Annotated in this window: 415 protein-coding genes, 2 tRNA genes, 1 other RNA gene, 49 pseudogenes and 2 riboswitches (2 of these 469 cut by a window edge); of the genes and pseudogenes, 223 read left to right on the top strand and 244 right to left on the bottom strand. The window is 66.2% G+C overall.

Features of this window, described 5'->3' with window-relative positions; translation table 11 throughout:
* On the top strand, window positions 1-1,815 hold the 3' portion of the coding sequence (locus MYXE_RS16785) for a carbon starvation CstA family protein (RefSeq protein WP_161552110.1). 525 nt of this gene lie to the left of the window's left edge; only the last 1,815 of its 2,340 coding nucleotides appear in the window; its start codon lies off the left edge, out of view; its stop codon occupies window positions 1,813-1,815.
* 593 nt (window positions 1,816-2,408) lie between these two features.
* Window positions 2,409-3,008 (top strand): annotated as a pseudogene (locus MYXE_RS25350) (phosphatase PAP2 family protein); the annotation flags it as partial.
* A gap of 93 nt (window positions 3,009-3,101) precedes the next feature.
* Here the strand turns inward: MYXE_RS25350 and MYXE_RS16795 are convergent.
* The gene (locus MYXE_RS16795) at window positions 3,102-4,046 is read right to left on the bottom strand and encodes a D-2-hydroxyacid dehydrogenase family protein (RefSeq protein WP_003922208.1); all 945 of its coding nucleotides are present in this window, start codon (window positions 4,044-4,046) and stop codon (window positions 3,102-3,104) included.
* A 57-nt stretch (window positions 4,047-4,103) separates the two neighbouring features.
* On the opposite strand from MYXE_RS16795, the gene MYXE_RS16800 reads away from it, so the two are divergent.
* Complete coding sequence (locus MYXE_RS16800) at window positions 4,104-4,553, top strand: NUDIX domain-containing protein (protein ID WP_085196374.1); 450 nt, start codon at window positions 4,104-4,106, stop codon at window positions 4,551-4,553.
* Window positions 4,554-4,675: 122 nt separating this feature from the next.
* Here the strand turns inward: MYXE_RS16800 and MYXE_RS16805 are convergent, their stop codons facing one another.
* From MYXE_RS16805 to pgm, 4 genes and pseudogenes are all read right to left on the bottom strand, one after another.
* Window positions 4,676-5,557 (bottom strand): histidine phosphatase family protein, encoded by an 882-nt coding sequence (locus MYXE_RS16805; RefSeq protein WP_085196371.1) that lies wholly within the window; start codon window positions 5,555-5,557, stop codon window positions 4,676-4,678.
* 464 nt (window positions 5,558-6,021) lie between these two features.
* Window positions 6,022-6,399: a hypothetical protein gene (locus MYXE_RS16810; RefSeq protein WP_085196369.1), complete on the bottom strand. Its 378-nt coding sequence runs from the start codon at window positions 6,397-6,399 to the stop codon at window positions 6,022-6,024.
* Window positions 6,400-6,591: 192 nt separating this feature from the next.
* A tRNA-Ala gene (locus tag MYXE_RS16815) sits at window positions 6,592-6,664 on the bottom strand.
* Between the two features lie 66 nt (window positions 6,665-6,730).
* Window positions 6,731-8,364, bottom strand: a pseudogene (gene pgm, locus MYXE_RS16820) (phosphoglucomutase (alpha-D-glucose-1,6-bisphosphate-dependent)).
* Window positions 8,365-8,442: 78 nt separating this feature from the next.
* Here pgm and crcB (MYXE_RS16825) point away from each other — a divergent pair.
* Window positions 8,443-8,841, top strand: coding sequence for a fluoride efflux transporter CrcB (gene crcB / locus MYXE_RS16825; RefSeq protein WP_085196365.1), 399 nt, complete (start codon window positions 8,443-8,445; stop codon window positions 8,839-8,841).
* On the top strand, window positions 8,838-9,203 hold the full coding sequence (gene crcB / locus MYXE_RS16830; RefSeq protein WP_003922215.1) for a fluoride efflux transporter CrcB: 366 nt from the start codon (window positions 8,838-8,840) through the stop codon (window positions 9,201-9,203). The genes crcB (MYXE_RS16825) and crcB (MYXE_RS16830) overlap by 4 nt, the downstream gene beginning before the upstream one ends.
* A gap of 23 nt (window positions 9,204-9,226) precedes the next feature.
* Here the strand turns inward: crcB (MYXE_RS16830) and MYXE_RS16835 are convergent, their stop codons facing one another.
* Window positions 9,227-9,853, bottom strand: a complete 627-nt coding sequence (locus tag MYXE_RS16835; protein WP_003922216.1) for a GNAT family N-acetyltransferase — start codon at window positions 9,851-9,853, stop codon at window positions 9,227-9,229.
* A gap of 33 nt (window positions 9,854-9,886) precedes the next feature.
* Complete coding sequence (locus MYXE_RS16840; protein ID WP_085196363.1) at window positions 9,887-10,240, bottom strand: DUF488 domain-containing protein; 354 nt, start codon at window positions 10,238-10,240, stop codon at window positions 9,887-9,889.
* 212 nt (window positions 10,241-10,452) lie between these two features.
* On the opposite strand from MYXE_RS16840, the gene MYXE_RS16845 reads away from it, so the two are divergent.
* The gene (locus MYXE_RS16845) at window positions 10,453-11,019 is read left to right on the top strand and encodes a hypothetical protein (protein WP_003922218.1); all 567 of its coding nucleotides are present in this window, start codon (window positions 10,453-10,455) and stop codon (window positions 11,017-11,019) included.
* Between the two features lie 49 nt (window positions 11,020-11,068).
* Here the strand turns inward: MYXE_RS16845 and MYXE_RS16850 are convergent, their stop codons facing one another.
* Entirely contained in the window at window positions 11,069-12,829 is a 1,761-nt protein-coding gene (locus MYXE_RS16850; protein ID WP_085196361.1) for an N-acyl-D-amino-acid deacylase family protein, read from the bottom strand.
* 78 nt (window positions 12,830-12,907) lie between these two features.
* Here MYXE_RS16850 and MYXE_RS16855 point away from each other — a divergent pair, with 78 nt between their 5' ends.
* Together MYXE_RS16855 and MYXE_RS16860 are read left to right on the top strand one after the other, a co-directional pair.
* A complete protein-coding gene (locus MYXE_RS16855) occupies window positions 12,908-14,227 on the top strand; it encodes an aromatic ring-hydroxylating oxygenase subunit alpha (protein WP_085196359.1) in 1,320 nt (439 codons plus the stop codon).
* 86 nt (window positions 14,228-14,313) lie between these two features.
* Window positions 14,314-14,772 (top strand): annotated as a pseudogene (locus MYXE_RS16860) (TetR/AcrR family transcriptional regulator); the annotation flags it as partial.
* A gap of 70 nt (window positions 14,773-14,842) precedes the next feature.
* Here the strand turns inward: MYXE_RS16860 and MYXE_RS16865 are convergent.
* The gene (locus MYXE_RS16865) at window positions 14,843-15,670 is read right to left on the bottom strand and encodes an LLM class F420-dependent oxidoreductase (RefSeq protein ID WP_003922222.1); all 828 of its coding nucleotides are present in this window, start codon (window positions 15,668-15,670) and stop codon (window positions 14,843-14,845) included.
* Window positions 15,671-15,835: 165 nt separating this feature from the next.
* On the opposite strand from MYXE_RS16865, the gene MYXE_RS16870 reads away from it, so the two are divergent.
* Window positions 15,836-16,690: a phytanoyl-CoA dioxygenase family protein gene (locus MYXE_RS16870; protein ID WP_039890966.1), complete on the top strand. Its 855-nt coding sequence runs from the start codon at window positions 15,836-15,838 to the stop codon at window positions 16,688-16,690.
* 393 nt (window positions 16,691-17,083) lie between these two features.
* Entirely contained in the window at window positions 17,084-17,332 is a 249-nt protein-coding gene (locus tag MYXE_RS24030; protein ID WP_003922225.1) for an enoyl-CoA hydratase-related protein, read from the top strand.
* Between the two features lie 6 nt (window positions 17,333-17,338).
* Here MYXE_RS24030 and MYXE_RS16880 read toward each other — a convergent pair whose 3' ends face one another.
* Window positions 17,339-18,256, bottom strand: a complete 918-nt coding sequence (locus MYXE_RS16880) for an HpcH/HpaI aldolase/citrate lyase family protein (RefSeq protein WP_003922226.1) — start codon at window positions 18,254-18,256, stop codon at window positions 17,339-17,341.
* A gap of 168 nt (window positions 18,257-18,424) precedes the next feature.
* On the opposite strand from MYXE_RS16880, the pseudogene MYXE_RS24650 reads away from it, so the two are divergent.
* Both MYXE_RS24650 and MYXE_RS23620 read left to right on the top strand, forming a co-directional pair.
* Window positions 18,425-18,596 (top strand): annotated as a pseudogene (locus tag MYXE_RS24650) (serine/threonine protein kinase); the annotation flags it as partial.
* Window position 18,597: 1 nt separating this feature from the next.
* Window positions 18,598-19,122 (top strand): hypothetical protein, encoded by a 525-nt coding sequence (locus MYXE_RS23620; protein WP_003922227.1) that lies wholly within the window; start codon window positions 18,598-18,600, stop codon window positions 19,120-19,122.
* On the opposite strand, the pseudogene MYXE_RS24655 reads toward MYXE_RS23620, so the two are convergent.
* A pseudogene (locus MYXE_RS24655) lies at window positions 19,055-19,216 on the bottom strand (IS110 family RNA-guided transposase); the annotation flags it as partial. The gene MYXE_RS23620 and the pseudogene MYXE_RS24655 sit on opposite strands and share 68 nt — an antisense overlap.
* A gap of 262 nt (window positions 19,217-19,478) precedes the next feature.
* Here MYXE_RS24655 and MYXE_RS16900 point away from each other — a divergent pair.
* Window positions 19,479-20,720 (top strand): HNH endonuclease signature motif containing protein, encoded by a 1,242-nt coding sequence (locus MYXE_RS16900; RefSeq protein ID WP_112650165.1) that lies wholly within the window; start codon window positions 19,479-19,481, stop codon window positions 20,718-20,720.
* On the opposite strand, the gene MYXE_RS16905 is transcribed toward MYXE_RS16900, so the two are convergent.
* The 3 genes from MYXE_RS16905 to MYXE_RS16910 are packed head-to-tail and all read right to left on the bottom strand — an operon-like array spanning window position 20,717 to window position 21,802.
* Window positions 20,717-21,322 carry a HipA domain-containing protein gene (locus MYXE_RS16905; protein ID WP_232061635.1) on the bottom strand — a complete coding sequence of 202 codons (606 nt, stop codon included), beginning with the start codon at window positions 21,320-21,322 and terminating at the stop codon, window positions 20,717-20,719. The two genes, MYXE_RS16900 and MYXE_RS16905, sit on opposite strands and share 4 nt — an antisense overlap.
* A complete protein-coding gene (locus MYXE_RS24660; protein ID WP_232061636.1) occupies window positions 21,264-21,596 on the bottom strand; it encodes a HipA N-terminal domain-containing protein in 333 nt (110 codons plus the stop codon). The genes MYXE_RS16905 and MYXE_RS24660 overlap by 59 nt, the downstream gene beginning before the upstream one ends.
* Window positions 21,593-21,802 carry a helix-turn-helix domain-containing protein gene (locus MYXE_RS16910; protein WP_085194024.1) on the bottom strand — a complete coding sequence of 70 codons (210 nt, stop codon included), beginning with the start codon at window positions 21,800-21,802 and terminating at the stop codon, window positions 21,593-21,595. Before MYXE_RS16910 ends, MYXE_RS24660 begins: the two co-directional genes overlap by 4 nt.
* A 212-nt stretch (window positions 21,803-22,014) precedes the next feature.
* Here MYXE_RS16910 and MYXE_RS16915 point away from each other — a divergent pair, with 212 nt between their 5' ends.
* From MYXE_RS16915 to MYXE_RS16925, 3 genes and pseudogenes are all read left to right on the top strand, one after another.
* Window positions 22,015-23,139, top strand: a complete 1,125-nt coding sequence (locus MYXE_RS16915) for a glycoside hydrolase 5 family protein (protein WP_085194030.1) — start codon at window positions 22,015-22,017, stop codon at window positions 23,137-23,139.
* Window positions 23,139-23,831 carry a Type 1 glutamine amidotransferase-like domain-containing protein gene (locus MYXE_RS16920; RefSeq protein ID WP_085194026.1) on the top strand — a complete coding sequence of 231 codons (693 nt, stop codon included), beginning with the start codon at window positions 23,139-23,141 and terminating at the stop codon, window positions 23,829-23,831. The genes MYXE_RS16915 and MYXE_RS16920 overlap by 1 nt, the downstream gene beginning before the upstream one ends.
* A gap of 219 nt (window positions 23,832-24,050) precedes the next feature.
* Window positions 24,051-24,152 (top strand): annotated as a pseudogene (locus MYXE_RS16925) (transposase); the annotation flags it as partial.
* Between the two features lie 228 nt (window positions 24,153-24,380).
* On the opposite strand, the gene MYXE_RS16930 reads toward MYXE_RS16925, so the two are convergent.
* On the bottom strand, window positions 24,381-24,644 hold the full coding sequence (locus MYXE_RS16930) for a hypothetical protein (protein WP_085194028.1): 264 nt from the start codon (window positions 24,642-24,644) through the stop codon (window positions 24,381-24,383).
* On the bottom strand, window positions 24,641-24,874 hold the full coding sequence (locus MYXE_RS16935; RefSeq protein WP_085194032.1) for a hypothetical protein: 234 nt from the start codon (window positions 24,872-24,874) through the stop codon (window positions 24,641-24,643). Before MYXE_RS16935 ends, MYXE_RS16930 begins: the two co-directional genes overlap by 4 nt.
* Before the next feature lie 87 nt (window positions 24,875-24,961).
* On the opposite strand from MYXE_RS16935, the pseudogene MYXE_RS24665 reads away from it, so the two are divergent.
* Window positions 24,962-25,126 (top strand): annotated as a pseudogene (locus MYXE_RS24665) (DNA-binding response regulator); the annotation flags it as partial.
* Between the two features lie 194 nt (window positions 25,127-25,320).
* On the opposite strand, the gene MYXE_RS16945 reads toward MYXE_RS24665, so the two are convergent.
* The 11 genes from MYXE_RS16945 to prfB all read right to left on the bottom strand — a co-directional run bounded on the left by MYXE_RS16945 (window position 25,321) and on the right by prfB (window position 34,843).
* On the bottom strand, window positions 25,321-26,568 hold the full coding sequence (locus MYXE_RS16945; RefSeq protein ID WP_112649957.1) for an IS256 family transposase: 1,248 nt from the start codon (window positions 26,566-26,568) through the stop codon (window positions 25,321-25,323).
* 533 nt (window positions 26,569-27,101) lie between these two features.
* Window positions 27,102-27,470, bottom strand: a transfer-messenger RNA (tmRNA) gene (ssrA, locus tag MYXE_RS16950).
* Window positions 27,471-27,577: 107 nt separating this feature from the next.
* Entirely contained in the window at window positions 27,578-28,420 is an 843-nt protein-coding gene (locus MYXE_RS16955) for a maleylpyruvate isomerase family mycothiol-dependent enzyme (protein WP_039889464.1), read from the bottom strand.
* 11 nt (window positions 28,421-28,431) lie between these two features.
* A complete protein-coding gene (locus MYXE_RS16960) occupies window positions 28,432-29,289 on the bottom strand; it encodes a DMT family transporter (protein WP_003919043.1) in 858 nt (285 codons plus the stop codon).
* Between the two features lie 7 nt (window positions 29,290-29,296).
* The gene (locus MYXE_RS16965) at window positions 29,297-30,142 is read right to left on the bottom strand and encodes a DMT family transporter (protein WP_003919044.1); all 846 of its coding nucleotides are present in this window, start codon (window positions 30,140-30,142) and stop codon (window positions 29,297-29,299) included.
* On the bottom strand, window positions 30,142-30,633 hold the full coding sequence (gene smpB, locus MYXE_RS16970) for an SsrA-binding protein SmpB (protein WP_039889465.1): 492 nt from the start codon (window positions 30,631-30,633) through the stop codon (window positions 30,142-30,144). The genes MYXE_RS16965 and smpB overlap by 1 nt, the downstream gene beginning before the upstream one ends.
* 2 nt (window positions 30,634-30,635) lie before the next feature.
* Window positions 30,636-31,529 (bottom strand): permease-like cell division protein FtsX, encoded by an 894-nt coding sequence (gene ftsX, locus MYXE_RS16975; protein WP_003919046.1) that lies wholly within the window; start codon window positions 31,527-31,529, stop codon window positions 30,636-30,638.
* Complete coding sequence (gene ftsE, locus MYXE_RS16980) at window positions 31,530-32,219, bottom strand: cell division ATP-binding protein FtsE (RefSeq protein ID WP_003919047.1); 690 nt, start codon at window positions 32,217-32,219, stop codon at window positions 31,530-31,532.
* Window positions 32,220-32,275: 56 nt separating this feature from the next.
* Window positions 32,276-32,758, bottom strand: a complete 483-nt coding sequence (locus MYXE_RS16985) for a hypothetical protein (protein ID WP_415624491.1) — start codon at window positions 32,756-32,758, stop codon at window positions 32,276-32,278.
* A gap of 8 nt (window positions 32,759-32,766) precedes the next feature.
* Window positions 32,767-33,744: a mechanosensitive ion channel family protein gene (locus MYXE_RS16990; protein WP_003920701.1), complete on the bottom strand. Its 978-nt coding sequence runs from the start codon at window positions 33,742-33,744 to the stop codon at window positions 32,767-32,769.
* On the bottom strand, window positions 33,737-34,843 hold the full coding sequence (gene prfB / locus MYXE_RS16995; RefSeq protein ID WP_003920702.1) for a peptide chain release factor 2: 1,107 nt from the start codon (window positions 34,841-34,843) through the stop codon (window positions 33,737-33,739). The genes MYXE_RS16990 and prfB overlap by 8 nt, the downstream gene beginning before the upstream one ends.
* Before the next feature lie 81 nt (window positions 34,844-34,924).
* Here prfB and MYXE_RS17000 point away from each other — a divergent pair, with 81 nt between their 5' ends.
* The 6 genes and pseudogenes from MYXE_RS17000 to MYXE_RS17025 all read left to right on the top strand — a co-directional run bounded on the left by MYXE_RS17000 (window position 34,925) and on the right by MYXE_RS17025 (window position 44,691).
* Window positions 34,925-36,292: an FAD-dependent oxidoreductase gene (locus MYXE_RS17000; RefSeq protein ID WP_085193286.1), complete on the top strand. Its 1,368-nt coding sequence runs from the start codon at window positions 34,925-34,927 to the stop codon at window positions 36,290-36,292.
* A 631-nt stretch (window positions 36,293-36,923) separates the two neighbouring features.
* Window positions 36,924-40,588: pseudogene (locus tag MYXE_RS17005) on the top strand (nitrate reductase subunit alpha).
* Window positions 40,589-40,593: 5 nt separating this feature from the next.
* Window positions 40,594-42,159 (top strand): nitrate reductase subunit beta, encoded by a 1,566-nt coding sequence (gene narH, locus MYXE_RS17010; RefSeq protein ID WP_085193339.1) that lies wholly within the window; start codon window positions 40,594-40,596, stop codon window positions 42,157-42,159.
* Window positions 42,156-42,779 (top strand): nitrate reductase molybdenum cofactor assembly chaperone, encoded by a 624-nt coding sequence (gene narJ / locus MYXE_RS17015; RefSeq protein ID WP_085193291.1) that lies wholly within the window; start codon window positions 42,156-42,158, stop codon window positions 42,777-42,779. Before narH ends, narJ begins: the two co-directional genes overlap by 4 nt.
* Window positions 42,776-43,525, top strand: coding sequence for a respiratory nitrate reductase subunit gamma (gene narI / locus MYXE_RS17020; RefSeq protein ID WP_085193293.1), 750 nt, complete (start codon window positions 42,776-42,778; stop codon window positions 43,523-43,525). Before narJ ends, narI begins: the two co-directional genes overlap by 4 nt.
* A 14-nt stretch (window positions 43,526-43,539) precedes the next feature.
* Window positions 43,540-44,691: a tellurite resistance/C4-dicarboxylate transporter family protein gene (locus MYXE_RS17025; protein ID WP_085193295.1), complete on the top strand. Its 1,152-nt coding sequence runs from the start codon at window positions 43,540-43,542 to the stop codon at window positions 44,689-44,691.
* On the opposite strand, the gene MYXE_RS17030 is transcribed toward MYXE_RS17025, so the two are convergent.
* Window positions 44,585-44,917 (bottom strand): hypothetical protein, encoded by a 333-nt coding sequence (locus MYXE_RS17030; RefSeq protein WP_232061637.1) that lies wholly within the window; start codon window positions 44,915-44,917, stop codon window positions 44,585-44,587. The two genes, MYXE_RS17025 and MYXE_RS17030, sit on opposite strands and share 107 nt — an antisense overlap.
* A gap of 23 nt (window positions 44,918-44,940) precedes the next feature.
* Between MYXE_RS17030 and hisN the strand changes: the two genes are divergently transcribed.
* The 5 genes from hisN to MYXE_RS17055 all read left to right on the top strand — a co-directional run bounded on the left by hisN (window position 44,941) and on the right by MYXE_RS17055 (window position 50,106).
* Window positions 44,941-45,720, top strand: a complete 780-nt coding sequence (gene hisN / locus MYXE_RS17035) for a histidinol-phosphatase (RefSeq protein ID WP_085193297.1) — start codon at window positions 44,941-44,943, stop codon at window positions 45,718-45,720.
* Window positions 45,721-45,742: 22 nt separating this feature from the next.
* Window positions 45,743-46,831, top strand: coding sequence for an AmmeMemoRadiSam system radical SAM enzyme (gene amrS / locus MYXE_RS17040; protein ID WP_085193299.1), 1,089 nt, complete (start codon window positions 45,743-45,745; stop codon window positions 46,829-46,831).
* 79 nt (window positions 46,832-46,910) lie between these two features.
* A complete protein-coding gene (locus tag MYXE_RS17045) occupies window positions 46,911-48,296 on the top strand; it encodes an acyl-CoA dehydrogenase family protein (RefSeq protein ID WP_085193301.1) in 1,386 nt (461 codons plus the stop codon).
* Between the two features lie 36 nt (window positions 48,297-48,332).
* Window positions 48,333-49,541 carry an acyl-CoA dehydrogenase family protein gene (locus MYXE_RS17050; RefSeq protein ID WP_085193303.1) on the top strand — a complete coding sequence of 403 codons (1,209 nt, stop codon included), beginning with the start codon at window positions 48,333-48,335 and terminating at the stop codon, window positions 49,539-49,541.
* 148 nt (window positions 49,542-49,689) lie between these two features.
* The gene (locus tag MYXE_RS17055) at window positions 49,690-50,106 is read left to right on the top strand and encodes an EVE domain-containing protein (RefSeq protein WP_003920715.1); all 417 of its coding nucleotides are present in this window, start codon (window positions 49,690-49,692) and stop codon (window positions 50,104-50,106) included.
* 31 nt (window positions 50,107-50,137) lie between these two features.
* On the opposite strand, the gene MYXE_RS17060 is transcribed toward MYXE_RS17055, so the two are convergent.
* Genes MYXE_RS17060 through MYXE_RS17070 form a run of 3 tightly spaced genes read right to left on the bottom strand, consistent with a single transcriptional unit; the run spans window position 50,138 to window position 51,380 of the window.
* On the bottom strand, window positions 50,138-50,521 hold the full coding sequence (locus tag MYXE_RS17060) for a type II toxin-antitoxin system VapC family toxin (RefSeq protein WP_003920716.1): 384 nt from the start codon (window positions 50,519-50,521) through the stop codon (window positions 50,138-50,140).
* Complete coding sequence (locus MYXE_RS17065) at window positions 50,518-50,748, bottom strand: type II toxin-antitoxin system Phd/YefM family antitoxin (protein WP_003920717.1); 231 nt, start codon at window positions 50,746-50,748, stop codon at window positions 50,518-50,520. The genes MYXE_RS17060 and MYXE_RS17065 overlap by 4 nt, the downstream gene beginning before the upstream one ends.
* 32 nt (window positions 50,749-50,780) lie before the next feature.
* The gene (locus MYXE_RS17070; protein ID WP_003920718.1) at window positions 50,781-51,380 is read right to left on the bottom strand and encodes a TetR family transcriptional regulator; all 600 of its coding nucleotides are present in this window, start codon (window positions 51,378-51,380) and stop codon (window positions 50,781-50,783) included.
* 80 nt (window positions 51,381-51,460) lie between these two features.
* Here MYXE_RS17070 and MYXE_RS17075 point away from each other — a divergent pair, with 80 nt between their 5' ends.
* The 4 genes from MYXE_RS17075 to MYXE_RS17090 are packed head-to-tail and all read left to right on the top strand — an operon-like array spanning window position 51,461 to window position 55,400.
* The gene (locus MYXE_RS17075; protein ID WP_003920719.1) at window positions 51,461-52,291 is read left to right on the top strand and encodes a mycofactocin-coupled SDR family oxidoreductase; all 831 of its coding nucleotides are present in this window, start codon (window positions 51,461-51,463) and stop codon (window positions 52,289-52,291) included.
* Window positions 52,288-53,109, top strand: coding sequence for a mycofactocin-coupled SDR family oxidoreductase (locus MYXE_RS17080; protein WP_085193305.1), 822 nt, complete (start codon window positions 52,288-52,290; stop codon window positions 53,107-53,109). The genes MYXE_RS17075 and MYXE_RS17080 overlap by 4 nt, the downstream gene beginning before the upstream one ends.
* 9 nt (window positions 53,110-53,118) lie before the next feature.
* Complete coding sequence (locus MYXE_RS17085) at window positions 53,119-53,931, top strand: carboxymuconolactone decarboxylase family protein (RefSeq protein ID WP_085193307.1); 813 nt, start codon at window positions 53,119-53,121, stop codon at window positions 53,929-53,931.
* Between the two features lie 8 nt (window positions 53,932-53,939).
* Window positions 53,940-55,400 (top strand): aldehyde dehydrogenase family protein, encoded by a 1,461-nt coding sequence (locus tag MYXE_RS17090; RefSeq protein ID WP_085193309.1) that lies wholly within the window; start codon window positions 53,940-53,942, stop codon window positions 55,398-55,400.
* Window positions 55,401-55,420: 20 nt separating this feature from the next.
* Here MYXE_RS17090 and MYXE_RS17095 read toward each other — a convergent pair whose 3' ends face one another.
* A complete protein-coding gene (locus MYXE_RS17095) occupies window positions 55,421-55,948 on the bottom strand; it encodes a TetR/AcrR family transcriptional regulator (protein WP_232061638.1) in 528 nt (175 codons plus the stop codon).
* Between the two features lie 136 nt (window positions 55,949-56,084).
* Here MYXE_RS17095 and MYXE_RS17100 point away from each other — a divergent pair, with 136 nt between their 5' ends.
* Both MYXE_RS17100 and MYXE_RS17105 read left to right on the top strand, forming a co-directional pair.
* The gene (locus MYXE_RS17100; protein WP_085193315.1) at window positions 56,085-56,921 is read left to right on the top strand and encodes a mycofactocin-coupled SDR family oxidoreductase; all 837 of its coding nucleotides are present in this window, start codon (window positions 56,085-56,087) and stop codon (window positions 56,919-56,921) included.
* Between the two features lie 23 nt (window positions 56,922-56,944).
* Window positions 56,945-58,147 carry a cytochrome P450 gene (locus tag MYXE_RS17105; RefSeq protein ID WP_003920725.1) on the top strand — a complete coding sequence of 401 codons (1,203 nt, stop codon included), beginning with the start codon at window positions 56,945-56,947 and terminating at the stop codon, window positions 58,145-58,147.
* A gap of 6 nt (window positions 58,148-58,153) precedes the next feature.
* Here MYXE_RS17105 and MYXE_RS17110 read toward each other — a convergent pair whose 3' ends face one another.
* Entirely contained in the window at window positions 58,154-58,732 is a 579-nt protein-coding gene (locus tag MYXE_RS17110; RefSeq protein WP_003920726.1) for an amidohydrolase family protein, read from the bottom strand.
* 143 nt (window positions 58,733-58,875) lie between these two features.
* Between MYXE_RS17110 and MYXE_RS17115 the strand changes: the two genes are divergently transcribed.
* The 5 genes from MYXE_RS17115 to MYXE_RS17135 all read left to right on the top strand — a co-directional run bounded on the left by MYXE_RS17115 (window position 58,876) and on the right by MYXE_RS17135 (window position 64,813).
* Entirely contained in the window at window positions 58,876-59,874 is a 999-nt protein-coding gene (locus MYXE_RS17115) for an acrylyl-CoA reductase family protein (protein WP_085193317.1), read from the top strand.
* Between the two features lie 113 nt (window positions 59,875-59,987).
* On the top strand, window positions 59,988-61,145 hold the full coding sequence (locus tag MYXE_RS17120; RefSeq protein ID WP_232061846.1) for a CaiB/BaiF CoA transferase family protein: 1,158 nt from the start codon (window positions 59,988-59,990) through the stop codon (window positions 61,143-61,145).
* Window positions 61,142-62,038, top strand: a complete 897-nt coding sequence (locus MYXE_RS17125; RefSeq protein ID WP_085193321.1) for a hydroxymethylglutaryl-CoA lyase — start codon at window positions 61,142-61,144, stop codon at window positions 62,036-62,038. The genes MYXE_RS17120 and MYXE_RS17125 overlap by 4 nt, the downstream gene beginning before the upstream one ends.
* Window positions 62,039-62,189: 151 nt before the next feature.
* Entirely contained in the window at window positions 62,190-63,434 is a 1,245-nt protein-coding gene (locus tag MYXE_RS17130) for an acyl-CoA dehydrogenase family protein (RefSeq protein ID WP_085193323.1), read from the top strand.
* Complete coding sequence (locus MYXE_RS17135; RefSeq protein ID WP_085193325.1) at window positions 63,431-64,813, top strand: phosphotransferase family protein; 1,383 nt, start codon at window positions 63,431-63,433, stop codon at window positions 64,811-64,813. Before MYXE_RS17130 ends, MYXE_RS17135 begins: the two co-directional genes overlap by 4 nt.
* Before the next feature lie 22 nt (window positions 64,814-64,835).
* Here MYXE_RS17135 and MYXE_RS17140 read toward each other — a convergent pair whose 3' ends face one another.
* Both MYXE_RS17140 and thiI read right to left on the bottom strand, forming a co-directional pair.
* Entirely contained in the window at window positions 64,836-65,528 is a 693-nt protein-coding gene (locus MYXE_RS17140; protein WP_112650168.1) for a hypothetical protein, read from the bottom strand.
* Window positions 65,525-66,778, bottom strand: a complete 1,254-nt coding sequence (gene thiI, locus MYXE_RS17145) for a tRNA uracil 4-sulfurtransferase ThiI (protein ID WP_085193345.1) — start codon at window positions 66,776-66,778, stop codon at window positions 65,525-65,527. The genes MYXE_RS17140 and thiI overlap by 4 nt, the downstream gene beginning before the upstream one ends.
* A gap of 557 nt (window positions 66,779-67,335) precedes the next feature.
* On the opposite strand from thiI, the gene MYXE_RS17150 reads away from it, so the two are divergent.
* The 3 genes from MYXE_RS17150 to MYXE_RS17160 all read left to right on the top strand — a co-directional run bounded on the left by MYXE_RS17150 (window position 67,336) and on the right by MYXE_RS17160 (window position 70,865).
* Complete coding sequence (locus MYXE_RS17150; protein WP_085193347.1) at window positions 67,336-67,638, top strand: DUF4193 domain-containing protein; 303 nt, start codon at window positions 67,336-67,338, stop codon at window positions 67,636-67,638.
* Window positions 67,639-68,646: 1,008 nt separating this feature from the next.
* Complete coding sequence (locus MYXE_RS17155; RefSeq protein ID WP_085193327.1) at window positions 68,647-70,359, top strand: PucR family transcriptional regulator; 1,713 nt, start codon at window positions 68,647-68,649, stop codon at window positions 70,357-70,359.
* 212 nt (window positions 70,360-70,571) lie between these two features.
* On the top strand, window positions 70,572-70,865 hold the full coding sequence (locus MYXE_RS17160) for an STAS domain-containing protein (protein ID WP_003920736.1): 294 nt from the start codon (window positions 70,572-70,574) through the stop codon (window positions 70,863-70,865).
* Between the two features lie 37 nt (window positions 70,866-70,902).
* On the opposite strand, the gene MYXE_RS17165 is transcribed toward MYXE_RS17160, so the two are convergent.
* Complete coding sequence (locus MYXE_RS17165; RefSeq protein WP_085193349.1) at window positions 70,903-71,394, bottom strand: DUF5130 family protein; 492 nt, start codon at window positions 71,392-71,394, stop codon at window positions 70,903-70,905.
* A 211-nt stretch (window positions 71,395-71,605) separates the two neighbouring features.
* On the opposite strand from MYXE_RS17165, the gene MYXE_RS25005 reads away from it, so the two are divergent.
* Together MYXE_RS25005 and MYXE_RS17175 are read left to right on the top strand one after the other, a co-directional pair.
* On the top strand, window positions 71,606-71,929 hold the full coding sequence (locus MYXE_RS25005; RefSeq protein ID WP_085193329.1) for a cold-shock protein: 324 nt from the start codon (window positions 71,606-71,608) through the stop codon (window positions 71,927-71,929).
* A 10-nt stretch (window positions 71,930-71,939) separates the two neighbouring features.
* Complete coding sequence (locus MYXE_RS17175; RefSeq protein ID WP_085193331.1) at window positions 71,940-73,058, top strand: glycosyltransferase family 4 protein; 1,119 nt, start codon at window positions 71,940-71,942, stop codon at window positions 73,056-73,058.
* Between the two features lie 817 nt (window positions 73,059-73,875).
* Here the strand turns inward: MYXE_RS17175 and MYXE_RS17180 are convergent.
* Window positions 73,876-74,307 (bottom strand): Hsp20/alpha crystallin family protein, encoded by a 432-nt coding sequence (locus tag MYXE_RS17180; RefSeq protein WP_085193335.1) that lies wholly within the window; start codon window positions 74,305-74,307, stop codon window positions 73,876-73,878.
* A gap of 206 nt (window positions 74,308-74,513) precedes the next feature.
* Here MYXE_RS17180 and MYXE_RS17185 point away from each other — a divergent pair.
* A pseudogene (locus tag MYXE_RS17185) lies at window positions 74,514-74,720 on the top strand (nuclear transport factor 2 family protein); the annotation flags it as partial.
* A gap of 171 nt (window positions 74,721-74,891) precedes the next feature.
* Here the strand turns inward: MYXE_RS17185 and MYXE_RS17190 are convergent.
* Window positions 74,892-76,294, bottom strand: a pseudogene (locus MYXE_RS17190) (IS1380 family transposase).
* A gap of 121 nt (window positions 76,295-76,415) precedes the next feature.
* On the bottom strand, window positions 76,416-76,613 hold the full coding sequence (locus tag MYXE_RS23625; protein WP_162561469.1) for a hypothetical protein: 198 nt from the start codon (window positions 76,611-76,613) through the stop codon (window positions 76,416-76,418).
* Between the two features lie 50 nt (window positions 76,614-76,663).
* Between MYXE_RS23625 and MYXE_RS17195 the strand changes: the two are divergent.
* From MYXE_RS17195 to MYXE_RS17285, 19 genes and pseudogenes are all read left to right on the top strand, one after another.
* A pseudogene (locus MYXE_RS17195) lies at window positions 76,664-77,910 on the top strand (IS256 family transposase).
* Window positions 77,911-78,224: 314 nt separating this feature from the next.
* Window positions 78,225-78,758: a YceI family protein gene (locus MYXE_RS17200; protein ID WP_039890082.1), complete on the top strand. Its 534-nt coding sequence runs from the start codon at window positions 78,225-78,227 to the stop codon at window positions 78,756-78,758.
* 119 nt (window positions 78,759-78,877) lie between these two features.
* Window positions 78,878-79,279, top strand: coding sequence for an Rv3143 family two-component system response regulator (locus MYXE_RS17205; protein WP_003920744.1), 402 nt, complete (start codon window positions 78,878-78,880; stop codon window positions 79,277-79,279).
* 219 nt (window positions 79,280-79,498) lie between these two features.
* Complete coding sequence (locus tag MYXE_RS17210) at window positions 79,499-79,870, top strand: NADH-quinone oxidoreductase subunit A (protein WP_003920745.1); 372 nt, start codon at window positions 79,499-79,501, stop codon at window positions 79,868-79,870.
* An 8-nt stretch (window positions 79,871-79,878) separates the two neighbouring features.
* Window positions 79,879-80,432, top strand: a pseudogene (locus tag MYXE_RS17215) (NuoB/complex I 20 kDa subunit family protein).
* Entirely contained in the window at window positions 80,429-81,136 is a 708-nt protein-coding gene (locus tag MYXE_RS17220) for an NADH-quinone oxidoreductase subunit C (protein WP_003920747.1), read from the top strand. The pseudogene MYXE_RS17215 and the gene MYXE_RS17220 overlap by 4 nt, the downstream one beginning before the upstream one ends.
* Window positions 81,136-82,437, top strand: coding sequence for an NADH dehydrogenase (quinone) subunit D (nuoD, locus tag MYXE_RS17225; RefSeq protein ID WP_112650260.1), 1,302 nt, complete (start codon window positions 81,136-81,138; stop codon window positions 82,435-82,437). Before MYXE_RS17220 ends, nuoD begins: the two co-directional genes overlap by 1 nt.
* Window positions 82,434-83,195, top strand: a complete 762-nt coding sequence (nuoE, locus tag MYXE_RS17230) for an NADH-quinone oxidoreductase subunit NuoE (protein ID WP_112650261.1) — start codon at window positions 82,434-82,436, stop codon at window positions 83,193-83,195. Before nuoD ends, nuoE begins: the two co-directional genes overlap by 4 nt.
* Window positions 83,195-84,532 (top strand): NADH-quinone oxidoreductase subunit NuoF, encoded by a 1,338-nt coding sequence (gene nuoF, locus MYXE_RS17235; protein WP_039890085.1) that lies wholly within the window; start codon window positions 83,195-83,197, stop codon window positions 84,530-84,532. Before nuoE ends, nuoF begins: the two co-directional genes overlap by 1 nt.
* Before the next feature lie 41 nt (window positions 84,533-84,573).
* A complete protein-coding gene (locus MYXE_RS17240; protein WP_232061847.1) occupies window positions 84,574-86,967 on the top strand; it encodes an NADH-quinone oxidoreductase subunit G in 2,394 nt (797 codons plus the stop codon).
* 13 nt (window positions 86,968-86,980) lie between these two features.
* On the top strand, window positions 86,981-88,234 hold the full coding sequence (gene nuoH, locus MYXE_RS17245; protein WP_003920757.1) for an NADH-quinone oxidoreductase subunit NuoH: 1,254 nt from the start codon (window positions 86,981-86,983) through the stop codon (window positions 88,232-88,234).
* The gene (nuoI, locus tag MYXE_RS17250; protein ID WP_415624430.1) at window positions 88,116-88,784 is read left to right on the top strand and encodes an NADH-quinone oxidoreductase subunit NuoI; all 669 of its coding nucleotides are present in this window, start codon (window positions 88,116-88,118) and stop codon (window positions 88,782-88,784) included. Before nuoH ends, nuoI begins: the two co-directional genes overlap by 119 nt.
* A 5-nt stretch (window positions 88,785-88,789) precedes the next feature.
* Entirely contained in the window at window positions 88,790-89,551 is a 762-nt protein-coding gene (locus MYXE_RS17255; protein WP_085196754.1) for an NADH-quinone oxidoreductase subunit J, read from the top strand.
* Window positions 89,548-89,847 carry an NADH-quinone oxidoreductase subunit NuoK gene (nuoK, locus tag MYXE_RS17260; protein ID WP_003920764.1) on the top strand — a complete coding sequence of 100 codons (300 nt, stop codon included), beginning with the start codon at window positions 89,548-89,550 and terminating at the stop codon, window positions 89,845-89,847. The genes MYXE_RS17255 and nuoK overlap by 4 nt, the downstream gene beginning before the upstream one ends.
* A gap of 9 nt (window positions 89,848-89,856) precedes the next feature.
* On the top strand, window positions 89,857-91,740 hold the full coding sequence (gene nuoL, locus MYXE_RS17265; RefSeq protein WP_085196601.1) for an NADH-quinone oxidoreductase subunit L: 1,884 nt from the start codon (window positions 89,857-89,859) through the stop codon (window positions 91,738-91,740).
* Window positions 91,734-93,320 (top strand): NADH-quinone oxidoreductase subunit M, encoded by a 1,587-nt coding sequence (locus MYXE_RS17270; protein ID WP_003920766.1) that lies wholly within the window; start codon window positions 91,734-91,736, stop codon window positions 93,318-93,320. The genes nuoL and MYXE_RS17270 overlap by 7 nt, the downstream gene beginning before the upstream one ends.
* Window positions 93,317-94,906 carry an NADH-quinone oxidoreductase subunit NuoN gene (gene nuoN, locus MYXE_RS17275; protein WP_003920767.1) on the top strand — a complete coding sequence of 530 codons (1,590 nt, stop codon included), beginning with the start codon at window positions 93,317-93,319 and terminating at the stop codon, window positions 94,904-94,906. The genes MYXE_RS17270 and nuoN overlap by 4 nt, the downstream gene beginning before the upstream one ends.
* A complete protein-coding gene (locus tag MYXE_RS17280; RefSeq protein ID WP_003920768.1) occupies window positions 94,903-95,685 on the top strand; it encodes an enoyl-CoA hydratase in 783 nt (260 codons plus the stop codon). Before nuoN ends, MYXE_RS17280 begins: the two co-directional genes overlap by 4 nt.
* Window positions 95,686-95,790: 105 nt before the next feature.
* A complete protein-coding gene (locus MYXE_RS17285) occupies window positions 95,791-96,531 on the top strand; it encodes an alpha/beta fold hydrolase (RefSeq protein WP_085196603.1) in 741 nt (246 codons plus the stop codon).
* Window positions 96,532-96,672: 141 nt separating this feature from the next.
* Here MYXE_RS17285 and MYXE_RS17290 read toward each other — a convergent pair whose 3' ends face one another.
* From MYXE_RS17290 to MYXE_RS17320, 7 genes and pseudogenes are all read right to left on the bottom strand, one after another.
* Window positions 96,673-97,884, bottom strand: a complete 1,212-nt coding sequence (locus MYXE_RS17290) for a cytochrome P450 (RefSeq protein WP_085196605.1) — start codon at window positions 97,882-97,884, stop codon at window positions 96,673-96,675.
* Window positions 97,885-97,899: 15 nt separating this feature from the next.
* Window positions 97,900-99,384, bottom strand: a complete 1,485-nt coding sequence (locus tag MYXE_RS17295) for an aldehyde dehydrogenase family protein (RefSeq protein WP_039890090.1) — start codon at window positions 99,382-99,384, stop codon at window positions 97,900-97,902.
* Window positions 99,377-100,282, bottom strand: a complete 906-nt coding sequence (locus tag MYXE_RS17300) for an SDR family oxidoreductase (RefSeq protein WP_003920772.1) — start codon at window positions 100,280-100,282, stop codon at window positions 99,377-99,379. Before MYXE_RS17300 ends, MYXE_RS17295 begins: the two co-directional genes overlap by 8 nt.
* Window positions 100,266-101,402, bottom strand: coding sequence for a spirocyclase AveC family protein (locus MYXE_RS17305; protein WP_003920773.1), 1,137 nt, complete (start codon window positions 101,400-101,402; stop codon window positions 100,266-100,268). Before MYXE_RS17305 ends, MYXE_RS17300 begins: the two co-directional genes overlap by 17 nt.
* A 3-nt stretch (window positions 101,403-101,405) precedes the next feature.
* Complete coding sequence (locus MYXE_RS17310) at window positions 101,406-102,518, bottom strand: ABC transporter substrate-binding protein (protein ID WP_003920774.1); 1,113 nt, start codon at window positions 102,516-102,518, stop codon at window positions 101,406-101,408.
* A 95-nt stretch (window positions 102,519-102,613) separates the two neighbouring features.
* Window positions 102,614-103,414 carry a CbbQ/NirQ/NorQ/GpvN family protein gene (locus MYXE_RS17315; RefSeq protein ID WP_003920775.1) on the bottom strand — a complete coding sequence of 267 codons (801 nt, stop codon included), beginning with the start codon at window positions 103,412-103,414 and terminating at the stop codon, window positions 102,614-102,616.
* Window positions 103,415-103,418: 4 nt separating this feature from the next.
* Window positions 103,419-105,076 (bottom strand): annotated as a pseudogene (locus tag MYXE_RS17320) (nitric oxide reductase activation protein NorD).
* 99 nt (window positions 105,077-105,175) lie between these two features.
* On the opposite strand from MYXE_RS17320, the gene MYXE_RS17325 reads away from it, so the two are divergent.
* From MYXE_RS17325 to MYXE_RS17340, 4 genes and pseudogenes are all read left to right on the top strand, one after another.
* Window positions 105,176-106,333, top strand: coding sequence for an acyl-CoA dehydrogenase family protein (locus MYXE_RS17325; RefSeq protein WP_085196609.1), 1,158 nt, complete (start codon window positions 105,176-105,178; stop codon window positions 106,331-106,333).
* On the top strand, window positions 106,330-107,427 hold the full coding sequence (locus MYXE_RS17330) for an acyl-CoA dehydrogenase family protein (RefSeq protein ID WP_003920778.1): 1,098 nt from the start codon (window positions 106,330-106,332) through the stop codon (window positions 107,425-107,427). The genes MYXE_RS17325 and MYXE_RS17330 overlap by 4 nt, the downstream gene beginning before the upstream one ends.
* Window positions 107,424-108,355 (top strand): annotated as a pseudogene (locus tag MYXE_RS17335) (SDR family NAD(P)-dependent oxidoreductase). The gene MYXE_RS17330 and the pseudogene MYXE_RS17335 overlap by 4 nt, the downstream one beginning before the upstream one ends.
* Before the next feature lie 231 nt (window positions 108,356-108,586).
* Entirely contained in the window at window positions 108,587-109,813 is a 1,227-nt protein-coding gene (locus MYXE_RS17340; RefSeq protein ID WP_415624431.1) for a lipase family protein, read from the top strand.
* A gap of 23 nt (window positions 109,814-109,836) precedes the next feature.
* Here the strand turns inward: MYXE_RS17340 and MYXE_RS17345 are convergent, their stop codons facing one another.
* On the bottom strand, window positions 109,837-110,622 hold the full coding sequence (locus tag MYXE_RS17345; protein ID WP_003920781.1) for a spirocyclase AveC family protein: 786 nt from the start codon (window positions 110,620-110,622) through the stop codon (window positions 109,837-109,839).
* A gap of 193 nt (window positions 110,623-110,815) precedes the next feature.
* On the opposite strand from MYXE_RS17345, the pseudogene MYXE_RS17350 reads away from it, so the two are divergent.
* The 3 genes and pseudogenes from MYXE_RS17350 to MYXE_RS17360 form a co-directional block, all read left to right on the top strand.
* Window positions 110,816-111,064 (top strand): annotated as a pseudogene (locus MYXE_RS17350) (amidohydrolase family protein); the annotation flags it as partial.
* Between the two features lie 403 nt (window positions 111,065-111,467).
* Complete coding sequence (locus MYXE_RS17355) at window positions 111,468-112,742, top strand: TetR/AcrR family transcriptional regulator (protein ID WP_112650273.1); 1,275 nt, start codon at window positions 111,468-111,470, stop codon at window positions 112,740-112,742.
* 85 nt (window positions 112,743-112,827) lie between these two features.
* Window positions 112,828-113,670 carry an SDR family oxidoreductase gene (locus MYXE_RS17360; protein ID WP_085196615.1) on the top strand — a complete coding sequence of 281 codons (843 nt, stop codon included), beginning with the start codon at window positions 112,828-112,830 and terminating at the stop codon, window positions 113,668-113,670.
* A gap of 26 nt (window positions 113,671-113,696) precedes the next feature.
* Here MYXE_RS17360 and MYXE_RS17365 read toward each other — a convergent pair.
* The 7 genes and pseudogenes from MYXE_RS17365 to MYXE_RS17395 form a co-directional block, all read right to left on the bottom strand.
* A pseudogene (locus MYXE_RS17365) lies at window positions 113,697-113,813 on the bottom strand (dihydrodipicolinate reductase); the annotation flags it as partial.
* Window positions 113,810-114,238, bottom strand: coding sequence for a hypothetical protein (locus tag MYXE_RS17370; protein WP_112650274.1), 429 nt, complete (start codon window positions 114,236-114,238; stop codon window positions 113,810-113,812). The pseudogene MYXE_RS17365 and the gene MYXE_RS17370, both read right to left, overlap by 4 nt.
* Window positions 114,239-114,252: 14 nt before the next feature.
* The gene (locus tag MYXE_RS17375; protein ID WP_003920786.1) at window positions 114,253-115,509 is read right to left on the bottom strand and encodes a DUF58 domain-containing protein; all 1,257 of its coding nucleotides are present in this window, start codon (window positions 115,507-115,509) and stop codon (window positions 114,253-114,255) included.
* The gene (locus tag MYXE_RS17380; RefSeq protein ID WP_003920787.1) at window positions 115,506-116,474 is read right to left on the bottom strand and encodes an AAA family ATPase; all 969 of its coding nucleotides are present in this window, start codon (window positions 116,472-116,474) and stop codon (window positions 115,506-115,508) included. The genes MYXE_RS17375 and MYXE_RS17380 overlap by 4 nt, the downstream gene beginning before the upstream one ends.
* Window positions 116,475-116,482: 8 nt before the next feature.
* A complete protein-coding gene (locus tag MYXE_RS17385) occupies window positions 116,483-116,968 on the bottom strand; it encodes a hypothetical protein (RefSeq protein WP_085196617.1) in 486 nt (161 codons plus the stop codon).
* On the bottom strand, window positions 116,965-117,903 hold the full coding sequence (locus MYXE_RS17390) for a DUF4129 domain-containing protein (RefSeq protein WP_085196619.1): 939 nt from the start codon (window positions 117,901-117,903) through the stop codon (window positions 116,965-116,967). Before MYXE_RS17390 ends, MYXE_RS17385 begins: the two co-directional genes overlap by 4 nt.
* Before the next feature lie 114 nt (window positions 117,904-118,017).
* Window positions 118,018-118,488, bottom strand: coding sequence for an SRPBCC family protein (locus MYXE_RS17395; RefSeq protein ID WP_003920790.1), 471 nt, complete (start codon window positions 118,486-118,488; stop codon window positions 118,018-118,020).
* 156 nt (window positions 118,489-118,644) lie between these two features.
* Between MYXE_RS17395 and MYXE_RS17400 the strand changes: the two are divergent.
* Together MYXE_RS17400 and MYXE_RS17405 are read left to right on the top strand one after the other, a co-directional pair.
* Window positions 118,645-120,026: pseudogene (locus tag MYXE_RS17400) on the top strand (HNH endonuclease signature motif containing protein).
* Window positions 120,027-120,301: 275 nt separating this feature from the next.
* Window positions 120,302-120,517, top strand: a complete 216-nt coding sequence (locus tag MYXE_RS17405; protein ID WP_139821177.1) for a hypothetical protein — start codon at window positions 120,302-120,304, stop codon at window positions 120,515-120,517.
* Here MYXE_RS17405 and MYXE_RS17410 read toward each other — a convergent pair.
* Both MYXE_RS17410 and MYXE_RS17415 read right to left on the bottom strand, forming a co-directional pair.
* A complete protein-coding gene (locus MYXE_RS17410) occupies window positions 120,507-120,842 on the bottom strand; it encodes a VOC family protein (RefSeq protein ID WP_085196625.1) in 336 nt (111 codons plus the stop codon). The two genes, MYXE_RS17405 and MYXE_RS17410, sit on opposite strands and share 11 nt — an antisense overlap.
* Window positions 120,843-120,973: 131 nt before the next feature.
* Entirely contained in the window at window positions 120,974-121,588 is a 615-nt protein-coding gene (locus MYXE_RS17415) for a TetR/AcrR family transcriptional regulator (RefSeq protein ID WP_085196627.1), read from the bottom strand.
* Between the two features lie 44 nt (window positions 121,589-121,632).
* Between MYXE_RS17415 and MYXE_RS17420 the strand changes: the two genes are divergently transcribed.
* Window positions 121,633-122,763, top strand: coding sequence for a phosphotransferase family protein (locus MYXE_RS17420; protein ID WP_085196629.1), 1,131 nt, complete (start codon window positions 121,633-121,635; stop codon window positions 122,761-122,763).
* Window positions 122,763-123,887, top strand: a complete 1,125-nt coding sequence (locus MYXE_RS17425) for a hypothetical protein (RefSeq protein WP_085196631.1) — start codon at window positions 122,763-122,765, stop codon at window positions 123,885-123,887. Before MYXE_RS17420 ends, MYXE_RS17425 begins: the two co-directional genes overlap by 1 nt.
* Before the next feature lie 8 nt (window positions 123,888-123,895).
* Here MYXE_RS17425 and MYXE_RS17430 read toward each other — a convergent pair whose 3' ends face one another.
* The gene (locus MYXE_RS17430; RefSeq protein WP_085196633.1) at window positions 123,896-125,383 is read right to left on the bottom strand and encodes a flavin-containing monooxygenase; all 1,488 of its coding nucleotides are present in this window, start codon (window positions 125,381-125,383) and stop codon (window positions 123,896-123,898) included.
* Window positions 125,384-125,449: 66 nt separating this feature from the next.
* Here MYXE_RS17430 and MYXE_RS17435 point away from each other — a divergent pair, with 66 nt between their 5' ends.
* On the top strand, window positions 125,450-126,424 hold the full coding sequence (locus MYXE_RS17435; protein ID WP_085196635.1) for an NADPH:quinone oxidoreductase family protein: 975 nt from the start codon (window positions 125,450-125,452) through the stop codon (window positions 126,422-126,424).
* 29 nt (window positions 126,425-126,453) lie between these two features.
* Window positions 126,454-127,793 (top strand): annotated as a pseudogene (locus MYXE_RS17440) (flavin monoamine oxidase family protein).
* On the opposite strand, the gene MYXE_RS17445 reads toward MYXE_RS17440, so the two are convergent.
* The 4 genes from MYXE_RS17445 to MYXE_RS17460 all read right to left on the bottom strand — a co-directional run bounded on the left by MYXE_RS17445 (window position 127,788) and on the right by MYXE_RS17460 (window position 133,850).
* Entirely contained in the window at window positions 127,788-128,747 is a 960-nt protein-coding gene (locus tag MYXE_RS17445; RefSeq protein ID WP_085196639.1) for an alpha/beta fold hydrolase, read from the bottom strand. The pseudogene MYXE_RS17440 and the gene MYXE_RS17445 overlap by 6 nt on opposite strands.
* Window positions 128,748-129,558: 811 nt before the next feature.
* Window positions 129,559-129,632 (bottom strand) — tRNA-Met (locus MYXE_RS17450).
* Between the two features lie 132 nt (window positions 129,633-129,764).
* Entirely contained in the window at window positions 129,765-132,755 is a 2,991-nt protein-coding gene (locus tag MYXE_RS17455) for a UPF0182 family protein (protein ID WP_085196643.1), read from the bottom strand.
* Between the two features lie 72 nt (window positions 132,756-132,827).
* A complete protein-coding gene (locus MYXE_RS17460; RefSeq protein WP_003920807.1) occupies window positions 132,828-133,850 on the bottom strand; it encodes a YlbL family protein in 1,023 nt (340 codons plus the stop codon).
* Window positions 133,851-133,936: 86 nt separating this feature from the next.
* Here MYXE_RS17460 and MYXE_RS17465 point away from each other — a divergent pair, with 86 nt between their 5' ends.
* From MYXE_RS17465 to MYXE_RS17475, 3 genes are read left to right on the top strand one after another with little or no spacing between them, the layout of a single operon-like run.
* The gene (locus MYXE_RS17465; RefSeq protein WP_003920808.1) at window positions 133,937-135,322 is read left to right on the top strand and encodes a zinc-dependent metalloprotease; all 1,386 of its coding nucleotides are present in this window, start codon (window positions 133,937-133,939) and stop codon (window positions 135,320-135,322) included.
* A 37-nt stretch (window positions 135,323-135,359) separates the two neighbouring features.
* Window positions 135,360-136,226, top strand: a complete 867-nt coding sequence (locus tag MYXE_RS17470; RefSeq protein WP_039890098.1) for a cyclodehydratase — start codon at window positions 135,360-135,362, stop codon at window positions 136,224-136,226.
* 43 nt (window positions 136,227-136,269) lie between these two features.
* Window positions 136,270-137,613, top strand: a complete 1,344-nt coding sequence (locus tag MYXE_RS17475) for a macrolide-binding ATPase MABP-1 (protein WP_003920810.1) — start codon at window positions 136,270-136,272, stop codon at window positions 137,611-137,613.
* A 21-nt stretch (window positions 137,614-137,634) separates the two neighbouring features.
* Here the strand turns inward: MYXE_RS17475 and MYXE_RS17480 are convergent, their stop codons facing one another.
* From MYXE_RS17480 to MYXE_RS17490, 3 genes are all read right to left on the bottom strand, one after another.
* The gene (locus MYXE_RS17480) at window positions 137,635-137,901 is read right to left on the bottom strand and encodes a WhiB family transcriptional regulator (RefSeq protein WP_039890099.1); all 267 of its coding nucleotides are present in this window, start codon (window positions 137,899-137,901) and stop codon (window positions 137,635-137,637) included.
* A 130-nt stretch (window positions 137,902-138,031) separates the two neighbouring features.
* The gene (locus MYXE_RS17485) at window positions 138,032-138,208 is read right to left on the bottom strand and encodes a hypothetical protein (RefSeq protein ID WP_161552112.1); all 177 of its coding nucleotides are present in this window, start codon (window positions 138,206-138,208) and stop codon (window positions 138,032-138,034) included.
* Between the two features lie 98 nt (window positions 138,209-138,306).
* On the bottom strand, window positions 138,307-140,409 hold the full coding sequence (locus MYXE_RS17490) for an ATP-dependent DNA helicase UvrD2 (protein ID WP_161552180.1): 2,103 nt from the start codon (window positions 140,407-140,409) through the stop codon (window positions 138,307-138,309).
* 101 nt (window positions 140,410-140,510) lie between these two features.
* On the opposite strand from MYXE_RS17490, the gene mrx1 reads away from it, so the two are divergent.
* On the top strand, window positions 140,511-140,774 hold the full coding sequence (gene mrx1, locus MYXE_RS17495; RefSeq protein WP_003920814.1) for a mycoredoxin Mrx1: 264 nt from the start codon (window positions 140,511-140,513) through the stop codon (window positions 140,772-140,774).
* An 18-nt stretch (window positions 140,775-140,792) separates the two neighbouring features.
* Here the strand turns inward: mrx1 and nudC are convergent, their stop codons facing one another.
* The 5 genes and pseudogenes from nudC to MYXE_RS17520 all read right to left on the bottom strand — a co-directional run bounded on the left by nudC (window position 140,793) and on the right by MYXE_RS17520 (window position 150,400).
* Window positions 140,793-141,719, bottom strand: coding sequence for an NAD(+) diphosphatase (nudC, locus tag MYXE_RS17500; RefSeq protein WP_085196647.1), 927 nt, complete (start codon window positions 141,717-141,719; stop codon window positions 140,793-140,795).
* Window positions 141,719-142,786 carry a potassium channel family protein gene (locus tag MYXE_RS17505; protein WP_003920816.1) on the bottom strand — a complete coding sequence of 356 codons (1,068 nt, stop codon included), beginning with the start codon at window positions 142,784-142,786 and terminating at the stop codon, window positions 141,719-141,721. The genes nudC and MYXE_RS17505 overlap by 1 nt, the downstream gene beginning before the upstream one ends.
* A gap of 57 nt (window positions 142,787-142,843) precedes the next feature.
* Window positions 142,844-149,221: pseudogene (locus MYXE_RS24675) on the bottom strand (UvrD-helicase domain-containing protein).
* A gap of 65 nt (window positions 149,222-149,286) precedes the next feature.
* On the bottom strand, window positions 149,287-149,649 hold the full coding sequence (locus MYXE_RS17515; RefSeq protein WP_039890138.1) for a J domain-containing protein: 363 nt from the start codon (window positions 149,647-149,649) through the stop codon (window positions 149,287-149,289).
* Window positions 149,650-149,977: 328 nt separating this feature from the next.
* Window positions 149,978-150,400 (bottom strand): Hsp20/alpha crystallin family protein, encoded by a 423-nt coding sequence (locus tag MYXE_RS17520; RefSeq protein ID WP_039890103.1) that lies wholly within the window; start codon window positions 150,398-150,400, stop codon window positions 149,978-149,980.
* A 115-nt stretch (window positions 150,401-150,515) separates the two neighbouring features.
* On the opposite strand from MYXE_RS17520, the gene MYXE_RS17525 reads away from it, so the two are divergent.
* Both MYXE_RS17525 and MYXE_RS17530 read left to right on the top strand, forming a co-directional pair.
* Window positions 150,516-150,926, top strand: a complete 411-nt coding sequence (locus MYXE_RS17525; protein WP_172468613.1) for a MerR family transcriptional regulator — start codon at window positions 150,516-150,518, stop codon at window positions 150,924-150,926.
* Window positions 150,883-151,092: a hypothetical protein gene (locus MYXE_RS17530; RefSeq protein ID WP_003920822.1), complete on the top strand. Its 210-nt coding sequence runs from the start codon at window positions 150,883-150,885 to the stop codon at window positions 151,090-151,092. The genes MYXE_RS17525 and MYXE_RS17530 overlap by 44 nt, the downstream gene beginning before the upstream one ends.
* A 16-nt stretch (window positions 151,093-151,108) precedes the next feature.
* Here MYXE_RS17530 and MYXE_RS17535 read toward each other — a convergent pair whose 3' ends face one another.
* Complete coding sequence (locus MYXE_RS17535; protein WP_232061639.1) at window positions 151,109-151,471, bottom strand: hypothetical protein; 363 nt, start codon at window positions 151,469-151,471, stop codon at window positions 151,109-151,111.
* A gap of 121 nt (window positions 151,472-151,592) precedes the next feature.
* On the opposite strand from MYXE_RS17535, the gene MYXE_RS17540 reads away from it, so the two are divergent.
* Both MYXE_RS17540 and MYXE_RS17545 read left to right on the top strand, forming a co-directional pair.
* On the top strand, window positions 151,593-152,381 hold the full coding sequence (locus MYXE_RS17540; protein WP_003920824.1) for an alpha/beta hydrolase: 789 nt from the start codon (window positions 151,593-151,595) through the stop codon (window positions 152,379-152,381).
* Window positions 152,378-152,674: an MGMT family protein gene (locus MYXE_RS17545; RefSeq protein ID WP_003920825.1), complete on the top strand. Its 297-nt coding sequence runs from the start codon at window positions 152,378-152,380 to the stop codon at window positions 152,672-152,674. The genes MYXE_RS17540 and MYXE_RS17545 overlap by 4 nt, the downstream gene beginning before the upstream one ends.
* Here the strand turns inward: MYXE_RS17545 and MYXE_RS17550 are convergent.
* From MYXE_RS17550 to MYXE_RS17560, 3 genes and pseudogenes are all read right to left on the bottom strand, one after another.
* Window positions 152,671-153,524, bottom strand: a pseudogene (locus tag MYXE_RS17550) (TIGR02569 family protein). The gene MYXE_RS17545 and the pseudogene MYXE_RS17550 sit on opposite strands and share 4 nt — an antisense overlap.
* 36 nt (window positions 153,525-153,560) lie before the next feature.
* The gene (gene moeZ / locus MYXE_RS17555) at window positions 153,561-154,739 is read right to left on the bottom strand and encodes an adenylyltransferase/sulfurtransferase MoeZ (RefSeq protein WP_003920827.1); all 1,179 of its coding nucleotides are present in this window, start codon (window positions 154,737-154,739) and stop codon (window positions 153,561-153,563) included.
* A 123-nt stretch (window positions 154,740-154,862) separates the two neighbouring features.
* On the bottom strand, window positions 154,863-155,888 hold the full coding sequence (locus MYXE_RS17560) for a DUF3152 domain-containing protein (protein WP_197904871.1): 1,026 nt from the start codon (window positions 155,886-155,888) through the stop codon (window positions 154,863-154,865).
* A gap of 202 nt (window positions 155,889-156,090) precedes the next feature.
* Here MYXE_RS17560 and MYXE_RS17565 point away from each other — a divergent pair, with 202 nt between their 5' ends.
* Complete coding sequence (locus tag MYXE_RS17565; protein WP_085196762.1) at window positions 156,091-156,771, top strand: TetR/AcrR family transcriptional regulator; 681 nt, start codon at window positions 156,091-156,093, stop codon at window positions 156,769-156,771.
* Here MYXE_RS17565 and MYXE_RS17570 read toward each other — a convergent pair.
* Window positions 156,758-157,006 carry a DUF3107 domain-containing protein gene (locus MYXE_RS17570; protein WP_003920830.1) on the bottom strand — a complete coding sequence of 83 codons (249 nt, stop codon included), beginning with the start codon at window positions 157,004-157,006 and terminating at the stop codon, window positions 156,758-156,760. The genes MYXE_RS17565 and MYXE_RS17570 overlap by 14 nt on opposite strands.
* A 179-nt stretch (window positions 157,007-157,185) precedes the next feature.
* On the opposite strand from MYXE_RS17570, the gene MYXE_RS17575 reads away from it, so the two are divergent.
* Window positions 157,186-157,833 (top strand): MmpS family transport accessory protein, encoded by a 648-nt coding sequence (locus MYXE_RS17575; protein ID WP_415624492.1) that lies wholly within the window; start codon window positions 157,186-157,188, stop codon window positions 157,831-157,833.
* Window positions 157,834-157,933: 100 nt separating this feature from the next.
* On the opposite strand, the gene MYXE_RS17580 is transcribed toward MYXE_RS17575, so the two are convergent.
* Complete coding sequence (locus MYXE_RS17580) at window positions 157,934-158,629, bottom strand: ferritin-like fold-containing protein (RefSeq protein ID WP_003920832.1); 696 nt, start codon at window positions 158,627-158,629, stop codon at window positions 157,934-157,936.
* Between the two features lie 247 nt (window positions 158,630-158,876).
* Here MYXE_RS17580 and MYXE_RS17585 point away from each other — a divergent pair, with 247 nt between their 5' ends.
* The gene (locus tag MYXE_RS17585; RefSeq protein WP_170288588.1) at window positions 158,877-160,517 is read left to right on the top strand and encodes a DEAD/DEAH box helicase; all 1,641 of its coding nucleotides are present in this window, start codon (window positions 158,877-158,879) and stop codon (window positions 160,515-160,517) included.
* Window positions 160,408-161,556, top strand: a complete 1,149-nt coding sequence (locus MYXE_RS17590; protein WP_232061640.1) for an Rv3212 family protein — start codon at window positions 160,408-160,410, stop codon at window positions 161,554-161,556. The genes MYXE_RS17585 and MYXE_RS17590 overlap by 110 nt, the downstream gene beginning before the upstream one ends.
* 57 nt (window positions 161,557-161,613) lie before the next feature.
* Here the strand turns inward: MYXE_RS17590 and MYXE_RS17595 are convergent, their stop codons facing one another.
* Together MYXE_RS17595 and MYXE_RS24680 are read right to left on the bottom strand one after the other, a co-directional pair.
* Complete coding sequence (locus MYXE_RS17595) at window positions 161,614-162,414, bottom strand: ParA family protein (protein WP_085196659.1); 801 nt, start codon at window positions 162,412-162,414, stop codon at window positions 161,614-161,616.
* Complete coding sequence (locus MYXE_RS24680) at window positions 162,407-162,520, bottom strand: uridylate kinase (protein ID WP_232061641.1); 114 nt, start codon at window positions 162,518-162,520, stop codon at window positions 162,407-162,409. Before MYXE_RS24680 ends, MYXE_RS17595 begins: the two co-directional genes overlap by 8 nt.
* 254 nt (window positions 162,521-162,774) lie before the next feature.
* On the opposite strand from MYXE_RS24680, the gene MYXE_RS17600 reads away from it, so the two are divergent.
* Both MYXE_RS17600 and MYXE_RS17605 read left to right on the top strand, forming a co-directional pair.
* The gene (locus tag MYXE_RS17600; protein WP_085196663.1) at window positions 162,775-163,353 is read left to right on the top strand and encodes an acid phosphatase; all 579 of its coding nucleotides are present in this window, start codon (window positions 162,775-162,777) and stop codon (window positions 163,351-163,353) included.
* A gap of 12 nt (window positions 163,354-163,365) precedes the next feature.
* Window positions 163,366-164,463: an isochorismate synthase gene (locus MYXE_RS17605; RefSeq protein WP_085196665.1), complete on the top strand. Its 1,098-nt coding sequence runs from the start codon at window positions 163,366-163,368 to the stop codon at window positions 164,461-164,463.
* Between the two features lie 62 nt (window positions 164,464-164,525).
* Here MYXE_RS17605 and MYXE_RS17610 read toward each other — a convergent pair whose 3' ends face one another.
* Window positions 164,526-164,954 (bottom strand): hypothetical protein, encoded by a 429-nt coding sequence (locus MYXE_RS17610; RefSeq protein ID WP_003920839.1) that lies wholly within the window; start codon window positions 164,952-164,954, stop codon window positions 164,526-164,528.
* A gap of 35 nt (window positions 164,955-164,989) precedes the next feature.
* Here MYXE_RS17610 and MYXE_RS17615 point away from each other — a divergent pair, with 35 nt between their 5' ends.
* Both MYXE_RS17615 and whiB1 read left to right on the top strand, forming a co-directional pair.
* Window positions 164,990-165,967, top strand: a complete 978-nt coding sequence (locus MYXE_RS17615; RefSeq protein ID WP_085196667.1) for a diacylglycerol/lipid kinase family protein — start codon at window positions 164,990-164,992, stop codon at window positions 165,965-165,967.
* Window positions 165,968-166,209: 242 nt separating this feature from the next.
* The gene (gene whiB1 / locus MYXE_RS17620) at window positions 166,210-166,464 is read left to right on the top strand and encodes a transcriptional regulator WhiB1 (RefSeq protein WP_003920841.1); all 255 of its coding nucleotides are present in this window, start codon (window positions 166,210-166,212) and stop codon (window positions 166,462-166,464) included.
* A gap of 58 nt (window positions 166,465-166,522) precedes the next feature.
* On the opposite strand, the gene MYXE_RS17625 is transcribed toward whiB1, so the two are convergent.
* Together MYXE_RS17625 and MYXE_RS17630 are read right to left on the bottom strand one after the other, a co-directional pair.
* A complete protein-coding gene (locus MYXE_RS17625) occupies window positions 166,523-168,022 on the bottom strand; it encodes a sensor histidine kinase (RefSeq protein ID WP_003920843.1) in 1,500 nt (499 codons plus the stop codon).
* Window positions 168,023-168,059: 37 nt separating this feature from the next.
* Complete coding sequence (locus MYXE_RS17630; protein WP_003920844.1) at window positions 168,060-168,275, bottom strand: biotin/lipoyl-binding carrier protein; 216 nt, start codon at window positions 168,273-168,275, stop codon at window positions 168,060-168,062.
* A 262-nt stretch (window positions 168,276-168,537) separates the two neighbouring features.
* On the opposite strand from MYXE_RS17630, the gene MYXE_RS17635 reads away from it, so the two are divergent.
* Window positions 168,538-169,017 carry a hypothetical protein gene (locus MYXE_RS17635; protein WP_139821178.1) on the top strand — a complete coding sequence of 160 codons (480 nt, stop codon included), beginning with the start codon at window positions 168,538-168,540 and terminating at the stop codon, window positions 169,015-169,017.
* Between the two features lie 68 nt (window positions 169,018-169,085).
* Window positions 169,086-169,166, top strand: a complete 81-nt coding sequence (locus MYXE_RS25355) for a 50S ribosomal protein bL37 (RefSeq protein WP_003920846.1) — start codon at window positions 169,086-169,088, stop codon at window positions 169,164-169,166.
* Here the strand turns inward: MYXE_RS25355 and rsrA are convergent.
* Together rsrA and MYXE_RS17645 are read right to left on the bottom strand one after the other, a co-directional pair.
* On the bottom strand, window positions 169,163-169,408 hold the full coding sequence (gene rsrA / locus MYXE_RS17640) for a mycothiol system anti-sigma-R factor (protein WP_003920847.1): 246 nt from the start codon (window positions 169,406-169,408) through the stop codon (window positions 169,163-169,165). The genes MYXE_RS25355 and rsrA overlap by 4 nt on opposite strands.
* A gap of 38 nt (window positions 169,409-169,446) precedes the next feature.
* Complete coding sequence (locus MYXE_RS17645; protein WP_003920848.1) at window positions 169,447-170,115, bottom strand: sigma-70 family RNA polymerase sigma factor; 669 nt, start codon at window positions 170,113-170,115, stop codon at window positions 169,447-169,449.
* 317 nt (window positions 170,116-170,432) lie between these two features.
* On the opposite strand from MYXE_RS17645, the gene MYXE_RS17650 reads away from it, so the two are divergent.
* Complete coding sequence (locus MYXE_RS17650; RefSeq protein ID WP_085196671.1) at window positions 170,433-171,281, top strand: SDR family oxidoreductase; 849 nt, start codon at window positions 170,433-170,435, stop codon at window positions 171,279-171,281.
* Between the two features lie 5 nt (window positions 171,282-171,286).
* Here the strand turns inward: MYXE_RS17650 and MYXE_RS17655 are convergent, their stop codons facing one another.
* Window positions 171,287-172,045, bottom strand: coding sequence for an SOS response-associated peptidase (locus MYXE_RS17655; protein ID WP_085196767.1), 759 nt, complete (start codon window positions 172,043-172,045; stop codon window positions 171,287-171,289).
* A gap of 58 nt (window positions 172,046-172,103) precedes the next feature.
* Between MYXE_RS17655 and aroA the strand changes: the two genes are divergently transcribed.
* Window positions 172,104-173,402 (top strand): 3-phosphoshikimate 1-carboxyvinyltransferase, encoded by a 1,299-nt coding sequence (gene aroA, locus MYXE_RS17660; RefSeq protein WP_003920851.1) that lies wholly within the window; start codon window positions 172,104-172,106, stop codon window positions 173,400-173,402.
* Window positions 173,399-174,373, top strand: a complete 975-nt coding sequence (gene rsgA, locus MYXE_RS17665; RefSeq protein WP_003920852.1) for a ribosome small subunit-dependent GTPase A — start codon at window positions 173,399-173,401, stop codon at window positions 174,371-174,373. Before aroA ends, rsgA begins: the two co-directional genes overlap by 4 nt.
* Before the next feature lie 40 nt (window positions 174,374-174,413).
* Here the strand turns inward: rsgA and MYXE_RS17670 are convergent, their stop codons facing one another.
* From MYXE_RS17670 to MYXE_RS17690, 5 genes are all read right to left on the bottom strand, one after another.
* On the bottom strand, window positions 174,414-175,694 hold the full coding sequence (locus tag MYXE_RS17670; RefSeq protein ID WP_003920853.1) for a fatty acid desaturase family protein: 1,281 nt from the start codon (window positions 175,692-175,694) through the stop codon (window positions 174,414-174,416).
* 94 nt (window positions 175,695-175,788) lie between these two features.
* Complete coding sequence (locus MYXE_RS17675) at window positions 175,789-176,934, bottom strand: ferredoxin reductase (protein ID WP_085196673.1); 1,146 nt, start codon at window positions 176,932-176,934, stop codon at window positions 175,789-175,791.
* A gap of 92 nt (window positions 176,935-177,026) precedes the next feature.
* Entirely contained in the window at window positions 177,027-177,539 is a 513-nt protein-coding gene (locus tag MYXE_RS17680; protein ID WP_085196675.1) for a DUF6912 family protein, read from the bottom strand.
* Between the two features lie 18 nt (window positions 177,540-177,557).
* Complete coding sequence (gene ppk2 / locus MYXE_RS17685) at window positions 177,558-178,439, bottom strand: polyphosphate kinase 2 (RefSeq protein ID WP_085196677.1); 882 nt, start codon at window positions 178,437-178,439, stop codon at window positions 177,558-177,560.
* A 28-nt stretch (window positions 178,440-178,467) separates the two neighbouring features.
* Window positions 178,468-179,814, bottom strand: a complete 1,347-nt coding sequence (locus tag MYXE_RS17690; RefSeq protein ID WP_232061848.1) for a WS/DGAT/MGAT family O-acyltransferase — start codon at window positions 179,812-179,814, stop codon at window positions 178,468-178,470.
* 273 nt (window positions 179,815-180,087) lie between these two features.
* On the opposite strand from MYXE_RS17690, the gene MYXE_RS17695 reads away from it, so the two are divergent.
* The gene (locus MYXE_RS17695) at window positions 180,088-180,564 is read left to right on the top strand and encodes an Rv3235 family protein (protein WP_085196681.1); all 477 of its coding nucleotides are present in this window, start codon (window positions 180,088-180,090) and stop codon (window positions 180,562-180,564) included.
* Between the two features lie 8 nt (window positions 180,565-180,572).
* Here MYXE_RS17695 and MYXE_RS17700 read toward each other — a convergent pair whose 3' ends face one another.
* The 15 genes from MYXE_RS17700 to MYXE_RS17765 all read right to left on the bottom strand — a co-directional run bounded on the left by MYXE_RS17700 (window position 180,573) and on the right by MYXE_RS17765 (window position 197,545).
* Entirely contained in the window at window positions 180,573-181,730 is a 1,158-nt protein-coding gene (locus tag MYXE_RS17700; RefSeq protein ID WP_085196683.1) for a cation:proton antiporter, read from the bottom strand.
* A 4-nt stretch (window positions 181,731-181,734) separates the two neighbouring features.
* Window positions 181,735-182,217 carry a cation:proton antiporter regulatory subunit gene (locus tag MYXE_RS17705; protein ID WP_003920860.1) on the bottom strand — a complete coding sequence of 161 codons (483 nt, stop codon included), beginning with the start codon at window positions 182,215-182,217 and terminating at the stop codon, window positions 181,735-181,737.
* Between the two features lie 4 nt (window positions 182,218-182,221).
* Window positions 182,222-182,974, bottom strand: a complete 753-nt coding sequence (locus MYXE_RS17710) for a hypothetical protein (RefSeq protein WP_197904872.1) — start codon at window positions 182,972-182,974, stop codon at window positions 182,222-182,224.
* Window positions 182,975-183,046: 72 nt separating this feature from the next.
* Window positions 183,047-185,878 carry a preprotein translocase subunit SecA gene (gene secA / locus MYXE_RS17715; protein WP_003920862.1) on the bottom strand — a complete coding sequence of 944 codons (2,832 nt, stop codon included), beginning with the start codon at window positions 185,876-185,878 and terminating at the stop codon, window positions 183,047-183,049.
* A gap of 76 nt (window positions 185,879-185,954) precedes the next feature.
* Window positions 185,955-186,629 (bottom strand): ribosome hibernation-promoting factor, HPF/YfiA family, encoded by a 675-nt coding sequence (gene hpf / locus MYXE_RS17720; protein WP_085196687.1) that lies wholly within the window; start codon window positions 186,627-186,629, stop codon window positions 185,955-185,957.
* 272 nt (window positions 186,630-186,901) lie between these two features.
* On the bottom strand, window positions 186,902-187,540 hold the full coding sequence (locus MYXE_RS17725) for a ComF family protein (protein ID WP_085196689.1): 639 nt from the start codon (window positions 187,538-187,540) through the stop codon (window positions 186,902-186,904).
* An 87-nt stretch (window positions 187,541-187,627) separates the two neighbouring features.
* Window positions 187,628-187,921, bottom strand: a complete 294-nt coding sequence (locus MYXE_RS17730) for a hypothetical protein (protein ID WP_085196691.1) — start codon at window positions 187,919-187,921, stop codon at window positions 187,628-187,630.
* Window positions 187,922-187,935: 14 nt separating this feature from the next.
* Window positions 187,936-190,026 (bottom strand): hypothetical protein, encoded by a 2,091-nt coding sequence (locus tag MYXE_RS17735; RefSeq protein ID WP_142688754.1) that lies wholly within the window; start codon window positions 190,024-190,026, stop codon window positions 187,936-187,938.
* Window positions 190,027-190,480: 454 nt separating this feature from the next.
* Window positions 190,481-190,771 (bottom strand): WXG100 family type VII secretion target, encoded by a 291-nt coding sequence (locus MYXE_RS17740; RefSeq protein WP_039889825.1) that lies wholly within the window; start codon window positions 190,769-190,771, stop codon window positions 190,481-190,483.
* 342 nt (window positions 190,772-191,113) lie between these two features.
* Window positions 191,114-192,871 carry an MtrAB system accessory lipoprotein LpqB gene (gene lpqB, locus MYXE_RS17745; RefSeq protein WP_112650266.1) on the bottom strand — a complete coding sequence of 586 codons (1,758 nt, stop codon included), beginning with the start codon at window positions 192,869-192,871 and terminating at the stop codon, window positions 191,114-191,116.
* Window positions 192,871-194,520 (bottom strand): MtrAB system histidine kinase MtrB, encoded by a 1,650-nt coding sequence (gene mtrB / locus MYXE_RS17750; protein WP_039889813.1) that lies wholly within the window; start codon window positions 194,518-194,520, stop codon window positions 192,871-192,873. The genes lpqB and mtrB overlap by 1 nt, the downstream gene beginning before the upstream one ends.
* A 43-nt stretch (window positions 194,521-194,563) precedes the next feature.
* Window positions 194,564-195,250 carry a two-component system response regulator MtrA gene (gene mtrA, locus MYXE_RS17755; protein WP_039889815.1) on the bottom strand — a complete coding sequence of 229 codons (687 nt, stop codon included), beginning with the start codon at window positions 195,248-195,250 and terminating at the stop codon, window positions 194,564-194,566.
* A gap of 56 nt (window positions 195,251-195,306) precedes the next feature.
* A complete protein-coding gene (locus tag MYXE_RS17760; protein ID WP_085196699.1) occupies window positions 195,307-195,939 on the bottom strand; it encodes a dTMP kinase in 633 nt (210 codons plus the stop codon).
* A gap of 29 nt (window positions 195,940-195,968) precedes the next feature.
* Window positions 195,969-196,298 carry a PPW family C-terminal domain-containing PPE protein gene (locus MYXE_RS24690; RefSeq protein WP_232061642.1) on the bottom strand — a complete coding sequence of 110 codons (330 nt, stop codon included), beginning with the start codon at window positions 196,296-196,298 and terminating at the stop codon, window positions 195,969-195,971.
* Window positions 196,295-197,545: a PPE family protein gene (locus tag MYXE_RS17765; RefSeq protein WP_232061643.1), complete on the bottom strand. Its 1,251-nt coding sequence runs from the start codon at window positions 197,543-197,545 to the stop codon at window positions 196,295-196,297. Before MYXE_RS17765 ends, MYXE_RS24690 begins: the two co-directional genes overlap by 4 nt.
* Before the next feature lie 152 nt (window positions 197,546-197,697).
* On the opposite strand from MYXE_RS17765, the gene MYXE_RS17770 reads away from it, so the two are divergent.
* The gene (locus MYXE_RS17770; RefSeq protein WP_161552113.1) at window positions 197,698-198,438 is read left to right on the top strand and encodes a DUF2275 domain-containing protein; all 741 of its coding nucleotides are present in this window, start codon (window positions 197,698-197,700) and stop codon (window positions 198,436-198,438) included.
* Between the two features lie 58 nt (window positions 198,439-198,496).
* Window positions 198,497-199,051, top strand: coding sequence for an RNA polymerase sigma factor SigC (gene sigC, locus MYXE_RS17775; RefSeq protein WP_003920070.1), 555 nt, complete (start codon window positions 198,497-198,499; stop codon window positions 199,049-199,051).
* A gap of 85 nt (window positions 199,052-199,136) precedes the next feature.
* On the opposite strand, the gene ahcY is transcribed toward sigC, so the two are convergent.
* The 6 genes from ahcY to MYXE_RS17805 form a co-directional block, all read right to left on the bottom strand.
* Window positions 199,137-200,609, bottom strand: a complete 1,473-nt coding sequence (gene ahcY / locus MYXE_RS17780) for an adenosylhomocysteinase (protein WP_003920071.1) — start codon at window positions 200,607-200,609, stop codon at window positions 199,137-199,139.
* Between the two features lie 81 nt (window positions 200,610-200,690).
* Entirely contained in the window at window positions 200,691-201,317 is a 627-nt protein-coding gene (gene alkX / locus MYXE_RS17785; protein ID WP_161552114.1) for a TetR family transcriptional regulator AlkX, read from the bottom strand.
* Complete coding sequence (rubB, locus tag MYXE_RS17790; RefSeq protein WP_003920074.1) at window positions 201,314-201,496, bottom strand: rubredoxin RubB; 183 nt, start codon at window positions 201,494-201,496, stop codon at window positions 201,314-201,316. The genes alkX and rubB overlap by 4 nt, the downstream gene beginning before the upstream one ends.
* Window positions 201,489-201,665: a rubredoxin gene (locus MYXE_RS17795; RefSeq protein ID WP_003920075.1), complete on the bottom strand. Its 177-nt coding sequence runs from the start codon at window positions 201,663-201,665 to the stop codon at window positions 201,489-201,491. Before MYXE_RS17795 ends, rubB begins: the two co-directional genes overlap by 8 nt.
* Window positions 201,665-202,888 carry an alkane 1-monooxygenase gene (locus MYXE_RS17800; RefSeq protein WP_085196707.1) on the bottom strand — a complete coding sequence of 408 codons (1,224 nt, stop codon included), beginning with the start codon at window positions 202,886-202,888 and terminating at the stop codon, window positions 201,665-201,667. The genes MYXE_RS17795 and MYXE_RS17800 overlap by 1 nt, the downstream gene beginning before the upstream one ends.
* 94 nt (window positions 202,889-202,982) lie before the next feature.
* Window positions 202,983-204,491, bottom strand: a complete 1,509-nt coding sequence (locus MYXE_RS17805; protein WP_085196709.1) for an APC family permease — start codon at window positions 204,489-204,491, stop codon at window positions 202,983-202,985.
* Between the two features lie 31 nt (window positions 204,492-204,522).
* Here MYXE_RS17805 and MYXE_RS17810 point away from each other — a divergent pair, with 31 nt between their 5' ends.
* Entirely contained in the window at window positions 204,523-205,926 is a 1,404-nt protein-coding gene (locus tag MYXE_RS17810) for an FAD-dependent oxidoreductase (RefSeq protein WP_085196711.1), read from the top strand.
* Here the strand turns inward: MYXE_RS17810 and MYXE_RS17815 are convergent.
* The 5 genes and pseudogenes from MYXE_RS17815 to MYXE_RS17835 form a co-directional block, all read right to left on the bottom strand.
* Window positions 205,887-206,807 carry a cation diffusion facilitator family transporter gene (locus MYXE_RS17815; RefSeq protein ID WP_085196713.1) on the bottom strand — a complete coding sequence of 307 codons (921 nt, stop codon included), beginning with the start codon at window positions 206,805-206,807 and terminating at the stop codon, window positions 205,887-205,889. The two genes, MYXE_RS17810 and MYXE_RS17815, sit on opposite strands and share 40 nt — an antisense overlap.
* A complete protein-coding gene (gene manA / locus MYXE_RS17820; protein WP_003920082.1) occupies window positions 206,804-208,030 on the bottom strand; it encodes a mannose-6-phosphate isomerase, class I in 1,227 nt (408 codons plus the stop codon). The genes MYXE_RS17815 and manA overlap by 4 nt, the downstream gene beginning before the upstream one ends.
* A gap of 7 nt (window positions 208,031-208,037) precedes the next feature.
* Window positions 208,038-209,107, bottom strand: a pseudogene (locus tag MYXE_RS17825) (TobH protein).
* Window positions 209,104-210,500 (bottom strand): annotated as a pseudogene (locus tag MYXE_RS17830) (phosphomannomutase/phosphoglucomutase). Before MYXE_RS17830 ends, MYXE_RS17825 begins: the two co-directional pseudogenes overlap by 4 nt.
* 89 nt (window positions 210,501-210,589) lie before the next feature.
* Window positions 210,590-211,036: a DUF3499 domain-containing protein gene (locus MYXE_RS17835; protein WP_197904873.1), complete on the bottom strand. Its 447-nt coding sequence runs from the start codon at window positions 211,034-211,036 to the stop codon at window positions 210,590-210,592.
* A 161-nt stretch (window positions 211,037-211,197) separates the two neighbouring features.
* Between MYXE_RS17835 and MYXE_RS17840 the strand changes: the two genes are divergently transcribed.
* Window positions 211,198-211,620 carry a metallopeptidase family protein gene (locus MYXE_RS17840; RefSeq protein WP_003920087.1) on the top strand — a complete coding sequence of 141 codons (423 nt, stop codon included), beginning with the start codon at window positions 211,198-211,200 and terminating at the stop codon, window positions 211,618-211,620.
* 23 nt (window positions 211,621-211,643) lie between these two features.
* On the opposite strand, the gene MYXE_RS17845 is transcribed toward MYXE_RS17840, so the two are convergent.
* Complete coding sequence (locus MYXE_RS17845; RefSeq protein ID WP_085196717.1) at window positions 211,644-212,003, bottom strand: WhiB family transcriptional regulator; 360 nt, start codon at window positions 212,001-212,003, stop codon at window positions 211,644-211,646.
* A gap of 368 nt (window positions 212,004-212,371) precedes the next feature.
* On the opposite strand from MYXE_RS17845, the gene cofD reads away from it, so the two are divergent.
* The 3 genes from cofD to MYXE_RS17860 are packed head-to-tail and all read left to right on the top strand — an operon-like array spanning window position 212,372 to window position 215,288.
* A complete protein-coding gene (gene cofD, locus MYXE_RS17850) occupies window positions 212,372-213,361 on the top strand; it encodes a 2-phospho-L-lactate transferase (protein ID WP_003920090.1) in 990 nt (329 codons plus the stop codon).
* Window positions 213,358-214,710, top strand: coding sequence for a coenzyme F420-0:L-glutamate ligase (locus MYXE_RS17855; RefSeq protein ID WP_085196718.1), 1,353 nt, complete (start codon window positions 213,358-213,360; stop codon window positions 214,708-214,710). Before cofD ends, MYXE_RS17855 begins: the two co-directional genes overlap by 4 nt.
* Window positions 214,707-215,288 carry an NUDIX domain-containing protein gene (locus MYXE_RS17860; RefSeq protein WP_085196720.1) on the top strand — a complete coding sequence of 194 codons (582 nt, stop codon included), beginning with the start codon at window positions 214,707-214,709 and terminating at the stop codon, window positions 215,286-215,288. Before MYXE_RS17855 ends, MYXE_RS17860 begins: the two co-directional genes overlap by 4 nt.
* Here the strand turns inward: MYXE_RS17860 and manB are convergent.
* From manB to rfbD, 3 genes are read right to left on the bottom strand one after another with little or no spacing between them, the layout of a single operon-like run.
* Window positions 215,248-216,321: a mannose-1-phosphate guanylyltransferase gene (manB, locus tag MYXE_RS17865; RefSeq protein ID WP_003920094.1), complete on the bottom strand. Its 1,074-nt coding sequence runs from the start codon at window positions 216,319-216,321 to the stop codon at window positions 215,248-215,250. The genes MYXE_RS17860 and manB overlap by 41 nt on opposite strands.
* Window positions 216,318-217,211, bottom strand: coding sequence for a glycosyltransferase family 2 protein (locus tag MYXE_RS17870; RefSeq protein WP_003920095.1), 894 nt, complete (start codon window positions 217,209-217,211; stop codon window positions 216,318-216,320). Before MYXE_RS17870 ends, manB begins: the two co-directional genes overlap by 4 nt.
* Window positions 217,204-218,085 carry a dTDP-4-dehydrorhamnose reductase gene (gene rfbD / locus MYXE_RS17875; RefSeq protein WP_112650267.1) on the bottom strand — a complete coding sequence of 294 codons (882 nt, stop codon included), beginning with the start codon at window positions 218,083-218,085 and terminating at the stop codon, window positions 217,204-217,206. Before rfbD ends, MYXE_RS17870 begins: the two co-directional genes overlap by 8 nt.
* Before the next feature lie 65 nt (window positions 218,086-218,150).
* Here rfbD and MYXE_RS17880 point away from each other — a divergent pair, with 65 nt between their 5' ends.
* From MYXE_RS17880 to MYXE_RS17920, 9 genes are all read left to right on the top strand, one after another.
* Window positions 218,151-219,632, top strand: coding sequence for an LCP family protein (locus MYXE_RS17880; RefSeq protein WP_086009165.1), 1,482 nt, complete (start codon window positions 218,151-218,153; stop codon window positions 219,630-219,632).
* A gap of 34 nt (window positions 219,633-219,666) precedes the next feature.
* Window positions 219,667-220,341 carry a TIGR03089 family protein gene (locus MYXE_RS17885; protein ID WP_085196771.1) on the top strand — a complete coding sequence of 225 codons (675 nt, stop codon included), beginning with the start codon at window positions 219,667-219,669 and terminating at the stop codon, window positions 220,339-220,341.
* A 116-nt stretch (window positions 220,342-220,457) separates the two neighbouring features.
* Window positions 220,458-220,739 (top strand): DUF1490 family protein, encoded by a 282-nt coding sequence (locus MYXE_RS17890; protein WP_003920100.1) that lies wholly within the window; start codon window positions 220,458-220,460, stop codon window positions 220,737-220,739.
* Window positions 220,717-222,867, top strand: a complete 2,151-nt coding sequence (gene ctpC, locus MYXE_RS17895) for a manganese-exporting P-type ATPase CtpC (RefSeq protein ID WP_085196724.1) — start codon at window positions 220,717-220,719, stop codon at window positions 222,865-222,867. Before MYXE_RS17890 ends, ctpC begins: the two co-directional genes overlap by 23 nt.
* A gap of 28 nt (window positions 222,868-222,895) precedes the next feature.
* Window positions 222,896-223,072: riboswitch (cobalamin riboswitch) on the top strand.
* Window positions 223,073-223,110: 38 nt separating this feature from the next.
* Window positions 223,111-224,301 carry an ABC transporter substrate-binding protein gene (locus tag MYXE_RS17900; protein WP_085196726.1) on the top strand — a complete coding sequence of 397 codons (1,191 nt, stop codon included), beginning with the start codon at window positions 223,111-223,113 and terminating at the stop codon, window positions 224,299-224,301.
* Window positions 224,298-225,326 carry a FecCD family ABC transporter permease gene (locus MYXE_RS17905; RefSeq protein ID WP_003920104.1) on the top strand — a complete coding sequence of 343 codons (1,029 nt, stop codon included), beginning with the start codon at window positions 224,298-224,300 and terminating at the stop codon, window positions 225,324-225,326. The genes MYXE_RS17900 and MYXE_RS17905 overlap by 4 nt, the downstream gene beginning before the upstream one ends.
* Window positions 225,323-226,819 (top strand): ATP-binding cassette domain-containing protein, encoded by a 1,497-nt coding sequence (locus MYXE_RS17910; RefSeq protein ID WP_085196728.1) that lies wholly within the window; start codon window positions 225,323-225,325, stop codon window positions 226,817-226,819. The genes MYXE_RS17905 and MYXE_RS17910 overlap by 4 nt, the downstream gene beginning before the upstream one ends.
* Window positions 226,816-227,373 (top strand): DUF7676 family protein, encoded by a 558-nt coding sequence (locus MYXE_RS17915; protein ID WP_003920108.1) that lies wholly within the window; start codon window positions 226,816-226,818, stop codon window positions 227,371-227,373. The genes MYXE_RS17910 and MYXE_RS17915 overlap by 4 nt, the downstream gene beginning before the upstream one ends.
* Window positions 227,374-227,386: 13 nt before the next feature.
* Window positions 227,387-228,994: a PPE family protein gene (locus tag MYXE_RS17920; protein WP_085196730.1), complete on the top strand. Its 1,608-nt coding sequence runs from the start codon at window positions 227,387-227,389 to the stop codon at window positions 228,992-228,994.
* 7 nt (window positions 228,995-229,001) lie between these two features.
* Here the strand turns inward: MYXE_RS17920 and MYXE_RS17925 are convergent, their stop codons facing one another.
* The gene (locus MYXE_RS17925; RefSeq protein ID WP_003920110.1) at window positions 229,002-229,748 is read right to left on the bottom strand and encodes a cation diffusion facilitator family transporter; all 747 of its coding nucleotides are present in this window, start codon (window positions 229,746-229,748) and stop codon (window positions 229,002-229,004) included.
* 352 nt (window positions 229,749-230,100) lie between these two features.
* Here MYXE_RS17925 and MYXE_RS17930 point away from each other — a divergent pair, with 352 nt between their 5' ends.
* The 3 genes from MYXE_RS17930 (at window position 230,101) to MYXE_RS17940 (ending at window position 232,712) form a co-directional block, all read left to right on the top strand.
* Window positions 230,101-230,421, top strand: coding sequence for a DUF732 domain-containing protein (locus MYXE_RS17930; RefSeq protein ID WP_085196732.1), 321 nt, complete (start codon window positions 230,101-230,103; stop codon window positions 230,419-230,421).
* A gap of 205 nt (window positions 230,422-230,626) precedes the next feature.
* Complete coding sequence (locus MYXE_RS17935; protein WP_003919123.1) at window positions 230,627-231,541, top strand: class I SAM-dependent methyltransferase; 915 nt, start codon at window positions 230,627-230,629, stop codon at window positions 231,539-231,541.
* Window positions 231,528-232,712 carry a CoA transferase gene (locus MYXE_RS17940; RefSeq protein ID WP_003919124.1) on the top strand — a complete coding sequence of 395 codons (1,185 nt, stop codon included), beginning with the start codon at window positions 231,528-231,530 and terminating at the stop codon, window positions 232,710-232,712. The genes MYXE_RS17935 and MYXE_RS17940 overlap by 14 nt, the downstream gene beginning before the upstream one ends.
* On the opposite strand, the gene MYXE_RS17945 is transcribed toward MYXE_RS17940, so the two are convergent.
* Genes MYXE_RS17945 through MYXE_RS17955 form a run of 3 tightly spaced genes read right to left on the bottom strand, consistent with a single transcriptional unit; the run spans window position 232,701 to window position 235,621 of the window.
* The gene (locus MYXE_RS17945) at window positions 232,701-233,870 is read right to left on the bottom strand and encodes an acyl-CoA dehydrogenase (RefSeq protein ID WP_003919125.1); all 1,170 of its coding nucleotides are present in this window, start codon (window positions 233,868-233,870) and stop codon (window positions 232,701-232,703) included. The genes MYXE_RS17940 and MYXE_RS17945 overlap by 12 nt on opposite strands.
* A 13-nt stretch (window positions 233,871-233,883) precedes the next feature.
* Window positions 233,884-234,399 (bottom strand): 5-(carboxyamino)imidazole ribonucleotide mutase, encoded by a 516-nt coding sequence (purE, locus tag MYXE_RS17950; protein WP_085196734.1) that lies wholly within the window; start codon window positions 234,397-234,399, stop codon window positions 233,884-233,886.
* Window positions 234,392-235,621 (bottom strand): 5-(carboxyamino)imidazole ribonucleotide synthase, encoded by a 1,230-nt coding sequence (locus MYXE_RS17955; protein WP_003919127.1) that lies wholly within the window; start codon window positions 235,619-235,621, stop codon window positions 234,392-234,394. The genes purE and MYXE_RS17955 overlap by 8 nt, the downstream gene beginning before the upstream one ends.
* An 87-nt stretch (window positions 235,622-235,708) precedes the next feature.
* Between MYXE_RS17955 and MYXE_RS17960 the strand changes: the two genes are divergently transcribed.
* Window positions 235,709-236,368, top strand: a complete 660-nt coding sequence (locus tag MYXE_RS17960; protein ID WP_003919128.1) for a GtrA family protein — start codon at window positions 235,709-235,711, stop codon at window positions 236,366-236,368.
* Here the strand turns inward: MYXE_RS17960 and MYXE_RS17965 are convergent.
* Window positions 236,326-236,841, bottom strand: a complete 516-nt coding sequence (locus MYXE_RS17965) for a PH domain-containing protein (protein ID WP_085196737.1) — start codon at window positions 236,839-236,841, stop codon at window positions 236,326-236,328. The genes MYXE_RS17960 and MYXE_RS17965 overlap by 43 nt on opposite strands.
* Window positions 236,841-237,656: a biotin--[acetyl-CoA-carboxylase] ligase gene (locus tag MYXE_RS17970; protein WP_085196740.1), complete on the bottom strand. Its 816-nt coding sequence runs from the start codon at window positions 237,654-237,656 to the stop codon at window positions 236,841-236,843. The genes MYXE_RS17965 and MYXE_RS17970 overlap by 1 nt, the downstream gene beginning before the upstream one ends.
* A 38-nt stretch (window positions 237,657-237,694) precedes the next feature.
* Between MYXE_RS17970 and MYXE_RS17975 the strand changes: the two genes are divergently transcribed.
* From MYXE_RS17975 to MYXE_RS18005, 7 genes and pseudogenes are all read left to right on the top strand, one after another.
* A complete protein-coding gene (locus tag MYXE_RS17975; protein ID WP_003919131.1) occupies window positions 237,695-239,335 on the top strand; it encodes an acyl-CoA carboxylase subunit beta in 1,641 nt (546 codons plus the stop codon).
* Window positions 239,336-239,352: 17 nt separating this feature from the next.
* Window positions 239,353-239,565, top strand: a pseudogene (locus MYXE_RS17980) (acyl-CoA carboxylase subunit epsilon); the annotation flags it as partial.
* On the top strand, window positions 239,562-240,200 hold the full coding sequence (locus MYXE_RS17985) for a Maf family protein (RefSeq protein ID WP_003919133.1): 639 nt from the start codon (window positions 239,562-239,564) through the stop codon (window positions 240,198-240,200). The pseudogene MYXE_RS17980 and the gene MYXE_RS17985, both read left to right, overlap by 4 nt.
* Before the next feature lie 9 nt (window positions 240,201-240,209).
* Window positions 240,210-241,103 (top strand): sulfurtransferase, encoded by an 894-nt coding sequence (locus MYXE_RS17990; RefSeq protein WP_085196744.1) that lies wholly within the window; start codon window positions 240,210-240,212, stop codon window positions 241,101-241,103.
* Complete coding sequence (locus MYXE_RS17995) at window positions 241,100-241,552, top strand: SufE family protein (RefSeq protein WP_085196746.1); 453 nt, start codon at window positions 241,100-241,102, stop codon at window positions 241,550-241,552. The genes MYXE_RS17990 and MYXE_RS17995 overlap by 4 nt, the downstream gene beginning before the upstream one ends.
* A gap of 65 nt (window positions 241,553-241,617) precedes the next feature.
* Entirely contained in the window at window positions 241,618-243,414 is a 1,797-nt protein-coding gene (locus tag MYXE_RS18000) for an acetyl/propionyl/methylcrotonyl-CoA carboxylase subunit alpha (RefSeq protein WP_003919136.1), read from the top strand.
* 191 nt (window positions 243,415-243,605) lie between these two features.
* Complete coding sequence (locus MYXE_RS18005; protein ID WP_232061645.1) at window positions 243,606-244,061, top strand: STAS domain-containing protein; 456 nt, start codon at window positions 243,606-243,608, stop codon at window positions 244,059-244,061.
* On the opposite strand, the gene MYXE_RS18010 is transcribed toward MYXE_RS18005, so the two are convergent.
* Together MYXE_RS18010 and MYXE_RS18015 are read right to left on the bottom strand one after the other, a co-directional pair.
* Window positions 244,032-244,820 (bottom strand): RNA polymerase sigma factor SigF, encoded by a 789-nt coding sequence (locus MYXE_RS18010; protein WP_085196750.1) that lies wholly within the window; start codon window positions 244,818-244,820, stop codon window positions 244,032-244,034. The genes MYXE_RS18005 and MYXE_RS18010 overlap by 30 nt on opposite strands.
* Window positions 244,817-245,251: an ATP-binding protein gene (locus tag MYXE_RS18015; protein ID WP_003919139.1), complete on the bottom strand. Its 435-nt coding sequence runs from the start codon at window positions 245,249-245,251 to the stop codon at window positions 244,817-244,819. Before MYXE_RS18015 ends, MYXE_RS18010 begins: the two co-directional genes overlap by 4 nt.
* A gap of 82 nt (window positions 245,252-245,333) precedes the next feature.
* Here MYXE_RS18015 and MYXE_RS23815 point away from each other — a divergent pair, with 82 nt between their 5' ends.
* The 4 genes from MYXE_RS23815 (at window position 245,334) to MYXE_RS18030 (ending at window position 246,757) form a co-directional block, all read left to right on the top strand.
* Window positions 245,334-245,483, top strand: coding sequence for a hypothetical protein (locus MYXE_RS23815; protein WP_169714209.1), 150 nt, complete (start codon window positions 245,334-245,336; stop codon window positions 245,481-245,483).
* A 134-nt stretch (window positions 245,484-245,617) separates the two neighbouring features.
* Window positions 245,618-245,809: a hypothetical protein gene (locus MYXE_RS18020; RefSeq protein WP_085196752.1), complete on the top strand. Its 192-nt coding sequence runs from the start codon at window positions 245,618-245,620 to the stop codon at window positions 245,807-245,809.
* A gap of 134 nt (window positions 245,810-245,943) precedes the next feature.
* Window positions 245,944-246,189 (top strand): microaggregate-binding protein 1, encoded by a 246-nt coding sequence (gene mbp1, locus MYXE_RS18025; protein WP_003919142.1) that lies wholly within the window; start codon window positions 245,944-245,946, stop codon window positions 246,187-246,189.
* 127 nt (window positions 246,190-246,316) lie between these two features.
* Window positions 246,317-246,757, top strand: a complete 441-nt coding sequence (locus MYXE_RS18030) for a phage holin family protein (protein WP_085196773.1) — start codon at window positions 246,317-246,319, stop codon at window positions 246,755-246,757.
* On the opposite strand, the gene istB is transcribed toward MYXE_RS18030, so the two are convergent.
* From istB to istA, 3 genes are read right to left on the bottom strand one after another with little or no spacing between them, the layout of a single operon-like run.
* Window positions 246,725-247,543 (bottom strand): IS21-like element helper ATPase IstB, encoded by an 819-nt coding sequence (gene istB / locus MYXE_RS18035; RefSeq protein WP_039890060.1) that lies wholly within the window; start codon window positions 247,541-247,543, stop codon window positions 246,725-246,727. The genes MYXE_RS18030 and istB overlap by 33 nt on opposite strands.
* 5 nt (window positions 247,544-247,548) lie before the next feature.
* Complete coding sequence (locus MYXE_RS25125) at window positions 247,549-247,851, bottom strand: hypothetical protein (protein WP_332101922.1); 303 nt, start codon at window positions 247,849-247,851, stop codon at window positions 247,549-247,551.
* Entirely contained in the window at window positions 247,794-249,104 is a 1,311-nt protein-coding gene (gene istA, locus MYXE_RS18040; RefSeq protein WP_332102248.1) for an IS21 family transposase, read from the bottom strand. Before istA ends, MYXE_RS25125 begins: the two co-directional genes overlap by 58 nt.
* Window positions 249,105-249,417: 313 nt before the next feature.
* Here istA and usfY point away from each other — a divergent pair, with 313 nt between their 5' ends.
* Entirely contained in the window at window positions 249,418-249,729 is a 312-nt protein-coding gene (gene usfY / locus MYXE_RS18045) for a protein UsfY (RefSeq protein WP_003919144.1), read from the top strand.
* On the opposite strand, the gene MYXE_RS18050 is transcribed toward usfY, so the two are convergent.
* The 3 genes from MYXE_RS18050 to MYXE_RS18060 form a co-directional block, all read right to left on the bottom strand.
* Entirely contained in the window at window positions 249,730-250,116 is a 387-nt protein-coding gene (locus MYXE_RS18050; RefSeq protein WP_003919145.1) for a hypothetical protein, read from the bottom strand.
* Window positions 250,117-250,264: 148 nt separating this feature from the next.
* Window positions 250,265-251,593: an L-lysine 6-transaminase gene (lat, locus tag MYXE_RS18055; protein WP_003919146.1), complete on the bottom strand. Its 1,329-nt coding sequence runs from the start codon at window positions 251,591-251,593 to the stop codon at window positions 250,265-250,267.
* A 33-nt stretch (window positions 251,594-251,626) separates the two neighbouring features.
* Entirely contained in the window at window positions 251,627-252,079 is a 453-nt protein-coding gene (locus MYXE_RS18060) for an Lrp/AsnC family transcriptional regulator (RefSeq protein WP_003919147.1), read from the bottom strand.
* Window positions 252,080-252,109: 30 nt separating this feature from the next.
* Here MYXE_RS18060 and hglS point away from each other — a divergent pair, with 30 nt between their 5' ends.
* Window positions 252,110-253,360: a 2-oxoadipate dioxygenase/decarboxylase gene (hglS, locus tag MYXE_RS18065; RefSeq protein ID WP_161552115.1), complete on the top strand. Its 1,251-nt coding sequence runs from the start codon at window positions 252,110-252,112 to the stop codon at window positions 253,358-253,360.
* Complete coding sequence (gene amaB, locus MYXE_RS18070) at window positions 253,357-254,877, top strand: L-piperidine-6-carboxylate dehydrogenase (protein ID WP_085193125.1); 1,521 nt, start codon at window positions 253,357-253,359, stop codon at window positions 254,875-254,877. Before hglS ends, amaB begins: the two co-directional genes overlap by 4 nt.
* 19 nt (window positions 254,878-254,896) lie before the next feature.
* On the opposite strand, the gene MYXE_RS18075 is transcribed toward amaB, so the two are convergent.
* Window positions 254,897-255,577, bottom strand: coding sequence for a phosphodiesterase (locus MYXE_RS18075; protein ID WP_332102146.1), 681 nt, complete (start codon window positions 255,575-255,577; stop codon window positions 254,897-254,899).
* Complete coding sequence (locus MYXE_RS18080; RefSeq protein WP_085193127.1) at window positions 255,574-257,682, bottom strand: catalase; 2,109 nt, start codon at window positions 257,680-257,682, stop codon at window positions 255,574-255,576. The genes MYXE_RS18075 and MYXE_RS18080 overlap by 4 nt, the downstream gene beginning before the upstream one ends.
* 251 nt (window positions 257,683-257,933) lie before the next feature.
* On the opposite strand from MYXE_RS18080, the gene MYXE_RS23650 reads away from it, so the two are divergent.
* The gene (locus MYXE_RS23650) at window positions 257,934-258,209 is read left to right on the top strand and encodes a hypothetical protein (protein WP_085193128.1); all 276 of its coding nucleotides are present in this window, start codon (window positions 257,934-257,936) and stop codon (window positions 258,207-258,209) included.
* Window positions 258,210-258,464: 255 nt separating this feature from the next.
* Here the strand turns inward: MYXE_RS23650 and MYXE_RS18085 are convergent.
* Window positions 258,465-258,728 (bottom strand): annotated as a pseudogene (locus MYXE_RS18085) (recombinase family protein); the annotation flags it as partial.
* Between the two features lie 233 nt (window positions 258,729-258,961).
* On the opposite strand from MYXE_RS18085, the gene MYXE_RS18090 reads away from it, so the two are divergent.
* A complete protein-coding gene (locus tag MYXE_RS18090) occupies window positions 258,962-260,365 on the top strand; it encodes an IS110 family RNA-guided transposase (RefSeq protein ID WP_112650268.1) in 1,404 nt (467 codons plus the stop codon).
* A gap of 12 nt (window positions 260,366-260,377) precedes the next feature.
* On the opposite strand, the pseudogene MYXE_RS18095 reads toward MYXE_RS18090, so the two are convergent.
* Window positions 260,378-260,556: pseudogene (locus MYXE_RS18095) on the bottom strand (recombinase family protein); the annotation flags it as partial.
* Between the two features lie 40 nt (window positions 260,557-260,596).
* Here MYXE_RS18095 and MYXE_RS18100 point away from each other — a divergent pair.
* Both MYXE_RS18100 and MYXE_RS18105 read left to right on the top strand, forming a co-directional pair.
* Entirely contained in the window at window positions 260,597-260,887 is a 291-nt protein-coding gene (locus MYXE_RS18100) for a transposase (protein WP_085196334.1), read from the top strand.
* Entirely contained in the window at window positions 260,884-261,777 is an 894-nt protein-coding gene (locus MYXE_RS18105) for an IS3 family transposase (RefSeq protein WP_085196336.1), read from the top strand. Before MYXE_RS18100 ends, MYXE_RS18105 begins: the two co-directional genes overlap by 4 nt.
* Before the next feature lie 30 nt (window positions 261,778-261,807).
* Here MYXE_RS18105 and MYXE_RS18110 read toward each other — a convergent pair.
* Window positions 261,808-261,960: pseudogene (locus MYXE_RS18110) on the bottom strand (IS607 family transposase); the annotation flags it as partial.
* Between the two features lie 788 nt (window positions 261,961-262,748).
* On the opposite strand from MYXE_RS18110, the gene MYXE_RS18115 reads away from it, so the two are divergent.
* Complete coding sequence (locus MYXE_RS18115; RefSeq protein ID WP_003919154.1) at window positions 262,749-263,405, top strand: TetR/AcrR family transcriptional regulator; 657 nt, start codon at window positions 262,749-262,751, stop codon at window positions 263,403-263,405.
* Window positions 263,406-263,504: 99 nt separating this feature from the next.
* Window positions 263,505-264,196 (top strand): annotated as a pseudogene (locus MYXE_RS18120) (TetR/AcrR family transcriptional regulator).
* Here MYXE_RS18120 and MYXE_RS18125 read toward each other — a convergent pair.
* Window positions 264,174-264,491, bottom strand: coding sequence for a hypothetical protein (locus MYXE_RS18125; protein WP_139821171.1), 318 nt, complete (start codon window positions 264,489-264,491; stop codon window positions 264,174-264,176). The pseudogene MYXE_RS18120 and the gene MYXE_RS18125 sit on opposite strands and share 23 nt — an antisense overlap.
* 9 nt (window positions 264,492-264,500) lie before the next feature.
* Here MYXE_RS18125 and MYXE_RS18130 point away from each other — a divergent pair.
* From MYXE_RS18130 to MYXE_RS18140, 3 genes and pseudogenes are all read left to right on the top strand, one after another.
* Window positions 264,501-268,999, top strand: a pseudogene (locus MYXE_RS18130) (ATP-dependent helicase).
* On the top strand, window positions 268,999-269,754 hold the full coding sequence (gene nei2, locus MYXE_RS18135; RefSeq protein ID WP_085196344.1) for an endonuclease VIII Nei2: 756 nt from the start codon (window positions 268,999-269,001) through the stop codon (window positions 269,752-269,754). Before MYXE_RS18130 ends, nei2 begins: the two are co-directional and overlap by 1 nt.
* 158 nt (window positions 269,755-269,912) lie before the next feature.
* The gene (locus tag MYXE_RS18140; protein WP_003919159.1) at window positions 269,913-270,248 is read left to right on the top strand and encodes a DUF732 domain-containing protein; all 336 of its coding nucleotides are present in this window, start codon (window positions 269,913-269,915) and stop codon (window positions 270,246-270,248) included.
* A gap of 36 nt (window positions 270,249-270,284) precedes the next feature.
* Here MYXE_RS18140 and MYXE_RS18145 read toward each other — a convergent pair whose 3' ends face one another.
* The 5 genes from MYXE_RS18145 to MYXE_RS18165 all read right to left on the bottom strand — a co-directional run bounded on the left by MYXE_RS18145 (window position 270,285) and on the right by MYXE_RS18165 (window position 276,830).
* The gene (locus MYXE_RS18145; protein ID WP_085196347.1) at window positions 270,285-271,394 is read right to left on the bottom strand and encodes a PPE family protein; all 1,110 of its coding nucleotides are present in this window, start codon (window positions 271,392-271,394) and stop codon (window positions 270,285-270,287) included.
* Window positions 271,395-271,496: 102 nt separating this feature from the next.
* A complete protein-coding gene (pstS, locus tag MYXE_RS18150; RefSeq protein ID WP_085196349.1) occupies window positions 271,497-272,609 on the bottom strand; it encodes a phosphate ABC transporter substrate-binding protein PstS in 1,113 nt (370 codons plus the stop codon).
* A gap of 168 nt (window positions 272,610-272,777) precedes the next feature.
* A complete protein-coding gene (locus MYXE_RS18155) occupies window positions 272,778-273,623 on the bottom strand; it encodes a pseudouridine synthase (RefSeq protein ID WP_112650269.1) in 846 nt (281 codons plus the stop codon).
* Complete coding sequence (locus MYXE_RS18160; RefSeq protein WP_112650270.1) at window positions 273,620-275,365, bottom strand: glycerol-3-phosphate dehydrogenase/oxidase; 1,746 nt, start codon at window positions 275,363-275,365, stop codon at window positions 273,620-273,622. The genes MYXE_RS18155 and MYXE_RS18160 overlap by 4 nt, the downstream gene beginning before the upstream one ends.
* Window positions 275,366-275,423: 58 nt before the next feature.
* Window positions 275,424-276,830: an NAD(P)H-quinone dehydrogenase gene (locus MYXE_RS18165; protein WP_085196355.1), complete on the bottom strand. Its 1,407-nt coding sequence runs from the start codon at window positions 276,828-276,830 to the stop codon at window positions 275,424-275,426.
* A gap of 65 nt (window positions 276,831-276,895) precedes the next feature.
* Here MYXE_RS18165 and MYXE_RS18170 point away from each other — a divergent pair, with 65 nt between their 5' ends.
* Window positions 276,896-277,369, top strand: a complete 474-nt coding sequence (locus MYXE_RS18170) for a gamma-glutamylcyclotransferase (RefSeq protein WP_003919165.1) — start codon at window positions 276,896-276,898, stop codon at window positions 277,367-277,369.
* Between the two features lie 52 nt (window positions 277,370-277,421).
* Here the strand turns inward: MYXE_RS18170 and MYXE_RS18175 are convergent, their stop codons facing one another.
* Together MYXE_RS18175 and MYXE_RS18180 are read right to left on the bottom strand one after the other, a co-directional pair.
* Window positions 277,422-278,591 carry a M20 family metallopeptidase gene (locus MYXE_RS18175; RefSeq protein WP_003919166.1) on the bottom strand — a complete coding sequence of 390 codons (1,170 nt, stop codon included), beginning with the start codon at window positions 278,589-278,591 and terminating at the stop codon, window positions 277,422-277,424.
* Complete coding sequence (locus MYXE_RS18180) at window positions 278,588-279,772, bottom strand: M20 family metallopeptidase (protein ID WP_085196357.1); 1,185 nt, start codon at window positions 279,770-279,772, stop codon at window positions 278,588-278,590. Before MYXE_RS18180 ends, MYXE_RS18175 begins: the two co-directional genes overlap by 4 nt.
* Before the next feature lie 24 nt (window positions 279,773-279,796).
* Between MYXE_RS18180 and MYXE_RS18185 the strand changes: the two genes are divergently transcribed.
* A complete protein-coding gene (locus MYXE_RS18185) occupies window positions 279,797-280,603 on the top strand; it encodes a purine-nucleoside phosphorylase (RefSeq protein ID WP_003919168.1) in 807 nt (268 codons plus the stop codon).
* A gap of 11 nt (window positions 280,604-280,614) precedes the next feature.
* The gene (locus MYXE_RS18190) at window positions 280,615-282,207 is read left to right on the top strand and encodes a phospho-sugar mutase (protein WP_085197201.1); all 1,593 of its coding nucleotides are present in this window, start codon (window positions 280,615-280,617) and stop codon (window positions 282,205-282,207) included.
* 1 nt (window position 282,208) lies between these two features.
* Here the strand turns inward: MYXE_RS18190 and upp are convergent, their stop codons facing one another.
* Window positions 282,209-282,832, bottom strand: a complete 624-nt coding sequence (upp, locus tag MYXE_RS18195; RefSeq protein WP_085197203.1) for a uracil phosphoribosyltransferase — start codon at window positions 282,830-282,832, stop codon at window positions 282,209-282,211.
* Between the two features lie 74 nt (window positions 282,833-282,906).
* Between upp and MYXE_RS18200 the strand changes: the two genes are divergently transcribed.
* A complete protein-coding gene (locus tag MYXE_RS18200) occupies window positions 282,907-283,812 on the top strand; it encodes an alkaline phosphatase family protein (RefSeq protein ID WP_085197205.1) in 906 nt (301 codons plus the stop codon).
* Between the two features lie 57 nt (window positions 283,813-283,869).
* Window positions 283,870-285,120 (top strand): protein export chaperone SatS, encoded by a 1,251-nt coding sequence (gene satS, locus MYXE_RS18205; RefSeq protein WP_003919174.1) that lies wholly within the window; start codon window positions 283,870-283,872, stop codon window positions 285,118-285,120.
* Window positions 285,121-285,187: 67 nt separating this feature from the next.
* On the opposite strand, the gene MYXE_RS18210 is transcribed toward satS, so the two are convergent.
* The 5 genes from MYXE_RS18210 to MYXE_RS18230 are packed head-to-tail and all read right to left on the bottom strand — an operon-like array spanning window position 285,188 to window position 289,411.
* Window positions 285,188-285,952, bottom strand: coding sequence for an ABC transporter permease (locus MYXE_RS18210; RefSeq protein WP_085197207.1), 765 nt, complete (start codon window positions 285,950-285,952; stop codon window positions 285,188-285,190).
* The gene (locus MYXE_RS18215; protein WP_003919176.1) at window positions 285,949-286,638 is read right to left on the bottom strand and encodes an ABC transporter ATP-binding protein; all 690 of its coding nucleotides are present in this window, start codon (window positions 286,636-286,638) and stop codon (window positions 285,949-285,951) included. Before MYXE_RS18215 ends, MYXE_RS18210 begins: the two co-directional genes overlap by 4 nt.
* 3 nt (window positions 286,639-286,641) lie before the next feature.
* Window positions 286,642-287,730: an adenosine deaminase gene (locus tag MYXE_RS18220; RefSeq protein WP_003919177.1), complete on the bottom strand. Its 1,089-nt coding sequence runs from the start codon at window positions 287,728-287,730 to the stop codon at window positions 286,642-286,644.
* Window positions 287,727-289,004 (bottom strand): thymidine phosphorylase, encoded by a 1,278-nt coding sequence (locus tag MYXE_RS18225; RefSeq protein ID WP_085197209.1) that lies wholly within the window; start codon window positions 289,002-289,004, stop codon window positions 287,727-287,729. Before MYXE_RS18225 ends, MYXE_RS18220 begins: the two co-directional genes overlap by 4 nt.
* Complete coding sequence (locus MYXE_RS18230; RefSeq protein ID WP_003919179.1) at window positions 289,001-289,411, bottom strand: cytidine deaminase; 411 nt, start codon at window positions 289,409-289,411, stop codon at window positions 289,001-289,003. The genes MYXE_RS18225 and MYXE_RS18230 overlap by 4 nt, the downstream gene beginning before the upstream one ends.
* Before the next feature lie 217 nt (window positions 289,412-289,628).
* On the opposite strand from MYXE_RS18230, the gene sdhC reads away from it, so the two are divergent.
* From sdhC to MYXE_RS18250, 4 genes are read left to right on the top strand one after another with little or no spacing between them, the layout of a single operon-like run.
* Window positions 289,629-289,967, top strand: coding sequence for a succinate dehydrogenase, cytochrome b556 subunit (gene sdhC / locus MYXE_RS18235; RefSeq protein ID WP_003919180.1), 339 nt, complete (start codon window positions 289,629-289,631; stop codon window positions 289,965-289,967).
* Complete coding sequence (locus MYXE_RS18240) at window positions 289,964-290,410, top strand: succinate dehydrogenase hydrophobic membrane anchor subunit (RefSeq protein ID WP_085197211.1); 447 nt, start codon at window positions 289,964-289,966, stop codon at window positions 290,408-290,410. The genes sdhC and MYXE_RS18240 overlap by 4 nt, the downstream gene beginning before the upstream one ends.
* A gap of 10 nt (window positions 290,411-290,420) precedes the next feature.
* A complete protein-coding gene (gene sdhA, locus MYXE_RS18245) occupies window positions 290,421-292,175 on the top strand; it encodes a succinate dehydrogenase flavoprotein subunit (RefSeq protein ID WP_003919182.1) in 1,755 nt (584 codons plus the stop codon).
* Complete coding sequence (locus MYXE_RS18250; protein WP_003919183.1) at window positions 292,175-292,957, top strand: succinate dehydrogenase iron-sulfur subunit; 783 nt, start codon at window positions 292,175-292,177, stop codon at window positions 292,955-292,957. Before sdhA ends, MYXE_RS18250 begins: the two co-directional genes overlap by 1 nt.
* A gap of 71 nt (window positions 292,958-293,028) precedes the next feature.
* On the opposite strand, the gene MYXE_RS18255 is transcribed toward MYXE_RS18250, so the two are convergent.
* A complete protein-coding gene (locus MYXE_RS18255) occupies window positions 293,029-293,241 on the bottom strand; it encodes an antitoxin (RefSeq protein WP_197904908.1) in 213 nt (70 codons plus the stop codon).
* 26 nt (window positions 293,242-293,267) lie between these two features.
* Between MYXE_RS18255 and MYXE_RS18260 the strand changes: the two genes are divergently transcribed.
* The 3 genes and pseudogenes from MYXE_RS18260 to MYXE_RS18270 form a co-directional block, all read left to right on the top strand.
* A complete protein-coding gene (locus MYXE_RS18260) occupies window positions 293,268-293,885 on the top strand; it encodes a TetR/AcrR family transcriptional regulator (RefSeq protein ID WP_085197215.1) in 618 nt (205 codons plus the stop codon).
* Window positions 293,882-294,532 (top strand): enoyl-CoA hydratase-related protein, encoded by a 651-nt coding sequence (locus MYXE_RS18265; RefSeq protein ID WP_003919186.1) that lies wholly within the window; start codon window positions 293,882-293,884, stop codon window positions 294,530-294,532. Before MYXE_RS18260 ends, MYXE_RS18265 begins: the two co-directional genes overlap by 4 nt.
* Before the next feature lie 9 nt (window positions 294,533-294,541).
* Window positions 294,542-295,168: pseudogene (locus tag MYXE_RS18270) on the top strand (carboxymuconolactone decarboxylase family protein); the annotation flags it as partial.
* A 54-nt stretch (window positions 295,169-295,222) separates the two neighbouring features.
* Here MYXE_RS18270 and MYXE_RS18275 read toward each other — a convergent pair.
* Window positions 295,223-296,127: pseudogene (locus MYXE_RS18275) on the bottom strand (sigma-70 family RNA polymerase sigma factor).
* Between the two features lie 27 nt (window positions 296,128-296,154).
* On the opposite strand from MYXE_RS18275, the gene MYXE_RS18280 reads away from it, so the two are divergent.
* The 3 genes and pseudogenes from MYXE_RS18280 (at window position 296,155) to nagA (ending at window position 300,183) form a co-directional block, all read left to right on the top strand.
* Window positions 296,155-297,495 (top strand): aspartate aminotransferase family protein, encoded by a 1,341-nt coding sequence (locus MYXE_RS18280; RefSeq protein WP_085197220.1) that lies wholly within the window; start codon window positions 296,155-296,157, stop codon window positions 297,493-297,495.
* A gap of 76 nt (window positions 297,496-297,571) precedes the next feature.
* Window positions 297,572-298,812 (top strand): annotated as a pseudogene (dacB1, locus tag MYXE_RS18285) (D-alanyl-D-alanine carboxypeptidase DacB1).
* 229 nt (window positions 298,813-299,041) lie between these two features.
* Window positions 299,042-300,183, top strand: a pseudogene (nagA, locus tag MYXE_RS18290) (N-acetylglucosamine-6-phosphate deacetylase).
* Here nagA and MYXE_RS18295 read toward each other — a convergent pair.
* The 4 genes from MYXE_RS18295 to trpS all read right to left on the bottom strand — a co-directional run bounded on the left by MYXE_RS18295 (window position 300,180) and on the right by trpS (window position 303,555).
* Window positions 300,180-300,395: a hypothetical protein gene (locus tag MYXE_RS18295; RefSeq protein WP_003919192.1), complete on the bottom strand. Its 216-nt coding sequence runs from the start codon at window positions 300,393-300,395 to the stop codon at window positions 300,180-300,182. The pseudogene nagA and the gene MYXE_RS18295 overlap by 4 nt on opposite strands.
* A 152-nt stretch (window positions 300,396-300,547) precedes the next feature.
* Window positions 300,548-301,408 carry an SCO6745 family protein gene (locus MYXE_RS18300; RefSeq protein WP_003919193.1) on the bottom strand — a complete coding sequence of 287 codons (861 nt, stop codon included), beginning with the start codon at window positions 301,406-301,408 and terminating at the stop codon, window positions 300,548-300,550.
* Window positions 301,409-301,501: 93 nt separating this feature from the next.
* Window positions 301,502-302,530 carry an inner membrane protein YhjD gene (yhjD, locus tag MYXE_RS18305; protein ID WP_003919194.1) on the bottom strand — a complete coding sequence of 343 codons (1,029 nt, stop codon included), beginning with the start codon at window positions 302,528-302,530 and terminating at the stop codon, window positions 301,502-301,504.
* A gap of 5 nt (window positions 302,531-302,535) precedes the next feature.
* Window positions 302,536-303,555 (bottom strand): tryptophan--tRNA ligase, encoded by a 1,020-nt coding sequence (trpS, locus tag MYXE_RS18310; protein WP_003919195.1) that lies wholly within the window; start codon window positions 303,553-303,555, stop codon window positions 302,536-302,538.
* An 81-nt stretch (window positions 303,556-303,636) separates the two neighbouring features.
* On the opposite strand from trpS, the gene MYXE_RS18315 reads away from it, so the two are divergent.
* Window positions 303,637-304,470 (top strand): alpha/beta fold hydrolase, encoded by an 834-nt coding sequence (locus MYXE_RS18315; protein WP_003919196.1) that lies wholly within the window; start codon window positions 303,637-303,639, stop codon window positions 304,468-304,470.
* Here MYXE_RS18315 and MYXE_RS18320 read toward each other — a convergent pair.
* Window positions 304,460-305,689: an NADP-dependent isocitrate dehydrogenase gene (locus tag MYXE_RS18320; protein WP_003919197.1), complete on the bottom strand. Its 1,230-nt coding sequence runs from the start codon at window positions 305,687-305,689 to the stop codon at window positions 304,460-304,462. The genes MYXE_RS18315 and MYXE_RS18320 overlap by 11 nt on opposite strands.
* Before the next feature lie 209 nt (window positions 305,690-305,898).
* A riboswitch (SAM riboswitch) is annotated at window positions 305,899-306,018 on the top strand.
* A 304-nt stretch (window positions 306,019-306,322) separates the two neighbouring features.
* Here MYXE_RS18320 and metX point away from each other — a divergent pair.
* Window positions 306,323-307,456, top strand: coding sequence for a homoserine O-acetyltransferase MetX (gene metX, locus MYXE_RS18325; protein ID WP_003919198.1), 1,134 nt, complete (start codon window positions 306,323-306,325; stop codon window positions 307,454-307,456).
* Window positions 307,453-308,186, top strand: a pseudogene (locus MYXE_RS18330) (methyltransferase domain-containing protein). Before metX ends, MYXE_RS18330 begins: the two are co-directional and overlap by 4 nt.
* A gap of 127 nt (window positions 308,187-308,313) precedes the next feature.
* Here the strand turns inward: MYXE_RS18330 and MYXE_RS18335 are convergent.
* A complete protein-coding gene (locus MYXE_RS18335) occupies window positions 308,314-309,750 on the bottom strand; it encodes an FAD-binding oxidoreductase (protein WP_085197232.1) in 1,437 nt (478 codons plus the stop codon).
* 207 nt (window positions 309,751-309,957) lie between these two features.
* Here MYXE_RS18335 and MYXE_RS18340 point away from each other — a divergent pair, with 207 nt between their 5' ends.
* From MYXE_RS18340 to MYXE_RS18355, 4 genes are all read left to right on the top strand, one after another.
* On the top strand, window positions 309,958-310,383 hold the full coding sequence (locus MYXE_RS18340) for a hypothetical protein (RefSeq protein WP_085197234.1): 426 nt from the start codon (window positions 309,958-309,960) through the stop codon (window positions 310,381-310,383).
* Between the two features lie 192 nt (window positions 310,384-310,575).
* Window positions 310,576-311,019: an MmpS family transport accessory protein gene (locus tag MYXE_RS18345; protein ID WP_003919202.1), complete on the top strand. Its 444-nt coding sequence runs from the start codon at window positions 310,576-310,578 to the stop codon at window positions 311,017-311,019.
* A gap of 35 nt (window positions 311,020-311,054) precedes the next feature.
* Complete coding sequence (locus MYXE_RS18350; protein WP_003919203.1) at window positions 311,055-313,829, top strand: MMPL/RND family transporter; 2,775 nt, start codon at window positions 311,055-311,057, stop codon at window positions 313,827-313,829.
* Window positions 313,830-313,989: 160 nt separating this feature from the next.
* Window positions 313,990-314,358: a DUF732 domain-containing protein gene (locus MYXE_RS18355; protein ID WP_003919204.1), complete on the top strand. Its 369-nt coding sequence runs from the start codon at window positions 313,990-313,992 to the stop codon at window positions 314,356-314,358.
* Here the strand turns inward: MYXE_RS18355 and MYXE_RS18360 are convergent.
* Together MYXE_RS18360 and MYXE_RS18365 are read right to left on the bottom strand one after the other, a co-directional pair.
* Window positions 314,355-314,648, bottom strand: coding sequence for a DUF3017 domain-containing protein (locus MYXE_RS18360; RefSeq protein WP_003919205.1), 294 nt, complete (start codon window positions 314,646-314,648; stop codon window positions 314,355-314,357). The two genes, MYXE_RS18355 and MYXE_RS18360, sit on opposite strands and share 4 nt — an antisense overlap.
* Window positions 314,635-315,492, bottom strand: a complete 858-nt coding sequence (locus MYXE_RS18365) for a bifunctional methylenetetrahydrofolate dehydrogenase/methenyltetrahydrofolate cyclohydrolase (protein ID WP_085197237.1) — start codon at window positions 315,490-315,492, stop codon at window positions 314,635-314,637. The genes MYXE_RS18360 and MYXE_RS18365 overlap by 14 nt, the downstream gene beginning before the upstream one ends.
* Window positions 315,493-315,528: 36 nt before the next feature.
* Between MYXE_RS18365 and MYXE_RS18370 the strand changes: the two genes are divergently transcribed.
* Window positions 315,529-316,725, top strand: a complete 1,197-nt coding sequence (locus tag MYXE_RS18370; RefSeq protein ID WP_085197239.1) for an NADH:flavin oxidoreductase — start codon at window positions 315,529-315,531, stop codon at window positions 316,723-316,725.
* Window positions 316,726-316,802: 77 nt separating this feature from the next.
* A complete protein-coding gene (locus tag MYXE_RS18375) occupies window positions 316,803-319,433 on the top strand; it encodes an ATP-binding cassette domain-containing protein (protein WP_085197241.1) in 2,631 nt (876 codons plus the stop codon).
* On the opposite strand, the gene MYXE_RS18380 is transcribed toward MYXE_RS18375, so the two are convergent.
* The 5 genes from MYXE_RS18380 to MYXE_RS18395 form a co-directional block, all read right to left on the bottom strand.
* On the bottom strand, window positions 319,430-320,002 hold the full coding sequence (locus MYXE_RS18380; protein WP_085197243.1) for a GTP-binding protein: 573 nt from the start codon (window positions 320,000-320,002) through the stop codon (window positions 319,430-319,432). The genes MYXE_RS18375 and MYXE_RS18380 overlap by 4 nt on opposite strands.
* Window positions 319,983-320,357, bottom strand: a complete 375-nt coding sequence (locus MYXE_RS18385; protein ID WP_003919210.1) for a DUF742 domain-containing protein — start codon at window positions 320,355-320,357, stop codon at window positions 319,983-319,985. Before MYXE_RS18385 ends, MYXE_RS18380 begins: the two co-directional genes overlap by 20 nt.
* Before the next feature lie 6 nt (window positions 320,358-320,363).
* The gene (locus MYXE_RS18390) at window positions 320,364-320,780 is read right to left on the bottom strand and encodes a roadblock/LC7 domain-containing protein (protein WP_003919211.1); all 417 of its coding nucleotides are present in this window, start codon (window positions 320,778-320,780) and stop codon (window positions 320,364-320,366) included.
* A complete protein-coding gene (locus MYXE_RS23820; RefSeq protein WP_170288590.1) occupies window positions 320,777-321,223 on the bottom strand; it encodes a hypothetical protein in 447 nt (148 codons plus the stop codon). Before MYXE_RS23820 ends, MYXE_RS18390 begins: the two co-directional genes overlap by 4 nt.
* 206 nt (window positions 321,224-321,429) lie before the next feature.
* Complete coding sequence (locus MYXE_RS18395; RefSeq protein WP_170288593.1) at window positions 321,430-323,610, bottom strand: sensor histidine kinase; 2,181 nt, start codon at window positions 323,608-323,610, stop codon at window positions 321,430-321,432.
* Window positions 323,611-323,869: 259 nt separating this feature from the next.
* Here MYXE_RS18395 and MYXE_RS18400 point away from each other — a divergent pair, with 259 nt between their 5' ends.
* Window positions 323,870-324,334 (top strand): tRNA (cytidine(34)-2'-O)-methyltransferase, encoded by a 465-nt coding sequence (locus MYXE_RS18400; RefSeq protein WP_085197248.1) that lies wholly within the window; start codon window positions 323,870-323,872, stop codon window positions 324,332-324,334.
* Between the two features lie 158 nt (window positions 324,335-324,492).
* On the opposite strand, the gene MYXE_RS18405 is transcribed toward MYXE_RS18400, so the two are convergent.
* Window positions 324,493-325,140: a nitroreductase family protein gene (locus MYXE_RS18405; protein WP_003919214.1), complete on the bottom strand. Its 648-nt coding sequence runs from the start codon at window positions 325,138-325,140 to the stop codon at window positions 324,493-324,495.
* 23 nt (window positions 325,141-325,163) lie between these two features.
* Between MYXE_RS18405 and MYXE_RS18410 the strand changes: the two genes are divergently transcribed.
* The gene (locus tag MYXE_RS18410) at window positions 325,164-325,574 is read left to right on the top strand and encodes a TIGR03667 family PPOX class F420-dependent oxidoreductase (protein ID WP_003919215.1); all 411 of its coding nucleotides are present in this window, start codon (window positions 325,164-325,166) and stop codon (window positions 325,572-325,574) included.
* A gap of 72 nt (window positions 325,575-325,646) precedes the next feature.
* Here MYXE_RS18410 and MYXE_RS18415 read toward each other — a convergent pair whose 3' ends face one another.
* Entirely contained in the window at window positions 325,647-328,979 is a 3,333-nt protein-coding gene (locus MYXE_RS18415; protein ID WP_085197250.1) for an error-prone DNA polymerase, read from the bottom strand.
* A 56-nt stretch (window positions 328,980-329,035) separates the two neighbouring features.
* Between MYXE_RS18415 and MYXE_RS18420 the strand changes: the two genes are divergently transcribed.
* Window positions 329,036-329,449, top strand: coding sequence for a hypothetical protein (locus MYXE_RS18420; RefSeq protein WP_139821186.1), 414 nt, complete (start codon window positions 329,036-329,038; stop codon window positions 329,447-329,449).
* Between the two features lie 283 nt (window positions 329,450-329,732).
* On the opposite strand, the pseudogene MYXE_RS18425 reads toward MYXE_RS18420, so the two are convergent.
* Window positions 329,733-331,135, bottom strand: a pseudogene (locus MYXE_RS18425) (IS1380 family transposase).
* 262 nt (window positions 331,136-331,397) lie between these two features.
* Here MYXE_RS18425 and otsB point away from each other — a divergent pair.
* A pseudogene (otsB, locus tag MYXE_RS18430) lies at window positions 331,398-332,572 on the top strand (trehalose-phosphatase).
* Window positions 332,569-333,771 carry a serine hydrolase domain-containing protein gene (locus tag MYXE_RS18435; RefSeq protein ID WP_003919220.1) on the top strand — a complete coding sequence of 401 codons (1,203 nt, stop codon included), beginning with the start codon at window positions 332,569-332,571 and terminating at the stop codon, window positions 333,769-333,771. Before otsB ends, MYXE_RS18435 begins: the two are co-directional and overlap by 4 nt.
* Window positions 333,772-333,826: 55 nt before the next feature.
* Here MYXE_RS18435 and MYXE_RS18440 read toward each other — a convergent pair whose 3' ends face one another.
* The gene (locus MYXE_RS18440; protein ID WP_085196295.1) at window positions 333,827-334,705 is read right to left on the bottom strand and encodes a MaoC/PaaZ C-terminal domain-containing protein; all 879 of its coding nucleotides are present in this window, start codon (window positions 334,703-334,705) and stop codon (window positions 333,827-333,829) included.
* A 365-nt stretch (window positions 334,706-335,070) separates the two neighbouring features.
* Between MYXE_RS18440 and MYXE_RS18445 the strand changes: the two genes are divergently transcribed.
* From MYXE_RS18445 to MYXE_RS18465, 5 genes and pseudogenes are all read left to right on the top strand, one after another.
* Window positions 335,071-336,297, top strand: a complete 1,227-nt coding sequence (locus tag MYXE_RS18445; RefSeq protein ID WP_172468616.1) for an IS110 family RNA-guided transposase — start codon at window positions 335,071-335,073, stop codon at window positions 336,295-336,297.
* Window positions 336,298-336,396: 99 nt separating this feature from the next.
* The gene (locus MYXE_RS18450) at window positions 336,397-337,107 is read left to right on the top strand and encodes a histidine phosphatase family protein (RefSeq protein WP_085193050.1); all 711 of its coding nucleotides are present in this window, start codon (window positions 336,397-336,399) and stop codon (window positions 337,105-337,107) included.
* A gap of 67 nt (window positions 337,108-337,174) precedes the next feature.
* A pseudogene (locus tag MYXE_RS18455) lies at window positions 337,175-339,186 on the top strand (SDR family oxidoreductase).
* A gap of 46 nt (window positions 339,187-339,232) precedes the next feature.
* Window positions 339,233-339,925: a 2OG-Fe dioxygenase family protein gene (locus MYXE_RS18460; RefSeq protein WP_085193049.1), complete on the top strand. Its 693-nt coding sequence runs from the start codon at window positions 339,233-339,235 to the stop codon at window positions 339,923-339,925.
* Window positions 339,926-339,949: 24 nt separating this feature from the next.
* Window positions 339,950-340,978 (top strand): nucleoside hydrolase, encoded by a 1,029-nt coding sequence (locus MYXE_RS18465; protein WP_039889495.1) that lies wholly within the window; start codon window positions 339,950-339,952, stop codon window positions 340,976-340,978.
* A gap of 33 nt (window positions 340,979-341,011) precedes the next feature.
* Here MYXE_RS18465 and MYXE_RS18470 read toward each other — a convergent pair whose 3' ends face one another.
* The 3 genes from MYXE_RS18470 to guaA form a co-directional block, all read right to left on the bottom strand.
* Window positions 341,012-342,550, bottom strand: coding sequence for a DNA polymerase Y family protein (locus MYXE_RS18470; protein WP_003919226.1), 1,539 nt, complete (start codon window positions 342,548-342,550; stop codon window positions 341,012-341,014).
* A gap of 39 nt (window positions 342,551-342,589) precedes the next feature.
* Complete coding sequence (locus tag MYXE_RS18475; RefSeq protein ID WP_003919227.1) at window positions 342,590-343,222, bottom strand: hypothetical protein; 633 nt, start codon at window positions 343,220-343,222, stop codon at window positions 342,590-342,592.
* A gap of 195 nt (window positions 343,223-343,417) precedes the next feature.
* A complete protein-coding gene (gene guaA / locus MYXE_RS18480; RefSeq protein ID WP_003919228.1) occupies window positions 343,418-344,974 on the bottom strand; it encodes a glutamine-hydrolyzing GMP synthase in 1,557 nt (518 codons plus the stop codon).
* A 90-nt stretch (window positions 344,975-345,064) separates the two neighbouring features.
* Here guaA and MYXE_RS18485 point away from each other — a divergent pair.
* Both MYXE_RS18485 and MYXE_RS18490 read left to right on the top strand, forming a co-directional pair.
* Window positions 345,065-345,851: pseudogene (locus tag MYXE_RS18485) on the top strand (beta-phosphoglucomutase family hydrolase).
* A 9-nt stretch (window positions 345,852-345,860) separates the two neighbouring features.
* Window positions 345,861-348,269, top strand: coding sequence for a glycoside hydrolase family 65 protein (locus tag MYXE_RS18490; protein WP_085193048.1), 2,409 nt, complete (start codon window positions 345,861-345,863; stop codon window positions 348,267-348,269).
* On the opposite strand, the gene MYXE_RS18495 is transcribed toward MYXE_RS18490, so the two are convergent.
* On the bottom strand, window positions 348,262-348,840 hold the full coding sequence (locus MYXE_RS18495) for a TetR/AcrR family transcriptional regulator (protein WP_085193047.1): 579 nt from the start codon (window positions 348,838-348,840) through the stop codon (window positions 348,262-348,264). The genes MYXE_RS18490 and MYXE_RS18495 overlap by 8 nt on opposite strands.
* A gap of 56 nt (window positions 348,841-348,896) precedes the next feature.
* On the opposite strand from MYXE_RS18495, the gene MYXE_RS18500 reads away from it, so the two are divergent.
* Entirely contained in the window at window positions 348,897-349,793 is an 897-nt protein-coding gene (locus tag MYXE_RS18500; RefSeq protein ID WP_085193046.1) for a TauD/TfdA dioxygenase family protein, read from the top strand.
* On the opposite strand, the gene MYXE_RS18505 is transcribed toward MYXE_RS18500, so the two are convergent.
* The 3 genes from MYXE_RS18505 to guaB form a co-directional block, all read right to left on the bottom strand.
* Window positions 349,790-351,526 carry a GMC oxidoreductase gene (locus MYXE_RS18505; protein WP_003919233.1) on the bottom strand — a complete coding sequence of 579 codons (1,737 nt, stop codon included), beginning with the start codon at window positions 351,524-351,526 and terminating at the stop codon, window positions 349,790-349,792. The genes MYXE_RS18500 and MYXE_RS18505 overlap by 4 nt on opposite strands.
* An 81-nt stretch (window positions 351,527-351,607) precedes the next feature.
* Window positions 351,608-352,747 (bottom strand): GuaB3 family IMP dehydrogenase-related protein, encoded by a 1,140-nt coding sequence (locus MYXE_RS18510; protein WP_172468617.1) that lies wholly within the window; start codon window positions 352,745-352,747, stop codon window positions 351,608-351,610.
* 20 nt (window positions 352,748-352,767) lie between these two features.
* Entirely contained in the window at window positions 352,768-354,351 is a 1,584-nt protein-coding gene (guaB, locus tag MYXE_RS18515; RefSeq protein ID WP_039889498.1) for an IMP dehydrogenase, read from the bottom strand.
* Window positions 354,352-354,500: 149 nt separating this feature from the next.
* On the opposite strand from guaB, the gene MYXE_RS18520 reads away from it, so the two are divergent.
* On the top strand, window positions 354,501-354,914 hold the full coding sequence (locus MYXE_RS18520) for a DUF5319 domain-containing protein (protein WP_003919236.1): 414 nt from the start codon (window positions 354,501-354,503) through the stop codon (window positions 354,912-354,914).
* Window positions 354,915-354,961: 47 nt separating this feature from the next.
* Here the strand turns inward: MYXE_RS18520 and MYXE_RS25010 are convergent, their stop codons facing one another.
* The 3 genes from MYXE_RS25010 to MYXE_RS18535 form a co-directional block, all read right to left on the bottom strand.
* Window positions 354,962-355,972, bottom strand: a complete 1,011-nt coding sequence (locus MYXE_RS25010; RefSeq protein WP_085193045.1) for an anti-sigma-D factor RsdA — start codon at window positions 355,970-355,972, stop codon at window positions 354,962-354,964.
* On the bottom strand, window positions 355,965-356,543 hold the full coding sequence (locus MYXE_RS18530; RefSeq protein ID WP_003919238.1) for a sigma-70 family RNA polymerase sigma factor: 579 nt from the start codon (window positions 356,541-356,543) through the stop codon (window positions 355,965-355,967). Before MYXE_RS18530 ends, MYXE_RS25010 begins: the two co-directional genes overlap by 8 nt.
* Before the next feature lie 88 nt (window positions 356,544-356,631).
* Window positions 356,632-357,453 carry a hypothetical protein gene (locus MYXE_RS18535; RefSeq protein WP_085193044.1) on the bottom strand — a complete coding sequence of 274 codons (822 nt, stop codon included), beginning with the start codon at window positions 357,451-357,453 and terminating at the stop codon, window positions 356,632-356,634.
* A 339-nt stretch (window positions 357,454-357,792) separates the two neighbouring features.
* Here MYXE_RS18535 and MYXE_RS18540 point away from each other — a divergent pair, with 339 nt between their 5' ends.
* Window positions 357,793-358,092, top strand: coding sequence for a WhiB family transcriptional regulator (locus tag MYXE_RS18540; RefSeq protein WP_085193043.1), 300 nt, complete (start codon window positions 357,793-357,795; stop codon window positions 358,090-358,092).
* Here the strand turns inward: MYXE_RS18540 and MYXE_RS18545 are convergent.
* Window positions 358,089-358,402 (bottom strand): annotated as a pseudogene (locus MYXE_RS18545) (adenylate/guanylate cyclase domain-containing protein); the annotation flags it as partial. The gene MYXE_RS18540 and the pseudogene MYXE_RS18545 overlap by 4 nt on opposite strands.
* 119 nt (window positions 358,403-358,521) lie before the next feature.
* On the opposite strand from MYXE_RS18545, the gene MYXE_RS18550 reads away from it, so the two are divergent.
* Together MYXE_RS18550 and MYXE_RS18555 are read left to right on the top strand one after the other, a co-directional pair.
* Window positions 358,522-358,812 (top strand): hypothetical protein, encoded by a 291-nt coding sequence (locus MYXE_RS18550; RefSeq protein ID WP_139821104.1) that lies wholly within the window; start codon window positions 358,522-358,524, stop codon window positions 358,810-358,812.
* Window positions 358,813-359,737: 925 nt separating this feature from the next.
* Window positions 359,738-360,004, top strand: coding sequence for a hypothetical protein (locus MYXE_RS18555; protein WP_085193041.1), 267 nt, complete (start codon window positions 359,738-359,740; stop codon window positions 360,002-360,004).
* A 181-nt stretch (window positions 360,005-360,185) separates the two neighbouring features.
* Here the strand turns inward: MYXE_RS18555 and MYXE_RS18560 are convergent, their stop codons facing one another.
* On the bottom strand, window positions 360,186-360,812 hold the full coding sequence (locus MYXE_RS18560; RefSeq protein ID WP_085193040.1) for a hypothetical protein: 627 nt from the start codon (window positions 360,810-360,812) through the stop codon (window positions 360,186-360,188).
* A 161-nt stretch (window positions 360,813-360,973) separates the two neighbouring features.
* Here MYXE_RS18560 and MYXE_RS18565 point away from each other — a divergent pair, with 161 nt between their 5' ends.
* Entirely contained in the window at window positions 360,974-362,377 is a 1,404-nt protein-coding gene (locus tag MYXE_RS18565; protein ID WP_085193969.1) for an IS1380 family transposase, read from the top strand.
* A 382-nt stretch (window positions 362,378-362,759) separates the two neighbouring features.
* Here MYXE_RS18565 and MYXE_RS18570 read toward each other — a convergent pair whose 3' ends face one another.
* From MYXE_RS18570 to groES, 3 genes are all read right to left on the bottom strand, one after another.
* Window positions 362,760-363,065, bottom strand: a complete 306-nt coding sequence (locus MYXE_RS18570; RefSeq protein WP_232061647.1) for a hypothetical protein — start codon at window positions 363,063-363,065, stop codon at window positions 362,760-362,762.
* 258 nt (window positions 363,066-363,323) lie between these two features.
* Entirely contained in the window at window positions 363,324-364,931 is a 1,608-nt protein-coding gene (groL, locus tag MYXE_RS18575) for a chaperonin GroEL (RefSeq protein ID WP_003919246.1), read from the bottom strand.
* An 86-nt stretch (window positions 364,932-365,017) separates the two neighbouring features.
* Window positions 365,018-365,320 carry a co-chaperone GroES gene (gene groES, locus MYXE_RS18580; protein WP_003919247.1) on the bottom strand — a complete coding sequence of 101 codons (303 nt, stop codon included), beginning with the start codon at window positions 365,318-365,320 and terminating at the stop codon, window positions 365,018-365,020.
* A gap of 392 nt (window positions 365,321-365,712) precedes the next feature.
* Here groES and MYXE_RS18585 point away from each other — a divergent pair, with 392 nt between their 5' ends.
* Window positions 365,713-366,378 carry a C39 family peptidase gene (locus tag MYXE_RS18585; RefSeq protein WP_085197125.1) on the top strand — a complete coding sequence of 222 codons (666 nt, stop codon included), beginning with the start codon at window positions 365,713-365,715 and terminating at the stop codon, window positions 366,376-366,378.
* 17 nt (window positions 366,379-366,395) lie between these two features.
* Here the strand turns inward: MYXE_RS18585 and tsaD are convergent, their stop codons facing one another.
* The 9 genes and pseudogenes from tsaD to MYXE_RS18630 form a co-directional block, all read right to left on the bottom strand.
* Complete coding sequence (gene tsaD, locus MYXE_RS18590; protein ID WP_085197123.1) at window positions 366,396-367,418, bottom strand: tRNA (adenosine(37)-N6)-threonylcarbamoyltransferase complex transferase subunit TsaD; 1,023 nt, start codon at window positions 367,416-367,418, stop codon at window positions 366,396-366,398.
* Window positions 367,415-367,942 carry a ribosomal protein S18-alanine N-acetyltransferase gene (rimI, locus tag MYXE_RS18595; RefSeq protein WP_085197121.1) on the bottom strand — a complete coding sequence of 176 codons (528 nt, stop codon included), beginning with the start codon at window positions 367,940-367,942 and terminating at the stop codon, window positions 367,415-367,417. The genes tsaD and rimI overlap by 4 nt, the downstream gene beginning before the upstream one ends.
* Complete coding sequence (gene tsaB, locus MYXE_RS18600; protein ID WP_003919251.1) at window positions 367,939-368,595, bottom strand: tRNA (adenosine(37)-N6)-threonylcarbamoyltransferase complex dimerization subunit type 1 TsaB; 657 nt, start codon at window positions 368,593-368,595, stop codon at window positions 367,939-367,941. The genes rimI and tsaB overlap by 4 nt, the downstream gene beginning before the upstream one ends.
* Window positions 368,592-369,056, bottom strand: a complete 465-nt coding sequence (gene tsaE / locus MYXE_RS18605) for a tRNA (adenosine(37)-N6)-threonylcarbamoyltransferase complex ATPase subunit type 1 TsaE (protein ID WP_085197131.1) — start codon at window positions 369,054-369,056, stop codon at window positions 368,592-368,594. The genes tsaB and tsaE overlap by 4 nt, the downstream gene beginning before the upstream one ends.
* Complete coding sequence (locus MYXE_RS18610; RefSeq protein ID WP_085197129.1) at window positions 369,049-370,110, bottom strand: alpha/beta fold hydrolase; 1,062 nt, start codon at window positions 370,108-370,110, stop codon at window positions 369,049-369,051. The genes tsaE and MYXE_RS18610 overlap by 8 nt, the downstream gene beginning before the upstream one ends.
* Before the next feature lie 40 nt (window positions 370,111-370,150).
* Window positions 370,151-371,320 carry an alanine racemase gene (gene alr, locus MYXE_RS18615; protein ID WP_085197119.1) on the bottom strand — a complete coding sequence of 390 codons (1,170 nt, stop codon included), beginning with the start codon at window positions 371,318-371,320 and terminating at the stop codon, window positions 370,151-370,153.
* A gap of 85 nt (window positions 371,321-371,405) precedes the next feature.
* Window positions 371,406-372,800 (bottom strand): glutamate decarboxylase, encoded by a 1,395-nt coding sequence (locus MYXE_RS18620; RefSeq protein ID WP_085197117.1) that lies wholly within the window; start codon window positions 372,798-372,800, stop codon window positions 371,406-371,408.
* A gap of 22 nt (window positions 372,801-372,822) precedes the next feature.
* Window positions 372,823-374,243 (bottom strand): annotated as a pseudogene (locus tag MYXE_RS18625) (NAD(P)H-hydrate dehydratase).
* A gap of 145 nt (window positions 374,244-374,388) precedes the next feature.
* Window positions 374,389-375,015 (bottom strand): rhomboid-like protein, encoded by a 627-nt coding sequence (locus MYXE_RS18630; RefSeq protein ID WP_039889501.1) that lies wholly within the window; start codon window positions 375,013-375,015, stop codon window positions 374,389-374,391.
* A gap of 174 nt (window positions 375,016-375,189) precedes the next feature.
* On the opposite strand from MYXE_RS18630, the gene MYXE_RS18635 reads away from it, so the two are divergent.
* Together MYXE_RS18635 and MYXE_RS18640 are read left to right on the top strand one after the other, a co-directional pair.
* Complete coding sequence (locus MYXE_RS18635; protein WP_085197113.1) at window positions 375,190-377,124, top strand: flavin-containing monooxygenase; 1,935 nt, start codon at window positions 375,190-375,192, stop codon at window positions 377,122-377,124.
* Window positions 377,121-377,858 carry an SDR family NAD(P)-dependent oxidoreductase gene (locus MYXE_RS18640; RefSeq protein WP_085197111.1) on the top strand — a complete coding sequence of 246 codons (738 nt, stop codon included), beginning with the start codon at window positions 377,121-377,123 and terminating at the stop codon, window positions 377,856-377,858. The genes MYXE_RS18635 and MYXE_RS18640 overlap by 4 nt, the downstream gene beginning before the upstream one ends.
* Here MYXE_RS18640 and MYXE_RS18645 read toward each other — a convergent pair.
* From MYXE_RS18645 to MYXE_RS18655, 3 genes are all read right to left on the bottom strand, one after another.
* Window positions 377,839-378,474 carry a rhomboid-like protein gene (locus tag MYXE_RS18645; RefSeq protein WP_085197127.1) on the bottom strand — a complete coding sequence of 212 codons (636 nt, stop codon included), beginning with the start codon at window positions 378,472-378,474 and terminating at the stop codon, window positions 377,839-377,841. The two genes, MYXE_RS18640 and MYXE_RS18645, sit on opposite strands and share 20 nt — an antisense overlap.
* Before the next feature lie 90 nt (window positions 378,475-378,564).
* Complete coding sequence (gene glmS, locus MYXE_RS18650; RefSeq protein WP_085197109.1) at window positions 378,565-380,433, bottom strand: glutamine--fructose-6-phosphate transaminase (isomerizing); 1,869 nt, start codon at window positions 380,431-380,433, stop codon at window positions 378,565-378,567.
* Window positions 380,434-380,528: 95 nt separating this feature from the next.
* Window positions 380,529-380,783 carry a hypothetical protein gene (locus tag MYXE_RS18655; RefSeq protein ID WP_232061648.1) on the bottom strand — a complete coding sequence of 85 codons (255 nt, stop codon included), beginning with the start codon at window positions 380,781-380,783 and terminating at the stop codon, window positions 380,529-380,531.
* A 171-nt stretch (window positions 380,784-380,954) separates the two neighbouring features.
* On the opposite strand from MYXE_RS18655, the gene MYXE_RS18660 reads away from it, so the two are divergent.
* The gene (locus MYXE_RS18660; RefSeq protein ID WP_085197105.1) at window positions 380,955-381,482 is read left to right on the top strand and encodes a nitroreductase family deazaflavin-dependent oxidoreductase; all 528 of its coding nucleotides are present in this window, start codon (window positions 380,955-380,957) and stop codon (window positions 381,480-381,482) included.
* Window positions 381,483-381,523: 41 nt separating this feature from the next.
* Here MYXE_RS18660 and MYXE_RS18665 read toward each other — a convergent pair whose 3' ends face one another.
* A complete protein-coding gene (locus MYXE_RS18665; RefSeq protein WP_415624432.1) occupies window positions 381,524-381,895 on the bottom strand; it encodes a hypothetical protein in 372 nt (123 codons plus the stop codon).
* Window positions 381,896-381,978: 83 nt separating this feature from the next.
* Here MYXE_RS18665 and MYXE_RS24695 point away from each other — a divergent pair.
* From MYXE_RS24695 to MYXE_RS18700, 8 genes and pseudogenes are all read left to right on the top strand, one after another.
* A pseudogene (locus tag MYXE_RS24695) lies at window positions 381,979-382,446 on the top strand (cupin domain-containing protein).
* Between the two features lie 36 nt (window positions 382,447-382,482).
* Window positions 382,483-383,325 carry a dienelactone hydrolase family protein gene (locus tag MYXE_RS18675; protein WP_003919264.1) on the top strand — a complete coding sequence of 281 codons (843 nt, stop codon included), beginning with the start codon at window positions 382,483-382,485 and terminating at the stop codon, window positions 383,323-383,325.
* Between the two features lie 37 nt (window positions 383,326-383,362).
* Window positions 383,363-384,403 carry an LLM class F420-dependent oxidoreductase gene (locus MYXE_RS18680; RefSeq protein WP_085197103.1) on the top strand — a complete coding sequence of 347 codons (1,041 nt, stop codon included), beginning with the start codon at window positions 383,363-383,365 and terminating at the stop codon, window positions 384,401-384,403.
* Window positions 384,400-385,227: pseudogene (locus tag MYXE_RS25360) on the top strand (flavin monoamine oxidase family protein); the annotation flags it as partial. The gene MYXE_RS18680 and the pseudogene MYXE_RS25360, both read left to right, overlap by 4 nt.
* Before the next feature lie 91 nt (window positions 385,228-385,318).
* A complete protein-coding gene (locus tag MYXE_RS24700) occupies window positions 385,319-385,600 on the top strand; it encodes an FAD-dependent oxidoreductase (protein WP_232061649.1) in 282 nt (93 codons plus the stop codon).
* Window positions 385,601-385,648: 48 nt separating this feature from the next.
* A protein-coding gene (locus MYXE_RS18690) for an IS3 family transposase (protein ID WP_415624423.1) occupies window positions 385,649-386,919 on the top strand; the annotation gives its coding sequence in 2 pieces (ribosomal slippage) (window positions 385,649-385,922 and window positions 385,922-386,919; 1,272 coding nt in all).
* Window positions 386,920-386,971: 52 nt separating this feature from the next.
* Window positions 386,972-387,966, top strand: a pseudogene (locus MYXE_RS18695) (ERCC4 domain-containing protein).
* Between the two features lie 65 nt (window positions 387,967-388,031).
* Window positions 388,032-388,280 (top strand): FAD-dependent oxidoreductase, encoded by a 249-nt coding sequence (locus MYXE_RS18700; RefSeq protein ID WP_161552120.1) that lies wholly within the window; start codon window positions 388,032-388,034, stop codon window positions 388,278-388,280.
* Window positions 388,281-388,300: 20 nt separating this feature from the next.
* Here the strand turns inward: MYXE_RS18700 and MYXE_RS18705 are convergent, their stop codons facing one another.
* The 10 genes and pseudogenes from MYXE_RS18705 to eccCa form a co-directional block, all read right to left on the bottom strand.
* Window positions 388,301-389,806: a hypothetical protein gene (locus MYXE_RS18705; RefSeq protein WP_085195571.1), complete on the bottom strand. Its 1,506-nt coding sequence runs from the start codon at window positions 389,804-389,806 to the stop codon at window positions 388,301-388,303.
* A gap of 4 nt (window positions 389,807-389,810) precedes the next feature.
* Window positions 389,811-390,065: a type VII secretion target gene (locus MYXE_RS18710; RefSeq protein ID WP_415624433.1), complete on the bottom strand. Its 255-nt coding sequence runs from the start codon at window positions 390,063-390,065 to the stop codon at window positions 389,811-389,813.
* A gap of 82 nt (window positions 390,066-390,147) precedes the next feature.
* Window positions 390,148-391,478 (bottom strand): annotated as a pseudogene (gene glmM, locus MYXE_RS18715) (phosphoglucosamine mutase).
* A gap of 91 nt (window positions 391,479-391,569) precedes the next feature.
* Entirely contained in the window at window positions 391,570-392,058 is a 489-nt protein-coding gene (gene rpsI / locus MYXE_RS18720; protein ID WP_003919270.1) for a 30S ribosomal protein S9, read from the bottom strand.
* Window positions 392,059-392,179: 121 nt separating this feature from the next.
* Window positions 392,180-392,326, bottom strand: a pseudogene (locus tag MYXE_RS25365) (hypothetical protein); the annotation flags it as partial.
* The gene (gene rplM / locus MYXE_RS18730) at window positions 392,323-392,766 is read right to left on the bottom strand and encodes a 50S ribosomal protein L13 (RefSeq protein ID WP_003919273.1); all 444 of its coding nucleotides are present in this window, start codon (window positions 392,764-392,766) and stop codon (window positions 392,323-392,325) included. The pseudogene MYXE_RS25365 and the gene rplM, both read right to left, overlap by 4 nt.
* A gap of 258 nt (window positions 392,767-393,024) precedes the next feature.
* Window positions 393,025-393,321, bottom strand: a complete 297-nt coding sequence (locus MYXE_RS18735) for a WXG100 family type VII secretion target (RefSeq protein WP_003919274.1) — start codon at window positions 393,319-393,321, stop codon at window positions 393,025-393,027.
* 15 nt (window positions 393,322-393,336) lie between these two features.
* Window positions 393,337-393,654 carry a WXG100 family type VII secretion target gene (locus MYXE_RS18740; RefSeq protein ID WP_038430931.1) on the bottom strand — a complete coding sequence of 106 codons (318 nt, stop codon included), beginning with the start codon at window positions 393,652-393,654 and terminating at the stop codon, window positions 393,337-393,339.
* 53 nt (window positions 393,655-393,707) lie between these two features.
* Entirely contained in the window at window positions 393,708-394,937 is a 1,230-nt protein-coding gene (locus MYXE_RS18745) for a type VII secretion-associated protein (RefSeq protein WP_415624434.1), read from the bottom strand.
* Window positions 394,919-398,773, bottom strand: coding sequence for a type VII secretion protein EccCa (gene eccCa, locus MYXE_RS18750; RefSeq protein ID WP_232061651.1), 3,855 nt, complete (start codon window positions 398,771-398,773; stop codon window positions 394,919-394,921). Before eccCa ends, MYXE_RS18745 begins: the two co-directional genes overlap by 19 nt.
* Before the next feature lie 145 nt (window positions 398,774-398,918).
* Between eccCa and eccD the strand changes: the two genes are divergently transcribed.
* Window positions 398,919-400,301: a type VII secretion integral membrane protein EccD gene (gene eccD, locus MYXE_RS18755; protein ID WP_232061652.1), complete on the top strand. Its 1,383-nt coding sequence runs from the start codon at window positions 398,919-398,921 to the stop codon at window positions 400,299-400,301.
* Window positions 400,298-401,638: pseudogene (mycP, locus tag MYXE_RS18760) on the top strand (type VII secretion-associated serine protease mycosin); the annotation flags it as partial. The gene eccD and the pseudogene mycP, both read left to right, overlap by 4 nt.
* On the opposite strand, the gene MYXE_RS25370 reads toward mycP, so the two are convergent.
* A complete protein-coding gene (locus MYXE_RS25370) occupies window positions 401,629-402,258 on the bottom strand; it encodes a type VII secretion protein EccB (protein WP_112650082.1) in 630 nt (209 codons plus the stop codon). The pseudogene mycP and the gene MYXE_RS25370 sit on opposite strands and share 10 nt — an antisense overlap.
* On the opposite strand from MYXE_RS25370, the gene MYXE_RS18770 reads away from it, so the two are divergent.
* Both MYXE_RS18770 and MYXE_RS18775 read left to right on the top strand, forming a co-directional pair.
* A complete protein-coding gene (locus tag MYXE_RS18770) occupies window positions 402,233-402,946 on the top strand; it encodes a cutinase family protein (protein ID WP_050947632.1) in 714 nt (237 codons plus the stop codon). The two genes, MYXE_RS25370 and MYXE_RS18770, sit on opposite strands and share 26 nt — an antisense overlap.
* A gap of 31 nt (window positions 402,947-402,977) precedes the next feature.
* Entirely contained in the window at window positions 402,978-403,637 is a 660-nt protein-coding gene (locus MYXE_RS18775; RefSeq protein ID WP_003919286.1) for a cutinase family protein, read from the top strand.
* 51 nt (window positions 403,638-403,688) lie between these two features.
* On the opposite strand, the gene truA is transcribed toward MYXE_RS18775, so the two are convergent.
* The 8 genes from truA to infA all read right to left on the bottom strand — a co-directional run bounded on the left by truA (window position 403,689) and on the right by infA (window position 408,282).
* On the bottom strand, window positions 403,689-404,567 hold the full coding sequence (gene truA / locus MYXE_RS18780) for a tRNA pseudouridine(38-40) synthase TruA (RefSeq protein ID WP_003919287.1): 879 nt from the start codon (window positions 404,565-404,567) through the stop codon (window positions 403,689-403,691).
* A 7-nt stretch (window positions 404,568-404,574) separates the two neighbouring features.
* Window positions 404,575-405,132 (bottom strand): 50S ribosomal protein L17, encoded by a 558-nt coding sequence (gene rplQ, locus MYXE_RS18785; RefSeq protein ID WP_003919288.1) that lies wholly within the window; start codon window positions 405,130-405,132, stop codon window positions 404,575-404,577.
* An 82-nt stretch (window positions 405,133-405,214) separates the two neighbouring features.
* The gene (locus tag MYXE_RS18790; RefSeq protein WP_003919289.1) at window positions 405,215-406,258 is read right to left on the bottom strand and encodes a DNA-directed RNA polymerase subunit alpha; all 1,044 of its coding nucleotides are present in this window, start codon (window positions 406,256-406,258) and stop codon (window positions 405,215-405,217) included.
* A 72-nt stretch (window positions 406,259-406,330) separates the two neighbouring features.
* Window positions 406,331-406,936 carry a 30S ribosomal protein S4 gene (gene rpsD / locus MYXE_RS18795; RefSeq protein WP_003919290.1) on the bottom strand — a complete coding sequence of 202 codons (606 nt, stop codon included), beginning with the start codon at window positions 406,934-406,936 and terminating at the stop codon, window positions 406,331-406,333.
* A 17-nt stretch (window positions 406,937-406,953) separates the two neighbouring features.
* The gene (rpsK, locus tag MYXE_RS18800; RefSeq protein ID WP_003919291.1) at window positions 406,954-407,367 is read right to left on the bottom strand and encodes a 30S ribosomal protein S11; all 414 of its coding nucleotides are present in this window, start codon (window positions 407,365-407,367) and stop codon (window positions 406,954-406,956) included.
* Between the two features lie 3 nt (window positions 407,368-407,370).
* Window positions 407,371-407,745 (bottom strand): 30S ribosomal protein S13, encoded by a 375-nt coding sequence (gene rpsM / locus MYXE_RS18805; protein WP_003919292.1) that lies wholly within the window; start codon window positions 407,743-407,745, stop codon window positions 407,371-407,373.
* A 141-nt stretch (window positions 407,746-407,886) separates the two neighbouring features.
* Window positions 407,887-408,000 carry a 50S ribosomal protein L36 gene (gene rpmJ / locus MYXE_RS18810; protein ID WP_003919293.1) on the bottom strand — a complete coding sequence of 38 codons (114 nt, stop codon included), beginning with the start codon at window positions 407,998-408,000 and terminating at the stop codon, window positions 407,887-407,889.
* Between the two features lie 60 nt (window positions 408,001-408,060).
* Window positions 408,061-408,282, bottom strand: a complete 222-nt coding sequence (infA, locus tag MYXE_RS18815; RefSeq protein WP_003418601.1) for a translation initiation factor IF-1 — start codon at window positions 408,280-408,282, stop codon at window positions 408,061-408,063.
* A gap of 262 nt (window positions 408,283-408,544) precedes the next feature.
* Here infA and MYXE_RS18820 point away from each other — a divergent pair, with 262 nt between their 5' ends.
* The 5 genes from MYXE_RS18820 (at window position 408,545) to MYXE_RS18840 (ending at window position 412,229) form a co-directional block, all read left to right on the top strand.
* Window positions 408,545-409,399, top strand: coding sequence for an LLM class F420-dependent oxidoreductase (locus MYXE_RS18820; RefSeq protein ID WP_085195581.1), 855 nt, complete (start codon window positions 408,545-408,547; stop codon window positions 409,397-409,399).
* An 11-nt stretch (window positions 409,400-409,410) separates the two neighbouring features.
* Window positions 409,411-410,277, top strand: coding sequence for an LLM class F420-dependent oxidoreductase (locus tag MYXE_RS18825; RefSeq protein ID WP_085195583.1), 867 nt, complete (start codon window positions 409,411-409,413; stop codon window positions 410,275-410,277).
* A 21-nt stretch (window positions 410,278-410,298) separates the two neighbouring features.
* A complete protein-coding gene (gene rfbB / locus MYXE_RS18830; RefSeq protein ID WP_003919296.1) occupies window positions 410,299-411,294 on the top strand; it encodes a dTDP-glucose 4,6-dehydratase in 996 nt (331 codons plus the stop codon).
* Complete coding sequence (gene rfbC, locus MYXE_RS18835) at window positions 411,291-411,896, top strand: dTDP-4-dehydrorhamnose 3,5-epimerase (protein ID WP_003919297.1); 606 nt, start codon at window positions 411,291-411,293, stop codon at window positions 411,894-411,896. Before rfbB ends, rfbC begins: the two co-directional genes overlap by 4 nt.
* Before the next feature lie 96 nt (window positions 411,897-411,992).
* Window positions 411,993-412,229, top strand: coding sequence for a hypothetical protein (locus tag MYXE_RS18840; RefSeq protein WP_003919298.1), 237 nt, complete (start codon window positions 411,993-411,995; stop codon window positions 412,227-412,229).
* Window positions 412,230-412,241: 12 nt separating this feature from the next.
* On the opposite strand, the gene MYXE_RS18845 is transcribed toward MYXE_RS18840, so the two are convergent.
* A complete protein-coding gene (locus tag MYXE_RS18845) occupies window positions 412,242-413,348 on the bottom strand; it encodes a methyltransferase (protein ID WP_085195585.1) in 1,107 nt (368 codons plus the stop codon).
* A gap of 7 nt (window positions 413,349-413,355) precedes the next feature.
* The gene (locus MYXE_RS18850) at window positions 413,356-414,021 is read right to left on the bottom strand and encodes an SRPBCC family protein (protein ID WP_085195586.1); all 666 of its coding nucleotides are present in this window, start codon (window positions 414,019-414,021) and stop codon (window positions 413,356-413,358) included.
* Window positions 414,022-414,314: 293 nt separating this feature from the next.
* On the opposite strand from MYXE_RS18850, the gene MYXE_RS18855 reads away from it, so the two are divergent.
* Entirely contained in the window at window positions 414,315-415,079 is a 765-nt protein-coding gene (locus tag MYXE_RS18855; RefSeq protein WP_232061856.1) for an ABC transporter ATP-binding protein, read from the top strand.
* The gene (locus MYXE_RS18860; RefSeq protein ID WP_003919302.1) at window positions 415,076-417,607 is read left to right on the top strand and encodes an FtsX-like permease family protein; all 2,532 of its coding nucleotides are present in this window, start codon (window positions 415,076-415,078) and stop codon (window positions 417,605-417,607) included. Before MYXE_RS18855 ends, MYXE_RS18860 begins: the two co-directional genes overlap by 4 nt.
* Window positions 417,608-417,619: 12 nt before the next feature.
* Here the strand turns inward: MYXE_RS18860 and MYXE_RS18865 are convergent, their stop codons facing one another.
* The 4 genes and pseudogenes from MYXE_RS18865 to MYXE_RS18875 all read right to left on the bottom strand — a co-directional run bounded on the left by MYXE_RS18865 (window position 417,620) and on the right by MYXE_RS18875 (window position 420,011).
* Complete coding sequence (locus MYXE_RS18865; RefSeq protein ID WP_050947629.1) at window positions 417,620-418,225, bottom strand: DUF4389 domain-containing protein; 606 nt, start codon at window positions 418,223-418,225, stop codon at window positions 417,620-417,622.
* Window positions 418,200-419,471, bottom strand: coding sequence for an FAD-dependent oxidoreductase (locus MYXE_RS18870; RefSeq protein ID WP_085195588.1), 1,272 nt, complete (start codon window positions 419,469-419,471; stop codon window positions 418,200-418,202). Before MYXE_RS18870 ends, MYXE_RS18865 begins: the two co-directional genes overlap by 26 nt.
* A 42-nt stretch (window positions 419,472-419,513) precedes the next feature.
* Complete coding sequence (locus tag MYXE_RS23655) at window positions 419,514-419,732, bottom strand: hypothetical protein (protein ID WP_003919306.1); 219 nt, start codon at window positions 419,730-419,732, stop codon at window positions 419,514-419,516.
* Window positions 419,732-420,011: pseudogene (locus tag MYXE_RS18875) on the bottom strand (hypothetical protein). Before MYXE_RS18875 ends, MYXE_RS23655 begins: the two are co-directional and overlap by 1 nt.
* A gap of 196 nt (window positions 420,012-420,207) precedes the next feature.
* Between MYXE_RS18875 and MYXE_RS18880 the strand changes: the two are divergent.
* Genes MYXE_RS18880 through mmsB form a run of 3 tightly spaced genes read left to right on the top strand, consistent with a single transcriptional unit; the run spans window position 420,208 to window position 423,804 of the window.
* Window positions 420,208-421,728, top strand: coding sequence for a CoA-acylating methylmalonate-semialdehyde dehydrogenase (locus MYXE_RS18880; RefSeq protein WP_085195592.1), 1,521 nt, complete (start codon window positions 420,208-420,210; stop codon window positions 421,726-421,728).
* Window positions 421,729-421,735: 7 nt separating this feature from the next.
* Complete coding sequence (locus tag MYXE_RS18885; RefSeq protein ID WP_085195594.1) at window positions 421,736-422,902, top strand: acyl-CoA dehydrogenase family protein; 1,167 nt, start codon at window positions 421,736-421,738, stop codon at window positions 422,900-422,902.
* A 26-nt stretch (window positions 422,903-422,928) separates the two neighbouring features.
* Window positions 422,929-423,804, top strand: coding sequence for a 3-hydroxyisobutyrate dehydrogenase (mmsB, locus tag MYXE_RS18890; RefSeq protein WP_085195596.1), 876 nt, complete (start codon window positions 422,929-422,931; stop codon window positions 423,802-423,804).
* Window positions 423,805-423,807: 3 nt separating this feature from the next.
* Here mmsB and MYXE_RS18895 read toward each other — a convergent pair whose 3' ends face one another.
* On the bottom strand, window positions 423,808-424,395 hold the full coding sequence (locus MYXE_RS18895) for an HAD hydrolase-like protein (RefSeq protein ID WP_085195607.1): 588 nt from the start codon (window positions 424,393-424,395) through the stop codon (window positions 423,808-423,810).
* Between the two features lie 109 nt (window positions 424,396-424,504).
* Here MYXE_RS18895 and MYXE_RS18900 point away from each other — a divergent pair, with 109 nt between their 5' ends.
* Together MYXE_RS18900 and MYXE_RS18905 are read left to right on the top strand one after the other, a co-directional pair.
* Window positions 424,505-425,197: a response regulator gene (locus MYXE_RS18900; RefSeq protein WP_003919312.1), complete on the top strand. Its 693-nt coding sequence runs from the start codon at window positions 424,505-424,507 to the stop codon at window positions 425,195-425,197.
* Window positions 425,194-426,417 carry a GAF domain-containing sensor histidine kinase gene (locus tag MYXE_RS18905; RefSeq protein ID WP_003919313.1) on the top strand — a complete coding sequence of 408 codons (1,224 nt, stop codon included), beginning with the start codon at window positions 425,194-425,196 and terminating at the stop codon, window positions 426,415-426,417. Before MYXE_RS18900 ends, MYXE_RS18905 begins: the two co-directional genes overlap by 4 nt.
* Window positions 426,418-426,426: 9 nt before the next feature.
* On the opposite strand, the gene MYXE_RS18910 is transcribed toward MYXE_RS18905, so the two are convergent.
* The 6 genes and pseudogenes from MYXE_RS18910 to MYXE_RS18935 form a co-directional block, all read right to left on the bottom strand.
* A complete protein-coding gene (locus MYXE_RS18910) occupies window positions 426,427-426,945 on the bottom strand; it encodes a MarR family transcriptional regulator (protein ID WP_003919314.1) in 519 nt (172 codons plus the stop codon).
* A 217-nt stretch (window positions 426,946-427,162) separates the two neighbouring features.
* A pseudogene (locus tag MYXE_RS18915) lies at window positions 427,163-428,253 on the bottom strand (IS630 family transposase).
* Window positions 428,254-428,260: 7 nt separating this feature from the next.
* Window positions 428,261-429,277, bottom strand: coding sequence for a pyridoxal phosphate-dependent aminotransferase (locus tag MYXE_RS18920; RefSeq protein ID WP_112650083.1), 1,017 nt, complete (start codon window positions 429,275-429,277; stop codon window positions 428,261-428,263).
* Complete coding sequence (locus tag MYXE_RS18925; RefSeq protein WP_003919316.1) at window positions 429,277-430,290, bottom strand: 3-oxoacyl-ACP synthase III family protein; 1,014 nt, start codon at window positions 430,288-430,290, stop codon at window positions 429,277-429,279. Before MYXE_RS18925 ends, MYXE_RS18920 begins: the two co-directional genes overlap by 1 nt.
* Before the next feature lie 19 nt (window positions 430,291-430,309).
* Entirely contained in the window at window positions 430,310-430,975 is a 666-nt protein-coding gene (locus MYXE_RS18930; RefSeq protein WP_003919317.1) for a hypothetical protein, read from the bottom strand.
* Window positions 430,956-432,701 carry a thiamine pyrophosphate-binding protein gene (locus MYXE_RS18935; RefSeq protein WP_039889506.1) on the bottom strand — a complete coding sequence of 582 codons (1,746 nt, stop codon included), beginning with the start codon at window positions 432,699-432,701 and terminating at the stop codon, window positions 430,956-430,958. Before MYXE_RS18935 ends, MYXE_RS18930 begins: the two co-directional genes overlap by 20 nt.
* Before the next feature lie 118 nt (window positions 432,702-432,819).
* On the opposite strand from MYXE_RS18935, the gene MYXE_RS18940 reads away from it, so the two are divergent.
* Entirely contained in the window at window positions 432,820-434,022 is a 1,203-nt protein-coding gene (locus MYXE_RS18940; RefSeq protein ID WP_232061653.1) for a flavin-containing monooxygenase, read from the top strand.
* A complete protein-coding gene (locus MYXE_RS18945) occupies window positions 434,019-435,359 on the top strand; it encodes an FAD-binding oxidoreductase (RefSeq protein WP_085193111.1) in 1,341 nt (446 codons plus the stop codon). The genes MYXE_RS18940 and MYXE_RS18945 overlap by 4 nt, the downstream gene beginning before the upstream one ends.
* A 7-nt stretch (window positions 435,360-435,366) precedes the next feature.
* Here the strand turns inward: MYXE_RS18945 and MYXE_RS18950 are convergent, their stop codons facing one another.
* The 5 genes from MYXE_RS18950 to secY all read right to left on the bottom strand — a co-directional run bounded on the left by MYXE_RS18950 (window position 435,367) and on the right by secY (window position 439,460).
* A complete protein-coding gene (locus tag MYXE_RS18950; protein ID WP_003919321.1) occupies window positions 435,367-436,119 on the bottom strand; it encodes an anti-sigma factor family protein in 753 nt (250 codons plus the stop codon).
* 70 nt (window positions 436,120-436,189) lie between these two features.
* The gene (locus MYXE_RS18955; RefSeq protein WP_232061858.1) at window positions 436,190-436,675 is read right to left on the bottom strand and encodes a sigma-70 family RNA polymerase sigma factor; all 486 of its coding nucleotides are present in this window, start codon (window positions 436,673-436,675) and stop codon (window positions 436,190-436,192) included.
* 108 nt (window positions 436,676-436,783) lie between these two features.
* Complete coding sequence (gene map / locus MYXE_RS18960) at window positions 436,784-437,584, bottom strand: type I methionyl aminopeptidase (RefSeq protein ID WP_003919323.1); 801 nt, start codon at window positions 437,582-437,584, stop codon at window positions 436,784-436,786.
* 2 nt (window positions 437,585-437,586) lie between these two features.
* Window positions 437,587-438,138 carry an adenylate kinase gene (locus MYXE_RS18965; protein WP_003919324.1) on the bottom strand — a complete coding sequence of 184 codons (552 nt, stop codon included), beginning with the start codon at window positions 438,136-438,138 and terminating at the stop codon, window positions 437,587-437,589.
* Window positions 438,135-439,460: a preprotein translocase subunit SecY gene (gene secY / locus MYXE_RS18970; RefSeq protein WP_003919325.1), complete on the bottom strand. Its 1,326-nt coding sequence runs from the start codon at window positions 439,458-439,460 to the stop codon at window positions 438,135-438,137. The genes MYXE_RS18965 and secY overlap by 4 nt, the downstream gene beginning before the upstream one ends.
* Window positions 439,461-439,714: 254 nt before the next feature.
* Here secY and MYXE_RS18975 point away from each other — a divergent pair, with 254 nt between their 5' ends.
* Genes MYXE_RS18975 through MYXE_RS18985 form a run of 3 tightly spaced genes read left to right on the top strand, consistent with a single transcriptional unit; the run spans window position 439,715 to window position 442,525 of the window.
* The gene (locus MYXE_RS18975; RefSeq protein WP_085193113.1) at window positions 439,715-440,650 is read left to right on the top strand and encodes a class I SAM-dependent methyltransferase; all 936 of its coding nucleotides are present in this window, start codon (window positions 439,715-439,717) and stop codon (window positions 440,648-440,650) included.
* A gap of 60 nt (window positions 440,651-440,710) precedes the next feature.
* Window positions 440,711-441,616, top strand: a complete 906-nt coding sequence (locus MYXE_RS18980; protein ID WP_085193121.1) for a class I SAM-dependent methyltransferase — start codon at window positions 440,711-440,713, stop codon at window positions 441,614-441,616.
* Between the two features lie 9 nt (window positions 441,617-441,625).
* The gene (locus MYXE_RS18985) at window positions 441,626-442,525 is read left to right on the top strand and encodes a class I SAM-dependent methyltransferase (RefSeq protein ID WP_085193114.1); all 900 of its coding nucleotides are present in this window, start codon (window positions 441,626-441,628) and stop codon (window positions 442,523-442,525) included.
* Here the strand turns inward: MYXE_RS18985 and MYXE_RS18990 are convergent.
* Window positions 442,506-443,861: a xylulokinase gene (locus MYXE_RS18990; protein ID WP_085193123.1), complete on the bottom strand. Its 1,356-nt coding sequence runs from the start codon at window positions 443,859-443,861 to the stop codon at window positions 442,506-442,508. The genes MYXE_RS18985 and MYXE_RS18990 overlap by 20 nt on opposite strands.
* Window positions 443,862-443,882: 21 nt before the next feature.
* On the opposite strand from MYXE_RS18990, the gene MYXE_RS18995 reads away from it, so the two are divergent.
* A complete protein-coding gene (locus tag MYXE_RS18995) occupies window positions 443,883-444,869 on the top strand; it encodes an NAD(P)-dependent oxidoreductase (RefSeq protein ID WP_112650084.1) in 987 nt (328 codons plus the stop codon).
* Window positions 444,866-445,522, top strand: a complete 657-nt coding sequence (locus tag MYXE_RS19000; RefSeq protein WP_003920604.1) for an L-fuculose-phosphate aldolase — start codon at window positions 444,866-444,868, stop codon at window positions 445,520-445,522. Before MYXE_RS18995 ends, MYXE_RS19000 begins: the two co-directional genes overlap by 4 nt.
* A 162-nt stretch (window positions 445,523-445,684) precedes the next feature.
* Here the strand turns inward: MYXE_RS19000 and MYXE_RS19005 are convergent, their stop codons facing one another.
* Entirely contained in the window at window positions 445,685-446,554 is an 870-nt protein-coding gene (locus MYXE_RS19005) for a helix-turn-helix transcriptional regulator (RefSeq protein ID WP_003920605.1), read from the bottom strand.
* 71 nt (window positions 446,555-446,625) lie between these two features.
* On the opposite strand from MYXE_RS19005, the gene MYXE_RS19010 reads away from it, so the two are divergent.
* Window positions 446,626-447,294, top strand: coding sequence for a class I SAM-dependent methyltransferase (locus tag MYXE_RS19010; protein WP_085193115.1), 669 nt, complete (start codon window positions 446,626-446,628; stop codon window positions 447,292-447,294).
* Between the two features lie 19 nt (window positions 447,295-447,313).
* On the opposite strand, the gene MYXE_RS19015 is transcribed toward MYXE_RS19010, so the two are convergent.
* Window positions 447,314-448,528, bottom strand: a complete 1,215-nt coding sequence (locus MYXE_RS19015) for a zinc-dependent alcohol dehydrogenase (protein WP_003920607.1) — start codon at window positions 448,526-448,528, stop codon at window positions 447,314-447,316.
* Complete coding sequence (locus tag MYXE_RS19020; RefSeq protein ID WP_039890027.1) at window positions 448,525-449,289, bottom strand: SDR family NAD(P)-dependent oxidoreductase; 765 nt, start codon at window positions 449,287-449,289, stop codon at window positions 448,525-448,527. Before MYXE_RS19020 ends, MYXE_RS19015 begins: the two co-directional genes overlap by 4 nt.
* Window positions 449,290-449,391: 102 nt before the next feature.
* Here MYXE_RS19020 and MYXE_RS19025 point away from each other — a divergent pair, with 102 nt between their 5' ends.
* Window positions 449,392-450,306 carry a class I SAM-dependent methyltransferase gene (locus MYXE_RS19025; RefSeq protein ID WP_085193116.1) on the top strand — a complete coding sequence of 305 codons (915 nt, stop codon included), beginning with the start codon at window positions 449,392-449,394 and terminating at the stop codon, window positions 450,304-450,306.
* Between the two features lie 9 nt (window positions 450,307-450,315).
* Window positions 450,316-451,224, top strand: coding sequence for a class I SAM-dependent methyltransferase (locus MYXE_RS19030; protein WP_085193117.1), 909 nt, complete (start codon window positions 450,316-450,318; stop codon window positions 451,222-451,224).
* Here MYXE_RS19030 and sppA read toward each other — a convergent pair.
* A pseudogene (gene sppA / locus MYXE_RS19035) lies at window positions 451,221-453,022 on the bottom strand (signal peptide peptidase SppA). The gene MYXE_RS19030 and the pseudogene sppA overlap by 4 nt on opposite strands.
* Before the next feature lie 59 nt (window positions 453,023-453,081).
* Here sppA and MYXE_RS19040 point away from each other — a divergent pair.
* Window positions 453,082-454,006, top strand: a pseudogene (locus MYXE_RS19040) (LLM class flavin-dependent oxidoreductase).
* A gap of 11 nt (window positions 454,007-454,017) precedes the next feature.
* On the opposite strand, the gene rplO reads toward MYXE_RS19040, so the two are convergent.
* The 4 genes in view from rplO to rplR are tightly spaced (at most 38 nt apart) and all read right to left on the bottom strand, a layout consistent with a single transcriptional unit that may run on beyond the window.
* Window positions 454,018-454,458, bottom strand: a complete 441-nt coding sequence (gene rplO / locus MYXE_RS19045) for a 50S ribosomal protein L15 (protein WP_085193119.1) — start codon at window positions 454,456-454,458, stop codon at window positions 454,018-454,020.
* Window positions 454,455-454,661: a 50S ribosomal protein L30 gene (gene rpmD / locus MYXE_RS19050; protein ID WP_003920614.1), complete on the bottom strand. Its 207-nt coding sequence runs from the start codon at window positions 454,659-454,661 to the stop codon at window positions 454,455-454,457. Before rpmD ends, rplO begins: the two co-directional genes overlap by 4 nt.
* A gap of 2 nt (window positions 454,662-454,663) precedes the next feature.
* Window positions 454,664-455,344, bottom strand: a complete 681-nt coding sequence (rpsE, locus tag MYXE_RS19055; RefSeq protein WP_085193120.1) for a 30S ribosomal protein S5 — start codon at window positions 455,342-455,344, stop codon at window positions 454,664-454,666.
* A gap of 38 nt (window positions 455,345-455,382) precedes the next feature.
* On the bottom strand, window positions 455,383-455,574 hold the 3' portion of the coding sequence (gene rplR, locus MYXE_RS19060; protein ID WP_003920616.1) for a 50S ribosomal protein L18. The gene runs 177 nt beyond the window's last position; the window shows 192 of its 369 coding nt (coding positions 178-369); its start codon lies off the right edge, out of view; its stop codon occupies window positions 455,383-455,385.

Raw genomic sequence — 455,574 nt, forward strand, 5'->3', positions numbered from 1 at the left:
CGTTCCCTGGGGCAGATGGCGCGCGACGAGCTCGGCGCCGCCGGCGGGCTGGCCGCACTCGTCGGGGTCTTCGTGATCATGGTGATCATCATCGCGGTGTTGGCGCTGGTGGTGGTGCGAGCACTGGCGCAAAGCCCGTGGGGCGTCTTCTCGATCGCCATGACCATTCCCATCGCCGTTTTCATGGGTCTGTATTTGCGGTTCGTCCGTCCGGGTCGGGTCGCCGAAGTGTCGGTGATCGGCTTCGGGCTGCTGCTGGCCGCCGTCGCGTCAGGCCACGCTATAGCCCAAACATCCTGGGGTGCAACGTGGTTGAACTTATCACCGGTAGCGCTGTCCTGGTTTGTCATCGTCTACGGTTTCGCCGCGTCGGTGCTGCCGGTGTGGTTACTGCTGGCGCCGCGCGACTATCTGTCGACGTTTATGAAGGTCGGTGCGATCGCACTGCTGGCCGTCGGCGTCGTAGTCGCCCGACCAGTGATGCAAGCGCCCGCGCTCTCGCATTTCGCCGGCCGCGGTGACGGGCCCGTGTTCGCCGGTTCGCTGTTCCCGTTCTTATTCATCACCATAGCCTGCGGCGCGCTGTCGGGGTTTCATGCGCTGGTCTCGTCGGGGACGACCCCGAAGCTGCTGGAGAAAGAAAGCCAGATGCGGCTGATCGGCTATGGGGGGATGATCACCGAGTCCTTCGTCGCGGTCATGGCGCTGATCACTGCGTCGATCCTGGACCAACATCTGTATTTCACGCTCAACGCGCCGGCGGCGCAGACCGGCGGCACCGCAACCACCGCCGCTCAATATGTCAACCATCTCGGGTTATCCGAAGCGCCGATCACCGCAGAGCAGATCAACCAGGCCGCAGCCGGCGTCGGCGAGCAGTCGATCGTGTCGCGCACCGGCGGCGCACCGACGCTGGCGTTCGGGATGTCAGAGGTGCTGCACCGTGTCTTGGGCGGCACCGGCCTTAAAGCGTTCTGGTACCACTTCGCGGTCATGTTCGAGGCTCTGTTCATCCTGACCACCGTCGATGCGGGCACCCGGGTTGCACGGTTCATGCTTTCCGACGGGCTGGGCAATGCGGGCGGACCGCTGGCCAGGCTGCGCGACCCGAGCTGGCGTCCAGGCGCGTGGGCGTGCAGCCTGGCCGTCGTCGCCGCTTGGGGCAGCATTTTGTTGATCGGGGTGACCGATCCGCTCGGCGGCATCAATACGCTGTTTCCGCTGTTCGGCATCGCCAACCAACTTCTGGCGGCGATCGCGCTGACGGTCACGACCGTCGTGGTCATCAAGAAGGGGCACCTGAAGTGGTCGTGGATACCGGGCCTTCCTCTGTTGTGGGATCTGGCGGTCACGCTCACGGCGTCGTGGCAGAAAATCTTCTCCCGCGACCCGGCGGTGGGTTATTGGACTCAGCATTCCCAGTACGTTGCCGCCAAGCACGCGGGTAAGACCGTGTTCGGTTCGGCGAAAAACGCCCACCAGCTCGACGAGGTGATCAGGAACACTTTCATCCAAGGCAGCCTCTCGATCCTCTTCGCGGCGGTCGTCATCGTTGTGTTGGTGGCTGGAATCGCCGTGTCTAGCAACGTCATTCGAGGTGTCGGGAAACCTCTGACCGAGGACCTTCCGGTGCCGTCGAAGATCTTCGCTCCCGCGGGGTTGGTATCGACCCCAGGTGAGCGTGCGGTGAAAAAACAGTGGGACGCTCACCTGTTGACGACGCGCGCCGCCCGCCGTCTGGCGGGCCTGGGGCCAACCACCTCGAATCTGCCTCGTCCGCCGGATAGGCGCTGCGGCACAGCGTTGACGCGCTGACGGCAGCGATCCGCTGGCGCCGATCAAGTGCGCCTAATTGAGAACCGGGTGATCCGGGTACCGAAAGCGTCGATGAGGCATGTCGTGCATCAATTCACCCGGTGGTCACAGAGAAGATGTGTACGGTGTCTCTGTTTGTAACCGAGGCGTTGTTACCGAGGCGGCGGTTGGGAGCCCGACTGGTGTCATTAACGACCGATCGACGAAACCCGCTATTTGCGCGCCAACCGCGCCCGACGGCCACCCCAGCCCCTGTAAGCGACCTGCACGGGGTCCTCACCGACCCGGCAGATCGGAGGCTCACTTTTCTGCGGCGTATCGCCGTCGCGGTCTGGGCGATCGTGGTGGTGTACCGCACCCTGACCGCGGGGCTAGCGTTCAATCGCGAACTGCTGCTGCTCTACATCGCCACCGGATTAATTGCCGCCAGCATCGGGCGCCGCCGCAAAGTCTTGATGGTGGTTCGGGACTGGCTGCCGTTCGCTCTTGTGCTGGTGCTGTACGACTTGAGCCGGGGCGCCGCCACGTTGGTCGGGGCGCCCACGCTCTGGCAACTTCAACCGGCGGTCGACCGCTGGTTGTTCTTCGGGGTGATGCCCACGGTGTGGTTGCAAGAACGCCTCAAGATGCCGCAGCCGCCGTGGTGGGAGGTGATCATCAGCACGGTCTACATGTCGTTTTTCATCGTGCCGTACGCGGTCGCCGGCTTTTTGTGGCTGCGTGACCGACAGGTGTGGAAGGCGTACGCGTGGCGGTTCCTGTCCCTATCGTTTGCCGCGCTGCTGATCTATGTCATTCTGCCCGCGGCGCCGCCCTGGGCCGCGGCGCGCTGCACCCCCGATGACGTCGCCGCCGGCCCGTCCTACCCAGACTGCATGTTCCGGCACTCGGCCGGTGTTCCTGACGGCGGGCTGTTGGGCGCGATGCGGTTCAGCCAGCCCGGTGCCCACAACTTCGTGGAGCGCATCTCCACCCGCGGCTGGGGCACGCTGCACCTGCAATCGGCCGGGGTTCTGATCGACTCGGGGCAGGCCAGCGTGAACTTGGTGGCCGCGATCCCGTCGCTGCACGCCGGGCTGTCGGCCATGGTGGCGATGTTCCTGTGGCGCCGGGTGCGCTGGGCGTGGCGCGCAGTGCTGCTGATCTACGTGCTGACCATGGCGTTCGCCCTGGTGTACTCGGCCGAGCACTACGTCATCGACATTCTGCTGGGCTGGGCGCTTGCCGCGGTCGTGATGCTGGTGTTCGGCAGGCTGGAAGCGCGCCGGTCGCGGACGGACAATGTCTCACCGGGCCGATCCGCCGAATTCGACGAGCCAGCGGGCGATCTCGGCGGCGGCCTCCCCGTAGAAGGTGCGGTAGACCCGGTCGGCAACGTAGCCGATGTGGGGCGTGGCGACCACGTTGTCCAGCGAGCGCAGCGGATGCGCGGCCGGCAGTGGCTCGATGTCGAACACGTCGAGGCCCGCGGCCGCGATGCTGCCCGACCGCAACGCCCCGATCAGGGCCTGCTCGTCGACGATCGGCCCCCGCGAGGTGTTAACTAACATCGCGGTCGGCTTCATCGATGCCAGCTCTGCCGCACCCACGAGACCGCGGGTGCGTTCGCTGAGCACCAAGTGGATGGTCAGCACGTCGGCCCGGCCGAACAGCTCGTCCCTGGACACGTACGCCACCCCGGCCCGTTCGGCGGCTTGCCGGGTCAGGTTGGTGCTCCACGCGATAACCTCCATCCCGAAGGCCGTACCGACCCGCGCCACCCGGGTGCCGACCCTACCCAGCCCGAGCACACCGAGTACCGCCCCGCCGAGCTGGCGACCCACCGACGTCTGCCATCCCCCGGCGCGCACCGAGAGCGTTTCGTCGACGATCCGGCGAGCGGCGGCCAAGATGAGCGCCCAGGTCAGTTCGACGGTGGACTCGATATAGCCGCCCGTGGTGCTCACGTGTATGCCGCGCTCCGCGGCGGCCGCCACGTCGATGGAGGCATTGAACGGCCCGGTCGAGGCAATCATCTTCAGCCGCGGCAACCGCTCGATGATCGCGCGGGGCAACGGCGTGCGCTCACGCATAACGCACACCACGTCGAACGGTGCCAACCGTTCGACGACTGCGTCCGGATCGGCGAGATGGTCGCGGAAGACGGTGATCTCGGCCCTGGCTGCAACGTCCGACCAGTCGGCCATGCTCAGCGCGACGTTTTGGTAGTCGTCGAGGATCGCCACCTTCATCGGACCAATCTCCCTCACTAGTGATCGCACTGGCGATTCTGCAATAAAATTCGAGCAGTGAAGCCGCATAGACATTCTGTTGCTCTGGTAATCAAAAACGACAGCGGCGAATTGCTTGTTGTCAAACGCCCCGAGGACGAGGAAGGCCCGCTGGCCGGATTATGGGGGTTTCCGGCAATAACTTTGACGGCCAACGAATCCGAGATCCACGGCGCTCTTCGCATCGGACCCACGAAGCTAGGCGTCGAAGTAGACGTCGGTGAGAAGATGGGCGAACTCAGCTGTGACCGCGACGCCGTCATACTTCACTTAAGTGACTATGCAGCAACAATTCCTAAAGGTCAGACCCCAAGCGTTCCGCAGAGCGATACCACCGTCACCCAGTATGTGGATCTTAAGTTCACCGCGGATCCCACCGAGCTGTTCCCGGCAGCTCGGCGCGGATCCGTATGCACACAAATCTATTTGAGCTCAATCGGGGTTGATTGGATTGGTGATAGCCGATAACCCGTTAAGAGAAGGCGTCGCTATCCGTCTGCCTCTTGGCCTCTGCACGATGCTGACAAGCTTAATCGCATCAACCACATTCGGGTCCAGGCATGCTGCGCCAGTCGCCGCCTACCAAACCATCATCCGTTCGGTGCCGCAGGCAACCGGTCGCTGACACGGTTTGCCGTCGGTAGGCGCAGAACACCTGGCGTGGAAGGCAGTTTGGCCGCGCATGATCCGGTGTCGGTCGGCAGAAGCATTTGGCATAAGCGCGTCGTCTCGGGGTTGGTCCTCGCACCCGCCGGCATCGGCGCCACAGGTTTCCCGTTCCAACTGATAAGCGTCCAGCCATCGCGGGGATTGCCCTCGATCACGATAATGCCGGTGTTGGGCAGTGGGTCGATGAGCATGAGCAGTGGATCGGGGTTTTTGACGTTCATCAGCGTCCCGACTTCGGTGTCGAGCTCGCTCGAGAATGCTACGTTAGTGATCTTGCCGTCCGCGGCCCGCACCGGATGAGCCAGGGCATTGCTATACATGGTTTGAAGTGCGTTGGTAAAGCGCTTTTTGAACACCACCCCGTTAACGTCGGTGGAGCCCGGGGCCAGCATCGGCACGAAGGCTAAGCCGAGCGCCCACGCGACCGGGCCGACTATGTACAGAAGTCCCGCGAGGCTGAATTCCGGTAAGCGGTTGTAAACGCCCGCATTGATTTCGTTGAGCCCGGGCAATATTTGCGCGCTCATTCGCACGAGTTGAGTCAACGGCGCAGCGGTCTCCTGTGTCCTGATCAACTGCGAAGCAAAGATGCCGGCAAAGGGGCCCTGTGGCGCGAGTACGTTGGCGACGGCGCGGGCCTGCTGCTGGCCGAGCTGGGTGAGTCGAGTTCCGGGCACTCCTGTGTCGATAACGCCTTCCGCATTGGCTACCGACTGCCCATGCCGGACGAAGTCTATGACGATCGACTCATCCGCCCAGGCCTTCCCCGAGCCCAGGCCCAAAAGCACCGTCGCAAGCAGCATGGCGGCAACGTTGCGGAATTGCGTCGTCAGCAATGGACGCGCGGATTACTGCGGACGGACGGCGCCGGGGCAGGAATGGCACTTACCAGCGCGGTTTGGGCGGTTGAGAGGGCAGCGGTAAGTCGGCGCATGGCAGATGTCCTTTCCCCTAACCACTTCGAGGTTTCGTCAGCACCGTTTCGCCGATTTTTGGCCTGTGAAATTGTGTGACAGAAGTAGACTCTTGTTGCAGAAGTAAAGTATCTGGCTACTAGTAGGCGGCGGTGCAATGATTTTTTGCAGTCCGAAACCATGTCGTGACTGCGTTGTTATAGCGAAAACCGTTCATCGCCGGAACCAGTCACATCATGATCAATGGGATCGCTTGCGGCCCAAGATAATTTGTGCGTCACTTCAACGACATGATGCCGAGTTGCTGCGCTGCAATTCTTTCACTTCAGCTCAGTCGACCGGGCTCCCGTCCTTCACCATTTGATCCCGTGAGATTCTGCGAGCCCGCCGAGCACCTCCGCGCAGCCCATCAGAAACGCGCGCTGATCGGGGCGCAGCTCGGAAGGGACTTGCAACAACCCAGCCCGACAGAAGTCGGCGGCCTGCTGTGCCGTTCCAATGACGTCCCGGGGCCGCTTGCCGACCGACGTGGTCTCGTGGAGGAAGGCCTGCCTTGCCCACGACTGGCCCAGCGTATAGCTGCGGTAACACGGGGTGAGTTGGTTGTCGGGGGCCGTTACTGACGTGCACCAGTCCGGAGGCCCTGCGTCGACGGGAGTGCTGGCCAATAGGGTCATGTTCGCCGCGAGGACGCCTAGCGCTGCAGCGCGCAATACCTTGATGGTGGTCATCTACCGCTCGTGGCGGGGTGAGCGTGATGGCCTGTGGTCAACATGCCAGGGGCTCAACATCTGCGGCATGAGCCGCATCATGCCGCACCCGACCGTGTTGCCCGCAAAGCCACGCCGTACGAGCAGGCAACACTGGGCGGCGAGTACCCCGGGCGAACCGTGATTCGCGTACCGGTCGCGTCCGGCGGAATGTGGAGCTAACGGGACTCGAACCCGTGACCCCCACACTGCCAGTGTGGTGCGCTACCAGCTGCGCCATAGCCCCAGTGCAGTCGTGCCCATCGAAGCTACACCACCGCCAACTGGCGTTCAAAGCCGCTGATCACGCCCGTCAGCTGATGACTTTGTCGACCACCTCCTGGGCCGCCTGCTGGACCTCGGCCAGATGCTGCGGTCCCAGGAAGGACTCGGCGTAGATCTTGTAGACGTCCTCGGTGCCTGACGGACGCGCGGCAAACCACGCGTTGGCCGTCGTCACCTTCAGGCCACCCAGGGGTGCCCCGTTGCCCGGCGCGGCGGTCAGCTTCGCGGTGATCACCTCGCCGGCCAGCTCGGTGGCGCTGACCTGATCGGCGGAGAGCTTGGCGAGCCGGGCCTTCTGTTCACGGTCGGCGGGCGCGTCGATGCGCGCATAGCTCGGCTCACCGTATTCGGCGGCCAACTCGCGGTACCGCTGCGACGGCGTCGCACCCGTAACGGCCGAAATCTCGGCGGCCAGCAACGCCATGATGATGCCGTCCTTGTCGGTGGTCCACACCGACCCGTCGCGGCGCAGAAACGACGCCCCCGCCGATTCCTCGCCGCCGAAGCCAATGGCGCCCGCAAGCAGCGGCTCGACGAACCATTTGAACCCGACCGGCACCTCGAGCAGCGTGCGGCCCATCCCGGCGACAACGCGGTCGATGATCGACGAGCTGACCACGGTCTTGCCGACGGCGAGGCCGCCGACCAGGACGGCCGATGGCCGTAGAGGTAGTCGATGGCCACGGCCAGATAGTGATTCGGGTTGACCAGCCCGGCGTCGGGCGTGACGATACCGTGCCGGTCGGCGTCGGCGTCGTTGCCGGTGGCGACGTGGTACAAGTCCCGGTTGGCGATCAGGGAGGCCATCGCGTCGGCCGAGCTGCAATCCATCCGGATCTTGCCGTCGGTGTCCAGTGTCATGAACCGAAATGTCGCATCCACCAGCGGATTAACCACGGTCAGATCCAGATTGTGCCGCTCGGCGATCACACCCCAGTAGTCCACACTGGCCCCGCCCAGCGGGTCGGCACCGATCCGCACCCCGGCATCGCGGATCGCACGGATGTCGACCACGTTTGGCAAGTCGTCGACATAAGCGTCGAGGTAGTCATGGCGCCATGCCGTGCGCAGCGCGCGCGTCAACGTCACCCGTTTTACGTCAGCCAGGCCACCGCGCAGAATCTCGTTGGCGCGCTTGGCGATTGTATTAGTCGCATCGCTGTCGGCCGGACCACCGCTAGGCGGGTTGTACTTGAACCCGCCGTCGGCAGGAGGATTGTGCGACGGTGTCACGACGATGCCGTCGGCCAGGCCGCCGGCGCGGTCACGGTTGTAGTTGAGGATGGCGTGGCTGATCGCCGGTGTCGGCGTGTAGCGGTCGGCGGAGTCGATCATGGCGACCACGTCGTTGGCGGCGAGCACCTCCAGAGCCGACACCCACGCCGGCTCGGAAAGGGCATGCGTGTCGCGGCCGAGGAACAACGGCCCGGTCGTGCCCTGCGCGGCGCGGTACTCGACGATGGCCTGGGTAATGGCCAGGATGTGGGCCTCGTTGAATGCCCCGTCCAGCGCTGATCCCCGGTGCCCCGACGTACCGAACACCACCTGCTGAGCGACGTCATCAGGGTCGGGTTCGTTTACGTAATATGCCGTCACCAGGTGCGGCAAGTCTACGAGGTCTTCGGGTTGGGCCGGCTGGCCGGCACGCGGATGGGCCACCATGGTTTCAATTCTGCCTGCGCCGGTACACGAGAGGGTCCGCGGCGACACCGCTCCCCGGACACGGAAAGGAAATGGCAAGTGGCAGAACATGATTACCGAGAGCTGGCCGCGATCTTCGCGGGCGGAGCGTTGGGCGCGTTGGCTCGCGCCGCGCTGAACCTCCTCGCCGCCCCCGATCCCACCCAATGGCCCTGGGCCACCTTCACCGCGAACATTCTCGGCGCCTTCCTGGTGGGCTATTTCACCACCCGGTTGCTGGAGCGATTGCCGCTGTCGAGTTATCGCCGCCCGCTGCTGGGCACCGGACTGTGCGGGGGGCTGACCACGTTTTCGACCCTGCAGGTCGAGACCCTGGCGATGATCGAGCACGGCGAGTACGGTCTGGTCGTCGGCTACGGCACGGCCAGCATCGGGCTGGGACTGCTGGCGGTGTATCTGGCCACCGCGCTGGTACGCCGGGTGCCCGTTCGCGGATGACGATCGCGGTCTCGGTGGGCGTGATGGTTCTCGGCGGTGTCGGCGCGGTGTTGCGTTTCCTGGTGGACCGGGCCGTGGCGCGGCGGGCTGCGCGGTCGTTTCCGTTCGGAACCCTGACCGTGAACATCAGCGGCGCAGCACTATTGGGCCTGCTCGGCAAGCTGGCATTGAGCCACCAGGCGGCCCTGTTGGCCGACACCGCATTCATCGGCTCCTACACGACATTCTCGACCTGGATGCTGGAAACCCAGCGTCTCGGCGAAGAGCGCCAGCTGTGGTCTGCGCTTGCCAACATCCTCGTCAGCGCGGCGCTGGGGCTGGCCGCGGCGCTGCTCGGGCAGTGGATCGGAAGTCGGCTGTGACAAACCCGCCTGAAAAGTCCGGGCTAATGCTCGCGCAGCCTGGGCACGTCGCCAGGCGTGCGCGGCAAAACATAGAGCGCCATGCGGCGATTGGGCATGTCGTGTTCACCGAGAAACACACAACCGCCGCGTTCGCAGGCGCGGCGGGCCATCGTGTTGCGATGATCAGGGTCGAACATCATCCGGCGACACCTCGGTTCGAGGCTGAGCGCGCTGGCCATGAAGTGCGGCAGCAGGTATCGGACAATGCCCGTGTTCACGATCGTCAGGTCGGCGATGGCGATGTGCAAACCCAGATCGTACGGGTCGGCCTCGTAGCGGGTGGCAATGGAATCCTTTGCCGCCCTGTACAATTCGAGATAGGCGGCATCTCGGCCGGTTAGGCTGCCGATGATCGGCCGCGAGTAGCTGCCGGCAAGCTGAGCGTGAAGATAGCGACGCCATCTGCCGGCTGGCCACGGGTATTCCCAGGCCTCGACCAAGTGGGGCCGGTTCATCCACTCGGCGATCATCTCCGCATCGGCGTCGGGGTCGGCGAGACGCAACGCATACGGTTCCGGCACCTCCGGCAGCGGCGGCGGCGGGACGTTTCGAACCTCGTCGGGAATATCGGTTAACTCCCGCGGCAGGATCGGTTCGGTCTCGGTCATGTCAACCGGCGAGCCTACCGAAGCCGACGCTGGTCAACGGCGACGAAGCAGCTTCGCCAGCACCGTTGCCTGACTGCCCTCCAGGTCCCGGGTGGCAGTCACCAGTGTCACGGCCCCACGGTTGGTCAGCTTGCGCAATTCCGCGAGCGCCTCACTGCCCTGCAGTTCTTTTTCGTAGCGCGAAGCGAACTCGTCGAAACGCTCCGGCTTGTGGCTGTACCACCGACGCAGTTCGTTCGACGGCGCGACATCCTTGAACCAGATGCCCACCCGCGGGTCGTCTTTGCGAAACCCCCGGGGCCACACCCGGTCGACCAAGATGCGTTGGCCGTCCTCGGGGCCGGGTTCGTCGTACACCCGCGCCACCCGGATCCGGCTCTTGGCCATAGCGCCAGGTTAACGCCGCGACCCAGGGCCGCGTGAGCTGGCGGTTCGCTGGCACGCCCGCTCGCCTCGTGACGCGCAGCTGCTGGCGCGGGTGGGCGCACGCAGTCCCTACCGACGCTTTGCGGCCCCTGCGTCTAGGGTGCGCCGCGGTTCAGCCGGCTCAGCGGTTGTATCGGGCGTCGCAAAGGCAGAACAATGATGAGGTGACGGCAATGCGCAGCCGCAGGCCGCAGCGCGATACCGGCCGGGCCCGTATCGAGCGGGGGAGCCCGCCATGGATTGTCGGTCTTAGCATCCTGGTCGCCGCACTGCTCCTGGTCGTCTCGGTCTTCCTCGACTGGGCCCACATCGCAATCGGGCCTCGGGTGAACAGCATTGCGCAGGCCTCGGTTTCCGGGGCCGGAACCGTCTCAGTCACCGGGCCCCAAGATGATCCCGAGTTCGAGCGCTACGTCGCGCAATCCCTCCAGCACGCAGCCAATCCCAGCGGCGTGTGGGTCGCGGTCATCGGCGTTTTGATCATTGCCGCCGGCGTCGCATACCTGCGGCTGGCCTTACGCGCGGAGTCAGCCCTCGCGGTAGCGGCGCTGGCGAGCATCGGTTCGGCTTTGTGCCTGCCCGACGCGTTGAACGTCCGGAGAGCCTTCGGTGAATCTCTCGGCTCGGACTATGCCCACTACTCACCGGGCTTCGGTCTGATCCTCGCGTGCACTATGACGGTGGCTCTTGTCGCACTGGGCGTGGCAGGGTTTGCGTTGGAGCGTCGCTCAGCCGCATAGACCCCGCTGGGCGGCACTCTCATCGCTGTGTCGCGACAACGTTTGTGTCTCAACGTGTTCCACGCACCAATCGACCGGGGCGCGCGCCGGTGTCGACGCCGTTGCGGCGTGTCACGACCCCGCTGACGATCGTGGCGGCATAGCCGGAAGCGCCCTGGACGAGCCGGTGCCCGCCGGCCGGCAGGTCGAAGGCCATCCGCGGGGCATGCAGGGTAAGCGCATCCATGTCGATCACGTTGATGTCGGCCTTCTTTCCCACCTCGATGACACCTCGATCCGACAGCCCGAACAGCTGCGCGGTGTCGTGAGACTGCTTGCGGACGACGTATTCCAGCGACAGTTTCTCGCCTCGACGACGATCACGCGCCCAATGGGTCAGCAGGAACGTCGGATACGAGGCGTCGCAGATCATGCTGCAGTGGGCACCGCCGTCGGACAGCCCGAGGACGCCGGCAGGGTGGGTCAGCATCTCACGGATGGCGTCGTGATTTCCGTCAGCGTAGTTGTACATCGGCAGCAGCAGCATCGCGCCGGCATCGGATTCCAGCATCAGGTCGTACATCGTCGCCAGCGGATCCTCGCCGCGTTGGCGGGCGATGGCGGCGACGGTGCGATCGGGCGTGGGCTCGTAGTCGGGTGGCTCACCGAGCGGGTAGAGCCGATCGACCGCGTGTTGTGCGAACGCGAACATGCCGTCGAAGAGCACGTTCGGGTCCGGCGGCGAGTCATCCTCGGACAGGATGGCTGCCCGTATCGCGGGATCGGCCAGCCGGGCAGCGAGTTCTTCGCGGCTGCATTCGGCTTTGAGGCGCCGATAGGTCGGGCGGTGGGTGAAGGCGTGGTGACCGGGGAACCCCAGCAACATCCCGAACGGGCGTGCGGCGATCTGCGGATGCAGCCGGCTGCCTTCCTCGTGGGCAGCGGCGGAGATGTCGAGCTGCTCGCGCCACAGGTTGGGGTCGGCGTCAACCTGGATCAGCGCGAAGCTCAGCGCGCAGTCGATCTCGGCGCCCAGCCGCCGCATCCAGTCGATTTCTTTCTTCGGGGCCACGATGTCTTCGCCTGCGGCACCTTGCGGCGCAAGCTCGAACACCGCGCCGCCGCCGGCCGCCATGGCGTGGCCCAGGGCGAACAGCTCGTCTTCGGCGGCGAACGTTCCGGGCACCGGTTCGCCGTCCATGGCCCGGTGGGCCAGCGTGCGCGACGACGAAAACCCCAACGCGCCGGCTTCTACCGCCTCCTGTACCAGCCGGCTCATTGCTGCGATGTCGTCCGGGGTTGCGGGCTCGTTGCGGGCGCCGCGCTCACCCATCGCGTAGGCGCGAATGGGCCCGTGCGCGACCTGGCTGCCGAAGTCGACGGCGAGGTGACGTTGACCGATCACGTCGAGGTAGTCCGGGTAGCTCTCCCACCCCCAGGTGATCCCTTCCGACAGCGCGGTTCCCGGGATGTCTTCCACGCCCTCCATCAGCTCGATGAGCCACTGCTCACGTCCGGGCCGAACCGGGGCGAAACCGACGCCGCAGTTACCGGCGACCACGGTCGTCACACCGTGAGTGCTGGACGGCTCCAGCAGGTCGTCCCAGCTGACCTGACCGTCGTAGTGGGTGTGGATGTCGACGAATCCCGGTGCGACGATCTTGCCGGTTGCGTCGATCGTCTCGGCGGCTTCGCCTGCCAGCGGCGGGTCGGCCGGCCCGCGGCGACGAACCTCGACGATCGTGCCGTCTTTGACCGCGACATCGGCGTCGAACCGGTCCGCGCCGGTTCCGTCCACAACCGTGCCGCCAGTGATCTTGACGTCGAACACGAGTACTCCCTTGTGTGCCCTTGCCAACCGCTACCGTGGCAATGTAACACCGTTACAGACGACTGCGGGAGCGCTTTGATGACAACCCAAACAACTCGTACCCGGCGGGAGGATGCGATCGGCGCACCGCCTGAGCGCCCCACCCTGGTACCGGCTGAGCGGTACTACTCCCCTGCGTTCGCGCAGCTCGAGCTGCAGCGGATGTGGCCCAAGGTGTGGCAGGTCGCCTGCACCGTCGACCACGTCGCCGATCCCGGCGACTACTTCGAATACCGTTGCGGCCCTTACTCAATACTTATCGTGCGCGGCGATGACGGCGCGCTGCGCGCGTTCCAGAACGTCTGCCGCCACCGCGGCAACTCGCTGTGTGCGGGCTCGGGTTCAGGCCTGCGTGAGCTGCGGTGCGGTTACCACGGCTGGACGTGGGATCTTGCCGGCGCGCTCAAACGTGTCCCACGCCGCAAGGGATTCGGTGGGATCCGGATGTCTGATTTCCCCCTGTTCGCGGCCGGCGTCGATACCTGGGAACGGCTCGTCTTCGTCAACCTCGACCTCGACGCAACGCCGTTGATGGATTTCCTGGAGGCGATGCCGCACGACGTCGCTTGGTGCGGCCTCGGGGACTTCCGGTGCTACGCCACCATGACCGTCGAGATCGACGCCAATTGGAAGACGATCGCCGACGGCTACAGCGAGACCTACCACGTACAGACATTGCATCCCGAACTGCACAAGTGCATGGACGACGTCTATGCACCGCAGGTGATCTGGGGACATACCGGCAAGTCCGAACAGCTTTACGGTGTGCCCAGCCCGGATCTCAAGCAGACGCCTTCCGACGCCGAGGTGTGGGACGCCTACGTCGACACCCAGGGAGCGCTGATGGGCGTTGCGGAAGGCACCCCGTTACCTCCCGATCAAGGCGCCAAGTCGGTTGCCGATGTGATCGCCGAGCGCACAAGGGCTTTCGCTACCGAGCGTGGTGTCGATTTGAGTTGGGCCAGCACCGATCAGCTAATGCGGCTGCACCAGTACAACGTCTTCCCGAACATGACGCTGCTGACCAACGCGGATCACCTCACCGTCATGGCCTCACGACCGGGTCCGGATCCCGATCACGGCGAACTGGTGATGATGTTGTGGACGCGGATGCCGCCGGGAGCACCGCGCAGCAGGCCGACCGACGTCCGGATGACGGCGGACGAGGCCGCTGCCGGTCTGGTGATGACCCAGGACATCAGCGTGCTAGCCGGAGTTCAGCGTGGTCTGCACCAACCAGGGTTAACGCATTTGGTGCTCTCCACCGAAGAGCGGCGCGTGATCAACATGCACCGCAACCTCGAACGCTACCTTGAGCTGCCCGAGTCAGCGCGCATGATCGGGGGTGAGAAAGCTTGACGCCCAAGGACGAAGCCGTCAGCGCCCAGCTGGTCCTGGACACCGCGGCCCGTCTGATCGAACAAGACGGCGTGGAAACGTTCACCATGCGCCGCCTGGCCCAGGAACTCGGAGTCGCGGTCACCTCGATCTACTGGCATGTCGGCGGTAAAGACAAACTCTTCGACAGCTTGGTCGACCAGTTGCTCAGCGAGATGGCTAATCTGCCCGTCGAGGGCGACACTGCCGTCGAACGCATTGCATCACTTGCCCGCTCGCAGCGCAAGGCATTGATTGAGCGACAACATATTCTGCGGATCGCGCACGAACGAGACCGCACCCCGACGTTGTTCCTGCCGATTCAGCAGATGTTGGCAATGCAGCTGGCAGAACTCGGTATAACGGGCGGCGAAGCCGCACTCGTCCTGCGCGCGGTGCAGGTGCACGTCATTTCGTCGGCGCTGCTGCAATTTTCGGCCGTTCGCGGGGCCAAGCATGACGAGGAGGACCCGTCGCTATGGGCCGACGACTGGCCCGATCAAGCGCTCGTCAAGGCACTGCAATCCCCGACCGACTACGACGCCGTTTTCGAATACGGACTCCGTGCGCTGCTGGCCCCCTTACAGCACACCCGGGTTACCGGAGTTGGGCGAACTCGGCGTGCAGTTCGTCCAGGCGGCGAAGCGTCTGGTCGCGAGGCTCAGTCGGAAGCTCAACCAGGATCTGCTCCACACCGAGGTGGAGGTAGCCCTCGAGGTCCTTCGCCGTCGGTCTGCCCGCGTGAATGTTGATCACCGGCACGTCGTGGTGGGCCACCGCGCGCAGTTTCTCGAGCTGACGGGAGAGCACGTCCGCTGACGGGGTCATCGAAATCCAGCCGGCGTTCAGTTCGGCGATGCGCCGGAAGCTCGCCGGCCCGCCGCCCACGTACAGCGGCGGATACGGTCGCGTCACCGGCTTGGGCCAGCAATAGATCGGGTCGAAGTCGACGAATTGCCCGTGGAATTCGGCCTTTTCCTGCGTCCAGATAGCGATCATCGCGCGCAGCCTCTCGTCGACCACTCGTCCTCGCACCGCCGGATCGACACCGTGGTTGGCGATTTCCTCGCGCAGCCAGCCCACACCCACGCCGAAGCGAAAACGCCCATGTGACACCAAATCCAGCGATGCGACCTCTTTGGCCGTCAGGATGGGATCGCGCTGGGGCAGCAACGCAATACCGGTGCCCACAAGCAAACTCTCGGTGCCCACGGCCGCTGCCGTCAACGCCACAAACGGATCGAGGGTGCGGTAATACTTCGGCGGAATCGGGCCACCGCCTGGGTACGGAGTCTTCGCGTCGACCGGGATGTGCGAGTGCTCGGCGACGAACAGCGAGCCAAAACCACGCTGTTCGAGGCCAGTGCCCAGCTCCGCTGGGCCAATTCCCTCGTCGGTCACAAACGTCAGCACTCCGAACCGCATGTTTTGCTCCCCTCGTCGACTGGCGTGCCCGGCGTCTTGAGCACCGAGTTGTCCTGATCCTCACCTATCGACGCCACCTTGCGCATCGCGTCTTCGTCCGCCGATTAGATGGGGATTGACTCAGACTCGGCCTACTGTGTGGTGAAAGCAGGTAAGGACGTTCACATGAGCACCGACGACGAGTCCGTCACGACGCTGGAAGACCTCCGGGGCGATCTAGCGGGCCGGTACAAGTGGACACCAAGCAGCGGAAGCTCGGTCGACGGCGCCATCGTCGACGCCGACATGGCGGCCCTCGACCGTGACGGCTACGTCATTTGGGAGAACCTGCTCAGCGCCGAGGAATGCCGGCATATCCGTGAGGTTGTGCGTCGCTGGCTGAGGTATCCGGGACGCAACTCGTTCGAGGGGCGGCGCACGCAGCGCATCTACAGCGTGCTGAGCAGGACCCGCGTGTGCGACCGGCTTGTCGACCATCCGCGGGTGCTGGCGGTGCTCGACCGGTTGCTCATGCCGAACTACCTGCTCTCGGCATTACAGGTCATCAACATTCAGCCCGGAGAGTCCGCCCAGCTGCTGCACCACGACGACGGGTTTTACCCGATCCCGCGTCCACGGGCGCCGCTGGCGGCCGCGACGATTTGGGCGATCGACGACTTCACCGCCGACAACGGCGCCACCGTGGTCGTACCCGGCAGCCACCGCTGGGGTAGGCGTCGGCCGGGGCCACACGATCAGCGGCTACCCGTCGTTATGCCCGCCGGCTCGTGCGTTTTCTTCGTCGGCACCCTTTGGCATGGCGGCGGGGCCAACACCACGAGCCGCGACCGCCTTGCCGTCACCGCTCAGTACTGCCAACCGTGGCTGCGCCCGATGGAGGCCTATACCCTCTCGGTGCCGCGCGAGATTGCCCGGAGTGTCTCCGATGACATTCGCCGCATGCTCGGCTACAGCATCCACCCGCCGTTCGTCGGCGCGGTCGATGGTCTGCATCCGCTGCGGTTATTAGAAGAGCCGTGAGCGGGCTCGCGGCGGATACGCCCGTCCTGGTGCGCGCCGGCGAGTCGGTGGCGCGGCTCATACTCAACCGGCCCCGGTAACGCACGCGACGTCCCGTTCTACCAGCGGCTGTTCGATGTCTGCACCGAACTGATGGGAACCATCCACCGCCTACCCCAACCGGTGGTCGCCAAAGTCGAGGGAATGGCTACCGCGGCCGGCTGTCAGCTCGTTGCCGCGTACGACCTGCGTCGCCGCAGAGCATGCCCGTTTCGCCACCCCAGGAGTCAAGATCGGCCTCTTCTTTTCGACTCCGATGGTGCCGTTGTCGCGCGCAATCGGCCGCAAGCGTGCCCTGGAGATGTTGCTCACCGGCCAGCCGATAATGCCGAGACCGCGCTCGATTGGGCCTGGGTGAACCGCGTCGTTCCCGCGGGAGAGCTCGAACACGAGCTCGGCGCCATCGTCGGGACGATCGTGGCGTCGAGTCCACTGACCGTGAGGCTTGGCAAGGAAGCGTTCCACGCCCAGATCGAGCTCGACGAACGCCGGGCCTATGACCTCACGAAGGCCGTCATGGCAATGAACGCCCGCGCCGACGACGCTCAAGAAGGGATGTGCGCCTTCCTTGAGAAGCGTCCGGCGACGTGGGGCCGGCGCTAGCAGCGGTCAGTAGTGGTACGTGTCAGACGGGGCGGGCATGTGAACCGGTTCGTCGTCAAAGTGAGAAATCTTGATGCCGTAGGCACGAGCCAGTTCGAGGATCTTGGTGGCCCTCGCGAAGCGCGGCAGGTCAGATCCGTTGCGGATTTCTCCCCCATCGCGTTCGAACTCAGCGAGGAATTCTTTCGCCCAAGCAATCTCATCCTGTGACGGCGACAGCCCCTCGTTCACCACAGGACATTGGTCCGGCGTAAGGCAGATCTTGCCGGTCATCCCGAATTCCGCGGAGACAGCCGTAGCTTCGATCAGCTTCAGCGGGTTGGAGCCGATGGTCGGCCCGTCGATCGCGCTGGGCAGGTTGGCCGCCTTGGCGGCGATCGTGAACCGTGACCGCGCGTAAGCCAGGGTGGCGGTGTCTTCTCCGAAACCGGTGTCACGACGGAAATCGCCGATGCCGAAGGCGAGCCGGAAAGTGCCCTTGGCCGCAGCGATCTCGGTGATGCGTTCGAGACCCCGTGCCGTTTCCACCAGCGCCACAATCGGCACATTCGGTACGCGTTTGGCTGTCTCGGTGACATGGTCGACGGATTCGACCATCGCCAGCATCACCCCGCCGACCGAGGTGCCCGCGAGCATGGCTAGATCGTCGGCCCACCACGGGGTGCCGAAGCCATTGATGCGCACCCAGTCGCTGTTTCCGGCGCCGAGCCAGCGCACAACATTGTCGCGGGCGGCAGCCTTGTCCTTCGGAGCGACCGCATCCTCGATGTCGAGCACGACGATGTCGGCGGTGGACCGCGCGGCGTCGTCGAACCGGTCGGGGTGCGCGCCGTTGACCAATAACCAGCTCCTGGCGAGAACCGGATCAATGCGTGAGCCGACGCGGGTGGCATCCGGCGCGGTGGTCTCGATCTGTTCGGACATCGGTTGATCTGCCGTCTCTTGTTCCGCGGGTGGTTACCTCCATCCCCAACCGTAACGGTGTCTTCAACTAACCCAGGACCCGAGCTAGCTGCCGCGGGCTAATCCACCGTGCCAGAGCGTGCCGCGTTCTGGGCCTTGCGCCTCTTTCGAGGGTCTAGCGTTTTATCGGTGGAGGCCGGCGAGGTCATTGGGGGCCGCTACGAGCTGCGAGGCATCCTGGGCCGCGGCGGCATGGCGGAGGTCCGCGAAAGCGTGGGACCGTCGTCTGCGGCGGGTGGTCGCCGTAAAGCTGCTGCATCCCGATCTCACCGACGTGACCGAGAAACGGCTCCGCTTCGAAGATGGTCGACGGCGACCGCTTCAACCGAACCGAGCTATTCGACGAGGCCGACCTCGACGCCGCGCTCGCCCGCTTCGACGAGCTGAGCACGCGATCGGCACCGCACTTGGAAAACGCGGCAAGCCGGCGGTTGTACCTCGCCGGCGAAGCAGCCGCCCATGCGCACATGTGGTCGATGACCACGCAAGCCTACGCGGCAATCAACCGGCATGAAATACCGCCCACAACATCGGATTTAGTCACCGTCGATCACCGGCGGGCAGCAGCGTTCGCGCCTGGCGACATGGGCGAATACCTCCGCGCCGGCTGGGACATCGGCCATGACATCGTGTTCTACATCGAGGCTGTGCATCGGCTGAGCAACCTCGGAGTGGTCGTCACCCACGTCGGGAGAGGGTCATCGCGCGAGGGCTTCGACGCCGAGTGGCGAGAGATCAACTTGATGACAGCCGAAGGCGCAGCTCAGCCGGATCCTCGACACCCGCATCGGCCCACACCCGCTCCAGCTCCTCGGTGCGGGTCATGAACTTACGACCCCGCCACACCGTCTTGCCGTCACGGGACAGCGTCGCTTGATGCGCAGCCCGAACCGCAACGTCGATCCCCAACGTCAATGTCACTGTAAAACCCTTCTGCCACTGGCTCTTTCAGACCACCAGGTGACTGAGCGCCGCGGCCACGGCCCAGACATTCTCTAAGCAGGAGTCCACACCCACCGGCTGGCTCCAAGTTCCCGAACAAGGACACCGCACGACCAGACACCGAAGTCCACGGGAGGCCGCTCAAACTTCAGGGATCACCACGTGTCCCAGTCGGACCCTCGGACCTGCCCGTGGACTCACACAGAGGCTAAATGTCAGACCCCACTGCGATGATGACGGTATGTCGTCGACCGCTGCGCCTGCTGCCACCGGGTTGAGTCCTGCCGAGCGTCTTGAGGTGTTGTTCGAGGAGTTGGCGGAGTTGGCCGGTCAGCGCAACGCCATTGATGGGCGCATTGTGCAGATCGTCGCCGAGCTGGATCGCGACGAGCTGTGCGGCGCCACCGGTGCGCGCTCGGTGGCGGCGCTGGTGGCCTGGAAGCTCGGCTTGTCGTCGACCAACGCCCACACCATCACCACCGTGGCGCGCCGGCTAGAAGAGTTTCCCCGCTGCGCGGCGGGCATGGCCGAGGGCCGGCTGTCGCTGGATCAGGTCGGGGTCATCGCCGCGGGGGCCGCTGCGGGCTCTGACGAGCACTATGCGCAGTTGGCGGCGGTGGCCACGGTCAACCAGTTGCGCACCGCGGTGCGGCTCGAACCGCGACCCCAACCCGAGTCTCGGCCCGAACCGCAGCGCTCAATCAGCAAAACCACCAGCGACGAGGGCAGCTGCTGGCGCATCAGACTTCCCCACGACGAGGCGGCCACGTTCGACGCCGCCCTGGCCTCTCACCTCGATGCGCTGATCGCCGAGTGGAAACACGACCACGGCGAGCGCGGGTCAGAGAATTGTCCCCCGCTGCCGAGCACGATCGATGCGTTTATGCGCCTGGTCGAGACGGGCTGGGACGCCGAAGCGACCCGCCGGCCCCACGGCCAGCACACCACCGTGGTGCTGCACCTCGACATAGAACGGCGCGCCGCCGCGCTGCATCTAGGTCCGCTGCTGTCCGACGCCGAACGCCAATATCTGACCTGTGATGCCCTCTGTGAAGTGTGGTTCGAACGGGCCGGCGAGCCCATCGGCGCCGGCCGCGCCACGCGGCTGATCAACCGGCGACTGCGCCGCGCCCTCGAGCACCGCCACCCCACCTGTGCAGTCCCCGGCTGCGAGGCCACCCGCGGCCTGCACGCCCACCACATAATCCACTGGGAAGACGGCGGGCCCACCGAATTATCCAACCTGGTGCTGGTCTGCCCCTACCATCATCGTTTACACCATCGCGGCGAGATCACCATCACCGGACCCGCCGATAATCTCGTCGTCACCGACAGCGACGGGCGACCGCTCAGCGGAGCATCGCTCGCCCGCCCACCCAAACGTCCCCCGCCCGCCGTCCCACCGTACCCCGGGCCCACCGGCGAACGCGCCGACTGGTGGTGGTACGACCCCTTCCAACCCCAACCACCACCACCGAACTAGGCGGCCAAACGCCGTCGGGGTTGTAGATCGAAAGATTCTTCCCGTGCAGGTCGCCATTGCCGATAATCCAAGAGAACACAAGGGTTTTGAGCAATTCCAGTGCGGGCCCCGCCCAGGATCCGCCGCCGCGGGCACATGCCTCGGACAAGGTGCCGATAGCGGTCTCGGCTTTTGATGCGGTATTTGGAAGCCGGATAGATGTCGGCAAGTTGGCATGCATCTTCCTGAGCGATACGCCTGAGTCCGTCGCGGTCGAATAGGTTCACCAACAATGCACTCCGACCATCAGCGTCACGGAGCAAACACATTGCCGCAACTCGTAACCCACATGCCGCGCCCATCGACGTAGAGAAGTGCTCATTCTCAACCGACAACGGATACTGCGCGGGATTGAGCTTGACGATCGCCAGCTCCGAGCGGGTCTGCGTCGGGGCCGAAATCGTCGCAGTACTCACTTTCGGCTGAACTCCCGCCAAACCCACAGGATCTGCGTCAACCGAATCCACGAGTTTGTTGAGCACGGCCCGAAAGTCGGTGTCGCACTCAGGTCGAACATCGGCAGCGCCGAACACGATTAGCGCCGGAGGGCACCACGCCGACATTGCCGACGGTGTCCGCGCCGATCGCCAACAGCAGTGTCAGGTGATCGTCGGCTGAGGTCTTTGTCGATGAGATCACCACACCCAGCCGGACGCCCTCGGGAAGGAGCCCCGCGAAGAACGCTGGAACCGCGCCACCGATAGTAACCACTTGGGTAGTGCTCCGTGCGCAGCAGCGACTACGACACCGATCGGTCACGGACTCTCGCATGTCGTCATCGAGGTACACGTCGGCTTCGGCAACATCGCGTAGGTCAAGCGCTGTTGGTGTAGTCATTCAGACACCGCGCTCATATCGATATGCATCCCCAGAACTTCGGCAATTTCGATGACTGAACGGAATTTGATCGAGCCGCTCCCCCGCTCCAACGCCTGGATGGTCGAACGGGACACTCCGGCGAGGTCGGCCAGCGTCTGCTGAGTGAGGCGCAAAGCGATCCTGCGCTCGGCGAAGACCTGGCCTATGCGTGCAACATCGGGCATAGTCGCTTCCGAACGCCGCCGCGTCCGCCTTGGACCAGCCACCTTGCCTCTTATGACTAAAAATCCATGCATAACGAAGTCTGCAGCGTTACATAGCCTCCGTCAAGCCGTTATGCTTGCGTTTTTACGCTTAAATGCGCTGGTTATTGCCGGATCGCCCGTCGGCGGGCTCCCACGTGCTCGTCCTTCGCTCGGCGACTTATCGTCATTTCGTGAGGCGTCGAACGGCATTGAAGCTACCGCTGCTGCTGCTGGCGGGACCGACGCTGACCCGTATCCCCCGCGCCGCTGCAGAGCAGAGCCGATGGTCGCCCGACCGCGCCAACCGCTGGTACCAAGCGCAAGGTTGGCTGGTCGGCGCCAACTACATCACCTCTAACGCCATCAACCAGCTCGAGATGTTTCAGGCCGACACCTTCGACCCGCGGCGCATCGATACCGAGCTCGGCTGGGCCCAGATGCACGGGCTCAACGCTGTGCGGGTCTTCCTGCACGATCAGCTCTGGGCCCAAGATCAACGAGGCTTCCAAAAACGTCTCGCGCAGTTTGTCGGCATCGCGGCGCGCCACCGCATCAAACCACTCTTTGTCTTGTTCGACTCATGTTGGGATCCGTTCCCCAAACCGGGGCGGCAACGCGCACCGAAGCCTGGCGTCCACAACTCCGGTTGGGTGCAGAGCCCAGGTGCTGAACGCCTCGATGACCTCGACTACCGTCGCACTCTGCTCAACTATGTCACGGGCGTGCTGAACCAATTCCGTACCGACGACCGCATTTTGGGTTGGGACCTGTGGAATGAGCCCGACAATCCCGCGCGCGCGTATCGCAAGGTCGAAAGGAAAGACAAGCAGGAGCGTGTGGCCGACCTGCTCTCCCTGGCGTTCGGCTGGGCGCGTTCGGTCGATCCCTCTCAGCCGTTGACGAGTGGCGTCTGGACCGGCGAATGGGGAGATCGCCAGCGCCGCAGCGAAATAGCGAACATCCAACTGGAGAATTCGGACGTGATCACCTTCCACTGCTATGGCGAACCAGCTGCCTTCGAGGCCCGGATCGCCGAGCTGTCCCCATTGGGGCGGCCGACCCTCTGCACCGAGTACCTTGCGCGAAATTTCGGCAGTACCGTTGATGGAGTGCTGCCACTTGCGAAGCGGCACAACGTTAGTGCAATCAATTGGGGTTTAGTCGCCGGGAAAACGCAGACCTACTTTCCCTGGGACTCTTGGGATCATCCGTACACGGCGGTTCCGAAGCTCTGGTTTCAAGACCTGCTCCAACCCGACGGACGACCCTACCGGGACACCGAAATTCAGACGATTAGCAAGCTGAGCGGGGTCTGATGTCATTTCAGCCCCTCTATTTGCTCGCGGACAGTCAGCTGCTGTTCTGGAAGCGGCAAGGCCGACTACTCCTAGAGACGGCCATTGAAGGATTGGCTGGCGACAGCGCACCCAGGGCGGCCTACATCGGTGCCTCCAACGGCGACCGTCCGGAGTTTTATGGGATTTTCGAGGCGGCGGTCGACGCGATTGCAATCGCCAACCGCCGCATGATCGATTCGTCGTTCGGCCCCGACGACCGCGACTTCCTGAAGCGGGCCCAGCTGGTCGTCCTCGCCGGCGGCGATGTGCGCCGTGGCTGGAACACGTTCGAGAAAACTGGGATGAAAGACGTGATCCTGGACCGGTACGCACAGGGCGCGGTCCTGGTGGGCGTTTCGGCCGGCGCGGTCCAGCTCGGGCGCTATGGGATCGTCGAGGCAAAGCCAGCAGGTGCGACCGAGCTGCTCGATGTGTTCAATCTCGTGCCAGTGGTCATCGACACGCACGATGAGCGAGCCGAGTGGGCGCGGCTGTCGCGCACAATTCGGTCGCTCGAGGGAGCGGCCACCGGCCTCGGAATCCCCTCCGGCGGTGGAGTCGTCGTCCACCCGGATAGCACGATCGAGCCGCTACGGCGCCCGGCGCATGAATTCCGTTTCGACGGCACTGGCGTCATCCACGCACTGTTATGCGCCGACGACGACAGCTGACCGGTTCGGCCACCACCGACCTGAACGAAGAAGAGCCGCTCGTTAGCGGCCCTTTTGGGTGGAGTCTATGAGGCCAAGCGCCACGGGGTTTCACGTCGGCCAGGACTACAGCCTGCGCGACACTCAACGGGCCACCACTCGCGACCAGCTGGCAGCGCTGGGCCCAGGCCGAAGAAGCCAGTTGCGTTCAGGGAGGTGGTATACCGGAGCTTCAACGACCGCAGCGAGCAGCGCACGAATGCCCGCAATCGGTATCACCTGCGTGATTTCGATACCCGCGTGGGCACCTTCGAGATGGCCATCCCGAAGTTGCCGAAGGGTCACGCGATCGAGCGAACTCCTACGCCACGCCTCCGGGCTTGGCCCAAGAGAATGCGTGACTTCACGCACCGGACCCACGACGTAGCAGTCGAGGGTGCGCAGCGCGTTTGCGCCGCCGAAGTTGCGGCGGGCACGTCGGGGTGACGCGGATGAGCCGCGACGGAGTTTTCTTAGTGGCGCGGATCTGTCGATGTCCCCAATGACGCGTTTAGCCGTGTCCCCGGATGGTTATCGGTGCGGGAAGATGGCTTCGATTCGCGGGCCGGTTGTGGACCAAAAGACTTTGTAGGGAGGATGCCCGGCCACGGGCAGCCTCATCCGGATGCCGCCGCTGGTGGTTATCGCGGTGGAAAGCGCTTGCGCTTGTCCCGGTGCTCGAAAGATAAGTTCGATCGCGTCGAGTACAGCGTTGTAGAGGTCTGCGTCTGGCCCCTGTTCTAGGGCATCGAGTTGGGCATCAGCGATTTGTGAATAGTCGCCTTCGAAATTCATGTACGACGTTTACGTGCCCGGCGGACGGTCGGGGAGGCGGCTGCGCGTGAGAGGAGCTCGCGTAGCTCTGGGTTGGAGTCGTATTCGTGTTGTGCGTCGGTGACGACGCGGGCAGGTTGCAGGAGGATGCTGCCGTCCTCGTTTTCTCTCATGAGGTAGCGCTGGTTGGGGCGGCCGGGGAGAACGGCGCGACTTCGGCTGTCGGTCTCGATGATCGTCGGCTCGACCATAGCCCCAGAGTATCCCATTTTCCCATCGTGGGCATAATGGGTGGTGGGTCCCGATGTCTGGTGTTAGCTCGCGGGGACCGGGGTTGACTGCGGATCCCAGAAGTCGATGGCGTGACGGCGACGTGGCGGATACTCGCGGCGCTGCCGCAGACCCGGGTCCTGGTCGTCACGACGTACGAGACCGACGCCGACATCTTGCGCGCGGTCGAAGCGGCCGCTGCTGCGGTGCTCCCCGCCGACAGCCAACACCGCGCCCAAGATCAACGTGGGAATCAATCAAGGCGTGAACATCCACGGCCACAGATACTTTCGCCGCACTTGCCGCCGGCCGGCGTTCCGCCCGGCGAGGAAGCGCACTTGCAGGCCCGATCTGAAGTCTGCGAGGGGCCAAGCCCAGTGACGTGGTGTAAGAGTTCGTTCGATCGCGTGACCCTTCGGGTGGCAGTCTAGGCGGTCAGGGCTGGGGTGGTGTTGGTTTGCTGTCCGGCGGGCTCGTCGGTGCTGGTCAGTGCTGTGCGGGCGCGGGTGAGCACGTCAAGGCCCAGGTAGCGTCGTCCTTCGATCCATTCGTCGTGTTGTTCGGCCAGCACGGCACCGACGAGGCGGATGATCGAGGCCCGGTCGGGGAAGATGCCCACGACGTCGGTCCTGCGCCTGATTTCTTTGTTGAGCCGTTCCTGGGGATTGTTGCTCCAGATTTGGCGCCAGATCTGTTTGGGAAAAGCGGTGAACGCCAACAGATCCGGGCGGGCTGCGTCGAGGTGTTCGGCCACTTTGGGGAGCTTGTCCGACAATGCGTCGAGGACTCGATCGTATTGGGCAACAACCGATTCGGCGTCGGGCTGGTCGAAGACCGAGTGCAGCAGAGTGCGCACCCACGGCCAGGAGGACTTCGGGGTGGCCGCCATCAGGTTGTTCGCGTAATGGGTGCGGCAGCGCTGCCAGGCCGCTCCGGGCAAGGTGGCCCCGATCGCGGCGACCAGGCCGGGGTGGGCGTCGCTGGTGACCAGCGCGACCCCGGACAGGCCGCGGGCGACCAGGTCGCGGAAGAACGCCAGCCAGCCTGCCCCGTCCTCGGCGGAGCTGACCTGCACACCCAGGATCTCGCGGTAGCCCTCGGCGTTGACGCCGGTGGCAATCAGGGTGTGCACGCCCACGACGCGGCCGTTCTCGCGGACTTTGAGCACCAGGGCATCAGCGGCGACGAACGTGTACGGGCCGGCGTCAAGCGGGCGGGTGCGAAACGCCTCAACCTGCTCATCGAGTTCTTTGGCCATGATCGACACCTGCGACTTGGAAAGCCTCGTCACACCCAGTGTTTCAACGAGGCGTTCCATCCGCCGGGTGGACACTCCCAGCAGATAGCAGGTGGCCACCACGCTGGTCAGGGCACGCTCAGCGCGTTTGCGTCGCTCCAATAGCCAGTCCGGGAAATAGCTGCCCTGACGCAGCTTGGGAATGGCCACATCGATGGTGCCGGCGCGGGTGTCGAAATCACGATGCCGGTAGCCGTTGCGGCTGTTGGACCGCTCATCGCTGCGCTGGCGGTAGCCGGCCCCGCAGATGGCGTCGGCTTCCGCGCCCATCAAGGCGTGGATGAACACCGACAGCAGCCCTCGCAGCAAGTCCGGGCTGGCCTCGGCGAGTTGGTCGGCCAACAGCTGCTCGGCGTCGATAAGGTGTGGTGAGGTCATCGCGTTGCTCTCCTTCGGTTGACTTTGCTGATCGTTCGAAGGATCACGCGATGACCGCCCTCTACCGCGCTACGACACGCCCACCGGCCCTACCGGCTCATACACCACGCCCCTGGACGCAACTCTGCGAGGCCTGATATCCCGCCGGCCTAGAAACGTGGAGACAGCGGCACCTAAATACTGCCTAGCCGTCCCAGTCACTCCTACAGTCCGGTGGCGCCGACACACTCCGTTGCAACTGGCCCTTGCTGAACCCCAACGGTTCCCTGTTCTCGACGACTTGCGCGACGACCGTGGCGTGAGACGCATCGTCGATGCCGCCGAGCAGCTCATCGGCCACGGCCCAGCACCGATCGCCGTGGTCTCCGATAAACGGGCCCTGCTTTTGTAGGCGAACTTCCCATCCCGCCTTCGAGGGCGAGGGTCCGCTGCTGCGTCATGCGCGCACCCGCGTCAAGATCACCCCAATCTTGACGCCAGCTTTGACATGGCTCCGATTCGAGCCGATTCCGCGCCTCTGACGAGGCAAATTCTGGTGGAGCTGCCGGGAATCGAACCCGGGTCCTACGGCATACCCTCAAGGCTTCTCCGTGCGCAGTTCGCTTTGCCCTTACTCGGATCTCCCGGTCTCGCGAACTAGCCGGGACGGCGATCCCAGTCGCTGTGTGGTGTCCCGATGGGTCCCGCGACCGAACCCATCGGTGGATCCCTCTAGCTGACGCCAGGATCCGGGTCGAGGGAACTCCCGGCCTGACGGACTAGCTGTCGCTTAGGCAGCGAGAGCGTAGTCGCGCTGATGTGAATCGGCGCTTATTTAGTTGCAACGACGCTTACGGTGGTCTCTTGCCTGCACCGGCACGCTTCCCTTGATTCGATGCGCGAAGTCGAAACCGTTCAGCCCCATGTCTTCGAGCATCCCTGCCGACCTTCGGCAGGACAATCAATGGTACGCAGTTTATGTAACGACCAGCCACCCGAGAATCATTCCGGCGGCGACCGCATCAGCGCCTCAGATCACATAGTTGAGGTTCTCGATGATGCGTGCTGCCAGCTGCCGGTCACCGCCGAGTTCGACACCGTCGGTGTTGTCTATACGCCCGCCGGCCAGCCTGGTGAACAGCATGCCGTCGAGCCGGATCGTCGCCGTCGGCTCCAGCCCGCCGAAATCGTCGACCACCTGGCCGCGCCCGTCGACTGCGACGCGAATCGTGCGCGCCAGCGGGCCGGTCAGTTCTATCTGGATCCGCGACCCGTCCGGGGCCTTGCCGAGTTTGCCGACGACGTAGCCCATGCTCGCCGTCATCTCGTCCAGCGCCAGCCGCGCCGCCGGCCCGCGGAGCTCGTCATCGGCGGCCGGCCGGCCCAGCGCATCGCGGATGTCGTGCTCGTGCATCCAGCAGTCGAAGGCCCGGATCCGCATGAACCGCCCGTAGCTGTCCGGACCGGCCGGTGTCTGGGTGACTGCGTTCCAGTCGTCCTCGGACATCGCGGAGAGCACCTTGCGACGATCGTTGGTCACTGCCAGGAAGCGCTGCCGCAGGGCGGCACCGGATTCACCGCTGAGGTGACGCACCCAGCACTCGTTCATCGCACCGATGTCGTTGCGGACGTGTGCCAGGCCGGTGACGTCGATGTCGGCGGCGGGGGTCGCGACACCCATCAGCATCGACTCGGTCCCGATCAGGTGCGACACCACGGCGCGCACACCCCAGCCGGGCAGCGGTGTCGGCGCCTCCCACGCTGACTCCGGCAGTCCGTCAAGCAGCCGGTCGATAGCGTCCCATGCCGCGTATAGACCGGGCAGCACATCGGACTTGTCCAGTTGAGTGAGCGGGCGGGTCACGACGTTGATGCTAAATGGCCTCAGCCTGAGGCGATCATCGCCACCGCCGACAGTGCCAGCACCAAGCCCACCGCTTGCGGTCTGTTGACCCGCTCACCCAGCAGGGTGATCGCCAATACGACGGTAGCCGCCGGATATAACGAAATCACGACACTCGCCAACGACAGCAATGCCGCGTGCAGCGCGAGCAGCATGGCAACGTTGGCGCTGGCGTCCAGCACTGCCGCAATCAGCGCCAGCCGCAATGATGACCCAGACGGAACCTGGAGATTGCGGCTTAGCGCCGCCACGGCGATCACCAGTGCGGTCGCCGCCATCCGCGCGAACAGCAGCGGCCAGAGCCGTGATTCGGCCGGCGCCTGATGGATCAGCACGAAGTTCAGCCCGAACCCGACCCCTGCCCCGATGGTCAGCCAGGCCACCGTCAGGGTGAACCGGTCCGGCCTGCCGTCGCGGTCGGCGGTGTCGCGTCCGAGCAGCACCACCGCGACCAGCGCCAACCCGATGCCCACTGCGGGCACTAGACCTGGCCGGTCCCCCAAGGCAACACCGACCACGACCGGTACGCCAGCGGTCAGCATCGCGGCCAACGGGGAAACTACCGAGATGGGCCCGGCACCGAGCGCCGCGTACAGCCACCACGCGCCGCAGGCCTGGCTGAGTCCGCCTAGTGCGCCCCATAGCAGTGCCCCGGCGCGGATCGGCCCGCCGACAATGGCGGCCAGCGCGCCCAGCAGCACCATCGCGGTCGGGTAGGACACCAATACCACCCGCAGGGCGGCCACCCGCCGGGCCGCGACACCGCCGACGAAGTCGCTGGCCCCGAACCCGATCGCTGACGCCAGGGCGAGCGCCGGGCCGGCTGGAAAGGCGATCACGGTCCCGTCAGCTGGCGGCAATCATCGCCACCGACAGCATGGCCATCACCATGCCCACCGCCTGCCAGCGGGTCACCCGTTCCCGCAGCACCACGATGGCCAACACCACGGTCACCGCCGGATACAGCGAAATCAGGACACTGGCCAGGGATAACAGCGAACCGTGCAGGGCCAGCAGCATCGTGATATTTGCACAGGTGTCTAACAGTGCCGCGGCGACCGCCAGCCGCATCGGTGTGCCGGATGGAAGCCGCAGGTGCCGTGTCAGCGCAGCCACCACGAGAACCAGCAGGGTCGCCGACACTCGGGCAAACACCAGCGGCCACAGCCGGCATTCGGCCGGGGCTTGGTGGATGAACACAAAGTTGAGCCCGAACGCGATTCCCGCGCCGATCGTCAGCCAGGCCACTTTGGTGGTGAACCGATGCGGCCGGGTGTCCTCGTCGGTGGCCTCCCGGCTCACCAACGTGACAGCCAACATCGCCAGGACTACGCCCGCCGACGCGGTATGCCCGGGCCGCTCACCCAGCGCGACCCCAATCCCGACCGGAATCGCAGCATCGAGCACCGCCGCCAGCGGAGACACCACGGATATCGGTCCAGAGCCGAGCGCTGCGTAGAACCACCACGCGGCGAGCCCCTGGCTGAGGCCACCCAGCACACCCCACAGCACGGCGGCGGGGTGGATTGGGCCGCCCACGATTGCGGCCACCACACCCAGGAGCAGTCCCGTGATCGGATAGGACACCAGCACCACGCGAAGTGCGGCTACCCGTCGTGAGGCGATACCGCCGACAAAGTCGCTGACGCCGAAGCCGACCGCAGACAGCTGAGCGTACGCGGCCCCGATCATCACATGCCTTTGACGTGTCGGCCCAACTCTCGCACCACTTCTCGCTGCGCGTCGCGGCGCGCCATGTCCTGTCGTTTGTCGTGCGCTCTTTTGCCGCGCGCCAGTGCGAGTTCCACTTTGACTTTGCCGTGGGAGAAGTACACCGACAGCGGCACCAGCGCGAGGTTACCATCCCTGATCTTGCCCACCAGGTGGTCGATCTGACGGCGGTGCAACAACAACTTGCGGTTGCGCCGCGGATCGTGGTTGGTCCAGCTGCCGTGGTGATACTCCGGGATATGCATGTTGCGCAGCCACACTTCGCCGTTGTCGACGGTGGCGAACGCGTCGACCAGGGACGCGCGGCCCTCGCGCAGACTCTTCACCTCGGTGCCGACTAGCACAACCCCGGCCTCAAACATTTCGAGGATTGAATAATTATGCCGGGCTTTACGATTCGTGGCGACGACCTGCCTACCGTCGCTCGCCTTCGGTGCGGATTTCTTGGCCACTGTTACCGTCGCACATACACCCGCAGTGTGGCGTACGCGGTCAGACCGGCCATCGCCACACCCACCAAGAACAGGACCGGTGAGATGTAGAGGATGTCGGCGTAGTCGATCCGCGCTATCAGGTTGGCTTGATAAAACTGGCTGAGCGCACTGTCCAAAAACCAAGCGCGCACCACAATTAACCCGACCACCGCGATCACCACGCCGACCGTCGCCGCTACCATGGCCTCAACCAGAAAGGGCAACTGGGTGTACCAGCGGCTGGCGCCGACCAGCCTCATGATGCCGACCTCGGTGCGCCGGGTATACGCCGCGACTTGAACCATGTTGGCAATCAATAAGACTGCCCCGATCGCCTGCACCAAAGCCACCGCGAACGCGGCACTGCTCAACCCGTCCAGCACGGCAAACAGCCGGTCGATCAGATCTTTCTGGTTGAGGACTGACAGCACACCTGGCTGCCCTTGCATGGCAGCGTCAAAGTCCTTGTGCTGCTCCGGATTCTCCAGCTTCACAATAAACGACGCCGGGAAGGACTCCTTGCCTGCGACATCTTTGTATTGAGGAAATTTTCGGATTGCGTCCTGGTACGCGTCATCGCGGTTGAGGAATCGCACCGATTTGACGTCGTCGCGCGCTTCGATCCTCTCGCGCAACGCCTTACACGCTTGAGTGTCGCACGTCGGGTCGTTCGCGGAAACGTCGTTGTTGAGGAAGACCTGCGTCTCGACACGATCCAGGTAGATGGCGCGCGAATGCTCGGCCAACCGGACCACGAGCAGCCCGCCGCCGAACAAGCCGATGGAGATGGCAGTGGTTAAAATCATCGCGATTGTCATGGTCACGTTGCGGCGAAGACCGGTGACAACCTCGTTGAACAGAAAGCTGAATCGCACTTAGCGATCCATCCCGTACACGCCGCGCTGCTCGTCTCGCACCAACCTGCCCAGTGACAACTCGACGACTCGCTGACGCATCGAGTCGACGATGTGATGATCGTGGGTGGCCATCAGCACGGTGGTCCCGGTCCGGTTGATGCGCTCCAGCAAATCCATGATGTCCTTGCTGGTTTCCGGGTCCAGGTTGCCGGTGGGCTCGTCGGCCAGCAACACCAGCGGCCGGTTCACGAAGGCGCGCGCGATCGCGACCCGCTGCTGCTCGCCACCAGACAGCTCGCTCGGCAGCCGGTTGGCCTTGCCGGACAGCCCGACCATCTCAAGCACGTCGGGCACCACGCGGTTGATAATCTCCCGGCGCTTGCCGATGACCTCTAACGCGAACGCGACATTTTCGAACACCGTCTTCTGCTGCAGCAGCCGGAAGTCCTGGAAGACGCAGCCGATCACCTGCCGCAGGCTGGGGATGTGGCGGCCCGGCAACGCGTTGACGTGAAACTTCGAGACCCGGATGTCGCCGGTGGTGGGTTTTTCCTCGGCCAGCAGCAGCCGCATGACCGTCGACTTGCCCGAGCCGGTGGGCCCGATGAGGAAGACGAACTCACCCTTGTCGATCTTGATGTTGATGTTGTCCAGCGCGGGGCGCGCCGACGACTTGTACTGCTTGCTGACGCGGTCAAGGGTGATCATCACGGCACGCCAGTGTAGCGGCGGGTTTTGCCCGGGCAGCCCATCGGATCATCGGGTCACGACGGTGGGGCGGGCACCGGGCCCGGGGCCGGCGGCGGGGGCGGAGGGGCCGGCGGCGGGGGCGGCGGGCCGAACGGCGGCGGCAACACGAACGGCGGCAGCGGGCCGAACGGAGGCGGCGGTGAGCCCGTCGTCGGCGTGGTCGTCGGCGTGGTCGTGGTCGCTGGCGTCGTCGTCGGTGTCGGAGTCACGGTCACCGTGACGGTCGACGGCGGCTGTTGCAATCTGCTGCGCGGCACCCACGTGTAGTTGGGGTCGGGCACGTAGCCCGGCGGCACCACCTGGGTGGCCGGCACTTGTGTCGGTGCAGTCGACGACGGCCGATACGTGTCGTGAACCCACCACAGCGCCAAGAAGGCAATGACCAAGGCCGCCGTGGAGGTGCGTAGGTGACCGCCAAATAGGTATGCCGGCCAGCGTCTTTCATCGGCGCCGCCAGCTTTCAGCGCCTTCAGGGCGACGTCCCAGTTCCTCGGCAGGGCGAACTTCACCGGCCCTGCCCTTGCGTCTTGTCCTCGGCCCCTTCGGCCGTGGCCGGGTGGACGATCGCGCCCACCGTCGCCGGTGTCTCATTGGCGGCGCCGATCCCGGCCCGCGCAAGCGCTCGCACCACCAGCACCCGTAGTTCGCGGCCGGCCTGAAACTGCTTGCCGGGCAAGGTGCGGGCGACCAGCCGCAGCGTGACGGTGTCGACCCCGATGCTTTCCACACCCATTACTGTCGGCGCGTCGAGCAACAACTCCCGCAGCACGGCGTCGTCGCGGGCGTGTTCACATTCCTGGCGCAACACTTCGTTGACTTGACCGAGGTCGGCGCTGGTGGGCACCGGGATGTCGACGACCGCGCGGGCCCAGTCCTTCGACAGGTTCACCGACTTGACGATCTGACCGTTGGGCACCGTGAAGACCTCGCCGTCGGGCGAGCGCAATTTTGTCACCCTGAGCGTGACGTTCTCGACCGTGCCCGCGGCGTCCGTCGACGAGCCCAAAATCGTGAGTTCGACGAGATCACCGAACCCGTACTGTTTTTCGGCGATGATGAAGAACCCGGCCAGCAAGTCCTTGACCAGTTGCTGGGCGCCGAAACCCAGCGCGGCGCCGAGCACGGTGGCCGGGGCCACCAGTCCACGTATCGAAAGCTGCAAGATATCGGCGATCTGGACCGCGACGGCCACCGCGATGAGGACGATCGCCACCCAGGAAATCACCGCGGCCACGGCCTGGCGGTGCTTGGTCGCTTCCGAACGCACCAGCGCGTCGCTCTCGGTGAACCCCACGTCGAGACGCTCGGTCACTTTTCGCGCCGCCCAGTTGACGAACCGGGCGGCCAGTACAGCGCCGATCAGCAACAGGACGACGCGCAACCCCTTGTCGAGGATCCAGTCCCGTAGGTCGCCGCGCCACAAGTCGTGCCAGGGTTGCGCCAGGTAGGTTTCGGTTACCGCCACGACCGTGGTATCAGTCATCGCCTCGTCTGTTGCGCCACCGGATTCCGGCTTCCAGGAATCCGTCGATGTCCCCGTCCAGCACGGCAGCCGGGTTACTGACCTCGTAGTCGGTGCGTAGGTCCTTGACCATCTGGTAGGGGTGCAAAACGTAGGACCGCATCTGGTTCCCCCAGGAGCTGCCGCCGTCGCCCTTGAGCGCGTCGAGCTCAGCGCGTTCCTCTAAGCGCTTGCGCTCCAACAACTTTGCCTGAAGCACTCGCAAAGCCGACATTTTGTTCTGCAGCTGCGACTTCTCGTTCTGGCAGGTCACGACGATACCGGTGGGCAGATGGGTGAGTCGAACCGCCGAATCGGTGGTGTTCACCGACTGCCCGCCCGGACCGCTGGAGCGGTAGACGTCGACGCGAATATCGCCTTCCGGGATATCGATGTGGTCGGTGGTCTCCACCACCGGCAGCACCTCGACCTCGGCGAACGAGGTCTGCCGGCGGTGCTGGTTATCGAACGGGCTGAGCCGAACCAGCCGGTGGGTGCCTTGTTCCACCGACAAGGTCCCGTAGGCGTAGGGCGCGTGGATGGCGAAGGTCGCGCTCTTTATCCCGGCCTCTTCGGCATACGACGTGTCGAACACCTCGACCGGGTAGTTGTGCTGTTCGGCCCAGCGGATGTACATACGCATCAGCATCTCGGCCCAGTCCGCGGCGTCGACCCCGCCCGCCCCGGAGCGGATGGTGACCAGCGCCTCACGTTCGTCGTATTCGCCGGAAAGCAGCGTCCGCACTTCCATCGCTTCGATGTCGGCACGCAGCGCCTTGAGCTCCGCGTCGGCTTCGGCGAGCGTGTCAGCGCCGCCTTCTTCTTCGGCCAGCTCGTAAAGCACCGGCAGGTCGTCGAGGCGCCGGCGAAGCTCTTCGACGCGCCGCAGTTCGCCCTGGGCGTGTGACAACTCGCTGGTCACCTGCTGGGCACGGGTTTGGTCTTCCCACAATTTGGGATCGGATGCCTCGTGCTCGAGCTTCTCGATCCGGCTGCGCAGACCGTCGACGTCGACCACCCGCTCCACGGTGGTCAGCGTGGAGTCGAGCGCTGCGATGTCGGCTTGACGGTCAGGGTCCACAGCTGCTCACGTTACCGGCGACTCAACCAACGCTACGACCAGCAGAGCCTACGTGGCGGCAGCCGTTTAGCATCGGGGTGTATGCGCCCATACCACGTCGCGATCGTCGGCTCCGGTCCGTCGGGATTCTTCGCTGCGGCATCGCTGCTCAAGGCCGCCGACTCGGCGGAGGACATCGAGGTAGCAGTCGACATGCTGGAAATGTTGCCGACGCCGTGGGGTCTGGTGCGCTCGGGCGTCGCCCCCGACCACCCGAAGATCAAGTCGATCAGCAAGCAGTTCGAAAAGACCGCCGAAGACCCACGGTTCCGCTTTTTCGGCAATGTCGTCGTCGGCGAGCACGTTCAGGCCGCCGAACTGGCCGAGCGCTATGACGCCGTGATCTATGCGGTGGGCGCGCAATCCGACCGGGCGCTGAACATCCCCGGGGAGGACCTCCCGGGCAGCATCGCCGCCGTCGATTTCGTGGGTTGGTACAACGCCCACCCGCATTTCCAGGACAGGTCGCCTGATCTGTCCTGCGGCCGGGCTGTTGTGGTCGGCAACGGCAACGTCGCGCTCGATGTCGCCCGCATCTTGGTGACCGACCCCGACGTGCTCGCGCTGACCGATATCGCCGACCACGCACTGGAATCCCTGCGGCCATGTGGTGTGGAGGAAGTGATCATCATCGGTCGACGCGGTCCGCTGCAGACGGCGTTCACCACGCTGGAATTGCGCGAACTGGGCGACCTCGAGGGGGTCGACGTGGTCGTCGACCCGGCACAGCTGGAAGGCATCACCGACGACGACGCGGCCGCGGTGGGCAAGACCGCCAAGCAGAACCTCAAAGTGCTCCGCGACTACGCCGCACGCCCACTGCGGCCCGGCCATCGCCGAATCGTGTTGCGATTCTTGACATCTCCGATCGAAATCAAAGGCGACGGAAAGGTGGAGCGAATCGTCCTCGGCCGCAACGAGCTGGTCACCGACGAGAGCGGGCGAGTGGTGGCCAAGGACACCGGCGCCCGCGAGGAGTTGCCCGTCCAGTTGGTGGTGCGCTCCGTGGGCTATCGCGGTGTACCCACCCCCGGGCTGCCGTTCGACGAGCGCAGCGGCACCATCCCCAATACCAATGGCCGAGTGGAGGGCAGCCGCAACGAATACGTCGTCGGGTGGATCAAGCGAGGCCCGACCGGGGTGATCGGCACAAACAAGAAGGACTCCCAAGACACCGTCGACACCCTGCTCGCCGACCTGGCCGCTGCCAGGCAGACGGGGCTGGCCGATTTCGGTGACGACCACGCCGTCAAGCTCGCCGAATGGCTGGCCTCGCGTCAACCCAAACTCGTCACCGCAGAGCACTGGCAGGCCATCGACCAATACGAGCGAGCAGCCGGCGAGCCGCATGGGCGGCCGCGGGTCAAGCTGTCGACGCTGGAGGAACTCTTGCGGGTAGCGCACGGCTGACTTCGCTGAGTTCCGGGCTCGCGGTCGGCCGCTGTAGTTCGAACCTATGTTCGGACATCGCGTCGGGTGTGTCGGCGTATGCCGCGCTGCGCCGCAAGGCGAATACCCCGTTCGACGGCCGCTCACGCGACTGGCCGATCATCACCGCTGTCGACGAAATCGGCAGGCGCACAGCGGACTTCATTTTGCCAACTGGTGGGCGCTCTCGCGCGACGGCTCCGCCGCGGGCTCCAACCATCACTATCAGCGCGCTTGAGATCCCCGTCGCGGTCGCTTTGACCCGGCATGACGCCTGACCGGCGGGCCTGGTCGGTTCTTCGCCAAAACAAACCAACAACCGTTGGTAACCACGGTAACTAGTGGTATGACGGACGAAGAGGCGTATGCGACGCCTGAGGCGCCCGGTGTTCAGCTCGGGCGTGCCCAGGATGCATCACCTGATCCGCCGAAGACGGGTGGTTTTCCGGCCCGGCGCAGGAAGGCACGCGCGTGGAAGCGCGCGCACGGATCAGGAGGAGCGAAGTGGTTGGCACGGCAGAACCCGGCACCCGATCCTCAACCGGGGGCGAGCGCGTCGAGCGTGCGGCCGCCCGTCCCGTGCCGCGGGGGTATTTGGCGCCGTTGCTGCCGGGTGGGGAGCCGGTGGAGTCGCTGCTGCGTAAGGCGCAGTTTTTTTACGCCGGGCACGCCTACGCCGGATCATCGCGAGGTGCATCGCCGGGGTGGTCGCGGCGCGGAGGAGTTTTATCGGGACCGGTGGCGGCACGGCAAGGAGGTGCGTTCTACCCACGGGGTGAACTGCACTGGCTCGTGTTCGTGGAAGGTTTTCGTCAAGGAGGGCATTATCGCCTGGGAGACCCAGGAGACCGATTATCCCTCGGTGGGGCCGGATAGCCCCGAGTATGAGCCGCGTGGCTGCCCGCGGGGGGCGTCGTTTTCTTGGTATACCTATTCGCCGTCGCGGGTGCGTTATCCGTATGTGCGCCAGCCGCTGCTGCAGATGTGGCGGGAGGCCCGCGCGCGGCTGGACGACCCGGTGCAGGCGTGGGCGGAGATCACCGCCGACCCGAAGCGCGCGGCGGCTTATAAGAGCGCACGCGGCAAGGGTGGGTTTTTGCGCTCGACGTGGGATGAGGTCAGCGAGCTGATCGCGGCCGCGCATGTGCACACGATCAAGACCTATGGGCCGGACCGGGTGGTGGGTTTTTCGCCGATCCCGGCGATGTCGCAGGTGTCGTATGCGGCGGGCACCCGGTTTTTGTCGATGATCGGTGGGACGATCCTGTCGTTTTATGACTGGTATGCCGATATGCCGCTGGCGTCACCGCAGGTGTATGGCGATCAGACCGATGTGCCGGAGTCCGGTGATTGGTGGAACGCGGCCTATCTGATCATCTGGGGCACCAACCTGCCGATCACCCGCACCCCGGATGCGCATTTCATGGTGGAGGCCCGCTACCGCGGCCAGAAGGTGGTGGTGGTCAGCCCGGATTATTCGGATCACACCAAGTTCGCCGATGACTGGCTGGCCTGCGCGCCGGGCACCGATGGCGCGCTGGCGATGGCGATGGGCCATGTGGTGTTGTCGGAGTTCTTCCGCGACCGGCAGGTGCCCTATTTCGAGCAATATGTGAAGACCTACACCGACCTGCCTTTCCTGGTGACCCTGCGCGAACACGCTGGGGCCTATGTGCCGGACCGGTTTTTGACCGCCGCCGACCTGGGTCACGACGATGAGCTCGCGGTGCACCGGACGGTGCTGGTGGACTCGGCGACGGGGCAGCCGGTCGTGCCCAATGGGACCATCGCCGATCATTACAGCGATGCGGGCATTGGCAAGTGGAATCTAGATCTCGGTGACCTGGATCCGCTGCTAAGCCTGTACGGCCGGCACGAGCGGGCCGTGGCGGTCGACTTGCCCCGCTTCGACATCGGGAAGACCGAGGGTGGCGGCGTGATCCGCCGCGGCGTGCCGGTGCTGCGGTTGGGCGAGAAGCTGGTGACGACGGTGTTCGACTTGCTGATGGCCCACTACGCGGTGTCGCGCCCGGGTTTGCCGGGCGAGTGGCCCACCGGCTACGACGACGCGTCGCAACCGTATACCCCTGCCTGGCAGCAGGCGATCACGTCGGTGCCGCCGCCGCGGCGGCCCGGGTGGCCCGCGAATTCGCCCGCAGCGCAGAGCTTTCCAAAGGCCGGTCGATGATCGCGATGGGTGCGGGCACCAACCACTGGTTCCACTCCGACCAGATCTACCGCACGTTCTTCACGCTCACGATGCTGTGCGGCTGCCAGGGGGTCAACGGCGGCGGCTGGGCGCACTATGTCGGGCAAGAGAAGGTGCGCCCGCTGACCGGATGGCAGCAGGTCGCGTTCGCGCTGGACTGGCAACGGCCGACCCGACAGATGACCGGTACGTCGTTCTTCTACTTGCACACCGACCAGTGGCGTTACGAGCAGTTCGGCGCCGACGAGTTGGCCAGCCCGCTGGGCCGTGGCCTGTTTCGGGGCAAGGCGATGGCCGACGCGCTGGCCCAGTCCGCGCGGCTGGGCTGGGCGCCGTCGTTTCCGACGTTCGACCGCAACCCGCTGGATTTGGCCGATGCCGCCGCCGCAGCCGGCAAGAGCGTCGCCGACTATGTGATCGACGAGTTGCGTTCTGGCCGAATGTGTTTCGCTGGTGAGGATCCGGATAATCCGGTGAACTTCCCGCGGGTGCTGACGGTGTGGCGAGCCAATTTGCTGGGCTCGTCGGGTAAGGGCATGGAGTATTTCATGCGCCATCTGCTGGGCACTCATAACGCGGTGCGGGCGAACGAAACACCCGAGGCCCTGCGCCCGGCCGAGGTGCGCTGGCGCGACGAGGCCCCGCAAGGCAAGCTCGATTTGGCGGTGGCCATCGACTTTCGGATGACCAGCACGTGCACGTATTCCGATATCGTGTTGCCGGCGGCGACCTGGTATGAGAAGTACGACATCTCTACCACCGACATGCATCCGTTCGTGCACTCGTTCAACCCGGCCATCCCGCCCCCGTGGGAGGCTCGCACCGACTTCGACGCGTTCGCCACCATTGCCCGCGACTTCTCCCGGCTGGCCGCAAAGCATCTGGGCACACGCACCGACGTGATCGCCGCGCCGCTGATGCACGACACAGCCGACGAGTTGGCCCAGCCCCGCGGTGTGGTGCGCGATTGGCGCTATGGGCAATGCGAGCCGATACCGGGCAAGACGATGCCGAAGCTGGTCAGTGTGGAACGCGACTATGCCGCGGTCGCCGACAAATGGGCTGCGCTGGGCCCTCTGGTGGAAACGGCGGGCACCCCGGTGAAGAGCGTTTCCTGGAAACCTGTTGCCGCTGTTGATTTTTTGGCCCACCGTAACGGCACGGTGCGCGGCGGGGTCGCCGACGGCCGCCCGTCGCTGGCGCGTGATGTTTACATGGCTGAGGCCATTCTGGCGTTGTCGGGCACCACCAACGGCGCCGTGGCGATGCAGGGCTGGCAGGCGTTGGAGGAGCGCACCGGGATGCGGTTGGCCGACTTGGCGGCGGGCCGGGCCGGCGAGCACATCACCTTCGAGGACACCCAGATTCAGCCGCGCTCGGTGATCACCTCACCGGAATGGTCGGGCAGCGAGACCGGTGGGCGGCGCTACTCGCCGTTCGTGGTCAACGTCGAACGCAAGAAACCCTGGCACACGCTGACCGGGCGGATGCACTTTTTCCTCGACCACGACTGGATCGCCGAATACGGCGAATGGTTGCCGGTGTATCGCCCGCCGCTGAACTATGCGCGCCACTTCGGCCACCAGGGACTTTCCGAAGACGGCCGGCCCGAGATCACCGTGCGCTACCTCACCCCGCACTCCAAGTGGTCGATTCACTCGGAGTATCAAGACAATTTGCACATGCTGCGGCTGTTCCGCGGCGGCCCGGTGATCTGGATGAGCCCGGCGGATGCGGCCGCGATCGGCGTCAAAGACAACGACTGGATCGAGGCCTATAACCGCAACGGCGTGGTGGCCTGCCGGGCGGTGGTCACCCACCGCATGCCGCAGGGCACGGTGTTTATGTACCACGCCATGGACCGCCACCTGATGACACCGAAGTCGGAGGTGTCGGGTTGGCATGGCGGCGGCGACAACTCGCTGACCCGGCTGGTGATCAAACCGACCCACATGATCGGCGGCTACGCCCAAATGTCGTTCGCCTTCAACTACTACGGCACCACCGGCAATCAACGCGACGAGGTCACCGTCATCCGCCGCCGCGCCCAGGAGGTGGCCTACCGGTGAGGGTGATGGCGCATGTGGCGATGGTGATGAACCTCGATAAGTGCATCGGCTGTCACACCTGCACGGTGACGTGCAAGCAGGTGTGGACTAACCGGCCGGGCACCGAGTACGTCTACTTCAACAATGTGGAAACCAAGCCGGGTATCGGTTATCCGAAACGCTACGAAGATCAACAGCAGTGGCACGGCGGCTGGACGCTGGATCGCAAGGGGCGCCTCCAACTCAAGTCGGGTAGCCGGCTGCGCCGGCTGCTGTCGATTTTCTACAACCCCGACCTGCCCACCATTGATGACTACGGCGATCCGTGGACCTATGACTACCAGACCGTGATCGACGCGCCGCTGGGCACACCGAATCCCAGCGCGCATTCGATCTCGGCGCTCACCGGCCGCGACATGACGGTGAAGTGGGGCAGCAACTTTGACGACGACCTGGCCGGTGCGCCCGAGCTCGCGGTCGACGACCCTGACCTGGCGGGTCTCGAAGACCGGGTGAAGATGGAGTTCGAGCAGGTGTTCATGTTCTACCTGCCGCGCATCTGCGAGCACTGTCTCAACCCCTCCTGTGTGGCCTCGTGCCCGTCTGGGGCGATGTACAAGCGCGCCGAGGACGGGATCGTGCTGGTCGACCAGGACCGCTGCCGGGGCTGGCGGTTCTGTGTGTCGGGCTGCCCGTATAAGAAGGTGTATTTCAATCACCGCACCGGCAAGGCGGAAAAATGCACGTTTTGCTATCCGCGCATCGAGCAGGCCATGCCGACGATCTGCTCGGAGACCTGTGTGGGCCGGCTGCGCTATTTGGGGCTGGTGCTCTATGACGCCGACCGGGTGCTCGACGCCGCGGCCACGCCCGACCTCCAGGACCTGTATGAGGCCCAGCTGGGGGTGTTCCTCGACCCGAATGACCCGCACGTGGTGGCTGAGGCTGCGCGACAAGGCATTCCACACGACTGGATTCAGGCGGCGCAACGCTCCCCGGTCTACGAGTTGGCGGTGCGGCACAAAGTCGCGCTGCCGCTGCACCCGGAATATCGCACGTTGCCGATGGTCTGGTACATCCCGCCGCTGTCACCGGTGGCCGACGTGGTCGGCGCGGCCGGCTACGACGACAACCCCGACCACGTGTTCGCCACCATCGACGCGCTGCGTATCCCGATGGAGTACCTGGCCAACCTGTTCACCGCGGGTGACGCCGACGTGATAAGACGCGTGTTGCGCAAACTGGCCGCGGTGCGGGCCATTCAGCGCGCCGGGCAGCTGGGCCTCGGCGTCGACGAGAACCTGCCGGCTTCGGTCGGCGCCAGCGCCGACGACCTCGACGACCTCTACCGGCTGCTGGCGATCGCCAAATACGAAGACCGCTACGTCATCCCGCCGGCGCACACCGAGGACGCCGGCCAGCTCATGGGCCAACACGAGCAACTGTTCTGCAGCCTCGACACCGACGGCGGGCCCGGCATGGGCGGCTACGGTCCACCCGAATCCAGCGGCGGCAGAAAGGGGTTCAACCTGCTCAACTGGAACGGCAAGGACAAGGTTCCCGGCATGTTTCCCAAAGCGCGACACACATGAACACCCAGGCGATCAAGCTGGCGTCGGTCCTGCTGCAGTACCCGACGACATCGCTGTTCGACGGGCTGGACACACTGGAGAGGTTCGCGGCCCAAACCAGCCCCAAACCGACCCGGGAATCGTTCGGCCGGTTCCTGGGCTGGCTTCGCGCCACCCCGCCCAACGACGTGGCACAGCACTATGTGCAAACATTCGACCTGCGCCGCCGCTGCAGCCTGTACCTGACTTACTACCGCTACGGCGACACCCGCAAACGGGGCATGGCAATGGTGACGTTCAAGGCCGCCTACCGTGACGCCGGGTTCATTCCATCCGAGGACGAACTACCCGACTACCTGCCGATGGTGCTCGACTTCGCCACGCTGTGCCCCCGCGGCAAACGGCTGCTGTCGGGGCATCGCACCGATCTAGAGTTGCTGCGCCGCGCCCTGATCAGCGCGCACTCACCCTACGCCGACGTCGTCGCCGCGGTAATCGCCACCCTTCCCGGACTGGGCAAGCGAGAACTCGAACAAGTCCGCGCCGCCTGGCAATCCGGCCCACCAAGCGAAGAAGTGGGCCTGGAACCGTTCGCCCCGCCGGACTATTTGGCCGGCTACCAAACAAGGCAAAAGCCATGATCCCCCTCAGCGCATGGGACATTTGGTGGTGGGTGATCCTGCCCTACATCGCGATCGTCGTGTTCGTGGTCGGCCACATCTGGCGCTGGCGTTACGACCAGTTCGGCTGGACCAGCCACTCGACCCAACTGCAGGAACGGCGGCTGCTCAAATGGGGCTCACCACTGTTCCACTACGCCACCTTCGCCGCGATCTTCGGACACATCCTCGGCATATTGGTACCCAAATCGGTCACCGATTGGCTCGGCATCCCCGAAACCTGGTATCAGGACTTTTCCGCCGTCGCCGGGTCAACCGCCGCCGTCGGCATCTTGATCGGCGCCGCAGTGCTAACGTTCCGACGCACGATGATTCCCCGGGTGCGCGCCACTACCAGCGCCGTGGACTACCTTGCGCTGATCCTGCTCGGCATCATCGTGATCCTGGGCATCGTGTTGACCCTGGGCATCGAGGACACGTCGCATTACGAGTACCGCAACACCGTCGGCGTGTGGTTCCGCAGCCTGGCCACCTTCCACCCCAACGTGCGGGCGATCACCAGCGCACCATTCCTGTACCAACTACACGCGGCCGCGGCCTGGGCAATCTTCATCGTTTGGCCGTTCAGCCGCCTGGTGCACGCCTGGAGCTACCCACTGTGGTATCTGTGGCGGCCCTATATCGTCATCCGCAGCCGCGTCGCCGATCGACCCCACGAACCGGGAACCAGCGGGCGTCGGTGGCGCAAAATCGGTGTCCCGTACTAAGGCAAGGCCCGACCGTGCAACAGATTAACGGAGCCCGTGAAGCGGTACGGACCCTCAACCCCGGGTATTTCGCACTGGTGATGGCCACCGGCATCGTGTCGATCGCGATGTACCACCACCGCGCCTACACCCTGTCAGTGGGGTTGCTGTGGCTGACCTGTTTCGCCTACGCCGTGCTGCTGGCTCTGAGTGCAGTACGAATCATGGCTTACCGCAAAGATTTTGGTGAGGACTTCGGTAATCCGGGCCGAGCATTCGGGCTGTTCACCTTCGTCGCCGCCACCGACGTGTTCGGCACCCGGCTGGCCATCGACGCCCACCACGCGGTTGCGTTGGCACTGTTGGCAGTCGGCTGGATCAGCTGGCTGGTGCTGGGCTACCTGGTGCCGTGGACGGCGGTGCTGCGGTACCGTCACCGGCCCGTCCTTCAGGACGCGAACGGCACCTGGTTTATCTTCGTGGTCGCAAGCGAATCCGTCGCCGTGCTCGCGGCTGCGCTGGAACCCGCGCTCGGGCAGCAACGCCGGGAACTGGCTTTGTTGGCGGTGTTTTCCTGGTCGGTCGGTGTGTTCCTCTACGGGGGCACCGGTGTCTTGGTCACCGGCCGCATGTTGCTCTATCCGCTGCGCCCCGAGGACCTCAACCCGCAGTACTGGGTGTCGATGGGCGCCACCGCCATCACCGTGCTAGCCGGCGCCCGCATCGTGGAGATGGCCAACGCGCCCATGGTCGCTGCCACCCGGGGTCTGATCGCCGGAACGTCGGTGGTCTTCTGGGCCTTCGGCACATGGTTAATTCCGCCGCTGGTTGCCGCCGGCATCTGGAAGCACATCGTCCACCGCATCCCGCTGCGCTACGAAGCAGGGCTATGGAGCGTGGTGTTCCCGCTGGGCATGTACGGCGTCGGCGGCCACTATCTCGGTCAGGCCGACCATCTGCCGATCGTCAGAAGCATCAGCGACATCGAAAGCTGGTTTGCCTTGGCGGTGTGGGCGATCACGTTCATCGCGATGCTGCACCACCTGCTGACCACAGTCGGCCGACCGGCCCGCTGGCGCGCTAGGCAGAGGGTTGCTCAGGCCGAGCGAAAGCCCAGTTGTCAGGATTCTTCTGCGAATACACCACCGGCAGCAGGTCACCCCTCGTCGGCCATTCGTCGACGTTGACGGCCATGCGCTGATAGACGGTGTGTTCGTTGACCGTGGGTCCGTTTATGACCCCAGTAATGGTGACGTACTGCTCGCCGGTGACGTCCGGGCGCGGGCTCACGCCGGTGACCAGTAGCGTGCCGTGCACCGCGTCCTGGCCCGGGCCGCGTCGGATGAACCGGGGCGCCAGCAACACCGCCAGCGTTGCGATCAGCAGAAGCAGCACACCAATTTCCCAGCCCACATCGCCAATGGTAGGACTGCTGCATGGGCCACGATCTCGCGCTCGCATTGATGCTGGCCGATCGCGCGGATGCGGTGACAATAGCCCGGTTCGGCGCGCTGGATTTGCGGATCGACACGAAGCCGGACCTGACACCGGTCACCGACGCCGATCGCGCCGTCGAATCCGAGGTGCGTGAAGCGCTGCAAGCCAAGCGGCCCGACGACGACATAGTGGGTGAAGAATTCGGCGGCGCAACGGCTTTCAGCGGTCGGCAGTGGATCATCGACCCGATCGACGGCACCAAGAATTTCGTGCGCGGCGTGCCGGTGTGGGCGAGCTTGATCGCGTTGCTCGACGACGGAGTGCCGACGGTCGGGGTTGTCAGCGCGCCGGCGCTGCGACGACGGTGGTGGGCGGCCAGCGGCGCCGGCGCGTTCGCGGCAGTCGACGGCTCGCCGCCCCGTCGGCTGGCGGTGTCGTCGGTGGCGCGGCTGGACACGGCCAGCCTGTCGTTTTCCAGCCTGTCCGGCTGGGCGCAGCTGGGCCTACGGGAACGCTTCCTCGGGTTGACCGACGCGGTGTGGCGGGTACGCGCCTACGGCGATTTCTGGTCCTACTGCCTGGTGGCCGAGGGCGCTGTCGACATTGCCGCCGAGCCGGAGGTGTCGGTGTGGGACCTGGCGCCGCTGGACATCCTGGTGCGCGAAGCGGGCGGAACATTCACCAGTGTCGACGGCACCGCGGGCCCGCATGGTGGTAGCGCGGTAGCTACCAACGGCCTACTGCATGACCAGGTGCTTTCGACGCTTTCACGCGGGTAGCCTGGTCGCCGGGGACCATACCATGAGTGATCAGTTCACGATCGCCACCAAGCACTGGCACCGTCTCGACGACGGCCGGATTCAGTGTGACGTATGTCCCCGCGCCTGCAGGCTCCACGAGGGCCAGCGGGGACTGTGTTTCGTCCGTGCTCGCATCGACGACCAGATCAAGCTGACGAGCTACGGGCGCTCCAGCGGGTTTTGCGTCGACCCGGTGGAGAAGAAGCCGCTCAACCACTTCCTGCCCGGGTCGGCGGTGTTGTCGTTCGGCACCGCGGGTTGCAACCTGGCCTGCAAATTCTGCCAGAACTGGGATATCTCGAAATCCCGCGAAGTCGACACGCTGGCCAGCCAAGCCACCCCGGAGGACATCGCCCGGGTTGCTGACGAATTAGGTTGCCGCAGTGTAGCTTTCACATACAACGACCCGACGATCTTTTGGGAGTACGCCGCTGATGTCGCCGATGCTTGTCACGAGAATGGCATCAAAGCGGTTTCGGTGACGGCTGGCTACATGTGCCCGGCGCCTCGGGCGGAGTTCTATCGGCACATCGATGCCGCCAACGTCGACCTCAAAGCTTTCACCGAAGACTTCTACCGCCGGGTGTGCGTCGGGCACCTGCAGGACGTGCTTGACACGCTCGTCTACCTGCGCCGCGACACCGATGTGTGGTTCGAGATCACCACGTTGCTTATTCCCGGACGCAATGACAGTGACGCCGAAATCACCGCCGAGTGCGAGTGGATCCGCGAAAACCTTGGCGTCGATGTGCCGGTGCATTTCACCGCGTTTCACCCCGACTACAAGATGACCGATACCCCGCCGACCCCATCCACCACCCTGACCCGGGCCCGCCGGATCGCGCTCGGCGAAGGCCTGCGGTTCGTCTACACCGGCAACGTGCACGACACGGAGGGCGGGACCACGTGCTGTCCTGGTTGCGGGGCCGCGGTCGTGGTTCGGGACTGGTATGCGATCCGGCACTACGCGCTGGCCGACGATGGTCGCTGCCAAGCCTGCGGCTACCGGCTGCCCGGCGTCTACGACGGGCCGGCCGAAGGCTGGGGCCGGCGTCGGCTGCCCATCTGGACGAGCCTGTCGCAGGTGTGAAGTAGTTAACAGAGCTCCCTATCTTACTCCGGAGTAAGATAGGGTTATCCGCACTGCCCCAACGACCCAGGCTGCTGTCATGACTAACACCGTCTCCACCAACGGCCGCGCGAAGCGGGCCGGCCGCAAAACCGCCGTCGGAGAGCACAGGCACAAGCGCACCGGCATCGACATCGCGCTGGGGTTGCTCACCCCGATCGTGGGCCAGGATTTTCTGGACAAATACCACCTCCGCGATCCGCTCAACCGCACCTTGCGCTACGGGGTCAAGACAAGCTTTTCGGTTGCCGGCGCTACCACCCGACAGTTCAAGCGGATCCAAGGCCTGCGCGGCGGGCCGACCCGGCTGAAGGCAAGCGGCCGCGACTACTTCGACCTAACGCCCGACGACGACCAGAAGATGATCGTCGAAACCGTCGATCAGTTCGCCCAAGAAATCTTGCGTCCGGCGGCGCCGGAGGCCGACGAGGCGGCCGAGTACCCGCGCGACCTGATCACCAAGGCCGCGGAACTGGGAGTGACGGCGGTCAATGTTCCCGAAGATTTCGACGGGATCGCCGCGCATCGCTCCAGCGTCACCAACGTCCTGGTAGCCGAGGCACTGGCCTACGGCGACATGGGGCTCGCGCTGCCGATCTTGGCCCCGGGTGGGGTGGCCTCGGCGCTCACCCATTGGGGCAGCGCCGATCAGCAGGCCACCTACCTCAAGGAATTCGCCGGCGAGAACGTCCCGCAGGCCTGCGTCGCGATCGCCGAACCGCAGCCGCTGTTCGACCCGACTCGTCTGAAGACCACCGCGGTGCGCACACCCAGCGGGTACCGGCTGGACGGGGTCAAGTCGTTGGTCCCCGCGGCTGCGGATGCCGAGCTGTTCATCGTCGGCGCTCAACTGGGCGGCAAACCGGCACTGTTTATCGTCGAGTCGTCAAGCAGCGGCTTGACCGTCAAGGCCGACCCGAGCATGGGCATTCGCGCGGCGGCGCTGGGTCAGGTTGAGCTCGATCACGTGTCGGTGCCGCTGAGCGCCCGGTTGGGCGAGGACGAGGCCACCGACGATGACTACGCGGAGGCGATCGCGCTGTCCCGGCTGGGCTGGGCGGCGCTGGCGGTCGGCACCTCGCACGCGGTGCTCGACTATGTCGTCCCCTACGTGAAGGAGCGCGAAGCTTTCGGCGAGCCCATCGCCCACCGGCAATCAGTGGCGTTCATGTGCGCCAACATCGCTATCGAACTCGATGGGTTGCGGATGATCACCTGGCGTGGCGCCGCCCGCGCCGAGCAGGGTCTGCCATTCGCGCGCGAAGCGGCGCTGGCCAAGCGGCTTGGCGCCGACAAGGGCATGCAGATCGGCCTAGACGGCGTGCAGCTGCTCGGCGGCCACGGCTACACCAAGGAACACCCCGTCGAGCGCTGGTACCGCGACTTGCGAGCCATCGGCGTCGCGGAGGGCGTTGTAGTTATCTAGGTCGTCATCTAAGTCTCCTACTGCGAAAGACCAATCATGGCAATCAATCTGGAACTTCCACGCAAGATGCACGCGGTGATCGACAAGGCGCACCAGGGCGCAGCCGAGATGATGCGGCCGATCGCGCGTAAATACGACCTGAACGAGCACGCTTACCCGGTCGAGCTCGACACGCTGGCCAACCTGTTCATGGGTGCCGCCGAATCGAATACGTTGGGGCTCACCGGCGCCGAGGCGTTCCGCGAGGGCGAGGGCAACGAAGAAAACCGCAACGGGCCCAACATGGCAGCGGTGCTGCAGACGATCGAAGCCAGCTGGGGCGATGCCGCGATGATGCTCTCGATGCCCTACCAAGGCTTGGGTAACGCGACGATCTCCGGTCTGGCCACCGACGAGCAGCTGCAACGGTTGGGCAAGGTGTGGGCGGCGATGGCCATCACCGAACCGGGATTCGGGTCGGACTCGGCCGCGGTGTCGACCACCGCGAGGCTGGACGGCGATGAATACGTGATCAACGGCGAAAAGATCTTCGTCACCGCCGGTTCGCGGGCCACCCACATCGTGGTGTGGGCGACGCTGGACAAATCGAAGGGCCGCGCCGCGATCAAGCCGTTCATCGTGCCGCGCGAGCATCCGGGCGTCACCATCGAGCGGCTGGAGAAGAAGCTCGGCATCAAGGGCTCCGACACCGCCACCATCCGCTTCGACAACGTCCGCATCCCCAAAGAGAACCTGCTGGGCAGCCCAGAGATCGACACCAGCAAGGGTTTCGGCGGTGTGATGGAGACGTTCGACAACACCCGCCCGATCGTCGCCGCCATGGCCATCGGGATCGCTCGCGCCGCGCTGGAAGAGCTGCGCAAAATCCTGACCGACGCCGGGGTTGAGATCTCCTACGACAAGCCCTGGCATGCCCAGAGTGCCGCGGCTGCAGAGTTTTTGCGGATGGAGGCCGACTGGGAAGCCAGCTATCTGCTGGCGCTGCGCGCGGCATGGCAGGCCGACAACAGTATCCCGAACTCCAAGGAAGCGTCGATGAGCAAGGCCAAGGCCGGTCGGGTGGCCAGCGATATCACGCTCAAGGCGGTCGAATTGACCGGCACCACGGGATATTCCCAGCAGACGCTGTTCGAGAAGTGGGCGCGTGACTCGAAGATCATGGATATCTTCGAGGGCACTCAGCAGATCCAGCAGCTGGTGGTCGCCCGCCGTCTGTTGGGCCTGTCGTCGTCGGAGCTGAAGTAACCCCGGCCTCGCCACGTCGAGCGCGATTGTGCCGACTCATACGCACGCACCGCATGTCGCGTATGAAACCGCACAGTCGGCGCTGGTTATCCACAGCCCTATGAGCGGGCGCTCAGGAACTGTCGGTCGCCCCGCTTAGCATGCGGTCATGACGAATTGGATCAATACGGTCAGCCGTGACCATGTCGAGCAAGGGTTGCGGGGTCGCTTCACCCAGGCCAATCACGGCAAGCCGCACATGCTTCGCAAGATGGCTCGTGGTGACTGGATCATCTTCTACTCGCCGAAAACCGCCTACCCCGACGGTGAGCCGCTTCAGTCCTTCACCGCCATCGGCCGCGTCGTCGACGATGAGCCGTATCAGGCGGAGATGACGCCTGACTTTCGTCCGTGGCGTCGCAACGTCGATTTCCTCGAATGCGTCGAGACGCCAATCCGGCCGCTGATCGACCAACTCGACTTCATCGAAGATAAGTCCCGGTGGGGCTACAAGTTCCGATTCGGAGTGTTCACGATCGGCGATCACGACCTGGAAGTGATCCGCTCCGCGATGACCGGTTCATAAATTGTGAGCCGGCGAGTCAAGTCGACAACCTTTAGGCACCGGCATCAATGGCATCGGGCAGCGCCTGCAGCAGCTTCCCGTCGGCAGTGAGCAGCTTCAGCCGTTCCACCTTCGCCTGGGCTACCAGGACTGCGTCGAACGGATCTTTATGGGGCAGTGCGATGAGGTCAGACGCGAGTGTGTGGCGACGCGTGACTGGTAGGTCCCGCAGGGCGGATCGGTCGATCGCGTCGTTTAGGTCCTCGGGCAGCGCGATCTTGCCAAGTGCCGCCTTAATGGCGAGCTCCCACGTGCTCGCCGCGGAGACATACACGGCTGAGCCAACCGCGATCCGATCCCGCGCCTGGATGCCTAGCCGCGGACTGTCGTCGAGCAGCCAGAGAAGGACATGGGTGTCGAGCAGGAGCCCGTTCATGCGATACCGAACAACGTGTTGACATCGTCGTCGGTGTCGTCAAAGTGATCGGCGTCGTAGTGGAGACGGCCGGCGAGGCCGCCGAAAACGATGTCGGTGCGCATGTGCGGTACAAGGTCAGCAACCGGCTTGCCGGCGCGGGCGATCGTGATTGTCTCGCCGTTTTCGACACGAGCGAGCAACTGCGACAAGTGCGTCTTCGCATCATGGATGTTGACCGTCGGCATAGCCATAGTCTACCGGACTTAGTCTAGTCGGACTAGGAAGATCGCCGCGACGCCTCATAGCCTGCGGTTAACCGGAATACTGCCCGATCGATTGCCGGCACGATCTCGGTGATGTCGATCTCCCCGGTCGCGAACCGCGCCACGAGGCCATGCACCAGATTCGACAGGATAGTGTCGAGATCCTCGACGAAGTCGTCGTCGACATCAGCGAGCACGGCCATCGCGGCTGGCACCACGACATCGAAACCGCGGCGAATCAGCTTCTGGCCACCAGGCGCAGTCCGCACCCGGAAGTACGCTTCGAGCATCCCGGGGTGAGGCTCCCACGGCTCAAAAATCGCGCGCAGCACCCGCATGAGCCCGGTGTAGAGCGATTCATCCTCCTCGTGCGTCTGCGCCGCCAAACCGGCGTACCGGTTTTCCTCCATCCAGCACTCGAGCGCAGCGAGAATCAGTTCATCACGGTTCGCGTATCGCTTGTAGATCGTGGCCAACGACGTTCGGGCCCGGCGCGCCACTTCGCGCAGTTGAACGGCGTCGTAGCCCTCGGTCTCCAAAATCTCGACGACAACGTCGAGCACCCGGTTTGAGCGACGGTCAGTCCGGGTGCCGGCCGCTTGTGCAGTAGTCATCTGAGGCTCTTGTCTTCAACGTGTAACCAGGTTACTCTACACCAGTAACTTGGTTACCGCATGCAGCGAAGCGAGGCTCGATGGGTGGTTTAGACGGCAAGGTCGCCTTCATCACCGGCGTGGCGCGCGGCCAGGGCCGCAGCCACGCAGTGCGGCTGGCCACCGAAGGTGCCGCGATCATCGGCATCGACATCTGCGCCGACATCGAAGCCAACCACTACCCGATGGCCAGTCGCGACGAGCTCGACGAAACCATCGGGCTGGTGGAAACCGTGGGCGGCAAGATGCTGGGCACCGTCGCCGATGTGCGCGATTTCCACCAGGTCAAGACAGCGCTCGATGCCGGTGTGGACCATTTCGGTCGTCTAGACATTGTGTGCGCCAATGCGGGAATCGCCCCCGTGGCCTTCCGTCAGCTCAGCATCGAGGAAGAGCTGGCGCAGTGGAGGGCGGCGATCGCCGTGAACCTCGACGGCGCATATCACACGGCATGGGCGGCGATCCCGCATCTACTTGCCGGCCAGCGCGGCGGTGCCATTGTATTCACCAGTTCAACGGCCGGGCTGCGTGGGTTCGGCGGTCTGCAGGGCGGTGGGCTGGGGTACGCCGCCTCAAAGCACGGCATAGTCGGATTGATGCGCACTCTGGCGAACACGCTGGCGCCCTTCAGTATTCGCGTCAACACGGTCCATCCGACCGCGGTACGCACGATGATGGCCGTCAATCCGGCGATGACCGAGTTCTTGGAAAGCTATCCCGAAGGCGGTGCGCATCTGCAAAATCCGATGCCAGTCGAGATGCTGGAACCTGGGGACATCAGTGCCGCGATCGCGTACCTGGTCTCCGATGAAGCCCGATACGTCACCGGCGTGACATTCCCGGTCGATGCCGGCTTCTGCAACAAGCTATGAGCGCCAACATCAATGGCGGAGGACGTGTCGCGGACAAGCGGGTGCTGGTCACCGGGGCTGCCCGCGGCATGGGCCGCAGTCATGCGGTACGGCTTGCCGAGGAAGGCGCCGACGTCATCTTGGTCGACATCTGCGCGTCGCTGCCTGAACTGGAGTACCCGCTGGCCACCGAAGACGACCTCGCGGAGACAGCGCAGCTGGTCGAAAAGCACGGTCGCCGCGCGATCCCCAAGGTGGTTGACGTGCGAGACGCGGCAGCACTGGCCTCGGCCGTCGACGACGCGGTGGCCGAACTGGGCGGCCTTGACGGCTCGGTGTCCAACGCCGGCGTGCTGACGGTGGGAACATGGGACAAGACCACACCCGAGCAATGGCGAACGGTGGTGGATGTCAACCTGATCGGGGCCTGGAATACGTGTGCTGCGGCGCTTCCCCATCTCGTCGAACGGGGCGGCAGCATCGTCAACATCAGCTCGTCGGCGGGCATTAAGGGCACTCCCCTGCACCTGCCATACACCGCGTCCAAGCACGGAATTGTTGGAATGAGCCTGGCGTTGGCCAACGAGCTTGCGGCCCACAATATTCGGGTCAATACCGTGCACCCGACCGGTGTCGCGACGGGGATGAATCCGGAGTCTATGCACCGGCTTCTCGCCGAGGAGCGGGCAGACTTGGTTCCGATCTTCCTCAACGCGCTGCCAGCGATCATGGCAGAGCCCATTGATATCAGCAACGCTGTGCTGTTCCTGATCTCCGACGAGTCACGCTACGTGACTGGCCTGCAGTTCAAGATCGACGCCGGCGTCACCATCAGGTAGGCGGAATTCATGACAACGACCGATACGGAACGTGTGGAGCTTGGCAGGCGCCAGTTCGCTGAGGTGATGACTTTTCCACCGCCCGACGATTCCAGCCCGACCGCAAGTGGACTGATCGACTACGTGTTCGCCGAAGTGTGGTCGCGCCCGCTGCTGAGCCGGCGCGATCGGCGGTTCGTCACGCTGCCGTGCGTCGCGGCAGCCGACGCTCAAGAGCCGTTGGAGCAGCACGTGTATGCGGCGCTCAACAGCGGCGACGTGACCATCACCGAAATGCGGGAGATTGTATTGCATTTCGCGGTCTATGCCGGCTGGCCCAAGGCGTCGCGGTTCAACATGGCGGTCGACGAGCAGTGGGACCGCATTCACCGCGAGCGCAGCCTGCCCGTGACGCCGCCAGAACCACTGCTGCCGCTGGTCACCCCAAGTGACCCGGAAAGTCGGCTGGCCGGCGGCGAGAAGTCGTTCAAGGACATCAACTGCATACCGTTCGCGCCGCCACGAGACAACCCTTACTCGGGGGCCGGCATCCTCAACTTCGTCTTCGGGGAAATGTGGCTGCGCCCGGGACTGGGCATGAAAGAGCGGCGATTGATCACCGTCGCCTGCGTGGCTTTTCAAGATGCACCGATCCCGATCATGTCTCACGTCTACGCCGCGCTGAAGAGCAGGGACGTCTCGTTCGACGAAATGGACGAGGTGGCATTGCATTTCGCCGCCTACTACGGCTGGCCCAAAGCTTCCCACCTCAGCCAGGTGATCGCTGAGCAAAAACAGCGCGTCTTGGACGAGTGGCGTGCCGAAGACACGGTTCATTTCTAGGAGCCGGGATGAGCTCGATCACCGATATCTTCTTGCCCGCAGGACTTCTCATCGGCAGTGACAGCATCACTCAATCGTCCGGTGGAACCCACCAGCACATCTACCCCGCTACCGGGGAACCCAATGCGACGATCCAACTCGCCGGCACCACCGAGATCGACCAGGCGGTCGAGTCGGCGTGGCAGGCGCACCGTGAGTGGATGTCGTATTCCGTTGATCGACGCCGCGACCTGCTCATCGATCTCGCCGATGTGGTGCATGAGCATCTCGACGAACTGTCCCGGCTCAACGTGCACGACTACGCGGTGCCGGTATCGTTTGCCGTCAATGCCGTCCTTCTCGAGCGTTTTCTGCGGCATTTCGCCGGGTACGCCGACAAGCCGCACGGCGCCAGCACGCCGGTAGCCGAATCCGTCGACATCAATCTCATCGAACGCGAACCCTATGGTGTCGTCGGTGTCATCACGCCCTGGAACGGCTCGCTGGTCGTGATTGGGTCGTGCGTGGCGCCGGCACTGGCGGCGGGAAACGCCGTCGTGCTGAAGCCGTCAGAGTTTGCGCCGTTCGCTGCACTGCGATTCGGTGAATTATGTTTAGCAGCAGGTCTTCCCGCAGGGCTGGTGAACGTGGTGCCTGCCGGGCCTGAGGGCGGCGAGGCGCTCGTACGTCATCCGGGCATTCGCAAAATCCACTTCACCGGTGGCACGGCAACGGCGCGCAAGGTGATCCAGGCGGCGGCAGACAATCTGACGCCGGTGGTCGCCGAACTTGGCGGCAAGTCGGCCAACATCGTGTTCGATGATGCCGATGTCGATGCTGCGGCGCAGCGGTCGGCCTTTCAAGGCCCGCTCATTCAGTCGGGGCAGAGCTGCGCCTGCGCGAGCCGTGTGCTGGTGCACGAATCCATATATGACGCGTTCCTAGAACGATTCGTCTCCATCATCGAATCTGCAACGGTCGGTGACCCATTCGATCCGGGTGTTGTGTTCGGGCCGGTGATCAGTCAAAGCGCGCTCGATCGCATTCTCGGCACCATCGAAGAAGCCATTACGCAGCGCGCAGGAGAATTGGCCCTCGGCGGCAAGAGGATTGGTGGCGAGCTCGCAGGCGGTTACTACCTCGAGCCCACGGTATTCACCGGCGTCGACAACCGGTCTGCGCTGGCCCAAACCGAGACCTTCGGACCGGTCGTCGCAGTGATGAAGTTCGACGACGAAGCAGAAGCACTGCGAATAGCCAACGACACGGTTTACGGCCTGAACGCGTTCGTGCAGACCACCGATCTCGCCCGCGCCCACCGCGTCGCACGCCAACTGCAAGCTGGCTCGGTGTGGATCAACCAGCTCAGCGACATGTCGCCGCAGAGCCCGTACGGCGGCTACAAGCAAAGCGGCTTCGGCCGCACCGGCGCTCTGGAGGGGCTTTACGAATTCTTACAAGTCAAAAACATTCGCATCGGAATGAGCTAGCCCGACCAATGGCCAGTCGTTCAAGCAGACGTATTGTCGGTCGACGAAGGGACTTCGTAGCGGTCGAGGTAGCGCCCGACGAACTCGCGCACCGCGTCGTGGCCGCGGTCGATGCCGAGGCTCTGCTCGAGCAGCATGATGCGCGCGAGGCTGGTCAGGATCATCGACATCACCACCGGCGGGAACTCCGTCATGTCGACGCCATGGGCGCGCATGGCCTCGGTCAGCGCAGCGGCCTCCATGTCCCCGTAGCGTTCGGCATACGTGGCGATCTCACTGCGAATTTCTTTGCGGTGGTTGGCCAAAGCCATGAACTCGAGCATCAATTGAGCTCCCTGCGTGCTGTTGAGCCGCCACAACGCGTGCAGCGGCTTGTCGCCGGTCAATGCCTGGCGCTGGCGCTGCAGGGTTGTCTCCGCGCCGGCCCTCAGGACCGCCACGAACAGATCGTCCATGCTCGGGAAGTAGTAATGCACCAATGCCGGTCGGACGCCGGCCTTGGCGGCCACCCGGCGCGACGTCGCGGCGCCGTAGCCCTCTTCGATCATGATCTCGGCCGTCGCTCGAATCAGCGCACGGCGAGTCGCCGAATCACGAGCTCCAACTCTTGACCGACGGCCGGATGGGCTGCTAGACATGGGGTCAGCTTAGTAATTGGGCGATCGCCCAAACAAGGAGGAATGGATGGCGGATCGCGTTGCCGACAAAGTCGCGCTCATCACCGGCGCAGCGCGCGGGCAGGGCCGCAGCCACGCGGTACGTCTGGCGCAGGAAGGCGCCGACATCATCGCCGTCGATATCTGCCGGCCCTTCGACAACTCACCAGCGCCGGGCTCCACCCCTGAAGACCTCGCCGAAACCGCGGCGATGGTCAAGAACTTCGACAGGCGCATCGTCATTGCCGAGGTCGACGTGCGCAACTTCGACGCTCTCAAAAGCGTCGTCGACAGCGGCGTGGAGCAGCTGGGCCGACTCGACATCATCGTCGCCAACGCCGGCATCGGGACCATGGGCGACAAGCTGCACAAGACCGACGAAGCGTTGTGGCAGGAGATGATCGACGTCAATCTCAGCAGCGTGTGGAAGACCGTCAAGACCGGTGTTCCCCATCTGCTGGCCGGCGGCCGCGGCGGTTCGGTGATCCTGACCAGTTCGATGGCCGGCCTGAAGGCCTACCCATACATGGGCCACTACGTGGCCGCCAAACATGGCGTGGTTGGCCTCATGCGCACGTTCGCCGTCGAACTCGGCCCGCACCAAATCCGCGTCAACTGTGTACATCCCACGCATGTCGGCACTCCGCTGCTGCTGAACGAGGGCACCTACCGCGGTTTCCGGCCCGACCTGGACAACCCCGGACCTGGCGACCTGGCGCCGATCTGCCAGACGTATCACATCCTGCCCATTCCCTGGGTAGAGCCGGAGGACATCAGCAACGCCGTGCTGTTTTTGGCCTCCGACGAATCCCGCTACATCACCGGTGTCACCTTGCCCGTCGACGCCGGCAGTTGCCTGAAATAGCGCTGAAGACAAAGGAAATCGACATGACGACGACCCACGACATAGACGTCTACTACGACCCCTACGACGTCGACATCGTCAACAACCCGTACCCCGTCTATGCGCGACTGCGTGAGGAAGCCCCGATCTACTACAACGAGCGCTACGACTTCTGGGCGCTCTCCCGGCACGCCGACGTGGACAAGGCGCTGGCGAACTGGGAGACGTTCTCCAATCGCCGTGGCGACATCCTCGAACTCATCCAATCCGATTTCGACATGCCGCCCGGCGTCATGATGTTCCAGGACCCACCGATGCATACCATGCTGCGGGGGCTGATGTCGCGGGTGTTCACGCCGCGCCGAATGGCCGCGATCGAGGACCAGATCCGGCGGTTCTGTGTGCGCTGCCTCGATCCCCACGTCGGGTCGGACGGGTTCGACATCATCGCCGAGCTGGCCTCGATGATGCCGATGCGGGTGATCGGGATGCTGCTGGGCATCCCAGAGGACGACCAGATCAGCGTGCGTGACGCGAACGACGCCAACCTGCGCACCCGGCCCGGCGCACCGATGAAGGTGGCCGATCCCGACGCGATCGCGGACGGCCGGATCTACGCCGACTACATCGACTGGCGGGCCAAGAACCCGTCCGACGATCTGATGACTGCTCTGCTCAACGTCGAATTCGAAGACGAGAACGGGGTGACGCGCAAACTGACCCGTGACGAGGTGCTGCGCTACACCCAGGTCGTCGCGGGCGCTGGCAACGAGACGACGGGACGGCTCATTGGTTGGCTGGCCAAGGTGTTCGCCGAGCATCCCGACCAGCGCCGCGACGTGCTCGAGGACCGGTCGTTGCTGACGCGCGCCGTGGACGAGACGCTGCGGTTCGAGCCCACGGGCCCGCACGTCGCCCGTTGGATGGCAAAAGATTTCCAGTGCTACGGCACCACGGTGCCCGCGGGCAGCGCGATGCTGCTGCTGTTCGGTGCGGCCAACCGCGACCCCCGCCGATTTAGCGACCCAGATACGTTCAACATCCACCGCAATGAGGGCGCACACCTGACCTTCGGCAAGGGTCTGCACTACTGCCTCGGCGCCAACCTGGCCCGCCTGGAAGGCCGGGTCGCGCTCGATGAGTTGCTCAACCGCTGGCCGGAGTGGGACATCGACTACGAGACCGCGAAGCTCGCTCCGACCTCGACCGTCCGCGGCTGGGAACGGCTGCGCATCGTATTGCCCTGAGAAGGCTTACCGAGCAATCGCATTCAGCTTGCGGACGAGCCGTTCGCCCGATTCCAGCAGCTCGCTCTTGACTTCCTCAAGGTCTGTGTCGACCAGGGAATGGTCACGTTTGCGCCACCGTCCTGCTGCCCAGTGATGGTGCCGCACCGAGGTGCTGCAGTCGTCCGGTGATCGGCGCGCAATGGCCATGGCCAAGTTCTTTTCCGGCGTGCTGGTAAAGCTGACCCCAACACTCACCAATCTGTCGACCCACTCGTCGCTCAGGCCCGCGCCGGGCACGATGTTGGTGCGCGGCCCGAACAGTCCAGCGCTGCGTACGGCTTCCCAAGCTGCGGCCAGCTGGCCGCCGCTCTGGTGCGTCGACGGTACGAGGTCGCGCTCGTCGGCGGCACGCAAATCTGCCACCGCTACATCGGAAGTCGAGTGTTGCGGCGCGGCGACCGCCATCCCGACGGTGAGCAACTCGTGCGCCCGGACCGGGCCGTCAAGCAAACGGTCGATCTCTGCGAGCGGATGAGGCACGTCCGGGGCCCGTCCCGGCGTGCCGTGCAAGAAGACGGCGCGAATGCCGGACTTCTGCCCCATGCGGACCACCGCAAATCGACCAAGCAGGAACGAATTCGTCAGCCTACCCCGTTATCAATTTCGTTGATAGATGTCAACATCCTTGGCATAACCAGCGGCGGTGGACTTCACCTAGGCACCGGGCGAAGCTAGCGTCGAACCTCATGCAGACGTTTCAGGCGCTCATGGCACGCCAAGACGGAGACCGGGTAACCACCGCCGTCGAGACGCTCAGCGCAGACGACCTGCCGCCCGGCGACGTGACGATCCGAGTGCTATATTCCAGCGCCAACTTCAAAGATGCGCTGGCCCTGACACCGGGCAGCGGGGTCGTGCGCGACTACCCCGTCGTACCCGGGATCGACCTGGCCGGCGAGGTCGTCGAGTCACAATCACCCGACTTCAAGGCCGGCGACGCGGTCCTTGCGCACGGGTATCAGATCGGCACCGGTCACCACGGCGGCTACGCCGAATACGCTCGCCTGCCCGCCGACCAAGTGGTACGCCTGCAACGGCTGAATCCGCACGACGCCGCTGCGATCGGCACCGCGGGCTTCACCGCCGCGATGAGCGTGCAGGCGCTGATCGACTGGGGCATTGCCACCGATTCTGGACCCGTCGTGGTCACCGGCGCGTCGGGTGGCGTCGGCTCGATCAGTGTGGATCTGCTCGCCGCCGCTGGCTATCAGGTGGTGGCGTCAACGGGTAAGCCCGAGATGGCTGAGCGGCTCAAAAAGCTTGGCGCAGCGGAAGTTATCGACCGACTGCCCGCCGACCCGGACGCCAAGCCGCGCCCGCTGGCCAAAGCACGCTGGGCAGCCGGGGTGGACTGCGTGGGCGGCGCCACGCTGGCCGACGTGCTCAGCGCGGTGAACTACCGCGGTGCGGTGGCCTGCAGCGGCCTGACCGGCGGTGCGGCCTTGCACACCACCGTCATGCCGTTCATCCTGCGTGGCATCGCCTTGCTGGGCCAGGACTCCGTGCAGATGCCCATCGGACCGCGCCGGGAGCTGTGGGCGCGTCTGGGCGATTCGTTGCGCCCGCGTCATCTCGCGGCAATCACCACTGACGTCGACGTCAGAGACGTGGTCGGCGTGCTCGATCAGATACGCGCCGGCGCATTCTGCGGCCGAGCGGTGGTGCGGGTCGCGGGCGGGTTTTAATGAGCCGGATGAGCAGACGCAAAAGCCCCTCACCGCCCGGCGTGTCGGGTGCATTTGCGCCTGCTCGCCCTTGTGTCGGCGCGCTCGACGGTATTCGGGTGCTCGAACTCGGCATGCTGATCGCCGGGCCCTTCGCCGGCCGGCTGCTCGGCGATATGGGCGCCGAGGTCATCAAGATCGAAGCACCGGGGGCGCCGGACCCGCTGCGCACCTGGGGGCAGGCCCAACTCGACGGGCACCACTTCTTCTGGACAGTGCACGCCCGCAACAAAAAAGCCGTCACACTCGACCTGCGCAAGGACCGCGGCCGAGAACTCTTTCTCGACCTGGTCGAAAAGTCCGACATCGTGGTGGAGAACTTCCGGCCCGGCACCCTGGAAAGGTGGAATCTAGGTTACGACGTACTGTGCCAACGTAATCCGGGCGTCATCTTGGTGCGGGTCTCCGGCTACGGTCAGACCGGCCCGGACGCCCACAAACCCGGCTACGCCTCGGTGGCCGAGGCGGCCAGCGGGCTGCGTCACCTTAACGGATTTCCCGGCGGGCCGCCGCCGCGGCTGGCGCTCTCGCTGGGCGACAGCCTGGCCGGGATGTTCGCCGCCCAGGGAGCGCTGGCCGCGCTATACCGGCGCAACGTCACCGGCCGGGGCCAGGTCGTCGACGTGGCACTCACCGAATCCTGCTTGGCTGTCCAGGAATCCACCATCCCCGACTACGACGTCGGCGGCGTGGTGCGCGGCCCGTCGGGCACCCGGCTGGAGGGCATCGCACCGTCAAACATCTACCGCGCCGCCGACGGAACCTGGGTGGTGATCGCAGCAAACCAAGACAGCGTCTTCACCCGACTGTGTCAGGCGATGGGCTGCGCCGAGTTGGCCACCGACGACCGGTTCGCCACCCACGGCGCCCGCGGCCGCAACCAAGACGAACTCGACAAGATCATCGGCGACTGGGCCATACAACGGCATCCCCAGGAGATCATCGAAACACTTTCTGCGGCAGGGGTGATCGCGGGCCCGATCAATACGGTCGCGGAGGTGGTCGAGGACCCTCAGCTGCTGGCGCGCGGCATGATCGCCGAACACTACGACGAACGCGTCGACCGCACCGTCCTCGGCCCCGGGATCGTGCCGGTGCTCTCCGAATCCCCGGGCACGATCCGCAACGCCGGCCCGGCATGGCCGGGGCAGCACAACGACGACATCTACGTCGGGCTGCTGGGCAAGACCGCCGCGGAGCTGGAATCCCTGCGCACCGAGGGAGTGCTATGACCCCGCATGTCACGATTCGGGAAGTCGCGTTGCGCGATGGACTGCAGATCGAGGCGCCGATCCCGTTGTCAGACAAGCTGAAACTGCTTGCCGCGATAGCCGCCACCGGGGTGCGCGAGGTGGAGGCATGCGCGTTCGTGTCTGCGTCGAAGGTGCCGTCAATGGCCGACGCGGCCGAGCTGGCGGCCGAGCTGCACCGCTTCCCCGGCATCGAGTTCTCCGCCTTGGTGGCCAGCCCCAACGGCGCCAAGCGCGCGATGGCGGCCGGACTGGGGGCCATCGAATACGTAGTGGCGGCCTCGGATGCGTTCAGCCACGCCAACGTCGGGCGCAGCAGCGCCGAGGCCACCACACTAATCAGCGACATCGTCACGATTGCCCATGACGCGGGCGCCACCGCCGAAGTCATCATCGCCACCGCCTGGGACTGCCCGTTCGACGGGCCCACCCCGCCGCGCCGCGTGCTCGACATCGCCGCCGCTGCCTGCGAGGGCGGTGTCGACCGGCTATCGATCGCCGACACCATCGGCACCACCACGCCGGGCCGGGTCGTCTCACTGATCGCGGCATTACGCCCGTTGATCGGGACCACCGCTTTGGGCGCGCATTTCCACAACACTCGTGGCGCCGGCCTGGCCAGCGCGTACGCGGCGGTCACCGCCGGCGTGTCCCGGCTGGACTCCTCGGTCGGCGGCCTGGGAGGCTGCCCGTTCGCGCCAGGCGCCACCGGCAATATTGCCACCGAAGATCTGGTCTACCTGCTCACCGACAGCGGCATCGATGTCGACGTCGACCTGGACGCGGCCATTGGCGCTGCGAACGTTGCCAGATCGGCTGTCGGCCACGACCTTCCCGGCGCGCTGCTGCACGCCGGGGACCGGAAACGAACCTAATGCCCACCGACGGGCTGAGCTTCATTCGAGAACTTCACCGCAGTGCTTGTGGGTCGATTTGGCTTGGGCCGTGACATGACGACGACGAAGCCATCGCCACGCTATCAACCATCTGAAAGTAGACGCTCTACGGTATTTGAGGAGGTCAGAAGTGGATTTCACACTGCCCGAACACCTTCCAAGGCTGCTAGCCGAGATGGACGCTTTCATCGAGGCTGAGATCGCGCCGCTCCAGGCCGAACACATGCAGTATTTCGACCACCGTCGGGAATTCGCCCGCACCGACCTGGATAATGGCGGCATTCCACGTCGGGCGTGGGAGGATCTGCTCGACGAAATGCGTCGGCGCGCCGACAAGGCGGGGTGGCTGCGCTACGGATTGCCGTCATCGCTGGGCGGGCGCGACGGCACCAACCTTGATATGGCCGTCATCCGTGAACACTTGGCGCACAAAGGGATCGGGCTGCACAACGACCTCCAGAACGAGTCGTCGATTGTCGGCAACTTCCCGCAGGTGATCATGATAGAGCGGTTCGGCACCGACGAGCAGCGCCGCGAATGGTCCGAGGCTCTGATCACCGGGAAACGCTCGATGGCGTTCGGGCTCACTGAGCCGCAGCATGGATCGGACGCGACCTGGCTGGAAACCCGCGCCAAGCGAGACGGCGACGACTGGGTCATCAACGGCGCCAAGCGGTGGAACACCGGCGTGCACCGCGCCACGCATGACCTGATCTTCGCTCGCACCTCCGGTGAGCCGGGACAGGCCACAGGCATCACGGCGTTCCTGGTGCCGACCGATGCGCCGGGCTTCACGGTGCCGTTCTACTGGTGGACTTTCAACATGCCCACCGACCACGGCGAAGTCGAACTGCGGGACGTGCGGGTGCCCGCCGACGCGGTGCTCGGCGAAGTCGACCGCGGCTTGGACGTTGCGCAGACGTTCTTGCACGAAAACCGGATTCGGCAAGCGGCCAGCAGCCTCGGCGCAGCGCAGTACTGCATTGACCGCGCCGCCGAGTACGCCGGCAAGCGAACAGTGTTCGGCAAACCGCTGTCGCTCAACCAGGCCGTGCAATGGCCGCTGGCCGAACTGCAGACCGAAGCCCAGATGGTGCGGCTGCTGGTGTACTACGCCGCTTGGCATTTAGATCACAACCACCATCTGGAGGTCTCCGACAAGGTTTCGATGGCCAACTACCGCGCCAACCGGTTGGTGTGCGACGCCGCAGACCGGGCCATGCAGGTCTTCGGTGGCCTCGGCTACAGTCGCCATGAGCCGTTCGAGCATATCTACCGCCACCATCGCCGCTACCGGATCACAGAGGGCTCCGAGGAAATCCAGATCCGCCGGGTTGCCCAGCGGCTGTTCCAATTCGACAAGGTGCGTACGTGACCACCGTCGACCAGTTGCAGGCCAGCCTGCCGGCAGTCTTGCGTCCGGTGCTGGGCGCGGACGTGGCGATCGAGAATCTGCGCGTGCTGACCGGCGGTGCCAGCCGAAGCACCTGGGCATTCGACGCCGTCACACCTAGTGGCCGTCGCTCGCTGATCCTGCGCACCGGAGCACCTGACGACATGCACGCCGGTATGGAACGCGAAGCCCGGGTGCAGGCCGCCGCCGAGGCGGCCGGGGCTCCTGTCCCACACATTCTTGTTGCCACGGATTCTGTTGCGCCGCTTGGCAATCCGTTTCTGATCTGCGACGAGATCAAAGGTGAAACGATTGTGCGGCGCATCGACCGCCAACTCGAGCGTGCCGGAGGGGCCGCTGTCCGGGCCCGGCTGCTGCGGCAATGCGCCCAGGCGCTGGCCGCCATCCACCGTGCCGACCCGAGCGGTGTGGAGCTCGACACGCAAGACCAACTTGCCGAGTGGCGGGCGCGGCTAGACGCCATGGGCGATACCACGGCAACCTTCGAATGGGCGTTTCGCTGGCTGGGCGCGCGCCGGCCACCGCCGTCGGCTGCTCGTCTGGTGCACGGCGACTTCCGGATGGGAAACCTCATCGTCGACGGCAGCGAACTTGCGGCCGTTCTGGATTGGGAGCTGGTGCATATCGGCGAGGTGTATGAGGATCTGGCCTGGTTTTGCGTTCGCGCCTGGCGGTTCGGCGCACCGGCCAGCCGTGGCGCGGGAGGCCTGGGCAGCGTCGAAAGCTTCCTATCGGCCTATGAGGAAGCTAGCGGCACTATGGTCGACCGAAAGTGGTTCAACTGGTGGCTAATATTGGCCACACTGCGCTGGGGCATCATTTGCCGATACCAGGCGCATCGGCACCTCAGCGGACAAGTCCGCTCGGTGGAGTTGGCAACGATCGGCCGCAGGGTCTGCGAGACCGAGTGGGATCTACTCGAGCTGCTGGACCCGGGCAACGCTGTCCGAGACATAGCGACGACTGGATCCGGACAAGCCGACCGCCACCGCACCGCTCTTTATGGCCGTCCCACCGCTCCCGAACTAGTCGCCGCGGTGGCCGAGTTTTTGGAAACCGATGTCCGCCAAGCGACCAGCGGGCGGGTCAACTTCCACGCGAGGGTCGCTGCGAACGCGCTGCGGATGGTCGAACGCGAACTACTCGCGGCCGAGGACCGCGCCGCGCGCACGGCGCTAGCTCGCCTGGGCTTCACCGACGAGGCCGAACTGGCCGCCGCGATCCGCGGCGGTGATCTTGATCAGAGGGCCGCGGATGTGACGTCGTGTCTGCGCACCCTGGTCAAGCATCGGTTAGCCGTCGTTCATCCTGGGTATGAGGAGTCAGACGACAACGGGTAGGTGTGAACGGGAAATTTTGAAATCAGTTGCGACGCAACGTGTTGGCTCGGTAAAACTCGACGAAGTCGCCATAGCCGCACGTTTCCGCCAGAGCAAGCTCGCCTTCGCGATCGGCCGCCTCGAGATCTTCCATCCACTGCCGCAGAAGGAATGCACCAGTTTCACGTGCTGCCGGTGAGGCGTGCGGCACACCACGCAACCGACTGAGGCGACGGATGTATTGCTCAGCCAGGGTCAGCCGGTGGACGCCGGTTACCAGATCGATTGCCTCACCGGCCCATAGCCGCACCATGCGCCGATAGGCGCAGATTTCTTCCGCCGGCAATCCGGCGGTACGGAGAACAAACCGAGCTTTGCCGAGCTCAGCCAACAGCTCGGCGCGCCGGGTCTTGAGATTCTCACGCGACATCAACAAATCAGCTCCGATGCGGCCATCGGTCACCGGAGCAGGCGGTCGGCTTGGCAACGGCGGATGTATCGCATGGCCGACGTCGACTCGCGCCCAATCGCCGAAACTCTCTGCCCATAAACCAAATTCGCCAATGGCAACGTTAAGCTCGGCCCGGTGACGGTCGAGGTGCGCGGCGAATTTGTTCCGTCCCTTGGCGGCCATCAATTGCGACGCCTGGACAGCGGCCTGGGTGAACGCGCCGTGGGCCGCAACCAGTGCACTGATCTGGTCGCGGCCCCGCTGCTTGCTGTCGATGTCGGTCACTGGTGCGTGTGCTGGTCCTTCACGGTTGTCGCTTCCTGCGGCGCCGCCTCGGCGGTGGCCCCGCACGAATCGAGATCGAACTCCTGAATGTGGCTCAGCACATTATCGACGAGGGTATCCATCCCGGCACGGGCTTCAACATCAGTGAGTCGCCCAACAGTCGTGTGCGTGGCCACCCTCGGGGGCTGGAACAGCTGACAGCAGTCCTGATCCGGCAATACGGAGATCTCGGCAGTGCCGATCTGCCGCGCTTCATCGATGATTTCCAGCTTGTCGAAGGCAAGCAGTGGCCGCAGCACCGGCAAGCTGGCGGCTTCCTCGGCAACCGCGAGATTGGCCAGGGTCTGGCTGGACACCTGGCCCAGGCTGTCACCGGTGACCAGGGCCTGCGCGCCGACTCGGCGGGCGAGCACATCGGCCACGCGCAGATACAGTCGACGCTGAGCCACGATCTGCGCCTCACCGGCACCGCTGGTCGCCAGCGTGCGCTGGGCGCTTCCCACCGCGGCTACGTATAGCCGTGAGCCTGGCTGGAAACGGCTCAGCTGACGTGCCAGCGCATACGCCTTGTACGTCGAGCTGGGGTCGGTGAACGGTGCGCCGGTACAGTGCAGGAAATCGCAGCGCAATCCCCGCCGCATCGCCCGGTAGGCTGCGACCGGAGAGTCGAATCCGCCGGAAAGCAGAACCAACGCATGGCCGCTGGATCCCACCGGCAGGCCACCTCGGCCGCGATATCGCTCCACACCGAGGAAGATTTCACGCCAGTCAACTTCTACCCAGAGCTCCACGTCGGGGTGCTTCAAGTCGACCCGCCATCCCAGCTCGCCGCACACCCGCGCTCCGATGCGAGCCGCGAGTTGCTCGGAGGTCAACCCAAACCGCCTGTCGCGTCTCCTGCAGCGCACTGCAAATGTCGGCGTTCGCCCCCCGTCGTGGCGCTCGCGCAGCAGCTGCACGGCGGCGACCTCCGCCGCCGCGGCCGATTTCGCGACCCGCCACACCGGCTGGACGACGCTAAGACCGATGACGTCACGAGCCCGTGCAACGATTTCCGCCTGCGACAACGGGGGCGCCGACACCGCCAAAACCCCACTGCGCCGCCGCAATTGCACCTTCGGAGGCGTCTCGTTTCCACGGGCCATGGCATGCCGCAGGTTACGCACGAGATGCCGCGCGAATAGCTGCTGATTGCGGCGCTTGAGCGCCAGCTCTCCGTACTTCAGCAGCACGCATGGCTCGATGCGCAGACGGCTCGGCGGCGAAGTTCGGCTGGCCGTAACCGACTCAGAAGAAGCGGACGTCATCCCTCCACCCTGCCCGCAACCGGGGCGATCGACACAATAGGCAGGTGTGCTCTGGGTGAACTACCAGGCTACCCCGTCGGGTACCCTCGCTGCCGCTCCGGCACCGCGCCGCGCGCTATCACGGACGCTGGACCGCGGCCAGCTGCCACGAGCCGAACCAGGCTGAGCCGCCGACTCATGCCTCTGAGCAGGCACTCCGCAAGCTGTGGCACATCCAAAGGCATTTGCACTGTACATTATTGAGCGTTCCAGCCTCAGGTTGCCGAAGCCACTGCGAGCAAGTCGCGCCGCAATACATGGCGGTTCATACCGACAAGCCGACTTGGCATCCCACCCCCGACAGCGAGGCTTGCCGTGGCAGGCGGTTGGGAGAGCACGGTGACGTCGTGCTGACAGGACGAGCACCGCCACACATTTTCGGCACCTGGGGTGCACGCGATCAACGGCTGAGCATTGCACACTTCTCGTTTGCTGCAACCGATAGCAACGGGGGTGAGTCAATGGCCATCGACTACGACGCGCTCCGGCCGTCCGACATCGTCGACGACGATGAGGACTCGCTGCAGGAACTCGCGGCGCGGCGCTCCCCCGCGCCGTCTCTCGAGGTCGATGTGGACGAGTCAGAAGCTGCCGAATCCTTCGAACTGCCCGGTGCCGACCTGTCCGATGAGGAGTTGTCGGTGCGGGTCATCCCCATGCAACGTGACGAATTCACCTGCTCGAGTTGTTTTCTGGTCCAGCACCGCAGCCGCTTGGCCAGCCACCGGGACGGGGTGATGATTTGCCGCGACTGCGCCGGCTAGCCGGGCGCCGAAACCGCCATGGGCCGTGACAGCACCCGGTGATGGCACTCTACCCGGTCTGCGAGCTGCAAGGAATATACTCAAGGGCTGCTCGACGAGATGGCAGCGAGGGGCCGTGTGCCCGAAAATTGTTGATTTACTGACTATTACGTGTGCGGATGACGGCATCAACCTGTCTCGCGCATTGAAGACCGTTATGCACCGCTGTCATCGACGGCCTGGTGCCTCCGGCGATGGCACTGGGATGTCGTCGGCCGCGCAAGACCGTTGGCAGGCATAGCACCGGTATGGCCGCGAGCGCGAGACGGTGGTTGAGAAGCATGAGCACCGGAAGTGATTGCACCGCAGGCCGTTTTACGAGCGCGGCGTGTCATATCCATCCAACCTCGACGGACTTGAGGACCCCAGCGCGTTCCGCGGCGGTCTGTACCAGAGCAGGGCCGGCGTGTCGACACAACCGCGCCCGGCTGGCCCAGAAGAAGTCATGATCGCTGGCTACCGCGATCCGAGTCATCGACGGCAATGATTACAGCGGGGCTTGCCAGGGCCCGCCGCGGGTAGGCCGTTGGTGTCCATCGCGGGGCGGCCCCTGCCACCACGCGGCCGCAAATCCGCTCCGGCGCCTGTCCTGGCAGCACGACAGCAGCACCCGAGCCGGGCAAGTACTTCGCTGAAAGCGAACAAGCCGTGCGGCAACGGATGCCTATAATCTTTCTCACCCTGCACAGTTGGTTAAGCACCTAGCCACGGCGGGGCGGCCGAAGCGGTAGCGGACGACCGATCCAGCACTGCTCGACCGAATCCAGGCGGGCCATCAAGCGTAGTGCTTCCGGCGGCTGCCCGGATCCGCGCCGACAGCGTCGAAGCGACTCGTCCACCAACTGGCGCCAGGGATCCGCCCCACGCACATTGAGGCCATCAACAACATTCGGGAATTGCGCGAAGTCGCCGACCGGTTACCCACCGCATCACCGAACGCTCGGCCCCTTTTCCAGCCAGCAAAAGGACATGAACACCGAAGCTCACTATCGAGTGGACACCGTCGAGACCGTCGACGTGTCCGATGGTCTGGCTGAGCTGGCTGCGATCAACTTTGATCAGCTCGATGGCGAAGAAATTTTGCAGAAGGCAAGCTCAGCCGTCGCCACGCTGACGCCATGCCGGGTGGAGGCGGCCTACCGATGTGTCGACGGCATGCTCACGGGCCCGCCGGGTGAATCGCACCGGCCCGACCTCGAAAGCCAGCTGGCCGAGTGCCATACCGACGGACCGGTCGCGCTGGCCGACGCCCGATGGGCGTGGGCGTATGCGCTGCGCGGCCAAGACAGCGTCCACGGCTACCTGGTTGTCAGCGCCAGCGAGCCGCCGACGCGCGCACATTGCCTGTTGCTGACCCTGCTCGCGCAAAAGACGGGCGCGGCGTTGGCCTGCGCCCAGGTCCGGGCTCGCGGCGCTGGTTTGGCACGCAAGCTCGACGAGACACAGGCGAGACTGCAGGACGCCCAGCGGCGGCTGCGTCAGCGCGCCACCATGCACGAGATGTTCGTCGGCGTTTTGGCCTCCGGTGCCGGTGAACACGGCATCGCGACAGCTCTGCACCAAGTGACCGGGCTTCCGGTGTCCGTGGAAGACCGGTTCGGCAACCTCCTGGCCTGGGCTGGCCCCAACCAGCCGCAGCCGTATCCCAAACCGGACCGGAATAGCCGCGAACGGCTGCTCAAAACGCTGGCGGTGCGCAGCAACGCGATGCGGATCAAAGAACGCGTGGCCATTCTCGTCCGCTCGCGCGCCGCGGTCCTGGGCGTCTTGTCGCTTATCGACCCGGAGCTGCGCGCGCAAAACGAACAGGTAGAGGCTCTCGAATACGCCAGCACCATTCTCGCTATGGAGCTGTTCCGGCGGCGAAGCCTCGCCGAGACGGAGCTTGCCCTGCGCCGCGAATTGCTCGAGGACCTCCTGACAGGTACCGACGTAGCGGGCGCTTACGCCCGCGCCGAGGCGCTCGGGCACGATCTGCATGGCCCCCACTATGTAGTGCTGGTGCACTACCCGAACGTCACCCACGCCGTGCTGGCTGCGGCGGTGTGCCGGGCAGGCACCGCGCTGCGCCTGCGCTATCTGCACGGCCGCCACGACGGCATGGTGGTGCTCCTGGTCGACGAGCGCCCAGATCCGCGGGCACTGCACGAGGCGATCAGCGCCCGCTTGGGTAGCACCGGCGCGGTAATCGGAATCGGTACCCAGTGCCAGAGCCCGGCCGATTTCCCCGAATCTCTAGCCAAAGCCCGTCGGGCGCTTAACATTCGATTGCACTCGGCGACGCCGCAAGGCGCATCGGCTTACGACGAGTTGGGGTTCTATCGGTTGGTGGACGCCGCTCAAAGCGGCGGCGCCGTCGAGGAATACGTTCGCGAATGGCTAGGCGCGCTGCTCGATTACGACGAAAGGAAGAATTCCGACTTCGTCGCGACGCTCAGTCATTATCTCGAGTGCGGCGGCAACTACGACGAAACGGCGGCCGCCTTGCACATTCACCGCAGTACGTTGCGCTACCGCCTGGCACGCATCGCTGAACTGACCGGCTATGACCTGCGCGACGTCGACACCCGCTTCAACCTTCACGCCGCCACCCGGGCTTGGCGGTTCCTGAAGCCGGTCAACCGAAGCGACGCGACGGCCTCAATGACCGCCAGTCCCGGCGGCACTACTCGAGCCCACTGAATGTTTAGACCCCCCAGGTCGATTCCGCACGTTATGGTTAGATCGGTGGGGGTGACGTCGGGCCCTTCGGTGCTGTGCACACTTGGCTTGCACCCACCGGGATGTCGAACTTCTGCGACCCCGGCCGCGGGAGGCTTGAATTGAATCGATGTCACGAATCTGGCGGACACCTGGACTCGCTCACGGTGCACATCCAACGATCGCCGGCGGGCATGAGCGTCGTCCAGGTCAACGGGGCGCTTGTCGCTGATGGAACGGCGGCGCTGCGACGTGCAGTCGCCGGCGAGTTCCTGCGGTCGCCGGGTTTTCTGGCGCTCGACCTGTCCGGGGTCAGCCAAATCGATGGCGACGGCATCGATGCGCTGACATCGGCCGCGGTGCAAGCCGGTGAGTCCGACATCGGGTTTTGTCTGGTCGGTGCCCATCAAGGCCCCATCGCCGCCGCGTTGGCCGAGGCCGACTTGTCGGAGCTCTTCGAAATCGTGCCGACTCTCGACGACATCTGACTTTCGTGGCTCACCTTCGGCTGCGACAACACCTGCGTTACCGGGCGTTACTGGGAGAGATGCCCTCAGCAAGCACGCGCACCGCCCGAATGAGGCCCCGCATCAAATCGCCGCTGGACTTGAACTCTGACGCGGCGGCCGCGACGGCCTCTGGCGCGGCCCTCTGGGCACCGCGACTGCGGACACCGGCACCGTAGACCACTTCGATCGCATGCCGGTTGGGGTCCACCGCCAGCAACACCGCCTTGTCGGGGACGGGCACCTTGGCCAACAGCTCGCGGGCCCGCGTGGCACTGTCCTCTCCGAGGTCGCCGATATAGACCGCGAGCCGGGCCTGGCACGCCCTGGTGCCGTAGGTCAGCTCGTCGTCGAGGCGGACCAGATCCGCAGCGCGGAACGGGTACCGCGGTGTTGCGTGCGCGGGCTCGGCCGCCTCTGAGATCCGGCCGCTGGCGGTGACCACGAAGCCGGGCGGAAGTTCGCGTCGCTCGACGGCCTGAGCGACGGTGGCCAGCTCACCGGTTGTCACGAGCGCTTTTCCTCCCCAGAGGTCGATCACATAATGCGGGGAATCGGCGGTGTCGCCGTCCAGCGAACAGCATCGCGCAATCCCTCACCCGCGCCACTCACATGCCAGCACGAATCGGGTCACCGATTTTCGGCCCCGTAGGCGCACGCGGTCAGCTAATCCGCTTGCCACACTCGGCAAACAAACCCGCAAATTACACAGGGGCGCCGAGGTGGATAGCTGGTCGCTGGGAACCGTCCAGTGGTTCAACTCCGAAAAGGGCTTCGGCTTCATCAAGGCCGACGACATCGCCCGTGTGGTGTTCGTCGATTACCGCTGCATCGACATGCCAGGGTTTAAAACGTTGGCCAGCGGGCAGCGGGTGGCTTACCGGTACCGGAGGACTCGAAGCGGTCCGGAAGCCATCTACGTGCGTCCCCTGGTCCCCACCGGCGCCGTGCAGGGTGTGACTGAACAGCGGTCGCCCAGCGATGCGGCATCGGCGGCGGACGCCTGCCAGTCGCGCGGGCATCAGCAGGTCGAGACGATGCAGTAGGAGGAGGGTTTTGGTAACGCTGCGGCGACTACGGATCGCCGTGGTCGCACCACCGTATTTTGATGTGCCGCCCCGCGCCTATGGCGGTGTCGAAGCGGTGATCGCCGACCTGGTGGATGCGTTGCTGGCACGTGGACACGACGTCACCCTGCTGGGTGCGGCGGCTAACACGGCCGCGAGGTTTATCCGCCTGTGGGACAAGCCCGTTCCACAGCTGCTTGGCCAGCCGCTGCCTGAGGTCGCCCACGCGGCCAGGGTCCGCGGCGCAATCGAGTCGCTCGCACGCACCGAAGGGTTGGAGATTGTCCATGAGCACACGCTTGCTGGGCCATTAAATGCGCGGACCTATCGCCAATATGGCGTATCCACGCTCCTGACCGTGCACGGCCCGGTAGACGAGCAGTTGAACTCCTACTACCGCGCCCTTGCCGACGACCTGGCGCTGGTAGCCATTAGCGATCGGCAACGAGCGCAGGCCCCGCAGCTGAACTGGGTGGGTCGGGTGCACAATGCGCTGCGCGTCGAGGATTGGCCTTTTGAAACCCGGAAGGACGACTACGTGTTGTTTATGGGGCGATTCAACCCCCAGAAGGCCCCGCATCTGGCGTTGCAGGCCGCGCATGAGGCCGACATCCCGCTGATCCTTGCCGGCAAGTGCACCGAGCCGGATGAAAAGGCGTACTTCAGCCAATACGTTCAGCCGCAGCTCACTGGCACGGACCTGATGTTCGGTCAAGCGGATGCGGTGGCTAAACGCCGACTGCTCGCCAAAGCACGCTGCCTGCTATTCCCCATTCAATGGGAAGAACCGTTCGGAATGGTGATGATCGAGGCGATGGCCTGCGGCACTCCGGTCGTGGCCCTCGATCGCGGCGCGGTCAGAGAAATTGTCGACGACGGTGTGACCGGTTTCGTATGCGCCGACCCCGCCGAGCTGGCGCCGGCAATCCGGCGGGTGACGGGCTTGGACCCCCAGGTGTGTCGCCGCCACGTCAAGGAGCGGTTCAGCGCCGAACAGATGGCGCTCGGCTACGAGCGGCTCTACCGGCAGGTCATCGACGCGCAGGTATTGCCGGCGGCCGTCGGCGCCAACGAGATTCGGCAGCCGATTGTCGTGCGGTCGCGGTAGCCGCAGCATGCACCTGCCGGCGCGAATCGAGGCACGGTATTTCGGCCTGGCCGGCGCACGCCGGCACCTGAGGCGGTCGCCACACTCAGCAAAGAAAGAACTACAACTGGAAACGTGCTACTGAAGCGGAGCCGACCATGGGCTTTCGTCTCACCCGATATCGATCATCAGTATCACCTGCGTCCTGGCGATCCAGCCTGGCGGACGCAGTCATTTGCCAAGCCGACGGCCTAGGCAAAGACCACCCCATGCATCGCCGGTCCAGCTTGCACCGGCTCGACCACCCTGTGGCGCACGGGCCCACCTTCGACAACCCCGGGTGACATCCGTCGGTACCTCGACATGCTTGAGAAGTTGCCACGCTGGCGTCTGGACCTCGACGAGTCGGTTGAGTTCGACGCCGTCGATCTCACGATTGCCAACAACCGCACCGGTGAGAGTTTCTGCCTCAAAGCTGCAAGTCGTTCGGGGATCTCGTTCGTCGCCGCAGAGCCGCCAGGGGTTGGACGCTGGTACAAGGTTGGCTTGCCGCCTCATTCGGCCTGCGGCACAACACGTCAACGGCCGGCCCACCGCTGGACCGGCCGCTCGAATAGTCAAAACAGCTGAGCCGGAACTATTGCCGACGGCCTCATCAAGCTCGCCGAACAGGCGGACGTGCTCGCCGGTGTACATTCCGGGTAAGCACCGCGTTGGATAGGCCGCGGCCCGGCTCGTCGCAGCTGTTATCTGATCGCCTCCCCAACCTCCCGCAGGAGATGGGCCGTCCGACCAATTCGCGCGGACGGCCTACACCTAGGCGTGGGCCAGCCGCCAACTAGGCGCTGATCGCCTGCTTGGCGCCGGACTGGATAGCGATCTTGCGGGGCTTGGCCTCCTCGGCCACCGGGACCGTCAGTCGCAACACGCCATCGGTGTAGTCAGCGCTGATGTGGTCGGTGTCTAGCTGGTCACCGAGGAACAGGGTCCGACTGAACAGCCCGTGCGGACGCTCCGCAGCCACCCAGTCGTGGCCCTCGTCGCCTGCGTAGGGACGCTCGGCCCGGACCGTCAGCGCGCCTTGGTCGACGGTCACGTCGATCGACTCTGGCTTGATGCCCGGCAAGTCGAGTTCTACGACGTACCTATCGCTTTCACGCCAGACATCCATCGGCATCACCGCCGGACGCGTCGCGGTACCGACCGTGTTGCCCCATAGTTGCTGCGTAAGTCGGTCAAGGTCACGGAAGAGTGGCTCAAACCTCAGCATGGCTCTCACCTCCTTCGTCACTCCCGACGTTAGATCTGCTGTTTTCACCACAGAAAACCTATCTCTGATAAGAGATATTCCCTATGCATGCGACAAACGCCCCAATCCGCACCGCGATGCGTGTACCGTCGTCGCTGCGCAGCTTGTCCCGGATCCGTTGAGGCCACGATTTCGCGAGCACCGCTCACAGACCAGCAGGACCTGCCATGCTCAAGGCCGACGCCATCGCCCAGGTGGCCGATCAGCTGTTCGCAGCCATCGAAAACAGCGACACGTCAGCGGTGGCCCGTCTGTGGAGCGACGACATAGCCGTTTGGCGGGTCGGTGCCAGCCGAGAGCGGGACAAAGCGCGAGCACTGCGCGTGATCGATTGGTTCATCGGTGCGACATCCGAGCGCCGCTATCAAGTCTTAGCCTGAATCCGTGGATGGGTGATTTCGTGTTGCCGTCGACGCGGTTGTTTTGGGATGCGGCCGAGTGTGGCGCGGTGGGGCGTGGGTGATCCGCTGGCCTGTACCAGCTTTCCTTTGGGTTCCTTGGGTCGGGCCTGGGATGGCGGGGCGGACAGGGCTTGGAAGGTGGGGTCAGGCGGCGCGGGGTTGCGCGATCGGGTAACCGATGACGTTGTGCCACAGGGCCTTCCATCTGGCTCGCCAATGCCAGTGGGCGGGTAGGTGCAGCATTGGTTTGCGGGCCGGGGCGGCGAAGCGGGCCGGGATGTTGATCAGGTCGCGGCGCAGGGTAGCCCCGCGGGCCACGGCATGGTGGCCACCGGCGAGGGTGCCGACGGCGCGCAGCAGGTTATGGGCGATCACCGCGCAGGCCAGCCAGGCGCAGTTGGCCGCGAACAGCCCCGACGGGATGTGTGCCAGTGGGCCGTCGATTAAATCGGCGAAGGTGGTTTCGATGATGGCGTGGCGTCGGTGGGTGATATCGGCCTGGTCGACCGGCAGCGCGGAGTTGGTGACAAACGGGTGATAGCGCCACACCGGAAACAACGCATCCAGGTGGCGGGCGTCTTTGACCCGGCGCACTACCAGCCGCACGGTCAGTGTTCGGCCGCGGGCCAGGCGCAGGGTGTAGGGGTTTCGGCGACCTGGGCATCGGAGATCAACGCCCCGGTGTCGGGGTCTTCGACCGCGCCCGGGTAGTGCACCGGGGTCCAGGCGGCCTCGTCGATGGCGGCGATCGCGGCGTTGATGCGCTTGTTGCGGCTGATCGACAGGGAGAATTCGGCGCCTCGCTGAATGCAGGTGGTGATCACTTTCTTGGTGCCAAACATTGAGTCGCCGCGCACCAGGATCGGCGCGTCGGGGTTGATCGCTTTCGCGGTGGTGATCGCCTGCTTGAGCTGGTATGCGGCACCGCGCCCGGAGGCGGCTTTGCCGCTCCGTAGCTGCGCCTCGGCGATCACCGGCGCGGCGGTCGCCGTGGAGATGGTGGTGATCTGTGGGGACAGGCCCAGCCGCAGCAGCGCGCGGCTGGCGATCTTGGCATGACCGAAGGAGGCGCCCTGCTTGGCGTGGCCGTAGACCGGGCGCAGCAGCGAGTCGATGTCCAAAAACATCCGCTCGTCGGCGCCAGCCAGCAGCGGGGTGCGCGCCGCCAGTGCGATCAGATGCTCGCGGGCCACTGCGGCGAGTTGTTTGGTATGCCCGAAGGTGAACTCGCGCAAAAAGATCCCCAACGTCGATGGGGCATATACCTCGTTGAACACCCGGGGTGTGCCGCCGGCGCGCAGCACATTGGCATCATCGATGCTGTCCGCGCCGCACATCATCCCGGCGACGATCGAGGTCAGCTTGCCAGCCGGGTTGACCGCGCCGGACTTCACCCGAGTCGACGGCAGATCCACGCGCTCGTTGATCAATTCCGAAAGACCGGTCTGCTCAGCCAGTTCCAGCACTGGCACCAACCCGGCCGCCGACAGCAGATTCTGCTCGTCAAACACCGCCGATCCGGTGGTGAACGTATACGATGAGTGCATCGAAAGTGCCTTCCCGGACTATGGACAAATGCGGCCTCAGCACTCGTATTGTCCCAGTTCAGAAGGCATTTTCGCTGTTCACACGCCGATCAAATCACCGGAACCATCCACGGATTTAGGCTTAGATCGGCAGCTGTTCGACGGCGGGTTCGTCCAGCAGCACATCCTGCACGCGGTAGGCCGCGGTGGCGGCTCGATTGCCATGCGGGCGTGCATTGTGATCAAGCTGGGCGCGAACGGGCTGAAGTTGCGTCCAGGGGCGTGGTGTATGAGCCGGTAGGGCCGGTGGGCGTGTCGTAGCGCGGTAGAGGGCGGTCATCGCGTGATCCTTCGAACGATCAGCAAAGTCAACCGAAGGAGAGCAACGCGATGACCTCACCACACCTTATCGACGCCGAGCAGCTGTTGGCCGACCAACTCGCCGAGGCCAGCCCGGACTTGCTGCGAGGGCTGCTGTCGGTGTTCATCCACGCCTTGATGGGCGCGGAAGCCGACGCCATCTGCGGGGCCGGCTACCGCCAGCGCAGCGATGAGCGGTCCAACAGCCGCAACGGCTACCGGCATCGTGATTTCGACACCCGCGCCGGCACCATCGATGTGGCCATTCCCAAGCTGCGTCAGGGCAGCTATTTCCCGGACTGGCTATTGGAGCGACGCAAACGCGCTGAGCGTGCCCTGACCAGCGTGGTGGCCACCTGCTATCTGCTGGGAGTGTCCACCCGGCGGATGGAACGCCTCGTTGAAACACTGGGTGTGACGAGGCTTTCCAAGTCGCAGGTGTCGATCATGGCCAAAGAACTCGATGAGCAGGTTGAGGCGTTTCGCACCCGCCCGCTTGACGCCGCCCGTACACGTTCGTCGCCGCTGATGCCCTGGTGCTCAAAGTCCGCGAGAACGGCCGCGTCGTGGGCGTGCACACCCTGATTGCCACCGGCGTCAACGCCGAGGGCTACCGCGAGATCCTGGGTGTGCAGGTCAGCTCCGCCGAGGACGGGGCAGGCTGGCTGGCGTTCTTCCGCGACCTGGTCGCCCGCGGCCTGTCCGGGGTCGCGCTGGTCACCAGCGACGCCCACCCCGGCCTGGTCGCCGCGATCGGGGCCACCTTGCCCGGAGCGGCCTGGCAGCGCTGCCGCACCCATTACGCGAACAACCTGATGGCGGCCACCCCGAAGTCCTCCTGGCCGTGGGTGCGCACTCTGCTGCACTCGGTCTTCGACCAGCCCGACGCCGAATCGGTTGTTGCCCAATACGATCGAGTCCTCGACGCATTGTCGGACAAGCTCCCCAAAGTGGCCGAACACCTCGACGCAGCCCGCCCGGATCTGTTGGCGTTCACCGCTTTTCCCAAACAGATCTGGCGCCAAATCTGGAGCAACAATCCCCAGGAACGGCTCAACAAAGAAATCAGGCGCAGGACCGACGTCGTGGGCATCTTCCCCGACCGGGCCTCGATCATCCGCCTCGTCGGTGCCGTGCTGGCCGAACAACACGACGAATGGATCGAAGGACGACGCTACCTGGGCCTTGACGTGCTCACCCGCGCCCGCACAGCACTGACCAGCACCGACGAGCCCGCCGGACAGCAAACCAACACCACCCCAGCCCTGACCGCCTAGACTGCCACCCGAAGGGTCACGCGATCGAACGAACTCTTACACCACGTCACTGGGCTTGGCCCGGGCTGATCAGCCGCATCGACGAGTATTTCGACCCGGCCGACCTCGCCCCCCTGCTGAGTTAGGCTCGGCGACGATGCAGAGCGCACAGCGCGATGAGGAGGAGCCGGGCAATCAGGCCCCCGCTCGGCGACGATGCAGAGCGCACAGCGCGATGAGGAGGAGCCGGGCAATCAGGCCCCCGCTCGGCGACGATGCAGAGCGCACAGCGCGATGAGCAGGAGCCGGGCGCCGCGCACAACAGGTAGGTGCTGATGACGACTGTGGAAACGCTGCTGAACGATCCGGACACAGCCGGAGTGTGGAATCTGGTTCCCGAGCGCTCGGCGTTCACTTTCAAGATCAAGAACATGTGGGGCCTGTTGAACGTCAAAGGCAGATTCACCGACGTCAGCGGGGACGGTCAGATCACCGGCAAGGGGGCCGTTTTCGGTCGTCTCGACATCCGCGTAGCATCGCTGCGTACTGGCATCCGAAAGCGAGACGATCACCTGCGCTCGGCCGACTTCTTCGATGTCGAGCGTTTTCCGGAGATCAGCGTCGTCGTCACCGCGCTTCAGCCGACCACTGGTAACGCTGCGGACCTGCGCGCCACCTTCACCATCAAGGGCATTACCGCGGAGTTGCCGCTGCCGGCCACGATCGACGAGCTCGGTGACGGCTCGGTCCGCATCTCGGCGACCACCCACGTCGACCGGGCACAATTCGGGCTGGATTGGAACCGGCTCGGCATGATCGGCAAGACGGCGACCGCGTCGGCTGAAGCGGTGTTCGTCCGCGCCCGATGACACCGTCGCGCGAGCCTGTAGCTGGCGAGCAAAAGTGCGAGTGGGTCGCGCGCTCACTACAGGCTCGCGAAACGGGAGCCGTGCGGCCCCTATCGTCGCCGAGCAGTAGCATCTGCGGCGTGCCCGCTTCGACCGCGCCCCTGCGGATCCTCGTTTACAGCGACAACGCCAAAACCCGCGAACAGGTGAAGTTGGCCCTGGGCAAACGCCTGCATCCAGAGCTGCCGGAGCTCAGCTACGTCGAGGTTGCCACCGCACCGATGGTGGTTCGCCACATCGACAAGGGCGGGATCGACCTGGCTATCCTCGACGGTGAGGCCACACCGGCCGGGGGCATGGGCATAGCCAAACAGTTGAAGGACGAAGTCGCACACTGTCCACCAATCGTGGTGCTCATCGGTCGCGCCGACGATGCCTGGTTGGCCAGCTGGTCGCGCGCCGAAGCAGTTGTCTCGCACCCGATCGATCCCATCGTGTTAGAACGGACGGTGCTCGGGCTGTTGCGCGCTCCGGCAGCTTGACCCGATTGCGGCTGAGCAACCGATTAGCCTGCCGTCGTTGGGCTTTGGCGGCATTGCAGGTGCCGCCGCCGCAAAGCCACTAGGCTGCCGCGCGACTTTACTGGGCTGTGGGCGAGCTCACATGCGGACCCCTGAGCGGGCCCGGGTACAAGATCGTTAGGCTGTGGTTGACCTCACAGTCAGGCAAGGAAGACCACATCGAGGGAGCAGCTTCGCAGGATGAATGTCTACACACCCATCCTGGTCCTCGGGGGGATCGCCACTGCTTTCGCGGTGTTCTCGGTGATCGTGGCATCGGTGGTCGGCCCGTCTCGCTACAACCGGGCAAAGCTGGAGGCCTACGAGTGCGGCATCGAGCCTCCCGAATCTTCCCCGGCGCGCACCACTAGCGGGCACCGGTTCCCGGTGAAGTATTACCTCACCGCGATGTTGTTCATCGTGTTCGACATCGAGATTGTGTTCCTGTACCCCTGGGCGGTCAGCTACGACGCGCTGGGGATATTCGCGCTTATCGAGATGGTGGTGTTCATGCTCACCGTGTTGGTGGCCTACGCGTACGTATGGCGCCGCGGCGGGTTGACGTGGGATTGAGGTAAGACGTGGGCCTGGAAGAGAAACTGCCCAGCGGTTTCCTGTTGACCACCGTCGAAGCGCTGGCTGGCTATTTTCGCAAGAGCTCCCTGTGGCGGCGACATTCGGGCTGGCGTGCTGCGCGATCGAAATGATGTCGACGGCGTCACCTCGATTCGACATCGCCCGCTTCGGAATGGAGAGGTTCTCGGCAACGCCGCGTCAGGCCGATCTGATGATCGTCGCCGGCCGGGTCAGCCAGAAGATGGCACCGGTGCTGCGCCAGATCTACGACCAGATGGCCGAGCCCAAATGGGTACTGGCCATGGGCGTGTGCGCATCGTCGGGCGGAATGTTCAACAACTACGCGATCGTGCAGGGCGTGGACCACGTCGTGCCGGTGGACATCTATCTGCCCGGGTGCCCGCCGCGGCCCGAGATGCTGCTGTACGCAATTCTCAAGCTACACGAGAAGATTCAGCAGATGCCGCTGGGGGTGGACCGAGAGCGTGCCATCGCCGAAGCCGAAGAGGCGGCGCTGGCAGCCAAGTCCACGATCGAGATGCGCGGGCTGTTGCGATGAGCTCACCAGGACAAGACCCACATGAGGCGATACGCCGCGGCGACGAGGAAGTGATCGATGTCCGCCGCGGCATGTTCGGCGTCTACGACACCGGCGACACTTCCGGCTACGGACGGCTGGTGCGCGCGGTCACGCTGCCCGGCAGCAGCCCGCGGCCCTACGGCGGCTACTTCGACGAGGTGGTCGACACCCTGGCCGACGCATTGAAATGCAACGGCGTCGAATACGCCGACGCGATCGAGAAAGTCGTGGTATATCGCGACGAGCTGACGCTGCACGTACGCCGTGAGCTGTTGCCGCAAGTCGCCCAGCAGCTTCGCGACGACCCGCGGCTGCGCTTCGAGCTGTGCCTCGGGGTCAGTGGCGTGCATTACCCGCACGACACCGGACGCGAACTGCACGCGGTCTACCCGCTCAAGTCGATCACCCACAACCGTCGCATCCGGCTGGAAGTGTCTGCGCCGGACAGTGATCCGCACATCCCGTCGCTATTCGGGATCTATCCGACCAACGACTGGCACGAACGCGAAACCTACGACTTTTTCGGAATCATCTTCGATGGACACCCGTCGTTGACCCGTATCGAGATGCCCGACGACTGGCATGGTCATCCGCAACGCAAGGATTACCCGCTCGGCGGCATCCCGGTGGAGTACAAGGGCGCGCAGATTCCCCCGCCCGATGAGCGGAGAGCCTACAACTGATGAGTGAACCGACCGAAACGGTGCTGATGGCCGGTGGCCGAGATTGGGAAGAGGTTGTGCAGGCCGCCCGCGAAGCGGATCCCGGCGACCGCATCGTCGTCAACATGGGGCCCCAGCACCCGTCCACCCACGGGGTGCTGCGGCTGATCCTGGAGATCGAAGGTGAGACGGTAACCGAGGCCCGCTGCGGTATTGGCTACCTGCACACCGGAATCGAAAAGAACCTGGAATACCGGTACTGGACTCAGGGCGTCACCTTCGTGACCCGGATGGACTACCTGTCACCGTTTTTCAACGAGACCGCTTATTGCCTGGGTGTGGAGAAACTGCTCGGCATCACCGATCAGATTCCCGAGCGGGCCAACGTCATCCGGGTGATGATGATGGAGCTCAACCGGATCTCGTCGCACCTGGTCGCATTGGCAACCGGCGGCATGGAACTGGGCGCGATGACCGCGATGTTCCTCGGCTTCCGGGAGCGCGAGCTGGTGCTCAACTTGTTCGAGTTGATCACTGGGTTGCGCATGAACCACGGCTATATCCGCCCCGGCGGTTTGGCCCAGGATCTGCCGGACAACGCAGTCACCGAGATCCGCAAGTTCCTCGACCTGATGCCGCGCCGGCTGCGCGACCTGGAGGACCTGCTCAACGAGAACTACATCTGGAAGGCCCGCACCCAGGGCATCGGCTACCTCGACCTGACCGGGTGCATGGCGCTGGGCATCACCGGCCCAATCCTGCGTTCCACGGGGTTGCCCTACGACCTGCGGCGTGCCGACCCGTATTGCGGATACGAAAACTACGAATTCGACGTGATCACCGAGGACAGCTGTGACGCCTACGGGCGCTACATGATTCGCGTCAAGGAGATGCACGAGTCGCTGAAGATCATCGAGCAGTGCCTGGACAAGCTGAAGCCAGGTCCGATCATGGTCTCCGACCGCAAGATCGCGTGGCCCGCCGATCTGAAGGTGGGCCCCGACGGGCTGGGCAACTCACCAGAGCACATCGCCAAAATCATGGGCAGCTCGATGGAGGCGCTGATCCACCACTTCAAACTGGTGACCGAGGGCATCCGCGTCCCCCCGGGACAGGTGTATGTCGCGGTGGAGTCGCCGCGCGGCGAGCTGGGCGTGCACATGGTCAGCGACGGTGGCACTCGTCCTTACCGCGTGCACTACCGCGATCCGTCGTTCACCAACCTGCAGGCCGTGGCCGCCATGTGCGAGGGCGGCATGGTCGCCGACGTGATCGCCGCGGTTGCCAGTATCGACCCGGTGATGGGCGGGGTCGACCGGTGACCGGCCCGCAACGCGAGCCGGTGTTCCTGCACCTGGGCCCGCCACCCGAAGAGCCCGGCCAGTTCGTCGTCGAGGGTGCTCCCCAGTCGTATCCGCCCGACGTGAAGGCTCGGCTGGAGGTCGACGCCAAGGAGATCATCGGCCGCTACCCCGATCGGCGCTCGGCGATCGTGCCGCTGCTGCACCTGGTGCAGTCCGAGGACTCGTATTTGACGCCGGCGGGTTTGGAGTTCTGCGGCGAGCAGCTGGGACTGACCGGCGCGGAGGTCGCGGCGGTGGCGAGCTTCTACTCGATGTTTCGTCGCGGGCCCACCGGTGAGTATTTGGTCGGCGTCTGCACCAACACGCTGTGCGCGATCATGGGCGGTGATGCCATCTTCGAGACGCTGGTAAATCACCTCGGCGTCCGCAACGACCAGACCACCCCTGACGGCAAGATCACCTTGCAGCACGTCGAGTGCAACGCCGCCTGCGATTACGCGCCGGTGGTGATGGTCAACTGGGAGTTCTTCGACAAACAGACACCGGAGTCGGCGCGTCGGCTCGTCGACGCGCTGCGCGCGGGCAACCCGCCGCGGCCCACCCGCGGTGCCCCGCTGTGCCCGTTCCGCCAAACTGAACGGATCCTCGCGGGGTTCCCCGACCAGCGTCCCGACGACGGCCAGGGCGGAGTGGGCGACGCCACCTTGGCCGGTCTGCAGGTGGCGAAGGAAAACGACATGCAGTACCCACCGCCGCCTTCCGGGGAGGACCGCTGATGGCGTCTTTTCCTGCCCAAGCCACACCGTTGACGCCAGTGCTCACCCGGTATTGGGACGACCCGCAGCCATGGACGCTGGAAACCTACCGCCGCCACGACGGCTACCGGGCCCTGCAGAAAGCCCTCGACATGGAACCCGACGCGGTGCTGCAAACCGTCAAGGACTCCGGGCTGCGGGGCCGCGGCGGCGCGGGCTTTTCGACGGGGACCAAGTGGTCGTTCATCCCGCAAGGCGACCAAGGCCCCGCCGCCAAGCCGCACTACCTCGTCGTCAACGCCGACGAATCCGAGCCCGGCACGTGCAAGGACATCCCCCTGATGTTCACCACTCCGCACGTTCTCATCGAGGGCAGCATCATCGCCGCCTATGCGATTCGGGCCAGCCATGCGTTCATCTACCTGCGCGGTGAGGTGGTGCCGGTGCTGCGCCGACTGCATAACGCGGTGGCCGAGGCTTACGCTGCAGGGTTTTTGGGCCGCGACATCGCCGGTTCGGGTTACGACTTGGAGATGGTGGTCCACGCCGGTGCCGGCGCCTACATTTGCGGCGAAGAGACCGCGCTGCTGGACTCCCTGGAGGGTCGCCGCGGCCAGCCGCGGCTGCGGCCACCGTTTCCGGCGGTATCCGGGCTCTACGGGTGCCCGACGGTGATCAACAACGTCGAAACCATTGCCAGCGTGCCGCCTATCATCCTCAACGGTGTCGACTGGTTCCGGTCGATGGGCACCGATAAGTCGCCAGGGTTCACGCTGTACTCGCTGTCCGGGCACGTCACGAGGCCGGGCCAATACGAGGCGCCGCTGGGGATCACGCTGCGGGAGCTGCTCGCCTACGCTGGCGGTGTTCGGCCCGGGCACCGGCTGAAGTTCTGGACGCCGGGCGGCTCGTCGACTCCGCTGCTCACCGACGAGCATCTCGACGTGCCCTTGGATTACGAGGGCGTCGGCGAGGCCGGCTCAATGCTGGGCACCAAAGCGCTGGAAATCTTCGACGAGACCACCTGCGTGGTGCGCGCAGTGCGGCGCTGGACGCAGTTCTACAAGCACGAATCCTGCGGCAAGTGCACGCCGTGCCGCGAAGGCACCTTCTGGCTCGACCAGATTTACGAGCGGCTGGAAACGGGTAAGGGCACGACCGAGGACCTAGAAAAGCTGCAGGACATCGCGGACATCCTGTTCGGAAAGTCGTTCTGCGCGTTGGGCGACGGCGCGGCCATGCCGGTGCAGTCGTCGCTGAAATACTTCCGCGACGAATACGTCGCCCACATCGAGGGCGGTGGCTGCCCCTTCGACCCGCGACTGTCGATGCTGACACCGAACGGAGAGGACGCGTGACGCTGCACGCCGACGCCGCAAAGCAAGTCGCCCAGTCCGAGATGGTGACGCTCACGATCGACGGTGTCGAGATCAGCGTTCCGAAGGGAACCTTGGTGATCCGTGCCGCGGAGTTGATCGGCATCGAGATCCCACGGTTTTGCGACCATCCGCTGCTGGACCCGGTCGGCGCGTGCCGGCAATGCCTAGTCGAAATCGAAGGCCAGCGCAAGCCCATGGCCTCGTGCACGACCGTGGCCACCGACGACATGGTGGTGCGCACCCAGCTGACTTCGGAAGCCGCCGACAAAGCCCAGCACGGCGTCATGGAACTGCTGCTGATCAACCATCCGCTGGACTGCCCGATGTGCGACAAGGGCGGCGAATGTCCGCTGCAGAACCAGGCGATGTCAAACGGCCGTCCCGATTCCCGCTTCACCGACGTCAAGCGCACATTCGCCAAGCCGATCAGCATCTCGTCGCAAGTGTTGCTGGACCGGGAGCGGTGCATTTTGTGCGCCCGCTGCACCCGGTTCACCAACCAGATCGCGGGCGACAATTTCATCGATATGCTCGAGCGCGGCGCGCTGCAGCAGGTCGGCATCTACGCCAACGAACCGTTCGACTCCTATTTCTCGGGCAATACTGTGCAGATCTGCCCGGTGGGCGCGCTGACCGGCACCGCCTACCGCTTCCGGGCCCGCCCGTTCGACCTGGTGTCCACCCCCAGCGTGTGTGAGCACTGCGCGTCGGGGTGCGCCCAGCGCAGCGACCACCGCCGGGGGGTGGTGCTGCGACGCTTGGCCGGTGACGACCCCGAAGTCAACGAGGAGTGGAACTGCGACAAGGGCCGCTGGGCGTTCACCTACGCCACCCAACCCGACCGGATCACCACCCCGCTGGTCCGAGACGCCAGCGGGACACTGGTGCCCGCGTCGTGGTCGCATGCACTGCAGGCGGCAGCCGACGGGCTGGCCGCGGCCCGCCGACGCGCCGGTGTGATCGTCGGCGGGCGCGCGACGTGGGAGGACGCCTACGCCTACGCGAAATTCGCGCGAATCGCGTTGGGCACCAATGACATTGACTTTCGCGTCCGGCCGCACTCGGCTGAGGAATCCCAGTTCTTGTCGGCGCGGGTCGCAGGGCGGCCGATCACGGTCAGCTACTCGGATCTCGAGTCGGCGCCGGTGGTGTTGCTGGTCGGCTTCGAACCCGAGGACGAGTCGCCGATCGTGTTCCTGCGGTTGCGCAAGGCAGCCCGCAAACAGCGGATGCCCATCTACGCGATCGCCCCGTTCACCAGCCGCGGGCTGCAAAAGATGTCCGGTCGGCTGGTCAAGACCATGCCCGGCTGTGAGGCGTCCGTGCTCGACGAGCTCGCGGGCGGCGAGGTCGGTGAGCTGTTGCGCAAGCCCGGCGCGGTCATCATGGTCGGCGAGCGACTGGCCACTGTGCGAGGCGCGCTGACTGCTGCGGCGCGTTTGGCAGATGCCACCGGCGCGCGGCTGGCGTGGGTGCCGCGGCGCGCCGGTGAACGCGGCGCTTTGGAAGCCGGTGCGCTGGGCGGGTTGTTGCCGGGCGGGCGGCCCGTAGTCAACGACGCCGCACGGTCGCAGGTCGCTGCGGCCTGGAATGTCGACGAGCTGCCGTCGTCTCCGGGACGCGACACCGATGCGATCCTCGCCGCCGCCGCCGAGGGGACGTTGAGCGCATTGCTGATCGGCGGTGTGGAGCCCGACGACCTAGCCGATCCGCAGGCCGCGCTGGCCGCGCTGGATGCCGCCAGCTTTGTCGTCAGCTTGGAACTGCGCCACAGCCCGGTCACCGAACGCGCCGATGTGGTGTTCCCGATCGCACCGGCCGTGGAGAAGTCCGGGACGTTCGTCAACTGGGAGGGCCGCTATCGCGGTTTCCCCGTAGCGCTCGGCGACACCGGAGCGATCCCGGATCTGCGGGTGCTTGACACGCTAGCCGACGAAATGGGTGTCGACTTGGGGTTGCCGACCGTGGAAGCGGCCCGCGACGAGTTGGTCGCGCTTGGCCCGTGGGACGGCGAATCCGACACCGGCCCCGACGTTTCCGCCGCAGCGCCGCCTCGGCCCGGGCCGGGTGAGGCTGTGTTGGCCGGTTGGCGGCTATTGCTCGACTGCGGCCGCCTGCAAGACGGCGAACCGCATCTGGCCGGCACCGCACGCCAGCCGGTGGCGCGGCTGTCAGCGGAATCGGCGGCCGAAATCGGCGCAGCCGAAGGTGATCTGGTGACGGTGAGCACAGAACGCGGCGCGATCACGTTGCCGCTGACGGTCACCGACATGCCCGACCACGTGGTCTGGCTGCCGCTGAATTCACCGGGTTCGGCGGTACACCGGCAATTAGGCGTCACCTCGGGCAGCGTGGTGCGGATTCGCGCCGACGACGATGCAGAGCGAAGCGATGAGGAGGAGCGGCGCCCATGATGGGAGTGGGCTCATGACCGCCTTCGGGCATGACACCTGGTGGTTGATCCTGGCCAAGTCGATCGCCGTTTTCGTGTTCTTGGTGCTCACCGTCCTGGCGGCGATCCTTTTCGAACGAAAGCTCTTGGGCCGCATGCAGATGCGCTACGGGCCTAACCGGGTCGGCCCGTGGGGCTACCTGCAGAGCCTGGCCGACGGGATCAAGCTCGCCCTCAAAGAGGGCATCACCCCGCTCGGTGTGGACCGGCCGGTCTATGTGCTGGCGCCCATCATTTCGACGATCCCAGCGCTGACTGCGTTCGCATTCATCCCGTTCGGGCCCGAGGTGTCGGTTTTCGGTCATCGTACGCCGCTGCAGGTCACCGATCTGCCGGTGGCGGTGCTGTTCATCCTGGCGCTCTCGGCGATTGGGGTATACGGCATCGTGCTGGCCGGTTGGTCTTCGGGGTCGACCTACCCGCTGCTGGGCGGCGTGCGTTCCACCGCTCAGGTGATCTCCTATGAAGTCGCAATGGGGTTGGCCTTCGCGACAGTGTTCCTCTACGCCGGAACCATGTCGACTTCGCAGATCGTGGCCGCGCAAGACCGCGTGTGGTACGTGTTCTTGCTGCTGCCGTCGTTCATCGTCTACCTCGTGTCGATGGTCGGCGAAACCAACCGCGCCCCATTCGATTTGCCCGAAGCCGAGGGTGAGCTTGTCGCCGGCTTTCACACCGAGTACTCGTCGCTGAAATTCGCGATGTTCTTCCTGGCCGAATACGTCAACATGACGACCGTTTCGGCGTTGGCCGCGACGCTGTTCTTCGGCGGCTGGCATGCGCCGTGGCCGCTGAACATGTGGGACGGTGCCAACAGCGGCTGGTGGCCTGTGCTGTGGTTCACCGCGAAGGTGTGGTTTGGTTTGTTCTTCTACTTCTGGCTCCGGGCCACCCTTCCCAGGTTGCGCTACGACCAGTTCATGGCTTTGGGTTGGCGGGTCCTCATCCCGGTGTCGCTGATCTGGATCATGATCGCGGCGGTGGTCCGCAGCCTGCGGGACAATGGCTACCCGCACTGGACTCCAGTGCTGGTGATCTCCAGCGCGGTCGTTGGCATTGGCCTGCTGCTGCTTTTGCGACGACCGTTGTCCGGCGTGGCAACTCGCGAGCATGACCAGGTGCGTGTCGCGGCGCCGCCCGACACGCCAGGCGGCCAAGCCGCATTCCCGACCCCGCCGCTGCCAGGCAGAGGCCTGGCCGCAGCGACCAAGGAAGGTTCACATGGCTAGATTCTGGGACGCCATCGCCGGATTCGGTGTCACGTTGACCACGATGTTCAAACGACCGATCACCGAGCAGTATCCAGAACACCCCGGTCCTGTGGCCCCGCGGTTCCACGGCCGCCACCAACTCAACCGGTATCCCGACGGTCTGGAGAAGTGCATCGGCTGCGAGCTGTGCGCTTGGGCTTGTCCGGCCGACGCCATCTACGTCGAGGGCGCCGACAACACCGAAGACGAACGGTATTCGCCCGGCGAACGCTACGGGCGCGTGTACCAGATCAACTACCTGCGCTGCATCGGGTGCGGGCTGTGCGTCGAGGCGTGCCCGACCCGGGCGCTGACGATGACCAACGACTACGAGATGGCCGACGACAATCGCGCTGACCTGATCTACGAGAAGGACCGGTTGCTGGCTCCGCTACAGCCCGGGATGACACCACCACCACATCCACGGGCACCCGGTGCCACCGACATCGACTACTACCTGGGAAACGTGACCGCAGAAGGCTTGTGCACCAAGACCATTGAGCACCAGCCCACGGGCGGTGTGCGGTGACGGCGATGCTGGCCAGTGAGCTGGCCACCGACGCGATCACCCGCACCTCCACCGGTGAAGCGGTGACCTTCTGGGTGTTGGGCGCGTTGGCGCTCGTCGGCGCAGTGGGCATGGTGCTGGCGGCCAATGCGGTGTATTCCGCGATGTTTTTGGCGATGACCATGATCATCCTCGCGGTGTTCTACATGGTTCAAGACGCGCTGTTCTTGGGCGTAGTGCAGGTCGTCGTCTACACCGGCGCGGTGATGATGCTGTTCTTGTTCGTCCTGATGCTGATCGGCGTGGACACCGCGGAATCCCTCGTGGAAACGCTGCGCGGTCAGCGAATTGCCGCGGCCGTCGCCGGCGTCGGATTCGGCATTCTGCTGATTGCCGGTATCGGCGCCGCGACGACCACCACGTTCGTCGGGCTGAGCAAAGCCAACGCCGCCGGCAACGTCAACGGCCTGGCGTCGCTCATCTTCACCCGCTACCTGTGGGCATTCGAGTTGACCAGCGCGCTGCTGATCACCGCGGCCGTCGGCGCGATGGTGCTGACGCACAAAGAGCGATTCGAGCGGCGAAAGACCCAGCGCGAGTTGGCGATTGAGCGTTTCCGCTCCGGCCGGTACCCCACCCCCCTGCCCGGGCCGGGGGTGTATGCCCGCCACAACGCGGTGGACGTCGCGGCGCGGCTGCCCGACGGGTCGCCCTCGAAACTGTCTGTGCCGCAGGTACTGCGGCAGCGCACGGTCGGTAACGGTTCCGACGTGGACGGTGCGTCATGAACCCACTGAATTACCTCTATCTGTCGGCGCTGCTATTCACGATCGGCGCGGCAGGAGTGCTTTTGCGGCGCAATGCGATTGTGATGTTCATGTGTGTTGAGCTCATGCTCAACGCCGTCAATCTGGCATTCGTGACCTTCGCCCGGATGCACGGACACCTCGACGGTCAGATGATCGCGTTTTTCACAATGGTGGTGGCCGCCTGCGAAGTCGTTGTCGGTCTGGCGATCATCATGACGATCTTCCGCACCCGCAAGTCCGCTTCGGTCGACGACGCGAATCTGCTCAAGGGTTAGGGCCACTCGATGACACATCTCACCTGGCTGCTCGTGGCACTGCCGGCGGCGGGTGCCGCGATCCTGCTGCTGGGCGGCCGATCGACCGACCGGTTTGGCCATCTGGTGGGCTGCGCCACCGCGCTGGCGTCGTTCGCGGTGGGGGTTACGCTGCTGGCCGACATGCTCGGCCGCCCCGGTAACGGCCGTGCCATTCATCCAAACTTGTTCAGCTGGGTGCTGGTCGGCGGGTTGCACGTCGATTTCGGCCTGCAGATTGATCAGTTGTCGATCTGCTTTGTGCTGCTGATCACCGGGGTGGGATCGTTGATCCACATCTACTCGATTGGCTACATGGCTGAAGACCCCGACCGGAGAAGGTTTTTCGCCTACCTCAACCTGTTTTTGGCTGCCATGCTGCTGCTGGTGGTCGCCGACAACTACCTCGGGCTCTACATCGGCTGGGAAGGCGTCGGCTTGGCGTCGTATCTGTTGATCGGTTTCTGGTATCAGCGGCCGTCGGCGGCCACCGCCGCCAAGAAGGCGTTCGTGATGAACCGCGTGGGCGATATCGGGCTCTCGCTGGCCATGTTTTTGATGTTCGCGCAGTTCGGAACCCTCTCGTTCGCCGGGGTATTCGCCGCTGCGCCGGGTGCCGGGCGGGGTGTGCTGACCGCGATTGGATTGCTGATGCTGCTGGGGGCGTGCGCCAAGTCCGCGCAGGTTCCGGTGCAGGCGTGGTTGTTTGACGCGATGGAAGGCCCCACCCCGGTGTCCGCCCTGATTCACGCCGCCACCATGGTGACTGCCGGAGTGTACCTGATCGTGCGGTCCAATCCGCTTTACAACCTCTCCCCTGACGCCCGTCTGGCCGTGGTGATCGTCGGGGCGGTGACCTTGCTGTTCGGGGCCATCGTCGGTTGCGCCAAGGACGACATCAAGCGAGCGCTGGCAGCGTCGACGATCAGCCAGATCGGCTACATGGTGCTGGCCGCCGGATTGGGCCCGGCCGGTTATGCGTTCGCGATCCTGCATCTGCTCACCCACGGCTTTTTCAAGGCCGGCTTGTTCCTGGGCTCCGGTGCGGTGATCCACGCCATGAACGACGAACAGGACATGCGCCGCTACGGGGCGCTGCGCACCGTGTTGCCGATCACCTATGCCACATTCGGGCTGGCGTATCTGGCAATCATTGGAGTGCCACCGCTCGCCGGCTTCTTCTCCAAAGACGCCATCATCGAATCGGCCCTGGGAGCCGGCGGCATCCGAGGACCCATATTGGGCGGGGCGGCGATGCTGGGTGTTGGGATTACCGCGTTCTACATGACGCGGGTCATGCTGATGACATTCTTCGGCGAAAAGCGTTGGGAGCCAGATGCGCATCCACATGAAGCCCCGGCCGTGATGACGTGGCCGATGATCCTGCTCGCGGTGGGCTCGGTATTCTCCGGCGGTCTGTTGGCAATGGGCGACACACTGCGGCGCTGGTTGGAGCCGATCGTCGGCGTGCACGAAGCCGGCCACGTCACTCCGGTGTGGGTGACCAGCATCATGACCTTGACCGTGGTCGCTGTTGGCGTTGTGGTGGCGTACCGGATGTACGGCACCCGCCCGGTGCCAGCGACGGCGCCCGCGGAGGTGTCGGCGCTGACCGTGGCCGCACGCCGCGACCTTTACGGTGACGCCTTCAACGAGGAGGTGTTCATGCGCCCGGGCGGACAGCTGACCGATGCGCTGGTCGAGATCGACAACAGAGGAGTGGACGGCTCGGTCCTCGGGTTGGCGGCGCTGGTGAGCCGAACCTCGGATCGGCTGCGCGGCTTACAAACCGGGTTCGCACGCAGCTACGCATTATCGATGTTCGCGGGTGCGGCACTGGTCGCCGCGGCGATCCTGGCGGTGCAGCTATGGTGACGGTGACCCCCTTCCCGTGGCTGAGCGTGCTGTGGCTGGTGCCGCTGGTCGGTGCCGGGCTGGTCATCGTGATGCCGCCGGGGTGGCGGCAAGCGGCGAAATGGCTCGGCCTGATCATCGCGGTGGCGGTACTGGGGATCGCGCTCGTGATCACCACCGAATTCGACACCGGCGGTGCCCCGTACCAGTTCGTCGAAAAACAACCCTGGATACCGGCCTTCGGCGCGGGCTACACCCTCGGCGTCGACGGCATCGCGGTGGTGCTGGTGCTGCTCACTGCGGTGCTGGTGCCGCTGCTGATGCTGGCCGGCTGGAATGAGGGCGGCCAACGCAGCCGCGGTGTGCACGCCTATGTGGCGTTGACACTGACCGTCGAGTCGATGGTGCTGATCTCGTTGATCTCGTTGGACGTGCTGCTGTTCTACGTGTTCTTCGAGGCGATGCTCATCCCGATGTATTTCCTCATCGGCGGATTCGGTCACGGCGCCGGCCGATCGCGGGCAGCGGTGAAGTTCTTGCTGTACAACCTTTTCGGCGGTCTGATCATGCTGGCCGCGGTGATCGGCGTGTACGTGGTGACCGCTCAGCACATCGGCGGCACGTTCGACTTCCGCACGATCGTCGCTGCTGTGTCGTCGGGCCGCCTAGGTGTGGACCCTGCGGTGCTCAAGGCGCTGTTCTTGGGGTTCATGTTCGCGTTCGCCATCAAGGCACCGCTGTGGCCGTTTCACCGTTGGCTGCCCGACGCCGCGGTCGAGGCGCCACCGGCCACTGCAGTGTTGATGATGGCGGTGATGGACAAGGTCGGCACCTTCGGAATGCTGCGCTACTGCCTGCAGTTGTTTCCCGACGCGTCAACGTATTTCCGCCCGCTCATCGTCGTGTTGTCGGTGATCGGGGTGGTCTATGGCGCGATCGTGGCGATCGGCCAGACCGACATCATGCGGCTGATCGCCTACACGTCGATCTCGCACTTTGGGTTCATCATCTTGGGCATTTTCGTGATGACCACCCAGGGGCAAAGCGGGTCGACGCTCTACATGGTCAACCATGGTCTGTCCACCGCGGCGGTGTTTTTGATCGCGGGATTCCTGATCGCCCGCGGCGGCACCCGCTCGATCGCCGACTACGGCGGCGTGCAGAAGGTGGCGCCGGTGCTGGCCGGCACGTTCCTGGTCGCAGCTTTGGCGACGTTGTCGCTGCCCGGGCTGGCACCGTTCATCAGTGAATTCCTGGTGCTGCTGGGTACTTTTAACCGCTATTGGGTGGCGGCGGCATTCGCGTCCACCGCGCTGGTGCTTTCGGCGGTCTACATGTTGTGGCTGTACCAGCGGGTGATGAACGGCCCGGTGGCGCAAGGCAATGATCGGATTCGTGATCTGGTTCCGCGTGAAGTTGTCGTCGTCGCCCCGCTGATCGCGTTGCTGCTCGGTCTCGGGGTCTATCCGAAACCGGTGCTGGACATCATCAATCCCGCGGTCGGCCACACCATGGCCACCATCGGCCAGCATGATCCCGCGCCAAGGGTTCCGGTCACGACGGTGCGTGACCACAAAACAGCCGAAGGACCGCACCGATGAGCATGCCCACGCCCAATGTCGAGTACTTCGCGCTTTCCCCGATGCTCATCGTCTTCGGGGCCGCGATCGTCGGTGTGGTGGTCGAGGCATTCCTGCCGCGACGCTTCCGATATGCCAGCCAGGTGCTAGTGGCGCTGGCCAGTTTGGTTGCCGCATTCGTCGCGGACGTGCTGGTGGGCAAAAGGATTCCCTCTTCGGGTCAGACCGCAGTGCTGCGAGCGGTGGCCGTCGACCGTCCGGCCTTGGTATTGCAGGGCATCGTGCTGCTGGTCGCGATATTGGCCATCCTGTTCATCGCGGAGCGCAGCGCCGCAACCAACACCCCGACCGGGCCAGGCGCTGCCACGGTCGCGCAGCGTACCGGGCTCGATTTCTTCGCCCCGCAGGCGTCCGCGGTTCCCGACAGCGTGGCTGAGCGCCAAGCGATTCAAGCCGGGTACACCCAGACCGAGGTCTTTCCGCTGACGATGCTCGCTGTCGGCGGCATGCTGGTTTTCCCTGCCGCCAACGACCTTTTGACGATGTTCGTCGCGCTGGAGGTGTTGTCGCTGCCGCTGTACCTGCTGTGCGGACTGGCCAGGCGCCGACGCCTGCTGTCACAGGAAGCGGCGGTGAAATACTTTCTGCTGGGCGCCTTTTCTTCGGCGTTTTTCCTCTACGGCGTGGCCCTGCTCTACGGCGCGACCGGCACGCTGACCCTGGCGGGTATCCGCGATGGGCTAACTCAGCACCGCGACGACTCGATCGCGTTGATCGGTGTCGCGCTGCTGGCGGTCGGCCTGCTGTTCAAGGTCGGGGCGGTCCCCTTCCACTCCTGGATTCCCGATGTCTACCAAGGCGCGCCGACCCCGATCACCGGGTTCATGGCCGCCGCCACCAAAGTCGCCGCATTCGGCGCGCTCATGCGGGTGGTATATGTCGCGCTGCCGCCGCTGCATGACCAGTGGCGGCCGGTGCTTTGGGGCATCTCGATCCTGACCATGGCGGTCGGCACTATCACCGCGGTGAACCAAAACGACGTCAAGCGACTGCTCGCGTATTCGTCGGTGGCCCATGTTGGCTTCATCCTCACAGGTGTGATCGCCGATATCCCGGCTGGCATCTCGTCGACGATGTTCTATCTGTTCGCTTACAGCTTCAGTACGGTGGGGGCATTCGCCGTCGTGGGATTGGTCCGCAACGACAATGGCGACGAGGACGCCAACATGATGCGCTGGGGTGGGCTGGGTCGTCAGTCCCCCATTGCGGGCCTGCTATTTTCGATGTTTCTGTTGGCGTTCGCCGGTATTCCGCTGACAAGCGGCTTCGTCAGCAAGTTCGCAGTGTTCAAGGCCGCCGCGCAAGGCGGCGCGGTGCCGCTGGTCATCATCGGTGTGGTGGCCAGCGGTGTGGCGGCATACTTTTACGTGCGGGTGATCGTGCTGATGTTCTTCACCGATCCACCCGCCGACCCTCCACACGTCGTGATCCCCAGCGCGTGGACCAAAGCGGCAATCGCGGTGTGCGCTGCGGTGACCGTGCTGTTGGGCATTTTTCCGCAACCGCTGCTGGACCTGGTCGATCGGGCGGCCCAGCTCGTGGGATGACGATGACCGTAGGGCAATGGGTTCTCGTCGAGGATGACGGCGCGGTTCGTGTGCTGACGATGAACCGTCCGGAAGCGCGAAATGCGTTGAATATCGGATTGATACAGGGGCTGTACACAGCGTTGTGCGACGCTGACGCAGACCCGGCGGTGCAAGCGGTGGTGCTCACCGGCGTCGACCCAGCCTTTTGTGCCGGGGTCGACTTGAAGGAGGCGCAGCGCGAAGGCATGTCCTACTTCGAGCGCTACCGCACGCACAATTGCATCACGCGGGTGGCCGAGATGGCGACACCGGTGATCGGGGCGATCAACGGCCCCGTGTTCACCGGAGGACTCGAAATGGCGCTGGGCTGCGACTTTTTGGTGGCATCCGAACGTGCCGTGTTTGCCGACACCCATGTACGCGTCGGCATCCTGCCCGGTGGGGGAATGACCGCGCGGCTACCGCAACTGGTCGGCGCGGCGATGGCTCGACGATTGTCGATGACCGGCGAAGTCATCGACGCGGCCCGAGCCGAGCGGATCGGGCTGGTGACCGAGGTTGTCCCCCACGACCGCCTGCTGACCCGGGCCGTCGAGTTGGCCGCCCAGATCGCCGAGGTGCCAGGGCCGACCATGGCGGCGCTCAAGCGGATCTACGTCACCGGTGCGGCCGCTGTCACCCGGCCGGCGCTAGCCGCCGAGCAGGCCATCGCCGGCACCCACCAGACCGACACCGATGAGCTGGCCGCACGTTACGCCGAGATCAGCGAGCGTAACCGCCGCCAGATTCACGGCTAGCCTCAATTTAGGATTGGGACACAACCACACGGCACTGTGCTGAATGGCGACTCGTGAGCAGCTTCGCTCGTTGGCACACACGCGCCCGGAGGGATTCGGCGACTGATGGCGCTGCCCGCACTGGTTCTCGTCCACGGCGGTGAGCATGCCGCTGATTGCTGGGATTTCGTGGTAGCGGAGCTCGCCGAACGTGAGCCGCACCTGAAGGTTCTGGCCGTCGACCTGCCGGGGCGTCGCGACAAACCCGGCGATCTGCGCGCGCTGGATATCGGAGTAGCCGTGGAGTCAGTTGTCGACGACATCCATGCTGCTGATCTGTCTGAAGTGGTGATCGTCGGGCATTCCATCGCCGGGGTGACCGTGCCCGGGGTCGCCGGCGCGCTGGGCTCTGCGCGGGTACGTGAGATGATTTTCGCTGCATGCCACATTCCACCGCAGGGAGCTAGCATCCTCGACGCGATCGGCGGTCCGCTGTCGTTGTTTGCCTTATACACCACGCGCACCACCAAACCGTTTCTCATGCCCAAACTTGTTGCGCGACTGGCATTCTGCAATGGCATGACCCGCGAGCAACGGGAGTTCATGTTGTCGCACCGGTATCGCGACTCGGTGCGCCTCTACAACGACAAGGTGGATCGCCGCACCATGCCCACCGAGATTCCGCGCACCTGGATTCTCACGCGCGGCGACCGCATCCTGAGCCAGCGTGCCCAACGCAAGAGCATTGCCGCTCTGGGCGGCGTCGACACGATCATCCCGGTCGATTCCTGCCACGACCTGATGATCAGCCGGCCGAGCTGGTTGGCTGACACCCTGCTGCAGCGATGCCGACGGTACGAAGGTTAGCGACGCTGGCGTGGGCAACCACGGTCAGGGCTGCCGGCGGCCTGCCGCGCATCGCAGCGCGCCGCTTTTGCGCTACTATCCCGCGGCGCGTGATGCGGCTCCGCCGTGGGGGTTCAGGGCGAATTCGGGCTAGCGCTAACGCTAACCAGCGTCGAACAGCACCGGCAGCGACGTCGGCGACCGAAAGACCTGGCCCCGGATGTGCGGATCGGTGCCGTCAGGATCAAGGCGCAGGTTCGGCAGCCGGTCAAACAACAGGTTGAGCGCAACCCGCATTTCCAGCCGGGCCAAGTGCATGCCAAGACACACGTGAACTCCGTGGCCGAACCCGATGTGCGCCCGCGGCTGACGGAATATGTCGAAGCGGTCGGGGTCGGGGTACCGGTCCTCCTGCCGGTTGGCCGCGCCAAGCACCGGCATGACCGCCGAGCCCGCCGGGATCGGCACACCTGCCAGTTCGGTGTCCCGGGTGGCGACCCGGGTGATCGTGAGAAGTGGGGGCTCCCACCGGATCGCCTCTTCGATCGCCTGGGGAATCAGCGACCGATCCGTGCGGACAGCGTCGAGCTGATCGGGGTTGGACAGCAGCGCGAACAAGAGATTGCCAAGAGAGCGATACGTGGTCTCGACACCGGCAGGAAGTAGCAGCCGCAAAAAGGAGAAGATCTCCTCGTCGGAAAGCATCTCGCCGTCGATTTCGGCTTGGGCAAGACCGCTGATCAGATCGTCACGGGGTTCCTCGCGCCGAGCAGCGAGAATTGGAATGAAATACTCACGCAATGCCTCTGACGCGGCGAGCCCGCGTTCGCGATTGAAGAGGATGCTCAGCAACGCGACGGACCAGCGCTGAAACTGCGGATAATCCTTGCGCGGCAACCCCAGTAGGCTTGCGATGATTTGGGTGGGGTACGGGAACGTGAATTCGCTTCTCAGATCCGCGTGCCCCCGATCGGCGAATTGGTCGATCAGCTGGTTTCCCACCTGTCCGATTAGTTCGTGCTCCCAGCGCGCCAATGCTTTTTGCGAGAACGCTTTTGAAACCAATGCCCTGTGACGACCGTGCTCTGGCTCGTCCATCCCGAGCATCACGTGCTTGCCCAGCGCGTCGCCGAAGGTGTCGATGATGATCGCCGATGAGAAGGTTTCGTTGTCCCGCAGCATCTGCTGCACTTCTTCGTGGCGATACACCATGAACACGGGCTTGGACTCTTCATGGGGCATGGCTGAGGTGTCCAGGCGTTGCACCGGTTGTTCGCGCCGCATCGCGGCCAACCCGGTGTATGGGTCCCGGACATCGCCGGACACCACGTCATCGAACTTGCCGAAGTCCTCGAGATCGTCGAACAGGTCCACTCTGATGTCTCTCCTTCAGCCGGCGGGATAACCCACCGATTTGATCTCCGTGTACTGGTCGAACCCGGCCACGCCGTTCTGTCGGCCGACGCCGCTCGCCTTGTAGCCGCCGAACGGTGTATCGGCCCCATACGGTGCGGCGCCTTGCACGCCGATGAACCCGGCACGGATCCGGCGCGCCACGGCCAGCGAGTGCTCCAGCGATCCCGACATCACGTTGCCCGCCAACCCGTACATGCTGTCGTTGGCGATGCGGATGGCGTCGTCTTCGTCGTCAAACGGGATAACGGAGAGGACTGGGCCGAATATCTCTTCCTGCGCAATGGTCATCTTGTTGTCGACGTCGACGAAAAGCGTTGGTTTGACCCAGAACCCCTTGTCAAAACCGGTTGGGGGCTCGGTGCCGCCGACTAGGCAGGTCGCCCCCTCGTCGATGCCCTTTTGGATGTAGCCGAGCACCCGCTTGCGCTGCTTGTCCGAAATTACCGGGCCGCAAAGCGTTCCGGGATCCTGTGGATCTCCTGGCGACACGTTCTCGTACATCGACTTGAGGATCGTCACGCCCTCGTCATACCGAGACCGCGGTAGCAGCAACCGCGTCGGGTTAGCGCAGCCCTGGCCGGCGTGCATGCATGGCGCGATACCGATCGCGCACGCCGTCGCGAAGTCGGCGTCCTCCAACACGATGGTGGCCGATTTGCCGCCCAGTTCGAGGAACAGGCGCTTCATCGTCGCTGCGCCCTTTTCCATGATCCGTTTGCCGACGGCGGTGGAGCCAGTGAACGAGATCAGATCGACTTTGGGCGACAGCGTAAGTTCTTCGCCCACCAAGTGATCGGACGCGGTGACGACATTGACCACACCGGCCGGGATGTCGGTGGACTCGGTGATAAGCCGGCCTAGCCGTGTCGCGTTGAACGGCGTGTCCGGCGCGGGTTTCAGCACGACGGTGTTGCCGGTGGCCAGCGCTTGGGCGAGCTTGTGGATGGTGACTTCGAACGGGAAGTTCCACGGCACGATTGCGCCGACAACCCCTACAGGTTCGCGCCACACTTTGCGAGCGGTCATCTGACCAGTGACGGCCACCAGCGCAGTACCGAGGTCGGTTTCCCACGGATAGTCGTCGATCAGCTTGATCGGGTATTTCAGCGCGTCGGCCAGCGGGGCATCGAGCTGCGGGCCATAGGTGATCGCGCGGGGGCAGCCGACTTCCAAGATCAATTCTTCGCGCAGCGCCTCCTTTTCGGCTTCCAGCGCTTCCTGGAACTGCTCGAGGCACGCCTTGCGGAAGCCGGGGCTGGTCGACCAGTCGGTCTCGTCGAAGGCCCGCCGCGCGGCGTCGATGGCGCGGTGCATGTCCGCCTTCGATGCGTCGGCGACCTCGCCGAGCACCTCTTCGGTGGCCGGGTTGATGTTGGTGAACGTGCCGGCCTGGCCTTCGACGAGCTTGCCGTCGATCAACATTCGCGACTCGAAGCGAACTTTCGGTGTGTCAGCCATGATGCTCACTCTCTTTCGGGGCGCTGCGCACAGCGCCGGGACGTGGGAGACCCATCGCCAGACGGGTCATCCTATGGAGAGCCTTACTGGAAAGCAGCCGATTGGCAACCAGCAACATCCGGGCATCGATGCCGACGGCACGGCGGGCAAACGGCGCGCGCTCGTCGAGCAGCTTCGCGAGCCGACGAGCGAAGCGCTCCGGGGGGCTGGCGAGAATGCGCATCGCAAGGCGGCCCCGTCGGTCGATGTTGGGGTGGTGAACGGCGTACGGCCCTTCGAAGTCGCGATGGTCGGAGGTGCCGGCGTCGGTGATGATATCGGTGTCGAACGTGCCGGCCACCACGACGGTGACTCCCAGCCCGAACGGTGCGATTTCGCCGGCTAGCGATTCGGCCCACCGCTCCAGCGCGCCCTTGGCGGCCGAGTAGGCGGCGATCGACGGCATTCCTCGCACACCGCCCTGACTGGAGATCACCACAATCCGGCCGCGGCCCGCGGACCGCATCGACGGTAACAGCGCCTTGGTCAGCCGCACTGGGCCGAACACATGCGTGGCGAACATCTGATCCCACAGGTCCATCGGTGTTTCCTCGACCATCCCGGCCGCCGAGATTCCCGCGTTGTGCACCAGCACATGAGGGGCTCCGACCTCTGTGATGGCCTTGGCCGCGGCCGCGACCGACGCGGAATCGGTGAGGTCGAGTTGCACGCCTATCAAGCGGGGATCACCGGCTGGTGCGCCAGTTGCGGCCAGCAGATTCTCAAGCCCGGCGTCAGGTTTTCGCATCGCGGCCACGACACGCCAGCCCTGCTGATAGAGGTGGACCGCCGACGCGAAGCCGAGCCCACGCGACGCACCGGTGATGACGACAGTGCGCGGCTCAACGGCCGGGACCACAAGGACCTCCGCCCACCGGCGGCTCGACGTGTGGCCGCCCGTGCGGCTGCGCGCTCATCCACGTCGACCAGATGCCCACGGAATACGGGCCTGGCGCTCCCGCTTTTTCGTAAAACCCCTGCGGGTCATAGACCTTGGCTTCCGGATACGGCCACGGACAGGCAACGGAGGTCGCGCTTCGTGTCCATTTGATGATGGCGAATCCGGTGCCGTAGCTGAAGTAGGCGATGTTGATGATCACGAACATCACCACGAACATGCCGAGCGTCGGGCGGCTGGCGAAGATACGAAGCCGTCGCGCAAGTTTTTCGGCAACCGTACGGCCGGTGTCGTCGCGATACAGCAGCACACCGGCGGGGATCATCACGAATGTCACCATCACCGTTTCCCAGATGAACGGGAACTGGTAGGTCTTCCCGGCGAACACGGACCCGAACGGAGGGACCTGCGAGTAGATGTAAAACCCGGTGCGTACCAGCGTGAGCTCCAGCATCGCGTCGATAAGGATTCCGACGGGCAGGATGATCGCTGCCAGGCAAACCAGCGGGTGACGCCAGACAAACGAGTCAACCGGTCGACGGGCCTGGATCTTGCGCAAAATCCAGATCGACGGGAAGTACGGCCCCAGGTAGAACATGATGTAGCCGATCACCAGGAATGGCTCCACGGTCGGCGACAGCGACACCAGCGGCCAGTCTTCGGGCCAATGCCACAGCTGCGGGTTGTAGACCGCGTATGGCGACCAGTTCATGATGGGGTCTTGCCAAACGATCAGCGTCGTGACGATTCCCATCAACAGAACGGGGTGACCGGGGTGTCTGCGCCATGTCACCACGTAGACCGCGATGATGATCGACATCGAGATGATCGTGAAGATCTGGAACAGTCCCAGCCAATGGTGGTAGCCAAATAGCGGTTCGACCGGTCGCGGGGCGCCGCTGACGTTTGGATTTCGGATCCGCTCGGAGACAGCACCTTTGCGCGCGTAGTGCGCGACGACGGCGAGCACCGCGACGGCCAGGAAGATCCACAAGACGGGCCAAACCGACGCCTTCCTCGGTTCGGCTGTGGCGCGCTCGGTGGTCGGCGTCGAAGAAGGCTGCGCCTGTTCTGTCGTCATTGGTTACTCCTCACCGAAGCGGTCGACGAGATGGGAGCTGACCCCGTCCGGGTCGAGTTTTCGCGCTACCAAGTAGCCGGCGCCCATCCAAGCCCGACGGGTCCAGTTGCCGAACGAGACCCGAGTCCCGGGTGCACCGGAGGCGGCCGGCATCATCTTCACGCGTTCGAGCGCTTCCTTGACACCACGCGGACTCAAAGGATGTGCGTCGCTTAGTGCCCGCAACAGCGTCATCGCGACATCGCGGTTGACCACCGGCACACACCATTCCGGCCGTCGCCCATATGCCTCGTGGTATTCGTCAAGAAACTTTTGACCGACCAGATTGCCCTCGTCGTACTGGTCCACGCCGGTCCACCCCAAAAATGCGTTCCACATCACCGGATTGAGCCAGGCATTCTGGAACGCAGTGCTGGTGAAGCGCGGCGGATCCCAATTCAGAGCCTCCAGAGCGGGATTGACGAACACGATCCCGAAACCGAAGCCGCAATGGATGATCGCCGGGGCTTTGGCGTCGTAGAGCGTGCACACGGCTTCGGAGACATCTTGGGCAGTTTGCGCGATCGGCGCTTCGGCTACGATCCGAATACCGCGGTGTCTACACGCTTTTCGGAAGTTGCTCAGATAGGTCTCGCCGACCAGCGACTGCTCCTTCAGCACGCCGACTTCGGTGTGGCCGCCCTTGGCGAGCAAATCCGTCCAGAAGATCGGCTCGTCGGTCAGCGATCCCATGGGAAAGGCGAAGAACCACTCCCCCAGCGCTGCATCGGAGCCGGTGACGCTGATCGCGGGCACCTTGAAACGCTCTTCGATAGCTTCCCGGGTCGGGACCGCGTTGTCGGTGATGCTCGGCCCAAAAATCGCCAGGCAACCCTCATCGCACAGTTCGCCGTAGGCGTCGATGACCGCCTTGACCGACCCTTTGGGCAATCCTTCCACCTCGCGATAGATGATCTCGATCGGACGGTCGATCAGGCCTCGTTCGACGCCTTGCTTGAACACGAGGTCGAACGGCTGGGTCAGGTCTTCGAAGTAGGTCTTGGGAAAGCCCTCCGGCAGCCGAAAATCCATGAGGTAGCCGATCTTGATCGGTTCGGCGGTGCTTTCGTAGGACATCTGACCTCCGTGGATGTGGTGGCCTGGAGAAAGACTTTCACGGATATGACCTAATATTTGTTCTAGACCCTAGCGGCGGGTGTTGCGACCGTCAATCATGGTCCAGTCAGGTGGTCGCTCAGGTACACGTCGATCATCTCCAGCAGGCCGCTCGCCACCACGGAATCGTCGGTGAGTGGCCCGGCGATCGCGGCCCGGGCAGCCTCGCGCGGGCTCAGTCCTTCGGCGAGGAGCTTTCCGGCGGCGACCAGCACCCTCGTCGAGGCCACCTCGCGCAGCCCCGGGGTTTCCAGACGACGGATCGCCTGACCCAACCGCACCAGTTGCGCGGCCTGGTCGTGGTCGATTCCGGCTTCATGCGCCACGATCTTCTGCTCGAGCTCCGGTGTCGGAAAGCCGAATTCAATGGCAACCATTCGTTGCCGGGTCGAGTCTTTGAGGTCCTTGAGAACGCTCTGGTAGCCCGGGTTGTACGACACCACCAGGCAGAATTCAGGCGTGGCATCAAGTGTGATGCCGAGCCGCTCGATCGGGAGCTGACGGCGATGATCGGCGAGCGGATGCAGTACGACGGTGGTGTCCTGGCGCGCTTCCACAACCTCGTCGAGGTAGCAGATCGCGCCCTCACGCACAGCCCGCGTCAACGGCCCGTCGACCCATTCTGTCTCGCCGCCCTTGAGCAGGAACCGACCGACGAGATCGGCGGTAGTCAGGTCGTCGTGGCACGCCACGGTGATAAGCGGCCGGCCCAGGTCATGGGCCATCGCTTCGACGAATCGTGTCTTGCCGCACCCGGTCGGTCCCTTGAGCAGGATTGAAAGTCTCTGCTGGAAAGCAGCTTTGAAGACCTGTTCTTCGTTGGCGACGGGTACGTAGTAGGGTCGCGGTCCGCGCATGTCGCTACGCCACCCGCCGTCCAAAGTCAGCAGAGCCCAGCGCCGAGCGGAACAGTGGGCCGATTACTTGACCGAGTTGCTCAAGCCTGGGAATCGTCGCGTGCGCGGCGCTGCCGAACACCTGCTTGAGGTCATCGACGCCGGTGCTGGCGCCGACGGTCAGACACAGGCATCCGATGCCTCGCCGACGCGCCTCGGCAAGGGCGTGCCGGGCGTCGGCGGCGCCGTAAACGCGTTCATAGCCGTGGTCGTAGGCCAAGCCGTCGGACAGCACGACCAGCAGCCGATACGGGGTGCCGCCCCGGCGCTCCAACACAGCGGTGCCATGCCGGATCGCCGCGCCGAGCCTCGAGTAGGCGCCCGGGATAAGGCCGCTTAGACGCCGCATCACGAACACATCGAGGTCGTCGTCGAAACGCTTCACCGGCATTAGCTCCACGGCTGAGCGGCCCTGCGAGTGAAAAGCGTAGAGCGCCACCCGATCTCCGAGATCGTGTAGGGCGCAAGCCAGCGCGGCCGCAGCGGCCCTTTGTTGCGTGTGCACGGTCTGGCCGATCGCGCCGGGCTCAGCAGCCGAGCCGGAGACGTCGAGCAAAAGCAGCACGGCAAGGTCGCGTCGACGGCGAAGGCTGTCGAGATAGACCGCTTCGTCGGGTGCAGACCCGGCCATCAACTCCACGCGTTTTTCGACCGCGGCGTCGATGTCGATGTCGTCGCCCTGAGCCTGCCGGTGGTAGCGGCCCAGGCCTAGGCCGAGGCGAGCGAGCGGGCGACGCACATCGTACCCGCCCCACATGTCCGCCAGCGCGCTGCCCGTCGGCGGCGGGTCCACCTCGTGCACCGTGCACCAGTCCGGCCGGTACCGCCGCCGGTAGACGTCCCACTCGGGATACTTTGTGCCGCCGGCTTCGTCGACGACGCCGTCCACGGCCGGCGCTATGCGGTTCGAGACGACGGCGCTGGCCCCGCCTCGCGGGCTGGAGCGCTTCCGGTGCGTCGGCGTATCCGTCCCCGGTTGGCCGCCCTCGCCGAGCCGGCGCACGACACCGAGCATTTTTTGGAGCAATCGTCCCAGCGCACCGCGACCGCCCACGGGGCTTGAGAAGACATCGAGACTGTCGCCCGTTTTGTCGTCGTGCAACTCGGCCAGGGTGTGGTCCGGTCGCCCGAGTCGATTGTGCTCGCCTCCAGTGCGCGAAGCCTCTTTTGGTGCCAAGAGATTTCGCGCGCGGATCTCCCCCAAACACCGCAGGGGGGGTCGGCGACCGCTTCGCGGCTGCGCGCAGCGGCCAGGGATGCGGCGGGGGAATCGGTTCGTCCTGCGATGTCCCGGTCAATCAGCGAACGTGCCCGCAGTGGCAGCAGATCCTCGATTTCCGTCAGCGCCCGATGGCCCTCGATGGCAAGGTATCGCCGCGCCAACGCGGTGCGGCGGGTAAGCCACCGCACGATTTCAGGCTGGAGGCTTCCCGCCGCCAGCAGCGACGCCTGCACCGCTACCGCTTCGAGTTGATCGCCCACGCTGGCGTGGGGGTCGACAAAGATCACGCTGCCGTCGGACCAGCTCGGCTCGCCGGGTATGCCCGAGGCCACCTGCACTGTGCGGCCCGCGAGCGCCGAGGCAAGCAGGTCAAAGCGTGCCAAGCGGTGTGCTTGTTCCACCGAGTTTTCCTCCGACGCAGGCTGTCCATTGACCAAATATCTGTTCCACCGTAGAGTTCGCCTTGTCCGCAGTCAATCGCGTAAGGCCCTCAGGAGACCGTGGATTTCTCATACCCGCCAGAGGTGGAGCGGTTCCGTAACGAATTGCGGACGTGGCTGGCCGCGAACCTAACTGACGACGTCGTGGCTGCGGGCCCGCGGAGCGGTCGCGACGATGCCGCGTTCGAGATGCTTCGGGCATGGAATGCGACACTCGCAGACGCGGGCTGGGCTGCCGTTTCGTGGCCACGGCAGTACGGCGGCCGCGGCGCGACAGTGCTCGAGCAGCTCGTGTACGCCGAGGAGACGACTCGCGCGCGAGCGCCTGTGCCGCTCAATGTGATCGGCATCAACAACATCGCGCCGGCGATTATGCAGTACGGCACCGACAAGCAGAAGCTCACGCTGCTTCCCCGCATGGTTCGCGCCGACGATATCTGGTGTCAGGGAATGTCGGAACCCGAAGCTGGCTCGGATCTCGCCTCGTTGCGCACTCGAGCGGTGCGCGACGGCGACCATTTCGTCGTCAACGGCCAGAAGATCTGGACTTCGCTCGGGCATCGGGCCGATTGGTGCCAGCTGTACGTGCGCACCGACCCGGAAGCCCCGAAGCACAAGGGAATTTCATGTCTGATCGTGGACATGTCTTTACCCGGCATCCAGGCCCGGCCTCTCGTGACCCTCACCGGCGAAGCCGATTTCGCCGAATTGTTCTTCGACGACGTGCGGGTCCCGGCCGATGCGCTGCTCGGCCCGCTGAACCAGGGCTGGCAGGTCGCCACCACCACGCTCAGCCATGAGCGTGCCGGAGCGGCGCGGCTGTACGCCGGATTGCAAGTACAGCTGGACGATCTGGTGGCCGACCTGGCCGGAATCGAGGTCAACGGCCGGCCTGTGCGGGACGACCCAGTGACGCTGCGCCGCCTCGGCGAGCTGGCCATGCGCATCAAGTACCTCGAAGTGCTCTGCCAGCGCTCGATTTCGGCGATGCTGCACGGTGGCGACGCGTTTTCGTCGGCCAGTCTGGCAAAGACGATTTGGGGCGAGCTAGGGCAAGACCTTGCCGCATTAGCTTTCGACGTGCTCGGGCCGTATGGTGCCAATGGCCGGTGGGCCGACCGCCGGCTGGCCTCCCGCTCGCTGACAATCGCCGGCGGCACGACACAGATCAACAAGAACGTCACCGCACAGCGCGTCCTGGGATTGCCGCGCCAATGAACCTCGAACTCAGCGACGAGCAGCTGGCACTCCGCGACACGGTACGGCGCTTCGTTGCCGAAAAGGCGTCGATCGCCGGACATGTGCGCCCGCTGCTTGATGATCCGACGGGCGTGACATCGGAGGTGTGGCAGGGTCTCGCGGATCTTGGAACCACCGGCCTTTTGGTGCCGCAACACTACGGCGGCGCCGGCATGACCATGGTCGAAGCCGGCATCGTTCTCGAGGAACTCGGCGCTGCGCTCTACCCTGGCCCATGGTTGTCGAGCGCGGTCGCCGCGACTCGTGCGCTGATCCGATTCGGCGTCGACGCAGCCGCGTTCTTACCGGGGATTGCCGAAGGCACCACGATCGCGACCGTGGGCCCTTTGATTCAGGACCGTCCGCTGCCGAGGACGACCGGGGGGCAATTTGTACGCGGTGAGATCGGGCTGTTACCGGACGCTGCCGCAGCAAGCTTGCTACTCGTGCTGGTCGATGAGCTCGACAGCACAGCCCTTTTCGCAGTCGAAACCTCCGCCCCTGGTGTCGTTGTGACACCGCAACCCGGAATCGATCAGACCCACAAACAGTTTCGCGTCACCCTTGACGACGCTCCGGCACAGCGTCTTGCCGTCGCCTCTGCGGAAGGTGTTGCCGCGCTTGTCGACGATGTGCTGATCGCCTCGGCCGCCGACGCGCTTGGCGCGGCCCGTGCGGTTATGGAGTCAGCTATCGAATACGCCAAAGTGCGAAAGCAATTCGGTCAGCCGATCGGCGCCTTCCAAGCGGTCCAGCATCTTTGCGTCGACATGTACGAAACTGTCGAGTTGGCACGCAGCGGCGTCATGCACGCGCTGTGGGCTGCCGATGCCGCTGATTCCTACGAGCGCCGCTTGGCTGCACTACGCGCGAAGGCATTCGCTGGCCGGTTGTCGACCGTCGGCGATATCGCGATCCAGGTCTTCGGGGGGATTGGCTACACCTGGGAGCATGACGCCCACCTCTACCTCAAGCGGCTCTTGAACTGGCACTCGCTGTTCGGCAGTTGCGACCGCTACCTCGAGGAAGTCGGCGCGCAACTCGTACACCAATCGGCAAGGAGCAACTCATGATCGACTTCACCGGCCAGGTTGCCATCGTCACCGGAGCGGGGCGGGGACTTGGCCCGGCTCTATGCGATCGAACTGGCCCGCCGCGGCGCATCCGTGGTGGTCAACGATCTTGGGGGGGTCGATGCACGGCGAGGGGTCAGACGCCACAGTCGCCGACAAGGTCGTCGAGGAGATCGAACGCTCCGGCGGCACGGCGGTGGCATCGCACGTGTCAGTCGACAGCCCGGAAGGCGGCGAAGCGATCGTGCGCACGGCGGTGGACCGGTTCGACCGTCTCGACGCGGTGGTGAGCAACGCCGGCATCTTCAACAGCATCCCCTTCGAGGAGCTATCCCCCGGGGACTGGCGCCGCATGCTGAGTGTGCACCTGGACGGCGGCTTCTATCTGAGCCAGCCCGCGTACCGGGTGATGAAGAACCAGGGTTACGGCCGGTTCGTTTTCATCTCGTCGTCGGGCGGGCTGTTCGGCCAGCCGCTGGAAGCCCACTACGCCGCGGCCAAAGCCGGCCTGGTCGGGCTGACGAACGTCATCGCGATCGAAGGCGCCGAGCACGGGATCTTGGCTAACGGCGTGCTGCCGTTTGGGTTTTCGCGGATGGTCACCGAAACCGTCGGCGATCCTAAAGCCCTGGAGGAACTCGGGTTTCTGAAAGTAATACAGCCGGAGCTCGTCGTGCCTATGGTCGTCTTCCTAGCCAGTCGGGCATGTGAATTCAGTCATCACAACTTCTCGGCCTGCGCAGGCCGCTTTGCGCGGGTGTTCGTCGGTCTCGGCGAGGGCTGGGTCGCCGAACCGGGCAGCAACCCGGCCGTCGAGGACGTCGCCGCTCACCTGTCCGAAATATGCGCGACACAGCCGTTCACGGTGCCGGCGTCGATCTTCGAGGAAGTCTTCGCAGTCTGCGAGCGCCTCGGGATCACTGCGTAGCCCGGTATTGACGTGTCGAAGCGGTCGTGTTAAGCAACTGCACGGCGTTTCCTACCGGCCAGGCGGCTACAACGCTGAGAGGGGCGTGGTTTGCTGGCCAGCAAGAGCAAGGCCCCTGGGCTCGGCGTCGGCAGAGCCAAAATCCAACCCGTGCAATCGATTTCACCTGTCGTAGCAGCGCTTGGCTTCGTTGCTATTGTGCTCGTTTCGGTCAGCATTACCGGCCCATGCGTGGCGTCGGCGCGCGCGGATGGCGACGAACCGCGGTACCAGGAGTTCTACACGCCGCCGGACCCCCTGCCGCCCGGCCAGCCAGGTGACCTGATCCGCACCGAGCCGTCGCGACTGGTGCTCGAGCCGTCGGGCCAGCTGGGCGCGATCGTCGCGACCGGTACCCGGATCATGTACCGAAGCACCGATGCGCGGGGCAACCCGATCGCGGTCACCGGCACCTACTTCGAACCGGACAACCCCTGGCCGGGCAAGGGGCCACGGCCCCTGATCAGCTACGCACCTGGGACCCAAGGCCAAGGCAATCAATGCGCGCCGTCGCGAATGTTCAACCAGGGCATCCACTATTCCGGTGGCTGGGACATCATGTTCAACTACGAGGAACTCTTCGTCGCGACCATGGTCGCCCGTGGGTTCGCGATCGTGATGACCGACTACGAGGGGCTCGGTACCCCGCCGATGCACACTTATGTGGGCCGCGTCGCCGAGGGTCAGGCCGTTCTCGATGCCGCCCGCGCGGCCATGCGGCTACCTGGAACATCGCTGGATCCGCATGGCCCCGTGGCGTTCTGGGGTTACTCGCAGGGCGGCGGGGCGGCGGCATCGGCCGCCGAGCTGGCGTCGTCGTACGCCCCGGAGCTCCACATCGTGGGCACCTATGCCGGCGCACCCGTGGCCGACCTGAAGGAACTGTTGCCCTATGCCGACGGCAGCGCGCTGGTCGGCGTGGTCGGCTATGCAATCAACGGCGCGATCGCCGCCTATCCCGAGCACGCGGACGCGATTCGATCCAAGCTGACCCCACGGGGTCAAGCCATGCTCGAATCGGTGTCCCGCCAGTGTGTCGGACAAACGATCCTCGATTTCGCCTTCCGCCACCTTCAGCCCTACTTCACCGAAGACGTGTGGCAGGTCATCAACGAGGAACCATTCAGCAGCATTCTCGATGAGCAGCGGGTCGGCCGCTACAAACCCAACGCTCCAGTGCTGATCAACAGCAACCGCTATGACCCATTGGTTCCCTGGACGGCGGCCAATCAGTTGGGCCGCGACTGGTGCGCCCAGGGTGCCGACGTCGAGTTCCGCACCAACGAGGAACCGCCGTTTCTAAACAAGCTCGTCGTCAATCACGCGCTGCCGATGCTTGTCGACGGTGAACCGGCCATGCAATGGATCGCCGCTCGGTTCAACGGAGAACCCACCACGCCCAACTGCGGCGAATTCTGAGCTGCCCAGTGAAGGTCAGGGTCCTACTGGGGCTGGTTCGATACACCCGGGAATAACTGTGCGGTTGGTCCTGCGGTCACCCAACCGGCCAGCTTGGTCACCAGGTGAGGCGCGAAGACCGCGCCATAGAGCAGGTTTCCGATGACCACGACCGCAACGACGGACAGCACGGACGACTGCAGTCGGCTCGTCGACTTCTTGTCCGCCCAGGCGTCAATCATGTTTCGTCCCTCGGAATCCGTCCGACCAAGGAAGTAGGTGAACACCATCATCTGCACGCCCATTGCGAGGGAGTCGTAGATCGGGTACTGGTGCTTGGTCCCCTCCCACAGTGCGAGCCCGGGGATCACGCGCCCGTAGTAGAAGAGGCCCAGCCGGGCTCCCAGGATGGCATTGAACAGGAAGGCCCAGCAGAAGCCCACCACAAGGCCGACGGTCAGCAGCGTGCCGGGCCTGGGCAAGTGGAATTTCGCGCTCAACCGCCGTCCGAGCGCCGCACCGATCACGGCGGGCAGCACAAAATAGGGGATGTAGCCGATCGGCACAGATGAGGGGAGCCCACCCCACGTCATGTTCAACGGCCACCACGACGGCATTCGCGGCAAAGCGGGCGGGAACTGCGCGTACATCGCCCAGTCATAGGGCGCCTCGATCCACGAGAACGAGATCGCCGAGATGCACAGCAGCAGCAGCGGGTGCAGGCGGCGCCGGCGATAGCTCAGGTACAGACCGATGGCGACAAACGCGATGCCGCCGACGTAGGCGAAGCCAACGGCCGCCTTCAGCAGGGGCGTCAACTGGGCGCTCATCGGTCGCGGCTTCGGCTTGAAGCACAACGTGCTTCCGGGTCGAAGTGATGTACCAGACCGAATACCAAGACAATCAATCCGAATAGCGTGCCAAGCATGACGACGGCGCCCACGTCCGCAACCCTTCGTTGTTGACCAAATATCTGTTCCACAGTAGAGTCGCGCTCGTCAGAAGCACAAGGAGCAGTTTGCGACGCTAGCCATCTACCTCGACGGTGTGCCCGATGACCAGATCAACAAGATCACCCACGAGAACGCTCTGCGGCTCTTCTCGTTCGACTTGTTCAAGCACGTGCCTCGCGAACAGGCCACAGTCGGCGCACTGCGGGCCCAGGCCAAGGACGTCGACTTGGGCTACCGATCCTCGGCTCGGCTCAAGAAGACCGGAACCGACACTGTGACAGTGCTCGATCTGGCCGCCAAGCTACCGTCGTCGAGCTAGCACAGAATCATGGGCATTGGACTCCTGTTGAGAGGGTGGAGGTCGGTGATGTTCGTAATCCCTTGCTAAAAACGTATTTAGCCGCACCGATGGCGACAGATCGTTTTCCTGGCGGCCCGTCGAGGCAATGGTGGCTCCTGACGGCACAGCAAAGCTCCTACGGCTGCCTCGATTGGGCGGCGTAATGGCCGTTCGGCGCGCACAGCGCGCAGCTACCCTCTGGTAGCGTAAAACCAAAAGTTGGGTCGCCGTTGGCTCCCAACGAGCCGCGATCGGGAACCGTGGAGGTGTGGTGGGGCTTCAGCAATCGGCTCGGGCTGCGGCCTCCGCGAAGCCTGCCTACCTGAACGAGCGCGACGACACCAATTCGGTGCGGGCGGGTCGGGCTGGGCGCACTCGTGCTCTGGCTGCCGCCAGCGATGCGGGAGGTGCCTATGACGACGGGACACGGCGAACAGAGATCCTGCAAACCGCAGCTTCGCTGATTGCCTCCTCGGGATTGCGGACGTCCTTGCAGGAAATCGCTGATGCCGCTGGCATTTTACCGGGCAGCCTGTATCACCACTTCGAGTCCAAGGAAGCGATTCTGGTTGAACTCGTGCGGCGATACCACGCCGATCTGGAGCGTATCGGCGACATCGCCCACGACAAATTGGACGAACCCGGCTCGCGCCCGGTCTCCGAGCAGATCATCGAGCTGGGGTCGGCGATCGCACGGTGTGCTGTAGAGCATCGCGCGGCGCTTCAGATGTCTTTTTATGAGGCGCCGAGCGCAAACCGGGAGCTTGTCGAGCTCCTGCGCCAGCCGCCGACCGCCGTCCAGGAGGCGATGCTGCAGACGTTGCGGGCGGGCAGGTGGAGCGGCTACATCAAAGCCGATATCGATCTGGCCACACTGGCTGATCGCTTTTGCCAATCGATGATGCATGTGGGGCTCGACGTCATCCGGCACACCGCCGTCGCCGATCAGGCCGCAGCGCTGTTGTGTCACATCATGTTGCAGGGTCTGGCAAGCCGGCCACCCAGTGACGAGGAGTTGAACCGTTCTAATGCTTTCGCGGTCGCCGAAGAAGCGATCGAGACGTGGGCGGACGAGAGTAAGTCCGAGGCCGACGACAAGGCGGCATATGTTCGTGCGGTGGCCCGGGCAGAGTTCGGCCGCAAAGGATATGAGGTCACCACCATCAGAGACATCGCATCTGCCGCCGGACTTGGCACCGGCACCGTCTACCGACTCATCGGTTCGAAAGACGAGCTGCTCGCCTCGATCATGCAGTCGTTTGGCCACAAGGCCGGGGGCGGGTTTGCCAGTGTTCTCCGCGCTGACTCAACACCAATCGAAAAACTCGACGCGCTGACGTGGATCAACATCAATGCGCTGGATCGCTTCCCGGACGAATGGAAGATTCAGCTGGCTTGGATGCGGCAATGTCCGCCGGACACACCCAATCCGGGCCTGCTGTTCACCACACGGCTGCGACAGCTCAAATCGCTGCTCTCCGAGGGAATCCGGTCCGGAGATATACGCGTCGACAGTCCGTCGCTCGAGATACTGGCGCGCTGCGTCATGGACGTCCTGTGGATGCCCGAGAACATCGTGCGGACCCGAGGGAAGCAGGCCGCATTGACGCTTGCACGTGACACGGTGGTACGCGGGGTCGCTCAACGCGCGAGTTGAGAGCACGCACTTGCCTATTGAAACCAAATATATGTTCCGCGTAAAGTTCTGTAGAGCTTGTGCAGTGGCCTAAGAGAGGAGAGCCATGACGGCCATCGAGCAGTTCCGGTACGACGGCAAGCGGGTGCTCGTCGTTGGCGGCGCCACGGGCATGGGCGCTGCCGCAGCCCAGACCGCGGCGGAGCTTGGCGCCGAGGTGGTCGTGATGGACTACGCCCCGGTGCCATACGAGGTCGCGCAATCAGTGCAAGTGGATCTGGCTGACCGGTCGTCGATCGACTCGGCTCTCGGACAGGTCAAGGAGCCAATCCACGCCATCTTCTCCGCCGCCGGCGTTGCAGAGGGGCCCAAGCTGATGCGGGTGAATTTCATCGGCCACCGTCATCTCATCGAGACGATGCTGGCCGACGGCCGCCTCCCCCGCGGTTCGGCGATCTGCTTTATCTCATCGGTGGGAGGCATCGGCTGGGAAAGCAATTTGCCGTTGCTGCAGGAGTTCTTGGCGACACCCGACTACGAGTCGGCCGATGCCTGGGTGAAGGCTCATGAGCCGGAAGGGATTATCCACTACGGCTTCAGCAAGCAGGCGATCAACGCATACGTCGCGACAAAGGCCTACCCGTTCATGGCAAAGGGCATACGGATCAACGCGATCTGCCCGGGCCCCACCGATACCCCGCTCGCCCGGGCGAATGCCGACCTGTGGCTGACCTTTGCCCAGGATTACCGGGACGCCACCGGTTGCGAGATCCACACGCCGCAGCAGATGGCCAACACGATGGCCTTTCTGAACAGTGGCGCCGCCTCGGGCATCAGCGGGGTCACCCTCCTAGTCGACAATGGCCACGTCATGTCGTCCATGACGGGATCTTTCGCGCCCGGTAAGCCGATCATCGACCTGATCATTGGCCGCGTCTCGCTGGCATAGCGGTTATCGGTGCGCCGCCATGTGGTTCATTCGACGGCGTCGCGGGGCAAGGTAAACGGCAGGTCGAGCGAACTGAGCAGTCCCGCTGGTGCATCAACTACGTAGGGAACTCCGTCGACGACACGCATCGCGGTGGCCCTCATCGTACAAACGGCCGAGTCGCCAACACATAGATGGCGAACACCGCCAGTGGTGCCAAAACGGGCAGCCACGGCAACTGCATCGGAAATGACGTTGCGACCAAACCTACGAACGTAAAACCCAGAGCCGCAATCATTGTCGGTGGTGTCAGTATCATGGCAGCAGTGCCCGGCCGAGTTGCGTATCGCAGCAGCAGGTAGGCGGTCGCCGACAGTCCGGACAGCGCGACAACCACGTACGACGGGGCGGTGAGCGCGATCACCACCACAGTGAGTAACACGGCAAGCCCCGCAACCGGGCGAAAAATCGTTCCGCCCATTACCGCAGCCACCGCCAACACCACGGCCACCAAAGCCGCTCCGTGTGCTCCGACGGCGGCTGCTGCCACCATCAGCAGCCCGAACGCGGCTGAGAAGGCGCGGTTCATCATCATCATCATCATCATCTCGCCCGCACCGGGCGGCGGCGGTCGGGCACCGCACGCATCGATTGATCAAGCGTCCTATCGGATCGCCAGGCCACGACGTCGACGCCGACTGTGGCCATGTCGCGATACATCGCGGAGCGCTGCAGTTGCCACAAACGGGCGATCAGCGGGTCTTTCAGATCTGCGAACGGTGTTCCCTGCAAGACATCGACGGCGACCACGACGTGGCCGCGTTTGCGCAAATCAATTAGCGCCAATGCGAATTCCGTGTCGAGCATCGTCGAAAACGCGACGACAATGGCGCCGGGAGGCATCGCCGCGCGCGGTGCCAGGGTGCCGCTGGTCGTTTCGAATCCCGTACCTGCGGCGAGCACAGTGTCGAGCACACGATAAAATTGCCGCTGCCCGATATCTGCACCAAGCCAGCGTGGTTGGCGTCCACCGAGTGCGACGATCCCGGCGCGGTCGCCGCTGCGCAGTGCCGTCTGCACCACTTGCGCCGCGCCCCGCACGATTCGCTCGGTGGCCTCCGTCGCCGCCCCCGCGGGCTGCGGATAGGTGTCGATCAACACGACGACATCGGCCGCCCGGTCGGTCAACCGTTGTGTGACATGCAGGCTGCGGCGCCGCGCGCTCACCGGCCAGTTGATGGTGCGCAGCTGGTCGCCCGGTACATAAGCTCGGATGTCAGCGTACTCGACACCGGAGCCGATGTGGCGCGTCAGGTGGGTGCCCAACCGATCGAGCAGCTCGGTCTGCGGGATCACTGTCGATTGCGGTGGCGCTACCGGAAATACGACGACCTCGGCGACGTCGACGGTTGCCGTGCCCGTCAGTAACCCGCCGCGCGCAACCACGTCAACTCGTGCGCGGATCGGATAACGCCCCCAACGGTTGGCCGTTACCGCAACGGATTTCCGTTGACTGGACGTGTCGTCCAGAATTGCGAGTTGCATGCCTTCGGTTGCCGAAACATCGAGTTGCACCGTGGCGCTCTCTGATTCAGCTGTCACCCAGACGGTGAGCTGTGCCTGCTCGGTTTCGAAGCATCGTTGTGAGCCGGGCTGACCGTGTACGCTGATCTTGGGTACCGGCGGCTGCCAGGTGATGGAACATAACACGCCCACCAGCGGCGCGGCGAAGGCGATCAGCTGCCAGCGCGACCCGATCACTGCGGCCGCCAATGCCGCACCGCCGCAGGTGGCGATGGCTACCGTCAGAGGCGAAGCGCGCCAGCGGAATTCGACATCGCAGGTGTTAGGAGCGGTCATTGTGCAGTCCCACGTGCCCGCGGTACCGGAACCCGTCGCAGCAGCTCCTCGATGACGTCGGAACCTTGGATCTTTCGCACCCACATTTCCGGACGCAGCGTAATCCGGTGTGCCATGGCGGGAGTTGCGAGCGCCTTGACGTCTTCGGGTATCACGTAGTCGCGACCTAACAACAATGCGCGGGCGCGGGAAAGCTGGACTAGGTCAAGTTCGGCTCGCGGGCTGGCGCCGACCGCGACCTGTGGGTGGTGCCGGGTCGCATTGGCCAGCGACACCACATAGTGGAGGACGTCGTCATGCACGGATACCTGTTCGACAGATTCGCGCATCGCCAAGAGGTCGTGGGCGTCGACGACTTGATTCACCCTCGGCTCGGCTGAACCGCGGTCGAGTCGGCGCCGTAGCATCGACGCCTCGTCGGGCTCGGAAAGGTACCGCAGCTCCAAACGGATGGCGAAGCGGTCTAGCTGCGCTTCGGGGAGCGGATAGGTGCCTTCGTACTCGATGGGGTTATCGGTGGCCAAAACGATGAATGGTGTCGGCAGTTTGTGGGTTTCGCCGTCGATGCTGACTTGGCCCTCAGCCATTGCCTCCAGCAGCGCCGCCTGTGTTTTGGGTGGGGTTCGGTTGATTTCGTCGGCGAGCAGCAGATTGGTGAAGATCGGTCCTGGCCGGAACTCGAAACGGCCCGACTGCATGTCGTAGATCGTCGAGCCGAGCAGGTCGGCCGGCAGCAGGTCGGGAGTGAACTGTACGCGCGTGAACGCCAAACCGAGTGCGGCGGCGAAGGATCGGGCGATCAGTGTCTTGCCGAGGCCGGGAAGGTCTTCGATGAGCACGTGCCCGCGCGCCAGGACGGTCGTGAGGATGAGCGTGAGTGCAGCCCGCTTGCCCACCACGACTCGTTGGATCTCGTCGAGCACCGCTTCGCAGTGCGCGGTGGTGGTTGCCGCCGGTCCCGCCAAGCCTCCAGTCATATCTGCTCCAGGCGTTGCAGAATTTCCTCAAGCGTGGCCCGGCCCGGGCCGGGCTGTCGGGCCCCGGCCCGTGCGATGTTGTTGGGATTCACCCAACCCCACAGTTCCGGGCCGAAGAGCATCTGGCCGGTGGCGTGGAATGCAGGGGGGTCTTTGGCTTGTCGTTGGCCGGTGGCGATTTCAAACCGCCGGGCAAGGATGGGACGCAGGTGGCGGTCCCAGTCCGATCGGGTGGATTCCGACCAGCGGATCATCGTCTCAGTTCGAGACAGCCAGCTCCGTAACGAGTCTCCGAACAGGTCGGAGCCGGGCTCGGCTACAGGCGGTTCGATATCGCGGCCCACGAACGAGCGGACATAGAACATCGCGATGGCGGCCGCTGCGCCCGACGTCCATAGCACGAGCCGTCGGTCATGCAGCAGCAGTGCAAGCACTTCGACCCCGACAATGATGAGGACACCGGATGCCACAACCTTTTTCATGCGGCCCTCCGCAACTCCGTCAACACCAGTTGCAGCGCGCGTACCGCGGCCTCGCGGTGGCTTTCGTTCATCACGTGGGCGCTGAAGCGCGCCTCGGTGAACAGATCTACGAGCTGGGCTGCGTTGTCAGCATGCAGGGCATGATGGTCGACGGCTCGGGCCAGTACTTCTGTTGGGGTGTCGAATGCTTGTGGGGCGGCGCCGGGGACGTGCGCGAGTTCGCCTTCCATCGCCGCATAGCAGGCGATGATGGCCTCCCTGGGTTCGCGGCTGAGGTCGCCAATCTCGGCAAGGCCGAGTTCTGCTGCCCGAGCGAGGCTTTCGGAGCTTTTCGATGGTGTTCTGATCGGTTTGCCGACCGCGGTGGACTGTGCCACGGGGCGCCGCTGTCTGCGAAAGCCGACAGCCGTAGCCGCGGCGAGCAACACCAAGAGCGTCACCGTGGATATGGCGAGGTAGCCCAGTACGCCGCCACCCCCGGTGTCGTGCTGGGGGGCCGGTGGGATCGTGTTGCTGGTGGGCGGCTTTGGCGTGGTCGACGGTTGCGGAGGCTGAGGGCCCAGCTGCTGCACCATGCCGTGGCCGGCGAGCAGTCGCATCAGTGCCCACACGATCACCAGCCACACGACAAGCACCGCCAGCCCGACCAGCACGACGCGCCAGCTCTGCCGTCCGCTGCCACCACCGAGCGCCTCTGGCAGAGCGCCGACACCACTTGCCATTTTGCGTGGATCCTGCAACCGGGCGATGAGTGCAATCGCCATGATCGCCAGGGTGACAGCCAGCAGCGCTATGACGAATACCGTGCTGAGCGGGCTGCTCGACGCCTGACGGGCCGTGCGCCCATGCTCAGGGATATATCCGCGCAACGAAGCAGCGACGATTACCAACAGCACGATCACGGCGACCGCGCGCCCTGTCGCCTTGTCACGCATTGGTACACCACTCAACCGGTTACCTGACGCCGTTACGGGATCGGCGTTGCCCCATACTTGCACGTCAGCCACCCGGATCGCCAGCAAATGGCAGCAGCCGCGGTCCGGGGCGGGTTATGGCTGCAGCTGACCGCGCTCGGCGATCTCGGCGAGGCGATCCAGCGACGCCCGAAGCTTCTCGGGTGTCGTGCGCAAGGCGCGGGGAATGCGGTTGCGATCGGTCAGTTGTGTCCAGTCGTAGGTGTGCGTCACCCTTGTACGGCTTTCGTCTAAGGGTTCGAGCTCCCAGCGCCATAAGTGGCCCGGTGGTTGCCGACCCGATTCCGCGGGACGCCATGCGATTCGGCGGCCCTCGTCAAACTCGACGACGTGGTTTTCCCGGATGCTGCCAAGAGTGAGCGTCATGGTGAACACGTCCCCGACGTTCCGGACACGCTGTCCGGGTGCAGCTTCGGCGAGGTTGTCGTTGCCGTCCCAGCGCGGCTGCTGTGACGGGTCGGCGATCAACTCGAAAATCGTTTCCGCCGCCGCACTGATCTCGCGGCTTGCGCTCACCACGCGAGGAACTTGGTTGTCGTCGGCCATGGCTTGATCGAAGCACTGCGACTTGGAGGCGCTGAGCGCAGGCATCGTAGTGCGGCGCTCGCCGGACCTATCCACAGTTGCGGGTTCATTCACAACTTTTGTTTCGAGATGTTGCGCGCCGCTGGATTTGTCGTTGGCGCTCCATAGCTTCGAGGCATGAATCCACGGGTGAGCGCCACGGAGGCACGGGAGCGGATCACCGCTGCTCTCGACGCCATCGACGCTGCCCACGGCGTTTTGCGCGAGACGTCCTCGGGTGTTGTCGGCAACGCATTCCGCGTCGAAATCGCCGAGCGGTTGGAGACCGCACACCGCGTCAACCGCGGTTTGATGTATCGGATCTTCGGCGAGATCGCCGATCCGCCCGACGAGGCTGGCGCAATCGCGGCGGTGCGCCATTTGCTGTGGGCGCGGCTGCGCATCACTCCGAAAGAAATCACTCGCCGGTTCAAACTGGCGGCGCGAATCAGGCCTCGTCGCTCGCTGACGGGTCCCCCTGTGCCGCCAGAACTGCCCGAGCTGGCCGCCGCGGTTGAGGCGGGCACGATCGGCGACGACCACATCCGGGCAGTGTGCCGAGCGGTCGACGAACTGCCCAGTCGCGTATCGCCTACCGATGCCGCCAATGTCGAGCGCGTGCTTGTCCAGCATGCGACCAAACTCGACGCCGGGATTGTCACCAGGTTGGGCCAACGCATCTCCGATTACCTCAATCCGGATGGGCACTTCGACGACAGCGACCGTGCCCGTCGCCGAGGCCTGCGCCTGGGTCCACAAGGGCCTGACGGGATGTCACAGCTGAGCGGATTGATCGACCCCGAGACCCGCGCCTACTTCGAAGCCGTCGAAGCAGCGGTGCGACCCGGCCGTCACCAGTTCAATGCCGACCCAGAGCAGCGCGATAACCGCACCCCAGCCCAGCGCTGTCACGACGCGCTGAAACTCGGTCTGGAAACCGCGATCGCCTCCGGCAAGCTCGGTGTCCATCGTGGCCACCCGGTGACCGTGGTGGTCACCACCACGGTGGCCGAACTCGACCAGGCCGCTCGCGCCGTCGCCGACCCTTCGACCCCTATGCCAGCACCCGCCCGCACCGGCGGGGGTCTCGGCTGCCGATGCGTGATTTGATCCGCATGGCAGCCCGTGCGATTCACTACCTCGCAGTGTTCGACAATCACACCGAGCGCCCGCTATACCTGGGCCGGCAAAGCCGCATCGCCACGGCCGACCAGCGTCTGATCTGCTATGCCCGCGATCGCGGCTGCACCCATCCCAACTGCCTGGAACCGGGCTATCACTGCGAGGTGCATCATTCGCCGGACTGGGCACACGGCGGCCGCACCGACGCGGACAAGCTGTACTTCGGCTGCGGCTGCCACCACGGCATGGCCAGCCGCGGCGAACGCCGCACCCGTGTCATGCCGAACGGACGACTGGGCTGGACCGATGGCACTGGCCCGCCCCAAATCAACCACGCCCACCACCCCGAAGAACTCCTCCACGGTGACCCCGACCCGCCTGCGGCCGATGAAAAGTGAACGCCGAGTTGGCGCCTCCGGTGGCACACTGTGTCGCGTGCCGCCGTACCGGGATGTCGCCGCATTCGACGATCGTGCGCCGCGATATGACATCGGCTGGCGCGGACGACTGCACCACGACATCGCTGATCGCACCGCCACGCTAGCCGTGGCCACGATCCCTGGCCTGAACGCGTGCTCGACGTGGGTTGCGGCACCGGCTATCTGCTCACTGATCCGACCAGCAAGCAGGGCTCGCGGAATCCGCGCGAGTGCTGCGACCCGGTGGTCACCAGATGCTCGTGGACCAGTTCTGGTGGTGGCTGGCGCCGACGCTGTTCACCAGCCGCCGCGGCAAGGCGCGCACCAAAACGAGCGCCGAGCGCCTGATGCGGCGCGCCGGGTTCCGGTCGCCGCAGTGGCACAGCCTGTATGCCGTGATCATCAAGGCGGTGACCGCCACGAAGCCGAATTCACGCCAGTCGACGGGTCCGGCGGTGCTTAGCCTTTAGGCCGCCACACCCCGAACCGGTTACCGTGCGGGTCCTGGAGATGGGCGAACTCGAGAGGGCCGTTGTCGGTGAACGGCACCACCACTGTGGCGCCAAGCTCAGTCGCCTTATCGATGGCGGTGTGCACGTCGTCGACTTGGACATAAAAGATGGCCCACGAGCCGCCGCCCATGGTGGAGGTGTCCCAGACCCCGCCTTTGTCGCCGTCAACCATGCGATAGTCGCCAGAGTCGCCGATCTGCCAGTCGAACAACCCGTTGTAGAAAGCCGTCGTAGCACCGACATCGGGTGTGCCGATTTCGAAGTAGTTCACGACATTGGCCATGGAGGATCTCCTTTCGCGTCACGGAGTGGGTGGACGTCGTGAGTATTGCGCGCGGCGATGACAACCAAGCACCGCCAGGGCGAAGCCGCAGGCAACTGCGGCGACGGCCGACGGCCTTTGCATCGCCTGCGTCACCGGACCGACCCCACTTTGACGCCGTGCACCAGGATCGCGGTTGTCTGGTCGACCCAGTCGTCGTCAAGCTCTTCGTCCGGCCGCAGCAATAACCGCAACAGCGTCGCCCCTCCGATCAGCTCGATCAGCCGATCCGGGTCCACATCGGGGTGGACCTCGCCGCGCGCCACACCGTCGCGCAACCGCAACCGCACGGCGGCGAACAGGTCGCCAAAGCGCGACATCACCCTGGCATTGAGTTCTGAGTCGGCCGTCATGTCGGCGATCAGCCCTGGCAGCGCGGCCCGCACCACCGGACTGATGAACACGTCGCGGGTGGCCGCGACCATCGCCCGGACGTCAGCGGCCACATCCCCCGCCGGAGTGGCTAGGGCCGTGGGCGCCGCGGGGAACGCAGCCTCGTGCACCAATTCGGCCTTGCTGGACCACCGCCGATACAGCGCTGTCTTGGTGGTTCCAGCGCGTTCGGCGACGCCAGCCAATGTCAAGTTCGAATAGCCGATTTGCACAAGCAGTTCCGCAGTCGCCGACAATATGGCAGCGTCGATACGCGGATCCCTGGGGCGTCCGACGCTGGGGGCCTTGTCAACAGTGGACGGGTCTGCTTTCATAACGCTACCCACCGTATCGTAATTGCCTCGGCGAGGAGGCGACTGTGCCAACCGAACCGGCTATCGACAACGTCAGCCGACTCCAACGTTCTAGCCGCGACATTGCCACTCTGCCGACGGTGCTCGCGCGCTGGCTGTCGACGGTGCTGCCCGGCGGCGCGCTGCCTGCAGTCACTGTGGAAAGCGGCGTGGACGCGACGGGCATGTCGTCGGAAACCATAATCTTCACCGCACGCTGGCAGCAGGGCGGGCAACCGATTGAGCAGAAGCTGGTGGCGCGGGTGGCGCCCACCACCGCGGACGTGCCGGTGTTTCCGTCATACCGGCTGGACCACCAGTTCGACGTGGTGCGAAAAGTCGGCGAGCTCACCGACATTCCGGTGCCTCCGGTGCGCTGGCTCGAGCCCACCGGCGACGTCCTCGGCACACCATTCTTTGTGATGGATTACATCGAAGGTCAGGTGCCGCCTGACGTCATGCCCTATACGTTCGGTAACAACTGGTTCGCCGACGCTCCCGCCGAGCGCCAGCGCGAATTGCAGGAGTCAACGGTCGAGATACTGGCCAAGCTTCATTCGATCCCCAACGCTGAGAAGACGTTTGGATTCCTGTCCAGCGGTGCCGACACCGCGCTGTGCCGCCACTTCGCGTGGGTGCGATCCTGGTACGACTTCGCGGTGCCGGACATTGGCCGCTCGCCGTTGCTGGAACGCACCTTCGACTGGCTGCAGGCACACTGGCCCGACGAGGCGGCATCGGGTGAAACCGTGCTGCTTTGGGGCGACGCCCGAATCGGCAATGTGCTGTACCGCGATTTCCGGCCAGTGGCAGTGCTGGACTGGGAGATGGTGACGCTTGGGCCGCGCGAGCTCGATGTGGCGTGGATGATCTTTGCGCACATGGTATTTCAGGAGCTCGCCGGTCTAGCGGGCTTGCCCGGTCTGCCGGATGTGATGCGGGAAGACGACGTCCGCGCCAGCTATCGTCAGCTTACCGGTGTCGGACTCGGAGATCTGCATTGGTTTTACGTGTATTCGGGTGTGATGTGGGCGTGCGTGTTCATGCGCACGGGCGCGCGACGGGTGCACTTCGGCGAGATCGAGAACCCCGACGACGTCGAATCGCTGTTCTACCACGCTTCGTTGCTGAAACGCCTTATCGGAGAGGAGGGCTGATGGCGCAAATACTTGGCCCACCTGACGAATTCCCGGTACACCAGCTTCCGCAGCCGATCGCATGGCCCGGCTCCTCCGACCGCAACTTCTACGACCGCTCCTACCTCAACGCGCACGACCGCACCGGCGCTATCTTCCTGATCACCGGCATCGGCTACTACCCCAACCTGGGCGTCAAGGACGCGTTCGTCCTCATCCGCCGCGGCGACACCCAGACCGCGGTCCACCTGTCCGACGCCATCGACCAGGACCGGCTCAACCAGCACGTGGGCGGCTACCGGATCGAGGTCATCGAGCCGCTGCGCCGGCTGCGGGTGATCCTGGAAGAAACCGAAGGCATCGCCGTCGATTTGACCTGGCAGGGCCTGTTCGACGTGGTCCAGGAACAACCACACGTGTTGCGCTCCGGCAACCGGATCACGCTCGACGCGCAACGGTTCGCCCAGTTGGGCAGCTGGAGTGGCCGGATCGGGATCGACGGTGAGGAGATCGCCGTCGACCCCGCGACCTGGATCGGCAGCCGTGACCGGTCCTGGGGCATTCGGCCGATCGGCGAACCCGAGCCAGCGGGCCGGCCGGCCGACCCGCCGTTCGAGGGCATGTGGTGGCTGTATATGCCGATGGCCTTCGACGACTTCTGCGTCGTGCTGATTATCCAAGAGGCGCCCAACGGTTTTCGTTCGCTCAACGACTGCACCCGGGTCTGGCGCGACGGCCGCGTCGAGCAGCTCGGCTGGCCTCGGGTGAGCACGCAGTACCGTTCCGGCACCCGCATCCCGACCGGGGCGACGATCGAGGCCACCACCGCCGACGGCACCCCGGTGCGCTTCGACGTCGAATCCAAACTGCCGGTCCCGATCCACGTCGGCGGCGGCTACGGCGGAGACTCGGATTGGCTGCACGGCATGTGGAAGGGCGAGAAATTCACCGAGCGGCTGACCTACGACATGACCGATTCGGCGATCATCGCGCGATCCGGGTTCGGGGTGATCGACCATGTGGGTCGTGCGGTGTGCCGCGACGGCGACGGCGATCCGGTCGAGGGCTGGGGGCTGTACGAGCACGGCGTGCTGGGCCGCCACGACCCGTCGGGTTTCAAAGACTGGCTGACGGTCGCACCTTAACTACTTGACTACGCGGGCTGTGCTTCCGCGGCCGGCACACGGCCGAAGACCATCTGGTCGTCGATTGGCCGCAACCGGTGGTCGACGACGTCGCGCAGGAAATCGTGGCTGACCACCCACGGGCGTCGGGTGCCCGATTTAGGCAGCACATCCAGGGCGCGCAGCACGTACCCGGACTGCAGGTTGAACGCCGGTTGTTCCGGCATGTCGGTCTTGCCTAAGTGCGGATAGGCGTGGGTGTAGCCATGAGAGTTCATGTACGCCAACAGCTTTGCCACCGACCGTGCGGTCAGGTCGGCCCCCAACGTCCAGGACGCGTTGGTGTAGCCCACGCACCAGGCTGCGTTCGGGACGTCCTCGAGCATGTGTCGCTTGTAGACGAACCGGTCATGCGGGTTGATTTTTTCGCCGTCGAGGCTGACCGTGATTCCGCCGAGTGCCTGCAGCTGTAGCCCGGTCGCGGTGATGATCACATCGGCGTCGAGATGCCGCCCGGACTTCAGCACGATGCCGGTGGCGTCCATGTGGTCGATGTGGTCGGTGACGACGTCGACACTGCCGTCGCTGATCGCCTTGTAGAGGTCGGCGTCGACCAGGAAGCACAACCGCTGATCCCAGGGGTTGTACGGCGGCTTGAAATGGGTGTCGATGTCGTAGCCTTCCGGCAGGTTATATTCGGCGATCCGCCGCAGGCGGCGCTTCATAAATTCCGGCGCGCGCCGCGACACCTCCCACAGCAGCACGCCGACAATGGCATTGCGCCAACGAACGAGCCAATGAGCTACTCTGAGCGGCAACAGCTTTCGGATCGCTATGGCCGTCGGCTCGACTTGCGGCGCAGAGATCATGTACGACGGAGTGCGCTGCAGCATGGTCACATGGGCGGCCTGTTGGGCCAGCGTAGGGATCAGGCTGACCGCGGTGGCGCCACTGCCGATCACGACACACCGCTTGCCTGTGCAGTCCAGTGACTCCGGCCAGTGCTGCGGATGCACTACTTCGCCAGTGAAGTTCTCGATCCCGGGAAACGTTGGGGTGTAGGGGTTGTCGTAGTCGTAGTAGCCGGTACCGAAGAACACGAACCGGCATCGGTAGGTCTTGTCTTGTCTGTCTCCTGGACCATTTTGTTCGGCCCGAATGGTCCAGGTATCGGTGGTGGAATCCCAGTCGGCGGAACGAACGTAGGTGTTGAACCGGATGTGCTCGTCGAGGTGGTGCTTGCGGGCGGTGTCTGCGAGGTACTGCCAGATGTGTTCGCCGTCGACGATCATCTCCGGGCGGGTCCAAGGCTCCCACGGGAAACATAGCGTGTAGATGTCGCTGTCGGATCGCACCCCCGGATAGCGGAACAGATCCCACGTCCCGCCGAGGCGCTCCCGTCGCTCCAGGATCACAAAGCGCAGCTGCGGGTTGCGCTCCCGGATGCGGTAGGCGGCGCCGATTCCCGAGATACCGGCACCAATGATCACCACGTCGTAGAACGGATCATCGGTCATCGAGAAACTCCCTTGTCGTGCGCTCACCTCACCAGACTAAGTTCACTTGCGACAGGAAGGGGCACGATGCGCGCGGTACAGGTATCCCGGCTCGACGGTCCGGAGGCGGTGCAGGTAGTAGAGCTCGACGAGCCGGGCGGCGACGGCGTCGTGGTTGTCGACGTACACGCCGCGGGGGTCGCGTTTCCCGACGCGCTGTTGACGCGCGGCCTCTACCAGCACAAACCAAACCTGCCGTTCGTGCCCGGGGCCGAGGCTGCGGGCGTGGTCCGCAGCGCTCCCGCTGATGGGCACGTTAGCGCGGGCGAACGGGTGGCGGCGCTGACCATGTTGAACGGGGGCATGGCCCAGGTGATCGCGGTGCCGGCTGAGCGGGTGTTCCCTTTGCCGGACACGGTGTCGTTCGAAGCCGGAGCGGGACTGTTGTTCAACGACCTCACCGTGCATTTCGCACTGACCGAGCGCGGCAGGTTGGCGACCGGAGAGACCGTGCTGGTGCACGGCGCGGCCGGGGGTATCGGCACCTCGACGCTGCGGCTGGCGCCCGCCCTCGGCGCCGCCCGGACCATCGCGGTGGTCAGCACGCAGGACAAAGCCGACATCGCCAGGGCGGCCGGCGCCACCGATGTGGTGATGGCCGACGGGTTCAAGGACGCGGTGCGAGAGCTGACCGGCGGACGCGGAGTGGACATCGTGGTTGATCCGGTCGGCGGCGACCGGGTCACCGACTCGCTGCGGTCGCTGGCACCCGGCGGCCGACTGCTAGTAGTCGGCTTCACCGCTGGCGACATTCCCACGGTCAAGCTGAACCGCTTGCTGCTCAACAACCTCGACGCGGTCGGGGTGGGCTGGGGTGCATGGGCGATGGCGCATCCGGGTTATCTGGCCCGGCAGTGGTCGCAGCTGCATCGCCTGCTGGCGTCGGGCGCCGTTGTCCCGCCGCAGCCGGAAGTCTATCCGCTGCAGCGGGCCGCCGAGGCGATCGCGGCGCTGGAAAACCGCACCGCGAAGGGCAAGGTTGTGCTCAAGATGCGCGATTGACCGCGCTGGCATGAGGTTGACTATCGGGCATGCCGCGGTGGAATGTCGACGTCGCCGTGGTCGGCGCTGGTTTCGCCGGGCTCGCCGCGGCGCGGGAGCTGACCCGGCGCGGTCACGACGTGCTGGTGCTCGAGGGACGTGACCGGGTGGGCGGTCGTTCCCACACCGGTGCCGTCGCAGGCGTCCCTGTCGATTTGGGCGGCACTTTCGTCGGCCCCACCCAGGATGCCGTGCTGGGCCTGGCCGCAGAACTCGCAGTCCCGACCGTGCCGACTTATCACCACGGCGCCAACCGGATCCGGTGGCGGGGGCGGGTCCGGTCGTATCGCGGCACGATCCCGAAGTTGTCGCTGCCTGGGCTGCTCGACATCGCCCGGGTGCGTTGGCAATTCGAACGCATCGCCCGCGCGGTGCCGCTGGTCGAGCCGTGGGCTGCCCGACGTGCGGAAGAGCTGGATAGCCAGTCGCTGGGCGGCTGGCTGCGCTCGGTGCACGCCGGTGCCAGCACACGCGACCTGCTGGCCATCATGGCCCGGGTCACTTGGGGCTGTGAGCCCGACGACGTGTCGATGCTGCACGCGGCCAGGTACGTGCGCGCCGCCGGCGGATTGGACCGGCTACTCGACGTCGAAGGCGGCGCGCAGCAGGACCGCTTCGCGGCGGGCACCAGCAGATCGCCGAGAAGTCGGCGACCGAGCTGGGCGAGCGCCTGGTGCTGGATGCTGCGGTATCCCGCATCGACCAGCACAGTGGCGGTGTGACGGTCAGCTGCGAAAAAGGCCGAGCGGAGGCGCAATTCGTCATTGTCGCGATCCCGCCGGCCCACCGGGCAGCAATCGAGTTCGCGCCCCCGCTTCCGGCCGAATACCAGCAGCTGCCAGCCCATTGGCCGCAGGGCCGGCTGAGCAAGGCCTACGCTGCCTACCCGACACCGTTTTGGCGGGCCAACGGCTTGTCCGGGCAAGCACTCTCCGATCAGGGCCCGGTGTTCATCACTTTCGACGTCAGCCCGGCGCCCAGCGGGCCGGGCATCCTGCTGGGGTTCGCCGATGCCCGCAGCTTTGATCCGCTGCCGGCCGATGAGCGTCGGCGCCAGGCACTGGCGGGCTTTGCCTCGCTGTTCGGCCACGCGGCGCTGTCGCCCATCGACTATATCGATTTTCGCTGGGGCGCAGAGTGTTTCGCCGCCGGCGGCCCCACCGCTGCGGTGCCGCCCGGGTCGTGGACCCGCTATGGCCCGTGGTTACGCCGCCCGGTAGGGCGCCTCCATTGGGCCGATACGGAGACCGCCGACGAGTGGACCGGTTTTTTGGACGGCGCTGTGCGCTCCGGGCTGCGGGCGGCCGCCGAGGTGGCAGAGCGGCTATGAACTGATCCGCCGCCCGCGGCGGGCTTTGGTCACCGACTCGGCGAGGGCGCGCAGCTGCCGGTTGACTTCGGTGGGGTGCTCGAGCATCGCGCAGTGGCCGCCGGGTAGTTCGACGAGCCCGGCGAGATTGGGCGCCGCGCGAGCGATCCTGCGGGACTGGCTGATCGGGGTCAGTCTGTCCCGCTCACTGCCGATCACCAGCGTCGGCACGGTCAGCCCCGTCAGGCTGATGTGCCGTCGTCCCAACGCGTCAGCCAGCATCTTGGCGCAGCCGCCGCGAACGGCTGGCGGGGTGGCCGCGAACAGGTCATAGATCAGCGCCGCGACCGCGGGGTCGGCGTCGGTCCCGACCGCCATCATCGCGATGAACGCGCGGATCGGCGCCCGCATCACGGTCGGCGCCGGAATCCCACCGAACGCTGCGATGAGGCGACGAGCGGCCAGGACCCGCGCCGCTGCGAACTGCCGCGGCACCGGCATCAGATTCACTTTGCGCACCAGGTCACCGGTGGTGGTGTTGATCAACGCGACCGCATCGGCGCGGTGCGCAACCTTGTGACGATAGCGGTCGGACCACGCGGCGATCGCGATGCCGCCCATCGAGTGTCCGGCGAGCACGGCGCGCTCTCCCGGCCCAAGCGTGGCCTCCAACACCGCGTCCAGGTCGGAGGCGAGGTGGTTAAGGCTGTAGCCCCCACGCCGGGGCACGCCGCTGCGCCCGTGGCCGCGGTGGTCGAACGCGACGACCCGGTAGTCGGCGGCCAGGTCGGCGATCTGGTAGCCCCATACCCGGATCGCGCACGTGAAGCCGTGCGACAGCACAATCGGGTAGCCATCGGAGGGCCCGAAAACCTGCGCGTGCAATCGAGTACCGTCTGCCGCCCGCACGTCCACCGGGCGGCCGGGCGGCAACGCGCGGAGACCGCTGCCACCAGGCAATCGTCGAGCACTCATCGCCGCTCCTCGCGTCCGGCACCGTTGCCGTCGTACGCGTGCCGTCAGTGTAGCCAGGGAACCGCGCGAAACGTGGTCGCCACGACGAACCGTCTGGGGGTGAGGTTTCCCGGTGTGACCGACGGTCAAACGCCGCGGCCGCCTTTGGCACCTGGGCAAACGCCGCTTAGAAGGGCGCCGACCTGGATATTCTTCGTGCTGGGATGCGACATCGAGCGAGCACGTCAGGCGGGGATGCGGCGTCGCAACCGCCTGGTCCTGGTGCGCGCCAAGCTTCTCGTCAGCGTGGTGTCGGCAGTAGTAGTCGTCGTGGGTATTGGATGGTTTGGCTACCACATCCGACGCGCTGGCCGACGAACCGACACCCATCGACCTGACCCGCATGACCGCCGATAAAATTCCCTGCGTGACATGATTTGGAGGAACATGAAACGCCTTGTCTTCAGCACCATGCCGGTGGGCACTTTCACAATCGCGGTTGCGGCGATGATTGCGGTCGCGCCTTCGGCCCACGCGCAAACCGATGTCGAAAACAACTGCCGGGGTTCCGGTGGCCAATACTCGTCGCAAGTCGTGCAACCCCACTGGGGCGCTGAGCCCGTTCTTATCGAGACATGCTGCACCGGCGGTGCAGCGGGGCAATGCACCACATACCGCGACGGCGTGCCCGGTCCCACATATGGAGGAGGCTGAGCAGTCGCGGATCCCGGGATCGCCTGGGGCCATGTCGCTGCCCCAGTGTTCACCCAACGAAAAAGCCGCCAGCTCCGTGCTGGCAGCCGCTCGGCCTGGTCAAGGCCATCTTCTGTAGTAGCGGGGACAGGATTCGAACCTGCGACCTCTGGGTTATGAGCCCAGCGAGCTACCGAGCTGCTCCACCCCGCGTCGGTGAATTCAAGGTTACCGAAGACGTGCCACAGCGGCCAAATCGCGAGCTAGCCGCGCGAGTGGGCGCAAGCTGCCACCGTTGAGCGCCGTGTCGGCGGTTAACCGCGGCCGCGCCCGATGGACGAAGCCCTACTTGGTGTTGTTGAACTTGTTGATGGCGTCGTCGAGACGCTGGAGCGCGGCGCCGTAACCGGCGAAGTCGCCCTTTTTCTGGGCGTCGCGCGCCGCACTGATGGCGGACTGGATCTCTTTGAGCGCAGCGGCTTTGGCCGGGGACAACGTGTTGGCCCCACTGGGTGCCGGAGGGACGGCTGCGGCGGCCGGCGGCGGTGTGGCCGCAGGCAGCGAATCGGCGGGTGCCCTGGCGCCCGCTGGCGGGCTGGCAGGTGCACCCGCGTCGGTCGGCGCGATCCCGGTCGCGGTGGCGCCCGCGCCGGGGCCGAAAATCTCAGTGAGCGCGTCGCTGACTGTCGGGCCGTAGCCAACCTTGTCGTTGTACATCATCGCTACCCGGATCAACCGCGGATAGGACGAGGCGGCATCGCTAGCGCCCGGTGAGGCGTAGACAGGCTCGACATACAGCAGCCCGCCCTGGGCCACCGGCAACGTGAGCAGATTGCCCCACCGGATGCGGTTCTGGTTGTCGCGCCCGATCACCCCGAGGTCTTGGCTGACGGCAGTGTCGGTGGTGATCGCATTGTTGGCCAGTTTCGGCCCGTTGACCTGACCCGGAATGGTCAGCACGGTGATCTTGCCGTAGGTGGCCGGATCGGAGCTGGCGCTGATGTAGGCAGCCAGGTAGTCGCGCTTGAACCGGTTCATCGCACTGGTCAACTGGTAGGACGCCGAATTGTCACCCTTGGCAAGGTTTTTCGCGACGATGTAGTACGGCGGCTGGTAGCTGCTGGCGGTTGGGTTGGGGTCTAACGGCACGTCCCAGAAATCCGACGTCGAAAAGAATGTCACCGGGTCGTTGACGTGGTATTTCGCCAACAGCATCCGCTGCACCTTGAACAGGTCCTCCGGATAGCGCAAATGCTCGGCAAGCTCAGGCGTGATCTCACTCTTGGGCTTGACGGTGCCGGGGAACACCTTCGTCCACGCCTTGAGCACCGGATCGCTCTCGTCCTGCGCATACAACGTGACAGTGCCGTCGTAGGCGTCGACGGTGGCCTTCACCGAGTTACGGATGTAGGACACCTGCTTCTCCGGCGCTAGCCGATTAAACGCCACCTCATTGGAGTCAGCGGTGGCCGTCGACAGCGAGGTCAGTTCGGAGTACGGATAGTTGTCCAGCGTGGTGTAGCCGTCGATGATCCACACCAGACGCTTGTTGACGATCGCCGGGTACACCGCGCTGTCGGTGGTCAGCCACGGCGCCACCGCTTCCACCCGCTGCGCGGGGTCGCGATTGAACAAGATCTTGCTGTTGGAGCCGATTACGTTGGAAAACAGGAAGTTTCGCTCAGCGAACTTGGCCGCGAACACGGTCCGCGACAACCAACTGCCGATCGGCACTCCCCCGCTGCCGGTATAGGTGTAGTTCTTGGTTTCGGTGTTGGTCTCGTAGTCGTATTCGCGGTCTTTGCCGTTCTTTCCGACGATGGCGTAGTCGGCTGCGGTGTTGGAGATCACCGGCCCGAAGTAGATACGCGGCTGGTCGAGCCGAGCCGGACCGTCGGAGATCACGGTGCCGTTGGCGCCGACGACGTTGACCAGGAACTCCGGGTATCCGCCGTTTTGGTTGGGATCGTTGGCGATCCCGCGCACAGTGTTGGCGGGCGAGGCGATGAACCCGTTGCCGTGGGTGTAGACGGTGTGTCGGTTGATCCAGTCGCGCTGGTTGTCGATCAGCCGGTCCGGGTTGAGTTCGCGGGCGGCGACGACATAGTCGCGCAGGTTGCCGTCGCGGTCCAGGTAGCGGTCGATGGACAACTGGTCGGGGAAGTAGTAGAAATTCTTGCCCTGCTGGAACTGGGTGAACGCCGGACTGACGATCGTCGGGTCGAGCAGCCGGATGTTGGATGTGGTGGCCCGGTCGGCGGCGACCTGTTGGGCGGTCGCCTGAGAGTCGCCGCTGTAATTGCGATAGCTCACCACGTCGTCGGTCAGCCCGTAGGCGTGCCGGGTCGCGCTGATACTGCGGCTGATGTACTCGCTTTCTTTCTGTGCGGCGTTGGGTTTGACGCTGATCTGCTCAACGATCAACGGCCAGCCGGCCCCAACGATCAGCGACGACAACAGCAGCAATCCCAACCCGATCGCCGGAATCCGTAAGTCGCGCAATGTGATCGCCGAGAACACCGCACCGGCGCAGATCACCGCGATTGCGACCATGATCAGCTTTGCCGGCAACACGGCGTTGATGTCGGTGTAGCCCGCGCCAGTGAAGGGTTTGCCGCTACGGGTGTGCGAGAGCAGCTCGTAGCGGTCTAGCCAGTAAGCGACCGCCTTGAGCAGTACCAGCGTCCCGACCAGACTTATCAGCTGGATCCGGGCCGAGCGGCTCAGCGCGCCGGTGCGCCCGGCCAGCCGGATGCCGCCGAACACGTAGTGCGCGACGAGATTTGCCACCAACGCCAGGAACACGGCGACGAACAGGTAACTCAGCACCAGCCGGTAGAACGGCAGCTCGAATGCGTAGAACCCGAGATCCTTGCCGAACTGTGGATCCTTGATGCCGAAGTCGTCGCCGTGCAAGAACAGCTGGATCCGCACCCAATACGTCTGGGCGATGACGCCTGCCAACAGGCCTATCACCGCCGGGATGCCGAACCCGACCACCCGCAGCCGCGACAGCACAACCGCGCGATACCGCGCCACTGGATCGTTGCCGTCACTGGGCACGAACACCGGACGGGTTCGGTATGCCAGCGCCAGCCCGGCGAACACGATGCCGCCCACCAGCAGTCCGGCCACCAAGAATACGAGCAGGCGAGTGATCAGCACGGTGGTAAACACCGAGCGATAGCCCAGCTCACCGAACCACAGCCAGTCCACGTAGCCGTCTATCAGTCGGGGGCCGATCAACAGCAGCGCGATCACCACAAGCGCGATCGCGATCAGTGTCCGGCTGCGCCGGGTCAGCTTCGGCATCCTTGCGGCGGGCCGCATTGCCACTAGCTACGCTCCCTGCTCAATGTGACGGTGGCCGTCGGCGGTTTGGTGGATGGTCCCAACTGTACGCATCAGTTAGCAGCTCGGGGGTCGACCACCCGAGGTCAGGGTGTGCAGCGCGTCCACTGCCTGCCCGAGCGTGTCGACCTTCACCAACTGCAGCCCGGCCACGTTGTCGGCGTTGGCCTCATAGCAGTTCTTCGCCGGAACCAAAAACACGGTCGCCCCAGCCGCACGGGCCGCCACCATCTTGTGCATGATGCCGCCGATCGGCCCCACCTTGCCCTCGGCGGTGATGGTGCCGGTGCCCGCAACAAATTTCGAGTCGACTAGATCACCGGTGGTGAGCTTGTCGATGACGGCCAGGCTGAACATCAGACCCGCAGAAGGGCCACCGACGTTGGCGAGGTTGAAGTCGATGACGAATGGCGCCCACGGCGCGTCGAGCACCGCGACACCCAAAAACCCGTACCCGCGATCTGGCTTGGAGCCCAACGTGATTCGGGCAATCCCGGCGGGTGCGTTCTTGCGGCGGTAGTCGATCAGCACGGATTGACCGGGCTTGGTGTTCTTCAGCATCGACGTGAACTGGTCGACGTTGGTCACCGGGGTGCCGTCCAATGCGTCGATCGCGTCACCGGCCTGCAGTTTGCCCGCCGACGGTCCGGGATCGTTGACGGCGGCGACGGTGACGGCCTGCGGGTACTTCAGGTAACCCAGCGCCGCGTACTCGGCGCTGTCCTCGGAGCGCTTGAAATCGGCGTTGTTGGCCTTGTCGATTTCATCCCGTGACTTGCCGGGGGGATACACCAGATCCCGCGGTACCAGCTGTTCGCGACCCGACAACCACAGTGTCAGCGCCTCCCCCAGGGTGAGCTCGTCACGCTGGGACACCGTTGTCATGTTCAGGTGACCTGACGTCGGGTGCGTCTGGGTTCCCTGGATGTCGACCACCTGCTTGCCGTCGACTTCGCCGAGGGTGTCGAACGTCGGACCCGGGCCCAGCGACACGTAGGGCACCGTCACCACGGCGAGCAGCACACCGAACACGACGATCGGCACCAGCGCCACCATCAGCGTCAGAATCCGCCTGTTCACGTCGCCCAGACTAAGTGGGTCCGGCTGCCCCACCCCGAGCCGGTTCACTCACAGCGTGACAGCGGGCCGCGCGTCGAGCGTCGCCGATGAGTACCGTTGGTGTTATGGCTGACCTGCCGTTCGGCTTCTCCGCCGGCGACGACCCGGATCGAGATAAGCGCGGGAAAAACGACCCCGAATCGGGTTCGGGGCCGTCGGACGCGTTCGGTTTCGGCGGCGACTTCGACATGGCCGACTTGGGCCAGCTCTTCACCCGCCTGGGTCAAATGTTCAGCGGCGCCGGCACCGTCATAGCCACCGGCAAGGCCTCCGGCCCGGTGAACTACGAGGTGGCCCGGCAACTTGCTACCAGTTCGATCGGGTTCGTGGCGCCGATACCTGCCAGCACTAACTCGGCTGTCGCCGATGCGGTGCACCTGGCCGAAACCTGGCTGGACGGGGTGACCGCGATCCCCGCGGGCACCATCAAGGCCGTCGCCTGGACTCCCACCGACTGGGTCGACCACACCCTGGAAACCTGGAAGCGGCTCTGCGATCCCATGGCCCAGCAGATTTCCACGGTGTGGGCCGCGGCGCTGCCCGAAGAGGCCAAGAACATGGCCGGCCCCCTGTTGTCGGTGATGTCGCAGATGGGCGGCATGGCCTTCGGTTCCCAGCTGGGCCAGGCGTTGGGCCGGCTATCCCGCGAAGTGCTGACCTCCACCGACATCGGCCTGCCGCTGGGCCCGAGAGGCGTCGCTGCGCTGCTGCCCGAGGCCATCGAGTCGTTTGCTGCGGGACTGGAACGGCCGCGCAGCGAGATCCTGACCTTCCTGGCGGCCCGTGAGGCCGCCCACCACCGGTTGTTCAGCCATGTGCCGTGGTTGGCCAGCCAACTGCTCGGCGCGGTCGAGGCCTATGCCAAGGGCATGAATATCGACATGGCCGGGATCGAGGAGTTGGCCCGCGACTTCAACCCGGCCTCGCTGACCGATCCGTCGGCTGTCGAACAGCTACTCAATGAGGGTGTTTTCGAGCCTCGGGCAACACCGGAGCAGACGCAGGCGCTTGAGCGGCTGGAGACACTGCTGGCGTTGATTGACGGCTGGGTGCAGACCGTTGTGACCGCAGCACTGGGTGATCGGATTCCCGGCGCCGCCGCGATCAGCGAGACACTGCGCCGACGCCGCGCCACCGGCGGGCCCGCCGAGCAGACGTTCGCCACGCTAGTCGGCCTGGAGCTGCGGCCCCGCAAGTTGCGGGAGGCCGCCGTGCTCTGGGAGCGCCTGACCCAGGCCGTCGGCATGGACAAGCGCGACGGGGTATGGCAGCACCCCGATTTGCTGCCAGAGCCAGCGGATCTCGACGAGCCCGCCGCGTTCATCGACCGGGTCATCGGCGGCGACACGAGCGGTATCGACGAGATGCTCGCCGAATTCGAACGCGGCATCGAGCGGGGCCAGGACGGCCCGGACGGCCCTGTGGATAACTGAGCAGCACGCAGCGCCCGGCATGGCACAGTGCCCAACTGTGCCGCACGCTCGAACGCCGCTGGCGGTGTATTCCCTAGATCCGGCGATGCCGGTGCTGCTGCGTCCCGACGGCGCCGTCCAAGTTGGGTGGGATCCACGGCGAGCGGTGCTGGTGCGTCCGCCGCGCGGCCTGACCGCTGGCGGTTTGGCCGCGCTGCTGCGCACCATGCAATCGCGCACGTCGCTGGCCGAGCTGCACCGCCAGGCGGTCGACCATGGTCCGGTCGATGCCGACGAGCTTGTCGACCTCATCGCCCAGTTGGTCGACGCCGGCGTCGCAACCAGGGGGCGCCCGCAGCGCAGCGGCCTGCGGTCGCCGACCATCCAGGTGCACGGCAACGGCCCGCTGTCGGACCTGCTGGCCGGGGCGTTGCGTTGCTCGGGTTGCCGAATTCGGCGCACCAGCAAGCCGCACGCCACGCCGACACCCGCCCGCACCGATCTGGTGCTGCTCTGCGACTATCTGGTTGCCGACCCGCGCATGCTGCGCGATCTGCATACCGAGGTCGTTCCACACCTGCCGGTCCGGGTGCGTGATGGTGTCGGGCTGGTCGGGCCGCTGGTGATCCCCGGGGTGACCAGCTGTCTGGGCTGTGCAGACTTGCACCGCTGTGACCGTGACGCCGCTTGGCCGGCGGTCGCCGCCCAGTTGCGTGACACCGTCGGCGTTGCCGATCGGGCCACCCTGATGGCCACCGCTGGGTTGGCGCTCAGCCAGGTCAACCGGGTGATCGGGGCTGTGCGAGGGACGGAAACACCCGGGCCCCGACCGCCCGCGGCCTTGAACGCCACCCTGGAATTCGACCTGCATGCGGGCTCTATTGTGGCGCGGCACTGGCCCCGGCACCCATTGTGTTCGTGCTGACATCGGTTGTTGCCAGATCGATGCGCTCGCCTGGACACCTGTCATGGATGATGGATCTGTGACAGACATCAAACGGGGCCGTGCGGCGCGCAACGCGAAGCTGGCCAGTATCCCGGTCGGCTTCGCCGGTCGGGCAGCGCTGGGGTTCGGCAAAAGGCTGACCGGCAAGTCGTGGGATGAGGTCAACGCCGAGCTGATGGAGAAGGCCGCCAATCAGCTGTTCACCGTGCTCGGTGAGCTCAAGGGCGGCGCGATGAAGGTCGGGCAGGCGTTGTCGGTGATGGAGGCCGCGATTCCCGAGGAGTTCGGCGAGCCCTACCGCGAAGCGCTGACCAAGCTGCAGAAGGATGCCCCGCCGCTGCCAGCCCACAAGGTCCACCGCGTGCTCGACGCGCAGCTGGGCACCAAGTGGCGGCAACGGTTCCTCGACTTCGGCGACACCCCGATCGCCTCGGCGAGCATCGGGCAAGTTCACAAAGCGGTGTGGCACGACGGTCGCGAGGTCGCCGTCAAGATCCAGTACCCGGGTGCTGACGAGGCGTTGCGCGCCGACCTGAAAACCATGCACCGCATGGTCGGGGTGCTCAAGCAGCTCGCACCCGGAGCGGACGTGGAAGGCATCGTCGACGAGTTGATCTCACGCACCGAGATGGAACTCGACTACCGGCTGGAAGCCGACAACCAGCGTGCCTTCGCCAAGGCCTACCAAGACCACCCGCACTTTTTGGTGCCGCACATCGTCGCCAGCGCGCCGAAGGTGGTGATCCAGGAGTGGATCGACGGCATACCGATGGCCGAGATCATCCGCCACGGCACCACCGAACAGCGTGACCTGATGGGTACCCGGCTGGCAGAGCTCACGTTCGACGCGCCGCGGCGGCTTGAGATGATCCACGGCGACGCCCATCCCGGCAATTTCATGCTGCTTTCCGACGGTCGGATGGGGGTCATCGACTTCGGTGCCGTGGCGCCGCTACCCGGCGGCTTTCCCGTCGAGCTGGGGATGTCGATTCGGCTGGCCCGCGAGAAGAACTACGACCTGCTGTTGCCGACGATGGAGAAGGCCGGCTTGATCCAGAAGGGCCAGCAGGTGTCGGTGCGCGACATCGACGACATGCTGCGCCAGTACGTCGAACCCATCGAGGTCGAGGTCTTCCATTACACGCGCAAGTGGCTGCAACGGATGACCGTGGGTCGAATCGACCGGTCGGCGGCACAGATCAGGACGGTGCGGCAGCTGGATTTGCCGGCCAAGCTGGCGATCCCGATGCGGGTGATCGCTTCGGTGGGCGCGATTTTGTGTCAGCTGGACGCCCACGTGCCGATGAAGGCACTGTCGGAGGAGCTGATCCCCGGCTTCGCCGAACCCGACACGGCGGTGGTCTAGCCCGCTGACGCGGTCGCTGGGCTAGGCCGCGACGACCTCCTTGCGCGGACGCCCACGGGGCCGCTTGCGGCTCACGATCGTTCCGCGCTCGAGGATTTCACCGCCCCACACGCCCCACGGCTCGCCGCGTTCCAGCGCCTCGGCCAGGCATTGGCGACGGATGGGGCACTGCGTGCACAGCGCCTTGGCGCGCTCCAGGTCCGCTGGGCTGTCGGCGAACCACAAGTCGGGGTCGCGATGACACGGCAACTTTGGCCGCGGTCCTCTGCGGACTGTCAGGGTCGACATGTGGTATTCACCTGCTTCCTGGTCGAGTGGCTGTCATGTCGGGAGATCCGGACCAGGTGGCGGGTGCGGGAAACGACTGGCCACGGATCTCATCGGGGTCCGTGGCCAGGCGTTGCCGGTTAGCTGGGACTTACGTGAAGCCTCGATCCACGGACATTTCGGTCGCGGCGGCGCGGTGCTTGCGCACTGCCGCCGATGCGGCGACCGCGGCAGCGGGATGAGCGGCATGCAGGGCGCCGGCCACGGCTACGAACACACTGGTGTTGACCATCGTGGGCACCCTCCTTCCGGCATGCTCGACCCGCATGGCGTCACCGATACGCGGCTTCGAGGCTAAACGGTCGCAGACCCAGCCGACAACCGATTTTCCGACCTGGATATTCGGTGGCAACCCGCTGCGCGGGTTCACTGGCCGGTGCGGACCAGCTGCAGCACGTCGGGCCCGAACTGCTCCAGCTTGCGCGCGCCGATGCCGGGAATGGCGACCAACGCGGCCTCGTCGGTGGGCCGCATTTCGGCGATTGCCAGCAACGTGTTGTCGGTGAAGACGATGTAGGCCGGCACGTTCATGTCCTTGGAGGTGCGCAACCGCCAGTCCTTGAGCCGCTGCAGCAACACCTCGTCGACGTCACCGGGGCAGGTCTCGCAACGGCGCAGCAGCACCGCCGCCGGGGTGGTCAGCACACCGGTGCAGACGCGGCACCGCGGCACGGGTCCGCGACCGCGCCGCGGTGTGCTCGGCGCCCGGTCGGGACCAGCCTGCGGGGCGATCCCGTCGAGAAACCGCGACGGCTTGCGGCTCGGTCGTCCGCCCGGATTCCTTGACCGCGCCCAGCTGAGCGCCAAATGCACACGCGCCCTTGTGATTCCGACATAGAACAGTCGACGTTCCTCTTCGACGGGTTCGCTGGTCGCGCCGTGTGCCAGCGCGTGCGAGATAGGTAGCGTGCCGTCGGTCAAGCCGACCAAAAACACCGCGTCCCATTCCAGACCCTTCGCCGCATGCAGTGACGCCAGGGTCACACCCTGCACCACCGGGGGATGGCGGGCGTCGGCGCGCACGCGAAGCTCGGCGAGCAGACCGGGCAAATCCAGTTGTGGACGCTGGGCCACCTCGTCGTCGACCAGTTCGGCCAGCGCGGCCAGCGCCTCCCAACGCTCCCGGGCCCGGGCTCCGGCCGGTGGTCGGGTGGTCAGTCCCAGCGGTTCCAGTACACCGCGCACCAACTGGGGAAGCTCGCCGTCTGCGCCGCGGTCGGCGGCTCGCTGCAGGGCCAGCAGCGCCTGCTTGATCTCCTGGCGGCTGAAGAACCCTTCGCCGCCGCGGACCTGGTAGGGGATGCCGGCCTCGGTCAACGCCTCCTCGTAGACCTCGGACTGCGCGTTGATCCGGTACAGCACCGCGATCTCGGCGGGCGGTGTGCCGGACTCGATGAGTTTCGCGATCGAGGCCGCCACCGCAGCCGCCTCGGCGACCTCGTCGGGATGTTCGTGAAACGACGGGGCTGGTCCGGGGTCGCGCTGCCCGGTCAAATGCAGCCTGCTGCCAGCCATCCGGCCACGCGCGGCCGCGATTACCCGGTTGGCCAGCGACACCACCTGCGGGGTGGACCGGTAGTCGCGCTCCAGGCGTATCACGGTGGCCTCGGGGAATCGCCGCGGGAAGTCGAGCAGGTAACGCGGCGAGGCTCCGGTGAACGAGTAGATGGTCTGGTTGGCGTCGCCGACGACGGTCAGGTCGTCGCGGTCGCCCAGCCACGCCGAAAGCACCCGCTGCTGCAGCGGCGTGACGTCCTGGTACTCGTCGACCACGAAGCAGCGGTAGCGGTCGCGGAATTCTTCGGCGACGCCCGTGTCGTCCTCGATCGCGGCCGCCGTGTGCAGCAGCAGGTCGTCGAAGTCGAGTAGGGCCGGCCCGTCAGCGCGGGCCTTGAGGCTTTCGTAGGCCTCGTACACCGCGGCGACCTGCGCGGCGGCCAGCGGGGTGTCACGACTGGCCTGCGCCACCGCCGACGGGTATTGCTCGGGGCTGATCAGCGACGCCTTGGCCCACTCGATTTCGCCTGCCAGGTCACGCACATCGTCGGTGCTTGGCTGCAGCCCAGCGCGGTTTGCCGCGCGCGCCACCACCGCGAACTTGCTGTCCAGCAGCTGCCAGCCCCGGTCTCCGACCACCCGCGGCCAGAAATATCGCAGCTGGCGATGCGCGGCCGCGTGAAACGTCAAGGCCTGCACCGAGCCGACCTTGGCACCGGTCCGGGCGGCGGCGTCCAGTGCGCGCAGCCGCGCGCGCATCTCGCCGGCCGCGCGTTGGGTGAACGTCACCGCCAGCACCTGCCCGGCAGCGACGTGACCGCCGGCGACCAGGTGGGCGATCCGGTGAGTGATGGTGCGTGTCTTGCCGGTTCCCGCACCGGCCAGCACGCAGACCGGTCCTCGGGGAGCCAGCACCGCCTCGCGCTGCTCGTCGTCGAGGCCGGCGGTCAAGGGGTCAGCGGCAGCCGGCATGGCGTCCATCTTGGCAGCGGCCACCGACAAACCGGCGGTAGCGCCACGCCGCGGATATCGGTTCGTGCAATACCGGCGACACCGTCTATGTTGAAGCGGCTATGACCCATGCTTTTCAGGTTCCGCTGACCATCTACACCACGCCGTGGTGTGGCTACTGCCATCGACTCAAGACAGTGCTGAAGGCCTCAGGGATCACCTACCACGAGGTCGACATCGAACAAGACGCCGCGGCCGCGGAGTTCGTCGGTTCGGTCAACGGCGGCAATCGGACCGTTCCTACAGTCAAATTTGCCGACGGGTCGACGCTGACCAACCCCGGTGTGGGTGAGGTCAAGGCAAAGCTCGCCGATCTGGCGGGTTGACTGGCCGAGCCGGGGAGGTCAGTCCAGCGCGGCCCACGATTCGATGATCTGACGGGCGATCGAAACCGAGCCGGGCAGAAGGAGTTCGGAGCCTGAGGCACTAGTCCAGTCGCCGGCATCCAGTGCTTTGCGCACCTCGTCGCGAGAAAACCACGCCGCCTCGGCGATTTCGCCGTCGTTGAACGAAAACTCTTGATCGGGGTCAGCTATCGCGTGGAAACCCACCATCAGCGAGCGCGGGAACGGCCACGGCTGGCTGCCCAGATAGCGAACGTCGCGCACGGTCAACCCGATCTCCTCACGAACTTCCCGCACAACGCAGAGCTCGAACGACTCGCCGGCTTCGACGAATCCGGCCAGCAGTGAAAACATCCGCGGTGGCCACACCGTCTGGCGGGCCAGGACCGCGCGGTCACCGCCGTCGTGAACCAAACAGATCACCGCCGGGTCGATGCGGGGGAACTCCTCGTGACCGGTGAGCGGGTTGACCCGCGCCCACCCGGCCCGGACCGGTCTGGTCGGCGAACCGTCCACCGACGAAAAGCGAGCGCTGTCATGCCAATTCAGCAGCGCGACGGCACACGACACCAATTGCGCGCTGAGGTCGTCGAATAGCTGTCCCGCACGCCGCAGGTCTGCCACGCGCACGTCGAGGTCGTCGGGGTTGTCGGGCGCTTCCAGCGGAGCGCGGATCGCCCACACGTGGCGGTCGTCCTCGATGCGGCCGAGAAACACCGCGTCCGGCGGCGGTTTGTCGCCCAGTACCGCGGCCGCACCCAGCACCACCCGGCCATTGGCCAGCAACACCTGGTTTCGCGAATCCACACGTAGCACAACGGCTTTCGGCCATGCTGCGGCAGCGGCGTCGACGTCGGCGCGGAGGTGGTCGGCGCGGTCGGCGCCCACGCGGGACAGCAACGGGGTGCTGCGCAGCCGGAAATCCACTAGTGGCCCACGCTACGGATATAGAGCAGCCGGTCGCTCGGCTCGACGGCGTCGACCTCTGGTGCGTCGACGCGCAGCAGCTGACCGTCACGAACCACGCCGAGCACGATGTCACGCAGATGCCGCGCGGAGCCGCCCACTTCGCTTTGCTCCACCTGGCGTTCAGCGATTGCGAACCCCGCCTGCGGCGTCAGTAGATCCTCGATCATCTCCACGACGCGGGGGGTGGTGGTGGCAATCCCGAGCAGTCGACCAGCGGTTTCGGAGGAAACCACCACCGAGTCCGCGCCCGACTGCCGCAGCAAATGCTGGTTTTCGGCTTCGCGGATGGAGGCGACGATCTTGGCCTTCGGCGCGATCTCGCGGGCGGTCAAGGTAACCAGCGCGGCGGTGTCGTCGCGGTTGGCGGCCACCACGATCGACGCCGCATGCTGTGCGCCCGCCAGCCGTAACACGTCGGATTTGGTGGCATCCCCATGCACGGTGACCAACCCCGCCGCCGACGCGTGGTCCAACGCGGCTTGGTCGGTGTCGACGACGACGATGTCGCTGGGGGCCACTTCGTCGCTGAGCATGGCCGCTACCGCTGTTTTGCCTTTGGTGCCGTAGCCGATGACGACAGTGTGGTTACGCACTCTGCTCCTCCAACGCTGGATCTTCCATCCCTGCCGGGACCGCTCGGAGAGCACCTCGAGCGTCGTGCCGACCAGCACGGCCAGGAATGCGATGCGCAGTGGTGTCATGACGACGACGTTGACCAGACGGGTGTATTCCGTATACGGCGTGATATCGCCGTAACCGGTCGTCGACAGCGACACCGTCGCGTAGTACACGCAGTCCAGGAAGGTCAGCGGCCCGCCCTTGAGGTCGCGGTAGCCGCCGCGTCCGACGTAGACCACTAGGGCCGCGGCCAGCAACACCACCACGGCGATGGCCACCCGGCGCACGATGATGCGAACCGGGCTGACATGGCTTTCCGGGATTCGCAACACGCCGACCAGTGCGTGGCCGGGTCGGCCGGTCAGCGTGTCGTCGAGACCCGCCAGCCTAGCCTTCGCCGCGGCCATCCGTCATCACCTGGCGCACGAGACAATGTAACCACGACTGCTACGGCGAGGTGTCGCTCACTTGTCGCTCACCAGCGCGGCCAGCTCGTCAGGTCCCGGCAACGCGTCCGGCACGACCGTGACCCCGCTGCGCACGTAGTAGAACGCGGCGCGCACCACGGATTCCGGGCAGCCCTGCAACGCCGCCCATGCCAGCCGGTAGACGGCGAGTTGCACCGCGGCATGCCCGATGGCCTGCGGCCCCTCCGGTGGTTCACCGGTTTTCCAGTCCACGACGGTGGCGCCGCCGTCCGGGTCGGCGAACACCGCGTCGATCCGGCCGCGAACCACCGTGTCGCCGAGGGCCATCTCGAACGGCACCTCTACGGCTACCGGTGTGCGGGCCGCCCAAGGTGACCGGGTGAATGCCGCCTGCAGCGCGGCGAGTTGCTCGGCATCGGCCCGGGCGGCACCGGTGTCGGCGCCGGGGAGATCGTCGAGGTCGAAGAGCCGCTCGGTACCGTAAAAGCGCTGGACCCAATCATGAAAAGCATTGCCCAACAAGGCATGCGGATCAGGCCGCGCCGGTAGCCGACAAGTCAGCCGGCGCCGAGCGGCGACCGGGTCACGGTCCAGCTCGACGACGTCGCTGACCGACAACTGATTAGGCAATGCCGGTGGGCGTTGCCGCGACTCGCGTGCCCGCTCGGCCAACAACGCGTCGACGTCGGCCGTCCAACCGCCGGGGGTCCGCTGGTGGATCCGCGGCCATTGCCGCGGCCACCAGCGCGGCTCCGCGCTCGACATCGCCGCGGCGCTCACCAAGCGGATCAGCGGGCCATGTTGCTTCGATAGTCTTTTCGCGCAACGGGTTTAGTTCGCCCGCTGCGGGCGGCGCCGCCCACTGCTCCACCTCTCCGCAGGCCTCGCCGACGGCGGCAGAGCGGTCGATCACCTCTTTGAGTTCGCAGAGGAAATCCGACGGCCCGCGCGGTTTGGTTCCGGCGGCCCCCCAGTGATGGCCGGACAGCAGCAGGGTGTCCTCGGCTCGGGTAATCGCCACATACAGCAGTCGGCGCTCCTCGTCGACGCGGCGTTGCTCGAGCAAGCGGCGATGCGCGGAGATCTTGTCAGACAGCTGTTTTCGGTTGACGACTCCCGAGGTGTCCAAGACAGGGACACCGGGCAGGCCCGCCGACGCGCGGTCGCCCCGCAGCAACGGCGGCAGGTCTGCGGCGTCGGTGAGCCAGGTGCGAGTCGACGCGGTGGACGGGAACACCCCGGTCGACAGGTGCGGCACCGCCACCACCTGCCACTCCAACCCCTTTGCCGCATGCACCGTGAGCACTTGGACCCGGTCGGGGGCGACGCTGAGCTGGGGGGGCGGTAACCCGTTTTCGACGACCGCCGCCGTGTCCAAGTAGGCCAGCAGGCCGGCCACCGAAGCCGGGCAGAGGGCCGGCGATGTGGTGGCCCGTTCCGCGTAGCCGTTGACCACATCGGTGAACGCGTCAAGATGCTCGGCCCCGGCCCACCCGCCGTGCACCGGCTGCGCCGCTCGGGCTTCGCAGTCGACACCCAGCACCCGGCGCACCTCGGCGACCAGGTCGGGCAACGGGTGGGCGAGATGGCCGCGCAGCACGGTCAGCTCGTTGGCCAATGCGACGATGCGCCGATAGCCCGCCGGCGAATACCGGCTGGCCGGCCCGGGATCACTGATCGCGTCCGCCAGGCATGCCTGGTCGGCGTCGGGGCCTGACCCCGCGGCGATCTGCTCGGCCGGCGACGGCGGACCGCCGGGCAAGTCGCCGCCAGTTCCTGGGCGCGCCGCCACAACGCGGCGATATCGCGCGCCCCGAGCCGCCACCGTGGACCAGTTAGCACCCGCATCGCCGCTGACCCCGCGGTCGGGTCGGCGACCAATCGCAGCATCGCCACCAGGTCGGCGACCTCAGGAACGGACAGCAGACCCGCCAGCCCCACCACCTCCACCGGCAGGCCGCGGCCCCGCAGCGCCTCGGCCATTGGCGCCGCGTCGGCGTTTCGCCGCACGAGTACCGCGGCGGTTGGCGGCGCGATGCCCTCGGCGCGGCACCGCTGATACCGGTGGTGCAAATGGTCGGCGATCCACTCGCGTTCGGTCTGCACATCGGGCAGCAACGCCACCCGAACCGTGCCCGAGGGGGCGCCCGCCCGGGCCCGCAGGGCTCGCACCGCGACCGATCGACGCCGCGCCTCCGCCGACACGGCGTTGGCCACCTGCAGGATCCGCGGCGGGTTGCGCCAGCTGGTGCGCAGCTCGAGGATCGGCGCGGGCGTGCCGTCTGATCGGGGGAAGTCGGTGGCGAACCGCGGCAAGTTGGTCGCCGAGGCACCGCGCCAGCCGTAGATCGACTGAATCGGGTCGCCGACGGCCGTCAACGCCAGCTCGTCATCGACCCCGCCACCGAACAACGCCGACAATGCGACGCGCTGGGCGTGCCCGGTGTCCTGGTATTCGTCGAGCAGCACCACCCGGTAGCGGTCCCGCAGCTGGGCGCCGACCTGCGGGAAGTTACAGGCCAGCCGCGCGGCCCAGGCCATCTGCAACCCGAAGTCCATCACTTTTTCGGCGAGCATCCGTTGGTGCAGCGCATCGACCAGGGGCACCAACCCGGCCCGCTCGGTCTGTGCGGCCAGCAGTCGCAGCAACCACTGGCTGGGCCCGCGCTCTCGCTGGTAGGGCCCGGCGGGCAGGGTGTTCACCAGCAGCGCTAGCTCTTCGTGGGTGTCGCGCAGCTGTTCGGTGTCGACAAGGTGTTCGGCGAGCTGGCTCCACAGCCGCAGCACCATCGCGGTGACCGTGGCGGGGCTCTTGTCGGTGCGCAACTCGCCTCGGTAGCTGCTGACGACGTCGAAGGCCAGCTGCCACAACTCGGTCTCACCCAGCAACCGGGTGTCGGGTTCGACCGGCAGCAACAGACCATGCTCGCGCAGCACCGCGCCGGCGAAGGCGTGGTAGGTGCTGACCGTCGGCGCGGCGGCGGGCTCGGTCTCGCCGGTCACACCCAGGCCGGCCAGGCGGGCCAGCCGGGAGCGGACCCGGCGCAGCAGCTGGCCGGCTGCCTTGCGGGTGAACGTCAACCCCAACACCTGATCGGGCGCGGCATAGCCATTGGCCACCAGCCACACCACCCGCCCGGCCATCGTCTCGGTTTTGCCGGCCCCGGCCCCGGCGATGACCACCACCGGCCCGGGCGCCGCGGCGATGACGGCGGCCTGTTCTGCAGTGGGCTCGAAAAGCCCAAGCGCGCGAGCCAATTCGGCTGGGCTGTAACGCGGCAGCGTGGCCGTCACCGTGGGCCCCCGGCGTGGGCGGGGGCAGCCTGGCCGCATCGGGCAATGCGGGCAGCCGTCGTTGACCCGGGCGATGAACCGCGGGCGGCCATTGCCGCGGCGGCCCGGCCGACCAGCTGGCGCCACTCGTCGCGGGCTGCCGGCGTCAGCGGATCCTGCTCGCGTTCGGCCGGCCCGCAGGGCCCGCTTCTGCCCAGGTAGACCAACCGGGCGCCGCCGGGCTCGTCGCCGTGCGGCAGCAGGCCCTCGGCGACGGCCAGCTGATAGAGCGCCAGCTGGGCGTGCCGTTGCGCGTCGTCCTTGCTGACCGGCGTCTTGCCGGTTTTGACGTCGACGACTACCAACCGGCCCGCCGCGTCGCGCTCTAGGCGGTCGATCCGGCCGCGCAACCGGACGCGAGCACCAGCGGCGCCCGCTGTCTCGACGACGCCGTCGATGTCCACCTCGACGCCGACCTGGGTGAGCTCGCGGCGGCTCTGCGCCCGCCACGCCAGGAACGCCTCGATCATCGCGCGGTGACGGGCCAGCTCGTTGGCGGCATACCACGGCGACTCGAACGGCAGGTGTTCCCACGCCCGCTCCAGCTCGGTCAGCAGTTGCGCCTGGCTGCTGCCCGGTTCGGCGATCAGCGCGTGCAGCAACGACCCCAGGGTGGCGCCCAGATCGCGCGGGTCGGTTCCGCCGTGCCGTTCGACCAGCCAGCGCAGCGGGCAGTCGGTGAGCGTCTGCAGGCTCGACGGCGTCAGGGTGATCACACGATCGTCGCCGCCCCACAATGGCTCGGTGGTGCTGACCGGGATGAGTCCCTGCCACTGCGCTGGGTCGGCGCCCGGCACACCGGCTCGGGCTAATCGCGCCAATTGTGTTGCGGCGCTGGTGCGCTCAGCATCATCGACCTCACCGTCGGGCGCACAGACCACGCTGCGCAGCCGACCCACCACCGCCGGCGCCGACAGCAGCCGCGGCGATACCACCGGCGCGGGGTCGGGACCGTCGCCGCCGGTGGCGCACCGGGCCACCTCGAAGAAAAACGGCGAAGGCACCTCGGTGTCGGCTGACGCACCGGGGTCGGCGGCATCGCCGTCGACAGCGGTCACCACCAGCCGCCGACGAGCGCGCCCCATCGCCGCCACCAGCAATCGGCGCTCCTCGGCCAGCAGCGGAGCCCGCACCGAAGCGTGCTCGCCAATCCCGTCCAACAGGTCCAGCAACCGCTGGGTGGCCAGCACTCCCCCACGCGGGATTGTGTTGGGCCACAAGCCATCCTGTAGACCGGCGATGACCACTAGATCCCACTCGTGTCCCAGCGCCGCGTGCGCGCTGAGCACCCTGACCTGCTCGACGGGGCCTACCGGGTCGGGCCGGAGGGCGGGCAGTCGCAGGGCGGTGACGTGGGCGACGAGCCCGCGCAGTGATGCCCCCGCGGTTCGCGACACGTAGTCGTCGGCGACCTCGAACAGCGCGGTCACTGCATCGAGGTCCCGCGCGGCCTGGGCGCCAGCGGGACCGCCGCGCTCGCTGGCCGAAACCCACCGACGGTGTAAACCCGACCGCTGCCACGCCGCCCACAGCGTGTAGCGCGGATCTTGGCCGCCCGGTGACAGCGGGCGGCGGCATCCAGCACGGCGCGCACCCGGCGCAACGGGCGCGCCTGCATGGCCGTCAAACCGGGCGGTTCGTCGCCGGTGAGCGCGGCCACCAGCACATCATCGACGCCGCAATCGGGGGCGAGGCGGCGCAACGCTCGCCGCAGGGCGCGCAGCGACACCGGGTCCAGCCGCCCGATCGGCCCGGTCAGCAGGCCCAGCGCCTGCTCGGCGTCCAACCCGTCAGCCGTCACCGCCAGCACGGTGAGCAGGGCCCTGGCCGCAGGCTGTTCGGCTAGCGAGCCGCCGCCGGCGGGCACGGTCACCGGAACACCGGCCCGGGCCAGCGCGTGCGCCAACATCGCAGGTGCCCGCCGCAGCGACCGGACGAGGACCGCCATGTGTGACCAAGGCACGCCGTCGATCAGGTGGGCACGCCGCAAAGTGTCGGCGATGATCGCCGCTTCCGCGTGCGCTGAGGCGGCCAAATGCACTGTCACCGAACCTGAATCGGGACCCGACCCGCTGATCGCGCCGTCGCCGCCGGGAAGCCGACGCGCGATCTCGGTGATGGCAGCAGCGATAGCGGGGGCGCAGCGCCGCGACACCGTCAGCCTCACCGAGGGTGAGTCGTCGGCCAGCAATGCGGCCGGGTCGCCGCCGCGGAAACCGAACACCGCCTGGCTGGGATCGCCCGCAATCAGGGCGAGATCGGCGCCTGCCGCCAGCGCTCGAACCAGCCGGGCCGCCTGCGGGTCCAGCTGCTGGGCGTCGTCGATCAGCAGCAGCCGAATCCGGTCGCGCTGCGCGGTCAGCAGCTGAGGGTCGGCAGCGAAGGCGTCCAGGGCCGCGCCGACCAGTTCGGCCGCTCCCAGCGCGGGAATCCTGGCCTGCGGCGCCGCCGTTCCGACCGCGGCACGCAGCAGCATCACCTGCTCGTACTGTTGCGCGAATTGGCCGGCGGCGATCCATTCGGGGCGACCATGCACCTGGCCCAGCCGCTGGAGTTGCAGGGGATCGACCCCGCGCTCGGCGCAACGCGCCAGCAGGTCGCGAAGTTCGGCGGCGAACCCGGCGGTGCCCAATGCCGGACGCAGCTGCTGGGGCCACTTGACCGCGGCGGCGGCCCATCTGCGATGTCGCCGGCCAGCAGTTCGCGGATGATCGCGTCTTGTTCGGCGGTGGTGACCAGCCGCGGTGCCGCGTCGCCGGCGCGCTGGGCGGCAAGCCGCAGCACCGCGAACGCATAACTGTGCACGGTGCGCACAAGCGGCTCGCGCACCACCGGCGGCAACGGGCCATCCGCGCGCGAGCGCAACAGCGCGGTTGTCAACGCGCTGCGTGCACGCGTCCCGACACGCCCCGAACCGGTAAGCAGCAGAACCGATTCGGGATCAGCCCCAGCGCCGATGTGAGCTGCCGCAGCATCGACCAGCAGGGTGGTTTTGCCGGTTCCCGGCCCACCGAGAATACGAACCCGCCCACGCAGGCCAGGATCGAGCACAGCCCGCGCATGCGCGTCCCAGCGATTCATGCCCGCATGAGACCACGGGGGTCTGACAGGTCCGGCGCTGAGCGCCCAGGCGGCAGATTAAGCGCTCATCGATGCCAGCGAACCGGTCCGACGCGCAGCGGCGGGCGTCGGTCGGGGAAGCCGATATTCACGACGGGCACCTCGACGGGCGGGGCGCTGTTGTGCGTCACACGAGGGCTGCGTTTGTGGGCGACGTAAGGCTCGCCTTTGTGGGCGAGATAGGTGCGGTCATAGTCGGAACGCCGGCGCGGGTCACGCAGCAGGGCGTAGGCAGCAAGAATCTGGCGCAGCCGCTCGTCTGCACCCGAATTCGAGTCGGCCGGGCGCAGGTCCGGGTGATTGGCACGTAACTCCCGCCGGTAGGCATGCGTGATTTCGTCCTGGCTAGCGGTCGGCGACACGCCAAGCACTGCGTATGGATCCGTCATCATCGGCAACCGGGTCTTTCCACCGCCCCGACGAAGGCATGGCAGGGTGGGCACGCCCTCGGGTGCCATTTTATGCGCACCCACCCTGACGTCTGGTGCGTCCGCTGCAAGTGCCACGACAGGTGGCGGTGCGCACGCAGCCGTGCTGCGTCAGTCGCGTTCTCGGTACGTAGCCACACCCGCGGAACGCACACGTGTCTCTGCGTCGGTGTTAACCGTCTCGATCAGCCGGGGCATCACCTCCTGACATGAGCCGAACTGCCGCGAGCACCAAGGCCGCGGAGGCGCTCGCTGCCTGGCCGCCGATGGGGCAGATGCGCCGAGGAGGTCAGGCGTTGATCGCGGTGCGCTCGGCCTCGCGGCTGATCTCGATGCGACGGGGCTTTGCCTGCTCCGCCACCGGGATGGTGAGACGCAATACCCCGTCGTGATAGCTGGCCTCGATTTTGTCGGTGTCGAGGTTCTCGCCGAGGAAGAGCTGACGGCTGAACACCCCGCGTGGCCGCTCAGCCGACACCATCTCACGGTTCTGGTCGAGGTCGGGCCGCTCGGCGCGGACAGTGAGCACGTTGCGTTCGACGTCTAGGTCAAGCGAATCCGCTTTCACACCAGGCAAATCGAACTCGACGATGAAGGTGTCACCCTCGCGCCACGCGTCCATCGGCATGACCGCGGGCCGGGCCGCCGTACCGAGTATCTGCTGAGTCCAGCGATCGAAGTCCCGGAACGGGTCTGTGCGCATCAACACCATATTTCACCTCCCAGCTACAGCAGATGATCTATGTCTGCTGACATAGCTTTTTTGATACCACGCATGATATAGTTATGCAAGTAGCAGTACCTTCGATGTCCAGTTGGAGGACCGGTTGACCGACGACTCGTTGCCACGATCAGCGCGTGGGGTGTACGGCATTTCGGTGACGTCCGAACTGTCTGGAATTGCGCCGCAGACGTTGCGTCTCTACGAGCGCCGGGGACTGCTGAGGCCGTCGCGCACCCACGGGGGTGTGCGCCGCTACAGCGACGATGACCTGCGACGTCTGAAGCGGATTTCCGAACTTGTCTCCCAAGGAGTAAACCTGGCCGGCATCGCACGCATACTCGACCTGGAGAATAGGAACACTCAGCTGGAGTCCGACCACACCCAGTTGCAGTCCGAGTACGCGAAATTGAAAGCCGGCCGAAAGCGGGCATCCCGCACCACTGCGGGACAGAAGGGGAGGAGTTCCGGTCATGGCGGACGTCGAGAAGATCCTGCGAGTCGACGAGGCACCTGAGGCCGACGCCCTCGACCAGCACCACACCGTCGATGCTGGTGACGAGGTCGTGCTGGACACCGACTATGTGTCAAACATCAGCGAGCGGGACGCCAACGAGGCCGACGTGATCGACCAAGCCACGATCGTTCCCCTGCCCGACGACGATCTGGACGGTCAGGCGTGAGAGGTCGCGGCGCGAGTTAGGCGTCCTCGCCGGCCAAGGTGTTCAGATCGGCTGACGCTCGAACCCGTTGGTCGGCGCTGAACAAATGGCCCCATGTGCTCAACGCGACGGCGGCGGCCGCGTCATCGATGTCCGCACTGACCTGATCCTCGGCAAGGGCGACCAGTGCGTCAGCCAGACTCACCGGGTCGAGGTGGTGTTGCTTAGCCGTCTGCATGATTTCGACGAATGCCCGGTCAAGCCGATACCGACGTAACGCGACGAGCACGCCTTCAGCGGTGTCGAGAATCCGGGCGCCGCCCGGCGAGCGTCGGAGGGTCGGCGGTAGTCGTTCATCGAACATCGCCTCCTTCGCTTCGGGATCCGCGGCGGCGTTCACGCCAGCTGTCGGCAGATACAACCTGTGTCTGCGGTCACATATTTCAGGCTTTCGGCTGGCGCATGTGTCCACCACCAAGGCTGGTTCACCCCGTGCCTGCCCGGGCTGGCACCATCGACGGGTGGGCGACGACCTCTACGTGCACCGGTATGGCCCGTCGGGACCAGTGCAAGTGCTGGCCATCCACGGCCTCACCGGCCATGGGCAGCGCTGGCAGCGGCTGGCCACTCACCACCTGCCCGAAATCACTGTTGCCGCACCTGATTTGATCGGACATGGCAGGTCGTCGTGGGCCGCGCCGTGGACCATCGATGCCAACGTGAAAGCGCTGTCGGCCTTGCTCGACCAGCACGCCGATGGCCCAACGGTGGTGGTGGGGCATTCATTCGGGGGTGCGGTGGCCCTACATCTGGCCGCTGCACGCCCGGACCAAGTGGGCGAGCTGGTGTTGCTCGACCCCGCGATCGGGCTGGACGGCCAGTGGATGCGCGAGATCGCCGACGCGATGCTGGCCTCGCCCGACTACCCCGACGTCGCGGAGGCACGCGCGGAGAAGGCGACCGGCTCGTGGGCCGATGTCGACCCGGAACTGCTCGACGCCGAACTCGACGAGCACCTGGTGGCGCTGCCGGGAGGACGGTATGCCTGGCGGGTCAGTCTTCCGGCGATGATGTCCTACTGGAGCGAGCTGGCCCGAGACATTGTGTTGCCGCCCAAAGGAACTGCGACGACCCTGGTACGCGCCACGTGGACCTCCCCCGCGTACGTCGGCGACGAGCTCATTGCGGCGCTGCGAGCATGGCTCGGGCCAGATTTCTGCCTGCTGGACTTCGACTGTGAGCACATGGTGCCGTTGGCCAAGCCCGCGGAGGTGGCCGCGGTGATCCGCGAAACGCTGGACCGATTATGACAGCTGTAAGCGACGAGCAGGTCGAACGGGTGCGGGCGCTGGTCGCCGCGATCCCTGCCGGGCGGGTCGCCACCTACGGCGATATCGCCGCCGCCGCAGGGCTTTCCAGCCCGCGCATCGTCGGTTGGATTATGCGTACCGACTCCGCCGATCTGCCCTGGCACCGGGTGATCACCGCCTCGGGTCGCCCGGCGCGGCATCTGGCCACCCGCCAGCTGGAGCTGCTGCGCGGCGAAGGGGTGCTCGCGGTCGACGGCAGGGTCGCGTTGCGCGAAGTCCGGCACCGCTTTTAAAGCACCAACCGGACCAAAGCCGCGGTACGAGCCAGCCCGGGGAAGGCTGCTGCGGTCGACCGCGGATGCAGCGCATGCACTGCCAGTCGAAAAATCAAGGCGCGCAACAACATCTGTGGCCACTCCGGCAGCGCGTTCCACCGCTCGATGAGCCCGTCATCGGCCTCCCCCCATGACAGCGCGTCAACGACGGCCACGCCGGCCGCCCATGATGCGGGCCGCCAGTATGGCGTGATGTCGGTGATTCCAGGGGCTGCCGTGCCGGCGAAAAGCACAGTGCCGTACAGGTCCCCGTGCACCAGCTGGTTGGGGCTTTTGGTCGGTCGCCGCAACCGCGCGAGCTGGTTGATCAGGTCGATCGAGCGTTGCGCGTCCGCCGTCGCGGGGCTACCCGCGCCGCCGGGGGCACCGATTGCAGTGGACGCTCCTCCCAGGCGGCGCGGTCTGCGGCGATGAAGACATCGACGTCGTCCCACGGCACCGTCGGGCCCTGGGTCAGAAAGCGCGGACGCTCCAGCTTGCTGGTCGCCTCGTGCAGCCGCACCGCCGCCGAGACCACCTCGTCGTGGCGCGGCTCGGGCCTACCGGCGACGAATGTATCGGCGCGCCAGCCCGAAACGACGTATCGGCCATCGGTGGAACGGACTGGGCGGGCCAGTCGGACCCCGTCGACGAACAGCGTCTCACGAACCCGGGCCGACCAGGCGGCGCGCGCATGATCGGCCACCATGGACAACACGACCTCGCCGCAGCGCCAGCCGCCTTCCCAGCTGTCACCCAGCGGCACCGGTTGCACACCGCTTAGCCCGAACGCCGCCAAAACGTGCTCGGGCGGCCGCTCGACACTCACACGGTCAGGGTAACCACGCCAGCGACGGGTATCGGTTTAGTACATCACCATGTCGGGTTGCATCTGCTTGGCCCACGCCACGATTCCGCCCTGCAGGTGAACGGCATCGGAGAAGCCGGCCTTTTTCACCGCCGCCAGCGCCTCAGCCGAGCGCACACCGGTCTTGCAGTACAGCACCGGCATCCGGTCCTGCGGCAGCTTGGCCAGGCCCTCGCCGGAGTTGATCGACGACTGCGGAATCAGCTGCGCGCCGTCGATGTGATTGATGTCCCACTCCACCGGCTCGCGCACGTCGATCAGCGCGACCTTCTTCCCCGAATCCAACAGCTCGCGCAACTCCTGCGGGGTGATGGCGGAGTCGGCGACCGCATCGGCGGCCTCCTGCGAGACAACCCCGCAGAATTCGTCGTAGTCGATGAGTTCGGTGATCTTCGGCGTGGACGGATCCTTGCGGATAGTGATCGTGCGGTAGCTCATCTCCAGCGCGTCGTAGACCATCAGCCGGCCGAGCAGCGGTTCGCCGATGCCGGTGATGAGCTTGATCGCCTCGGTGCCCATCACCGAGGCGATGGAGGCGCACAGGATGCCCAGCACACCGCCTTCGGCGCAGGACGGCACCATGCCCGGCGGTGGCGGTTCCGGGTAGAGGTCGCGGTAGTTCAAGCCACGCCCGCCCGGCGCGTCCTCCCAGAACACCGAAACCTGGCCTTCGAAACGGTAGATCGATCCCCAGACGTAGGGCTTTTTCGCCAGCACCGCGGCGTCGTTGACCAGATACCGGGTCGCGAAGTTGTCGGTGCCGTCGAGGATCAAGTCGTATTGCTTGAACAGCTCGACGGCGTTGCCCGGCTCCAATTTGGTCTCGTGCAGTCGCACCTGCACCAGCGGGTTCACCTCGGCGATCGAGTCGCGAGCGGACTGGGTCTTGGGCCGGCCGACGTCGGACACGCCGTGGATGATCTGGCGCTGCAAGTTCGACTCGTCGACCACGTCATAGTCGATGATGCCCAGCGTTCCCACTCCGGCCGCGGCCAGGTACAGCAGCGCAGGGGCGCCTAGGCCGCCGGCGCCGATCACCAGCACCCTGGCGTTTTTCAGCCGCTTCTGCCCCTCTACTCCCAGATCCGGGATGATCAGGTGGCGGCTATAGCGCGCCACCTCCTCCCGAGTCAGCTCGGCTGCTGGCTCGACCAGCGGCGGCAACGATGTCGACACCGGATATCTCCTCGGTCTCATTTTCACGTCCGTCAGCCACAACCATCACAGCAGTTGTCCTCGTCGACGGCAAACAGATCAACCGCGCACGGCCCGCGTTGCTTCCCGCGATCCAGCGCGCCGCTAAGCGATCGGATAGGGCCAGGGGTTGAACCGGCAGGTCTTGCCGTCCGGCTTGACCCATTCCGGGTCGAACTTGGCTTCGTCGTTGTTGGCCGTGGAAAAGGTCTGCTGCATCATCACCGGCGCCAAAGCGCCCTGCTTGTCGCACGGCTCATGGCGCTGGTAACCAATCGCATGGCCGACCTCGTGGTTGATCACATACTGCCGGTAGGAACCGACATCGCCCTCAAACGGAACCGCTCCGCGCACCCAGCGAGCCTCGTTGATAAGCACTCGAGGCTGCGCGTCGCGCCCGAACACAGGGTTGTAGCAGGAGGTTTCCAGGGGAATCTCGTAGCCGCAACCCTCGCGGATCGTCACCGGCGAACTCAACGAAATCCGGAAATCGGGTTTGCCGCTGTCGATCCGGACGAACGCGAATTGCGGGTTGTGCGTCCAGCTCTTGGGATTAGCCAGGGTCTCGTCGACCATCCTCACGAACGCGTCATCCCCACCGAACGTCGCAGTATCCACACCGTTTTCAATCTCGACGGTGTATCGGAACACCTTGGCCGTGCCCTGCCCGAACTGAGGCACGGTGCCCGGAACGACATGCCAGGTCTTATCGCCGGCCTCGGTGAACGGTCCGCCGGCGGGTAACAGCCCGGTCGGCAAGTTGGCGGCGAACTCGGTCAACCCATGAGGGGGAGCGTCGATGATCGACGTGCCGACCGCCCCGATCGTGGGGGGCCCCTGCGCCGGATCCTGCGACGCGGGTGTCGGCGCACCGGTCCCGGTGGCAGTCTGATACACCACGACCGCGGTGAGCGCGGTCAGCACCGGCAGCGCATAGGCACGCCAGCCGTAGGTGGACACAAACCGACCGAGCCAGGTCTGCTTGCGCCAGCGGCGCTGCCTGTCGCGGTTGGAGCGCGGTCGACCGGACCCCCACCCAAGCGGGTCGCGCTGTGCACGCAGCGGTTCCCGCCATTCGTCGCGGAGGACGGGTACCCGACTTCCGCTGTGCTGCGCCGGGTCAAAGGTCACTGCCCCAGGATGGCACAGCCGCCGCGAGCTGGGACTCTTGGCGCGCCCGAAGCGGTCACAATGCGCCAAACCGCCGACACATCACCCATCGACGGCCGTCGGGAATTCCGGGGGCGACGCTCCAGGGGTAGTAGTGTCATTCGGACAAGCCCCGCGCGGCAACGCCAACGTTATGTGGCCGACAACCCAGATTGAGGACTTGATGAGCGATCTCGCGAATGCGACTGCACGCAGTAGCGCCGAGCATGTCGACAACGACCGATCGGACAGCGCAGTCGCCAACCGCCGCGGCAACCGACTCCCCCGCGACGAGCGGCGCGGCCAATTGTTGGTCGCTGCCAGCGAGATCTTCGTCGACCGGGGCTACCATGCGGCCGGCATGGATGAGATCGCAGAGCGGGCCGGGGTGAGTAAACCTGTTCTCTACCAACATTTTTCGAGCAAGCTGGAGTTGTATTTGGCTGTGCTCCAGCGGCATGTGGACAACCTGGTCTCCAGCGTGCGTCAGGCGCTGCGGACGACTACCGACAACCGGCAGCGGCTGCGCGCAGCGGTGCAAGCATTCTTCGACTTCATCGAGCACGAGAATCAGGGCTACCGGCTGATCTTCGAAAACGACTACGTCACCGAGCCTCAGGTCGCCGCGCAGGTACGGGTGGCCACCGAGTCGTGCACCGACGCGGTGTTCGACCTAATCAGCGCCGACTCGGGGCTAGATCCGCACCGCGCCCGGATGATCGCGGTGGGGCTGGTGGGTATCAGCGTCGACTGCGCCCGCTATTGGCTCGACGCCGACCGGCCGATCTCGAAAGAAGACGCCGTGGAAGGCACCGTACAGTTCGCCTGGGGCGGGCTGTCGCATGTTCCGCTCACGCGCTCGTAGCCGACTCCAGCCCGATCCCGAAACCAACGCGGCGCGCCTCGGCAACGCCGATCTCGACGTAGGCGATCTTGGCGGTGTTGATCACGAACCGACGGCCCCGCTCGTCGGTCAGGCTCAAGACGTCGGATTGCTTGCTCAGTGCCGCGGTGACCAATTCTTGGACTTCGTCGGGCGTCTGCGCACTGGTGAAGACCAACTCGCGCGGGCTGTCCGTGATACCGATCTTGACCTCCACGTCGGCCCTCCGTTTCTTGATTCAGTCACAAGCATTCCCGCAAGCAGGCTAGTGGACTCAGCCGCGACCGTGCGCACCAGCCACTCGCCGTTCCGTGGGCACGCACCCGGCTGCGGGGATCTCACCCGACACACCCGCCGGGCAGCACGATCGCCGTGGTCGGCACAGATACCATCAGCATCATTAGCATCATCAATCACTCTGATACCGCCGTCCACGATTACCCGGACGAGCAGACGCACGTCGACGCCCACGATGCCGGCGCGGCAGACCATCGCTGGCGTCCCGTCGCCGCGATCGCCGCCGCGGTGCTGGTCCTAGCCGTGATCGCGACCACGCTGATCGTCTACGGGGGCGACAGCGCATCGACCACGGCCACGGTGGGGCCGCCGCCGACACGGCGCGTGGTCGCCACACCACGGCCGAGCGTCCCCACGGCAGCGCCGCTGCCTCCCGAGACGGTGACGACGCTGACGCCGCCGGCGCCGACGGAATCGTTGAGCCCCACCGTCGGCCCCACCTCGTCGCCGGAACCTACCCCGACGCCGGCGGTGGATCCGCGGACCGTCGTCTATTCGGTAACAGGCACAAAGCAGGTCTTCGACGTCGTCAGCATCATCTACACCGATGCGCAGGGACTGCCGCAGACCGATTTCAACGTGTCGTTGCCGTGGAGCAAGACCATCGTGCTGAACCCGGGCGTCCAGACCAAGTCCGTCATCGCGACCAGCCTGGCCGGTCGCCTGAACTGCGCAATCACCACCGCCGACGGCCAGATGGTCGCCGCGTCGACCAACAACACGATCATCGCGACCTGCGCGCGTTAGCTTTCCGACGATGCGCCGCCGCCCGAGGTATCACCCAGCCGCGGCGGCCAAGTTCCGGTTGGCTGGCCGCTCGGGCGCTCAGGCCCGCGTCGCGGCCGGGCTAGATCAGGCCCAGCTCGCGCATCCGTTTGTCGTGGGTGCGCTGGACGCGGTCGAAGAACCCGGTGAGCTGGGCCAGACCATCGGTGCCGGACACGACGAGGTCGACCAGCTCGTCATGCTCGGCGAGAACGTACTGGGCCTGGGTGATCGCTTCGCCGAGCAGGCGGCGAGACCACAGCGCGAGCCGGCTGCGTTGTTTGCTGCTGCGCGTCACCGCGGCGCGCACCTCGGCGACGACGAATTGCGAGTGCTCCGTTTCGGCCAGCGCCGCACGTACCACATCGGCGACTTCATCGGGCAGCCCGTCAGCGATTTCCAGGTAGAAATCGGCTGCCAGCGCATCGCCCACATAGGTTTTCACCAGCGCCTCCAGCCACGTGCTGGGCGTGGTCAGCCGGTGATAGTTGTCCAGGGCGGAGGCGAACTCCGCCATCGCCGGGACCACGTCGACGCCGCGACCTTCCAGCGCGTCACGCAGCAGCTCGTAGTGCCCCATCTCCGCGGCCGCCATGCTCGCCATCGAAATCCGGCCCCGCAGGTCTGGCGCCATCTTGGCCTCTTCGGCGAGCCGATAGAACGCGGCGATCTCGCCGTAGGCGAGCACCGCGAAAAGCTTGTTGACGCCGGGATGATCCGCGGGCAGCCGCGGGGAAACCGCACCGGCCTCGTGGTCGGCGCGCGAAAGCGAAGCCATGGCAACACTCTAGTCGTCGGCGCGACGGCGACCGGTGGCCCCGACGGCAGGCCAGCTATGATGGATAGCGGTAGCAGCTGTACGGCTACCGGACGATTATGTGCGTGCACGCAGTCGGCCCGCCTTGTGCAGCGCAGGGCCTGCGAATCGGCAACGTATTCGGAGTCAGACACTCGTGCACGCCCGAAACTCGACGAAATGCGACGAGATTGACTGAACCCAACACCGAAAGGCTTATCGCCCACGCATGACCCCCCTTGTTACCGCATCGCCCCCAACGTTTGCCAAATTGGGGGTTCGCGACGAAATAGTCCGAGCCTTGACCGATCAGGGCATTGAACGCCCTTTTGCCATCCAAGAACTCACCCTGCCGTTGGCGCTGGCCGGCGAAGACGTGATCGGCCAGGCCCGCACCGGCATGGGCAAGACCCTGGCGTTCGGCGTGCCACTGCTGCAGCGCATCACCACAGAGGCCGGGCTCAGCGGCAACCCACGGGCACTGGTCGTGGTGCCCACCCGCGAACTGTGCCTGCAGGTCTCCGACGACTTGGCCGCCGCGGCCAAGTACCTGATCGCTGGTCACGGGCGGGGGCTGTCGGTGGTGTCCATCTACGGCGGACGCCCGTACGAGCCGCAGATCCAAGCACTGCGCGCCGGCGCCGACGTGGTGGTCGGCACGCCTGGCCGGCTTCTCGACCTGGCCCAGCAGGGGCACCTGCGGCTGGGCAAGCTGTCGGTGCTGGTGCTCGATGAGGCCGACGAAATGCTCGACCTGGGGTTTTTGCCCGACGTCGAACGCATCTTGCGCCAGATCCCCGACGACCGCCAATCCATGTTGTTCTCGGCGACCATGCCGAACCCGATCATCCGGCTGGCCCGCACCTTCATGCACCAACCCACCCACATCCGGGCCGAGGCGCCGCACGCCTCGGCAGTACACGACGCCACCGACCAATTCGTGTACCGCGCGCACGCGCTCGACAAGGTGGAACTGGTCAGCCGGGTGCTGCAGGCCCGCGACCGCGGCGCCACCATGATCTTCACCCGCACCAAGCGCACCGCCCAGAAGGTGGCCGACGAGCTGGCCGGGCGTGGCTTCGCGGTCGGCGCGGTACACGGCGACCTGGGCCAGGTCGCGCGGGAAAAGGCGCTCAAAGCCTTCCGCAGCGGCGCGATCGACGTGCTGGTGGCCACCGACGTGGCTGCCCGCGGGATCGACATCGACGACGTCACCCACGTCATCAACTACCAGTGCCCCGAGGACGAAAAGACCTACGTGCATCGCATCGGGCGCACCGGCCGCGCCGGGCGCACCGGCGTCGCGGTCACGCTGGTCGATTGGGATGAGTTGGCCCGCTGGGCAATGATCGACAAGGCGCTGGGGCTGGGGTGCCCAGAACCGCCGGAGACCTACTCCAGCTCGCCGCACCTATACACCGAGCTGGGCATCCCGCCGGAAGCCGGCGGCACGGTCGGCGCGCCCCGCACCGCGCAGGCCAACCACGACCGGTTCGCGCCGCGCAACGCGCCTAGGTCGCGGCGGCGCACCCGCGCCGGCAAACCGGCGAGCGGCCACCCGACCAGCAACGGGGAGCTGGCGACCGAGCCGCCCCGCGGTGACGGCACGCACAGTGGCCGCCGTCGCCGCCCCGCAAGGCGGCCGGCGTCGCCGCGCCCGTCAACTGAGTGGCCCCCGGCGGGCGATGGTCCGACCCGAACGCCGCACCAGGGCCGACATGGTGGCTGCCGCGGCCATCGCGGTTGTCGTCGCTGTTGCTGTGGGGCTGATCTGGTGGACCAGCGACGCCCGGGCCACCATCAGCCGTCCCGCCGTGGTGCCAGCGCCCAACCCGACACCTGCCCGCGCGGTTCCGTCCGCGCTGCGTGAGCTGTGGACCGCAGCCAGCCCAGCCACCGGTCGGCCAGTAGTGGTCGGCGGCACCGTCGTCACCGGCGACAAACGCACGGTGGACGGGCGCGACCCGGCCACCGGCGAGTCGCATTGGAGATACACACGCGGCAGCGATCTGTGCGCGGTGTCGTGGGTCTACCGCTACGCCGTGGCGGTCTACCGAGACGACCGGGGCTGCGGGCAGGTCAGTACCGTCGACGGGTCTACCGGCCGGCGCGGGCCGGCCCGCAGCAGCTACGCCGACCAGCACGTCACCGTCACCTCCGACGGGACCACGGTGCTGTCGGCTGGCATCACACGGCTGGAGCTGTGGCGCTCGGACATGGTCCGGATGCTCTCCTACGGTGAGATCGACGCCCGCGTGAAACCGTCGTCGCACGGGCTGCATACCGGCTGCACCTTGACGTCGGCGGCGGCCAGTTCTTCGGCGGTGTCGGTGCTCGAAGCCTGCCCCAAGACCGCCGACCTGCGGCTTACCCTGCTGCGCCCGGCCAAAGAGGAGGACGAACCCGAGCAACGCTACGTGCCCGAACCCGGCATCGGCCCGGATTCCGGCGCGCGGGTGCTGACCCTGTCAGACACCAGCACGGCGGTGTATCTGCCGTCACCACAACCCCGGGTTGAGGTCGTCGACGAGACCGGCGTCACGGTGGCGAGCACGCTGCTGCCCCGGCCGCCGTCGCGGTCGAACGCGGTGTCGCGGCCGGGCAACCTGGTGACCTGGTGGACGGGCGATGCCGTCATGGTTTTCGATGCGGCCGATCTCACCTATCGCTACACCATTCCCGCTGTCGGGCAAGCGGTTCCGCTCGGGCCGGCGACGATGATGGCGGGTCGGCTACTCGTCCCGGTGACCGGGGGCATCGGCGTCTATGACCCGCTTACCGGGGCCAACGAGCGCTACCTGCCGGTGAACCGGGCTCCGGGCACGTCAGCGGTGATGCCGGCGGTTTCGGGGTCACACGTGATCGAGCAACGCGGCGACACCGTGGTAGCGCTCGGCCCGGCCGGCTGAGCAGACGCAAAATCCCCTGAAATCGCTGGTTTTTCGGTAACTTTGCGTCTTCTCGCGCTACGGCTCTGGGGTGAACGTCGGCAGCGGTTTGCCGGATTTCCAATGCTTGAGCAGGGCACGAGCCAACTCCCGGTAAGCCGAAGCGCCCTTATTCTTGCGTGCGGCCATCACCGACGACCCGGAGGCGCTGGCCTCAGCGAAGCGCACCGTCCGGGGGATCGGCGGAGCCAGCACCGGCAGGTCGTATCGGTCGGCGACGTCGAGCAGCACGTCGCGGCTGTGGACGGTGCGCGAGTCATACAGCGTCGGCAACGCCCCCAGCAGACGCAGCCGCGGATTTGTGATCTGTTGGACGTCGGCGACGGTGCGCAGGAACTGCCCGACACCGCGATGCGCCAGCGTCTCGCACTGCAGCGGCACGATCACCTCGTCGGCCGCGGTGAGCCCGTTGAGCGTGAGCACTCCCAGCGACGGCGGGCAGTCGACGATGACCACGTCGAACCGCCCGCTGAGCTTGTCCAGCGCGCGTTTCAGCGCATACTCGCGGCCCGCCCGCATCAGCAGCATCGCCTCGGCGCCGGCGAGATCGATATTCGAGGGCAACAATGTCATTCCCTCCGCGGTGCTGACCAGCACCGCGTCGGGTTCCACTTCACCAAGCAGCACCTCATGCACGGATACCGGCAACTTGTCGGGATCGTGGCCGAGCGAAAACGTCAGGCAGCCTTGGGGATCGAGATCGACAAGCAGCACTCGGCGGTCTTCGTCGACCATCGCCGCCCCCAATGAGGCCACCGTCGTCGTCTTGGCAACCCCGCCCTTCTGATTCGCGACCGCCAGCACCCGGGTGTCAGTCATTGGCGCCGCTCCTCCTCATCGCTTCGCTCTGCATCGTCGCCGGCGTCAGCCATCGGCGCCGCTCCTCCTCATCGCTTCGCTCTGCATCGTCGCCGGCGTCAGCCATCGGCGCCGCTCCTCCTCATCGCTTCGCTCTGCGCTTCGCTCTGCATCGTCGCCGGCGTCAGCCATCGGCGCCGCTCCTCCTCATCGCTTCGCTCTGCGCTTCGCTCTGCATCGTCGCCGGCGTCAGCCATACGCGCCGCTCCTCCTCATCGCTTCGCTCTGCATCGTCGCCGGCGGGCTATACGCGCCATCCTGGCACCTTCCCCGCCATGCCCGCGCGGCGATCGCAGCGACTCTCAGGCACAATCGGTCTGCATGGGCATCGAGGACCATCGACTGGTGCTACTGCGTCACGGCGAGACCGAATGGTCGAAGTCTGGCCAGCACACCGGTCGCACCGACCTCGAGCTGACCGACACCGGCCGCAAACGGGCGCAGGCCCTCAGCGAGACCCTCGGCCACCTTGGCCTCGACGACGCGGTCGTTTTCAGCAGCCCACGACGGCGCGCCCTGGTCACCGCCGAGTTGGCGGGTCTTGCGGTCGACGAGGTGACCGAATTGCTCGCCGAATGGGACTACGGCTCCTTCGAGGGTCTGACGACGGCGCAGATCCGCAAGTCGCATCCCGACTGGTTGATCTGGACGCAGGGCGCACCGGACGGCGAAAGCGTCGCGCAGGTCAGCGACCGAGCTGATGAGGCTGTCGCATTAGCGTTGCGGCACATGGCATCTCACGATGTGGTTTTCGTCGGGCACGGCCACTTCTCGCGCGCGGTGATCGCTCGCTGGCTCGAGCTGCCGGTGGGCGAGGGCCTCCGATTTGCAATGGCCGCCGGCTCTGTCGCGGTATGCGGTTTCGAACACCGAGCGCGCCAGCTGGCGCGCCTAGGCTGAGCAGCAATCCACATGGATAGCCAGCCGCCGTTCGTGCTAAGCGGGCCGAGCGGTGTGCTCATCGCCGACGGGGTCGAACGCCGCTTCTCGGACGTGTTCGCCGCACAGGCCGCGCTGCGCGCTGGCCATACACCAATAGTGCTGGGCGCGTTGCCATTTGACATCAGCCAACCCGCTGCGTTGATAGTGCCCCGGGCAGTGCGGCACGCCGAGACGCTGCCCGACTGGCCGAGCGGTCCGCTGCCGGCGGTGCGCGTCGCCGCCGCGATCCCGTCTCCTGAGCAGCACCGCACCCCCGTGCAGCAGGCACGAAACCGGATCGCCGCACCGGGCAGCACGCTGAGCAAGGTGGTGCTGGCCCGCGCGTTGCAACTGGTCGCCGACGCACCACTGGACGCCCGGGCGATCCTGCGCCGGCTGGTCGCTGCCGACCCGGCCACCTACGGCTACCTCGTCGATTTGACACCGGGCGGCGGTCGATCCTCGGGTGCGACGCTAGTGGGCGCCAGCCCGGAACTGCTGGTCGCCCGCGACGGCGACCGGATAACCTGCCGCCCGTTCGCGGGATCCGCGCCGCGTGCCGCCGATCCCCGACTAGACGAAGCCGCCGGCGCCGCATTGGCTAGTTCGGCCAAGAACCGTCACGAACACCAGCTGGTGGTCGACTCCATGCGCGCCGCGCTGCAGCCGTTGTGCGACGACCTGACAATCGCGCCGTCCCCTCAGCTTCGTCGCACCGCGACGGTATGGCATCTGAGTACCCCGATCAGCGGGCGGTTGCGCGATAGCTCAACCACCGCAATAGATTTGGCGTTGGCATTGCATCCAACACCTGCGGTCGGCGGTGTACCGACCAAGCAGGCATGCGAGCTGATCACCACGCTGGAAGGGGACCGCGGTTTCTATGCCGGGGCTGTGGGCTGGTGTGACGGACGCGGCGACGGGCGCTGGGTAGTGTCGATTCGCGGCGCGCAGCTGTCTGCCGATCGCCGCGGCGTCCTCGCCCATGCGGGCGGAGGCATCGTCGCTGAATCCGACCCCGACGACGAAGTCGACGAGACCACAACGAAATTCGCGACCATCCTAGCCGCGCTGGGAGTCCAGCATTGACCACCGGCCCCGCCACGAGGCGACACCGCCGCGATGATCCCGGCGCCCATCGAGGCCTTGGGCTAGCGTGCCTCGGGTTCGCAGTCGGCGGTGTCGGCCGAATCACGCCGACTGCCGGTCGCCCACCGCAGCGCAGACGGGCTAAACAGCAACACCAACGCCGTCACCGCGATGACCGCGACCGGGATTCCGAACAGCGGCCGGTGCGAGCCCACCCCGAGATACCAGGCCACCGGCAGCAGCAACAACTGAACGAACACCGCGAAGCCGCGACCCCAACGCTTGCCGTGCAGCAGCGCCCATCCAGCCGACAGCACACCGCCACCGAGGAGAACAAACCACACCGCGGTGCCAAAACCGTTGACGACGTGCTGGTCTGCACCGGCGAGGGCCCGCACCACCAGAACCGCGGCCACGGCCAAGCCCGCCGCGCCTTGCACGGCAACGATCAGGCCCGCGCCACGCACGGTAGCTGGGGCGCGTGATGTCACAGCGTCAGCGTAGCCAGCCAGTAGGCTGACTCCCCATGCGCGCGGTGCTGATCGTCAATCCCACGGCCACCTCGACCACCCCGGCTGGGCGCGACTTGTTGGCGCACGCGCTGCGGAGCCGTCTTCAGCTGACCATCGAGCACACCACTCACCGCGGTCATGGCGGCGAGATCGCGCAGGCCGCCGCCGAAGCCGGAGTCGACGTGGTGGTCGTGCACGGTGGTGACGGCACGGTGAGCAACGTGGTCAACGGCTTGCTTGGCCGTCCAGGCCAGTTGCCGACCGGCCATATCCCCGCGCTGGCAGTGGTTCCGGGTGGATCGGCGAACGTGGCGGCCCGGTCACTGGGGATTTCGCCGGACCCGATCATTGCCACCAACCAACTCATAGGGCTACTCGACGAGTATGGACACCAGCACAACTGGCGCCGGATCGGGGTGATTGACTGCGGCGAGCGGTGGGCCGTGCTCAACGCCGGTATGGGCGTCGACGCCGAGGTGGTGGCCGCTGTCGAGGCCCAGCGCGAGAAGGGGGTCAAGGTCACACCGCTGCGGTATTGGCGCGTGGCGGTGCCCACCACAGTGGCCTACGCCCGCCGTGAGCCCACCTTGACGCTGCGACTACCCGGCCGCGACCCCATCCCCGGCGTGCACTTCGTCTGGGTCACCAACACCAATCCGTGGACCTATAGCAACAACCGCCCGCTGTGGACCAACCCGGGCTGCACATTCGAATCCGGCCTCGGGGTGTTCGGCCTCACCAGCATGAAGGTGATCCCGACACTACGACTCCTGCGCCAGATGCTGTCGAAACGACCAAAGCTGCAGGCCAAACAGCTCATTCGCGACGACGACGCCCCATGCCTGGAGGTCACCTGCACCGGCCCGCCGATCGCCAGCCAATTCGACGGGGACTATCTGGGGCTGCGGGAGCACATGACATTCCGCTCCGTCCCCGACGCGCTGGCAGTTGTCGCCCCACCCGCTAAAGCCCGCTCTGAGCTGCGGAAATAAGCTGGCCGGCGCACGGACGGCGCAAATGCGGGGAGAGTGTAGTACAAATGGGTGTGGCTTGGGCTAACAGATCGCCAAAGTGAGATTGCCCACGTGCTGACGTGCACTATTGACATCTGTTGAGCCTATGAAACGATCAAACGATCGCGTGCAACGGTACGGAAACATTCTTGTGCCCGCGTTAACAGCCGAAGAAAAACACCTGTGCGCACTGCTGCGCACATAGTGAGGAGTAACAACGTATGGATTGGCGCCACAAGGCGGTCTGTCGCGACGAGGACCCGGAGCTGTTCTTTCCGGTGGGGAACAGCGGGCCGGCACTCGCGCAGATCGCTGACGCGAAACTGGTCTGTAGCCGGTGCCCGGTGACCACAGAGTGTCTCACCTGGGCGCTGGAAACTGGCCAGGACTCGGGCGTGTGGGGCGGAATGAGTGAAGACGAGCGGCGCGCGCTCAAGCGCCGCAACGCCCGGACGAAAGCACGCACCGGAGTCTGACGGAGTTTCCGGTATTGCGGCCTCGACAATTTGTCGGGGCCGCAATACTGCGTGCGAGCTATTGCGCCGGCCGGGCGCGCCGACCAATCGGGACCCGCAACACCACCTCAGTGCCCCCAGTGGCCGCGGCCTGCATGTGCAGCGAGCCGTCAAGCTCCGCCGACACCAGCGTCCGCACGATCTGCAAGCCCAGCCGATCCGACGCTTCCAGGCTGAACCCATCCGGCAGGCCCCGGCCGTTGTCGTGGACCACCACGTCTAGCCAGCGCGCCGAGCGCTCGGCATGGATCGTCACACATCCCTGAGCGGCCTCGGGGTCGAAGGCGTGCTCGATCGCGTTTTGCACCAGTTCGGTGATGACCATGATCAGCGCGGTGGCGCGATCGGAATCCAACACGCCCAGTGCGCCCACCCGGTTGACCCGGATCGGGGTGTCGACGCTGGCTACGTCGTTCATGATGGGCAGGATCCGGTCGATCACCTCGTCGAGGTTGACCTGCTCGTCCACCGACATCGACAGCGCGTCGTGCACCAGCGCGATCGACGAGACTCGCCGCACCGACTCGAGCAGCGCTTCGCGCCCCTCCGGGTTGGTGGTGCGGCGTGCCTGCAGCCGCAGCAGTGCGGCCACGGTCTGCAGGTTGTTCTTGACCCGGTGGTGGATCTCGCGGATGGTGGCGTCCTTGGACATCAGCGCGCGGTCGCGGCGCTTGACCTCGGTGACGTCGCGGATTAGCACCGCGGCGCCGGCGGCGGAGCCGTGCACCACCAGCGGCAGCGTCCGCAGCAGCACAGTGGCGCCGCCGGCGTCGACCTCAATCCGCATGCTCGCACCGCCGGCCAACGAATCACGCACGTGCTCGGCCAGTTCATGCGCCTCGAACGGATCGGAAATCAGGGGACGGGTGACCTCAATAAGGTTGTGGCCCTCCAACTCTGACGTCAACCCCATTCGGTGATAGGCCGACAACGCGTTGGGGCTGGCATAGGACACGACGCCATCGTTGTCGAGGCGGATGAAGCCGTCACCGGCTCGCGGGCTGGAGCGCGCCATCGCGACGTCGCCCACGTTGGGAAACGTTCCCTCGGAGAGCATGTGGACGAGATGGGCGGCGCAGTCCAAATACGCGGTCTCTAGCGGGCTGGACTGGCGGTTGGCCGCCAGAGCCGTTTGGTGCGTGAGCACCGCCACCACTTGCTCGCCGTATCGCACCGGCACCGCTTCGACGTTAAGACCCCGCTGCTGCCACGAAAAATATTGTCCCGCATCGCGTTCCCGCCCGATGGTGCCGGAGGTAAACGCCGCGGCGACCAACGGAAGCTGGTCGGCGGAAACCACCGTGCCTACCGTGTCGGTCAGCAACACCGTCGGTGCGGTGTTGGGCCGGCATTGCGCGACGCACACCAGTGCGCCGTCGTCACGACGCACCCACATCAGGTAATCCGCGAACGACAAGTCGGCCAGCAGCTGCCACTCGCCCACGACCGCGTGCAGGTGGTCGACGGCATTGCCCGGCAAAACGGTGTGTTCGGCAAGCAGGTCACCGAGAGTCGACATCGATAATTCCCGGCACCAATTATGACGGCGTCAACGCTTAACTGATCACCGCGATGAGGTCCCCGGCCTGGATGACGTCGCCGACCGCCACGCTGACTTTGCTCACCGTGCCGGCCACTTCCGCCAGAACCGGAATCTCCATCTTCATCGACTCCAGCAGTACCAGGGTGTCCCCCTCGCCGATTTGATCGCCCTCGTTGACCATGACTTCCAGCACGCTGGCCACGATCTCCGCCCGGACGTCCTCGGCCATCATCACCCCGTTCGCCACTTAGCCGATGGTTTGCGCAGTCTTGCCGCTCCATCGAACCACACTCAGTCGTCGTTAGAGCGGTGAGTGGGCCGCGCGCCGACGGCACCGCGAGAGTAAGCAATCTCGAAGGTTAATAAGCGAATCTATAGAGTTCGATCCGTGATCGTGTCGTGTTCCGACTGTGATTCTTGAGCAGAATCGTTACCAAAGTGATTTCTGTGTCCGAAGCACATTCCGTGCCTCAGGAGTGAGGAGTATCCGGATGTCCCTGAACACGTCTCCGAACCGGCGCACCCCGGTAGGCCGCGTCGCCGCCGGAGCAGGCCTGGTGCTGGCCACCGCTGGAGTGATCGCGTTCGGCAGCGGAGTTGCCGCTGCCTCTCCCCCGCCCACGCTCGTCGACGATCCGGCTCCCACTCCCGCGCCCGACCCGACCGCTGCGGTAAACGCCGCCAACGCGATCTTCGGGGTCCTCAATTCTCTGTTGAATTCGGTGCTGCCCGGTGCCGGTTCGCTGGTGCCCGAAACCTCCCCCGCCAGCCCCCTGTCGCCGGGCGTTGGCACCTACCCCAGCCCCCTATCGCCGGGCGTTGGCACCTACCCTGGCACGTTGTTGCCGGGCGGCGGCGGTTACCCCACCACGCCGTCGCCGGACGCGGGCGGTTACCCGGGCTTGCTGTCACCGGGCACCAGCGGCTACCCCACCCCGCAAACCCCGGCACAGACCAGCCCGGTGGTATAGCCGAGCGCCGACCGAGCCCGACGCCGTGAAAGACTAGGCCACAAGGCATACCGCAAGGAGGTTCATCCATGGCCAAGCGTGGCCGCAAGAAGCGCGACCGCAAGCACAGCAAGGCCAATCACGGCAAGCGGCCCAACGCGGGCGGCTAGCCGCGGATGATCGTGGTCCGGCTGATCTCCAGGCGCAGCCGCTCGCGAAGATGCTCCGGGGCCTTTTCGCCTTTGCACTTCTTGGCGATCAGCGCTTTGATCCGCTCCTCGAGCCCGTAGTGGCGTAGACATTCGGGGCACGCCTCAAGGTGCTGGCGCAGCTTCCTTTTCGCGTCTGGAGTGCATTCACCGTCAAGCAGGGTCCAGATCTCGGCAATCACTTGCCGACAGTCGGCGTACATGTCCGGATCGGTGCTTCCACCGGAGCAGGAGAAGTCGCTCACGACGACACCTCCTCAGCTGTCTGATCGCCGCGAATGAACCCGCGCTCCTTGGCCACATTGGCCAGCAGTCCACGCAGCTGACGCCTGCCGCGGTGAAGCCGCGACATCACCGTGCCGATCGGCGTATCCATGATCTCGGCGATCTCCTTGTACGGGAAGCCCTCGACGTCGGCCAGGTACACCGCCATCCGGAATTCTTCAGGCAACGCCTGCAGCGCTTCCTTGATCTCGGTGTCGGGGAGCGCCTCGAGAGCTTCGACCTCCGCTGAGCGCAGGCCAGTCGAGGAGTGCTCGGCGTTGGCGGCAAGTTGCCAGTCGGTGATCTCCTCGGTCGGGTACTGCGAGGGCTGCCGCTGCTTCCTGCGGTAGTTGTTGATGTAGGTGTTTGTCAGGATGCGGTAAAGCCAGGCCTTGAGATTCGTGCCCTCGCGGAACGACCGGAATCCGGCGTAAGCCTTGACCATGGTCTCCTGAAGCAGATCCTCAGCATCGGCCGGATTGCGGGTCAGGCGTAATGCACCGCCGTAGAGCTGGTCCAGCAAGGGAATCGCGTCGCGTTCAAAACGCGCCGTCAACTCGTCGTCTGTTTCATCGGATCGGGCCGGCGCAGTGGATCTGCCGGCCTCCGCGATGTCTTGCCCGGTCGTGTCGTCGCTGTCGGCCATCTTCGTTAGCACAGTCCCTTCTGCCGCGGTGCCGCCGAAGAGCCCCCACAGCGACACCTGACGCTCGAGGCAGCGAGCCGACTGCTCGTTTTCCAGCAGGCTCATCGCTGCTGACACCCGACGCCCCTCCCCAATCTAGAGGTTGTGACCGACAGATTGTTCTCCGCGGATCGCCCGCCACCGCGAGCTGCGCCGCAGATGAACCGCATGAGTCAACAGCATTAAGCATTCCGCTATTTCCGGTGTCGTATTTGGCGATAAACACGCAAATCCCGACCGCTGGTCGAAGCCGATCCGCGTGGCGTTAGTGTGACGCCATGTCTCTCACCGGCAAGACCATGTTCATCTCCGGCGCCAGCCGCGGAATTGGCCTGGCCATCGCCAAGCGGGTCGCGCGCGATGGCGCCAACATCGCGCTGATAGCCAAGACCGCCGAGCCGCACCCCAAGCTGCCGGGCACCATCTACACCGCCGCCAAGGAGATCGAGGATGCGGGCGGCAAGGCGCTACCGATCGTCGGCGACATCCGCGACGGCGACGCGGTAGCCGCCGCGGTCGCGCAGACCGTCGAGCAGTTCGGCGGTATCGACATCTGCGTCAACAACGCGTCGGCGATCAATCTGGGGTCCATCAAAGAGGTGCCGCTGAAGCGCTTCGACCTGATGAACGGCATCCAGGTGCGCGGCACCTACGCGGTATCGCAAGCCTGCATCCCGCACATGATGGGCCGGGAAAACCCGCACATCCTGACGCTGTCGCCGCCGGTGCTGCTCGACCCCAAGTGGCTCAAGCCGACGCCGTACATGATGGCCAAGTTCGGGATGACCTTGTGCGCGCTGGGCATGGCCGAAGAGCTGCGCGACGACGGCATCGCGTCCAACACGCTGTGGCCGCGCACACTGGTGGCCACCGCTGCGGTGCAGAACCTGTTCGGCGGCGACGAGGCGATGGCCCGGTCACGCAAGCCCGAGGTATATGCCGACGCGGCCTACGTCATCCTCAACAAACCCGCCGCCGACTTCACCGGCCACACGCTGCTCTGCGAGGACGTGCTGGTCGACGCGGGGGTGACCGACCTGTCGGTATACGACTGCACACCCGGCGGCAACCTGCAGGTCGACCTGTGGGTGGAAACCCCTAACCCGCCCGGCTACCGTGCGCCGTAAGAGGTCTACAGCAGGGTTGGCTGTTCGGGTTGCGGCTCGACCGGCTCGATCAGGTCAGGTCCGTTGTTGCGGACATTGTTGACCAACGTCGATATCTGGCGCATACGGATACCACGCACGTCCGGCGGACGCGTCAACAGTTGCGGGTCCGGCGGGGCGTCAGGATCCAGCCAACGGTCCCAGTCGCGTTCGGGCACCACCAGCGGCATGCGGTCGTGGATCTCGGCGAGTTCGCCGACCGCATCGGTGGTGATGATCGTACAGGTCAGCAGCGGTGACCCGTCCTTTTGCGGCTTCCACACCGACCACAGGCCGGCCATGAACAGCGGCTCCCCATCCTCGCGGTAGATGTAATACGGCGTTTTGCGGGCCTTTTTGCTCGAGTCACGGCTCACGCGCCATTCGTAAAAGCCGTCCATGGGGACCAGGCAGCGCTTGGATTTCACGGCACCGCGAAACGCCGGTGAGGTGGTGACCTTGTCGGCGCGGGCGTTGATCAGCTGCGGGCCCTTGGATTCGGGCGCGCCGTCGGGTCCGGGCTTGACCCACGGCGGGATCAGCCCCCACCGCATCAGCCGTACCCGCCGGGTGGGTTCGTCGTCGGGTTCGTCGTGACGACGCACGACGGTCGCGATCGTCGCGGTCGGCGCCACATTGTAGTTCGGCGCGGCGCGGGCGTCCTGAGACCCGGTGGCCTCGTCGATCGCCTTGATCTTCTCAGCAAGCTTTGCCGGGTCGGTGGTCACCGCGAATCGTCCGCACATGGCTTCCATACTGCCTGGCTAGTGCCCAGCGCTGCCGTCGAGAAGCCATGATGGACCTGTGACCACCCAGCTATGGACGGCGCCGTATACACCCACACCGGTGTATGCGACCGTGACCGTGCCGGGCTCGAAATCGCAGACCAACCGCGCCTTGGTGCTTTCGGCGCTGGCCGCTGCGACCGGTCAGGGCATTTCGACCATCCGGGGAGCGCTGCGCAGCCGCGACACCGACCTGATGATCGGCGCGCTGACCACACTCGGCCTGCACGTCGACGGGCCCGCCGCCACGCTGACCGTCAGTGGCCGGCTTTCCCCGGTGCCGAATGCCCAGGTCGATTGCGGCCTGGCCGGTACAGTGCTGCGGTTTGTGCCGCCGCTGGCCGCGCTGAGCGAAGCGACGGTCACATTCGACGGCGACGAGCAAGCCCGGGCGCGACCCATCGCACCCCTGCTGGACGCGCTGCGGAGCTTGGGTGTCGGCGTCGACGGCACGGGCTTGCCGTTTCGAGTGCGGGGCACGGGATCGGTCGCTGGCGGCACGGTGTCGATCGATGCCTCGGCGTCGTCGCAGTTCGTTTCGGGGCTGCTGCTGTGCGCGGCCGCGTTCACCGAAGGGCTCACTGTGCAGCACACCGGTCCGACGCTGCCGTCCTCGCCGCACATTGCCATGACGGTGGCGATGCTGCGGCAGGCCGGAGTCGACGTCGACGATTCAATGCCGAACCGATGGCAGGTGCGGCGCGGACGGGTGGCAGCCCGCTGCTGGGACGTCGAACCAGACCTGTCCAACGCTTTTCCGTTCCTCGCCGCGGCCATAGTGACCGGCGGCACGGTGCGAATCACCGGCTGGCCGGCCGCCAGCATCCAGCCGGCCGACATCATCTTGGACATCCTGCGGCACCTGAATGCCATTGCCACCCAAACTGCTTCGTATCTCGAGGTGCGCGGGCCGCGGGTATACGGCGGCTTCGACGTTGACCTTCGAGACGTTGGTGAGTTGACACCGGTGGTAGCGGTGCTCGCGGCGCTGGCCGCACCAGGGTCGGTGTCCAGGCTGAGCGGCATCGCACACTTGCGCGGCCACGAGACCGACCGGCTCGCGGCGCTGAGCACCGAAATCAACCGCCTGGGCGGAAATTGCCGACAAACGCCTCACGGTCTGGTGATCACCGCGACCCCGCTGCGGCCAGGTATCTGGCGCTCGTATGCCGACCACCGGATGGCGACGGCGGGCGCGATCGTGGGTCTGCGGGTGGCCGGAGTCGAGGTGGACGACATCGCCACCACAGCCAAGACATTGCCGGACTTTCCGCGGCTGTGGGCCGACATGCTGGCCGATCAGGGGTCTGGCGCTTGAGGCCAGGGGACTTCGACGAGTCCGACGTCAAGGTCCGCTCCGGACGGGGCTCGCGGCCGCGCACCAAAATACGCCCGGAGCACGCCGACGCACGGCAGGCCATGGTGGTCAGCGTCGACCGCGGCCGCTGGCGATGTGTGCTCAACGGTGACCCAGAACGTCGGGTCACCGCCATGCGGGCCCGGGAACTGGGCCGCACCCCGATCGTGGTGGGCGACGACGTCGACGTGGTCGGTGATCTGTCCGGGCGCCCGGACACCCTGGCACGCATCGTCCGCCGCAGACCACGCCGAACTGTGTTGCGGCGCACGGCCGATGACACCGATCCGACCGAGCGGGTGGTCGTCGCCAACGCCGACCAGTTAATGATCGTGGTGTCGTTGGCTGACCCGCCGCCGCGGACCGGCCTGGTTGACCGGGGCCTCATCGCCGCCTACGCCGGCGGACTCACGCCGATCCTGTGCCTGACCAAAACCGACCTCGCGCCCCCCGAGCCGTTCGCCGAGCAATTCGCCGACCTCGAGCTGACCGTGGTCGCCGCTGGCCGCGACGATCCGCTGGATGCGACGCTGGATCTGCTTGCCGGAAAGCTCACCGTGCTGCTCGGCCATTCCGGAGTTGGCAAGTCGACTTTAGTCAATCGCCTTGTGCCAGAAGCGAATCGGGCCGTCGCCGAGGTAACTCACATCGGCAAGGGTCGGCACACCTCGACGCAGTCGGTGGCGCTGCCGTTACCCGGCGGCGGCTGGGTGATCGATACGCCGGGGATTCGCTCGTTCGGCTTGGCCCACATCGAGCCCGACGACGTGCTGCTGGCGTTTTCCGACCTGGCCGAGACGATCCGGGACTGCCCACGCAGCTGCGGGCACATGGGTCCACCCGCCGACCCGGAATGCGCGCTGGACTCCCTGACCGGACCGGCCGCGCGGCGTGTCGCCGCCGCCCGGCGGCTGCTGGCCGTGCTGCCCTGAGAAACCGCGGACAACCGCGTCCGCTCGCGCAGCACTACGGTCAGGCCGCCAGCTCGTCACGCTCGTCCGTCGCCGGGTTGCCGCGCTTCTTGCGCCGCCAACCCCGCACGGTCGCGATCGCGGTCTTCAGCCCGCGCCGGCGCCCAGTGGTGGGGTCGATGCCGCCGAAGCCCTTGAGACCGGCGAACATCCGCTCGCTACGGGTCTCCGGGGCGTCGTCGGCGGTGTCGCGCAGGTAGCGGTCGGGCAGCGACAGCTTGGCGATGGTCCGCCACGCCTTGGCGTATTGCAGCAGGAATGGGCCCGTCGTGTACGGCAGGTCGTATTTGTCGCAGACCTCGCGCACCCGCAGCGAAATCTCGGCGAGCCGGTTGCTGGGCAGGTCCGGATACAGGTGGTGCTCGATCTGGTGGCACAGGTTGCCGCTCATGAATCGCATCACGGGTCCGGCGTTGAAGTTGGCGCTACCCAGCAGCTGGCGCAGATACCACTGGCCCTTGGATTCGCCGACCATGTCGGTCTTGGTGAATTTCTCGGCCCCGTCGGGGAAATGCCCGCAGAAGATCACCGCGTTGGACCACAGGTTGCGGATCACGTTGGCGGTTGCGTTGGCTTTCAGCGTGGACATATATGTCGCGCCGGGCGACAGCGAGGTCAGCGCCGGGAACGCGACATAGTCCTTAACGAGCTGTCGAGCCGCTTTGCGCCCGAATTCACGTATCCGGCGCCGCGTCTCTTCCGGGGCTGCGCGACCCTTGAAGATCTTGCCGATCTCCACGTGCTGCAAGCCGACTCCCCACTCAAAGCCGATCGCCAGAATCGTGTTGAACACCAGGTTGAACAGGTTGTGCCGCTTCCAGCGCTGGTCTCGGGTGACCCGCAGCATGCCGTAGCCGACGTCGTCGTCCATCCCGAGAATGTTGGCGTACTTGTGGTGTACAAAGTTGTGGTTGTAGCGCCAGTGCTTGGAGGCGCCCAGGTTGTCCCACTCCCAGGTCGTGGAGTGAATCTCGGGATCGTTCATCCAATCCCACTGGCCGTGCATCACGTTGTGGCCGATCTCCATGTTCTCGACGATCTTGGCCACGCCCAGCGTCACCGCGCCCGCCCACCACGCCGCGCGTCGCGAGCTTGCCGCCAGCAGCACGCGGCCGGCCACTTCCAGCGCGCGCTGGGCGGCAATGGTGCGACGGATGTAGCGGGCGTCCCGCTCGCCGCGCGAATCTTCAATGTCAGCGCGGATGGCATCAAGTTCGACGGCCAGGTTTTCGATATCGGCATCGGTGAGGTGCGCGAATACCTCGATGTCGGTGATGGCCATGCCCCGCCTTTCTGCAAAAGTCGTGCCAGCGTTGACCTACGCTATCGTAGGCTACGAAACCGTAGGTTACCAACGAGTAGCGCCTGAGAATCGGTTAAATATCGAGCACGCAGTCGCCGGAGGCGGCCGAAACGCAGGTCTGAATCCGGGTGCCGGGCTCGTGTTCAACACCGGTTCGCAGGTCGCGGACATGGCCGTCGACCAGTGGTACGACGCACGACCGGCAGATGCCCATCCGGCAGCCGAACGGCATCCGCACCCCCGCCTGCTCTCCAGCGTCCATCAACGAGGTCGCCGCGTCCGCCACCGCGGTCCGACCGCTGCGCGCAAACGTGACGGTCCCGCCGGCTCCCGCGGGGGCGGCCCGAGACACCGCGAAGCGTTCCAGGTGCAGCCGCTCGCCGATACCCGCCGCCGACCACGCCTTCTCGGCCGCGGTGAGCATGCCTTCGGGCCCGCATGCCCACGTCTGCCGCTCCCGCCAGTCGGGCACCTCGTCGTCGAGGCGAGCAAGGTCGAGCCGGCCCTGGGTGCGCGTCGCCCGCAACCGCAGGTGGTAACCGTCGTGTTGGCGTTCCAGCTCGGCCAGTTCCGCCGCGAACATCACCTCCGCTGCCGTGGGTGCTGAATGCAGGTGCATGACGTCGGTGACCTGGTTGCGCCGAACCAGCGTGCGCAGCATCGACATCACCGGCGTGATCCCGGTGCCCGCGGTCAAAAACAGGATCGCAGGCGGCGCGGGGTCGGGGAGCACGAAATTTCCCTGCGGCTCGGCCAATCGCACGATCGTGCCGGGCCTGACGCCCTCAACCAGGTGGGTGGACAGGAAGCCCTCGGGCATCGCTTTGACGGTGATCGTCACCGTGCGCGACGCCGTGACCGGGCTTGATGTCAGCGAGTACGACCGCCACCGCCATCGCCCGTCCACGAGCAGTCCGATGCCGATGTACTGACCGGGCTGATAGTCGAAGCGAAAACCCCAACCTGGTTTGATGACCAGCGTTGCGGAGTCGCGTGTTTCGCGGCGAACCTTCACGACCCGCCCTCGCAACTCCCGTGCCGACCACAGCGGATTGGCCAGTTGCAAATAGTCGTCGGGCAACAGCGGCGTCGTGATGCGGGTGGCGATTCGGCGCAGCAGGTTCCAGCCCGGATGTTTGTCGGCGCCGACAATGGTCGGCTCCTGGGTGTCGACGACGTCGGCGGTGATCTTTGCGTACTTCTTGCTCGTTGGTTCCATTAGGAAGCTCCTGCTCACCGTGCGGTATGCGGCTTCCCGCCCACCCGTTAAAACCTACGGTAGCGTAACCTACGGTGCTGTAGCACGGCGGCTCAGAGCAAGTCGAGCAGGAACGGCAACTCCTGGGTGGCATACCAGGCCAGGTCGTGGTCCTGGGCGTCGCCGACAGCCAGTTCGGCATCCTCGTCGCCGAGGTCGGCCGCGTCGATGGCTGCGATCGCAGCGGTCACCGCCGCCTCCGCGGCGGCGTTGTCGACGAACACCGCGACGACATCGTCGAGGGCGACCGGCCCGCCAAGCCGCACCACGGCGTCGTCGAGATCCGGCCGAAGCGCCACCGCTTCTGCCTCCTCGACCTCGGCGACCACGACCGCGCGCCGCGGCGGCAACTCACCGCAACCCTCGTCGCCGGTAGCCAGCAGCCGCAGCGACGCCAATGCGGCCTCGCGCAGCGCCACCTCGCCAAGCTCCTCGTCGTCGCCTTCGGCATAGGATTCGCGGAGCGCCGGGGTCACCGCAAACGCGGTGCCGTTGACGGGCCACAACGAGCCGTCGGCAACCAGTCGCTGCAGCATCGCCAGCGTCGCCGGGACATACAGCCGCATCAGCTGAGGGTAACGGGACTATTCGCGGTCACCGAGCAACGTTGCCACGTAGTCGTCTACGTAGGTCGACAGGTCGCGGGGCGGCCGTTGATAGTTTCCGCTTACCACCGGGCGCGCCGGAAGCTTGACTTTCGGCTTCGCCACCTCGTGATAGTCGATTGTCGACAGCAGATGCGCCATCATATTGAGCCTCGCATGCTTTTTGATATCGGATTCCACCACATACCAAGGACTGGCCGGGACGTCGGTGTGCACCATCATCTCGTCTTTGGCGCGTGAATAGTCCTCCCACCGATACACCGATTCCAAGTCCATCGGACTCAATTTCCATTGCCGCACAGGATCATGCAACCGCTTCTTGAATCGGCGCAGTTGTTCGTCGTCGGAGACCGAAAACCAATATTTGCGCAACAGGATCCCGTCTTCGATGAGCATCTGCTCGAAAATCGGTGTCTGCCGCAAGAACAACGCATGCTCTTTCGGGGTGCAAAAGCCCATGACCTTTTCGACGCCGGCGCGGTTGTACCAGGAGCGGTCGAAGAGCACGATCTCTCCCCTGGCGGGCAGGTGGGCGATATATCGCTGGTAATACCACTGTCCTTGTTCCCGATCGCTCGGCGCCGGCAGCGCGGCGATGCGCGCCACCCGGGGACTCAAGTATTCGGTGATCCGTTTGATCGTACCGCCCTTGCCTGCGGCGTCGCGACCTTCGAAGATCACCACGATACGCGCGCCGGAATGTCGCACCCACTCCTGCAATTTGACGAATTCCGTTTGCAGCCTGAACATTTCGGCTTCATAGACCTTGTTGGATATCTTAGGTTGCCGAGCTTTTCCAGACTTGGGCTTTTGTCGCTTTTTCGCCTTTGCCGACGCGCCATTGGCTTGCTGTGTGCTCACCCCAGCAGATGCTAGGGGTGCGCGCCGATTACTTTGCGGCTTCCAGCAATTCTTCGAGCGACTCGGTCAGCAGCGACGGCAGCACCTCGACATCACTCATCGCTTCGCGGTCGGCGTTGATCCCGAAATAGAGCATGCCGTTGTAGGACGTCACGCCGATGGCTAGGACCTGGTTGTTCAGCAGCGGCGGAACGGCGTAGCTCTCCAGCAGTTTGGCCCCGGCAATATAGATCTGCGACTGCGCGCCGGGCGCGTTGGTGATCAGCAGGTTGAATACACGCGCCGGCAAACTGGTGGCGACCCGAATACCCATGGCGTGCAAGGTAGGTGGCGCGAAGCCCGACAGTGTGACGATGCTGCGGGCGTCGACCAGGCTGGCGGCGGTCGGGTGCGACTCGGTGGCATGGGCGATCTGCGAAAGCCGCACCACGGCGTTGCTCTCGCCCACCGGCAAGTCGATCAGAAACGGTGTTACCTCGCCAATCGACTGTCCGGGACCGGGGACGTCGAATTTGTCCTCGGGGTAGACCGACATCGGCGCCATCGCGCGGATGGTCGCGGTCGGCGCCACCACCTCACCGCGGGACAGCAGCCAGTTACGCAGAGCGCCGGCGATCACGGCCAAAACCACATCGTTGACGTCGCAGTCGTAGCGCGCCCGCACCGTGCGGTAGTCCTCGAGTCGTCCCCGCGCGACCGTGAACCGTCGGCTGCGCGAAACCGGGGCGTTAAGCGGGCTGTTGGGCGCAGTGCCACGCGCGACCGTGAGCGCGAAGTTGAGCATTCGCCGGCCAACGTCGATCAGCAAACCCGAATTGGTGATCGCCTCCGCGACACCGGAGGTGACAGCCTGCAGCTGAGCCCCGGGACGAGATAACCAGTCTGCGATGGCGCCGAAAAGCAGACGGGTGGTGCCGGGTTCGCGGCCAGGCACCCAAAAGTCCTCGGGTAACGGCGGCGGATGCCGCGTCCGGTCGGCGATGACGTGGCCGATCTCCAGTGCGTTCATGCCGTTGATCAGCGCTTGGTGCGACTTGGTGTAGAGCGCGATGCGGTTTTTGGTCAGCCCCTCGACCAGGTACATCTCCCACAGGGGTCGGGACTTGTCCAACGGCCGCGCGGCCAGCCGTGCGATCAGCTCGTGCAGTTGTTCGTCACTGCCCGGCGACGGCAGCGCCGAGCGCCGAACGTGGTAGGTGATGTCGAAGTCGCGGTCGTCGATCCAGACCGGCCTGGCCAGGTTCATCGTCACTTCGCGGACTTTTTGGCGGTAGCGCGGTATCTGCGGCAGCCGCTGCTCGACGGTTTCCAGCAGCGTTTCATAGCTCAGCCCGGCGCGTGGCCGCCGCAGGATCGACAGCGAGCCGACATACATCGGCGTGGCGGTGTTCTCCAGCCGGTAGAAGGACGCGTCCGTGGTGGACAACCGCGTCACAGCCCGCCCCCCTTGGTGTTTCGTGCAATTTGCTTACCGGTTGTCGCTCACCGTAACCGCGAGCCCGGGCGCTGTGGAGCGCGGGTGCACGGAAACGTCGGTTGTGCGAGGATGACCGCAGCTGTCTGCCACTCTCCAGCAGGCCCTTCTCCTGTCCGACCAAGTGCTGGAGGGTGCACATTGACCGTCAACCTCAACCGCTGTGTTGCCGTCGTGCCCGTCGTCGACTACGAGCCGCCGCCGCGCGACGTCCAGCACTGTAGGCCGGCCTCGCAGACCGCGCTGCGACGTCCCAGCGCGCGGGCCCCGCGTCGAGCAGCCGGACATCACCGGACACCGGTCATCTCACCGGGGTTGCGGACCGCGGCCGATTTCGCCGACGCGGCACTGCGCCGCGTGCTCGAGGTCATCGACCGGCGACGGCCAGCGGCACAGCTGCGGCCGCTGCTGGCGGCCGGACTCGCCGAGTCGGTGCTCGCGCGAGGCCCTGGAGCGACCAGTCGCCATGGGGCGGCGGTGCTGCGCCGATTGCGGTTGCAAGCCGCCGGTCTGCACAACCCGCCCAGGGCGGCCGAGGTGTTCGGCACCTACAGCCGGGGCCACCGGATACACGCCATCGCCTGCCGGGTGGAACGACTGGCTGGTGCTGATGACAACCAGTGGCAGGTGGTCGCGTTGCATATCGGTTGACTGGCAAGCTATTTCGACGTGACAGCAACGAGCGGCACTGGGCCGCCAGTCAAACGCGCAACCACCGGACCCATGATGGCCACGACGAACACGTACGACGTCGCCAGCGCGGCGGCACCGACGATCGACGAGCCGACGATGCCGATGATGATCAACGAAAACTCACCACGCGCGATCAGCGCGGTGCCGGCGCGCAATTGCCCGCGACGGGCCACGCCCTCGCGCCGGGCTGCGAACATCCCTGTCGCCACCTTGGTCGCCGAGGTGACGACGGCCAAAGCCACCGCGACGGGAAGCATAGGCACGAGCTGCTGGGGGTCGATGGACAGGCCGATCCCGAGAAAGAAGATGGCGGCGAACAGGTCTCGCAGAGGTGTCAGCACCTTGCGGGCCCGGTCCGCGGTCTCACCCGTCAAGGTGAGGCCGACCAGGAATGCACCGACGGCGGCCGACGCGTGCACTGATTCGGCCAATGCCGCCACCATCAGGGTGATCCCGAGGACCCGCAACACCAGCTGCTCGGAGTCGGGGTGAGTCACCAGCCGCCCGAAATGGTGGCCCCAGCGGTACGACGCGGTGAATGCCGCACTCAAGGCGGTGATCGCGGCGACCATGCCGGCGAGCGCGTGAAACCACCGGCCGCCGGAGGCCAGGACCGCGAACAACGGAAGGTATCCCGCCATCGCGAAGTCCTCCAGAACCAGCACGGCCAGCACGGCTGGGGTTTCGCGGTTCCCGATCCGGTGCAAATCCTCCAGGAGCCGGGCGATCACGCCTGACGAAGACACATAGGTGACGCCGGCCATGGCCAGAATCCCGATGCCGTCGAGTCCGAGCACCCAGCCGGTCAGCGCGCCGGGGGTGGCGTTGAGAACGGCGTCGACCGCAGCGGATGGCAGATGGCGTCGCAGGCTGCTGGCGAATTCCACCGCCGAGAACTCCAGCCCCAAGGTGAGCAACAGCAGCACCACACCGATCGGCGCGCCCGTGCTGATGAACTGGCCGGCCGCCGGCACCGGCGCGAACCCGCCGTTCCCAAGCGCCAAGCCGGCAAGTAGGTACACCGGAATCGGTGAGAGCGCATATCGACGCGCCAACGCTCCCAGCAAAGCGAGGGCAGTGAGCAGGGCGCCGAGTTGCAACAGCAGCGGCACCGGAATCTGCACGGGCTCAGCCCTTGTCAACGATCTGCTGGACCCCGGCGATACCGTCCTTGGTACCGATGACAATCAAGACGTCGTCAGCGCGCAGGATTTCCGAGGGCCCCGGTGATGCGAGGACCTGCTCATTGCGCACGATCGCCACGATCGACGCACCGGTGCGGGTGCGGGCCCGGGTGTCACCGAGGGGTCGGCCGACGAACGGGCTTTCCGGCGGGATCCGGACTTGACCTGTTTCCAGACCGGGTATTTCCCGGGTCAGCTCGGTAAACCGTTCGGCAATCCGGGGGGCGCCGAGAATCTGGGCTACCGTGTCGGCTTCCTCGTCGGTGAGACGGAAGACGGGCCTGGCCTGGTCAGGGTCCTCGGGGCCGTATAAGACGATCTCGAAGTCGCCGCTGCGCCGGGCGATGATCCCGATCCGGTCACCTTCGTGGCTTGCGAACTCGTAGCGCAGGCCCACCCCGGGCAGCAACACCTCCTTGACATCCATGCCGTCAATACTTGACGAAAAGTCGGGGCGATGCCGCGATTTCGGTTGACGGCTTTACGAACACGCGACCAACCGCGAAGATCCCGCGCTGCGGGAAGTAGAAGTCGGCCATGCGCGCCTGCTCGGCGAGCGGCCCGACCGGGCCGAGGTCTTCACCTTCGACGACCGCGCGGCTAGCGCTGACATACCAGATCCGCAGCGGATTGGCATCGAAGTGCTGACCATTGGAGGTCTGGCCGCTCAGCCCGACCTTGCCGACCCCCAGAATCGGCCCCGCCAGATGCCCCATCAGCGAAAGCACGGGACGCGACCGCCATAACAGGGTCGGCATCAGCGAACCGACCAGACTCATCGCCCGCGTCACCGGCGTGGAGCCGAGGTCAATCGTCCAGTCCACCGCGGCATCGTCACAGGTGTGAATCCGCAGCCGCCGCGGCCCCTCCCAGTCAAGCCCGATCGACGTGACCCGAATGCGCTGCACGTCGGCGCCGAAATAGCGGCTGCAGGCGACCTCGCTCGGCGTCGATTCGTAGAACGTCCAGCTGCCGTCCGGATATCGATGCCAGATCGATGTGAAGGCCGCGCCGATCGAGGACGCGGTCCACCGGCGTAAACCAAGCACGTGCCCGGAGCGGAAAGGCAAACCCATGACTCCGTACCCGGAAACCCGCTCGCAGCTTGCCGCGGGCAGTGTTGGATGGTCCTCGGCGTGCCGGGCGAAATCCGACGGCTGCCTGGTCGTGCGGTGCAGTGTCATGCAGACAATGCTGGCCGTCTCGTGCGCTGTGCACATGAGGCGTTTGCCTCAAATTCTGGGTGCGACGAGCGCTTAGCGCTTCTTGGCCGATTTCGGCGGCTTAGGCCCGCGACCTTGCCGGCGCGCAGCTTCGCGCCGTTCGCGTCGACTGGCGCCGGCGGGCACTCCGGCCGGTGTCTTTTGTGCCCCGCCGTTGCGTTGCACCTGGGCCGATCCATCCTCGGCTGGGCCGGAATAGGTCAGCGCACGCGACTCGTTCTCGATGCCCTTGGCGCGCAAGGCATTCGGTGTCGCCTGACGAGCCGCGGCGCCAACCCGCTGCTGCGCGCTGGCCGCGGCGGCGGTAGCGAATTCTGCCAGCTCGTCCTCGCTCGCCGCCGGTGCGGTCTCGGGAGCCGGTGCGGCCTCCACGGCCACGTTGAACAAGAAGCCCACCGACTCCTCTTTCAGGCCGTCGAGCATTGCAACGAACATGTCGTAGCCCTCGCGCTGGTATTCCACCAGCGGATCGCGTTGCGCCATCGCGCGCAAGCCGATGCCCTCCTTGAGATAGTCCATCTCGTAGAGGTGCTCGCGCCACTTGCGGTCGATGACGTTGAGCAGCACGCTACGTTCCAGCTCGCGCATCGCGCCGTCACCGGCAAGCGCCTCGATCTCGGCTTCCCTTGCGGCATAAGCTCTTTCAGCGTCTTTGAGCAACGCGTCGAGCAGCTCTTCGCGGGTGAGCTCACCGGGTTCGCCGACCGCGTCGGGGTTGAACAACTCCCGGTAGTCGATGCCAACCGGGTAGAGGGTCTTCAACGCATCCCAGAGCTTGTCCAGATCCCAGTCTTCGGCGTAGCCCTCGGCCGTCGCGCCGTTGACGTAGGCGGTGACCACGTCGCGCACCATCGACAACGCCTGCTCCTTGAGGTTTTCCCCCTCGAGGATGCGGCGGCGCTCCTCGTAGATGACCTTGCGCTGCTGGTTCATCACCTCGTCGTATTTGAGGACGTTCTTGCGCACTTCGAAGTTCTGCTGTTCGACCTGGGTTTGCGCGCTCTTGATCGCGCGGGTCACCATCTTGGCTTCGATCGGCACGTCGTCGGGCAGGTTGAGCCGGTTTAGCAGCGATTCCAGCGCCGCGCCGTTGAAGCGACGCATCAGCTCGTCGCCCAGCGACAGGTAGAACCGCGACTCGCCGGGGTCACCCTGGCGGCCGGAACGCCCACGCAGCTGGTTGTCGATGCGCCGGGCCTCGTGGCGCTCGGTGCCCAGCACATACAGGCCACCGGCCTCGATCACTTCCTTGGCTTCCGCGGCGGCTTCGGCCTTGACGATGGGCAGTTCCTCATGCCAGGCCTGCTCGTATTCGTCCGGTGTTTCGACCGGGTCGAGGCCGCGCTCGCGTAGCCGTTTGTCGGTGAGGAAGTCGACGTTGCCGCCCAGCACGATGTCGGTGCCGCGGCCGGCCATGTTGGTGGCGACGGTGACCGCGCCGCGCCGGCCGGCCTCGGCGATGATGCCCGCCTCCTGCTCGTGGTATTTGGCGTTGAGCACGTTGTGCGGGATGCCCCGCTTGGTGAGCAGCCGTGACAGATACTCGGATTTCTCGACGCTGGTGGTGCCGATCAGCACCGGCTGGCCCTTCTCGTAGCGCTCAGCGACGTCGTCGACGACCGCGAGGTATTTCGCTTCCTCGGTCTTGTAGATCAGGTCGGACTGGTCGGTGCGGATCATCGGCTTATTGGTCGGGATGCTGACCACGCCGAGCTTGTAGATCTCGTGCAGCTCGGCTGCCTCGGTTTGGGCGGTGCCGGTCATGCCGGCCAGCTTTTCGTAGAGCCGGAAGTAGTTCTGCAGTGTGATCGTGGCCAGTGTCTGGTTTTCGGCCTTGATCTCGACGTGCTCCTTGGCCTCGATGGCCTGGTGCATGCCCTCGTTGTAGCGGCGGCCGTACAGCACCCGGCCGGTGAACTCGTCGACAATGAGCACCTCGCCGTTGCGGACGATGTAGTCCTTGTCGCGGTGGAACAGCTCCTTGGCTTTCAGCGCGTTGTTGAGGTAGCTGACCAGCGGCGAATTGGCCGCCTCATACAGGTTGTCGATGCCGAGCTGGTCTTCGACGAATTCCACGCCGAGCTCATGCACCCCGACCGTGCGCTTGCGCAGGTCGACCTCGTAGTGCACGTCCTTTTCCATCAGCGGCGCGATGCGGGCGAACTCGGTGTACCAGTTGGTGCCGCCTTCTGCGGGACCGGAGATGATCAGCGGGGTGCGGGCCTCGTCGATCAGGATGGAGTCGACCTCGTCGACGATGGCGTAGTGATGTCCGCGCTGGACGCACTCCTCCAGCGAATGGGCCATGTTGTCGCGCAGGTAGTCGAACCCGAACTCGTTGTTGGTGCCGTAGGTAATGTCTGCGGCGTAGGCCGCGCGGCGCTCGTCGGGTGACATCTGCGCGAGGATCACGCCGACGTCAAGGCCCAGGAAACGGTGCACGCGGCCCATCCACTCGCTGTCGCGTTTGGCCAGGTAGTCGTTGACGGTGACGATGTGGACACCCTTGCCGCCGATCGCGTTGAGATAGGCCGGCAGCACCGAGGTCAGCGTCTTGCCTTCACCGGTTTTCATCTCGGCGACGTTGCCGAAGTGCAGCGCGGCGGCGCCCATCACCTGCACATGGAAGGGACGCTGGTCGAGTACTCGCCAGGCTGCCTCGCGGGCCACGGCGAACGCCTCGGGCAGCAGGTCATCGAGGCTTTCCCCGTCGGCGTGGCGCTTCTTGAACTCGTCGGTCTTGGCCCGCAGCTCGGCGTCGGTGAGCTTGGCGACGTCGTCGGACAATGAGTCGACATAGTCGGCGACCCGCGCCAGGCGCTTGACCATGCGACCTTCACCAAGGCGCAGCAACTTCGACAGCACAGCTAGGTCCCCTGTGGGTAGACGGAGTCTTCGGCGTACTCCATCGTAGGGGACGAACCGGCGCGCACCCCGCTCGTCAAGCCAGCCGGATCAGGCCGTAGTCGTAGCCATGGCGTCGGTAGACGACCGACGGCTTTTCGGTCTCCTTGTCGTAGAACAAAAAGAAGTCGTGGCCGACAAGTTCCATCTCATAGAGTGCGTCATCCACCGACATCGGCTTGGCCGGGTGCTCCTTGACGCGCACGATGCGACCCGGCTCGTGGTCGGTGACCGGACCGCCGTGCGTGTGCGGTTCCGTGTCCTCGGGGCTGAACGCGGTGTCGGGCGGCGCCGCCGCAGCAGCCTCACATAGGGAAATGGGGGTCTTGTCGCCGTAGTGGACTTTGCGCCGGTCCTTGACGCGCCGCAGCCGGTTCTCCAGCTTGTCCACCGCGGTTTCGAACGCGGCGTAAAAACTGTTTGCACAGGCCTCGGCCCGCTTCACCGGCCCGCGCCCACGGGCGGTGATTTCGACCCGTTGACACGATTTGCGCTGACGTCGGTTGGGTGCGTGTTTGAGTTCGACGTCGAAAAGGTAGATGGAGCGATCGAACCGCTCCAGGCGGGCGAGTTTCTGCGAGACATAGACGCGGTAGTGGTCGGGGATCTCGACGTTGCGGCCCTTGACGACAACCTCAGCGCGAGGTGTCGGTTCGGCCTGCTCGTCGGTGTCTGCCAGTAGGTGGTCGTAATCCACGGTTTGCCTTGACATTCCTGACAACTCGTTTCTCTCGCGTCGCACGCGTTCGCGTGCCCGGCTCTCACGTGTGCGCCGACGGGGTATCGAGGTCTCACGCAGGCCGCCCGCCGGTGCAAGGGTGTCGAGAACTCACCTCCTACCGTTGTCGGCGAAGTGGCGCCCGGATATCTGGCTTCTAGCCGCCGCCGTGAGGTGTTCACGGATGCTTGACCCGACGGTAGCCCGTGTTCACGCCGAAGTGCCAGTACTTTTGTCGAGCTGTTCCGAGTTGTTCACGATCGCGGTCAAGCCGCGGCGATCGTTAGCACACCCGCGATCCTGCTGCCCACCGTTTGCAGGACACGGACCGACTCGCGCGCGGTCGTCCCGGTGGTGACGATGTCGTCGACCAGCAGCACCTCGACGCCGGGTGGCAGTGGCTGACGCCGAAGCTGCACGCGGCCAGCGATATTGCGCTCACGCGCGGTGCCGCTCAACCCCGCCGAATCGCGCGCTAATTCCTTCATCCGCAACGCCTGGACCACCGTGATGTCGGGATGGCCGGCGACGGCGATAGTTGCCATGCGGGCGACGGGATCACCGCCGCGCCGACGCGCCGCCGACTTGCGTGTCGGCGCGGGCACGATCGTCAATGGCGTCTCGAGCATGCCCCAGGTGAGCAGCCGATGCAGTCCAACGGCCAGCGCGTGCGCCAACGGTTGCACCAGGTCGGTGCGGCCGTGCTCCTTCATCGCCACGATCGCCTGCCGTCGCGCACCGGCGTAGCGGCCTAGCGCGAACACCGGGACCTGCGGGTCGACGCGCGGGCTCACCACATGCGGCGCGTCGGGGGCAACCTCCAGCTCCTTCGCGCACGTTTCACACCAGCGGGTTTTCGGCGCGCCACAGCCGCCGCATTCGAGCGGGAGGACGAGATCAAGCATGGGTGAATTGTGGCGATAAGGGGTAACAACAAGTGCGTACCAGGTTTGGGATCACGAGATAAAAGGCCCGCGCGGAGAAGGGTCCGATCAACGGAGGTTCCATCCGACGCATCGTCCAATTTCGTGTAACGCTTCATCGGAAAGCTCTGGGTGCTTCTCGCGGAATCGCCGGAGAATGTCATTCACTCCCTCTTCAAGCGACATATTGCCCCACTCTATGGGCATACTAACTGCTTCCCGTACAAGCTCTGAAACCTTCGCGGTCAACACTTCACCTTGTGTCGTTCCAAAAACCGCGAAGACCTTTTCCTTGTCGATCCTGGGTACCGCTGAATCTTTAATGGCCGCTACAACGGCGGTGTTAATGGCGTTCGCGTCCATCGCCGCAACTCCCTTCAGCGTTCGAAAATTATGGTCTCTGCACCGGTCTCGGGATCGATAATAACGATTTTAGTCACGTTTGGGTTTTCAATAAGTCTGGGAAGCTCGACCGTTTCCCATACATTGCCGGGGCGCAGGTTGGAGCCGATAACGGCATGGACCTCACCATGTACATTTTCTGCATACATTCCAGAGACCTTAGACCACCATTCCTGTGCTGCCTGGTCATCAAAGCTGAACTTCGGTGGTGTTACACCGTTTCTTTCTAAGAGTCCTTCTAGGGTTGTCCCTTCATGAGAGGCCGCATAAACGTCGGCTGCTCCATTACCACCGGCTGACTCGGGACCAATTCCAAGTCCGTCCGCAGTTCTACCTGACCAGAAAAATGCGCCATCTGGGGGCGGGGTAACTAGTTCTTGGGCCGGCAATTGGTAAGGGCCGATGAAATCGCCATCTGCGACCGCCGCCTCACCGCTGCTGGCGTCGCTGCCGTGATGACTTTCATGCTCAGGCGGTGTGCCGTCACCAGGCGGATGCGGGCCAGCCCCGTCACTGGACGGGTGCGGTTGATGCGGACCGTCGTCACTATGCGGATGTCCGGATTCGCCCGGTAAGCCGTCACCGGGCTGGCGCGACCCCCGCGGGCCGACCCCCTCATTTGGTCCTTGGGGCCCACTACCCTCAGCAGGCCCCTGGTGGCCACCATGACCGCTCGGGAAACCTCCATCGGGTGATTGCGGTGGGTGAGCACTCGGCGGCGAAGAATCTGGCATTGGCAAGTGGGGCGCAGATCCCGCCGGTGCGGATTGTGCCGCGTGCGCGGCGGCCATCGCCGGTTCAGCAGGGTTGCCAACGGGTGCCGCCGACGGCCGAGCGGCGGCGGCTTCTAGCGGTTGCGGCTGCGTTGGCGGCACTCTCTCACCCGGCACGCTCGCGGCACTTGCCGGATGCTGGCCTGGCGAGACCGGCGATCTCGGCGGTTCACCGGCAGGCTTTTCCGCTACTGGCGCCCTGGATTCGATGGGGCTGTGCGGCAATGAACCGTCCGTTGGTGCAGAACCCGGCTTGGCCGGTGCTGGCGCGGCGGGCTTGTCGGGTGGCACTGGCGGCCGATCAGGTGCCGGCGCGGGTGGCCGTTCGACGGGTGGTGCTTCCACACGGGGAGCGGGCGGTGCTACCGGGATTCCGGATTTCGCCGCATCGGCGACCGCTGCTTCCCCACGGCTCGCCTTGGTGGCGGCCTCACCGGCGTCGGCGGCGGCGCGAGCTCCCTTACTGGCCGCCGCCGCTTCTCCCCCGCCCGGGGCAAATAGCGTTGCGATGTCGAAGGTGCTCTTACCGGCGGCCTCGGCGGGATTTGTCTTCCATTCATCCCAGTGCGTTATCCCTTTACCGAGGTTCTTCCACGCCTCGCCTACCCCGGGCGCGTTGTCACCGCCGAGACCAACCAGCGGCGCCATCCCGCCGACCATGTCCTTCCAGGAGTGATACCAGCCTTTCGGGTCGACGAGGGCCCGCGCAGGGCCGTACGTCCAGTCATCCTTGAGCAGCCCGCCTACTTCTTCGCCAAAACCCTTTCCGAACTGGCCGACCTGGTTGATGGCTCGTCCCACATCTGTGCCGTGCAGAAACTGATCCCACTCTTTGCCGGCATAGTGGCCCATCGTGCTGATAACCGTCGTCGCCTCAGAAACCGCAGCCGCGATCTGGTGGCCCAGTGCGTTGGCCTCGGAAGTGAATTGGTTGACCACCGTGCGAATGTCGTCGGCGATCTTTTTGATCTCGTCTTCGTCTTTGTCGGTGAGGATGTCCCACACCTCTTTGATCCCGGTCAGGGGATCACAGATGCGGGAGAGCAGATCCAGAATCGCTGCGTGAACCTGGTCGATCCTGGCGGCGTACGCATTGAGCTGGTCCGCGATTGCCGAGCACTGCTGTTTGATCGCCGTGCAGCTGCGATCCGAGTCGGTGAGTGCATTGGCGATGGCCTCAGCCTCGGGAATCTGTTGCGCTCGAACGGTTCCCAACGGCCCCGCTAGCCCAAATTTCTCGCCAACCGAAAATTCCATGCCAGCGGCATTCCAGGCCTCCGCGGCGGCGCGCAACTTCGCCGAATCCCCGTTGGGCCAGATCATCCCGATATAGGGCGCTACCCATCCCCAGCCCGCCGGTGTGCTGCTACCTGCTCCCACAGCCGAGGGTGACGAGCCGGCTGAAATTGATCCCGTCGACGGCGGCATTGGAAGTGGATCGCTTCGGCCCGACACATTCGACATCGCCTCGGCCACAGAGTAGTTGTGCGCCGACATCCGCACGCCATCGCCGATCTTGCACAGTCCATTTCGCGCCGTCGCCATCGCTTGGATCAACTTCGACGCTGAACTGTCGTAGCTGCGGCCCAATGCCGCGCCAGCCGGATCATTACCGGCCATGCCTGCGCATCCCGATAGCGTCCCGGTCAAGGTCGAGATCACCGACCCCAGCCCTTCGCCGACCGCGGCAACCGCAGATCCCGCGCCGTCAAGTGCCCCCGGATCGACCGCCAGCGGCGCCATCAGCTCACGACCACATGCCTACGTTCTTGGCCATCGCGCCGGTGTAGTTGGCGTGCGCGGTCTTGGCTGCGCCTTGCAGCTTGGTCAGCGCTTCGCGCATCATCGCTTCACCCTGGGTCCAATGCCGATGCGCCTCGATGTGTGCGGCAGCAGCTTCACCCGACCACCGCGCGTGCAGATTGCTCACCAGCGAATCGATTTCGGTGAGCATGCTTTCGGCGTAACGCTGAAACTCGGCCATGCGCTCCACCGCTTCGGCCAGCGCCTCGGGATCGACACGAAACGCCTCAGCCACCGCGCACACCCCGCAGTGCCTGAGCGGACGCCGACTCTTGCTGCTGAAACTCCTGGCCGGCTTTACCGACCGCCTCCGCCAAAATCGACAACCCCAACATCACCTCGCCAGCCCCCCCGATGCCACAAGTCCCACGCCGAGGCATAGGCGCGGCCAGACGTGCCCTGCCAACCCCCCCAGCATCTGCCCGACCTCGCCGTCGAGCTCAGCCAACCTGTTCCGCAGGGCATCCGCAGCACCGCCCAGCGCCTGCGCACAACCAGCCATCGCCTCAGGATTTACCCGCAGCGGCTCACCAGAATCCACGCCGCAAAACTAACGATTCACCCCGGCCGGCACAACTCAGCCCGGCAGTACCGGCACCGCCCCGGGTACCATGAATCCCGGCACGTCGGACCACATTTGTTCGTTCTCAGCTGCCGAGCCCGAAAGCTGAAGCACCCCACGGGGATCGGCGACGTACACCGCCGACGGGTTAGCCGCGATCATGCCGACCGGGGTCTGCAAACCCTTGCTGGGCGCATCGGAGTTGACGCCGTCGAGGTTGACGTACGAGACCGGGTGCTGCGGATCGGTGCGGCTCACCGCGATGTCATCGCCGGTGCGCCAGGCCAACGACACCACCGACGACCCCAACCCGAAACCCAACCGGCGGGGATACGTCAGCGCGAACTGGCCGGCCTGCGGCTGCTCCACGCTGGCCAAGATCACCTGTCCCGCAATGACCATCGCCGCACGTGTTCCGTCCCGAGACAGCTGCAGCTCGCTGATCGGACCCGGAAAGCGGCTGGACACCGCGGCTGAATCCACCGGGATGCGCGCGGGCTGACCGGACGCCGGTTCCTGAATGGCCCGCAGCACGTTGTTGCCATCGACCACCACCCATACGGCGTCGTCGAGGGACCAGCTTGGCCGCGACATGCTGTGCCCGTCGGCAGACTGCACCGCTTCACCGCCGAGATCGCCAATCCACAGCGCCGCCGCCATGTCCGGTGCGCCGGGCCGCTGCGTCACCACTGAGGCCACCCGGCGGCCGCTGCGGGACAGCGTAGCCGCGGTCTGGTCGGGCATCTGGCCGAATACGCCGGGCACCGCAGTCGACCGCTGCCCATCCAGCGATACCAGCGAGCCACCGACCAAGGCGTGCACCCCCGCAGCGGCGCCGTCGGCGACACCAGGGTCGGTAGAAGCCACATCGGAGGTGGTCCACCCGTCGGCGAACCGGTCTTCCAGCGCGGCACCCTCCGCGTTGATCACATACGGCCCCTTGATATCGGCCCGCGCGAGCGTCCAAATGATCTGTGCCGCAAGCAGTTGGCGGCTGTGCGGGTCGGTGGCGGACAGGCTTTCCAGGTCTACCCGCGCCCCGCCGTACCCACGACCAACTCCGGTTTTGCCGCCGTCGGCTCGGGTCACCGGTCCACGCAGCCGCAACGGTGGAGCGAGCAGATTGCGCACCGACCTGGACATCTCCGGGCGTGGTCCGGCGATCAGTTTGGAGACCAGCTCGGTGGCCAGCTGGTCGCGATCGGAGACGGCGACGTAGCGCGGATCGGGCACCACCGTCTTGCCGGTCGGGTCGGCGAAATACAGCACGTTGCGCTTGTAGGTCGCCTGGAACTGCTGCCAGTCCAAAAACACCCCGTTCGGCAGCCGGTCGATGCGCCAGCCCCCGGAAGTTTTGACCAGCTCGATCGGTCCGGGATCCGGCAACACTCCCTCGGCGGTCTCGAACACCCCCATGTCGGACAGCGAACCCAGGATGTCAGCCCGCATGGTAACTGAAACCCGTTCGGCGGTGCGGGTTTCCACGAACACCACGTGGTCTATCAGCAGCGCGCTACCGGCGTCGTCCCAGGCGTTGGACGCAGACTGGGTGAGAAACTGCCGTGCCGCCAGGTGCCGGTTGGCCGGATCGGCTGTGGCCTTGAGGAATTCGCGCAGCAGCACGTCGGGATCCATCCCCGGGGTCGGCTTGGGCAGGTTCGACGGCGCCGGTCGCGCGACGGTGCCGATGGCTTGCGGCGCTGATGAATTCGGCACGGACGCACATCCGGCAACTACCAGAGCCGACATCAGCAGCGCCGCCAACTGGCGCATCACGCACCCCTCTCGGCGTGCTCTCGCTGGCGGGGTGGCCGCTCTTTGCGTTCAGCCGCAATCGGTTTCATCGGCAACGGGCTGGTGGTCACCTTATGACCCCGCACCAACGGAAGGGTAAGCCGGAAGCAGGCGCCCTTGCCGGGCTCGCCCCAGGCCTCCAGGCGGCCCTGATGCAGCCGCGCATCCTCGACGCTGATCGCCAGACCCAGCCCGGTGCCACCGGACCGCCGCACCCGGGACGGGTCCGACCGCCAGAAGCGGCTGAACACCAGCTTCTCTTCGCCCGGTCGCAGCCCAACCCCATAGTCGCGCACCGTGACCGCGACGGTGTCCTCGTCGGCGGCCATCCGGATTCGCACCGGCTTGTGCTCGGCATGGTCGATCGCATTGGCGATCAGGTTGCGCAGAATGCGTTCCACCCGCCGGGTGTCGACCTCGGCGATCACCTGATTGGGCGGCAGATCCACGATCAACTTGACGCCGGCGTCCTCGGCCAAATGGCCCACGCTGGCCAGCGCACTGTTGACGGTCGCACGCAAATCGACCGACTCGACCGACAACTCGGCCACTCCAGCGTCGTGGCGCGAGATCTCGAGCAGGTCGTTGAGCAGTGTTTCGAACCGGTCCAGCTCGCTGACCATCAATTCGGTGGAGCGCCGCAGCGCCGGGTCGAGGTTCGCGCTGTGGTCGTAGATCAGGTCGGCGGCCATCCGCACGGTGGTCAGCGGGGTGCGCAGTTCGTGGCTGACGTCCGAGGTGAACCGCCGCTGCAGATTGCCGAACTCCTCCAGCTGGGTGATTTGCCGCGACAGGCTTTCTGCCATGTCGTTGAACGACATGGCCAGCCGGGCCATGTCGTCTTCACCACGCACCGGCATCCGCTCGGAGAGGTGGCCCTCGGCGAATCGTTCTGCGATCCGCGAGGCCGACCGCACCGGAACCACGACCTGCCGCGAGACCAGCCACGCGATCCCAGCGAGCAACACCAGCAGCACGATGCCGCCGGTGGTCATGGTGCCACGCACCAGCGATATCGTGCTTGCCTCGTTGGCCAGCGGAAAGATCAGGTAGAGCTCAAGATTGGTCACCCGCGACGGCGTCGGGGTGCCGATGATCAGCGCTGGCCCGGAGAAACCCTCGGTGTGTACGGTGGCGTACTGATAGGCCACCTGACCGGCCTTGACGAAATCGCGCAGCGAGCTTGGCACCTGATCGATCGGCCCTGCAGTGGTCGCGGCTCGCGGACCGTCGCCCGGGACCAGCAGCGCGGCGTCGAACGCACCGGCCAACCCGGCACCGGAGGACGGGTCGGTTTTCGACGTCAAGGTGTTGCGGGCAAGTTGAAGGCTGCTGTCGAGTGATCGTGCTTCTTCGCCGCTGACGATCCCACTGACCGTGTTGCGCGCCCGCTCGATTTGTTCGATGGCAGCGTGGACTTTCACGTCGAGCACACGGTTGGTGACCTGGCTGGTCAGCACGAAGCCCAGCGCCACGATCACGGCGAATGACAGTCCGAGAGTCAGCACCACCACTCGCAACTGCAGCGAGCGCCGCCAGGCCACGCCCAAGGCTCGACTCAACGCACCCATCCCGCGCATCAGGGGTGCCGAACGCCGATGTATGCGTCGCCGAGAGGCCCACATCACAAGCGCCGCTCCTCCTCACCGCGACGCTTTGCAGGGTTGGCCGTCACGGAGGTCCGGCCTTGTAACCCACTCCTCGAACGGTCAGGACAACTTGCGGGTTCTCCGGGTCTTTCTCCACCTTGGCCCGCAGACGCTGGACGTGCACGTTCACCAAGCGGGTGTCCGCCGGGTGACGGTATCCCCACACCTGTTCGAGCAGCACATCACGAGTAAACACCTGGCGCGGTTTGCGTGCCAGCGCGACCAGCAGATCGAACTCCAGCGGGGTCAGCGAGATTTGCTCGCCGTTGCGGGTGACTTTGTGTGCGGGAACGTCGATGTCGACATCGGCGATCGAGAGCATCTCGGCCGGCTCGTCGTCGTAGCGCCGCAGCCGCGCCCGAACCCGTGCCACCAGCTCCTTGGGTTTGAACGGCTTCATGATGTAGTCGTCGGCACCCGACTCCAGACCCAGCACCACATCGACGGTGTCGGTCTTGGCGGTCAGCATCACGATCGGCACCCCGGAGTCGGCGCGCAACACGCGGCAGACGTCGATGCCGTTCATGCCGGGCAGCATCAGGTCCAGCAACACAAGGTCGGGACGCCACTCGCGCACCGCGGTAAGTGCCTGGCTGCCGTCACCGATGACCGCGGTATCGAAACCCTCGCCGCGCAACACGATGGTGAGCATCTCGGCCAGCGAAGCGTCGTCGTCGACGACGAGAATCCTTTGCCTCATGGTGTCCATGGTGTCACCAGTTCGCGACAAAACTGAGCTATCAGACCCGCGTTTCTTCTCGCAGCTCACTCGGCGAGCAGCACGCCGGCCAGCTTGCCGGGGTCGACGTCGGCGCCAACCACCTGCCACCGGCCGCCCCAGCCCGCGGCGGCTAGCCCGGCGTACACCACAGCGGTGCGCCGTTGTAGCTCGTCGTCGCGTTCATAGGCGTCGCGGTCCCGGCCCACCTCGTGCGTGGCCCTGCTGCGCGCTCGCTGCCCGGCGAGTTCAGTCGAAACATCAAGCAACACTTGGTAATCCGGCATCGGCAAGTGCAGCCGACGGTACTCGATGTCATACACCCAGGCCACCACCTCGCCGGTGGCGTCCTGGTGCAGGCGGGCCGCGCTGTAGGCCGCATTGGAGGCCACGTAGCGGTCCAAGATCACCACGTCGTGGTCACCGCGGGCCTTTTCGATCTCGGCTGCCGCACCGGCACGGTCCAACGCGAACAGCAGCGCCATCGCATACGCGCTCGACGCGAGATCCCCGTGCTGACCCCGCAGCGCCTCACCGGCGACGTCGGCAGTCACCGACTGCCCGTAGCGCGGGAAAGTGAGGGTGGCAACCGACTTTTTGCGGGCCTCGAAGGCCGATTGCAGGCCCCGCGACAATGTCCGCTTGCCAGCGCCGTCGACCCCTTCGATCGCGATCAGCACGGCGCGAGCCTAACGCGCCAGCTCCGGCTCTATTCTGGCTCGGCGTCCCAGCTGCCCGGCACCATCGGAACACTGGGGGCATCGCCGAACCCGTCACCGGGCAACGTCACCAATCCCGCGGCAGTTGCCTGGGCAGGCTGGGGCATGGTGCCCGCAAAGCCGAGCGGGCCCGAGCGCTGATCGGACGCCATTGTCGACGGCTCCGGGTCCATGTATTCGTAGCGGTGGCCGCGGTCTTTTTCCTCGGCGCGGCGTCGACGGGCTCGCGCCTGTTCACGAGCCGACGGTGCCGTCGTCGCGGCGGCGTCGCTGCCCAACGCCGCCTCCTGATCCTTGCTGCGAGCCCGACGGCTGCTCACGCTGCTGTGCGCCGCGGCGTTCGTTGTGCCCACCGCGTAGAACCCCGAAGCCGTCGCCGATGTGGTCGGGCCAACGCCGGCGTCGGGGCCGCCGCCGCCGGGCTGGCGTCAGCCGGTGTGGCCGGGTTCGGCGCGGCTGGGCTCGGCGCCGCCGAGGCGCTGGCGGCGCTCGCCGGGACGGCGCCCGCCTGCGCCGCAGTCGGCGACGCGCTCGTGGGTGCGGGAGCGGGTGCGACGGCGGGTGCCGTCGTGTCGGCGGAGGGCGCCGCCGACAATCCCGCCAAGCCCGCTAGGCCGGCCGTGCCCGCCACGCCCGCCGAAACTACACCGGCCAGCATTGCCGGGACGGCCAACGGCGCTACCTGGACGGCGGGCCACACCAGCATCAGTGTGTGGAAGATTGCCCAGGCGAGCGCGGTCGCAAGGACCGGCGACATGCCCGGGATCTGCATCAGCAGCGAACTCACCGCATTGGCAAAAGGGACCGCGGGGATGGGCCAGCCGTTGGGGTAAATCAGCTTGCCCAGCGGCCACGCGAAGTTCTGGGTGTAGTCGGAAAGCCACGCCGCCAGCTGGTCTTGCCACGACGTGGCCGCGCTGGCCTGCTGCTCGGTGGCCGAGGCATCCGCGCTGTTGAGGTGGGCACCGGATTGCGTGGCCGGGACCACCGCGGCCGCCTGCGTTGCCTCCGCGGTAGCTTCATGCCCCGACGCGACGATCTGGGGCGCGGGCGCGGTGACCGGCACCGATGCGAGCGCCGATCCAGCGATCACTTGGTAGGTGCTCATCGTCTCGGCGGCTTGCACCCACATCCGCGCATAGTCGGCTTCGTTCAGCGCGATCGGAATCGTGTTGATGCCGAAGAAGTTTGTGGCCACCAGCACCGCGTGAATCGCGTGATTGGCGGCAAGTTCGGCCAGCGTGGGCATGGCGGCCAGCGCGGAGGTGTAGGCGGTGGCCGCCGTCTGGTGCATCGTCGCAGCGACCGTGCTCTTGGCGGCACTGTCAACCAGCCAGGCCAGATACGGGCCGTGGGCGGCGACATATTGCTCCGCGCTGGGCCCCTGCCAGGCCCCGGCCTGCACCGCCCCCAATAGCGCGGTGAGTTCCTCTGCCGCCGAGGCATATTCAGCGCTCAACGACGACCATGCGCCCGCGGCGCTCAGCAAGGCCTCGGGCCCTGGCCCGCTGCTCAGCAAGGCCGAGTGCACTTCGGGCGGCAACGCCATCCACACCGGCGCGGTCATAACCGGACCACCTGCCGCAGCGACACGAAAACCCTCCCAGGAATCTGGCGTGGCATACCTACAGTGGTCGCTTCCCGGCCCGGTCGAGTTCCGCGCAGGTTTGCCTTTGTGTGCCTTTGTGCCCAGGCACACGGATGCGCGAGGATGCAGGGATGCGGTGTGAAGTTGCGCGTGAAGCGCTGTCGGCGCGACTCGACGGCGAGCGTCATGCTGTGCCGGCGCAGCGCGTCGATGCCCACCTGGGTTCGTGCCCGGATTGCCGGGCCTGGCTGATCGGGGTGGCCATGCAGACCCGCCGATTGGCCGCCGCCGAGGTCGGCCACGGCCCGGACCTGGTCGACAAGATCATGGCGATGGCCGGTTTGGCAACGACGGCGCCGCGTCGGCGCTGGCCGCACCGGCTGGTTTCGGGCTACCGGCGATGGGCACTGATCGCCGTGGGTGTGTCCCAGGTCGCGGTCGCCTTGGCGCAAATCGCCGGAATCGACTTCGGATTGGCGTCCCCGCACGGGCATGGCGCAGCGACCGGGATGCACTTGTTGCATGAATCCACGGCCTGGTTGTTGGCGTTGGGACTGGCAATGGTCGCCGCCGGCATATGGACCGCGGCGGCCGCCGGCGTTGCCGCGATCGCCACCGCGTTCACGGCGGCGCTGCTGACCTACGTCGCCATCGACGCATACCACAGCGAGGTCACCGCCGCGCGGATCGCCAGCCACCTGCCGCTGCTCCTGGGGGTCCTGTTCGCCTGGCTGGTCGCACGCCAACGGGCCGGGGCGCCAACGGAACACGCCACCGCCGACGCCCGGGCCGTCGACCCTCTGCCTGCCGTCACCGTCCCGCGCGGTCGACGGCGCGGACATCTTTGGCCGATCAACCGCTCCGCCGCCTAGCTTGGCTTCTACGACAATCGGTCGTAGAACCGCGCCGGTCGGTTTAAGGTGAATGGTCATGACCGCGCGTAGCGACGACGAGGCCGTAACCGCGCTCGCCTTGGCGGCTGCGCGTGGAAACTCCCGGGCGCTCGAAACGCTCATCAAAGCCACCCAGCAAGACGTGTGGCGGTTTGTCGCCTACCTCTCCGACGCCAACAGCGCCGACGACCTGACCCAGGAAACTTTCCTGCGGGCGATCGGCGCTATCCATCGGTTCTCCGGACGCTCCAGCGCCCGCACCTGGCTGCTGTCGATCGCGCGTCGCGTGGTCGCCGATCACGTCCGCCATGCGCTGTCGCGACCCCGCCGCGTGCATCACACCGACCCCGAACACCTGCTTCACCGCGACCGTCCCGCCCGGGGATTCGAAGACGTGGTGGAGGTGACGACGATGATCGCCAAACTGTCCGCCGACCAACGGGAGGCGCTGCTGCTCACCCAGCTGCTGGGATTGTCATACGCGGACGCGGCGGTGGTGTGCGGGTGCCCGGTCGGCACCATCCGCTCCCGCGTCGCCCGCGCCCGCGACGCTCTGCTGGCCGGCCTGGACGTCGACGACCTGACCGGGTAGCGCGCGACCGCCGGGTTGCACGAACAGCCGCAAAAGCACGCCGTACCACGGGTTTTCGTGCGCTTTTGCGTCTGCTCGCCGGGGCTCAGTAGCGGTAGTGGTCGGCCTTGTAGGGGCCGTCGACGTCGACGCCGATGTACTCGGCCTGCTCCTTGGTGAGCTTCGTCAGATGCCCGCCGAGCGCCTCGACATGGATGCGGGCCACCTTCTCGTCGAGGTGCTTGGGCAGCCGGTATACCTCGTTGTCGTACTCGTCGTGCTTGGTCCACAACTCGATCTGGGCGATCACCTGGTTGGAGAAGCTGTTGCTCATCACGAACGACGGGTGCCCGGTGGCGTTGCCGAGGTTGAGCAGCCGGCCTTCGGAGAGCACGATGATCGAGCGGCCGGTATCCGGGAAGGTCCACAGGTCGACCTGCGGCTTGATGTTGGTCTTTCTGGCCCCGGAACGCTCCAACGCGGCCATCTGAATTTCGTTGTCGAAGTGGCCGATGTTGCCCAGGATCGCCTTGTCTTTCATCGCCCGCATGTGCTCGAGCGTGATGATGTCCTTGTTGCCAGTCGCCGTGACGACGATGTCGGCCTCGTGGATCACGTCCTCGACGGTCTTGACGTCGAAGCCCTCCATCAGCGCCTGCAGCGCGTTGATCGGGTCGATCTCGGTGACGGTGACCCGCGCGCCCTGGCCCTTCATCGACTCCGCGCAGCCCTTGCCGACGTCGCCGTAGCCACAGATCAGCACGTTCTTGCCGCCGATCAGCACGTCGGTGCCACGGTTGATGCCGTCGATCAGCGAGTGCCGGCAGCCGTACTTGTTGTCGAACTTGGATTTGGTCACCGAGTCGTTGACGTTGATCGCGGGAAATGCCAGATCACCCGCCGCGGCGTATTGGTAGAGCCGCAGCACGCCCGTAGTGGTCTCCTCGGTGACGCCTTTGACCGACTCGGCGATCTTCGTCCACTTGGTCTTGTCGGTCTCGAAACGACGCCGCAGCAGGTTCAGGAACACCTTGTGCTCGGTCGAATCGTCCTCGTCAGCGGGCGGAACGACACCAGCCTTCTCGTATTGCATGCCACGCAACACCAGCATCGTGGCGTCCCCGCCGTCGTCGAGGATCATGTTGGCGGGCTCGCCGGGCCAGGTCAGCGCCTGCTCGCAGGCCCACCAGTACTCCTCGAGCGTCTCGCCCTTCCAGGCGAACACCGACGTGCCCTTGGGCTCCTCCGGCGTGCCGTGCGGGCCGACGACGACCGCGGCCGCGGCATGATCCTGGGTGGAGAAGATGTTGCACGACGCCCACCGGACTTCGGCGCCAAGCGAGGTCAACGTCTCGATCAGCACTGCGGTCTGCACGGTCATGTGCAGCGATCCCGAGATGCGGGCGCCTTTGAGCGGCTTGACGTCCGCGTACTCACGCCGCAGCGACATCAATCCGGGCATCTCATGCTCGGCGAGCTCGATCTCCTTGCGGCCGAAGTCGGCCAACGACAGGTCGGCGACCTTGTACTCGATGCCGTTGCGAACGTCGGTGCTCAGCGCGTTTTCCGTGGTCGTCATGGTGTGCACCCAATCCTCGTCGAGTCAACTACTTAGCTTGCTTATACATTAGTCGCGATCCGGCGAGCCCGTGACGCCGGGTCACGGCGCTTCGATCACCCCGTAGCGCTCAGCGGCGGGGGTAAACAGCCGCGCTAAATCTGCGGCGACGTCGTGGTCGGCTTCCGGCGGCATCGACACATAACTCATTGCCAGCCGCACGATCGCGCGCGCCAGGATACCCGCGTCGTGCTCGCTGGCCCGCACCCAACTGTGCATGAACAAGGATGTCAGCCGCTGCGAGCAATGGGTGAGGATGGGGCCGCTGTCGATGGTGATGAGCTGTAACAGATCCGGCTTTGCCACCCCGGTCAACAGGGAGATCACCAACGGGTCGGCCGCCGACTCGGTGAAGAACGCCCGAAAGCTGTACAGGAACGCGGCGTAGATGTCGCCGACGTTGTCATGGATCGCCTGCTCGACGAGGTCCACCAGTCGATCCGCGAGCCGCAGCGCATAACCCTGCGCGAGGCCCTGCCGGGACCCGAACTCGTTGTAGATGGTCTGCCGGCTGACACCCGCGGCGCGCGCCACGTCGGCCAAGGTGATCGCCGACCAGTCGCGGGCCAGCAGCAACTCCCGCATCGCGTCGAGCACCGAATCGCGCAGAAGGGCCCGCGACGCCTCGGCGTAGGGGACCCGTTTCACATCCGCGACACTAGTTGTCACGAACGCGCGACTTCCACCATCTCGAAGTCAGATTTGGCCGCGCCGCAGTCTGGGCAGCTCCAGTCGTCGGGAATGTCGTCCCAGCGGGTGCCGGGCGCGATGCCGTCTTCTGGCCAGCCCAGCGCCTCGTCGTATTCGAAGCCGCACTGCATGCAACGAAACAGCTTGTAGTCATTCATGATTCGCTCCTACCGGTTCGAAGTCGACCTTTTCCCGCACCCCGCAGTCTGGGCAGCACCAGTCGTCGGGAACCTGATTCCACGGTGTGCCGGCCGGAAAGCCTTCGCGCTCAGCCCCTTTGGCTTCGTCATAGACGTAATCGCACACCGGACAGCGGTAGGCGGCCATCATGTCGACGCCCCGTATCTGGTCAGCAGCTTCCGCCGGCGGCGCGGGTGGACGTTGGCGCGGGTGATGTCGCCGCCGTAGTGGGCCAGCACCCGCTGGTCCATGACCTTGCGCCACAGCGGCGGGAAGTAGGTCAGCGCGATCATCGACGCGTAACCACTGGGCAGGCTAGGAGCGTCGGCGAAGCTGCGCAGCGTCTGGTAGCGGCGCGTCGGGTTGGCGTGATGGTCGCTGTGCCGCTGCAGCTGATAGAGGAACAGGTTCGTCACGATGTGATCGGAGTTCCAGCTGTGCTTCGGCGTGCAGCGCTCGTAGCGGCCGTTGGGGGTCCTCTGCCGCAGCAGCCCGTAGTGCTCGAGGTAGTTCACCGATTCCAGCAGCGAAAAGCCGAACACGGCCTGAATGATGACGAACGGGATCAGCGCCGCGCCGAACACCGCGATCAGCGCGCCCCACAGCACGACCGACATCCCCCAGGCGTTGAGCACGTCGTTCGACAGGTGCCATGGGCTTTTGTTGAGCCGCCGCAGCCGCTGGGCCTCCAGCCGCCACGCCGAGCGCAGGCTGCCAAAGACGCTGCGCGGCAAGAACTCCCAGAATGTCTCACCGAAGCGGGACGACGCAGGGTCTTCTGGTGTGGCGACCCGCACATGGTGGCCGCGGTTGTGCTCGATGTAGAAGTGCCCGTAGCAGGACTGGGCCAGCGTGATCTTGGACAGCCACCGCTCCAGCGACTCTTTCTTGTGGCCTAGTTCGTGCGCGGTGTTGATCCCGACGCCGGCCAGTGTGCCCACCGACAGTGCCAGCCCGATCTTTGCCGGCCAGCTAAGCGGCCCCGGAAAGCCGAGCCACGTCAAGTTGGATGCCGTGAAGAGGTAGGCACCCAGGACGACGCTGGCGTATTGGAACGGGATGTACAGGTACGTGCAGTAACGGTAGTAGCGATCGTTCTCCAGCCGCTCCATGACCTCGTCGGGTGGGTTCTGCCCGTCGGGCCCGAAACGCAGGTCCAGGGCCGGCAGCACGATATAGAGCAGGATCGGGCCGACCCAAAACAGCGCCTCGGCGGCGCTGTGCCAGCCGGCCTGGTTCATGGCCCACACGATCGGCAGGATCACCAGCAACATGGTCGGGGCAACGAGCCCGAGCAGCCACAGGTTGCGCTTCTTGTCGTGCCACGTCACCGCGTCGGCGGCGACGAGCTTGGCGCCTTCACCGGCCATGTCGTCCAACCTCCTTGTGAATCACACCACGTGTGGTTGGACAATACATGGCTTAACGTCTGCTGTCTAGACACAGACAGCCTATTTGTAAAGCCTATGGCATCACTGGCGTCGGTTCGGGCTCCGGGCTGGCCTCGTCGCTCGGCGGCCGATTGGCCAGGACCGAGTGCCGTCGGCCATAGCCGACATAGATCGCGACGCCGACGACCATCCAGACCCCGAACCGGATCCAGGTCAGGCCGGTGAGGTTGAGCATCAGCCACAGGCACGCGCACACCGACATGATCGGCAGCAGCGGCGCCCAGGGGACTCGGAATCCCCTGTGCAGATCTGGACGAGTCCGGCGCAGCACGACGATTCCTGCCGAGACCAGCACGAACGCGAACAGCGTTCCGACGTTGACCATCTCCTCGAGCTTGGCCATCGGGAACACCGAGGCCGCAATCGCAATCAGCAGTGCGACCAGCACGGTGATTCGCACGGGCGTGCCGCGTGCGCCGGTGGTTGCCAGCTGCCGTGGCAACAGTCCGTCTCGGGACATCGCGAACAACACCCGGCACTGCCCGAGCATCAGCACCATCACCACCGTGGTCAGCCCCGCCAACGCCCCCACCGAGATGACCCGGGACGCCCAGTGCACGCCGTTCGCGGCGAACGCCGTGGCCAGGTTCGCGTGATGGCCGGTCGGGGTATCCCGCAGTTCGGTGTATCGAACCATCCCCGACAGCACCACGGAGACCGCGACATAGAGCACAGTGACGATGGCCAGCGTGGCCAGGATCCCGCGGGGAATGTCACGGTGGGGGTGTTTGGTCTCCTCGGCCATGGTTGCCACGATGTCGAACCCGATGAACGCGAAGAACACGATCGAGGCGCCGGCCAACACGCCATACCAGCCGTAGTGGCTGGTATGCGCGCCGGTCAGCAGCGACAACACCGACTGGTCGATGCCGGTGCCACCGTGCTCGGATTCGGGCGGGGGGATAAACGGCGAGTAGTTCGCGGGCTTGATGTAGAACGCACCGACGATCACCACCAGCAACACCACCGCGATCTTGATCGCGGTGACGACGGCGGAAAAGTGTGCCGACAACTTGGTGCCCAGCGCGAGCAGCGTCGCCAGCATTCCGATAATCAGCAGCGCTTCCCAGTCGAGACTGTAGGGGCCCAGATTTGTTGTCTCTCCGGCAAAGCCGAACACGGTCCCGAAATAGCTTGACCAGCCCTTGGCCACCACGGCTGCGCCGATCGCCAACTCCAGGACCAGGTTCCAGCCGATGATCCAGGCCAAGAATTCACCGAAGGTGGCGTAGGAGAACGTGTACGCGCTGCCGGCCACCGGCAGCATCGAGGCGAATTCGGCATAGCACAACGCGGCCAGCCCGCAGGTGGCCGCCGCGATCAGAAACGATATCCAGATCGCCGGGCCGGTGATGTCGCCGGCGGTCGACGCGGTGACGGTGAAGATGCCCGCCCCGATCACCACCGACACGCCGAACACGACCAGATCCCACCAGGACAGGCTTTTGCGCAGCTGGGTTGTCGGCTCGTCGGTGTCGGCGATCGACTGCTCGACCGACTTGGTACGCCATCGACCGGCCATGCACCGCGACAGTACCGACTAGTCTCCGAGGATGCGCGGTGAAAGCCCACGCGGACACGCGGTTGTAATCGGGGCCAGCATCGCGGGGCTGTCGGCCGCGCGAGTGCTCTCGGAGTTCTACGACCGGGTGACGGTGTTCGAACGCGACGATTTGCCGTCCGGCCCGGCCAACCGCGCCGCGGTTCCCCAGGGTCGACACCTGCACCTGCTGATGGCCCGCGGCGCCCAGGAATTCGAGGACTTGTTTCCCGGTCTGCTGGCGGACATGGTCGCCGCGGGTGTGCCCATGCTGGAGAACCGCCCGGATTGCATCTACTTCGGCGCAGCCGGCCACGTCCTGGGGACCGGGCACACCCTGCGTAGGGAGTTCACCGCCTATGTGCCCAGCCGGCCGCATTTGGAGTGGCAGATCCGGCGTCGCGTCAGCGGCATCAGCAACGTCGAGATGCAGCGGCGCTCGGTCGCACAACCGCGTTTCGACGTCGCCGCGCAGCGGGTGACCGGGGTGCTGCTGGATTCGACGGGCGAACCCGAGTTCGTCGCCGCTGATCTGGTCGTCGACGCGACCGGCCGGGGCAGCCGACTACCGGTGTGGCTGCGGCAGTGGGGTTTCCCGCAGCCGCGCGAGGACGTCGTCGACGTCGGCATCGGCTACACGTCACACCAGTTCCGCATGCCGGAGGGCGTGATCCGGGAAAAGGTTGTCGTCGCGGGCGCGTCTCGGGAGCAGCCGTTGGGACTGGGCATGTTGGCCTACGAGGACGGCACTTGGGTTCTCACTACCTTCGGTGTCGCCAAAGTTCAACCGCCGCAGAGCTTTTCCGAGATGTTGGTGCTTGCTGAGAAGCTGCTGCCGGCGCACTTCACCGCTGCACTTGAGCGAGCCGAGCCGATCGGGGAGGTGGCGTCGCATCGCTTCCCCACCAGCAGATGGCGCCGCTACGACAAATTGGACCGTTTCCCGGCGGGGATCCTACCGCTGGGGGATGCGGTGGCCAGCTTCGATCCCACCTTCGGCCAGGGCATGACGATGACGTCGCTGCAGGCCGGTCATCTACGGCGGGCGCTGCAATTCCCTACCCGTAAGGTGGCGCACGAACTCAACCGCGCCACCGCCAAGACGACCTACCCGGTGTGGCTGATGAACGCGATAGGCGATCTCACGTTCCACCACGCCAGCGGGCCTGCCCCGTGGTGGTATCGCCCCGTGGGTGAGCTGTTCGACCAGTTCCTCGGCGCCGCGGAGACCGATCCTGTTCTCGCCGAATGGTTTTTGCGTCGGTTTTCGCTGCTGGACAGCCTCTACATGGTGCCGTCGCCGGCGTTGATCGCGCGAGCCATCCGCCACAACATGCGGCTGTGGCTGGCCGAGCGCCGGCAGCTCTGGCGCGAGCGCTACCGGGGAACCGCGCGATCCAGGTCAGGCTCGAGGTAGATCACCCGCGCAGCCGGCACCGCTGCGCGCACGTTGGCCTCAGCTGCGTCGATGGTGGCGGCGATGGTGGCCAGCTGAACCTGCGGAGCCACCGCGATCTTGGCGGCCACCAACAGCTCCTCCGGGCCAAGGTACTGGGTGCGCAGATGGATGAGCCGCTCGACGTGCTCGGTGGATTCCAGCGCCGTTCGGATTGCCTGGGTCTGGGCCGTGGTGGCGCCCTCGCCGATCAGCAGGCTGTGCATCTCGACCATCAACACGATCGCGATCAGCCCGAGCAGCACGCCGATGCCGATCGTGCCGATGCCGTCCCACACCGGGTCACCGGTCACGGCGGTGAGCCCGACCCCGGCCAGCGCGAACACCAAGCCGACGAGCGCGCCGGTGTCTTCCAGCAGCACCACGGGCAGCTCGGGATTGCGGGAAGTGCGGATGAACCGCCACCAGCTACTGTTGCCTTTCAGTGGCCGCGACTCGACCATCGCCGTGCGAAAGCTGAAGGCTTCCAAGCCGATTGCCACGGCCAAGATGACCAAAGCCACCGCGGGCGAGCTGAGCTCTGCCGGGTGGGTGATCTTGTGGTAGCCGTCGTAGAGAGCAAACACCGAGCCGAGCGTGAACAGCACCAGGGCCACGACAAACGACCAGAAGTAGCGGCTGCGGCCGTAGCCGAACGGATGCAGCGCGTCAGCGCGTTTGCGGGCCGCGCGCTGGCCGAGCAGCAGCAGGGCCTGGTTGGAGGTATCGGCCACCGAGTGCACCGACTCGGCGAGCATCGACGAGCTGCCCGTGACCAGGAAGCCGACGAACTTGGCGGCGGCGATGCCCGCGTTGGCGGCCAGGGCGGCCAGGATCGCGCGGATGCTGTTGGTTGACGTCACAGGCCCACGGTGGCCCGAAACAGCTTGCTGGGCTCGCGCGCGACCAGCCGGATCGGCCCGTCGTCGGCGGCCACCCATGCCGCCATGCCCCGGTTGAGGGTCAGAGCGCGGGATTTGCCGTGGACGGCCGTCGACCCTTCGGTGCACAACAGGATCTGAGGTCCGTCGTGACGCGACGGCGCGTCGACCTCGTGGCCGAGGTGTTCGTCGGCGAGCGTGAGCACCGACACTGCGAACTCGGGTGCCGGGGTGTCGTAGATGAGCTCAAGTCCGTCCCGGTGCACCGGTGGGCGCAGCTGCGCCTCGGTGGTCGGGGTGAAGTCGAGCACCCGCAGCAGCTCCGGGACGTCGACGTGTTTGGGCGTCAGCCCTCCCCGTAAAACGTTGTCGGAGTTGGCCATCACCTCGACCGCGACGCCGCGCAGATAGGTGTGCAGATTGCCGGCCGGCAAGAAGATCGCCTCCCCGGGAGCCAAGCTGATCCGGTTGAGCAACAAGGCCGCCAGGACACCGGCGTCGCCGGGATACTGCTCGCCGAGCTCCAACACGGTCTTGGCTTCGGCAGCGAATTCCGTTGCGCCGGAAGTGACATAGTGGATCGCGCCCTCGAGCACGGCCGGTATCAAAACGTCGATGTCGGGCTGCGGAGCGGTGATCCAGGTGGTGAACAACGCCCGCAGGCCGTCGGCGTCGGATTGGTCGTTGAGCAACTCGATGTAGGGGTCGAGGTCCGAGACGGCCAACGCCCGCAGCAGCTCGACGGTGCGGTCCACCGGACGGAACCCGGCCAGCGCTTCGAATGGCTGCAACGCCACTAGAAGTTCGGGCTTGTGCCGGTTGTCGCGATAGTTGCGGATCGGTGAGGAAACCGGGATGCCGAGCCGCTCCTCGCGAAGGTAGCCTTCGATCGCTTGTTCAGCGCTCGGATGGGCCTGCAGCGACAGCGGCTCGTCGGCGGCCAGCACCTTGACCAAAAACGGCAGTACGTCGCCGAACCTGGTGCGCGCCGCCGAGCCCAGTTGTCCCTCTGGGTCGGCGATCAGCGCATCCAGCAGCGAGGTCTCACCGTCGTCGGTCTCCAGCCAGGCCGGGTCGCCCGGATGCGCGCCGAGCCAGAGTTCGGCCTCTGGGTGGGCAGCCGGCACCGGCCGCCCGGTGAATTCGGCGATAGCGGTCCGCGATCCCCACGCGTACGTCCGTATCGCCCCGCGTAGCAATTCCACTGTCTATTTATCCCCGCACCAGTCGCAGATAAACCGCGGCCATTTCCAGCCGAACGGCCAATATTGCCAGCTGCTGTTCGGCACCGAGCCCCGTCACCGCCTCGGTGGGTGCCTCCGGCAGGTCCGGGACATCCTCAGCGATGACGATATCGACGTCGAGCCCATTGACCCGGGCGGCCACCACCGTCCGCTCCGCGGCCAGGGTCAGCGCCACCACGCGCGGCCGTTCGGGCAGTGGCCCGTCGATCTGTTCGTCGTGGAAAAGGCTGTCGGCCGCATCGCCGAACCCGGCCCGCAGCGCCACCACCGCGTCGGCCAGCCCGCTGGCGGCGACCACCTGATGGGCGATCCGCAGCAGGACCGAGCACCCGTGCCGGGCCAGCGCCAGGGTGGCAGCGCAGTCACCGGCCAGCACGACACGACGACCCGACATGCGCTCGGCCAGCGTCTTGGCCGGATTGGTGAACAGTTCACGTCCCGCGCTGTTGCGCAGCGCTTCGGTGTCGAGCTCATCGGCCAGCCGCGCCAGGTCGATTCGCAGACCCGGGTCGACGCCGGCCAGCACGGCCAGCCCGGCGGCCAGATACCGACACAACACGAAGTCGTCGGGCACCGGCAGCCGCGGTTCCAGCACCGCGACCCGCCCTGCGGTCGTGTCACGCAGCGGGCCCTCATAGGGCGCCGCGACGACCACCCGCGCGCCGCGGCGCACCCCGGTCGCCGCAGCCCCGACCAGCGCAGGATCGCCCGGGTCGTCGCCGGCCACGATCAGCACGTCCAGCGCTCCGATCCACGACGGCGCTTCGGCGGTAACGACGATCGGCTCGCCGCACGAACCGCCGACCGCCGCGGCCAGCATGGCGCCGGCGCTCGCGGCGGTACCGCGGCCGGCTACCCAGACCAGGGTGCGGGGACGGTCGCCCCCGCGGATCGAGTCCAGCGCACCTTCGTCGGACGCGGCGGCGGTGGCGCGCACCTGCGCGCCGCCATCGACGCCGCCCGCAACAGCCCGTCTCGGTCGGCGGCGATCAGGCCTTCGGTGTCGTCGATATCGATCGTGGCGCCGATAGCGTTCACGTCACGGCCTCCCGCTGACCGGCGAATTGCGCGATCTCGTCGGCGATCTGCGCGACCACCGCCTCGACGTCTTCGGCGCAGCGCCCCTCGACGTTGAGCCGCAGCAGCGGCTCGGTGTTGGAGCTGCGCAGGTTGAACCAGCTGCCGTTGCCCAGGTCGACCGTCACCCCGTCGAGGTGATCGATGGAGTGGATCCGGGTGCCGAACGACTTCAGCACAGCCTCGGTTGCCGACGCCGCGTCGGCGACGGTGAAGTTGATCTCGCCGGAGGATTCGTAGCGTTGGTAGTCGGCGGTCAGCTCCGACAGTGGCCGCCGCTGTTCGCCAAGTGCGGCAAGGACATACAGCGCGGCCAGCATCCCCGAGTCGGCACCCCAAAAATCGCGGAAGTAGTAGTGCGCCGAGTGTTCGCCGCCAAAAATGGCCCCGGTGTCGGCCATCAGCGCCTTGATGTAGGAGTGCCCGACGCGGGAGCGCACCGGCGTGCCGCCACGCTCGATCACCAATTCCGGCACCGCGCGCGAGGTGATCAGGTTATGAATCACGGTTGCGCCGATCTCCCGGTCCAGTTCACGCGCGGCGACCAAAGCGGTCACGGTCGACGGCGACACCGGCTGACCACACTCGTCGACGACGAAGCAGCGGTCGGCGTCGCCGTCGAAGGCCAGCCCGATATCAGCGCCCTGGTCAACGACAAACTGTTGCAGGTCGACCAGGTTGGCCGGATCCAATGGGTTGGCCTCATGATGAGGAAACGAGCCGTCGAGCTCGAAATACAGCGGCAGCAACGTAATCGACTCCACCGGAGCGAACACGGCCGGAGCCGTGTGGCCGCCATGCCGTTGCCGGCGTCCACCGCTACCCGCAGCGGACGCAGGTCTGACAAGTTGACCAGCGAGCGCAAAAAGGCGCCGTAGTCGGCTAGCACATCGCGATCGGTGACGCTGCCCGGGGGCCCGTCGTAGCCGGGGACGCCGGCGATGAGTTCGTCGCGGATGGTGGCCAGCCCGGTGTCCGCGCCGACCGGCTTGGCACCCGCTCGACACATCTTGATGCCGTTGTATGCCGCCGGGTTGTGACTGGCGGTGAACATTGCGCCGGGGCAGTCGAGCATGCCCGACGCGAAATAGAGCTGATCGGTGGAGGACAAGCCGATGCGGACCACGTCGAGACCCTGACCGGTGACGCCGGCGGCAAAGGCAGCTGCCAGCGCCGGTGAGCTCTCGCGCATGTCGTGGCCGACCACGACCTGGTGGGCCCCGTCGGCACGCATCAACCTGGCAAAAGCCGCGCCGACGTCGGCGGCGAGGGACTCGTCGATTTCGTCCCCCACCAAGCCACGCACGTCGTACGCCTTGATCACACGGTGGACAGCCGCGGCGGGCCGAGACATGACAGGGCTCCTGACGAAGGGACTCTTGGTCGCCAGCCTAACCATTCTGGTCGGCCTCGCTGTAGGTACGCCAGCGCGCTCGTCGCCGGCTACTCCCCGCGCTCGGTCGGGGGGTCCGGCAGTACCCGCAGGTGCCCCCGACGGCGTCCGCTTCCGCTGGATTGGTGGGCGGTGGAAGCCAGCGCGCCGGTATTCACGGCGCTGGCCGGTGCCCCAGAAGACGCGCCGCCAGGATCACAGAAGCCGTTGACCGGGGGCCGATTTGCCAACCCGCCGCGGCCTTCGCGCACCGCGTCGGCGAGGGCCACCAGATCGTCCTCATCCGGGTTCGGCAAGGGGCCGGGATGGCGAACAAGTTCCCACCCGCGCGGCGCGGTGATCCGGCCGGCATGGCCGACGCACAGATCCCACGAGTGCGGCTCGCGCGCGGTGGCCAGCGGACCGATCACCGCCGTGGAATCCGAGTAGACGAACGTCAACGTCGCCACCGCGTGGTGCGGACACCCGGGCCGGCAGCAGCGACGCGGAGCATTCACGGTCGAGAGGCTATCGTGCGGAAACGACGCCACGGGGCCGGACACGCGCATTGGGCGGGGCCGCGATGTGCAACCGTTACCATCGGCGCGTGAGCGATTCTCGCGGCTCGCGACGAGGCAGTCGGTCCGCGCGGCGCTCGGCAGCGCGGCGAGGACGCGAGATGCGTGGGCCGCTGCTGCCGCCGACGGTGCCAGGCTGGCGCAGCCGGGCCGAGCGTTTCGACATGGCGGTGCTGGAGGCCTATGAGCCCATCGAGCGCCGGTGGCAGGATCGGGTGTCGGGGCTTGACGTGGCGGTTGACGAGATCCCGCGCATGTGTCCCAACGACCCCGACAGCGTGCAGTGGCCGCCTGAGGTCGTCGCCGACGGGCCGATCGCGCTGGCCCGGTTGATCCCCGCCGGTGTCGATGTCCGCGGCAACGCCACACGCGCACGAATTGTATTGTTCCGCAAACCGATCGAGCGGCGTGCGAAAGACACCGTCGAACTTGGCGAATTGCTGCACGAGATTCTGGTGGCTCAGGTGGCGACGTATTTGGACGTCGACCCCTCAGTCATCGACCCCACGATCGACGACGACTAAACGTGTCGACTAGCCCGGGCGCGTTAGATGATGCCGCGCTTGAGGCGACGGCGCTCCCGCTCGGAGAGGCCACCCCAGATGCCGAAGCGCTCGTCGTGTGCCAGCGCGTACTCCAGGCACTCGGCGCGCACCTCACAGCCCAGGCAGATCTTTTTCGCCTCGCGAGTGGAGCCGCCCTTCTCGGGAAAGAATGCCTCGGGGTCGGTTTGCGCGCACAGCGCACGGTCTTGCCATTGGTCGCGGGTCACGGGCCCCAGCGGAAATACGTTGGCAGCGTCGGAAACCAGACTCAAATGGGGCCGCCGCGCCGGACCCGTTGTCGCCGAGCCGGTATTGGTGTGCGGTGTCCCTCCCACTACGCCCCGCAGGTGCTCATAGGACATGCTCCGCCTCCTCACCTGGATTCGCTGATCGTGAATGTCGCCACTGTTCTGATGTGTTATGCGGCCATCTCTTTTCGAACAAGTGATCGAATCTCGGTCTGCGACACCGCAACCGGCCGGCCAACCGGGAAATGACACTGATGTGATTACACACGGGTAACTTGCCGTGGTCAAGCGCTGAAACCAAATTCCATACCATGTCGTGACCAAATTTCAGCGGCAATGTGCCGATCTGCGCCCCCGCGTGTCGGACGGTATCCCTCGGTCCGCTGCCTAGACCGCATCGTCACCGGGCCCAACCCCACAGCCCGCCTCCTCCTCGGTCCGCTGCGCAGACCGCATCGTCACCGGGCGTACTGTCGTGCGGTGTGAAGATCACGGTTCTGGTCGGCGGCGTGGGCGGCGCCCGCTTCCTGCTCGGTGTCCAGCACCTGCTCGGCCTGGGCCAGTTCGCCTCCGATCACGGCCCGGCCGAGCACGAACTCACCGCCGTGGTGAACATCGGTGACGACGCCTGGATTCACGGCCTACGCGTCTGCCCAGACCTCGACACCTGCATGTACACACTCGGCGGCGCGGTCGACCCGCAGCGCGGGTGGGGCCGTCGCGACGAAACCTGGCACGCCAAAGAGGAACTCGCGCGCTACGGGGTTCAGCCCGACTGGTTCCAGCTGGGCGATCGCGACTTGGCCACCCACTTGGTGCGCAGCCAGATGCTGCGAGCCGGCTACCCGCTCTCGCAAGTCACCGCGGCGCTGTGCGACCGCTGGCAGCCGGGCGCCCGCCTGCTGCCGGTTAGCGACGACCGCTGCGAAACCCACGCCGTCATAACCGATCCAGCTGACGGCAACCGGCGTGCGATCCACTTCCAGGAATGGTGGGTGCGTCATCGTGCCCAAGTACCGACCCACAGCTTCGCGTTCGTTGGCGCCGAAAACGCCAACGCTGCACCCGAAGTCGCCGAGGCGATCACCCACGCCGACATCATCATGCTGGCACCGTCAAACCCCGTCGTGAGCATCGGCGCCATCCTGGCCATCCCCGGCATCCGGGCTGCACTGCGCTCGACGCCGGCTCCCGTGGTCGGCTATTCGCCCATCATCGACGGAAAGCCGTTGCGCGGCATGGCATATGAATGCCTCACCGTGATCGGTGTCAAATGCACTGCCGAGGCCGTCGGCCAACACTACGGGGCCCGCCAGGCGACCGGCATTCTCGACTGCTGGCTGGTCCACGAGGGCGATCACGCCGAAATCGAAGGCGTCGCAGTCCGATCCATACCGCTACTGATGACCGACCCTAAAGCAACGGCCGACATGGTCAGCGCGGGACTGGAACTCGCGGGTGTGGCAGTATGAGCAGCGTGACCGCGGGTCACGGTGCCGCGTCGACTGTCGAGATCATCCCCGTCACCGACCTTCCCGAATTCCGGCCCGGCGACAACCTGGCCGCTGCGATTGCCCAGGCTGCGCCCTGGCTGCGCGACGGCGACGTTGTGGTGATCACCAGCAAGGTGGTGTCCAAATGTGAGGGCCGCATCGTGCCCGCCCCCGAAGATGTCGAAGCGCGAGACCAGCTGCGGCGCAAGCTGATCGACGAAGAAACGGTGCGTGTGCTGGCCCGCAAGGGCCGCACTTTGATCACCGAGAACCGGCTCGGGCTGGTGCAGGCCGCGGCCGGGGTGGACGGCTCAAACGTCAGTGCAGCCGAGCTGGCCCTACTGCCTGTCGACCCCGACGCCAGTGCCGCAACCCTGCGCGCCGAACTGCGCGAGCGGCTCGGAATCACCGTCGCGGTGGTGATCACCGACACCATGGGCCGCGCGTGGCGCAACGGGCAGACCGATGCTGCCGTCGGCTCGGCCGGTCTGGCCGTGTTGCACAGTTACGCCGGAATCGCCGACCCGCACGGCAACGAGTTGGTGGTCACCGAAATCGCCGTTGCCGACGAAGTCGCCGCGGCAGCCGATCTGGTCAAGGGAAAGCTCACCGGAATACCGGTGGCCGTGGTACGCGGACTGCACATCACCGACGACGGCTCGACAGCGCGGCGACTAATCCGCGCGGGAACGGAAGACCTGTTCTGGCTGGGCACCGCCGAAGCACTCGACCAGGGCCGTCGGCAGGCCCAGTTGCTGCGCCGCTCCGTGCGTCAGTTCAGCGAGCAACCCGTCCCCGCGCACCTGATCGAAGACGCCGTCGCCGAAGCGCTGACCGCGCCGGCCCCCCACCACACCCGGCCCGCACGGTTCGTGTGGCTGCAGACCCCGGAGCTCCGCCTTCGGCTGCTGGACCGCATGCGCGACAAGTGGCGGGCCGACCTGCTCGGTGACCGCAAGCCCCCCGACGCCGTCGAGCGGCGGGTGGCGCGCGGCCAGATCCTTTACGACGCACCCGAAGTCGTCATCCCGATGCTGGTTCCCGACGGCGCACACAGTTATCCCGATGCTGCCCGCACCGCCGCCGAGCACACCATGTTCACCGTCGCGGTCGGTGCGGCCGTGCAGGCGCTGCTGGTGGCGCTGGCGGTGCGCGGGGTGGGCAGCTGCTGGATCGGCTCGACCATCTTCGCCGCCGACATAGTGCGTGACGAGCTGGAGTTGCCGGGCGACTGGGAACCGTTGGGCGCCGTCGCTATTGGTTACCCGACCGAACCGACATTCCCTCGGCCGCCGGCACCGCTAGACGGCTTGCTGGTGCGCAAGTGAGTGTCCGCGACTCAGCGATCTCGCTGCTCACCGGCTGGCGTGCCCCCGACCCGGCCCAAGAGTCACTGCGCCACGCGGTGCTGGCTTTCGTGCATGCCCGCGACGACGCCTGCAGCCGCGACTGCGTGCCTGGCCACGTCACCGCATCGACGCTGGTGACCGACGCCACCGGGAGCCACACACTGCTCACCTTGCATCCGCGGCTAGGCCGCTGGGTACAGCTTGGCGGACATTGCGACGACGGCGACGACGACATCGTCGCCGCCGCACTGCGGGAAGCCAGCGAAGAATCCGGGATCGCCGGCTTACGCATCAATCCCGAACTGATGGCCGTGCATGTCCACCCGGTCACCTGCTCGCTCGGCGTACCGACCCGTCACCTCGATCTGCAATTCGTGGCACGCGCCCCCGCGGGCGCGCAAATCGCGATCAGCGAGGAGTCGCTGGATTTGCGATGGTGGCCCGTCGACGCCCTACCCGAAAACGCCGATTATGCACTGGCGCGGCTGGTTTCAGTCGCACAGACCGCGAAAAGGCTTAGACATCAGACGAGTAGCGGATCCCGCCGTCGGGAATAAACACCCCGGGCCACACCCGCGCACCACGCAGGAGCTCGCACCGTGCACCGATGTCGGCCCCGTCACCGATCACCCCGTCGCGGATCAGTGCCCGGGGACCGATGCGGGCACCGAAACCGATGATCGAGCGCTCGATCACGCTGCCCGCCTCGACCCGCACACCGTCGAAAATCACCGCGCCATCCAGCCGGGCGCCCGGGCCGATTTCGGCGCCCCGCCCCACGACCGTGCCGCCGATCAGCACCGCTCCCGGCGACACGGCGGCACCGTCGTGCACCAACTGCTCGCCGTGGTGGCCGTGCAGGGCCGGTGACGGTGCGATACCGCGCACCAAGTCCGCCGAGCCGCGGACAAAGTCTTCCGGCGTGCCCATGTCGCGCCAGTAACTCGCGTCGACATAGCCGCAGATCTTGACCCCGTCGGAGAGCAATGCCGGGAACACCTCGCGCTCGACGGAGACCTCACGCCCGCGCGGAATCCGGTCGATGATCTCCCGGGCAAAGACATAGCAGCCCGCGTTGATCTGGTCGGTCGGCGGATCTTGCGTCTTCTCCAAAAATGCTGTGACTCTGCCGTTTTCGGTTGGCACACAGCCGAACGCCCGCGGATCGGAGACCCGCACCAGATGCAGGGTCACATCGGCTCGGTTAGCGCGGTGATACTCCAGCAGTTGATGCAGATCGGCACCGGAAAGCACATCGCCGTTGAACACCATTACGGTGTCGTGCCGCAGCTGCGCGGCGACGTTGGCGATGGCCCCGCCGGTGCCCAAAGGACGTTCCTCGGTGACGTATTCGATCTGCAGGCCCAGCTTGGAGCCGTCGCCGAACTCTGCCTCGAACACCGCGGGCTGGTAGGAGGTGCCCAGGATGACGTGCTCGATTCCGGCCGCAGCGACCCGCGACAACAGGTGGGTCAGCAACGGCAGCCCGGCGATCGGCAGCATCGGCTTGGGCGCCGACAGCGTCAACGGGCGCAGCCGAGTGCCTTTGCCGCCGACCAGGACGACCGCGTCCACTTCGGGATGTGTCACTGTGCCCGCCGCCCTTCTGCAAGTCTTCGCCGCGAACTGCGCACCAACAAGCGTTCGCGCGCCGCCAACCCGGCCCGCATCGCCCATCGCAGCGGAGCCCGCCACCAACCAGAATGCCGATCGGCAAGGAATATATAGGTGCTCTTGTGGTGGGCGGCAAGGCTGCTGGCTGGATCGGTACCGGTGACGTGGCCTTTGTGGTGCAGCACCTCAGCCGTCGGCACGTAGACGTTTTGCCAGCCGGCTTTGGCCAGCCGGTCGCCAAGATCGACGTCCTCGAAATACATGAAGTACCGCTCGTCAAACCCGCCGACCTGCTCGAACGCCGCTCGGCGCACCAGCAGGCACGACCCCGACAGCCAGCCCACGGGCCGTTCGGTGGGTTCCAGCCGCTCCTGGCGGTATGCCGTCGACCAGGGATTGTTCCGCCAGACCGGACCGACGATGGCGTGCATGCCGCCGCGAAACAGGCTGGGCAGGTGACGCGCCGACGGGTATACCGCGCCGTCGGGATCCCGGATGAGCGGGCCGAGCGTGGCCGCCCGCGGCCACCGGGCAGCGGCCTCCAGCAGTGCGTCGATGCTCCCAGGACCCCACTGCACGTCTGGGTTGGCGACCACCACCCACTCGTCGGCGGCGCCCGCTTGTTCAGCGAGGCGGGCCATCGCGCGATTGACCGCCGTTCCATAGCCGAGGTTGCCGCCGGTGTCGAACAGCCGCACGTTCGGGTAGCGCTCGACTGCGGCTTGCGGCGCACCGTCGGTAGAGCCGTTGTCGGCCATCAGCACGCTCACCGGCCGGTCGGTGGCCAGCGACAGCGAAGCCAGGAAACGCTCCAGGTGCGGACCCGGCGAGTAGGTCACGGTGACGACCGGCAGCACGTCACTCACGGGTAGAGGGTAACGTTCGCGCGCTCAATGCCGCGGCCAGCGCGTCCCGCCACCCGCGCAGCGGTGTCAGTCCGGCCTGAGCCGACAGCCGGCTAGACAGCGCGGAATACGCCGGCCTGCGCGCCGGGCGCGGCTTGTGGTCGCTGCTGACCGGCCGCACCCGATCGGGATCGGCGCCCAGTTCTTCGAACACTGCGCGGGCTTGTGCATACCGGGTGACCGCACCGTCGTTGGCGGCATGCACAACCGGGGCGCGCACTTTGCCGTCGGCCACCTCCAGCAGGGCCGCACACAGGTCCGCGACATAAGTCGGTGACCCGGTTTGGTCGTCGACCACCTCCACGATGCCGTCGCCGGCAGCCAGTCGGCGCATGGCGGCCACGAAATCCTTGCCCGCACCGCCGGTGTAGACCCAGGCGGTGCGAACCACGGTGGCCTCCGGCAGCGCCGCCAGTACGGCCAGTTCACCCGACAGCTTGGTGTGCCCGTACACACTGAGCGGGCCGGTTTGGTCACCGGGCTCATACGGACGCGGCGTCGACCCGCCGAAGTCGCCGCTGAACACATAGTCGGTCGAGATGTGGATCATGCCCGCACCGGCGCGGGCACATGCCCGGGCGATGTACTCCGGGCCAGCCACGTTGACCGCGCGGGCGGTTGCCTCGTCGCTCTCCGCCCCGTCGACATCGGTGTAGGCCGCACAGTTGATCACCACATCGCCGCCCTCGATGATCCGCTGGGCGGCGTCGGGGTCGGTGATATCCCACTGCGACGACGTCAGCGCCAGCACGTTTCGCCCCTGGCGAATGGCCTCAGCCGCCAAAAAGCTGCCCACCTGCCCACCGGCACCGGTGATCACGATCCTGCGCGGCACGTCTCGAGTCTGGCACGCCGAGCGGAGCCCTACGCCCGATACCGCTGTTACGGAAGTAGTCTAAAGTGATGCCTGCGCAACGTGTGGTCCGTGCCGTTGCCACCGTGGCGGCCGTGGCCGTCGTTCTGGGAACTGGCGTGGCATGGAGCAGAGTCCGATCGTTCGAAGACGGGATCTTCCACATGTTCGCCCCCTCGCTGGGCCAGGGTGGCGACGACGGTGCGATCGATATCTTGCTGGTCGGCATGGACAGTCGCACCGACGCGCACGGCAACCCGCTCTCCGCGCAGGAGTTGGCGACACTGCGGGCCGGCGACGAGACCGCCACGAATACCGACACGATCATCCTGGTCCGGGTGCCCAACAACGGGAAATCGGCCACCGCGATCTCGATCCCGCGCGACTCGTATGTCGCCGCACCGGGATTGGGCAAGACCAAGATCAACGGCGTCTACGGCCAGGTCCGCGAGGAAAAGCGGGTCAGCCTGGTCGAATCCGGCGTCCCCGAGACCGAGGCCGAAGCGCGGGGCACCGAAGCCGGCCGCGAAGCGTTGATCAAGACCGTTGCCGATCTCACCGGAGTCACTGTCGACCACTACGCCGAGATCGGGCTGTTGGGTTTCGCGTTGATCACCGACGCGCTCGGCGGCGTCGACGTGTGCCTCAAAGAGCCGGTGTACGAACCTCTTTCGGGTGCCGATTTTCCGGCCGGCTGGCAAAAGCTCAACGGCCCGCAGGCGTTGAGCTTCGTGCGCCAGCGCCACGACCTGCCCCGCGGCGACCTGGACCGGGTGGTGCGCCAGCAGGTGGTCATGGCGAACCTGGCCCACAAAGTGCTCTCCGGTAAGACGCTGTCGAGTCCGGCCACGCTGGAGCGGCTGCAGGGCGCCATCCAGCGCTCGGTGGTGCTCTCTTCTGGTTGGGACATCATGGATTTCGTCAAGCAGCTGCAGAAGCTGGCCGCGGGCAATGTCGCATTCGCCACGATCCCGGTGCTCGACGAATCGGGCTGGAGCGACGACGGCATGCAAAGCGTGGTGCGGGTCGACCCGCATCAGGTGCAGGCGTGGGTAGCTGGCCTGTTGCACGACCAGGACCAGGGCAAGACCGAGGAACTGGCCTACACACCGGCCAAGACAACCGCTGACGTACTCAACGACACCGACATCAACGGTTTGGCCGCGGCGGTGTCAGAATTTTTGGTGGCCAAGGGATTTACCGCGGGCGCCGTCGCCAACAACGAAGCCGGGCACGTGAAGAACAGCCAAGTGCGCGCCGCCAAAGCCGACGACCTGGGCGCCCAACAGGTCGCCAAAGCGCTCGGCGGGTTGCCCGTCGTCGCCGACCCAGCGGTGCCGGGCGGATCGGTGCGGGTGGTACTGGCCAACGACTACACCGGCCCCGGCTCCGGCCTCGACGGCACCACCTCGACGACGTCGACGGGGTCGGCTTCGCGCTCCGCGGGGGCGTCAGCCACCGAAAACACCGCTCCCCCGCCGTCGCCGATACTGACCGCCGGCGCCGATCGCCCCGAATGCGTCAACTGACGTGACCAACCTCAGCGAAGCGATCCTCGATCCGATGCTGCGCACTGACCCGGTCGGACCGCGCATCACCTACTACGACGACGCCATCGGTGAGCGCATCGAACTTTCGGCCGCCACACTGGCCAACTGGGCAGCCAAAACCGGCAACCTGCTGCGCGACGAGCTCGGCACCGGTCCGGGCGGCCGGGTCGCGGTGCTGCTGCCGGCGCACTGGCAAACGGCGGCGGTGTGCTTTGGCGTGTGGTGGATCGGGGCCGAGGTGGTGTTTGGCCACCCGGCCGACGTCGCATTGTGCACCTCGGCGCGGCTGCATGAGGCCGACGCCACCGGCGCCAGCGAGGTGGCAGTGCTGTCGCTGGACCCGTTCGGGCGCCCGGCCCCGGATTTACCGGTCGGCGTCACCGACTACGCCACCGCGGTGCGGGTGCACGCCGACCAGATCGCCGCAGAGCGCCGTCCTGGGCTCGCGCTAGCGGGCCGGTCCGTCGACGAGGTGCTTGGCGCTTGCCAAGCAGCCGCTGCCGCAAGGGGTTTGACGTCAACGGATCGGGTGCTTTCGACGAAGTCGTGGGCGACTGCCGACGAGCTGGTCGACGGTTTGCTGGCCGTGCTCGCCGTCGGCGCGTCGCTGGTACAGGTGGCCAACCCCGACCCGGCGGTGTTGCCGCGCAGGATCCAGGCCGAGAAGGTGACCCGCGTCCTCGAGTAACGAGCGATGAGCTCCCGGCCGCGCCGTTTCCGGTCGGCAAGATACATATTGGTATAGCAATATTTCTATGTTAACGTCGTCGGAGGAACCGACCAGAGCCGAAGAAAGGTTAAGCGATGGTGGTGCACGGGCTACTCGAGAAGGCGGCCACGACGGTAGTAACCGGGCTGGCCGGGGTGACCGCCTATGAGCTGCTGCGAAAAGCGTTGGCGAAAGCCCCGTTACACGAAACCGCGGTGACGGCCGCGGAGTGGGGGTTGCGCGGGACCCGGCGCGCGGAGGAAGCAGCTGAATCGGCCCGCCTTAAGCTCGCCGATGTGATGGCCGAAGCCCGTGAACGCATCGGCGAAGAAGCGCCCACCCCGGCGATCAGCGATGTCGACCAGCACGAACACTGACCTGTCGGTCGTTTCCGACGCGGCCGGCCGCATGCGGGTCGAAGTCCCGTGGGTGCGTTCCAACCCGCGCCGCGCGGTCGCGGTCGAAGAGGCAGTGGACCCCCAAGACGGCGTACGCGTCGTGCACGCCTACCCCCGCACCGGATCGGTCGTCGTCTGGTATTCGCCGAAGCGGTGTGATCGTTCGGCGGTGCTGGCGGCGATCAAGGAGGCCGCACACACCGCCGCCGAGCTGATCCCGGCCCGCGCGCCGCACTCGTCGGAGATCCGCAACGCCGACGTGCTGCGCATGGTGATTGGCGGTGCAGCGCTGGCATTGCTGGGCGTGCGCCGCTATGTGTTCGCCCGCCCGCCGCTGCTCGGACCGACCGGCCGGCTGGCCGCCACCGGTGTCACGATCTTCACGGGGTATCCGTTTCTGCGCGGCGCGCTGCGCTCGTTCCGGTCCGGTCGCGCCGGAACCGATGCTCTGGTGTCCGCCGCGACGGTGGCCAGCCTGGTGCTACGGGAGAACGTCGTCGCGCTGACGGTGCTGTGGCTGTTGAATATCGGTGAGTACCTTCAAGATCTGACGCTGCGCCGGACCCGGCGCGCGATCTCGGATTTACTGCGCGGCAGCGCCGACACCGCCTGGATCCGCCTAAACGACGGCAACGAGGTTCAGGTCCCGATCGATACCGTACAGATCGGCGACGAGGTGGTGGTCCACGACCATGTGGCGATCCCGGTCGACGGCGAGGTGGTCGACGGGGAGGCGGTGGTCGACCAATCCGCGATCACCGGAGAAACCCTGCCCGTCAGTGTCCTCGTCGGCTCGACGGTGCACGCCGGCTCGGTGGTGATGCGGGGACGGCTCGTGGTGCGTGCCCGCGCGGTCGGCAGTCAAACCGCCATCGGGCGCATCATCGCCCGTGTCGAGGAGGCCCAGCACGATCGGGCCCCGATTCAGACTGTCGGCGAGAACTTTTCGCGCCGCTTCGTGCCGACGTCGTTTATCGTGTCGGCGCTCACCTTGGCGGTCACCCGCGATGTCCGGCGCGCGATGACCATGCTGCTGGTGGCGTGCCCGTGCGCGGTGGGGCTGGCCACCCCGACCGCGATCAGCGCGGCGATCGGCAACGGCGCTCGCCGCGGCATCCTGATCAAAGGCGGCTCGCACCTCGAAGAGGCCGGCCGGGTGGACGCCGTTGTGTTCGACAAGACCGGCACCCTGACCGTCGGGCGTCCAGTGGTGACGAATATCGTTGCCATGCATGATGATTGGGAGCCCGAACAGGTGCTGGCGTATGCGGCCAGCTCGGAGATCCACTCCCGTCATCCGCTGGCCGAGGCGGTGATCCGGTCGACCGAAGAACGCCACATCACCATCCCGCCGCATGAGGAATGCGAGGTCCTGGTCGGGCTTGGCATGCGGATGTGGGCCGACGGACGAATCCTGCTGCTGGGCAGTCCGTCGCTGCTGCAGTCCGAAAACGTCGCGGTGTCAACGGAAGCTGCGGAGTGGGTGCGCAAGCTGCGACGCCAGGCCGAGACCCCGCTGCTGCTCGCGGTGGACGGCACGCTGGTCGGATTGATCAGCCTGCGCGACGAAATCCGCCCCGAGGCGCCTGACGTGCTGAAGAAGTTGCGCGCCAGCGGAATTCGCCGCATTGTCATGCTTACCGGCGACCACCCGGAAATCGCCGAGGTGGTTGCCCGCGAGCTGGGCATCGAGGAGTGGCGCGCCGAAGTGCTGCCGGAGGACAAGCTCGAAGTGGTCCGCCAGCTGCAAGACGAAGGCCACGTGGTGGGCATGGTCGGCGACGGCATCAACGACGCCCCAGCGCTGGCGGCCGCCGACATCGGAATCGCCATGGGGCTGGCCGGAACCGATGTCGCCGTGGAGACCGCCGATGTCGCGCTGGCCAACGATGACCTGCAGCGCCTGCTCGACGTGCGGGATCTGGGAGCGCGCGCGGTCGAAGTCATCCGCGAGAACTACGGCATGTCGATCGCGGTCAACGCCGCCGGGCTGATGATCGGTGCCGGCGGCGCGTTGTCGCCGGTCCTCGCCGCGATTTTGCACAATGCGTCGTCGGTAGCGGTGGTTGCCAACAGCTCGCGGCTGATCCGCTACCGCCTCGACTAGATGCGGACACCCTGATCGCTTAGTTGCGAACGGTATGCAATAATCACGCCCGTAAGGCGATGACGATGCAGGAAGCCGGTGCGAATCCGGCGCGGTCCCGCCACTGTCATCGGGGAGCGACCCTCAACAGCCACGGCCGCGAGCTGGAAGGCGAGGCGAGCAGCGATCCGAGAGCCAGGACACTCGCGTCATCGTGTCCTGCGACCCCGGGGCGGTGTACCCCGAGAGAGCTGACCGACGTCCATGCCACGTCTCGCATGGGTGGCCGTCGTCATGGCCGCCTGCCTGGCGCTTATTGCCGGCGCTTGTGCTAGCCCGCCGGACACCGGCGCGCGCCCCAATCCCGCGTGCATCAGCGGCTTCAAGCCCGACGTCGACTACTTCCCGGACAAGTCGACGGTCGCCGACGCCACCAAATTCACTATCAGCTACCACCACAGCTACCAGGTTCTGACCGTCCAGCAGCCCTACCCGAACGGTCGACCCCAGTCGTATGTGCTGGTGCGCTGCGGCGCGCCGCGCCCACAGTTGGCCGGTGAGTTAACGCACGCGCAGCAGATCACGGTGCCGGTCACCACCCTCTATTCGGCTTCGACGACCCACCTGGGCATGATCACCGAACTCGGGCAGACGGACGTGGTCACTGGTGTGGCGAGTGCCGCGAACGTCGTCAGTCCGCGACTGCGCCAACGCATAGCGGCCGGACGGGTCGCCGAGTTCGCGCCCGGCGGGCAAGTCGATGCCGAAGCCGTGATCGCCGCCCGCCCCGATGTGCTGGTGACCCAGGGCACCGACGACCCGAGCTACGCCAAGCTGCGCGACGCCGGCGTCGGCGTGGTCGCCGACGCCGAATGGCTGGAGCCCACGCCGCTCGGCCGCGCCGAGTGGGTCAAGGTGTTCGCCGCGCTGACCGGCACCGAGAGGAAGGCCGACGCGATCTACCGCAAGCTGCGTGACGATTACCGCAACGTCGCCGCGAAGACCGCGCGCGTTCGGCCCGTCGAGGTGTTGCCTGGCGAGATGTATCACGGCGCCTGGTCGATGCCCGCCGGCGGCGCCTATGCCGGTCGGCTGATTGCCGATGCGGGCGGCGGCTACCCGTGGGCGGGCGACAAGCGCGCCGGAAGCCTGCAGCTGAACTTCGAATCGGTCTATGCCAAGGCCGGGCAGGCACCACTGTGGCTAGTCATCAGCAACTGGACGACCATCAATGACGCTCTGGCGCAAGACAACCGGTACGCCCGGTTGGCGGCAACGCGTACCGGTCAGGTGTGGTCGGCGACGAAATCGCTTGGCCCGGGCGGCGGCAACGACTACTGGGAACACGGTGTGGCGCGCCCGGATCTCGTGCTGAGCGATCTCGTGGCGATCCTGCATCCCGGCCTCGCCCCCGGCCACCGGTTCCAGTTCTACCGGCGGGTGATGCCCGCATGAGCCGCGCGTTAATGGTGTGGACGACGTTGGCCGGCGTCGTCGTTGCGCTGGCTCTGCTGGGGCTTGTCCTCGGGCCGGTGCGGGTGCCGTTGCCCGAGACCGTCCGAGCGCTGGTCGGCGCTCAGGCATCCGACCCGCGCTGGCAGGTGATCGTGACGAGCATGCGGCTGCCGCGGGTCCTCACCGCGATCGCTGCGGGCGCCGGACTTGGTATCGCGGGGTTGCAGATGCAAACGCTGTTTCGCAACACGCTGGCGGACCCGTACGTGCTAGGCGTCAGTTCCGGTGCGAACCTTGGGGTTTCAGTCGTAGTGATCGGTAGCGGATCCGGTTTCACGACGAGGCTGGCCGAAGCCGGCCGCGCCAGTGTGGTTCTCGCCGCCACAGTTGGCGCCGCGCTGGTGCTGGCCACCGTCCTGGTGCTTGCGCGCTGGGTGCGCTCGGCGCCGACCCTGCTGCTGATTGGCGTCATGGTGGGCGCGGCCAGCACCGCGGTCGTCAACGTGCTGCTGGTCTACGCAGATCCTCAGCGCGTGCAGCAGTATCTGCTGTGGGGGCTGGGCAGCTTCGCCAGCACGACGTGGGCGGATCTGCGGCTGCTGCTGCCCGTCGTCGCATTGGGGTTGGTGGCATCGGCGTTGACGGTGCGCCCCTTGAACGCCCTGCTGCTCGGCGAGGGCTACGCGCGCACCATGGGCATCGACGTGCGGCGGATGCGGCTGGTCACTGTCGCGTCGGCGTCGCTGCTAGCCGGAGCCACGACGGCGTTCTGCGGCCCGATCGCGTTTCTCGGCCTGGTGGTGCCGCATCTGGCGCGGCTGGCCGCGGGTACCTCCGATCATCGGGTGGTCTTGCCGACGGCAGTGCTGCTGGGCGCCGCCGTAGCGCTGGCATGCGGGATCGTCAGCCAGTTTCCGGGCAGCAGTGCGGTACTTCCCGTCAATGCGGTCACCGCGCTGATCGGGGCCCCGATTGTCGTCATCGTGCTGCTGCGCAGCCGCCGTGGGGTGGTGATGCCGCAATGATCGAATTGCGTGATCTGGCAATCGGTTACCGTCGCCGGCGCAGGATCGGTGTGGTGGCAGCAGACCTGCGTGGTCGAGCTTGTCGCGGCGAGCTCACGGTGCTGCTGGGTCCCAACGGCTGCGGCAAGTCCACCCTGATCCGCACGCTGTGCCGACTGCAGCCCGCGCTAGCCGGTCAAGCACTGCTCGACGGCGAGGATCTGACCGAGCTGGCACCCGATGAGCTGGCCCGCCGAGTGGCGGTCGTTCTGACCGACCGCTTCGACCCGGGGCTGCTGTCGGCGAGAGAACTCGTTGGCCTGGGCCGCATCCCGCATGTGGGCGTGACAGCCAGGCTGACGCGCGACGACCACGCCGTCATCGACGGGGCGTTACGTGCGGTGGGCGCCGCGCACTTGGCCGACCGGCCCGCAGCCGACCTCTCCGACGGCGAGCGGCAGCGAGTGCTGATCGCCCGTGCGCTGGCTCAGCAGCCGTCGGTGCTGCTGCTCGACGAGCCGACCGCGTTTCTGGACGTGGGATCTCGCGCCGGGCTGGTTGAGATGCTGCGGAGCCTGGCCCGAAATCAGCACCTGGCGATCGTGATGTCCACCCACGACTTGGACCTCGCGCTGCGCGTCGCCGACCGGGTGTGGCTGCTGGGCCCAGACGGCACGCTCGTCGACGCGATCCCTGAAGATCTCATGCTCTCCGGGCGCATCGGATCGGTTTTCGACAGCGACACAGTGCATTTCGATCCATCAAGCGGGATGTTCGTGGTACGGAACAGTGACGGGCGCTGCGTCCGCGGCGCGCATCGGTGCGCGCCGCGGACGCACACCATAGCGATGCTCGCCGAACTAGCCACGCTCAACCCGTATTTCGTGATCGGCACCGGACCGCGTGACCAAAATTGGCGACCTGTATGCCAGCTCTACACCGACACCGAGATGCTCGGCGGCATCGTCAGTCGGGTGCAGGCGCGCATCGACACGTCGGAGCGACGTGTGGCAGTGTCGACGTTCTTCTTCGACTTCGCTGCGCGGCTGTGGTCAGTCGGGCTTGGCGCGCTGGTCAGCCAACGACTGCTGATAGACCTTCCCGCCGAGCAGTTGTTGTTCCGGGAAACCGACGGCCGGATCGAGTTGCATATCGACCATCCCGTCGCCTGGGAGGGCGACGGCTTAGAGCCGATGCTGGCCGACACCGTCTTGACGCTGCACCTCGGGCCGCTGACCGCAGCGTTGCGCCGCCTCGGGCCGATCTCGGTGCAGCTGCTGCGCGGCAACACCGCCTCAGCGCTGCTCGGTGCTGCGCGCGTCCTGGGCGATGGCGCCGCGTTGTCGGCTCGCCGATTATGTGGCGACCAAAGGCTCAGTGGCGCAATACGTTTCGACAAGATCGGCTACCGCCGAACGAGCTGCTGTCTGTATTACCGCACGAAGGGCGGCGGGTTGTGCGGCGACTGTGTGTTCACGACCAAGCCCCGCCAACGCAGGAAGGTGACACCATGACCGACACCAGCCCCGCCGTCGTTGAAACAGAAGGCGGTGGACGGGAACAGCGTTGGCCGCTGCCCGTCGATGAGGAAAGCCTGCTCGACCTGATCCGGCTGTGCTTCGAGCAGTACTGGAACGAGATTTGGTTCGGCATCATCATGGAGGGCGCGGCCTGGGAAGTGGCGGCGCCCAATCCGCCCAATCGCATCTCCATGCACGACGGATATGCCACGGTCGACTTTGGCCGCTGGCATTTTCACCTATGCATCGGCGAGCACCGGGCAAGCGGGCCGGAGCGTGGCCGGATTCGGAAGTGCTCGCGGGCCGAGCTCTACCGCCGTATCGGTGCCGACGGTTGCCCCACCTCGTGGGGAGTGCGCCTGTTCAACGGGCGCGACGAGCAGATGATGACGTTGCTGCTGCCCAACCCGTTCCTGACTCACGATCAGCAGCTCCGCGACCAGCCGGCATGGGAACAGCTCGAACTGTGGGACCGGTTGCGGGCCAAGTATCTGGGGCTGGCCCCTGACCCATTTGACCGGGCGGGCAAGGGTTTTCGCCATGGATGAGGCTGGCCCTGCGATGAGCGCTCCGATTTGGATGGCCTCGCCGCCGGAGGTGCATTCGGCGCTGCTGAGCAGCGGCCCAGGCCCTGGCCCATTGCTGGAGTCCGCGGCCGCGTGGACCTCGCTGAGCACCGCGTACAGCCAGGCAGCCGGCGAGTTGACCGCGCTTCTGGACGCCGTGCGGGCCGGGGCGTGGGAGGGTGCGACCGCAGACGCGTACATCGCCGCCCATGCCCCATATCTGGCGTGGCTGGAGCAGGCCAGCGCCGACGCTGCCGCTGCGGCCGCGCAGCACGAAGCGGCGGCGGCTGCCTACAGCACCGCGCTGGCGGCAATGCCGACCCTGGCCGAGCTGGCGGCTAACCACGCCACCCACGCGGTGTTGGTGGCGACGAACTTCTTCGGGATCAATACGATTCCGATCGCGCTGAACGAAGCCGACTACGTGCGCATGTGGATGCAGGCCGCCACCGTGATGGGCACCTATGACGCGGTCTCGGCGGCTGCGTTGACCGCCGTCCCACCAACCCCGCCCGCCCCTGAGATCGTCAAGTCCAACGCGCTGACAACCCTCGCCGACCAGGGATCCCCGGGAGGATCGCAGAATATCTTCCAGTGGCTGGATGGGCTTGTCCAGCAGTTTCTTCCGCCCGAACTTCGCGATTTGATCGGCAGCCCGTTTTACGTGTTTGAGAACCCCGAAAACTTCGCGAGTTGGTTCAATTACAACCTGGTTCCACAGCCGGGCGTGACGTTGGCGGACGCGATAAGCGAATTCTTGGCGGGGCCCGGATACTACATCGAGTTTTACCCGACGATCGTGCAGGCGGCCAACGGTAACCTCGCAGTACTGGTTTTTGCCTCGCTGGTCTACTTCTCTGAGATTGGCTTCGAGATGTTCAGCGAAACACTGCGCGTTGGCGTCTATCTGGTCGCAACCACACCGTTTGTGCCGCTGGCGACGGCGGCGGCGCTGCCCCTCGCTGCCACCCCCGCCGGCGCAGCGGGCGGTTTCGCGGGCCTGGCGGGGTTGGCCGGCCTGGCTGCCCACCCGACCGCGGTGCCCATCGCGCCGCCCGCGGTGATCGGACCGGTCGTGATCGCACCCGTCGGCCCGGCTACCGCCCCGGCCAGCAGCCCCGCACCCGGCCCCGCGCCGTCGTCGACCGCAGCGTCCGCGCCGCCTCCTGCGCCCGATGCACCCCCGCCAGCCCAGCCGACCCCCGCGGGGCCGCAGCTGCTCTCCTACCTGGTGGGCAACCTGGGCATGGGTTCCCCGACGGACATGAGTACCAGCGCCAAGAAGAAGTCATCGACGCCCGACGCTGCCAAAACCCCAGCGGCCGCCTCGGCCACCGGAGAAGAGGGCCCGGCACGTCGACGCCGACGGCCGACGCTCCGGCAGATCGGCCGCGGCTACGAATACATGGACCTCGAGCCAGAAGTCGAGGCCACAGCCGTGGCGGCCTCCGATCACGGCGGCGGACCGCTGGGGTTTACCGGAACCACACGCAAGCCGACCGCCAGCGCGGCAGGCCTGACCACGCTACGCGGTGATGCGTTCGACGGCGGACCGCGCATGCCGTTGATTCCCGGTAGCTGGGGCCAAGGGAAGGACGACTGACGCGTCCTTAGCAGCCACAGTCGTCGCCGTGCCAGGCGCGAAAGCCCTGCCACACCGCGGCAGCGGCGATGACGAGACCGATCACCGGATCAAGCCACCATCCGCCGGACCAGGCGGCGGTGACCACAAGGCCTATCAGCACCGCGGCCGCCTGAGCCCCGCACAAATGGTTCTGAATGCCTTCGCCAGAGGTGGCCGCCGACCCGAGCATCGCGCCGAGTTTCCGTTTGACCTGGCCCAGAATCGGCATCAGCACCACGGCAGTGGCCGTCAACGCGATACCGATGGCCGACGGCTCGGCGTGGTGGCGGTCAGCCAGGTCGCGGACCGATTCTGCGGCGATGTAGGGCGCGGTCAGCCAAAACGACACCGCCACGCCACGTTGGGCGCGTCGTTCGGCGGTCTCGGACAACTTGCGGCGGCCGCTGAATCGCCACACGACCATCGCGCTGGCTAAGGCTTCGGGCGCGCTACCGAGCGCCCAGCCCGTCAACGCGATTGATCCCACAGCCAGGCCCTGCCACAGCCCCAGCGCACCCTCGGCGAGCATTGCGGCCAGGCTCAGCCACGCTAGCCGACGCGCCCACGTCGCGGCCCGGAGCCAGGACGCGTCCCGCAGAATCGGCGTCGGGACGGTGAGCTCCGCGGGACGGGGTGTGGTCACCAGGCGATGGTAAAGGCTTGCCGCCAGGTCTCTGCCACCGGCACGCCCGACGCATCGGCCATCCAAAGTGCGCGGTTCGAGTTGAGCCATAACTGGCTCGCTGAGCCATATTGGCGCCTGGGGTGGACCTGTATGTGCTACTGCGGAAAATTCGGGCCGACGTCTGTCAAAGTCAGCAAAATTCCTCGAAAAGTCACCGGGCCTGCGTCCGCGACGCCTACGCTTTTTACCAAGCGGTCTTGGTTGCTCCAATGGCTCCGCGGGAGCTGGAAATGACGCACTACAAGAAACCAACCAAGGCTCGAAAACCAGGATGCGTTCCACCCAATTTGTGGCACCTCCGGGACTTCCATGAGGTTCGGTACCCGGCATCAAAGATTCCGACCATCACACTGCCGGGTCGGCCTTTTGATCACCCTCCCGCGCGACTGAGGAGGTCAAAATGAGGAGGTCATTAGTTCGGGCAGCAACCGTCGGCACAGGTGCGCTAGCTATCTTCGTCACTCTGCCAACCAGTTTGATAGAGGTGGGCCGCGCAGACGAATACAGCTTCCTGGAGGACATGGAAGCGGCCGGCTTCTCCAATGAAGGTGGTAACGGCGCGGAAATCGGACTGGGATACCACATTTGCGGGGAGATCGCCGCCGGCACGTCGCCAGTCCAGGCGGCGCGCGAACTATGGTTGAACAGCAAGCTGAACGAGTTCGAGGCCGCGCAGTTCGTGCGAATTGCAATCCGCGATTTGTGCCCTGAAAACGTGTGAGTGCTGATTGCGGGACCGTGTGAAACCGTCGGTGCTCCGCAGGGATTGCGGCTGCACCGATCTGGACACGACGTTCCCCGGACTCGAGCGAACTGAAAGCCGTCGACCGGCTGCGATAAAACACGGCCCGGAGGCGCAAGAGTTAGTTAGCCTTACTGACCACGCGCCAAACCCGGTTGCTGCCCGCATCGTTACGCTGGCTGGCATGGCGCGCACTGATAACGACACCTGGGATTTGGCAACGAGCGTGGGAGCAACCGCCACCATGGTGGCCGCGGGCAGGGCCCGTGCCACCAAAGCCAACCTCATCGACGACCGATTCGCCGAGCCACTGGTGCAGGCGGTCGGCATTGATTTTTTCACCCGCTGGGCGGCCGGCGAATTGGACGCCGCCGAGGTCGACATCCCGGGCCACCCGTGGGGCATGCAGCCGATGACCGACCTGATGGCGGCACGCACCCGCTACATCGACGACTTCTTGACCGACGCGACAACTGCGGGCATTCGTCAGGCGGTGATCTTGGCCTCAGGTCTGGACGCGCGCGCGTACCGACTGTCTTGGCCTGCGGGAATGACGCTGTTCGAGATCGATCAGCCGCAGGTCCTGGACTTCAAGACCGCGACACTGGCCGCGTTGGGCGTCGACCCGGCCGTCGAACTGCGGGTGGTGCCCATCGACTTGCGCCACGACTGGCCCGCCGCCTTGCGTCAGGCCGGCTTCGACGCCGAGCGGCCAACCGCGTGGATCGCCGAAGGTCTGCTCGCGTTCCTGCCGCCCGACGCTCAGGATCGGCTGCTGGACAACATCACCGCGCTCAGCGCCGAGGGCAGCAGGCTGGTCGCCGAGATTTTCCTGACCTCGCCAGAATCCGTTGAGGTTATGCACGCCGCCGCCCAGAAGTGGTACGAGCACGGCCTCGACACCCACATCGACGACCTGTGGTATTCCGGCGAGCGCCACGACGTCGCCACGTACCTAAACCAGCTCGGTTGGCGCACGGTTCGTAACCGGTCCAGTCAGCTGTTGGCCGACAACGGATTACCGGTGCCGCCACGCGTCAACAGCGAAACCGAAAACTACTACTGCACCGCGGTGTTGCACACTGATGCCAAACAGTAACGGCCCCAAGCCACTTGACGGGTTTCGGGTGCTCGACTTCACCCAAAACGTCGCTGGTCCGCTGGCGGGACAGGTTTTGGCCGACCTCGGCGCCGAAGTCATCAAGGTCGAGGCGCCCGACGGTGAGGCAGGACGGCACCTCACCTCCGTCCTTCCCGGGCGCCCACCGCTGGCCACTTATTTTCTGCCCAACAACCGCGGCAAAAAATCAGTAATGGTGGACCTAGCGTCCGACGAAGCCAAACGACAGATACTTCGGCTCGTCGATACTGCGGATGTGCTGCTCGAGGCGTTTCGCCCCGGCGTGATGGAAAGACTTGGACTCGGGCCCGACGAATTGCGTTCGCGCAACCCGAAACTCATCTATGCGCGGCTAACCGCCTATGGCGATAACGGCCCTAATGGCGACAGGCCGGGCATCGACCTGATGATTCAGGCGGAGGCCGGCATGACCTCGGGTATGCGCACACCGGACGGTAAGCCGCAGCTCATCCCGTTCCAGCTGGTCGACAATGCCAGCGGTCACGTGCTGGCCCAGGCGGTGCTCGCCGCGCTGCTCAACCGCGAGCGGCATGGGGTGGCCGACATCGTGCGGGTCGCGATGTACGACGTGGCGGTGGGCCTTCAGGCCAACCAGTTGATCGTGCACCTGAACCGACCTTCAGGCGACCGCCCGAAGACGAACACCAAGGGGCGCAAAACAGTTGGCTTCGCCGCCCAACCATCGGACGCGTTCCGCACGGCCGACGGGTACGTCGTCATCAGCGCGTACGTTCCAAAGCATTGGGAGCTGTTGTGCCGAACGATCGGTCGCCCAGACTTGCTCGAAGACCCGCGGTTCGCCGACCAGCGGTTGCGGGCGATCAACTACGCCGAGCTGGTCGACGAGCTCGAATCGACCCTGACCACCAAGACGGCAGCAGAATGGGTTGAGCTGTTGCGCGGCAAAGGCTTAATGGCGTGTCTGGCGCACACCTGGAAGCAGGTCGTCGACACCCCGCTGTTCGCCGAGAACGAATTAGCTCTTCGCGTCGGCACCGGCGAAAACGCGGTCACGCTGATCCGCACACCTGCGCGCTACTCGACGTTCACCGCTGCTGCCACCGACCCGCCACCAGCGCCGGGCGAACACAACGATGAATTGCTGACGGGCCCAGGCTCAACGCAATAGGTGCCGCGCCATCACCACGCGCTGAATCTGGTTGGTGCCCTCGTAGATCTGGGTGATCTTGGCGTCGCGCATCATCCGCTCGACCGGGAAGTCGCGGGTGTAGCCGTAGCCGCCGAACAGCTGCACGGCATCGGTAGTGACTTGCATGGCCACATCGGAAGCGAAGCATTTGGAGGCCGCAGAGATGAAACCCAGGCCGGTCTCACCACGTTCGGCGCGGGCCGCCGCGGAGTAGACCATCAGCCGCGCGGCCTCGAGTTTCATCGCCATGTCGGCGAGCATGAACTGCACCCCCTGGAAGTCGCTGATCGGCCTGCCGAACTGGTGTCGCTCCTTGGTGTAGGCGATCGCGGCGTCCACCGCGCCTTGCGCAATGCCCACGGCCTGCGCGCCGATCGTCGGGCGGGTGTGGTCCAGTGTGGCCAGCGCGGTCTTGAATCCGGTGCCGGGCTCGCCGATGATCCGATCACCCGGGATGCGGCAGTTCTCGAAGTACAGCTCGGTGGTCGGCGAACCCTTGATACCCAGCTTGCGTTCCTTGGGTCCCACCGAGAAACCCTCGTCGTCGCGGTGCACCATGAACGCCGAGATCCCGTTGGCGTCCAAGTCGGGATCGGTCACCGCCATCACCGTGTACCAGGTCGACTTGCCGCCGTTGGTGATCCAGGCTTTCGAGCCGTTGAGCACCCAGTAATCTCCGTCGGCCTTGGCACGGGTCCGCATCGACACCGCGTCGCTGCCTGAACCCCGTTCGGAGAGCGCATAGGAAGCCAGCGCCTCACCTGAGGCCACCGACGGCAACACCTGCTGCTTCAATTCGTCCGACCCGCTCAGCAGCAGGCCCATCGTCCCCAGCTTGTTCACCGCCGGAATCAGCGACGACGACGCACACACCCGGGCCACTTCCTCGATCACGATGCAGGTGGCCACCGCGTCCGCGCCCTGTCCGCCGTACTGCTCGGGCACGTGCACCGCGTTGAAGCCCGACGCAGTCAACGCAGCCAGCGCCTCCTCGGGGAATCGCGACTGCTCGTCCACGTCGGCGGCGTAAGGGGCGATCTCCTTTTCCGCCAGGGCGCGGATCGCCGTCCGCAGTTCCCGGTGCTCCTCGGGCAATTCGAACAGGTCAAACGACGGGTTTCCGGTCCAGCGAGCCATCTTCTACTCCTTGCTACTGGCCGGTAACTTTACCGTGCCGGCTTTTCAGGTCGGCATCCTTGGCTCGCACGCTCGCCGCCAACTGCTCCTGAAAGGCCACGATCCGCGACCGCAACGCGACATCGGACGATCCCAGAATCCGCACGGCCAGCAGACCCGCGTTGCGGGCACCACCGATCGACACCGTGGCCACCGGAACCCCGGCGGGCATCTGCACGATCGACAGCAGCGAATCGAGGCCGTCCAGCCGGGCCAGCGGCACCGGAACCCCGATCACGGGCAGCGGTGTCGCCGAGGCCACCATTCCCGGTAGGTGGGCGGCGCCGCCCGCGCCGGCGATGATCACCTCGATGCCGCGCTCGGCGGCCCCACGCGCGTAGTCGAGCATCAGCGCCGGCGTGCGGTGCGCCGATACCACGCCGACCTCGAACGGGACATCGAACTCGGCGAGCGCAGCGGCGGCGTCCTGCATCACCGCCCAATCGCTGTCGCTGCCCATGATCACCCCGACGCGGGCCTTGCTAGCCATGTGGCTCCCATCCATCGTCGTCGGCGCGCCACTGACCGTGTGACAACCAGTGTGCGGCCAGCGCGGCGCGCTCACGCAGTTTCGCCACCTCGGCTTCGTCGGAGCCAAGGAAGTTGACATGCCCGATCTTGCGGCCTGGCCGCTCTCCCTTGCCGTAGAGGTGAACCCGGGCTTCCGGCATCCGCGCAAACAGGTGATGCAGCCGCTCGTCGACCGTCATCGTCGGCGTGTGTGCGGCGCCCAGCACGTTAGCCATCACCGTCACCGGCACGGTGGCGCCGGTGTCGCCGAGCGGATAGTCCAGCACCGCGCGCAGATGCTGCTCGAACTGGCTGGTGCGAGCCCCGTCCATGGTCCAGTGCCCGGAGTTGTGCGGGCGCATCGCCAGCTCGTTGACCAGCAACCGGCCATCGGTCGTTTCGAACAGCTCGACCGCCAGCACCCCGACGACACCGAGCTCGGCCGCCAGCCGCAGCGCCAGCTGCTGGGCCTCGACGCCGACGTCGTCGTCAAGCCCCGGCGCCGGCGCGATCACCTCCATGCAAATGCCGTCGCGCTGCACGGTCTGCACCACCGGCCACGCCGCGCCCTGGCCGAACGGCGAGCGCGCCACCAGCGCGGCGAGCTCGCGGCGCAGCTCGACCCGCTCTTCGACCAGCACCGGCACCCCGGCAGCCAAAAAGCCCCACGCGGCCTCTCGGGCCTGAGCCACGTCGTGGGCCATCCGCACCCCGCGGCCGTCATACCCGCCGCGGACCGCTTTGACCACGACCGGGCCGCCGACGCGACCGGCGAACTCGTCGACGCTGTCCAGCTCGGCGACGCGGCTGACACCTGCGAACCGCGGCACCGGCGCATCCAGCGCGGTCAGCCGCTCACGCATGACGAGCTTGTCCTGCGCGTGTGCCAGGGCCTGCGGCGGCGGCGCGACGTTGACGCCCTCGGCGACCAGTTTCTCCAGCAGCTCGTTGGGGACGTGCTCGTGGTCGAAGGTCAAAACGTCCGCGCCCGCGGCCACCCGGCGCAGGTCGTCGAGGTCGGTGTGGGAGCCGACGACCACGTCCGGGGTGACCTGCGCAGCGGGATCGTCGGGCGCGGCGGCCAGCACCCGCAGGGTCTGGCCCAGGGCGATCGCGGCCTGATGGGTCATTCGGGCCAGCTGACCGCCTCCGACCATGGCGACCAGCGGTGCTGCGATGGGCGTACCGGGCACGCCAATCATGGTGTCACGACCGGCCGAGCGCGGTGTTTAGCGGCGCTGACACGGTCGCGGCGCGGCGGCGGCACGTAATACGTAGACTGCGACACTGTGTCCTTTGCCGATGCCACGATCGTGCGGTTGCCGCGGCTGGTCCGGTCCTACGTCGAACGCCATCACGAACTGATCAAGTTCGTCATCGTCGGGGCCACCACGTTCGTCATCGACTCGGCGATCTTTTACACGCTGAAGCTGACCATCCTGGAGCCCAAGCCGGTGACCGCCAAGGTCATCGCGGGCATCGTCGCGGTCATCGCGTCCTACATCCTGAACCGCGAGTGGAGCTTCCGGCACCGCGGCGGCCGTGAACGCCACCACGAGGCGCTGCTGTTCTTCGCATTCAGCGGCGTGGGGGTGCTGCTGTCCATGGCGCCGCTGTGGTTCTCCAGCTACATCCTGCAGCTGCGGGTGCCACACGTGTCGCTGACCGTGGAAAACATCGCCGACTTCATCTCGGCCTACATCATCGGCAACCTGCTGCAGATGGCGTTCCGGTTCTGGGCATTTCGCCGGTGGGTGTTCCCCGACGAGTTCGGCCGCATCCCGGAGGGCGCGCTGGAATCGGCGCTGACCGCCGGCGGCATCGCCGAGGTCTTCGAAGACAACCTCGAAGAGGGTGGCACGGTCACCCTGCTGCGGGCGTGGCGGTCGCGTCGCAGCCGGTTCGCTCAGCTGGGCGACTCGGGTTCGAGCGTGTCGAAAACTTCGTGATAGAGCAGTGCGTGCACCTGCCGCACGCGCGGAATGTCGTAGAACTCCAACGAATCTTGTGACGCCGACTCGATGATCAGCGTGCCCGCGGGCAGCATCCGGTCGACGATTCCCTGCCGGAATTCCACATGAAAGATCCGGGCCAGTGGGATGTCGATTCCGCTGCCCGACAACACTCCGTGCCGAAACATCACTCGACGGTCGGTGATGACGAAATGCGTTGTCAGCCAAGCCAAGAACGGCCATACCGTGAGCCAGCCGACCAGCACCAGCCAGATCGTCCAGATGACCCCGAAGATGACGTTCTTGGCGTTCGGGTCCCAAGGTCTGGTGTTGACGAATCCGGCGACGAAGGATGCCAGCCCGCTCGCCAGGATGAGCACGGTGACCGCCCCAACGAGACGCTTCCAGTGGGGATGGCGGTGCAGAACCACCTGCTCGCCGTCGGCCAGCACGTTGTCGGGGTAGCGCATCAGTGCGCGGCCCGCAGGTGGGTGATGTCGCCGGCCGAGATCGACACCGTCTGAGCGCCGGTGTCCACCTGCAGCCGGCCCATGTCGTCGACGCCCCGGGCGGTGCCGACCACTTCCCGGTCACCGGGCATCGTGGCCTGCACGCGCCGGCCCAGCGTCAGGCTGTGCCGCTGGTAGTCGGCGATCAGCGCCGGGTCGGCCCCGGCCGCGGTGCGCCAGGCTTCGACGCGAGTGGCAAGTTCCCGAAGTATACTGTGCGCCAACGTATTTCGGTCGGTCATCGAGGAACCCAGCATCAGCACCGACGTCGCCGCCGGGTCCGGCGCTTCCTCGGCGGTCAACGTCACGTTCAGCCCCAGCCCGATCACGATCACCGGCGCCGGGGCCGCGACTTCGGTCAGGATCCCGGCCAGCTTGCCGTCGTTCACCAGCACGTCGTTCGGCCATTTCAGGCCAGCTGTCACGCCGGCCACCGCGGCCAGCGCGTCGATCACCGCCACCCCGGTCGCCAACGGCAGCCAGCCCCACGCCGAACGGGCCACCGACGCCCCGTTCACCCCGACCGACATCGCGATCTGCGCGCGGGGTGGCGCCGACCAGTGCCGGCCATGACGACCGCGCCCGGCGTTTTGGTATTCGGCCAGCAACACATACCCGTCGATGTCCTCGCCGACCGCCGCGCGGGCGAGCAGATCGGCGTTGGTGGAGCCGGTTTCCTCGACGACATCGAGTCGACGCCACGGCAATCCGGGCCCGACCAGCCCGTCGCGCAGCACCGCCGCATCCAGCGGCGGCCTGAGCAGGTCATGCTCCATCGCAGCCAAGCCTAAGCCAGCCGCTAAGCTCGACAGCCATGACGAGCGTTACCGATCACCACGCCGAACCCGCCGCCGAGCACACGGTCGACATCCATACCACCGCGGGCAAGCTGGCGGAGTTGCGCAAGCGCCTGGAGGAGACGCTGCACCCGGTCGGTGTCGAGGCCGTGGACAAGGTGCACGCTAAGGGCAAGCTGACCGCCCGTGAGCGCATCTACGCGCTGCTGGACGAGGGATCGTTCGTGGAGTTGGACGCCCTGGCCCGGCACCGCAGCAGCAACTTCGGGCTGGACGCCAAGCGCCCGCTCGGCGACGGTGTGGTCACCGGCTACGGCACGATCGACGGCCGCGACGTGTGCATCTTCAGCCAGGACGCCACCGTGTTCGGCGGCAGCCTCGGCGAGGTGTACGGCGAAAAGATCGTCAAGGTGCAAAACCTGGCGATCAAGACCGGGCGCCCGCTGATCGGCATCAACGACGGCGCCGGGGCGCGCATCCAGGAGGGTGTGGTCTCGCTGGGCCTGTACAGCCGGATTTTTTACAACAACATCATGGCCTCGGGCGCCATCCCGCAGATCTCGCTGATCATGGGGGCCGCCGCCGGCGGGCACGTGTACTCTCCTGCCCTGACCGATTTCGTGGTGATGGTCGACCAGACCAGCCAGATGTTCATCACCGGCCCGGACGTGATCAAGACGGTCACCGGCGAGGACGTCACGATGGAGGAGCTCGGCGGCGCCCACACCCACATGGCCAAGTCCGGCACCTTGCACTATGTCGCCTCCGGTGAGCAGGACGCGTTCGACTGGGTTCGTGAGCTGCTGAGCTACCTGCCGCCCAACAACTACGCCGATCCCCCGCGCTATTCGGTGCCGGTTCCCGAGGGTGCCATCGAGGACAACCTCACCGCCGAGGACCTCGAGCTGGACACGCTGATTCCCGACTCGCCGAACCAGCCCTACGACATGCACGAGGTGATCACCCGCATCCTCGACGAGGACGAGTTCCTGGAAATACAAGCGGGATACGCGCAGAACATCGTCGTGGGCTTTGGTCGCATCGAGGGCCGTCCCGTCGGCATCGTCGCCAACCAGCCCACACATTTCGCCGGCTGCCTGGACATCAACGCCTCGGAGAAGGCGGCCCGCTTCATTCGGACCTGCGATTGCTTCAACATCCCGATCGTGATGCTGGTCGACGTGCCGGGCTTCCTGCCGGGCACCGACCAGGAATACAACGGCATCATCCGCCGCGGCGCCAAGCTGCTCTACGCCTACGGTGAGGCCACCGTCCCCAAGGTCACCGTGATCACTCGCAAGGCCTACGGCGGTGCGTATTGCGTGATGGGGTCCAAGGACATGGGCGCCGACGTCGCCGTGGCCTGGCCGACGGCTCAGATCGCGGTGATGGGGGCCTCCGGCGCGGTCGGATTCGTCTACCGGCAAAAGCTCGCCGAGGCGGCGAAAAAGGGCGAGGACGTCGACGCGCTGCGCCTGCAGCTGCAGCAGGACTACGAGGACACTTTGGTCAACCCCTACATCGCCGCCGAACGCGGCTACGTCGACGCGGTGATCCCGCCGTCGCACACCCGCGGCTACATCGCGACCGCCCTGCGGCTACTGGAACGCAAGATCGCCCAGCTGCCGCCCAAGAAGCACGGGAACATTCCGCTGTGAGCACCGAGGCGCACGACGGGCACGAGCCCCACATCGAGATCCTCAAGGGCGAGCCCACCGACGAAGAGCTGGCCGCGCTTATCGCGGTGCTGGGCAGCATAAGTGGCGGCCGGGCCGAGCCCGCGCAGCCCGAACGCAACATGTGGGGACACCCCGTCGACAAGTTGCGCTACCCGGTCTTCAGCTGGCAACGCGTCACCTTGCTGGAACGGATTCATATGCGGCGATGACCCGCCTGGTGCTCGGGTCAGCCTCGCCGGGCCGGCTCAAGGTGTTGCGCCAGGCCGGCGTCGAGCCACTGGTCCGCGTATCTGGTGTCGACGAGGATGCGGTCACCGCCGAACTCGGCCCGAACGCCGCACCGGCACAAGTCGTCTGCGCGCTGGCCCGTGCCAAAGCCGAGCAGGTCGCCGACGGTCTGCACCGCGCAGTCGCCGCGGATTGCGTTGTGATCGGCTGTGATTCGATGCTGCACGTCGACGGCCGGTTGTGTGGCAAACCCGGCTCGGCCGACGAGGCGCGCCGACAATGGCAGGCCATCGGCGGGCGCTCCGGGCGGCTCTACACCGGGCACGCGGTTCTGCGGCTGCGCGACGGCGAGCCGGACGGGCGGGCCGACGAAGCGGCCACGACCACAGTGCGTTTCGGCGTGCCCACGCCCGCGGAGCTGACCGCCTACGTCGACAGCGGCGAACCGCTGCAGGTGGCCGGCGGGTTTACCATCGACGGCCTGGGCGGCTGGTTCGTCGACGGGGTCGATGGCGACCCGTCCAACGTGATCGGCTTGAGTTTGCCATTGACTCGTGGCCTGTTGCAGCGCGTCGGCCTGTCGGTGGCAGCGTTGTGGGCGGCCAATCCGCTGTAGGCTCGAGGTGTGCCGCTGCCAGAAGATCCCAGCCCCACCCTCGCCGGCTACGCCCACCCCGAACGGTTGGTCACCACCGACTGGCTGGCCGCCAACCTGGGCAGACCCGGGCTTGCCATCGTCGAATCCGACGAAGACGTTTTGCTCTACGACGTCGGCCACATTCCCGGCGCGGTCAAGGTCGACTGGCACACCGACCTTAATGACCCGCGGGTGCGCGACTACATCAACGGTGAGCAGTTCGCCGACCTGATGAACCGAAAGGGCATCGCCCGCGACGACACCGTGGTGATCTACGGCGACAAGAGCAACTGGTGGGCGGCCTATGCGCTGTGGGTGTTCACCTTGTTCGGCCACCCGGATGTGCGGCTGCTCAACGGCGGCCGCGACCTGTGGCTGGCCGAGGGCCGGGAAACCACGCTGGACGTGCCGAACAAGACCTCGACCGGCTATCCGGTGGTGCAGCGCAACGACGGGCCGATCCGCGCGTTCAAGGACGACGTCCTGGCCTCCCTGGGCTCGCAGCCGCTGATCGACGTGCGGTCACCGGAGGAGTACACCGGCAAGCGCACCCACATGCCCGACTACCCCGAAGAAGGTGCGCTGCGGGCCGGTCACATCCCCACCGCGGTGCACATCCCGTGGGGCAAGGCCGCCGACGAGACCGGGCGGTTCCGCAGCCGCGACGAACTCGAGAAGCTCTACGGTTTCATCAAGCCCGACGACAAGACGATCGTCTACTGCCGCATCGGTGAGCGCTCCAGCCACACCTGGTTCGTGCTGACCCATTTGTTGGGCATCCCGGGCGTCCGCAACTACGACGGGTCGTGGACCGAGTGGGGCAACACCGTGCGAGTGCCCATCGTGGCCGGCGAAGAGCCAGGAGAAGTAACTGCCCTATGAGCCTGCCCGCGCCGCTGGCCGAGGTGGTGTCCGACTTCGCCGAAGTCCAGGGCCAGGACAAGCTCAAGCTGTTGCTGGAATTCGCTGACGAATTGCCGCCGCTTCCAGCCGAATTGGAAGAGGCGGCGATGGAACCGGTGCCGGAGTGCCAGTCCCCGTTGTTCATGCACGTCGACGCCAGCGATCCGCAGCGGGTTCGGTTGCATTTTTCCGCACCGGCCGAAGCGCCCACCACCCGCGGATTCGCCTCGATCTTGGCCGCCGGCCTCGACGAACAACCCGCGGCCGACATTCTGGCCGTCCCGGAGGATTTCTACGACGAGCTGGGCCTGGCGGCTTTGGTCAGCCCGCTGCGGCTGCGCGGGATGGCGGCCATGTTGGCCCGTATCAAACACCGACTCCGCGAGTCGAATGGGGGACCGGCTGGTCTGCCGCCGAACCGAGGCTAAACTCCCCCTGACAGACTTGTAAGAAATTCTCTTAGAGATTCGGAACGTCCAGCACAGGAGGCGCCGTGCCTAGTCACGCCAGCTCGAGGATCGCCAAGGTCCTGGTCGCCAATCGCGGGGAGATCGCGGTCCGGGTGATCCGCGCGGCCCGGGATGCGGGCCTGCCCAGCGTCGCGGTGTACGCCGAGCCCGACGCCGACGCACCCCACGTGCGGTTGGCCGACGAGGCATTCGCGCTGGGTGGCCAGACGTCGGCGGAGTCCTACCTGGACTTCGGTAAGTTGCTCGACGCTGCCGAGAAGTCCGGCGCCAACGCGATCCATCCCGGCTACGGGTTTCTGTCCGAAAACGCCGACTTCGCGCAGGCCGTCATCGACGCGGGGCTGATCTGGATCGGACCCAGCCCGCAGTCGATCCGCGACCTGGGCGACAAGGTCACCGCCCGCCACATCGCCGCCCGCGCCCAGGCGCCGCTGGTGCCCGGCACCCCCGACCCGGTCAAGGACGCCGACGAGGTGGTGGCTTTCGCCCACGAGTACGGCGTGCCGATCGCGATCAAGGCCGCGTTCGGCGGCGGCGGCAAGGGCCTGAAGGTGGCCCGCACCGTCGAGGAGATTCCCGAGCTGTACGAGTCCGCGGTCCGTGAGGCGACGGCTGCGTTCGGCCGCGGCGAGTGCTTCGTGGAGCGCTACCTGGACAAGCCGCGTCACGTCGAGGCCCAGGTGCTCGCCGACATGCACGGCAACGTGGTGGTGGCCGGCTTGCGCGACTGCTCGCTGCAGCGCCGCTATCAAAAGCTGGTCGAGGAGGCGCCGGCGCCGTTTCTGACCGACGCGCAACGCAAAGAGATCTACGAGGCAGCCAAGCGCATCTGCCGGGAAGCCCACTATCACGGCGCCGGCACCGTGGAGTTCCTGGTCGGACAGGACGGACTGATCTCGTTCCTGGAGGTCAACACCCGGCTGCAGGTGGAGCACCCGATCACCGAGGAGACCGCCGGCATCGACCTGGTGTTGCAGCAGTTCAAGATCGCCAACGGCGACAAGCTCGACATCACCGAGGACCCCACGCCGCGCGGGCATGCCTTCGAGTTCCGGATCAACGGCGAGGACGCCGGGCGCAACTTCCTGCCCGCGCCGGGACCGGTGACCAAGTTCAACCCGCCGTCCGGGCCGGGTGTGCGACTGGACTCCGGCGTGGAGACCGGTTCGGTGGTCGGCGGGCAGTTCGACCCGCTGCTGGCCAAACTGATCGTCTACGGCGCCAACCGCCAAGAAGCGCTGGCCCGTGCCCGGCGCGCGCTTGACGAGTTCGAGGTCGAGGGCCTGGCCACGGTGATCCCGTTCCACCGGGCCATCGTGCGCGACCCGGCGTTCATCGGCGACGAGAACGGTTTTTCGGTGCACACCCGCTGGATCGAAACCGAGTGGAACAACACCATCGAGCCGTTCACCGGCGGCGAACCACTCGACGAGGAGGACGCCCGCCCGCGCCAGAAGGTCGTCGTCGAGGTGGGCGGTCGCCGCCTGGAGGTGTCGCTACCGGCCGACTTGGCGCTGTCCAACGGCGCCGGTTCCGACCCGGTCGGTGTTATCCGGCGCAAACCCAAGCCCCGCAAGCGCGGCGCGCTCGCGGGCGCCGCGGCCTCCGGTGACGCGGTGACCGCCCCCATGCAGGGCACCGTGGTCAAGGTCGCCGTCGAAGAGGGCCAGGAGGTCACCGCCGGCGACCTGGTCGTGGTGCTGGAGGCGATGAAAATGGAGAACCCGGTCACCGCCCACAAAGACGGCACCATCACCGGTCTGGCTGTCGAGGCCGGCGCCGCGATCACCCAAGGCACGGTGTTGGCCGAGATCAAATAGCCGCCAGGCACCCAACCGGTGGGCTCCCGCCGTTGTTGGCTGCGCCGCGCCCGGGTAAGGTCTTCAACAGGTTGAGGTCACAGCCGCCCGGACAACGTCAACGGCGTGCAGGGGGCTGAATCCCTGCCGTAAGGGCATCTTCTGTTTGACGTGATCCACAGGACGAATTTTCGTTGACTGATGGAGTCACCATGTCTGTCGTGAGAACCGCGGGATTTGCGGGCGCAGCCCTCGGCGTGGACACCGCATTTCCGTCGCAACCCTGGGAAAGCCGCACCGCACGTTTCACCGCCCATTGGGGGCCGTCGGCCGTGGCGGTCGTCGCGCACGGCGAGCTCGACGCCGCCAATGCCAGTCAGCTCGCGGATTATGTGCAGCAGTGCGCCGCTTTCTCCAAGCTCGTGATCTTAGATCTCAGAGGCGTGGAATTCTTTGGGACAGCTGGCTTTTCGACGCTACACACGATCAACGTGAGATGCGCCCGCGCCGATGTGCAGTGGGCGGTAGTGCCTAGCCGCGCGGTCTCGCGGGTGCTGCGGATCTGCGACCCTGAGCACGCGTTGCCGATCGCCGACTCGGCGGATGTGATGCTGGTCGACCAGCGCGAGCCGCGGCGCCTACTCCAACTGGTCTCGCAGTCGCGCTAGCGACTTCGCCAGCAGCCGCGACACATGCATCTGCGAGATGCCGACCCGCTCGGCGATTTGCGTCTGTGTCATTGACTCGAAAAACCTGAGCACCAACACCGTTCGTTCTCGCTCCGGCAGCGCATCTAGCAGCGGACGTAACGCTTCACGGTTTTCAATGCGCTCCAGACCGGCGTCCACATCACCGAGAGTGTCGGAGATAGCGCGGGCGTCGTCGTCGGTATTGTTGCCGCCGCTATCGATCGACAGCGTGTTGTAGGAACTGCCGGCAACCAGCCCCTCGACGATCTCGGTGCGGTCCATGTCAAGTTCGTCGGCGAGCTCGGTAGCGGTGGGCGCGCGGCCCAGCCGTTGCGACAAGTCGGCGGTGGCCGCGCCGAGCCGCAGGTGCAGTTCTTTCAGACGCCGTGGCACCTTGACCGACCAGCTGTTGTCGCGAAAGTGCCGCCGGACCTCCCCCATGATCGTGGGCACCGCGAACGAGACGAAGTCCGAGCCGGCGTCGACGTCGAAGCGGACGACCGCGTTGACCAGTCCGACCCGGGCTACCTGCACCAGGTCGTCACGCGGTTCGCCGCGGCCCTCGAACCTGCGGGCGATGTGATCGGCCAGTGGCAGGCAACGCTCCACAATCTTGTCGCGCTGCCGCTGAATTTCCGGCGAGTGGGGCGGGAGGCTAGCCAACTCGCGGAACATGTCCGGAACGTCGGCATACTCATTTGGTCGTGAGCCAGAACTGCCGACAGCTCGCGCTGTCACCTGGCGGAGCCTGCCCGTCGCGTGGTCAGCTTGATCCCGAACACGCCGGGGCCCTCGGGCTGGCTGCCGTCGCGGAAAGTCTGAACGCCGTCGGTAAGCGACGTCAGGACGTGCCAGCTGAAGCTGCCGGGTGCGAGCACGTCGTAGGTCTGGCACGTGGCCGACGCCTCCACCACGAGCTCGTCGTCTCGCGGGTCGACCACCACCACCAATGTTGCATCCGGTGTGGCCGAACGGATCAGCCTGGTACACACCTCGTCGACCGCCAGCCGCAGATCGGCCACGGCGTCGAAATCAAGGTCTTCGAACGTGCCGACCGCCCCGACAAGGGTGCGCAGGACGGCCAGATTCTCCAGCCGCGCGGCGACCCGGAGCTCGACGGCGCGGTCACCTCGTTGCTGCTTTTCACCACGCGCTTGGGCATCGGTCATGTGGTCTCCCAGCAGTGTGTGACCGAGATTATCCCCGCTGTCGAGCTGGTTAGTCATGACCACCTCCGGGTAATCCGCCCCCATGGGCAAGGCTGACACAACCGACCAGGCCGGCGCCCGTCGACTCGGGCGAGTCGCATTGATCGCGGTCGTCACGGTGGTGGTGTTGATCCTGGTTGCGGTGGGCGTCTATGTCATCGCGTTCGTGATCTTGTCGCCGATGATGGGATAACCCGGGCACCGCGACAGAGCCGACCACCTGCGAACTGATCATCGTGCACAGTCCATACCCGCTCACCGCCATTTGTAACCAGGGATTTCCGGGGTCGTTGTTTCGGTGGGCAGGCCCACGGGTAGGTGAGGGGGATGCACGACCGCAATCTTTCCGATGAAATACCGGATGAGATACCGGTCGCCGATGCCGTCGAGCAGAACCAGGAAACCGCGCCCGAGCCCGACGCCGTCGATTCGACGGACGCGCCGATGGAGGCGAACGCACCGGATTGGCAAGAACAGCTGCAGGAAGTCCCCGAAGACGACGAAGAGTACCGCGAATAGCGGGTGCGCCCGCGTTTGGCGCGTTCCCGCGAAGGGAACTTATAGAGCGCTCGGGGACTCGGCGCGTGCGCGCGTTGCTCCCGCTCAAGCAAAGGGCGGACGGCCTAACAGATTTGGGCAAGCGAAGGAGAGAGATGACCGAGAAGAGTGGTCTTGGCGAGGCGGTCCGCGGCGTCGTCGAGGCCGTCAAAGGCCTGGGCAAGGAAGTCCTCGGCACCGTGACCGGCCGCGGCGAAATGGCTCGTGAAGGCCAGGCTCAACAAGACAAGGCCAGGGCCCAACGCGACGCAGCCCGCAAGGAGGCCGAAGCCGAAAAGGCCCGCGCCGAAGCCAAGATCGAAGAACAGCGGCAAAAGAGCAGTCAACGGCGCGAGCAGTAGACGGCGAGCGGCCGCACCTGCGAAAGGTCCAACCGTCGGCAGACGGTTGGACCTTTTGGCGTCCAGACGGCTGACTCACGTCGTCCAGCCGTGCTACCACCTACGCTTGACTGCCATGAACATCGCGATGAGCCGAGTCCTGCTGCGAGCGGTGGTGCTTTTGGGAGCGTGGGCGACGGGATTGCTGGTAGCGGCGTGGGTGGTTCCGAACGTGTCGTTGTCGGTGTCAGGATTCGTCGTTGCGGTAGCGGTGTTTTCGGTCGCGCAGGCGATTCTGTCGTGGTGGATCTTCAAATTGCCGCGCGCGTATGCGTCTTTGCTCCTGGGCGGCGTCGGCCTGGCATTGACTCTCATCGCTTTGAGCCTCGCCTCGACATTCACCCACGGGTTTAGCATCCGGGGCGCGGCATCCTGGGTTGCGGCGACGCTGGTGGTGTGGCTTGTGACGACGCTCGGAGCGATTTTGCTGCCCGAGGTGCTTGTCCGCGACCAGGTGTCATTTGCCACGAGGATGGGACCACCGGTTGGCCAGCAACTAGGGACCACCTGTTTGGCTCACTGGCGATGATCGGCGGTCGTTCGGCCTGGTGTCAACTGAGGGCTTTTGGCGGCGCCGGTAGGACTGTCCTTCGATGATGAGTTCATGCGCTGTTGAGGTGACCCTGTCGACAGCGGATTGGGCCAGCAGGGGGTCGGTCATGACGGCCAGCCATTCGTCAGGGCTGCGGTTGGAGGTCAGCACGGTGGAGCCTCGCTGGTGGCGGGCCACGACAAGCTCGTAGAAGTCGGCGGTCGCGGTAGCGTCCATCGGCTGCAGGGCGAAGTCGTCGATGATCAGCAGCCGGACTTGAGCCAGGCGGCGCATCTCGGCTTCGGTGCTGTTGTCGAGTCGGGATGCTTTGAGCCGCTTGAACATTGCATCAGCACGCAACATCAGGGTGGGGATGCGTCGCCGCACGGCGATGTGTCCGAGTGTGGTGGCCAGATGCGTTTTGCCTACCCCGACCGGTCCCAGCAGCAGAGCGCCGTGGGGGCCGTCGAGAAACCGCAGGCTGGTCAAGTCGGTCCACAGGGTGCGGTCGTAGCTGACGGCGGCCGAATCGTCCCAGGAATCCAGGCGCATGGTCGCATCCAGGCCGGCCTCGCGGGCGCGGCGGGCGGCTGAGCTGTTGTCGCGGCGGGTGGCCTCATCGGCGAGGATCAGCTCCAAAAAAGCCGCGTGTGACAGGTGCCGCTGGTGAGCCAAGGTGAGCCGCTCGGGCAGGGTGTCGAGCATCCGCCCAAGTTTGAGTTGGCGCATCACTCGCTTGAGGTCAGTCGAGATCGGGTCGGTGACAACAGGTTTGGTCGCCATGCCGATCACAGCCCCTGGGTTGCGTTGCGACCGGTGGGGGTGGCGCCGCCGTCGATGACGCTCATCCAGTCGGGCCGCTGCCTGCCTTGGCTGCGGTATTCACCCGGGTCGCGGGCAAACCGGGCCGGAGCCAGCCCGGTGGCCGCCCGCGGCGCCTCGGCTGGGGTGTTCTCGGTGGCCTTGTGCAGCATCGCGGCGATCTTGGACACCGAGACCACATCGAGCTCCAATGCCCGCCCGCAGGCGGTGTTCACCGGGGCCGCGCCGTAGCGTTTGACCAGCCCCAACAACCGGTACACCTGGCGCATGCGTGTCCACGGCAGCTGGTGATCGAGCAGACGTTCGGCGTAGATGCCGATATCAGCCCCGTGGCCGCCGCGGTGGCGATCAGCCGGGTCAGGTCCCGCATCGCGTAGCCGGTCTTGTCAGCGGGCAGATCAGCCGGGTCGGTGCAACGTCCGCCGGCGGGCTGGCGGGGATGAGTCTTGACCAGCTTTCCGCCGTGGAACGCCTTGACCAACTCGCCGTCGGCGCGCACCGAAACGGTCTGCCCGCGAAGGTGTTCGGGGATTGAATACAATGCCCGATCGACTTGAATGTGGTAGTCGCGGTGCACCTTGGCTTCAGCGTAGATCGGCACCTGGTAGACCGCTGCTGGGGCGGGCAGCAGCAGTGCGGCCTCGCGCTCGGCGAACACCACCGCCGGGCGTTGACAGGTGGTGCCGTGGATGCGCTGGCCGGCCTTGCCGGCACACCACACCTGGGCTCGGGCCTGAGCGTCGGCGAGGTCGGCGAAGTCTTCGCCGGCGAAGAAGTTGCCCCGCACGTACTGGACCATACGTTCCACCCGCGGCTTGTCCTGGGGGTGACGAACCCGGGCCGGATCGGTGAAGAATCCACGGACCTGCGAGTACTCCGTCCAACCCACACTGAACTGCGGATCGGTCGAATCTGCCTTGGGCACAATCGGTGTCATGTTATCAGGGATCAACACCTTGAAGACACCGCCAAAGAACTGCCAGGCCGCCTCGCAGCCGGCGACAATCGCCTCCAGCGTCTGGTTAAACGTCAGCCACACGAACATGTGCCTCGAATACACCGCGGTGAAGATCAGCGCGTGCACCACTCGGTTGCGCCCCGATTCGGCATCAAAGATCTTGCCCATCCGGCCGAAGTCGATCTGGCACTCCACGCCGGGCTCACCATCGACCACCGGCACCGTGCCAGCGCTGCGACGGCCCCGGTACTCGGTGCACTGCGTGCAGTACCGGTGCAACGTCCGCTGGGGCACCGCCGTGCCGCGCCGCTCCAACAGGTCACAGATCTTGACCACCGTCAGGCCCTCTTCCACCCACTTGACGATCTGATCGTGATTGGCGCGCAACACTTCCCACACTTGGCCGTGGCCATCCGGCCGGTCCGGCCGCACCGCCTCGATCACCGCGCCGATCAGCTCATCGGTGAGCTGATCAAGAGCACCACCGCGGTCCAACCCGGCCAGCGCCGCCGCATTCGTATAGCTGCGTGCGGTCTTACGATCCACCCCGGCCAACGCAGCCACCCGGCGCAAGCCGCCCCGACATCCACACCCGCAACAACTCACGTACCTCGATCACCGAAACCTCCCGATACATTCAGCGGACCTCCTTCACATCGATCGACATGAAGTGATCCGACCCAGTAATCGAGCGACCCCGGACGTACGACACGCCGGTGGTCCCATCACTGGCAAACGGGTGGTCCCATGCGACTGGCTAAACCCCGCTCAAGGTGGTCCCATCATCGTGGCGGTCGACAACCAGGCCTAACCGGTGACTAGCATTTGCTGTAGCGCATCCGACTGTTATCTCGCCCGACGAAGGAGGGGAGAGGTAGTGGGAGACAGGCATCACGATCCGACGGATTATTTCCGGACCACCCAGCCGCATGCCGGGATCACCATGAAAGACAACCTGTTTTGGCCCGGGCACATCTTGCTGGTCGTCGCGATATTCGGGGTGGTCAGCACGGTGGCCGCCGCCGCGTACGGGCATTACGAGTGGCTCGCCACCACCGGGCTTGTCGCCGCGCTCGGAACCATCAACGGAGCGCTGTGGCTGATCTTGGAGCGTCGCCGGGTGATCCGCATCGACGAGCAATGGCGGGCTGCGCACTCCGATAGCCCGACCGGCCAGCGCGTCGCCTGATCAGCCGCCAAGTGCCGGGCCGGCGATCGGCGGTGCCCCCATCGTCAGGGTCAGCAACATCAGCATCAACAAAAACCAGCCAGCACCCTGCCATCCCCACCAGGTGCCGCGGTCGCGCCACACACGGTAGGTGCGAATGAACGCCCAGACGCCTGCCGCCAGCAAAATCGCGGGCGCGCCGAATGCCAGCAGTGCCCGCTGTGGTGCCCCGCAGGCCACCGTGTCGACGGCCATCGCACCTTTACACGTGCTGACCCACAACGCCGCCACGATCAGGAAACCGATGCCGGTCACTGCGGCCAAGACCGCGAATCGCACCGCGGCCTGAACCTCCCGGTCCTCGTGACCGAGGTGGTCGCCCCGTGAATGCTGACGCGGGTTCTGCATAGTCCATCACTATCCTGCGTGGGTTGCTCTTATTCCATCGTCTGATCCGGCGCATCAGTTACATCGGTACCGACGGCCCCCGGCCCTGACTGCTTAGAGCATTATCGGATACCCGCCGGTTAGCGCAGCTAAACCGACCCCGATCGGCTCACGCGAGGTCCTCCACCGCGTGGCGCACGGCCTCGGCCGCCTCATCGATCTCGGCGCGCGACACCGTCAGCGCCGGGCGGAAACGCACACTGTCGGAACCGCTGGGCAACACGATCACCCTGCGTTGCCACAACCGCCGGATCAACTCGTCGCGGTCGGTGGTGGTCGGCAGGCTGAACGCGCACATCAGGCCGCGACCGCGAACGTCGAGGACCAGTCCGGGAAACTCGGCGGCCAGCTCGTCGAGCCGGGCCCGCAAGTAGCGGCCGTATTCGGCAGCGCGCGCGATCAGGCCGTCGGCTTCGATCACTTCCAGGATGCGCCGCGCCCTGACCATGTCGACGAGGTTGCCCCCCCATGTCGAGTTGAGCCGCCGGGGCACGTTGAACACGTTGTCCGCGATCTCGTCGACCCGCCGCCCGGCCATCACCCCGCACACCTGCGTCTTCTTGCCGAATGCCACCACATCGGGGACAACGCCGAATTGCTGGTAGGCCCAAGGAGTTCCGGTCAGCCCGCAACCCGTCTGGACTTCATCGAAGATCAGCAACGCGTCGTATTCGTCGCACAGCTCGCGCATCGCTGCGAAAAACTGCGGCCGAAAATGCCGGTCGCCGCCTTCGCCCTGGATCGGTTCGGCGATAAAGCACGCGATGTCGTGCGGGTGGGCCTCGAACGCCGCCCGGGCCTGGCGCAGGGATTCGGATTCCAGCGCGTCCATGTCGGCGCCGGGGCGAATGAACGGCGCATCTATCCGTGGCCACTCGAACTTCGGGAAACGGGCCACGTTGACTGGTTCCGTATTGGTTAGCGACAGCGTGTAGCCGCTGCGGCCGTGGAACGCCCCGCGCAGGTGCAGCACCCGAGTACCCAGCGCCGGGTCGACGCCGCGGGCCTGGTTGTGTCGGCTCTTCCAGTCGAACGCGACCTTGAGCGCGTTCTCGACCGCGAGCGCACCGCCCTCGATGAAGAACAAGTGCGGCAGCGCCGGATCACCCAGCACCCGGTTGAACGTCTCGACGAAGCGGGCCATCGGCACCGAGTACACCTCGGAATTGCTGGGTTTGTTCAGCGCGGCCTCGGCCAGTTCGGCACGGAACACGTCGTCGTCGGCCAGCGCCGGATGGTTCATGCCCAGCGCCGACGACGCAACGAAGGTGAACATGTCGAGATAGCGCCGTCCGTCGCGGGCGTCGACTAGATACGAGCCGGCGGAGCGGCGCAAGTCCAGCACGAAATCGAAGCCGTCGACCAGGATGCTGCGGGCCAGCACCTCGTGGACGCGGTCGGGTGCAAGAGGCTGACCGGTACGCGCCAGAACAGTCATAACTCGATGATAGCTGGCTAGATAGCGTAAATATTACGGCACGAACTCGCGACCACTGTAAAACGTCCGTAAAATGATCGTGCTCCGGGTCCGGACGTTCGCCGTCGTCCGAATCCGTTGCAGTAGGTCTTCGAGCGCCCGCGCGGACTCCACGCGCACTAACAGGATGTAGCTTTCCTCCCCGGCCACCGAATGACAGGACTCGATTTCGGCGATGTGCTCGAGCCGGGCCGGCGCATCATCGGGTTGTGAGGGATCGAGAGGGGTGATGGCCACGAACGCCGACAGCATGTTGCCCACCGCCTCGGGATTGATCCGCGCCGAATACCCGGTCACCACGCCGCGGGACTCCAGCCGGCGCACCCGGGATTGCACCGCCGATATCGACAAGCCGGCGCTGGCGGCCAGCTCGGCGAGGGTCGCGCGTCCGTTGGCGACAAGCTGGCGCACGAGAGTCCGGTCGATGTCGTCGAGCGTGTCACCCATGGCCGGAGAGTATCGCAGTGCCGAGGCCCGATGAGCCGGGCGAAAAAGTTGGAAACCTGGCAGCTGCGGGCCAAATTCGCCGCCGCACTGTCGGCGATGTATGGCGCCGAGGTTCCCGCGTACACCACGCTGGTCGAGGTAAGCGCGCAGGTCAACCGTGACTGCCTGGCACATCGCCCGGGCGCCGAGCGGCTCGGTTCTTTGGCGCGGGTCACCGCGGAGCGGCACGGCGCGATCCGGGTGGGCAGTCCAGCCGAACTGGCCGCGGTCGCCGACCTGTTCGCGGCGTTCGGCATGGTCCCGGTCGGTTACTACGACCTGCGCACCGCGGCGTCGCCAATTCCGGTGATCTCCACTGCTTTTCGTCCGATCGACGCCGAGGAGTTGGCCCGCAACCCGTTTCGGGTGTTCACGTCCATGCTGGCGACGCGCGATCGCCGATTCTTCGACGCCGGCCTGCGCCGCCGGGTGGAAGCCTTTCTGGCGCGCCGTCAATTGTTCGACCCGGCATTGATCGCGCGGGCCCGGGCGGTCGCGGCGGACGGGGGTTGCGACGCCGCCGACGAGGCCGACGAGTTCGTCGGTCGGGCTGTTGCGGCGTTCGCGCTGTCGCGCGAGCCGATCGACCGTGCCTGGTATGACGAGCTCTCCCAGGTGTCCGCGGTGGCTGCCGATATCGCGGGCGTCGCCTCCACCCACATCAACCACCTGACCCCGCGGGTGCTCGACATCGATGAGCTGTATCGCCGGATGACCGCTCGCGGCGTCACCATGATCGATGCCATCCAGGGACCGCCCTGCACCGACGGTCCCGCTGTGCTGTTGCGGCAGACTTCTTTTCGCGCACTTGCCGAGCCACGCCGGTTTCGTCTGGCCGACGGGACCATCAGAAAGGGAACGCTACGGGTGCGGTTCGGTGAGGTGGAGGCGCGTGGTGTGGCGCTGACGCCCAAGGGTCGGCAACGCTATGACGCGGCGATGGCAGCGGCCGATCCGGCACAGGTGTGGCTGGACTATTTCCCGTCCACGGATGCCGAAATGGCAGCCCAAGGGCTGGCCTACTACCGCGGCGGTGATCCGTCGAAACCCGTTGTCTACGAGGACTTCTTGCCGGCCTCAGCCGCTGGGATCTTTCGGTCTAATCTGGACAGCGACGCCGAGGCCGCTCAAGTCGCCGACGATTCGCAATACAGCGTGGAATGGCTGGCCGGGGCGATCGACCGGGCCATCTATGACCCGTACGCACTGTATGAAGCACATGCCCAGGAGGGGGCCGCATGACCCTGCCGAGCACCGAGCAATTACGCGCCCGGGTGCGCCGGGCACTCGATGTTATCGGCGCCGATATCTCGCTCGGCGAGCCGGGCGGACACGGGCTGCCGGCGCGCACACCGGTGACCGGCGAGGTGCTATTCACCGTGGCGGCAACCACGCCCACCCACGTCGATCATGCGATCGCTGCTGCAGCACAAGCCTTTTCGACGTGGCGCGTCACACCGGCGCCGGTGCGCGGCGCATTGGTGGCCCAATTGGGTCAACTACTTTCCGCGCACAAATCCGACCTTGCCACGCTGGTCACCGTCGAGGCCGGCAAGATCACCTCCGAGGCGCTGGGCGAGGTGCAGGAGATGATCGACATCTGCCAGTTCGCCGTCGGCTTGTCCCGTCAGCTGTACGGCCGCACCATCGCCTCCGAGCGGCCGGGGCATCGGCTCATGGAGACCTGGCATCCGCTGGGCGTGGTCGGGGTGATCACCGCGTTCAACTTCCCGGTGGCGGTGTGGGCGTGGAACACTGCGGTGGCGCTGGTGTGCGGCGACGCCGTGGTGTGGAAGCCCTCAGAGCTGACCCCGGTGACCGCGCTGGCCTGCCAGGCGCTGATCGCACAGGCCGCCGCGGCTGTCGGCGCTCCCCCCGCGGTGAGCGGACTGCTGCTGGGCGGCCCCGAGGTGGGCGAACAACTGGTGGATGACGACCGGGTCGCGTTGGTGTCGGCGACCGGCTCGGTGCCGATGGGCCAGCAGGTTGGTCCCCGGGTAGCGCGACGGTTCGGCCGCACGCTGCTGGAGTTGGGCGGCAACAACGCCGCGATCGTGACGCCGTCGGCCGATCTGGAGCTGGCCGTGCGTGCCATCGTGTTCGCCGCCGCTGGCACTGCCGGGCAACGCTGTACGACGCTGCGCCGGTTGATCGTGCATCGCTCGATAGCCGACGAGGTGGTGGCACGCATCACCGCCGCCTACCGACGGCTGCCGATCGGCGACCCTACAGTTGACGGCACGCTGGTCGGTCCGCTGATCGGTGAGCAGGCCTATCGCGAGATGGTCAAGGCGCTCGAATACGCGCGCGCCGACGGCGGCGAGGTCATCGGCGGTGAACGCCACCACATCGGGCCAGCGAGCGCCTACTACGTTGCACCGGCGCTGGTGCGGATGCCGTCGCAGACCGCGATCGTGGCAGCCGAGACGTTCGCGCCGATCCTCTACGTGCTGACCTACGACGAACTCGACGAGGCCATTGCGCTGAACAACGCTGTGCCACAGGGGCTTTCTTCAGCGATTTTCACCACCGACGTCCGGGAGGCCGAGCGTTTCATCGACGGATCCGACTGCGGTATCGCCAACGTCAACATCGGCACCTCGGGCGCGGAGATCGGCGGCGCGTTCGGCGGCGAGAAACAGACCGGCGGCGGACGAGAATCCGGTTCCGACGCGTGGAAAGCCTACATGCGTCGCGCCACCAACACCGTCAACTACTCGTCGCAATTGCCGCTGGCCCAAGGCGTGGAATTCGGCTGACGAGTAGCTGCCCTGACGTCTACCCACGACGCCCCTCACGGCTGCGGTCATAGGCCCGTCGGCGCAGATCGGTCAGCCAGCCTGGCGCCGGTGTGACGTCGCGCGGCGAGTGGATCGTTGGATCGAATGCGACATTGGGCGCCTGGTCGTCGGCTAGCCAGCGATCTACGCTCAAGATCGCCAGCGGCTTGAATCGCCCTGTGCCACAGGCCTGTTCGACGGTGAATTCGATTCCGCCGTGGTCGATGTGTTTCCTGATGCTATCCAAAGACACGCCGGGATGCTCTGTCTTGCTTTTCATTTCGGCACGAATCCACCAATACCGCTGCTTGTAACGCAATGGCATCAGGCTCGACATGGACGCCGCCCACGACGTCGCCGGCCGCAGCGCCATCCGCGTCAACGGTCCCGACCCGGCTGAAGCCAACAGCACGTCCCAACCGCTTGGGGGGAATACCGTTGCCGGCATCTTCCAGGCCAGCCCGATGATGTCGGGCAGTCGACCCGGTGTTCCGAGCCCCTTGGAGATGCGTGCCACCACGTCGCACGAGCCGATCGGCAACCCCTGATCGGGCGGTGCGAGTCGCTCGATCTGGCCGGCGGCCATGACACCAGCAGGGTGAAACACCCGCCGATGGCGCAGCGCCGATCCCCACTGCAACGGCACCGCGACGACGTCGGGGAACTTCACCGTGATCACGCGGGGACCGTGGCGGTATCGCGATCCCAAGCCCGGTGCTTGGCCAGCGCCGAGGCGAAGGCGGCGAAGAACTCCTCCGGCATGCTGTCTTCGGCCGCGGTCGTCGACACCACGCCCATCGACGACACCACGTCGGGTCCATCAGCGAGCTGCTCGGCAACCCCGGCTTTGCGTAACAGCTCGATCCCCGCGCCGAACGCGCCCACCGGCTTGAGATGCTTGTAGGCCTCGGTGACGAAATTCACCGCGTACCCGTCATCGGAGAGGGCCGCGACCGAATCGGGCCCGCACGGCACGATCACCGCGTCATACAGCACCGACGCCATGGTGTTGATCGCACGGTCGACGGCCAGCTCACCGCCCGAGCCGCCGGTCAAACTGCCGCCGCCGACCGGTGCCAGCACTTCTGGAATGGCGCCACGCTGGCGCATGGCCCGCAACAGACGATCCGTGCCGCGCACGTCGACTCCGTTCGCGGCGAGCACGGCGATCTTGCGGGTTTCGATGCTGTCGGTGGCGGTGTTCAGCTGCGAGAGCGCCGGTGAGGCGGGCATCTTGTCGTCCACGGGCTGCTCGTCGGGGACCGGCAGGCCGAGCTTTCCGGCCACTCGGGCGGCCAGCTTGTGGTCAATCAGGTTCAGCTGGTCGACCACGCGGGGGCGGATTTCGCGAACCTCCACCTTGCCCAGCTCAAAAGCGAAGGCGGCCACGATGTGTTCGGCCTCCACCGCCGACATGCTCTTCCAGAACATGCGGGCCTGGCTGTAGTGGTCCTGAAAGCTCTTGGCGCGCTGGCGAATTTTATGCCCGTCAACCTTCTCGGTGTAGTGCCGGAACACATCTTCGTTTGCCAGTGCTGGGCAGCCGCCGCCCAACGAGTTCTTGAAGTAGCTGGTTTTGCCTTGCGGAATGGCGATCTGGCCATAACCGTCGTGCTGGTTGTTGCGTACGTCAACGACCGGCCGGTTAACCGGCAGCTGGGCGAAATTGGGGCCGCCCAGCCGGATCAGCTGCGTGTCAAGGTAGGAGAAGTTGCGAAACTGCAGCAACGGGTCGTTGGTGAAGTCGATGCCAGGCACCACGTTGGCCGTGTGGAACGCCACCTGTTCGGTTTCGGCGAAAAAGTTGTCCGGGTTACGGTTGAGCACCATCTTGCCCACCGGACGGACCGGAACCTGTTCTTCCGGAATGATTTTCGTGGCATCGAGCAGGTCGAACTGGAAGGAGAACTCGTCGCGCTCGGGTACCAACTGCACACCGAGTTCGTATTCCGGGTACTGGCCGGCCTCGATGGCCTCCCACAGGTCGCGGCGGTTGTAGTCAGGGTCCTTGCCGGCGATCTTTTGGCATTCGTCCCAGATCAGCGAATGCACACCCAGGCGCGGCTTCCAGTGGAACTTGACGAATGTGCCTTCGCCGCGGGCGTTGACGAGGCGGAAGGTGTGCACCCCGAAGCCCTGCATCATCCGGTAGCTGCGCGGCAGCGCCCGGTCCGACATCAGCCACATGATCGTGTGCAGCGTCTCGTCCTGCAGTGACACGAAGTCCCACAGCGTGTCGTGCGCCGAGGAAGCCTGCGGAATCTCGTTGTGCGGCTCAGGTTTTACCGCGTGCACGAAGTCGGGGAACTTGATCCCATCCTGGATAAAGAACACCGGCATGTTGTTGCCGACGAGGTCGTAGTTGCCCTGATCGGTGTAGAACTTCGTCGCGAAGCCCCGCACGTCGCGAACAGTATCGGCCGAGCCCCGGGAGCCTGCCACCGTGGAGAACCGCACGAACACCGGTGTCTGCTTGCCCGGGGTGGTCAAAAACCTGGCAACTGTGTACTCCGACAGCGAGTCGTCGTACGGCTCGAAGTAGCCGTAGGCGCCCGCACCGCGAGCATGCACCACGCGCTCGGGGATGCGCTCGTGGTCGAAGTGGGTGAGCTTTTCCCGGGCGTGAAAGTCCTCCAGCAGCGTGGGACCACGCTCACCGGCGGTCAGCGCGTCGTCGGTGTGGTCGACCCGAACACCTTGCTGGGTTGTCAGGTACCCGCTCGCCCGCTTGAGCCGGTAGCGGTCTAACTGTTGTTGTTTTGCGTTGTCGTCGTTGGCTGCCATGACCTACCTCTCGATGGGGATTCCAAGATGGGGTAACCCCTGAGCCAGCTCGACAAACGGAGTCTTGAGCTGCGACGGGCGTCGGCGGGCCACGCGGGTGCGCGTACCGACAACGCTGGAAGTCACAGCCAGCAGCTACTTGGCCAGTTCGGTGAGGATGATCGTCCCTTCGTCGCTTTCGGTTAGCCATTGATCAGCACGGGCACGCCTTCGCGGGTAGGTTCGCCGTGCACACTCAGGGACGGTCTGTGATGGCAACCGACGTACAGACCGGCACGATCACCACCCAGGTGCCGGCGCGGCTGGACCGGCTGCCCTGGTCGCGGTTTCATCGGCGGGTGGTCATCGGTTGGGCGGCGTTGTGTTTCTTCCTGGCTGGCTCTGGGGCCAGCGCCGCCTATTTGACCGTCAGCGAAATCTTTCCGAATGCCTTTCGCATGCTGGCTGCTGGGTCGTCGACCCTGGTTCGGCGCCGCTGGCCGCACCATGCACGCAGGATATGCACGCACGCAGCTGCCGCCACGTGAGCGGCAGCGCTGCTTAGTCGACACTTCCCTGCGCGGTGTGCAGATCAAACGATCTGCACCCGAGCGTGCTTCTGCGCGTAGCCTAAATAGCAGAGGTGACGTTTACCTCGGGCAACGCAAGCCAATCCTCAAATATGAGAAGCTCGTTTCACGAGCAGCTTTCGGCGCTGCAAGGGCGTCTGGCGGAGTTGTGCGCCTCGAGCAGGCCTCGGCCACCTTCGCGGCCTGAGCACAGGTGCGCATCCTGACGATCATTCAAGCCGCCCCCGGCTCACGCTTGGCCGCCGTGACCGCACGCATCGCCCGGTTGCGAGCACCGCGACGCCCGTATAGCCGAGCGCACATACTGGTCAAGACCTCGATCATGTCACGCACCAGATCATCGGTCGTCTCACCAGGATCGATGACCACGATCCGCCGGCCCTGAGCAGACAGCGCCGCTTCCAGGTGCTCCACCCCAAAGCGCGCCAGCCGATCCCGATGCTCCACAACGATCACTCTCGCATCAGGATCCGACATTTAGCCTCTGTGTGAGTCCACGGGCAGGTCCGAGGGTCCGACTGGGACACGTGGTGATCCCTGAAGTTTGAGCGGCCTCCCGTGGACTTCGGTGTCTGGTCGTGCGGTGTCCTTGTTCGGGAACTTGGAGCCAGCCGGTGGGTGTGGACTCCTGCTTAGAGAATGTCTGGGCCGTGGCCGCGGCGCTCAGTCACCTGGTGGTCTGAAAGAGCCAGTGGCAGAAGGGTTTTACAGTGACATTGACGTTGGGGATCGACGTTGCGGTTCGGGCTGCGCATCAAGCGACGCTGTCCCGTGACGGCAAGACGGTGTGGCGGGGTCGTAAGTTCATGACCCGCACCGAGGAGCTGGAGCGGGTGTGGGCCGATGCGGGTGTCGAGGATCCGGCCGAGCTGACGGTGGTCCTAGAGCCCACCAGAAACGCCTGGATCGTGATCGCCGAGTGGTTTCGCCGGCGCGGCGCGAAGGTGGTGATGGTGCCGACCACGCAGTCGGCTGACCTGCGCAAGTACTACTCCAAGCACGCCAAGAACGACCGGATCGACTCGGAGCTTTTGGCCCGGCTGCCGCTGCTGCATCCTGATGGGCTGCGTGAGTATTCCGGCCAAGGGCCGGCTAATCCGTTGCGGCGGCTGGTCAAGCAGCGTTCCACTATGGTCAAGCCCCGCACCGCGGTCTACGCCCGCCTCGACGCGCTGATCGAGCTGCTGGGACCGACCTGGTATGCGGTACTGGGCTCGAATTACGGTAACGCCGCGCTGGAACTTTTGGCTCGTTACGCCGATCCGCACGCAGTGATCCGGCTCGGCCAGGCCAGACTGGCCCGGTTCCTTGCCACGCGGTCCCGCGGCAATTGGCGTGACGAGCATGCCGCCGGCCTAATCGCCGCAGCCAGAGAAACCCTCGCCCTATGGAATGTCGAGGGCACCGATGGGATGGACTTCGCCGAACTGTCCGCCGATATCGCCCACGAGGCCGAACAAGCATTGTTTTTGACCCGTCAGATCAAAGCGATCGACGAGCGGATCGCCAACCTCTACACAGACGCCGACCCGCAGGGGATCGTCGCGTCCGCACCCGGCGTCGGCCCCACCATCAGCGCGGTCATCGCCGGCCGGATCGGCGACCCGCACCGGTCCACCTCGCTTGCGGCGATCCGCGCCTACACCGGACTAATCCCGAAAGTCAGCCAATCAGGGGTGGTCAAGACCGAATCGTCGATCACCAAGGCCGGCGACCCACTACTGCGCGAAATGCTTTACACCGCAGCCGATCAGGCACGCAAAGTCGACCCCCAATTTGCCGCAAAGTACCAGCGTCTGATGGCCGGGGACCGCCACCACGACTCAGCGATCTGCCACCTTGCCACCATGCTGGTCACCCGCATCGCCACCTGCATGCGCGCAGGACAGCGCTACCAACTGCGCGACATCGACGGAACCGCGATTACAGAATCCCAAGGCCGCGTCATCATCAAACAGCGTTACCAACTCGACCCCCGCCAGCGCGACCACGCCCGCCACAAACTCATGCACAAGCGCCGCAATAAGGCGGGCCAGGCGTCACAGGAGTCGCCAAGCGCTCCAACATCCCAGCCCGCTAAACCCAAGCCTACGACGAGCCCACAAGTGGCTTGACTTCAGTTAGGAACTCAAGATGCGCCGCAGCTTGGGTCGCTTACCGTTCAGGCCGGAACCGACCTCGCACACCACTTGCCCACCTCCAAGTCACGCTCTGTGGCCCACGCGGTTAGACGCGCCACCTGACGATCCAAATCCGAACGCCGATCATGGCTGGACACCCGCGCATACAGCACCACTCCCGGGAAATCCCCCGAAAGTGTGGAGGCATGCACTATGAGGTAGGGCATGTCAGAGACACGTAGGAAGTTCGATCAGGAGTTTCGGGAGGGAGCGGTACGGATCGTCCGGGATACCGGTAAGCCGATCGCCCAGGTGGCCCGAGACCTCGGAATCCATCCGGGCACCCTGGGTAATTGGGTGGCCAAGGATCGCGCTGAACGTGAAGGCACGCAGGGGCTTTCCAGCGGTGATATCGCCGAGTTGAAGCGGCTGCGCGCCGAGGTGGCCGAGTTGCGCATGGAGCGTGATGTCCTCAAGCGATCCGTGGTCCTGTGGGTAAAGGAGGCGACGAGGTGAGTGTGGCCCGCTTCATCGCCGACCAGAGGACCTTGCACCGGGTGCCACACACGGTGTGCTGCGCGATCTTGGGGGTGAGCGTGTCCTGGTTCTACAAGTGGTTGGACCGCCAGCCCACCGAGCGCCAGTGCCGCCGCGCCGCGCTCGATACGCGGGTGGGCGAGCTGTTCGAACGCTCCAAACGCACCTACGGGTCGCCGCGTATCCACGCTGATCTGCGCGAGGAGGGGTGGCGGGTCAGCGTGAACACCGTGGCCGACTCGATGCGCCGGCAGGGGCTGGCCGCGCGCAAGCCCAAGCGGCCACGAGGGTTAACCAAGCAGGATAAGACGGCACCCACGTTCGCCGACCTGCTGTGGCGTGACTTCACCGCCTCGGCGCTCAACCGTAAATGGTGCGGCGATATCACCGAGATCCCCACCGACGAGGGCAAACTGTATTTGGCTTCGGTCCTGGATTTGTGTGGGCGGCGTTTGCTGTCGTGTCCGATGTCGGATCACCCCGATGCCGAGCTGGCCGGCGATGCGATCAAGATGGCTGTCGCGGTGCGTGGTGGAAAGAACGTGATCGACGGCGTGATTTTCCATACTGATCGCGGATCGACTTACACTGCAGGTAGTTTCACTGCACTGTGTCGGCGCCTGGGCATCCGCCAATCAATGGGACGTGTCGGGTCATGCTTCGATAACGCCGCCAGCGAGGCGTTCTTCTCCACCCTGCAGCACGAGGTCCTCTCGCGGCATCACTTTGCCACCAAGGCTCAGGCTCGCGCCGTCATCACGGCCTGGTGCCATGATTTCTACAACACTCAACGTCGGCACAGCTCCGCCGGCTTGCTGCCGCCAATCGAGTACGAAAAGATCGCTGCCAACCAGTCGCAGGCAGCATAGAGAACGCCTCCACGATTTCAGGGGAAGCCCACCCGCCACCGCGGCCGACGCCGATGCGGCCGTCTTCACCAGGATCAACCGGCCAACCCGCTCCGCGGGCATCGGCAACGCCCCTTCCCGAAACCAGCGATAAGCCGTATGTCGGTTCACCCCAACCGACTTAGCCCAATCCGCCAGATTCACGCCGCCAATTAGAACACACTAACGCACACCTAAATACACTCGACACACAACAGTTCACAACCCTTAACACTGGCGAGCCGTAATGCCGCTCGCTGCCCGGCCAGCCCAATTGCTTCTACACGGACCGCTTGTCGATGCCTCCGTGTGGCAGGCCGCGGTGTGACCCTTCGGCGTTGCAGCGCAGACATAGTCGGTCATCCTTGGCGAGAGGACGTCGAAACCCACGATGTTTAGGTCGTTCACCGGCTCCCTGAGGCGGTCCCGGTCTACCGCGTACGCTGGTTCGAAAAATGCTGTGCGCCTTAGATTTCCGGCAATGACCCAGACCGAGAATGTCGGCGGCCAGCGGGTCGTACTGTCGGCAATTCTTCACCCGGCTGCGGTAGGCCTGGGTTGTCCACAACCTCTCGACCGACAAGAGGTGCCGGTCGACGTTCGGCCACCGGTTGATCGAGCCGAACGGGCGGACGAACTGTTCAGATTGAGGAGATCAGCGAACCGCGCCGCGGGCAAACGGTTCGCCGTCGTGACGAACATTCGGCTTTGTGACGCGGTCTACGCGGGTTCCACTGCCCAGACGGGGACTGACGTCTCGGAACGTTTACTCGCCAGCCATCGCCGCGGTGCCGATGCGACACGGTTCGGCAGGCGCCCGGTGGGTCGCCAAAGTAGCCGACGTTCCCGTGTTTGAGCCAATAGTTTGCGCGGCTACCGATTTGCCAGCGCGAAAATGTGCCAAGTTCTGGCAAACACCGGCCAAACCGCGTGGTCCAAGTAACATCGGTCGCATGCGACCGACGCGGCGGCGGTTATCACCCGAGGACCGGCGCGCCGAGTTGCTGGCACTGGGTGCGGAAGTGTTCGGCCAACGCCCCTATGACGAGGTCCGCATCGACGAGGTCGCCGAGCGGGCCGGGGTGTCGCGGGCGCTGATGTACCACTACTTCCCCGACAAGCGGGCGTTTTTCGCTGCCGTGGTCAAATACGAGGCCGAGCGACTGATCGAGGCCACCAGCCACCTGCCGTTGCCGGGCCAGACACTGTTCGAAGAAGTGCGCACGGGTGTGCTCGCCTACATGGAGTACCAGCAACAGCATCCGCACTCCGCGTGGGCTGCCTACGTCGGCATCGGCCGATCCGACCCGGTACTGCTCGGCATCGACGATGAAGCCAAGAACCGTCAACTCGAGCATGTCATGAGCCGGATCGTGGAGATCGAGGGCCCCGACGAAAAACTGGACCCCGACGTCGAACGCAATCTCCGGATGGTGGTGCACGGCTGGTTGGCGTTCACCTTCGAGTTGTGCCGGCAACGGATCATCGACCCATCGACCGATGCCGGCCAACTCGCCGATGCCTGTGCGCACGCGCTGCTCGACGCGGTGTCGCGAGTCCCCGGCATTCCCACCACGCTGGCCGCCGCGATCGCGCCCGATAAACGTTGACCCGCCCCGGACCGACGACCCGCGCGGGTTCATCAACTCATAAATTCCTCATAGTTCCAATTAGACGCCTGTTGAATCGTTTGCCCGTAGCATCGGGGCATGCAAGCGACCAGGCGGCGACTGTCCCCGAGGACCGGCGCGCCGAGTTGCTGGCCCTGGGCGCCGAAGTGTTCGGCCAACGCCCCTACGACGAGGTCCGCATCGACGAGGTCGCCGAGCGGGCCGGGGTATCGCGGGCGCTGATGTACCACTACTTCCCCGACAAGCGGGCGTTCTTTGCCGCCGTCGTCAAATACGAGGCCGAGCGGCTGTTGGAGGCGACGGCCAATCCGCCCAACGCCGGGACCACGCTGTTCGAGCGGGTGCGCGCCGGGGTGCTGGCATATGTCGACTACCACCAGCGCCATCCGCACGCGGCCTGGGCTGTCTACGTTCGGGCAGGTCGCTATGACCCGGTCCTTGGGCAGATCGACGATGAGGCCAAGAAGCGTCAGATGGAGCGTGTCATGGCCGCCGCCAAGGCGTTGGTGCCGGGCGGCCTGGAAGAGGGTCTGGACCCAGACGTCGAACGCAACCTGCGGGCGACGGTGTACGGGTGGCTGTCGTTCACGTTCGAGATGTGCCGTCAGCGAATCATGGACCCCTCGTTGGACGCCGGATACCTGGGCGACACGTGTGCACATGCCTTGCTCGACGCGATCGGCCGGGTGCCGGGCATTCCGCCCGAACTGGCCGATGCCGTGGCGGCCGACAAGCGCTCAACCACGCTCACACCAGAAATGCCAGGCTGAGACACACCAGCACGGTCAAGATCGACAGTTCTCGCCACGGTCGCCATGGAGCGTCTTGGACGGCATATGACATCGTCTTGATCGGCGCCAACGGTTCAGGTGCGGCTCGGTCTGCGGGCACCGGCGCATGAAACTCGTGAAAGTACAGCTGTATCAGGGTGGCTCCGATCCAGATGCCGCCCAGGAAGCTGACCGCTTCGATTCCGCGCCATATCAACAGCACCGCCAACGCGATCGTAAACAGCAGCACGAGCGGTATCGGGATGCGAGGGCATTTGTCGGTGCGAGTTGGCACGATGGCAAGGTGAGCGTCGCATCGCTGGCCCGCTTTTCTGCCCCGACGCGAGAATGGTTCGCCAACACCTTCGCTGCGCCGACCGCAGCCCAGTCCGGCGCCTGGTCGGCCATTGCCGACGGCCACAACACGCTGGTCATCGCGCCGACAGGATCCGGTAAGACGCTCGCTGCATTCCTGTGGGCGATCGACAGGTTGGCCACCGCTGCGCAGCGGCCAGCCGGCACCCGGGTGCTGTACGTGTCGCCGCTGAAGGCGCTGGCCGTCGACGTCGAGCGCAACCTGCGCGCCCCGTTGGCCGGTATCACCCGGGTCGCCCAGCGGCAAGGCCGACCGGAGCCGCAAATCAGTGTGGGCGTTCGGTCCGGGGACACCCCGCCCGCGCGTCGTCGCCAGCTCATCGCCCAGCCGCCCGATGTGCTGATCACCACGCCTGAGTCGCTGTTTTTGATGCTGACCTCGGCCGCGCGGCAGACGCTGACCGACGTGCAAACGGTGATCGTCGACGAGGTGCACGCCCTCGCGGGCACCAAACGTGGCGCGCATCTGGCGCTGTCGCTGGAGCGACTCGACGAGCTGTTGGAGCGGCCCGCGCAACGCATCGGGCTGTCGGCAACCGTGCGTCCCCACGAGGAGGTTGCCCGGTTCTTGTCCGGGCAGCGGCCGACCACGATCGTCGCGCCGCCGTCGCCGAAAACCATCGACCTCACGGTGCAGGTGCCCGTGCCCGACATGGCCAACCTCGCCGACAACACCATTTGGCCCGACGTCGAGGCCCGCCTGGTCGACTTGATCGAGTCGCACAACTCAACGATCGTGTTCGCCAACTCGCGTCGGCTCGCCGAGCGACTTACCGCCCGGCTCAACGAGATTCACGCCGAACGTAGCGGTGTCGAGCTCGACGCCGGACGCAACCAGCAAGTCGCCGGCGGCGCGCCCGCACAACTGCTGGGCAGCGGCCAAACCTACGGCGCCCCACCGCTGTTGGCCCGCGCCCACCACGGTTCGGTCAGCAAGGAGCAACGCGCCGCGGTCGAGGAGGACCTCAAACGCGGCCGGCTCAAAGCCGTCGTCGCGACCTCGAGCCTGGAGCTGGGCATCGACATGGGCGCGGTCGATCTGGTGATTCAGGTCGAAGCGCCGCCATCGGTGGCGAGCGGCCTACAACGCATCGGCCGGGCCGGCCATCAGGTCGGCGAAATCTCACGGGGTGTGCTGTTCCCGAAGCACCGCACCGACTTGATCGGCTGCGCCGTCGCCGCCCAGCGCATGCTGGCCGGACAGATCGAGGCGATGCGGGTCCCCACCAATCCGCTGGACATCCTCGCGCAGCACACCGTGGCCGCGGCTGCCCTGGAGCCGCTGGACGCCGACCGGTGGTTCGACACCGTGCGGCGCAGCGCGTCGTTCGCCACCTTGCCGCGCAGCGCATTCGAGGCGGTACTGGACCTGCTGTCCGGCAAGTATCCGTCCACCGAATTCGCCGAGCTGCGGCCCCGGCTCGTCTACGACCGCGACAGCGGCATCTTGACCGCGCGGCCCGGCGCGCAGCGGCTGGCGGTCACTTCCGGTGGCGCCATCCCCGACCGTGGGCTGTTCAGTGTGTGGCTGGCGACCGAAAAACCTTCGCGGGTCGGCGAACTCGATGAGGAGATGGTCTACGAATCCCGCCCTGGCGACGTCATCTCACTGGGCGCGACCAGTTGGCGGATCACTGAGATCACCCACGATCGGGTACTAGTGATCCCGGCGCCGGGACAACCGGCGCGGCTGCCGTTCTGGCGCGGCGACGACGTCGGCCGCCCGGCCGAGCTGGGCCGCGCGATCGGCGCGTTCACCGGTGAACTGGCCGCACTGGACCGCGGTGCTTTCGAAAAGCGTTGTGCTGAATTGGGTTTGAACGAATACGCGACCGAAAACCTGTGGCGGCTTCTTGATGACCAGCGCAGCGCCACCGCCGCGGTGCCCACCGACACCACGCTGCTGGTGGAACGGTTCCGCGACGAGCTCGGCGACTGGCGGGTGATCCTGCACTCGCCGTACGGGTTGCGGGTACATGGCCCGCTGGCGCTGGCCGTGGGCCGCCGGCTGGCCGAACGCTACGGGATCGACGAAAAACCGACCGCCTCCGACGACGGCATCGTGGTGCGCCTGCCAGACACCGATGCCGCCGGGACACCGCCCGGCGCGGAGCTGTTCGTCTTCGACCCCGACGACATCGACCCGATCGTCACCGACGAAGTGGGGGGTTCGGCACTATTCGCCGCGCGTTTTCGGGAATGCGCGGCCCGTGCCCTGCTGCTGCCGCGGCGACACCCCGGTCGCCGTTCGCCGCTGTGGCACCAACGCCAGCGCGCCGCCCAGCTGCTCGACGTGGCCCGCAAATACCCCGACTTTCCGATCGTGCTGGAAGCGATCCGTGAATGCCTGCAAGACGTCTATGACGTCCCGGGCCTGACCACCCTGATGGCCGACATCGCCGGCCGCCGCGTCCGGGTGGTGGAGGCCGAGACCGTCACACCGTCACCGTTCGCGGCGTCGCTGCTGTTCGGCTACGTCGGCGCGTTCATGTATGAGGGCGATGCTCCGCTGGCCGAGCGGCGGGCCGCGGCCCTGTCGTTGGATGCCACGCTGCTGGCCGAGCTGCTCGGCCGGGTCGAACTGCGCGAGCTGCTGGACCCCGACGTCATCGCCGCGACTGGGCGCCAATTGCAGCACCTGTCGGCCGACCGGATGGCTCGCGACGCCGAAGCGGTTGCCGATCTGCTGCGGCTGTTGGGCCCGCTGACCGAAGACGAGGTCGCCGCCCGCGCCGGCGGCAAAGACGTGGGCGGCTGGCTGGAGGGTTTGCGGGCCGCCAAACGCGCGCTGACAGTGTCGTTCGCCGGGCGGACCTGGTGGGTGGCTGTCGAGGACATCGGTCGGCTGCGCGACAGCGTCGGGGTCGCGGTGCCAGTCGGTGTGCCCGACAGTTTCACCGACGCGGTCGCCGACCCGCTGGGCGAGCTGCTCGGCCGCTATGCGCGCACCCATACCCCGTTCACCACCGCCGAAGCCGCCGCCCGGTTCGGCTTGGGTCTGCGGGTGACGGCCGACGTGCTGGGTCGGCTGGCCGCCGACGGGCGCCTAGTGCGCGGCGACTTCGTCGCCGACCTCGGGGCGAGCAGTGGTGCGACGCCGAGGTGTTGCGGATTTTGCGGCGCCGGTCGCTGGCGGCGCTGCGGGCCCAGGTCGAACCGGTCAGCACCGCCGCGTATGCGCGGTTCCTGCCGGCCTGGCAGCAGGTGGGCAGCGAAACCAATTCCGGTGTCGACGGGCTGCTGGCCGTCATCGATCAGCTCGCCGGCGTGCGGATGCCCGCTTCGGCAATCGAGCCGCTGGTGCTGGCGCCGCGGGTGCGTGACTACTCACCGGCGATGCTCGACGAGCTGCTGGCCTCCGGGGAGGTGATGTGGTCTGGCGCCGGCTCGATTTCGGCCAGCGACGGCTGGATCGCCTTCCATTCCGCGGACACCGCGCCGTTGACGTTGACCCCCGGCGTTACGGTGGAGTTCAACGACGCCCACCGCGCAATCCTGGACACCCTGGCCGGCGGCGGCGCGTTCTTCTTCCGCCAGCTTGGCCACGGCATCGGGGAATCAGAACTGAAAACAGCGTTGTGGGAACTTATTTGGGCGGGCTGGATCACCGGCGACACGTTCGCGCCGGTGCGCGCGATGCTTAGCGGCGGGCCGGGCAGTCGTAACCGTGGCGCCCCGGCGCACCGGCACCGGCGACCGCCGCGGCTGAGCCGCTACAGCATCGCCCACGCCCAGACGCGAGCCGTCGACCCGACCGTCGCTGGCCGATGGTCGGCGCTGCCTGCGCCGGAGCCGGATTCGACGTTGCGCGCACACCACCAGGCCGAGTTGCTGTTGAACCGCCACGGCGTGCTCACCAAGGGCGCGGCAGCGGCCGAAGGCGTGCCCGGCGGGTTCGCCACGCTGTACAAGGTGCTGACCGCGTTCGAAGACGCCGGCCGCTGTCAGCGCGGCTACTTCGTGGAATCGTTGGGCGGCGCCCAGTTTGCGGTTGCCTCGACGGTTGACCGGCTGCGCAGCTACCTCGACGACGTCGACCCTGAGCGGCCCGCATACAACGCGGTGGTGCTGGCCGCCGCCGACCCCGCCAATCCCTATGGTGCGGCGCTGCCCTGGCCTTCGGTGGGCGACGAGGGGGCCGCCCGGCCGGGCCGTAAGGCGGGGGCGTTGGTCGTGCTGGTGGACGGCGAACTGGCGTGGTTTGTGGAGCGCGGCGGGCGATCGCTGCTGACTTTCACCGACGACCCTGACGCCCAGCATGCGGCCGCGGCCGCGCTGGCGGATCTGGTGGGCGCCCGGCGCCTCGACTCGATCCTGGTCGAGCGGGTCAACAGCGTGCCGGTGCTGGAGTTGCGGGAGTCGCCGATTCACGCGGCGCTGTCCGCCGCCGGCTTCGCCCGTACCCCGCGCGGGCTGCGACTGCGGTAATGCCCGAGGGCGACACCGTCTTTCGCACCGCCGCCACGCTGCGGAGGGCGCTGGCGGGCCGCACGTTGACGCGCTGCGACATCCGGGTGCCGCGGTTCGCCACGGTGGACCTTACCGGCCAGGTCGTCGACGAGGTGCTCAGCCGCGGCAAGCACCTATTCATCCGGGTCGGGCAGGCCAGCATCCATTCGCATTTGAAGATGGACGGCAGCTGGCGGGTGACCGCCCGCCCGGTGCGGACCGATCACCGGGTCCGAATCATTCTGGAAGCCGCCGAAATCCGGGCTGTCGGCCTCGACCTGGGCGTACTGGAAGTCCTCAACCGAAACAACGACGCCAACGTGGTCGCCCACCTAGGACCCGATCTGCTCGGTGACGACTGGAACCCGCACATCGCCGCAGGCAACCTCGCCGCCAACTCCCAGCGGCCCCTTGGCGAGACGCTGCTCGACCAGAAGGTGATGGCGGGCATCGGCAACGTCTACTGCAACGAACTGTGCTTCCTCAGCGGGCATCTGCCCACCACGCCGGTCGGGATGCTCGCCGACCCGCTGCGCCTCGTCATGCGAGCTCGAGAGATGTTGTGGTTCAACCGGTCCCGCTTGAGTCGCTGCACCACCGGCGACACTCGACCCGGGCGCCAGCTTTGGGTATACGGACGTGCCGGGCAGCCATGCCGCCGCTGCGGAACCCTCATCGAATACGACAGCACCGGCAGGCGGGTGACCTACTGGTGCCCATCGTGCCAACGCTGAACGCCGACGGCATGTCCATCACGTTAACGATCGAGCGCAAAGACTTGCGTCGCGTCTAGCGTTCGCCAGTCTGATTGTGGCATGCCATGATCGCAGTGTCAGCGACTTGGCGCGCCATCGGCAACACCCGCGCTTCTGCGTGGCGGAGAGGTTCGGCAATGACGACGATCCGAGTGCGCTCGCTCGGTTCCGTGCGGTTACTATCGCCCGGCCTGGTTTTCGCGCTGCTGCTTGTGGGAGTGCCAGCGCCGCTCGCAAATGCCGACGCCGTCGACACCAATTTCCTGGCTGCGCTGAAGTCGAAGGGAATCAACTTCGTGTCCGCGCAATCCGCGATCATCGCCGGTCATGAGGTGTGCGACGAACTCGACCTCGGTAGGCAGAAGACCGACGTGGCATCCGACGTGATGAAGAACAGCGATCTAGACGACTACCATGCCGGGTTTTTCGTCGGTGTCAGTGTTGCCGCGTTCTGCCCCAGGCATTCCGGATAGACCGTGCCGTCAACTCCTGCGCTGCCTGGGCGTCGCTCAACCCGCCGACGGCGGTCGGGGCATCACCGTTCCCTTGATCTCCAAACCGTATTCGAGGTCTTCGTACTTCTGCTGCTTGCGTTTGCGCCAGCCACTGCCCGCCGAAATCGGCGGCGGCAAAATCGGCGGCATCGACAACCCGGACTCACCCGCCGCAAGCGGCGATGCCGCTGACATCAGTTGCACCGGCGTCTGCGACGCGGGCAACAAGCCCACGACAGCGGGCGGCGCAGTCAGCTTGCCCATCGACACTCCAACACCTATCGCCGCCGTGGGCTCCGTTGAGAGTCCGGCGGCGCCGAATGCCCCCGGCCCTCTCAATGGGCCCAGAGCAGCCTCACCCTCCGAAAGGCCCTGGCCGATCTGGCTGCCCACTGTCTGCAGCGCCTGAGCCGACGTGTTCTGCGCCAGATAGCTGAGCAGGTTGATGGGAAATCCGGACGAGACGAATTGGTTGGCATAGGTGTTCGCCAATCCAAACCAGCCGCTTTGCGGATCGAAGCTCGCCAGCGACGCCACCGTCGACGCCGCCGCAGAACCGGAAGCGGTGGGCGCCATGCTGGCTTGGGCGGCCAGCCCGCTGGGATTGCTCACCGAGGGGGGCGAGGCAAACCCAGGCAGCGCGGTGGCGTGTGCCGAGGTCGCCTGATAACGACTCATTGCCGCCGAGTTGTTCACCCACATGTCCTGGTATTGGTCTTCGGTCTCGGCAATCGCCGGGAGGTTGCGCCCGAAGCCGTTGGTGGCCAGCAGCTGTGCCAGCCGCATGCGGTTGGCGGCAACCTGCGCGACCGAAACCATGGCCACGCGGGCGGAATCGAACGCCGCAGCCGCGGTTTGGGTCGAAGAGGCTATCCGCTGACATTGCTGCGCGGTGGTGCGCAGCCAGGTCAGGTAGGGTTCGACGGCCTGGGCCATCGCCGTCGCGGACGGACCGTGCCAGGTCCCAGTCAGCGACGACACTGCGGCGGCATAGCTTTCGGCGGACTCTTCCAGTTTGGCTCCGAGCTGCCGCCACGCCGTGGCAGCCTCGACCAGAGAGTGCGCACCGGGCCCCGAGTGGATCAGCGCGGAGGTGATCTCGGGGGGCAAAGTGATGAACTGCATGGCGACAAACACTGACTTCCGTGGGAAAACTCCTGGAACATTGCGTTGACCACGGTGAAAAATGCCCCGGAACATTAGGCATCGGCGCCGACATGCCTCAGATCAAGAGACGGCGTCGACCGCGGCCGACAATCGTGCGTTGAACGCCTCTGGAATCGGGATATACCCGTTGTCCGCCAGGCCGTTTTGGCCGTCGTGAATGGTGCTCTGCAGGAACGCCCTTACTGCCGTACCCACCTGCGGATCGAGATATTTCGAGCACACAATCTCATACGTCGCCAGCACGATCGGGTAAGCGCCGGGCTGGTTTGGCCGATAAAACGAGATCGTGTCGAGGGCAAGGTCGTTGCCCTTTTTCGTGAACCAGGCAGCTGAGATCGTCTTCCCCACCGACTCCGGCCCGATCGCTACCGGGTCCGGGCCGGCCGACGTGACGATCTTGGCCATGGTCAAGTGCCGCGCCTGGGCGAACGACCACTCGACGTAGGTGATCGAGCCTTCGGTGCTGTCGACGGCCGCGGCGACGCCGTCGCTGCCGCTGGCGCCCTCGCCAACCCCGCCGTTGAACTTCTTTCCGGCACCGTTGCCCCAGGTGCCGTTGGAAGCGGTATCGAGATATCTCTGAAAGTTGTCCGTGGTCCCCGATTCGTCGCCGCGGAACACGACATGGATCGGCTCGGCGGGCAAGGCGACACCCAAGTTCAACACCTGGATCGCGGCATCGTTCCACGTGGCAATCTGACCGTTGAAGATTTGCGCCAAGGTCGGGCCGTCGAGGTTCAACGACGTCACGCCGGCGACGTTGTAGGCGATGGCGATCGGGCCGAACACCATCGGCAGGTTCCACACCGGCGAGCCGCACCGCTGCTCGGCTCTGCTGTACTCGTCTTTGCTCAAAGGTGAGTCGGAGCCAGCGAAATCTGTTTGTTTACCGATGAATTCGCTGATACCAGCACCGGAACCGTTGGCCGTGTAATCCAATGAGTGACCCGGGCAGGCCTGTTCGTATGCCTTGACAAAGCGGGTCATTGCGTTTTCCTGGGCTGTGGATCCGCTGGCCTTCAGGGTCGTCTTGCCCCCGCAGGTCACCTTCGCCGAGGAGGTGCCGCTCGTCGCGCCGTGTCCGGCGGTGTTGTCGTGGCCGCCGCACGCCGACAACATCACCGCGCCGGTGGCCAGAAGACGGGAGGCAGAACCAAATCGATTGATTGTCAATTCGTTCCTTCCTCACGGCCACCAGGCATAGTAGTGATGTCTGGCCATTGCCGGACATCGCCGGACTGACCTTTTCAACCACAGTTTGCGACCTGTTCACGGCGCCGGCAGGCCGCTGGGGGTGCAGGATGCCGCGCGGGCGCACCACCCTAACCCGGCTGTTGGACGCTAAGTCAGTGATCGGCCGCTGCAGAACCGGCGGCGCTGCCCGCTGAACGGATCGTCGAATTCCAGCGAATAGGCCAGCAACTGCAGCGGCCGCGTGAAATCGTCGGCGGCAACGTCGATAACGCTGGGGTACAACGGGTCTCCGTGAATCGGCAGTCCAAGAGACGCCATGTGCACCCGCAGCTGGTGGGTGCGCCCGGTCCGCGGCGTCAACCGATACAGCCCATCGGCGGAAACCAGCTCCACCAGTGTCTCGGCGTTGGGCTCGCCGGGCTCCTCGACGGCTTGTAAACGACCGCGAAGCTTGATGATTCGGCTGCACACCACCTGCGGCAGAACCAGGTCCCGCTTGACCGCGGCCCGCGCGAGGTAGGTCTTGCGGACCAGCCCACGCGCGAACAGGGTCTGGTAGGCGCCGCGCACTGCGCGACGGGTGGTGAACAGCAGCACCCCGGCGGTCAGCCGGTCCAGCCGGTGTGCGGGACTCAGCTCGGGCAACCCGAGTTCGCATCGCAGCCGCACCAGCGCGGTCTGGGTGACGTGACGCCCCCGCGGCATGGTGGCCAGGAAAGGCGGCTTGTCGACCACCACGATGTCCTCGTCGCGGTAGAGCACGGGGATGTCGAACGGCACCGGCACCTCGTCGGGCAGGTCGCGATGCAGGTACACATGGGCACCCGCCGGTAGCACCGTCGTCTCGTCCACGGGTGCGCCGTCGGCGTCGACGACCTTGCGCACCCGCGGGCCGAACCGGGCTGCCAGCTCGGCCAGCACCGGCCCACCGCGCACCCGCACCCGTGCCGGGCCCAGACCGTTTCCAGTAGGAAGCGTTGTGTGCAAAGTCAATTCAGCGGCACCGGTTCGAGGATTTCGGCCCGCGCCTCAGGAGCACTGGCGCGCAAAGCATCCGCCGACACGTCGTCGGGCTGGGCCTGCGACAGGATCTCGGCCTCCACCCGCGCCCTGTAGGTGTCAACCTCGCGGTCGATGTCTCGTTGGGTCCATCCCAGAATCGGCGCGACGACCTCGGCGACTTCGCGGGCACAGTCCACGCCGCGGTGCGGGTATTCGATGGAGATCCGCATCCGGCGGGCCAAGATGTCCTCCAGGTGCAGCGCACCCTCGGCGGCGGCAGCATAGGCGGCTTCCACCTTGAGGTAGACCGGCGCGGTGGTGATCGGGTCCAGCAGCTCGCGGCGGTCTTCGGCCAGCGCCAGCACCTCGCTGATCAGCGACCCGTACCGGTCGAGCAGATGGCGCACCCGGTAGGGATGCAGCCCGTGCACGTCGCCGACATGTTCGGCCTGGTTGATCAACGCAAAATAGCCGTCGGCGCCCAGCAGCCGCACCTTCTCAGTGATCGACGGCGCCACCCGTGCCGGAATGTATTGTGCCGCAGTGTCTATCGCGTCGATCGCCATGACGCGGTAGGTGGTGTATTTGCCGCCGGCAATCGAGACCAGACCCGGAGTGGGGACCGCGACCGCATGCTCCCGCGACAGTTTGGACGTCTCGTCGCTCTCCCCGGCCAGCAGCGGCCGCAGCCCTGCGTAGACACCGTCGATGTCGTCGTGGGTCAACGGGGTGGCAAGCACGGTGTTCACGGTGCTGAGGATGTAGTCGATGTCGGCCTTGGTCGCCGCCGGATGCGCCAGGTCAAGGTTCCACTCGGTGTCGGTAGTCCCGATAATCCAGTGGCTGCCCCACGGAATGACGAACATCACCGACTTCTCGGTGCGCAGGATGATCGCGACGTCGCTGACGATCCGGTCACGCGGCACCACGATGTGCACGCCCTTGGAGGCGCGTATCTGAAACCGGCCGCGCTGCTTGGATAGCGCCTGGATCTCGTCCGTCCAAACCCCCGTCGCGTTGACCACGACGTGGCCGCGGACGTCGCTCACCGCGCCGTCCTCGGAGTCACGCACCCGCACACCGGTCACCCGATCGCCCTCGCGCAGCAAGGCGATCACCTGGGTCGAGGACCGCACCACGGCGCCGTAGTGGGCGGCGGTGCGCGCCACCGTGAGGGTGTGTCGGGCGTCGTCGACCACCGTGTCGTAGTAGCGGATACCCCCGATCAGCGAGCTGCGCTTGAGGCCCGGGCACAGTCGCAGTGCGCCAGCACGGGTTAAATGCTTTTGCGGCGGAACCGATTTCGCCCCGCCCAGCTGGTCGTAAAGCAGCATGCCCAACGCCACGTACGGACGCTCCCACCACCGCTTGGTCAGCGGATACAAAAACGGCAGCGGCTTGACAAGGTGGGGGGCCAGGGTGGTCAGGGACAGCTCGCGCTCGTAGAGCGCCTCACGCACCAAACCGAATTCGAGTTGCTCGAGGTAGCGCAGCCCCCCGTGAAACATCTTCGACGAGCGACTCGAGGTGCCGGAGGCGAAGTCACGCGCCTCGACCATCGCCACCCTGAGCCCGCGGGTGGCGGCGTCCAGCGCGCAACCCGAGCCGACCACACCGCCGCCGATGACCACCACGTCGAATTGCTCGGCACCAAGTCGCTCCCACGCCGATGCGCGCTGCTGTGGGCTCAGGGCCGAAGCCGGCCAGCCGCGCCAGCTTGCCGGTGCACTCACGGAACACGACTCCTCGGTTACTCGTCAGTAGGACGCTGGGTCCCAAGGCTACCTGACGTTACTCCAGATCGTCGTGAGCCATCAGCCGTCGGGCGGCCTCGGTGACCGAACCCGACAGCGACGGATAAACCGCCAGCGTCTGCGCTAACTCGTCAACCGTGATGCGGTTGGTCACCGCCACGGCGATCGGCAGGATCAACTCCGACGCGATCGGCGCCACCACCACCCCGCCTATCACCACGCCGGTGGAGCGCCGGCAGAACACCTTGACGAACCCGTGCCGCAGCCCGGACATCTTGGCCCGCGCGTTGGTGTTGAGCGGCAGCATGATGGTCCGCGCCGACACCCGGCCGTCGTCGATCAACGACTGCGGAACACCGACGGCCGCGATCTCGGGCCGGGTGAACACCGTCGCCGCGACGGTGCGCAGCCGGATCGGGCTGACGGCCTCGCCGAGCGCGTGATACATCGCGATCCGGCCCTGCATCGCGGCCACCGACGCCAGCAACAGCAGGCCGGTGCAGTCACCCGCGGCGTAGATTCCGGGAACCGACGTCCGCGACACGCGGTCGACGGTCAGGTAGTTGCCGCGTCCAAGCTCGATGCCCACCCGCTCCAGGCCCAGGCCGCTGGTGTTGGGCACCGAGCCGATGGTCATCAGGGCGTGGCTGCCCTCGACGGTGCGGCCATCGGTCATGGTGACCAGCACCCCGCCATCGGTGCGGGTAACCGATTGGGCGCGTGCGTTTTTCACCAGCCTAACCCCGCGTTCGGCGAACGACTCCTCCAGTACCAGCGCGGCGTCGGCATCCTCGTAGGGCAGCACGCGGTCGCGGCTGGCCACCACGGTGACGGTGACCCCCAGCTCGGTGTAGGCGTTGACGAACTCGGCCCCGGTGACACCGGAGCCCACCACGATCAGGTGGTCGGGCAGCGAGTCGAGGTCGTAGAGCTGCCGCCAGGTCAGGATCCGCTCGCCGTCCGGGCGTGCGGACGGCATGATCCGCGGGCTGGCGCCGGTGGCGATCAGCACCACGTCGGCGTCACGCTCGCTGGTGGTGCCGTCAGGCGCAGTCACCTTGATGCAGTGACGCGCCAGGCCGGGAGTAGCGTCCACCAGTTCGCCGCGGCCCGCGATCACCTCCACCCCCATGTCCAGCAGTTGCTGGGTGATGTCGGCGGACTGCGCGGCGGCCAACATCTTGACCCGCTGGTGGATCTCGGGCAGGGAGATCTTGGCATCGTCGATGTCGATGTCGAAGCCGAGCTGTGGGGCGCGCCGCAGTTCGGTGCGCAACCCGGTGGAGGCGATGAACGTCTTCGATGGCACGCAGTCGGCCAGCACCGCTGCCCCGCCGATGCCGTCGGAGTCGACGACGGTGACCTGGGCGTCGCGCGCCGCGGCGACCAGTGCCGCTTCGTAACCGGCCGGACCTCCCCCGAGGATCACAATGCGGGTCGCCACGGGTTCAACCTAGCCAAGATGTCGGATGGCCGCCCGACGAGCGACCGCCGTTTAAGCTTTTCCCCGTGCCGCTCTACGCCGCCTACGGGTCGAACATGGACCCCGAGCAGATGGCAAAGCGTGCACCCCACTCTCCGATGGCCGGCACCGGTTGGCTGCACGGTTGGCGGCTGACGTTCGGCGGCGAGGACATCGGTTGGGAAGGGGCGCTGGCCACAATCGTGGAGGACCCGGACTCCAAGGTGTTCGTCGTGCTCTACGACGTGACACCGGCCGACGAGCAGAACCTCGATCGGTGGGAAGGCTCTGAACTCGGTATCCACAAGAAGATCCGCTGCCGCGTGGAACGGTTATCCTCGGACACCACAACCGATCCCGTCCTGGCGTGGCTGTATGTGCTCGACGCCTGGGAGGGCGGATTGCCGTCGGCGCATTACCTGGGCGTGATGGCCGACGCCGCCGAAATCGCCGGTGCGCCACCGGAATACGTGCATGACTTGCGCACCCGTCCGTCGCGCAGCATCGGTCCGGGCGCGTAGGCCGCCTATCGGCGAGCGGGCGCGTCTAGAAGCCGCCCCGGACGGCCGCAGTCTAGAAGGCTGCGGCCTGCTCGACGATGTTGACCATCACCCGCAGCCCGATGGGCAGGGCCCGCTCGTCGAGATCGAACGTCGGCTGATGCAGGTCGCGCTGCGGTCCGCGGCCAGACCACACGCCGAGCCGGGCCATCGCGCCCGGCACTTCCTCCAGATACCAGGAGAAATCTTCGCCGCCGCCGGACTGGCGGGTGTCGGCCAGCACATCGGCGCCGAGCGCTTCGATCGCGTGAGTGAGAATGCGCGTGGAAACCTCCTCGTTAACCACCGGCGGCACCCCGCGGTGGTACTGCAGCGTGTGGTCGACGCCCAGCGGCGACAGCAGCGCCGACACCGCCTGGCGGATGATGCCCTCCAGGCTTTGCCAGGTTTCCCTGCTCGCGGTGCGGACGGTGCCGGCCAGCACACCGGTCTGCGGGATCGCATTGGCGGCCACCCCGGCGTTGACCGCACCCCACACCAAGACGGTGCTCTTGCGCGGGTCGATGCGCCGCGACAACACCCCCGGCAGCCCGGTGATCAGCGTGCCCAGCCCGTACACCAGGTCGGCGGTCAGGTGTGGCCGCGACGTGTGCCCTCCGGGCGAGTACAGGGTGATTTCCATCGAGTCGGCGGCCGACGTGATCGGGCCCGGTTTCACCGCCACTTTGCCGACCGCCAGCCGGGGATCGCAGTGCAACGCGAAAATCCGCGAAACCCCGCTCAGCACTCCGGCCGCGATGGCGTCGATCGCCCCGCCGGGCATCAGCTCTTCGGCGGGCTGGAAGATCAGGCGCACCCCGACGGGCAGTTCGGGCGCCGACGCCAACGCCAGCGCGGTGCCGAGCAGGATCGCGGTGTGCGCGTCATGGCCACAGGCGTGCGCGACGTTGGGCATGGTCGAGGAGTAGGGGGCGCCGGTGCGCTCGGCCATCGGCAGCGCGTCCATGTCGGCGCGCAACGCGATCCTCGGCTCGTGCTCAGGGCCGAAGTCGCAGGTCAAACCGGTCCCGCCGGGCAGCACCTTGGGGTTGAGGCCGGCGTCGGCCAACCGCTCGGCCACGAACTGCGTGGTCGCGTACTCTTGGCGGCCCAGCTCCGGGTAGCGGTGGATATGACGCCGCCATTCGATGAGGTCGTCGTGGTGGGCCGCTAGCCAGGATTGAGCGGAGTCGGCGAGACTCATGACGCCGCCCGCTGATCACGCGCCGCCAACACCTGCTCGCGTTGCTCCGGCGTCTCGGCAAGACGAACCACGGTGCGCGCCAACATAATTGCGCCTTCGACGACGGCACGGTCGGCGCTGGGACTGACCGCAGCGGCGGCGAATGCGGGCTGGTGCACGGTGGCGCCGCCGGCGTCGATTCCGACTATCGGGTGAATGCCGGGCAGCACCTGGGTCACGTTGCCCATGTCGGTGCTGCCCATCGGCAGCTTCGCCTCCAGATCGGCCGCGATAGGTTCGCGTCCAAGCCGACGCATCTCCTGCCGGCAGACCTCTGCCAGCCACGGGTCCGGCTTCAGCTCCGCGTAGGCCGGTGCGGCGTCGTCGATTTCGTATTCGCAACCGGTCGCCAGTGCGCCCGCGGCAAAGCAGGAGAGCACCCTGCCCCGCAGCTGGTTAAGCGACTCGGAGTCCACTGCCCGCATCGCATACCGCAGGCTTGCCCGCGCAGGGATGACGTTGACGGCCTGTCCACCGTCGGTGACGATGCCGTGCACCAGCTGTCCAGGCGCCAGCTGCTGGCGCAACAGGCCGATGGCCACCTGCGCGACGGTCACCGCGTCGGCGGCGTTCACGCCTTGGTGGGGTGCGACAGCGGCATGCGATTCCCGGCCGCGGTATTGCACGTTGACCTCCGACAATGCCAGCGAGCGGGTCGCGGCGATGTCCGTCGGTCCCGGATGCAGCATCACCGCCGCCGCGACGTCGTCGAACGTGCCCGCCCGCAGCATCAAGGCCTTCCCGCCGCCGGTCTCCTCAGCCGGGGTGCCCAGCAGCGCGACCGTCAGGCCCAGCTCGTCGGCCACCTCGGCCAGCGCCAGCGCGGTGCCCACGGCGGATGCGGCGATGATGTTGTGACCGCAGGCGTGCCCGATCCCCGGCAACGCGTCGTATTCCGCGCACACCCCGACGACCAGCGGTCCCCGGCCGAAGTCGGCACGAAACGCAGTATCCAAACCCGCCACGCCCGCTGTGATCTGGAAGCCGCGTTCAGCGACCAATCTCTGCGCCTTGGCGCAGCTTCGGTGTTCGGCGAAGGCCAGCTCCGGCTCGGCGTGGATCGCGTGGGAAAGTTCGACGATCTCGGTGCTGCACCGCCACACCGCATCTTCGACGGCATCCAATGCGGTGGTGGTGGACATGGTGGCAGTCTAAGCTCGGCCGCTGTGACCGATGGTCGGCCCGACCCCGAGGCATTGGCGAAGCGGGCGGCGCAGGCCATCGCCGAGCGCACCGGCGTCGCCGCGCACGACGTGGCGGTCGTGCTGGGGTCCGGGTGGGCACCGGCCGTGGCGGCGCTGGGCCCGGCGACCGCGGTGTTGCCCATGGCGGAACTGCCCGGCTTCAGCCCGCCGACCGCGGTCGGGCACACCGGTCAGCTGTTGTCGGTGCGCATCGGCGAGCACCGGGTGCTGGTGCTGGCCGGTCGCATCCATCCCTACGAGGGGCATGACCTGCTGCACGTGGTGCACCCGGTGCGAGCCGCATGCGCGGCCGGTGCCCACACGATCGTGCTCACCAACGCCGCGGGCGGTCTGCGCGACGACCTCGAGGTCGGCCAACCGGTACTGATCAGCGACCATCTCAACCTCACCGCGCGTTCTCCGCTGGTCGGGCCGCAGTTCGTCGACCTGGTCGACGCCTACGCGCCGCGGCTGCGGGAGTTGGCCCGCCAGGTCGACCCGACGCTGACCGAAGGGGTATACGCCGGCCTGCCGGGACCGCACTACGAAACGCCGGCCGAGATCCGGATGCTGCGCATCCTGGGTGCCGACCTGGTGGGGATGTCCACGGTGCACGAGACGATCGCGGCCCGGGCCGCGGGCGCGCAGGTGCTGGGAGTGTCGCTGGTGACGAACTTGGCCGCCGGTGTGACGGGGGCCCCGCTAAGCCACGCCGAGGTCGTCGAGACCGGGGCCGCGGCGGCGACGCGGATGGGTTCGCTGCTGGCCGGGGTGGTGGCCCGGCTGTAAGGCTGGCGGGTGTGACGCCCGAGGAGTGGATCGCGCACGACCCCGACCCGGCGACCGCCGCCGAACTCGCCGGCTGTGAGCCCGGTGAGCTTGCCGCGCGGTTCGCCCGACCGCTCAGGTTCGGTACCGCGGGACTGCGCGGGCCGGTGCGCGGCGGGCCGGACGCGATGAACCTGGCCGTGGTATTGCGTGCGACCTGGGCGGTGGCGCAGGTGCTCAAGGACCGAGGGCGCGGCGGCTCGACGGTGATCGTCGGCCGCGACGCGCGCCACGGATCGGCCATGTTCGCTGTCGCAACCGCAGAAGTGTTTGCCGCCGAAGGGTTTTCCGTGTTGCTTTTTGCCGGCCCAATACCCACACCGGTGCTGGCTTTCGCAGTGCGCCGGGCCGGTGCCGCGGCCGGGATCCAGATCACCGCGTCACACAATCCGCCGAGCGACAACGGCTACAAGGTGTACCTCGACGACGGCATCCAGATCGTCTCGCCCGTTGACCGCGCAATCGAAACCGCGATGGCCACCGCGCCGTTTGCCGACCAAATCGCCAGAGCCCCCGTCGAATCCACCCACACCAGTCTGGTCGACCGCTACATCGAGCGCACCGCCGGCCTGCGGTGCTCGTCGGGGTCGGTGCGGGTGGCGCTGACACCGTTACACGGGGTCGGTGGCGCGGTGGCGGTCGAAACGCTGCACCGCGCCGGCTTCGGCGAAGTCCACACCGTCGGCGCGCAGTTCGCGCCCGACCCCGACTTCCCCACCGTCGCGTTCCCCAATCCCGAGGAGCCGGGTGCCACCGACGCCCTGCTGCGCCTGGCCCACGACTTCGACGCCGATATCGCGGTTGCGCTGGACCCCGACGCGGATCGTTGCGCGGTGGGCATACCCACGCCAGAGGGCTGGCGGATGCTTACCGGAGACGAAACCGGTTGGCTGTTAGGCGATTACATCTTGTCTCACACCGACTCCCCGACGACGGCCGTGGTGGCCAGCACGGTGGTGTCGTCGCGGATGCTGGCCGCGGTCGCCGCGCGCCACGGCGCGCGCCACGTCGAAACCCTGACCGGGTTCAAATGGCTGGCGCGCGCCGACGCCGGTCTGCCCGGCTGCAGGCTGGTCTACGCCTACGAGGAGGCGATCGGCCATTGTGTGGACCCCGACGCGGTGCGCGACAAGGACGGCATCAGCGCGGCGGTGGTGGCCTGTGATTTGGTGGCGGCGCTCAATGCGCAGGGCCGCTCGGTGCTCGACATGCTCGACGAGCTCGCCCGACGCCACGGTGTCCACGTGGGTGCCGCGGTGTCAAGCCCGGTGGCCGGCCCCGGCGAGGCGGCGGCAATCATGCGGCGGCTGCGGCGAGAGCCACCCGGCCAGCTGGCTGGATTTGCCGTCTGCACAACGGATTTACAGCCCCGCACCGACGCGCTGGTGTTTTTTGGCAGCGACGCCCACATGTGGGCCCGGGTGGTGGTGCGACCGTCGGGCACCGAACCCAAGCTGAAGTTCTACCTCGAAGCCGGCTGCCCGCCGAACGAGGATCTTCGGCATGCTCGTGAGCGGGCAACCGCGCTGCGCGACCGGCTCGTCGCGGAGGTGCGGCGCTGGTAGCTCAGCGTGGCCCGAACTGGCGGTCACCGGCGTCACCGAGACCCGGGACGATGTAGGCGATTTCGTTGAGCCGCTCGTCGATGGCGGCGGTGTACAAACGCACGTTGTGAGCTGCTTTCTCCAGCGCCGCAAGGCCTTCCGGTGCCGCAACCACGCATAGCACGGTGATATCGGTTGCGCCACGCTGCAACAACAGCCCGATGGTGTGTGTCATCGACCCACCGGTTGCCAGCATGGGGTCGAGCACCATCACCGGTTGGCCGCGCAGGTCGTCGGGCAGCGATTCCAGGTAAGGCACCGGCTGGTGGGTTTGCTTGTCGCGAACTACCCCGACGAATCCCACGCGCGCCTCGGGAATTAGCGCATGTGCCTGGTCGACCATGCCCAACCCGGCCCGCAGCACCGGCACCAACAGCGGTGGTTTGGCCAACCGGATTCCGTCTGCCTGGGCCAGCGGTGTACGGACGGTGATGGTCTCGGTGGGTGCGTCGCGGGTCGCCTCGTAGACCAGCATCAGCGTCAAATCGCGTAACGCCGCACGGAACGCGGCGTTGTCGGTGCGCTCGTCGCGCAGCGCGGTCAGCCGGGCCGCGGCCAGCGGATGGTCAACGACGCGCACCTCCACAAAGATCGACCCTATCGCTGGACACGCGTGCTTCCATACCGGTTGACGGGCAATGCCGACCCTATACTCCCGGCATGCGGCGCCTGAGACGCCGAACCAACGGCGGATTGCGAATCGTCGGGCTGATCACCGTGCTAACGGTGTGGGCGGTGGTGGCTTCTTCTGCCTCAGCGCATTTCGGCGGCGCGGCCCACCGCGTGCAGTTCGCGGCCGCCGCACTTCCCACTCCCGCGCATGTGGTCATCGTGGTGGAGGAAAACCGTTCGCAGGCCAATATCATCGGCAACAAGTCGGCACCCTACATCAACTCCCTTGCCGCCAACGGCGCGATGATGACGCAATCCTTCGCCGAGACCCACCCCAGCGAGCCCAACTACCTGGCGTTGTTCGCCGGCAACATGTTCGGCTTGAAGGACAACAGTTGTCCCGTCAACGTTGGTGCCGCTCCGAATCTCGGTTCGGAACTGCTTGCCGCCGGATACACATTCGCCGGTTTCGCCGAAGACCTACCGGCGGTTGGCTCGCCAGTCTGCAGCGCGGGCAAATATGCTCGCAAGCATGTGCCCTGGGTGGATTTCAGCAACATCCCGAAGAACTACTCGCTGCCGTTTTCGGCTTTCCCTGCGCCACCGAATTACGCTAGCCTGCCTACGGTTTCGTTCGTCATTCCCAACGTCGACAACGACATGCACGACGGCTCGATCGCCCAAGGCGACGCATGGCTTTACCAGAAGCTGTCCCCATATGCCGCCTGGGCGAAGACCAACAACAGTCTGCTGATCTTGACCTGGGATGAAGACGACAACACCGCGCGCAACCAGATTCCCACGATCATCTACGGGGCCAACGTCAAACCTGGGGCCTACCCCGAGCCGATCAGCCACTACAACGTGTTGTCCACTCTGGAGCAGATGTACGGGCTGCCCAAAACCGGTTACGCGGCCAACGCTACGGCGATTACCGACATCTGGGGCAGCTAACGTTGCGGGTTGGCCCTCGGTCGGGCGCTGTGCGCCTGCGTCGATATCCTGTGCCGCATGGCTGCTGAGCTGGTTCCTATCCGACTGAGCCTCACCGCTGGCGACCGCTACACGCTGTGGGCGCCGCGCTGGCGCGATGCCGGTGACGAGTGGGAGGCGTTTCTCGGTAAGGGCGAGGACCTCTACGGCTTCGAAAGCGTCGCTGACCTGGTGGCCTTCGTGCGCAGCGACACCGACAACGATCTGGTCGACCACCCCGCGTGGAAGGACCTGACTCAGGCAAATGCGCATACGCTCGACCCGGCCGACGACAAGCAGTTCGACCTGGTTGGTGTCGAGGAGCTCGTCGCCGAAAAACCGACCGAGGAGTCCGTCGCCGCGCTCGCGGGCAGCCTGGCGATCGTGGCGTCGATCGGATCGGTCTGCGAATTGCCGACGGTCAACAAGTTCTTCAACGGGAATCCGATGCTGGGCACGGTGGCCGGCGGCATCGACCACTTCACCGGCAGAGCCGGGCGCAAGCGCTGGAATTCCATCGCGGAGATCATCGCGCGAGGCTGGGACGATGTGCTGGCCGCGATCGACGGCATCGTCAGCACCCCGGATGTCGATGGGGCCGCGTCGGCGCGGGCAGCCGACGAGTTGGCTGAGCCACGCCAGGACGACGACGAGGAGCCGGCCCTGGACGTCGACATCGGTGCCGAGGTCGACGAGCCGGAAGAATCCGTTGCGGCCGACGACAGCGTGGTGCTGGGCAGCGATGAGGACTTCTGGTTGAAGGTGGGCATCGACCCGATCCGGATCATGACCGACGCGGGCACGTTCTATACCCTGCGCTGCTATTTCGACGACCGTCCGATTTTCCTTGGTCGTAACGGCCGTATCAGCGTCTTCAGCTCGGAGCGGGCGCTGGCCCGGTATCTCGCCGACGAGCACGACCACGACCTGTCCGATCTGAGCACCTACGACGACATCCGCACCGCGGCCACCGACGGCTCGCTGCAGGTCGATATCACCGACGACAACGTGTATGTGCTAACGGGCCTGGCCGACGATCTGGCGGATGGACCCGATGCGGTGGACCGTGAGCAGTTGGAGCTGGCCGTCGAATTGCTTCGCGATGTGGGCGAATACGCCGAGGACAACACCGTCGAAGAAGCGCTCGCGACCGATCGGCCGCTGGGCAAGCTGGTCACCTACGTGCTCGAACCCGACTCGGTCGGCAAGCCCGCCGCCCCGTATGCCCGGGCGGTGCGCGAGTGGGAGCAGCTGGAGCGGTTCGTGGAGTCGCGGCTAAGGCGCGAGTAGGACCGGCGAGCAGACGCAAAATCGCACATTTCGGGACGAAATCGCGCGATTTTGCGTCTGCTCGCCGTTAAAGCGGCAACAGCCGGTGGTCGCGGGTGAACACGCGGCGGACAAGGCCAAGGGCGACCACCACCGTGGTGACCGCGACCGATCCCAAGATCAAGAACATCACCACGGCCTGCACCAGCACGGCCTGCACCGGCGAGACACCGGCGAGGATGAGTCCGGTCATCGCCCCGGGCAAGAACACCAGACCGGTTGCCTTGGTGGTTTCGATCTGCGGAGAGACGGCCGAGCGCAACGCCGTGCGCAGGTAGGGGGCGGCCGCCTGACGGTAGGGCTGCGCCAGGGCTAACCGCGCTTCGACCTGGTCGCGTTTGTCGCGCAGCTCATCGACCAGCCGACGGGCCACCAGCACCGTGGCGGTCATCGAGTTGCCGATCATCATCCCTGCGATCGGCACCAGGGTCCGCGGCTGCAGCGGAAACACCCGCAGCCCGAATATCACCGAAAGCGTCACCACCGCCGCGGTGGCGAACGCGGCGATGGCCAGCGGCGCCAGCCGCGGCACCTCCGGGGCCCGCCGGCGCGCGACGTCGCCGGCGTAGCCGACCATGCCCGCGGTCCACGCCCACGACCACCACAGCGAGCGACCCGGCTCGAACAGCAACGCCAACGCGCCGCCGACCAGCAACAACTGGGCCAACGCGCGGGCCGCCGACCACACCACCTGACGTTCCAGGCCCAGTCGCTGCCATAGCGATATCGCCGCGCCGAACCCGACCAACGCCAACGACGTTGCCAGCCCGGCCCATCCGACCTCGCCGTTCACGGCGTCACCTCCTCGTTTCCCGGCTTCGGTGCAGCCGGTTCAAACCTTGTGCAGCGGCCTTTGTCGATGTACACGACCCAGTCGGCGATCCGCTCGACCTGCGCCGCGTCGTGGGTGACCCACAGGGCCGGCGTTCCTTGACCGTCCGCCAAGTCGCGTACCGCGTGTTCGATCACGCGTGCCGCGGCGGCGTCGACCGCGGAGGTGGGCTCGTCGAGAAGCAGCACCTCAGGCTGCGCCATAAGCGTGCGGGCCAGACACATCCGCTGTGCCTCACCGCCCGACAGGGCGGTCGCATCACGGTCCAGCCACGACCCGGTCAACGCCACCCGGGCCAGCGTTTCGGCTATCCGCGCATCGGACGCGGCGGGGTCGGCCGCCCGCAAGTTGTCGGCCACGGTGCCGGGAAACGGCGTCGGGCGCTGAAAGCACATGCCTACCCGGCGGCGCAACCACAGCGGGTCGAGCCCACTGATGTCCTTGCCGCAGAACAACACTCGCCCACTGGTCGGCACTTCCAGCCGATTGCACAATCGCAGCAACGTCGACTTACCTGATCCCGACGGGCCGAACACCACCGTCACCCCATGCTTTGGGATGGCGGCGCTGAACCCGTCGAGTGCACGCAACCCGGCCCGCTCCACCACCACGTCGGCGAATTCGAACACCGGCTCCGTTTCGGCCACGGCCTACCCGATCAGCACCGCGAAGCGCGGCTTGATGACCTCATCGATGATCGCCAAACGCTCGTCAAAGCCGATGAACGCCGACTTCACCGCATTGATGGTGAACCGCTCCAGATCGCTCCAGCCGTAGCCGAATGCCTCGACCAGCCTGTGCATTTCGCGGGTCATCGAGGTGTCGCTCATCAACCGGTTGTCGGTGTTGATGGTCACCCGGAACCGCGCCCGGGCCAGCAGGTCGAACGGGTGCTCGGCGATGCTGTCGACGACACCGGAATGCACGTTGGAGCTTGGGCATAGCTCCAACGGAATTCGCTTGTCGCGCAGGATGGCCGCCAGCCGCCCCAGCTGTACCGTGCCATCGTCGTTGACGTGGATGTCATCGACGATCCGCACCCCGTGCCCCAGCCGGTCAGCGCCGCAGAATGCGATCGCCTCATGGATGGACGGCAGCCCGAACGCTTCACCAGCATGAATTGTGAAGCGGGCGTTGTGATCTCGCATGTACTCGAACGCATCCAGATGCCGCGACGGCGGGTAACCAGCCTCTGCGCCGGCAATGTCGAATCCGACCACACCTTTATCCCGAAACCTGATCGCCAGCTCGGCGATCTCACGGGACAGCGCGGCGTGGCGCATCGCGGTCACCAAGCAGCGCACCGTGATTGCGCGGCCCGCGGCCGCGGCGGCTTTCTCCCCGTCGGCGAAACCTGCCAGCACGGTGTCAACCACTTCGTCGAACGAGAGTCCGCGGTTGATGTGCAGTTCAGGGGCAAAACGCACCTCGGCGTACACCACGTTGTCGGCGGCCAGGTCCTCCACGCATTCATAGGCGACCCGGTGCAGCGCCTCAGGTGTCTGCATCACCGCGACGGTGTGCGCAAACGGCTCGAGGTAGCGCTCCAGCGACCCGCTGTAGGAGCGGGTGTGAAACCAGCGGGCCAGCTCGTCGACGTCGGTGGAGGGCAGGTCGTCGTAGCCGATCTGGCCCGCGATGTCGAGCACAGTAGCCGGGCGCAGCCCGCCGTCGAGGTGGTCGTGCAGCAGCGCCTTGGGCGCCTTGCTGATCATGTCCAGGGTCAGCGGTGTCGTCATGGGGTGATCCGATCGATGATCAGTGGGCGCGGGGCCGGTGGGCTGTCGCCGACGCTCCAGCCGCCGTCGAGCTCGGCCATCGCCGCACCGAACCGTTCTTGGGTGTCGGTGTACAGCGTGAACAGCGGCTCGCCGGCCACGACCGGTTCGCCGGGGCGGCGGTGGATTCGGATACCGGCACCGGGTTGCACCCGTTCGCCCGGCCGGGTCCTGCCCGCGCCGAGCCGCCACACCGTCATCCCTACCGCCATTGCGTCGATGTCGCCCATTGTGCCGCCCCGGCCCGCGGTCACGGTCTCCGAACACGCGCCCACCGGCAACGGCGCCGACAAGTCCCCACCCTGCGCGGCGACCAGCGCGCGGAAGCGGTCCATCGCGGTGCCGTCGCGCAGGGTCTGCGCGGGATCGCTGCCGTCGAGGCCGGCGAGTTGCAGCATCTCGGTGGCCAGCGCCACCGTCAGCTCCACCACATCGGGCGGCCCGCCGCCGGCCAGCACGTCGAGGGCTTCGGCGACCTCGAGCGCGTTGCCGACGGCGGCGCCCAGCGGGCGGTTCATGTCGGTCAGCAGCGCGCGGGTGGGCATTCCGTGCGCGGTACCCAGCCGCACCATAGTTCGCGCCAGCTCCCGGCACAGCGGCTCGGACTTCAGCAGCGACCCGGAACCCACCTTGACGTCGAGCACCAGCGCGCCCGCGCCCTCGGCGAGTTTCTTGCTCATCACCGAGCTGGCGATCAGCGGCAGCGACTCCACGGTGCCGGTGATGTCGCGCAGCGCATACAGCTTGGCGTCGGCGGGCACCAGTCGGCCGGCCGCGAAGATTGCCGCCCCGACGTCGCGGAGTTGTTCGCGCACCTTCGGGATCGGCAGGTCCGCGGTGAACCCGGCGATCGATTCGAGTTTGTCCAAGGTGCCGCCGGTATGACCCAGCCCGCGCCCGGATGCCTGGGGCACCGCGGCCCCGCAGGCGGCGACGACGGCCACGAGCGGCAGCGTGATCTTGTCCCCGACCCCGCCGGTGGAGTGCTTGTCCACGGTCGGCTTGCGCAAATGGGTGAAGTCCAGCCGCTCACCGGAGGCCAGCATCGCCGCGGTCCACCGCGCGGTCTCGGCGTGGTCCATGCCGCGCAGGTAGATCGCCATCAGCAGCGCCGCCATCTGTTCCTCGGCGACGCGGCCGTGGGTGTAGGCGTCGATGAGCCAGTCGATGGCGGCCTCGGAGAGCCGCCCGCCGTCGCGCTTGGTCTTGATCAGCGTCGGCGCGTCGAAGATCACGGCAGGTCGCCGGGGCCAAACGCGTCGGGCAACAACTCGCCGAGGCGGCGCGGTCCGGCGGGATGGTCGATGAGCAGATCGGGCCCGCCGTGTTCCAACAACAGTTGCCGGCACCGCCCGCACGGCGCCAGCAACCGCCCGCTCGCGTCGACGCATGCCAGCGCGAGCAGCCTGCCGCCGCCAGTCGAATGCAGGGCGCTGACTACTCCGCACTCGGCGCAGAGACCTAGGCCATATGAGACATTTTCCACATTGCACCCGGTGACCACCCGGCCGTCGTCGACCAGCGCCGCCGCGCCCACCCGCAACCGGGAATAGGGTGCATACGCTCGATATGCCGCCTGGGTTGCGTTGTCCCGCAACGCATTCCAATCAACCGTAGTGGTACTCACCGCGACGCCCGCCATGTTCTGTACGCATTGGACCGCCCCGATTTGTCGTCGGTCAACGTCAAAGCCACCCTAACTTCGCCGCTGTCGGGAGCCTCGGCGGCTGCGCCGCGGTTCGGCGGACACCAACAATGGGTTTAGAGTCCAGCCGAGGACAGGTTGGAGAAGGCCGATGACGACGTCCGCCGAGCCGGCAAGGCCACTGCGCCGGAGCCTGTATCGGGGGGATCCCGGCATGTGGTCGTGGGTGCTGCACCGCATCAGCGGTGCGACGATCTTCTTCTTCCTGTTCGTGCACGTGCTGGACACCGCGCTGGTGCGGGTAGGCCCGCAGACCTACAACGAGGTCATCGAGACCTACAAGACACCCGTCGTCGGCCTGATGGAGCTCGGCCTGGTCGCTGCGGTGCTCTATCACGCGTTGAACGGCGTGCGGGTCATCCTGATCGACTTCTGGTCGCACGGTCCCCGCCACCAACGGGCGATGTTGTGGGTGGTTGCCGTGGTGTGGCTGCTGGTGATGGTCCCCGCGACAGTGGTTATCGGCATCCACTTGATGGAGCACGTCCGATGAGACCGCCATGGCCTGCCTCGGTGGCGGCGCGCAGCCACGACCGTCCCGCCGGGCTGGACAAACTGCGGGCACCCCGTCGCCGCTCCGGGATGCCTAACTTCGAGAAATATGCCTGGCTGTTCATGCGGTTTTCCGGCATCGTGCTGGTGATCCTGGCGCTGGGACACCTGTTCGTGATGCTCATGTGGGACGACGGCGTCTACCGCGTCGACTTCAACTACGTGGCGGCACGCTGGCATTCGCCGTTCTGGCAGACGTGGGACCTGCTGTTGTTGTGGTTGGCACAGCTGCACGGCGGCAATGGGTTACGCACCATCATCGACGACTATTCCCGCAAGGACGCCACCCGGTTCTGGCTGAACACGCTGCTGGCGACGTCGATGGTGTTCACCCTCATGCTGGGCACCTATGTGCTGCTGACCTTCGACCCCAACATCTCGTGACGGGCAAAAGATGATCCACCAACACCGCTACGACGTGGTGATCGTCGGCGCCGGCGGCGCCGGCATGCGGGCCGCGGTCGAGGCCGCTCCGCGGGTGCGCACCGCGGTGCTGACCAAGCTCTACCCCACCCGCAGCCACACCGGCGCCGCCCAGGGCGGGATGTGCGCGGCGTTGGCCAACGTCGAAGAAGACAACTGGGAATGGCACGCCTTCGACACCGTCAAGGGCGGCGACTATCTCGCCGACCAGGACGCGGTGGAGATCATGTGCCGCGAAGCCATCGACGCGGTGCTCGACCTGGAGAAGATGGGGATGCCGTTCAACCGCACCCCCGAAGGCCGCATCGACCAGCGCCGTTTCGGCGGGCACACCCGCGACCACGGCAAGGCCCCGGTACGCCGATCCTGTTATGCCGCCGACCGTACCGGCCAGATGATCTTGCAGACCTTGTACCAGAATTGCATCCGCCACGACGTGCAGTTCTTCAACGAGTTCTACGTCCTCGACCTGGCATTGACCGACACGGCGAGCGGGCCGGTGACCGCCGGCGTCGTCGCCTACGAGCTGGCCACGGGCGACATTCACGTGTTCCATGCCAAGGCCGTCGTCATCGCCACCGGCGGCTCGGGCCGGATCTACAAGACCACCTCCAACGCCCACACGTTGACCGGCGACGGCATCGCTGTCGTGTTCCGCAACGGACTTCCGTTGGAGGACATGGAGTTTCACCAGTTTCATCCGACCGGTCTGGCGGGCCTGGGCATTTTGATCTCCGAGGCGGTGCGCGGCGAGGGCGGCCGGCTGCTCAACGGTGAAGGTGAGCGCTTCATGGAGCGCTATGCGCCGACCATTGTCGATTTGGCCCCCCGCGACATCGTGGCCCGCTCGATGGTGCGGGAGGTGCGCGAGGGCCGCGGTGCCGGCCCGCGCAAGGACTATGTGTACATTGATGTGCGCCACCTCGGCGCAGACGTGCTGGCCGCCAAGCTGCCCGACATCACCGAGTTCGCGCGTACCTATCTGGGCGTGGACCCGGTCACCGAGCTGGTGCCGGTGTATCCGACGTGTCACTACCTCATGGGCGGTATCCCGACCACGGTCACCGGGCAGGTGCTGCGGGACAACACCACTGCGGTGCCGGGCCTGTACGCGGCCGGCGAATGCGCCTGCGTGTCGGTGCACGGCGCGAACCGGCTGGGCACCAATTCGCTGTTGGACATCAACGTCTTTGGCCGCCGCGCCGGTATCGCCGCCGCCAACTACGCACTAGGCCACGACTTCGTCGAGCTGCCACCGGAGCCTGCCGCGACGGTGGTCGGCTGGATTGCCGGCATCCTCTCCGAGCATGGCAACGAACGTGTCGCCGACATTCGCGGCGTGCTGCAGCAGTCGATGGACGACAACGCCGCGGTTTTCCGCACCGAGGACAGCTTGAAACAGGCTCTAAAAGACATCCATGCACTGAAAGAACGCTATTCGCGAATCAGCGTGCACGACAAGGGAAAACGTTTCAACAGTGATCTGGTGGAGGCGATCGAGCTGGGTTTCCTGCTCGAGCTCGCCGAGGTTACCGTGGTGGGGGCGTTGAACCGCAAGGAGTCCCGCGGCGGGCATGCCCGCGAGGATTACCCGAACCGCGACGACACCAACTACATGCGTCACACCATGGCCTACAAGCAGGGCAGCGATCTGCTGTCCGACATCCGGCTGGATTTCAAGCCCGTGGTGCAGACCCGCTACGAGCCGATGGAACGGAAGTATTGATGACTTCAGGCCAAGTCGTCGACCTGTCGCTGCCGCCGATCCCGGAGGGAGCGGTGATGGTGACCGTCAGGATCGCCCGGTTCAATCCTGAAGAGCCGGACAAGTACGCCGATTCCGGTGGCTGGCAAAGCTTTCGGGTGCCATGTTCGCCCACCGACCGGGTGCTCAACCTGTTGATGTACATCAAGGACTACCTGGACGGCACGCTGACGTTCCGGCGGTCGTGTGCACACGGCGTGTGCGGCTCCGATGCTATGCGGATCAACGGGCGTAACCGGTTGGCGTGCAAGGTTTTGCTACGCGATCTGCTGCCGAAGAAGCCGGGCAGGCCGGTGACCATCACCGTGGAGCCGATCCGCGGGCTGCCGGTGGAAAAGGATCTCGTCGTCGACATGGAACCGTTCTTCGACGCCTACCGCGCGGTCAAGCCGTACCTCGTCACCAGCGGCAACCCGCCGACGCGCGAGCGCATCCAAAGCCAGGCCGATCGCGCCCGCTACGACGACACCACCAAATGCATTCTCTGCGCGGCGTGCACCACCAGTTGCCCGGTGTTCTGGCACGAGGGCCGCTATTTCGGCCCCGCGGCGATCGTCAACGCGCACCGCTTCATCTTCGACAGCCGCGACGAGGCCGCCGCCGAGCGCCTCGACATCCTCAACGACGCCGACGGGGTGTGGCGTTGCCGCACCACGTTCAACTGCACGGAGGCCTGCCCGCGTGGCATCGAGGTGACCAAGGCGATCCAGGAGGTCAAACGCGCGTTGATGTTCGCGCGTTAGAGGTTGCGCGGTTACAGGACCGCTAGGTGCTGCTTGCTGGCACCCGGAACCGCGGCTAGTGCAATTGAGGATCACACCGGCTCGTCGTCGCGAAGCCGATCGATCAGTTCGTTGGAAACAGCTGCACCGCGATGCGGAAGCGGCTGGAAGCCATGAAAGGCGTGGCCCCCTGGCTGCCGGTCGTGCTTGGTCAACGCTTGACGGGCCAGACCCGACAGCCCTTCTCCTATGAAGCGGTTTTCCCCGCGGGCACGCTCCTTCACAGCTCGGACTGTGTATAACAGAGCGAATGCTCTGTTATAGTCGGGCCATGCCGCGCCCGCGGGTCTACGACATCGACCGAATGCTCGATGCCGCCGAATCTCTGGCGGCCGAGTCCGGCCCCTCCGCGGTGACCATCCGCGCGGTCGCGGCAGCGGCCGCGGTATCCAACGGCGCCCTCTACCACACGTTCGGGTCACGGGCCGAGTTGTTGGCGCGAACCTGGCTGCGTGCGGCGCGTCGGTTCCTTGCGACCCAACGCGCGCTCGTCGACGGGTCACTCGCCCCGCGTGACGCTGTCGTCGCCGCCGCGGAGGCGCCAGCCGTCTTCGCCCAGCGCTACCCGCGGTCGTCGGGGGTGCTACTGCGCACGCGCCGAGAGGAGCTGGTGACCAAAGGCATTCGCCGCGAGCTGGCCGGCGAACTCGCGGCAACCCAGGCTGAGCTCGTCGAGTTAATGGTCCGGCTGGCGATCGCCATGTGGGATCGCAGAGACGCCGCCGCGGTGGACGTGATCACCACGTGCATTGTCGACCTGCCGACAAGCATTCTTCTGCAACGCAACAGGATTCATAGCCCGACAGCCGTCGAGCACCTGCGCGCAGCCGTGGCCGCGGTGCTCGACGTCGGACCCCCGCCCGCGAAGCAGCAAAGGAGACGACGATGAACCTCGACTATGACGGCAAGATCGCCGTGCTGGACCTCGGCGACAACGAAAACCGCTTCTCGCCGGAGTTCCTCGACGAGTTCGACGCCCACCTCGACGAAGTGGTCGGCGGCGGCGCACAAGGCTTGGTCACGACGGCGGCAGGCAAGTTCTACACCAACGGGCTCGACCTGGACTGGTTGATGGCGCACGGCGATCAGACGCAGTGGTATGTCCACCGCGTCCAGGGACTGCTCGCGCGGGTGCTGACGCTTCCGACGCCGACCGCCGCGGCATTGCCTGGCCATGCATTTGGCGCAGGCGCGATGCTGGCACTCGCGCACGACTTCCGGGTCATGCGCGCCGACCGCGGCTTCTTCTGTTTCCCCGAAGTCGACATCCGGATCCCGTTCACGCCCGGGATGGCGGCGCTGATTCAGGCCAAGCTCACACCGCAGGCCGCGGTGGCCTCGATGACGACGGGGCGCCGGTTCGGCGGGACGGACGCCGAGGCGATCGGCATCGTCGACACTACCGCGGGCGAGGGCGCTGTCACGGCCGCCGCCGTCGAGTTCCTCAGGCCGCTCGAAGGCAAGGATCCCGGAACCTTGGGCGCGATCAAGAACACGATGTACGGCCAGGTCGTCGCGGCGCTCGCGAACACCTAGCCCGAGCCGTCACACCTTGGCGGGCTGTGCCGTCTAACGGGTATGACACAGAAACCACGAATCGAACCCCTACCACCCAAGAAGGCCCCGCTGTGGGTGCGCGCCGCCTACCGCTACGCCAAGCGCCGCTTCGGCGAAGTCCCCGAGCCGTTCACCGTCGCCGCGCATCACCCTGGCCTGTTGTTCGCCAACGCGATCCACGAGACCGCGCTGGAACGGGCGTCGCGCAAGCTGCCCGCGAGTGTGCGCGAGCTCGCGGTGTATTGGACGGCGCGCACCATCGGCTGCTCGTGGTGTGTGGACTTCGGCGCGATGCTGCAGCGCTTGGACGGCCTGGACATCGAGCGGCTGAAAGACATCGACAATTACGCGACCTCGCCCCATTTCAGCGACGACGAGCGGGCCGCGATCGCCTACGCCGACGCGATGACCACCGACCCGCATTCGGTCACCGACGAACAGGTGGCCGATCTGCGGGCCCGCTTCGGCGACGCCGGCGTGATCGAGCTGACGTATCAGATCGGGGTGGAGAACATGCGCGCACGCATGTACTCGGCGCTGGGCATCACCGAGCAGGGCTTCAATTCCGGTGACGCGTGCCGGGTTCCGTGGGTCGATCCGTCCGCGAGCCTGTAGCTACCGTGAGAAAGTGCGAGTGACGACCACGGTAGCTACAGGCTCGAGGCACGTTCACCGAGTCCGCAGCGGCGAGCCGGTGAACTTGTCGGGGTTGGCGATATCCCATAGCGCGCAAACCTTTCCGTCGCGCACGGTGATGGCCAGGATCCGCGGCAGCATCTCCCGATACCCTTGGCCGCCCGGACTGCCCGCGGTAAAGACACCAAACTCGCCGTTGACGCGGGCCGGCTGGTTCGCCGTGAAAAACGCCGGCCCGTAGCGTCGCGCCAGCCCGAAGATGAAGCGCGCCACTTTGTCCGCCCCGTGAATCACCTGAACAGCGGTCGGCGCCTTGCCGTTCGAATCGCCGGTGAAGGTCACGTCGGGGTGCAGCAGCGTCACCACCGACTCCAGGTCACCGGCGGCCATCGCGGCCATCAGCCGCCGACCACCTCGTCGTGTGTGGGATCCCGCTCGGGCGGCGGATCGGCGGCGACGGCTCGCCGGGCCCGCGATGCCAGCTGACGGGCCGCGGCCTCGGTGGTGCCCAACACGTCGGCCACGTCGGAAAACGGCACCCCGAACCCGTCGTGCAGCACGAACGCGACCCGCTGATCGGGGCTCAGCCGCTCCAGCACCACCATCGCCGCATACCGAGCGTCCTCGCTGGCCACCACCGCCGACAACGGGTCGGCACCGTCGAAACCGGTCACGATCGGTTCTGGCAGCCATTGGCCCACATAGGTTTCCCGGCGATGCACCGCCGAGCGCAGCCGGTCGAGGGCAAGCCGGCTCACCACGGTGGTCAACCAGGCCCGCACGTCGCGAACCTCGTCGTGCCGGGCCCCATTCCAGCGCAGCCACGCCTCCTGCACGACGTCCTCGGCGTCAGCGAAGGTGCCGGTCAGCCGGTAGGCGACGGCCAGCAGATGCGGGCGCAGGGCCTCGAATTCGTCGACCTGTTGGGCCGAGGTCATCGTCCGAGCGTAACGTTCGCGGACACGATGCTCGATAACCTCTGGCTCCACTTCGCCCGCCATGGCGCGGGCATCACCGCGCCGGTGATCACCCGCGGCGACGGTGTCAGAATCTTCGACGACCGCGGCCGCAGTTACCTCGATGCGCTGTCGGCGCTGTTCGTAGTGCAGGTCGGCCACGGCCGCGAAGAGCTCGCCGAGGCCGCGGCGGCGCAGGCCCGCACGCTGGCCTACTTCCCACTGTGGTCGTATGCCACCCCGCCGGCGATCGAGCTCGCCGCGCGTCTCGCAGGCTACGCGCCGGGTGATCTGAACCGGGTGTTTTTCACCAGCGGCGGCGGCGAGGCCGTCGAAACCGCCTGGAAGCTGGCCAAACAGTACTTCAAGCTCACCGGCAAACCCGGTAAATACAAAGCGATTTCACGCGCCGTCGCCTATCACGGCACCCCGCAGGGCGCGCTGGCGCTCACCGGTGTGCCGAAGTATCAGGCGCCGTTCGAGCCGCTGACCCCAGGCGCGGTGAAAGTGCCCAACGCCAACTTCTACCGCGCACCCGACCCGCTGCGCACCGACGTCAAGGCGTTCGGACGGTGGGCCGCCGACCGCATCGCCGAAGCCATCGAGTTCGAAGGCCCTGACACCGTCGCCGCGGTGTTTTTGGAGCCGGTGCAAAACGCCGGTGGCTGTATCCCGCCGCCGCCCGGCTATTTCGAGCGGGTCCGCGAAATCTGCGACGACTATGACGTGCTGCTGGTCTCCGACGAAGTGATCTGCGCCTACGGGCGGATCGGGTCGATGTTCGCCTGTGACGACTTCGGTTACCTGCCCGACATGATCACCTGCGCCAAGGGCCTGACGTCGGGGTATTCGCCGATCGGTGCGATGATCGCCAGCGATCGGCTGTTCGAACCGTTCAACGACGGCGTGACGATGTTCCCGCACGGCTACACCTTCGGCGGGCATCCGGTGTCCGCGGCGGTCGCGCTGGCCAACCTCGACATTTTCGAACGCGAGCGCCTCAACGACCGCGTCAAGCAGAACGCACCGGCGTTTCGCGCGGCGTTGGAGAACCTCTACGACTTGCCCCTTGTCGGCGACGTCCGCGGCGAGGGCTACTTCTACGCCGTCGAGCTGGTCAAAGACCAGGCCACCCGGGAGACCTTCACCGCCGAGGAACGCCGGCGGCTGCTGCCCCGGGTGTCGTCGGCGCTGTTTGAGGCTGGGCTGTATTGCCGCATCGATGACCGCGGCGACCCGGCCATCCAGGTGGCGCCGCCGCTGATCAGCGGGCCAGCCGAATTCGCCGAGATCGAGTCGGTCCTGCGCGCGGTGCTGACCGGCATCGAGGGCGACGTTCTCGCCCGCTAACTCGTCACCGAGGTCAGCCTCGGTCGCAGCGCGGCTCCGCCACATTCGCCCGCCGATCGCCTACTCTGCTTCGACGATGGCCTTCCAACGATCCGCGTCATGCCTGGCCGCAGCGCTTTTCTTGGCTGCGATGCCCAGCATGTCGGTGGCGACCGCCGAGCCCAACGCCGCCGCTGATGCCGACACCTGCCCTTACCGGGTGTCCACTCCGCCCGCGGTCGACTCCTCGGAGATCCCCACGGCCGGAGACCCGCCGGCACCGCTGCCAGTGCCCGCCACCCCGGTAGGCGGCAATGCGCTGGGTGGCTGTGGCGTCGTCGCCGCGCCCAACACCCCGCCGGTACCCAACGACATCTCCGCCGAGGCCTGGCTGGTTGCCGACCTTGACAGCGGGGCGGTGATCGCGGCCAAAGATCCGCACGGCCGGCACCGCCCGGCCAGCGTCATCAAGGTGCTGGTCGCCATGGCGTCGATCAACGAGCTCAGCCTCAACAAGATCGTCGAGGGCACCCCCGAGGACGCCGCCGTGGAGGGCACCAAAGTCGGTGTCACAGCGGGGGGCAGCTACACGGTCAACCAGCTGCTGCACGGGCTGATGATGCATTCCGGCAACGACGCAGCGCACGCGCTGGCCCGCCAACTCGGTGGGACGCAGACCGCGCTAGACAAGGTTAATGGGCTGGCCGCCAAGCTCGGCGGACGCGACACCCGCGTGGCAACCCCGTCCGGTCTGGACGGACCCGGCATGAGCACCTCGGCCTACGACATCGGGCTGTTCTACCGCTACGCCTGGCAGAACCCCACCTTCGCAGACATCGTGGCGACGCGGACGTTCGACTTCCCGGGCCACGGTGATCACCCCGGTTATCAGCTGGAGAACGACAACCAGCTGCTCTACAACTATCCAGGCGCGCTGGGCGGCAAGACCGGCTACACCGACGACGCCGGGCAGACCTTCGTTGGCGCGGCCAACCGGGATGGGCGTCGGCTGATGGCGGTCCTGCTGCACGGTACCCGAGAACCGATTCCACCGTGGCAGCAGGCGGCGCATCTGCTCGACTACGGTTTCGCCACCGTGCCGGGAACCCGGGTCGGGACGCTCATCGAACCCGATCCTGCGCTGGTAGCCGCCAAACCTGGCGCCGACGACGGCGCGGCGGCCCGCGCCTCGGACATCGCGCCGCCGCCGATGCGCTGCCAGTGCGGGTGGGGGTGGCCATTATCGGCACGCTCATCGTGTTCGGGCTGATCATGGTTGCGCGCTCGCTGAACCGCCGCCCGCAGCCGACGACGCAGGGCGTTCGGCGAGCCGCCTAGCGCCGCCAGCCGCTCGCCGGCCGGCGAGACACCGCAGTAGTAAAAGGTTGTACTCCAATATGTTTGGGGCATCCCGGTAAGCTACTTCGTCGATCGGTGCCTACAGTCGTCACCGGAGCACTTGCGACAAATCTCGTTCCCGGCGACCTTTTGGCGGTCGAGCGCTCTAGTCTACTGGGCAGCCGGGTGTCGCCCGGCGGTGACAAACTTTGGAGTTGGACACGACACTGTGAACGTAATCTGCGCTGGCACAACGGTTCTCGATGGCAAAGTCTGCAGGCCCGGGTGGTTGGCGATCTCGGGCCGTCGGATCAGCGAGTGCGGCCCGGGTATACCGCCGCGGCCGGCGGACGTCGATCTTCCCGACGCGGTGGTGGTGCCGGGGTTCGTCGATATGCATGTGCACGGCGGGGGTGGCGCCTGGTACACCGACGGGCGCAGTGACGAGATCGCCGCCGCCGCCGCTTTTCATCTGCGGCATGGCACCACCACGACGCTGGCCAGCCTGGTTACTGCCGGGCCTGCGGAGTTGCTGGCCGCGGTAGGCGACCTCGCCGAGGCCACCCGGGCAGGTGTCATCGCCGGCATCCACGTGGAAGGGCCGTGGCTGAGCCGGGCGCGCTGCGGAGCACACGATCCCGCGCAGCTGCGCAACCCGGAGGTCGTCGAGATCGACGCCGTGCTTGCGGCGGCGGCGGCGCGATACGGATGGTGACGCTGGCACCGGAACTTCCGGGGAGCACCGCAGCGATCAGGCGCTTCAGGGACGCGGAAGTGGTTGTGGCCGTTGGTCATACAGATGCGACTTATGAGCAGACCAGCAGGGCAATCGCCGAGGGTGTGACGGTCGGCACGCATCTGTTCAATGCGATGCGCCCGCTGCACCACCGCGAGCCGGGCCCTGTCTTGGCGCTGCTGCAGGATCCGCGGGTAACGCTCGAGCTGATCGCCGACGGCGTTCACGTCCATCCCGCGCTGGTCCAGGCCGTGATCGAGGCCGCCGGACCCGACCGCGTCGCCCTGGTCACCGATGCCGCCGCGGCGGCGGGCTGCCCCGACGGGTCGTTTCGGTTTGGACCCCAGCGGCTCGACGTCGTCGCCGGCGTGGCGCGCGTGCATGGAACCGCCACGCTGGCCGGCAGCACGGCGACGATGGATCGGCTCTTTCGCACCGTGGCTGCGCTGGCTTCTGACCCAGACCAGGGACTGGCCGCCGCCGTGAGGATGGCGTCCACTACCCCGGCGCGTGCACTGGGGTTCGGCCATGTGGGTAGTTTGCGCAGCGGACTGGACGCCAATCTCGTTGTGCTCAATCAAGAATTGCAGGTGCAGGCCGTCATGGCCAACGGCGACTGGGTAAGTGAGAGCTAATGCCCTTCCAGCCGCGCTCGCACTACGGCCATGCGTTCGGCAAGCGCGGCCTCGTCGATGACACTGCGGGCAATAAGGGAATGGGCCAGCGCAAGCAGCTGACGCTCCGGGAACGGAACTGCCGCATACACCTCATCGGACAGACAGTCTTCGTTGCGGCGGCGGGTGAGTAGAGGCAGCGCCGTTCCCTCCAGGTCGAGTGCGTCGCACATTGCGTCGAGGCTTGACTTCCATGGCGGCACAGGGTTTCCGACACTGTACCCCATGCTGACCGGCGGCGAAGCCGCGCCACCGGTCAAGGTGGTGCTGATTGCCGGCGTCATCGGCTGCGTCGTGGGCCTGAAGCTGGTGGGCTGAGCGGCGACTAAAAATCGCGCCGCAGCGCCATCGGCGTGGTGGAAGGTAGGTCGCCGCCCGCGATGACCTTGCGTGCAATCGGGGTCAATGCCGCCAGCAGCGCCTCGATCTCGCCGTCGTCGAGTCTCTCCAATGCCCGCAGTGCCAGCGTGTCGGTGCTGACTTCGATGTGTTCTTTGAGCTTGCGGCCGGCGGCGGTCAGCGACCCGTCGGCAGTGAGCAGGCCACGCGCGGCCAGGCTGTCTTCGCAACCGCGCCACTCGGCGTCGTCGTAATGACGGGTGCGCGCAATGTAATCCCGGGGTACCGCACCGGCCGCCGCATGCACCACATTGGACTCCCGGCCGGAGACCCCGGCGGCGGCCAGCACCGCGACGTGACCGTCGCCGCGGTGCTCACGAAGCAGTGTGGTCGCATGCCACAGCGCGGCCAACGGCTCCGCCGGCCACGGCAGGGCGAGATTCGCCGCGAACAGTGGCCGGCCGTCAACAGGTGCGTGTTGGACCGCCTTCGCCGCCAGTTGGGCTGCGGTGCGGACGTTTTCGTCGTCGGTCACTCCGTATCGCCGCAGCGCGGCCACGGCGGAGGTTTCCCGAGCACGCAACGCGAGCTGCGGATCGGCGATTTCCCAGGCGGCGGGAAGCGCTTTGGCGACCCGCCACGGTGCGAAGTTGTAGAAGACCGCGGTCACCACCTGTGGGGGCACGGGGCCCAGCGGAGCCGATCGAGCGGCGAAGTAGCCCATCCAGAATCCTCGATACCCGAGTCCGTCGAGCGCTGCCCGCGCCTCGGGCGCGAAGTAGGTGACCGCATGGACCGGTTCGAAGCGGTCGTAGAACCGGCGGGCAAGCTCAGGTGTCCGTTGCATTACTGCAGTTAACCACCCGCCGCTTCCGCGGCCCTCAGGGTCACCGGCGAGTGACGGCGTTACTACGAGCAATCCGGCCCGTAGAGCGGGCCCTCACCGGTTACGCCGCCGGGCAAGCCGCGAAAGCCCCAGCGCACCAACGGCTCCCACCGCGACAGCGGCCAATGCCTGACGGGCGCTCAGACCTTCGTCGACCTGCACCCGCGGGGCGATGAGCGCCGGGGAAGGCGGCGACACCGGTGCCGCACGCAGGTTTTCCGGTGACGTTGCCGCCCACGCCGTGGCGAACAGAACCAGGCGCGCAGTGATGTAGGCGAACAGCATCAAACCCAATACCGGCCCGAACGCGGCGCCGGCGGGGCTGCGCAACACCGACCGCAAGTAGAGCGAGCCGATCAGTTTGAACACTTCAAACCCGATGGCCGCAAGCAGGCCGGCCCGCATCGAGATCGCGACACTGACCGGCTCGCGTGGCAGCCGAGCGATCATCCAGGTGAACAGCAGCCACGACACCAACAACGACATCAGCAGCGAAATCCCGCGCAAGACAATGTCCAGCGCCAGGACGTAATGCAGACCCAACCAACCCAGCACCCTGGCCATCGGCGCGGCATCGGCCAGCGCGGTCAGCGCGATGGTGGCGGCGATCGCCACAAACGCCGACACCATCGCCACCAGATCGGACAACTTGGTCCGGACGAACCCCGACGACGCAGCTTGCTCGGCCCACATCGCAGTGAGCGCTTCGCGCAGGTTCGCCATCCAATTCAAGCCCGCCCACGCCGAACCCGCCAGGCCGATGAGGCCGACCGACCCGCGCGACGCGATCGCCGAGTTCATCAGCTTGACTAGTTGCTTACCGAAGTTGCCGGATACCGAAGTCCTGATTCGGTCCTCGATCTCGGCCAGCAACTCGGGCTGACGCGCCAGCAGAAAGCCGCCGACCGCGAAACCCACCATCAGCAGCGGGAACAGCGAAAGGATCGTGTAGTAGGTGAGGCCCGCCGCGAAGAAGCTGCCCCTGCGCTCGCTGTAGCGCTCGTTGGCCCGCATGGCGTGGTCCAACCACCCGTATCGGGCCCGCAGCCGGTCAAGGATAGCTGGCTTGGCCGCTGCGCTCATGCTGCCTATGGCCGTTGCGGGAGAAAGCCGAGCCGGTCATAGACCCGCTGGACGGTTTTGCCGGCCACATCCTGGGCGCGCGCCGCGCCGGCGGCCAGTATTGCCTCCAGTTCGCCGGTGTCACCCATCAACTCCTCGACCCGCTTGCGGATGGGTGTCACGAATTCAGCGACGGCCTCCGCGGTGTCCTTCTTCAGGTCGCCGTAGCCGTGCCCGGCATAGTGCGCGACGAGTGCGTCGATGCTTACGTCGGTGACCGCCGACTGAATGCACAGCAGATTGGACACGCCCGGCTTGGCATCGGGATCGTAGCGGATCTCCCGTTCACTGTCCGTCACGGCTGAGCGAATCTTCTTGGCGGACAAGGCGGGATCGTCGAGCAGATTGATCAACCCGGCGTCGGTGGCCGCCGACTTGCTCATTTTCGCCGACGGATCCTGCAGGTCGTAGATCTTGGCGGTGACTTTCGGAATCAGCAGCTCGGGCACGACGAAGGTATCCGGGAACCGGCTGTTGAACCGCTGCGCGACGTCACGCGCCAGCTCGAGGTGCTGGCGCTGGTCCTCACCGACCGGGACCAGCTCGGTGTCGTAGGCCAGCACGTCGGCGGCCTGCAGCACCGGGTAGGTGAATAACCCCACGGTCGTCGACTCGGCGCCCTGGCGCGTCGACTTGTCTTTGAACTGCGTCATCCGCGACGCCTGACCGAAACCCGTGAAACAGCCCAGCACCCAAGCCAGTTGCGTATGGGCGGGCACATGGCTTTGCACGAAGATCGTGCTGCGGACCGGGTCGATACCCAACGCCAGGTACTGCGCTGCGGTGACCAGCGTGCGGTGCCGCAACACCTCCGGGTCCTGGGGGACGGTGATCGCGTGCAAATCCACGACGCAGAAAAACGGGTCGTAGTCGTCCTGCAGCGCCGCCCAGCGTTTGATCGCCCCCAGCGCGTTACCAAGGTGAAGCGAATCCGAGGTGGGCTGCACACCGGAGAAGACCCGGCGGGTTGGGGTTGCGGTGCTCATGATGACTCGATCTTGTCACGCCGCCACCAGCCCCCTCCCCCACGCTTGCGGTACCGCTGGTATCAACTTAGTGTCGCGGGCATGATGACTCGCGAGCCCATCCACCTCGGGTCCGGTGAACCGGTCCTGCTGCTGCACCCGTTCCTGATGTCGCAGGCGGTGTGGCAGACGGTGGCCCAGCAATTGGCCGACACCGACCGCTACGAGGTGTTCGCCCCGACCATGGCCGGGCACAATGGCGGGCCTCGCTCGGGCACCTGGTTCTTGAGCTCGGAGGTGCTGGCCGACCACGTAGAGCGTCAACTCGACGAACTGGGGTGGAACACTGCCCACATCGTCGGCAACTCGCTGGGCGGTTGGGTGGCGTTCGAACTCGAGAGCCGCGGCCGTGCGCGGACGGTCACCGCGATCGCGCCGGCGGGCGGCTGGACGCGATGGAGCCCCGGGAAATTCCTGGTAATCGCCAAATTCGTTTTCGGCATGCCGATGTGGGCAGCGGCCCGGTGGCTGGGGCCGCGGGCGCTGCGGCTGCCGTTCAGCCGACGACTGGCCACGTTGGCGATCAGCGGAACGCCAGAGGGAGTCAGCGAGAAGGAGCTAGTAGACGTCATCGATGACGTGGCGCACTGCCCGGCGTATTTCCAGTTGTTGGTGAAGGCGCTGCTGCTACCCGGCCTGCTGGATCTCGCGCACACCGCGGTACCCACGCATCTGGTGCTCTGTGAGAAAGACCGCGTCTTTCCCCCGCGCCGGTACAGCCGGTACTTCACCACCTATCTGCCCCCGGAAACCAAAATGACCACACTCGAGGGCCTCGGGCATATCCCGATGTTCGAGGCGCCGGGCCGAATCACCGAGGTCATCACCGACTTCCTCGAGGAGTACAGCCCACCGATCCGGGCGATCAGCTCTTGAGCGCCTTTTCCAGGTTGTCGGCGATCGAGCCGAGGAACTCCTCGCTGTTCTGCCACGGCTGTTCCGGCCCGATGAGGATGGCCAGGTCTTTGGTCATCTGCCCGCCTTCGACCGTGGAAATCACGACGTCTTCCAGCTTTTGCGCGAAGTCGATGACCTCGGGGGTGTTGTCCAGCTTGCCGCGGTGCTGCAGCCCGCGCGTCCAGGCGAAGATCGAGGCGATCGGATTGGTGGAGGTGGGCTTGCCCTGCTGGTACTGGCGATAGTGGCGGGTGACGGTGCCGTGGGCGGCTTCGGCCTCCACCGTCTTGCCGTCGGCCGTCATCAGCACCGAGGTCATCAGCCCCAGTGAGCCGTAGCCCTGCGCGACCGTGTCGGACTGGACATCGCCGTCGTAGTTCTTGCAGGCCCACACATAGCCGCCCTCCCACTTCAGGCAGGCGGCAACCATATCGTCGATCAGCCGATGCTCGTAGGTCAGCCCGGCGGCTTCGAACTGGTCTTTGAATTCCTCGTCGTAGATGCGCTGGAACTCGTCTTTGAACATGCCGTCGTAGGCCTTGAGAATGGTGTTCTTGGTCGACAGATACACCGGGTAGTTCTCTTGCAGCCCGTAGGCGAACGACGCCCGCGCGAAATCCTGGATCGACTCGCGGAAGTTGTACATCCCCATCACGACACCGCCGTCCTCGGGGATCCTCACCAGCTCGTGCACGATCGGCTCGCCGCCGTCCTCGGGAGTGAACGTCAGCGACACCGTGCCAGGCCGATCCACCTTGAAATTCGCTGCCCGGTACTGGTCACCGAACGCATGACGACCGATGACGATCGGCTTGGTCCAGCCCGGTACCAGCCGCGGAACATTCGAGATGATGATCGGTTCGCGGAATATCGTGCCGCCCAAAATGTTTCGGATCGTCCCGTTAGGCGATGACCACATGGCCTTGAGGTTGAACTCCTTGACGCGGGCCTCGTCGGGCGTGATCGTCGCGCACTTGACGCCCACACCGTGCTTTTTGATGGCGTAGGCCGCGTCGATCGTCACTTGGTCGTCGGTGGCATCGCGGTGCTCAATGCCCAGGTCGTAGTAGTCCAGGTTGATGTCGAGGTGCGGAAAGATCAGCAAGTCTTTGATCCACTTCCAGATGACGCGGGTCATCTCGTCACCGTCGAGCTCGACTACCGTGCCTTCGACCTTGATCTTGGGTGCGCTGGACATGTGAGTCCGACTCCTCCTACGCAAATGATTGGCGCCTTGTGGGCGCATACGGATGGCAGGGGCCATAGCGGTCAGCCGCTCGTCAGGCCAGACTACAAGGCGCGATTCGGGCGGCTAGCAGCCGTCATTCCTACTCGTCGGTAGCTTCGACCCCGGGATTGGCCCGGCTCGCTGGCATGGGATCGGCCTAATACGATAGGCTTCCTATCGGTCATGAGCGCCAGCGCCAAGCCCCGGCTTGCTGGCCGGCAACCCTCCAACCGCGGTGGGGTGCCCCGGGTGATGACCAGGTTGAGTAGCCATCACCGGCTACGCGGCAAGCGCGGGTCCGCCATGACGGGCCCCCTGAGTAGACAGGGATACCTGATGCGTACCCATTTGGGCTGGCCCATCATGTGCCGTCGTCGCTAACCCTCTGCTGCTGGCAGACGTCATCGCTGATGACGTCCCACGCGACTGCGACAACGACGCACACCTTCCGACTTCCACCAGAAAGATGCCACGTGAGCTTCGCAAATCATCCTGATAGCAGCACCGGGATCGACGACACCGCGCACGCCGCGGCCCCCGGGCAGGATCAACACCCGCATCGCCAACGCCCGACACAGTGCGGCACGTGCGAGGAGGTCTGAGGTGACGATCTCCGACGTGCCGACCCAGCGACTGCCCGCCGAAGGCGAGGTGGGGTTGGTCGACATCGGTTCACTGAGGCTGGAAAGCGGTGCGGTGATCGATGACGTCTGTATCGCGGTGCAACGCTGGGGCGAACTGTCGCCAGCGCGTGACAACGTCGTGGTGGTGTTGCATGCGCTGACGGGTGATTCGCACATCACCGGACCCGCGGGGCCAGGGCATCCGACCCCGGGTTGGTGGGACGGCGTGGCCGGGCCCGGCGCGCCGATCGACACCAACCGTTGGTGTGCGATTGCCACCAATGTGCTGGGCGGCTGCCGCGGCTCCACCGGGCCCAGCTCACTCGCCCGTGACGGAAAGCCCTGGGGCTCACGGTTTCCGAAGATCACGGTGCGCGACCAGGTGGAAGCCGATGTGGCTGCGCTGGCGGCACTGGGCATCACCGAGGTCGCCGCGGTTTTGGGCGGGTCGATGGGAGGGGCGCGGGCTCTGGAATGGATCGTGAGCCACCCCGACCAGGTCGGATCGGCGCTGCTGCTGGCGGTCAGCGCGCGGGCCACCGCCGACCAAATCGGCACCCAGAGCACCCAGATTGCGGCTATCAAGGCCGACCCGAACTGGCAGGGCGGTGACTACTACGACACCGGCCGCGAACCGGTGGCTGGGCTGGAGATCGCCCGTCGTTTCGCGCACCTGACCTATCGCGGCGAAGTCGAGTTGGATACGCGGTTCGCCAATGATGCTCAGGGCGAGGAAGATCCGGCTGCGGGCGGCCGCTACGCAGTGCAGAGTTACCTCGAACATCAGGGCAGCAAGCTGGTGTCACGCTTCGACGCCGGCAGCTATGTCGTGCTCACCGAGGCACTGAACAGCCACGACGTCGGCCGCGGCCGCGGCGGAGTCGCGGCCGCGCTGCGCGGGTGCCCGGTGCCGGTGGTGGTCGCCGGGATTACCTCAGACCGGTTGTACCCGCTTCGTCTGCAGGAGGAACTGGCCGAGCTGTTGCCTGGCTGCACCGAGTTGCAGGTTGTCGATTCGATCTACGGCCATGACGGCTTTCTGGTGGAATCCGAAGCCGTCGGCAAGTTGATCCGGCGCACCCTCGAGTTGGCTGAAGGCGCGCGGCCGCGGTGACCCGCTCCCGGCAAGACCGCTCGCTGTCGTTCGGCTCGGAGGCGGCCGCCTACGAGCGGGGCCGCCCTCATATCCGCCCGAGGCGATCGACTGGCTGCTGCCGACGGGGGCCCACGATGTGCTCGACTTGGGTGCAGGCACCGGCAAGCTGACGACCCGGCTCGTCGAACGCGGGCTCGACGTGGTGGCTGTCGACCCAATCCCCGAAATGCTCGACGTGTTGCGCAAGTCGCTGCCGGACACCCCCGCGCTGTTGGGCACCGCAGAAGAAATACCGTTGCCGGACAACAGCGTTGATGCCGTTCTAGTCGCACAGGCCTGGCATTGGTTCGACCCCGCGCGCGCGATCCCCGAGGTGATCCGGGTGCTGCGGCCGGGCGGGCGGCTGGGTCTGGTGTGGAACACCCGCGATGAGAGGCTGGGCTGGGTGCGTGAACTCGGCCGGATCATCGGCAGCGACGCCGACCCGGTCAGCGAGCGTGTCATGCTGCCCCACCCGTTCACCGACTTGGAACGCCACCGCGTCGAGTGGACGAATTACCTGACACCGCAAGCACTTATCGACTTGGTGGCATCGCGCAGCTATTGCATCACCTCGCCGGCCGATGTGCGTACCAAGACCCTGGATCGGGTGCGCGAGCTGCTGGCCACCCACCCGGCGCTGGCCAACAACAACGGTCTTGCGCTGCCGTACATCACGGTGTGCGTGCGGGCTACGCTGTCAAGCTAGTCGTCTTCGTCGTCGTCACCCCATCGCGCATCAGCTTCTCGAAGTGGTGGAAGAGGTTGATGCCGGGTTGGCCGCGATCCAGGTGAGCGGGCGTTCCCGGTTCGGCGCAGGGATGCGCGATCAGCGGTCAGAAGCTCAACCCGGAGAACATGACCCGGCCGGGATCGTACTTCTGCCGCACGGCCGTCAGCCGGGCTAGATTCGAGCCGAAGTACCGCGACGCCGGCTGGTTGGCCTCAAGGTAGTTGACGTAGCCGCCGACCGAATACGGTTGTACCGCTTGATGTGCCACGTCAAGCCAGCGGGTGGCCGCTGGCACGTCGGATGTCTCGACGTACCACTGCACCAACGCTGACTGCCTTCGCCAGGGAAAGGCCGAGGCGCCCGGCGCCACGTCAGCCAGGGCGCCGTCGAGCGCGTGCATGATCGTCAACATGCGGCCCGCGCCACGAGGAAAGGCATCGAAGGCCGAGGCGATCCCCTGGGCGGCGGCCGGGGTGATCGCCGGAAATACGTCGGATCCCCCGACATACCCGAGCGGCGACGGGTTGAGGTTCCCGACAGCCAGATACCTCACCAGGTCTAAGTAGCTGAGCGTATGGGTTTCGACACCGCTCGGTTGCACCCCAACGGCTTTGACGATAGCGCCCTGCACGCTGCTACCCGAGCCGGCGGGACCGGTCGCGAGGATACGACAGTGCGTACCGGTTGCCTCGGCGGTGGCGTCGGCCAGTGCCCAGCTGCTTCGGTCGGCGGTGCGCAGCCAGTTCTGCCAACCGACGAGCACCTGGGCGAACGCCTGCGCCGGGAAAATGAGGTTCACCGCGTCGACGTCCCCGGTGGGAAACGTGGCAAAAGTCAGTGACGTCGTCACCCCGAAGTTGCCGCCCCCGCCGCCGCGCAATGCCCAGAACAGGTCGGGGTTGCTGGTGGCAGACACGGTGACCGCCTGTCCGCCGGGCAGCACCAGCGACGCCGACGTCAAGGCGTCACACATCAGGCCCGCATGACGGGAATGCGCGCCCAGCCCGCCGCCCAGGGCATGCCCGGCGGCGCCGACCGACGGGCAGGTGCCGGTCGGGATACCCCGGCTGGCCCCGGCCAGCGCCTGGTGCAGTGCATACAAATCGGTGGCTGGCGTTACCGTGACGTATCCGGTGGCGGGGTCGAAATTGATTCCTCCCGGCAGCTGACGCAGGTCCACCACCATGGTGCCGTTGGCGGTCGACGCCCCGATATAGGAGTGCCCACCGCTGCGCGGAGCTACCTTGACGTTGTGCGCAGCAGCGAATGCCATTGCCTTCTGCACGTCGGCTAGCGAGCTGACCACCACGATCGCCGCCGGTGTCAAGCCGTTGTAGTTCGTGTTGAAAACCTGTTTGGCCGTGGCGAATTGGGCACCGCCATCGGGCAGCACCACATGCCCGCCCAGGGCCGCCGAAAGGCCTTCCCAGCCCGAGGGGTTGGGAGCCGCGGTGGCCCGAACCGAACCGAACACTGCACCGGCGACCAATGCCCCGGCGGCACCCCGCAAAAACGTCTGTCGGGAGATCTCATGCGCCACCGTCGGGCTCCCGCGGTTGGGTCATGTCCCGCATTCTCAGCCACGTGACGACCAAACCGCGCTGTCGCGCGAGGTGTCGCCTGAAACGTGCGCAAACCGTTATACCCGCTGGTCGGGCGAGGTGCAGAGATCCTGAATGCGGTAGCGTTCAGACAGCATCGCAGCTGCGTGGCGCCGAATTCGACAGCGGAGCGAAGGAGCGAAACGATGGATTCGGGGTTATTCGGGTTCCTGACATTACTTTCCCTGGTGCTTACGTTGATGTTGGCCGCCGTTGCCGCTGTGTTCGTAAAACGGTTGCAGGACCGGCCATCGAGTCCGATCAGCGAAGAAATCCGCAGCGCCAACACGGTTTTGGGTAAGGTGCGCAAACGTGAACCAATCTCGAAGGAGGAGCTGGATTTCGCGAAACAAATCGTTGCCGATCGCAGCTCTTTGATGGCCTACTGCATCCCTGGTGCTTTGTTCATGCTGGGCTGCTTCTATGTGTTCGCCAGTCTCTACCAGTTGCACGGAGCCACGCCCTCGGAGCGAACATTTCTCGGGGTATTTCCCATGCTGGCCTCCATAAACTTCACAATGCAGCTTCTCCGCAGCGCGCGGTTGAAACGGCACCTCCAAAAGATGGCATGAAGCGCCGCTACGCATGCCGTGCGGTCACCGGCAGATGGGACCGGGGTGCTCGCGGTCGCGTTCCGGCTGGCGTACCGATAGTCTGTGCAGATCAAACGTGAATTAGATACATTACCGTCTACTATCTGCATGTGGCCTGAGCACCAGAGCGGCCGGACATGATGTGCGGACCGAGCATCGAGGGGTGACCGAGTGAGCCGTCGTTCAGTCGGTAGGACCGTGCTGGCAGGAGTCTGGATGCCTGTGGTGGCCGTCGTTGCACTCGCCGGAGGTGCGGTGGGCATGTGGAAGGTGCACCAGTTTTCAACCCCGCCGCCCGTCATCACGGTCAACGGCCCGGCCGCACCCGAGCAGTCCACACCCAAGCAGCTCACGTACGAGTTGTTCGGTTCCCTCGGCGACGGCGGGATGCTCGTCTACCTGGACATCGACGGCCATCCGCATCGGGTTGATCTGACGGCCCTGCCGTGGTCGCACACGGAGACGACGACGCTCACAGTGGTGTCCGGCAGCATCTCGGCGCAGGTTCACGGTGGTCAACTCGGCTGCCGCATGCTGGTGAATGGCATTGTCCGCGATGAACAGTCCGATACCCATGAGGACGCGCACGTCATGTGCCGGGTGAAATCCGCATGAGCGGGCACCGGGCTCAACGACCGTTTGTCCCCAGGATGGTGCGCGTCCTCGCGATACCGATCATCGCCTTCTGGGCGCTTTTGGCCGTGTCGACGAACACATTCATGCCGCAGGTCGAGAGGGTCGCAGAAGAACTCGCGGGCCCAATGGTGCCGCACTACGCGCCGTCACAGCGGGCGCTGCTGCGCATCGGCGAGAAGTTCCACGAGTCCGATTCCACGAATTTGACCATGGTTGTGTTGGAAGCCGACCGCCCGTTGGGTGGCGTAGACCATCGCTATTACGACGATTTGGTCCGCCGGCTCAAGGGTGACCCCGAGCACGTGCAATACGTCATGGACCTGTGGGGCAAGCCGATCACCGCGGCGGGGGCGCAGAGCGTGGACGGCAAGGCCGCCTACGTGCTGTTGCGGCTCGCGGGCGATATCGGCCAAATGAAAGCGAATAGATCCGTTGCCGCCGTTCGGGACATCGTCGCCAAGGACACGCCGCCGCCAGGCCTCAAGGTCTACGTCAGCGGCGCGGCACCCCTCGCGTCGGACACCGTGGCCATCGCCAATTCGAGCCTGAACAACATCACGATCGCGGTGATTTTCCTCATCATCGCGATGCTGCTGCTGGTGTACCGCTCCATCAGCAACGTGCTGGTGCCCCTGCTCGCAGTCGTGATCGAGATGCTGGTCGCCAAGGGCGTGATCGCAACACTCGGGCATTTCGGCTACATCGAACTGTCCTCATTCGCCGTGAACATCGTCGTCGCGTTGACGCTGGGAGCGGGGACCGATTACGGCATCTTCTTATTGGGCCGCTATCACGAGGCGCGACAGGCCGGCGAAAGCCGGGAGGACGCCTTCTACATCGCATACAAGGGTGTCACGCCCATCATCGTCGGCTCGGGGCTGACCATCGCAGGGGCATGTTATTGCTTGACTTTCGCACGGCTCAACTACTTCCACACCATGGGACCGGCCGTTGGCATCGCCATGCTGTTCACCATCGCGGCAGCGCTCACGCTAGGCCCGGCGATATTGACCGTGGGCAGCCTGTTCGGGCTCTTCGACCCGAGGAGCACGGCCCGGGCGACGTTGTATCGGCGGATCGGGGCGAGCGTGGTGCGCTGGCCGGTGCCGATCCTTGCGGCCAGTGCCGCCGCTGTCCTGTTCGGGGCGGTGTTCGTGCCGACGTACCGGCAAAACTACGACGACCGTGCCTACCAGCCTCATGATGCCCCCGCCAATCAGGGTTTCGCGGCCGCGGACCGGCACTTCCCGAAGAGCAAACTGTTCTCCGAGATGCTGATGGTCGAGACGGATCACGACATGCGAAACTCCGCTGACTTCATCTCCTTAGACCGAGTGGCCAAAAGTCTCATCCGTCTTCCCGGCGTCGCGATGGTGCAAAGCATCACCAGGCCTTTGGGGCGACCCTTGGAACACGCCACCCTCCCCTACTTGTTCACCACGCAGGGCAGCGGAAACGGGCAACAGCTCCCGTTCAACAAGCAGCAAAACGCCAATACCGACCAGCAAGCGCAGATCACGCAGCACAGCGCCGCGGTCTTGCGGAAAGAGATTGTCGTGTTCCAACGCATGTCGGACGAGCTGCACAAGACAGCCCTCACCGTCGAAGACCTGCAACGAATCACCGATGAGATGAATGAGGAGATCTCGAATGTCGATGATTTCTTCCGGCCGATCAAGAGCTATTTCTATTGGGAGCGGCACTGTTTCGACATCCCAATTTGCTGGGCATTCAGATCGCTCTTCGATGGGCTGGACAACATCGACCACCTGGCTGCTGACATCAAAGACGCCCGAACCTCTCTCGAGACCCTGGACAAGCTCTTGCCGCAAGTAATCATGCAGTTGAAGCTCACGGCCGATGATTCGGAGGCTTTGGCCGCGCTCTTGGTCAACAGCTACGGACAGTCTTCGTTGCAATCGGCTCAGACAGACCAGACATTCGACGACCTGGTCAATGTCGGGCTCGACTTCGACCGATCCCGAAGCGATGACTTCTTCTACATCCCGAGAGAAGGTTTCGACAACGACGACGTCAAAACCGGTATGCAGCTTTTGATGTCGCCAGATGGCAAGGCCGCGCGCTTCATCGTCACCCATGAGGGCAACGCCCTGGGCCCGGAAGGCGTGGAACATGTCAACGCGTTCCCCACGGCCATAACGACGATCTTGAAGGAGACCTCGCTGGCCGGCGCGAGAGTCTACATCGGCGGGTCCGCCTCCAACGATAAGGACATCAAGGAATACGCCGCATCGGATCTGCTGATTGTGGCGATCGCGGCCTTCGTGCTGATCTTCTTGATCATGTTGTTTCTCACGCGAAGTCTTATGGCCGCCTTGGTGATTCCGGGTACGGTGGCTTTCTCGTATGCTGGGGCGTTCGGGCTTTCCATACTGGTCTGGCAGCACCTCATCGGCCTTCCCTTGCACTGGCTGGTACTGCCGCTCACGTTCATCATCCTGGTGGCGGTGGGTTCGGACTACAACCTACTGTTGACGGTCCGGGTCAAAGAGGAGCTGCACGCGGGAATACACACCGGTCTTATCCGCGCCCTGGGCAGCACGGGCGGCGTGGTGACGTCCGCGGGTCTGGTGTTCGCGTTCACCATGCTGGCGATGCTCACCAGCGATCTGCGAACCATCGGTCAGGTGGGTTCGACAGTATGCATCGGCCTGCTGCTCGACACGTTGATCGTGCGTTCCTTCGTCGTGCCGTGCATCCTGCGCATCCTCGGACCATGGTTCTGGTGGCCGACACTGGTGCGTTCCCGCCCGCTACCCCAGCGATGAAAGTGTCACCGAGGCTTCGGCCCCAGCAGACAAGCGTCAGGCATCGCCGCTACAGCGCACCTCGGCATAATCCGTGGGCAAACCTTTACCCCATCGTGTCGCGGATGTGATGGCAGTGCAGCACTGTTCAGTGCAGTGTCGAACACGTGAGGAGCAGCGGATGCGGCGGGTGCGGATAGCGCTGACGTGGGTAGGCCTGGTCGTGGCGGCCGGTGCGGTGGCGGCACCCGTCCAGGCGAATTCGGTTGACGAGCAATTTCTGTCGGCGCTGAACAATTCTGGTGTCAACTACGGCGATCCCGGAGCCGCCGTCACACTGGGCCAGTCCGTCTGTCCCATGCTGGCCCAGCCAGGTGGGACGTTCGCCTCGGCCGCGTCGGGCATCACCGGCCAGAACGGCATGTCGCCGGCGATGGCGCAGATGTTCACCAGCATCGCGATATCGATGTATTGCCCGTCGATGATGGCATCAATCGCCAACGGCAACCTGCCGAACCTGCCGCAATTGCCTGGCATGCCAGGTATCTAACGCGTTCCCAGAGGATCGATCGTCGCGGCAATATAGCACATCGACGCACTGACGGTTACCAGTGCGATGAAGTCAATCCCTTTGCTGCGCACCGCTAATAACCCTGCCCGCTCGTCGGGCAGAAGCAGCCGCAAAACCGCGGCCACGCCGACACCGATGCCGATCAGCAATGCGCCGCGTCGCCAGAAGTTCAAGCCCGCCAACGTAAATGCCGCGACAAAGATCAGTACCACCGCCAGAATGGGCCACTGTGCGGCCACGATCCTTCGGGTGTGGTCACGCACGGTCACGCGCGGCCTCCGCCAATTCGACAACGTTGGTCAACAAGAACGCCCGCGTCAGCGGGCCGACGCCACCGGGATTGGGCGACACATGGCCGGCGACCTCCCAGACATCCGGGTGCACGTCACCGATCAGCCCGTCCTCGGTGCGGCTGACCCCGACGTCGATGACCGCCGCACCGGGGCGGACCATGTCCGCGGTCACCAGGTGGGGCACACCGACGGCGGCGACGATGATATCGGCCTGCCGGGTCAGCGCAGCTAGGTCGCGAGTTGCCGTGTGGCACAAGGTAACTGTGGCGTTTTCGGTGCGGCGGGTGAGCAGCAGACCCAACGGGCGGCCGACCGTCACACCCCGGCCGATGACGACCGCGTGGGCACCCGCGATCGGCACGTCGTAGCGCCGCAGCAGGTGCACGATGCCGCGCGCGGTGCACGGCAACGGGGCCGGGGTGCCGAGCACCAGCCGGCCCAGGTTCGTCGGGTGCAGACCGTCGACATCCTTCGCCGGGTCGACGCGCTCCAACGCCGCGTTCTCGTCGAGGTGCTTGGGCAGCGGCAACTGCACGATGTAACCGGTGCAGTCGGGGTTAGCGTTCAGTTCGTCGATGGTCTCGTCAAGCTTGGCCTGGCTGATGTCGGCCGGCAGGTCGCGGCGAATCGACGTGATGCCCACCTTGTTGGAATCGGAATGCTTGCCCCGGACGTAGGCGTGTGACCCCGGATCGTCGCCAACGAGGATCGTGCCCAATCCCGGGGTGCGGCCAGCTGCGGTCAACGCCGCCACCCGCTGCTTGAGGTCGATGAAGATCTCGTCGCGTGTTGTCTTGCCGTCCAGCCTGATCGCGCCCACGCCTGACAGTCTGGCACGCCAGCGTACGCTGCCAATATGCCAGCCGCCCCGGACATCTTCGCCCCGGCCAAACTCGGACCGCTGACGCTGCGTAACCGGATCATCAAGGCCGCGACGTTCGAGGCCCGCACACCCGACGCACTGGTCACCGACGACCTGATCGAATACCACCGGCTGCCGGCCGCCGGAGGGGTCGGGATGACGACCGTCGCCTATTGTGCGGTCTCCCCCGGTGGCCGCACCGGCGGTAACCAGATCTGGATGCGCCGCGAGGCGGTGCCCGGGTTGCGCCGGCTCACTGAGGCCGTGCACGCCGAGGGTGCTGCGGTGAGCGCGCAGATCGGCCATGCCGGCCCGGTGGCCGACGCCCGCTCCAACAAGGCGCCGGCGCTGGCGCCGGTGCGGTTCTTCAACCCGATCGGGATGCGGTTTGCCCGCAAAGCCACCCGCGAGGACATCGACGACGTCATCGCCGCGCACGCCAATGCCGCCCGACTGGCCGTCGAGGCGGGCTTCGACGCGGTCGAAATTCACTTGGGCCACAACTACTTAGCGAGTTCGTTTCTGAGTCCGCTGATTAACCGGCGCGACGACGAGTTCGGCGGGTCGCTGGAGAACCGGGCCAAGCTCGCGCGAGGCATCGTGATGGCGGTCCGTCGTGCTGTGGATAAGCAGATCGCGGTGACCGCCAAGCTCAACATGGCCGACGGGGTGCGCGGCGGCATCGCGGTGGAGGAAGCGCTGACCACCGCCAAGTGGCTGCAAGACGACGGCGGGCTGGACGCGCTCGAACTGACCGCGGGCAGCTCACTGGTCAACCCGATGTATTTATTCCGCGGCGAGGCCCCGGTCAAAGAGTTCGCCGGTGCGTTCAAGCCGCCACTGCGCTGGGGCATCCGTGTGACCGGGAATAGGTTTCTGCGCGAATATCCCTACCGCGACGCCTACCTGCTGCGCGACGCCCGGTTGTTTCGCGCCGAGCTGTCGATGCCGCTGATCTTGCTCGGCGGGATCACCAACCGGGAGACGATGGACCTGGCCATGGCCGAGGGGTTCGACTTCGTCGCGATGGCGCGGGCGCTGCTGGCCGAGCCCGACCTGGTCAACCGGATCCGCGCTGAGGGCTCGACGCATTCGGCGTGCATCCACTGCAACCGGTGCATGCCGACGATCTACAGCCGCACCCGCTGCGTCGTGACCGGCGCGCCCGACCTGCTGGCGCGCTCGCGCTAGGCGTCGCGGCGCGTCGGAACCGCCCGCGGCACAACAGATACAGTTGACCAGTGAATCAACCGGCTACAGTTGGTGCGATGAGTCAAGCAGCTCCGCCCGTGCTGACCGTGCGATACGACGGGTCACAGCGGACTTTCGCGCCTGGCCATGACGTGGTCATCGGGCGCGACCTCCGCGCGGACATGCGCATTACCCATCCGTTGATCTCGCGGGCACATCTGCTGCTGCGTTACGACCAGGGCCGGTGGCTGGCGATCGACAACGGCTCACTGAACGGAACTTTCGTCAACGGCCGCCGGGTTCCGGTGGTCGACATTCATGACGGCCAGAGCATCAACATCGGCAACCCGGACGGACCGCGGCTGACTTTCGAGGTGGGCAGGCACCAAGGCCTGGCCGGGCGGCCGCCCCAGACGGCGTCGATGCGCGCGGTGCAACCGTCCGGAGCTCCGCCGCGGCTCGCGCCTCCCCCGCCCGGCCGACAGCCCGGCGGCTCGTGGCCGCCGCAATCTGCGCCACTGCGGGCACATCCCGGTGCACCTCCGCCCCCGCCGCCGTACCAGCCGATGTATCCGCCCGGCGGTGGGCATCGCCCACCCGCCTATCCCGGCAGCGGCGCGCAGCCGCCCGCCTATCCGGGCAGTTCACCGCAACCGGCCCCGGCACCGGCCCCGGCCGCACCTAAGACTCAAATGTCACCGGCCGCCACCAAGCCGCCGGAGGTGTCGAACCTGGCGACCAAGATGATCCAGGCGTTGCGGCCCGGCGGGGCTGCGCCGGAGAAGCCAGCTGGCTCGCTGACAATCGGCCGCGCCACCGACAACGACATCGTCATCCAGGACGTGCTGGCGTCGCGCCACCACGCGTTCCTGGTGCCGTCGCCGCTGGGCACCGAAATCCGGGACGCCCGCAGCATCAACGGCACGTTCGTCAACGGGGTCCGGGTGGGCTCCGCGGTGTTGAACGAGGGCGACGTGGTCACGATCGGCAACGTCGACCTGGTCTTCAGCGACGGCACCTTGATCCGCCGGACCGAGGCCGCGACCCGCACCGGCGGCCTGGAGGTCAGCAGCGTCCGTTTCAAGATCGACGGCAAGCAGCTGCTCGACAACATTTCGTTTACCGCCCGCCCGGGCACGCTGACCGCAATCATCGGCGGATCCGGCGCGGGCAAGACGACGCTGTCCCGGCTCATCGCCGGCTACACCAGGCCGACGGCCGGCTCGGTCACCTTCGAAGGCCACGACATCCACCGCGAGTACGCGACCATGCGCAGCCGGATCGGAATGGTCCCGCAAGACGACGTCGTGCACCGCCAGCTGACCGTCAACCAGGCGCTCGGCTACGCCGCCGAGCTGCGGCTGCCGCCGGACACCAGCAAAGAGGAACGCGCCCAGGTCGTCGCCCAGGTGCTCGAGGAGCTTGAGCTGACCAAGCACGCCGACACCCGGGTCGACAAATTGTCCGGCGGCCAGCGCAAACGCGCCTCGGTGGCGCTGGAACTGCTCACTCAGCCGTCGCTGCTGCTGCTCGACGAGCCGACCACCGGCCTGGACCCGGCGCTCGACCGTCAGGTCATGCTGATGCTGCGCCAGCTCGCCGACGCCGGGCGCACGGTGCTGGTAGTGACCCACTCGGTGTCCTATCTGGACGTCTGCGACCAGCTGCTGCTGATTGCGCCCGGCGGGAAGACGGCGTTCAACGGCCCGCCCGACCAGGTGGAGGCGGCCTTCGGCACTCGGAACTGGGCCGACATCTTCGCCAAGGTCGGGGCCGACCCAGACGAAGCCAATCGCCGATTCTTGGAGCGGGCCAAGCAACGGCATGAGCAGCCGGTGCGGGTGGCGGAGCCCGGGGATCTGGGCGAACCGGTGCACACCGACCGGCTGCGCCAGTTCTCCACGGTCGCGCGACGCCAGGTTCGGCTCGTCTTATCTGACCGTGGCTATACGGTGTTCTTGGCGGTATTGCCGTTCCTCATGGGCGCGCTGTCGCTGACCGTGAAGGGGCCCAAACCGGGACTTGGCTTTGCTGACCCGACGGGCTCAGCGCCTACCCAGCCCCAGTACATCATGGTGCTGCTGTGTATCGGGGCGGTGTTCATGGGCACTGCCTTGACGATCCGCGACCTGATCGGCGAACGCCCCATCTTCCGGCGAGAACAAGCCGTCGGCCTCTCCACCACCGCCTACCTGCTGGCCAAGGTCGCCGTTTTCTCCGTTTTCGCGACCATCCAAGCCGCGATCGCGACCGCCATCGTCAGAATCGGCAAGGGCGCGCCCACCGCGCATCCGCCCTTCTTCGACAGCGCGACGTTTTCGCTCTTCCTGACCGTCGCCGCCACCTGTGTCACATCGGCGATGCTCGGTCTGCTGCTGTCTGCTGTCGCGCAATCCAACGAGCAGATCATGCCGCTGCTGGTGGTGTCGATCATGTCGCAACTGGTGCTCTGCGGCGGGATGGGGATTCCGGTCACCGGCCGGTTCGGCCTCAACCAGCTCTCCTTCCTTACGCCCGCACGCTGGGGATTCGCCGCCGGAGCGTCGTCGATCGACTTCCCACACCTGGTGAAAGTTCCGCAGGTCCCGACGAACGACAGGTGGTGGCAACACTCGAAGCACATCTACGTGTACGACATGGTGATGCTCGCGGTGTTGTCGCTGGCTTACACCACCTATGTCCGCTGGCACATCCGGCTCAAGCGCTAAGCGCTCAGGCTCTCCAGCGCGTACTCGCTGACCGCGATGAGCGCGTCGGTGGCTGACCGGCGGTCGCGGGCATCGATGTTGATCACCGGGATGTGGTCGGGCAGTGTCAGCGCTTTGCGTACTTCGTCAACCGGATACCTTGGTGCTCCGTCGAATTCGTTAACCGCGATCAAAAATGGTAGCTGGCGGTGCTCGAAGAAGTCGACGGCGGCGAAACTGTCTTCAAGACGGCGGCAGTCGACGAGGATGACGGCGCCGATCGCGCCGCGCACCAAATCGTCCCACATGAACCAGAACCGGCGTTGGCCCGGCGTGCCGAACAGGTAGAGCACCAGATCCTCGTCCAGCGTGATCCGTCCGAAGTCCATCGCCACCGTGGTGGTGTGCTTGGCCGGTGTGGCCTCGAGCATGTCGGCGCCGGCGGACGTGTCGGTGACCATCGCCTCGGTGCGCAGCGGCATGATCTCCGACACCGCGCCCACGAATGTCGTCTTGCCGACCCCGAAGCCGCCCGCGATGACGATCTTCGTCGAGGCGGCGTTGCGCCTCTCAGAGTGCTCGTAGGCCACGGAGCGTCCTTCCTATCAATTCGCGGCGTTCGTCTTGAGTGGAGTCGTCATTGAGCGTCGGCTGCACCCGAAGGTAGCCGAAGGTCACCAGGTCGCCGACCAGGACTCGCGCGACGCCCAGCGGCAAATCGAGGCGCGCCGAGATTTCGGCGACCGAGGGGCTTTTGGTGCATAGCTGGATGATCTTGCCTCGCATGTCGTTTGGCGGCCATTTGTGAAACAGGGCCGATTGCAGCGTCTGCACCGGCGCTTCCAGCGGTAGCTCGACGCTGGGGTTGGTCCGTCCAGCGGTCAGTGTGTAGGGGCGGACCAGATTCGCCTCATGCGCGCGGGGCGGCGGCTCGCGGCTGTCCATCGCGGCTCACGAGGGTAAAGACGCCCGTCGGGACGACTGGACGACGCCGCCCACCCGCTCCACAAGGATGGCCATCTCGTAACCGATCTGACCGATGTCGCACGAGGTTGCGGCCAACGCCGCCAAATGTGAACCGTCACCGACCCGCATCAGCAGCAGGTAACCGTTTTGCATCTCGATTACCGACTGCAGCACTTGCCCGCCCTCGAACAACTGGGCGGCACCGGTCGCCAGGCTGGCTAATCCCGAGGCCACCGCGGCCAACTGATCGGCACGCTCACGCGGCAGATGTTCGCTGGCGGCCATCAGCAAGCCGTCGACGGACACCAGCACCGCATGTGACACCCCGGGGACCTCACGGGCGAAGTTGGACAACAGCCAATCCAACGAGTTGTCGGCGGACGGGCCAGCAGAAAACGTCATTCGTGATCGGGTCCTTCGGTTGTCTCGCGAGCATGCGACCGGCCTGCCCGCACACCGCCGAAGTGGCTGCTGATGGAGGCGCGGATCGCATCGGGGTCCGGCGGTGGAGCCTGGTGCCGCCCGGAGTGAAATCCGCCGTTGGATGCTACCCCGCGGTCTTGGCTGCCCAGGTGCCGGCCGTGGCGGTTGGGCAGGGCTCCGGCGCCGTTGGCCTGTGACGTATGCGGCGGTGCCGCGTCGGGCGCGGCGGTGCCGGGCACGAGCCGAGCGCCGGGTTCCCGCACGGGAAGGCCATGGGCGGTGTGCGACCGGATGGGCACGTTCTCGACTTCGGCGGCCGCCGACCACCCGTGGTCCCAGACCGACTTCCAATCCAGGTCAGCGCTGCGGGCCAAGTCGTGCGGATCGACCAGCCACTCCGACAGCATCCGCTGATAGATCAAGTCTTCCTCCGGCCCCTTGGCCGGCGTGGGTATCTTCGCGGCGGCGGTCGTTGCGTCGCGGTCGTCATCACCCGGGTCGCGCTGGTCGGCGGGCGATTGCCCCCGCCGCGGCCCCGGTGCGTCCGCATCGTCGGCGCGCGCGGCTCGCGAACGCGACGAGAAATAGGCCGAGGTGTCCGAAACCCGTTCGGGCCCGGGCTGTTCAGCTATCCGCTTCTCGTCACGCTTCTGCAGCGGCGCGGCGGGCGGAGTGGGAACGCCGGTGATGCCGCTGGAGCCGGGCTGGCGGCGTGGCAGCAGTGTGCCCGGCGGCTGAGTCGAGTGGGATCCGTTGCGGTCCGACGGTTCGGCGGCGACGGCTGTTCTGCGTTCCGTGTCGCGGGCACGGTGAGCCGCCCGCGCAGGGGCCGTCTCGGCGGCCGCCGCCCCCGCGAAAACGCCACGCCGGTTCTCGCCGGCGGCGGAGCGCCACGCTGACCGACGAGCACGTTGGGTGGTAGATAGACCTCGGCCGTCGTACCCGAACTGCCCTCGGGTGTCGAGCTGCGCAGCCGCACCCGCATGCCGTGTCGGTCGGCGAGCCGGCCCACCACGAAAAGACCCATGTGGCGGGCATTGTCGGGGGTAACCTCACCGCCGGCGCGCAACCTGATGTTGGCGATCCTGCGGTCTCCGTCGGTCATGCCCAGTCCGGAGTCGACGATCTGCACCAGAACGCCGGCGTTGCGGTGCCGCACCGCCGAAACCCGCACGGGTGAGGTGGGTGGCGAGTAGCGCAACGCGTTGTCGATCAATTCGGCAAGCAGGTGCACGATGTCGCCCGCCGCGGCGCCCGTGATGGTGCAGTCGGGCACCATCGCCGTCTCCACTCGTCGGTAGTCCTCCACCTCGGAGATTGCCGCGTCGACCACTGTCGACAGCGGCAACGGTCCCCGTTGTTCGCGGGTGATCTGGGCACCCGCCAGCACGAGCAGGTTGGCTCCGTTGCGGCGCATGCGCGCAGCCAGGTGGTCCAGCCGGAACAGGCTGTCGAGCCGGTCGGGGTCTTCCTCGTTGCGCTCCAGCCGGTCGATGAGCGCCAGCTGCTGGTCGACCAGCGAGCGGTTGCGTCGAGACATCGTTTCGAACATGTCGTTGACCAGCAGCCGCAACCGGGCCTCGTCACCGGCCAGCAGCAGCGCCTGGGTGTGCAGCTCATCGACCGCGTGCGCGACCTGCCCGATCTCCTCCGTGGTGTACACCGGCAGCGGCTCGGGAGCACGCTCGTCGCCGGCGCGGACCCGGGCGATCTCGCCTTCGAGGTCTTTGTGCGCGACTTTCAAAGCGCTGTCGCGCAGCACCCGCAGCGGCTGGATCAGCGACCGTGCCACCAGCCAAACCACCACCAGCGCCGCCACGAAGGCGGCCAGCACCAGCACGGCGTCGCGGATCGCGGCGTCGCGACGACTGTTGGCGCGATCGTCGAGCGACTTCGTCACCGAGGCGGTGGTGTCCTTGATCACCTGTGCGGCGATCGCGTCGGTGGTCTGTACAGAGCGCAGCAGCTCGGGGTTGTTGACCAGTTGGCTGGTCGGATCCGACATGATGGCCATCCGGCGGACCATCTGCTGCTGCAACGTCTTTGCCTGGGCCGACCCGACGCCCAGGATTTCGGCCATGCCGAACAGGGTCGACGGTTCGGTGCCCGCCAGGGTGATCATGGAGGTGCGCAGCTCGGGCTCGGGCAGATCGCCGCCACGGGTGATCAGCAGCCGCTGCATCATCATCTGGCCGCGAGCCCCGATCGCGCGGCTCAGGCCTTGTGCTGCGGCCCGGATCTGTGTGTTGTCGACGCGCACCGACCCGTCGACCGCGTTCTCGGCGGTCAGCAGGATGGGTGCATACATGGTCACCCGGTCGCGCAGACCGATGCTGTTCGCCGCGATCTTGTCCAGCAGCGCCTGCCCGCCGTTCAACAGGGTGCCGACCCCGGTCCGAACGTCGGGGGCCACGTCGGTGTCGGCCAGCCGTGCCTGCAGCTCGTACTTGCGGGCCTCGTAGTTCTTCTTGGCCCCTTCCACGTCAGAGCCGGTGGAGGTGGCGATCACCGCCACGTCCAGCGCCGACATGTACTTGGTGATTGCCGGGACCACTTGGGCGCGGTCAGCGGCCAATCGCAGGTTGCTGGCGTCGGTCATGGCTGCATAGATGCGCAGTCCACCGAAAACCATCGCCAGCACCAGCGGCACCAGCGCGATCGCTACGACTTTCCACCGGACAGGCCAGTTGCGCATCGACCACCTCGGCGGGCGTTTCGCGGGCGTGGGTTCCGCGGCGAAAGCATCTGGGTTGTCGTCAAGACCGTCTTTCGGGACCGGCGAATCCACCCTTTTCGGGTGGGCAAACATAGTCACCGGACCGCGGCCGTGCTACCGACCGCTCCGCTGATATGCAGTGTTCGCGCGTCGTTCATAGGACTTCCTGCTAATCGCGACCCGCCGCGGGGCAGACCGGCGGGCGATATACGCATGGCAATTCGACGAGTATGACAGCCTCGGGCCGCGGTTACCACAATTCTTACTGAACAACCAGAGTTCGCCGGAGCCTGGCCACACGTCGAAATGTCGGCCGAGCAAATTGCGATCGGCCGCCTGTCATGATCGACAGATGTTCCGGGTGGTGTTCTATTCGCCGCGCATCGCACCTAACACCGGTAATGCGATCCGCATGGTGGCGGCCACCGGCGCCGAACTACATTTGGTGGAGCCGCTGGGGTTCGACTTATCCGAGCCCAAGCTGCGCCGCGCCGGCTTGGACTATCACGACCTGGCGTCGGTGACTGTGCACCCGTGCCTGGACGCCGTGTGGTCTGCGCTGGCGCCGCAGCGGGTGTTCGCGTTCACCGTGCACGCCACCACGCTGTTCACCGAGATCGGCTACCAGGCCGGTGACGTGTTGATGTTCGGACCCGAACCCACCGGGCTGGACGCCGCGACCTTGGCCGACGCCCACATCACGAAGCGGGTGCGCATCCCGATGCTGCCCAGCCGACGGTCACTAAACCTGTCCAACGCCGCCGCGGTCGCCGTGTACGAGGCATGGCGTCAGCACGGTTTTGCCGGAGCGGTGTAGCGACGATTACTGCTAGCCCCCGCGTAAGTCTGCACGGGTGCAGGATGCAAGCACTTCCGGGCGATCGCCGGTTTCGCGGTGTTAGAAGCCGAGGATCTGAACGGAACCCCGTGCGCGGTAGCGCACGAGGTCGTGAGGTGTGGGCCCTGACGACCCGACTACCAGGTGTCCCAGTGCGTGACAGCGTCGGCGGGCAGTCGCTTGGCCGGTTTGAAGTCGGTGCCCTTGGTGTAGGCGATGGGAAGCAGCGCGCCCTGGCTGTACTTGTCGTAGGGAATCCCGAGAACTTCGGCGGCCTGCTTCTCCCCGTCGCCCAACAGGTGGAGCGTCGTCCAACAAGACCCCAGCCCGCGAGAGCGCAATGCCAGGCAGAAGCTCCACACCGCCGGGAACAGCGAGGCCCAGAATGACGCACTGAGGCCCAGCGGCGCCTGTTCCACCCGGCCTTCCAGGCACGGAATCAGCAACACCGGTGCCTCGTGCATGTGCTCGGCGAGGTAAGTGGCGGAGTCGCGCACGTGCGGCATGCGTTCGCGGCGGGTGTCGCCCTCCGGGTATTCGGGTGCCGGCAGGCTGAGGTAGCCCCGGGCGTTGGCCAGGTAGATGTCGGCGATCGCTTTCTTCTTGTCGGCATCGGTGACGAACACCCACTGCCAGCCCTGTGCGTTGGAGCCGGTGGGTGCCTGCAGCGCTAGTTCCAGGCACTCCATCAGCACCTCGCGCGGCACCGGCTTCTCGAAGTCGAGGCGTTTACGCACCGAGCGGGTAGTGGTGAGGACTTCGTCGACGGACAGGTTCAAGGTCATGGCCGAAGACTACATTTGCCCCCATGACCGTCGAACTGACGCAAGAGGTTTCCAGCAGACTGCAATCCGATCATTACGGGTGGCTGACCACCGTCGCGAAATCCGGCCAGCCTGTGCCGCGGCTGGTGTGGTTCTACTTCGACGGCGCCGACCTGACCGTGTACTCGATGCCGCAGGCCGCCAAGGTCGCCCATATCAAGGCCCGTCCGCAGGTCAGCCTGAATCTGGATTCCGACGGCAACGGTGGCGGGATCATCGTCGTGGGCGGCACAGCGGCGGTGGACGCAACCGACGTCGACTGCCGAGACGACGGTCCGTATTGGGAGAAGTACCGCGACGACGCCGAGCAATTCGGCCTGACCGAGGCGATCGCGGCCTACAGCACCAGGCTGAAAATCACGCCGACGCGGGTGTGGACAACGCCAACCGGCTAGCTGCTCCTCACTCGCCGAGTGTGAACCTGTTGCGGGTTTTTTCGCAGCAGTTTCACGTTCGGCGCGAAGGAATCACCGGAAGTCGCGGGACTTCGATCCCATCTTCAGCGTGAGCTTGGCCAACTGTTCCGCCACGACAGTGACGGCGCCGCTGGCGTTTTGGACCTGACCGCGAACAACCAATGCGGGTGCCGTCTGCGCCAGTTTGCGGTGCCGCGCCCACACTCCGGGTGTGCAGAGCACGTTGACCATCCCGGTCTCGTCCTCGAGGTTGATAAATGTCACTCCCCGGGCCGTCGCCGGCCGCTGCCGATGGGTTACCGCGCCGGCGATCAGCACCCGATCACCGTCGGGCACGGACAGCAGCTTCTCGGCGGGCAGCACCCCCAGCGCATCCAGGTCAGCCCGCAGGAACTGGGTCGGGTAGCTGTCCGGAGAGATGCCGGTGGCCCACACGTCGGCGGCGGTCAGCTCCAGCTCGCTCATTCCCGGCAGCGCCGGGATGCGCGACGACGACCCGACGCCGGGCAGCCGGTCCGGCCGCTGGGTGGCCGCGGCCCCGGCCGCCCACAACGCCTCCCGCCGGGACAGCCCGAAGCAGCCCAGCGCTCCGGCGGTGGCCAGCGCCTCGACCTGGGGCACCGACAGTTGCACCCGTGACGTCAAATCCAGAAGAGAAGTAAACGGGCCGTTGACTTTTCGCTCCTCGACCAGCCTTTCGGCAAGCTCGTCACCGATATGACGTACATTGCCCAAGCCAAGCCGGACCTCCGTGCCGGCGTTCTCGCACGTGGCGTGCGCCAGGCTGGCGTTGACGTCGGGCCCGTGCACGGTGACGCCGTGCCGACGGGCGTCGGCCACCAGCGACTGCGGTGAGTAGAAGCCCATCGGCTGGGCGCGCAGCAGCGCCGCACAGAACGCCGCCGGGTGGTGCAGTTTGAACCAGGCTGAGTAGAACACCAGTGACGCGAAGCTCAGCGCGTGACTTTCCGGGAATCCGAAATTGGCGAAGGCTTCCAGCTTTTCGTACACCCGGTCGATCACCTCGTCGGGTGCGCCGTGCAGCGCGCGCATCCCTTCGTAGAACCGGCCGCGCAGCCGCCGCATGCGTTCGGCAGAACGCTTGGAGCCCATGGCGCGGCGCAGCTGGTCGGCCTCGGCGGCGGAAAACCCGGCGCAGTCGACTGCCAACTGCATCAACTGTTCTTGAAACAGCGGCACTCCCAACGTCTTTCGTAATGCCTGCTCCATCGACGGGTGGTCGTAGACGACCGGGTCGACGCCGTTGCGACGCCGGATGTAGGGGTGCACCGAGCCGCCTTGGATGGGCCCGGGACGGATCAGCGCCACCTCCACTACCAGGTCGTAGAACTCGCGCGGCCGCAGGCGTGGAAGGGTGGCCATCTGCGCGCGCGACTCCACCTGGAACACCCCGACGGAGTCGGCCCGGGCCAGCATTTCGTAGACCGCGGGTTCGGAGAGGTCGAGCTTGGCCAGGTCCACGTCGATGCCCTTGTGTTCGGCCACCAGGTCGATGGCGTAGTGCAGCGCCGAGAGCATGCCCAGCCCGAGCAAGTCGAATTTCACCAACCCGATTGCCGCACAGTCGTCTTTGTCCCACTGCAACACGCTGCGGTTTTCCATGCGCGCCCATTCCACTGGGCATACGTCGGCGATTGGGCGGTCGCAGATAACCATGCCGCCGGAGTGGATGCCCATGTGTCGCGGCAGGTTTCGGATCTGGGTGGCCAGCTCGATCACCTGCTCGGGAATGCCTTCGATATCGGGGGCATCGGCGAGCCCGTTCCATTGGCTGATCTGCTTGCTCCAGGCGTCCTGCTGACCCTGGGAGAAACCCAGGGCTCGGGCCATGTCGCGCACCGCGATCCGGCCTCGGTAGGTGATGACGTTGGCGACCTGCGCGGCGTAGTCCCGGCCGTATTTGTCGTAGACGTACTGGATGACCTTTTCGCGCTGGTCGGATTCGATATCGATGTCGATGTCGGGTGGCCCGTCACGAGCGGGCGACAAGAAACGCTCGAACAACAACTCGTTGGCCACCGGGTCAACGGCGGTGACGCCGAGGGCATAGCAGACCGCGGAGTTGGCCGCCGATCCCCTGCCCTGGCACAAGATGTTGTTTTCCCGGCAGAACCGGGTGATGTCGTAGACCACCAGGAAGTAGCCCGGAAACTTCAGTTGGGCAATGACATTCAGCTCATGCTCGATCTGCGCGTAGGCTTGCGGTGCGCTGTCGGGGGCTCCGTAGCGGTCGCGGGCACCGGCCATCACCAGTTCGCGCAGCCAGCTGTCTTCGGTGTGCCCGGCCGGCACGTCGAACGGCGGCAGCTGCGGGGCGATCAGCGCCAGCCCGAACGCGCACTGCTCGGCAAGCCCCGAGGCGGCGGTCACCGCCTCGGGGCACCACGCGAACAGCCGGGCCATCTCCTCCCCGGAGCGCAGGTGTGAGCCACCCAGCGGGGCCAGCCAGCCGACGGCCTCGTCCAGGGATTGCCGGGCCCGGATCGCGCCCATGGCCATCGCCAGCCGGGCCCGCGACGGCGCGGCGAAATGCGCACCGGTCGTGGCCACCACACTTACCTTGAACCGCGGGGCGAGCGCCGCCAGCGCGACGTTGCGTTCGTCGTCAAGCGGCTGGCCATGGTGGGTCAGCTCGATACTGACTCGGTCGGAACCGAACCGGTCCACCAAGTCGGCCAGCGCTTTTGCGGCCGCGTCCGGCCCGCCGTCGGAAAGAGCCTGGCGCACATGGCCTTTGCGACAACCAGTCAGTATGTGCCAGTGCCCGCCCGCTGCTTCGGTCAGCGCGTCGAAGTCAAAGCGCGGCTTGCCTTTTTCGCCGCCGGCCAGATGCGCCGCGGCCAGCTGCCGCGACAACCGCCGATATCCTTCTGGACCGCGGGCCAGCACCAGCAGGTGTGGCCCCGGCGGGTCGGGCTCGTCGGTGCGGGCGCCGGGTCCCAAGGACAGTTCGGCGCCGAACACGGTATGCATGTCCAGTTCCGCGGCCGCCTCGGCGAACCGCACCGCACCGTAGAGACCGTTGTGATCGGTCAGCGCGATCGCGCGCAGATCCAGCCTCGCTGCCTCTTCGACCAGCTCCTCGGGTGTGCTGGCCCCGTCGAGGAAGCTGTAGGCCGAATGGGCATGCAGCTCGGCGTAGCTGACCGAGGAACGGACGGCTCGACCGTCGCTGGGTGGCTCATATGCTCCGCGCTTGCGCGACCATGGGCCGTCATCCGGGGGTTCAGCGGGCGTGCCGGAGCGGCGGGGCTTGTCGCGCGGCGACCCGCTGCGTCCGGCTTCGCCGCGCTTGCCGACGGGCTTGCCGGCCAGCACCCGCTCCATTTCCGCCCAACTGGGCGGCCCATTGCTCCACCCCACGCCAGCCAGTATATCGAACGGATGTTCGAGATTCGTACTGTGGGTTGGCGTCCGCCATGCCCACATCCGGGAATCCCAACGCAGTTGTCTGGGAAATCGCCCCAATCCGCGCTGGCGGGCCGGCCCAACTGGCATGTGCACCAGGGTCACCCAGGACGGCTCTGCTCTGGGACCAGCACACCTGCCTGCCGCTGCGGCCGGACGCCGATATCTCAGAACTGACCCGCTACCGCCGCCCGGGTGGGGCGCTGGTTTCGGTCAACGTCGGTTACGCACCGCAGCGCCTCGACGACGTCCTGATCCTGCTGCAGCTCTTCCGCCACGCCGTCCAGGCGCATCCCGACCTGGTGTTGGCGGGGCCGAATGGTCTCGCCGCTGACAAGGTCGCGGTGACCTTCGATCTCGAAGACTGTGCACCACGGCATCGACCATGTGGGAATCAGCACCGATTTTTCGTTCGACCAGCGTGACTGGCCTGACGAGCTGGCCGCGAACCCAGGGCTTTTCGACGAGAGCTATGCCCGCTGGGACCGATCCAGTGGATGCCGCCGGAGATTTTCATCGGCATCGGCCAACACCTTAGCCTGAATCCGTGGATGGGTGATTTCGTGTTGCCGTCGACGCGGTTGTTTTGGGATGCGGCCGAGTGTGGCGCGGTGGGGCGTGGGTGATCCGCTGGCCTGTACCAGCTTTCCTTTGGGTTCCTTGGGTCGGGCCTGGGATGGCGGGGCGGACAGGGCTTGGAAGGTGGGGTCAGGCGGCGCGGGGTTGCGCGATCGGGTAACCGATGACGTTGTGCCACAGGGCCTTCCATCTGGCTCGCCAATGCCAGTGGGCGGGTAGGTGCAGCATTGGTTTGCGGGCCGGGGCGGCGAAGCGGGCCGGGATGTTGATCAGGTCGCGGCGCAGGGTAGCCCCGCGGGCCACGGCATGGTGGCCACCGGCGAGGGTGCCGACGGCGCGCAGCAGGTTATGGGCGATCACCGCGCAGGCCAGCCAGGCGCAGTTGGCCGCGAACAGCCCCGACGGGATGTGTGCCAGTGGGCCGTCGATTAAATCGGCGAAGGTGGTTTCGATGATGGCGTGGCGTCGGTGGGTGATATCGGCCTGGTCGACCGGCAGCGCGGAGTTGGTGACAAACGGGTGATAGCGCCACACCGGAAACAACGCATCCAGGTGGCGGGCGTCTTTGACCCGGCGCACTACCAGCCGCACGGTCAGTGTTCGGCCGCGGGCCAGGCGCAGGGTGTAGGGGGTTTCGGCGACCTGGGCATCGGAGATCAACGCCCCGGTGTCGGGGTCTTCGACCGCGCCCGGGTAGTGCACCGGGGTCCAGGCGGCCTCGTCGATGGCGGCGATCGCGGCGTTGATGCGCTTGTTGCGGCTGATCGACAGGGAGAATTCGGCGCCTCGCTGAATGCAGGTGGTGATCACTTTCTTGGTGCCAAACATTGAGTCGCCGCGCACCAGGATCGGCGCGTCGGGGTTGATCGCTTTCGCGGTGGTGATCGCCTGCTTGAGCTGGTATGCGGCACCGCGCCCGGAGGCGGCTTTGCCGCTCCGTAGCTGCGCCTCGGCGATCACCGGCGCGGCGGTCGCCGTGGAGATGGTGGTGATCTGTGGGGACAGGCCCAGCCGCAGCAGCGCGCGGCTGGCGATCTTGGCATGACCGAAGGAGGCGCCCTGCTTGGCGTGGCCGTAGACCGGGCGCAGCAGCGAGTCGATGTCCAAAAACATCCGCTCGTCGGCGCCAGCCAGCAGCGGGGTGCGCGCCGCCAGTGCGATCAGATGCTCGCGGGCCACTGCGGCGAGTTGTTTGGTATGCCCGAAGGTGAACTCGCGCAAAAAGATCCCCAACGTCGATGGGGCATATACCTCGTTGAACACCCGGGGTGTGCCGCCGCGCGCAGCACATTGGCATCATCGATGCTGTCCGCGCCGCACATCATCCCGGCGACGATCGAGGTCAGCTTGCCAGCCGGGTTGACCGCGCCGGACTTCACCCGAGTCGACGGCAGATCCACGCGCTCGTTGATCAATTCCGAAAGACCGGTCTGCTCAGCCAGTTCCAGCACTGGCACCAACCCGGCCGCCGACAGCAGATTCTGCTCGTCAAACACCGCCGATCCGGTGGTGAACGTATACGATGAGTGCATCGAAAGTGCCTTCCCGGACTATGGACAAATGCGGCCTCAGCACTCGTATTGTCCCAGTTCAGAAGGCATTTTCGCTGTTCACACGCCGATCAAATCACCGGAACCATCCACGGATTTAGGCTTAGCAAGCGCGGCTGGACCGACGCCGAGGTCGCCGCGGTTCTGGGCGGGAATTTCCGGCGCGTCGCCGAACAGACCTGGCTGACGCCGGCGCCGACGTGACTAGCGTGGCCAGCGAAGCGATCACCTAGGAAGGCGGTCAATGCCGGTCATCATCGACCCGCGTCGCCACGACGCGGTGCTGTTCGACCTTGACAACCTGCCGGGCGACGCCATGTCGGTGCTGCGACGCCAGCTGCGCGACACCGGCCTGCCCTCCGGCGACGTCGCCGGGCCGCCCGAGGCCACCACATTCGTCGAGGCCGCCGACCGGCTGGGAGTGCACCCGGGCCGGTGCGTGGTCGTCGCAGCGACCCGCGGCGCCGTGGCGGCCGCCCGGGCCGGCGGATTCGCACTGGTGGTCGGTGTCGGTGCGGACGCAGAAGAGCTGCGCCGCAACGGCGCCGACGCGGTGGTCACCGGCCTCGGCGACATCAGCGTGCGCACCGGGGATCGGCGGATGTCGGAGCTTCCCGACGGCCTGCGGGCATTGGACGCGCTGGCCGCACGGCGGCGGCGGTGTTCTTCGACTTCGACGGAACCCTTTCGGAAATTGTCGACGATCCCGACGCCGCCCAGCTGACCGCTGGCGCCGCGGAGGCACTGAGGTTGTTGACGGCGCAATGCCCGGTGGCCGTGCTGTCCGGCCGCGATCTGGCAGACGTACGCCAGCGGATCGGCTTGCCGGGCATCTGGTATGCGGGCAGCCATGGTTTCGAGCTGACCGGACCCGATGGCGAACACCACCAAAACGACGAGGCAGCAGCCACGATCCCCGTGCTGCAACGCGCGGCCGCAGAACTTGGCGAGCAACTCCATCACATCCCCGGAGTTGTGGTGGAACACAAGCGATTCGGTGTCGCCGTGCACTACCGAAACGCGGCCCGCGACCGGGTCGGCGAGGTGCTGGCCGCCGTGCGTGCCGCCGGCCAGCGCCGCGTGCTACGGGTGACGACCGGACGTGAGGTTATCGAGCTACGCCCAAACGTGGACTGGGACAAGGGGAAGACGCTGCGCTGGGTGCTCGGCCACATCCGTGACGCGGCGTCGGGGCGGGTGGTACCGGTCTATCTCGGTGACGACATCACCGACGAGGATGCATTCGACGCTGTGCACGACGACGGAATCGCGATCGTGGTGCGCCACCGCGAGGACGGTGACCGTCCCACCGCCGCGCAGTATGGGCTGGACAACCCGCGACAAGTCGTCCAGTTCACCGAGCTGCTGGCACGCCAAATCCGCGCGAACACCGAAACGTTAGGTCAGGATCGGCTATGACCATCTCGCGGCGCCTGGGCTCAGTGGTATGCATTCTTGCCGTGGCCGTGCTGGCCTGTTCGCCCAAAGGCAATCCACCCGTCGCCCCGTGGTGGGGTGCCTCCGCGAATCCGGCCAAGGCCCGGGCGGTGATGAAGATCGTCGGCGACACGATGACACAGGCCCACCTGAAGGCGGCGATCGTCCGAGTCACCGTGGACGGCAAGGAAATCGTCACCCAAGCGCTCGGCGAGTCGATGACCGGTGTGCCGGCCATGCCGAGCATGTTCTTCCGGAACGGTGCGGTGGCGATCTCGTACATCGCCACGCTGCTGCTCAAACTCGTCGACGAAAAGAAGCTGAGCCTCGACGACAAACTGTCGAAGTGGCTGCCCGACATCCCCAACGCCGACCGGGTGACCCTGGGCCAGCTGGCGCACATGACTTCGGGCTACCGCGACTATGCGTTGGGCAACGCCGATTTCGACGCGGCCCTGGCCGCTGATCCGTTCCGGCAATGGACCCCTGAGGAAGTGCTCGGCTACGCGGTCACCAAACCGTTGCTCTACGAGCCCGGCACCAACTGGAACTACGCCCGCACCAACTACGTGCTGTTGGGGCTGGCGCTGGAAAAGGCCACCGGTCAGGAGATGCCGAAACTGTTGCACGACAGGGTGCTTGGTCCGCTCGCTTTGATCAACACCGCGAACTCCTACACGCCCGACATCCCTGTTCCCACGCTGCATGCATTCACCTCCGAACGCCGCAGGGCGCTTGGAATACCTTCGGACACACCGTTTTACGAAGATTCGACGTACTGGAATCCGTCCTGGACCATGGCGCGCGGCGCGGTGCAGACCACCAATATCTACGACCTGGAGGCCACCGCGGTCGGCATCGGCTCCGGCAAGCTGTTGTCGCCGCAGTCCTATCGGGCGATGGTGTCCCCCGACCTGCGCGGCAAAGTGCAGGGCGACACCTACGGGCTCGGGATCGTGATCTCCGGCAACTGGCTGCTGCAAAATCCGATGTTCGCCGGGCAGGCTGCCGTCGAGGCGTACCTGCCGTCGCAAAGGATCGCGATCGCGGTCGCGGTCACCTACCGTCCTGACGCGTTCGATGCCCAGGGCAACTACCGCAACGAAGCCGAGACCCTGTTCCGAAAGATCGGCGCCGAGATGGCCCCCAACGATGCGCCGCCCGTACCGGCCGTGAGGTAGCCCAACGACTCGGGAGCCCAGGAACGCCGCCGTCGGCGCCGGCCAGGGTGATGACTTATCCCGCCAGGTATTCCACTGCGCCGTCGTCGAGCACCACCCGCGCGTCCACATCGCTGGCGTCGGCGCCGGAAGCCTCGGTGCGGTACACCGCTTTTCCGGGTTCGGTGCGCCAGATCAAGGTGGTCAGCGTCTCACCGGGAAACACCGGTGAGGTGAACCGCGCGGAGATCGAGGTGATCTTGGTGGCGTCGCCCTTGCCCAGCTCGGCAACCAGCGCGCGGCCCGCCACCCCGTAGGTGCACAGCCCATGCATGATCGGCTTGGGAAAACCGGCCATCTCCCGGGCGAACCAGGGATCGCTGTGCAGCGGGTTGCGGTCACCGGAGAGCCGGTAGATCAGCGGCAGATCCTCGCGCGTCGGCAACGGGATTCGCGCGTCGGGCTCGCGGTCGGGAAACTCTGGTGCGGCCGGGCGCTGACCCGGCTTTCCGCCGAAGCCACCGGCGCCGCGGATGACAAGCGTGGTGAGCGTTTCAGCGACCAATGTCCCGGAGTCGGGGTCGGTGCCGCGTCCGCGCAGGACGATGATCGCGTTCTTGCCCTCACCCTTGTCTTGGATGTCGGCCACTTCGGAGACCACGGACAGTTTGCCCGCGGGCTGCAGCGGCTGATAGAGCCGGATGGCCTGCGAGCCGTGTAACAGCATGGCCCAGTTGAAGGTTCCGATCTTCGCCGCAGCGCCAAAGGCGGGACAACAGATCACCGCGTAGGTGGGCAGCACCTGCTGGGTAATGCCGTGGCTGTTCTCCGTGGTGAACGACAGGTCTTCGGTCCCAGCACCAACCCCCAGGGCGTAAAGCAAGGTGTCGCGGTCAGTCCACTCGAACAGCGTCGGTTCTGTCACCGCGCCGATGGCATTGGGGTCGATCGCCATCACGGCCTCCTAATCGGTTGGTAGGGATGGGTTAGCGGTCGGAGGACCAGGATCTGTTCCTGACGAGGTCTGCCGCCGGGTGACGCCTGGTGTCTCCCGTCGTTCGACGACTTGCGAGAGAACGGCGCGCCTGGCGGTAGATCACGCGCCGCGGTGGTGAGATTCCGTTGCCCGAGCCCGCTGCGGGGTTGACTTCCCGAATAGTTGTTCCCGAGCCTTGAGCTCTTCGAAAGAACGAGGTCTTGCGGTGGGCTGGAGTCATGGACGGCTACTGAGATGACGGACCGTCGAGTCCTGCGATTAGGGCGCCGCACAACTCCCCCGGGGACAACAGAATCACCGATTTCAGGAGGGATGCCTTGGCGCTGTTTTGTGGAATTGATTGGGCTACTGATCACCACGATGTCGCGGTCGTCGATGACGACGGGCGTGTGGTGGCGCGCGGACGGGTCGGCAATGACGCGGCCGGCTTTGCGCAGCTGTTGATGCTGCTGGCTGAGGCCGGTGACACCGCTACCCAGCCGATGCCGGTGGGCATCGAAACCGACCGTGGGTTGTGGGTGGCCGCCCTGCGGGAGACCGGGCGGGTGCTTTATCCGATCAACCCGCTGGCGGCCTCGCGGTATCGCGCACGGTATGGGGTGTCGGGGGCCAAATCGGATGCCACCGATGCGGTGCTGCTGGCTAACATCGTGCGCACCGATGCCCGCGCGCATCGGCCGCTGCCAGCCGACACCGGCCTGGCGCAGGCCATCCGGGTGCTGGCCCGAGCTCAGCAAGACGCGGTGTGGTCGCGCCAACAGATCGGCAACCAAATCCGTGATCTGCTGGGCGACTTCTATCCGGCCGCCCTTATCGCCTTTGCCGAGCTGCCCAGCGGGGGTTTGGCCCGCGCCGATGCCCGGGCCATCCTGGCCGCCGCACCGACTCCTACGCAGGCCGCCAAGCTGAGCCCGGCACGGCTGCGCAAGCTGCTGATCAAGGCCGGCCGCCGTCGTGACCTGGATCGTGATGTCGAGCGGCTGCGCCAGATTTTCACCGACACCTACCTGCACCAGCCGCCAGTGGTGGAAAACGCGATGGGGATCCAGCTGGATGCGCTGCTGCGTCAGTTTGACGCCGCCTGTGCGGCGGCCGACGAGTTGGCCGAGGCGGCGAGCGCCCATTTTGAGCTGCACCCGGACGCCGCGATCATCACCAGCTTTCCCGGGCTGGGGAACCTCACCGGTGCCCGGGTGCTGGCCGAGATCGGCGACGACCGGTCCCGTTTCGCCGATGCCCGTGGCTTGAAAGCCTTCGCCGGATCGGCCCCGATCACCCGCGCCAGCGGCAAGAAAACCGTGGTGCTGCATCGGCATATCAAAAACCGGCGCCTGGCCGCTGTGGGTTCGATCTGGGCGCTGGCGTCGTTGCGCAGCTCGCCTGGTGCACGTCGCCACTTCGATGCCCGCCGCGCGGCCGGAGACTGGAACCGCCAAGCCCAACGGCACTTGTTCAACAAGTTTCTCGGCCAGCTTCATCACTGCCTGCAAACCGGCCAACTCTACGACGAACACCGGGCGTTTCCACCTCCTCTCCCGCATGCGGCTTGACTTTCAACTTCCTGAGATGTCTCTCGCTGACGTCTGCAGGGCCGAGGCCATTCCACCAAATCGTTCACGCCGACCCCGCTGACAAGGCAGGCTATCGCCATGGCGAACCGCATCCCCACCGTCATCTGGAAAGCGGCGGCCGCACTCGTCGCGACCATAGCCGTCGGCGCCTGTTCCGGTGGAACACCACACGTGCGCACCATCACCTTGACCTTGGTCCGGCACGCGCAGGCGGAGAACAACGCCGACAAGGTCATCGACACCGACGTGCCCGGTCCCGGCCTCACCCACGACGGCCAGGGGCAGGCCCAGCAGCTGGCCCATCAACTCGCCCGCAACGGCTACGACGGGGTGTACGCCTCCACCATGGTCCGCACACAACAGACCGCCGCACCGCTGGCCGCCGAGCTGGGCAAGCAGGTCGAGATCCTGCCCGGGCTGCGGGAGATCGACGCCGGCTGGTATGACGGCAAGCCGCAGTCAATGGCCGACTCGACGTACCTGCTGGCGCCGAAAGACTGGCTGAACGGCGATCGCAAAGACGCCATCCCGGGGTCGATCGACGGCAACCGATTCAACAACGAGTTCAGTGCGGCGGTCCAGAAGATCTACGACAGCGGCAACAGCAAGCCGATCGCGTTCTCGCACGGCTACGCGATCATGGTGTGGACGCTGATGAATGCCAAGAACGGCCGCGACAGCCTGATGACCGAGCATCCACTGCCCGTCATCGGCAAGGTCGTGCTCACCGGCAGCCCGGCCACCGGCTGGACACTGGTGGATTGGGACGGCATCCGCCAATTCAACTAGCGCCTCGGTGGACGACCACGTCACACGCGGTTGACGTTGCCGGGCGCGACCGGCCAGGATGGCTGGCATGCGATATGTCGTTACCGGCGGTACCGGGTTTATCGGGCGGCGGGTCGTATCACGCCTGCTGGACACCCGGCCGGACGCCGAGGTGTGGGTGCTGGTGCGCCGCCCGTCACTGAGCCGCTTCGAACAACTGGCCGCCGACTGGGGTGAGCGGGCAAAGCCGCTCGTCGGTGACCTGACCGCGGCCGGCCTGGGCCTGACCGACCGCGCGGTGGCCGAGCTGGGAAACGTCGACCATGTGGTGCACTGCGCTGCCGTCTATGACATCACCGCCGGCGAGCCCGAGCAGCGCGCCGCCAACGTCGAGGGCACCCGGGCGGTGATCGAGCTGGCACGCCGGCTCGACGCAACCTTGCATCACGTGTCGTCGATCGCCGTGGCCGGCGAGTTCCGCGGCGAGTACACCGAAGCCGATTTCGACGTCGGTCAGCTGCTGCCGACGCCGTATCACCAGACCAAGTTCGAAGCCGAACTGCTGGTGCGCTCGACGAAGGGGCTGCGTTACCGCGTGTACCGCCCGGCGGTGGTGGTCGGCGACTCGCGCACCGGGGAGATGGACAAGATCGACGGCCCCTACTACTTCTTTCCACTGCTGGCCAAGCTGGCGGCGCTGCCAAGGTTTACCCCGATCATGTTGCCGGACATCGGGCGCACCAACATCGTCCCGGTCGACTTCGTCGTCAACGCGATAGTGGAACTGATACACGCCGACGGTCGCGACGGGCAGACGTTCCACCTGACCGCACCGAAAACCATTGGACTGCATGGCATCTACCGCGGCATCGCCGACGCCGCCGGGCTTCCGCCGCTGCGCGGCTCGCTGCCCCGCTCGGCGGCCGCACCGCTGTTGAAGGTACGCGGCCGCGCCAAGGTGGCGCGCAACATGGTGGCCGCTCAGTTGGGCATTCCGGGCGAGGTCCTCGACGTCGTCGACCTGAAACCCACGTTCATCTCTGACGAGACACGGAAAGTGTTGCGCGACAGCGGTATCGACGTACCCGAGTTTGCGACATACGCGCCCAGGCTGTGGCGGTACTGGGCCGAGCACCTCGACCCGGACCGGGCCCGTCGAGGCGACCCCGGCGGGCCGCTGGTGGGCGGCACGTCATCATCACCGGCGCTTCCAGCGGGATCGGCCGGGCCTCGGCGATCGCGGTGGCCGCACGGGGAGCGACGGTATTCGCGCTGGCACGCAACGCCGAGGCGCTCGACGAACTGGTCGCCGAGATCCGCGCGGCCGGGGGTCAGGCCTACGCCTTCACCTGCGATGTCACCGACTCTGCGTCGGTGGAGCACACCGTCAAGGACATCTTGGGCCGGTTCGACCACGTCGACTACCTGGTCAACAATGCCGGCCGGTCGATCCGCCGCTCAGTGGCCAACGCATGCGACCGGCTGCACGACTACGAGCGCATGATGGCGGTCAACTACTTCGGCGCGGTGCGAATGGTGCTGGCGCTGCTGCCGCACTGGCGTGAGCGCCGGTTCGGCCACGTCGTCAATATCTCCAGCGGCGGTGTGCAAGCCCGCAGCCCCCGATACAGCGCGTACCTGCCGAGCAAGGCCGCGCTCGACGCGTTCGCCGACGTCGTTTCCACCGAGACGTTGTCGGACCACATCACGTTCACCAACATCCACATGCCTTTGGTGGCCACGCCGATGATCGTGCCGTCGCGGCGGCTCAACCCCGTGCCGCCGATCAGTGCCGAGCATGCCGCGGCGATGGTGGTGCGCGCGCTGATCGAAAAGCCCGCGCGCATCGACACCCCACTCGGTACGCTCGCCGAGACCGGCCACTACGTCGCACCGAAGCTCTCGCGGCGGATCCTGCATCAGCTGTATCTGGGCTACCCGGATTCACCGGCGGCACGCGGGCTGGCACCGCCCGAACCGGTTGCCGCACAGGGATCTTCGCGACGTAGACCCCGCCGTCCGGTCCGAGCCGTGAGCCGCATGCGGGCGCCTCGACCGCTCAAACGGGCGGTGCGGCTGGTGCCAGGCCTGCACTGGTAGCGCTGTTCGACGTTTAGCCCCAGGGCCTTCCAGGTATCCCGGCGGGATGCGGGCAGACCGGTTGATCGCGTCCGTGGGTGTCTGCGTGATACCTGGGGCCGAACTGGTAAGGCGCCTGGGCGTCGGCGGCGACGGGTGGGCCCGGTTCGCCGCGCATTGGGAGGACCTGGCGCCGGACCGTTACGCAGCCGAGCTGGGCCAGTGCCGTCTGCGCCGCTACGGTCGCTATTGGTTGCGTGACGGGGTCGCGGCGCCGATGCCCACCGGCGCCTTTGTCCAGCCGCAGGAGTCCAACCCGCTCTACATCGACCGGGATCGCCATTTCGAGCCGCTGACCGACGCGTTTGCGCGTGATCCCGTGCTGTCGAGGTTGCTGACGTTGCTGGGCCAGTTCGCCTGTGCTCTCGAGCGTGTTCCCGAGTGGAACGTCAAGGTGCACCCGTTCCGGGTGGTCGCATCGGGCGACAGGGCAGCACAGCCCACACCGGAAGGGCTGCACCGCGACGGGGTGACGCTCGTCAGCTCGCTGCTGGTCGGGCGGCGCAACGCTATCGGGGGTGAGAGCTCGGTAGTTGACGTGGCGGGCCGTGGGCTGCTGACGACGACGCTCTGCGAGCCTGGCACGCTGCTGCTGGTCGACGACCGGCGAACAATGCACGCGGTCTCGCCGATCCGGCCGCGCGACCGCGCCGCGCCCGCGCAGCGCGACGTGCTGGTCATCACCTTTGCTCCGACCTAGCCGGCGCCCGGTATCGTTGCCGTGATGAACGCAGTGTCACCGGTTTTCGCCGACGTCGACACCGGCGTGGACGACGCGATCGCACTGGTCTACCTGCTGGCTAGCCCGGACGCCGAGCTGGTCGGCATCGCCTCCACAGGAGGAAACGTTGCGGTAGACCAGGTTTGCGTCAATAACCTCGGTCTGCTCGAGCTGTGCCGAGCCGACGACGTGCCGGTGTCCAAAGGCGCCGACCAGCCGCTGGGTTGTCCGTTGAGTACACCCGGGAAAGCTCACGGCCCCAACGGCTTAGGGTATGCCGAGGTGCCGCCGAGCAAGCGCCGGCTCACGGGTTACGACGCCGCGACCGCGTGGGTGCGGGCAGCGCGGGCCCATCCCGGGGAGTTGATCGGGGTGGCCACCGGCCCGCTGACCAACCTGGCACTGGCCCTGCGCGCCGAGCCGGCGCTGCCGACCCTGCTACGCCGGCTGGTGATCATGGGCGGTGCCTACGACTACCGGGGTAACACCAATCCGGTGGCCGAGTGGAACATCAAAGTGGACCCCGAGGCCGCGGCCGAAGTCTTCGCCGGCTGGGCCGTTGAGCCGCAACACCTTCCGATTCTGTGCGGGTTGGACTTGACCCGGCACATCGCGATGACCCCGGAGATTCTGGCGAAACTGGCGGCGGCCGCAGGCACGACCACGACGGTGATGAGCGCAGACGACGAGCGCGGCACCCGCTCGTCGGCATCCAATCCGCTGATCCGGGTGATCGAAGACGCGATGCGGTTCTACTTCGAATCCCACGTAGACCACGGCCATGGCTACCTGGCCTACCTGCACGATCCGCTGGCCGCCGCGGTCGCGCTGGACCCCGACCTGATACGGACGCAGCCAGCCACGGTCGACGTCGAACTCGCCGGGACACTGACCCGCGGCATGACGGTGACCGACTGGTCGGGCAGTTGGTGCCGAAAACCGAACGCGCTCATCGGTGTTGGTGTCGATCCGGCGGAGTTCTTCGAGCGGCTCATCGACCGGGTCGGGCGGTTCGCGCGGCGGCTGGGTTGAGTGCGCTACCCGGCTCGCCGGACGTGAATCACGCTACTCGTAGATTCCCTCCAGATACCACCGCCTTTGCCGGTAGCACAGCAGCAGCGCACGCTCGCTCTCGAGCAACACCTGCATGCGGGCGGTGCGGCCCCTGGCCTGCTCTGGATCCCACCACCGCTCGTCGACCGGCCAGGGTCCGGCCCACCACCGCAGCCTGTCGTCACAACCGTGCGCGGTCAGCCGTGCCGGATCAGCCGAGAACAGCCCCCGGTTGGTCACCCGCACCGGATTTCCCTGGGCGTCAAGCAGTTCCACCGGATCGTCGAGCAGCACCGTCGGCGACGGCTCGGGCAGCTGACCGGGCCATGGCCGGCGTGGGTCGGCCCGGGCCACCGGCTCGTCGCCCAGCGGCGTCAGCGTGATGCGTTCGGCGGGCCCGCGACCGCCGGACAGCACCGGCACCTGCACCGCCTCCGGGCCGAGCAGCCCCTGCACCCGCACCAGCGCCCGGCGCGCCCGCAGCCTGTCTTCCTCACCGAGACCGCCCCATAACGGCAACTGCAGCGCCTCGGCGGACACCACCTCGATCGGCTGCAGCCGCAACAGCGTCACCGGCGCGGTGGGCCGCTCGTCGGCGGTCCGGTTGTTCAGCCACCCGTCGAGCTGCCAGCGCACCCGGTCGGCGGTGGCATCCTCGGTCAGCGGCTCGGCACACCGCCATACCCGTTGCAGCTCTTCGCCGTTGGCGGTGACGGCGTTGATGGCCAGCCGGGTGCAGCCCACCCCGGCGGCCATCAACGTTTGATGCAGCGTGGCGGCCAGCGAGCGCCCGGCGAAGGCCGCGGCGTCGACGCGGTCGATCGGCGGATCGCAGGGCAGCACGGCGTCGAGATCCGGCGGCGGCTCACGCCCGCACGGCGGGCGCTCCGGCTCTCCGCGGGCGAATCGGTGCGCGGCCACCGCGTCGGCGCCGAATCGGGATGCCACGTCGGTGCGCGGCAGCGCAGCGAACTGCCCGATGGTGCGAATTCCCATCCGCCACAACAGGTCTACCAGTTCTTCTCGGCCCGGGCCGGACAGGCTGGGCTCGGCGGCCAGTTGACGGATCGACAGCGCCGACAAAAATCGCGCGTCTTCTCCCGGCCCCACAATCCGGCCCGCCCGCGCGGCGAAGACTGCGGTGGACAACTGGTCGGCGACGCCGACCTGACACTCGGCACCGGCCGCTGAACTCACGGCCACCGCGTCGATCAGCCGCTCGGCCACCTGCTGCTCGGAGCCGAAATAGCGAGCCGCCCCGCGCACCGACAACACCACCAGCCCAGGCCGCAGCACCTCGGCGCCGGGCACCAGATCGTCCACCGCCGCGATCACCCGCTCGAACAAGCGGGCATCGCGGTCGGTGTCTGCGGCGACGACGTGCAGTTGCGGGCAGCGGGCCGTCGCCTCCCGCCGCCGCAGCCCCCGCACCACGCCCGCCGACCGGGCCGCCGACGAGCAGGCGATCACCCGGTTGGCCAGGGTGACCGCGACCGGGGCCGTCGCGGGTAGGCCTGCGGCCGCCGCCGCGGCGACCGCAGGCCAGTCCATGCACCAGATCGCCAGCACCCGGGAGGACACCGCCCCACCTCACCCGGTCCGCGCCCTGATTGCGCGCCCCTGTGTGCTCACGTCGAGCCGCACCCTGCTGATCCGACCGAAACCAGGTGCGCCACAGGTGGTTTCGTAACCACAGACCCGGGCCTCCAGCCGCATCGACGCCCCATGCCAATCGCCGTCGGTGACCAGCAGGGTGCAGCCTTTCTGACGGGCGCGGGCCGTTACCGCCCGTGCCCGGGTCAACGACACCGACCGTCCACCTAGGCCCAGGACGACCAGATCCATTCCGTCCATGAGTACCGCGGCGACCTCCACCGGATCGGTCCCGGGATCGGGGATCACCGCGAGCCGGCTTAGGTCCGCCCCCATCTCCACCGCGGCCAGCAAACCGATGTCCGGCTGGCCGACGATGGCCGCGTTCCCGCCGGCGGCCGTCACCGCGGCCACCATCCCCAGCAGCAGCGACCGGGCTCCCGAGACCACCGCGACCGTTCCACGCGGCAGCGCGCCAGGCAGCGTCTTGGCCAGCAGCTGCGGGATAGGAAGCGTGGTTTCCGACTCCGGCAGCCAGTCCCTCGACTCGCCCTTCCCGGACACCGCCGCCATCTGTCGACGCAGCAGTTTCAGCTGCTCAGCACGGTCTTGCACGGCAACCGCTGACATAGACAACACTCACTGACTCTCGAATGTATGTTCGATTATCCGTGAGTCAACACCCGCCCACCGACAACCGTCAAGCAACGACAGGGGCCGCTTTATGCCATCGATACAGGTGGGGCAAATGGTGTTCCTGTGGGCTGGCGGCGCGCGAGTCCCTTCGGCGTGCCATCGCGACCAGTTAAAGGTCGCGAAAGCCCGTTACTCCCATTCGATCGTGGCCGGCGGCTTGCTGGTGATGTCCAGCACCACGCGGTTGACCTCGGCGACCTCGTTGGTGATCCGGGTGGAGATGCGCTCCAGCACGTCGTAGGGCACCCGGGTCCAGTCGGCGGTCATGGCGTCTTCGCTTGACACCGGGCGCAACACGATCGGGTGCCCGTAGGTGCGGTCGTCGCCCTGCACCCCGACCGAGCGGATGTCGGCCAGCAGCACCACCGGGCACTGCCAGATCTGGCCGTCCAGCCCCGCCGCGGTCAACTCCTCGCGCGCGATCGCGTCGGCGCGCCGCAGGACGTCCAGCCGCGCCGCAGTAACCTCGCCCACGATCCGAACCGCCAGACCTGGACCCGGAAACGGTTGGCGCGCAACGATTTCCTCGGGCAGCCCCAATTCCCGCCCGACCGCGCGCACCTCGTCTTTGAACAGCAGCCGCAGCGGCTCGACGAGTTTGAACTTCAGGTCGCCGGGCAGCCCACCGACGTTGTGGTGGCTCTTGATGTTGGCCGCACCGGCGCCGCCGCCGGATTCCACCACGTCCGGGTACAGGGTGCCCTGCACCAAGAACTCGACCTCGGTATCGCGGGACATCAGGTCACGCACGGCGCCCTCGAAGGCCCGGATGAATTGCCGGCCGATGATCTTGCGCTTGCCCTCGGGGTTGGTCACCCCGGTCAGCGCCTCGAGGAAGGTCGCCGCCGCGTCGACGGTGACCAGGTTGGCGCCGGTGGCGGCGACGAAATCGCGCTGCACTTGTGCGCGTTCCCCGGCGCGCAGCAGCCCGTGGTCGACGAACACACACGTCAACTTCTCGCCGATCGCGCGCTGCACCAGCGCCGCGGCGACGGCCGAATCCACCCCGCCGGACAGGCCGCAGATCGCATGCCCCTGACCGATCTGGCCCCGCACCTGTTCGATGAGCGTGTCGGCAATGTTGGCGGGCGTCCATTCCGCGCCGATGCCGGCGAACTCGTGCAGAAACCGGCTCAGTACCTGTTGCCCGTGCGGGCTGTGCATCACCTCGGGGTGGTATTGCACGCCCGCCAGCCGCCGGGCCCGGTCCTCGAAGGCGGCCACCGGGGAACCCGCGCTGGTGGCCACCACGGCGAATCCCTGCGGTGCGGCGGTGACGGCGTCGCCGTGGCTCATCCACACCGGCTGGGTAGCCGGCAGGTCGGCGTGCAGGTCGCCGCCGGTGACGGTCAGCTCGGTGCGGCCGTACTCACTGGTGCCAGTGCGTGCGACGGTCCCGCCGAGGGTCTGCGCCATGGCCTGAAAGCCGTAACAGATACCGAACACCGGGACGTTCAAGTCGAAGAGCGCCGGGTCGAGCTGCGGGGCGCCCTCGGCGTAGACGCTGGCCGGTCCGCCGGAGAGCACGATCGCCTGGGGGTCGCGCGCCTTGATTTCTTCCACCGTGGCGGTGTGCGGGATGACCTCCGAGAACACCCGCGCTTCGCGCACCCGTCGGGCGATCAACTGCGCATACTGCGCGCCGAAGTCGACCACCAGCACGGGCCGAGGAGATGCGGATTCCACCGGATCAGTCTAGGTGCGCCACGACACCCGACCGTGCTGAAGCATCGAGTTGGGTCGTGCGCGCGAAAGCGCCGCCTGGGGATGCGTGGCATGGTGAAGTGGTATCGCCGTGGATTGCCCTCAGCCGGAAGCGAGGTGGCCTGTGCTGGGTCTGCCAGATGCGGTGCACGCGTGTCTGTTCGACCTTGACGGTGTGCTGACCGACACCGCCAGCGTGCACACTAAGGCCTGGAAAGCCATGTTCGACGAGTATCTTCGCCAGCGTGCCGAACGCACCGGCGAAGAGTTCGTACCGTTCGATCCAGGCGCGGACTACCGTCAATACGTCGACGGTAAGAAACGCGAAGACGGGGTCCGCTCGTTTTTGGCCAGCCGAGGTATCGAATTACCCGAAGGCAGCCCGGATGATCCCCCCGACGCCGAAACCGTTTGCGGCCTGGGCAACCGCAAAAACGAAGCCTTTCAACAGACTATGCGGCAAGACGGTGTCGAGGTGTTCGACGGCTCCCGGCGCTACCTGGAGGCGGTCGCCGACGCCGGTCTCGGCATCGCGGTTGTGTCGTCGAGCGCCAACACCCGAGACGTGCTCAAACTCACCGGGCTCGACCGGTTCGTCCAGCAGCTGGTCGACGGCGTGACCTTGCAAGAGGAACACCTCGCCGGCAAGCCGGCCCCGGATTCCTTCCTGCGGGCCGCCGAACTGCTCGGCGTCGCGCCGCAAGAGGCTGCGGTGTTCGAGGACGCCCTGTCCGGCGTGGCCGCCGGCCGCGCGGGAAACTTCGGTTATGTCGTGGGGATCGACCGGCTGGGCCATGCGGAGGACTTGCGCCGCAACGGTGCCGACGTCGTCGTCACCGACCTCGCGGAACTGCTGTAGGGAACGATCATGATCACTGAAGAAGCCTTTCCCGTCGAACCCTGGCAGGTTCGCGAAACCCGGTTGGACTTCAACCTGTTGGCCCAGTCGGAGTCGCTGTTCGCGCTGTCGAACGGGCATATCGGATTGCGCGGCAACCTCGACGAAGGTGAGCCACACGGCCTGCCCGGCACCTACCTCAACTCGTTTTACGAAGTGCGGCCGCTGCCTTACGCCGAGGCGGGATACGGGTACCCGGAGGCCGGGCAGACCATCGTCGACGTCACCAACGGCAAGATCATCCGGCTGCTGGTCGATGACGAACCGTTCGACGTCCGCTACGGCGAGCTGATCGACCATGAGCGCGCTCTCGACTTGCGGGCCGGCACGCTGACCCGGCGTGCGCACTGGCGTTCACCCGCGGGCAAGCAGGTGAAGGTGGTGTCGACCCGGCTGGTGTCGCTGGCCCAGCGCAGCGTGGCAGCCATCGAGTACGTGGTCGAGGCGATCGACGAATTCACCCGCGTAACAGTGCAATCCGAACTTGTCGCCAACGAAGACCTGCCGCAGACCTCCGGCGATCCGCGGGTCGCGGCGGTACTGGACAATCCGCTGGAGGCGGTCGAGCAGGACAGCTCCGAACGGCGAGCGATGCTGATGCATCGCACCCGGGCCAGCGGACTGATGATGTCCGCCGTGATGGACCATGAAATCGACGTGCCGGGGCGAGTCGAGTTCGACACCGAAACCCGTCCGGATCTGGCGCGCACCACCGTGATCTGCGGGCTTCGTCCCGGGCAGAGACTGCGCATCGTGAAATACCTGGCGTATGGGTGGTCGAGTCTGCGGTCCCGCCCGGCGCTGCGCGACCAGGCCGTGGCCGCGCTGACCAGCGCCCGCTACAGCGGATGGCAGGGACTGCTCGACGCCCAGCGCAAATACCTCGACGAGTTCTGGGACAGCGCCGACGTCGAGGTCGAGGGCGACCCGGTTATCCAGCAGGCGGTGCGGTTCGGGCTTTTCCACATCCTGCAAGCCAGCGCCCGCGCCGAGGTTCGTGCGATCCCGGGCAAGGGACTCACCGGCAGCGGCTATGACGGCCACGCCTTTTGGGACACCGAGGGATTCGTTCTTCCCGTGCTCACCTACACCGCGCCCCATGCGGCAGCCGACGCCCTGCGCTGGCGTGCAGCCACCCTGGACCTGGCCCGAGAGCGGGCGGCGGTCCTCGATCTGCAGGGCGCGGCGTTTCCGTGGCGGACGATCCGCGGCCAGGAGTGCTCGGGGTACTGGCCGGCCGGCACGGCGGCCTTTCACGTCAACGCCGACATCGCAGCGGCGTTCGAGCGCTACCGCATCGTCACCGGCGACGAGTCGCTGGAGGAAGAGTGCGGCCTGGAGGTGCTGATCGAAACCGCCCGACTGTGGCGGTCGCTCGGCCACCACGACCGGCACGGCGTCTGGCACCTCGACGGCGTCACCGGTCCCGACGAGTACACCGCGGTCGTGCGCGACAACGTGTTCACGAATCTGATGGCGGCACACAACCTGCGCGTCGCCGCCGAGGCGTGCGCTCGCCACCCCGAGAAGGCGCGCGCGATGGGGGTCAGCACCGAGGAGACCGCCGCCTGGCGCGACGCGGCCAACGCCGCACACATCCCTTACGACGAGGAACTCGGGGTGCACCAGCAGTGCGAGGGCTTCACGACGTTCGCCGAGTGGGACTTCGACAAGAATGCGACGTACCCGCTGCTGCTGCACGCGCCGTATGTGCGGCTCTACCCGGCGCAGGTGATCAAGCAGGCCGACCTGGTGCTGGCGATGCAGTGGCAGAGCCACGCGTTCACGCCCGAACAGAAGGCGCGCAATGTCGACTATTACGAGCGGCGGACCGTGCGCGACTCGTCGCTGTCGGCATGCACCCAGGCGGTGATGTGCGCCGAGGTGGGCCATTTGGAGCTGGCCCACGACTACGCCTACGAGGCGGCCCTGATCGACCTGCGCGACCTGCACGCCAACACCCGCGACGGGCTGCACATGGCGTCGTTGGCCGGGGCCTGGACCGCGCTGGTCGGCGGCTTCGGGGGCTTGCGCGACGACGAGGGTATCCTCTCGCTCGACCCGCAGCTGCCCGATGCCATCGCGTGCCTGCGGTTCCGGTTGCGCTGGAGAGGATTTCGGGTCAGCGTGTGCGCCACCCACGAAGACGTCACCTACACGTTGCGCGACGGGCCTGGCGGCGAGCTGAGGATCCGCCATGCCGGCGAGGAGCTCAAGCTCAGTACTGAAGCACCGACGACCGTCCCGGTGCGGATCCGAGAACCACTGCTGCCACCGCCGCCGCAGCCCCCCGGCCGCGAACCGGTCCACCGGCGCACCGTGGCCTCACGCCGACTTCAGCCTCAGCCCAGCTCGTCGGCCCGGGCAGCAGTCAGCTAACGGACGGCGGCTCGATGATCCGGGCCACCTCGGCGGCCACTGCCTGCCGCAGCTGCTCGTCGGTCATCTCGTCGATACCTGCCGCGGACCGCAAGAACGGCTCGAACAACCGCCAACCCAGTTGCAGGGCAACGGCGTTGGCGACGGCCAACCGGGCCTCGCGGTCGCTGTGGTGTCGGGGTCGCACCTGATCCAGCAGCTGCGAGACGCCGGGAAACCGGCTCTGCAACTGCCCGGCCGGATAACCGTCGAGCAGGGCGCGGGCCATCACCCGCATATGCCGGTCGAACGCCCGCTCCACCTCGGTCGCCGGCGCGCCGCTCTGCAGCAACGTGGTCGTGGTCGTACCCAGGTGATCGAGCACGGCCCCGACCAACCGTTCCTTGGTGCCGAAATGGCGAAACACCAAGCCGTGGTTCACCTTCGAGCGGGCGGCGATGTCACGGATCGAGGTCGCTGCCGGTCCGCGCTCGGCGAACAGGTCGGCCGCGGCCACCAGGATCGCGGCCGCAACCTGTTCGCGCCCCACCGGCACCCGGCCTCGTTTACCTGTTGACACCGGTGTAGTCATATGACTACAGTAGCGTATGTAGTCAATTGACTACATACGCTACCCCAAGGAATCCGATGACCACTTCCCTGACCACCACCGTCACCAAGCTCGGCAGCCGAATCGGCGCGCGCATCGACGGCGTGCGACTCGGCGGTGATCTCGACCCGGCCACGCTCGACACGATCCGCCGGGCGCTGCTGGAGCACCGGGTGATCTTCTTCCGTGGCCAAGATCACCTCGACGACGATCAGCAGCTCGCGTTTGCCCGGCGGCTGGGCACCCCGATCGGGCACCCGGCCGCGAAGTATCTCGCCGTCGAGAACGCGCCGGTGATCACGCCGATCAACTCCGAATACGGCAAGGCGACGCGCTGGCACACCGACGTCACATTCGTCGCCAACCCTCCCGCAGCCTCGATCCTGCGCGCGGTCAAGCTGCCAAGCTACGGTGGATCGACGCTATGGGCCTCCACCGCGGCGGCCTACGACGCGCTGCCCGAGCCATTTTCGCGACTCGCGGAAAACCTGTGGGCGCTACACAGCAACCGCTACGACTACGTCCGGCCCGAAGCGCTGACCGCAGAACAGCGCACGTTTCGGGAAGCGTTCGAAAAGCCGGACTTTCGCACCGAACATCCGGTGGTGCGAGTGCATCCGGAGACCGGTGAACGAGCCTTGCTGGCGGGCGATTTCGTTCGCGGCTTCATCGGCTTGGACGACTACGAGTCGCATGTGCTGCTGGAGTTGCTACAACGTCGAATCACCATGCCGGAAAACACGATCCGATGGAATTGGGAGCCTGGTGATGTCGCAATCTGGGACAACCGCGCCACCCAGCACCGCGCCGTCGACGACTACGACGACCAGCCTCGGCTCATGCACCGGGTCACCTTGATGGGCGATGTGCCCGTCGACGTGCACGGCCAGCGCAGCCGGGTGGTCGCCGGAGCGCCGCTTGCCGAGGCGAGCTAGCCCGCAGAGCTGACCGGTTCGATCGGCGGCCAGCGCAGCGCGCCAGGCGCATCAGCCGGAACCACTGGATGCTCGGGTGGGATCGGCGCCAGCCGGCGATAGGGTTCGCCTTGAGCCGGCCGCAGATCCTTTTGTCCCTTGTTCGGCCACAGCGACGCCGCCCGCTCGGCTTGCGCGGTGATCGAAAGTGACGGGTTGACACCGAGGTTCGCCGACACTGCGGCGCCGTCGTGCACCGAGAGCGTCGGGTAGCCATACACCCGCTGATACGGGTCGATGACACCGTGTTCGGGGCTGTCGCCGATCGCGGCGCCGCCCAGGAAGTGCGCGGTCAGCGGGATGTTGAACAGCTCGCCCCAGGTGCCGCCGGCGACGCCGTCGATCTTCTCGGCGATCCGCCGGGTCACCTTGTTGCCGATCGGGATCCACGTCGGGTTGGGCTCGCCGTGCCCTTGCTTGCTGGAATACCGTCGGCGCCCGAACATTCCGCGTTTGGTGAACGTCGTGATCGAGTTGTCCAGGTGCTGCATGACCAGCGCGATCAGCGTCCGCTCGCTCCACCGGTGGACGTTGAGCAGCCGCAGGGTACCGCGCGGGTCTTTGCGGACGTTTTGGATCAACTGCCGCCAGCGCGGCACGTCGGTGCCCTCGGGGCCGGGGCCGTCGGTCATCAACGTCTGCAGCAGCCCCATCGCGTTGGAGCCCTTGCCGTAGCGCACCGGCTCGATATGTGTGTCGGGGGTGGGATGGATCGACGACGTGATTGCCACGCCGTGGGTCAGGTCGAGATCCGGTGAAACCTCGAGTTTTCCAGCACCGACGATGGATTCGGAATTTGTCCGGGTGAGCACGCCGAGACGGTCGGACAGCTTGGGCAGCTTGCCCTTGTCGCGCATCTTGAACAGCAGCCGCTGCGTGCCCCACGTCCCGGCGGCCAGCACCAGATACGTCGCGGTGAACGTCTTCTTCTGCCTGCGCACCCAGCGGCCGGTGCGCACGGCCCGCACCTGCCACGTCCCGTCCGCCAGCTGCTCGAAGCCGGTGACCGTCGTCATTGGGATCACTTGTGCCCCAGCGCTTTCTGCGAGCCCGAGGTAGTTCTTCACCAGGGTGTTCTTCGCGCCGTGGCGGCAGCCGGTCATGCAGCATCCGCATTCGTGGCAGCCGACCCGCTCGGGCCCCACCCCGCCGAAGTAGGGGTCGGGCACCCGCTGGCCCGGCGTCTTCTTCCCGTCCGGGCCGAAGAACACCCCAACCGGGGTGGGCACCCACGTGTCGCCGAAGCCCATCTCGTCGGCGACCTCCTTGACGATACGGTCGGCGTCGGTGAACGTGGGGTTGCGCACCACGCCGAGCATGCGCTGGGCCTGCTCGTAGTGCGGCATCAACTCCGCACGCCAGTCGGTGATGTGCGACCACTGCCGGTCTTTGAAGAACGGCTCCGGCGGCACGTACAGCGTGTTGGCGTAGTTCAGCGATCCGCCGCCGACCCCGGCGCCGGCCAGGATCATCACGTTGCGCAGCAGGTGGATGCGCTGGATGCCGTAGCAGCCCAGCTTGGGCGCCCACAAGAACTTGCGCAGGTTCCAGGAGGTCTTGGCGAACTCGTGGTCGGCGAACCGGCGACCGGCTTCGAGGACCCCGACGCGATACCCCTTCTCGGTCAGCCGAAGCGCGGTGACGCTGCCCCCGAAACCCGAACCGATGATCAGCACGTCATAGTCAGGTTCCACCGGCCCAGCCTACGGCGAGCAGACGCAGACTCGCACAAAAGCCGCCCCGGTAACGCGATTCTCTGTCTGCTCGCGAGGGGGTTAGCTGCCGACGGTCAGGCCGACCTTCTGGAATTCCTTCAGGTCGCAGTAGCCGGCCTTGGCCATGGACCGGCGCAGCCCGCCGACGAGGTTCAGCGAGCCGAACGGATCGTCCGACGGGCCGTCGAGCACCTTGCGCAGCGGCGCCCGCTCGCCGACGGCGACCTGCAGCAGCGCCCCGCGCGGCAGCGACGGGTGCGCGGCCGCTGCCGGCCAGAACCATCCGTCGCCGAGCGCCTCGGCGGCCTCGGCCAGCGGCGTTCCGAGCACCACCGCATCGGCGCCGCAGGCGATGGCCTTGGCCAGGTCACCGGAGGTGTGGATGTCGCCGTCGGCCAGCACGTGCACGTAGCGGCCGCCGGTCTCGTCGAGGTATTCGCGGCGGGCGGCGGCCGCGTCGGCGATGGCGGTGGCCATCGGCACGCTGATGCCCAGCACCTCGTCGCTGGTGGTCACCCCCTGGGTGGAGCCGTAGCCGACGATGACGCCCGCCGCCCCGGTGCGCATCAGATGCAGGGCGGTGCGGTGGTCGAGCACACCACCGGCCACCACCGGCACGTCCAGCTCGGAGATGAAGGTCTTCAGGTTCAGCGGTTCGCCGGCCCCGTGCCGGTCCTGGGCCACCCGTTCGGCGGAGACGATCGTGCCCTGGATGACGAGCAGGTCGATCCCCGCGGCGATCAGCGCCGGGGTGAGCGCTTGAGCGTTCTGCGGGCTGACCCGCACCGCGGTGATCACCCCGGCCTCGCGGATGCGGGCCACCGCGGCACCCAGCAAGTCGGGATCCAGCGGCGCGGCGTGCAGCTGCTGCAGCAGCCGGATGGCCGCCGCCGGCTCCGGTTCTTTTTCGGCGGCCTCAATGACTTGGGCGATCTTGGCGTGGTAGTCAGCGTGCCGGCCGATCAGCCCTTCGCCGTTGAGCACGCCCAGCCCGCCCAGCCGACCGAGCTCAACGGCGAACTCCGGGGACACCAGCGCATCGGTCGGATGGGAGACGACGGGAATCTCGAACCGGTAGGCGTCGAGCTGCCAGGCCGTGGAAACGTCTTTGGAGGACCGGGTGCGCCGCGACGGCACGATGTTGACGTCGTCGAGTTCATAGGTGCGACGGGCGGTGCGGCCCATGCCGATCTCGACCATGTCACGCATGAACGGCCCGTTCACCGCACGTAGTAGTTCGGCGCTTCGACGGTCATCGTGATGTCATGCGGGTGGCTTTCTTTCAGCCCCGCCGCGGTGATGCGAACGAACTGCGCATGCTGCAACTGCTCGATGGTGGCCGACCCGGTGTAGCCCATCGCCGCGCGCAAGCCGCCGGTGAGCTGGTGGATCACCGACGACAGCGGCCCACGGAACGGCACCCGGCCCTCGATGCCCTCCGGCACCAGCTTGTCCTCGGAGAGCGCGTCGTCGGCGAAGTAGCGGTCCTTGGAGTACGACTTGCCTTCGCCGCGGCCCTGCATCGCGGCCAGCGACCCCATGCCGCGGTAGCTCTTGTACTGCTTGCCGTTGACGAAGATCAGCTCGCCGGGCGCCTCGGCGGTGCCAGCCAACAGCGACCCCAGCATCGCCGTCGACGCGCCCGCGGCCAACGCCTTGGCGATGTCGCCGGAGTACTGCAGGCCGCCGTCGGCAATCACCGGCACGCCATGAGGGCGACAGGCCGCTACCGCTTCTAAGATCGCGGTGATCTGCGGGGCCCCGACACCGGCCACCACCCGAGTGGTGCAGATCGAGCCGGGACCCACCCCGACCTTGACCGCGTCAGCGCCGGCCTCGACCAGCGCCGCGGCGGCCGCACGGGTGGCGACGTTGCCGCCGACCACCTCGACCTTCTCACCGACCTCGGCCTTGAGCTTGCCGACCATGTCGAGCACCAGCCGGTTGTGTGCGTGTGCGGTGTCGACGACCAGCACGTCGACCCCGGCGTCGACGAGTGTCATCGCGCGCACCCAGGCGTCGTCGCCGACCCCGACCGCGGCGCCGACCAGCAGCCGGCCGTCGCTGTCCTTGGTCGCATTCGGGTGTTGTTCGGTCTTGACGAAATCCTTGACGGTAATCAGCCCGGTCAGCCGCCCCTGGCCGTCGACGATCGGCAGCTTCTCGATCTTGTGGCGGCGCAACAGGCCCAGCGCCGCGTCGGCGGATACCCCCTCCTGGGCGGTGATCAGCGGAGCCTTGGTCATCACCTCCGAGACGTGCTTGGACTGGTCGACCTCAAAGCGCATGTCGCGGTTGGTGATGATGCCGACCAACCCGCCGCTGTCGTCGACCACCGGCAACCCGGAGATGCGGAAGCGGGCGCACAGCGCGTCGACCTCCGCCAAGGTGTTGTCCGGCCGGCAGGTGACCGGATCGGTGACCATTCCGGCCTCCGATCGCTTGACGGTCTCGACCTGGCCGGCCTGTTCAGCGACCGGCAGGTTGCGGTGCAACACGCCCATACCGCCGGCCCGGGCCATCGCGATGGCCATTCGTGACTCGGTGACCGTGTCCATCGCCGAGCTGACCAGTGGCACCTTGAGCCGGATTTTCTTGGTGAGCTGGCTCGAGGTATCCGCATTGGCGGGCACCACGTCCGAGGCTGCGGGCAACAGCAGCACGTCGTCGAAGGTCAGCCCCAGCATCGCCACCTTGTGCGGGTCGTCGCCACCGGTGGGGACCGGGTCGTCGGCGAGCCCACCGAGGCGGGCGTAGGGGGTGGCGATCAGGTCGGCGCTGCCTTCGAACACGCCATGGGACATCGGTGAGGCCCTCCTCATGCGGAGTCAGAAACCCATCCTATCGGCTCAGTGTGAGCCCGGTGACGACGCGCGCCGGGGCGGCGCGACAGCTCGGCACTGGCCGGTGGTTCCGCTGGCGCGATGGTGGCCGGGCTGCGTAATGTGGAGACGTGCGCGACTACCTACCACCGGGTTTGCCGCCCGACCCGTTTGCCGACGACCCGTGCGACCCTTCGGCGGCGTTGGACGACGTCGAACCCGCCCAGCCGCTAGACCCGCAGGAGCGGATGGCGGTCGAAGCCGACCTGGCCGACCTGGCAGTATACGAGGCATTGTTGGCGCACAAGGGAATTCGTGGCCTCGTAGTCTGCTGCGACGAATGCCAGCAGGACCACTACCACGACTGGGACATGTTGCGCGCCAACCTGCTGCAGTTGCTGGTCGACGGCACCGTCCGCCCCCATGAGCCGGCCTACGACCCGGAACCGGACGCCTACGTCACCTGGGATTACTGCCGCGGATACGCCGACGCGTCACTCAACGAGGCAACCTCCGACTCCGAGGGCTATCACGGGCGCCGCTAAGCCCGCCGGGTCGGCAACAGTTCACACTGCCCTGTAATCGCGTTCCGTTATCCGGGACCGACTGGACTGCGCGGCGTTGACAGTGGCGGGCTGCTGACGGGCGCGCCCGGCGTAGTCTGCGCCGCCGCGTCGCCGGTGTTGGGCAGGCTGGGGCTGGTCGACGGACTCGCCGCCGTGGTCGTGGGTGTGACGCTGACGGCTTGCGAAGGTGATTGCGCCGGAACAGAACTCGTCGAGGTGCTTGCCCACGCGGCCTGCGGCGACGACGGTGTGGTCGAGGACGGTGTGGACGTCGCGGCCGGGCTGGTGGTGGTCACGGTCGTGGTGGTGACGCTGGTGGTCGCCTCGGTCGAGGCGCTGGTGGTGGTGCCCGAGGTGGTCTCGGCCGTTGGCGAGCCTCCCGACGTGGAAGTCGGGCCGACCGACGAGACGGGCGCGGAGGTCGCGGGCGAGCTGGACGGCAGCGTGGCATTGGGATCGCGGCTGGCCACCTTGGCGTTGAGCTGATTGACCTCATCGATCAGACCCTGTTTGCGGTTGGAGTCGTTGACGGTTTGCACCGAGTCGCTAACGGCAGCCAACTTTCCCTGAGCCTGTTCCCATTGGCCTTGGGCAATCATCTGCTGAACCTTGGCCAGTTCACTCTTCGCGGCCAACTCGACCTCGTCGTCGTGGACCGACGGCGGCTCACCGAACAGCATGGTGTGCACCCCGTAAAGTGCGTCGCCCGGATGAGCGGTTCCCACCAGGGCACCAAACCCGCCGAGCGCCAACACCGCTGCGGCCATAGATCCGACCATCGCCAGCGCGCGGCGAGTGCGCTGGCGGGCGGCCAGCCCGTGCTGCAGCGCAGCGACGGCTTCGTGCTCCGAGACCAGGGCGCTCGCCGGCGGCCATCGCAGATCGTCGCGCCACTCCTCGAGCAGCGCAGCGAGCACCTCGTCGTCGTGGTCCGCGACGTCAACCCGCTCACGGGTGGCGAGCGCGTCGAGGAACCGGTCGCTGCGCGCGATCGCGTCCAGCGACGGCTGCTCTGCTGGTGACCGGAAATCAGACATAGTCACGCCCCGCTGCGACGATTTCGGACTTCAGCCGGGTCAGCGCCCGGTGCTGAGCCACTCGGACCGCCCCGGGGGTGCTGCCGACAGCGGTAGCCGTTTCCTCGGCACTTAAACCCACGACGACACGCATGATGATGATTTCGCGTTGCTGGTCGGGCAAGACCTCGAGCAATTCGTTCATTCGGGTAACCGACTCCGCCTCGAGGGCCAGCTGTTCGGGATCCGCGTCATCAGAGTGACGTTCGGGCAGCTCGTCGGCGGGATAGGCCAGATCGCGGCTGGCTGCGCGATGCGCGTCAGCAACCTTGTGTGCGGCGATGCCGTACACGAAGGCCAGAAACGGGCGTCCCTGGTCCCGGTAGCGCGGCAGCGCCGTGATGGCGGCCAAGCACACCTCCTGTGCCACGTCGTCAGCCGAAAGACCGCCCCGCTCCGCGGTGCCGAGCCGCGCGCGGCAGTATCGCACCACGATCGGCCGGATGGTCTCCAGCACTTCCCGAAGCGCATCCCGATCCCCTGCCACAGCATCGGCAACGACAGCGTCGAGACGTTCTCCCTGAATTGTCATCGACCGCGGTCTCTCCAACGTTACGAACCGGCCACATCCCGGTCTTGTTGCACAGCTCGACAATAACGGCCGATGGGCGCTGCAACGGTTAACGCTCGCACCAGATCCCGCCGGCGCGGCGCACGTGTTCGGCACACGCTTGCCGCACGCTGCGCAGTTGTTGCGTTGTGCGCCTGGCACTTCCGATATCGATCAGCAGGCAGGCCAGCGCCCAGCGCAACGGCACTAAACCCAACTGCGCCGCGGCATCCAGCGTGTCGTCGCCGAGCGCACGCGCCCGGTCAATGTCGCCGGCGCTGCATAGCGCGGCGGCCACCACCATGTCGCTTTTGACGCGGTGCCGCGAGGATACGGCCTGTGCGAGCTCGACGGCCTCCTCGGCATGACGCACGGCGCGGCGGCCTTCACCGATCGCCATCGCCAGCTCGGCGGCCACCCACGCCCGGCGCACGGCCGGACGCTGCACCCCGGTCTCGGCGGCGCCGGCCAGCACCTTGTCGGCCCGGCGCAGCAACGTCTCGGCGACGGCGAACCGGCGAAGTCCGAGGGCATCGGCGGCCAGCCCAAGCAGCGCGTCGGCAACAGCCTCGGGGTCGTCGCCGGCCAGCGCCAACGCCCGGCCGTCCCACCGGCGCGCTTGCGCATGCCAGCCAAGCTGGCGCAGGAACGAGCCCCGGGTGCTGTGCGCAAGCGAGGCCAGCCGTCCCGCTGAGGTGTTGCGCAACAGCAGCGTCAAGTCGCTCTGGGCGCTGCCGTAGCGGCCCTGCCCGCCGGCTGCGACGGCGCGCAGCCAGCGTTGGTAGGGTGTTCTCGCCGACGGCAGCGGCCAACATCCCGGCCGGTCACCAAATGCGGCAGCGCTCAGAGTTGATTCCGTCAATAGACGGCCGTCAGTATTCTCGGGGCACATTAGTTAAAAGTTTGTGGTTTCTCAGTTACCGCAATATTAACCACCGCATACCGGTCGCCGTATTAACGCGTACGCGCCTCCGTGTAGGAACTGAAATACCAGCATCGGCGGCTCGGCATTAGCATGCTCGGCGCGGAAACTGCATCACAGGGATGAACGTGAAGTAAATTCTCAACCTGCGGTTACGTATTCGGCCAGCTGCGGCTGTGTTGACTGAAATTCGGCCCCGCCCCTACTTTATTGCTGACGAGTAGTCATCGCCGACACCGCTCGAATCAGTTACATGGCCCAAGCGTTTGTTGTACGCGCATGCCCATGGACGTGTAGAGAGGGAATTAAATGCCACAGCCGGAGCAGCTACCTGGTCCAAACGCCGATATCTGGGATTGGCAACTGCGCGGCCTGTGCCGGGGTGTCGACTCGTCGGTGTTCTTCCATCCCGACGGCGAGCGTGGCCGGGCCCGTCTGCAACGCGAGCGCCGCGCCAAGGAGATGTGCCGACGGTGCCCAGTGATCCAACAGTGCCGCGACCACGCCCTGGCGGTCGCTGAACCGTACGGCATCTGGGGCGGGCTGTCAGAGACTGAGCGCGACATGTTGCTCAAACGCGATCTGGGCCGCACCCGCCGCACCGCCTAGTCTGCGCGAGCGGACGAAAGCGGCTCGCCCGCCGGATGGACGCCGAAAACCTGCACGGCAGCGGACTTGCCCTCGAGTGCGTGAAATCCTCTGTCCGCCAGTCCGAGTGGTCGAGAAGGCAGGGCGCCGACTGACTGCTGCGTGAGAAGGATCGCGTCACCCGTGGTCTTGGTGAGCTGCTCGACGCGGGCGGCGACATTAACAGTGTCGTCGATCAGGGTGAACTCGAGCTTGCCACCCCGCCGATGGTTCCGGCGATCACCACACCGGTATCGATCCCGATGCCGATCCGCACTGTAGGGAATCGTTCGGGTGCCGATGCTCTGCTCTCCCTAGGCCAGTCGGCCGGAAGGCCAGGGCCGAAACTTGACACAGAACGGAACCAAACTACGGACTCGCCCGTGCGCTGCCGCTGCCTATACTCACGGCGTGAAACCACTTCGAGTGGATGAAAGCGATCTTCGCGCTACAGCGGCCCGCTGGCACGCCATAGCGGCCGACCTGGTAGGTGCTGTGCCCGATGGTCCGGCTGCCTCTAGTCAGGCCAGCGCCGCGGTCGTCAACGAGATTCACGCTGGCGCGGCTGCGACCGAGCAGGCATTCGCGGCACGCATACGGATTACAGCAATCAAGACCGACGTTGCCGCTACCCTCTACGCCGCCCAAGACGCGGCAGCGGCGACCAAACTGGACGACATAGCCAAGGCGTTGGAGGCGTAATGCTCGCCACTGTCGGAGTGCCGGCCCTCTCAGAGATTCGAGCGTGGGACACCCACCACCTCATCGAAGCGGCTGACCACTGGACCGCCACCGCCGATCGGTGGGAGGACGGATTCTGGCAGGTGTGGAATCAGTCGGCCTCGATGAATTGGAACGGGCAAGCGCAAGATGCGCTGCTAAACCGGACCACCGCAGACAAGTCGACGGCGAGCGGCAAGTCAGACCAGCTCCGCGAGGCATCCGGGATCGCGCGACGCGGTGCGGGCGACATCGACGCTGCCAAGCGTCGGGTGTTGTACGTCATCGAGGACGCGCATAACGCCGGTTTTACTGTCGGTGAAGACTTGTCGGTAACCGACACCCGCAGCAGTAGGACGGCGGCAGAGCAAGCAGCTCGTCAAGCTCAGGCTCAACAATTCGCCGCCGACATCCGTTCTCGCGCTGCCGAACTAGTCGGACTGGACCACGAAGTTGCGGGCAACCTCGCCAACGCTGCCGCAGGTATCGGCAATACTACGTTCAACGAGCAGCCGATCCACAGCAGCCCCGACGACAAGATCGTCAACGACGGCGATACAGACCGTCGATACGGTATCCGCCTCGTCGACAACACGTTTAAGCAAGACGGGCCGACCCCGAGTCCGACTCCTACTCCGACGCCGGCCCCGCCGCCTGCTCCCGATCTAGGACAACTTCAGAAGCAGCTCCATCCAGGACCAGCAGAAGCAAATAAACGACATTCAGCAGCAGTTACACCAGCCGAGCGAACCGACACTTGGAGGACTTGGAATTGCCTTCGGCACGGGGTGCGCTGGTGGCGCGCTCGTAACGTCAGAAACGGGGCCCGGGGCACTAGCAGGATGCGCGGTCGGTGGCGGTCTCTCTGGCATCGGTTACATACTCAGCAAGATCTGGGAATAGACAAATGTCACCTTCACGGACTTCCGCGCCGCTACGGGCGTTTAACTGGCTGAGCACCAACAGGTACGGGCTGGTGCTGTCGAGCGTCATTGTCTTGGCGTTCACGGGCTCGGAGGGCTACAACTTCTTCAGAACGCACAACGCTATTCACCTTATTTTCGCCATCTTCATGCTCGTGCTCGTTATCAACGGCTGGGTCCAGGTGTATCGCCACCGCAACGACCCCTCATACCCGCCCAAACTCCAATGGGTGCCGCGCGACCGTCAATAGCCGCGTGGGTAACAGCTGTAGCGCACACGCTGTCCTTTAAGTCAAATTCGGCGCTGGCGGCGAATTGGCGCCCGAGGGGAAAGCAGGTCTTCGAGCGTTTAGGTCATGGCGGCACTAGAGGAGGCCGAAAAGCGTCAGGTCAAACTTGACACCGAACTACAGTCACCTCGGCTCAGGGGTTTCACCGGAACCTCTTCGGCAGACGCGGACGTTGGTGGGGCGGCACGTAAATCTTCCTCAGGTCGCAGTCGATACCATCAGCGTATCCGCCAAGTGCGACAAGGTAACTCGCAACAAAGTCCATTGTGTACCCAGCCGCCATCAGCGTGGCGTACGTCTCAAAACACAAAGCAGCGGAATAGGGCTCGCGGGCACGCGCATATCCGTTGTCGCCAGAACGCTCCAAATCCTCCAACGCTTTGCGTATCTCATCCGGCACGCCGGGGTGGCGCTCGTTAGTATCCAGGTTCAGCGCGTTAGTCGCGGCCGCCCGGCCTCCTACTTCGTAGGGTGATTGGTCGCGATCCCAAGCACCTGTCCATCGGCGAGATGGACGCATCTCCAGCACCTTCAGAGTCGGGTCGAGCGCAAGAACCGGCCCGCCCCGCTCGCCGGTCCTACCTCTCGGACTGCCGACGTTCCCATTCGCCGCGTACGCCTTGAGCGATCGGACGTCCTTCCGTGGCAGCACAAGGGCGCGGCGAGCGTAGTTCTTGGCGTTTTTGCGGAAGTACTTCGACACCGCCGCGACGGCGTAATCAAGGCCTCGGCGTTCGCCGGCCATCCACACGTTGTCAATCGGTGCCATCCCCAGTGAACCTCCGAAACCTGCGCCGCCATCGGTCTTAGCCTAAATCCGTGGATGGTTCCGGTGATTTGATCGGCGTGTGAACAGCGAAAATGCCTTCTGAACTGGGACAATACGAGTGCTGAGGCCGCATTTGTCCATAGTCCGGGAAGGCACTTTCGATGCACTCATCGTATACGTTCACCACCGGATCGGCGGTGTTTGACGAGCAGAATCTGCTGTCGGCGGCCGGGTTGGTGCCAGTGCTGGAACTGGCTGAGCAGACCGGTCTTTCGGAATTGATCAACGAGCGCGTGGATCTGCCGTCGACTCGGGTGAAGTCCGGCGCGGTCAACCCGGCTGGCAAGCTGACCTCGATCGTCGCCGGGATGATGTGCGGCGCGGACAGCATCGATGATGCCAATGTGCTGCGCGCCGGCGGCACACCCCGGGTGTTCAACGAGGTATATGCCCCATCGACGTTGGGGATCTTTTTGCGCGAGTTCACCTTCGGGCATACCAAACAACTCGCCGCAGTGGCCCGCGAGCATCTGATCGCACTGGCGGCGCGCACCCCGCTGCTGGCTGGCGCCGACGAGCGGATGTTTTTGGACATCGACTCGCTGCTGCGCCCGGTCTACGGCCACGCCAAGCAGGGCGCCTCCTTCGGTCATGCCAAGATCGCCAGCCGCGCGCTGCTGCGGCTGGGCCTGTCCCCACAGATCACCACCATCTCCACGGCGACCGCCGCGCCGGTGATCGCCGAGGCGCAGCTACGGAGCGGCAAAGCCGCCTCCGGGCGCGGTGCCGCATACCAGCTCAAGCAGGCGATCACCACCGCGAAAGCGATCAACCCCGACGCGCCGATCCTGGTGCGCGGCGACTCAATGTTTGGCACCAAGAAAGTGATCACCACCTGCATTCAGCGAGGCGCCGAATTCTCCCTGTCGATCAGCCGCAACAAGCGCATCAACGCCGCGATCGCCGCCATCGACGAGGCCGCCTGGACCCCGGTGCACTACCCGGGCGCGGTCGAAGACCCCGACACCGGGGCGTTGATCTCCGATGCCCAGGTCGCCGAAACCCCCTACACCCTGCGCCTGGCCCGCGGCCGAACACTGACCGTGCGGCTGGTAGTGCGCCGGGTCAAAGACGCCCGCCACCTGGATGCGTTGTTTCCGGTGTGGCGCTATCACCCGTTTGTCACCAACTCCGCGCTGCCGGTCGACCAGGCCGATATCACCCACCGACGCCACGCCATCATCGAAACCACCTTCGCCGATTTAATCGACGGCCCACTGGCACACATCCCGTCGGGGCTGTTCGCGGCCAACTGCGCCTGGCTGGCCTGCGCGGTGATCGCCCATAACCTGCTGCGCGCCGTCGGCACCCTCGCCGGTGGCCACCATGCCGTGGCCCGCGGGGCTACCCTGCGCCGCGACCTGATCAACATCCCGGCCCGCTTCGCCGCCCCGGCCCGCAAACCAATGCTGCACCTACCCGCCCACTGGCATTGGCGAGCCAGATGGAAGGCCCTGTGGCACAACGTCATCGGTTACCCGATCGCGCAACCCCGCGCCGCCTGACCCCACCTTCCAAGCCCTGTCCGCCCCGCCATCCCAGGCCCGACCCAAGGAACCCAAAGGAAAGCTGGTACAGGCCAGCGGATCACCCACGCCCCACCGCGCCACACTCGGCCGCATCCCAAAACAACCGCGTCGACGGCAACACGAAATCACCCATCCACGGATTCAGGCTTAGCGTGATCGCTCATCGAATAGGTGCGTCTAGAGCGCCAGTCTGAAACCGAACGTAAAACTGCGAAGGTGCTAGCACTCGCCTGACTTGACACCGACCGTCAGTGTGAACGAAGCCAACCAGCCGCCGTCCACATCGCCCCCATCGTGAGCGAAAAGCGACTAGAGGTCCCGTTACTACCATCGATGGATCAGAGACCAAGGTCCCACCTCAGGAACCTAGATGGTCGAAAGTATGCGTGATTTCGTCCCGCTTTTTGGATAGCTCGTTCTCGATGTAGAAGGCGTTCGACAGGGAGCTGGCCAGGAGAATGCAGGCGACAACGCGGACCGCTTTCGCGGCGCGTAAGAAGAACGCGAGAGCTACGGCACCGCCCACGACGGCAACCCCGGTCCAGACCGGTCCTGAACCGGTCATGAGGCTGACCGATTGCATGGACATGAAGAGCCCAACCACGGCCAGTACGCCGACACCGATTGATACAGCAGTCTTCCTGCTGCCGCTGGAGTCATCCACTAAACGCGCTCCCGGCGCGACGGTTGAAGCGCCCGCTGGCTGCTGGGGTTCGCCCCAGGCGGTGCCGTTCCAGTAAATTTGCCGCCCAGGGCCTGAGGGATCGGGGTACTAACCGGGCGCAGGCGATGGCGTCGTCATGCAGAGGAACGGTATCAATGCACCGTAACTCGGCGGTGCCGTTTCCACGCTCGATCAGCGGGCAAAACGAGAACGGGGCCAGAAACCCTCGAAAGGGCTTTAGCCCCGCCTTGTCAGCGATTAGTGAGCGTGGCCGTGCCCGTCTTCCTCTTCCTCCGGCTTGTCCACCACCGCGGTCTCGGTGGTCAGCACCATCCGGGCCACCGACGCGGCGTTGAGCACCGCAGACCGGGTGACCTTCACCGGGTCGACCACCCCGTCGGCTGCCAGGTCGCCGAAGGTCAGGGTCTCGGCGTTCAATCCGTGCCCGGCCGGCAGCTGGCTGACCTTGTTCACCACGACCGACCCATCCAGCCCGGCGTTCGCGGCGATCCAGTGCAGCGGCGCGCTGAGCGCTTCGGAGAACACGTCGACACCGAGAACCTCGTCACCGCTCAGCGACGCCCGCAGGTCCGTGAGCGCCTCGCGGGCCTGCAACAGCGAGACCCCGCCGCCCGGCACAATGCCCTCCTCGACCGCGGCCTTGGCAGCCGCGACCGCGTCTTCGACGCTTTCCTTGCGCTCCTTGAGCGCGGTTTCGGTGGCCGCGCCCACCTTGATGACAGCCACCCCGCCGGCCAGCTTGGCCAGTCGCTCCTCGAGTTTCTCGCGGTCCCAATCGGAATCGGTGGTCTCGATCTCGGCGCGCAGTTGCTTGGCACGCTCGGCAATAGCTTCGGCGCTGCCGCCCCCGTCGACGATCACGGTGTCGTCCTTGGTGACCACGACGCGCCGAGCTGTGCCCAACACGTCCAGCCCGACCTCGCGCAGCAGCAGCCCGACATCGGGGTCGACCACCTGGCCGCCGGTGACCACAGCGAGGTCCTGCAGGAAGGCCTTGCGGCGGTCGCCGAAGTACGGCGCCTTGACCGCGACTGCCTTCAGCGTCTTACGGATGGCGTTGACCACCAACGTCGCCAGGGCCTCCCCTTCGACATCCTCGGCGATGACCAGCAGCGGTTTACCGGTTTCGGCGACCTTCTCCAGCAGCGGCAGCAGATCCGGCAGTGAGCTGATCTTTTCCCGGTGCAGCAGGATCAGCGCGTCCTCGAGCACGGCCTGCTGCGAATCGAAGTCGGTGACGAAGTACGCCGAGATGAATCCCTTGTCGAAGCCGACACCCTCGGTGAACTCCAGCTCGGTGGACAGCGTCGACGATTCCTCGACGGTCACCACCCCGTCGTGGCCCACCTTGCTCATTGCCTCGCCCACCAGTTCGCCGATCTGTTCGTCGCGCGACGACACCGTGGCAACCTGTGCGATCGCGGTCTTGCCGGACACCGGGGTGGCAGCGGCCAGCAATGCCTCCGAAACCGCGTCGGCGGCCTTGCTGATTCCCGCGCCCAGCGCGATCGGGTTGGCGCCGGCGGCCACGAGCCGCAGGCCCCCTTTGATGATTGCTTGCGCGAGCACGGTGGCGGTGGTGGTGCCATCGCCCGCAACGTCGTTGGTCTTGGTGGCTACCGACTTCACCAGCTGGGCACCCAGATTCTCGAACGGGTCTTCCAGGTCGATGTCGCGGGCCACGGTGACACCGTCGTTGGTGACGGTCGGCCCGCCGAATGCCTTGGCCAACACGACATGACGGCCACGCGGACCCAGGGTCACCCGTACCGTGTCGGCGAGCTTGTCGACGCCGGCTTCGATGTCGCGGCGCGCGGTTTCGTCGTACTCAAGCAGTTTGCTCATCGCTCAGTTCCTGTTCCGACGCAGGTGTAGCCGCCCCGGAAATCGCCCGCGGGCACCGCGGGGATCGCCGGGGCGGCAAACCGTTTCTACTTGTTGACGATGGCCAGCACGTCACGAGCCGACAGAATCAAGTACTCCTCGCCGTTGTACTTGATCTCGGTGCCGCCGTACTTGCTGAAGATGACGGTGTCGCCCTCGGACACATCCAGCGGGATCCGCTTCTCGCCGTCCTCATCCCATCGGCCGGGACCGACGGCGACGACCTTGCCCTCTTGCGGCTTTTCCTTGGCGGTGTCGGGAATGACCAGACCGGACGCGGTCGTGGTCTCGGCCTCGATGGTTTGTACGAGGATCTTGTCCTCGAGCGGCTTGATGTTCACGCTCGCCACGATTAGAGCCCTCCACTTAGTTCGCTCGAGTCCCGGGCCGTCGCCCTGGACGCTGTAGGTAGCAGGTCCGGGCTGTCCCCGGGCCGTCGGATATCAGGTGTTCGGCAGTCGTCCGTGCCCTGACGTCGTCGTCGCGGGTGCCGACACAGGGATTGTCCGATTGCCACCTAGCACTCTATACATGAGAGTGCTAGCACTCAAGGCTAGTCGGCTGCTTCTGATCGCCGGGTTCGCCGACAGCAGCCTTCGCCTAGCGATCGCGGCTCAGCACCACGACTGCCCGGCACGTGTTCCCGGCAGCATGCCATGAGGATCAGAACGCCACGCGCATGTTTTCGCCCTGCTAGACCGCACTGCAGGCAACCGCCACAGCGGCATTGTCGAATCGAGCAATGGCTACGATTGACGTCGTGTTCGCCGACGTCCTCGATGCGACCCGCACCTTTACCGTGGCCACCCTAATTGCCGCAGCGGCAACTGGATTGGCTGGGGTAGCGCACGCCGATCCCAATGGTCAAATGTATGGCAACCCGCAAGCGGCTGCCCCGTACTGGCGCTACCAACATGGAGAAGACTGTGGCTTGATGTCTGTCGCCGACGTGATCGGCCAGCTCACCGGCAAGGAACCGTCCGAAACCGCGGTCGTGCTGCGTGGATTGTTCACAAAGAGCCAAGCTCACCACGGCGACATCTACCACTTTGACGGCACGTCCCCCCAAGACCTGGTGGTGCTGCTGGGCAAATACGGCATCCAGTCCGACCTCACGACCGGCAACAGCATGCAGACGCTGGAGCAGGACCTGGCCGGCGGCCACAAGGTGATCGCGGGGGTCAACGCCGAAACCATCTGGAACTATCCCCAGGGCCAGGGTCAACGCACCAACGCCGACCATGCCGTTGTCGTCACCGGAGTCGACACCCGAAGCAACATCGTCCATCTCAACGACAGCGGCACGCCTAACGGCCGCGACGAACAAATCCCCATGGACACCTTCAGCCAAGCCTGGGCTACCGGCGACAACCTGCTCATCGTTACCCGACAGACCGGCAGCCCATAACCACAGGCCGTCGGCGATCAGGGCAGTTGAGCGCGCACCGCGGGCAGGCCCGGATCGCTGGGGACGTCGAGCGGTGACGGCGATGCGCCCGCCGCCACCAGATGCGCCGCAAACGCCGCGATCATCGCGCCGTTGTCGGTGCACAACCGGGGCCGGGGAATCCGCAGTGTCAGGCCGGCCTCGCGGCAGCGCTGCTCGGCCAGTTCGCGCAGCCGCGAGTTGGCAGCCACTCCGCCGGCGATCAGCAACGTCGACACACCGAGTTCGGCGGCGGCGCGCACGGCCTTCATGGTCAGCACGTCGGCGACCGCCTCCTGGAAGCCGGCCGCGATGTCGGCGGTCGACGCGTCGGGGTGACTTTCTACGTAGCGGGCGACGGCCGTCTTAAGTCCGGAGAAGCTGAACGAACGCCACTCGTCGTTGGGCCCGGTCATGCCACGCGGGAAAGCGATTGCTGTGCGGTCACCCGTGCGGGCGAGGTCGTCGAGCGCCTTGCCGCCCGGGTACCCCAGGCCCAGCAGTCGCGCCACCTTGTCGTAGGCCTCGCCGGCGGCGTCGTCGACGGTGCTGCCCAGCTCGGCGATCGGCTCGCCAAGCGAACGCACGTGCAGCAGGTGGGTGTGGCCGCCGGAGACCAGCAGTGCCACGCACTCCGGCAACGGCCCGTGTTCGTAGACGTCGGCGGCCAAGTGCCCACCGAGGTGGTTGACCGCGTAGAACGGCACCTCCCAGGCAGCCGAATATGCTTTGGCTGCAGCCACTCCCACCATCAGCGCGCCCGCCAATCCTGGCCCGATGGTGGCGGCGACGACGTCCGGTTTGGACACGCTGCTAGCCGCTAAAGCACGACGCATGGTGGGGCCGAGTGCCTCCAGATGCGCACGCGACGCGATCTCAGGAACGACGCCGCCGAACCGGACATGTTCGTCGACGCTGGAGGCCACCTCGTCAGCCAGCAGGGTCACCGTGCCGTCGTCGCTGAGCCGTGCGATGCCGACACCGGTTTCGTCACAAGAGGTTTCAATGGCCAGGACGATCATTGCGGATCCCGCCGCATGGTGTAGGCGTCGGCGCCACTTACCCGGTAATAGCGCCGGCGCAGGCCGACGTTGACGAATCCCGCGCTGCGGTAGAGCGCGATCGCCGCGGCGTTGTCGGTACGCACTTCCAGGTAGACAGTGCCCCCGGCGGCGAAGCGCAACAACTCGTTCAGCAGCCGGCGGCCGATGCCGCGGCCCTGGTAGGCGGGGTCGACGCCGATGGTGTGCACTTCGTACTCGAAGGGCGGCCTGCGGCCCAACCGTGCGATGCCTCCGTACCCGACGAGGGTGTCGGGGCGGTGATCGCAAGCGCGGCTGAAAGCCGGGCGAAGCGGGTCGGCGCCAATAGTAGTGATGCGGGCAGCCACATAGTGACTGTTCTTGGCGGCCAGTTCCCGCGCGAAGGCCGCCACCGGCCACGGGTCGTCGCCGGGGAACAGCTGGGCCTCCAACTGCGCGCACCGCTCGGCGTCGGCGAGCGTCAACGCGTCGATGGTGATCGGTTCGGCGTCGTAGGCCGTCATCGCGGAACCACCTGGGTGGCAGGAACTTTAGCGTCGGGACGACGCAGATACAGCGGCAGCAGCGGCGCCGGCTTAGCCGACAAATCGGCCACCGCCGCGACCAACCCCGCAGGCGTCGGGTGGACCGGCCCACAGTGCGGCAGGTCGAACAACGCCGCATGCTCCGGTGAGCCGGCCACTGCCCGCGCCGGTCCGGGGTCGACGTCGCGGGCAGAGTTGACCGCTGGGCCGTCGACACGAACCCCGTCGTGGTAACGGGCCCAATAGATTTCGCGGCGACGGGCATCGGTGACCACCAGCGTGTCGCCGCAGGTTTGCCCACCGATCGCGTCCAGGCTGCACACCGGGTGTACCGGGATACCCAGCGCATGCCCGTAAGCGGCCGCGGTGGCCATGCCCACCCGCAGACCGGTGAACGGGCCCGGCCCACAGCCCACCACGACCGCGTCGAGGTCGGCCATGGTCAACCCGGCGTCGCCGAGCGCGGCCACGACGTTGGGGGTGAGTCGTTCGGCGTGCGCCCGGGCGTCGATGGTGACCCGCTGGGCCAATACCTCGAGATCGGTGGCAAGCACACACCGCACGATTCCGGCCGTGACCGCCGGGGTGGCGGTGTCGAGCGCCAACACCAGCACGTCGCCAGCGGTGCTCATGCGGCCCACCGCCAAGTCGCGATTCGCACGTCGGAGTTACTCACGCGCTCGAGACGAACATCGAGATGCCGCTCGGACAGCCGTTCGACGATCCCCTCGCCCCACTCCACCACCACGACCGCCTGGTCGAGTTCGGTGTCCAGATCCAGCGAGTCCAGTTCGGCCAGCAGGTCGGCGCCGCTGTGATCCAACAACCGGTAGAAGTCGACGTGGATCATCGCCGGTGCGCCGGCGTCGCGAGCTGGGTGCACCCGCGCGAGCACGAAGGTTGGCGAGATGACCGGGCCGTCGACATCCAGGGCCGCCGCTATTCCCTTGGCCAACACGGTTTTACCCGCGCCGAGCGGACCGGAGAGCACCACCACGTCGCCGGCACGCAGCTGCTCGCCGAGCCGCGTGCCGAGAGCGAAGGTGTCCTCGGCCCTTTCCAGGGTCGCCGTGCCCGATTCCAGCTCAATCATGGCGGCGTGCTCGCTCACGCCACCGCCGCGTCAGCGACTTCAACCTGCTCGGCGGGGTGGCCCGCTTGACCAGCCGGACTAGTCCGTCGTTGATGATGTCCGGCTTCTCCAGTTGCACCAGGTGACCGGCGCCCTCGACGATGAGCAATTCAGAGTCCGGCAGCGCGGCGGCCATGTCACGCGAGTATTCGGCGGGTGTCAGCAGATCACGATCGCCACAAGCGATCAGCGTCGGGATCTTCGCCACTGTCGGCAGCGCCGCGGTTTCGTCCAGCGTTTCCAGGGCGTGCAGAAATCCCACCAGTGTTGGGATTGGCGTGCCGTACATCATCTTCTGCGAGAACGCCACCACGCTCGGGCTTATCTTCTCGTCACCGTAGGACGCCGCCACCAGGATCGGCTTGATCAGCGACCGCGTCGCACGTCTGCCCCGATGCACCAGCTTCGGCGCCGACCGCGCGGTGAACCGGACCGCCTCCAGCGCCGGATTTTTCAGGATCTCCCCCAGCAATGATCTCGAAACCCCTTCAGCGGCAGACGAAATCAACGCCGCGCCGACAATCCGGTCGCCGTAGTACTGGGAGTACTGGCGAGCATGCGACAACACCGTCATGCCCCCCATCGAATGGCCGACCAGCACGACCGGGCCCCGCGGAGCGACCACCTGCAGCACCGTTTCCAGGTCCCTGCCCAGTTGGGTCACCGTGTAGGTCTCGGGCGAGGCTTCGCCGGAACGGCCGTGGCCGCGCTGGTCGTAGAAGATCATCCGGACCTGCGGGCCCCACTCCTCGCTCAGCCGGATGCGCTGGAAATGGAACGCGCCCATGCGCAGACAGAAGCCGTGAGCGAACACCACCGTCAGCGGGGCGTCTGTTGGGCCTGCCTCGCGCACCGCCAGCGGCACCCCGTCCGGAGCGGTCACCACGTAGCTCCGGTCGGCGTCCAGCACCTCGAAATCCTCGTCGGCGTAAGGGTCTTCGACGTGAGCGCGCCGCGTCATCGACCGCGCCACCGACACCGCCGCGATCGTACTCACCGCCCCCAGTCCCGCCATTCCGGCCAGCCACCGTGCCTTGCGCGCATGCCCTTCGTGGTCACCGCTCAACAGTTTCGGCTCCGCGATAGGTCCTGGTGATGCGCCCACGCGGGCTGGTCACCACCTCGTAGTGGATGGTGTCGAGCAGATCGGCCCACTCTTGCGCGGTGGGTTCACCGAGAGTGCCCGGCCCGAACAGGATTGCCTCATCACCCTCGGTGACATCCGGCACACCAGGACCGAGGTCGACGACGAACTGGTCCATGCAGATCCGCCCCACGCCGCGTCGTCGTTTGCCGTTGATCAACACCTCGAGGCGTCCACCCAGCATGCGGAACACGCCGTCGGCGTAACCGACGGGCAGCAGCGCGAGGTTGGTGTCGCGGTCAGCGATCCAGGTGTGCCCGTACGACACCCCTTCACCGGCACGAATCGAACGCACCAACGCGACAGCGCATTTCACCGTCATAGCCGGTATAAGTCCCATGTCGCCTCGTTCGGGAATCGGACTAAGCCCGTAGATGGCGATCCCGGGCCGCACCATGTCGAAAGCAAAATCCGGGCGGGTCAAGCTCGCCGACGAGTTCGCCAGGTGGGCTACCTCGAACTGCACGCCGGCGCTGCGCGCCTGGGCCAGCATGTCGCAAAAGCGTTGGTACTGCAGTTCGTTGGTGGGATGGTCAGGCTCGTCTGCGTAGGCCAGATGCGACATGATTCCACGCAACCGGATCGCGCCATCCGCGGTGGCTCGGCGCAGCGCGGTCAGCACGGCCGGGTATTGCGCCGCACCGACACCGTTGCGGTTCAACCCGGTGTCGACCTTGACGGTCACCGTCGCCGCGGTACCGGTGCGGCGAACCGCGTCAAGCAGCTCGTCGAGCTGGCGCACCGAGGACACCGCGATCTGCACGTCGGCGGCCAGCGCGCGGGCGAAGTCGGTTCCGGGGCGGTGCAGCCACGCGAGCACGGGTGCGGTAATGCCATCGGCGCGCAATTCGAGCGCCTCGTCGACGGTGGCCACGCCGAGTTCGGTCGCGCCGGCCGCCAATGCGGTGCGAGCGACCCGGGTAGCCCCGTGCCCGTAACCGTCGGCCTTGACCACGGCCATCACCTGCGCGCTGCCGGCGCGGTCGCGCAGCACTGCCACGTTGTGGGCGATGGCGTCGAGGTCCACCACAGCCTCGGCGAGCAGGTCGGCGGACTTCGGGATCAACGGAGTCGGCTGCATCGTCCTCGATTGTCCCAGACTCCGCACCCGTCGCTGCCCCGCCCGGGCGACCGTGCGGATTCCTCCGCTGCACTGCGCATACCGGTCAGTGCGCGAAGTGCTGTTCTTCGAAGTGCCCGCCGGGTTTGAGTTTGTCCAGCGTGGCCAGCGCGGTGACCATGTCGTCGCGCAGGGCACGGGCCAGGTCCGCGGACAGCCCTTCGCGGACCACGACCCGCAGCACCGAGACGTCGGTGGCGTTGTCGGGCATGGTGTAGGCGGGCACCTGCCAGCCGAAGGTCCGCAGCTCGTGGGACACGTCGAACTCGGTGTAGCCGCGGTCTGCGGCCAACCGGAAGGCCAGTACCGGGATCGCCGATCCGTCGGAGATCAGCTCGAAATGCTCACCGGCGGCCAACTGCCCGGCCAGCCAGCGTGCGGTCTGCGACAGCGACTGCATCACCTGGGTATAGCCTTCCCGGCCCAGCCGCAGAAAGTTGTAGTACTGGCCGACGACCTGGTTGCCCGGGCGGGAGAAGTTCAGCGTGAAGGTCGGCATGTCGCCGCCGAGGTAGTTGACCCGAAAGACCAGGTCCTCGGGCAGGTGCTCGCGGCTGCGCCACACCACGAACCCGATGCCGGGGTAGGTCAGGCCGTACTTGTGGCCGCTGACGTTGATCGACACCACCCGCGGCAACCGGAAATCCCACACCAGGTCCGGGTGCAAGAACGGCACCACGAACCCGCCGCTGGCCGCGTCGACGTGCACCGGGACGTCCACGCCGCCTTCTGAAGCAGGCTTGGCGGCCAATCGGTCCAGCGCCGCGCAGATCTCGGCGACCGGCTCCAGCTCCCCGGTGTAGGTGGTGCCCAGGATCGCCACCACGCCGATGGTGTTCTCGTCGACCGCCTCGACCACCTGCTCGGGGGTGATGACGTAGCGGCCCTTCTCCATCGGCAGGTAGCGGGGCTCGACGTCGAAGTAGCGGCAAAACTTCTCCCAGACCACCTGCACGTTGGAGCCCATCACCAGATTCGGCGTGCGCTGCTGCCACTCGCGGCCGACCCGCTGGCGCCACCGCCACTTCAGCGCCAGCCCGCCCAGCATCACCGCCTCGGACGACCCGATCGTGGACACCCCGGTGGCGCTGTGCGGGTCGTCGTCGCGCAGCCCTTCGGCATGGAAGAGGTCGGCCACCATGCAAACGCAGCGCTGCTCGATCGCCGCGGTCGCCGGGTATTCGTCCTTGTCGATCATGTTCTTGTCGAACGCCTCGGCCATCAGCGTTTCGGCCTCGGGATCCATCCAGGTGGTGACGAACGTGGCCAGGTTCAGCCGCGAGCTGCCGTCAAGCATCAGCTCGTCGTGGATGAACCGGTAGGCCGCCTCGGGGTCCATCGACTCGTCGGGTAGCCGCAGCGCCGGCACCGGCGCGGTGAACAGCCGGCCGGTGTAGGCGGGGGCGATCGAATGCGATGGAACGGAGGGGTGATGGGGCACGGTGGATCCTTTCGACGGGCTGCTAGAGGGTGGCCAGGGCGGCGCGGATGTGGCCGAGAATTCGCGACGCCGACGTCGGGGTGCTGGCAGGTCCGGGGTCGGCGGCCGAGAGGTTGGCCGCCCGGGCATGCACGAACGCGGCCGCCGCAGCCGCCTCCCCGGCAGGTAGGCCGGCGGCCAGCAACGCGCCGATCATTCCCGAGAGCACATCCCCGGAGCCGGCGGTAGCAGCCCACGATTCGCCGGCCGGATTGAGGTAGACGGGACCATCCGGGTCGGCGATGACGGTGACGTTGCCCTTGAGCAGCACCGTGGCCCCGAAGCCTTGGGCCAGTTTGCGGGTTGCGCCGATGCGGTCCTCACCCGGTGGTGCCCCGGCGAGGCGCGCGAATTCGCGGGCGTGCGGGGTCAGCACGGTCGGCGCCTCGCGTCTTGCGACCAGGTCGGGATGAGCCGCTAGCAGGGTCAGGCCGTCGCCGTCGACGATCACCGGCAGGTCGGTGTCCAGCGCGAACCACAGCGCCGCAGCCGCGGTGTCGTCGGTGCCCAAACCCGGTCCGACCACCCAGGACTGCACCCGCCCGGTTGCCGCGGGGGTGGGCGCGGCGACGACTTCCGGCCAGTGCGACAGCACCTCGGTCAGCGCGCTGCCCGCGTAGCGAACCATGCCCGAGGTGGCCGCGACCGCGGCGCCGGCGCACAGCACGGCGGCACCCGGATAGGTCGACGAGCCCGCGATGATGCCCGTGACGCCTTGGGTGTATTTGTCGTCGTCGGGGCCGGGCGCCGGCCAGCGGGCCTTGACGTCGGCGGCCTCGAAGCCGAGCACATCGGCGTCGGGCAGGTCGAGCCCGATATCGACCAGCGTGACGCGCCCGCAGTCGGCGAGCGCATGCACGGGTTTGAGCCCACCGAAGGTCACGGTCAGCGCGGCATGCACGGCTGGGCCGGTGATCGCGCCGGTGTGCGCGTCGACGCCGCTGGGGATATCCACGGCGACCACCGGGATCCCGGCGGCATCGACCGCGGCAAAGACCTCGGCGGCCGCCGGACGCAACGGCCCGGAGCCGCCAGGCCCACCACCCCGTCGATGACCAGATCCGTCGTCGTCGCGACCCTTTCCACGACACGGCCGCCCGCCTTGGTGAACGCCGCCAGCGCCTTGCGGTGGGTGCGTTCGGGGTTGAGCAGCACCGCATCGGCGGCCGCGCCGCGACGGCGCAGAAATGTCGCTGCCCACAACGCGTCGCCGCCGTTGTCGCCCGAGCCGACGACTGCGCACACCCGACGACCCACCACGGCGCCGGTGCGGGCGGTCAACTCGCGGACGATCGCGGTGGCCAGCCCGAACGCCGCGCGCCGCATCAGCGTCCCCTCGGGCAGACTGGCCAGCAGCGGCGCCTCGGCCTCGCGGATGGTGTCGACGGAGTAGTAATGCCGCATCAGAGCCAGGATTCCATGCCGCGCCGTACAGCGCTGCGCTCCCTGCGCATTCGGCTCGACCGCGTACCTCGAGTGGCCTCAGTTAAGTAATCTAAGCAGCTGTCGGGGCGCATACATGCCACGAATCGACGACGGGGTCGTCAGTCTACGTCGCCGTCGCCCGCGCATAGTCGCGGCGCCGGGCCAGCGGACAAAAGCACAATCCGACGGCAATCGCCACACAGTGGCCGATGCTGGTGAAGTTGGGATTGGCGACGAGTCCGGCACCGTAGTAGACCACTAACACCGCCAGGTATCCCCAGCGCCACGGAGCTGCGATGCGGTAAGTGAGCACTGCCATCACGCCCACCATGAAGTAGCTGACCCCGACGTCGCGAACGTACACCATCCGTTCCGGTTGCAGGTGCCGCTCGATTGCCAGATACAACAACCCTTCGCTGATGTACGTGGCGACCACATGTGCCGTAAGACCCACTGCAAGCCAACGTATTTGGCCCAGCCAACGCTCGACCGGAGCGACGAACAAGCTAAACAGCACCAGGCACGGTATCCACTTTCCGCCGTCGATCCAGAACAGACTGGCGAACAGCACGTACAGCGGGTCGGTGCTCAAATGGTGAATGTTGGTGGAGCGGTGGACAAGCAAGGTATGCAACTGGTGGCGGCTCAGATGATGCTGGATGACCGTGGTGATCAGCAACACCGCTAGCCACAGGTATGTCAGCGGCGCGCCCCGGACAAACCGCCACACGACGTTCAGTCCTGCATTCACGGCGATGCGACCGCCGGCGCACCTGCACCGACTGCGTTCGCCGTGCGGCGGTGATGCGGAGTTGTCTGGTATCTCGCCAAGCCTAGGACCCCTTGAACAGTGACGACGCCCCGCGTATCGTATCGGGCTATTACGAAACGACGAGTAGCGTAATAGGCGAAAGGATGGGGCTTGATGCGCAGCCGCTACGCCGGCAAACCGTTCACCACGCCCACAGCACAGATCGCCGCCGCGCTCGAGCAGGTCAGCATCCCGACCCTGTTGCTGTCGCTCGTCCATATCAGCGGCGACCCGCGTTTCATCGGTGACTTCAAGCCCGCGGGCATATTCCTCAACGAGGTTCAGGGTTTTATGTCCGAGGAGGACAAGGCGCGGGCACGCGCGGCTGCGCTGCCGGTGATCACCGACTACCGTGACCGCGGCTGCCCCGAACCGGCGCCGTTGCCCCGCGGGCTAATCAAGGAAATGATGGACTGGGCCGCCTGCGAGACGGTGCCCGACGACTACGTCCCTTTGTTGTTCGAGGAACTGGACTTCGAGGGCGTGGACCCGCGTCGTCCCGCGCCGCTGCCGCCCGAGCGGGCCGCAGAGCTTCCGGTGATCGTCGTCGGCTGTGGCGAGTCGGGTATCCTGGCCGGAATTCGGCTGAAACAGGCCAACATTCCGTTCACCATTTTGGAGAAGAATGCCGGGCCGGGTGGAACCTGGTGGGAGAACAGCTATCCCGGTGCGCGTGTCGATGTCGCCAACCACTTCTACTGTTACAGCTTCGAGCCCAGCAACGACTGGAAGCACTTCTTTGCCGAACAGCCCGAGCTACAAGCGTATTTCACTATGATGATGGACAAATACGGTCTCGGCGAACATGTTCGGTGGCGAACCGAGGTGCTCGCAGCAGAGTGGGACGACGACGAGGGCATGTGGGCGGTCACCGCCCGATCGGGTGATGGCACGATCACCACGATGCGGGCCCGCGCCGTGATTACCGCGGTCGGGCAGCTGAATCGGCCTTACATACCGGACTTCGACGGCGCGGACAGCTTTGCCGGACCGTCGTTTCACTCGGCAGCATGGGACCATTCCGTCGACCTGACCGGCAAGCGGGTCGCGCTGATCGGTGCTGGGGCTAGCGGCTTTCAGATTGCCCCGGCAATCGCCGACGACGTCGAGCATCTCACGGTGTTTCAGCGCAGCGCGCAGTGGATGTTCCCTAATCCCATGTATCACGAGCCCGTCGGCGACGGGGTGCGCTGGGCGATGGATCATTTGCCGTTCTATTGTCGCTGGTATCGGTTTTTGGTGATGTGGCCCGGCGCCGACAAGGGGCTTGATGCAGCGCGGGTCGACCCAAGCTATCCCTACCAGGATTACGCGGTCAGCGAGACCAATGCCGCTGCGCGGCTGATGTTCACCGATTGGATCACCAATCAGGTTGGCGGAGACCAGGATTTGCTGGCCAAGGTGCTGCCCGACTACCCGGCCACCGGTAAACGCACCCTGCAGGACAACGGCAGTTGGCTGAAAACCCTGCGGCGCGACGACGTCGAACTCGTGCGCACTCCAATTCGGCGCATCACTCGCAGCGGCGTCGTCACCACCGACGGTGTCAGCCGCGACGTCGACGTCATCGTCTACGCCACTGGGTTTCGGCACACCGAGGTGTTGTGGCCGCTGAAAATTGTTGGTCGCAACGGAACTGACTTGCGCAGTCTCTGGGGGCAGCGGCCCTACGCCTACCTCGGGATCACCGTTCCCGGGTTTCCCAACTTCTTCCTGATTTACGGACCTGGTGCCCATCTAGCGCATGGTGGCAGCTTGATCTTCAACTCCGAGCTGCAGATGCGCTACATCAACTGTTGCCTGGCCAAACTGGTCGAGGACAACCTTCAGTCCGTCGAACCGACACCCGAGGCAGCCGCCGAGTGGCATCGACGCACCCAGGCCGAGATCAAGCAGATGGTGTGGTCACATCCGTCGGTCAAGCACTCCTACTTCAAGAACCCCGACGGTGAGATCCACACCGTGAGCCCGTGGCGACTCAACGAGTACTGGGCCGCGGTCCGCGAGCCTGACTGGTCGCAGTTCATCGTGCGCAAGGCAGCACGGTGAGCGGGGTCGTCGTCACCGGGGCGGCATCCGGGATCGGCCGGGCGTGCGCGGAGGCGTTGGCGGCCGAAGGACGACGGGTTGCGTTGTGGGACATCGCCCCGGCCGTGCAGCAGGTGGCTGGCGACATGGGCATGCCGGGCTCGGTCGTCGACGTCTGCGACGACGCGGCGCTTGCCGATGCCGTCGCCGCTGCCTCTTCCGCACTCAACGGCCTCGACGGGCTGGTCCACGCCGCCGGACAGGTGCTCGCCGAGCCTGTCGGCGCCTATACCGGTGAATCCTGGGACGCCATCCTCGACGTCAATCTGCGCGCGCAGGCGATGTTGGTGCAGCTGATGCTGCCACACCTGGAAAAGTCCGCCCGCGAAGGCCATTCGCCGGCAGTGGTGGGAATATCGAGCATCGAAGGGCTGACCGCCAACCCGTTCATCCCGGCTTATTGCGCGTCGAAGGCCGGCCTGCTCGGGTTGACCCGGTCGATGGCCGCGCAACTGGGCCCCGCCGGGATCCGCGTCAACGCCGTGTGCCCCGGGTTCATCCACACCCCGATGCTGCAGATGGCGCTCGACATCGAGGAGGTCCGCGCAGGTTTCGTGCAAGCTGCGCCGCTGGGCCGCATCGGTGAACCGGCGGAGGTCGCCCAGGCGGTGGCGTTTTTGATGTCCGACCGGGCGTCGTTCATCACCGGCACCTACCTGGTGGTCGACGGGGGGGTCACCTGCCGGCACCCCTGAGCTGCGCCGCCCGCGCCATCGGGTAGAAGCAAAGCCCGATGAAGATGGCCGCGAAATGTCCGATCGCGGTGAAGTTTACGTGGATGATCAGCGGCACGGTGAAGACGACGACCAGTATCGCTAGATAGCCCCATCGCCAGGGCTGCGCTATGTGATAGGCGAGCACCGCCATCACCCCGACCATGAAGTAACTGACCCCGATATCGCGGGCGTACACCATCTTTTCGGGTTGCAGGTGGAGCTGAATCGCCAAGTACAGCAGGCCTTCGCTGATGTACGTCGCCCCGACGTGGGCCGTCAATCCCACGGTGAGCCAGCGGATTTGACCGAGCCAGCGCTCGGCCGGCGCTACGAACAGTGTGAACAACACCAAATACGGCGTCCAGTAGCGGCCGTCGATCCACAGCAGGCTGGTAAACAGCACTTCCAGAGGATCGCGGGCCAAGTGGTAGAGGTTGGTCGAGCCGTGGACGAGCACGCTGTGCAACTGTCGCCCGCTCAATTGGTGCTGGATGATCGTGGTGGCGAGCAACACCGTCAGCCAGAGATATGTCAACGGCGCGCTGCTGACCCATCGCCACATCGCGGCCAGCCAGGCCTTCGGTGGTGGTGCCATCGTGTCCACAATCGCACGCGAGCCAGAAGCTAGGGCTGTGATTTTCGCCGAATCGCGGCCCTGGTTTCTGTTTCGCGCGAGTTTGGTTGCCTATTCGACGGTGACGGACTTGGCCAGGTTGCGTGGTTTGTCGACGTCGTAACCGCGGGCGCGGGCCACCGAAGCGGCGAACACCTGCAGCGGGATGGTCGACAGCAGCGGTTGGAAAAGCGTTGAGACGGATGGAATTTCGATCAAATGATCGGCGAAGGGGCGGACGGTTTCGTCGCCTTCCTCGGCGATGACGATGGTGATTGCGCCGCGGGTCTGGATCTCGCGGATGTTCGACAACAGTTTGGCGTGTAGCGTCGCGGAGTTCTTCGGCGACGGCATCACGACGATGACCGGAAGGTCGTCTTCGATCAGCGCGATCGGGCCATGCTTGAGCTCCCCGGCGGCGAAGCCCTCGGCGTGCATGTACGCCAGTTCCTTGAGTTTCAACGCGCCTTCCAGCGCCACTGGGTAACCGACGTGGCGCCCGAGGAACAGGATGGTCGACGACGCGGCGAACCGATAGCCCAGCTCGGCAACCGGTTCCATCGTGGCGAGTACGCGGGCCACCAGCTCCGGCATGGATTCCAGCTCGCGGTATTCGCGTTCGACCTCGTCGGGATACTTTGTGCCCCGGGCCTGCGCGAGCGCCAGCCCAAGCAGATAGTTGGCGGCGATCTGCGCCAGAAACGTTTTCGTGGACGCCACACCGACCTCGGGCCCGGCTCGGGTGTAGAGCACCGCGTCGCATTCCCGCGGAATTTGCGAGCCGTTGGTGTTGCAGATTGCCAGTACCTTGGCCTTCTGTTCCTTAGCGTGCCGTACGGCCTCCAGTGTGTCGGCGGTTTCCCCCGATTGCGAGATGGCCACCACCAACGTGCTGCGGTCCAGCACCGGGTCGCGGTAGCGGAACTCGCTGGCCAGTTCCACTTCCACGGGCAGCCGGGTCCAGTGCTCGATCGCGTACTTGGCCAACAGCCCCGAGTGGTAGGCGGTGCCGCAGGCGACCACGAACACCTTGTCGATCTCGCGCAGCTCCTGATCCGAGAGCCGCTGTTCGTCGAGCACGATCCGACCGTCGACGAAATGGCCGAGCAGGGTGTCGGCCACGGCGGCCGGCTGCTCGGCGATCTCTTTGAGCATGAAGTACTCGTAGCCGCCCTTCTCGGCGGCCGACAGGTCCCAGTCGATGTGGAAGGCGCGGGCCTCGCCGGTCACATCGTTGCCATAGAAGTCGCTGATCCGGTAGCCCTCAGCAGTGATCACCACCGCCTGGTCCTGACCCAACTCGACCGCGTCGCGGGTGTGTTCGATGAACGCGGCGACGTCGGAGCCGATGAACATCTCGCCATCGCCGATCCCGACCACCAGCGGTGTCGACCGGCGGGCGGCCACGATCGTGCCTGGCTCGTCGGCGTTGGCGAACACGAGTGTGAAGTGGCCTTCCAGTCGGCGCAGCACCGCCAGCACGGAACCGACGAAGTCACCGGCGGTCTCGCCGTGGCGATAGGCCTGCGCCACCAGGTGCACCGCGACCTCGGTGTCGGTGTCGCTGGCAAATTCCACCCCGGCTGCCTCCAGCTCCCGACGCAGCACCGCGAAGTTCTCGATGATGCCGTTGTGGACGACCGCGATCTTGCCGGCGGCGTCGCTGTGCGGGTGCGCGTTGCGGTCGGTGGGTCGGCCGTGAGTGGCCCACCGGGTGTGTCCCAGGCCGGTGTTGCCGCTCAGCGCTGCGGGATCGGTGTCCTCAAGCGCTTTCTCCAGGTTGGACAACCGACCGGCGCGGCGGCGCACGGTGAGCTTGCCGTGGCCGTCGAGCAGCGCAATGCCGGCGGAGTCGTAGCCGCGGTACTCCATCCGTCGCAGCGCATCGACGACGACGTCGCAGGCAGATCGCTGGCCGACGTAGCCGACGATTCCGCACATAGCCACTCAGAGTAGTGCAGGGGTCGGCGCCGGGACGGGCGCGCGAGGCGCTTACCGAGGCGCCGAAGTGCTGGGCGCCAGCCCTGCCCGTCGCGTTACCAGGGGCCGACGCCCGGGCTGCCGGGTAGTCCGGGCCCGCCAGGGTAGGGCTCGGGTCCGTGCCAATGGTCTAGGTCGTGCGGATCGCCGTCGTACCAGTGGTCGTCGTGGCAGCGGTCCCAGTCCCAGTTGCTGCCCCAGCCCGGATCCCAGTAGTCACCTGGGCACCAGTGGTAGCCCGGGTAGGGTGACGGGCTGCCCTGCACGACGGCAGTCGTGCCCAAAGTGGCCAGTCCCAGACCGGCAGTCATTGCGACCGCGGATGCTGCGACGCGCGCGAAATGTGTCACGCGTCTGAGATGACCCAGACGATGCGGGCGCAAACCTGAGGTCGCCTAGGGCTGCCGGTTGGCGCGGAGTGTGGGCGGCGCAATCCCAAAACCGGCCGAGGTGCGGCGCGCAGCGGATACCATCGCCCGGTCATGGCCGACGACAGGCTCAACGGCATCCCCCGCGTGGACCCGCGCGCCCGCCCTGCCGCCTGGAAACGCGCGTTGCTTTCGCTGGTAGCCACCAAGCCGGGCGCGGCGATACACCGCGCGGTTGCTGCCCCACTCGACGCACCGCTCATGCGGGCGACCCGCGGTCGCGTGAATCTTGCGGCCAGTGCGCTCCCCGTAGTCATCTTGACGTCGACAGGCGCACGCAGCGGCCAGCCGCGCAAGACCCCCCTGGCATATTTCACCGACCGGGACGCCGTGATCCTGACGGCTTCCAATTATGGCGGTGCCCGCCATCCGGGTTGGTACCACAACCTGCTCGCCAATCCCGAGTGCCAACTGCATATCGGCGACCGCGGCGAACGCTTCGTCGCACACGAGGTTACGGGCGCCGAGCGGGACCGGCTGTTCGCACTGGCCGTCGACTTTTACCCCGGCTATGCCGACTACGCCGAACGGACTGACGGCGTGCGGACGATCCGGGTGATGCGTTTGACGCCCGCAGACTAAAGGCTCGCAGTCACGCTCACCGGCGCTGGAACCGCAACAGGTCAGTGCCCATCCGGTCCACCCGGTCCACCCGGTCCACTATGTCCGCCGGGCCCGCCACCTGGCTGCCAGGGGCCAGGGCCAGGACCGCCGTTGGGCTGCCCACCGGGCACCCAGGGGCCGGGCCCGGGACCGCCGTTGGGCTGCCAGTTGTCCGGATGCCACGGGCCTTGCCCGTGCCAATGGGCCGCGTCGTGCGGGTCGCCGTCGTAATACCAGTCGTCGTGGCAGCGGCCCCAGTCCCAGTTGTCACCCCAGCCGGGATCCCAGTATTGACCCGGGCACCAGTGATAATTCGGGAACGGTCCAGGTTGGGCATCCGCGACAGCAGCCAGCCCGAAACCGGCAAGGCCCAGGCCGGCAATCAGCGCCACTGCTGACGCGATACATGTCGAATTTTTCATATGAGACCTCTTCCCCGAAAAAGCTCGATGGAAAACCTGCGAAGTCCGCGACGATGCGAGGAGAAACAGTGCAATCCGACGGTCCTCATTCCGACCCACTGCCGAACGAGTCCACGGTTCGCCGCCGTGTTCGCCACGTCGAGGCGTCGCAACTCGACGACTACACGGCGCAAAGCCAAGGGCCTGCACCGCTTTGCTGCCATTCGTGGGCGCGCAATCAGATCCGAGAACTTGTCGATGGGCGAGACGCACGTCGGACCGCTGACTGTTTCGGCAAACCACCCACCACGGCGAATCTGAAACAGCGATCTTCGTGCGCAGCGGCCGCCCGGACTTCGTCTTCCGCGACGGCAAGCAAGAGGTCCAGATCTCGGCCAGTCCGGGCGACTACGCATTCATCCCGCCGTATTTGCCGCACCGCGAGAAGAATCCGAGCCCCGGCCGAGCCGGCAGTGGTCGTCATCACCCGCAGCATGCAGGCGGCCGTCGTCGTCAATCTGCCGGCTCTCTATCCGCTGTAGGCCTGGCCCGCCGGCGCGGTGCGCTACCGTCAACGCGTGGCCCGTGTCCGCAAACTGTTTGCCGCCCTCACCCGTCGTGGTCCGCACCGTGTTTTGCGGGGGGATCTCGCGTTTGCCGGTTTGCCCGGGGAGGTGTACACCCCCGAGTCGGGGCTCAACCTGCCGGGGATCGCCTTCGGCCACGACTGGCTGACCGGTGTCCAGCACTACCGCGGCCTGCTGGAGCACCTGGCCTCGTGGGGCATCGTCGCGGCGGCTCCGGATACCGAGCGAGGACTGGCTCCGTCGGTGCTGAACCTCGCCTTCGATTTGGGCACCGCACTCGACATCGTCGCCGGCGTACGGCTCGGGCCCGGTAAGATTAGCGTGCATCCCACCAAGCTCGGACTGGCCGGCCACGGCTTCGGCGGCGCCGCGGCGGTGTTCGCCGCAGCGGGCATGCCGGACACGCCCAAGGCGGTGGCGGCGATCTTCCCCACCGTCACCAAGCCGCCGGCAGAGCAGCCGGCGGCGACGCTGAAGGTCCCAGGTGTTGTTTTCAGTGCGCCCGGCGACGCAAAGACTCTGCAGTCCAACGCTATTCAGCTCGCCCAAGCCTGGGAAGGCGCCACACTGCGGGTGGTCAGCAAGGCCAAGGCACGCGGACTGGTCGAGGGCCGCCGCCTGGCGACGGCATTGGGCCTCGGCGGTCCACATCGCAAGACACAGAAGGCAGTTCGGGGGCTGCTGACCGGCTATCTGCTGCACGCACTTGGCGGTGACAAAAAGTACCGCGACTTCACCGATCCCGAGGTGCATCTGCCCCGCACCGACGCCGCCCCAGAAGAGCTGGCGTCGGCGAGCCCGGAAGAGAAAATCGTCGCATTGCTGAAGGGCTGAATAAACCAACCAACCGGTTGGCTGCTATAACGTCTTGATGCGCGTTGGGACAACTCTGAGCTACTCCGGCGGGTTCAAGGAAGCGGCCGAGCATGTCGTCGAGCTGGAAAAGGTGGGCGTCGACATGGCACTGGTCGCCGAGGCGTACTCGTACGATGCCGTCAGCCAGCTCGGCTATCTGGCGGCCAAGACCAGCACCATCACGCTCGGCACGGGGATCCTGCCGATCTATACCCGCACCCCGACGCTGCTGGCGATGACCGCCGCCGGCCTGGACTACGTCTCCGACGGGCGGTTCCATTTGGGTCTCGGCACCTCCGGACCGCAAGTGATCGAGGGTTTTCACGGCGTCGAATTCGACGCGCCGCTGGGCCGCACCCGCGAGGTCGTAGACATCTGTCGGCGCGTGTGGCGGCGGGAACGACTCGACTACGCCGGCAAGTACTACCAGGTTCCGTTGCCGGCAAATCGCGGAACTGGACTGGGCAAGTCGCTACATCTAATTAATCATCCTGTCCGCGAACGGATTCCGATATCGATCGCGGCGCTTGGACCCAAGAACGTCGAACTGACCGCTGAAATCGCCGAGGGCTGGCAGCCCGTGTTCTTCTACCCGGAGAAGGCCGAGTCGGTGTGGGGTGCTGCGCTGAAAGCCGGTTTCGCCAAGCGTGATCCGCAGTTGGGGCCGCTCGACGTCATGGTGGGTGCGTCACTTGCCATCGGCGACGACGTCGACGAGCGGCTGGCCTGGGCAAAACCGCAGCTGGCGCTCTATATCGGCGGCATGGGCGCCAGGAGCCGCAACTTCTACCACAATCTGGCCACCCGCTATGGGTTCGGCGAGGTTGCGGACCGGATTCAAGACTTGTACCTGTCCGGCCGCAAGGACGAGGCGATCGCCACTGTGCCGGACGAATTGGTGCGCAGCATTTCACTGGTGGGTCCGCGCGGATTCGTCGCGGAACGCGTAGCCGCCTTCGCGGAAGCCGGTGTGACGACGCTGTTGGTGGCCCCCTTGGCGGCCGACCGCGCCGAATCCGTGCGCTACGTCGAATCTCTGCTAAAACTGCTGGCGTGACGCACGACGTTGAGGTCGCTGTCGTCGGTGGGGGGCTCTCGGGACTGACGACGGCCTACCGGCTGGCCCGACACGGCATCGACCGAGTCGTAATTCTCGAGGCTAAGCACCGAGTCGGTGGCCGCACACTGACCACCGCCGTCAACGGCACCGCTGTCGACGCTGGTGCGACGATCGTTTCGCCCGCGCAGCAAGAGGTCGTGGCACTGGCGAATGAACTTGGCATTGGGATGTTTCCGTCTTATCGCGGCTCTTATGTCTATCTGCTCAACGGGGAGCGACGCACCATGCGCGGGCTGCCGCGATGGGCCGCGTCACCATGGCTCAGCCGGTCAGGACTTCGATTGTTGTCGGCTGCGGCGACACTCCCGCTCCGACGGACCGCGCCGCTGCGACAAGTTTTGCGCTCGAGAGCCCGACTGGAGGATCTTCGCAAAACCGTTCCGCTGCATGAACCGTGGCGCGCACCGGATGCCGACAGCCTGGATTCGCAATCGTTACGGCATTGGATTGACAGGAACACTTCGCCCGGCCAAGGCAGGCAATTGCTCGAGTACCTTCTCGCCAGCTACTTCGCGCCCACAGCGGAATCCATATCGCTGCTCTACGCGCTGCATGTGCTCAACACGTGGGGCGGTCTTGCAGGGCTATTCGCAGCGCAATCCAGCACGTTGCGGTTCGAGGGTGGCGCACAATCGCTTTCACTGGCCATGGCGGAATATCTCGGCAAGCGTGTGCGATTGGGTTCAGCGGTGCGTCGCATCGCGAAAGTTGGCATGGGCTACTCGGTCATGACGCAACGAGACGAATTCCGGGCGAGGCATGTCGTGGTGGCTGTACCGCCGAAGAACACCATCGAGTTTCAGCCGGAATTGCCAGCCTCCCCGAAAGACCCTGGTCAACGGCTGGCAGTCGGTGTCTGCGGTGAAAATCAACGTCGTTTACCCAGAACCATTCTGGCGACGCAACAAGCTCACCGGGGCCGTTTCGGACCTCCGCGCCGCGCCGGCTGTGATCGACACGTCTCCCGTCCAAGGAAAGGGCGTCTTGTCGAGTTACGTGGTGGTGGCACCGCCCGACACGGCCCTCGGAAACGAGCCGAGCTACTACGTCGACCCGGCCAAACGCCAGCAAGCGGTGCTCAACGCGCTGGAGCAGCAGTTCGGGCCCCAAGCCCGCGACATCGAGGCATACTGAACCGTCCCGGGTTTCGTGCACACCTTCTTTTGAGGGAAGGATGGCACGATGCCGAGCAAGTACGATGAGAACACCAAGGCCAAGGCGGTGCGGCTGGTCCGAGAGCATCGCGATGACTACGAGACCGAGTGGGCGGCGATGCGCGCGATCTCGGCGCGGTTGGGGATGAGCGCGGAGACGCTGCGCAAATGGGTGCGCCAGGCCGAGGTGGACGACGGTGAGGCTGCGGGTGTGCCGACTGAGACCGCACGCGAGCTGCGGGAGCTGCGCCGCAAAACCAAGGAACTTGAGCAAACGATCGAAATACTAAAGGCCGCAACAACTTTCTTCGCGCGGGAGTGCGACCCGCTACACCGCTGATCTGCGAGTTCATCGACGAACACAAGGACCGGTTCGGGGTCGTACCGATGTGCCGCGCCCTGGGTGTCCAGGGCGTGGCGATCGCCCCACGCACCTACTGGGCACACCGGTCGTCGGCGCCGTCAAAACGGGCCCTGTGGGACACCACGATCACCGAGATCCTCGCCGGCGTCTATGAGCCTGACGAGCACGGCAAACGCCCACCGGAGTGCCTGTACGGCAGCCTGAAGATGTGGGCGCACCTGCAGCGCCAGGGCATCCCGGTGGCGCGCTGCACGGTCGAACGGATCATGCGCAAGCACGGCTGGCGCGGGGCCACGCGCGCCCGGACGATACGCACTACCGAGCGCGATCCGGCCGCCGCGAGAGCGCCGGACCTGGTGCGGCGGCGCTTCCATGCATCGCGGCCCAACGAGCTGGACGTGGCGGACTTCACCTACGTGCCGCTCGATGGCGGCGGGTTCGGCTACACCGCATTCGTAATCGACGCCTATGCCGGGCTGATCGCGGGCTGGGAGTGCTCGTTGACGAAGAACACCGCCTTCGTCGAGCGGGCGATCCGCCAAGCCACGGCATACCGGGCGCGGCAGGGACATCCGCTCACCGGTGACACGATTCATCACAGCGATGCCGGATCACAATACACCGCAACACATTTCACTGAGACACTGATGCTGGCCGGACTCGTCCCGTCGATCGGGACTGTCGGGGACGCCCTCGATAACGCGTTGGCCGAAACCACGATCGGGCTCTACAAAACCGAGTGCGTGCGCGCGGGCTCCCCGTTCCGCACCGGACCGATCCGCACCCTCGCCGACCTGGAGAACATCACCTCGGCGTGGGTGCACTGGTATAACACCGCCAGGCTCATGCACCGCCTTGGCCGCCGCCCGCCAGCCGAAGCCGAGGCCGAGTACTACGCCCGGCTGCAAGCCGGCGACCCCATCAGCAGTCCGTAGGCTCGGGTCGCGACGGGGGTGTCACCCAACACCGATGGCAGACTCGGGACTTGTGGCGGAGTTGTTGATCGCGGTCAACCCGGATGAAGACTCCAGGCTGCCGTTGTTGCTGAGGGTCCCGCTCGGTGGCGGTGACCTGCTGTTCCGCACGTCGGGAACCTGGCCGCGGGAAAAAGCTTTGTTCGCCTACCCGGTACCGCTGGACGAGTGGCCCGACGATCCGGTAATCGTCGAACGAGTGCGGTTGCGGTCGTGTCGTCGGCGCGGCGCAGCGATCGACGTGATCGCCGACCGGTCCCGGCACAACCGCTCCCAGCTCGTGTTCACCCAGGCTCGGGGCCGCGACGTGGTGTTTTGGCAGTCGCCGCGCACCCGCAAACAGGCACGCCCGAACGTGCGCACCCCGACCGCCCGCGCGCACGGCATCGAGGAGCTGCAGATCGTGGTCGACAGCCACGAGCAGTACGCCTACCGGTTCGCAACCCAGCAGGTCACCACGGTCAAGCGGGCGCTGCCGTGCGGGGACTACGGAATCGTCGTTGATGGTCAGCTTGTCGCCAGCGTGGAACGCAAGTCACTGGTCGATCTGGTAGCCAGCCTCACCGGCGGCAAGCTGCGCTACCAGGTCGGCGACCTAGCCGCGCTCCCGCGCGCGGCGGTGGTCATCGAGGATCGCTACTCGCAGCTGTTCAAGCTTGACCGCATCCGGCCCGCGGTGGTCGCCGACGGGCTCGCCGAGTTGCAGATCCGCTGGCCGAACGTGCCCGTCGTGTTCTGCGAGACCCGCCAGCTCGCCGAGGAATACACCTACCGGTTCCTCGCCGCCGCCAACGCCTGGGCGACCACCGAACACGCTGCCATGCAACGTATCTCACCGATCAGAGTCGACATCGCCCACCTCGACCAGGCACCCGCAGCGCCGACGCCATCCACCGCCGAAGTCCGCGCCTGGGCTCGCGGCACCGGCTTACCGGTACCCGACCGCGGCGGCTCCGCCCCGAGATCTGGACTGCTTGGTACGACACCAACTCGTCGAACCGAACCTAGCGTCTACGGCCGCGTACTACGCTCACCACCAGATCAGGAAGCACACCGGTCACACGAAACGAGGTGTGCATCAAACCCGGGATGGTTCATACCATGATACCAATTGGGCTGACGAACCTTTCCAGAACGGCTGTGAGGGTGGGCTTGCGCCTGGTGTTTTGACAAGTGCGCGAACGACTATGGCAACGGCCGTAGGTGGAATCCACTGGGCTGGTGTGGAAACCGCGCATCGCTGGGCCGGGTGGATGAACGGCGCGGTGGAAGCCGGTGAGCGCGCTGCCGCCGAGATATTGACTGCGACGAGATCCGGTTGAGCCGCGCGCTCGTGCTATCGTCACTGCCCTGCTTGTGGCAGCTCGTCGGCCGCGATCTCACATGGCGTCGACCCTTCCGGCGGTGGTGCCAGCGGTGGCGTGGGTAGGGGCGCCGGTTGGCCGGGCGGCAATTCTTCGGCGGGCGGCGGGTCGCTCGGCGGGGGAGTGACTTCTTCGGCCCCGGTACCTGCGGCGGCATTGTCCTGCAGGGTGTCAGCGCCCGTATCGGGTGTGGGGTCGACGTTCTCGGCCTCGTCGCTGTTTTCGTCGCCGGCCTGGTCCGTGTTTTGGTCGTCCGGCTCGTCGGGGCTGTCCGGCTCGCCGGGCTCCTGATCCGCACGGTCGTCGGACTCGCCGAGTGCACTGCCGGGGTCGAGTGGATCATCGAGCGCCGAAGGTTCGCCGAGCCCGTCGGTCACCGAGCCCACCAGGCCCCCGATTGCGTCGATGATTCGCCCAGCGAGACCGACCAGGTCGCCGAGCCCGCCACCGCCGAGCCCGCCGCCACCGCCGAGCCCGCTGCCACCGCCGAAGCCGCCGAGGTCGCCGACGTCGCCGAGGCCGCCGGGGGGCAGGCTGGCGGCATCATCCAGCGGAGCGTCCAGCCGGGGCAATGGCGGCAGAGATGGCAGACCGTCGAGCGGGCTTGACGGAGCAGCAGGCGGCGGTGTTTCCGCCGCGAGATATGTTGGTATGCACGGCGATACATCGGGTTGGGGGCAAGCGGTGGTCTCGGGCGGCAAGACCTCGGTACGGCCCGATGGCCCTGCAGCGCAGGGCGTAAGGCCAACTGGTGCGGTCGGCACGGCTAACTCGCCGAGTGGTTGGGCGCTCAGGGCGAACTGACCCGAAGCCTCGAAGCGCGCCGCCGGCGCTGCCGTCAACGCATCGATGACCGCCTCGTACGCCGCCTCGACCGCAGCTGTCGTCGAGCGCATCGCGGTAAGCCAATCGATGCGAATGTCGTTGTCCACGTACGGCTTTACCTGCTGCTCGATCAACTCGCCGGCTATCGACTGGTCACCGCTACCGGTTGTGACCAGCGCTGCGGCCGACAGCCAGGCCGGCCGCTCGGTCAGCCGGCGATCGTCGATAGCAGTAGCCGCCGCAGCCTTGGCGTCCACCAGCTGCCGCAAATCGTCGCACAGCGCCGCGCATCGCTCGGCGGCCGCGTGAACAACACTGGCCAATACGGTTCCCGAGTCACAATGCCGTGCAAGGAAATCCATCGCAGAGACGGCTCCATCTCCAGCCCACACAGCAGCCAGCTCAGCGAGCAGGCGGCGCTGGATTGCCAGCGCCTCGTCGATCGCATGTACGGCTGCCCACAGCTTGGTGCAGTCGTCGTCAAGCACACGGAGATCCAGGCCGTCTTCGCTGTCGTACCAGTCAAAGACTTGGCAACTGTGCGCCGTCAGGTCGGGATGCTGATAACCCAGAACGTGGCAGGCCCACACATAGTTTTGGGTGTGCTGCACCGCGGGCCGGCCCTCAGCCAGCCGCGCCGTCACATCGAAGCGGCCCACCGGGTCAACCGATGTGCGCCGCCGCCCGCAGTTCGGCGTCGGCGTAGCGGGCGGTGGTGGCGCGCAGCGCAGCGGCGATCGCAACCGTCGCGTGCGACCACTGGGACAACTCGGCCGACAAATGATCCAGCGCGCTGCGCAGCGCGTCGCCCCTGGGTTTGTGCGCGCGTCCCGCGGTGGCGCCCGAAAAGCCCAACCCACTTAGGTGGCTACGCGCGGTGTCGATGACCTCTGCGGCGTCGTCCAACCGGCTAGCCACGGACCGCAGCGCTGCAACATCAATGTAGGCATCTCTCATATCAGCTACGACGCGGCGCCAACGACAGTGGTTCCGCGCAGCGTCAGGCGTTCACGGACTCGGCCACGCGCAAAGCGAGCCGGTGAGCGACCTCCTGGTCGGCGGCCTCCACCATGACGCGGATCAACTGCTCAGTTCCGGAGGGGCGCAACAGGATTCGTCCGGTGTCGCCCAGTTCGGCTTCTGCCTGGCGTACCGCGTCCTGCACCCGTGGCGCCGCCACCGCAGCCGCCTTGTCAGCGACCTCGACGTTGATCAACACCTGCGGCAAGGACTGCATCGCCGACGCCAGCGTGGCCAGCGACCAACCGGTCTGGGCCATGCGCGACATCAGCCGCAGGCCGGTGAGGATGCCGTCCCCGGTGGTGGCCAGCGCCGGCATGACGATATGGCCGGATTGCTCACCCCCAAGGCTGTAATGACCAAGCCGCAATTCCTCAAGCACGTAACGGTCACCGACGCCGGTGGTGCGGACGGTGACGCCGGCCGCGCGCATCGCCAGATGCAACCCGAGGTTGCTCATCACCGTGGTGACCAAGGTGTTGTCGGCCAGTTCGCCAGCTTCCTGCATTGCCAGCGCCAACACCACCATGATGTGGTCGCCGTCGACCACCTCGCCGTTGGCGTCGACTGCTAGGCACCGGTCGGCGTCGCCGTCGTGCGCGAGGCCCAAGTCTGCGCCATGAGCGAGCACCGCCGAACGTAGCGAATCCAGATGTGTCGACCCGCAACCGTCGTTGATGTTGAGCCCGTCGGGTTCGGCGTTGATCGCGACGACATGCGCGCCGCCGCCCGGTAAGCGCGCGGCGCGGCCACCGAGGCTGCCCCGTGCGCGCAGTCGACCACCACGGTGAGCCCATCAAGCCGGACAGTGCCGGCCTTGCCCAGGTGACGCAGATAGCGCTCCAGCGCGTCGCCAGCGTCGACGACGCGCCCGATGCCCGCGCCGACCGGGCGCAGCCCCGGCCCGGCCGCGACCAGTTCTTCGATCTGATCTTCGGTGGCGTCGTCGAGTTTGTGGCCGCCCGGCCCGAAGATCTTGATCCCATTGTCGGGCATCGGGTTGTGCGACGCCGAGATCATCACCCCGAAGTCGGCGTCGTAGGCGCCGGCCAGATACGCAACCGCCGGTGTGGGCAGCACCCCGGCCCGCAGCGCGTCGACACCCTCGCTGGTCAGGCCGGCGATCACCGCGGCTTCCAGCATCTCGCCGCTGGCCCGCGGGTCTCGGCCGACCACGGCGACCGGGCGGCGGCCCGTGCCCGTGCTGGTGAGCCGCCGGGCCGCCGCAGCGCCCAGGGCCAGCGCCAGCTCGGCGGTCAACTCGCGATTGGCGACCCCGCGGACGCCGTCGGTGCCGAACAGTCGACCCATGCGGACAAACCTCTCACAGTTGACGGTCAAGTACCCGCGGGACGGGAGAATCACCCGTTCCGGCGCCCAACCGGTACCGGTCCGTGATCGATCAGCGCTTGCTGTACTGCGGGGCCTTGCGGGCCTTCTTCAGACCGTACTTCTTGCGTTCGGTGGATCGCGGGTCGCGGGTGAGGAAACCGGCCTTCTTCAGCACGGGCCGGTCGTCGGGGAAGGCCACGATCAGAGCCCGGGCGATGGCCAGGCGCAGCGCACCGGCCTGACCGGACGGACCACCACCGTCCAGGTGGGCATAGATGTCGAAGCTGTTGAGCCGGTCGACGGTCACCAGCGGAGCCTTGATCAGCTGCTGGTGCACCTTGTTGGGGAAGTAGTCCTCCAGGCTGCGGCCGTCGAGGTCGAACTGGCCAGTGCCAGGCACAAGCCGCACCCGCGCAACAGCCTCCTTGCGGCGACCCACCGTCTGGATGGGACGTTCGAAGACGAACGGCGCTTGCGTTTCCGGCTGCTGTGTCGCGGCAGGCGCCGCGGTCTCGGCCGCCGCGGTATCGGCGGTGTCGGTCTCTGCGGTCTCAGTCATCAACGCCGCTCCTCCTCATCGCTGCGCTCTGCATCGTCGCCGGCTGCAGTTCCATGGCGCCGCTCCTCCTCATCGCTGCGCTCTGCATCGTCGCCGGCTGCAGTTCCATGGCGCCGCTCCTCCTCATCGCTGCGCTCTGCATCGTCGCCGGCTGCAGTTCCATGGCGCCGCTCCTCCTCATCGCTGCGCTCTGCATCGTCGCCGGCTGCAGTTCCATGGCGCCGCTCCTCCTCATCGCTGCGCTCTGCATCGTCGCCGGCGCGGTCACTGCGCCACCTGCTTGATCTGGTACGGGATCGGCTGCTGAGCGGCGTGGGGATGGTCCGGGCCGGCGTAGACGCGCAGCTTGCGCCTGATCTGTCGGCCCAGCTTGTTTTTGGGCAGCATGCCGACAATCGCCTTCTCGACGACGCGATCGGGGTGTCTTTGCATCAGGTCGCCCAGCATGCGCTTATGCAGACCACCGGGATAACCCGAGTGGCGGTAGACCGGCTTGTTCTGCAGTTTGTTGCCGCTGACGGCGACCTTGTCGGCGTTGACGACGATGACGAAATCGCCGCCATCGACGTTGGGAGTGAACGTCGGCTTGTGCTTGCCGCGCAGCAGCGTGGCTGCTGCGGCGGCGAGGCGGCCGAGCACCACGCCCGTGGCGTCGATGACATACCACGTCCGCGTGGTGTCACCCGCCTTCGGCACGTATGTAGGCACAGCGCTTACCTTCTTCTCTCGGGTTGGATCCCGGTGCGAACCGGGGTGCCGGTCAGGCGTCGGCGGATCGGGGTGCTCTCGGCGACCGACATTGACCCGGGCCCCGGCAGACCGCACGCCAACTTTGCAGCTTACCGGCGGCTATCCGCGCAGGTCAAAACGCCGCTGCCGGGGCGCCCCGCAGTGGGCATGACTGTGTGTCCCGACGGCTCCCCTCCATCGGGACAACACAGAGTCTGGTGATGAGCTGTCCGGCTCCTATCGCCTCCAGATGCTGGCCGCCTGGCGGTCAGCGCTCGCGACGTCGTCGGCGCCGTCGCGGACCGCGTTGCCGAGATCGATCAGGATCTCGTTGAGCGCGGTGGCCGCCTGCTGCCACTTCAGCTGTTCGACGCGGTAGGCGGCGGCGGCTTCACGGGTCCAGAGCTCGTGCAGCGGAGCAATCTGCGACCTCAGGTCCTCCAGCGCGGCGTTGAACCGGGCCGCCGTCGTGTGAATCTCCTGGCGAACGCTGTATTCGATTTCGGCAAAGTTATATGACAGTACCTGGTCCATCAGTGAGCGCCTGATTCAGAGGTTTCCGCCGATGGTGGCGATTCGGTGAGCATGGTTCTGACCCGCCTCGCGCAGCGTCGCCTCGTTGTACCGGATGCTTTCGGCGATGCCGTGCAAGGCGTGGTACAGCTTCATCGACTCGGTGTTCCAGCGTTCCACCACGTCTTTGAATCGGGTAGCCGCCAGCCCGCTCCACACCGACGGCGGCACGCAGCTGATACGCCCAATGAACGCCTGCAGCATCGCTCGGATCTCCTCGTTGCGCGCATCGGTCTTGGCAGCGACGGCATGCATCAGGCTGAAGTCGGTGTTGAGTGTGTTCGGTGTGCTCACATCATCTACGACTGCAGTGCCGCCGGTTCGGTTCCACGCAGTTCGGTATTTGGTCATCGCAGCGCGTGGGCCGACTGGACGGCCCGCTCGCACACGTCATGGATGGCGCCTGCGCTGTCGGTCCGGCTCTGGCACCCGATGCTGATCCGAACCGGGCCGTCAAGAAGCACCGTCCAGCGGATGTCGTGTCCGGCACGCACTTCCCGATACGTCACCGCGGGCCGCCCCGCGCTGGTTGCCGACGGGTTGAAATCGACGAACACGCCCGGCGGCTCAGCGCCGATAGCGCGTTTCAGCGACTCCGCGGCAACGGCGAGCGTTTCGCCGGCAACCGGTGATTGGGTCACGTGCAGCGCCACTTCGGAATCGGTCGGCGATGTGAGCTGCACGCGGGCCGAGCCGGGCCCGGCGACGACACGCTTGAGGGCCCAGTGCGCCGGCACGCTCAGCGCGACGCGGCCCTCCACCAGGAAGGTCGTTGAGGTTTCCTCGGGCGCGCTTACCCGATGACGTCCCCCGATGCTGAGGCCAAGTATCGCCGCTGCCGCTGCAACGACGAAAAGAGCTGTGCGCGCCGGTTTTTTGTTTCGCCCCACCGCCTGCGGCACCTCGGGTGTGTCGTCGTCACCGCGGGCGGGCGATGGCACCGCCGCGAACCGCCGCAGGCTCGCGTCATCGACGTGCACCACTGTCAGATCGTCGCGACCGCGCCGCAGGCGCTCAGCGATCATCGCGGCCAACGCGGCAGCTCCAGCGACGGTGCTCGGTGCGTCGAGCACCACAGCCGCCATCGGCGGGGCCGTTGCCGCGATGACGCGTGTCACTGCCTCGGCGACCGAGGCCGGCTGGCCGCGACGCGGTTCGGCACCGACCGTTGCGGCGATGATGACGACCATGCGGCTGGCGATCTCGACAATCACCGTGGTATGCGGTGGATTTGGTGATGCCCGGACCAGCAACGACGACCGCGGTCGCATCGTCACGCTGTCGGCCAGCTGTCCAGCGGCGGCCTTGATGACGTCAACTCGCGAGGTCGCCCACCACGACGGATGGACGACGGCGACCGAGCCCTGGCAGCCACCGAGCACAGACCGCAGCACCGTGTGCCACAGCGATTCGACGGTGACCGGCCGCTCGCCGACCACCACTACCTCGTCGTCTACGGCGTCCAGTGCGTCTGCCACCATCTCAGCATCGACATGTGTTGTCGCGCAATCCAATCGACGGATGGTTGCAGGACCTGTCTCGACAATTGCCGGACGTGTCACGGCGGTGGGCTCCACGAGACTTGCACCTGCTGTGGGCCACCGCGGGTGACCAGGATGCCGCGTCCGGGCGGCAGCGGCGCCGCGCGGACGGAGCCGAACAGTGGCCCGTCATCCGGATCGGCGCTCATCACCAGCCCCATGCAGCCCAACTCCCGCATCGTGGCGAGCAGAGGTTCGAACATGGCGCGCGTCAAACCCCCGCTGCGCCGCGCCACCACCAGGTGAAGGCCCAGATCCTTCGCATACGGCAAGTATTCGGCGATTCTTGTGAGTCCGTTGCCCGCGGCGGTGTTGGCGACCAGATCGTAATCGTCGACGACGAGATACAACTCTGGCCCAGACCACCATGACCTGGTACGCAATTCCTCTCGGGTGGCTTGCGGCGGGGGCATCCGCCGCTGCAGCACGGTGAGCAGTTCGGGCAGCAGGGCCTCCAGCGCGCTCGCCGAAATCGCATAGCCGGCAAGGTGGTCGGACTCGACGACACCGAGCAGGCTGCGCCGGAAATCGACGATGACCACCCGCGCCTGGGCGGCAGTCTTGGTCCGGCTTATCTCACGACACAACGTCCGCAAGGCGGAGGTTTTGCCGCATTCGCTGTCTCCGATGATCAGCAGATGCTGGTGATGGTCGAATTCGACTGGGCAGGGTGCTAATCGGCGCGCCTCTAGGCCCAGGAGAACACGGCCTCCGGATTCGTCACCGGCCCGCCGCAGTACGGAGTGATGCTCAACCAGCTCGGGCAGGAGCGGCACGGTGGGCGCGGCGGAATCGCCGTAGCACCGCCGCAGCATTTCTCCCGACTCCATGCAGGCCTGGGCAAGTCCTGCGGTCGATTCCACGCCGTCGAGCCGTGGCAGCGCGACCAGCATGTGCAAGCCCCCCGGCGTGATGCCGCGACCCGGCTTGTCGTTGGGCACCTGTTGCGCCTGCTTGCGATCCAGCTCGGAGTCTGCGGGATCGCCTAGGCGCAACTCGATCCGGGTACCGAGCTGATCCTTCAACGCCGGCCTGATCTCGGCCCAGCGTGACGCCGAGATCACCACGTGCACCCCGAACGACAAGCCTTGTGCAGCAACGGCCACAATCGCTGCTTCCAGGCCGGGGAAGCGTCGGCACATGCCGGCCCACCCGTCGACCACCAAGAAAACATCACCGAAGCGATCGGCGGCTACGCTTGTCTGTCGCTCGGCTCGCAGCCGTCGATACTGGGCCATCGAGTCGATCGAGTGCTCGCGGAAAAGAGCCTCACGCGATCGGATGATCGACTCCAGTTCGTCGATCATGCGCGCGACTAGCTCGGGTTGGGCTGTGCCGGCTAGGGCTCCCACGTGGGGCAGCGAATGCAGGAACGCCAGCGCACCACCGCCAAAGTCCAAGCAGTAGAACTGTACTCGCCGCGGATCATGGGTCGCGGCCAGTGCCATGACCAGTGTGCGCAAGGTCGTCGATTTGCCTGATTGAGGGGCACCGACCACGGCGACGTTGCCTGCCGCGGCGCGCAGGTCGACGCTCAACGGTGTTCGTCGCTGCTCGTACGGGCGGTCCACAATGCCGATGGGCACCGTGAGATCTGACGACACCCGTTCGCCAACGGTGAGCCCGGCGTCGCGCAGCACGTTGTCGAGCGGCGGCGCGGCCGCGAGCGGCGGCAGCCATATTTGGCGGGCGGCCGGGCCATACTTTGACAGCTCGTCAACCACGGCTTGCAGAACGGTGAGCCCGCACGTCTCTGTGCTGCGCTCGATTCGGGTCACCGCGACTGGCGCCATCGGCGTGGCAGTGAACTGCCGAACTACCGGCCCGGCCTGCTCGTCACCCGGGTCGGCGCGCGAAAGGCGTGTCGGACAGGGTCCGGAGACAAACGCCGTCTGGAATCGGACCGACTCGCCGTTTGCCGTCTGGAGAAATCCTGCGCCTGGCGTATTAGGCAACTCGAAAGCGTCCGGGCCGCCCAGCACGATGCGTGACTCGTTGGCGGAGAGGGTTTTCAGGCACACCCGGTACGACAGGTGGGATTCCAGCCCGCGCAGCCTGCCGTCGTCGAGCCGCTGACTGGCCAGCAACAGGTGCATGCCCAAGGAGCGGCCCAGACGGCCGATCGCCAGAAAAGTATCCGCGAAATCGGGGTGCTGGCTGAGCAGCTCGGAGAATTCATCGACGATGATGAACAATGCCGGAAGTGCGGGCAAGTCTGCGCCGTCGCGGCGGGCACGCGTGTAGGCATCGACGCTGACCAGGTTGCCTGCTGTCCTGAGCAATTGCTGACGCCGATTCATCTCACCGGCCAGCGCGTCACCCATGCGGGCAACAAGCGGCGCCTCATCGGAGAGGTTGGTGATGACGGCGGCGACGTGCGGGGCCCGCTCCAAACCGAGAAACGTTGCACCCCCTTTGAAGTCGATGAGAACGAGATTCAGCATATCCGGCGGGTGCCGGGTCATCATGCCCAGCGCGACGGTGCGTAGCAGCTCCGACTTGCCCGAGCCCGTTGCGCCGATGCACAGCCCATGCGGCCCCATGCCGTTTTCGGCAGCCTCCTTGATGTCGAGTTCAACCAATCTGCCGTCGAGGGTGGTTCCGAGTGGAACACGCAGGCGCTCACAGTGATTCAACTCAACCCACCGGGTCGGTGGGTGCAGCGCGGTGAGGTCGTCGATGTCGAGCAGGTCCTGCCAGCGCGTTCCACCTCTCCGCGCGCGGTCGCTGCTCGATCGGTGCACGCGGTGTGCGGCTAGCCGCTGGGCGCACACTACTGCCTCAACCGCAGCCAATTGGTCGGCCCGGACCGGCATTTCCTGACCATCGGCGTCGCGGAGCATGACGTCTGCGCCGTTCACCCGCAGGTTGACCGATCCGGCATGTCCGTCGCCGGCACCGGCCCCGAGTACCGCCAATCCGGTGGTTTCGGTGTCACTGACGATCACGACGACCACCGGATGGCTCGACAGCTCTCCGACGGCGGTCTCGACCTCAGCCCGGGTCCGATACGCCAGCCGGGCAGGCCCACCACCGTCGCCTGCCGTCGGATGTTGGTGGTGCGGCAGCCATTTGAGCCACTCCCAGTAACGCCAATTGTGATCACTGATCGCGGCCGCGATCAGCAGGTGGTCGGGCGCATGCATCACGGCCAGCTGGCAGATCATCGCGCGCATCAGTCCTCGCGTACGACCAGGGTCCCCTCTGATGGTCACGGTATCCAGGCCGCGCAACTCGATCGCGACCGGAGCATCCGCGATCGTTGCGTGGGTATGCAAGAAGCGTCGCAACGCGGTCGCGGTGACGGGATCGCTCCGCTCGGCCACCGCCGCCTCGGGCGCCACCAATGGGCGGGCAAACGGCCGGGGTCCGGTGCCGATCCGGACGAGACAGAAGTCCGAGTCGCCAGGACGCCGCTCCCACATCCGCGCGCCGCCGACCAGCGTCCACAGCGAAGCGGGATCGGGATGACACCACATCAGCGACAAATACTGCGCTGCGGCTGTTTTGGCTACCAAGCTGCGTAGTTCAGTCAAGTACTTGAGGTAATCCGCACGGTCGCCGTCCAGCTCGGCGACACGCTGGTCGGTGCGCACGGCCGTAGCGGTGACGATCACCGATACGAGGATCATCGCGGGGAAGACCAGCAACATCGGATTACGCCCGGGCGGACGCGAACCGAATACCGCCATCATCGCGGCGGTGGCGGCAGCCATCACCACGGGTAACAGGCGGACCAGCAGGCTATTTCGTGCTGGGGCGGCAACCGCCGGCGGCGGCGCAACCGCGATCTGCTCGGTCGAGTAGGTCGGCGGTGCCCACCGCGGCGCCGGCGCAAAGGCCGTCGTGCTTGTGGTGTCGTGCTGACTCATCGCCGACCCTTCCCCGCCGAGTGGCCCACACCGTATGCGGCGCCCCAACCCCCGGCAAGTCAGCTGTGGATGACTGAACGCATCGCCGCGGCTAACGCATTACCGTCCCGGCTCGACGGACGACCCGCGAAGCGAAGGGAATGTGGTGTCGGAGGCCAGCCTGTGCCGGGTTTCGGTGCACCTGGACGGCGTCAACGTCGACCTGGCGTTGCCGGCGGCTCAGCCCATCGCGACGCTGATACCGCCGATCGTGGACATGGTGGGAGCCTCGGATGACGGTCACAGCCCGACGACCGCAGTCCGCTACCAGCTTTCCCGCGTGGGCGGACCGGTGATGAGCTCGTCGAAGACGTTGGCCCAGTGCGGCATTCGGGACGGGACCGTGCTTGTCCTGACACGTTCGGCGGCCGAGCTCCCGCCGCCACGGTTCGACGATGCGGCGCAGGCGGCAGCGTGCACACTCACCGAGGCGGCGCGGTCGTGGACACGGCAAGCGAGTCGGCTCAGCGCTGCCCTGACCGCTGGCTGGCTGGCCGGCATCGGCGCGCTTGCACTGGTCCACACCGCGTTGACCACCGACGACGCCCAGCGCAGCCGTATCGCGGCCGGTGTTGCGGCGCTCGTCGGTTGCGCCGCCCTGCTGGCGGCGGCGATCGCCAGCCGTGTGTACCGAGATCGCATCGCCGCACTGACACTCGGTCTCATATCAACCGGATTTGCGGCCGCGGCAGGGCTATTGGCAGTGCCCAGCGGACCAGCTGCACCAAACCTGCTGCTCGCCGCGGCGGCGGCGGCCGCTGCCGCGGGGCTGGCGCTACGGCTAACCGGATGCGGCATCGTAACGTTCACCGCCGCCGCGTGCTGCGCCGTCAGCTGCGCGGTGGCCGCACTGGCGGGTGTGATCACGGCAGCGCCTCGGCCCGCGATCGCAGCCGCGTTTGCCGTGGCATCGCTGGCATTGCTCGAGCTGTCCCCGCGGCTATCGATCGCGGTGACGGGGTTATCCCCGCGTCTGCCCGCGCACGACGACGACGGCGCCAGCGGCGCGGCACCGGATCGGCTCTCGGACAGAGCGATCCGCGCCAACGGCTGGTTGACCAGCCTGGTCGCCGCGTTGTCGGTGTCGGCGGCGACAGGTGCGGTGATCGCGGTACACGATGTCGGCGAAATGCCCGTAGCCCGCATCGCGTTCGCCGCGCTAACCGCCGCGGTATTGCTGTCGCGGGCCCGCTCCGATGTCGACCTGGTCCGAACACTGATACTCGTTGTCAATGGAATCGCCGCGCTCACCGCAGCTTTCGTTGCTGCCGCCGCTGCCGCACCGCGGCTGGGCTGGATCACCGCAACCACCGCGATGCTGATCGCCGCCGCGTTGTACCTCGGCTTCGTCGCGCCGTCAGTAACTGTCTCACCCGTCGCGCGACGCAGCGTAGAAGTGGTGGAGCATCTCACGCTGACCGCGATCGTGCCACTGGCCTGCTGGTTGTGCGGGCTGTATAGCGCCGTGCGTGGCCTGAGCCTGCCATGAGTGCACGCGCGCAACGCATCGCGGTTCTTGTGGCGCTCGTCGCACTTTGCCCATGCGCGGCATCACCGGTCTACGCGGTCTCGCCGGCCCCGATCGACCACAGTCGGCTGCCCGATGCCGCGCCGCCGGCGCCGCCGCGGCCCACTGTGCAGCGCGAGCTGTGCACTGTGCCGGCAGCAGACCCTCGCCTCGGTAGCGTGGACAAGTCCAATCAGCTTGCGGGCCTTGACTTACCGCAGGCCTGGAAGCTCACGCGTGGATCCGGGCAGCGGGTTGCGGTCATCGACACCGGCGTCTCGCCGCACCACCGGTTACCCGACCTGGTGGCCGGCGGTGACTACGTGTTCACCGGTGACGGCGCCCAGGATTGCGACGGGCACGGCACCATCGTCGCGGGCATCATCGCGGCGCGACCAGATCCCAACGGTCGCGACCAGTTCAGCGGTGTCGCACCGGAATCCACGGTGATCAGCATCCGCCAGTCCAGCATCAAATACGGTCCGGTGGCTGACCGCTCCAGCATCGGCGTCGGCGACGTGGACACCATGGCCAGGGCGGTGCGGACCGCCGCCGACTTGGGCGCCTCGGTGATCAACATTTCCTCGGTCGCCTGCATGCCGGCCGGGACGCCGCTCGACGATCGGGCGTTGGGGGCGGCGCTGGCTTACGCGGTCGACGTGAAGAACGCCGTGGTGGTCGCCGCAGCGGGAAACACCGGCAGCACAGGGCAATGCCCCGCCCAGCCGGCCCAACCGACCTGGGACACCGTCACGGTCGCGGTCAGTCCGGCCTGGTACGACGAGTATGTCCTGACAGTGGGCTCGGTGAACGCGCACGGTGCGCCGTCGGCCTTCAGCCTGGCCGGCCCGTGGGTCGATGTTGCAGCCCCGGGTGAAGCGGTGACATCACTTGGCACTGTCGGTGACGGGGTGGTGAATTGCGTTGCCGCGCAGAACGGCCCGATGCCGCTATCCGGTACTAGCTACTCCGCCCCGGTAGTCAGCGGGTTGGCGGCACTGATCCGAGCGCGCTTCCCGGCGCTGACCGCACGACAGGTCGTCAAGCGCATCGAGGCTACCGCACATCACCCGCCCGGCGGCTGGAACCCGTTGGTGGGCAACGGGGTTATCGACGTGGTAGCAGCGGTCAGCACCGATGCACCGCCGACTACCACCACGAGCAGGCCGCGAGAGCCGTCGGCCACGATTTCGCCGCCGGCTGCGTCGCCGCGACCGAATCGGGCCGCCAAAGGCATTGCGCTCACCGGCGCGACCATCTGCTTTTTGTGCTTGCCGCGGCGGTCAGCACCGGCGCCGTGGCGGCGCGGCTACCGCGGCCGCGGACCCAGTCGGGCGCGTCCTCGGGTGGCCACGACGACGTCACCCGCGACTGAGGCGTTTTCTCGACTGAGCTTCGGCGTTGAGGACCAGGTACAGCTTGCCCCCACCTGCATGTCAAGCGCGCCGCAGCACTGGCCCATCATGGTCGACGCATCGCCTGGCGCTGGCTGCGGCCGCAGGAGCGCAAGACCCGCGCATGCGGCCGCGATGATGGCCGCCAGCAGGCAGCCAAGCGCCAGCCATGCGGCGCGCGTGCGCACGGGTTCGTCGACCGCGCACAGGGTCCGTCGCAGCAGTGCGCACTCCAAGCGGCGCAGCAGAAATCGATATCCGCTGACGTGCAGCCGCGTTGTCGGTTGCCATGCCATGTGGATCTCCCCGGGCCTCGGTTCCCCAGCACGATAGGCAAAGCCGGGCGGCGGCCGTCCCGTCGATCCACAATGCGGCCTTCGAGCGGCTCGAGCAGCCGCGGTTGCAGCCACCCGGTAGCATCTTCCCGTGCACAACCACGACTTATCTCCGCACGCCCATGGGCGGTCGGCCGTTCGCTGGGCCGGGCTTGGCACCGGTGCCGTCCTGGCGGCCGGTGTCATGCTGTTCGCCCCGGTTCCGCGCATGATGCCCTCGGCCGCCGCGGTGGATTGCCCGGACGTTGAAGTGATCTTCGCCCGCGGCACCAGTGAGCCGCCCGGGGTCGGGCGGGTTGGCCAGGCGCTGGTCGATTCGCTGCGCCAGCAGACCGGGTTGAACGTCGACGCCTACGGCGTGAAGTATCCCGCCGGCAAGCTCCAACTGGGCGGCGGCGACGGCGCCAACGACACCATTTCGCGGGTCAAGGACGTGGTGCAAGCGTGCCCGAACACCAAGATCGTGTTGGGCGGGTACTCGCAGGGTGCGTCGGTGATGGACATCGTGGCCGGAGTGCCGGTGGGTGGCGTCACCTGGGGCAGTTCGCTGCCGCCGCAGTACGTCGACAACATCGCGGCGCTCGCCACTTTCGGCAATATCGCCGACCGATCGGGCAGCCCGATCTCCAGCCAGAGCCAGCTTTTGGGATCCAAGGCCATCGACCTGTGCAACCCCGGCGACCCGATCTGCCACGCGGGCCCCGGCAACGAGTGGAGCGATCACACCGACGGCTACGTGCCCACGTACACCACCCAGGCGGCGACGTTCATCGCCGCAAAGCTGCTCACCGCTGGAGCGAGCTCGGTGCCCGGGCCGAGCACGCTGCCCGGCCCGGCCTCGCCGCTGGGACCGGGTTCGGCCGTGGGATCCAACGTCTCGTCGACTGGCGCCCGGTAACGCGTGGGTCGGCGTGTCCGATAGATCGGGCATGAGTTTTCGTCCGGCCTCGGGGTTGCTTGGGCTGCTGACGGCAGCCGCATTGGCAATCCCGCCGTTCGCACTCATACCGCCAGCTCACGCCGCATCCTGCCCGGATGTTCAGGTGGTGTTTGCGCGCGGCCGTCTCGAGCCGGCCGGCACCGGCCAGATCGGCACCGCGTTGGTCAGCGCACTGCGGTCGCGGGTGTCCGGCAAGAACATCGGCGTCTATCCGGTCAACTATGCAGCGAATGCGGATGTGGTCCGCGGTGCCAACGACATGAGCGGCCACATCCAATACATGGCCAACACCTGCCCTGACACCCGGCTGGTGCTGGGCGGTTACTCGCTGGGCGCTGCCGTCACCGACGTGGTGCTCGCGGCGCCCGGTCCGATGCTGGGGTTCACCAATCCCCTCCCGCCCGGCGCCGACGAGCACATCGCCGCGGTCGCCTTGTTCGGCAACGGCACTCAATGGGTGGGGCCGATCACCACCTTCAACCCGATCTACAACGACCGGACCATTGAGCTGTGTCACGGCGCCGACCCGGTCTGCAACCCGGCCGACCCGAAAACCTGGTCGAATAACTGGCCTGAGCATCTGGCTCCGGCCTACATCAAAGCCGGAATGGTTGATCAGGCAGCGGATTTCGTCGCCGGAAAACTCTAGCCATGCCGGCGCCGACCGGGGTGCCGGGCCACCCCGCGCTTGCGCTCGCCGCTAGCCCAGCTCGTCCGGATCACGCAGATCGCGCGTGACCAGCATGCGCGCCTCGAGTTCGTCGTCGGACGGATAGTCCACTCCCACCAGCGTCAAACCCCGAGCCGGAGCGGCAGTGAAATCGCTCGAACGGCGCGTCGCTGTCAGCAGCTCGCGGCACCAGGCGGTGCTGCGCCGGTGCTCACCGACAGCCAACAGCGCCCCGACCAGAGAACGCACCATCGACCAACAGAAGGCGTCAGCGGTGACATGCGCGGTGATCAGATGCCCGTCGCGTGACCAGTCCAACCGCTGCAAGTCACGGATGGTGGTGGCACCGACGCGATGGCGGCAGAATGCGGCGAAGTCGTGCAGCCCTACCAACTCGCGCGACGCTGCGGCCATGACGTCGATGTCCAGCTCACGCGGCCAGACCGTGACATATCGAGCTTGCTGCGGCTCCGCCCCGTAGGGTGCCGTCGACAACCGGTAGACGTAGTGACGCCGCAGCGCCGAGAACCTCGCGTCGAATCCCTTTGGCGCGCGGCGGATATCGCGGACCCGCACGTCGGTGGGCAGGAACCGGCCAAGACGCCGCACCAGCGGCAAGAATTCGGGTTCGCTGCGCCGCGGCGAGCGCGGGTAGGCATGGGGCAACGCCTCGACCGGGACATCGACATGGGCTACCTGTCCGGTGGCGTGCACACCGGTGTCGGTCCGCCCGGCCCCGCGCAGCCGTACCGGCGTCCGGAACACCGTCGACAGGGTCTCGTCGAGCACGCCGGCAACGGTGCGTTGGCCCGCTTGCACCGCCCAGCCAGCGAAATCAGTTCCGTCGTAGGCAATATCGAGCCGAAGACGAACGGGCCCGCCACCGTCACCGATGGCGGGCATGTTCATCGTGTCTTTAAGACTCCTCGGACTCTGCCGGGGATTCCTCAGCTTTGGGCTCGACCTCAGCAGCCTCCGCCTGGGTGTCGGCAACCGCGCCCGGCTCGACCGCTGCCTGGGGTGCCGCCGCGGCCGCTGCTTGTTTGGACTCCGCTTGCTTGGACTTGGCCTGCGCGGCCGCCACCCGCCGGGCCCGGTTCGCCTCCGCGGTCACCGTCTTCTCCCGCACCAGCTCGATCACCGCCATCGGAGCGTTATCGCCCTTGCGGGGCTCGACCTTGATGATGCGGGTATAGCCGCCGTTGCGGTCGGCGAAGTGCGGCCCGATCTCGGCGAACAAGGTGTGCACCACGTCCTTGTCGCGGATCTTCTTGAGCACCTCACGCCGATTGTGCAGCGTGCCCTTCTTGGCGTGGGTGATCAGCTTTTCGGCGTATGGCCGCAACGCCCGCGCCTTCGGTTCGGTGGTCTTGATCCGGCCATGCTCAAACAACGCGGTGGCCAGGTTGGCCAGGATCGCCTTCTGGTGCGACGACGATCCGCCGAGGTGACGACCCTTGGTGGGCTTGGGCATTGCTGGCTCCCTTGGTTAGTGCGACTGGCTCAATTTGTCCAGCTCCTCCGCGGGCCGCTGCACGGCCCGCATCGTCCCCGGATTAGAGCTGTTCGGTCTCGGCGTAGTCCTGATCGTCGTAGCCGCCGTCGTTGGACCACGTGCCGGTGGCAGCGTCGTAGCCGGCGACCTGCGACGGGTCGAAGCTGGCCGGGCTGTCCTTGAGCGACAGACCCAACTGGTGCAGCTTGACCTTGACTTCGTCGATCGACTTCTGGCCGAAGTTACGGATGTCGAGCAGGTCGGACTCCGTACGCGACACCAACTCGCCGACGGTGTGGACGCCTTCCCGCTTGAGGCAGTTGTACGAGCGCACCGTCAGGTCCAGGTCGTCGATCGGCAGCGCGAACGCGGCGATGTGGTCGGCCTCCGCCGGCGATGGCCCGATCTCGATGCCTTCGGCTTCGACGTTGAGTTCGCGTGCCAGCCCGAACAATTCGACCAGCGTCTTACCGGCCGAGGCGAGCGCATCCCGCGGGGTGATCGAACTCTTGGTCTCGACGTCCAGGATCAGCTTGTCGAAGTCGGTGCGCTGCTCGACCCGGGTGGCCTCCACCTTGTAGGTGACCTTGAGCACCGGCGAGTAGATGGAATCGACTGGGATGCGACCGATTTCCGCACCCGACGCCTTGTTCTGCACCGCTGGCACATAGCCGCGCCCGCGTTCGACGACAAGCTCGATCTCGAGCTTGCCCTTGTCGTTCAGCGTCGCGATGTGCATGTCGGGGTTGTGCACCGTGACACCGGCTGGCGGCACGATGTCACCGGCGGTGACCTCACCGGGACCCTGCTTGCGCAGATACATCGTCACCGGCTCGTCCTCCTCGGAGGACACCACGAGACCCTTGAGGTTCAAGATGATGTCGGTGACGTCTTCCTTGACACCGGGCACCGTGGTGAACTCGTGCAGCACGCCATCGATACGGATGCTGGTGACGGCCGCGCCGGGAATCGACGACAGCAGCGTGCGCCGCAGCGAGTTACCGAGCGTGTAGCCGAATCCCGGCTCGAGCGGCTCGATGACGAACTGCGAACGGTTGTCGGTGATGACCTCTTCGGACAGGGTTGGTCGCTGTGAGATCAGCATGGTGTTCTTCTATCTCCTTCTCGGCACCCGCCATTTGATGCCGTTCAATCCGCACCGGCGGTGCGGCAGGTGTTACTTCGAGTAGTACTCGACGATGAGCTGCTCGGACAGCGGGACGTCGATCTGTGACCGCTCCGGCAGCTGGTGGATCAGGATGCGTTGGCGCTCCCCCACCACCTGCAGCCAGCTCGGAATTGGCCGCTCCCCGGCGGTCTCGCGCGCGATCTGGAACGGGACGGTGTTCAGCGACTTCTCCCGCACGTCGATGATGTCGTATTGCGAGACCCGGTAGCTGGGGATGTTGACCTTGACCCCGTTGACCAGAAAGTGGCCATGGCTGACCAGCTGGCGGGCATGCCGGCGGGTGCGCGCCAGCCCGGCGCGGTAGACCACATTGTCGAGCCGGCTTTCCAGGATCCGCAGCAGCTCCTCGCCGGTCTTGCCCGGGCGGCGCACCGCCTCTTCGTAGTAGCGGCGGAACTGTTTTTCCATCACGCCGTAGGTGAAACGGGCCTTCTGCTTCTCCTGCAGCTGCAGCAGATATTCGCTCTCCTTGATCCGCGCACGACCGTGCTGGCCGGGCGGGTAGGGACGTTTCTCGAATGCCTGGCTGCCGCCGACAAGGTCGGTGCGCAGCCGGCGGGATTTGCGGGTAACAGGTCCGGTGTAACGAGCCATCTCCTACATCTCTCCTGCTAGACCCGGCGACGCTTGGGTGGACGGCAGCCATTGTGCGGCTGGGGAGTCACGTCGGCAATCGCGCCGACCTCCAGGCCCGCGGCCTGCAGCGATCGGATCGCGGTCTCCCGGCCCGAGCCCGGACCCTTGACGAACACGTCGACCTTGCGCATCCCGTGCTCCTGGGCTTTGCGGGCGGCGTTCTCCGCGGCCAGCTGGGCAGCGAACGGTGTCGACTTACGCGAGCCCTTGAAGCCGACGTGGCCCGACGACGCCCACGCGATGACGTTGCCCTGGGGGTCGGTGATCGTCACGATCGTGTTGTTGAACGTGCTCTTGATGTGGGCGGCCCCGTGCGGAACGTTCTTCTTCTCCCGCCGACGAGGTTTCTGGCTCTTCTTGGGCGCCGCGGTGGTCTTCTTCGGTGGCATGGTTTACCTGGCCTTCTTCTTGCCGGCGATGGTGCGCTTGGGTCCCTTGCGGGTGCGCGCGTTGGTCTTGGTCCGCTGGCCGCGCACGGGCAGCCCGCGTCGGTGACGCAAGCCCTGATAGCAGCCGATCTCGATCTTGCGGCGAATGTCGGCCTGCACCTCGCGGCGCAGGTCGCCCTCCACCTTCAGGTTGCCTTCGATGTAGTCGCGCAGCTTGGCCAGCTGGTCATCGGTGAGGTCCTTGGTGCGCAGGTCCCGGTCGATGCCGGTCGCAGCCAAGATCTCGTTGGAGCGGCTACGGCCGATGCCGTAGATGTAGGTCAGGGCGATCTCCATGCGCTTATCGCGCGGCAGATCGACACCGACAAGTCGAGCCATGTGTGGCATTCCTCATTTCGTCGCGGAGGTCTGGTCCCAGTCCGTCCCACCAGCGTGCGGGGCCCGGCCTCCGTCCGGGCGCAGTGAGCGGCCCATCCGCTCACAGGTACTGGGAGGTCTGCATTCAGTTGTCGGGCGCGGCTAACCCTGCCGCTGCTTGTGACGCGGATCGGGGCAGATCACCATGACCCGCCCGTGCCGGCGGATCACCCTGCACTTGTCGCATATCGGCTTGACGCTCGGGTTCACCTTCACGGCTTTGTCGATCCTGTCCTGTCGTTCTCGGTCGTTGACGTGGGCTCTCGGGCGCGCGACTTACTTGTACCGGTACACGATGCGGCCCCGGGACAGGTCGTAGGGCGACAACTCCACGACCACCCGGTCCTCGGGCAAGATGCGAATGTAGTGCTGCCGCATCTTGCCGCTGATGTGGGCGAGCACCTTGTGGCCGTTTTCCAACTCGATGCGAAACATCGCGTTGGGCAACGGTTCGACCACACGGCCCTCGACCTCGATGGCACCGTCTTTCTTCGCCATAAGCTTCCGGCGATCCTCCTCATCGCTTCGCCCGGTCGGTGCAGCATCGGCACCGACTGCAAAACGTGAGCCGATCGCGGGAAATTCCGACGAAATTCCCAGACTGCGCACAGCAAAGAGCCGGCACGGACGCCGCACCGGCATTCCACGATACTCGCTTTGTCGCGCTGGAACAAAATTAGCGCACGTCCGGTGCGGCGGCCTGCAAACCGCCTGCGACCTGGGCGGAATATCGCTCGCCGGGCTACCGGTTGGAGCAACCATGACCAACTCTGCAGCCGGTAAACCCAACCTCGGTCGCTTCGGATCTTTCGGTCGCGGCGTCACCCCTGAGCAAGCCAAGGAAATCGAGGCGCTGGGCTACGGAGCCGTCTGGGTGGGCGGCTCACCGCCCGCGGAGCTGGAGTGGGTGGAACCCATCCTCGAGCAGACGACGACGCTGCAGGTGGCCACGGGCATCGTCAACATCTGGACCGCATCCGCCGACGCAGTCGCCGAGTCGTTCCATCGCATCGACAGTGCCTATCCGGGCCGCTTCCTGCTGGGCATCGGTGTCGGCCACCGCGAGGCGCACGCCGAATATCGCCGACCATATGAGGCGCTGACGCGGTATCTGGACCGGCTCGACCGGCACGGCGTGCCGGCGAACCGCCGGGTGGTGGCTGCGCTGGGTCCACGGGTGCTGACGCTTTCCGCGCAGCGCGGTGCCGGAGCACACCCCTACTTGACCACTCCCGAACACACGGCACAGGCCCGCCAGCTCATCGGCCCGGCCGCGTTCCTGGCGCCCGAGCACAAGGTGGTGCTGACCACTGACACTGACCGGGCGCGTCAGGTCGGGCGCAAGGCGCTCGACATCTATTTCAACCTGGCAAACTACCGCAACAACTGGAAGCGGTTGGGCTTCAGCGACGACGACATCACCCGCCCGGGCAGCGACCGGCTGGTCGACGCGTTGGTCGCCTACGGCACCCCTGACGCCGTCGCCGCGCGGCTCAGGCAGCACCTCGACGCCGGTGCCGACCATGTGGCGGTCCAGGTTCTCACCGGGGGTGACAAGCTGGTCGCGGCGCTGGCCGCACTCGCCGGGCCGCTTGGCCTGGCACCCGACGCTTAACGAGGAGCCCTATGACCGACGCGGTTTCCCTCAAACCCGACCTTGGCCGGTTCGGCGTGTGGCTAGGCACCCGCTCCATCGCCGCCGACCTCGCCGCGCAGATTGAATCGCTCGGCTACGGCGCGGCCTGGATCGGCGGATCACCGGACGCCGATCTGGCGTGGGTCGAACCCGCCGCAGCCCAGACCAGCTCACTGCAGCTGGCCACCGGGATCGTCAATATCTGGTCGGCGCCCGCCGCGGCCGTCGCGGAGTCCTATCACCGCGTCGAGAACAACTACCCTGGGCGATTCTTGCTCGGCATCGGGGTCGGTCACCCCGAGCACAGTGACAACTACCGCAAGCCCTACGACGCGCTGGTCGACTATCTCGATGAACTCGACGCCGCGTCGGTACCCACCAGCCGGCGGGTGCTTGCCGCATTGGGTCCCAAGGTGCTGAAACTATCGGCGCAGCGCAGCGCGGGCGCCCACCCGTATCTGACCACACCCGAGCACACCGCTGGGGCGCGTGAACTGGTCGGCAATTCCGTGTTCTTGGCGCCCGAACACAAAGTGATACTCACCGACGACGTCGACGAAGCTCGCCGCATCGGCCGACAAACCGTCGGCTTCTACCTGGGCTTACGTAACTACGTGAACAATTGGCGGCGGCTGGGATTCGGCGACGACGACGTGCGCAAGCCCGGCAGCGACAAGCTGATCGACGCCGTCGTCGCCTACGGCACACCCGATGCCATCGCTGCCCGGCTCAACGAGCATTTGGAGGCCGGTGCCGACCACGTGGCCATCCAGGTGCTCGGCACCGGAAGCGATGAGGAACTGCTGCGCACGCTGAGCGGACTGGCCCGACCGCTGGGATTGACGCCGAAGGGCTGACCGGCTCGTTAGGGTTTGTTCATGCGGTTGCTGGTCACCGGGGGCGCTGGTTTCATCGGCGCCAACTTCGTGCACAGCACGGTGCGCGAGCATCCCGACGACACGGTGACGGTGCTCGACGCCTTGACTTACGCGGGCAGCCGGGAGTCACTGGCTCCGGTCGAACACGACATCCGGCTGGTGCAAGGTGACGTCACCGACGCGGAGCTGGTTTCTCGACTGGTCGCCGAATCCGACGCGGTGGTGCATTTCGCCGCCGAAACCCACGTCGACAACGCGCTGGCCGACCCGGAGCCGTTTCTGCGCGCCAATGTCGTGGGGACATTCACCGTCTTGGAGGCGGTGCGGCGGCACAAGGTGCGGTTGCATCACGTCTCCACCGACGAGGTCTACGGCGATCTCGCGCTCGATGAGCCGCGGCGGTTCACCGAATCCACCCCGTACAACCCGTCGAGCCCGTACTCGGCGACCAAAGCCGCGGCCGACATGCTGGTGCGGGCCTGGGTGCGCTCGTACGGCGTGCGGGCGACGATTTCCAACTGCTCCAACAACTATGGGCCGTACCAGCACGTGGAAAAGTTCATTCCGCGCCAGATCACCAACGTGCTCACCGGGCGGCGGCCCAAGCTGTACGGCAACGGCGCCAACGTCCGTGACTGGATCTACGTCGAAGACCACAACGACGCCGTCCGCCGAATTCTGGAACGGGGCCAAACCGGACGCACCTACCTGATCGGCGCCGAAGGCGAGCATGACAACTTGTCGGTGCTGCGAATGCTGTTGCAGATAATGGGCCGCGATCCCGACGACTTCGACCATGTGCCCGACCGCGCCGGCCACGACCTGCGGTATGCCATCGACCCGTCACCGCTCTACGACGAGTTATGCTGGGCGCCAAAGCATACCGACTTCGAGGAGGGCCTGCGTGCCACCGTCGACTGGTATCGCGCCAACGAATCGTGGTGGGGCCCGCTGAAAGACGCCGTCGAGGCCCGATACGAAGAGCGCGGCCAATGAGGGTACGTGAGCTCGACATCCCCGGTGCGTGGGAGATCACTCCGCAGTTGCATGCCGACTCCCGCGGCGTGTTCTTCGAGTGGCTCACCGACCACGAGTTCACGGCGTTCGCCGGCCATCGCCTGGATGTGCGGCAGGCCAACTGCTCGGTGTCATCAGCTGGGGTGCTGCGAGGCCTACACTTCGCCCAGCTGCCACCAAGCCAGGCCAAATACGTGACATGCCTGTCCGGGTCGGTATTCGACGTCGTCGTCGACATCCGCGTCGGTTCACCGACGTTCGGCCGCTGGGTTTCGGTGCTGCTCGACGACCGAGACCGCAGATCGGTGTACATTTCCGAAGGACTTGCACACGGATTCCTTGCACTGCAGGATAATTCAACAGTTATGTACCTGTGTTCAGCGGAATACAACCCGCAGCGTGAGCACACCATCTGCGCCACCGATCCGGCGCTGGCGATCGACTGGCCAACGCCGGACGGCAATTTGGTGTTGTCAGATCGCGACGCCGCCGCACCGACGCTTGGTGAAGCCGGTGCAGCCGGGCTGTTGCCCACCTGGGCCGACGCCCAGGCATTCATTGCCGGCCTGCGCGCCACCTAGTTTGTGGTCCAAGTCTCCGACCAGCAGACCCGAGCAAGGTCATAGTGGTAACACAGTCAAACCCGCAGACACACCCCGCACTTATAAGGAGTCCCCATGAGCTATCGCGGTGTTGCAGGGGTGGTCGGCGCGTTGGCGCTGACGCTCGTCACCCCCGCCCAGGCTCCTGCCCAGCCGCCCTCGCTGTGCCTGAGCAACATCCCTGAAGGCAAGCAGGTCTACATTCCCTGCGATCTACTCAACGCCCGCGTCAACTACCCGCCGGGGCAGCGCTGCCTTGGTCTTGGACCGCTCGATGACTACCCGCCCGACGTGCGCGCCTGGTGTGGCTGACGGGACCGAGCCTCATCCGGCCTTCGCCTCCACCACGCTAAGCGGTGCGGCGGTGCGCACCACCCGCGTCATCCGAAATCCCGCTTGGCTGAGCAACTCCCGATATTCGGCTGCGGTGCGTTCCCGTGAGCCCAAATTCAGCAGCATCTCCAGGTCAGCCCATTTCCCGGGGAAGTCACGGTCATGCTCGGGAATGACCAGTTCGATCAGCAACACCGTGGTCCCCGGGGCGGCTACCGCGCGTACGTTGCGCAGGATGTGCACCGCCTGATCGTCGGGCCAGTCGTGGATGATGTTCTTGAGGATGTAAGCGTTTCCACCGCCTGGGACGCTGTCGAAAAACGACCCCTCCGCGACGCATGCCCGGTCGGCAACATCGCGCTCGCGCAACAGCTTCGGTGCGCCCGCGACCACCCACGGCAGGTCGTAGAGGATGCCACGCGAACCCGGCGTCGCCGCCAGGATGGCGGCGAGCAGTTGGCCCTGGCCGCCACCGACGTCGACGATCGTCGAATAGGCGCTGAAGTCGTAGCCCGCGACCACCGGCGCGGTGGTCAGTTCCGAAATACTTGTCATGGTCTGGTTGAACAGGTCAGCATGCTCGGGCTGCTCGGCGAAGTAGTCGAAGCTCGCCTTACCGTGCAACGTCGGCACGACCGTATTGCCGGTCCGAACCGAATCCACCAGCAGGGTCCATCGTGTGCGCTGCTCGTGCGAGCCGTAGAACCGCGCCGCGCACGCCATCGACGCCGGTGCATCTGAACGCAGGGTGTGGGCAAGAGAATTCAGCTCGTAGCGACCATCACCGCGGTGACGGAAGATGCCGCGGCTGATCAGCGCCCGCAGCAGCCGACGCAGCGCATCGGTGTCCGCGCCCACCCGTGCCGCCAGGTCGTCGATGAGCAGTGGCCCGTCGGCGAGGGCATCGGCGACGCCAAGTTGGGCCGCGGCGGTGATCGCCTGCGACGTCCAGGCGGCAATGATCATTTCCATCATCGCCGCCGGCGCAGGCGTGAGGCGTTGATAGAGCCGGTACAGGTAGTGGCGAATGCGCTCGAGGCCGCGGGCAAGCAGGGCAGGTGGCACGTTTGCTGTCGCCGAGCGCGCGGATTGGCTCACCGGGGGCTCATCGCATCCAGGCAGGGGTAATCGGCAGGCCGTGGCGATGTCGGTATTCGGCAATCGCCTTGAGGTTGTTCAGCTCCAGCCGATGCCCGGCGCCGAACATGTCCCAGAAGTCGCCGACCCACACCGGCCGCTGCGGCGGGGCGGTCTCCGGGTAGGGGTTGTGGTCGTAGAACGGGTGATGGCAGTTCGTCCACAACACCACCGCGCCCGGCTTGTCGAACACCAGCTGCGCGTCGACCACCCGCATCATGTAGATCATCCACAGGTGCTTGCCCTGATCCCACGCGCAGTGATAGTCGACCGTGCGGGCCGCCGCGTTGGCGATCGTGCGCGTGTAAATCTTGGTGTCCGACCCGAGCCGGTCGTAGGCAAGCCAGAGGCCGGGCTCGTCCGTGGGCGTGAAACCGCGCAGGCTGTAGGTCCACTCCTCCAGGCTGCGGGTGTCGGCCATGTACTCGAACAGCTCGTCGGGTGGGCATTCGATGTAATCGTTGACCGTGCAGTACTCGCCGAACACCTGGTCGTGCGGATACACCGACCGCATCATTTCCATGATGATCGGCGTGGCATTCTGCCGGGGGCTGGTTTCGATCCGGATGACACCGTCGATAGGTTCGGTCGTGCCGGTGTGAGCGACAATGTCCTCAAGTGCTGGCAGCGACATCGCTCCCGTTCTCCTTTGTGATCGGGTTTTTGTTGAGCAGCTGCTCACCTGATTCGCGGCGATGCCAATAACACGACCGGCGCTCGTCGTGAGTTCACCGCGGTCCCGCGGCGCTGTCGAACCGATCACCCGCGCGCCTCGTGGTATCCGATACCGGCGCCTTGCGGCGCGATGTCCGCGTGAGGCTGACGGTCGATCGTGGAGGAGGCGCGGCCATGGTGGACGCAGTGGCGCGGCGTCGCCGCAGCACAGCCGTCCGACGGCTCGCTCACGCGGATCCGCCCACCCGCCAGCTGAGCATCGAGCTGCGCAACGTGGTGCGCGAATACCAGGTCGGCGGTCAGGCGGTGCGGGCACTCGACGACATCAGCCTGCAACTGTGGGGTGGGCAGTTCGTGTCGGTGGTCGGACCGTCGGGGGCGGGCAAGAGCACCCTGCTGCACCTGCTCGGCGCGTTGGACTGCCCGGATTTGGGATCGATCACGTTCGACGGCGAGCAAATCGGTCGTCTCAGCGACCAGCAGCGGTCGGTGTTTCGCCATCACCGTGTGGGGTTCATCTTCCAGTTCTTCAACCTGCTGCCGTCGCTGTCGGCGTGGGAGAACGTGGCGGTCCCGAAGCTGCTCGACGGTGTCCGGCTGGGCAAGGCCAAACCCGCTGCGGTTCGGCTGTTGGACCGGGTCGGGCTCGGCAACCGCGCCGAGCACCGACCGGCGGAACTGTCCGGCGGCCAGATGCAGCGGGTCGCGATAGCGCGGGCGTTGATGATGGACCCCCCGCTGATCCTGGCCGACGAACCGACCGGCAACCTGGATTCCGCAACCGGTGCCGCGATATTGGAGCTTCTTGCCGACGTGGCCCACGAGGACGGCCGCAGCCGGCTGGTGGTGATGGTGACCCACAACTTGGCCGCCGCGGCGGCCACTGATCGAGTGATCACCCTGCAGGATGGTCGGCTCGGTTCCGACGAGTTGACCGTTGCGCGGAGTCGGCTCGGGCTACCCCGGTTCTGGGCCACCAATGGCCGACGACGACGCGATCGGATGCCCCGGCCGTGAGCGGCTTGCCGGGTGATCGCGTGGTGAGGCGCCGGGCGGGGGCAGCCGCCGCGGCGAGCCGGCTTCGGCTGTTCAGCGTTCGCGAACTCCTCGTGCACCGTCGCCGCACGATCGCATCGATAACCGTGATGGCAATAGCCGCAGCGTATTTGGTCGCCGTATTCGGCATCTTCGGGTCGATCACCGGGTCGGTCAACCGGTTGGCCGACGGGATTGCCGGCATCGCCGCGCTCGAGGTGTCGGGCATCACCGACGCGGGATTCCCCGACGCGATAGCCAGCGATGTCGCCGCAGTTCCCGGTGTCGCCACCGCGGCGCCGATGATCCGGACGGCTGCGTTCACACCCTCGGGTCCGGTGCTGTTGTTCGGCGCGGACGAGAAAAGTGCCGCGTTGCGCGGCGCTCTGAAAGACGCTGTCGGGGTCCAGCCAGCGACACCGTCAGGGGTAACCGACGGTGTCCAGGTCGGGCCGGCCGTCGGCTATGCGAGGGGCGAGCGCTTCCAGCTGGGCTCAGCGGAGGTCACCGTCACAGCAGTGCTGGAGGGCAAGCAACTGGCAGCGCTGAACGGCGGACACTATGTCCTGGCTCCACTTCCCTTGGCGCAGAAGATTACTGGTCGACCACGCCAACTCGATTCGATACTCGTCACCATCAAACCGGGCGCGGATCGCGCCGTGGTCCGCACCTCGATCACCAAAGCGGTGAACGGCCGGGCGATCGTCGCGGACCCGAGCATGCGGGCAACCCGCGCCGGCGACGGCGTCAGGCTGATGAACTACATGTCGCTGATCGGCGCGGCGGTTGCGTTGGTGGTGGGTGCGTTTTTGATCTACACCACGATGACGATGGCGATTGCCCAACGCCGGCCGGTCATCTCGATACTGCGCGCGATCGGCGGCCGGCGCGAAACCATCGTGTGCGACATGCTGTTGGAGGCTGCGGTTCTCGGGCTGCTCGGCGGCGCCATAGGGTCGGTTATGGGGATTCTCATGGGCCGTACCGCAATTGGCCGATTGCCACCAGCAATGACCCAAGGGCTGGAAGCACGCGTGCAGTACTGGCTGCCCGGCTACGCGATACCAGCAGCCTTGACGGCGACCGTGCTCACCAGCGTGGCCGCATCGGCGATGGCGGCGCGACAGGTATACCGGGTGTCGCCGATCGAGGCGTTGGCGCCGGTCGGGGTGTCAGCGGCCGACCGCGTGCCACGATGGCTGCGGATCGCAAGCGGGTTCGGCGCCGTCGCGGTGCTGGGCGCCTCGGTCCTGCTCGCCTTCGGCCGGCACGGCACATTCTCGTTCGTGGCAGCACTCGCTGTACTTTGTGCCGAGATCGCGCTCGGCTTTGCTTTCACCGTGCCGATCGTCAAGGCCACAGCCGCGGCTGCTCAACCGTTCGGAACGGTCGGGGCACTGGCGGCGGCCACCATCGAGCGGGCGCCGCGGCGGGTATGGGCCACCGTGATGACCGTGCTCATCGCGGTCGTTACGACCATCGTGATTACCGGCACCAACACCGACATGATCCGGTCCGCCCGCGCGGTCTTCGCGCCGGTCACCAATGTTGACGTGTGGGTCAGCGCGGATCCTCCTGACCGCTATCCCACAGACGCTCTGCCGCAGGGTCTTACCGAAAGACTGGCCGCAGTGCCGGGCGTAGCGCAAGTCGTCGAGGGGGCATGTGGATTCGCTGACGTCGGTGGCACTCGCGTGCTGCTCGACGGGTTTTCCCGCGGGACCGACGATGCGCTCTATCGCGCGCTGGATGAACAGGTACGCAACGAGGTTCTGGCCGGCCGCGGCGTGGTGCTCACCCAAAATCTCGGCAAGACCCTGGGTGTCGGGGTCGGCGACGGTTTGCGGCTACAAACGCCACACGGCCCGCGGCAGGCTGCGGTGCTGGCTTTGGTTCCGTACTTCTCGACCGTCATCGGCACCGTCGGGATGGACCTCGACCACTTGCGGGCCTGGTTCGACCGTCCTGCGGCGACAACACTGCAGATCTTCGCCGCGCCGGGCGCAGATCGCGCGCGACTGTTGGCAGATGTCCGCCGCGTCGTGCCCGCACCCAACTACGTTTACGACGGCCGTGTCGCGCTTTCCGGCCTCGAGGCGCCGCTGCACCAGAGCATGTTCATCGCCAACGCGGTATGGATGATCGTGGTGTTCGTCGCCGCCGTCGCGGTCCTGAACACGTTGACGCTTTCGGTGCTGGAAAGGCGCCGAGAGCTCGGCGTGCTGCGGGCGATGGGGTCTAGCCGTCGGTTCGCGCTGCGAATGGTTCTGGCCGAGGCCGCGGGTATCGGTGTCGTCGGTGGCGTCTTGGGATTGGTTCTCGGTGTGACCGACCAGTGGCTCTACAGCCTTGTCAGCACGGACATCATGAACTTCGACGTAGCTTTCCGGCCGAACCCGGTCGCGGTCGCGTTCACCGCGGGCGCGGTGGTGCTGAGCCTGCTCGGCTCGGTGCCGCCCGCGCTGCGCGCCGCGCGGTTGAACATCATCGAGGCGATCAGCGCCGAATAAGGCCACGCACTCTCATCTGCTGCCCAGATCCATTCGGAATGGCGGATATTCGTCACGCATCAACGAGACATACACGGCCACGCGATATCGCCATCGAACCATCCCCATCAGGAAATCGAACATGCCCTGCGAGACCGTGCCGGTGGACAACAACCACACCGGGGCGATGACGCAGACCAGCTGCAGCAGCGGCTCCATCGCCCAGCACACCAGTATCTGGGGCAGCCCCAACAGCCACCACTTCACCAGCACGCCCCATCTCCGGAGTCGCTGCGGGTAGTCGACCTCGAGATCGCCTGGGTAGTCGGGCCGAGACGCCAGCGTGAAAGGCGGATACTTGTCGGTGGTGTTCATCGGGAATCGATAGTTCATGACCCGCCACGACCAGCGCAGCACCCCCACGTTGAAGTCGAAGATGGGGCGGGGATAGCGGCCGGTGAACAAGATGGCGACGCCGGCGACGACGGTCAGCAGCAGATACACCAGGTAGAGCAGGATCAATATGGGATAGTGCGGCACGGCCAGCACGCACCATTTGACAAGCCAGAGCCAGCGTGACGGCGCGTCGATACCACCGCGTACCCGGACGGGCTCATCCGGGTGGTTCACCGGTCCCATGCTCGGCACCTCCTGACGGGTTCACCGCCGTCGACAACTGGGGCACGACGGGATGGTTGTCGCGGGCGTAGAGGTCTCGACTGATCTGCGCCGACATCTTGCTGTGACTGGTCCAGCGCAGAAACGTGGTCAGTGCCCACGTCGTGAACCGGTCCGGAACCATTGCCACCGGTTTCAGCGCAGCTTCGCTGCGGGATACCTGCTGGGTGGTCAACCACGACACGGCCTTGACTTTGTGTCGCCGGGTGTTTTCATACCAGCGCAGCGCGCCGGGGACATCGGGGCAAAAATCCGAAAGCGCCTTGCACAACACCATCGTGTCGAGCAGCGCTTGATTGGTTCCTTGCGCCAGCGTTGGCGGCATCGTATGCGCGGCGTCACCGAGCAACGTCACAGCGCCTTGGCCCGCACGCGGAATCGGGTGCCGAAAATGCGGGAACGGCGACGGGGCCAAATCCTCGTCGGTCAAGGTGGCAAGTAGTTCATCGACGCAATCGGCCCATCCGGTGAAGTTGGATCGGATCATGTCGAGCGGACGTTGCGGTCTGACACACTCCGGAGACCACGGCAGGTCGAACCACCACTGCAGGGCCCACCCTCCGGCCGGCCACAGGCCAAGGTTTGCGTGCTCGCCGATCATCATCAGTGCGACGTGCTTGTCGGCAATCTCCGGAAGGGTGGCCAGGCCCTGCCAGCTGCACCAGCCGGTGGGCCTGACGCGTTGTGCGCCAACGAATTCGCGCACCACGGAGTGCACTCCGTCCGCGCCGATCAGCACGTCGCCTTCGGCCGAGCTGCCGTCGGCGAACTCGATCCGAGCTCCGGTGCCGGTGTTGAGTACCTCGACGGCACGCGCGTTGCATCTGACGCGCTCGCCAGGAAAGCCGTCCATTAGCCGTTCCAGCAGGACTCGCCGGGGGACCATCCGGACCGGCTCGCCGAGCCGGTCCGCGATCGCTGTCACGTCCAAACGGGTGATCGGATGACCCCGGAATGTGTGGACCCGCACGGTGGAAATCAGCTGGCCGGCCCCCTCCATGTCGACACCCAGCTGCCGCAGCACCGTCGCGCCATTCGACCAAATGGTCACGGCGCCGCCGCCGGGGGTCACATGAGGGCGCTGTTCGAACACGGTGACGTCATGGCCGTCGCGCAACAAACCCCGAGCCACCGACAGGCCGCCCACGCCCGCGCCGACCACGAGGATCCGAAGCGGGCGAGTCGACGGGGCGCGCGCTATTGGCATCTGGACCTCCTGCTGCTAACACGCTGGAGGTCGCCGAGAAGTTCACCGCCGGTCGGCGCTGGTTGTTGAGACCGCCACGGCCAGAAGTTCGGCGGCCACGCTGATCGCCGCGTACGGTGACGGCTCCCAGCCCCGCTCGAAGAAGCCGAAAAGCCCGGTGGTGCGCGACAACAGGAACGCTACGAGCGCGCCGCCGGCCACCGCAGCCGCCGCGACCCGCAGCAGGTCGTCGACGTACCTGCGCAACCTTCGCGCGTTCATCACTCGTCCTTTTCGCTCACCTGCGCCGCCAGCCGCAGCGCACGGTGTTGCAACACTTTGGCGTTGCTTTCCTCGGCGTTGGGTGCTTGCTCGATGTCTTCGATCGAGGTAACCTCGCGGCCCAATGTCTCGCGCCAGTGGGCGGCCAGCACCGTTTGCGCGGTCGCTTGCAGGTATGCGCGCACCTCGCCGACGCTGGCACTCAATCGCAGCGGCCGCAGCGCGGCGAGGAAGACCTCATTCCCAGTCGGGGTAGCCGCCGTCGGGCACCACGCGCAACGGTCGCGGGTTGACGGGATCGCATGGTGCCGTCACCTATCCCCTGCCTTCTCACGACCTGACGATTCGGTCGCATCAGTCCATAGCGGGTCTGGTTACCGCTGAGCCAGCCACCCCGGGTTGTCAGCCATCCCACACATTTACTAGGATGTCCTAGTAAAGCACTGTGTTTGTTTCGGCTACGACGAGGGCAGCTATGACCGAACGGATTCCGCATTTCATCGACGGCCACCGTACGACCGGGCAGTCGCAGCGCACCGCCGACGTGTTCAATCCCAACACCGGCCAAGTGCAGGCGCTGGTTCCCATGGCCGGCACGACCGAGGTCGACGCAGCGGTGGCATCGGCCGTCGAGGCGCAGAAGGGCTGGGCGACGTGGAACCCGCAGCGGCGGGCGCGGGTCATGATGCGGTTCATCGAGCTGGTCAACCAGCACACCGACGAGCTGGCCGAGATGCTCTCGCTCGAGCACGGCAAGACACTGGCCGACTCCCGCGGTGACATCCAGCGCGGCATCGAGGTGATCGAGTTTTGCATCGGTATCCCGCATCTGCTCAAGGGCGAATACAGCGAGGGCGCCGGGCCGGGCATCGACGTGTACTCGCTGCGTCAGCCGCTGGGCGTGGTCGCCGGGATCACCCCGTTCAACTTCCCGGCGATGATCCCGCTGTGGAAGGCCGGCCCGGCGCTGGCGTGTGGAAATGCGTTCATTCTCAAGCCTTCCGAGCGCGACCCGTCGGTCCCGGTGCGGCTGGCCGAGTTGTTCATCGAAGCGGGCCTGCCGCCCGGGGTGTTCCAGGTCGTGCACGGCGACAAGGAAGCCGTCGACGCCATCTTGGCCCATCCCGACATCAAGGCCGTCGGCTTTGTCGGCAGTTCCGATATCGCGGCCTACATCTACGCGACCGCGGCCGCGCACGGGAAGCGCTCGCAATGCTTCGGCGGCGCCAAGAACCACATGATCGTGATGCCCGACGCCGACCTCGACCAGGCAGTGGACGCGCTGATCGGCGCCGGATATGGCAGCGCCGGCGAACGCTGCATGGCCGTCAGCGTTGCCGTGCCGGTCGGCGAGCAGACCGCAGAACGGTTGCGCGGCAGGCTGGTTGAGCGCATCAACAACCTGCGGGTCGGCCACAGCCTTGACCCGAAGGCCGACTACGGTCCGCTGGTCACGGAGGCTGCGCTCAAACGGGTGCGCGATTACATCGGCCAAGGTGTGGCCGCCGGCGCAGAAATCGTCGTCGACGGGCGGGAACGCGCCAGCGACGACTTGGCGTTCGGCGACGCCAACCTCGAGGGCGGCTTCTTCATCGGGCCGACCCTGTTCGACCACGTCACCCCCGACATGTCGATCTACACCGACGAGATCTTCGGACCGGTGCTGTGCATGGTCCGCGCCCACGACTACGAGGAGGCGCTGCGGCTGCCTTCGGAGCATGAATACGGCAACGGGGTGGCCATCTTCACCCGCGACGGTGACACCGCCCGCGACTTCACCTCGCGCGTGCAGGTCGGCATGGTCGGCGTCAACGTGCCAATCCCGGTGCCGGTGGCCTACCACACCTTCGGCGGCTGGAAGCGCTCCGGATTCGGCGATCTCAACCAGCACGGCCCGGCGTCGATCCAGTTCTACACCAAGGTCAAAACGGTGACGTCGCGCTGGCCGTCGGGCATCAAGGATGGCGCAGAGTTCGTCATCCCGACGATGAAGTAACCGGGCGATGCAATTCTTCGGTCTCGACGACGACGAGCGGGTTATCACCGAGACGGCGGCGGCGTTCGCCGAAAGACGCCTGGCGCCAAATGCGTTGGAGTGGGACGCCACCAACCACTTCCCAATCGACGTGCTGCGAGAGGCGGCCGGTCTGGGCATGGCGGCCATCTACTGCCGCGAGGACGTGGGCGGCAGCGGTTTGCGCCGGCTCGACGGGGTTCGGATCTTCGAACAGTTGGCCACCGGCGATCCCACCACCGCCGCATTCTTGTCGATCCACAACATGTGCGCGTGGATGATCGACAGCTTCGGCACACCAGAACAACGCAAAGCCTGGTTGCCGAGGCTGGCATCGATGGATGTCGTCGCCAGCTACTGTTTGACCGAGCCGGGCGCAGGCTCGGATGCCAGCGCGCTGAGCACCCGCGCCGTCAAGGAGGGTGGCGACTACGTGCTCGACGGGGTTAAGCAGTTCATCTCCGGGGCGGGCACCTCCGACGTGTACGTGGTGATGGCGCGCACCGGCGGCGAGGGACCCCGCGGCATTTCGGCCTTCATCGTCGAAAAAGACACTGCCGGGCTCAGTTTCGGAGCCCATGAGGCGAAGATGGGCTGGCACGCGCAGCCGACGGCCCAAGTGGTGCTGGACGGGGTGCGGGTGCCGGCCGATGCGATGCTGGGCGGCGCCGACGGGGAGGGGGCCGGCTTTTCGATCGCGATGAACGGCCTCAACGGTGGGCGTCTCAACATCGCGGCGTGCTCGCTCGGCGGCGCTCAGGCCGCGTTCGACAAGGCGACGTCGTATCTGCTGCACCGGCAGGCGTTCGGTATGACCCTGCTCGACGAGCCGACCATCCGCTTCACCTTGGCGGATATGGCCACCGCGCTGGAGACATCGCGAATGTTGTTGTGGCGGGCGGCAAGTGCACTCGACGACGACGCCGCCGACAAGGTGGAGCTGTGCGCGATGGCCAAACGCTATGTCACCGACGCATGCTTCGACGTGGCCGACAAGGCACTGCAGCTGCACGGCGGCTACGGTTACCTGCGGGAGTACGGTCTGGAGAAGATCGTCCGTGACCTGCGCGTGCACCGCATCCTGGAAGGAACCAACGAAATCATGCGGGTGGTTATCGGTCGGGCAGAGGCCGCTCGGGTCCGCGCCACCGTATAACGCCACCGCGTAGGAAGGCCACGGCGATGACGACGATCGCGTTTTTGGGGCTGGGCCACATGGGCGGCCCAATGTCGGCCAATCTGGTGGCCGCTGGCCATTTCGTCCGTGGCTTCGACCCGATGCCCACCGCCGCGGCGGCTGCCACCAAAAACGGTGTCGCGGTGTTCGACGGCGGCCCGGACGCGGTGGCCGACGCCGACGTGGTGATCACCATGCTGCCCAACGGAGACGTGGTCAAGCGCTGCTACGCCGAGGTGCTGCCCGCCGCCCAGCAAGGCGCGCTGTTCATCGACAGCTCGACGATCTCCGTCAACGACGCCCGCGAGGTGCACGCGCTGGCTGAATCGCGGGGTTTCGCCCAACTCGACGCACCGGTCTCCGGCGGGGTGCGCGGCGCCGTCGCCGGGACGCTGGCGTTCATGGTCGGCGGTGACGAATCCGCGCTGCAGCGGGCACGGCCAGTGCTAGAACCCATGGCCGGCAAGGTCATTCACTGCGGTGGACCTGGTGCCGGTCAGGCCGCCAAGCTGTGCAACAACATGGTGCTGGCCGTGCATCAAATTGCGATCGCCGAGGCGTTCGTGCTGGCCGAAAAGCTCGGCCTGTCGGCGCGGTCGTTGTTCGACGTGATCACCGGCGCGACCGGCAACTGCTGGGCGGTGCATACCAACTGTCCGGTGCCGGGCCTGGTTCCGACATCGCCGGCCAACAACGACTTCGCACCGGGTTTCGCCACCGCGCTGATGAACAAGGATCTGAGCCTGGCGATGCAGGCGGTGGCCTCGACCGGCGCGGCCGCGCCGCTGGGCAGCCATGCCGCCGACATCTACGCCAAGTTCGCGGTCGACCACGCCGACAAAGACTTCAGCGCGGTGATCGAGATGCTACGGCAGTCCTGAGCTTCACCTGCCGGCCACGAGCCGCGAACGCTCGCGGGCGATCCACCATCGCCGGTGCAGCTCTTGGCAGCCCGCGGCCAGCAGCGGTGTGGCGCCGTCGTAGCCTGAACGCACAGCTGCCGCACCGGTGAATTCCGCTGCGGCGCAAGGTGTGACAAGCAATGCGGGTAGACCAGCGGCGGCCGCTGCCCGTGCTCCGCGCGCTGAGCCCTCGACGGCAAGGGCATCCTGCGGCGTTATCCCCAACTCCCACAATGCCAGCCGGTACAGCTCGACATCGCCGTCGGGTCGCTCTACGTCGTCGGCGGTAACGATGGTCTCGACCAGTCCCTCGCCGATGAGTTGGCGGACCAACGTCTGCGCCCACGCCCGCTCGCGGGTGCTGACCACACCGACCCAGATACCGGCGACGAACAGGTTCATGACCAGGTCGATCAGACCGCCACGCGGGGCCAGGTCGCCGTCGCACCGTTCGTCGGCTAGCGCGTCGTCGGCGTCGAAGATCACCGCACGCAGTGGTGCAATGTCGGCGTCGACGGGTCGGGCCCGGTCCCACCAAAACGTCCGCCGCCGAAAGGTGCCCGCCGGCATGGTCACACTCTTAGCCTGGCCGGGTGTCGGCCGGTGGGCGTCCCCCATTAGGGGGATTCCGCGTGGCGATCTCGCGGTGTGTCGTTGCGCACCGCTCTAAGGTGATGCCATGGCGGCTGCCGGCATCGAACCGAGCACTGGTCAGGCCACCAAACCGGTTCGGCTTGTGCTTGTCGACGACCACGAAATGGTCATCGAAGGACTCAAGGCGATGCTCGCCGCGTTCAAGGACCGGGTGCGGGTGGTCGGGCAGGCGGTGGGCGCCGAACGCGCGGTCAGCATCATCGATGACCTGCAGCCCGACATCGTGTTGTGCGACGTTCGCATGCAAGGCTCCAGCGGCCTGGATCTGTGCCTGGAGCTGCGCGCACGCGACCCGGACCGCAAGGTCGTCATGCTGTCGGTCTACGACGACGAGCAATACCTGTTCCAGGCGTTGCGGGTGGGTGCCCGCGGTTATCTCCTGAAGAGCATCAGCAGCGACGAGCTGGTGCGCCAGCTGGAGCTGGTGCACCACGGCGAAACGGTGATCGACCCGGGAATGGCGGCCCGCGCCGTCGACACCGCCGCGCGGATGCAGCGCGACGAGTTCTGGCCGGGCGCGCGCCAGGGGCTGACCCAACGCGAAAGCGAGATCCTGTCCTACATGGTCACCGGGTTATCCAACCGCGGCATCGCCAACAAGCTCGTCATCGGTGAGGAAACCGTCAAAAGCCACCTGCGCTCGATCTACCGCAAGCTCGGCGTCAACGACCGCACGGGCGCGGTGGCCACCGCGCTGCGCGAAGGCATCTACCATTGACCGACAGCACCCATGGACCCAACGCGGTGCGCGATGTCGTCGGCGCCGACCGTGAACTGGCGCTCTTGCGCGAACTCATTCAGGCCGCCTCCAGCGGCCCTGGCGTCGAACCGCTGGCGGCCGCCGCCGCTCGCATGATCACCGCGGCCACCGGCACCGACGTTTGCTTCGTGCATGTCCTCGACGACACCGACCGCTCGCTCACCCTGGCCGGGGCGACCCCACCGTTCGACGGCCAGGTGGGAAAGATCCGATTGCCGCTGGGTTCCGGCATTTCAGGCTGGGTGGCCAGGCATCGGGAGCCGGTGGTGATTACCCATGACAAGGAGGCCGACCCGCGGTATTTGCCGATCCAGTCGCTGCGGGGGCGGGATTTCACGTCGATGGTGTCGGTGCCGATGGAAACCGACCCCGGTGGCTTGGTCGGGGTGCTCAACGTGCACACCGTGCAGCGCCGCGAATTCACCGACGACGACGTCGAACTGCTGCGGGTCATCGGCCGGTTGATCGCCGGGGCACTGCATCAGGCGCGGCTGCACCGCCAACTGGTGGCTCGAGAACGCGCACACGAGTTGTTCGTCGAGCAGGTGATCGAGGCGCAGGAAATCGAGCGCAGGCGACTGGCCGGCGACATCCACGACGGCATCTCGCAGCGGCTGATCACGCTGTCGTACCGGCTAGATGCCGCCGCGCGGGCCGTCGGCGACGACGACGAGGCCCAAGCCTCCCGGCACCTCGACGAGGCGCGCGAACTCGCCGAGCTAACGCTCGAGGAAGCGCGCGCCGCGATCAGCGGGCTGCGCCCACCAGTTCTCGACGACCTGGGTCTGGCGGGCGGGCTGGCCAGCCTGGCACGGTCGATGCCGCAGCTGAACCTGGAGCTCGACCTGTCCGATGCGCGGCTGCCGGAGCACATCGAGCTTGCGCTGTACCGCATCGCGCAGGAGGGCCTGCAAAATGTCGTCAAGCATGCCGCCGCCACCAGGACGCGGCTGCGGTTCGCGGTCGACGGCGACATCGCCCGGCTGGAAATCGTCGACGACGGAGTGGGTTTCGACACTTTCGAGAATCCACTGGGCGGCGACGAGATGGGCGGTTACGGTGTGCTGTCGATGGCCGAGCGTGCGGAGCTGGTCGGCGGGCGGCTCAACATCCGGTCGCGGCCCGGCGCCGGGACTGCGGTGACTGCGACGATTCCCCTGCCCCCGACCCTGGAGTAGCGCGAGCGCTCAAAAGTCGCCGGCGTTGTGCCGCAAGGTTTCGATGGACGACACCAATGCCTGCGCCTCGGCGTCCGACATCCCGATGTCGGCGAACACCTGCTCGTTGAGTGTGACGGTGGCGTCCTCGACCGTGGAGCGGCCGAGGTCGGTGATCTGCACCAGCGTCGTGCGACCGTCGGTCGGATGCGGTATGCGCTGCACCAGCCCGTTGGCTTCCAGCCGGCGGATCGCGTGGGTGACGCTGGTGACGTGCACCTGAAGCCGGTCGGACGCTTTGGTGATCGGCAACGCGCCGGTGCGGCTGAACGCCAGCAGACGCAGCAGCTCGAAGCGGGAAAAGCTTAGATCGTAGGGCCGCAAGGCGTTTTCGACCCGGGCGAGCAGAATCTGGTGGGCGCGCATCACCGACGTCACCGCGACCATGCCCAGCGCGACGTCACCCCATCCGGCACGCTCCCAGTTGGCCCTGGCCTGGGCGATCGGGTCGCGGCGATCGGATCGCTTGTCCGGTTGGTTGGCGGCCACGCTCTTTCTTACCGCACTCCGCGCCCCGATCGGCGCCACCTTTCCTGATTTTGCCGAGCGCATCGCGCAATCCACAGGGGGCACTATCGAGTACAGCGCGCGGTTCTGCCCAGCGCCTTTTCCACCACCGAGAGGACCGCGAGACTGGATGCGCGGCTGCCGACAGTGATCCGCGCGCCACCGTCCGAATAATGGCGGACCTGCAGCCCGCTGCCCGCTAGTGTCCCGCGCCAGAAATTCGTTTCATTAGTCGTTGGATGGACTGGAGGATCTGTTCGGCGGTCTTGGTCCACACGAATGGTTTGGGGTTGTCGTTCCAGGCGGCGACCCAGGCACGGATGTCTTTTTCGAGTGCTTGGACGCTGCGGTGGTCGCCGCGTTCAAGGAGTTGGCGGGTCAGCTCGGCGAACCAGCGCTCAACTTGGTTGATCCAGCTGGAATAGGTTGGGGTGTAGTGCATGTGGAAGCGAGGGTGGCGCTCGAGCCAGCTTTGCACGGTGGGCGCTTTGTGAGTGCCGTAGTTGTCGCAGACCAGGTGGACGTCGAGGTGGTCGGGGACCTGGGCGTCGATCCTGGCCAGGAACTTGCGGAACTCGATGGCGCGGTGGCGCCGGTGCAGCGCGGTGATCACGGTGCCGTCGGCGATGTCGAAGGCGGCGAACAGGCTGGTGGTGCCCGAGCGCACGTAGTCGTGGGTGCGTTTCTCGGGCATGCCGGGCATCATCGGGAACGCCGGCTGGCTGCGCGCCAGCGCCTGGACCTGGCTCTTTTCGTCCACGCACAGCACCACCGCGGCCTCGGGCGGGTCAAGATAGAGCCCGACGATGTCATAGACCTTCTCCACAAACAGCGGATCATTGGACAGTTTGAAGTGCTCGGCCCGATGTGGTTGCAGCTCAAATGCTTTCCAGATCCGCCCGATCGTGGACTTCGACAGCCCGCAGCGTTGGGCCATCGAGGCCCGCGACCAGTGCGTGGCGTTGGCCGGAGTGGACTCCAAGGTGGCCACCACCACGTTCTCGACCTGCTCGGCGCTCACCGACGCCGGCCGGCCCGGCCGGGGTCATCGACCAGCCCGTCTAGCCGTGCCTCGACGAACCGGCTCCGCCACTTGCCCACGGTCGGCTGCGATACCCGCTCGCGCGCCGCGACCTGCTTGTTGGTCAAGCCCTCGGCGCAACCGAGCACGATCCGTGACCGCAACGCCAGCGCCTGGGCGGATTTGCGCCGCCGCGCCCACCGGGTCAGCGTCTCGTGTTCTTCATCGGTCAACACCAATTCCGCTTTCGGTCGCCCCTGTGATGCCACATGCGAATCATCCCACGCACCAATGCGTTTCGCCGTGGAACACCGCCGATCCGCACCGATTACATTTATGTAACGAATTTCTGGCGCGAGACACTAGCACGTCGCTCCACGGCCGGTCCCGCGACGGTAGGTACACGAAGTTGGCGTGCGCATCGGTGCTGCAGACTCCCATCGCGGTCAGTTGCTTCTGCAGATAGCGCCGCTCGGCGGTGATCAGCCGGACCCGCTTGAGCAGTTGGCTTTCGGCGGCATAGGAGCCCGCGACCGCGGGTAATGCGGTGCTGGCCATTCCGAAGGGCAACTGCTTGGTCCACAGCGCCTTGGTCAATCCCGGCGAGCCGATGCCGTACCCGATCCGCAGACCGGCCAGCCCGTAGGCCTTGGAAAAGGTCCGCACCACTACCACATTGGGGAAGCGGGCGACCAACGAAGCCGGGTTGATCCGCTGCTCCGCCCCGGCGAATTCGATATACGCCTCGTCGAGCAACACGACGGTGTCCGGCGGCACCCGCCGCAGAAACCGCATCACCTCGACGGCAGGCTCCATTGTGCCGGTCGGATTGTGTGGGCGGCACAGCACCACCACCCGGGCCGTAGTGGCGGCATCAGCCAGCGCATCGAGGTTGTGATGACCGCGCTCATCGAGCGGGACCGTCACCGGGATCAACCGTGCGATCTGCGCGATGATCGGGTACCCGTCGAACGTGGGTGACGCCATCACGATGGTGTCACCCAAATAGGTCAACGTCTGCAGCACTTGCATCACCACACCGGTTGCGCCGGCGCCAAGCACCACCTGATCCTCGGGCACCCCGATGTGATCGGCGATCAGGCGACGCAGCCGCGCCGGCAGGAACTCCGGGTACCGGTTGGCTGCGTCGATCGACTTGACTAACGCTTTTCGCACCGCCCGCAGCGGCGGAAACGGATTCTCGTTCAACGACAACGCCAGCGGATCGACCGCCTGCGGCAATGCGCCGAGGATCTCGGCGGTGATCGAGTTCCTCTGCGCGGCAATCGTCATTAGCCGCGTCCGCCCCACCGCATCGCGGCCGCGCCGGCGAAGTCACCAGCGTGGGCGAAGGCGGCCATCAGCACCACGTCGCCGGCGTTGACCTGACCGTCGCAGATGGCGCGATCGAGGTTGATCGGTATACCGGCACCGAACAGGTTGCCGCACTCGTCGAAGGTATCGCGGTGACGTTCGGGCGGTATCTCGAGCGCTTCTCGCCAGTTGCGCAGGAACACCCGGTTGGGCTGGTTGGTGACGAGCAAGTCAACGTCCTTGGACGCCAGAGCGATTCGGTCGCAAACCGCCAGCGCCACTTCAGGAACCTGGCGGTTGCCGCGGGCCAGCACTTTGGTGATCTTGGTTTCGGTGAAACCGATGCAGCCTTCTCCGGGCCCCGGCTGCCACCACTTGCGGGGGGGATCGATCGCGAGCGTCATGTCTCCGGCGTATTCGCCGTAGGTGCGGCACTCGACATCAAGGATCGGCGATTGATCCGACAGCGTGACCAATCCGACCGCGGCACCGTCACCGGGGACCGCAGCCTGCGCCATTCGCCGGACACCCGGCTGGTCGAAGACTTGCCCCGCGGCGTTTTGCGCAATTGCGATCAGCGCGGTGCGCCCCTCACCGGACGTCAGCAATTTACGGGCGACGTTGAGCCCGAGCACAAATGCCGCGCACCCGCCGTTGTGCAGATCCAGCACCCAGGATGGGCGCATGCCCAAGCGGTGGGCGATGCCCCCGCCTGCGCCATAGAACGGCATATCCGGCATCTGGGTGTGTGTGATCAACACGTCGACGTTTTCGATGACGTCGCGGCCATGCCGTTCGATCAGTCCTTGCGCCGCTTGCTCGACCATGTCGATCGCGCTCTCGTCGGGTCCGACGTGATGGCGAAACTTCGGCGCGCGGAACATCAGGTTGTCACGTAACTCGTCAGATCCGGCGAACTGCGCGTAGTAGTCGGCGCTGATCGGCTCGCCCGGCAGATAGGTGGAAACGTCGGTGAGGCTGACTTCAGTCATGGCACGACTCACGATGCCCTCATCTCATCCAGGCCGGCGTGATCGGCAGGCCGTTGCGGTGGCGGTATTCCGCGATTGTCTTGAGGTTGTTCAGCTCCAGCGCGTGACCGGGACCGAAAATGTCCCAGAAGTCGCCTACCCAGCCGCTACGCTGTGGCGGCGCCGCCTCGGGGTAGGGGTTGTCGTTGTAGAACGGGTGGCGGCAATTAGTCCACAGCACAACGGAACCCGGCTTGTTGAGCACCACCTGGGCGTCGAGCACCCGCATCAGGTAGATCATCCACAGGTGCTTGCCCTGGTCCCACGCGCAGTGATAGTCGACGGTGCGGGCCTCGGCGTTGGCGTGGGTGCGAGTATAGATCTTGGTCTCCGGGAGCAACCGGTCGTAGGCCACCCACAGCCCTGGCTCGTCGGTCGGAGTGAAGCCACGCAGGGTATAGGTCCACTCCTCGAGACTGCGGGTGTCGGCCATGTACTCGAACAGCTCGTCCGGCGGGCAGTCGACGTAGTCGTTGACCGTGCAGTACTGACCGAACATTTCGTCGTGCGGGTACACCGAGCGCATTCTCGCCAAGAAGATGGGGGCAGTCTCCTCCAGTGGCGAGGTCTCGATGCGGACCACTCCGTCGATCGGCTCGGTTGTGCCAGTGTGGGCATGGATATCGTCAAGCGCTGGCAGCGACATCTGCGCGGTTCTCCTTCGTCGTTGAGTTTTCTTGGTTGACAGCGTGTTTCGCTGACGATACATTGAGAAATGTTGCAAACGGAGGGATTTCGTCGGCTGCGCATTCCACGCTCACCACCGACGGGCCGTCGACGTCGAGCGCAGCGCGCAACGCGGCAGCCAATCCGCCGGTGTCGTCGACGTCGACTGACGGCAGCCCGGGGAACATCGCTGCCAGCCCAGCGCCCAGCCGGCTGGGCGCAAACCGGTTGTAGCTGTACCTATCGCCGTAGTAGAGCTGCTCGCGGGTCACGCACATGGCGTGGGCGTTGTTGTTGAACAACACGAACGTGATGGGCAGCCGGTAGTGCACAGCGGTGTGCACCTCCATGCCGTGCATAAAAAACGCGCCGTCCCCCGCGACCACCACCACCCGCCGGGCGGGGGCCCGCCCGGTGTTGCGGGCGAACGCCATTCCGATACCGGCGCCGAAGCTGTAGCCCATGCCGCCCATGCCGAGCGCGACCAGGAACCGTCCCCCGCGTCGCACCGGCAAGTGATGGATGGCCGCCGCGCCGGTATTGCCGGCGTCGACGACGACGTCGACCCCGTCGGGCAACACGGCGTCCAGTGCGGTCATCGCGTCGCGATAGCGCACGCCGGGACCGTCGAACGGCGGGGGGGTCAACTCCGTGCGCACCACCGCATCGGGCACCCGCACACCCGTCGGCCGCCCGCGCCCGGAGAGCGCAGCCGTCAACAGGCGCAGCGACGCCCGCAGGTCGTCGGTGTGCACGTGGGTGCAGGGGACGTAGGGCGGGGCCGATCCAATCGACACCACCCGCACCGCAGCCAGCGCGTCGTCGAGTCCGGTGCGTGCGGTCACCGACAGCCGTGTGCCCACCACCAAGCACAACGCGCTTTTGGCCAGCGCGTCGGCAACGCCGGGGTGACCCATCACCCCCGTCACTCCCAGCGCCGACGACGACCCAAATCCCGGTGTGCCGGCGACGTCTTTCGCGTCGGGCACACACGCCACCCGCGCGCGCAGAACTGCGCGCAACCACTCCAGCTCAGCGCGAGCGTCGTCGCGAGCCACTTGCTCGCCGGCGATGATCGTGACCGGACCGGTTACCTGGCGCAGCGCGCGGACGATCGAATGGGGATCACCCACGGAACGCGACGGGGCAACACCATGCTCGGCGTAACCGTTGATGCCAACCTGTGTTTGTTGAATATCTTTGGGCAACAACAAAACAGCGGGGCCGCCTGTTTGCGCCGCGGCGACGGCGGCGGGCAGAGCCGTGATAATGTCGGCGGGCTTGAGCACCCGGCGGCAAAAAACCGACACCGCGGAAAACAACGCCTCGGCATCGAGCGAGCCGTTGCGGCCACTGGTGTCCTGAAAACTGCCCCGACCGTCCATCGTCGTCGCCGGTTGGCCCACCAACGCCAGGACCGGTACCCGACTGGCCAGCGATTCGCCCAACCCGGGCACGAGATTCAGCGCTGCCCCACCCGACGTCGCGGCCACCACACCCAATTTCTGCCCGCAGCGGCTATACCCGTCGGCCATGGTGGCAGCGGAAAACTCGTGCTTGGCGAGCACCGCGGTGATATCTGACCGGAAATATGCAGCGTCGTAAAGATCTTCGATGTTGGCCCCGTCGACACCAAAGATGTGGCCAACTCCGATTGCCGCGAGGTGCTCGACGATGTGGTCAACCACTCGTTGCTTCGCTGGCATACCGGTTACACGACTCGGGGGCGCTTTCAGTTCACCGCACGGCAAAGCTGACAGTTTTCGCGGTGAACCCCGCGCGGCTCCGCGTCGTGTTAGTTGCCAAAGCCGTGGGTAAGGAGTCGTGCCGCCATTGTTGAGTAACCACCACGGCGTTGCCGGGTCCCCGACGACCACCGTTGTTGTCATCGGGGCGGGGCCCTCCGGCCTAGCCGTGGCACGTCAGCTTGAGCATCGCCACCGGATCAAGACGCTCGTTGTGGAAAAGGCTTCGGCGCCCGCCATTGCCTGGCGCACCCGCTACGACGACTTTCGCCTCAATACCAGCGGCTTCTTATCTCACCTTCCCGGACAACGGATTCCGGTGACCGCGGGCCGGTGGCCGACCAAAGAGGACATGGTCCGCTATTTCGACCGCTACGTGCGGACGCAGCACATCGCGCTTCAGCTCAACTGCGAGGTCAACCACATCGAGCGCACCGCGCAGGTCTGGCGACTCGACACCTCGTCGGGGGAAATCCTCGCGCCGGTGATCGTCCTGGCTACCGGCAACTACCGCACCCCCACCATCCCCAGCTGGCCGGGTGTCGGTCAGTTCAACGGCGAACTCGTCCACTCCGGCGAGTTCACCAACGCGTGGCCCTTTCAGGGCCGTGATGTCCTAGTGGTCGGCGCGGGCAACTCGGCTGCCGACATCGCGGTCCAGCTCGCCTACGACGGTGCGCGCCGGATCTGGCTCGCGGTGCGCACCCCGCCGCACCTGGTGCGGCGCTCATTGGGCCCGATGCCGTCCGATGTCTTGCTCGAACTGTTCGCGCGCGTGCCGGCGAGCAAGGTCGACCCGCTGATCGACCGCGTCAACCACCTCATGTGGGGTGACCTGTCGCAGTACGGGTTCCAGCGACCACCGCTAGGCCTGAAGGCGACGGTGGAACAACGAGGCCGGATCCCCACCCTGGCCGACGAGCTCATCGACGTCGTGCGGACCGGCCGGGTGCAAGTGGTCGCCGCCGTGCAAGCGCTTGAGCCCGAGCGCGTGATCCTCGCCGACGCTAGTTCGGTAACGCCGCAGGTGATCATCGCCGCCACCGGTTTCCGGCCTGATCTCGACGGCTTGGTCGGCCACCTCGGTGTTCTCGACGAACACGGCAACCCACGCGGCGGCTTCGCCTCGCATCTCGGCGACGGAATGTTCACGATCGGATACGGCATTCCGCCCAACGGCCCACTGCGCGCCATCCGGCGCGCCGCCACACCGCTGGCCCGCCAGATCGCGGACTACCTGTCGACCACCCGTGATCGAGCGAAAACCGAGGTGACGCAATGACTTTGCTCCCTACCGACAAGACGTTCTTTCGCGGCACACCAGGCTACGAGACAGCTCGCCGAGAAACGGTATGGAATGGCATTGTGCCACAGCGGTTTCCCGATGTGATCGTACAAGCGCACAACACCGACGACGTCGTCGCGGCAATCTGCTACGCCCGCGCCCACGGCCACCGCGTCGGTGTGCGCTCGGGCGGCCACAATTGGTCTGCCAGCCACCTTCGCGACGGTGGCTTGCTGCTCGATGTCAGTCGGCTGGACCACTGCAGCGTCGACACCGAGCAGATGACCGCGAACGTCGGCCCGGGCAAGGTTGCCAGCGTGTTCGCGGCCGAACTGGACTCGCGGGGGTTGTTCTTTCCCGCAGGACACTGCGAGGGCATTTGCCTGGGCGGCTATCTGCTGCAGGGCGGGTATGGCTGGAACAGCCCGATGCTCGGCCCGGCGTGCGAGAGCGTGCTGGGTTTGGAGGTGGTCACCGCCGACGGCGAACGGCTTTACTGCGATGCCGAAAACCATCCCGACCTGTATTGGGCCGCCCGCGGGGCGGGGCCGGGTTTTTTCGGCGTGGTCACCTCGTTCAAACTGCGGGTTCATCCGAGGCCCCCGGTGTGGGGCACCTGCCTGTACATGTACCCGATCGAATTCGCCGACGAGGTGTTCGCCTGGGGACGCTCGATCAGCCCCGAACTCGACGAGCGGGTCGAACTTCAGATCCACACCGCGCGCAGCTTCCCCGGAGCTGGGCTCGACCAGCCCGGCATCACCATCGCTTCACCGGTTTTCGCCGACTCAGAAGACGAAGCGATGAAAGCCCTTGCCCCGCTCGGCACTTGCCCTGTCGTCGACAAGGCAATCGTCAGCCTTCCCTACGCGCCGACCAACCTGGCCAATTGGTACACCGCCGTGATGACCAACTATCCGAAGGGCCACCGCTATATCGCCGACAACATGTTCACGTCGGCCTGCGCCGAAGAGCTCCTGCCGGGCATCCGCAAAATCATCGAAACGATGCCGCCGCACCCGTCGCATTTCATCTTCACGGGCTGGAAAACGTCGCCAGCACGCGCGGACATGGTCTACGGCTTGGAAGACGAGATCTACCTGGCCCTCTACACGATCTGGCACGATCCGGCCGACGACGACCGCTACCGCAACTGGGCAGCATCGAATATGGCGGCGATGGCGCATCTGGCGACGGGAATCTCGCTCGCCGACGAGAATCTGTGTCGGCGCCCGGCCCGATTCATCACCGAGCCGAACATGGCTCGCTTGGAGGAAGTGCGCTCAGCTTATGACCCAGAGGGTCGATTCCACAGCTGGATGGCGCGCTGCTGATCGGCCACTAGAGCGAACGCTGCAGCAGCACGTGTCCGTTGTCGGCCAAAACCACCTGCACAGCTGAGATTTGATCCATCGGGGTCGCGATGGAGCCCGCCGGTGTTGCGGTGTGACCGGGTTCTGCCACCCAGGTTGCCAGCTGGCTGCGGCTGCCGTCGCGGCGCACCACGACCATCGCAAGCGTGTCATGGTGGGCGTTAATCGGCGCCAGGCAAACACATTTCATCGAGATGTAGGTACCCCACTGCTGGGCGGACAGCGAGACCGTCGAAGCCAGGTTCTTGGTGCCGACCTGCGCCATCGGCAGTGTCGAGATGCTGGCCTGCGGCGGGGTGGTCGCGGGTGTTGAGTAATGTCCTTGGACGCCCACGAACACACCGATCGCCAGCACCACGGCGGCCGCGGCCCCGGCCGCCCAGGTCAGCACGCGGGAGCGGCGCCGTCGCCAGCCGACCCTGGCCAGCAGGGACGGCAGCAGCTCAGCGGGCAGCGGCGGCGCGCCGCCGGTGCGGTCGGCCTCGTCGATGGCCGCCAGCTCGTCGCGGTCCAGCTGCGAAAGCAATGCCGGCATGCCGCTGAGTTCGGCGACGGCGCTGCGGCACGACGGGCAAACATCCATGTGCGCTTCGAACTCGCGCCGATCCGAGGCCGAAAGGGAGCCCAGCACATAGGCGGCGTCCCACGTCGCATACTCGTGGTCGTCGCGCCCGAACTGCGCTCCGTCACCCGGGGGGCTAGCACCCCATAACGTCTTCATCGTGTTACCCCCATCTTAGGGTTCGTTGAATATTCGGAGCCGACCTCCGCGCGGATTGCACGTCGCGCCGTCATCGGGTCACCCCCATCTCTTGCAACGTGAGCCGCAGGGCCCGCAGGGCATAGTGCAGACGCGACTTCACGGTGCCTTCAGCGATTCCGAGATCGGCGGCGATCTGCGCGGTGGTCCATCCCCGGTAGTACGAGCGGCACACCACGGCGCGGTGCTCGGCTGATAGCTGCGCAAAGGCGTCGGCGATCAGCAGCCGGTCCAGCGCGCGGTTGACCTCGTCCGGGCCCGCCGGCTCGGGTGCCTTATCCAGCGAGTTGACTTCGGAGCGGGCCCGTGCGCTGCGGCTTTCGTCGATGATCAGGTTGCGCGCGACGGTGAACAGCCAGGCCCGTGCCGAGCGCTCGGTGTCGCCGACGACCTCGGGATGCTGCCAGGCTCGCAGCAGCGTCTCCTGCACGACGTCCTCGGCGCACGCGCGGTCACCGGTCAGCCTCAGCGCATATCGCCATAAGGCCGCGGCGTGCTCGTCGTAAAGCGCCTTCATCAAGGCGGCTTCGGGAGCCGCCGGGCTGGCGACAGTAGGCACTTGCACCTCCTGGAGGTGACACGAGTGAAGCGCCCGTCCGGTTCACCACCGGCACACCAGCCACGGTTAGCCGAGAGTCAAGATCCGCGGTCCGTCCTCGGTCGCCGCCACGGTGTGCTCCCAGTGTGCCGCACGCGAGCCGTCGGCGGTAGTAACCGTCCATTGATCGTCGAGGACCAGGGTTTTCCGGCTTCCCAGCGTCAGCATCGGTTCGATTGCCAGCACCGACCCAGGGGCCAGCAGCGGGCCGCGGCCGGGGGGTCCCTCGTTGGGCAAAAACGGGTCCATGTGCATTTGCCGGCCGATGCCGTGACCGCCGTATCCCTCGACGATGCCGAACGCGCGGCCATAGCGGGCCTCCGCCGCGTGGGTGCCGGTTTCGATGGCATGCGATACATCGGTCAACCGCTTGCCGGGTGTCATCGCCGCGATGCCGGCTTCCAACGATTCCTTGGTCGCCTGGCACAGCGCTTCGTCGGCTGGGTTCAGCGTCCCTACACCGAACGTGATCGCGGCGTCACCGTGCCAGCCGTCGAGAACCGCGCCGCAGTCGACGGACACCAGATCACCGGGCGCCAAGATCTCGGCGGCGGACGGGATGCCATGCACCACCCGGTCGTTGACCGACGTGCAGATCGATGCCGGATACCCGTGGTAGCCCAGAAACGACGGCCTGGCGCCCGCGTCGCGGATCACCGCTTCGGCGATGCGGTCGAGGCTCAACGTCGACTCCCCGGCAACCGCGGCCTCCCGCACCGCGTGCAGCGCCGCAGCCACCACCGCGCCGGCCGCCGCCATCGCGTCGAGCTCAGCGGCACTGCGCTGAGGCACAACCTTGCGAGTTCGCAGCCCCGCCAGGGTGATCATCGCTACTTTCCCAGGGCCCGCAGCGCGCGGGCGAACACCTCGTCGACAGTGCCGACGGCGTCAACGGTTTTCAGTTCGTGTTCGTGCTGGTAGTACTCCAGCAACGGCGCGGTTTGGTCCCGGTACACCTGCATCCGGTTGAGGATCACCTCGTCGTTGTCGTCGTCGCGACCGCGCCCCTTGAGCCGCTCGAGCAGCACCTCGTCGGGCACTCGCAACTCCAGTACCGCGTCGAGCTTGACTCCGCGCCGTTCCAGCATGTCGTGCAGGGCCTTGGCCTGGTCCAGTGAGCGTGGATAGCCGTCCAGGATGAAGCCCTCGGCCACGTCGGGTTTGCTCAGACGGTCGTCGACGAGCTTGTTGGTGAGATCAGAGGGCACCAGGTCGCCGGCGTCGAGATAGCGTTTTGCCTCCAGACCTAATTCTGTGCCGTTTTCGATGTTGCGGCGAAACAGTTCCCCGGTGGAGAGGTGCGGGACTCCCAGTTTGTCAGCCAGCTTGACAGCCTGCGTGCCCTTGCCGGCCCCCGGCGGCCCCAGCAAAACAACTCTCACTTCAAAAACCCTTCGTAGTTACGCTGCATCAGCTGGCTCTCGATCTGTTTGACCGTATCCAAACCGACGCCGATCATGATCAAAACCGCGGTTCCCCCGAACGGCAGGTTCTGAACCGTCCCGGTGTTGCCGATTTGCAGGAAAAGGTTGGGCAGCACCGAGATCACGCCGAGGTAGATCGAGCCCGGCAACGTGATGCGGCTGAGCACAAAGCGCAGGTAATCGGCGGTCGGCCGGCCCGGGCGGATGCCGGGTATAAAGCCGCCGAATTTCTTCATCTCGTCGGCACGTTCGTCCGGGTTGAACGTGATCGACACGTAGAAGTAGGTGAAGAAGATGATCAAGCTGAAATAGATCGCGATGTAGACCGGGTCGGCCGGGTTGGACAGGTAATTGCCGACGAATTTGTCCCACCACGTGTTGCCCATGCCGCCGGTGCCGCTGCGGATCAGCTGGGTGATCAGATGCGGGATGTAGATCAGCGACGACGCGAAAATGACCGGGATCACGCCGGCCTGGTTGACCTTCAGCGGTAGATAGGTCGACGTGCCGCCGTACATGCGCCGGCCCACCATCCGCTTGGCGTATTGCACCGGGATGCGGCGCTGGCCCTGCTCGACGAACACCACCCCGACGATGATGATCAGCGCGGCCACGCACACCGAGGCGAAGATCACCCCGCCACGGCTGTCCAGGATTTGCTTTCCCTCCACGGGGATACGCGCGGCAATGCCGACGAAGATCAGCAGCGACATGCCGTTACCGATACCGCGCTCGGTGATCAGCTCGCCCATCCACATCACCAGCCCGGCGCCCGCCGTCATCACCAGCACGATCACGACCAGGGTGAAGATGCTCTGGTCGGCGATGATGTCCAGACTGCAGCCCTGCAGCAGGCCGCCGTTGGCCGCCAGCGCGACGATGCTGGTGGCCTGCAGGATGGCCAGCGCGATCGCCAGGTAGCGGGTGTATTGGGTCATCTTGGCCTGGCCGGATTGGCCTTCCTTGCGCAGCTCCTCGAACCGCGGGATGACCACGGTGAGCAGCTGGACGATGATGCTGGCGGTGATGTAGGGCATGACACCGACAGCGAACACGGTCAGCTGCAGCAGCGCGCCGCCGGAGAACAGGTTGATCAGGGAGTAGATCTGCGCCGCTTCGCCGCCGCTGACCTGCGCAATGCACTTCTGCACGTTCGGGTAGTCGACACCGGGCGACGGTATCGAGGCGCCCACCCGGTAGAGGATGACGATGCCCAGCGTGAACAGGATTTTCCGTCTCAGGTCGACTGTCCGCAGCGACGAGATGAAAGCCGAAAGCACTCTTCCTCCTGCGCAGCCGGGCTAACACGGCATGCCGACGGGGCTGGTCTGGCCAGCATTGGGTTAAGTCTGCGTCACGCGCCGAGCACCCGCGGGTCCCGACGTGCGGAGTCGCGCGTCAAACAGTCTACGAGAGTAACAGCGCCGGCCATGGTTGCTGGCAACCAGCGTAAAGTCTCCAGTAGTCGTTATATTGGCTAATTATCAAGTACTGGCAAGTACTGGTAGGTGGTGTCGAGTCGAAGGGATGGTCGATGACGTCGACGGGCAGCGCACGGTTCGAAGGCGACACCTGGGATCTGGCGTCCAGTGTCGGGGTGACGGCAACGATGGTCGCGGCCGCACGAGCCGTGGCCACCCGGTTGCCCGATCCGCTGATCAACGACCAGTTCGCCGAGCCGCTGGTGCGTGCGGTGGGCGTTGACTTCTTCACCAGAATGGCCGGCGGGGAGCTGCAGCCGCGCGATCTCGACGACGAGACGGCCAAGGGCCTGCGCCGCTTCGCCGACGCGATGGCCATCCGCACCGAGTACTTCGACAACTTCTTCCTGGACGCCACCGCGGCAGGTATCCGCCAAGCGGTGATTCTCGCGTCCGGCCTGGACTCCCGCGCCTACCGCCTGGCCTGGCCGGCCGGCACGGTCGTATTCGAAGTCGACCAGCCGCAAGTGGTCGATTTCAAGACCGCAACCCTGGCCGAACTGGGTGCGCAGCCGACAGCGGACCGGCGCACGGTGGCGATCGACTTGCGCAACGACTGGCCTGGTGCGCTCCAAGAGGCCGGATTCGACCCGGCATGCCCGACCGCCTGGATCGCCGAGGGCCTGCTGGGCTATCTGACCGCCGACGCGCAGGACCGGCTGCTCGACCAGGTCACGACACTGAGCACCCCGGGCAGCCGCTTCGCCACCGAGGGACTGCTCGACGTCAACAACGTGAGCGAACACGAACTGCGGCGGCGCATGCAACGCCAAGCCGACAGGTGGCGCAGCCACGGCTTCGAACTCGACATGGCCGCCCTGGTGTATTTCGACGACCGAACCGACGCCGGCACCTACCTCACCAACCTGGGCTGGAAGACCGTCAGCACCAGCGCCGCCGACCTGCTGGCCGAGCATGGGCTGCCGCCGATCGACCCAGACGACGCCCCCTTCGGAGAGGTGATCTACCTCAGCGCAGAACTGGATTAGTGGCGGTTGCAAGCGCGGCGAAGCCGGGCGCAGCAGGTCGCCACCAACCAAACTGACACCATGACCCGCAGCGACAAAGACACCTGGGATCTGGCCTCCAGCGTAGGCGCGACCGCCACCATGGTCGCGGCCGCGCGGGCCCTGGCCAGTGAAGAACCTGACCCGATCATCACCGACCCGTTCGCTGCGCCGCTGGTGCGGGCGGTGGGCGTCGACTTTTTCACCCGCCTCGTCGACGGTGAGATCGCGAAGCCACATGAGCAATCCGGGCGCGACGTACAGCTGGAAACCGATTCGATGGCGGTGCGCACCCGGTTCTTCGATGAGTTCTTCGTGAGCGCGGGCCAAGCGGGTATCCGCCAGTCGGTAATCTTGGCCGCGGGCTTGGACTCTCGGCCCTACCGGTTGGCCTGGCCCGCCGAGAGCGTGGTGTACGAAGTCGACCAGCCGAAGGTCATCGAATTCAAGTCCGCCGCGTTGTCGGCGCTGGGCGCGGCTCCTGCTGCGGAGCGGCGAACGGTCGGCATCGATTTGCGCGAGGACTGGCCAGCCGCGTTGCGGCGCAGCGGATTTGACGAAACGAAACCAACGGCGTGGAGCGCCGAAGGCTTGTTGATGTATCTGCCGCCGGAAGCTCAGGACCGGCTCTTCGACAACATCACCGCGCTTAGCGCACCAGGAAGCCGGCTGGCCACCGAATTCCACCCTGACTCGGGCCTGACCATGTCCGAACGCGCCCGGGCGTTCAACCAGCGATGGGCCAATCTTGGCTGCGACATCGACCTGTCGGGGCTCTTTTACGAAGGCGAGCGCAGCAATGTCGTCGAGTACCTGGCCGACCACGGCTGGCAGGTGAGCACCCGGCTTCGCGGGGAGTTGTTCACTGACTACGGCCGACCGTTTCCCGATGACGACGAAATGGCGGCGTTTGCGAACATTGCCGCTGTTACCGCGATCCGTGAATAGGAGTATCGGATGGCTCGCACCGAAAACGACAGTTGGGACCTGGCTTCCAGCGTGGGAGTCACCGCGACCATGGTCGCAGCGTCGCGGGCGATGGCGTCGCAGGGGCCCGATCCGCTGCTCGACGATCCGCTGGCCGATCCGCTGGTCCGCGCGGTCGGTCTGGAGCCGTTCGTCCGCCTGATCGACGGTGAGATCGACATCGACGACGACCCGGTGCTGAATCGGCAGACGAGGCGGGAGCGGATCGCTGTCAGGACAAGGTTTTTCGACGACTTCTTCGTAAACGCTGGAGAAACTGGCGTGCGGCAGGCAGTGATCCTGGCCTCCGGCTTGGATACCAGGGCCTACCGGCTGGCGTGGCCGGCGGGCACGGTGGTCTACGAAATGGACCAGCCGGGCGTCATCGAATTCAAGACCCGTACCCTGGCCGATCTCGGCGCCAGCGCAACCGCCGAGCTGCGCGTGGTGGGCATCGATCTGCGTGACGACTGGCCGACTGCGTTGCGCCAGCATGGTTTTGACGTGAGCCAGCCCACCGCGTGGAGCGCCGAAGGGCTACTGCCGTATCTGCCGCCCGATGCGCAGGATCGGCTCTTCGACGACATCACCACGCTCAGCGCGCCGGGCAGCCGACTGGCCACCGAACATTTTCCCGAGCGCAACGCCTTTTCGGACGAGCGGGCACGGCGTCTCACCGAACAGTGGCACCGCCTTGGCCTGGACTTCGACGTGTCCGACCTGTTTTATCTCGGAGAACGCAGCATCGTCATGGACTACTTGACCAGTCACGGCTGGCAGGTGACCGCCTATCCTATGCGAGAACTCTACGCGCGCAACGGTTTCGAATTCCCGGAAGATCTTCCGGCCGCGTTCGGCGAAATGAGCTACGTCAGCGCGGAGCTGAGATAGGCCTACATGGTCGCTCGGCCAGCTCGAGAAAGCGGCGATACCGACTTTCCATCTCGGTGGTCCATGCCGGATCGGGCTCGACCACGCGCTCGATGGCGGCCCACCGCGCGGCGTCGGCTATCGACGACTCCAGGCCGAGTGCGATGCGGCCCAGGAAAGCCGAACCCAGCGCCGCCCCTTCGGCGACCGCCGACACCTGCACCGGCCGGCCGGTGGCGTCGGCGATGGCCTGCATCCACGGCTGCACCCGGGTGCCGCCACCGGCGGCGACGATGCGTCCGGTGGCTGCCCCGCTGAGCTCGATGATCTGGCGGACGACGAACGCCGACGCCTCGTAGGCAGCCCGCCGCAGCGCGGCCGCGTCGTGAGTGAGATCCAGGCCGTCGAGCACGCCACGGCGGTCGGGATCGTGAAACGGGGTGCGTTCACCGCGCACATACGGCGACCACACCGGCACCCGACGCGGATGGACCGTCGACGGATCCCCTGGTCCCACAACGCGATCCACCCAGCCGAGGAACAGGCCGCCGGCATTACTGGCGCCCCCGATCTGGTTCTTGCCCGCAGCCGTGTGGGGGATGGTCCACAAGCCCGGAATTTGGCGGGGTTCGGCAATCGTCGTCCACACGATCAAGGTCGTACCGCAGAGCACCAGCACGTCGCCGTCGTGATCGGCGCCGGCCACGATCTGCTCGCACAACGCATCGATGGCGCCGACGGCCAATACGGCTCCGCTGCCGCGTACATGACCGGCCGCCGCACCTGGCATTTCGACCAACGGCATGCGCTCAACCGGGACACCGCACTCGGCGCAAGCGTCGGCGCCCCAGCCCGCCCCGTCGAACAGCGGAAAGGTCGTGTAAGCGGTGGCGTAGTCGACCACCGCTTCACCGGCCAGGGCATAGTTGGCCACCGTGGGTGCCGGCCAGTACCCGGCGGCGTCCGGCGCTTCGGCGGCGGTCCAGCGCAAGAACTCCGCCGCCTCGCCCACCGGCGGGAACGGCTGGTCCGGTGCCGCGGGAACTCGGCCCCGGCTGTCGCCGTAGAGAAGTCCCGGCGTGATCGGGCGCCCACCCGAGTCGACCGCGGTCAGCGACGGCACCATCGCTGAAACGGCCACCGCGCGCGCGTCGGGGCGGTTCAGCCGATCCAGGGCGGCCAGCGGACCCCGCCGCCACGCCTCGTCGGCATCGTGTTCCAGCCGGTCCGGTGCCGGCACCCGCAGCTGATGCGGAACGCGTGTGCGGGCCACCACCCGGCCGTGTGGGTCGGCGGCTACCGCTTTGACAGCAGTGGTGCCGATGTCGATACCGATTGTGACCTCGTTGCGTGACACGGGCGTCACCGTACGCCAGCATTGGCAATCGTGACTCGTGCTTTGGTGACCGCCCCGTTGCGCGGCGACGGGTTCGATAAGTTGCGACGACTGGCCGACGTGGTCTACGACCCGTGGATCGACCAGCGGCCGCTCCGCATCTACACCGCCGAGCAACTGGCCGAGCGGATCTCTGCAGTGGGCGCTGATGTCGTTGTGGTGGAAGGCGATTCGGTCAGCGGCCCGGTGTTCGAACTGGGCTTGCGGGCCATCGCCTCCACCCGCGGGGATCCCAACAACGTCGACGTGCCCGGCGCGACCGCCGCCGGTATCCCGGTGCTGTTCACTCCTGCCCGCAACGCGGACGGGGTCGCCGAGATGACGCTCGCGCTGCTGTTCGCCGCCACCCGTCACGTGCTTGGCGCCGACGCCGATGTGCGGGCCGGCCAGGTGTTTCGCGATGGCACCATTCCGTACCAGCGGTTCCGGGCGTGGGAGATTGCCGGCTTGACCGCAGGCCTCGTCGGCCTCGGCGCGGTGGGCCGCGCGGTGAAGTGGCGGCTGTCCGGACTGGGGGTGCGGGTGATCGCCTGCGACCCGTACAACGACGAGGCCCGCCACAGCCTCGACGAGCTGCTCGCCGAGGCCGACATCGTGTCGTTGCACGCGCCGGTCACCGACGACACGGTGGGCATGATCGGCGCCAAGCAATTCGCCGCGATGCGCGACGGCGTGGTGTTCCTCAACACCGCGCGGGCGCAGCTGCACGACACCGACGCGCTCGTCGACGCGCTGCGCAGCGGCAAAGTCGCGGCGGCTGGGCTGGATCATTTCGCCGGTGAGTGGCTGCCCGTGGATCACCCGCTGGTGGGCATGCCCAACGTCGTGCTCACCCCGCACATCGGCGGGGCCACGTGGAACACTGAGGCGCGACAGGCGCAGATGGTGGCCGACGACCTGGAAGCAGTGCTGTCGGGCCGAAGGCCGGCACACATCGTCAACCCGGAGGTGCTAGGACCATGTCCGTGACATTCGTGGTCAACCCCGAGGCCGCGGTGCTGGCCGCGGCCAAGGACATGCTGCGGCGCGGGCTGGTCGAGGGAACCGCGGGCAACATCTCGGCCCGCCGCGAAGACGGCAACCTCGTTATCACGCCGTCGTCGGTCGACTACGCCGAGATGACGCGGGACGATCTGGTTGTGGTCGACCCCGACGGGGGTGTGCTGCAGGCCGCCGACGGCCGGTCTCCGTCGACCGAGATGAAGTTGCACCTGGCCTGCTACAAGGCTTTCGACGACATCGGCAGCGTCATCCACAGCCATCCGGTGTGGGCGACGATGTTCGCGATTGCGCACCAACCGATTCCGGCCTGCATCGACGAGTTCGCGGTGTACTGCGGCGGGGATATCCGCTGCACGGAGTATGCGGCCTCGGGAACCCCGGAGGTCGGCACTAACGCCGTCAAGGCGTTGGAAGGCAGGGCTGCCGCGCTGATCGCCAACCATGGTTTGGTGGCGGTCGGACCGCGTCCCGATCGGGTGTTGCACGTCACCGCTTTGGTCGAGCGGACAGCGCAGATCGTTTGGGGTGCAAAAGCTTTGGGTGGACCGGTACCGATTCCCGACGACGTCAACGCCGGCTTCGCCGGTATCTACAGCTATTTGCGCGCAAACCCTACGTAGTGCGAGCAGACGCAAAAGCACCCATTTCGTGCCGAAATGCGGTGTTTTTGCGTCTTTTCGCGAACCGACAAGACGAAGAACGTCGAGGCGACGCCAAGATGTTGTGTCGACAGCTACGAGACCCGCCATCTCACCCTGACGTCGCTGATGCGGGATCGTAGCTCAGCCGGCCAGCACGAGCGCCCGACCTCCGCGCCAGTTGCGAGGCGCGTCGCCGTGCATGCGGCGGAACAACCTGCTGAAATATCCCGGGTCACAGATCCCGACCCTCCTCGCTACTTCTCGAACGGGAAGGTCGGTGTCGGCAAGCAGGCTGCGGGCTTCGGCCATGCGGCGCTCGATGATCCACTCTTGCACCGTGCGCCCGGTACGGCGGCGGACGATGGTCGTCAAATGGCCCGGCGTCATACCCAGTTCGTGCGCGACGTCGCGCAGCGACAGCGGCTCGCGGTAGCGCCGGTCGATGACCGCGAACACCTCGGCCAGTAGCGGTTCGCCGCTGCGCCGCAGATCGCCAACGACGTCGCCGACCAGCCGTGCGAGATCGATGAGCAGCAGCGTCAAATGCGCCAGCGCCGCCTGCCGGTAACCCTCCTGGCGGGTGGCCAGTTCCGTTTCGATAGCTCCGATCGCGGCGGCCCACGCCGAACAGCGGTCCGGCGGTACGGTCAGTTCGAGCACTGCGCCGGAGCGGCCGTGCAGGAACGGGAACAGCAGTGGATGCGCGCGCCACGCCGGCCACGGCGAGCGCCCGTCGCCGCCCAGTGCGGCGGGGTCGAAGAACAGGCCGACCCCACCGTCGACGCGACTCACCCGCTCGAGGTCGATCACTTGACCCGGAGCAACCACGTAGACGAGCCCCGCCGCGTGCACGTACCACAAGGCCGGGAAGTCGTGGATGTGACGTCCGCGTTCCAGGACGTCGTCCCGGCCGCGCCGCACCACCGATACCGGCGGCGTGTTCGGGTCGGCCCGGTATGCGTAGACCGGCACCCCGCCGTGGTGGCGAACCAGCCGAGCAGCTGCCGTCATAGCTTAAAATAATCCCACTTTCGCTGACTATTGCCTGATTAACCGTAGTGCCAACGATTCACCATAGAAGCATGACCGAACATCGTCTACATCGATTCCTGGCCAACCGCCATGATTACCTGCCCGCCGCCGGCCGTGACATCTTCCTTCCCGGTTACGACCTCGTGTCCCGGCTGTTCGGCATGACTAAGGTCCATGACACCCTCATCGCCCAGGCCGAACTCGACGGCAGTCAGCGTGTGCTGGAAATCGGCTGCGGCACCGGCAGTGTCGCTGTGCGCGCCAAGCATGCTCATCCGGGCGTCGAACTGATCGGCTGCGACCCCGACCCGCGGGCGTTGGCCCGAGCGCGACGAAAAGCGCAGGGGATCAGTGGAATTCGCTTCGACCACGGTTATGCCCAACAGCTGCCGTACGCGGATGACGAATTCGACCGGGTACTGTCGTCGATGATGCTGCACCATCTCCCTGACGACGTGAAACCCAAAGCAGCGGCGGAAATCTTTCGTGTCCTGCGCCCCGGCGGCAGACTGCACCTGGTGGACATCGGCGGCGAGATGACGGCTCGGGACGGTCTGGCGGCGCGGCGGATGCTGCGCAGCCGCCACATCGCCGGAAACCTCGGCGACTCGATTCCGCGGCTGCTGCGCGCGGCCGGGTTCGACTGCAGGGAGATCGCCACCCAACGGCATCGCTTTGTGGGACGCCTCAACTACTATCGCGCCACCCGTCCCGCTTAACTGCCGCAGCGCGGGCGCACTAGCGCTGGTCGAACGCCACCTTGACCGCGCCTGACTCGGCCTGGTTGGCGATCGCGAGGAAGGCATCGCGCCACTGCTCGAGCCGAAAGGTGTGAGTAAGCATGGGCCGCAAGTCAATCCGGCCGTCGACCACCAAATCCAAATAGTGGGCGATAGCGTGCTTGCGCACCCCGTCGACCTCTTCGACGCCGAAGGCGTTCGAACCCACCCAGCTGATCTCCTTGAAGTACAAAGGACTCCACTCCCAGCGACCGGGCGCATGCACCCCTGCCTTCACCAAGGTTCCGCGCGCCCTGAGCACGCGGACCCCGACTTCGAACGTTTCCGGCTTGCCGACGGTGTCATAGACGACATCGATCGGTCCGGGAAACGCCATCGGCAGTCCTTGCAGGGGCTGGTGCAGGCGACCACCTCCCCATGCCACCAACTCCTCGATCACCGCCAGTCGTGGCTCGTGAGCTAGCACTTTGGCGGCGCCGAACCGGCGGGCCAGATGTGCCTGGGTGTCGAAACGCGCCACCACCGCCACTGCCACGTCCGGGTAAAGCGCCCGCAACAGAGCGACGGCGCACAACCCCAGCGAACCGGCGCCGTACACCAGGACCCGACCCGACGAAGGCGGCGGATGGCGGGTAATCGCGTGCAGCGACACCGAACACGGGTCGGCGAACACAGCTAGCTCATCGGGCACCGAGTCGGGTACCGCGAACAGCATGCTGTCGTGGGCCGGCATGAGCTCGGCGTAGCCGCCGGTCACGTCGGCCGACACCCCGGTGTGGATACCCGGTTTGATGTCGCCGTCGCAGAAACTCCAGCACAGGCTGTAGTCGCCGGCTTGGCATGCGGGACAGGAGGGTTCGACGCCGCGTGGCCCGCAGGAAAGCCATGGGTTGAGCACGACGCGTTGACCGATCTCTAGGCCGCGGGCCTGCGGTCCGACCGTCACTACGTCGGCGACCACCTCGTGCCCCATGACTTGCGGGAACGAGCAGAAGGGGGCCAGCGCGTTGTCGGTGTCGCCCTCGCCGAAGTCGAGCAGAATCTGCTTGGAATCGGACCCGCAGATTCCGGTCAGCCTGGGCCGGGTGATCACCCAGTCGTCATGCAGCAGACGAGGGTCCGGAATATCCTGCAGCGCAACAGGACTGCGCGCAAGCGCATCATCTGGCCCCTGGAACGGTGCTGGCGGGACCCCGAATACCAATGCTTTCATCGGCGTGCCATCGCGGCCGCACCGGCGATGTAGATGTCGATGTCGGCGTTCTTGGTGTCCACGACCGCCTTCATGTCGGGCAGATAGTGCTCGAAGCGGTCGCTGCCCAGAGCGGCGATGATCCCGTCTGCCACTTCGTTGGGGGACACCTTGGGTCCGCTATACAGCGGCTCCTCGTTGTCGGGCTGGTCCCAGATCTCGGTGTCGACGGGTCCGGGCTCGATCAGCTTGACCGACACACCGGTCGCCTGCAGGTCGACTGCCATCGATTCGCTCCAACCGCACAGAGCGAATTTGCTTGCGCAATAGGCGGCTTCATGGACGATCCCGAGCCGACCGCCCACGCTGGCCACGTTGACGATGATGCCGGCGTCACGGGACAGCATGCGAGGCAGCACCGCCAGGGTAAGGCGCATCGGCGCGAAGAAGTTGACCCGCATGACGGCCTCCACCTCGGCGGGGTCCAAGGCGGTGACGACCCGCCGCTTGGGAATAGCGGCGTTGTTGACCAACACGTCGATACCGCCCAGGGTGTCCCAGACCTCCAGCGCCAGCTGGCCGACTTTCGCGGTGTCGGCCAGATCGGCCACCCACATCGTCGACGCCGACGACGTCCTACGGCAGTCGGCCAGGACCGCGGCCAGACGCTGCGAGCGACGGGCAATCAGCCCGACCACCGCGCCGCGGGCCGCCAGCCGGCGGGCCAGCGCGGCGCCCACACCGGAGGAGGCGCCGGTGATCAGTACCCGTTTGCCCGCCACCGCGAACCCCATGGCCAAAGCCTCGCGCGGTTGACCGGCCATGGCAAGCAGCACGCCGACAAGTTTGTTATATTGGCTAAGTAACGAGTGGAGGGGTTTGCGATGGCACGCACAGACAACGACACCTGGGACCTGGCCTCGAGCGTGGGGGCGACCGCGACGATGGTCGCGGCCGCCCGCGCGATGGCGACGAAGGCCGACCGTCCGCTGATCAACGATCCGTTCGCCGAGCCGCTGGTGCGAGCCGTAGGCATCGACCTGTTTACCCGGCTGGCCAGCGGCGAGTTGACGCCCGCCGATCTCGAGGACGGCGCGGGCACCAACCGCATGACCGACAACATGGCGGTCCGCACCAAGTTTTTCGACGAGTTCTTCCTCGACGCGACCAACGCCGGCATCACCCAGGCGGTGATCCTGGCATCCGGACTCGACTCGCGGGCCTACCGGCTGCCCTGGCCGTCCGGCACCACGGTTTACGAGATCGACCAGCCACAGGTCATCGAGTTCAAATCCCGCACCCTTGCCGAGCTGGGCGCCAAGCCCACGGCGTTCCGGCGCGCGGTCGCGATCGATTTGCGCGACGACTGGCCGACGGCGCTACGCGCCGCGGGCTTCGACCCCGCCAAGCCCACGGCGTGGAGCGCCGAGGGGCTGCTGGGCTACTTGCCGCCCGAAGCGCAGGACCGTCTGCTGGACACGATCACCGCGCTCAGCGCGCCCGGCAGCCGGATCGCCACCGAAAGCGGGCCGAACCGCGACCCGGCTGCGGTGGAGCGGATGAAGGAACGGATGCGCGGCATTTCCCAGCGCTGGCGTGAACACGGCTTGGACCTCGACATGACCGAGCTGGTCTACTTCGGCGACCGCAACGAGGCCGCACAATATCTCGCCGACCATGGTTGGCAGATAACCGGGACCAGCATCCGGGATCTGTTCGCAGCCAACGGGCTTGCGCCCATCGACGACAACGACATACCGTTTGCCGACCGGCTCTACGTCAGCGGCACGCTCGGATAAGCTTCGCCGATGACACGGACAGATGACGACACGTGGGATCTGGCTTCCAGCGTCGGCGCGACCGCGACGATGATCGCAGCGGGACGCGCGCTGGCCACCAACAACCGCTTGATCGACGATCCGTTCGCCGAACCACTCGTGCGCGCGGTGGGCTTGGAGTTCTTCATCAAGATGATCGACGGCGACATCGATTTGTCGGAAATCGAGAACGCCTCGCCCGCCCGGATGCAAGCCATCATCGACGGAGTCGCGGTGCGCACCAAGTATTTCGACGACCGCCTCATCGAAGCGATGAACGCCGGCGTGCGTCAAGCGGTGATCCTCGCCGCGGGGCTCGATGCACGCGCCTACCGGCTGGCCTGGCCGGCGGACACGGTGGTCTTCGAGGTCGACCAGCCGCAAGTGGTCGACTTCAAGGCGGCCACGCTGGCCGGTCTCGGCGCCAAGCCGAGGGCGGCGCGGCGCACGGTTGGCATCGACCTGCGGTCAGATTGGCCCGCTGCGTTACGGGCGGCAGGCCTGGATCCCACGGTGCCCACCGCATGGCTTGCCGAAGGCCTGCTGATCTACTTGCCGCCTGACGCCCAGGACCGGTTGTTCGACAACATCACCGCGCTCAGCGTGCCCGCAAGCACCATCGCCACCGAATACGTGCCTGGCATCAAGGATTTCGATCCCGACCGCGCCCGCGAGCTGTCCCGCCCACTTCGTGACCACGGCGTGGACATCGACATGCCGTCGCTGGTATACGCCGGCGAGCGCAGTCACGTCGTCGACTACCTCGACGCCAAGGGATGGGAGATGAGCAGCCTGTCCCGCACGGAACTGTTTGAGCGCCACGGATTCGACGTTCCCGCAGCCGAAGACGACGATCCGCTTGGCGAAATCATCTTCGTGAGCGGCACACTGCGGGCCTAGAACCGTGTGTCCCCTAGCCACAGCGCGTGGGCGCCGCTCAGCGCGCGCTCACTTTGCTCGATGATCCGGGTCACCGACCGGCTCAGCACTGCGGCAACCGCGTCGCCCACCGACGCCGCCGCCGGGGCTGCGACGACGGACGCGGCCGCAGAAATTCCCACAGCGCCGAGCCTGGGTAGCTGACGACGCGCACGTCGGCGTCCTCATCGAGGCCGGCCAGGATCTTGGCGCGGCGCAACGCCGTTCGGAGCCCGCCGAGTTCGTCGACCAAGCCTCGTTCAAGCGCGTCTTCGCCAGTCCAGATCCGGCCCTGCGCAACCGCATCCACCGCCGCTGTGCTCAGCTTGCGGCCCTCGGCCACACGCTGCACGAAGTCGGTGTAGCACAGGTCGGCTTCGGCCTCGACCTTGGCGCGTTGTTCGGGAGTAAACGGTGCGTCGATAGACTCGACGTCGGCGTTGGCGTTGGTGCGCACGACATCGGTTCTAATACCTAGCCTGTTCTTTAGGTCGCGGGCCACCAGTTTTCCGGCCATCACTCCGATCGAACCGGTGATCGTGGCCGGGTTGGCCACGATCGCGTCGGCGGCGGTCGAAATGTAGTAGCCGCCGGAGGCCGCGACCGCGCCCATGGATGCCACGACGGGCTTGCCCCGCTCCCGGGCCTTAACCACTGCGCGCCAGATGGTTTCCGCCGCGTTGACCGCGCCGCCAGGGCTGTCGACTCGCAACACTATCGCCGATACCGAATCGGCTGCCGCCGCCTCTCCCAGCGCCGCGGCGATGGTGTCGGCCCCGGCGGTGGAGGGACCCCACGGCAAGAGCCCAGGGCCGCCGCGCCCGCTGAGAATGTGACCGGACACGGTGACGACTGCGACTACGGGCTTAGGTTTGCGGCCAGGAATCGGTGGCGTCGGGGGGGCCAACCGCGGCCCGCTCACGCGGGCGTAGCGCGTTAGATACAGCCGCGGCGGTGCATTTTCGTCGGTGTCGGCATCTCCGCTTTCCGGTGAAATCCCTTTCGCACCAACGAGTTCAGCGATACGGGCGTACGCCTGGTCGCGGAAGCCGATGCGGTCGACCAGACCCGCGGCGACCGCGTCGTCACGCAACAGCGGCGCGCGGTCGGCCAGTGCGTCGACGGCTTCGGGCTCGATCTTGCGCGACTCGGCGACCGCTTGCCGCACCTGACCGTACAAGCTCTCGATCAACCGGGCGTCGGCTTCCCGGTGGGCATCGGTGTAGCGGTCCTGCGTGAAACGGTTTGCCGCGGCCTTGTACTCGCCCCTGGCGACGACCTGCGCCTCGATACCGGCCTTCTCCAGCGCGTCGCGCAGGAAGAGGGCATTGGTGGCGAAGCCGACCAGCCCGACCGTTCCCGACGATTGCATCCAGACTTCGCTGAACGCCGATGCCAGGTAGTAAGACAACGTTCCGGGATACGTCTCAGCCCACGCCAGCGACGGTTTGACTGCGGTGAACGCTGCGATGGCCTCCCGCAATTCTTGAACCGGACCCGCCGCTGCGGGTGGAAGCTGAACGCGCGCAATCAATCCTGCTATTCGCCGGTCGTCGGCGGCACGGTGGATCGCATCCACGGCTTCGCGAAGAGTCAGCGATCGGCCACTTCCGGTGATGATCGTCAGGGGGTCGAAGCCCCCGGTTTCGGGCGGCATGGATTGCAGGTCGAATTCCAGCACGCAGCCATTCGGCACCCCGTGGTGGCGGGCGGTATCGACGCGGCGAGCCAAAGCCCGCACGTCATCGATGCCGGGCACACCAGGCAGAAAACTGAACATGAATCGAGCGTACCGATGACCTCCGCGGCGCCGCCGTCGATCGCCCGTACCGTGGTGGGGTGAGGTTTTCGATTTCGATTCCCCAGCTAGACGCCACCGGTTTCGACGCCGCCGGCCTGCGGTCGTATCTCGCCCGGGCCGAGGAACTTGGTTTTGACGGCGGCTGGGTGCTCGAGCAGATTATCGGCGAGGCGCCGCTGCTGGCGCCGCTGGAGTTGTTGGCGTACGCGGCGGCCTGCACCGACCGGCTGCGCCTGGGGGTGGCCGTGCTGGTCTCGTCGCTGCACGAGCCGCTCCAGTTGGCCGCGGCGGTGACCACCGTCGACCGCATCAGCCTCGGCCGGCTCGACGTCGGGGTGGCCCCCGGCGGCGGCTTTCGTCGGTTCTCCGCCTTCGGGGTGGACAAGGCGACATTCGTGTCGCGTTTCACCGAAGGCCTGCAGCTGATGAAAGCAGCGTGGGCAGATGAACCCAGAGTGACGTTCCACGGCCGCTTCCGTCAGGTCGACAACCTGCCCATCCAGCCCAAACCCGTGCAGCGACCGCATCCGCCGATCTGGTTCGGCGGTCAGGCGCCCAAGGCGCTGGCCCGAGCGGTGCGGCACGGAAACGCGTTTCTCGGCGCCGGGTCGTCAACCACCGTCGCGTTTGCCCAAGCGGTGAAGACGGTGCACCGCGAGCTCGCCGAACAAGGCAAGGACCCGGGCGACTTCACGATCGGCAAGCGGGTGTATCTCATGGTCGACGACGACGCGGGCTTGGCCCGCGAACGTGCTGGCCGGGCTGCGCCGGATTTACGGCACCATGCCGGGGGTGGAGGACGTGCCGGTGTCGGGCACGCCGGCTGATGTCGCACGCGGACTGCGTGAGGTGATCGACGCCGGCGCGCAAATGATCCTGCTCAACCCGGTCGGTAACGACGTAGCGCAGGACCGCCAGCAAATGGAACGCCTTGCCGCAGAAGTGATTCCGCAGTTGCGTTAGCTCCCGGCGAGCTACAGTTCGGTGACCGAACCGCCAGCCGCCGTGATCTTCTCACGGGCGGTGCCGCTGAATTTGTGCGCGGTCACATCGACCTTGACGGTTAACTTGCCCTCGCCGAGCACTTTCACCGGCGAGTTCTTGCGAACGGCTCCTTTGGCCACGAGTTCGTCGACGCCGACGGCACCGCCCTTTGGGAAGAGCCGGTTGATATCACCGACGTTGACGATCTCGTATTCGGTGCGGAAGCGGTTGCGGAAGCCCTTCAACTTGGGTAACCGCATATGGATCGGCATCTGGCCGCCCTCGAAGGTGACCGCAACCTTCTTGCGGGCCTTGGTGCCCTTGGTGCCTCGGCCTGCTGTCTTGCCTTTGGAGCCGTCGCCGCGACCGACCCGAGTCCGTTTGGTTTTCGACCCCGGAGCAGGCCGCAGGTCGTGAAGTTTGATCGTCATTTCTTCTTACCTTCGCCTTTCACCTCGACGGGTTGCACCTCGACGAGGTGGCGCACCACCGCGATCAGCCCTCGGGTCTGGGGGTTGTCGTCGCGGATCACCGAATGGCGGATTCGCCGTAAGCCCAAGGTGCGCAAGCTTTCCCGCTGCTTCCAGCGGGTGCCGATCGCACTGCGCACCTGTGTGATCTTCAGCTGAGCCATGGCTACGCCGTTCCCTCACGTGCCGCGCTCGACGCCAGCGCTTCGCTTTCGCGGCGCGCCTTGAGCATGCGGGACGGCGCGACGTCTTCAATCGGCAGCCCGCGGCGAGCGGCCACCTCCTCGGGGCGCTGCAGCAGCTTCAGTGCGGCCACCGTGGCGTGCACCACGTTGATCGCGTTGTCGCTGCCTAGTGACTTGGCCAAAATGTCGTGCACGCCGGCGCATTCCAGCACCGCCCGGGCGGCGCCGCCGGCGATCACACCGGTACCGGGGCTGGCCGGGCGCAGCAGCACCACTCCGGCTGCAGCCTCACCCTGCACGGGATGGGTGATGGTGCCGCCGATGAGCGGCACCCGGAAGAAGTTTTTGCGCGCCTCTTCAACGCCTTTGGCGATGGCGGCGGGGACTTCTTTGGCCTTGCCGTAGCCGACGCCGACCATGCCGTTGCCGTCACCGACGATGACCAGTGCGGTGAAGCTGAACCGCCGACCGCCCTTGACCACTTTGGAAACGCGGTTGATGGCGACGACTCGTTCCAGGTAGTTGGTCTTGTCGCCGTCGCGCTCGCGTGCCCGGCCGCCCTCGCGGCTCCTGCGGCTCTCGCGTCCTTCGGCTCGTCCTTCGCTGCGGGTAACGCCGCCGGTGTCCGGAGCGCCACCCCCCGAAGTCGGCTGCTCCGTCATGATGCAGTCCTTCCAGTCTCGTTCAAAACGTCAGCCATTTAGAACTTCAATCCGCTTTCCCGCGCCGCGTCGGCCAGCGCCGCGATCCGACCACCGTATTTGTACCCGCCGCGGTCGAATACCACGGTTTCGATCCCCGCGGCCTTGGCCCGCTCGGCGATCAACTGCCCGACCCGGACGCTGCGGGCCTTTTTGTCACCCTGCACCCCGCGCACGTCGGGCTCGATCGA

This window comes from Mycobacterium xenopi (assembly GCF_009936235.1).
Classification (GTDB): domain Bacteria; phylum Actinomycetota; class Actinomycetes; order Mycobacteriales; family Mycobacteriaceae; genus Mycobacterium; species Mycobacterium xenopi.

What these genes read in the sequence shown, in the direction of transcription:
- MYXE_RS17395 (WP_003920790.1), bottom strand. Translation starts at nt 118,488, where the DNA reads ATGGCCGACGACAACCAAGTTCCTCGCGTGGTGAGCGCAAGCCGCGAG.
- MYXE_RS17920 (WP_085196730.1), top strand. Translation starts at nt 227,387, where the DNA reads ATGAGCGCTCCGATTTGGATGGCCTCGCCGCCGGAGGTGCATTCGGCG.
- MYXE_RS17515 (WP_039890138.1), bottom strand. Translation starts at nt 149,649, where the DNA reads ATGACGGATCCATACGCAGTGCTTGGCGTGTCGCCGACCGCTAGCCAG.
- MYXE_RS17485 (WP_161552112.1), bottom strand. Translation starts at nt 138,208, where the DNA reads ATGCGGGTCGAGCATGCCGGAAGGAGGGTGCCCACGATGGTCAACACC.
- MYXE_RS16935 (WP_085194032.1), bottom strand. Translation starts at nt 24,874, where the DNA reads ATGGTCGAGCCGACGATCATCGAGACCGACAGCCGAAGTCGCGCCGTT.
- MYXE_RS18770 (WP_050947632.1), top strand. Translation starts at nt 402,233, where the DNA reads ATGCTGTTCGCCCCGGTTCCGCGCATGATGCCCTCGGCCGCCGCGGTG.
- MYXE_RS18975 (WP_085193113.1), top strand. Translation starts at nt 439,715, where the DNA reads ATGACGTCGACGGGCAGCGCACGGTTCGAAGGCGACACCTGGGATCTG.
- MYXE_RS17310 (WP_003920774.1), bottom strand. Translation starts at nt 102,518, where the DNA reads ATGTCCTACGAAAGCACCGCCGAACCGATCAAGATCGGCTACCTCATG.
- MYXE_RS17710 (WP_197904872.1), bottom strand. Translation starts at nt 182,974, where the DNA reads ATGACACTGCACCGCACGACCAGGCAGCCGTCGGATTTCGCCCGGCAC.
- MYXE_RS18555 (WP_085193041.1), top strand. Translation starts at nt 359,738, where the DNA reads ATGTCACCTTCACGGACTTCCGCGCCGCTACGGGCGTTTAACTGGCTG.
- MYXE_RS18175 (WP_003919166.1), bottom strand. Translation starts at nt 278,591, where the DNA reads ATGAGTCTCGCCGACTCCGCTCAATCCTGGCTAGCGGCCCACCACGAC.
- MYXE_RS18955 (WP_232061858.1), bottom strand. Translation starts at nt 436,675, where the DNA reads ATGAAGGCGCTTTACGACGAGCACGCCGCGGCCTTATGGCGATATGCG.
- MYXE_RS18280 (WP_085197220.1), top strand. Translation starts at nt 296,155, where the DNA reads ATGCTCGATAACCTCTGGCTCCACTTCGCCCGCCATGGCGCGGGCATC.
- rubB (WP_003920074.1), bottom strand. Translation starts at nt 201,496, where the DNA reads ATGAATGACTACAAGCTGTTTCGTTGCATGCAGTGCGGCTTCGAATAC.
- MYXE_RS18200 (WP_085197205.1), top strand. Translation starts at nt 282,907, where the DNA reads ATGCGGCGCCTGAGACGCCGAACCAACGGCGGATTGCGAATCGTCGGG.
- MYXE_RS23655 (WP_003919306.1), bottom strand. Translation starts at nt 419,732, where the DNA reads ATGAACGCGCGAAGGTTGCGCAGGTACGTCGACGACCTGCTGCGGGTC.
- MYXE_RS18490 (WP_085193048.1), top strand. Translation starts at nt 345,861, where the DNA reads ATGATCACTGAAGAAGCCTTTCCCGTCGAACCCTGGCAGGTTCGCGAA.
- MYXE_RS25355 (WP_003920846.1), top strand. Translation starts at nt 169,086, where the DNA reads ATGGCCAAGCGTGGCCGCAAGAAGCGCGACCGCAAGCACAGCAAGGCC.
- MYXE_RS18865 (WP_050947629.1), bottom strand. Translation starts at nt 418,225, where the DNA reads ATGGGACCGGTGAACCACCCGGATGAGCCCGTCCGGGTACGCGGTGGT.
- MYXE_RS17385 (WP_085196617.1), bottom strand. Translation starts at nt 116,968, where the DNA reads ATGAAAAAGGTTGTGGCATCCGGTGTCCTCATCATTGTCGGGGTCGAA.
- MYXE_RS18405 (WP_003919214.1), bottom strand. Translation starts at nt 325,140, where the DNA reads ATGACCTTGAACCTGTCCGTCGACGAAGTCCTCACCACTACCCGCTCG.
- MYXE_RS17905 (WP_003920104.1), top strand. Translation starts at nt 224,298, where the DNA reads ATGAGCCGCGCGTTAATGGTGTGGACGACGTTGGCCGGCGTCGTCGTT.
- MYXE_RS17315 (WP_003920775.1), bottom strand. Translation starts at nt 103,414, where the DNA reads ATGCGCGGACCGCGACCCTACTACGTACCCGTCGCCAACGAAGAACAG.
- MYXE_RS17050 (WP_085193303.1), top strand. Translation starts at nt 48,333, where the DNA reads ATGGCAATCAATCTGGAACTTCCACGCAAGATGCACGCGGTGATCGAC.
- groL (WP_003919246.1), bottom strand. Translation starts at nt 364,931, where the DNA reads ATGAGCAAACTGCTTGAGTACGACGAAACCGCGCGCCGCGACATCGAA.
- MYXE_RS18560 (WP_085193040.1), bottom strand. Translation starts at nt 360,812, where the DNA reads ATGGCACCGATTGACAACGTGTGGATGGCCGGCGAACGCCGAGGCCTT.
- MYXE_RS18115 (WP_003919154.1), top strand. Translation starts at nt 262,749, where the DNA reads ATGCGACCGACGCGGCGGCGGTTATCACCCGAGGACCGGCGCGCCGAG.
- rfbB (WP_003919296.1), top strand. Translation starts at nt 410,299, where the DNA reads ATGCGGTTGCTGGTCACCGGGGGCGCTGGTTTCATCGGCGCCAACTTC.
- MYXE_RS18930 (WP_003919317.1), bottom strand. Translation starts at nt 430,975, where the DNA reads ATGTCGCTGCCAGCGCTTGACGATATCCATGCCCACACTGGCACAACC.
- MYXE_RS16920 (WP_085194026.1), top strand. Translation starts at nt 23,139, where the DNA reads ATGTCATTTCAGCCCCTCTATTTGCTCGCGGACAGTCAGCTGCTGTTC.
- MYXE_RS18020 (WP_085196752.1), top strand. Translation starts at nt 245,618, where the DNA reads ATGCACGACCGCAATCTTTCCGATGAAATACCGGATGAGATACCGGTC.
- mmsB (WP_085195596.1), top strand. Translation starts at nt 422,929, where the DNA reads ATGACGACGATCGCGTTTTTGGGGCTGGGCCACATGGGCGGCCCAATG.
- MYXE_RS18460 (WP_085193049.1), top strand. Translation starts at nt 339,233, where the DNA reads ATGCGGGCAGACCGGTTGATCGCGTCCGTGGGTGTCTGCGTGATACCT.
- MYXE_RS17120 (WP_232061846.1), top strand. Translation starts at nt 59,988, where the DNA reads ATGCTGATCGCCGGGCCCTTCGCCGGCCGGCTGCTCGGCGATATGGGC.
- MYXE_RS17975 (WP_003919131.1), top strand. Translation starts at nt 237,695, where the DNA reads ATGACGAGCGTTACCGATCACCACGCCGAACCCGCCGCCGAGCACACG.
- MYXE_RS18100 (WP_085196334.1), top strand. Translation starts at nt 260,597, where the DNA reads ATGTCAGAGACACGTAGGAAGTTCGATCAGGAGTTTCGGGAGGGAGCG.
- MYXE_RS24660 (WP_232061636.1), bottom strand. Translation starts at nt 21,596, where the DNA reads ATGACTACACCAACAGCGCTTGACCTACGCGATGTTGCCGAAGCCGAC.
- MYXE_RS17210 (WP_003920745.1), top strand. Translation starts at nt 79,499, where the DNA reads ATGAATGTCTACACACCCATCCTGGTCCTCGGGGGGATCGCCACTGCT.
- MYXE_RS18015 (WP_003919139.1), bottom strand. Translation starts at nt 245,251, where the DNA reads ATGACCGATGCCCAAGCGCGTGGTGAAAAGCAGCAACGAGGTGACCGC.
- hisN (WP_085193297.1), top strand. Translation starts at nt 44,941, where the DNA reads ATGGGCCACGATCTCGCGCTCGCATTGATGCTGGCCGATCGCGCGGAT.
- MYXE_RS17800 (WP_085196707.1), bottom strand. Translation starts at nt 202,888, where the DNA reads ATGGCCGGTGAAGGCGCCAAGCTCGTCGCCGCCGACGCGGTGACGTGG.
- rimI (WP_085197121.1), bottom strand. Translation starts at nt 367,942, where the DNA reads ATGACGGCCTACGACGCCGAACCGATCACCATCGACGCGTTGACGCTC.
- MYXE_RS17995 (WP_085196746.1), top strand. Translation starts at nt 241,100, where the DNA reads ATGAGCCTGCCCGCGCCGCTGGCCGAGGTGGTGTCCGACTTCGCCGAA.
- MYXE_RS18265 (WP_003919186.1), top strand. Translation starts at nt 293,882, where the DNA reads ATGAACCTCGACTATGACGGCAAGATCGCCGTGCTGGACCTCGGCGAC.
- amrS (WP_085193299.1), top strand. Translation starts at nt 45,743, where the DNA reads ATGAGTGATCAGTTCACGATCGCCACCAAGCACTGGCACCGTCTCGAC.
- MYXE_RS17520 (WP_039890103.1), bottom strand. Translation starts at nt 150,400, where the DNA reads ATGGTGTTGATGCGCACAGACCCGTTCCGGGACTTCGATCGCTGGACT.
- MYXE_RS16855 (WP_085196359.1), top strand. Translation starts at nt 12,908, where the DNA reads ATGACAACCCAAACAACTCGTACCCGGCGGGAGGATGCGATCGGCGCA.
- MYXE_RS18355 (WP_003919204.1), top strand. Translation starts at nt 313,990, where the DNA reads ATGCGGCGGGTGCGGATAGCGCTGACGTGGGTAGGCCTGGTCGTGGCG.
- MYXE_RS17155 (WP_085193327.1), top strand. Translation starts at nt 68,647, where the DNA reads ATGAACACCGAAGCTCACTATCGAGTGGACACCGTCGAGACCGTCGAC.
- MYXE_RS18655 (WP_232061648.1), bottom strand. Translation starts at nt 380,783, where the DNA reads ATGACTGCCGGTCTGGGACTGGCCACTTTGGGCACGACTGCCGTCGTG.
- MYXE_RS17080 (WP_085193305.1), top strand. Translation starts at nt 52,288, where the DNA reads ATGAGCGCCAACATCAATGGCGGAGGACGTGTCGCGGACAAGCGGGTG.
- sdhA (WP_003919182.1), top strand. Translation starts at nt 290,421, where the DNA reads ATGATCCACCAACACCGCTACGACGTGGTGATCGTCGGCGCCGGCGGC.
- MYXE_RS18880 (WP_085195592.1), top strand. Translation starts at nt 420,208, where the DNA reads ATGACCGAACGGATTCCGCATTTCATCGACGGCCACCGTACGACCGGG.
- MYXE_RS18400 (WP_085197248.1), top strand. Translation starts at nt 323,870, where the DNA reads ATGTTCCGGGTGGTGTTCTATTCGCCGCGCATCGCACCTAACACCGGT.
- MYXE_RS16965 (WP_003919044.1), bottom strand. Translation starts at nt 30,142, where the DNA reads ATGATCGGGGCCGCGTACGCTCAGCTGTCTGCGGTCGGCTTCGGCGTC.
- MYXE_RS18350 (WP_003919203.1), top strand. Translation starts at nt 311,055, where the DNA reads ATGGTGCGCGTCCTCGCGATACCGATCATCGCCTTCTGGGCGCTTTTG.
- MYXE_RS17095 (WP_232061638.1), bottom strand. Translation starts at nt 55,948, where the DNA reads ATGATCGAAGAGGGCTACGGCGCCGCGACGTCGCGCCGGGTGGCCGCC.
- MYXE_RS18060 (WP_003919147.1), bottom strand. Translation starts at nt 252,079, where the DNA reads ATGGGTGACACGCTCGACGACATCGACCGGACTCTCGTGCGCCAGCTT.
- MYXE_RS16905 (WP_232061635.1), bottom strand. Translation starts at nt 21,322, where the DNA reads ATGTCGGCGTGGTGCCCTCCGGCGCTAATCGTGTTCGGCGCTGCCGAT.
- MYXE_RS16810 (WP_085196369.1), bottom strand. Translation starts at nt 6,399, where the DNA reads ATGACCACCATCAAGGTATTGCGCGCTGCAGCGCTAGGCGTCCTCGCG.
- MYXE_RS17985 (WP_003919133.1), top strand. Translation starts at nt 239,562, where the DNA reads ATGACCCGCCTGGTGCTCGGGTCAGCCTCGCCGGGCCGGCTCAAGGTG.
- MYXE_RS17430 (WP_085196633.1), bottom strand. Translation starts at nt 125,383, where the DNA reads ATGACCGATGATCCGTTCTACGACGTGGTGATCATTGGTGCCGGTATC.
- MYXE_RS25010 (WP_085193045.1), bottom strand. Translation starts at nt 355,972, where the DNA reads ATGTCTGATTTCCGGTCACCAGCAGAGCAGCCGTCGCTGGACGCGATC.
- MYXE_RS18475 (WP_003919227.1), bottom strand. Translation starts at nt 343,222, where the DNA reads ATGTCAGCGGTTGCCGTGCAAGACCGTGCTGAGCAGCTGAAACTGCTG.
- MYXE_RS17150 (WP_085193347.1), top strand. Translation starts at nt 67,336, where the DNA reads ATGGCCATCGACTACGACGCGCTCCGGCCGTCCGACATCGTCGACGAC.
- sdhC (WP_003919180.1), top strand. Translation starts at nt 289,629, where the DNA reads ATGTGGTCGTGGGTGCTGCACCGCATCAGCGGTGCGACGATCTTCTTC.
- tsaE (WP_085197131.1), bottom strand. Translation starts at nt 369,056, where the DNA reads ATGATTGAGCTGGAATCGGGCACGGCGACCCTGGAAAGGGCCGAGGAC.
- MYXE_RS18295 (WP_003919192.1), bottom strand. Translation starts at nt 300,395, where the DNA reads ATGTGCGACGCACTCGACCTGGAGGGAACGGCGCTGCCTCTACTCACC.
- MYXE_RS17545 (WP_003920825.1), top strand. Translation starts at nt 152,378, where the DNA reads ATGACAGCTGTAAGCGACGAGCAGGTCGAACGGGTGCGGGCGCTGGTC.
- MYXE_RS17765 (WP_232061643.1), bottom strand. Translation starts at nt 197,545, where the DNA reads ATGACCGCGCCGGTGTGGATGGCGTTGCCGCCCGAAGTGCACTCGGCC.
- MYXE_RS23625 (WP_162561469.1), bottom strand. Translation starts at nt 76,613, where the DNA reads ATGACCGCCCTCTACCGCGCTACGACACGCCCACCGGCCCTACCGGCT.
- MYXE_RS17180 (WP_085193335.1), bottom strand. Translation starts at nt 74,307, where the DNA reads ATGCTGAGGTTTGAGCCACTCTTCCGTGACCTTGACCGACTTACGCAG.
- MYXE_RS17855 (WP_085196718.1), top strand. Translation starts at nt 213,358, where the DNA reads ATGAGCAGCGTGACCGCGGGTCACGGTGCCGCGTCGACTGTCGAGATC.
- MYXE_RS18145 (WP_085196347.1), bottom strand. Translation starts at nt 271,394, where the DNA reads ATGCAGTTCATCACTTTGCCCCCCGAGATCACCTCCGCGCTGATCCAC.
- rpsM (WP_003919292.1), bottom strand. Translation starts at nt 407,745, where the DNA reads ATGGCTCGACTTGTCGGTGTCGATCTGCCGCGCGATAAGCGCATGGAG.
- mrx1 (WP_003920814.1), top strand. Translation starts at nt 140,511, where the DNA reads ATGACCCATGCTTTTCAGGTTCCGCTGACCATCTACACCACGCCGTGG.
- MYXE_RS18900 (WP_003919312.1), top strand. Translation starts at nt 424,505, where the DNA reads ATGGCGGCTGCCGGCATCGAACCGAGCACTGGTCAGGCCACCAAACCG.
- rsrA (WP_003920847.1), bottom strand. Translation starts at nt 169,408, where the DNA reads ATGTACGCCGACTGTCGGCAAGTGATTGCCGAGATCTGGACCCTGCTT.
- MYXE_RS18420 (WP_139821186.1), top strand. Translation starts at nt 329,036, where the DNA reads ATGCCCACATCCGGGAATCCCAACGCAGTTGTCTGGGAAATCGCCCCA.
- MYXE_RS17730 (WP_085196691.1), bottom strand. Translation starts at nt 187,921, where the DNA reads ATGGACGCGAACGCCATTAACACCGCCGTTGTAGCGGCCATTAAAGAT.
- hpf (WP_085196687.1), bottom strand. Translation starts at nt 186,629, where the DNA reads ATGTCAAGGCAAACCGTGGATTACGACCACCTACTGGCAGACACCGAC.
- ftsE (WP_003919047.1), bottom strand. Translation starts at nt 32,219, where the DNA reads ATGATCACCCTTGACCGCGTCAGCAAGCAGTACAAGTCGTCGGCGCGC.
- MYXE_RS17045 (WP_085193301.1), top strand. Translation starts at nt 46,911, where the DNA reads ATGACTAACACCGTCTCCACCAACGGCCGCGCGAAGCGGGCCGGCCGC.
- rpmD (WP_003920614.1), bottom strand. Translation starts at nt 454,661, where the DNA reads ATGGCTCAGCTGAAGATCACACAGGTGCGCAGTGCGATCGGCACCCGC.
- nuoH (WP_003920757.1), top strand. Translation starts at nt 86,981, where the DNA reads ATGACCGCCTTCGGGCATGACACCTGGTGGTTGATCCTGGCCAAGTCG.
- MYXE_RS16945 (WP_112649957.1), bottom strand. Translation starts at nt 26,568, where the DNA reads ATGACCTCACCACACCTTATCGACGCCGAGCAGCTGTTGGCCGACCAA.
- MYXE_RS18450 (WP_085193050.1), top strand. Translation starts at nt 336,397, where the DNA reads ATGGCGAACCGCATCCCCACCGTCATCTGGAAAGCGGCGGCCGCACTC.
- MYXE_RS17595 (WP_085196659.1), bottom strand. Translation starts at nt 162,414, where the DNA reads ATGACTGACACCCGGGTGCTGGCGGTCGCGAATCAGAAGGGCGGGGTT.
- MYXE_RS17090 (WP_085193309.1), top strand. Translation starts at nt 53,940, where the DNA reads ATGAGCTCGATCACCGATATCTTCTTGCCCGCAGGACTTCTCATCGGC.
- whiB1 (WP_003920841.1), top strand. Translation starts at nt 166,210, where the DNA reads ATGGATTGGCGCCACAAGGCGGTCTGTCGCGACGAGGACCCGGAGCTG.
- MYXE_RS17955 (WP_003919127.1), bottom strand. Translation starts at nt 235,621, where the DNA reads ATGATTGGCGTGCCCGGTACGCCCATCGCAGCACCGCTGGTCGCCATG.
- alr (WP_085197119.1), bottom strand. Translation starts at nt 371,320, where the DNA reads ATGCAGCCGACTCCGTTGATCCCGAAGTCCGCCGACCTGCTCGCCGAG.
- MYXE_RS18340 (WP_085197234.1), top strand. Translation starts at nt 309,958, where the DNA reads ATGGATTCGGGGTTATTCGGGTTCCTGACATTACTTTCCCTGGTGCTT.
- MYXE_RS17925 (WP_003920110.1), bottom strand. Translation starts at nt 229,748, where the DNA reads ATGGCTCAACTCGAACCGCGCACTTTGGATGGCCGATGCGTCGGGCGT.
- nei2 (WP_085196344.1), top strand. Translation starts at nt 268,999, where the DNA reads ATGCCCGAGGGCGACACCGTCTTTCGCACCGCCGCCACGCTGCGGAGG.
- MYXE_RS17490 (WP_161552180.1), bottom strand. Translation starts at nt 140,409, where the DNA reads ATGCCGGCTGCCGCTGACCCCTTGACCGCCGGCCTCGACGACGAGCAG.
- MYXE_RS18500 (WP_085193046.1), top strand. Translation starts at nt 348,897, where the DNA reads ATGACCACTTCCCTGACCACCACCGTCACCAAGCTCGGCAGCCGAATC.
- MYXE_RS17330 (WP_003920778.1), top strand. Translation starts at nt 106,330, where the DNA reads ATGAACCTCGAACTCAGCGACGAGCAGCTGGCACTCCGCGACACGGTA.
- tsaB (WP_003919251.1), bottom strand. Translation starts at nt 368,595, where the DNA reads ATGAGCACCGCTGGCGACGTGCTGGTGTTGGCGCTCGACACCGCCACC.
- MYXE_RS18530 (WP_003919238.1), bottom strand. Translation starts at nt 356,543, where the DNA reads ATGACAATTCAGGGAGAACGTCTCGACGCTGTCGTTGCCGATGCTGTG.
- nuoI (WP_415624430.1), top strand. Translation starts at nt 88,116, where the DNA reads ATGACCAGGTGCGTGTCGCGGCGCCGCCCGACACGCCAGGCGGCCAAG.
- MYXE_RS17105 (WP_003920725.1), top strand. Translation starts at nt 56,945, where the DNA reads ATGACGACGACCCACGACATAGACGTCTACTACGACCCCTACGACGTC.
- MYXE_RS18840 (WP_003919298.1), top strand. Translation starts at nt 411,993, where the DNA reads ATGAGCTATCGCGGTGTTGCAGGGGTGGTCGGCGCGTTGGCGCTGACG.
- MYXE_RS17085 (WP_085193307.1), top strand. Translation starts at nt 53,119, where the DNA reads ATGACAACGACCGATACGGAACGTGTGGAGCTTGGCAGGCGCCAGTTC.
- rfbC (WP_003919297.1), top strand. Translation starts at nt 411,291, where the DNA reads ATGAGGGTACGTGAGCTCGACATCCCCGGTGCGTGGGAGATCACTCCG.
- rpsI (WP_003919270.1), bottom strand. Translation starts at nt 392,058, where the DNA reads ATGACTGAGACCGCAGAGACCGACACCGCCGATACCGCGGCGGCCGAG.
- MYXE_RS18635 (WP_085197113.1), top strand. Translation starts at nt 375,190, where the DNA reads ATGCGCAGCCGCTACGCCGGCAAACCGTTCACCACGCCCACAGCACAG.
- MYXE_RS17845 (WP_085196717.1), bottom strand. Translation starts at nt 212,003, where the DNA reads ATGTCCTATGAGCACCTGCGGGGCGTAGTGGGAGGGACACCGCACACC.
- MYXE_RS18315 (WP_003919196.1), top strand. Translation starts at nt 303,637, where the DNA reads ATGATGACTCGCGAGCCCATCCACCTCGGGTCCGGTGAACCGGTCCTG.
- MYXE_RS17890 (WP_003920100.1), top strand. Translation starts at nt 220,458, where the DNA reads ATGGTGGTGCACGGGCTACTCGAGAAGGCGGCCACGACGGTAGTAACC.
- MYXE_RS18240 (WP_085197211.1), top strand. Translation starts at nt 289,964, where the DNA reads ATGAGACCGCCATGGCCTGCCTCGGTGGCGGCGCGCAGCCACGACCGT.
- yhjD (WP_003919194.1), bottom strand. Translation starts at nt 302,530, where the DNA reads ATGAGCGCAGCGGCCAAGCCAGCTATCCTTGACCGGCTGCGGGCCCGA.
- ahcY (WP_003920071.1), bottom strand. Translation starts at nt 200,609, where the DNA reads ATGACGACCACGGAAAACGCGCTGAGCACCGACGTTCGCAACGGCATC.
- MYXE_RS17305 (WP_003920773.1), bottom strand. Translation starts at nt 101,402, where the DNA reads ATGACGACAGAACAGGCGCAGCCTTCTTCGACGCCGACCACCGAGCGC.
- MYXE_RS18510 (WP_172468617.1), bottom strand. Translation starts at nt 352,747, where the DNA reads ATGGTCGAGATCGGCATGGGCCGCACCGCCCGTCGCACCTATGAACTC.
- MYXE_RS18320 (WP_003919197.1), bottom strand. Translation starts at nt 305,689, where the DNA reads ATGTCCAGCGCACCCAAGATCAAGGTCGAAGGCACGGTAGTCGAGCTC.
- MYXE_RS18945 (WP_085193111.1), top strand. Translation starts at nt 434,019, where the DNA reads ATGACTTTGCTCCCTACCGACAAGACGTTCTTTCGCGGCACACCAGGC.
- MYXE_RS17415 (WP_085196627.1), bottom strand. Translation starts at nt 121,588, where the DNA reads ATGAAAGCAGACCCGTCCACTGTTGACAAGGCCCCCAGCGTCGGACGC.
- MYXE_RS17375 (WP_003920786.1), bottom strand. Translation starts at nt 115,509, where the DNA reads ATGACCGCTCCTAACACCTGCGATGTCGAATTCCGCTGGCGCGCTTCG.
- MYXE_RS17295 (WP_039890090.1), bottom strand. Translation starts at nt 99,384, where the DNA reads ATGGCTGACACACCGAAAGTTCGCTTCGAGTCGCGAATGTTGATCGAC.
- nuoK (WP_003920764.1), top strand. Translation starts at nt 89,548, where the DNA reads ATGAACCCACTGAATTACCTCTATCTGTCGGCGCTGCTATTCACGATC.
- MYXE_RS17220 (WP_003920747.1), top strand. Translation starts at nt 80,429, where the DNA reads ATGAGCTCACCAGGACAAGACCCACATGAGGCGATACGCCGCGGCGAC.
- MYXE_RS18080 (WP_085193127.1), bottom strand. Translation starts at nt 257,682, where the DNA reads ATGGCAGCCAACGACGACAACGCAAAACAACAACAGTTAGACCGCTAC.
- MYXE_RS18260 (WP_085197215.1), top strand. Translation starts at nt 293,268, where the DNA reads ATGCCGCGCCCGCGGGTCTACGACATCGACCGAATGCTCGATGCCGCC.
- MYXE_RS17630 (WP_003920844.1), bottom strand. Translation starts at nt 168,275, where the DNA reads ATGGCCGAGGACGTCCGGGCGGAGATCGTGGCCAGCGTGCTGGAAGTC.
- satS (WP_003919174.1), top strand. Translation starts at nt 283,870, where the DNA reads ATGGCTGCTGAGCTGGTTCCTATCCGACTGAGCCTCACCGCTGGCGAC.
- ctpC (WP_085196724.1), top strand. Translation starts at nt 220,717, where the DNA reads ATGTCGACCAGCACGAACACTGACCTGTCGGTCGTTTCCGACGCGGCC.
- MYXE_RS17115 (WP_085193317.1), top strand. Translation starts at nt 58,876, where the DNA reads ATGCAGACGTTTCAGGCGCTCATGGCACGCCAAGACGGAGACCGGGTA.
- MYXE_RS17425 (WP_085196631.1), top strand. Translation starts at nt 122,763, where the DNA reads ATGGCGCAAATACTTGGCCCACCTGACGAATTCCCGGTACACCAGCTT.
- MYXE_RS18140 (WP_003919159.1), top strand. Translation starts at nt 269,913, where the DNA reads ATGACGACGATCCGAGTGCGCTCGCTCGGTTCCGTGCGGTTACTATCG.
- MYXE_RS18540 (WP_085193043.1), top strand. Translation starts at nt 357,793, where the DNA reads ATGCCACAGCCGGAGCAGCTACCTGGTCCAAACGCCGATATCTGGGAT.
- MYXE_RS18735 (WP_003919274.1), bottom strand. Translation starts at nt 393,321, where the DNA reads ATGGACCAGGTACTGTCATATAACTTTGCCGAAATCGAATACAGCGTT.
- MYXE_RS16865 (WP_003922222.1), bottom strand. Translation starts at nt 15,670, where the DNA reads ATGCGGTTCGGAGTGCTGACGTTTGTGACCGACGAGGGAATTGGCCCA.
- MYXE_RS17465 (WP_003920808.1), top strand. Translation starts at nt 133,937, where the DNA reads ATGAGTACCGTTGGTGTTATGGCTGACCTGCCGTTCGGCTTCTCCGCC.
- MYXE_RS17940 (WP_003919124.1), top strand. Translation starts at nt 231,528, where the DNA reads ATGCCAAACAGTAACGGCCCCAAGCCACTTGACGGGTTTCGGGTGCTC.
- MYXE_RS17065 (WP_003920717.1), bottom strand. Translation starts at nt 50,748, where the DNA reads ATGCCGACGGTCAACATCCATGATGCGAAGACGCACTTGTCGCAGTTG.
- MYXE_RS16880 (WP_003922226.1), bottom strand. Translation starts at nt 18,256, where the DNA reads ATGTCCGAACAGATCGAGACCACCGCGCCGGATGCCACCCGCGTCGGC.
- MYXE_RS18950 (WP_003919321.1), bottom strand. Translation starts at nt 436,119, where the DNA reads ATGAAGACGTTATGGGGTGCTAGCCCCCCGGGTGACGGAGCGCAGTTC.
- MYXE_RS17645 (WP_003920848.1), bottom strand. Translation starts at nt 170,115, where the DNA reads ATGGCCGACAGCGACGACACGACCGGGCAAGACATCGCGGAGGCCGGC.
- MYXE_RS18790 (WP_003919289.1), bottom strand. Translation starts at nt 406,258, where the DNA reads ATGCTGATCTCACAGCGACCAACCCTGTCCGAAGAGGTCATCACCGAC.
- MYXE_RS16835 (WP_003922216.1), bottom strand. Translation starts at nt 9,853, where the DNA reads ATGACCGAGACCGAACCGATCCTGCCGCGGGAGTTAACCGATATTCCC.
- MYXE_RS17475 (WP_003920810.1), top strand. Translation starts at nt 136,270, where the DNA reads ATGGATGATGGATCTGTGACAGACATCAAACGGGGCCGTGCGGCGCGC.
- MYXE_RS18980 (WP_085193121.1), top strand. Translation starts at nt 440,711, where the DNA reads ATGACCCGCAGCGACAAAGACACCTGGGATCTGGCCTCCAGCGTAGGC.
- MYXE_RS25125 (WP_332101922.1), bottom strand. Translation starts at nt 247,851, where the DNA reads ATGCGCCAGGTGTACCGGTTGTTGGGGCTGGTCAAACGCTACGGCGCG.
- MYXE_RS18470 (WP_003919226.1), bottom strand. Translation starts at nt 342,550, where the DNA reads ATGGACTGGCCTGCGGTCGCCGCGGCGGCGGCCGCAGGCCTACCCGCG.
- hglS (WP_161552115.1), top strand. Translation starts at nt 252,110, where the DNA reads ATGAGCCGGGCGAAAAAGTTGGAAACCTGGCAGCTGCGGGCCAAATTC.
- lat (WP_003919146.1), bottom strand. Translation starts at nt 251,593, where the DNA reads ATGACTGTTCTGGCGCGTACCGGTCAGCCTCTTGCACCCGACCGCGTC.
- MYXE_RS17255 (WP_085196754.1), top strand. Translation starts at nt 88,790, where the DNA reads ATGCTGGCCAGTGAGCTGGCCACCGACGCGATCACCCGCACCTCCACC.
- narI (WP_085193293.1), top strand. Translation starts at nt 42,776, where the DNA reads ATGATCCCCCTCAGCGCATGGGACATTTGGTGGTGGGTGATCCTGCCC.
- MYXE_RS17915 (WP_003920108.1), top strand. Translation starts at nt 226,816, where the DNA reads ATGACCGACACCAGCCCCGCCGTCGTTGAAACAGAAGGCGGTGGACGG.
- MYXE_RS18775 (WP_003919286.1), top strand. Translation starts at nt 402,978, where the DNA reads ATGAGTTTTCGTCCGGCCTCGGGGTTGCTTGGGCTGCTGACGGCAGCC.
- MYXE_RS17635 (WP_139821178.1), top strand. Translation starts at nt 168,538, where the DNA reads ATGTCCCTGAACACGTCTCCGAACCGGCGCACCCCGGTAGGCCGCGTC.
- MYXE_RS17410 (WP_085196625.1), bottom strand. Translation starts at nt 120,842, where the DNA reads ATGGCCAATGTCGTGAACTACTTCGAAATCGGCACACCCGATGTCGGT.
- MYXE_RS18250 (WP_003919183.1), top strand. Translation starts at nt 292,175, where the DNA reads ATGACTTCAGGCCAAGTCGTCGACCTGTCGCTGCCGCCGATCCCGGAG.
- MYXE_RS23815 (WP_169714209.1), top strand. Translation starts at nt 245,334, where the DNA reads ATGGGCAAGGCTGACACAACCGACCAGGCCGGCGCCCGTCGACTCGGG.
- MYXE_RS17565 (WP_085196762.1), top strand. Translation starts at nt 156,091, where the DNA reads ATGAGCGATCTCGCGAATGCGACTGCACGCAGTAGCGCCGAGCATGTC.
- MYXE_RS16910 (WP_085194024.1), bottom strand. Translation starts at nt 21,802, where the DNA reads ATGCCCGATGTTGCACGCATAGGCCAGGTCTTCGCCGAGCGCAGGATC.
- MYXE_RS17000 (WP_085193286.1), top strand. Translation starts at nt 34,925, where the DNA reads ATGCGCCCATACCACGTCGCGATCGTCGGCTCCGGTCCGTCGGGATTC.
- MYXE_RS19010 (WP_085193115.1), top strand. Translation starts at nt 446,626, where the DNA reads ATGACCGAACATCGTCTACATCGATTCCTGGCCAACCGCCATGATTAC.
- MYXE_RS18030 (WP_085196773.1), top strand. Translation starts at nt 246,317, where the DNA reads ATGAGCCGAGTCCTGCTGCGAGCGGTGGTGCTTTTGGGAGCGTGGGCG.
- rplQ (WP_003919288.1), bottom strand. Translation starts at nt 405,132, where the DNA reads ATGCCCAAGCCCACCAAGGGTCGTCACCTCGGCGGATCGTCGTCGCAC.
- MYXE_RS17070 (WP_003920718.1), bottom strand. Translation starts at nt 51,380, where the DNA reads ATGACTACTGCACAAGCGGCCGGCACCCGGACTGACCGTCGCTCAAAC.
- MYXE_RS18870 (WP_085195588.1), bottom strand. Translation starts at nt 419,471, where the DNA reads ATGCCAATAGCGCGCGCCCCGTCGACTCGCCCGCTTCGGATCCTCGTG.
- MYXE_RS17160 (WP_003920736.1), top strand. Translation starts at nt 70,572, where the DNA reads ATGAGCGTCGTCCAGGTCAACGGGGCGCTTGTCGCTGATGGAACGGCG.
- MYXE_RS17345 (WP_003920781.1), bottom strand. Translation starts at nt 110,622, where the DNA reads ATGAGCGCCCAGTTGACGCCCCTGCTGAAGGCGGCCGTTGGCTTCGCC.
- MYXE_RS17110 (WP_003920726.1), bottom strand. Translation starts at nt 58,732, where the DNA reads ATGGGGCAGAAGTCCGGCATTCGCGCCGTCTTCTTGCACGGCACGCCG.
- MYXE_RS17480 (WP_039890099.1), bottom strand. Translation starts at nt 137,901, where the DNA reads ATGTCGACCCTGACAGTCCGCAGAGGACCGCGGCCAAAGTTGCCGTGT.
- MYXE_RS18680 (WP_085197103.1), top strand. Translation starts at nt 383,363, where the DNA reads ATGCGCGTTGGGACAACTCTGAGCTACTCCGGCGGGTTCAAGGAAGCG.
- MYXE_RS18820 (WP_085195581.1), top strand. Translation starts at nt 408,545, where the DNA reads ATGACCAACTCTGCAGCCGGTAAACCCAACCTCGGTCGCTTCGGATCT.
- nuoL (WP_085196601.1), top strand. Translation starts at nt 89,857, where the DNA reads ATGACACATCTCACCTGGCTGCTCGTGGCACTGCCGGCGGCGGGTGCC.
- MYXE_RS18850 (WP_085195586.1), bottom strand. Translation starts at nt 414,021, where the DNA reads ATGTCGCTGCCAGCACTTGAGGACATTGTCGCTCACACCGGCACGACC.
- MYXE_RS18920 (WP_112650083.1), bottom strand. Translation starts at nt 429,277, where the DNA reads ATGACGATTGCCGCGCAGAGGAACTCGATCACCGCCGAGATCCTCGGC.
- MYXE_RS17655 (WP_085196767.1), bottom strand. Translation starts at nt 172,045, where the DNA reads ATGTGCGGACGATTCGCGGTGACCACCGACCCGGCAAAGCTTGCTGAG.
- MYXE_RS17885 (WP_085196771.1), top strand. Translation starts at nt 219,667, where the DNA reads ATGCTGCGCACTGACCCGGTCGGACCGCGCATCACCTACTACGACGAC.
- MYXE_RS17690 (WP_232061848.1), bottom strand. Translation starts at nt 179,814, where the DNA reads ATGTATGTCGGCTCGCTGTCGATCCTGCGGCGGCCACGCGCCGGGCTG.
- MYXE_RS17600 (WP_085196663.1), top strand. Translation starts at nt 162,775, where the DNA reads ATGGGCATCGAGGACCATCGACTGGTGCTACTGCGTCACGGCGAGACC.
- rplO (WP_085193119.1), bottom strand. Translation starts at nt 454,458, where the DNA reads ATGACGATCAAACTTCACGACCTGCGGCCTGCTCCGGGGTCGAAAACC.
- MYXE_RS18005 (WP_232061645.1), top strand. Translation starts at nt 243,606, where the DNA reads ATGTCTGTCGTGAGAACCGCGGGATTTGCGGGCGCAGCCCTCGGCGTG.
- MYXE_RS17935 (WP_003919123.1), top strand. Translation starts at nt 230,627, where the DNA reads ATGGCGCGCACTGATAACGACACCTGGGATTTGGCAACGAGCGTGGGA.
- lpqB (WP_112650266.1), bottom strand. Translation starts at nt 192,871, where the DNA reads ATGCGCCAGTTGGCGGCGCTGCTGATGTCGGCTCTGGTAGTTGCCGGA.
- MYXE_RS23620 (WP_003922227.1), top strand. Translation starts at nt 18,598, where the DNA reads ATGGTCGACGGCGACCGCTTCAACCGAACCGAGCTATTCGACGAGGCC.
- MYXE_RS17670 (WP_003920853.1), bottom strand. Translation starts at nt 175,694, where the DNA reads ATGGCCATCACCGACATCGAGGTATTCGCGCACCTCACCGATGCCGAT.
- MYXE_RS19015 (WP_003920607.1), bottom strand. Translation starts at nt 448,528, where the DNA reads ATGAAAGCATTGGTATTCGGGGTCCCGCCAGCACCGTTCCAGGGGCCA.
- istB (WP_039890060.1), bottom strand. Translation starts at nt 247,543, where the DNA reads ATGGCGACCAAACCTGTTGTCACCGACCCGATCTCGACTGACCTCAAG.
- nuoF (WP_039890085.1), top strand. Translation starts at nt 83,195, where the DNA reads ATGGCGTCTTTTCCTGCCCAAGCCACACCGTTGACGCCAGTGCTCACC.
- MYXE_RS17725 (WP_085196689.1), bottom strand. Translation starts at nt 187,540, where the DNA reads ATGCTTGATCTCGTCCTCCCGCTCGAATGCGGCGGCTGTGGCGCGCCG.
- MYXE_RS17840 (WP_003920087.1), top strand. Translation starts at nt 211,198, where the DNA reads ATGCGTGGGCCGCTGCTGCCGCCGACGGTGCCAGGCTGGCGCAGCCGG.
- MYXE_RS17930 (WP_085196732.1), top strand. Translation starts at nt 230,101, where the DNA reads ATGAGGAGGTCATTAGTTCGGGCAGCAACCGTCGGCACAGGTGCGCTA.
- MYXE_RS17390 (WP_085196619.1), bottom strand. Translation starts at nt 117,903, where the DNA reads ATGCGTGACAAGGCGACAGGGCGCGCGGTCGCCGTGATCGTGCTGTTG.
- MYXE_RS17650 (WP_085196671.1), top strand. Translation starts at nt 170,433, where the DNA reads ATGTCTCTCACCGGCAAGACCATGTTCATCTCCGGCGCCAGCCGCGGA.
- MYXE_RS24680 (WP_232061641.1), bottom strand. Translation starts at nt 162,520, where the DNA reads ATGGCTGACGCCGGCGACGATGCAGAGCGAAGCGATGAGGAGGAGCGG.
- rpsE (WP_085193120.1), bottom strand. Translation starts at nt 455,344, where the DNA reads ATGACGGAGCAGCCGACTTCGGGGGGTGGCGCTCCGGACACCGGCGGC.
- MYXE_RS17810 (WP_085196711.1), top strand. Translation starts at nt 204,523, where the DNA reads ATGCGCGGTGAAAGCCCACGCGGACACGCGGTTGTAATCGGGGCCAGC.
- MYXE_RS17910 (WP_085196728.1), top strand. Translation starts at nt 225,323, where the DNA reads ATGATCGAATTGCGTGATCTGGCAATCGGTTACCGTCGCCGGCGCAGG.
- MYXE_RS18180 (WP_085196357.1), bottom strand. Translation starts at nt 279,772, where the DNA reads ATGTCCACCACCACCGCATTGGATGCCGTCGAAGATGCGGTGTGGCGG.
- narJ (WP_085193291.1), top strand. Translation starts at nt 42,156, where the DNA reads ATGAACACCCAGGCGATCAAGCTGGCGTCGGTCCTGCTGCAGTACCCG.
- MYXE_RS17795 (WP_003920075.1), bottom strand. Translation starts at nt 201,665, where the DNA reads ATGGCCGCCTACCGCTGTCCGGTGTGCGATTACGTCTATGACGAAGCC.
- MYXE_RS17270 (WP_003920766.1), top strand. Translation starts at nt 91,734, where the DNA reads ATGGTGACGGTGACCCCCTTCCCGTGGCTGAGCGTGCTGTGGCTGGTG.
- MYXE_RS18885 (WP_085195594.1), top strand. Translation starts at nt 421,736, where the DNA reads ATGCAATTCTTCGGTCTCGACGACGACGAGCGGGTTATCACCGAGACG.
- MYXE_RS17060 (WP_003920716.1), bottom strand. Translation starts at nt 50,521, where the DNA reads ATGAACGGGCTCCTGCTCGACACCCATGTCCTTCTCTGGCTGCTCGAC.
- MYXE_RS17580 (WP_003920832.1), bottom strand. Translation starts at nt 158,629, where the DNA reads ATGGCTTCGCTTTCGCGCGCCGACCACGAGGCCGGTGCGGTTTCCCCG.
- MYXE_RS16840 (WP_085196363.1), bottom strand. Translation starts at nt 10,240, where the DNA reads ATGGCCAAGAGCCGGATCCGGGTGGCGCGGGTGTACGACGAACCCGGC.
- nuoD (WP_112650260.1), top strand. Translation starts at nt 81,136, where the DNA reads ATGAGTGAACCGACCGAAACGGTGCTGATGGCCGGTGGCCGAGATTGG.
- trpS (WP_003919195.1), bottom strand. Translation starts at nt 303,555, where the DNA reads ATGAGCACCGCAACCCCAACCCGCCGGGTCTTCTCCGGTGTGCAGCCC.
- MYXE_RS17285 (WP_085196603.1), top strand. Translation starts at nt 95,791, where the DNA reads ATGGCGCTGCCCGCACTGGTTCTCGTCCACGGCGGTGAGCATGCCGCT.
- MYXE_RS19025 (WP_085193116.1), top strand. Translation starts at nt 449,392, where the DNA reads ATGGCACGCACAGACAACGACACCTGGGACCTGGCCTCGAGCGTGGGG.
- MYXE_RS16845 (WP_003922218.1), top strand. Translation starts at nt 10,453, where the DNA reads ATGCGCAGCCGCAGGCCGCAGCGCGATACCGGCCGGGCCCGTATCGAG.
- MYXE_RS18585 (WP_085197125.1), top strand. Translation starts at nt 365,713, where the DNA reads ATGGCTACGATTGACGTCGTGTTCGCCGACGTCCTCGATGCGACCCGC.
- MYXE_RS17970 (WP_085196740.1), bottom strand. Translation starts at nt 237,656, where the DNA reads ATGGAGCATGACCTGCTCAGGCCGCCGCTGGATGCGGCGGTGCTGCGC.
- MYXE_RS17405 (WP_139821177.1), top strand. Translation starts at nt 120,302, where the DNA reads ATGCTCGTGGACCAGTTCTGGTGGTGGCTGGCGCCGACGCTGTTCACC.
- MYXE_RS18375 (WP_085197241.1), top strand. Translation starts at nt 316,803, where the DNA reads ATGAGTCAAGCAGCTCCGCCCGTGCTGACCGTGCGATACGACGGGTCA.
- crcB (WP_003922215.1), top strand. Translation starts at nt 8,838, where the DNA reads ATGACGATCGCGGTCTCGGTGGGCGTGATGGTTCTCGGCGGTGTCGGC.
- tsaD (WP_085197123.1), bottom strand. Translation starts at nt 367,418, where the DNA reads ATGATCGTCCTGGCCATTGAAACCTCTTGTGACGAAACCGGTGTCGGC.
- MYXE_RS17625 (WP_003920843.1), bottom strand. Translation starts at nt 168,022, where the DNA reads ATGTCGACTCTCGGTGACCTGCTTGCCGAACACACCGTTTTGCCGGGC.
- rpsK (WP_003919291.1), bottom strand. Translation starts at nt 407,367, where the DNA reads ATGCCACCGAAGAAGACCACCGCGGCGCCCAAGAAGAGCCAGAAACCT.
- MYXE_RS17075 (WP_003920719.1), top strand. Translation starts at nt 51,461, where the DNA reads ATGGGTGGTTTAGACGGCAAGGTCGCCTTCATCACCGGCGTGGCGCGC.
- MYXE_RS23650 (WP_085193128.1), top strand. Translation starts at nt 257,934, where the DNA reads ATGGCAACCGACGTACAGACCGGCACGATCACCACCCAGGTGCCGGCG.
- MYXE_RS17125 (WP_085193321.1), top strand. Translation starts at nt 61,142, where the DNA reads ATGACCCCGCATGTCACGATTCGGGAAGTCGCGTTGCGCGATGGACTG.
- MYXE_RS17280 (WP_003920768.1), top strand. Translation starts at nt 94,903, where the DNA reads ATGACGATGACCGTAGGGCAATGGGTTCTCGTCGAGGATGACGGCGCG.
- MYXE_RS17675 (WP_085196673.1), bottom strand. Translation starts at nt 176,934, where the DNA reads ATGGAACCAACGAGCAAGAAGTACGCAAAGATCACCGCCGACGTCGTC.
- MYXE_RS17505 (WP_003920816.1), bottom strand. Translation starts at nt 142,786, where the DNA reads ATGGCCGCGGCGAAGGCTAGGCTGGCGGGTCTCGACGACACGCTGACC.
- MYXE_RS16795 (WP_003922208.1), bottom strand. Translation starts at nt 4,046, where the DNA reads ATGAAGGTGGCGATCCTCGACGACTACCAAAACGTCGCGCTGAGCATG.
- MYXE_RS18410 (WP_003919215.1), top strand. Translation starts at nt 325,164, where the DNA reads ATGACCGTCGAACTGACGCAAGAGGTTTCCAGCAGACTGCAATCCGAT.
- MYXE_RS18220 (WP_003919177.1), bottom strand. Translation starts at nt 287,730, where the DNA reads ATGACGACACCGCTGACCCTGGACATGATCAGCAAGGCGCCCAAGGCG.
- MYXE_RS18895 (WP_085195607.1), bottom strand. Translation starts at nt 424,395, where the DNA reads ATGCCGGCGGGCACCTTTCGGCGGCGGACGTTTTGGTGGGACCGGGCC.
- MYXE_RS17445 (WP_085196639.1), bottom strand. Translation starts at nt 128,747, where the DNA reads ATGAGTGCTCGACGATTGCCTGGTGGCAGCGGTCTCCGCGCGTTGCCG.
- MYXE_RS17615 (WP_085196667.1), top strand. Translation starts at nt 164,990, where the DNA reads ATGCGCGCGGTGCTGATCGTCAATCCCACGGCCACCTCGACCACCCCG.
- MYXE_RS17530 (WP_003920822.1), top strand. Translation starts at nt 150,883, where the DNA reads ATGGCGGACGTCGAGAAGATCCTGCGAGTCGACGAGGCACCTGAGGCC.
- MYXE_RS17370 (WP_112650274.1), bottom strand. Translation starts at nt 114,238, where the DNA reads ATGAACCGCGCCTTCTCAGCCGCGTTCGGGCTGCTGATGGTGGCAGCA.
- MYXE_RS18565 (WP_085193969.1), top strand. Translation starts at nt 360,974, where the DNA reads ATGCACTCATCGTATACGTTCACCACCGGATCGGCGGTGTTTGACGAG.
- MYXE_RS17585 (WP_170288588.1), top strand. Translation starts at nt 158,877, where the DNA reads ATGACCCCCCTTGTTACCGCATCGCCCCCAACGTTTGCCAAATTGGGG.
- MYXE_RS25370 (WP_112650082.1), bottom strand. Translation starts at nt 402,258, where the DNA reads ATGCGCGGAACCGGGGCGAACAGCATGACACCGGCCGCCAGGACGGCA.
- MYXE_RS18440 (WP_085196295.1), bottom strand. Translation starts at nt 334,705, where the DNA reads ATGGCGATCGACCCCAATGCCATCGGCGCGGTGACAGAACCGACGCTG.
- sigC (WP_003920070.1), top strand. Translation starts at nt 198,497, where the DNA reads ATGACCGCGCGTAGCGACGACGAGGCCGTAACCGCGCTCGCCTTGGCG.
- MYXE_RS17240 (WP_232061847.1), top strand. Translation starts at nt 84,574, where the DNA reads ATGGTGACGCTCACGATCGACGGTGTCGAGATCAGCGTTCCGAAGGGA.
- MYXE_RS18535 (WP_085193044.1), bottom strand. Translation starts at nt 357,453, where the DNA reads ATGTGCCCCGAGAATACTGACGGCCGTCTATTGACGGAATCAACTCTG.
- MYXE_RS18985 (WP_085193114.1), top strand. Translation starts at nt 441,626, where the DNA reads ATGGCTCGCACCGAAAACGACAGTTGGGACCTGGCTTCCAGCGTGGGA.
- MYXE_RS18385 (WP_003919210.1), bottom strand. Translation starts at nt 320,357, where the DNA reads ATGGACAGCCGCGAGCCGCCGCCCCGCGCGCATGAGGCGAATCTGGTC.
- MYXE_RS19005 (WP_003920605.1), bottom strand. Translation starts at nt 446,554, where the DNA reads ATGACGGCAGCTGCTCGGCTGGTTCGCCACCACGGCGGGGTGCCGGTC.
- MYXE_RS18935 (WP_039889506.1), bottom strand. Translation starts at nt 432,701, where the DNA reads ATGCCAGCGAAGCAACGAGTGGTTGACCACATCGTCGAGCACCTCGCG.
- MYXE_RS17360 (WP_085196615.1), top strand. Translation starts at nt 112,828, where the DNA reads ATGACGGCCATCGAGCAGTTCCGGTACGACGGCAAGCGGGTGCTCGTC.
- MYXE_RS19030 (WP_085193117.1), top strand. Translation starts at nt 450,316, where the DNA reads ATGACACGGACAGATGACGACACGTGGGATCTGGCTTCCAGCGTCGGC.
- MYXE_RS18465 (WP_039889495.1), top strand. Translation starts at nt 339,950, where the DNA reads ATGAACGCAGTGTCACCGGTTTTCGCCGACGTCGACACCGGCGTGGAC.
- MYXE_RS18050 (WP_003919145.1), bottom strand. Translation starts at nt 250,116, where the DNA reads ATGCAGAACCCGCGTCAGCATTCACGGGGCGACCACCTCGGTCACGAG.
- map (WP_003919323.1), bottom strand. Translation starts at nt 437,584, where the DNA reads ATGATCACCCTGGCGGGGCTGCGAACTCGCAAGGTTGTGCCTCAGCGC.
- MYXE_RS16900 (WP_112650165.1), top strand. Translation starts at nt 19,479, where the DNA reads ATGTCGTCGACCGCTGCGCCTGCTGCCACCGGGTTGAGTCCTGCCGAG.
- MYXE_RS18495 (WP_085193047.1), bottom strand. Translation starts at nt 348,840, where the DNA reads ATGACTACACCGGTGTCAACAGGTAAACGAGGCCGGGTGCCGGTGGGG.
- MYXE_RS18390 (WP_003919211.1), bottom strand. Translation starts at nt 320,780, where the DNA reads ATGACGTTTTCTGCTGGCCCGTCCGCCGACAACTCGTTGGATTGGCTG.
- MYXE_RS17805 (WP_085196709.1), bottom strand. Translation starts at nt 204,491, where the DNA reads ATGGCCGGTCGATGGCGTACCAAGTCGGTCGAGCAGTCGATCGCCGAC.
- MYXE_RS18610 (WP_085197129.1), bottom strand. Translation starts at nt 370,110, where the DNA reads ATGGCGGGACTGGGGGCGGTGAGTACGATCGCGGCGGTGTCGGTGGCG.
- MYXE_RS18230 (WP_003919179.1), bottom strand. Translation starts at nt 289,411, where the DNA reads ATGGCGGGCGTCGCGGTGAGTACCACTACGGTTGATTGGAATGCGTTG.
- MYXE_RS16870 (WP_039890966.1), top strand. Translation starts at nt 15,836, where the DNA reads ATGAGCACCGACGACGAGTCCGTCACGACGCTGGAAGACCTCCGGGGC.
- MYXE_RS17435 (WP_085196635.1), top strand. Translation starts at nt 125,450, where the DNA reads ATGCGCGCGGTACAGGTATCCCGGCTCGACGGTCCGGAGGCGGTGCAG.
- MYXE_RS16805 (WP_085196371.1), bottom strand. Translation starts at nt 5,557, where the DNA reads ATGCTGCTTGCGACGGTGCTTTTGGGCCTGGGCTCGGGGAAGGCCTGG.
- MYXE_RS17900 (WP_085196726.1), top strand. Translation starts at nt 223,111, where the DNA reads ATGCCACGTCTCGCATGGGTGGCCGTCGTCATGGCCGCCTGCCTGGCG.
- MYXE_RS16990 (WP_003920701.1), bottom strand. Translation starts at nt 33,744, where the DNA reads ATGACTGATACCACGGTCGTGGCGGTAACCGAAACCTACCTGGCGCAA.
- MYXE_RS18395 (WP_170288593.1), bottom strand. Translation starts at nt 323,610, where the DNA reads ATGTTTGCCCACCCGAAAAGGGTGGATTCGCCGGTCCCGAAAGACGGT.
- MYXE_RS18825 (WP_085195583.1), top strand. Translation starts at nt 409,411, where the DNA reads ATGACCGACGCGGTTTCCCTCAAACCCGACCTTGGCCGGTTCGGCGTG.
- MYXE_RS16930 (WP_085194028.1), bottom strand. Translation starts at nt 24,644, where the DNA reads ATGAATTTCGAAGGCGACTATTCACAAATCGCTGATGCCCAACTCGAT.
- truA (WP_003919287.1), bottom strand. Translation starts at nt 404,567, where the DNA reads ATGAACATGCCCGCCATCGGTGACGGTGGCGGGCCCGTTCGTCTTCGG.
- MYXE_RS17055 (WP_003920715.1), top strand. Translation starts at nt 49,690, where the DNA reads ATGACGAATTGGATCAATACGGTCAGCCGTGACCATGTCGAGCAAGGG.
- MYXE_RS17200 (WP_039890082.1), top strand. Translation starts at nt 78,225, where the DNA reads ATGACGACTGTGGAAACGCTGCTGAACGATCCGGACACAGCCGGAGTG.
- MYXE_RS17605 (WP_085196665.1), top strand. Translation starts at nt 163,366, where the DNA reads ATGGATAGCCAGCCGCCGTTCGTGCTAAGCGGGCCGAGCGGTGTGCTC.
- rpsD (WP_003919290.1), bottom strand. Translation starts at nt 406,936, where the DNA reads ATGGCTCGTTACACCGGACCTGTTACCCGCAAATCCCGCCGGCTGCGC.
- glmS (WP_085197109.1), bottom strand. Translation starts at nt 380,433, where the DNA reads ATGTGCGGAATCGTCGGCTACGTCGGCCAGCGATCTGCCTGCGACGTC.
- narH (WP_085193339.1), top strand. Translation starts at nt 40,594, where the DNA reads ATGGCGCATGTGGCGATGGTGATGAACCTCGATAAGTGCATCGGCTGT.
- MYXE_RS18645 (WP_085197127.1), bottom strand. Translation starts at nt 378,474, where the DNA reads ATGGCACCACCACCGAAGGCCTGGCTGGCCGCGATGTGGCGATGGGTC.
- eccCa (WP_232061651.1), bottom strand. Translation starts at nt 398,773, where the DNA reads ATGAGTCAGCACGACACCACAAGCACGACGGCCTTTGCGCCGGCGCCG.
- MYXE_RS18660 (WP_085197105.1), top strand. Translation starts at nt 380,955, where the DNA reads ATGGCCGACGACAGGCTCAACGGCATCCCCCGCGTGGACCCGCGCGCC.
- MYXE_RS17705 (WP_003920860.1), bottom strand. Translation starts at nt 182,217, where the DNA reads ATGGATGTCAAGGAGGTGTTGCTGCCCGGGGTGGGCCTGCGCTACGAG.
- MYXE_RS17100 (WP_085193315.1), top strand. Translation starts at nt 56,085, where the DNA reads ATGGCGGATCGCGTTGCCGACAAAGTCGCGCTCATCACCGGCGCAGCG.
- MYXE_RS17770 (WP_161552113.1), top strand. Translation starts at nt 197,698, where the DNA reads ATGCGGTGTGAAGTTGCGCGTGAAGCGCTGTCGGCGCGACTCGACGGC.
- MYXE_RS17965 (WP_085196737.1), bottom strand. Translation starts at nt 236,841, where the DNA reads ATGCGCTACCCCGACAACGTGCTGGCCGACGGCGAGCAGGTGGTTCTG.
- amaB (WP_085193125.1), top strand. Translation starts at nt 253,357, where the DNA reads ATGACCCTGCCGAGCACCGAGCAATTACGCGCCCGGGTGCGCCGGGCA.
- mtrA (WP_039889815.1), bottom strand. Translation starts at nt 195,250, where the DNA reads ATGGACACCATGAGGCAAAGGATTCTCGTCGTCGACGACGACGCTTCG.
- guaB (WP_039889498.1), bottom strand. Translation starts at nt 354,351, where the DNA reads ATGTCCCATGGCGTGTTCGAAGGCAGCGCCGACCTGATCGCCACCCCC.
- mbp1 (WP_003919142.1), top strand. Translation starts at nt 245,944, where the DNA reads ATGACCGAGAAGAGTGGTCTTGGCGAGGCGGTCCGCGGCGTCGTCGAG.
- MYXE_RS17680 (WP_085196675.1), bottom strand. Translation starts at nt 177,539, where the DNA reads ATGCGGCTGTATGTCCCGGCGACGCTGGCGATGCTGCAGCGACTGGTT.
- nuoN (WP_003920767.1), top strand. Translation starts at nt 93,317, where the DNA reads ATGAGCATGCCCACGCCCAATGTCGAGTACTTCGCGCTTTCCCCGATG.
- MYXE_RS18370 (WP_085197239.1), top strand. Translation starts at nt 315,529, where the DNA reads ATGCCAGCCGCCCCGGACATCTTCGCCCCGGCCAAACTCGGACCGCTG.
- infA (WP_003418601.1), bottom strand. Translation starts at nt 408,282, where the DNA reads ATGGCGAAGAAAGACGGTGCCATCGAGGTCGAGGGCCGTGTGGTCGAA.
- MYXE_RS18300 (WP_003919193.1), bottom strand. Translation starts at nt 301,408, where the DNA reads ATGCAACGGACACCTGAGCTTGCCCGCCGGTTCTACGACCGCTTCGAA.
- MYXE_RS18435 (WP_003919220.1), top strand. Translation starts at nt 332,569, where the DNA reads ATGACCATCTCGCGGCGCCTGGGCTCAGTGGTATGCATTCTTGCCGTG.
- purE (WP_085196734.1), bottom strand. Translation starts at nt 234,399, where the DNA reads ATGGCTAGCAAGGCCCGCGTCGGGGTGATCATGGGCAGCGACAGCGAT.
- MYXE_RS18925 (WP_003919316.1), bottom strand. Translation starts at nt 430,290, where the DNA reads ATGACTGAAGTCAGCCTCACCGACGTTTCCACCTATCTGCCGGGCGAG.
- MYXE_RS17945 (WP_003919125.1), bottom strand. Translation starts at nt 233,870, where the DNA reads ATGGCTCGCTGGACCGGAAACCCGTCGTTTGACCTGTTCGAATTGCCC.